We start from the raw sequence: 457414 nt of genomic DNA, 5'->3' as shown, positions 1-457414 counted from the left end.
GGGTTTCACGGACTGGGCGGGGCCACGTCCGGCCCCTTTCTGTTCGACGCCGGGCCCCGGAGCACGTACACTCACCTGTCGTTGGCCCACAGCAGCCCGTTCCACCGAGCGCACTCCGTGCACTCAGTCGGATGCGGTAGGTTGGGGGAACCACAAAGGGTCGTAGCTCAATTGGTAGAGCACTGGTCTCCAAAACCAGCGGTTGGGGGTTCAAGTCCCTCCGGCCCTGCTACACACTCCTTCGCCAGGATGTGTGCGCATGTACGTACTTCTCTGCATTTGTCGTGCGGCTCCACCGGGCGCGGCACGGCCACGACCCGGAATCAGGTGAGTAGCGTGACGGACGCCGTAGGCTCCATCGACATGCCTGATGCCCAGGACGAAGTGCCGAAGAAGGCGCGCAAGGGCGGCAAGCGGGGCAAGAAGGGCCCGCTCGGCCGCCTCGCGCAGTTCTACCGCCAGATCGTCGCGGAGCTGCGCAAGGTTGTATGGCCCACTCGTGGCCAGCTGACGACGTACACCACGGTCGTCATCGTCTTCGTCGTGATCATGATCGGCATCGTGACCGTGATCGACCAGGGCTTCGCCGCGGCCGTCAAGTACCTCTTCGGTTAAGCAGTACTCGCGTAGGGCGCCTACCTCGGGCGCCCCTTTCGCGCGTTCCACCCATTTTTTGTATCCAGGAAGAAGCAGCCACCGTGTCTGACCCGAACCTGAACGACGCCGGCGAGCCGACGGTGGGCGTCGAGTCCGTCGAGGACGAGACCGCCATCGTTGAGGCGGCGGACGCTGTGGAGCCCGACGAGGCCGAAGCCGCGGACATCGCCGCCGGTGAGCCCGCCGAGGAAGCCGCACTGCACATCGAGTCCGACGAGGATGTCGAAGCCGTCGCGGTCGCCGAGACGGACGAGGACGCCGCTGCCGCCGAGGCCGTCGCGGAGGCCGACGGGGTCGACGCCGAGGCCGAGGAGATCGCCGAGGCCGAAGAGGCCGAGGAGCCCTCCGAGTCCGAGCCGGTGGACCCGATCGCCGCCCTGCGCGAGGAACTGCGCCTCCTGCCCGGCGAGTGGTACGTCATCCACACGTACGCCGGGTACGAGAAGCGCGTGAAGGCCAACCTGGAGCAGCGCGCCGTCTCCCTGAACGTCGAAGAGTTCATCTATCAGGCCGAGGTGCCTGAAGAGGAAATCGTTCAGATCAAGAACGGCGAGCGCAAGAACGTCCGTCAGAACAAGCTCCCGGGCTACGTGCTCGTGCGCATGGACCTGACGAACGAGTCCTGGGGCGTCGTCCGCAACACCCCCGGCGTCACCGGCTTCGTGGGCAACGCCTACGACCCGTACCCGCTGACCCTGGACGAGATCGTCAAGATGCTCGCCCCGGAGGCCGAGGAGAAGGCCGCCCGCGAGGCAGCCGAGGCCGAGGGCAAGCCCGCGCCGGCCCGCAAGCTCACCGTCGAGGTCCTGGACTTCGAGGTCGGCGACGCGGTCACCGTCACCGACGGCCCGTTCGCCACGCTCCAGGCCACGATCAACGAGATCAACGCCGACTCGAAGAAGGTCAAGGGCCTCGTCGAGATCTTCGGCCGCGAGACTCCGGTCGAGCTCAGCTTCGACCAGATCCAGAAGAACTGACACTTCTCAGGTCACTTCTGACAAGAGCTTCCGAACAGGTCAGATCGGGCTTCCAAAGCCGGTCTGACCTGCTCGGTTTTTAGCCGCACGTCTATACCCGTTATCGTTGTGCGGTATGCCTCCATCCGGATGATCGGATGGATGGCCGAAACTCTCACTAGGACCCGGAGAGAGCAATGCCTCCCAAGAAGAAGAAGGTCACGGGGCTTATCAAGCTCCAGATCAACGCGGGCGCCGCCAACCCGGCCCCGCCGGTCGGCCCGGCGCTCGGTCAGCACGGCGTCAACATCATGGAGTTCTGCAAGGCCTACAACGCCGCGACCGAGTCGCAGCGTGGCATGGTCGTGCCGGTGGAGATCACGGTCTACGAAGACCGCTCCTTCACCTTCGTGACGAAGACCCCGCCGGCCGCCAAGCTGATCCTCAAGGCCGCAGGTGTGGACAAGGGATCGGGCGAGCCCCACAAGACCAAGGTCGCGAAGCTCACGGCCGCTCAGGTCCGCGAGATCGCCACGGTCAAGCTCCCCGACCTGAACGCCAACGACCTGGACGCCGCCGACAAGATCATCGCCGGCACCGCCCGTTCCATGGGCATCACGGTCGAGGGCTGATCAGCCCCTTCTAGTACGAAAGCCCCTTTTCGTACGACAGTGGTAGGGCCACGCGCCGGCCCGCACCACGACTCCACACCTGCCACGCGGCGGTAGCCGCGTGGTGAATACCTGACACAGGAGCAGCAGTGAAGCGCAGCAAGTCTCTCCGCGCTGCGGACGCCAAGATCGACCGGGAGCGTCTGTACGCCCCGCTTGAGGCCGTCCGTATCGCCAAGGACACCAGCTCGGTCAAGTTCGACGGCACCGTCGAGGTCGCCATGCGTCTGGGTGTCGACCCGCGCAAGGCCGACCAGATGGTCCGTGGCACCGTGAACCTCCCGCACGGCACCGGCAAGACCGCCCGGGTCCTGGTCTTCGCGACCGGTGACCGTGCTGCGGCCGCGGAAGCCGCCGGCGCCGACATCGTCGGCTCCGACGAACTGATCGACGAGGTGGCCAAGGGCCGCCTGGACTTCGACGCCGTCGTCGCCACCCCGGACCTCATGGGCAAGGTCGGCCGCCTCGGCCGCGTGCTCGGTCCGCGTGGTCTGATGCCGAACCCGAAGACCGGAACGGTCACCCCGGACGTGGCGAAGGCTGTCACGGACATCAAGGGCGGCAAGATCGAGTTCCGCGTCGACAAGCACTCGAACCTGCACTTCATCATCGGCAAGGTCTCCTTCGACGAGACCAAGCTGGTGGAGAACTACGCAGCGGCGCTGGAGGAGATCCTCCGTCTGAAGCCGTCCGCCGCCAAGGGCCGCTACATCAAGAAGGCCACGCTGGCCACCACGATGGGCCCCGGCATCCCGCTGGACCAGAACCGCACCCGCAACCTCCTCGTCGAGGAGAACCCGGCCGACGTCTGAGTCTCCTGACTCGGCGCCAGCCGCGGGTTGTCGCGTACGGAAAGCCGCCCCCCACACCTCCTTCGCGAGGTGCGGGGGGCGGCTTCGTCGTACCCGGCGACGTGCTCCCGGTCGTCCTCCTGACCGTGTGCCGGCCGTGCTCCTTGCCGGGGTTCGGCAGCGAATCCGGGCCTGTTTGGGGCCGGATATGTGATCGACCGTTGTCAGTGGGGTGCGTTACGGTCACGAGATTCACAGAGGACGCACAAGGGGTGGGACGCATGAGCACAGTGGGTTGGAAGCGGGCAGGCATATCGGCGGTCGCGCTGGCGGCGGTGGTGGGCCTCGCGGGCTGTCAGGACGACGGCGGCAAGGACGGGCAGACCGGCAAGAAGGCCGCAGGTGACGCGGCGCCCAAGACGCAGGACCGCGCCGGCGCTGCCCGGATGCTCAAGGCGACGTACCGGAAGACCGTCGAGGCCAAGTCGGCCAAGGTGAAGATGACGATGAGCATGCCCGGCGCGATGCAGGGCGGCGAGATCGAGATGTCCGGCGTCCTCGGCTGGGAGCCCACGGTCCTGGACATGACGATGAAGCCCACCGGCGCCCTCAAGTCCAAGGGCGGGGACAAGGGGCCCAGCGAGATCCGCATGATCATGCGCGACAACGTCATGTACATGGATCTCGGACCCAAGATGGCCGCCGAGATGGACGGCAAGCGCTGGATGAAGCTCGACCTCAAGGAGGCGGCGAAGTCCGGTGGCGAGGACGTGGCCAAGCAGCTGACCGGCGGCATGGACAACGCCAACCAGGACCCCTCGCGGCAGATCGGCATGCTCCTGGAGTCGCCGAACCTCAAGCACGTCGGCCCGGAGGACGTCGGGGGCGTCGCGACGCAGCACTACAAGGGCACCCTGTCGGTCGCGGAGATGCTCAAGACCAACAAGGACGCCGACCGGCAGCTCACCGGCAAGGAGCGCGACGAGCTGCTCGCCAACATGAACAAGGCGGGCATCAAGGGATACGACACCGACGTCTGGGTCGACGACAAGGGGTACCCCGCCAAGATGGTCGTCGGGATGGACTCGGCCAAGGGCAAGGTGAACATCGCCATGACGTACTCGGACTACGGCACCAAGGCCACCGTCGAGGTGCCTCCGGCCAAGGACACGCTCGACTTCATGAAGAAGCTGAAGGACGAGATGGGCAAGGGTGCGAAGGGCGGCACCGAGGGCCTCTGACCCTCCTCTTTCCCGTCCGGCACCCCCCTTCCACGGGGGAAGCCGCAGGCGAAGGGCCGTCCGGGACAGCGTCCGGACGGCCCGATTTGCCTGACGCTCGTCCCCTCGCGTACTCTTCCGATGAAGCCAAAGACCGCTGGTCGTTGCCGCGTGCTCGTAAGAGGGCGTGGTGGCCGAAGGATCCGCTAGAGATACGCGGACGACCTGCGCAGGTGTTCGTGGAAAGTTCCCGGTTCATTCTGGTTGAGCTCAGCCCCGTGCGCTTGCGCCGGGGCGTTTTCGTTTTTACAGCCCCTTCTGAGCGGTCCTCATCACCCGGAAGGAGGCCGACGCTCTATGGCAAGGCCCGACAAGGCTGCCGCGGTAGCCGAGCTCGCGGACCAGTTCCGCAGCTCGAACGCCGCCGTGCTGACCGAGTACCGGGGTCTCACCGTCGCGCAGCTCAAGACGCTGCGTCGTTCGCTCGGTGAGAACGCCCAGTACGCCGTGGTGAAGAACACGCTGACCAAGATCGCGGCCAACGAGGCCGGGATCACTTCGCTGGACGACCAGTTCACTGGTCCGACGGCGGTTGCCTTCATCACCGGTGACCCGGTGGAGTCGGCGAAGGGTCTTCGTGACTTCGCCAAGGAGAACCCGAACCTCATCATCAAGGGCGGTGTCCTTGACGGTAAGGCGCTGTCCGCCGATGAGATCAAGAAGCTCGCGGACCTCGAGTCCCGCGAGGTTCTGCTCAGCAAGCTGGCCGGTGCCTTCAAGGGCAAGCAGTCTCAGGCTGCTCAGCTCTTCCAGGCGCTGCCGTCGAAGTTCGTCCGCACTGCGGAGGCTCTTCGCGTCAAGCGTGATGAGCAGGGCGGTGCCGAGTAACTCGGCTCGCGCAATGGTTGTAGCCCACTAGGGAGACGGCCGCAGCGGGCCGATCGTACGCCCGCCGACATTTACATCCGGCACCTGCCGAATTAGTGGAAGGACGCCATCATGGCGAAGCTGTCCCAGGACGACCTGCTCGCGCAGTTCGAAGAGATGACCCTCATCGAGCTCTCCGAGTTCGTGAAGGCATTCGAGGAGAAGTTCGACGTCACCGCCGCCGCGGCCGTCGCCGTTGCCGGCCCCGCCGCCGGTGGCGCTGCCCCCGAGGCCGCCGAGGAGCAGGACGAGTTCGACGTCATCCTCACGGGTGCGGGCGACAAGAAGATCCAGGTCATCAAGGTCGTGCGTGAGCTCACCTCGCTGGGTCTGAAGGAGGCCAAGGACCTCGTCGACGGCGCTCCGAAGCCGGTCCTCGAGAAGGTCACCAAGGAGGCCGCTGAGAAGGCCGCCGAGTCCCTCAAGGGCGCCGGTGCGGCCGTTGAGGTCAAGTGACCTCCTGAGTCTCTGACTCTTTTGGCCGGAACGCGCCGCAAGGTGTAACGCCGGCACAGCCAAGGGCGATCATCCAATTGGGTGGTCGCCCTTCGGCGTTCCTCCGGCGGCTGCGCGGAGTGCTCCGCGACGAGTATGGTGATCTTCGTTGTGCGCCCCGCAGACGCGCTGTGCGCCCGTTGTACGCCCTCGGGGCGGTCCGGGCAGGTGACCGAGCCCCCGAGGGGGCGGGGGGCCTTGACGAACGGCACTCGGCGCGCAATTCTCAGGACGCGTCGTCACAACGATCCGACTCCGAGGCATGGATCGGCGGCGAAGAGGGCAGTATCGAGGTGCGTTCGCAGGGCGCGAGGGCTCGCCCGAGGCGTAGGACGACAGCAGGACGCAAGGCACGACACGGCAGGCGCAACGGTATTCGTGGCAGTGGCGTTGAGAAGAACAAAGAGGCCGATGAGGGTCCCCAAAAACCCGCTCTGGACATCAGTGAGCCAAGTGGCTACACTGACCCTTTGCGCTGCCTGTTAGCTGCCTCCTGCCCGTCACCAGGGGCATGCCCACTGTCTGGCCACCGAGGAATGATCTGCCCTGATCTGGGCTTTTCTGTCTCTGTGTCCATGTGGGACCGGTACGCGCGTAGTGAGTCCGAGCCCTCGGAAGGACCCCCTCTTGGCCGCCTCGCGCAACGCCTCGACCTCCAATACGAACAACGGCGCAAGCACCGCCCCGCTGCGCATCTCCTTTGCAAAGATCAAGGAGCCCCTCGAGGTTCCGAACCTCCTCGCGCTGCAGACCGAGAGCTTTGACTGGCTGCTCGGCAACGCCGCTTGGAAGGGTCGCGTCGAGGCCGCTCTCGAGAGTGGACAGGACGTCCCCACGAAGTCCGGTCTGGAGGAGATCTTCGAAGAGATCTCGCCGATCGAGGACTTCTCCGGGTCGATGTCGCTGACGTTCCGCGACCACCGTTTCGAGCCGCCGAAGAACTCCATCGACGAGTGCAAGGAGCGCGACTTCACGTTCGCCGCCCCGCTCTTCGTCACCGCTGAGTTCACCAACAACGAGACCGGCGAGATCAAGTCCCAGACGGTCTTCATGGGCGATTTCCCGCTCATGACGAACAAGGGCACCTTCGTCATCAACGGCACCGAGCGTGTCGTGGTGTCGCAGCTGGTCCGCTCGCCGGGTGTCTACTTCGACTCCTCCATCGACAAGACGTCCGACAAGGACATCTTCTCCGCCAAGATCATCCCGTCCCGGGGTGCCTGGCTGGAGATGGAGATCGACAAGCGCGACATGGTCGGTGTCCGCATCGACCGCAAGCGCAAGCAGTCCGTCACCGTTCTCCTGAAGGCTCTCGGTTGGACGACCGAGCAGATCCTGGAGGAGTTCGGCGAGTACGAGTCCATGCGCGCCACCCTGGAGAAGGACCACACCCAGGGCCAGGACGACGCGCTGCTCGACATCTACCGCAAGCTGCGTCCGGGCGAACCGCCGACCCGTGAGGCCGCTCAGACGCTGCTGGAGAACCTCTACTTCAACCCGAAGCGCTACGACCTCGCGAAGGTCGGCCGCTACAAGGTGAACAAGAAGCTCGGCGCGGACGAGCCGCTGAACGCGGGTGTCCTCACCAGCAAGGACATCATCGCCACCATCAAGTACCTGGTCCGGCTGCACGCCGGCGAGGTCGAGACGGTCGGCGAGTCGGGCCGGAACATCGTCGTCGAGACCGACGACATCGACCACTTCGGCAACCGTCGTCTGCGCAACGTCGGCGAGCTCATCCAGAACCAGGTCCGTACGGGTCTGGCTCGTATGGAGCGCGTCGTGCGCGAGCGGATGACGACCCAGGACGTCGAGGCGATCACGCCGCAGACCCTGATCAACATCCGCCCGGTCGTGGCGTCGATCAAGGAATTCTTCGGCACCTCGCAGCTGTCGCAGTTCATGGACCAGAACAACCCGCTGTCGGGTCTGACGCACAAGCGTCGTCTCTCGGCACTGGGTCCCGGTGGTCTGTCCCGTGAGCGGGCAGGCTTCGAGGTCCGTGACGTGCACCCGTCCCACTACGGCCGTATGTGCCCGATTGAGACGCCTGAAGGCCCCAACATCGGTCTGATCGGTTCGCTGGCCTCGTACGGCCGCGTCAACGCCTTCGGCTTTGTCGAGACCCCGTACCGCCGCGTCACCGAGGGTGTCGTCACCGACGAGGTCGACTACCTGACGGCCGACGAGGAAGACCGCTTCGTGATCGCCCAGGCGAACGCGATCCTCGGTGAGGACATGCGCTTCACCGAGTCGCGCGTCCTGGTCCGCCGTCGTGGCGGAGAGATCGACTACATCCCGGGCGACGACGTCGACTACATGGACGTCTCGCCGCGCCAGATGGTGTCGGTCGCGACCGCGATGATCCCCTTCCTGGAGCACGACGACGCCAACCGCGCGCTCATGGGCGCGAACATGATGCGTCAGGCCGTGCCCCTGATCACGTCCGAGGCTCCGCTCGTCGGCACCGGCATGGAGTACCGCTGTGCGGTCGACGCCGGTGACGTCATCAAGGCGGAGAAGGCGGGTGTGGTCCAGGAGGTCTCCGCGGACTACGTCACCGTCGCCAACGACGACGGCACGTACACCACGTACCGGATCGCCAAGTTCTCCCGCTCGAACCAGGGCACCTCGGTCAACCAGAAGGTTGTCGTCAACGAGGGTTCCCGGGTCATCGAGGGCCAGGTCCTCGCCGACGGTCCCGCCACCCAGCAGGGTGAGATGGCGCTCGGCAAGAACCTCCTCGTGGCGTTCATGCCGTGGGAGGGCCACAACTACGAAGACGCGATCATCCTCAGCCAGCGGCTGGTGCAGGACGACGTCCTCTCCTCGATCCACATCGAGGAGCACGAGGTCGACGCCCGTGACACCAAGCTCGGCCCGGAGGAGATCACCCGGGACATCCCGAACGTCTCCGAAGAGGTCCTCGCCGACCTCGACGAGCGCGGCATCATCCGTATCGGTGCCGAGGTCGTCGCCGGCGACATCCTCGTCGGCAAGGTCACGCCCAAGGGTGAGACCGAGCTGACGCCGGAGGAGCGCCTGCTCCGCGCGATCTTCGGTGAGAAGGCGCGCGAAGTGCGCGACACCTCGCTGAAGGTGCCGCACGGTGAGATCGGCAAGGTCATCGGCGTCCGCGTCTTCGACCGCGAAGAGGGCGACGAGCTTCCGCCGGGCGTGAACCAGCTGGTCCGCGTCTACGTGGCCCAGAAGCGCAAGATCACCGACGGTGACAAGCTCGCCGGCCGTCACGGCAACAAGGGTGTCATCTCCAAGATCCTGCCGATCGAGGACATGCCGTTCCTGGAGGACGGCACCCCGGTCGACATCATCCTGAACCCCCTGGGTGTGCCGTCCCGAATGAACCCGGGACAGGTCCTGGAGATCCACCTCGGCTGGCTCGCCAGCCGCGGCTGGGACGTCTCCGGTCTGGGTGACGAGTGGGCGCAGCGCCTGCAGGTCATCGGCGCCGACCGCGTCGAGCCCGGCACCAACGTCGCCACCCCGGTGTTCGACGGTGCCCGCGAGGACGAGATCACCGGTCTCTTCGAGGCCACGATCCCCAACCGCGACGGCGACCGGCTGGTCCTGCCCTCCGGCAAGGCCCACCTGTACGACGGCCGCTCCGGCGAGCCGTTCCCGGACCCGATTTCGATCGGGTACATGTACATCCTCAAGCTGCACCACCTGGTCGACGACAAGCTCCACGCCCGTTCGACCGGCCCGTACTCGATGATCACGCAGCAGCCGCTGGGTGGTAAGGCGCAGTTCGGTGGTCAGCGCTTCGGTGAGATGGAGGTGTGGGCGCTTGAGGCTTATGGCGCCGCGTACGCCCTCCAGGAGCTCCTGACGATCAAGTCCGACGACGTGACCGGCCGCGTGAAGGTCTACGAGGCCATCGTCAAGGGCGAGAACATCCCGGAGCCCGGCATTCCCGAGTCCTTCAAGGTGCTCATCAAGGAAATGCAGTCGCTCTGCCTCAACGTGGAGGTGCTGTCCTCGGACGGCATGTCCATCGAGATGCGTGACACGGACGAGGACGTCTTCCGCGCAGCGGAGGAACTCGGTATCGACCTGTCCCGGCGCGAGCCGAGCAGCGTCGAAGAGGTCTGACGGGCCGGTCGGGGGTCTTCCGTAAGACGAAGACCCCCGGCCCTCCCCGGACCCGTTCAGACCATTTGAAGTGCCCATTTATCTCGCGCAACGCGCGAGGGGCTCGAACCCCCGAAAGAGGGATTGACGACAAGTGCTCGACGTCAACTTCTTCGACGAGCTGCGGATTGGCCTCGCCACCGCGGACGACATCCGGACCTGGTCCCACGGCGAAGTGAAGAAGCCGGAGACCATCAACTACCGCACGCTCAAGCCCGAGAAGGACGGACTCTTCTGCGAGAAGATCTTCGGTCCGACCCGGGACTGGGAGTGCTACTGCGGCAAGTACAAGCGTGTCCGCTTCAAGGGCATCATCTGTGAGCGCTGCGGCGTCGAGGTCACTCGCGCCAAGGTGCGTCGTGAGCGGATGGGCCACATTGAGCTGGCCGCGCCCGTCACGCACATCTGGTACTTCAAGGGCGTTCCCTCGCGCCTTGGCTACCTGCTCGACCTCGCGCCGAAGGACCTCGAAAAGGTCATCTACTTCGCCGCGTACATGATCACCTTCGTGGACGAGGAGCGCCGGACGCGCGACCTGCCCTCGCTGGAGGCGCACGTCTCCGTCGAGCGTCAGCAGGTCGAGAACCGTCGCGACTCCGACCTGGAGGCCCGCGCCAAGAAGCTTGAGACCGACCTGGCCGAGCTTGAGGCCGAGGGTGCGAAGGCCGACGTGCGCCGCAAGGTGCGCGAAGGTGCCGAGCGCGAGATGAAGCAGCTCCGTGACCGCGCCCAGCGCGAGATCGACCGCCTCGACGAGGTGTGGAACCGCTTCAAGAACCTCAAGGTCCAGGACCTGGAGGGCGACGAGCTCCTCTACCGCGAGCTGCGTGACCGCTTCGGCACGTACTTCGACGGTTCGATGGGTGCGGCTGCTCTGCAGAAGCGTCTGGAGTCCTTCGACCTGGAGGAGGAGGCCGAGCGCCTCCGCGAGATCATCCGCACCGGCAAGGGCCAGAAGAAGACCCGTGCGCTCAAGCGCCTCAAGGTCGTCTCCGCGTTCCTGTCGACGAGCAACAGCCCCAAGGGCATGGTGCTCGACTGCGTGCCGGTCATCCCGCCGGACCTGCGTCCGATGGTGCAGCTGGACGGTGGCCGCTTCGCGACCTCCGACCTGAACGACCTGTACCGCCGCGTGATCAACCGCAACAACCGCCTGAAGCGACTCCTCGACCTCGGCGCCCCCGAGATCATCGTGAACAACGAGAAGCGCATGCTTCAGGAGGCCGTCGACGCGCTCTTCGACAACGGCCGTCGTGGTCGCCCGGTCACGGGCCCCGGCAACCGTCCGCTGAAGTCGCTGTCCGACATGCTCAAGGGCAAGCAGGGTCGATTCCGTCAGAACCTTCTCGGCAAGCGTGTGGACTACTCCGCGCGTTCCGTGATCGTCGTCGGCCCGCAGCTCAAGCTGCACCAGTGCGGTCTGCCGAAGGCCATGGCGCTGGAGCTCTTCAAGCCGTTCGTGATGAAGCGCCTGGTGGACCTCAACCACGCGCAGAACATCAAGTCGGCGAAGCGCATGGTCGAGCGCGGCCGCACGGTCGTGTACGACGTGCTCGAAGAGGTCATCGCCGAGCACCCGGTTCTCCTGAACCGTGCGCCGACGCTGCACCGCCTCGGCATCCAGGCGTTCGAGCCCCAGCTGGTCGAGGGCAAGGCCATCCAGATCCACCCGCTCGTCTGCACCGCGTTCAACGCGGACTTCGACGGTGACCAGATGGCCGTGCACCTGCCGCTTTCGGCAGAGGCGCAGGCCGAGGCCCGCATCCTGATGCTGTCCTCGAACAACATCCTGAAGCCGGCCGACGGTCGTCCCGTCACCATGCCGACCCAGGACATGGTGCTGGGCCTGTTCTTCCTCACCACGGACGAGGAAGAGCGCAAGGTCATCGGCGAGGGCCGGTCCTTCGGCTCCACCGCCGAGGCGATCATGGCGTTCGACGCCCGCGAGCTGTCGCTCCAGGCGAAGGTCGACATCCGCTTCCCGATCGGCACCGTCCCGCCGCGTGGCTGGACTCCGCCGGTGGCGGAGGAGGGCGCGTCCGACGGCTTCGGCACGGGCGAGTGGCAGACCGGTGACTCCTTCCGTCTCCGTACGACGCTGGGCCGTGCGCTCTTCAACGAGCTGCTGCCCGAGGACTACCCGTTCGTCGACTACTCGGTGGGCAAGAAGCAGCTCTCCGAGATCGTCAACGACCTGGCGGAGCGCTACCCCAAGGTCATCGTGGCGGCGACGCTCGACAACCTGAAGGCGGCCGGCTTCCACTGGGCGACCCGTTCGGGCGTCACCGTGGCCATCTCCGACGTCGTCGTCCCCGAGGCCAAGAAGGCCATCGTCCGGGGTTACGAGGAGCTGGACGAGAAGGTCCAGAAGCAGTACGAGCGCGGTCTGATCACCAAGGAAGAGCGCACTCAGGAGCTCATCGCGATCTGGACCAAGGCGACCAACGAGGTTGCCGAGGCGATGAACGCGAACTTCCCCAAGACGAACCCCATCTTCATGATGGTTGACTCGGGTGCCCGAGGAAACATGATGCAGATGCGTCAGATCGCCGGTATGCGTGGTCTGGTGTCGAACGCCAAGAACGAGACCATCCCGCGGCCGATTAAGGCATCGTTCCGCGAGGGCCTCTCCGTCCTTGAGTACTTCATCTCCACCCACGGTGCCCGTAAGGGTCTCGCGGACACCGCCCTGCGTACCGCCGACTCGGGTTACCTGACCCGTCGTCTGGTGGACGTCTCGCAGGACGTGATCATCCGCGAGGAGGACTGCGGCACCGACCGCGGCCTCAAGCTGAAGATCGCGGAGAAGGGCGCCGACGGCATCCTCCGCAAGACGGACGACGTCGAGACCAGCGTCTACGCCCGCATGCTGGCGGAAGACGTGGTCATCGAAGGCAAGGTCATCGCGCCTGCCAACGTCGACCTCGGCGACGTGCTCATCGACCAGCTGGTCATGCACGGCGTGGAGGAGGTCAAGACCCGCTCGGTCCTGACCTGCGAGTCCGCGGTCGGCACCTGTGCCTTCTGCTACGGCCGCTCGCTGGCCACGGGCAAGCTCGTCGACATCGGTGAGGCGGTCGGCATCATCGCCGCCCAGTCCATCGGTGAGCCGGGTACGCAGCTCACCATGCGTACCTTCCACACCGGTGGTGTGGCCGGTGACGACATCACCCAGGGTCTGCCCCGTGTCGTCGAGCTCTTCGAGGCTCGTACGCCGAAGGGTGTCGCCCCGATCTCCGAGGCCAAGGGCCGCGTGCGGATCGAGGAGACCGAGAAGACCAAGAAGATCGTCATCACGCCGGACGACGGAAGCGAGGAGACTCCCTTCCCGATCTCCAAGCGTGCCCGTCTGCTGGTCGGCGAGGGCGACCCGGTCGAGGTGGGCCAGAAGCTCACCGTCGGTGCGACCAACCCGCACGACGTCCTGCGCATCCTCGGTCAGCGTGCGGTCCAGGTCCACCTGGTCGGCGAAGTCCAGAAGGTCTACAACAGCCAGGGCGTGTCGATCCACGACAAGCACATCGAGATCATCATCCGGCAGATGCTCCGCCGCGTGACGATCATCGAGTCCGGCGACGCGGAACTGCTGCCGGGCGAGCTCGTCGAGCGCTCGAAGTTCGAGACCGAGAACCGTCGTGTGGTCACGGAAGGCGGCCACCCGGCCTCCGGCCGTCCGCAGCTGATGGGTATCACCAAGGCGTCGCTGGCGACGGAGTCGTGGCTGTCCGCGGCTTCCTTCCAGGAGACGACCAGGGTCCTGACGGACGCGGCGATCAACGCCAAGTCCGACTCCCTGATCGGCCTCAAGGAGAACGTCATCATCGGTAAGCTCATCCCGGCCGGTACGGGTCTGTCCCGCTACCGCAACATCCGGGTCGAGCCGACCGAAGAGGCCAAGGCCGCGATGTACTCGGCCGTCGGCTACGACGACATCGACTACTCGCCGTTCGGCACGGGCTCCGGCCAGGCCGTTCCGCTGGAGGACTACGACTACGGTCCGTACAACCAGTAAGAGCGGGTAGCTGTACGTACGAAGGGCGCCTGCCCCGCTTCCGAGCGGGGTGGGCGCCCTTCGGCGTGTGCGGGGGTGGTCTCAGCGCTGACCCTGGAGGTGGGGCTGGAGGCGGTACAGCCGGGTGTGGAAGTCGGGGTGGGTGGTGAGCAGCCGGGCCAGCACGCCCGGCTCGGCCGGCTTCGCGCCCCGGGCCGCTGCCAGCTGGTAGCGGGCCTGTACCTCGGACTGCTCCATGGCATACAGCACCTCCGCGAGCATCGGCGCGAAGCCGAGCGCGGCGGCGTGCTGGTCGGCGCGGAGCTCTGCGCGGCGTCCGACGGCGGCCATCAAGTAGGGGATTGCGAGCAGGATCAGCGGCAGCCCGTACAGGACGGTGACCGTGGCGAGGGTCAGGAAGCCGAAGAACAGCACCAGACCTGCCGTGACCAGCCAGGAGAAGTAGCTGGTGAACGTCACGGTGAAGACCATGACGGCACGGATGACCCGCCAGGCGACCCGACCCGGCAGCGAGTACCAGTAGTCGAGCAGTGAGGACCAGGCGTGGCCGCCGGTGTGGTGGCCCAGCTCGTGCGCGAGTACGGCGGCCAGATGGGCGCTGGTCAGGTTGGTCAGGGCGAACCTGGTGACACCCACGATGTGGCCGGCGGCCGCGTAGGCGTTGAGTTCCTTGCTCTCCTCGATCCACAGCTCGTACTGGCTGCCGTCCACTCCGGCCCGTGCGGTGACCTCGCGCCAGACCGGGGCGAGCCGGCTCATGTCCTGAGGGCTGGGCCGGTGCAGTTTGAGCAGGCGGCGGGCGAAGAGGTCCTCACTGGGGCGGTGAAAGACGAGAGCGCCTGAGGCGACCCAGAGGAGGGTGGGAATCCAGTACGGAAGGCCGGTCACTGCGGTCAGAATGCTCGCCGCGAGGACGACCACCAGCAGGCTCATCAGGAAGCCGGGGAGCAGCAGGGCGAGCCGGCCGAGGGCGGTGGCGTCCGCGCCGCGCTGGTGGGCAAGGTAGTGGACGCGGCTGCCCAGGGCGTTCTGGTAGTCCAGGGTGTCGGGCGCGAGGGGCTGCGGGGCCGGTGCCCCGGGGTGGGCCGAGGCGGGAGTCCCGGGGGGTGCGGCCGGGGGAGTGGGGACGTGGGCGGGCCCGGGAAGGGCATGGTGCGCGGGCGACTGCGGAGCACCGGGGTACTGCGGGGGCGGAGTGTGCGGGCCCGGGGAGGACGGGGGCGGGGCGCCCGGGTGGGTGTGGGGTGTGGCGGAACCGGGGTACGGGGGTGGGGTTTGGGTGTGCGGGTGGATGGGCGGTGTGCCGGAGCCCGGATGGGGCCGGGTCTGGGCGCCGGGGTAGGCAGGTGGTGTCCCGGAGCCCGGGTACGCGGGCGGTGTCTCCGAGCCGGGGTAGGCGGGGGGAGGCTGGGCGCCGGGGTACGCGGGCGGTGTTTCCGAGCTGGGGTAGGCGGGGGGAGGCTGGGCACTGGGGTGGGTGTGCGGTGTTTCGGCGCCGGGGTATGCGGGCGGTGTCTCCGAGCCGGGGTAGGCGGGTGCGGCTGCCGGGTCGGGGCGGGTGGGCGGAGCTTCTCCGGTGGGGTGGGCCGACGGGGTGTGCGGGGCGGGGTCCGGGTGGGAGGGCTGGGGGCCCCCGGGGTACGGGGGTTCCTGAGGCTGGGACATGGGGCATCCTTCGTGCGGTGTCGGGGCGTCAGCCGATGAACAACGAAGTGGGAAGCAGGGCCGCACCGGCACAGAAGGCGATCAGCCCGGCCCGTATCCACTGGTGCTTGCGAGCCGCGATCCGGCTGTTCTCCGCGAGTGACGCACGGAGCGCGGCTGCCGGAGCGCGTGCGGTGTCCGTGAGGGCCTGCTCCAACTGGCCCTGCGAGTAGGCCCGTTGAATGTCGCCGAAATAGGAAAGAGGCGTGCCGGGTGCCCAGGAACCGAGGCGGTAGCGCGGCAACACCGTCATCAGCAGCGCCAGCAGCGCCAGGCCGAACGAGGCAGCGCCGGTCAACCAGAGGACGGTTCCGGCGGTGGAGAGGGAGCTCGGACTCCAGTCGCGTCCGGCCAACAGCCCAGAGGCCACACCGGCGGTGGTGCCGAGAGCGGCCACCAGGACGGACGCCTTGCTGTCGGCGCGGGCGATCTCGGTGCGCAGTTCGGCCAGCAACCGGGTCGCGAGTTCGGCGGCGGGGGCGTCGGCGGACCCGACGGGTGTGACGGGTGTGACGGGTGGGGGCGGTCCGGTCGGTCCCGTGGAGGCCGGGGCGGGGGCGGTCATGACGTACCCGTCCCGCGTGCGCCCGCCGCGCCGGACGCGGTGTCCTCCCCGGACGCCTCGGGCCCCCCGGAGCCCTCGTCCGGCGCGGCCTGGGAAGGAGTCGGGGGCGTGCCGGGCCGGGGCATCACCGGGGCACTGCCGTAACCGGGTGGCGGCTGCCATGCGGGGGAGGCGCTGGCCGGGGCGGCGGGCTGTGCGCCGGGCTGTGCGCCGGGCTGTGCGGGAGAGTGGGCGGTGGGGGCGGCGGGCTGCGGCGGCAGCGGGCCGGAGGCGAAGGCGGGGGCTCCGGTCGGCCCGGCGGGGGGAGCGGAGGCCGGGGCCGGGGAGCCGTAGGGGAGGTTCGGGATGATCGGTGCATGCTGACCCGGCTGCGCGCCCGGGTGGGGACCCGCATAGGGGTTTGGGTACGGGCCGGGCTGGTACGGGCCCGGGGGCGGGCCGGGCTGCTGACCCTGGTGAGGGTACGGGTGTCCGCCCGGCTGACCCGGCTGCCGGTCCGGGGCCGCGCCCGGCTGCGCACCTGGATGCTGTCCCGGAAGATGCTGTCCGGGGTGCACACCCAGCTGCCCCGGCCGTGCGTCCTCCTGTGGTCCCCCCTGGCCGGCCCCGTACGGAGTCCCCGTCCAGTCGGCCCCCGCGGTCGCCGGGTTCTCCGTTCCCGCCGTCCCCGGCGCATACGGCTGCTGCCACGGAGCTCCCGGCCCTGCCCCCGGAGCACCTGCCCCCGGAGGGTCCGCCGGAGCCTGCGGGAACGCCGCCCCCGGCATCGTGACCTGCGGCCCCGTCCCCGCCGCACCGGCCTGCGGGGCGGTCCAGCCACCCGTCCCGGCGCCCGGCGAGAGCGCCGGGCTGCCCGGCACGGGCCCGCCGGGGTGGCCCGGTGGCGCGGGCGGCTGCGGGCCGGGCTGCTGGGTCACTCCCGGCAGCCGTTGGTTGAGCACGTCGCTCATGGTGCGCAGCGCAAGCTGCTTGGGGCCGTCCAGCTCGTAGTCCTGGGTGACGTCCCCGGCCAGCAACTGGCCCACCAGGTCCATCTGGGCCTGGATCATGCGGAGTTGGTCCTCACGCATGCTGTTCATGACGAGCGCGGAGTCCTCCGGGTGCTGCGCCAGGTGCAGAGCCCAGGCGTGCACCCCGCCCTGCGCCAGGTGGTACTGGTAGAAGTCGATCTTCGCTGCCTCGATGCGCTGGAGGTCCAGGGCGTGCTGCCCCGCGAGCAGCGCCTGCTGGTGCTCCCACTCCTGCTGCCGCATCGTCAGCGCGTGGTTCTGCTGCCCGTACGCCGCCGCCCGATCCAGAGCGAGCGCGTCCTGCTGCATGGTGCGACGGGCCACCTCGATGTCGACGTTCGCACCGAGCTGCGCACCGAGCACCTGCTCGGCGGCGTCGTGCTGGATGCCCTGGAGGCGCTTCTGGTGATCGATGTTCTCCTGGTCCCGGCGCAGCCGCACGGTCCAGGAGACCTTCAGCCCGACCCCGCCGCCCAGCGCCCCGAGGGCGGACACGGCGCTCAACAGCTCCCGCTCGGCGGCGGCGCTCTCGGAGATGGGGTGTCGGCGGGCCACCGGCCGCGCCGCCTGCTCCAGCTCGCCGAGCAGCAGCGTCGGTACGTCCCGGTATCCCGAGGCCACGAACCGCGCGGGGTCCACGACCTGCCAGGACAGCTCGACGACGCAGCCGAACTCGAAGGCGTCGTTGTCGCTGGGCAGCGCCAGTTCCGCCTGCACCGGGTGTACGCCCATGTCGACCTCGTACACCGAGGAGTACCGCTTGGTCGCGGCCTCGGCGCGGGTGGGACGCACCGGCGGCAGATAGGTGTCGTACGCGCCCCTCGGGGTCGAGAAGACCAGGGCGTGGTCGATCCGGGTCGGCGGCTTGCGGAAGTCGAACCGTGCCAGCTGCCGCACGGTGATGACCGGGTCGATCAGGTGGGTGTGCCGGTCGGCGTGCTGGTCCCACTCGGGCTGTCGGCGGTAGTCGGCCATGTTGCGGGTCTCCTTGGCGGGTGGGGCTGATCAGGTGCTCGCTTGCGGGAGTACGGTGCGCAGCCGCGCCGCGACGGCCGGCGGCGGTCCGGCGTCCTCGCCGGACATGGTGCGCAGCAGGTGGTCGAGCCGGAGGATGTCCTCCGCCGTGACGGCGAGGGCGGGCAGCAGCGCGGCGAGCGCCCACTCGACGGCCGGTTCGCGGTCGGCGACGAGCACCCATGCGCGCAGGATCTCCAAGGCGGTCCTGGAGTGGTTGGGCGTGGCCAGCGAGGTCCGCCACAGGGTGACGATGTGCCGGGCCGTCTCGCTGCGGACCGTCGCGGTCTCGGTGAACCGGACGAGGACCAGGGGCCGTCCGTACGGTTCGTCGTCCTCGGTCCGCCAGCAGGCGCTGAGGAACCCGGCGACGGCCAGGTCGATCACCGACTGTTCCTTGCGCGCGTGCACGAGGCTGCGGAGGAGTTCCGCGAGGACCAGGTCGGCGGCGGGCGAGAGCACGAGCAGCTCCACCGACGAGGCGAGCTCGGCCAGCAGCTTCGTGTCCCGGTCCTCCTCCTCGTACTCGCGGCGGGCGGCTTTGCGCAGTGCGGCGAGCGCCTCCACCGGGCGCTCGTCCCCGATCAGGCCGTGGGCGCGGATCGCCACCCAGCGGCGGCCCGGGTCGTCGCCCTCGCACCAGGAGTCGATGATGCGCGGGATGTTCGGGGCGTCGATGCGGTGGGCGAGGGCGAGGGCGTTGACGGCGACGATCCGGTACACGTAGTCCGTCGAGACGGCCCACGGTTCGATGATCAGGGCCATGGTCGACGGCAGGTCCGTCACCGCGAGCACGGCGACCGTGGAGGCCGCCCGGGTGCGTACCAACGGCCGCCCGTCGCCCGCCAGCCGGTGCAGCCACTGGATCAGCGCGGGCCGGGACGAGGGGTGCCCGGTCCACAGCTCGCGCAGCAGCACCAGGGGCGCGCGGTCGTCGCGGAAGGCGGACTTGGACTGGAGGACCGGGCCCCATTCGGTGTGCTCCTCCTCCTCGTACCGCGTCGCGCGGGCCAGCTGGAGGCGCTTGCCCACGTGCGTGCCGAAGACGGGCACGGTGGGCGGCACGGAAGGGTTCTCGGTCTTCTGCAGGAAGGCGTAGAGCAGATCGCTCAGTTCGGCGGTCAGGGCGTACGGTCCGCCGTCGAAGGCGGCCAGCGCCACCAGGAATGCCTTGTCGCGCAGGTGCAGGGCCGCCTCGTCCTCCTCGAACCACTCCTGGACCTGCGACTCCAGGGCATCCAGCGAGAACCGCTCGATCCGGTGTACGGCGCTCTGGCCTGCGGCGTGGTCGGCGAGGACCATGGCGTACTCCGCGGCCTCGCGCGGCTGGGGCGCGCGGTCCAGGAACTCCTTGACCGCGGGCAGGGACATGAGCCCGGGCACCGCCTCGAACCCGGCCCGTAACCGCAGGTGCGCCTCCAGCACGGCGCCCGGGGCGGGCGCCCGCCACTCGGCGACGGGAATGTCCTCCAGCGACGCCCGGGGCCCCACCGTGATCACCAGGTACGCCTTCTTCTGCGCCAGCGTCTCCCGCAGGGCCAGCAGATCCGCCTCGCGCAGCGGCCTGCCGCGGTCGGCGATCGGGTCGCAGAGCACGTGCCCGCCCTCCTGCAACTGCTCGGCCAGGGCACCCGGTCTGCTCTCCCGGTCGAGCGCGCGTACGGGGAATGCCTCCAGCCGGTGCAGCAGCATCAGCGCGGCGGTTCCGCGGCCCGAGAAGTGCGGGCCGGCGAGCACCAGGACGCGCTCGGTCCGCAACCGCTCCACGAGGGCGTCGAAGACCTGCTGACAGGCCGCCGGATCGCCGTCGGGGCCGCTGCCGGGGGTGGTGCCCACCGTCACGAAACGCAGCGCGAGTTCCTCGACCCAGGCGCGGGAGACCTCGCCCGAGGAGTGCGCGGCCCTGCCGTGGAACCCGGCGGACTGGTGGTAATGGATCTCCGTCTTGCTGCCCTTGATGACATCGCCCGCCACCCGGCCCGCGCTGACCCCGAGGTTGTCGCCGCCGATCAGGCCGCCGCCGATCCGGGTGCCCGACTCGAAACGCATGTTCCGCGGAGTGTGGTTCATCAGGTCGCGGCGGGCCGTCCAGGCCGCCTGCGGCTGTTCGGACTCCCCGGCCGCGCCCTCCTGTTCGGGGGCGGCCGCGGGGTCGGGCACCGCGTTGTCCGCCGGGTCCGCGGCCTTCGGCGCGGCGGCCTTGGGGGCCCCGCCCTTCTGCGGCTTGTCGGCGCCCGGCGCGCCCGGCGCCCCCGGGGAGGCCGGAGCCCCGCCGGGCCCGTCCGCGCTCATGCGGGCTCACCCGGGGCGCTCCCGGTCCCGTTCCCGCCGAATCGGATGTCCCCGCCGACCTGTCCCGCGGACACGCCGTGGTTGTCGCCGCCCACGAAGCCGCCCGCGAAGTGCATGACGGAGCCTGGGACGGCCGTACCCCCGTGCCGGCCGTCCCCGCCCTCCGTCCTCCCGGTCCCGGAACCCCCCTCACGCCCCGGAACCGGAAGGGCCCCCGTGCCACTGTGGTTCTGGTCGCCCCCGTCGGCCCCTTCCGGGGGGAGCGGGCCGAACAGCCATGCCCGCAACGGTCCGTTCTTGCTGTCGACCGTGACGGCGTGGAAGTCCTCGGCCGGGATCCCCTGGTGGCCGTGGCGCACGATCCCCGCGTGCACGGACTCCGAGACGCACAGCGCGACGTCGTCGTGGCGCTGAGCGAGCGCGGAGCGCAGCAGTCCGGCGTCGAGCAGTCGGCAGGCGTGATTGAGGTCGGCGCCCACCCACCCCTCGTGCTCGTCGACCCAGACGTATCCGGTCGCCAGTACCACCCGCAGCCTCATCTGTGCGGACCGCGACGCCATCCGGTTCATGAACCGCAGCTGGGCGGGGGCCTCGTGGATCAGCGCCCGCAGCAGAGCGGTCAACGGGGCGTTGGCGTCGATGAGTTCCATCACGGAGTCGCCCCGGTCGGCGCGCCGCCGCAGCGTCTCGTCGATGCCGGCGTGCTCCAGGACACGGTCCGTGAGGCCGTACAGCATCCTGCGCAGGTACGCCTGCTCGACGTCGTCGCGGTCACTGAACTTCTCGATGTCGAGCAGCAGGAAGGTGCGGCTCACGGGGTCGGTCATGCTGGCGCCTCTCACTGGTCTGACGGGGCCCCGGACGGGCGGCCCGCCTCTCGACGGGCCCGGACCGAAGGGCTGGGACGAGCTTGGCGGCGCGGGGCCGCCCCTGGTGAGGTCGGATGACGCAGTGGAACTGTGACCGTGTGCACAGAGCCACCCACGGCTCCCGCGCGGTCACCCGGTGTCACGGTGGTGCGGTGTCGGTGGCCGTCGGCCGGTCGCGGGCGATCCGGCGCAGGACGTCGGGCCGTACGATCACCAGCGCCCGCCGTCCGGTGAGCACCACCTCCCGCTCCCGCAGCTCCTTGAGCAGTCGCTGGACCATTTCCCGGGAGGCCCCGACGGCCCCCGCCAGCTCCTGCTTGGTGAGCGGTACGGCGACCTCGATGCCTTCGTCCGTACGGCGGCCGTGGGTGCGGGCGAGGTCGAGGAGCAGCACCGCGAAACGCTCCCGCACGCTCAACGAGGCGAACTCCAGCCGTCGTTGGTCGGTGGCGCGCATCCGGTCGGCGGTGAGCCCGAGCAGTTTGAACGAGGCGTCGGGGGAGCGGGCGAGGAAGCCCCGGAACTTCTCGTACTCCACGGCTTTGGCCTTCAGCGGCGCCAGCGCGGTCACGGTCGCCGAGCGGGCCCGCCCGGTCAGCACGGCGGACTCGCCGATGATGTCGCCGGGGCCGCGCAGGGCGAGGAGCGCCTGGTAGCCGTTGGCCGCGGACGCGGTGACCTTCGTCCAACCGTGCAGGATCAGCAGGATGTGGGCCGAGGGTTCGTTCTGGTGCATCAGCGTCGCCCGGGGGCCGAATTCGAGGTCGTTGCCGAGGGCCAGGAGGGCCGCGCGGTCGTCGCTCTCCAGCCGGGCCAGGAAGGGTACCCGGTCGTCGAGACCCCCGTCGCCTGGCAGATACGCAGCACTCATGCCGCCCCCCGATCCTCAAAGCGGGCATCAATGTACGGCGAAGCGGGATCGCGTACCTTCGGAACGGCGGTATTGACAACGCGGGCGAAGCCTCTCGCCCCGTCGCCCCCGGGGTGGACAGCATTTGTTTTGACCCAGGTCGATGAGGTAGGTACGCTCAGACCTTGTGCCTGGGGTGTGCCTGGGCTCGTGGGCGTGTTTACAGCCGCAGCGCGAGTCCGTCTTTATGTGGGCCTCCGCGATCCGCGTCATCCTTCCGTTCCGCGGGAGTCTGCCGGGTCCGACACACCCGACCGCGTGGGTCGGGGACTGTTCCAGGTTAGTTTCACAGTGATCGGCACACAGAAACCGGAGAAGTAGTGCCTACGATCCAGCAGCTGGTCCGGAAGGGCCGGCAGGACAAGGTCGAGAAGAACAAGACGCCCGCGCTTGAGGGTTCGCCCCAGCGCCGCGGCGTCTGCACGCGTGTGTTCACGACCACCCCGAAGAAGCCGAACTCGGCGCTCCGTAAGGTCGCGCGTGTGCGTCTGACCTCGGGCATCGAGGTCACGGCCTACATCCCGGGTGAGGGCCACAACCTGCAGGAGCACTCGATCGTGCTCGTGCGTGGCGGTCGTGTGAAGGACCTTCCGGGTGTTCGTTACAAGATCATCCGCGGTTCCCTCGACACGCAGGGCGTCAAGAACCGTAAGCAGGCTCGCAGCCGCTACGGCGCCAAGAAGGAGAAGTAAGAATGCCTCGTAAGGGCCCCGCCCCGAAGCGCCCGGTCATCATTGACCCGGTTTACCAGTCTCCTCTTGTGACGTCGCTGATCAACAAGATCCTGCTCGACGGCAAGCGTTCCACCGCCGAGCGGATCGTGTACGGCGCGATGGAGGGCCTCCGCGAGAAGACCAACGCGGACCCGGTCATCACGCTGAAGCGCGCTCTTGAGAACGTCAAGCCCTCGCTTGAGGTCAAGTCCCGCCGTGTCGGTGGCGCCACCTACCAGGTGCCGATCGAGGTCAAGCCCGGTCGTGCCGCCACCCTCTCGCTCCGCTGGATCGTGGGTTACTCCCGCGCCCGCCGCGAGAAGACGATGACCGAGCGCCTCATGAACGAGCTGCTCGACGCCTCGAACGGTCTTGGCGCTGCCGTCAAGAAGCGTGAGGACACCCACAAGATGGCCGAGTCCAACAAGGCCTTCGCGCACTACCGCTGGTAGTCGTTACCCACATCGAGACCGAGAGAAGACTGAGCCATATGGCCACCACTTCGCTTGACCTGGCCAAGGTCCGCAACATCGGGATCATGGCCCACATCGACGCGGGCAAGACGACCACCACCGAGCGGATCCTCTTCTACACCGGTGTGTCTTACAAGATCGGTGAAGTCCACGACGGCGCTGCCACGATGGACTGGATGGAGCAGGAGCAGGAGCGCGGCATCACGATCACGTCTGCCGCGACGACCTGCCACTGGCCGCTCAACGATGTCGATCACACGATCAACATCATTGACACCCCGGGTCACGTCGACTTCACCGTCGAGGTGGAGCGTTCGCTCCGCGTCCTCGACGGCGCTGTCACCGTGTTCGACGGTGTCGCCGGTGTCGAGCCCCAGTCCGAGACTGTCTGGCGTCAGGCGGACCGCTACGGCGTGCCGCGCATCTGCTTCGTCAACAAGCTCGACCGTACGGGTGCCGAGTTCCACCGCTGCGTCGACATGATCGTCGACCGCCTCGGTGCGGTCCCGCTCGTCATGCAGCTCCCGATCGGCGCCGAGGCCGACTTCAAGGGCGTCGTCGACCTCGTGTCGATGAAGGCGCTCGTGTGGTCCGCCGAGGCCGCCAAGGGCGAGATGTACGACACCGTCGACATCCCGGACACCCACACCGAGGCTGCCGACGAGTGGCGCGGGAAGCTCCTTGAGACGGTCGCCGAGCACGACGACCAGATGATGGAGCTGTACCTGGAGGGCCAGGAGCCCACCGAGGAGCAGCTGATGGCGGCCATTCGCCGCATCACGCTCGCCTCCAAGGGCGGCGCCGGTTCCGTCACCGTCAGCCCCGTTTTCTGCGGTACGGCGTTCAAGAACAAGGGCGTCCAGCCCCTGCTCGACGCCGTCGTGCGCTACCTCCCCTCCCCCCTGGACGTCGAGGCCATCGAAGGCCACGACGTGAAGGACCCGGAGAAGGTCGTTTCGCGCAAGCCGTCGGACGAGGAGCCCTTCTCGGGCCTCGCCTTCAAGATCATGAGCGACCCGCACCTGGGCAAGCTCACCTTCGTCCGGGTTTACTCGGGCCGCCTTGAGGCCGGTAGTTCTGTACTGAACTCGGTCAAGGGCAAGAAGGAGCGCATCGGCAAGATCTACCGCATGCACGCGAACAAGCGTGAAGAGATCGCATCGGTGGGCGCCGGCGACATCATCGCCGTCATGGGTCTCAAGCAGACCACCACCGGTGAGACGCTGTGCGACGAGAAGAACCCGGTCATCCTGGAGTCCATGGACTTCCCGGCCCCGGTCATTCAGGTCGCCATCGAGCCGAAGTCCAAGGGTGACCAGGAGAAGCTGGGTGTAGCCATCCAGCGTCTCTCGGAGGAGGACCCGTCCTTCCAGGTCCACTCGGACGAGGAGACCGGCCAGACCATCATCGGTGGTATGGGCGAGCTTCACCTCGAGGTGCTCGTCGACCGCATGAAGCGCGAATTCCGCGTCGAGGCGAACGTCGGCAAGCCCCAGGTCGCGTACCGCGAGACGATCCGCAAGACCGTCGAGCGCATCGACTACACGCACAAGAAGCAGACTGGTGGTACCGGCCAGTTCGCGAAGGTGCAGATCGCCCTTGAGCCCATCGAGGGTGGCGACGCGTCGTACGAGTTCGTCAACAAGGTCACCGGTGGCCGCATCCCCCGGGAGTACATCCCGTCGGTGGACGCGGGCGCCCAGGAAGCCATGCAGTTCGGCATCCTGGCCGGTTACGAGATGGTCGGCGTCCGCGTCACCCTTCTCGACGGTGGTTACCACGAGGTCGACTCCTCGGAGCTCGCCTTCAAGATCGCCGGTTCGCAGGCGTTCAAGGAAGGTGCCCGCAAGGCGTCTCCCGTGCTCCTTGAGCCGATGATGGCCGTCGAGGTCACCACGCCCGAGGACTACATGGGCGATGTGATCGGCGACCTGAACTCCCGCCGTGGCCAGATCCAGGCCATGGAGGAGCGCAGCGGCGCTCGCGTCGTGAAGGGCCTCGTGCCCCTCTCGGAGATGTTCGGCTACGTCGGAGACCTCCGCAGCAAGACCTCGGGTCGCGCAAGCTACTCGATGCAGTTCGACTCCTACGCCGAGGTTCCGCGGAACGTCGCCGAGGAGATCATCGCGAAGGCCAAGGGCGAGTAACTCCCGAGTCACTCACCGAGCGACTTCCGAGTCCCTCACCGAGCGGCTTTCGAGTCACTCACCGGGCGGCCTTCCGCAAGGCGGGCCGCCCACCGCGAGGACGGGTTCTCACCCGTACGAGCACACGCTTTAGGCTTATCACCGGAGCCACTGGGGCATACGACGCAATCCGCGTCGAATGCCCCGGGCGCCGGCATCCCAGCAAAGATCACCTGGCGCCGATGAAGCAAGGCGTACAGAACCACTCCGCAGGAGGACCCAGTGGCGAAGGCAAAGTTCGAGCGGACTAAGCCGCACGTCAACATCGGCACCATCGGTCACATTGACCACGGTAAGACGACCCTCACGGCCGCCATTACCAAGGTGCTGCACGACGCGTACCCGGACCTGAACGAGGCTTCGGCCTTCGACCAGATCGACAAGGCGCCGGAAGAGCGTCAGCGTGGTATCACGATCTCCATCGCGCACGTCGAGTACCAGACCGAGTCGCGTCACTACGCCCACGTTGACTGCCCCGGTCACGCGGACTACATCAAGAACATGATCACGGGTGCGGCGCAGATGGACGGCGCCATCCTCGTGGTCGCGGCCACCGACGGCCCGATGCCGCAGACGAAGGAGCACGTCCTCCTGGCCCGCCAGGTAGGCGTCCCCTACATCGTCGTCGCGCTGAACAAGGCCGACATGGTGGACGACGAGGAGATCCTGGAGCTCGTCGAGCTCGAGGTTCGTGAGCTCCTCTCCGAGTACGAGTTCCCGGGCGACGACCTGCCGGTCGTCAAGGTCTCGGCGCTCAAGGCGCTCGAGGGCGACAAGGAGTGGGGCCAGTCGGTCCTGAACCTGATGGCCGCCGTCGACGAGTCGATCCCGCAGCCCGAGCGCGACGTCGACAAGCCGTTCCTGATGCCGATCGAGGACGTCTTCACGATCACCGGTCGTGGCACCGTCGTCACCGGCCGTATCGAGCGTGGTGTCCTCAAGGTCAACGAGACCGTCGACATCGTCGGTATCAAGGAAGAGAAGACCACCACCACGGTCACCGGCATCGAGATGTTCCGCAAGCTGCTCGACGAGGGCCAGGCTGGCGAGAACGTCGGCCTGCTCCTCCGTGGCATCAAGCGCGAGGACGTCGAGCGCGGCCAGGTCATCATCAAGCCGGGTTCGGTCACCCCGCACACGGAGTTCGAGGCGCAGGCGTACATCCTGTCGAAGGACGAGGGTGGCCGTCACACCCCGTTCTTCAACAACTACCGCCCGCAGTTCTACTTCCGTACCACGGACGTGACCGGCGTCGTGACCCTCCCCGAGGGCACCGAGATGGTCATGCCGGGCGACAACACCGTCATGTCGGTCTCGCTGATTCAGCCGGTCGCCATGGAGGAGGGCCTCAAGTTCGCCATCCGTGAGGGTGGCCGGACCGTCGGCGCCGGCCAGGTCGTCAAGATCACCAAGTAATTTCCTGGTGGTTTGACCTGGTAGCTCGGTAGCGACAGCTCCCAGCTCCACAGTTCCAAGGGAAGGGCCCCGGCCCCGCCGCGAAAGCGGTGGGTGCCGGGGCCCTTCTCGTTGTTCCCGCCGTACGGGGTCCAGGGGTTCCTGCCGTACGGGATCTACGCCCGCCAGAGCCACGGCGTGGCGTCCGCACCCAGCCCCGCCACCGCCGTGCCCTTCCCGCCCGCGCGCACCAGCACCGGCGTCCCCACGCACGCCTCCGGGGGCTTCGTGAACCGTCCCGCGCCGTCCCGGAGCCGGACCTCCCCCCGCTCGTCCCGGCCCAGCAGCACCCCGCCCGCTCCGGCCGCCACGGGACCGTACCCCTCGAAGGCGAGCCCGGTCAGCGGCGTGCCGTCCGGGCGGACCGCGACGAGGGCGGGGGAGTGCGGGGCCCGGTAGACCACGCCGAGCGAGCCGTCCGCGGACGGGAAGGCGCGCGGGACGTCGCCGGGCGCGGGCATCGCCGTGGGCGGACGCAGCGCGACCCGAGCCCCCGGAGAGGGCTGGGCCCAGTGCCGTACGGACTTCCGGGCGGCCGCGAAGAGATGCACCAGTCCTTGCCCGTCCACGACCGCCGACAGCCCGTCCTGCACGCCGTCCCCGTCACCCATGCCGTCGCCGTCGGGCCCCTCCAGGACGCGCCAGGCGTCCCACCAGCCGTCGGTGCCCCGCACCCGGGTGCTGACGCTCTTCGCCGCGTTCCGCACGAAGAGGTGGACGCGGCCGTCGCCCGCGGTGACCGCGACCGGGACGCCGATCCTGCGGCTGCGGTCCGGCTGGCGTTCGGGGCTGCCGAGCGAGCTCCAGAGGAGGCCGTCGTACTGGACGATCTCGCGGAGGTTGGGGCCGCCGTGCCCTTCGAGCGCCGCGAACCGCAGGCCGAAAAGCAGCTGCTTGCCGTCCTTCGTCATGGCCTGCCCGAGCACGGGGGCGAGCGGGCCGCCGCCCAGGTCCTTGGGCTGGCCCCAGCCCCTCCCGGCCGCCTGCCAGCGCACCAGCCGCAGCCCCAGCACGCCGTACGCGACGAGCGTCCCGCGCTCTTCGTGCGCCACCAACTGAGGCCCTGGATAACGGTAGTTGGTCGACCTGACCCAGCCCTTCCAGTTCTTCAGCGGGAGCCCCTTGCCGACGCTGTAGTCGCCGCAGCCCGCCGGGTTCCCGCACTCCCAGTCCGGGTCCCCGCCGTACACGACGAGCGGCTCGGCCTTCTTCCGGAGGACGCTCTGGGGGAGGTTCTTGGGCCAGTGCCGGTTGTAGTAGCCGCGGAAGGCGGTGGTGGTGAAACGGGGGAGTCCCTCGCCGCGTCCGGCCTTCTCGGCGACCCAGCGGTTCAGCGCCGCCCAGCTGAAGCAGGCGACGGCGGTGTGGTCGGGATGGTCGGAGTACCCGGCCTGCTCACTGTCCTTGCGGCGCACCCTCTCCGGGCTGTGCTGGATGTCGGGGTCCGGGTCGAGGGTCTGTACGACGGTCGGCCGGTAGAGGTCGAGGAGCCCGGCCAGGGCGTCGACCAGCTCCTCGTAGTCATACGAACTCGCCTTCCGTACAGGGGAGTTGTCGGCCACCAGGGTGTGCTGCCGCATTCCCCGGTCCGACCAGAGCGCGGTCAGGGCGGCCCGCGCCCGCGAGGAGTTCACCGACACGTTGAGGAAGACGAGCTCGGCCCGCAGGTCCCCGTTGACGAGGGTGTTCAGCTCGGCCCGCTTGCCGCCGCGCAGCTCCAGCACGGTCCGCTGCCACGGTGCGAACTTCTCCAGCCCGAGCAGCGTCGCGTACGCCTGCCGCAGCCCCTGCTGGCGCGCCGAGACGTACGCGCTCTTGTCCGGGGCTGGGCGGGGATGGCCGGGCGCGTGGTTGATCCCGTTGGCCTCGCCCGCCGTGACGTACACGGAGACGACGGGAGTCCCGGCCTCCAGGAGCCGCCGGGAGTCCGGGTTCATGAAGTACAGGTCGTCGTCCGGGTGCGCGAGGAACTGGAGCAGCAGCGAGCGTCCGGCGTGCGCGATGGGCTGCCCGGGGGCCGGATCGGCGACGGGGGCACGCCGCCGGGGCGACTGCGGGACCGTACAGGCCGCCGCCGCGATCCCGAGGGCGGCCGTTCCCGCTGACGCGGCGGCCAGCAGGGTCCGTCTGGGCAGGGTGGGTCCAGTACCGCTGTGCATGGGTGGGTCTCTCCGTCCGCTTCCCCGCAGCGGACGGTCGTGCGCTGCGTACAGGCTCCTGGCCGAGAATGGCGGAGCGGAACCGCAGGGAGAGCGGGGGCGCGCCGCGCTCAGCTAGACGGAGTCGGCGCGGGAGAGGTTGCCTTCGCCGGACACGTACCTGGCAGGTTCCTGGCGCGTGCCTCGATCGGCGCAGGGTGCGCACGTTCCGTCCGCCGGTACGGGCCCGGGAGGGGCAGCTTGCCGTCCGGGGCCTGGGGCGGCCACGTCATCCACGGCACCTGCTCACCTGCTCGGGGCGGGGGACTTCGCTGCCCTCCTGCGGACCGTTCCTGCCGGAAGCAGACAGGCGGACGGGCCGCTTCCGGAGCGGAACGGCGATCGTTCACTCGTACGGGTGCGGCACCCCGGTTTGACGTCCGTCACGCTCCGGGTAATCTCTTGCGCCCGATTGGCGCGCCCCGTGCCCCGTATGGCAGACTGTCATGGTTGCTCGGTTGAGTATCGATGCTGCACGCCTCCCGCCGGGAGGACCGGAAGCGAGTCCCACAGTACTCGTCGCCTTTATCTGCCCCCCGGGGCAGCAATGGGGCGGACGTACGGGAATCTTTCGGGAAGTGTTAGCGCGCTGCTGACCAGGCACCCGGTGGGTGTTCTTCCCCCGGCTTGCGGTCGCGGACCGTATCCCTTAGAGCAGGGAAATTCCTTGGGATTTCTGGCTGGCGAGGATGCGACACGCCCGACCGCGTGGGTCGGAGAAGGACGGTGCTGAGCGTTGAGAGCGCAGCCGCCCGGGTTCCAGAGCGTTAAGAGACAAAGGACTACTAGTAGCCATGGCGGGACAGAAGATCCGCATCCGGCTCAAGGCCTACGACCACGAGGTCATCGACTCCTCGGCGAAGAAGATCGTCGAGACGGTGACCCGCACTGGTGCGTCGGTCGCAGGCCCGGTGCCGCTGCCCACTGAGAAGAACGTGTACTGCGTCATCAAGTCGCCGCACAAGTACAAGGACTCTCGCGAGCACTTCGAGATGCGCACGCACAAGCGCCTCATCGACATCCTCGACCCCACGCCGAAGACGGTTGACTCGCTGATGCGTCTCGACCTGCCGGCGGGCGTCGACATCGAGATCAAGCTCTGAAGGGACGGGCCGAGATGAGCAAGAACATCAAGGGCGTCCTGGGCGAGAAGCTCGGCATGACTCAGGTTTGGGACGAGAACAACCGGGTTGTCCCGGTGACCGTCGTCAAGGCCGGGCCGTGCGTCGTGACGCAGGTACGTACGAACGACAACGACGGCTACGAGTCGGTCCAGATCGCCTTCGGCGAGATTGACCCGCGCAAGGTGAACAAGCCCCTCAAGGGTCACTTCGCCAAGGCCGACGTGACCCCGCGCCGCCACCTCGTGGAGCTGCGCACCCCGGACGCCAGCGAGTACACGCTGGGCCAGGAGATCACTGCCGAGGTGTTCGAGTCCGGCGTCAAGGTTGACGTCACGGGCAAGAGCAAGGGCAAGGGCTTCGCCGGTGTGATGAAGCGTCACAACTTCCACGGTGGCAAGGCTTCCCACGGTGCCCACCGCGTGCACCGTAAGCCTGGTTCCATCGGTGGCTGTGCCACCCCCGGCCGTGTCTTCAAGGGCATGCGCATGGCGGGTCGCATGGGTAACGAGCGGGTCACCACCCAGAACCTGACCGTCCACGCCGTTGACGCCGAGAAGGGTCTGCTGCTCATCAAGGGCGCCGTCCCCGGCCCCAACGGTGGCCTCGTCCTGGTCCGCACTGCGGCCAAGGGGGTTTGAGGAACCGATGAGCACCATTGACATCCTTTCGCCGGCAGGTGACAAGGCCGGGACCGTCGAACTCCCCGCGGAGATCTTCGACGCCAAGGTCAGCATCCCGCTGATCCACCAGGTCGTTGTCGCTCAGCTGGCCGCTGCCCGCCAGGGCACGCACAAGACCAAGCGTCGCGGCGAGGTCCGTGGTGGCGGTAAGAAGCCTTACCGCCAGAAGGGCACCGGCCGCGCCCGTCAGGGCTCGACCCGCGCCCCGCAGTTCGCAGGCGGTGGCGTCGTCCACGGCCCGCAGCCGCGTGACTACTCGCAGCGCACCCCGAAGAAGATGAAGGCCGCCGCTCTGCGTGGCGCCCTCACCGACCGGGCCCGCAACGCACGCATCCACGTCGTCACCGGCGTGGTCGACGGTGCGGTTTCCACGAAGGCCGCCAAGTCCCTGCTGGGCAAGGTCAGCGAGCGCAAGCACGTGCTCCTGGTCGCCGAGCGTTCGGACGAGGCCGCGTGGCTCTCCGCCCGCAACCTGCCCCAGGTGCACATCCTGGAGCCGGGCCAGCTGAACACGTACGACGTGCTCGTCTCGGACGACCTGGTCTTCACCAAGGCCGCCTTCGAGTCCTTCGTGTCTGGCCCCAAGGCCGATGAGACCGAAGGGAGCGACGCCTGATGACCGCGATCGTTACCAGCAAGACCTTCACGGACCACCGCGACATTCTTGTCAAGCCGGTTGTCTCCGAGAAGAGCTACGCGCTGCTCGACGAGAACAAGTACACGTTCATCGTCGCGCCCGGCTCCAACAAGACCCAGATCAAGCAGGCCGTGGAAGCGGTCTTCTCGGTCAAGGTCACGGGGGTCAACACGATCAACCGGCAGGGTAAGCGCAAGCGCACCAAGACCGGTTTCGGCAAGCGCGCTGACACCAAGCGCGCCATCGTGACCCTCGCCGAGGGCGACCGTATCGACATCTTCGGCGGTCCGACCGCCTGACGGCGGTCTGGATCGTCCGAAATCGGACGAGGACTGAGAAATGGGAATCCGCAAGTACAAGCCGACTACGCCGGGCCGCCGTGGCTCCTCCGTAGCCGACTTTGTCGAGATCACGCGGTCCACGCCGGAGAAGTCGCTGGTTCGCCCTCTGCACAGCAAGGGCGGCCGTAACAACGCCGGTCGGATCACTGTTCGTCACCAGGGTGGCGGCCACAAGCGCGCCTACCGTGTGATCGACTTCCGTCGTCACGACAAGGACGGCGTGCCGGCCAAGGTCGCGCACATCGAGTACGACCCCAACCGCACCGCGCGCATCGCGCTGCTGCACTACGCGGACGGCGAGAAGCGTTACATCCTCGCCCCGCGTGGCCTGTCGCAGGGTGACCGGATTGAGAACGGCCCCGGGGCCGACATCAAGCCGGGCAACAACCTCGCGCTGCGCAACATCCCGGTTGGTACGACCATCCACAACATCGAGCTGCGTCCCGGTGGCGGTGCGAAGTTCGCACGCTCCGCCGGTACCTCCGTGCAGCTGCTGGCGAAGGAGGGCACCATGGCCCACCTTCGTATGCCCTCCGGCGAGATTCGCCTGGTCGACGCCCGCTGCCGCGCCACGATTGGCGAGGTCGGCAACGCCGAGCAGTCGAACATCAACTGGGGCAAGGCCGGCCGCATGCGCTGGAAGGGCGTTCGCCCGACCGTTCGCGGTGTTGCGATGAACCCGGTCGACCACCCGCACGGTGGTGGTGAGGGTAAGACCTCCGGTGGTCGTCACCCGGTCTCCCCGTGGGGTCAGAAGGAGGGTCGTACTCGCTCGCCGAAGAAGGCTTCGAGCAAGTACATCGTCCGCCGCCGCAAGTCGAACAAGAAGCGCTAGGAGCGGGTTTAGATGCCGCGCAGTCTCAAGAAGGGGCCCTTCGTCGACGGACACCTCGTAAAGAAGGTGGACGTCCAGAACGAAGCTGGCACCAAGAACGTCATCAAGACCTGGTCCCGGCGCTCGATGATCATCCCCAGCATGCTGGGTCACACCATCGCGGTGCACAACGGCAAGATCCACGTCCCGGTGTTCGTCACCGAGTCGATGGTCGGCCACAAGCTCGGCGAGTTTGCGCCGACCCGCACCTTCCGCGGCCACGTCAAGGACGACCGCAAGTCGAAGCGCCGCTAAGGCGGGGTGCGAAGACTATGAACGACACCGAAGGGACAACCATGGAAGCCAGGGCCCAGGCGCGGTACATCCGCGTCACGCCCATGAAGGCCCGCCGAGTGGTGGACCTTATCCGTGGCATGGATGCCACGGAGGCTCAGGCGGTCCTGCGTTTCGCCCCGCAGGCCGCGAGCGTGCCGGTTGGCAAGGTGCTTGACAGCGCCATCGCCAACGCAGCACACAACTACGACCACTCGGACGCTTCTTCGCTGGTCATCAGCGAAGCGTACGTGGACGAGGGCCCGACCCTGAAGCGGTTCCGTCCGCGTGCTCAGGGCCGTGCCTACCGGATCCGTAAGCGGACCAGCCACATCACCGTGGTCGTCAGCAGCAAGGAAGGAACCCGGTAATGGGCCAGAAGGTAAACCCGCACGGGTTCCGGCTCGGCATTACCACGGACTTCAAGTCCCGTTGGTACGCCGACAAGCTGTACAAGGACTACGTCAAGGAAGACGTCGCCATCCGCAGGATGATGACGTCCGGCATGGAGCGCGCCGGCATCTCGAAGGTGGAGATCGAGCGCACCCGTGACCGCGTGCGTGTGGACATCCACACCGCTCGTCCGGGCATCGTCATCGGCCGCCGTGGCGCCGAGGCCGACCGCATTCGCGGTGACCTCGAGAAGCTCACGGGCAAGCAGGTCCAGCTGAACATCCTCGAGGTCAAGAACCCCGAGATGGACGCTCAGCTGGTTGCTCAGGCCGTTGCCGAGCAGCTCTCCTCCCGCGTCTCCTTCCGTCGCGCCATGCGTAAGAGCATGCAGGGCACGATGAAGGCCGGCGCCAAGGGCATCAAGATCCAGTGCGGCGGTCGCCTCGGCGGCGCCGAGATGTCCCGCTCCGAGTTCTACCGCGAGGGTCGTGTGCCGCTGCACACGCTCCGCGCGAACGTGGACTACGGCTTCTTCGAGGCCAAGACGACCTTCGGTCGCATTGGCGTCAAGGTCTGGATCTACAAGGGCGACGTCAAGAACATCGCCGAGGTTCGCGCCGAGAACGCTGCGGCCCGTGCGGGTAACCGCCCGGCCCGTGGCGCCGGTGGCGCAGCCGACCGCCCGGCCCGTGGTGGCCGTGGTGGCGAGCGTGGCGGCCGCGGCCGCAAGCCGCAGCAGTCCGCGCCGGCAGCCGAGGCCCCCAAGGCCGACGCTCCCGTCGCCGCTGCTCCGGCTGAGAGCACCGGAACGGAGGCCTGACCGACATGCTGATCCCTCGTAGGGTCAAGCACCGCAAGCAGCACCACCCCAAGCGCAGTGGTATGGCCAAGGGTGGTACTGAGGTCGCATTCGGCGAGTACGGCATCCAGGCGCTGACCCCGGCCTACGTGACGAACCGCCAGATCGAAGCGGCTCGTATCGCGATGACCCGCCACATCAAGCGTGGCGGCAAGGTCTGGATCAACATCTACCCGGACCGTCCGCTCACCAAGAAGCCTGCCGAGACCCGCATGGGTTCCGGTAAGGGTTCCCCCGAGTGGTGGATCGCGAATGTCAAGCCCGGTCGGGTGATGTTCGAGCTGTCCTACCCGAACGAGAAGATTGCTCGTGAGGCGCTTACCCGCGCTGCTCACAAGCTTCCGATGAAGTGCCGGATTGTTCGGCGCGAGGCAGGTGAGTCGTGATGGTGGCCGGTACGAAGGCGACTGAGCTGCGCGAGCTGAACGACGAGGACCTCGTCGCGAAGCTCCGTGAGGCCAAGGAAGAACTGTTCAACCTCCGCTTCCAGGCGGCGACCGGGCAGCTCGAAAACCACGGCCGGCTCAAGTCCGTCCGTAAGGACATCGCCCGGATCTACACCCTGATGCGCGAGCGCGAGCTGGGCATCGAGACGGTGGAGAGTGCCTGATGAGCGAGAAGAATGTGACTGAGACGACTGAGCAGCGCGGTTTCCGCAAGACCCGTGAGGGTCTCGTCGTCAGCGACAAGATGGACAAGACCGTCGTCGTCGCTGTCGAGGACCGCGTCAAGCACGCGCTGTACGGCAAGGTCATCCGCCGTACGAACAAGCTCAAGGCTCACGACGAGTCCAACGCTGCCGGTGTCGGCGACCGCGTCATCATCATGGAGACGCGTCCGCTGTCGGCCTCGAAGCGCTGGCGCATCGTCGAGATCCTCGAGAAGGCCAAGTAGTAATTCCTAGAGGGGGTTTCCCCACTAGGCAGTTCCGCCAGGCTCGGTGGGGGACGTAGCGATACGTCCCCCACCGGGAACCGGCAGACGATTCAGGAGATAGACGTGATCCAGCAGGAGTCGCGACTTCGGGTCGCCGACAACACGGGTGCGAAGGAAATTCTCACCATCCGTGTTCTCGGTGGCTCGGGTCGCCGCTACGCGGGCATCGGTGACGTCATCGTCGCCACCGTCAAGGACGCAATCCCCGGTGGCAACGTGAAGAAGGGTGACGTCGTCAAGGCCGTCATCGTTCGCACCGTCAAGGAGCGTCGTCGCCAGGATGGCTCGTACATCCGCTTCGACGAGAACGCCGCTGTCATTCTCAAGAACGACGGCGACCCCCGCGGCACCCGTATCTTCGGCCCGGTGGGCCGTGAGCTGCGCGAGAAGAAGTTCATGAAGATCATCTCGCTCGCGCCGGAGGTGCTGTAAGCATGAAGATCAAGAAGGGCGACCTGGTTCAGGTCATCACCGGTAAGGACAAGGGCAAGCAGGGCAAGGTCGTTCAGGCCTTCCCCCGCGAGGACCGCGTCCTGGTCGAGGGTGTCAACCGGGTCAAGAAGCACACGAAGGCCGGCCAGAACCAGGCCGGCGGCATCGTGACGACCGAGGCTCCGGTCCACGTCAGCAACGTTCAGCTGGTTGTGGAGAAGGACGGCAACAAGGTCGTTACCCGCGTCGGCTACCGCTTTGACGACGAGGGCAACAAGATCCGCGTTGCCAAGCGGACTGGTGAGGACATCTGATGACTGCCACCACCGCACCGCGCCTCAAGCTGCGCTACCGCGAGGAGATCACGGGCAAGCTGCGTGAGGAGTTCTCCTACGAGAACGTCATGCAGATCCCCGGTCTGGTCAAGATCGTGGTCAACATGGGTGTCGGCGACGCCGCCCGTGACTCGAAGCTGATCGACGGGGCCATCAAGGACCTGACGACCATCACGGGTCAGAAGCCGGCCGTCACGAAGGCCCGCAAGTCCATCGCGCAGTTCAAGCTGCGCGAGGGTCAGCCGATCGGCTGCCACGTCACCCTCCGCGGTGACCGCATGTGGGAGTTCCTGGACCGTACGCTGTCGCTCGCGCTGCCGCGTATCCGCGACTTCCGTGGTCTGTCGCCGAAGCAGTTCGACGGCCGTGGCAACTACACCTTCGGTCTCACCGAGCAGGTCATGTTCCACGAGATCGACCAGGACAAGATCGACCGTACCCGGGGTATGGACATCACCGTGGTCACCACGGCGACCAACGACGACGAGGGCCGCGCCCTCCTTCGTCACCTCGGCTTCCCCTTCAAGGAGGCGTAAGCGAGATGGCGAAGAAGGCTCTTATCGCGAAGGCTGCCCGCAAGCCCAAGTTCGGTGTGCGCGCTTACACGCGCTGCCAGCGCTGCGGTCGTCCCCACTCCGTGTACCGCAAGTTCGGCCTCTGCCGTGTGTGCCTTCGTGAGATGGCTCACCGCGGCGAGCTCCCGGGCGTGACCAAGAGCTCCTGGTAGTCAGTACTGCCCTTTGGGCGTACGGATTTTCCAGGGCTCTCGGTAAGTATCTGGTCGGCAGGAGCCCCACCCCGAATGCCGTAGGCTAGAAGGGTTGGGCGCCTGCCGCCCATAACGACTTACTACGCCGTAGGTCCCCGCACCGCACCCGTCCCGCCTCTGAGTGGGGAGAGGGATGGCGCATACAGGAAACCCCGGCGAGAGAGGCCGAAGGCCAACTCATGACCATGACTGATCCCATCGCAGACATGCTCACGCGTCTGCGTAACGCAAACTCGGCGTACCACGACACCGTCGTGATGCCGCACAGCAAGATCAAGTCGCACATCGCGGAGATCCTCCAGCAGGAGGGCTTCATCACCGGCTGGAAGGTCGAGGACGCCGAGGTCGGCAAGAACCTCGTTCTCGACCTGAAGTTCGGTCCGAACCGCGAGCGTTCGATCGCCGGCATCAAGCGTATTTCGAAGCCGGGTCTGCGCGTGTACGCGAAGTCCACCAACCTGCCCAAGGTCCTCGGCGGCCTCGGCGTGGCGATCATCTCCACGTCGCACGGTCTTCTGACCGGCCAGCAGGCAGGCAAGAAGGGCGTAGGTGGGGAAGTCCTCGCCTACGTCTGGTAGTCGGGAAAGGAAGGAAAGCTCATGTCGCGAATCGGCAAGCTCCCCATCCAGGTTCCCGCTGGTGTGGACGTCACCATCGACGGCCGCACGGTTTCGGTGAAGGGTCCCAAGGGCTCCCTCTCCCACACCGTCGCTGCGCCGATCGAGATTGTTAAGGGCGAGGACGGCGTGCTCAACGTCAACCGCCCCAATGACGAGCGTCAGAACAAGGCCCTGCACGGCCTGTCCCGCACGCTGGTGGCGAACATGATCACCGGTGTGACCCAGGGATACAGCAAGGCGCTCGAAATCAGCGGTGTCGGTTACCGCGTCCAGGCGAAGGGCTCCAACCTGGAGTTCGCCCTGGGCTACAGCCACCCCATCGTGATCGAGGCGCCGGAAGGCATCTCCTTCAAGGTCGAGTCGCCCACGAAGCTCAGCGTCGAGGGCATCGACAAGCAGAAGGTCGGCGAGGTCGCCGCTAACATCCGCAAGCTGCGGAAGCCCGACCCGTACAAGGCCAAGGGCGTCAAGTACGCCGGCGAGGTCATCCGCCGCAAGGTCGGAAAGGCGGGTAAGTAAGCCATGGCATACGGTGTAAAGATCGCCAAGGGTGACGCGTACAAGCGCGCTGCCATCAAGCGTCGCCACATCCGCATCCGCAAGCACGTCTCCGGCACGCCGGAGCGTCCTCGCCTGGTCGTGACGCGGTCCAACCGCAACGTGACCGCTCAGGTCATCGACGACATCGCGGGCCACACGCTCGCGTCGGCGTCGACCCTGGACGTTTCGATCCGCGGCGGCGAGGGCGACAAGAGCGCCCAGGCCCAGCAGGTCGGCGCACTTGTCGCCGAGCGTGCGAAGGCTGCCGGCGTTGAGACCGTCGTGTTCGACCGTGGTGGCAACAGGTACGCCGGGCGCATTGCCGCTCTGGCTGACGCCGCCCGCGAAGCCGGGCTGAAGTTCTAAGCCCCGGTTCCGGGACTAACGGACGTAACAGAGAGAGGTAAATCCAATGGCTGGACCCCAGCGCCGCGGAAGCGGTGCCGGTGGCGGCGAGCGGCGGGACCGGAAGGGTCGCGACGGTGGCGCTGCCGCCGAGAAGACCGCTTACGTTGAGCGCGTTGTCGCGATCAACCGCGTTGCCAAGGTTGTCAAGGGTGGTCGTCGCTTCAGCTTCACCGCGCTCGTCGTGGTCGGAGACGGTGACGGCACCGTAGGTGTCGGTTACGGCAAGGCCAAGGAAGTTCCCGCGGCCATCGCCAAGGGCGTTGAAGAGGCCAAGAAGAGCTTCTTCAAGGTTCCCCGCATTCAGGGCACCATCCCGCACCCGATCACGGGCGAGAAGGCCGCGGGCGTCGTCCTGCTCAAGCCTGCTTCCCCCGGTACCGGCGTTATCGCCGGTGGCCCGGTGCGTGCCGTACTCGAGTGCGCCGGCGTTCACGACATTCTGTCGAAGTCGCTCGGTTCCTCGAACGCGATCAACATCGTGCACGCGACCGTCGCGGCCCTCCAGGGTCTGCAGCGTCCCGAGGAGATCGCGGCTCGCCGTGGTCTGCCCCTCGAGGACGTCGCTCCGGCGGCTCTGCTCCGTGCGCGTGCGGGAGCGGGTGCGTAATGGCCCGTCTCGAGATCACGCAGACGAAGTCGTACATCGGCAGCAAGCAGAACCACCGCGACACCCTGCGTTCGCTCGGCCTGAAGCGGCTGAACGACACGGTTGTCAAGGAGGACCGCCCCGAGTTCCGCGGAATGGTGCACACCGTCCGTCACCTCGTGTCGGTCAAGGAGGTCGACTGACATGGCGGAGAACAACCCGCTGAAGGTCCACAACCTCCGTCCGGCCCCGGGCGCCAAGACCGCCAAGACCCGTGTGGGTCGTGGTGAGGCGTCGAAGGGTAAGACGGCAGGCCGTGGTACCAAGGGCACGAAGGCCCGTTACCAGGTTCCGCAGCGCTTCGAGGGTGGCCAGATGCCCCTCCACATGCGCCTGCCGAAGCTGAAGGGCTTCAAGAACCCGTTCCGCACGGAGTTCCAGGTCGTGAACCTGGACAAGCTGGCCGAGCTCTACCCGCAGGGTGGAGAGGTCACGGTGGCCGACCTGGTCGCCAAGGGCGCCGTGCGCAACAACCACCTCGTCAAGGTCCTGGGCCAGGGCGAGATCTCCGTGGCACTGACGGTTTCGGTTGACGCCGCTTCCGCCTCCGCCAAGGAGAAGATCGCTGCCGCTGGCGGCAGCGTCACCGAGCTCGTCTGAGACAGCTCGATGGCTTGAACATCCGACCGGGGATGCCTCTCATTTGGGGCATCCCCGGTTGGTCGTTCCTAGGGGGCGGGGTCCGCCGGTATGGTGGCGTGCACTGTTAACTTTCGCGCGGTGTGCCCACAACGCTGTCCGCTCGTTCTTTGACTGATACGTATTCGTCGATCCTCAATACCGTCACCCTTCGACGCAGTAGCGCGGGGGTCGCAGGAGGCACCGTGCTCACCGCGTTCGCCCGGGCGTTCAAGACGCCCGACCTGCGCAAGAAGCTGCTCTTCACACTCGGCATCATTGTGCTGTTCAGGCTCGGCGCGCACATTCCTGTCCCGGGCGTCAACTACCAGAACGTCCAGATCTGCGTCGACTCCGCGAAGGAAAGCGGGGGCGGGCTCTTCAGCCTGGTCAACATGTTCAGTGGTGGCGCGCTGTTGCAGATCACCATCTTCGCGCTCGGCATCATGCCGTACATCACGGCGAGCATCATCCTTCAGCTGCTGACCGTGGTCATCCCACGGCTGGAGGCCCTGAAGAAGGAGGGGCAGTCCGGCACGGCGAAGATCACGCAGTACACGCGTTATCTGACCGTGGCGCTCGCCATCCTCCAGGGCACCGGTCTCGTGGCCACCGCCAACTCCGGCGCCCTGTTCCAGGGCTGCGCCGAGGCGGTCCGCTCGCAGATCGTGCCGGACAAGTCGATCTTCACCACCGCGGTCATGGTCATCACGATGACCGCAGGCACCGCGATGGTCATGTGGCTCGGTGAGCTCATCACCGACCGCGGCATCGGCAACGGCATGTCCATCCTGATGTTCATCTCGATCGCCGCGGGCTTCCCGGCGTCGCTGTGGGCCATCAAGGACGGCGGCAAGATGGCCGACGGCTGGATCGAGTTCGGCATCGTCATCCTCGTCGGATTCGCGATGGTCGCGCTCGTGGTGTTCGTGGAACAGGCCCAGCGCCGCATCCCCGTGCAGTACGCGAAGCGGATGATCGGCCGGAAGTCCTACGGCGGTACGTCCACTTACATCCCGCTGAAGGTGAACCAGGCGGGTGTGATTCCCGTCATCTTCGCTTCTTCGCTGCTCTACATTCCTGCTTTGATCGTCCAGTTCTCCGGTTCCACCGCGTCCTGGGCGCAGTGGATCCAGACCAACCTGACCAAGGGCGATCACCCGTACTACATCGTCACGTACTTCCTCCTGATCGTGTTCTTCGCCTTCTTCTACGTGGCGATCTCGTTCAACCCCGAGGAAGTTGCCGACAACATGAAGAAGTATGGTGGCTTCATCCCGGGCATCCGGGCAGGTCGACCTACTGCTGAGTACCTGAGTTACGTGCTGAACCGCATCACGTGGCCGGGATCGCTGTACCTGGGTCTGATCGCTCTCGTGCCGACGATGGCGTTGGCCGGCTTCGGTGCCAGCCAGGACTTCCCGTTCGGCGGCACAAGCATCCTCATCATCGTGGGTGTGGGTCTGGAGACCGTGAAGCAGATCGAGAGCCAGCTCCAGCAGCGCAATTACGAAGGGTTCCTCCGCTGATGCGTATCGTCCTCGTCGGGCCGCCGGGCGCGGGCAAGGGAACGCAGGCTGCGTTCCTCGCCGCGAACCTGTCGATCCCGCACATTTCGACGGGTGACCTCTTCCGGGCCAACATCAGCCAGGGCACGCCCCTCGGCCTGGAGGCCAAGGCGATCATGGACGCCGGAAATCTGGTCCCCGACGAGGTCACGATCGGCATGGCGCTGGACCGCATGGCCCAGCCGGACGCCGAGAACGGCTTCCTGCTCGACGGCTTCCCGCGCAACGTCTTCCAGGCCGAGGCCCTGGACGCCGCGCTGAAGGAGCAGGGGCAGAAGCTGGACGCCGTCCTGGACCTCGAGGTCCCGGAGGAAGAGGTCGTCAAGCGGATCGCCGGACGCCGGATCTGCCGCAACGATTCCGCTCACGTCTTCCACGCGACGTACAGCCCGCCGAAGACCGAGGGCGTCTGTGACGTCTGCGGCGGCGAGCTGTTCCAGCGCTCGGACGACACCGAGGAGACCGTGCGCAAGCGGCTCGACGTCTACCACACGCAGACCGAGCCGATCATCGACCACTACAAGGCGCAGGGCCTGGTGGTCACCCTCTCCGCGGAAGGCAAGGTCGCCGAGGTGACCGCGCGCGCGATGGACGCCCTGAAGCGCGATGTGCAACCGGCAGAAGGCCAGGGCGCTTAATCGCCGCCCGGCTCCCATACGTACGACGGTGAAGGCCGCGGTGTCCTCAGGGCGCCGCGGCCTCGCTGTTGGGGCCGTAGTGTTGAAACCGAAGTCATACGAGCGTGGAAGGCACACCCATGGTGGAGATCAAGACTCCCGAGCAGATCGCGAAGATGCGTGAGGCGGGGCTGGTCGTCGCCGCCATTCACGCGGCGACCCGTGAGGCGGCCGTTCCCGGCGCCAGCACCAAGGACCTGGACGAGGTCGCGCGCAAGGTGCTCGCGGAGCACGGCGCGAAGTCCAACTTCCTGGGGTACGGCGGCTTCCCCGCCACCATCTGCACCTCGGTGAACGAGGTCGTCGTGCACGGCATCCCGGACGAGAAGACCGTTCTGAAGGACGGCGACATCATCTCCGTGGACTGCGGCGCCATCATCGACGGCTGGCACGGCGACGCGGCGTACACCGCCTTCGTCGGCGGCGGGCACGCGCCGGAGCTCCTGGAGCTGTCCCGGGTGACCGAGGAGTCGATGTGGGCGGGCATCGCCGCCATGAAGCTGGGCAACCGGCTCGTCGACATCTCCAAGTCCATCGAGGGCTACATCCGCCGCCAGCCCCGCCCGGCCACCGGCAAGTACGGGATCATCGAGGACTTCGGCGGGCACGGCATCGGGTCCGAGATGCACATGGACCCGCACCTGCTGAACTACGTCACGCGCAAGCGGGGCAAGGGCATCAAGCTGGTCCCTGGCGTCTGCCTGGCCATCGAGCCGATGGTCTCGCTGGGCACGGCGCAGACCGAGACCCTCGCGGACGACTGGACGGTCATCACGACGGACGGCACCTGGTCCTCGCACTGGGAGCACTCCATCGCGCTGACCGAGAACGGCCCGCTGGTCCTGACCGCCGTCGACGGCGGCAAGGCCAAGCTGGCGGAGTACGGGATCACGGCGGCGCCGGATCCCCTTGCGTGAAGGGTTCGCCCCGGTGGGGTGAATGCCGCATAACGATCATCAGTGTTGGGCAAACTTGACGGATTCGTCTTTTCGGGTGGCCTGACGTAGACTGACTCGTCGGCTCGCGTGCATCCGTATGCCTGCATACACAGTGCGAGAGCCGATCAAGGTAGCCGATTCGAAGGGCGAAGCGTGGCCAAGAAGCAAGGTGCCATCGAAATCGAGGGCACCGTGATCGAGTCCCTCCCGAACGCAATGTTCAAGGTGGAACTGCAGAACGGTCACAAAGTCCTCGCGCACATCAGCGGCAAGATGCGGATGCACTACATCCGCATCCTCCCGGATGACCGGGTCGTCGTGGAGCTCTCTCCGTACGACCTGACGCGCGGCCGGATCGTCTACCGGTACAAGTAGATCTTGCCGAGCCCCTTCCGGGGGGTATGCGGCACTGACCCGGAGAACCTGACATCCCATGAAGGTCAAGCCGAGCGTCAAGAAGATCTGCGACAAGTGCAAGGTGATCCGCCGTCACGGTCGGGTCATGGTCATCTGCGAAAACCTGCGCCACAAGCAGCGCCAGGGCTGACGCACGACCTTTCCTGCATCTCGCAGTTCTTCGCGCGACGCAAGCAATTCGTACATACGCAGGGCACGTCCAGTCCTTGAGGCTGGCGGCACCTCCGGCGGGGGCCGGGGACCCGGACGTACCACTTCATCCAGCGTGGTGAGGTCGGCGGTCGGGAGCAGCGCTGTGGAAGACCCCCGAGATAACAACTGGAGCCATTGAATGGCACGCGTTTCAGGTGTTGACATCCCGCGCGAAAAGCGTGTGGAGATCGCACTCACCTACGTCTTCGGTATCGGGCGCACCCGGTCCAAGGAGATTCTCGCCTCGACCGGCGTGAACCCGAACACCCGCGTTCGTGACCTGGCCGAAGAGGACCTCGTCAAGATCCGCGAGTACGTTGACGCCAACCTGCGCACCGAGGGTGACCTCCGTCGCGAGGTGCAGGCCGACATCCGCCGCAAGGTCGAGATCGGCTGCTACCAGGGTCTGCGTCACCGTCGCGGTCTCCCGGTCCACGGTCAGCGCACCAGCACCAACGCGCGTACCCGCAAGGGCCCGCGTCGCGCGATCGCCGGCAAGAAGAAGCCGGGCAAGAAGTAGTCCTTAGCGGACACGCTTTCCAAGCGGTCTTCGCTGTAGGACCGACCACCTCCCTCTCCATCTGGAGTTAAGACATGCCCCCCAAGGGACGTCAGGGCGCCGCCAAGAAGGTGCGCCGCAAGGAAAAGAAGAACGTCGCTCACGGCCACGCTCACATCAAGAGCACGTTCAACAACACGATCGTGTCCATCACGGACCCGACCGGCAACGTGATCTCGTGGGCCTCCGCCGGCCACGTGGGCTTCAAGGGCTCGCGCAAGTCCACCCCCTTCGCCGCGCAGATGGCCGCCGAGTCGGCTGCCCGTCGCGCGCAGGAGCACGGCATGCGCAAGGTCGACGTCTTCGTCAAGGGTCCCGGCTCCGGCCGTGAGACCGCGATCCGCTCCCTCCAGGCCACGGGCCTCGAGGTCGGTTCGATCCAGGACGTCACCCCGACGCCGCACAACGGCTGCCGTCCGCCGAAGCGTCGTCGCGTCTGATTCGTCGCCCGTTCTTCGGGCGTCGCGTCTGCAATACCTCGTGTCGTGAGTGGCCGTACGGAGACCGACCTCCGTACGGCGCTCGCTTCGCGTTTCGGGCGGTACAGCTCTTCGGGGCCGTATCGCCCGTACCCTTGTGGTAGTTGGCGTCAAATAGTGGGCGCCAAGAACAAGAAGGAACCCCATGCTTATTGCTCAGCGCCCGTCGCTGACCGAAGAGGTCGTCGACGAGTACCGCTCCCGGTTCGTGATCGAGCCGCTGGAGCCGGGCTTCGGTTACACGCTCGGTAACTCCCTGCGTCGTACCCTCCTGTCGTCCATCCCGGGTGCCGCTGTCACCAGCATCCGGATCGACGGTGTCCTGCACGAGTTCACCACCGTGCCGGGCGTCAAGGAGGACGTCACCGACCTCATCCTCAACATCAAGCAGCTGGTCGTCTCCTCGGAGCACGACGAGCCGGTCGTGATGTACCTGCGCAAGCAGGGTCCCGGCCTGGTCACCGCTGCCGACATCGCGCCCCCGGCCGGTGTCGAGGTGCACAACCCGGACCTGGTCCTCGCCACGCTCAACGGCAAGGGCAAGCTGGAGATGGAGCTGACCGTCGAGCGCGGTCGCGGCTACGTCTCCGCCGTCCAGAACAAGCAGGTGGGCCAGGAGATCGGTCGTATTCCGGTCGACTCCATCTACTCCCCGGTGCTCAAGGTCACGTACAAGGTCGAGGCGACCCGTGTCGAGCAGCGCACCGACTTCGACAAGCTGATCGTCGACGTCGAGACCAAGCAGGCCATGCGTCCCCGTGACGCCATGGCGTCTGCCGGTAAGACCCTGGTCGAGCTGTTCGGTCTGGCGCGTGAGCTCAACATCGACGCCGAGGGCATCGACATGGGCCCGTCGCCGACGGACGCGGCCCTGGCCGCCGATCTCGCCCTGCCGATCGAGGAGCTTGAGCTCACCGTCCGGTCGTACAACTGCCTCAAGCGCGAGGGCATCCACTCGGTGGGCGAGCTCGTCGCCCGCTCCGAGGCGGACCTGCTCGACATTCGTAACTTCGGTGCGAAGTCGATCGACGAGGTCAAGATGAAGCTCAACGGCATGGGCCTGGCCCTCAAGGACAGCCCCCCCGGGTTCGACCCGACCGCCGCCGCCGACGCCTTCGGCGCCGACGACGACGCGGATGCCGGTTTCGTGGAGACCGAGCAGTACTAAGCACCACCCCCGGGTGCGCTCCCCTTTCGTGTGGAGCGCACCCGGCACAGACTGCCCGTGAGCGTCCGCTCGTGGGGTCCTGACACCGGTACCTGATACGGCCGGTGCAGATTCAAGGAGAAACACCATGCCGCGTCCCGCAAAGGGTGCCCGTCTGGGCGGCAGCGCCGCGCACGAGAAGCTGCTCCTCGCGAACCTCGCGAAGTCGCTGTTCGAGCACGGCCGCATCACGACGACCGAGGCCAAGGCCCGTCGTCTGCGCCCCGTCGCCGAGCGTCTCGTCACCAAGGCGAAGAAGGGCGACATCCACAACCGTCGCCTGGTGCTCCAGACGATCACGGACAAGAGCATCGTCCACACGCTCTTCACCGAGATCGCCCCGCGCTACGAGAACCGCCCCGGTGGTTACACGCGCATCACCAAGATCGGCAACCGTCGTGGCGACAACGCCCCGATGGCCGTCATCGAGCTGGTCGAGGCCCTGACCGTGCAGCAGAACGCTGTCGGCGAGGCCGAGGCCGCCACGAAGCGCGCCGTGAAGGAAGACGACGCCAAGGCCGAGCAGGCTGAGGTCGTCGAGGACGCGAAGCCCGAGGGCGACGAGTCCAAGTAGTACCGAGTACTGCTGAGTAGTGCTGGACGGGCCCGTTCCCAGTTTTCTGGGGGCGGGCCCGTTCTGCTGTGCGGGCCCGTTGTGCTGGGTGGGCCTGTTCTGCTGGGTGGGGTCGTCGGGTTTTCGGTTGTCGGGTTTCGGTTGTCGGGTCGAGCGTGGAGGCTGGTTGTGGCTGAAGAGGTGGCGGACGGGTTCGTACGGGTGAGGCTGGACCTCTCGTACGACGGCAGGGACTTCTCCGGGTGGGCGAAGCAGCCCAGCGGGCGGCGGACCGTGCAGGGGGAGATCGAGGCGGCGCTGCGGACGGTCACCCGGTCGGAGACGAACTTCGACCTGACGGTGGCCGGGCGGACCGACGCCGGGGTGCACGCGCGCGGGCAGGTCGCGCACGTGGACCTACCGGAGGAGGTGTGGGCGGAGCACGAGGAGAAGCTGCTGCGGCGGCTCGCGGGGCGGCTCGCGCACGATGTACGGGTGTGGAGCGTGGCGCGGGCGCCGGAGGGGTTCAACGCGCGGTTCTCGGCGATCTGGCGCCGGTACCAGTACCGGGTGACGGATCACCCGGGCGGTGTCGATCCGCTGATCCGCAGTCATGTGCTGTGGCACGACTGGGAGTTGGACGTCGAGAAGATGAACGCGGCGGCGGCGCTGCTGGTCGGGGAGCACGACTTCGCTGCGTACTGCAAGAAGCGGGAGGGGGCGACGACGATCCGTACGCTCCAGGAGCTGTGGTGGGAACGGGGGGCGGACGGGGTCGTCACGGGGACCGTGCGGGCCGACGCGTTCTGCCACAACATGGTGCGGTCGTTGGTGGGGGCGCTGCTGCACGTGGGGGACGGGCACCGGGACGTGGAGTGGCCCGCGAAGGTGCTGGCGGCGCGGGTGCGGGACTCGTCGGTGCACGTGGTGAAGGCGCACGGGCTGACGCTGGAGGAAGTGGCGTATCCGGCGGACGAGCTGCTCGCGGCGCGGGCGGTCGAGGCGCGGAACGTGCGGACGCTGCCGGGAAGTCCGCCGGGGGGCCTGCCGGGGGGCCTGCCGGGAAGTGGGGAGAGCGGGGGCGGTTGTTGCTGATGTTGGTGAGGGTGCGTGAGGGGGGCGGGTGTTGAGGGAGCTTGTGGGGACTTGTCCAGGCGCATTGTCAGTGGGCTGTGGGAAGGTGCTTTCAGACATCGATTCGGGTGGCGTACGGGGGCTGTGATGACGGGAGCGGGAAAACGCGGGGTGTGGGTGCTGCTGGTGGCAGTGGCGCTGTTCGCGGTGGTGGTGCTGCCGCAGATCCTGTCGAAGGACGACGACGACCGGCCGTCTCGGGCGGCCGGGGTGTCGTTGGGCGTGCCGAAGAAGTCGGACGTCGAGAAGGGGGCGACGGGTGCGTCCGGCGGAGGTGGCGGCGGTCCGGTTCCGGGGAGCTCCGGTTCCGGGAAGGGCGCCGGTGAAGCGTCGGAGGACGGGGAGGAGCCGGACGAAGGGGTGGACCGGGCGGCGATCGGGGCGGCCTTCGCGGCGGCCCGTGCCGGGGACTGCCTCGCGCTCTTCGACACCGGCGACGGGTGGAACACCCGGATACCCCAGAAGGTCGGCTGCGCGGGGGACGCGGGGCTGACGCGGGTCAGTGCGGTGCGGACCGGCTGGAGCGCGTGCCCGACGGGGGACGGACAGTCGTACGTGGTGCACAGGACGGACCAGGGCAAGAAGGTGCTGTGCCTGACCCGGCAGTACAAGGCCGGGTACTGCGTGCTGGCGGAGAAGGGCGCCGGGGCGGACGGCGGGACGATGCGGCTCGGGTCGATGACGGCGGTCGAATGCAAGGCGAAGAAGCTCGCGAAGCCGTACGACACGGTCCTGCACATCACCGGGGTGTACGGGCCCGGGTCCGGGCGGACGGGGTGCAGCCGGGCCGTGGACGACAGGACCCTCTACTGGTTCTGGAAGGTGAACGGGGGCGGCACGCTGCTCTGCACGATGGTCTACCGGGGCTAGCTGCCTACGGCCCCCGGCCTGCCCTTCTCGGGGCTGCCGGGGGTGGACGGTCAGCGGCGGGTGGCTGCCCAGAGGAGGACGCCGGTCGCGGCCAGGGCGACGACGGTGGCGCTGCCGAGCGTGTAGAGGAACGGGAACCAGAGCAGGGCGAGCAGGGCGCAGTATCCGCAGGCCAGTACGGAGAGGCCGAGCTGGATGCGTGGGGGGCCGCTGCCGTTCAGGCGTACCAGGACGGCGATGAAGACCGCGGTCCACAGGGCGGCGCGGGGCTGGTCGAAGGTGACCGTGCGGGCGACGTCGCTGACGATGCCGTACCAGCTCTCCCGTACCAAGTCGGCCTGCATGGAGGCGATTTCGCGCAGTTCGTCGGAGCCGCCCGCGGCGCGTTGCAGGTCGTTGAGGTTGTTCACCGTCGTCCGGTAGTACTCGTAGACGGCGAGCAGGGTGAAGCCGAGAGCATGCAGGACGCCGGTGGTGAATCCGGTGGCGCGGCTGCGGTGGAGGGCGCGGCGGTCGTCCGGGGTCAGGGGCTTGGGGGCGGCCGGTTCGGGGACGAGGGCGTCGTCGGGCTGCTGGCGGTGCTGGCTGTGGTGCGGGGGTGTGGGGGTGCCGGGGTAGGGGGTGTGGGCCCGGGCCCGTGGGGGAGCGGGGGCGGGGGACGCGGCGGGTGCGGGGGTGGGCCGGGACGCCGTCGCCGGGCGGGGTGTGGGGCGGGCTGCCGGACGGGGTGTGGGGCGGGCGGTCTGGGCGGGGCGGGCGGCGGGTACCGGGCGGACGGGAGGTGTGGGGGGCTGGGGGATGGCGGGGGACTGCTGGTGGGGGACGGCTTGGGGCCAGCTGAGGTGGGGCTTGGCGGTGCTGAGCTGGGTGGTGTGGGAGGGGGCGGGCTTGGGCTTGGGGGTGGGGCCGGAATCGCGCTCAGGGGTGGAGGTGAGGTCGGGGGGCGTGCTGGCCTTCGCTTTGTCCTGGGGGGCGTCGGCGTCGGGGGTCGGCTCGGTGTCCGGGGTGGGGGTTCCGGGCGTGGGGGGATTGGGGTCGGGCTGGGGGGTCGGCGTGGGCGTGGAGGGGCTGGTGGGCTGGGGGTCCGGTGCGGTACGGGAGGGGCCGGTGGGCTCGGGGGTGGTGGCGGCCCGGGGCTCGGAGGGTTTGGGCTTCACGGGGCGTGAAGGGAGCGGGGGGCGGGTGGGGGCGGTGCCGGAGGCCCCTCGGGTGGGGCTTTTGGGCGGGGGAGGGGTGTCCGGCGTGCGCTGTTCTTCGTTCCTGCCCGTGTTCATGTGCTCCAGCTCCCCGATGGTGGCGGGCCCGTGTGCGGCCCGGCGTCAGGGTAGTCAGGGGGAGAGTGGGTCGCCAGGGGCGGGCCCGGGCCTGTACGGCATCAGCACAGACAGGGCCCGGGGCTGTGGGGGTTCTGTCAGCTGTTGGCGGTCGTGTCGGCGGTGGCGGCGGCGGATGCCTGGGTGCGGCCGCGTTCGACGATGCGGAGGAAGGTGTACTTCGCGGTGTCGTCGCCGAGGGCGTAGATGTTCTTGTCCTCGGTGGTGACGTCGCGCTTGTTGTCGGTGAAGCCGCTGACGGTGAAGTAGGCGTAGCGGCCGTAGGAGTTGGCGGTCTTGCGGCAGATCGTGCCGTTGCGGCAGAAGGTGGGGACGCCGGAGCCGGGGAGGGAGGCGACGCCGTCCTTCACCTGATTCTTCGCCGTGAGGGCTTGGGCTTCGGTGGGGAAGACCGCCACGCCGACGGTGACGGCCGTGCCGCCCTTGGTGAAGGTCGCGCGGATGAGCTGGGTGCAGCCGTTGGTGTTGAGGATGCCGCCCAGGCGGCCCTGGGTGCCCGACGCGCAGTTGGTGACGCGGTTCGTGGCGCCCTTGGCGTAGGTGCGGTTCTCCAGGGTGAGGGACGTGCCGGGGAAGAGGGTGTCCGCGCTGAGCGGGGCCTTGTCCTTCTCGGCGCTGGAGATGAAGTCCTTCGGGTCGGGCGGGGGCGGGGGTGCGACGGGGGAGAAGGAGGGGGTGGGGGCTCCTCCCGACTCCGTGGGGAGGGTTTCGGGGGAGGGGAGGGTGTTGTTCTTGCCGTCGGAGGGGGAGCCGTCGCCGGAGGAGACGATCGCGGTGGTGACGAGGGCGGCTACGGCGAGGGTGGCGAGGGTGCCGCCGGCGAGGTAGAGGAGGCGGTTGCGGCGGGTGCGGGTGGCGGCGGCGTCGGCGAGGGCGGACCAGTCGGGGGTGGGGTTTCCGGGGGTGACCTGCGCGGTCGGGCCGGGGTGGGCGGTGTAGGGGTGGGGCGGGGCGGTGCCGTACGGGGCGGGGCCGTTGGGGGTGGGTGGGGCGGTGCCGTATGGGGTGGGGGCCTCGGGGGTGGGGCGGGGGGAACCGTAGGGTGCGGCTCCGCCGGGGGCCGCCCCTTGCCCACCCGTTCCGCCCTCTGGGCGGCCCAGCTGCCCAAGGGGCTGGGGATCGGGGCGGCCCAGCTGCCCAAGGGGCTGGGGATTGGGGCGGCCCTGCTGGTCAAGGGGGTGGGGGAGGGGTGGGCCGAAGTGGCCTTGGGGGGTGGGGGGTTGGGGGGTGCCGTGTGGGGGGTTTGCCCCGGGGGCGTCCGAGGGTCCCCCATGCCCGATGCTCATGGCGCGCATCCTAACGACCCGTGCCGGAGCGCCGTAGGCACGTAATGCGGTTGGGGTGGGGAGGGGCGGGCGGCGAGAATGCCGGTATGGGACATCTTGAGGTCGGACATGTCGAGTACTACTTGCCGGACGGGCGGGTGCTGCTCGGCGACGTTTCGTTCCGGGTGGGGGAAGGTGCTGTCGTCGCGCTCGTCGGACCCAACGGGGCGGGGAAGACGACGCTGCTGAAGATCATCGCCGGGGAGTTGCAGGCCCATGGGGGGTCGGTGACCGTGAGCGGTGGGCTCGGGGTGATGGGGCAGTTCGTGGGGTCCGTGCGGGACGGGCGGACCGTGCGGGATCTGTTGGTGTCGGTGGCGCAGCCGCGGATCCGGGAGGCGGCTGCCGCCGTCGACAAGGCCGAGAGCGCGATTCTGGAGCGCGACGACGAGGCCGCGCAGATGGAGTACGCGCAGGCGCTGAGCGACTGGGCGGAGGTCCAGGGGTACGAGGCCGAGACCGTCTGGGACATGTGCACCATGGCCGCGCTCGGCGTTCCGTACGAGAAGGCGCAGTGGCGCGAGGTGCGCACGCTCAGTGGGGGTGAGCAGAAGCGGCTGGTGCTGGAGGCGCTGCTGCGGGGGCCGGACGAGGTGCTGCTGCTCGATGAGCCGGACAACTATCTGGACGTGCCCGGCAAGCGGTGGCTTGAGGGGAAGCTCAAGGAGACGCGGAAGACGGTTCTCTTCGTCAGCCACGACAGGGAGCTCCTGTCGCGGGCGGCGGAGAAGATCGCGAGCGTGGAGCCGGGGCCCACGGGGTCGGAGGTCTGGATTCACGGCGGTGGATTCGACACGTACCACGAGGCGCGCAAGGAGCGGTTCGCGCGCTTCGAGGAGCTGCGGCGACGGTGGGACGAGAAGCACGCGCAGCTGAAGAAGCTCGTGCTGAACCTGCGGCAGGCCGCCTCCATCAGCCATGAGCTGGCGTCCCGGTACGCGGCCGCCCAGACGAGGCTGCGGAAGTTCGAGGAGGTCGGGCCGCCGCCGGAGCCGCCGCGTGAGCAGGACATCACGATGCGGCTGAGGGGCGGGCGCACCGGGGTGCGGGCCGTCACCTGCGAGGGGCTTGAGCTGACCGGGCTGATGAAGCCCTTCGACCTGGAGGTCTTCTACGGCGAGCGGGTCGCCGTACTCGGGTCGAACGGGTCCGGGAAGTCGCACTTCCTGCGCCTGCTGGCCGGTGACGACGTCAAGCACACCGGGATGTGGAAGCTCGGGGCGCGGGTCGTGGCCGGGCACTTCGCGCAGACGCACGCGCATCCGGAGCTGATGGGGCGCACCCTGGTCGACATTCTGTGGTCCGAGCACTCCAAGGACCGGGGCGGCGCGATGTCGGTGCTGCGGCGGTACGAGCTGGAGGGGCAGGGGGACCAGGGCTTCGACCGGCTGTCGGGCGGGCAGCAGGCCCGTTTCCAGATCCTGCTGCTGGAGCTGGCGGGGACCACGGCTCTGCTGCTCGACGAGCCGACGGACAACCTGGACCTGGAGTCGGCGGAGGCGTTGCAGGAGGGGCTGGAGGCGTACGAGGGGACGGTGCTGGCGGTCACGCACGACCGGTGGTTCGCGAAGTCCTTCGACCGGTATCTGGTGTTCGGGGCGGACGGGGTCGTACGGGAGACGCCGGAGCCGGTGTGGGACGAGCGGAGGGTGGAGCGGGCTCGCTGACGCTCGGGGCGGGGGGTGTGGGAGCGGGGTGTTTTGACCCGTCCGGGGTGGGGCGGGTAGTCTCGGGTGTTGTTATACGTATGGGCAGAGGCGTACTCACGCGAGAGTCCTTACGTAGGTTCCCTGGAGCAGTTACCAGTGGCTCGCATACGGGCGGTGTTCCCGGCATTGCGGGCCCCAGCTGCATGATCGCTTCAGGTGTGTCTGGATCCCATCCACTGAAGAAGCGAAGGCTACGAAGTGCGTACGTACAGCCCCAAGCCCGGCGATGTCACTCGCCAGTGGCACATCATCGACGCGCAGGACATCGTCCTGGGCCGTCTGGCGACCACGGCAGCGAACCTCCTCCGGGGCAAGCACAAGCCGACCTATGCCCCGCACATGGACATGGGTGACTTCGTCATCATCATCAACGCCGAGAAGATCCACCTCTCCGGCAACAAGAAGACCCAGAAGATGGCGTACCGCCACTCGGGCTTCCCGGGCGGTCTGCGCTCGATGCGCTACGACGAGCTCATGGAGAAGAGCCCGGAGAAGGCCGTCGAGAAGGCCATCAAGGGCATGATCCCCAAGAACACCCTGGGCCGTCAGATGCTCTCGAAGCTCAAGGTCTACGCGGGCCCCGAGCACCCGCACGCTGCTCAGCAGCCGGTCCCGTTCGAGATCACCCAGGTCGCGCAGTAGTTCCGGCCACCCCCCTAAGACGTACAGAAAGATCTGAGGAGAATCGTGGCCGAGACCACTGTTGAGAACCCCGTCGAGGGCACCGAGGAGGAGACCTTCGCGGAGGTCACCACCTTCGAGTCGGAGGTTCCCGTCGAGGGCGAGTACACCAGCGAGTCGCTGGCGTCCCGCTTCGGCGACCCCCAGCCGGCGGCCGGCCTTGGCCGTCGCAAGAACGCCATCGCCCGCGTCCGGATCGTTCCGGGCACCGGCAAGTGGAAGATCAACGGGCGTACGCTCGAGGACTACTTCCCGAACAAGGTCCACCAGCAGGAAGTCAACGAGCCCTTCAAGGTGCTTGAGCTTGACGACCGCTACGACGTCATCGCCCGCATCTCGGGTGGCGGCGTGTCCGGCCAGGCCGGTGCGCTCCGTCTGGGTGTCGCCCGTGCGCTGAACGAGGCCGACGTCGACAACAACCGCGCCACGCTGAAGAAGGCCGGCTTCCTCTCCCGCGACGACCGTGCGGTCGAGCGCAAGAAGGCCGGTCTCAAGAAGGCCCGCAAGGCGCCGCAGTACAGCAAGCGCTAATCACGCGCCTGCTCGATCCGCCTGTGCGGTTCGACTGCGTCACAGCATCACCGTTCGCCCCGGTGGCACTCTCGTGCCACCGGGGCGTTCGTTTAGTTCGGTTGAGAACCCTTTTCTGAACGTTTATTGGACTCCCTCGGGCGTATAACGGGCACGAAGCGCTCAGAGCTCGTTGAGGGTCGCGTTTTCGAAGCACGACGGCATTTCGGAGGACAGCTGTGGGACGACTCTTCGGCACGGACGGTGTGCGCGGCGAGGCCAATGCGGATCTGACGGCGGAGCTCGCGCTCGGTCTGTCGGTCGCGGCCGCGCACGTACTCGCCGAGGCGGGCACTTTTGCGGGCCATCGGCCGACGGCAGTGGTCGGGCGCGACCCGCGTGCGTCGGGAGAGTTTCTGGAGGCCGCCGTCGTGGCGGGCCTGGCGAGCGCGGGCGTGGACGTCCTGCGCGTCGGTGTGCTGCCCACCCCCGCGGTGGCGTATCTCACCGGTGCGCTGGGCGCCGACCTCGGCGTGATGCTCTCCGCGAGCCACAACGCGATGCCCGACAACGGCATCAAGTTCTTCGCGCGCGGCGGCCACAAGCTCGCGGACGAGCTGGAGGTGCGCATCGAGAACCTCTACGAGCAGCACCGCAGCGGCGAGGCGTGGGACCGTCCGACCGGTGCGGGCGTCGGCCGCGTCACCGACTACGACGAGGGCTTCGACAAGTACATCGCCCACCTGATGGGCGTGCTGCCGAACCGTCTCGACGGCCTGAAGGTCGTCCTCGACGAGGCGCACGGCGCGGCGTCGCGCGTGTCCCCGGAGGCGTTCGCGCGCGCCGGGGCCGAGATCGTCACCATCGGCGCTGAGCCGGACGGCCTCAACATCAACGACGGCTACGGCTCCACGCACATGGAGCGCCTGCAGGCCGCGGTCGTCGAGCACGGCGCCGACCTCGGTGTCGCGCACGACGGCGACGCCGACCGCTGCCTGGCCGTGGACGGCAAGGGCAACGAGGTCGACGGGGACCAGATCCTCGCCGTGCTCGCGCTCGCCATGCGCGAGGCCGGGCAGCTGCGCAAGAACACCGTCGTCGGCACGGTCATGTCCAACCTGGGCTTCAAGCTGGCCATGGAGGGCGAGGGCATCGAGGTCGTGCAGACCGGTGTCGGCGACCGCTACGTGCTGGAGTCGATGAAGGAGCACGGTTACGCGCTCGGCGGCGAGCAGTCCGGGCACGTCATCGTCCTGGACCACGCGACGACCGGCGACGGCACGCTGACCGGCCTGATGCTGGCCGCGCGCGTCGCCGCCACCGGCCGCAGCCTCGCGGACCTCGCGGGCGTCATGAACCGGCTGCCGCAGATCCTCATCAACGTGCCGGACGTCGACAAGTCCCGCGTCGCCACCTCGCCGGAACTGTCGGCCGCCGTGGCCGCCGCCGAGAGCGAGCTGGGCTCCACCGGCCGGGTGCTGCTGCGCCCGTCGGGCACCGAGCCGCTGGTGCGCGTGATGGTCGAGGCCGCCGACATCGACCAGGCCAAGGCCGTCGCGGGCCGCCTGGCGGATGTGGTCAAGTCCGCGCTGGGCTAAGGCTTCAGGGCCGTACGACGAAGGGGCCCGGCCGGAGTGGATCCGGTCGGGCCCCTTCGTCGTACGCGCGTACCTAGAGCTTGCGCAGGGAGAGGCGCTGGACCTTGTGGTCGGGGCCCTTGCGGACGACCAGGGTGGCGCGGCCGCGAGTGGGGGCGACGTTCTCCAGGAGGTTGGGGCGGTTGATGGTGCGCCAGGTGTTGCGGGCGTAGTCGAGGGCTTCTTCCTCGGAGACCTGGGTGTACTTGCGGAAGTACGAGAAGGGGTTCTGGAAGGCGGTGGCGCGGAGCTTGCGGAACCGGTTGAGGTACCAGCCCTCGATGTCCTCCTCGCGCGCGTCGACGTACACCGAGAAGTCGAAGTAGTCGGCGAGGGCCACACGGGTCTTGCCGTCGCTGCCCGGGAGGGCGGGCTGCAGGACGTTCAGGCCCTCGACGATGAGGATGTCCGGGCGGTGCACGGTGAGGCGCTCGCCGGGGACGATGTCGTAGATCAGGTGGGAGTAGACGGGGGCGGTGACCTCGTCCTTCCCTGCTTTCACGTCGGCCACGAAGCGGGTCAGGGCCCGGCGGTCGTACGACTCGGGGAAGCCCTTCCTGGCGGTCAGGCCGCGCTTCTCCAGCTCCCGCATGGGGTACAGGAAGCCGTCCGTGGTGACCAGCTCGACGCGGGGGTGCTCCGGCCAGCGGGCCAGGAGGGCCGCCAGGAGCCGGGCGACCGTCGACTTGCCGACGGCGACGCTGCCCGCGACCCCTATGACGAACGGGGTGCCGCGCTGGGTGCCGTTCTCCCCGAGGAAGGTGTTGAGGGCGCCGCGCAGGTTGCCGGTGGCTCCGACGTACAGGTTCAGCAGGCGGGAGAGCGGGAGGTAGATGTCGCGGACCTCGTCGAGGTCGATGACGTCGCCCAGACCGCGCAGCCGCTCGACCTCCTCTGCGGTGAGGGGCAGCGGCGTCTTCTCGCGCAGGGCGCTCCACTCGGCGCGGGTGAGGTCCAGGTACGGGGAGGACTCGGCCCGGCGGTGGGAGCTTCGTGGCGGCGAAGTGATCACACCCTCCATTGTCAGGGGTGGGGCGGGCTTGTCGCCGGTCGAGAGGGGTGGGCTGGGTCACGTGGGGGGTGGGTTGTACGGGGGCGCGTCTCGATTGGGGGGAGGTGGGGTCGCGTGACGGTCACGATCTTGGAGGGGGGCCGGGAAGGGGCGAAATTCGGTGTTCCGGGGGGCGTGCGGGACCTACATTCCAGAGCGTCACGCCGAGCTGGCGTCACTCTGAGCTAAGGAAGAACATTCATGCGCCGTGCCCTGTTCCGTCGTACCGCCGTAGCCGTTGCCTCGGTGGCGTCGCTGACCCTGCTGGTCGGGGCCTGTGGGGCGGACAAGCCCGCTGACACTCCGGCCAAGGGGGGCGGCAAGGCGGCCTCGGACGCGCCCGCGAAGGGCGGGGACCCGGCGGGCTCGGCGGGCTCGTCGGCGAAGGCGCTGACGGCGGCCGAGCTGGAGAAGGTGGCGCTGGCGGAGGGCGACGTGACCACCCACATGATCGCCCCGGGCAAGAAGGCCGACGAGGTCCCGGCCGGTTCCATCAAGGTCGACAAGCCGGAGTGCACGCCGCTGGCCGACGCCATGGTGGGGGTCGCGGTCGGGAAGCCGGGGGCCTCGGTGCTGCGCAAGGCCATCGAGAAGCCCGCGAAGATGAAGGTCGACCCGAAGGCGTCCGACGAGGAGAAGTTCAAGGCGGGCATGGGTGCGCTGACGCAGCCGGTCACCGTCGAGCGGCTGGCGTCGTACGACGGTACGGGCGCACAGGAGGCGTTCGCGGCCCTCGACAAGGCGGGCAAGGCGTGCGCGGGCGGCTTCGGCGGCCAGCAGGGCGGCGACAAGGTGAACATCGCGAAGGTGACCCCGGACGCGGTGACCGGCGGCGACGAGGCGGCGGGCTGGACGTTCGACATGAAGGGCCAGGGCCCGGACGAGATGGACGTCGTCATGAAGCTGGCGGCGGTGCGCAAGGGCGGGACGGTCGCCACCTTCTACACGTTCAGCCTGGGCGGGACCGTGAAGGCGCAGCCGGTGCCGGTGATCGGGGCGCAGCTGAAGAAGCTGGGCTGAGGGTTCCCGGGGTTTGGGGGCAGCGCGACTTACGCTGCCCCCTATGTGCGGAATCGTGGGATATGTCGGTGGTCAGTCGGCGCTGGACGTCGTACTCGCGGGGCTGAAGAGGCTGGAGTACCGGGGGTACGACTCGGCGGGCGTCGCGGTGCTCGCGGACGGCGCGCTGGTGGCGTCCAAGAAGGCCGGGAAGCTGATCAACCTGGAGAAGGAGCTGGTCGAGCGCCCGTTGCCCGCAGGGGGGACGGGGCTCGGGCACACCCGGTGGGCCACGCACGGCGGGCCCACCGACGCGAACGCGCACCCGCATCTGGACGGTGCGGGGCGCGTGGCGGTCGTACACAACGGGATCATCGAGAACTTCGCGGCGCTGCGTGCCGAACTGGTCGCGCGGGGGCGGACGTTCGCGTCGGAGACCGACTCGGAGGTCGTGGCGCACCTGCTGGCCGAGAGCTTCGCGGGGTGCGGGGACCTGGCGGAGGCCATGCGGCGGGTGTGCCGACGGCTGGAGGGGGCGTTCACCCTGGTGGCCGTGCACGCGGACGTGCCGGACGTGGTGGTGGGGGCGCGGCGGAACTCTCCGTTGGTGGTGGGCGTTGGAGAGGGTGAGTTCTTCCTCGCCTCGGACGTCTCCGCGTTCATCGCCCACACGCGGTCGGCGATCGAGCTGGGGCAGGACCAGGTGGTGGAGCTCCGACGGGACGGGGTCACCGTCACCGACTTCGGGGGCGCGCCCGCGGACGTACGGGCGTACCACGTGGACTGGGACGCCTCGGCGGCCGAGAAGGGGGGCTACGACCACTTCATGCTCAAGGAGATCGCCGAGCAGCCGAAGGCGATCGCGGACACGCTGCGGGGACGGATCGGCGCCGGCGGGGTGCTGACGCTGGACGAGGTGCGGATTCCCCCGGACGTGCTGCGGGAGATCGACAAGGTCGTCGTGGTGGCGTGCGGGACGGCCTTTCACGCCGGGATGATCGCCAAGTACGCCTTCGAGCAGTGGACGCGGCTGCCCTGTGAGACGGAGCTGGCGAGCGAGTTCCGGTACCGGAACCCGATCGTCGACGCGCGGACGCTGGTGATCGCGATCTCGCAGTCCGGGGAGACCATGGACACCCTCATGGCGCTGCGGCACGCGCGGGAGCGGGGGGCGAAGGTCCTCGCCGTCTGCAACACGAACGGGTCGACGATTCCTCGGGAGTCGGATGCGGTGCTGTACACGCATGCCGGTCCTGAGGTGGCCGTCGCGTCGACGAAGGCGTTTCTGACGCAGGTCGTGGCGTGCTGTCTGGTGGCGTTGTACGTGGGTCAGGTGCGCGGGGTCGCCGCCGGGCGGGGTGCGGAAGTCCGGGAGGCGGTGCGGGAGTTGGCGGGGATGCCGGGGGCGGTGGAGGACGTGCTGCGGACGATGGAGCCGGTGCGGGAGCTGGCGCGGTCGCTGGCGAGGAAGGACACCGTGCTCTTCCTCGGGCGGCACGTCGGGTATCCGGTGGCGCTGGAGGGTGCGCTGAAGCTGAAGGAACTGGCGTACATGCACGCGGAGGGGTTCGCGGCGGGCGAGCTCAAGCACGGGCCGATCGCGCTGGTGGAGGAGGGGACGCCGGTCGTCGTGGTCGTGCCGTCGGGGGGCGGGCAATCCGTGGTGCACGACAAGGTGGTGTCGAACATCCAGGAGGTCCGGGCGCGGGGGGCGTGGACGGTCGTGATCGCGGAGGAGGGCGATGAGGTGGTGGTGCCGTACGCGGATCATCTGATTCGGGTGCCTCGGACGTCTACGCTGCTTCAGCCGTTGGTCGCGACCGTGCCGTTGCAGGTCTTCGCGTGCGAGTTGGCCACGGCGCGGGGCAACGAGGTGGATCAGCCGAGGAATCTGGCGAAGTCCGTGACCGTGGAATGAGCCGATTCGGCTGGAGCGAGTGGGAGTGCGGCTGTGATTGTCGGGGTCGGGATTGACGTGGCCGAGATCGAGCGGTTCGGGGCGGCGTTGGAGCGGACGCCGCAGCTGGCGGAACGGCTGTTCGTGGAGAGTGAGCTGACGCTGCCGAGCGGGGAGCGGCGGGGGGTGGCTTCGCTGGCGGCGAGGTTCGCGGCGAAGGAGGCGCTGGCGAAGGCGCTGGGGGCGCCGGGGGGGTTGTTGTGGACGGATGCGGAGGTGTACGTGGAGGAGAGCGGGCGGCCGAGGCTGCGGGTGAAGGGGTCGGTGGCGGCGCGGGCGGAGGTGTTGGGGGTGCGGGGGTGGCATGTGTCGCTCAGCCATGATGCGGGGGTGGCTTCGGCGGTGGTGATCGCGGAGGGGTAGGGGGCTTTTGCCCCTCGCCCCTGGGGGCGGGGCTTCCTCGGAAGGGCTGGCGGCGCGGAGGGTGGGGGCGCGGGCGGTGTCTCTGCGGCAGACTCGAAGGCATGCGTACTGCACACCGTGTCGAGACCGTGAGGGCCGCCGAGCGGGAGGCCATGGCCAGGCTCCCGGAGGGCGCGCTGATGCAGCGTGCCGCCGCCGGACTGGCCGCCGCCTGCGCCGATGTGCTGGAGAGGCGGGTGTACGGGGCGAGGGTCGTGCTCCTCGTCGGCAGCGGCGACAACGGCGGCGACACGCTGTACGCGGGGGCCAGGCTCGCACGGCGCGGGGCGGGGGTGACGGCGGTGCTGCTCGCGCCCGAGCGCGTGCACGGGGGCGGACTGGCGGCGCTGCGGGCTGCGGGCGGGCGGGTGCTGACGGGGCCCCACGACGGGGCACAAGGGGCCGTTGAGGGGGATGTGGTCGGGCGGCACGGGGCCCACGAGGTGCTGGCCCGCGCTGATCTCGTACTGGACGGGATCGTGGGCATCGGAGGGCGCGGCGGGCTGCGCGAGGAGGCGGTGCCGTTGGTGCGTGCGGCGCGGGATTCGGGGGCGGTGGTGGTCGCCGTCGACCTGCCGAGCGGGGTCGACGCGGACACGGGGGAAGTGGCGGGGGAGTGCGTGCGGGCGGACGTGACGGTGACGTTCGGGACGTACAAGCCGGGGCTGCTGGTCGATCCGGCGCGCTCCCGCGCGGGGGTGGTGCGGCTGGTCGACATCGGGCTCGACCTGGCGGGTGTTCCCGCAGACGTGGAGGCGCTCCAACACGCCGACGTGGCGGCGCTGTTGCCGGTGCCGGACGCGGAGAGCGACAAGTACCGGCGGGGCGTGGTCGGGGTCGTCGCCGGGTCGGCGAAGTACCCGGGGGCGGCGGTGCTGTGCGTCGGCGGGGCGCTGCGGGGCGGGGCGGGCGCGGTCCGTTACGTGGGGCGGGGCGGGGACGCGGTGCTCGCGCGCCACCCCGAGGTGCTGGTGCACGACCGGTCGCCCGGCGGGGCGGGGCGCGTGCAGTCCTGGGTGATCGGGCCCGGGCTCGACGACGGGGTGACGGGCGCGCTCGACGAGGTGCTGGCGTCGGACGTACCGGTGCTGGTGGACGCCGACGCGCTGGGGGCGCTGGACCCGGACGCCGTGCGGGGGCGGGGCGCGCCGACGCTGCTGACGCCGCACGCGGGGGAGGCGGCGCGGCTGCTGGGGGTCGCGCGGGAGGAGGTCGAGGCGGGGCGGCTGGACGCGGCCCGGCGGCTGGCGGCGCTGTACGGGGCGACGGTGCTGCTGAAGGGGTCGACGACGGTGGTGGCGGGGCCGCCGGGCGGGGACCACCGCCCGGTGCGCGTCAACCCGACGGGGACGCCGTGGCTGGCGACGGCCGGGAGCGGGGACGTGCTGGCGGGGTTGGTGGGGTCCCTGTTGGCGGCGGGGTTGGGGGTGGTGGACGCGGCGTCGGCCGGGGCGTACCTGCATGGGCTGGGGGCGAGGCTGGTGGCGCGGGGGGTGCCGGTGGCGGCGGGGGATGTGGTGGAGGGGGTGGAACTGGCCTGGCGGGGGATTACCGGCCCGTCCGGCGTTTGAGGACGCGCGGACGAAGCCTGTGCAGGGGGCGAGGGGCGTGCAGGGGGTGAAGCCCGTGTTGGGGGGCGAAGCCCGTATAGGGGGCGAGGGGCGTAGCCCCATGAGTGAGACCAGCCCCTCCCGGTCCCGGACGGGAGCCCCGTCGGCCCCGCACCCCGCAGGGGAGCCCTCTCTCAGCCCGCCGTCGGCGTGATCGGGGTGTTCAGGTTCCAGGTGATCGGGATGTTCTCGCCGCCGAAGGTCCTCACGATCAGTTCGTCGTCCGTGAGGTGATGGTTGTCCTGGATGCCCCGGCGCACGTTCGTGCCGGGCTTGGCGCCCCACACGTAGAGGTTGCTGCCGACACCCAGCTGCTTCCAGAGCCGTTCCGCGTCCTCGACGTACAGGTTGACGCAGCCACCGGAGCCCGCCTCGAAGAGGTCGCCGTAGGTGCCGTGCAGCGCCTGCCCACCGCTGAAGAACTGGCTGTACGGCATGGGGGCGTTGTTGTAGATGGTGGAGAAGTGGTTCTTGTGCCTCCAGTAGACCTTGTGCCAGCCGACCCGGGTCTCCAGACCCCGGATGCCGCTGCGGATCGGCACCGGCGCGAAGGTCACCTTCCGGCCGACCTGCACCCACAGGAGCTGACGGCGGAGGTCCACGCAGGTCACCGAGTAGCGGCGGACCGGGCACTGGCCCGCCGCGTTCGGGTTCTTGCGGGCCTCGCGGACCAGCAGGAGGCCGTGGGTCATGGCGGTGGCCCGGCCGTCCGCCGGGTCGATGTTCAGCTGCTGCTGGAGCTTGCGGATCGCGACGCAGTCCGCGGCCGACTGCTTGCCGTCGACCTTGAGCTTCAGCTTGCGCTCCAGCTCCTTCTGGTACGGGCCGGTGGGCGCGGTGCACGGCTCCTCCGCCGCACTGGACGCGACCGGGACGGCACCCGGTGCGGCGGCGGCGAAAGCGGTCGTCGGTGCGACGGTGATCGCGACGGCGGCGATACCGGCCGCAGCAGTTATACGGGCGAGGGGGGCGCGCTTCATGGTTCCTCAGCTCCTCCAGTGCGCGGATCCCGCATGCGGTGGACTGCATGCGGCGGGCCGGTGGGAACGGGCCCGTTCACGTCCATCGGGCGGCCGCTGCGCCCCGCCCGCCACGCACGGCCTGCCGACCGGGTGAAGCTGCGGGCCAAATGTGTGACGTTCCGTGAGATGCCGTGTGCGTGGCGGTACGTGGCGTCGGTCACCCGGAGGGGCCGCCCGGGTCGTCTGACCGGCCGTGTCGTAGCCCTCTGCGAGACTGGGTCCCGATGACCGTGAAGACCGAGAGCCAGGCGATGACCCAGTCGGTGACCCAGTCGGCGACGCAGGCCCCCCCGATGCGGGCCCGCGCCGAGATCGACCTCGCCGCCCTGCGCGCCAACGTCGGTACGATCCGTGCCCGCGCCCCGCACGCCGCGCTGATGGCCGTCGTGAAGTCCGACGCGTACGGGCACGGGGCGCTGCCGTGCGCCCGCGCCGCTCTCCAGGCCGGTGCGACCTGGCTCGGCACGGCGACCCCGCAGGAGGCGCTCGCCCTGCGCGCCGGGGGGATCACCGAGGCGGACGCCCGCGTCATGTGCTGGCTGTGGACCCCGGGCGACCCGTGGGGCGAGGGCATCGAAGCCGGTCTCGACCTGGGGATCAGCGGGCTCTGGGCGCTCCGCGAGGTCACCGACGCCGCCCGCGCTCTCGGCCGTACGGCGAGGATCCAGCTCAAGGCCGACACCGGTCTCGGCCGCAACGGCTGCCAGCCGGGCGACTGGCCCGAACTGGTCGCCGCCGCCCGCGCCGCCGAGGAGGCGGGCCACGTCAAGGTCACCGGGCTGTGGTCGCACTTCGCGTGCGCGGACGAGCCGGGGCATCCGTCGATCGACCTCCAGCTCACGGCGTTCCGCGAGATGGTCGCGTACGCCCAGGGGCAGGGACTCGACCCCGAGGTGCGCCACCTCGCCAACTCCCCGGCCACGCTGACCCTCCCGCACGCCCACTTCGACCTGGTGCGCACCGGCATCGCGATGTACGGGGTGTCCCCGAGCCCCGAACTGGGCACGTCAGCCGACCTCGGGCTGCGCCCGGTGATGACGCTGGCCGCGTCCGTCGCCCTGGTCAAGGAGGTCCCCGCAGGGCACGGCGTCAGCTACGGCCACCACTACGTCACCGAGCGGGACACCACCCTCGGCCTGATCCCCGTCGGGTACGCGGACGGGATCCCGCGCAACGCGTCGGGGCGCGGCCCCGTGCTGGTCGGCGACCGGTGGCGGCGGGCCAGGGGCCGGATCGCCATGGACCAGTTCGTGGTGGACCTCGGCGGGGAGACGGTCGAGGCGGGGGCGGAGGCGATCCTGTTCGGCCCCGGCGACCGGGGCGAGCCGACCGCGGAGGACTGGGCGCGGGCCGCCGACACCATCGCGTACGAAATCGTCACGCGCATCGGCAAGCGCATTCCCCGCGTCCATGTGAATGAGGACCCGTCGCACGACCGGTAGGCACCAGCGAGGAGCGGCACGTGAGCAGGAGCAGCGCGGAGGGCGTCGCCGCCGTGGCGCGTACGGCGACTCGTACGGCGGCCGAGGCGGCCGAAGCGGGTGCCCCCGGCACCTGGCGCCGGGCGGGACTCGCCGGGGCCGCGATAGGCGTGATCGCCGCGGGAGCGGCGGCCGGGGTGGCCGTCGAGCGGCTGACGGTCGGCCGGGGCCTCCGCAAGAAGGCCCGCCTCGCCCTCGACGCGGCGGGCCCGTACGGCGCGCTGCGCGGCACTCCGGGCACGGCACGCGCCGACGACGGCACGGAACTGTACTTCGAGGTGGACGACCCGCAGGGCGAAGGACCCGGGGCGTCCGGAGCCTCCAGCGGCTCGGCCGCGCCCGGCACCCCCACGATCGGCAGCCAGCAGACGGGCGAGGGGCGCGCCGGTCCTCCCCGTACGGCCGACGGCGGCACGGCGGCCGACGAGGGACGCGGCGGTCCTTCCCGCACGGCCGACGGCGGCACGGCGGCCGCCGCCGCGCCGCGCCGCAAGCTCTTCGGGCGGCGCGCCGCCGTGGCCCCCGTCACCGTCGTCTTCAGCCACGGGTACTGCCTCAACCAGGACTCCTGGCACTTCCAGCGCGCCGCTCTGCGCGGCGTCGTGCGCACCGTGCACTGGGACCAGCGCAGCCACGGCCGTTCCGCGCGCGGCTCGGCGCAGGCCGACGGGGAGCAGGTCACCATCGACCAGCTCGGCCGGGACCTGAAGGCCGTCATCGACGCGGCGGCACCCGAGGGGCCGTTGGTGCTGGTGGGGCACTCGATGGGCGGGATGACGGTGATGGCGCTCGCCGACCAGTTCCCGGAGCTGATCCGCGAGCGGGTGGTCGGCGTGGCCCTCGTCGGTACGTCGTCGGGGCGGATGGGCGAGGTCAACTTCGGACTGCCGGTCGCCGGGATGAACGCGGTGCGCCGCGTCCTGCCGCGCGTGCTGCGCACCCTGGGCTCGCAGGCGGAGCTGGTGGAGCGGGGGCGGCGGGCCACGGCCGACCTGTTCGCGGGGGTCGTCAAGCGGTACTCGTTCGGGTCCAGGGACGTCGACCCGGCGGTGGCCCGGTTCGCGGAACGGCTGATCGAGGGCACGCCCATCGACGTGGTCGCCGAGTTCTACCCGGCCTTCCAGGACCACGACAAGACGGCCGCGCTCCGGCACTTCGCGGACCTGCCGGTGCTGGTGCTGGCGGGCGTGAAGGACCTGGTCACGCCCAGTTCGCACAGCGAGGCCATCGCCGCCCTGCTGCCGGACGCCGCGCTGGAGATCGTCCCCGACGCGGGCCACCTGGTGATGCTGGAGCACCCGGAACTGGTGACGAAGCGGCTGGAGGAGCTGCTGGGTCGGGCGGGGACGGTGCCGCCGACTAACGTGGGCTCCCATGGACGTACCGCACAGCAGCGGGGCCGCTGAGAACGGCCCGGTCATCACCTCTCACTCCCTCACCGTCACCTCCCCCGCCGCCATGGGGGAGCTGGGGCGCGCGCTCGCGAAGCTGCTGCGGCCCGGCGACCTCGTGATGCTCACCGGCGAACTCGGCGCGGGCAAGACCACCCTGACCCGCGGCCTCGGCGAGGGCCTCGGCGTGCGCGGGGCTGTCACCTCGCCGACCTTCGTCATCGCCCGGGTGCACCCGCCGCTGGGCGACGGGCCCGCGCTGGTGCACGTCGACGCGTACCGCCTCGGCGGTGGCCTGGACGAGATGGAGGACCTCGACCTGGACGTGTCGCTGCCCGAGTCGGTGATCGTCGTGGAGTGGGGCGACGGCAAGGTCGAGGAGCTCTCCGACGACCGGCTGCACGTGGTGATCGACCGCGCGACGGGCGACACCGACGACGACGTACGGAAGGTACGGCTGGACGGCATCGGCGGGCGCTGGGCGGACGCGGGCCTGGCGGATCTGGCGGACCTGTCGGCACCGGGAGCCTGACCGGCGGGACGCGTGCTCGGGGCGGAAGCACGGCGTCCGGGCGGGCCGTGCCGCTGCTGCTAACGTCACGACAAAGTCGTGCAGATGTCGACCGAAGCGTTCCCAAGCGTTCCGAAGCGTTGATCGAAAGCGTTGATCGAAAGGTGCAGCAAGGTGGCTAGCAGCAGCTCGGGAATCGTGGCCGGGCTCACCGCGGGGGCACTCGCCGTCGTCGGCTTCCTCGCCTACCAGGCGTCGGCGAACGCGCCCGACTCGGTGGCCGCCCCCAGCTCGTCCACCTCGCCCGCCCAGCCCGGTGCCAAGGAGAAGGCCCCCCAGCGGTCGCCGCTGGAGCTGCCCGCCGAATCCGGCAAGGGCAGCCGGGTGGTGTACTCGCTGTCCGGCAAGCGGATCTGGCTGGTGGACACCGAGGCGAAGGCGGGCACCAAGCCGCCGACCTTCGTGGTCGCGCCGAGCGCGGTCAGCCCGACGCCGGACACCTATCTGGTGATGTCCCGCTCGATCCGGATCACCGGGTCGGACGGCAAGCCGGTGGAGCACGTCGTGAGGTTCGCCAACGTCGACGGGGTGACGATCGGCTTCAGCGCGGCCGTCGACGGCACGATGCCGACACCGGGCACGAAGCCGCAGGAGGGCACGGGCGCGGTACGGCTGAGCCGCGAGGACGGCGCCAAGGTCTGGGAGTTCGCGACGCGGGGCGTCAAGGTGGTCGTCGTCCCGTAACCCGGCGTCCCGTAACCCGGCGTCCCGCAACCCGGCGTTCCGTAACCCGGCGTCCCGTAACCCGGCGTCCCGTAACCCCCGTACCCGATCGAGGGGATCGTCTAGGCGGCTTCGCGCTGCCCGGCGGTCCCCTCGTCGCTGTCCCGGGCCCTGGCCTGCCGGGGCGGGGTGGAGACCGCCGTGGCCGCGGCGCAGGACGCGAGCAGGGCGCTCATGGAGACGGGTGCCGATGCCTTTGCCGGGGCGGGTGCCGAAGCGGGCGCGGCAGGCGTCATGGGCTTCTCGACTTCTCGTTCCGGTGCCGACATGGACGCCTCCTGGGGCGACGGGAGCAGGCGCAGCGGGATGGTTAGGTAGACCTAACCTATGTCTCAGGACCCATGTGACCATGCCGCGCACCCCCGATGCAACATCTTCCCGACACGTTGTCGGAATGTACGGAGAGAACGCACGGCGGGACGGCGGAGTTCCCGGTCCGCACGGCCGGACGCCGTGTCCGTGCCGCACGGGCCGTAGGCTGTTCGTGTGCTCCTGCTCGCCGTTGATACCGCCACCCCCGCCGTCACCGTCGCCCTCCACGACGGCGACTCCGTCGTCGCCGAGACCACCCGGGTCGACGCCCGAAGGCACGGGGAACTGCTGCTGCCCCTGATCGACGAGACCCTCCGCGAGGCCGGGCTCAAGCTGGACGCCGTGACCGGACTGGTCGTGGGCGTCGGCCCGGGTCCGTACACCGGGCTGAGGGTCGGCCTCGCGACCGCCGAGACCTTCGCCTTCGCACTCGACGTACCGGTGCACGGCCTGTGCACGCTGGACGCGCTCGCGTACAGGGCGGGCACGGAAGGCGGCCTGGAAGGGCCCTTCGCGGTGGCGACGGACGCCCGCCGCAAGGAGGTCTACTGGGCCCGGTACGACGACGCGCGCACCCGCACCACCGAGCCCGCCGTGGACCGCCCCGCCGAGATCGCCGAGTCCCTCGCGGGCCTGCCGGTGGTCGGCGCGGGCGCGCTGCTCTACCCCGAGGCGTTCCCCGACGCCCACGGCCCCGAGCACGTGTCGGCCGCCGCGCTCGCCTCGCTGGCCGCCGAGAAGCTGGCTGCCGGGGGCGAGGGCTTCCTGCCGCCGCTTCCCCTCTACCTGCGCCGCCCCGACGCGCAGGTGCCGAAGAACTACAAGGTGGTCACCCCCAAGTGACCACCCCCGCCGCCGAGAGGGCCGGGGTCGCCGTCCTGCGCGAGATGCGCTGGTGGGACATCGATCCCGTACTGGAACTCGAACACGAGCTGTTCCCCGAGGATGCCTGGTCGCCGGGGATGTTCTGGTCCGAGCTGGCGTCCGCGCGCGGCCCCCGCGCCACCCGCCGGTACGTCGTCGCCGAGGACCCGGCCACCGGCCGCCTCGTCGGGTACGCGGGACTGGCCGCCGCCGGTGACCTCGGCGACGTACAGACCATCGCGGTCGCCCGCGACCAGTGGGGCACCGGCCTCGGCGCCCGCCTCCTCGCCGACCTCCTCAAGCACGCGACCGCCTTCGAGTGCGCCGAGGTGCTGCTCGAAGTACGGGTCGACAACACCCGCGCGCAGAAGCTGTACGAACGCTTCGGCTTCGAGCCGATCGGCTTCCGCCGCGGCTACTACCAGCCGGGCAACGTCGACGCCCTCGTGATGCGCCGTACGACGACCGAAGAGACAGAAGAGATCCAGCCATGAACCTTGTCAGCGGTATCGACGAGCCTTTGGTCCTCGGCATCGAGACCTCCTGCGACGAGACGGGCGTCGGCATCGTGCGCGGCACGACGCTGCTCGCCGACGCGGTCGCCTCCAGCGTGGACACGCACGCCAGGTTCGGCGGAGTCGTCCCCGAGATCGCCTCCCGCGCCCACCTCGAAGCGATGGTCCCCACCATCCAGCGGGCCCTGAAGGACGCCGGAATCGCCGCCTCCGACCTGGACGGCATCGCCGTCACCGCAGGTCCGGGCCTCGCGGGCGCGCTGCTGGTGGGCACGACCGCCGCCAAGGCGTACGCGTACGCCCTGGGGAAGCCCCTGTACGGCGTCAACCACCTGGCCTCGCACATCTGCGTCGACCAGCTGGAGCACGGCAAGCTGCCCGAGCCGACCATGGCGCTGCTGGTCAGTGGCGGTCACTCGTCGCTGCTGCTCGCCCCGGACATCACCTCCGACGTACGTCCGCTCGGCGCGACGATCGACGACGCGGCGGGCGAGGCGTTCGACAAGATCGCCCGCGTGCTGCACCTCGGCTTCCCCGGCGGTCCGGTCATCGACCGGCTCGCGCGCGAGGGCGACCCGAAGGCGATCCACTTCCCGCGCGGCCTGACGGGTTCGCGCGACCCGGCGTACGACTTCTCCTTCTCCGGCCTGAAGACCTCCGTGGCCCGCTGGATCGAGGCCAAGCGGAACGCGGGCGAGGAGGTTCCGGTGCGGGACGTCGCCGCGTCCTTCCAGGAGGCGGTCGTCGACGTGCTGACCAGGAAGGCCGTACGCGCCTGCAAGGACGAGGGCGTCGATCATCTGATGATCGGCGGCGGTGTGGCCGCGAACTCCCGGCTGCGGGCGCTCGCGCAGGAGCGCTGTGACAAGGCGGGCATCACGCTGCGCGTTCCTCGGCCCGGACTGTGCACGGACAACGGGGCGATGGTCGCGGCGCTCGGTGCGGAGATGGTGGCCAGGAACCGGCCCGCCTCCGACTGGGACCTGTCGGCGGACTCCTCGCTTCCGGTGACGGAGCCGCACGTGCCGGGGCACGGCCACGATGAGGGCCACGGCCACGGCCACGGCCACGGTCATGGTCATGGTCACGCGCACGACCACGATCACGTCCACGAGATCAGCAAGGACAACCTCTACTCATGACCGTCGCGCTGATGTGGGAGGCCCGCGCCGTCGACGGCAAGGGCCCCGAACTCCTGGAGTGGGCCTACGCGCAGGCGGAGGTCCTCGCCACCGCACCGCTGCGCCGCGAGATCCTCCGGGCGCCGCAGGACCGGGTCCTCGTCATCACCTGGTGGGACGCTCCGTACGAGGCGGAGCTGCCCGAACTCCCGGAGCCCGACGGCGAGTTGATCACGCGTGCGGTGCACCGGTGGCGGTTCGAATCGGTGGAGCGGGGCTGAGCGCATCGGGTTGCGCCGTTCGGCTGACTAGCGAGTGGCGTTAACTGCTTTTCGGACAATTCGACTTGAGACTCGGCGGGGTCGGGGGACACCCCCGTCCGTCGAGAAAGTGAGTCGTTGAATGTCCGTATCTCAGCTGAAAGTGACCCGTGCGGGTCTGGGCGCGGTGTCGTTGGGGATCGCGCTCGCGGTCTGCGCGCCGACCGCTTCCGCTTCCGTTTCCTCCTCCTCGTCCCCTGCCTCTGTTCGCGCTTCCGCCCCCACCGCGTTCGTCGCCGCCCACGGAGTCGGCGGGAAGGTGACCGCGCGGCACGGGCAGTTCGTTCGCGAGCACGCCACGTCGTCGTCGCGGAAACTCGGCTCCTACCGGGACGGCGCGATTGTCCGCCTCGCCTGCAAGGTGCGCGGCCAGAACATCCACGGCAACGACATCTGGTTCAAGCTGTGGGACCGCTCGGGCTGGCTGAGCGCCAAGTACGTGCAGAACTTCGGGCACGTCAACTGGTGCGGCCACGGCCACCGCGCGCTGGTGGGCGACTAGGGATCCGGCAAGGCCGGGCGGCCCCCGCGCAAGCCTCCGCCGCGCGCCCCGCCCCCACCCGTGGCAGCCTCGTACGAGTAGCGACGAAGGAGGCGGCACGGCCATGACCAGGGTCGACGTACACGCGCACTACTTTCCCGAGCTCTACCTCGACATGCTGGACGAGTTCCGAGGCTCGCCCGACGGGACCGCCGGGACGCGCGGCGGCGGAGGCGGCAGCACGCCGGAGGAGATCGAGGGGCGGCTCGCCTCGATGGACGCCGCCGGGATCGACGTACAACTGCTGTCGTCACCCCCGCAGGTGCCGTACTTCGACGACGCGAGCCAGGCGCTCGGTGCGTCGCGGGTCGCCAACGCCGCGTACAGCGACCTGATCCGCGCCCACCCCACCCGCTTCCGGGCGCTCGCCTCGCTGCCGCTGCCCAACGTCCTCGCGGCGGTCGACGAACTCGGCCGCAGCATGGACGAGTTGGGGTTCCTGGGAGCCTCCGTGACCACGACGGTCCTCGGTCGGCCGCTCACCGACCCGGAGTTCGTGCCGCTCTTCGACGCACTCGACCGGCGCGGTGCCGTACTGCTCGTCCACCCGGCGGGCGAGTCCGGCGGTTCGCCGCTGCTGCACGGCGCGGGCCTGGACTGGATCGTCGGGCACGCCGTCGAGGAGTCGGCCGCGCTGCTCCAGCTCTTCCAGGCCGGGATCACCGTCCGGTACCCCCGTATCAAGATCATTACGGTGCACATGTGCGGCGTGCTGCCCTTCCTCGCGCAGCGGCTGGACGCGAAGGCGGGCTGGTACCTGCCGGAGGGCACTCCTCCGGTCTCGGAGCTGCTGCGCACGGTGTGGCACGACACCGCCAACCCGAGCGCGGGCGCGCTGCGGCTCGCCCAGGAGGTGTACGGGACGGACCGGCTCGTGCTCGGCACGGACTTCCCGTTCGAGACCGGCGACGGCTTCCAGCGGCACGTCACGTACCTAACCGAATCCGGACTTCCGGAGGACGACATCCGCGCCATCCGGGACGAGAACGCGGCGAAGCTTCTCGGGCTCTGAGATCCGGCCTCCGGGGTCCGGCCTCCGGGTCCTGCTGTCCGGGGTCCGGCCTCCGGGATCCTGCCTCCGGCCTCTGAGGCTCCCTTTACCGAAGAGACGTACGCTGGTCGTACTCGCGGCACTGGGGAGAGGGGCGTGCGATGGCCTGGTACTGGTGGATATTCATCTTCTTCATGATGGGCGGATTCGGCGGCCTCGCGAACATGGGCCGCCAGGCCCTCGCCACCCGCCACGAGCGCCAGCTGGAGCGCATCGAGGTGCAGCGCAAGGAGCGCCAGGCCCTTGAGGCCGCGAGCAAACCGCCGGAGCCGATCTGCGGCTGCACCCACCACCTCGCCAAGCACGACAAGGCCGGGAAGTGCCACGAGTCGGTCGAGAAGCCGACCGCCTGGGACGAGGACAAGAAGCCGATCCGCTTCGAGGCGGGCACCTGCAACTGCCAGCAGTACGTGGGTCCGCAGCCGCTCTCGCAGGTGTACGCGGACGAGCTGACCGACCTCGCATAGCGTTCGTCGCACCGGGTAGCGTTTGACGCCGATCGTGTCCGCCTGCCCGCAGTCGTACGAAGGAATCCGCACCCGCATGCCCCGCCAGCCCCTGCCGCCGCCCCCGCCTCCCCCGCAGTACCGCACCTGGCCGCACCCGGAGGCGATGCTGGCGGACCGGGCGCGCGCGATGCGGGAGTTGGGCCGCAGGGCGCTCGGGGTACCGGCGGCCGTGGGGTTCTGGCTGTACGCGCTGCTGCTCGCGGTGGGGTGGGGCTGCGTGGGGGTCGCGCTCCAGACCTTCGAGCAGGGCATGTTCCCCGACGTGCTGATCGGCGGGATCTTCCTCGTCCTGGGAATCGGCGGCATCGTGCCCGCCGTCGTCCTGCTCGCCCTCGGGGTGAAGCGGGACCGGACGATACGTCAGCGCCTGCGCGAGTGGGGCGAGTTGGGGTCCGATCAGGCATGTGGCGTGCCCTGCTCGAACGACGTTGAGAGCTCGGGGAAGGACAGCGGACTCCGCGCGCCCGGCCGGAGCCTCGCCTGGATGCTGCCCTCCTTCGTGCTCGCGGCGTTCGGGCTGTGGACCTCGCTGGCCTGGGCGGCGTCGGCGAGCCCCGGATCGGACACGTACGCCGATGCCGCGTACTTCATCGGGATGGGGTGCGTGATGTGGGTGGTGGGGCTGCTGGGGATGGTGAAGGCGGTGGGGCACTACAGATGGGCGGTGCGGGTGGTGGCGTGAGGGTTGTGCGTTCGTACGGGGTGCTTCGGGGCTGACGCTTCGTACGGGAGGCTCCGTGTCAGCCCTCCCGTACCGCTTGCCACACCCATGCCGTGACCCGCTTGTGCCCCGGCAGTTCCCCGCGTCCCGTGCACCACAGCAGCACCTCGGCCGGGTCGCCCGCCGGAGCGTCCGGGAAGAGCCGCTCGATCACGTACGTCGCCGAACGGGCGGGAGGAGTCCACGGCACGCCGAGCCCCTGCGTGATGTCGTACGTGTGGAGCATCGCCTCCGCGACCCCCATCGCCTCGAACCCCGTGGGATCGCACGGACCCCAGTGGTAGGCCCGTACCTCGGGGCCCGCGGTGGCGAGGGTGCTCGTGAGCATGCCGCCTGACGCCCGGATCACCCGGAGCACTTCGCGGGGCGGGGTTCCGGGCCGGACCACCAGGTCGAACGGCAGGTAGCAGTCCTCCGGACGAGCCGCCAACTGGCCTGCGTAGGCGGCGAGATCGTGCGCGATGTGGGCGGCGGTCTCCCAGCAGGTCCACTCCATGCGCTGCTCCGGCGGACCGGCCGGGGCGGTCCAGGCGCGCGCGTCACCGGCCGTCGGTTCCAGGACGCGCTGCAACTCGTCGAGAGCTTCCTCGATGTGTGTCATGGGGGCCTGCCTACCCGTGGGCGCGGGTCTCACCCCCGGGCGGGGTGGCCGATCAGCATGGTCGGAGCGCCGGCGACGCGGGTGAGGAAGACGGTCGCGGAGTTCTTGCCGGAGAGCTTCATCTTCTTGCGGAGCTCTTCGGGCTCGACGGCGGAGCCGCGCTTCTTGACGGTGAGGACGCCGACCTCGCGCTCCCGGAGGACCGCTTTCAACTTCTTGACGCTGAAGGGCAGTTGGTCGGTGATTTCGTACGGGGTCGCGTAGGGGGTGGGGCGCAGTTCGTCGGCCGTGATGTAGGCGATCGTCTCGTCGATCAGGCCGCCGTCGAGGTCCTCGGCGACCTCGGCGACGAGGTGGGCGCGGATCACGGCGCCGTCGGGCTCGTAGAGGTAGCGGCCGACCGGGCGGACGTCGGGGTCGGGCAGGCCGCGGCCGAGGAGGCTGGCGCCGGAGGGCAGGAGGGTGGCGCGGCGGCCGCCCCGGGTGAGGTGCGGGCTGCCGGGCGGGGCGTGCCAGAGGACGGCTTCCTTGACGTCGCCGCCGTCGGAGATCCACTCGGCCTCGAAGTCGTCCGGGACGAGCTCGTGGGGGATGCCGGGGGCGATCTTGACGGCCCCCGCGCCGACCTTCCGTACGGCTGCGACGGAGAAGGAGAGGGGCGGGGAGTACGCCTCGGGGTCGAAGATCCGGCCGCGTGCTCCAGACCGCCGTGCCGGGTCGAGGAACAGGGCGTCCGCGCCGGTCAGGTCGTACGTCAGGACGTCCGCCTGTACGACGTCGAGCACGGCGGGATCGGGGAGGAGGGCCTGGGCGTTGGTGTGGGCGGCCAGGCAGGCGGCGGGGTCGAGGTCGACGGCGGTGACGTGCAGGCCCGCGCGGGCCATGGCGAGGGCGTCGCCGCCGATGCCGCCGCAGAGGTCGATGACGTGGGGGGCCTTGCGGGCGGTGGTGGTGTCGGGGGTGGTGGCGGGGGTGGGGGCCGTGGCGGGGGAGGCCGGGTGCTGTTCGGCCGCGTGCTGTTCGTTGACGATCGGGCGGAAGCGGGCCGCCCGGTAGTCGGCGACGGACTTGCGGGTCGACTGCTCGACGCCGTTGGGCGTGAAGTACATCCGCTGTGCGTCCTCGGTGCCGAACTTCGCCGCCGCCCGCTGCCGCAGCCGGGCCTGGGCGAGGGCCGCCGACACCAGCTCGGGGGAGTGATCGCGGCGCAGCCGGGTCGCGAGTGCCAGGGCCTGGGCGGGGTCGTAGTCGCGCAGCTCGGCGAGGAGGGCCTGGCCCTCGGGGGCGAGGAGGGCGCGGAAGGCGTCGAGGGCTGCGGCGGTGGTGGCGGCTGCGGCTGCGGCGGTGGCGTCGGCGGAGGGGTTCTTCACCCGGTCCATTGTGGGTCAGCCTGGGGTGGGCGGCTGGCTGGGGGCGGAGCCGGTCGGCGGCGGGGCTGAGCAGGGCTGGGTGGGGGACGGCCGTGGGCCGGGTGCGGTGTGGGTCGGGTCCGGTGTGGGTCGGGTCCGGTGTGGGCCGGGTCCCGTGTGGGCCGAGTGGGCGACGGTGCGTGCCCCCTCGCGGTGTCGTCCGGTTCGTGGAGGGGTGCGCTGACAGGATGCGGCGCCATGCGACTTGTACGACAAAAAGAAGAAAGAGGTCCCTCTGTGGATATCTCCGGAGGTGCAGGACGAAGAAGGGGCAGCATTGCGGTAGCGGTTCTGGTCGTGGCCGCGATCGCCTCGGGGTGCGCCACCCCGGAAGAGGAGACGGGCGGGCAGGGCGGGTCCGCCGTCGGCAAGGAGGGGAACGAGGGACAGGGGAGGAAGGTCGACGGCGCGGCCGGTGCGCTGCTCTCACCCGCGGAGAAGCTGCGGCGCGAGCAGGCCGAGGCGAAAGCGGCGCAGGCGGCCCGGGTGGCGGCCGCCAGGCGCTGGGGGCTGGTGCAGGTACCGCTGGCCGCGCCCGCACCGCCCCAGGTCAGACCGACGATCACGGCCCGCAGGGGCTTCGAGGTGGAGGGGCAGGTGTCGGAGGGCCTGCCGCCGGTGTTCACGACGGTGCCGGTCAAGGACAGGGTCGTGTTCCTGACCATCGACGACGGGGCGGAGAAGGACCCCGAACTGATCCGGATGATGGACGAGCTGAAGATCCCGTACAGCTCCTTCCTCTCCGACTACCTGGTGAAGGAGGACTACGGCTACTTCAAGAAGATGCAGGACAAGGGCGTCGCCCTGCACAACCACACCCTCAACCACCGGTACCTGCCCGGCCTTTCGTACAAGCAGCAGAAGCGCGAGATCTGCGGCCAGCAGTCCAACATCGAGAAGCGCTACGGCAAGCGGCCCCCGCTCTTCCGCCCGCCGTACGGCAACTACAACAAGGACACCCTCGTCGCCGCGAAGTCGTGCGGAGTGAAGGCGATCCCGCTGTGGGCGGCGGAGGCGTTCCCCGACCGGATGGAGTGGCGGGAGTGGGACAAGGACCTGCACCCGGGTGACATCGTCCTCACGCACTTCCGGGGGCCGGACGACTGGAAGGGCTCCATGCCCGACATGATTCGCCGGGTCATGAAGACCATCACCGCGAAGGGCTACGCGGTGGCCAAGCTGGAGGACTACGTCTGACCGCTCTGTTCCTCGGTAGGAGTGGCGGCGCGGGAACGAGCGGGGCCGACTTCCCGTCTGCTAGCGCGGGAGCGGGAATCGCACACCCTCCGGCGGAGTGCGCCGGAACGGGCACGAAGGTCGAAGGTCGAAGGAATCCAGTGGGTGGAGTACGAGTGCGCCGGTCGGGGCTGTGGGTTGCGGGAGCGGTGGCGGCCGCTGTGCTCGCCGTGGGGGTGAGCGGCTGTTCCGGAGGGAACTCCGGGGAGGGGGTGGGGGGAGGGCCCTCGACAGCGCCGGACCGGTCGGCGTCCCACCCCACCGCCCCCGGCAACCCCGCCCCCGCCGCCCCCCTGACCGACACCAGGGGCGTACCGGCCAAGGCGTACACCCGCTGGGGCCTGCCGAAGCCCCTCGCGCCGGTGCCCGAGCGCCCGGACCGCACCCCCGTGCTCAAGCCCTCCGGACCGCCCGTCGTGCTCGACCGGGTGAAGACGAACGACAAGGTCGTCTTCCTCACCTACGACGACGGGGCCGAGAAGGACCCGCAGTTCGTGAAGATGGTCGCGGAGCTGAAGCTGCCGGTCAGCATGTTCCTCACGGACAGCGTCGCCGGGAGCGACTACGACCACTTCAAGAAGCTCCGCGACGCGGGCGGCGGCACGATCCAGAACCACACCACGGGCCACGCCAACCTCCGCACCCTCTCCTACGAGGGCCAGCGCCGGCAGATCTGCGGCCAGCAGGACCGCCTGGAAGCCCACTTCGGCACCCGCCCCACCCTCTTCCGCCCGCCGTACGGCAACTACAACAGCGACACCGTGCGCGCGGCGGGCAGCTGCGGGGTGAAGGCCCTCGTCCTGTGGCGGGAGTCCATGCAGATCCACAACATGCGGTACGCGGAGGGCGACCGCCTCAAGCCCGGCGACATCGTCCTCGCCCACTTCCGAGGACCGGACGAGCTCAAGGGTTCGACGATCACCGAAATGACGACCCGCATGCTGCGCCGCATACAGGACCAGGGCTTCACGGTGGCCCGCCTGGAGGACTACCTCTAGAAGAGCCACTCCCGCTCGGGTGCGGCGAGCCGCCGGTCCTGGCCCCGGCCGAGGCGGGGGGCGCCGTACCGGATCGGAGGTCACGGCTCGCACTGTCGTACGGAACCCAAGAGGCCCGCCGTACGTTTCTCCGTACGGAGACCGCTCAGAACCCGTACGAAGGCCCCCAGAGCCCGTACCGAGACCGCCCGGAGCCCGTACCGAGACCCCCTCCGGAACCCGTGACGGGACCCGCCCCCGTCACCCCCGGCGGTCCTGAATTGGCACTCCGCTTGACCGAGTGCTAACCGCGTCATAGTCTCGGCTCTGGCACTCACCACTGGAGAGTGCCAACACAGCGACGGGCAGGTCCGGCACCCGCGACGACGGATCCACCTGGTCGCCACCCCAGACTGTTAACCCCGTGAGATCTCCGAAGGGGGAGACCGGATCGTGACGACCGCAAGCTCCAAGGTTGCCATCAAGCCGCTTGAGGACCGCATCGTGGTCCAGCCGCTCGACGCCGAGCAGACCACCGCCTCTGGCCTGGTCATCCCGGACACCGCGAAGGAGAAGCCCCAGGAGGGCGTCGTCCTCGCCGTGGGCCCGGGCCGCTTCGAGAACGGCGAGCGCCTCCCGCTCGACGTCTCCGTCGGCGACGTAGTGCTGTACAGCAAGTACGGCGGCACCGAGGTGAAGTACAGCGGCGAGGAGTACCTCGTCCTCTCGGCTCGCGACGTTCTCGCGATCATCGAGAAGTAATTCACTTCTGCATTTCATGAACCGCGCCCCTGGCCCCCGCTCACACGCCGGGTGGACAGGGGCGCGGCTCGTTTTGCGCAGTTCGTAATTCCGAGAGGACTTGAAAAGCTCCATGGCGAAGATCCTGAAGTTCGACGAGGACGCCCGTCGCGCCCTTGAGCGCGGCGTCAACAAGCTTGCCGACACCGTGAAGGTGACGATCGGCCCCCGCGGCCGCAACGTCGTCATCGACAAGAAGTTCGGCGCCCCGACCATCACCAACGACGGTGTCACCATCGCGCGTGAGGTCGAGCTCGACGACCCGTACGAGAACCTCGGCGCCCAGCTGGTGAAGGAGGTGGCGACCAAGACCAACGACATCGCGGGTGACGGTACGACCACCGCCACCGTGCTGGCCCAGGCGCTCGTCCGCGAGGGTCTGCGCAACGTCGCCGCGGGTGCTTCCCCGGCCGCCCTGAAGAAGGGCATCGACGCCGCGGTCAAGGCCGTGTCCGAGGAGCTCCTCGCGACCGCCCGCCCGATCGAGGACAAGTCCGACATCGCCGCCGTGGCCGCGCTCTCCGCGCAGGACCAGCAGGTCGGCGAGCTCATCGCCGAGGCGATGGACAAGGTCGGCAAGGACGGCGTCATCACCGTCGAGGAGTCCAACACCTTCGGCCTGGAGCTCGACTTCACCGAGGGCATGGCCTTCGACAAGGGCTACCTGTCGCCGTACATGGTGACCGACCAGGAGCGTATGGAGGCCGTCCTCGACGACCCGTACATCCTGATCCACCAGGGCAAGATCGGTTCGATCCAGGACCTGCTGCCCCTCCTGGAGAAGGTCATCCAGGCCGGTGGCTCCAAGCCGCTGCTGATCATCGCCGAGGACGTCGAGGGCGAGGCGCTCTCCACCCTCGTCGTCAACAAGATCCGCGGCACGTTCAACGCCGTGGCCGTCAAGGCCCCGGGCTTCGGCGACCGCCGCAAGGCGATGCTCGGCGACATGGCCACCCTCACCGGTGCCACCGTCATCGCCGAAGAGGTCGGCCTCAAGCTCGACCAGGCCGGTCTGGACGTACTGGGCACCGCCCGCCGCGTCACGATCTCCAAGGACGACACGGTCATCGTCGACGGCGGTGGCGAGTCCGCCGACGTGCAGGGCCGCGTCAACCAGATCAAGGCCGAGATCGAGTCCACGGACTCCGACTGGGACCGCGAGAAGCTCCAGGAGCGCCTGGCGAAGCTCGCCGGTGGCGTCTGCGTCATCAAGGTCGGTGCCGCGACCGAGGTCGAGCTCAAGGAGAAGAAGCACCGTCTGGAGGACGCCATCTCCGCGACCCGCGCCGCGGTCGAGGAGGGCATCGTCTCCGGTGGTGGCTCCGCGCTCGTCCACGCCGTGAAGGTCCTCGAGGGCAACCTCGGCAAGACCGGCGACGAGGCCACGGGTGTCGCGGTCGTCCGCCGCGCCGCCGTCGAGCCGCTGCGCTGGATCGCCGAGAACGCCGGTCTCGAGGGTTACGTCATCACCTCGAAGGTCGCCGACCTCGACAAGGGTCAGGGCTTCAACGCCGCGACCGGCGAGTACGGCGACCTGGTCAAGGCCGGCGTCATCGACCCGGTCAAGGTCACGCGCTCCGCCCTGGAGAACGCCGCTTCCATCGCCTCGCTGCTGCTCACGACCGAGACCCTGGTCGTCGAGAAGCCGGCCGAGGACGAGGGCGACGCCGGTCACGGCGGCCACGGCCACTCCCACTGAGCCTGAGGCTCAGCAGGTAGCTGTACGTTCCTGAAGCCCGGCCCCGTCGCGATGACGGGGCCGGGCTTCGGCGCTTTCCGGGGCGGGCCCTCGGGGTGGGGCTGAGGCGTTCAGGGGGCGCGGGGAACTGCGCGAACAGCCACGACGCACCCGCCCGTACGGACCCCCACGGCCCTGCGGCCCCACGCCCCTGCGACCCCACGCCCCTACGCTGAGCGCCCCAACGCCTCCGCGCGGACCGGCTCCAGGAAAGCCAGCCCCGCCCCGTACCGCCCCACCTCGTCGATCGCGTGCGCCGCCATCCGGTGCAGCTCGTTGCCGAACGACCCCGCCAGGTGGGGGGTGAGCAGCACGTTCGGCAGGGTGTACAACGGCGACCCGGGCGGCGGCAGTTCGGGCTCGGTCACGTCGAGTACGGCGTCCAGTCGCCCCGCCCGCGCATGCCCGACGAGCGCCGCCTCGTCGACCAGCGACCCCCGCGACGTGTTGATCAGCGTCGCCCCGTCCGGCATCGCCGCCAGCTCGGGCGCACCGATCATGTGCCGCGTCTCCGGGAGCTGCGGCGCGTGCACGGACACGACCGAGCTCCGCGCGCACAGCTCCAGCAGCTCCACGGGTTCGACCCCGAGCCGCGCCGCCTCGGCGCCGCTCACGTACGGGTCGTACAGCAGTACCCGCAGGTCGAAGGGGTGCAACAGCTCGATGACCCGACGCCCGATCCGGGACGCCCCGACGATCCCGACCGTCCGGCGGTAGTTGCCGGACGAGCCCAGCTCGGTGCGCCAGTCGTGGGAGGCCCCGCCCAGCTCCCGGTACTTGCGCGCCGCCCGCCCCACCTGCTTCCCCGCGAGGAGGATCGCGGCGAGGGTGTACTCGGCGACCGGCAGCGCATTGGCTCCGGCGGCCGCGCTGACGACCAGCCCCCGCTCCCAGCAGGCGTGCGTGACATGGTGCTTGACCGATCCCGCCGCGTGTACGACCGCCCGCAGCCGGGGCGCCCTCTCCAGCACGTCCGAGGTGAGCGGCGTCGCCCCCCAGCAGGTCAGCAGCACCTCCGCCGCCGCGAGGGCGTCCTCGTACGCGGGGGAGTGCAGGTCGTCGGCGACCAGATACGGATCGGTGCGGGCGATGCGCGCCAGCCGGGCGCGCTGCTCCTGCGTGAAGAGCCGGTCGGCGAGCCCGGGGGCCATGGCGAGCAGGGTCCTCGGCCGGTGGACGGCCGGGGACGCCGCTCCGCCGGGGACGACGGGCCGATTGTCAGTGGCGTGGTGCATGGTGGAACTCGGGCTCCTCATCAGGTCGTTCGGCGCTAAGGAATGGCTCGTCACTTGACGCTGCCGGCCGTGAGCCCGGCCTTCCAGTGCCGCTGGAGGGAGACGAAGGCGACGATCAGGGGGACGACGGCGAGGAGGGAGCCGGTGACGACCATCGGGAGGTACGTCGGCTCGGCGTGGGCGTTGGAGTTCCACGCGTAGAGACCGAGGCTCAGCGGGAAGAGCTTCTGGTCCGACAGCATCACCAGGGGGAGGAAGAAGTTGTTCCAGATCGCGGTGAACTGGAAGAGGAAGACGGTCACGAACCCCGGCATCACCATGGGCAGACCGATCGAGACGAAGATCCGCAGCTCGCCCGCCCCGTCGATACGGGCCGCCTCCAGGGCCTCGTTCGGGATGTAGCCCGCGCTGAAGACCCGCGAGAGGTAGACGCCGAAGGGGTGGACCAGGACCGGCAGCAGGACCGCCCAGTAGGTGTTGACCAGCCCGATCTTGCTGGCCAGGAGGTACAGGGGCAGGGCGAGCGCGGTCGTCGGGACCAGCACCCCGAGCAGCACCGTGGAGAACAGCTTCTCCTTGCCCCGGAAGGCGTACTTGTCGAAGGCGTAGCCCGCCGCGACGCTCACCAGCGAGCTGAGCACGGCCCCCACACCCGCGTACAGAAGGGAGTTGGCGTACCAGCGGACGTAGATGCCGTCACCGTGGGAGGCGAGCGCGGAGAGGTTCTGCCCGAGGTCGAAGCCCTCGAAGGAGAACGCGTTGCCCGCGAGGAGGCCGCCCGCGTCCTTGGTGGCGGCGGTGAGCAGCCAGACGAGGGGGAAGAGCATGTAGAGCGTGGCGAGGACGAGCGCGCCGTTGACGGCGGTACGGGACAGCCAGCGGTTCGGCGGTGCGGTGGGCGACACGGCGGTGCTCATGCGGACGCCACCTCCTCCATTCCGGCCTTCTTCGGCACGGCCCTCTTCGTTCCGCCCTTCTTCTGCTTGCGTCCGCCCGACAGCTTCGTCACCACGAACGACAGCAGTGCCGCCGTCAGGGCCAGGAGTACGGAGGCCGCCGCGGCGAGCCCGTAGTCGTTGCGGTCGAAGGCCGCGGTGTAGGCGTACATGTTCGGCGTCCAGGTGGAGGTGACGGCGGAACCGGTGCCCTTGTTGAGGATGAGAGGTTCGGTGAAGAGCTGGAGCGAGCCGATGACCGTGAACAGCGCGACCATCACCACCGACGCCCTGATCAGCGGCACCTTGATGCTGAACGCGGTGCGCCAGGCCCCCGCCCCGTCGACGGTGGCCGCCTCCAGGACGGCCCGGTCGACGGCCTGGAGGGCGGCGTAGAAGATCACCATGTTGTAGCCGAGCCACTCCCACAGGGCGATGTTGACCACCGAGGGCAGCGCGCCCGACGGCGAGAAGAAGTCGAAGCCGATCCCGCCCGCCTCCATCGCGTCGACCACCGGGCTGAGCTGCGGCGTGTACAGGTACACCCAGATCAGCGCGGCGATGATGCCGGGCACGGCGTGCGGCAGGAACAGGGCGAGCTGGAAGAAGCGGCGCGCGCGGGCGAGCGCCGAGTCGAGGAGCAGGGCCAGCGCGAGGGCCCCGCCGATCATCAGCGGGATGTAGAGCGCGCAGTACCCGAGAAGGACCAGGAAGCCCTCCCGGAAGGCCGGATCGCCCAGCGCCGCCGTGTAGTTGTCGAGGCCGCTGAACACGGTCTCGACCCCGCCGAAGCCCAGTCCCGACTGCTTCTCGCTGAAGAGGCTGAGCCACACCGCGTATCCGATCGGCACGACCATCACCAGGACGAACAGCACGAAGAAGGGGGCGAGGAGGAGGGCGGCGGCACGCCCGGTGCGGGAGCGGGGCCGCCCGCGTACGGGCGGGGGCGCGGGGGCCGCGCGGCCGACCGGCCCGGCGGCACGGGCGGCCCCGCTCGCGCACCGGGCCCCCGTGCCGGATTCGGCCTTCGTGGTGGTCATGGTGGGGCTCAGCCCTCGACCTTCAGGCCGCGCTTCTTCAGCTCGGCGACCGTCGCGTCATGACCGGCCTTCACCGCATCGGCGATCGTCGTGCCGCCGCCTGTGACCCTGCCGAACTGGTCCTTGATGACGCTGTTGGTGGTGCCGGTGCTCGGGCCCCACGCCCAGTTCGGGGTGATCGACGTACCGGCTTCCTCGAAGACCTGGTAGATGTCCTGGCCGCCGTAGTACGTCGCGTCGAACGCCTTCTTCGCCGCCGGACGCAGCTCGGTCGCCGCCGGGAAGGCGCTCGAAGTGCCGGACGCGATACGGGCCTTGATGCCCGCCTCCGTCGTCGTCATCCACTTCGCGAACTCGACCGAGGCGGACGCCTTCTTGCTGCCCTTGGTCACCGCGAACGTCGACCCGCCGAGCATCCCGCTGGCCGCCCTGCCGTCCCAGGTCGGCATCGGGGCGACCGCCCACTTGCCCTCCTGCTCCGGCAGCGTGCCCTTCAGGACACCCGCGCCCCAGGCCGCGCCGAGGTAGCCGACGGTGCCGCCGCTCTTGAGGGAGTTGGTCCACTCCGGGCTGAAGGAGGCGTTGTTGCGGACCAGGTCGTCGTCGAGGAGCTGCTGCCAGTACGCGGAGACCTTGGTGGTCGCGGCGTCGGTGGTGTTCACCTTCCAGGTGTCGCCCTCGGCCTTGAACCACTGGGCTCCCGCCTGCCAGGCCATCGCCTGGAACGTCGTCGGGTCGTCCGGGAAGAAGGTGCCGATCCGCGCCTTCGCGTCGGCCTTCTTCACCTTCTCGGCCGCCGCCCTGAACTCGTCCCAGGTCTTCGGCACGTCGACGCCGTACTTCGTGAAGAGGTCCTTGCGGTAGTAGAACGCCTGCGGTGCTGCGTCGAAGGGGACCGCCCAGTTCTTGCCGCCGAGCGTCGTCAGCTCCACCGCCTGCGGCAGGAACTTCTTCTTCACGTCGTCGCCGAGCAGCGCGCCGATGTCCTGCACCGAGCCCTGGCTGACGAACTCCGGCAGCATGGGGTACTCGATGGACACCAGGTCGGGGGCGTTGCCCGCCTTCACCGCGTTGGAGATCTTCGCGTACCCGCCCGCGTTGCCGGACGGTATCTCCTCGAACTTCACCCTGATGTTCGTGTGCGAGGCGTTGAAGGCGTCGACGACCTCCTTGGTTCCCTTGGCCCAGCCCCAGAAGGTCAGGTCCACGGGCTTGCCGTCGGCCCCGGGCGCGGCGGCGGTGCCGTCACCGCCGCCGCAGGCCGTGAGGACGGCGAGAGCGGTGACGGCACCGAGGGCGACGAGGGGGGTTCGCTTCCGGAGGGGGATTCGCTTCCAACTGCGGCTCACGGCAAGGCTCCTGTAAGGAAGGCGGCGAGATGGGCGTTGGCCGCGATCCTTGAACCAGCCCTGAACGAAGTCAAGAGCGATTGATCGAATGATCGAAACTAGCTCACGCGGACACGGTCCCAGTCGCCGCCGTGGCCGCCGTGGCCGCCTCCGTGGCCGCTTCCGCGCCCGCCCCGCACGACGCCCGCACCCGCAGCCCCGGCAGCAGCGACAGATGTCGCCGCGGCGACTCTCCGCAGGCGTCTCCCCGCAGCCGCTCCACCAGCAACTCCGCCGCGTGCCGACCCACTTCGCGCTTCGGCGGAGCCACCGCCGTCAGCGGGGTGTCCGCGAGCGCCGCCACCTCGTCGTCGTACGCCACCACCGCCAGGTCCCCGGGCACCCGCACCCCCAGCTCGGCGAGCCGCTGCACGATCTGGATCGCGTCCACGTCGTTGTGCACCAGCGCCGCCCGAGCCCCCTCCGACACCGCCGCGCACAGGTCCCGTACCGCCGACTCGAACCCCTCCGGGTCCAGTTCGGCCGGTACGGAGTCGATGGCGGCCCGGGGCGCCGTCAGCCCCAGCGAGCCCAGCGCCGCCGCGTATCCGGCCCGTACCGACAGGGCCGTCGGGCTGTCCGCCCGCGCCACCAGCACCGGCGCCCCGTGCCCGAGCCCCACCAGGTGACGCACCGCGAGCAGCGCACCGTACGCGTGGTCCGAGCAGACCCGGTCGAGACCGTCCAGCGGCGATCCCGGCGCGGGCTGCCGCTCCAGGAGCACGGCCGGAACGGGCAGCCGCGCCAGCCACTCCCCGTACCGGGCCGGGTCCTGCGGCCGCCGCCACCCGGGCGCCACCAGCAGCCCCCGCGCCCCGGCCGCGAGCAGCCCCTCCACCCGGGCCCGGTCCTCCTCGGGCCGGTAGTCGGAGATCCGCAGGATCAGCCGGGCCCCGGCCTTCGCCGCCGCCTCGTGCGCACCCCGGATCACCTCGGCGAAGTAGTACGTCGCCGAGGGCGCGAGCAGCCCCAGCACCAAGTCGTCGGAGCGCTGACCGGGAACCGTCGCGGGCCAGGACACCGACCCGTGCACCCGCTCCAGCAGCCCCTTCGCCGCCAGCGCCTCGGCGTCCCGGCGGGCGGTGACGGGGGAGACCCCCAGCAGCCCCGCCAGGTCCGAGACCCGCGCGGTGCCGTGCCGGCGGACCAGCTCCAGCATGCGGTCATGACGTTCTGCGGCACTTTCGCGCACGGTCGCATCCCCCTCGACGGTGTGGTGATCCGGTCCGACCCTAGACCAGTCCGGGTGATCGAACGACGGAAGTTTCGATCATTCGACCGACATCCATTGACCTTCGATCAAGGGGAGTTGATGATTCCCGGCGACGCCGTCGTAGCCGTACCGCCGCAGTCGCGCCGCGACAACGCCGCCGCATCCGCCTCCAGGGGAGCATCATGCCCATGCCGCCCGAGAACCGTGAGCTCAGTCCGTACACCGGCTGGACCCGCGCCCACTGGGAGCACGCGGCCGACGAACTCCTCCTCGCCGTACGCCCGTACAGCACCCCACGCCACGGCCTGATCCACCTCCCTGGCCCCCGCCCGAGCGTCTCGGGCCCCCGCTCCGACGGCCTCGAAGGCTACGCCCGTACGTTCCTCCTCGCGGCCCTGCGCGTCGCGGGCGCGCACGGCGACGACCCGCACGGCCACCTCGCCCGGTACGCCGAAGGGCTCGCCGCCGGAACCCAACACCCCACCTCAAGCCCGGACATGAGCCCCGCCGACCCCGAGTCCTGGCCCCGCCCCGCCGACATCCGTCAGGCCGTCGTCGAGTCCGCCTCGGTCGCGCTCTCGCTGCGCCTGACCCGCCCCTGGCTCTGGGACACCCTCGACGACGCCACCCGGCAGCGCGCCGTCGACTGGCTGCTGCCCGCCCTCGGCCCGTCCCCCGTCGACAACAACTGGTGGCTCTTCGGCCTCACCGTCGCCGGATTCCTCCAAGACGTCGGCATCGAGACCGACCGGGCACGCGCCACCATCGACACCGCCCTCGCCCGCATCGAGGACTGGCACCTCGGCGAAGGCTGGTACAGCGACGGCCCGAACCGCGCCTTCGACCACTACAACGCCTGGGCCCTGCACTTCTATCCCGTCCTGCACGCCCACCTGTCCGGCGACAAGGCCCTCCTCGACCGCTACGGCCCGCGCCTGCACGCCCAACTCGACACGTACACGGCTATGTTCGACGCGACCGGCGCACCCATGCCCTTCGGCCGCTCCCTCACCTACCGCTTCGCGGCAGCCGCCGCCCCCTGGCTCGGCGCCCTCACCGGCCACACCCCGCTCACCCCCGGAGCCACCCGCCGCCTCGCCTCCGGCACTCTGCGCCACTTCCTCGACCGGGGGGCCACGGCCCCGGACGGCCTGCTCACCCTCGGCTGGTACGGCCCGTACCCGCCCCTGATCCAGAGCTACTCCGGCCCCGGCTCCCCCTACTGGGCCTCCAAGGGCTTCCTCGGCCTGCTCCTGCCCGCCGACCACCCCGCCTGGACGGCCCCCGAGGAGCCCCTCCCCGCCGAGACCGCCGACAGTGTCGTCCTCGCCGCCCCGCCCCACCTCCTCATCCACTCCACCGCCGCCGACGGACTCGTCCGCCTGCACAACCACGGCAGCAACCACGTGGGCCCCGAGGACGACCCCGGTTACGCCCGCTTCGCCTACTCCACCCGCACGGGCCCCGCCCACGAGACCCCCGACAACCACTTCTCCCTGCTCATCGACGGTGCACACACCACACGCGGCCCCGCCACACCGGTGGCCCGGGGCCAGGACTGGGCCTCCTCCGCCCACACCCCCGCCCCCGGCATCCGGGTCGTCTCCGCCACCGCCGTCCACGGCCGCGCCGAAGTCCGCGCCCACCTCGTCCTGGGCGCCCCGCCCGGCACCCCGGTACGCCAGACCGGCTGGGCCGTCACCCCGGACGGAGCGGCCACCGCCCAGCTCCACCCCGTCCACGGCTACGACCCGCAGCCCGCGAACCAACTCCCCGTCGGCCCGACCCCGTTCGGCCCGTCCGCCCACGCCGCCGTACTCCAAGGACGAACGGGCGACACCGGAAGTTCCCTCTTCGTCGCCCTCGCCTCCCTCACCGCGGAACCCGCCCCCGCCCCTGCCGCCACCCTCGCCCGCGTCGGCCTCCCCCGTACGACACGTACGACAACTGCGACACGTATGACAACTGCGACACGTACGACGAATGCCGCCATCCTCCACATCACCTGGGAGGACGACGGCACCGTCACCACACTCGAACTGCCCTACTGAGGACCGTACTTCCGGCCCGTCCGGGAGGTGATCCCCCCGAGCAGCCCGCGCGGCGCCACCTTCACCACGCCCATCAGCGCCTTGTACCGAGGGTCCGGAATCGACAGCGACTTCCCGCGCCCCATGTCCTTCAGCGCCTCCGCCACCAGCTTGTCCGCGTCCAGCCACATCCAGGAGGGGATGTTGTCCGTCCCCATCCCGGCCCGCTCGTGGAACTCCGTCCGCACGAAGCCGGGGCACAGCGCCATCAGCCGCACCCCGCTCCCCGCCAGGTCCTTCGCCGCGCCCTGCGTGAACTGCACGACCCACGCCTTGCTCGCCCCGTACGTCCCGCGCGGCACGAAGGCGGCCACCGAAGCGACGTTGACGACCCCGCCCCTGCGCCGCTCCTTCATGCCCCTGACCGCCGCCGACGTCAGCCGCAGCACCGCCTCGCAGTGCACCTTCAGCATGGTCAGCTCGTCCTCCATCGGCACTTCGAGGAACTCGCCCTTGTTGCCGAAACCGGCGTTGTTGACCAGCAGGTCCACCGGGTGCGTACGGTCCGCGAGCCGTGCCTCGACGGCCGCGATCCCCGCCTCCGTGGACAGGTCGGCGGTCAGCACCTCCGCCTCCACGCCGTGCTTGTCGTGCAGCTCCGTCGCCTGCTTCTGGAGACGCTCGGTGTTGCGTGCCACCAACACCAGGTTGTGTCCGTCGGAGGCCAGTCGCCGCGCGAAGGCGGAGCCGATGCCTGCGGTCGCGCCCGTGATCAGTGCAGTCGTCATGCGCCCCACGTTAGTGCCCGCCGTGACCGCCGGAAGCCGGGGTTCCCTCCTTCTGCCCCTTCTCCACGACCACGAACTGGCCCATCATTCCCTGGTCCTCGTGATACAGCAGATGACAGTGGTACATGTACGGCGTGTCCGGATCGGCCGGTCCTTCGAAGCGCATCGCCAGCTTCACCGTGGACCCACCCGGCACGTACACGGTGTCCTTCGCCCCGCGCAGCATCCCCGTCGGCGGCTTCCCGTCCACCAACACCACCCTGAACCGCACGTCGTGCACGTGGAAGTTGTGCGGCGCCCCGTCCTCGTTCCGTACGGTCCACACCTCGGCCGTGCCCCGGACGACCGTCTCGTCGACGTGCCCCCTGTCCATCTTCCGCCCGTTGATCCCCGACATCCGCAGCCCGAAGAACCGCCCCCGCGCCGCGTCCTTCTCCTGCGGCACTTCCAAGGCGCCCATGACGGACGGCAGTTTCGGCGACTTCCGCAGCGCGGCCGCCGCCCTCAGCTCCAGTACGTCGAAAGAGTCGTCGCCGCCGGCGAACCGCTGCTCGAACCCGCCCCCGTAATTGCCCTGCGGAAAGCTGCGCAGCACCGCCTTCTCCCCGGCCCGCATCCGCACCACGACCTCCGCCCGTTCCCCCGGCGACAGCTGCACCCGCTTCAGCGTCTGAGGCCGCTCCAGCAGCCCGCCGTCCGTCCCGACCAGCGTGAAGTCCCGGTCGTCACCGAACCCGAAGTCGTAGATCCGCGCCGTCGAGGCGTTCAGCAGCCGCAGCCGTACGAGCTCGTCACCGACCACCTGGTACGGGTCGAGCGTGCCGTTGACCATCGTCCGCGTGCCCAGGAAACCGGTGTTCTGCAGGAAGCTCCGCCGCCCGTGGTCGAAGTCCGCCCCGTCGAACGCGACGTCCTGGACCGCCACCGGCAGATCGTCCACCCCGTACCGCTTCGGCAGCTTCAGCGACGCGGTCCTGGCGTCGTCGATCAGGAACATCCCCGCGAGCCCCCGCTGCACGTGCTTCTCGGTCTTGCCGTGCGGGTGCGGGTGGTACCAGAGCGTCGCGGCGGGCTGGTCGACCTTCCACTGCGGCGTCCAGGTCTTGCCAGGGGCGACCTCCTGGTGCGGGCCGCCGTCCATCTTCGCGGGGACGTGCATGCCGTGCCAGTGCACGCCGGACGCCTCGTCGAGCGTGTTCTCGACCAACACCTTGACCTTCTCGCCGCGCTTCGCCCGCAGCGTCGGCCCCAGGTGCGAGCCGTTGAAGCCCCAGGTCGGCGTCTTCAGGCCCTGCTGGAACTCCGTGGTTCCCGCCTGCATCCGCAGCGAGAACACCCGGGTGCCGTCCTTCTCGACCGTCGACTCCGCGAGCGGCGGCACCCTCAGCTCGTTGTCGAACCGCACCTGGCCGACCGTGCTCACCCCGGCCCCGTTCCACTGCCAGGCGAACAGGCCGCCGACAGCGGCGAGGAACACGGCCGCGACCGAGCCGAGAACGATGAGGACGCGCTTCCACCGGGACATGCCCCGACCCTCGCGCCCACCCCGTACCCGCACATCGGGGGCGGGCCCGCACCGCCCCCGGACCCGCCCCCGGCCCCCTCTCGGGGACTTCACCCACCACCTACGCGGGCGTGCCCCGCTTCTCCACGTACGTCAGCGCCTTGCGCCGGGCCTCCGGGTGCAGCGCGTCCCCGGCCGCCAGCAGCCCGGGCAGCAGCTCCCGCTCCAGCGTGACGGCCCGGAACTGCATGCTCACCGTCACGTCGTGCGCGGGACTGTGCACGACCTCGATCAGGTCCCCGGCCCGTACGGTCCCGGGCTCCACCACCCTGAGGTACGCGCCCGGGACCGCCGCCGCCGTGAACCGCTTCACCCAGCCCTTCTCGTCCAGCGCGCCCGCGAACGTACGGCACGGGATGCGCGAGGAGGTCACTTCGAGGACGAGGGAGTCGCCGACCTTCCACCGCTCGCCGATCCGCGCACCGTTCACGTCGAGCCCCTCGGTGGTGAAGTTCTCGCCGAACTCCCCGTTGCGCAGCGGCCGTCCGAGCTCCGCCTCCCACCGGTCCAGGTCCTCGCGGGCGTAGGCGTAGACCGCCTGGTGGGTGCCGCCGTGGTGGCGCAGTTCGCAGATCTCGTCCCCGGCCACCCCGCTGCCGCCGGTGCCCTTCGGGCCAGGGTCGCCGACCTCCACGGGCCCCTCCGTCGGACGCTTGCCGATGCCCGTCAGACCTTCCGCCTGATCGGTGTGCTCACTGGCGGTCGCCCGCCCCACATTCACGCTCAGTAGCTCCATGCCGATCACGCTAGCCGAGCCCATCTCAAAGACGCATTCGATAATTCGCTTCTGCATCCAAGCGAGACTTATGATCGACGCATGATTGAAGCCCGCCACCTCCGCGTCCTGCGCGCAGTCGCCTCCACCGGGTCCTTCTCCGCCGCCGCCCGCGAACTCGGCTGCACCCAGCCCGCCGTCAGCCAGCAGATGAAGGCCCTGGAGCAGTCGGCGGGCACCCCGCTCCTGATCCGCGCCGCCCGCGAGATGCGCCTGACCCAGGCCGGCGAGGTCCTGGTGCGGCACGCCGCGGGCATCCTCGCCGGGCTCACCGCCGCAGAGGAGGAGGTCGCCGCCATCGCGGGGCTGCGCGCCGGCCGGGTACGCCTGGTCTCCTTCCCCTCCGGCAGCTCCACCCTGGTCCCCACCGCGCTCGCCGCCCTGCGCGCCGCCCACCCCGGCACCCGCGTCTCGCTGGTCGACGCGGAACCCCCGCGTTCGGTGGAGATGCTCCGCGAGGGCGACTGCGACGTCGCCCTCGCCTTCCGCTACGGGCCGGGCGGTGCGACCGAGGACTGGACCGACCTAGTCGTCCGCCCCCTGCTCACCGACCGCCTCGTCGGCCTGGTCCCCGACGGGCACCGGCTCGCCGAGGCCGGGACCGTGGGCATCGCCGAACTCGCCGACGAGCCCTGGATCGCGGGCTGCCCGCGCTGCCGCCGCCAGCTCGTGGAGGTCTGCGAGAGCGCCGGATTCGCGCCCCGCATCGACTTCGCCACCGACGACTACCCGGCCGTGATCGGCCTGGTCGGCGCGGGCCTCGGCGTCGCCGTACTGCCGGAGCTGGCCATGGAGACCGTACGTCCGACGGGGGTGCGCACCGTGGCGGTGGAGCCCGCCGTGCAGCGCGAGATCGTCGCGCTCACGCTGCCCGACCTGGCGCAGGTCCCTGCGGTCGCGGCCACCCTCGACCAGCTCGCGCTGGCCGCCGCCCGCTGATCGGCCCCGTACGGGAAGACCGCACCGCCGAACGACCCAGGGGCCGCACCCGAAGGTGCGGCCCCTGCCCGGGCGTCCGACCGGCCGCCCGCCGCATGGACGGGCCCAAGCGGGTGGACAGCGCGAAGAAACGTTTCTGCTCGGATTGGACGACCGATTACTTCACCAGGGTGACCCGGCGCGCGTGCTCCACTCCGCCGCCCTTCGCCGGAGTCCTGGCCGCAGTCCGCGCCGGAGCCCCCGCCGGGGCCGCCTTCTTCGCGGCCGCCGTGGCGCCCGCGGGCACCAGGCGGTGCCGCGCGCGGCCCATCAGCTCCTCGCGCTCGTCCTCGGTGAGGCCGCCCCACACCCCGTAGGGCTCGCGGACCTGGAGCGCGTGCGCCGCGCACTGGGCGCGCACCGGGCACCTCATGCAGACCTCCTTCGCCGAGTTCTCACGTGCGCTTCGCGCGGCCCCGCGCTCGCCCTCCGGGTGGAAGAAGAGCGAACTGTCGACGCCGCGGCAGGCGGCGAGGAGCTGCCAGTCCCACAGGTCGGCGTTGGGTCCGGGAAGGCGGGAGAAATCTGCCATGGGTTGTCCCCTTGCGTCTGTGCTGAGGCGGAACGATGACCGAGATCATCACATCTACTGACATCTACGGTGTGAGTAGATGTAAATATGATTCATTCCGAATCTAGCCACAGACACCAGCAAAAGGGAAGAAAACCGACTAAATGGGGCACTGGGCCTTCGAGGGCCCGATTCTCAGGCCGTAACTCTTTCGAGTGACCGTCGTTGATTGGGCTGAGGCGGTTGAAGGAAAGGGCGATCGGGCAGGTGTCCGAGAGCGTCAACCGCACAGGTGACGACTTGTATTCAGCCTGGAGGCCCAAGGTGACGCGCATCAGCTGCCGGAGCGGCAGGAGCGGAGGACGTCTGTCATGACATCCGTCCTCGTCTGCGACGACTCCCCGCTTGCCCGAGAGGCGCTCCGCCGCGCGGTCGCGACCGTGCCCGGCGTCGAGCGCGTGACGACGGCGGCCAACGGCGAGGAAGTCCTCCGCCGCTGGGGCGCCGACCGTTCGGACCTGATTCTGATGGACGTACGCATGCCCGGTCTGGGTGGCGTCGAGACCGTCCGTCGACTCCTGTCCGCAGACCCCGGCGCCCGGATCATCATGCTGACGGTCGCGGAGGACCTCGACGGGGTCGCCCTCGCCGTCGCCGCGGGTGCCCGCGGGTACCTGCACAAGGACGCGTCCCGCGCCGAGCTGCGCGCGACCGTCACCCAGGCCCTGGCCGACCCGACCTGGCGGCTCGCCCCGCGCAGGCTGCGGTCCGCCGAGATGGGCGCCGCCCCGACGCTCACCGCCCGCGAGATCCAGGTTCTGGAGGGGATGAGCCACGGCCGGTCGAACGCCGAGATCGGCCGCGAGCTCTTCCTCTCCGAGGACACGGTCAAGACGCACGCCCGCAGGCTCTTCAAGAAGCTCGGCGCCTCGGACCGCGCGCACGCGGTGGCGCTCGGCTTCCGATGGGGTCTGGTCCGCTAGGGCCTGTCCGGCGGATCAGGCCCTGGTCCGCCAGAATGGGGTCCGGTCCGCCAGGCCCCGCCCCGACCTGGCCTTCCTGGCCCGGTCGTACGCGTGAGATGGTCCCCCGCCCGCCTTGTGCGGGCGGGGCGCAGGACGCCCGATCCCGGTTCGGCGGCCGATGCCGCATCCTTGAGGGATGGGGTTCCTCGGGAACGGGTCGGTCGAGCGGAAGGAGAGGGCGCGGGAGATGAGTCCTGGCGTACCTGCTCATAACGCTTCAGTGCACAACTACGGGCGCGGCGGCGCGGATGCCGCAACGCCAAGGCACCATGGTCCGATGCGTGACGACGAGGCGGTGGCGGCCCAGGGTGCCATCGGTGCGCTCGTGCACCGCGCCGTCGAGGGCGACGAGCAGGCCACGCACGACCTCCTCGCGCACGTTCACCCCCTCGCCCTGCGGTATTGCAGGTCCCGGCTGTCCCGGCTGCCCGGTGACGCCCGTCACTTCGTGGAGGACCTGGCGCAGGAGGTCTGCGTCGCCGTGCTGATGGCGCTGCCGCGCTACCGCGACACGGGTAGGCCCTTCGAGGCATTCGTCTTCGCCATCGCCGCGCACAAGGTCGCCGACCTCCAGCGGGCGGCAATGCGCCATCCCGGGTCGACCGCCGTGCCCTCCGACGAGATGCCGGAGCGCCCCGACGACTCGCTGGGCCCGGAGGAGCGGGCGCTGCTCAGCAGCGACGCCGCCTGGGCCAAGAAGCTCCTCGCCAACCTTCCCGAGCACCAGCGCGAGCTGCTGGTGCTGCGGGTCGCGGTCGGTCTGACCGCGGAGGAAACGGGACAGAAGCTCGGAATGTCCCCGGGTGCCGTGCGCGTTGCACAGCACAGGGCACTGAGCAGACTCCGTGCCCTCGCCGAGCAGTAGGCCCCGCGCCACAGGCCCGGCCCGCCCTGCCGCGTACCGCATCGGCGTACCCGCGCGCAGGAGAAACGTACAAACTTGGCCGCTTGTCATGATCGTGGAATCCGACACGTCAGGTTCCCGTTAGCATGGACATCCGCGCCGGGCAAGACCATTTGGGAAGGTGTCATGACTGCGAACGTCGATGGAGTGCCGGAGAAATTCGCGACGCTCGGGCTGACCTACGACGATGTGCTGCTGCTGCCGGGCGCCTCCGACATGGCTCCCGACCAGATCGACACCTCCTCGCTGATCTCGCGGAACGTACGGGTGAACATCCCCCTGCTGTCCGCCGCGATGGACAAGGTCACCGAGTCCCGGATGGCCATCGCCATGGCCCGCCAGGGCGGTGTCGGCGTCCTGCACCGCAACCTCTCCATCGCCGACCAGGCCAACCAGGTCGACCTGGTGAAGCGTTCCGAGTCCGGCATGGTCACCGACCCGATCACCGTGCACCCGGACGCCACGCTGGCCGAGGCCAACCAGCTGTGCGCGAAGTTCCGCATCAGCGGCGTGCCGGTCACCGACCCGGCGGGCAAGCTGCTCGGCATCGTCACCAACCGCGACATGGCCTTCGAGACCGACCGCAGCCGTCAGGTGCGCGAGGTCATGACGCCGATGCCGCTGGTCACCGGCAAGGTCGGCATCTCCAGCGTCGACGCGGTGGAGCTGCTGCGCCGTCACAAGATCGAGAAGCTGCCGCTGGTCGACGACGCGGGCATCCTCAAGGGCCTCATCACGGTCAAGGACTTCGTCAAGGCCGAGAAGTACCCGAACGCCGCCAAGGACGCCGAGGGCCGTCTCCTCGTCGGTGCGGCCGTCGGTGTGGCCGGTGACGCCTTCGAGCGCGCCCAGGCGCTGGCCGAGGCGGGTGTCGACTTCATCGTCGTGGACACCGCGCACGGCCACTCCCGCCTGGTCGGCGACATGGTCGCCAAGATCAAGTCGAACACCTCGGGCATCGACGTCATCGGCGGCAACATCGCCACCCGGGACGGCGCGCAGGCCCTCATCGACGCCGGTGTCGACGGCATCAAGGTGGGCGTGGGCCCCGGCTCCATCTGTACGACCCGCGTCGTCGCCGGTATCGGCGTCCCGCAGGTCACCGCGATCTACGAGGCGTCCCTCGCCGCGAAGGCGGCCGGGGTTCCGGTCATCGGCGACGGCGGCCTCCAGTACTCCGGCGACATCGCCAAGGCGCTCGTCGCCGGTGCGGACACCGTGATGCTGGGCTCGCTGCTCGCGGGCTGCGAGGAGTCCCCGGGCGAGCTGCTCTTCATCAACGGCAAGCAGTTCAAGTCGTACCGTGGCATGGGCTCGCTGGGTGCCATGCAGACGCGCGGCGACAACAAGTCGTACTCCAAGGACCGGTACTTCCAGGAGGGCGTGCGCACCGACGACAAGCTCGTGCCCGAGGGCATCGAGGGCCAGGTGCCCTACCGGGGCCCGGTCTCGGCGGTCGTGCACCAGCTCGTCGGGGGCCTGCGCCAGTCGATGTTCTACGTCGGCGGACGCACCGTTCCGGAGCTTCAGGACAACGGTCGCTTCGTCCGGATCACGTCGGCGGGTCTCAAGGAGAGCCACCCGCACGACATCCAGATGACGGTCGAGGCACCGAACTACAGCCGTAAGTAGGCACGACGCGCGCTTGGGGCGGTCCCGGAATCACCGGGACCGCCCCTTCGCTGCGTGTCGGGGATACTGGAACGGCAGACCAAGAGGGAAAGGCCACACAACGTGACTGAGATCGAGATCGGGCGCGGCAAGCGCGGCCGCAGGGCGTACGCGTTCGACGACATCGCCATCGTGCCGAGCCGGCGTACGCGGGACCCGAAGGAGGTCTCGATCGCCTGGCAGATCGACGCCTACCGCTTCGAGCTGCCGTTCTTGGCCGCTCCGATGGACTCGGTCGTCTCCCCGCAGACCGCCATCCGCATCGGCGAGATGGGCGGCCTCGGCGTCCTGAACCTCGAAGGGCTGTGGACGCGGTACGAGGACCCGGAGCCGCTGCTGGCGGAGATCCGCGAGCTGAACGACGAGACGGCCGCCACCCGCCGCCTCCAGGAGATCTACGCCGAGCCCATCAAGGCGGAGCTGATCGGCAAGCGCATCAAGGAGGTGCGCGACGCGGGTGTGGTCACCGCCGCCGCGCTGTCTCCGCAGCGTACGGCCGAGTTCTCCAAGGCCGTCGTGGACGCCGGTGTCGACATCTTCGTCATCCGCGGGACGACCGTCTCGGCCGAGCACGTCTCCGGTGCCGCCGAGCCGCTCAACCTGAAGCAGTTCATCTACGAGCTGGACGTCCCGGTCATCGTCGGCGGCTGCGCCACGTACACCGCCGCGCTGCACCTGATGCGTACCGGCGCGGCCGGTGTCCTCGTCGGCTTCGGCGGCGGGGCCGCGCACACCACGCGCAACGTGCTGGGCATCCAGGTCCCGATGGCGACCGCCGTGGCGGACGTCGCCGCCGCGCGCCGTGACTACATGGACGAGTCCGGCGGCCGGTACGTGCACGTCATCGCCGACGGCGGTGTCGGCTGGTCCGGCGACATCCCCAAGGCCGTCGCCTGCGGCGCGGACGCCGTGATGATGGGCTCCCCGCTGGCCCGCGCCACGGACGCGCCCGGCCAGGGCCACCACTGGGGCATGGAGGCCGTCCACGAGGACGTGCCGCGCGGCAAGCGCATGAACCTGGGCGTGGTCGGGACGACCGAGGAGATCCTGACCGGTCCCTCGCGCGTGCCGGACGGCTCGATGAACATGTTCGGCGCGCTGCGCCGCTCGATGGCCACCACGGGCTACAGCGAGCTCAAGGAGTTCCAGCGCGTCGAGGTCACGGTCGCGGACTCGCAGCACCGCCGCTGAGGTTCTTCGCTCGTACGTACGCAAGTGGCCCGGCGCCCCCTGGTGGGGGTGCCGGGCCACTGGTGCGTGTCGGGTCAGAGCAGGCTGATGAGGGCGCGCCGGATTCCGCAGGCGAGGGCGGTTGGGCCCAGGATCAGGACGGAGAGGCGGCTGGCGGTCACGAAGCCTTCTTGACGCCCGCGAACGCGCCGACGCCGCCGAGCGCGAAGAAGAGGAACTGGATCGGCTCCAGGTCCAGGAGCTGCCTGAACGCGTCGTTGAGCTGGACGAAGTTCTGCGTCAGGAAGCTCATCAGATCCGCGCCCTGGCCGTCGGAATAGGCGATGGCGATGCCCAGGATGTCCCCGACGTACACCGCGAGCAGCGAGAAGACCACGCTCGTCACGACGACCACCGGGTTGCGCCCGCCGAGCTTGGCCGCGACCAGGCCGGTCAGGAAGCCGATGCCGAAGGTGAGCCAGCCGATCTGGAAGTCCGCCTTGCCTATGATCACGCCGTAGACGACGCCTCCCACCAGCGCCACCGCGAGCCCGGCGAGCAGGCCCAGGCCCACATTGCCCCGGCGGGCGGCGGGCGCGGGCTGCGGGTAGCCGCCGAACTGGCCCCCCTGGGGCTGGCCGGGGAACTGGCCCTGGGGGAACTGGTTCGGCTGCTGCGGCTGGCCGTACGGGTTGGGATCCTGGCCGTACGGGTTGCCGCCGGGCTGCTGGGGCGGCTGAGCGGGATAGGACATGGGCGGTTTCCCCCTGGGAAGTGCATGCGCGTAAAGCGTGCATAAGTTCGGTTGTGCGGGCTGACCGTAGCAGTAGCCCCCGACAACCCGTGTGCGGATTACGGGACCATTCCGGGCGGAGCTCGGGCCGGCACCAGAACAGCGGGCGTCCGCCGTGCGGCGGATCGCCTGGCGGGTGTCATCGCGGGCGCGTACCGCGTCGTTGCACACCGCCCGGGCGCACCTGAACGCCCGCGTCGGCAGCTTGCGTTGACGCCGCTGCCCCGTGCGGATGCGCCGGCGGATCCTGATCATGGCGCGCCCAGGGGGGGGGGAGGCGCCATGGGTGCGTGGCTTCCGTCGGGGCCTCAGAGCCGGTGGGCCGCTCCCGCCGGGCTCGCGCCCCGGGTGTCCAGGAGGAGTTGGGCCTTGACCGCCAGACCCTGGAGGTCGTAGGTGCGGTGGTGCTGGAGCAGGATCGTCAGGTCGGCCGCGGCTGCCGCCTCGTAGAGGGAGTCGGCGCGGGGGACCGGGACGTCGCGCACCCGCCAGTGCGGGACGTGCGGGTCGTGGTAGGTGAGGTGGGCGCCCATGTCGCGCAGCCGGGAGGCGATTTCGGGGGCGGGGGAGTTCTCCTGGTCGGCGAGGTCGGGCTTGTAGGAGACGCCGAGAAGCAGGACGCGGGCGCCGCGCGCGGACTTGCCGTGCTCGTTGAGGAGGGTGGCGCAGCGCTGGATGACGTACGCGGGCATCCGGCCGTTGATCTCCTGGGCGAGGCCGACCATGCGCAGGGGGTGGCCGGGGGTCCGGCTGTTGTACGAGAGGTAGTTGGGGTCGAGGGGGAGGCTGTGGCCGCCGACGCCGGGGCCAGGGCGGAACGCCTGGAAGCCGTAGGGCTTGGTCTCGGCGCAGCGGATGACGTCCCAGAGGTCGACGCCGAGGTCGTGGCAGAGGACGGCCATCTCGTTGGCGAAGGCGATGTTGACGTGGCGGTAGTTGGTTTCGAGGACCGCGACCGTCTCGGCCTCGCGGGGGCCTCTGGCGCGGACGACCTTGTCGGTGAGGCGGCCGTAGAAGGCGGCGGCGGACTCGGTGCAGGCGGGGGTGAGGCCGCCGATCACCTTGGGGGTGTGGGCGTAGTCGTGGGTGCGGTTGCCGGGGTCCAGGCGGCTGGGGGAGTGGGCGAGGTGGAAGTCGCGGCCCGCCCGCAGGCCGGAGCCCTGCTCCAGGAGGGGGCGCAGGAATTCTTCGGTGGCGCCGGGGTAGGCGGCCGATTCCAGCAGCACGGTGGTGTGCGGGCGCAGGCGCGCGGCCAGCGTGCGGGCGGCGGCCTCGACGGCGGACAGGTCGAGGGTGCGGTCCGGGCCGATCCGGGTGGGGGCACAGATCACGGCGGTACGGACCCGGCCCAGCTCGGCGGGGTCGGTGGTGGGGCGGAAGCCCCGGGCGAGCATCCGGCGGATCTCGGCGGCGGAGAGCGAGCCCTCGACCGGCGGACGGCCCGCCGCCAGCTCGGCGACGGCGCGGGGGTCGGGGTCGTAACCGATGGTGGCGATGCCGGCGGCGACGGCGGCCTGGGCGAGGGGGAGGCCGAGGTGACCGAGTCCGATGACGGCGAGATCTGCGGGCATGGCGTGAGCCGTCCTTCCCTTGAGTCCGCAGGGGCCGACTGCCTCGCCTTTAACCGGAGGCGGGTCGGTGCGCAAGCCCTGTGGACAGTTCGAGCCGAGGAAATGTCAGACTAGGCGTAAATATGACCGTGATGGGGGATTTGCGAGTCGGGCCCGTCCCCGGTTGTCCACAGGCAGTGGCTGAAGGAGCGCCCTGCGGCGAGAATCGGTGGAGTGGTCCGGGGCACACCCGTCCAGGAGCGCCGCACCAGCCGCACCAACCGCACCAACCGGGAGGCAGCAGTGAGGACAGCGACACTGGGACCGGCCGAGCGCGCCGAGGCGCTGGCCGCGATGGCCGAACGGGAACTGGACGTGCTGGTGGTGGGCGCGGGCGTGGTCGGTGCGGGCACGGCGCTGGACGCCGTGACCCGGGGCCTGGCCACCGGCCTGGTCGAGGCCCGCGACTGGGCGTCCGGCACCTCCAGTCGCTCCAGCAAGCTGATCCACGGCGGCCTGCGCTATCTGGAGATGCTCGACTTCGCTCTCGTACGGGAAGCGCTGAAGGAGCGCGGGCTGCTCCTTGAGCGGCTCGCCCCGCACCTGGTGAAGCCGGTGCCGTTCCTGTACCCGCTCCAGCACAAGGGGTGGGAGCGCTGGTACGCGGGCTCGGGCGTGGCGCTGTACGACGCGATGTCGGTGTCGTCGGGGCACGGGCGGGGTCTGCCGATGCACCGTCATCTGACGCGGCGGCACGCGCTGAGGGTGGCACCGGCGTTGAAGAAGGACGCGCTGACCGGGGCGCTCCAGTACTACGACGCGCAGATGGACGACGCCCGTTACGTGGCGACCCTGGTGCGCACGGCCGCCGCGTACGGTGCGCACGTCGCCAACCGGGCCCGGGTCGTCGGGTTCCTGCGCGAGGGCGAGCGGGTCGTCGGGGTGCGGGTGCAGGACGTCGAGGCGCAGGGCGAGTACGAGATCCGGGCGAAGCAGGTGGTGAACGCGACCGGGGTGTGGACCGACGACACCCAGGCGCTCATCGGGGAGCGCGGGCAATTCCATGTGCGGGCGTCCAAGGGAATTCACCTGGTCGTTCCGAAGGATCGAATTCATTCGTCCACGGGATTGATTTTGCGTACCGAGAAATCGGTCCTTTTCGTCATTCCGTGGGGAAGGCACTGGATTGTCGGAACGACGGACACCGATTGGGATCTGGACAAAGCGCACCCGGCGGCTTCCAGCGCGGATATCGACTACCTGCTGGAGCACGTGAATTCAGTGCTGGCGGTGCCGCTGACCCGGGACGACGTGCAGGGCGTGTACGCGGGCCTGCGGCCGCTGCTGGCCGGGGAGTCGGACGCCACCAGCAAGCTGTCGCGGGAGCACACGGTGGCGCATCCGGTGCCGGGGCTCGTGGTGGTCGCGGGCGGCAAGTACACGACGTACCGGGTGATGGCGAAGGACGCGGTCGACGAGGCGGTGCACGCGCTGGACGTGCGGGTCGCGGAGTGCGTCACGGAGGACGTGCCGCTGGCCGGGGCGGAGGGCTACAAGGCGATGTGGAACGCGCGGGCGAGGATCGCCGCCCGGACGGGTCTGCATGTGGTGCGGGTGGAGCACCTGTTGAACCGGTACGGATCGCTGGCGGAGGAGGTCCTGGAGCTGATCGCCAAGGACCCGGGTCTGGGCGAGCCGCTGACCGGGGCGGACGACTACCTGCGCGCGGAGGTCGTCTACGCGGCCTCGCACGAGGGGGCGCGGCACCTCGACGACGTGCTGACGCGGCGCACCCGGATCTCCATCGAGACCTTCGACCGGGGCACGCTCAGCGCGCTGGAGTGTGCGGAGTTGATGGCCCCGGTGCTGGGCTGGGACAAGGGGCAGGTGGAGCGGGAGGTGGAGCACTACGAGAAGCGGGTGGAGGCCGAGCGGGAGTCGCAGCGTCAGCCCGACGACCTGACGGCGGACGCGGCGCGGCTGGGGGCGCCGGACATCGTGCCGCTGTAGGGGTCGCGGGGGCTCGGGTGCGGGGCGCGGCGGTTGTCCGTCGCGCCCCGGGGGTGTTGGCGGTCCGTGCGTGGGGGACAATGGGGGCTCTGCCAGGGCGGGTTGCCGCATCGCCGGGGAAGCCGCCGAGAAGGTCCTACGACATGTTCGTACATGTAGGTACGGCCGGGGCACGGGGCGAAGATCAGGGATCGCAGAGGGGACGCATGTCGGACGAGCCGGAGCAGTCGCGGAAGAGCACGCAGGATGCCGTGTCCGACGAGAAGCGGGATGCGGTGTCCGGCGGGCGGAAGGACAGCGCGCCGGAGGACGGCAAACCCAAGGGCGACGCGGCGCGGGACGCCGAGTCCGGCACGCCGGGAGACGGCGAGAAGGCGCAGGGCGCCGAGAAGGCTCGGGTCGGCGAGAAGGCGCGGGGTGCTGAGAAAGCGCTGGACGGCGAGAAGGCGCGGGGCGCCGAGAAAGCGCCGGTCGGCGGGGCGTCGGATCGTGGCGGACGTTGTGAGGTCTCCGACGAGACGGCCGCCGAAGCCGCCAAGGACGCCGCGTCGGACACCTCCCAGGAGGTCGAGGGCCGACTGCTGGCCGGGCGCTACCGGCTCGGTGACGTGCTCGGCCGGGGTGGCATGGGCACCGTCTGGCGGGCCGTCGACGAGACGCTCGGCCGGACCGTCGCCGTCAAGGAGCTGCGCTTCCCCACCGCCATCGACGAGGACGAGAAGCGCCGCCTGATCACGCGGACCCTGCGCGAGGCCAAGGCCATCGCCCGGATCCGCAACCACAACGCGGTCACCGTCTTCGACGTCGTCGACGAGGACGACCGGCCGTGGATCGTGATGGAGCTGGTCGAGGGCAAGTCCCTCGCCGAAGCCATCCGCGAGGACGGCCTGCTGACGCCGCGTCGGGCCGCCGAGGTCGGGCTCGCGATCCTCGACGTGCTGCGCGCCGCGCACCGCCAGGGCATCCTGCACCGCGACGTCAAGCCGTCCAACGTACTGATCGCCGAGGACGGCCGGGTCGTCCTGACCGACTTCGGCATCGCCCAGGTCGAGGGCGACCCCTCGATCACCTCGACCGGCATGCTCGTCGGCGCCCCCTCGTACATCTCGCCGGAGCGGGCGCGCGGCCACAAGCCGGGGCCCGCCGCCGACCTGTGGTCGCTGGGCGGGCTCATCTACGCCTCGGTGGAAGGTGTTCCGCCGTACGACAAGGGCTCCGCCATCGCCACGCTGACGGCCGTGATGACCGAGCCGGTCGACCCGCCGAAGCACGCGGGTCCGCTGGAGGACGTCATCTACGGCCTGCTCGCCAAGGACCCGGCGCAGCGCCTCGACGACGCGGGCGCGCGCGCCCTCCTCACCGACGTGCTCTTCCAGCTGGACAAGGCGGACGCGGCCGGGGACGAACTGGCCCGGTCGGACGCCACGAAGATGGTTCCGCTGCCGCCCCTGCCCGAGGAGAAGGCCGCCCCCCGCGCCCCCAAGGGCAAGAAGCAGGCCGCCACGCCGAAGGCCACCGCCACTCCGCCCGCGGCGGCACCGGTGACTCCCGCTGTGGCGGGGCCCGCCGCGGCCGGAGCGGCCACGGCCGCGATGCGGTCCAGCGGCTCCGGTTCCGGCGCGGGTTCCGGATCCGGCGGTACGTCGCCGGGGACGGTCGGCGGGATGTCGCCCGCCACGCGCAAGCGGGCCCTCCTCGTGGTCGCGCTGGTCGCGGCCCTCGCCGTACTCGGCACGGTGCTCGCCATCGTGTTCAACAAGGACGACGACAAGAGCCCCACCGGCAAGGGCGGCCAGAACTCCTCCAGCGGCGCGACCGCGGGCGGCGACGCCAAGAACCCGGACAAGGACCCCGCGAAGGACAAGGGCACCGAGCCGGAGAAGGGCAGCACCGGCGGGGGCGGCACCCCCGGAACGAAGCCCACCACCACCCCCGGCACCGGCAACCCCGCCGACGGAGCGGTCCCGGCCGGTTTCACGACCGTCACCGACGACCGGTTCCACTTCACGATGGCGATGCCCGAGGGCTTCCGGCGGAACGACATAGCGGGCAAGAACTCGGGCGGCATATACAACAAGGACGGCGGATTCCCCCGCGTCCAGGTCGACTTCACCAGTTCGCCGGGGCCCAACGCCGCCACCGCCTGGCTCGCAGCCGTCGCCTCCGTAGGCGCCAAGAGCAAGGACTTCCAGCAGATCGACATCAAACCGGTCAACTACAACGGCTACCCCACCACCGCCGACTGGCACTTCGAGCGCACCGAGCAGGGCCAGCGCACGCACGTCCTGAACCGTGGTTTCAAGGTCGACGACAAGCGCGGCTACGCGATCATGGTGAGCTGCCGGGCGGACGAATGGGACGGCGCGGAGTGCAAGCAGCTGCGGGAGACCGCCTTCGCGACGTTCAAGCCGACCGCCTGAGGTTCCCGGGGTGGGCCGCGTCCCGGCCGCGTCCCGCCCGCGTCCCGGCCGCGTCCCGCCCGCGTCCCGCCCGCGTCCCGCCCGCGTCCCGGCCGCGTCCCGCCCGCGTCCCGCCCGCGTCCCGCCCGCGCCTCGGGATTCAGCGGATTCGCCGGGATGAGGTGACACCGCCTCGTAACGGGGTATTGCCACGTATCGTGAGACCCCGTGGACCGTACGCAGCCGCAATTGGCCGGTAAACGACCGGAATTGACGGTTTCGGGGGGTCCGCGCAGTCTTGGTGGACAGCTCCGTCGACCGGGAGCAGCGGGGAAGCGCGCACACGGGGGAGGCGTTGTGGACGAGTACGCGGGACGGGTGCTTGCCGATCGCTACCGCCTGCCGTTGCCGCCCTCCGACGAGTACGACCTGGTGGAGACCCGCGCCTTCGACACGTACAGCGCGCAGGAGGTCCTCGTACGGCAGGTGCCGCTGCCGGAGGTGGTGGAGGCCGAGCTCCTCGACGCCGACGGGGGGACCGCCCACCGGCGTGGCCTTCCCGGGCGCGGGACGCCGCCGCGCTCCACCGACCCCTCCGTACTGCGCGCCGTCGAGGCCGTGCAGGCCGTCGCCCAGATCCCCGACCACCCCCGGATCGACCAGGTCTACGACGTCTTCCAGGAAGACGGCTCGCTGTGGATAGTGAGCGAACTGGTCTCCGCGCGCCCGCTCGCCGCGCTCCTCGCCGAGGCTCCGCTCAGCCCGTACCGCGCCGCCGAGGTCGCCTCCGACGTGCTCACCGCGCTGCGCGTGCTGCACGCCCACGGCTGGACCCACCGGAACATCACCGTCCGCACCGTGCTGGTCTGCGACGACGGCCGCATCGTGCTCACCGGCCTCGCGGCGGGCGCCGCCGAGGAGGCGCTGTGCGGGTACGCGCCCGTCCCCGGCCGGATCCCCGCGAACACCGGCGAGCGGGACGGCGGTTGGTCGGACGGCGCGATTCCGGTGCCGCGCGGCCATGTCGCCCCGGGCGAGGAGCCGTCGGCCCCGGGCGAGGAGGCCGCGTCCGGCAGGCCCGCGCTCCCGGCGCTGCCCAGCACCTTCTCCGCCGGGCAGGCGGGGCCGCCGGGCGGGGCCCCGCTCCCGCCCGCCCCCTTCGGCCCTCCCGGTTCGGATCCGAGGGCCGCCAGAGCCGGTGCCATAGCCGCCTACCGGGCGGGAGCGCGCGCGGCGGTCCAGGCCACCGAGGAGCAGCGCCGCCAGGCCGACCCGGCCCGCGGCCCGTACCTCCAGGACCAGGGCCGGGCCCCGGGCACCCAGCAGGGCGGCGCGCCCGACCCCGCGTCCTCGTACGGCGCGGGCACCGGCCCGATCTCCCCGTACGGCGACCCGCCCGACCGGCCCCGCACGACGGCGGTGTCCCCGCTGGGGCAGCGCCCGGGGGCGGTCTCCCCGTACGGCGACACCGGCGGACGCCAGGGTTCCGCCTACGACGCTCCTTCCCGTACGCCATCGGATTCCCGTACGCCATCGGATTCCCGTACGGCATCGGCTTCGGGCACCGCAGCGGCTTCGGGTGCCGCATCAGCCGCGCGCGTGCCGACGGGCGGCACGGGTGCCGCCCCCGGCGAGGCCACCGGCGTCGAGCGCGCCGGTGAACCCGCGCCGGGCGCGGGCTGGCACGGCGCGGTGCCCCGGGGCGGAGCGGGCGGGGCGGGCGGCGAAGCGCTGCGTGCCGACGACATGCGGCACGGCCGACCCGTACCGGGCCAGACCCCGCACCACCCGGCCCGTACGCAGCTCCCGGCCCCGGGGCACAAGCCCGGCCGCGACCCGGAGGCGGCGCCCAAGCCGTCCGGTGGCGGCAGCCGCTGGGACGACGTCATCGCCGGGCTGCCCTACCGGGGACCCAGTACGCCGCTGGCCGCCGAGCGCGCCCGGCAGACTCGGATCAACGTGGTCGGCGCGGTCACCGAGCGGTGGGCGCCCGAGCAGGCGGGTCCCGTCCACGTCAACTGGCAGTTGGCCCCGCCGATCGGGCCCGCCACCGACCTGTGGGCGCTGGGTGCGCTGCTGTTCCGCATCGTGCAGGGCCATGCGCCGTATCCGGAGGACAGTGCGGCCGAGCTGGTGCAGATGGTCTGCGCCGAGCCGCCCGCCTTCGCGGAGGACTGCGGTCCGCTGCGGCCTGTCGTGGAGTCGCTGCTGCGCCAGGACCCCACCGAGCGGCCCGACTTCGAGGAGCTGCGGGGCTGGCTGCGGTCCCTGGTGCGCTCCGCGCCCGAGCCGGAGGCGGGCACCAAGGTCGTTCCGGTGCCTTCGCCGCCCGACGCCGCGCGGCTGCCGATCGTACGGCGCAGGGGCGAACTCGTACGGAAGCGGAAGGGCAGGAGCAAGGGCAAGAGCGCCGCGAACCAGGGGCGGCACCGGCACAAGCAGCCCAAGGGGCGGGCCCCGGAAGCCAAACCGGTCAAGCCGCAGCGCGGTCCTCGGGAGCCGAGGATCGGGGCCCGGCAGCCCCGGTCGATGGGGCGGTGGCTGCTCGTCCTGGTGCTGGCGCTGCTCGCGGCCGCCGTCGTGTACGCGGTGAAGTTCATGCCGAAGGACGAGGGTCCGTCGAACGGGCAGAACACGGGAAGCGGTCAGCCCGCGCGGTCCCAGGAGCCGCAGCAGCCCCAACAGCCCGCGCCGCAGCCGACGTCGGCCGACGACCCGCAGAAGGGCAAGGACCCCGGCAAGGAACCGGACAAGGGCAGGCCGACGGGGCCCGCGCAGCCGCCGCCCGAGCAGACGGCGGACTCCGGGGTGCCCGACGGGTTCAAGGTCGTCAAGGACGCGAAGGGCTTCCAGATCGCCGTGGGCACCGACTACCGGCGGGAACTGGGCCGCGACAGCCAGGTCCGCTACTACGGGGGCGACATCGAGCTCATCGTGGTCCCCGGCCGGGACACGGTCAAGGAGATGGGCGCCGACCCCATGCAGTACCAGCTCAAGTCCGAGCCGGAGATGCAGGCCATGCGCGACTCCACCTGGGTCTCCCAGAGGGGCGTGCGGAGCATCGGCGTCGGTCAACAGGCCGGTGCGGAGGGGCAGTTCTACTGGCGTGACCGCAGCGGCCGGGACATCATGGTGCGCAACAAGGTGATGATCGTCGACGAGAAGTACCACATCATTCAGGTCATCGGGCCCGAGCGGCAGCTCGACGAGATCGACCGGGTCTACGAGGCGGCGACGGCGCAGTACCGTCCGCATTCCTAGGGATTCCCAGGGCCTGTCCGGCCCAGGGCCTGTCCGGCCCAGGGCCTGTCCGGCCCAGGGCCTGTCCGGCCGACAGGCCCTGGCCACCGCACCGGCGCGCCGCGCGGGCACGGTGTCGGCACGTCGTCCGCACGCCGTGGGCACACCATCACCGGCCCGGCATTACGGTGCGGTCTCGTGATCGGCCCTGTGTTCCACCTCCGCACCCGCGATCCGTAACCTGGGTCGTCAGAGACACGGGGCGGTGGGCTGGATCGTGGAGAACGCAGGCGGCGGCAGGCACGCGACGGACGGCGCGGGCGGCAGCGGGACACAGACGGGCGAACTGCTCGCCGGGCGCTACCGGCTGGGCGACGTCCTCGGCAGCGGTGGCATGGGCCGCGTCTGGCGGGCCAGGGACGAAGTGCTGCACCGCACCGTCGCCATCAAGGAGTTGCGGGCCGGTCTGTACGCGGCCGAGGCCGACCGGGCGGTCCTGCACGCCCGTACGCAGAAGGAGGCGCGGGCCGCCGCCCGGATCAACCACCCGGGCGTCGTCACCGTGCACGACGTGCTGGACCACGACGACCGCCCGTGGATCGTCATGGAGTACGTCGACGGGCCCTCCCTCGCGGACGCGCTCAAGGAGACCGGCAGCGTCTCCCCGGAGGAGGGGGCCCGCATCGGGCTCCAGGTCCTCGGCGCGCTGCGGGCCGCGCACCAGGTCGGCGTGCTGCACCGGGACGTCAAGCCGGGCAACGTGATGCTGGCCAAGGACGGCCGGGTGCTGCTGACCGACTTCGGGATCGCCGCCATCGAGGGCGACTCGACGATCACCAGGACCGGCGAACTGGTCGGCTCCCTGGACTACTTGGCCCCCGAGCGCATCCGGGGCGAGGAACCGGGGCCCGCCTCCGACCTGTGGGCGCTGGGCGCGACGCTGTACACGGCGGTCGAGGAGCGCTCGCCGTTCCGCCGGACGTCGCCGATCAGCACGATGCAGGCGGTGGTCGCCGAGGAGCCGTCGCCGTCGTACAACGCGGGGGCCCTCGCGCCCGTGATCAGCGCACTGTTGCGCAAGGAGCCCGACGAGCGTCCGACGGCCGCCGAGACGGAGCGGATGCTGCGGGAGGCGCGGGCGGGACGCAGCTCGCGCGAGGCGCAGGCGTACGTGTCGACGCGGCACGTCCCGGAGGACGAACTCCGTTCCGCCGTACCGGTCCCGCCGACCACCGCGCTGCCGGGCCCCCCGCCGGGGCCGGGCCCCGGGACGGGGAACGCATCGGCCTTCGGGCAGCAGTCGGGGCAGACGTACGGCGGCCAGCAGTCGGGGCAGTCCTACGGCGGCCGGCAGACAGGACAGTCGTACGGCGGTCAGCAGCACGGGCAGCCGCACGCCGGTCAGCAGCACGGGCAGCCGCATGCGGCGCAGCAGTACCCGCAGGCGTACCAGCACCCCTCGACCGGGCACACGCCGTTCCCGCCGCACACGACGCCGCAGTCGCAGGTCCAGGTGCCGCAGCAACAGGACAAGCGCCGAGGCAAGGCGCTGCTCGTGGTGCTGGCGGCGGCGCTCATCAGCGGTGGAGCCGTTTTCGGCGTGCTCCAGTGGCAGGAACGGAACTTCACCGGCTCAGGCGGCGGGACCACTGCCTCGGGCCAGCAGGGCGGCGGCGATCCCGCCAAGGACAAGGGCGGGGACAAGGGCGAAGATCCGGCCGACGGCAAGGACAAGCCCAAGAAGGGTGCGCTTCCCGCCGGTTGGGAGGAGGTGGACGAGAAGGGGTTCAGTCTGCCCGTGCCCAAGGGCTGGAAGCGCGTGGGGTCCACCCCCAACGCATTCGACTACACGCCGGACGGCGGGATCCACCTCATCAGGATCAACGTGGACCGCACGCCCGACTACCGCGACCCCAACGACCATCTGGCGCAGATCGAGAAGACCCTCAGGAAGACCCTGCCCGCATACCAGCGGGAGCGGATGGGGCCGGACAACTACCGCGACCGCCCCAGTGGCGTACTGGAGTTCACCTTCCGGGAGAAGGGCCTCGCCGCAGGCCCCCGGTACGCGAAGGACATGCTCTACATCGACGATTCCGGTCCCGAGTACGCGATCTACGTGATCGGTCCCGAGTCGGAGCGGGAGAAGACGAAGAAGCGCTTCGACACCGTGAAGGCGGGCTGGAAAGTCAAGCAGTGAGGCACGTGGTGCTGGAGTGTTGACACGGTCACGGCTCTGCATCGCTCAACCACCCCGGTGGCACCGCGCGCAAGGCACCCGTCAGGATGGTGGGCATGACGAACGACGGGGGACAGGCGTACGAGCCCACCAGCTACGAGCTCCGACCGCCGAACGCACCACAGCCGCCGCCGCAGCAGGGCGTGACGAACCATCAGGGCGCCCCGTACCCGGGCGGAACCCCGTACCGGCCCGGCTCTCCCTACCAGGAAAACCCGTCCCAGCAGTACGCCCAGGCCCAGGGACCCCACCCGTCGCCCACGCCCCGGCAGCCCCCGGCGCACACCCCGCCCCAGGTACCCGTCCAGGGCACCCGGGCGACCGGGTTGACCGACCCGGAGGCGGGCCGCACCATCGGCGGCCGCTACCGCCTGGTCTCCCGGCTCGGGCACGGCGGCATGGGCACGGTCTGGCGGGCCCACGACGAGGTCGTGGACCGCGACGTCGCGGTGAAGGAACCCCGCGTGCCGGACCACCTCCCCGAGCGCCAGCGGCACAACGTCTACCTGCGCATGCAGCGCGAGGCGCGGGCCGCCGCCCGGATCGAGCACCCGTCCGTGGTGACCATGCACGACGTGGTCGTCGAGGACGGCAAGCCGTGGATCGTGATGGAGCTGATCCAGGGGCACTCGCTGGGCGACCGGCTCCAGGAGGGCACTCTCGACGTGCGGGAGGCGGCCCGCATCGGGCTCGCCGTCCTCGGCGCGCTGACCGCCGCCCACCAGGCGGGCGTGCTGCACCGCGACGTCAAACCCGACAACGTGATGCTCGGGCAGGGCGACCGGGTGGTCCTCAGCGACTTCGGGATCGCGCAGATAGAGGGCGAGCAGGGGCTCACCGACACCGGCGGGTTCGTCGGCTCGCCCGAATTCATCGCGCCCGAGCGGGTGCTGGGCCAGCGTCCTGGCCCCGCCTCCGACCTGTGGTCGCTGGGCGTGGTGCTCTACGCGGCGGTCGAGGGAATGTCGCCGTACCGCCGCTCCAACACTCCCGCCACCCTCCAGGCCGTGCTGTCCGCCGATCCGCAGACGCCCGCCCGGGGCTCCGGGGCCTTCGGCGCGCTGGTGATGCGGCTGCTGCACAAGGACCCGGCGGCCCGCCCGCACCCCGACGAGGTGCGCCAGGCGCTGGAGAAGGCGACGGGCCAGGCCCCGCCGCCCCCGTCGGCGCCGACCCGGGTGATGCGGCCGGGTAGCGCGTCGGACTGGGTTCCGCCGGTGCTCCAGCGCAGCAAGAAGGCGCGGTTCGGGCTGCTCGGCGGAGTCCTCGTCCTCGCCCTCGCGCTCGTCGTGGTCCTGGTGAACCCCTTCGCGGGCGACGGGCCGCCGGAAGGCTGGAAGCTGCACCGTGAACTCCAGAGCGTCACTGCGGAGGTGTACCTCCCGGGCGACTACAAGAAGGCCGAGGACAACGACGCCGGGATCGAGAACTACTACGAGCCGGGCAACGTGTTCCAGGTGAAGTTCGAGCGGGTCGCCCTCGAAGACATCGACGACGACGATGTGAAGCCGACCAAGTCCGGCTGGTCGCAGTACTACCGCAAGGGCGGCAAGAGCGGACTGGACGTGAAGAAGGCCGAGGTCAAGACCACGGACACGACCTGGCAGGGCAAGAAGTCCTTCGACACGGTCGTCGACTTCACGCCGTACAGCACCAGCGACACCGAGAAGGACCCGATCCGCTACCGGTACCACGAGCGGCTGCTGCTCAGCGAGGAGAAGAAGGCGTACTGGCGGCTGCACGTGGCCATGCCGTCGGAGGGCAGGTTCGCGGCCGAGGGAGAGCAGCTGTTCAACGACATCACCACGTACCTCAAGATCCTGGATCTCTAGTCGCAGCCGCTTCTGATCAGTGGAAGCGCCCCTGATCAGGGCCTATGTGCCAGCGGCTGCTGGCATGGTCGTGAGAGGCCGGTGAAAAGCCGTTACCGACGGGTACCAAAAGTGCCCGACGGGCAATACGCTCGCACGCATGACGGACTCGCAGGCCCTCACGGCACCCCTCGGCACCAACCCCTTGGCCTCCGCGCCGGCCGGCGCGCGCACCGCGGCCGACGTGGTCACTCCCGAAGTGGTCGCCCAGCTGACCCGGGGCGTGGTCGGCTCGGGACGGACCGCGAGCCACGCGCCGTTCACCGGCGAGAAGCTGGCCGACCTCCCCGAGTCCACCCCCGAGGACGTCGCCCTGGCCTTCGAGCGGGCCCGCACCGCCCAGCCCGCCTGGGGCGGCCTGCCCGTCAAGCAGCGCGCCGCCGTGCTGCTGCGCTTCCACGACCTCGTCCTCCAGCGCCAGGCCGAGATCCTCGACCTGATCCAGCTGGAGACCGGCAAGGCCCGGCTGCACGCCCACGAGGAGATCCAGGCCGTCGCGATGGCCGCCCGGCACTACGGCCGCCAGGCCCCCTCGTACCTGAAGCCCAAGCGGCACACGGGCGCCGTCCCCGTGCTCACCAAGGTCACCGAGCAGCGCCAGCCGCGCGGCGTCGTCGGCCAGATCTCGCCGTGGAACTACCCCTTCGAACTGTCCGTCGGCGACTGCCTGCCCGCCCTGGTCGCGGGCAACGCCCTGGTGATGAAGCCCGACACCGAGACCGCGCTGTCCGCCCTGTGGGGCCGGGACCTGCTGGTCGAGGCGGGCCTGCCGCCGGAGGTCTTCCAGGTCGTCCTCGGCGAGGGCCCCGTCGTCGGCCCCGCCGTCGTCCAGCACGCCGACTACGTCTCCTTCACCGGCTCCACCCGCACCGGCCGCGAGATCGCCCGGAGCGCGGGCGCGCGTCTGGTCGGCGTCTCCCTCGAACTCGGCGGCAAGAACGCCATGCTGGTCCTTGAGGACGCCGACGTCGAGAAGGCCGCCGCCGGAGCCGTCCGCGCCTGCTTCGCCTCCGCCGGACAGCTCTGCATCTCCATCGAGCGGCTGTACGTCCACGAGTCGATAGCCGACGACTTCGTGCAGCGCTTCGTCGCCCGGACGAAGGCCATGCGCCTGGGCAACTCCCTGGCGTACGGCGCGGACCTGGGCTCCCTGGTCGGCCCCCGCCAGCTGGAGACCGTCACCCGGCACGTCGACGAGGCCGTCAACAAGGGCGCGACCGTCCTCGCCGGGGGCACCGCCCGCCCCGACGTCGGCCCGTACTTCTACGAGCCGACCATCCTGGAGGGCGTCGAGACCCCGATGGCGGTCTGCGGCGAGGAGACCTTCGGCCCGGTCGTCTCGATCTACCGGTTCCGCGACGAGGACGAGGCCGTGGCGGAGGCCAACGGGACGTCGTACGGCCTGAATTCGAGCGTCTGGACCAAGAACGCCAAGCGCGGCCACGCCGTCGCCTCCCGTCTGCGCACCGGCACCGTCAACATCAACGAGGGCTACGGTCCCGCGTACGCCAGCGTCCGCGCCCCCATGGGCGGCATGAAGGAGTCCGGGCTGAGCCGACGGCACGGCTCCGAGGGCATCCTGAAGTACACCGAGGCGCAGACCGTCGCCCACCAGCGGCTGATCCCGCTCGCGCCGTCCTTCGGGATGGACGACGAGAAGTACGCGGCGTTCATGACCACCAGCCTCAAGGCGATGAAGGCACTGCGCCTGCGCTGACGCCTCGGGCGGGTCGGGCAGGTCAGGCGCGTCGGGCGGGTCGGGCCACGCCCCGGCCCGCCCCGATCTGCCTCTCTCTATTCACTTTTCAAGGAACGAAAAGAACGAGGTGTGCACGTGTCCGAGGAGAGCTCTGCCCACAACCAGGATGCGGACGGGGAGTTCGACTACGACGTGATCGTCGTCGGCTCCGGCTTCGGCGGGGCCGTCTCCGCGCTCCGGCTCACGGAGAAGGGGTACCGCGTCGGCGTCCTGGAGGCCGGGCGCCGCTTCACCCGCGGTACCCTGCCCAGGAACTCCTGGGACCTGAAGAACTACCTGTGGGCTCCCGCGCTGGGCCTCTTCGGCATCCAGCGGGTGCACCTGTTGGGAAACGTCATGGTCCTGGCAGGTGCGGGCGTCGGCGGCGGTTCGCTGAACTACGCCAACACCCTCTACGTACCTCCCGCTCCCTTCTTCGAGGACCAGCAGTGGGCGGGCATCACCGACTGGCAGGACGAACTCGCTCCGTACTACGACCAGGCCAAGCGGATGCTGGGCGTGCGCATCAACCCGACCATGACCCCGTCCGACGTCCACCTGAAAGCGACCGCCGAGGCGATGGGTGTGGGCGACACCTTCCATCTGGCCCCGGTGGGCGTCTTCTACGGCGACGGGCGGGACGCCGATGCCACCTCAACGTCCAAGCCGGGCGCGGAAGTTCCCGACCCCTACTTCGGAGGCAAAGGCCCAGCTCGCAAGGGGTGCACCGAGTGCGGCGAGTGCATGACCGGCTGCCGCCACGGCGCCAAGAACACCCTCAACGAGAACTACCTCCACCTCGCCGAACAGGCCGGGGCCGTCATCCACCCCATGACCTCCGTCCTCGGCCTCGCCGACCACCCCGACGGCGGCTACCGCGTCGCCACCGCCCCCACCGACGCCCGCCGCAAGGGCACCCGGAAGATCTTCCGGGCCCGCCGCGTCGTCGTCGCCGCCGGGACGTACGGCACCCAGACCCTCCTGCACACGATGAAGGACGGCGGCCACCTGCCCCGCCTCTCCGCGAAGCTCGGCGAGCTGACCCGCACCAACTCCGAGGCCCTGGTGGGCTCCCAGACCACCGACCGCCGCTACCGCAAGGCGCACGGCGCGCAGCTCGCCACCTCCGCCGGTTCGAAGAAGGTCGACTTCACGCGCGGCGTCGCCATCACGTCCTCGATCCACCCGGACGCCGACACCCACATCGAGCCGGTCCGCTACGGCAGGGGCTCCAACGCCATGGGCGCGATGTCGATCCTCCAGGTGCCGTACGCGGAGAAGTTCCCGCGCGCGCTGGGCTGGGCCGTCAACGTCCTGCGGCACCCGACCCTCGCGGCCCGCTCCCTCTCCAACCACCGCTGGTCGGAGAAGACCATCATCGGCCTCGTCATGCAGTCCCTCGACAACTCCCTGACGACGTACCGCAAACCGGGCGGCATCGGAAAGGGCCTCCTCACCGCCCGACAGGGCCACGGCGCGCCCAACCCCAAGCAGATCCCCGAGGCGACCCGCGCCGCCACCCTCCTCGCCCGGGAGATCAACGGCTTCGCCGGAAGCAACATCGGCGAGCTCATGGGCACCCCGCTCACCGCGCACTTCCTGGGCGGCTGCCCGATCGGCGCGAGCGCGGACGAGGGCGTCATCGACCCGTACCACCGCCTCTACGGCCACCCCGGCATCTCGGTCGTCGACGGTTCCGCGGTCTCCGCCAACCTCGGTGTGAACCCCTCCCTCACCATCACCGCACAAGCGGAACGCGCCATGTCGCTGTGGCCCAACAAGGGCGAGGCGGACCCGCGTCCGGCCCAGGGTGAGGCGTACGTACGTCTCCCGGCGGTCGAGCCGAAGCACCCCGCCGTGCCCGAGAAGGCGTTCGGCGCGCTCCGGCTGCCGTTCCTGGAGGTTCCCGCGGTGCCGCCGAAGCGGCAGTAGCGGTCCCGGGCACGCGAAAGGGGGGCTGCATCCCCCTCCGAATGCAGCCCCCCTTCCCAGCGTTGTTACGCCTGCGCCTTCTTACGGCGTACGACGAACATCGCGCCCGCACCCAGCGCCACGGCCGCGCCGCCCGCCAGGGCGAACATCGGCAGCTGCGACGAGGAGCCGGTCTCGGCGAGGTTGCCGGTGAGCTGCGGCAGCGCCGTGGTCGGCTTGGACGGCTTCTTCGAGGGCAGCGGGGTCTTGCCGCCCTCCTGGGGCTTGGTGCCGCCGGTGTCCGTACCGGGCTTCACGATCTGGAAGCGGTACGAGTTGTCGGCGAGGCCGAGGCACTCTTCGGCCTCGTTGAAGTACATGCTGCCGCCGAAGGTGAAGCCGGAGCCCGCCGGAGCGCCCTGCTTGACGCTGAGACGCAGCTTGACCTTGACCTCGGCGCCGTCCTCGAAGACGTCCGTCTCGCCGACGTAACCGGCGCTCAGGTCCTCGATGGTGACGGCCTCCCAGCTCTTGGCGTCCTCGTTGTACGCCTGGAGCTGGATCTGCTTGTTGGTGAAGGGCTCCTCGGCCGTCGCGTCCTTGGCGACAGCGGCGAGGAACGCGACGTTCGTGAGGTCGCGGCCCGACGTGTTGACGAAGCTCAGGTCGAAGGTGTGCCAGCCGCTGCCCGCGACGATCTTGCCGGGTACGCCGCTCAGCCGGATGTCGACCTTGACGTCCTTGCAGAGGATGTCCTCGTCGAAGTCCTCGTCGATCTCCTCCTCGCCCTTGGCGGGGACCGAGGGGGAGGGCGTGACGGTGGCGCCGGGCTTGCCGGGCTTCCCGTCCTTGTCGCCGTCCTTCTGGTTGTCGGGCTTGGTCTCGTCCTTCTTGTCCGGGACCTTGCCGTCCGGCTTCTCGCCCGGCTTGGTCTCGTCCTTCTTGTCGGCGACCGCGTCGCCCGGCTTCTCGTCCTTCTTCTCGCCGGACGGGGCGGTGTCGTCCGCCTTCGTGCCGTCCTTGGACGGGTCGGGGGAGGCCGTGGCGGCGGGGGTGGAGCCCGGGGCCGGGGTGTCCGCGAAGGCGGCAGTCGCCGACAGCAGCGAAACGGGGGCTATGACGGCCGTGGCGGCCGCGAGGGCCAGGGAACGGCGCAGTTTCATGGGACCTCAGAAAGTCTGGCGTGCCCACTGGGGGACGTGGCACGAGATGTGAGGGGCCAACGGTGCTGGAGATGCACCAATGTCCACCGATACGCAAGGGAGACCCATGATCGACAGGAAGGGTTGTACGCGTACACGCAAAACTCTCACGTGATCTGCGCCACTGCGTGCCGCTGTATGCCGCTGGTGAACGTCACTGGATGCCGCCGGGCGGGACGCGGAAGGAGCAAACCCTGCCGACCGGCTCCGGGCGTCCCCGGAGCCGACCGCCTGGGGCGACCTTGTGGCTGTCCCCTGCCGTCCGGTCGCACACGCTGGGGCGAGGTCCCACGACGTACCGCCGAAGCCCGTACGTCACACGCCCCAACCGGGGCCACGCGTGGCACCGGGACCAACGAAGCCGCCGTCGCCCCGGTCACGCGCCGTACGAGTGACCGCAGGAACGCACGCGCCCCCCTGCGCGCCCGCAACCGTGCGCCCGGAACCTCAGACGCGGCCCCGGCACAGTTCGAGCAGCGTCATGGCGAGCGTCGTGCCGGGCTTGCCGAGGGCGTCCCTGTAGTGGCCCAGGACCTCCATCTCGCGCGACAGGTTCACCCGGCGCCCGCCCGACGTCATACGCGCCTCCTGGATGACGGCGGAAACGGCCATCCGCTCCTGGACGAGCCCGATGATCCGGTCGTCCAGGGCGTCGATGCGCTCGCGCGCACCCGTGATGAGGGCGGCCGCGTCCTCGGTGCGGGCCCCGGTGATCTCGGTCGTGGTGAGGGCGTTGCTCATGTCCGTACTCCTGGGGTGAAGGAGGCACCCGCCACGGCCACCAGGTCCGGAAACGACAGAGCGCTCCGAGCCTGTCGGCCCGGGGCGCCTGGGAAGTCGCTTGTCAGTTGCTACAAGCAGCACGACCGTGGCAACCGGACGGGCCGGGTGCCATAGGTAAAGACGGAGGTCGTGTACGAGCGCATGGGGAGCATTATGGACCCGTCCGCGCACCCCGGCCAACGCGGGCCCGGATGATGAGACGTCCGTCCCAGGGCCCGGCGGCTGTACGGCCGTCCAACAGGGGCCCTCGTCCCGCCCCGGTAGAATCGACACTCCCGACCCCCCTTCACCGCCGGAAGGCCGCCCGTGCCCGCAGCGCCCCCCGCCGCCCCCGACGTCGTACTCGTCGTCGACTTCGGCGCGCAGTACGCCCAGCTCATCGCCCGCCGTGTCCGCGAGGCCCGGATCTACAGCGAGATCGTCCCGAGCACCATGCCGGTGTCGGAGATGCTCGCGAAGAACCCGAAGGCGATCATCCTCTCCGGCGGTCCGTCCTCGGTGTACGCCGAGGGCGCCCCGTCCATCGACCGTGCGCTCTTCGAGGCGGGCGTGCCCGTCTTCGGCATGTGCTACGGCTTCCAGATCATGGCCACCACGCTCGGCGGCACCGTCGACGACAACGGCGCCCGTGAGTACGGCCGTACGCCGCTGAAGGTCACCCGGTCCGGCTCCACGCTCTTCGAGGGCACCCCGGACGAGCAGTCGGTGTGGATGTCGCACGGCGACGCCTGCTCCGCCGCCCCCGAGGGCTTCACGGTCACCGCGTCCACGGACGTCGTGCCGGTCGCCGCCTTCGAGAACGACGAGAAGAAGCTCTACGGCGTCCAGTACCACCCCGAGGTGCTGCACTCCACGCACGGCCAGCAGGTCCTGGAGCACTTCCTGTACCGGGGCGCGGGCATCGAGCCCACCTGGACGACCGGCAACGTCATCGAGGAGCAGGTCGCCCTCATCCGCGAGCAGGTCGGCGACAAGCGCGCCATCTGCGGCCTGTCCGGCGGCGTGGACTCCGCCGTCGCCGCCGCCCTCGTGCAGAAGGCCATCGGCGACCAGCTGACCTGCGTGTACGTCGACCACGGTCTGATGCGCAAGGGCGAGACCGAGCAGGTCGAGAAGGACTTCGTCGCCGCGACGGGCGCGCGTCTGGTCGTCGTCGACGCCGAGAAGCGCTTCCTGGACGCGCTGGCGGGCGTCTCCGACCCGGAGACCAAGCGGAAGATCATCGGCCGCGAGTTCATCCGCGTCTTCGAGCAGGCCCAGCTGGAGATCCTCCAGGAGGAGGGTCCCGCGGTCGCTTTCCTGGTCCAGGGCACCCTGTACCCGGACGTCGTCGAGTCCGGCGGCGGCACCGGCACCGCGAACATCAAGTCGCACCACAACGTGGGCGGTCTCCCCGACGACATCGAGTTCGAGCTCGTCGAGCCGCTGCGCCAGCTGTTCAAGGACGAGGTCCGGATGGTCGGCCAGGAGCTGGGTCTCCCGGAGGAGATCGTCCAGCGCCAGCCGTTCCCCGGCCCCGGCCTCGGCATCCGCATCGTCGGTGACGTGACCAAGGAGCGCCTGGACCTGCTGCGCGAGGCCGACGCCATCGCCCGCGAGGAGCTCTCGGCGGCCGGTCTCGACCGCGAGATCTGGCAGTGCCCGGTCGTGCTGCTCGCCGACGTGCGCTCGGTGGGCGTGCAGGGCGACGGCCGCACCTACGGCCACCCGATCGTGCTGCGCCCCGTGTCCTCCGAGGACGCCATGACGGCGGACTGGACGCGCATGCCGTACGACGTGCTCGCCAAGATCTCGACGCGGATCACCAACGAGGTGGCGGACGTCAACCGGGTCGTGCTCGACGTCACGAGCAAGCCGCCGGGCACCATCGAGTGGGAGTAGATCCCACCCGGTAGTCGCACCGGTAGTCGTACCCGTAGTCGCACCGATGCCGCTGTCACCTTCTTCGAGGTGACAGCGGCATCGCTGTGTCCGCACCCCTGGTCTCCGCCCGTACCACGCGGTAGCTTCCGCCCCATGACCGCCGAGATACCCGCGCCCCCGCCCGTCCCCCTCGACCAGCTCGACTTCTCGATGCCGCCCGTGCACAACGACCCGGCGGACGAACGGCGCTACCGCAAGGAGCGGCTGGCGGGCGCGCTGCGGATCTTCGCTGCGTACGGGTACGAGGAGGGCGTGTCCGGGCACATCACCGCCCGGGACCCCGAGTACGCCGACTGCTACTGGGTGAACCCCTTCGGGCTCGCCTTCGCCGACGTCACGGTCAGCGACCTGCTGCTGGTCAACGGGGAAGGCCAGGTCGTCCAGGGGCGACGGCACGTCAACCAGGCCGCCTTCACGGTGCACGCGCAGGTGCACAAGGCGCGCCCCGACGTGGTCGCCGTCGCGCACACCCACTCGGTGCACGGGCGCGCCTTCTCCGCGCTCGGTGAGCTGCTCGATCCCATCACCCAGGAGTCCTGCGCCTTCTACGAGTCGCACGCCCTGTACGACGCGTACACGGGTGTCGCGGTGGACCCCACGGAAGGGCGCTGGATCGCCGGTGCGCTCGGCAGCCACAAGGCGGTGATCCTGCGCAACCACGGGCTGCTGACGGTCGGCGACTCGGTGGACGCGGCGGCCTGGTGGTTCCACACGCTGGAACGCTCCTGCCAGGTGCAGCTGGCCGCGAAGGCGGCCGGGAAGCCGGTGCTGATCGGCCACCAGGAGGCCGTCGAGACCCGCGACCAGATCGGCGGGGACCTCGTCGGGTGGATCAACCACCAGTCGATGTGGCGGCGGATCAGCAGGGCGGAGCCGGAGCTGCTGACCTGACGGGCCAGGGCCCGGGGCCAGGGGCCAGGGGCTCGGGTACGTTCATCCGATGATCGGGACGAAGGCGGCGCTCCGGGTGGCCGTCGCGACGGTGGCGTGCGGCGCGGTGACGGTGCTCGTCGGCCTCGGCGCGCTCCTGCACTGGTGGGGCGACCCGGGCTTCGTGCGCGCGGCCAACCGTGCGCCCGTCTGCGGTCCCGACACGGGCTCCCTGCACATGAACGGCGCCTGCCTGACCACCGATCCGTACCGGGTCGTCGGCGTGGAGCGGGGCGGTGGGCCCGGTGGCTCCGGCACATGGCTCCACCTGAAGCCGGTCAGTGACTTCCACGACTCCTGCGCGGACTGCGACAACACCACGCGGGGCCGCTTCGCGGGGAGCGGCCCGGTCACCGCGAAGGTGCGCGAAGGCGACACCGTGAACGCCACCAGCCTGGGCTTCGTCGGCATCCTGGAGATCGAGCGCGACGGCGTCACGCAGAAGTCCCTGGACAACCCCCTGGGCGCCGCCGACGTCCTCCTCGCCCGCGCGCTGATGGTCCTCACCGCCGGTGGCGTCCTGCTGGCCTCCGGCGGCCGGGCCCTGCGCTCCGCAGGCCCCCTCCGCGTCAACCCCCTGCCGGGGCCGTCACCCCGCCCGACCTGAACCACTGGGCGCCCCGGCCCCTCCGTACGGCACAATTCCCTTTCAACACATGCACGTTCACATGTTGATAGTGAGTTGTACGGGGAAAGGGCGGCGTCTGTCGTGGCGGTGCAAGAGGCGAGGCAGAGCACGCACGGCGGGGGTTGTGTCTGCGGGGGCTGCCCGAGCGGCGCCCGGGAGGGCCACCGGCGGGCCGTGGCCGCCTTCCTGGCGAAGCGCGACGGGCTGGCGGCGGGGGAGGGCCTCCCGTCCGCCGTGGCGCACTCCACGGGCGCGTCCCGGCAGTGGGTGTCCGACGAGCTGACCCAGTCCGCCCGCGAGGTCGCCGACCGCTCCCGGGAGGCCGGAGAGGTGTGGCTGCGGCACCTGTGGCGCGCAACGCTGCTCGTGCTGTGGGGCGGCGTAGTGGTCCTCGCCCTGGTGCAGGCGTTCACCGCGATCGGTGCGGGCTGGACCGTCGCCCGTACGGCAGGACTGGTCGCGGCGCTCGTCACCGCCGCACTGCTGACGGCCTCGGCCCGGGTGCACCGCTCGCGCGGCGGGCTGCTCGCCCCGCTGATCGGCGAGGACAACCGGCTCTCCACCTCGCGCACCGTCGCCGCCTGCTGGGTGCTGCTGACCGTCTTCGCGGTGCTCGTGCTGGCGGTCGAGCTGGCCGGGGCCTCGAACCCCGCCGACCGGGACGCGCTCATCGGCGGGCTCGAACTCGCGCGCGGCGCGGGGGCGCTGACCGTCCTCGCACTGACCTGCGCCGTCGCCGTGGTCCTGCGGAAGGTGGTGGGCGCCCGGGTGCTGAAGCAGACCCTTCAGAAGGTGCGGGCCGACCGACCGCGCGCCGCCGACCTGCTCACCGACGACTCGGGGCGGGGGAACTTCGGCGACATCCAGTTCGTTCTCGTGTCGAGTGTGGCTGTCGTCTTCGCCGCCGTACGCCTCGCCAGGCGGCCGGAGCAGCTGCCGGACCTGCCGTGGGGGCTCGCCCTCCTCGTGGTGGTGTCCGCGGCCACGTACGTCGCCGGGAAGTTCGCCGAGGGCGGGCGTCCGGTGGTGCTGTCCGTCGTCCGCGCCCGGGAGGCGGGAGACCTCGACGGTCCGATCCGCACCGGGGACGACATCGAGATCCGGGGCGCGGGCTTCGTGCCGCCCGGGGCGCACACCCCCGACCGGCTGGCCCGCATGGTGGTGCGCATCGGCACCGTGCACGTGCACGTCCCCCTGGTGCCCGTGCCCGGCGGCTTCGCCAACCCCACCGACAGCGTGCTGACCGTCCCGGTGCCCGTCGAGGTGGAGCCCGGCGAGGTCGACGTCCAGGTGGTCACGGCGGCGGGCGTGGAGACCAACAGCTGCCGCATCGACGTCACCGACTGACCCCGGCCCCTCCCCGGCCCACCCGCTGAGCCCCCGCCGCCCGTCGAACGTAGGGTCAGGAGACGGACGGTGGGGCGCGAGGAAGGCAGGACCAGGGTCATGGCATACGGGTACGGGACGAACGGCACGCGAGCGTACGGAACGAACGAACCACGGGGCTGGAAGCACACCGCGAGCCGCTACGCGCTGCTCCCGCTGCGCCTCTTCCTCGGCGTCACCTTCGTCTACGCCGGGCTCGACAAGCTCACCGACAGCGCCTTTCTGACCTCGGGCGAAGGCCCCGGCACTATCGGCTCCCTGATGAACCAGTGGCGCGACACCGCCGCGCTGCCCTGGCTCGTCGACCTGGGACTGAACGCCCCCGTCGGCTTCGGCTACGCCATCGCGATCGGGGAACTCCTCGTCGGCATCGGCACCCTGCTCGGTCTGTTCACCCGGGTCGCCGCCGTCGGCGGGGCACTGCTCTCGCTCACGCTGTGGCTCACCGTCAGCTGGTCGGTCACCCCGTACTACTACGGCAACGACCTGCCCTACCTGATGGCGTGGCTGCCGCTGGTGCTCGCCGGAGCGTCTCCTTCTGTGAACGGAGGGGCCTCCGTGGACGCGATGCGCGCCCTGCGGCGGCGGCGCATGCTGTAGCTCACCGCACCGGTGACCGCCGCCACGAAGAGACCGCCGAGGACCAGCGGGACCAGTGCCCACCAGGGGGTGTCCCAGTCGCCGTTCGCGTCGGCCGCGAACACCGCCACGGCACCCAGGAACGTGAGGCCCAGGACGGCCCGTCCGGGCTGGAAGTCATGACGCAGCACGTTCCACCGCCACCTGTCCGAGGCCGACTTCGAGCCGCAGGTCGATCGTGCCCGCGGGTTTCGTACCGGGCGGCGGGGCCAGGGTGTGGACCTGCCGCTGATCGGTACGGACGGAGTGCTCGTCCGGGTTGTCGCCGGGCAGATCGATGGTGCCCAGCCCCACTTCCATGTCGACCCGCACCGTCGCGTCCTTCGGTACGACGACGCGCAGCGCGCCCGCCCCGACCTCGACCCTGGTGGACACCGTGGTGCCCTGCGCCACCGCCACCTCGCTGAGGTCCAGTCGGCCCTGGCCGGCGCCGAGCTCGTAGAACGGCTGCACCTGCCGGGACGTCAGCGGACGCCAGTCGGTGGTGGCCCATTCGGTGGGGATGTTCTTGGGGATCGTCGCGGCGACGGTCAGCAGCCCGGCCGTGACCAGCCCCAGGAAGATCGTTCCGGCGCCGACCCGGCCGAGGAACGACGCCAGCACCAGACCGACGCCGAACACCGCCAGCGCACACGCCAGACCGACCGCCAGGCTGGTGCCCAGCGGGCTGCCCTGCCAGGTCGCCGAGGTACCCGCCGCACCGGCCAGCATCGCCGCCACGAAGGTCAGCCCGCCGAAGGACCGGGGCCGCGTGTCGACGGGCCGCAGGCCGCGCCGCGCCGGGGAGCCGTCCACGGGCTCGTCGGCGGGACCCCACAGATACCCGTGCGGTACGGGCCCCGTCGTGCCGTCCTTGACGATCGGATCGCGCCACCAGGACGGCGCACCGGGGATCGGCGGCGCCTTCGTCTCCGGGGGCGCCGTCACGTCCTGGACCTGGGTCGCCCCCGGCTCCTCCAGGGCGGAGGCCCTGCGCTGCCGGGACCACACCACGCTCGCCCCGACGACCAGGAGCAGCATCACGGAGAAGCCGAAGACGCCGCCGTTGTGCCGCAGCGCCAGGAACATCCCGCAGCCCACCAGGGCCAGCAGCACCGCGATCAGCGCCGGACCGTCGACCCGTCCGGTCAGCAGCCGCTTCCCCTCGTTCTCGTCGTCGCCCTCCAGCGGAACCAGGAGCCAGGCGAAGCCGTACGCGATGAGCCCGATGCCCCCGGTCACGGAGGTCACCGCGAGCACCACCCGGAAGATCACCGGGTCGACGTCGAAGTACTCGCCGAGCCCGCCGCAGACGCCGCCGACCGTGCGGTGGCGGCGACTGCGGTGCAGCGACCGGTGGGGCGTGCTCTCCCCGGCCGGGGGAGCGGCGGCCGATGGCGCCCCGCTCCCGGCGGCAGGCGCCGCGTCGTGGACTTCTGTCATACGACCCATGGTGACGGCCGCCCACGGCGCACGGCACCTGGGGCGACCCTGGCTGATCCCTGATTTCCACACACCCACGGCCTCCGGGAACCGGGGGTTTTCCCCCATGTGCCCGGCCCCGCACGCGTGTGACCATCGAGGCATGTCGTCCACCGCCCCGAGCCGCCGAGCGGCCCGCACCCCCGCCACCGAGCAGGACCCGGCGGGATCGCCGCCGCGCAAGCTCTACCGCAGCGCGGACGGCCGGATGCTCGGCGGTGTGGCCCGGGGGCTCGCGGGCCACCTGGGGCTGCCCGTCGTCTGGGTGCGGATCGCGTTCTTCGCGCTGTTCCTGATGCAGGGACTCGGCGCGCTCCTCTACGCGGTGTTCTGGTTCTTCGTGCCGCTGGGCTTCGGCGGGGTGGGCGCGGAGCCGCGCGGCGTCTTCGAGACGCTCCCCGACGGGCGGCGCAGGCTGCGGATGCCCGACAAGGGGCAGATCGTCGCGCTGATCGCCCTGTGCGTCGGCGCGGCCATCTTCATCGGCAACGTCGACACGGCGGGCAACGAGCGCTACGTGTGGCCGCTCCTGCTCACCGGCGCGGGTGTCGTCCTGGTCTGGCGGCAGGCCGACAACGCCCGCCGCGCCCACTGGACCGAGGGCGGCAGCCGCCGCCGCACCCTCCAGGTGCTGCGCGGCATCGCGGGCGTCGCCCTGGTCGCCGTCGGCCTCACCGTCTTCATCGTCGTACGGGGCTCGGCCGCGCAGCTCGGCAACGTACTGACGGCGGCCCTCGCCGTGATCGCCGGGATCGGGCTGCTGGCAGGGCCGTATCTCGTCCGCATGACGCAGGACCTCTCCGAGGAGCGGCTGATGCGCATCCGGGCGCAGGAGCGTGCCGAGGTCGCCGCCCACGTCCACGACTCCGTACTGCACACCCTCACCCTGATCCAGCGCAACGCCGACGACGGCTCCGAGGTGCGCCGCCTGGCCCGGGCGCAGGAGCGCGAGCTGCGCAACTGGCTGTACAAGCCGGAGGGCACCGGCAAGGACGAGGGCGAGGAGCCGAGCACCCTCGCGGAGGCCGTGAAGCGCTCCGCCGCCGAGGTCGAGGACAAGCACGGGGTGCCTCTTGAGGTGGTCGTCGTCGGCGACTGCCCCCTGGACGACAAGCTGACCGCACAGATGCAGGCCGCGCGCGAGGCAATGGTGAACGCCGCCAAGTACGGTGGCGAGGGCGGGGCGGTGCAGGTCTTCGCGGAGGTCGAGGGCCGCACGGTCTTCGTCTCCGTGCGGGACCGGGGGCCGGGATTCGACCTCGACGCCATTCCGGACGACCGGATGGGCGTACGAGAATCGATCATCGGCCGGATGGAACGCCACGGCGGAACGGCGGTCCTGCGTTCCGCGCCCGACGGGGGCACGGCGGTGGAGCTTGAGATGGAGAGGGCGGCGGACGCATGACCGAGCAGCAGAACACCACGGAGAACGCGCCGGAACGGTACGTCAGGGTGGTCCTGGTGGACGACCACCGGATGTTCAGGACCGGCGTGCAGGCCGAGATCGGGCAGACCGCGACGACGGGCGTGGAGGTCGTCGGTGAGGCCGCCGACGTCGACCAGGCGGTCACCGTCATCACCGCCACCCGCCCCGAGGTGGTCCTCCTGGACGTGCACCTGCCGGGCGGCGGCGGGGTCGAGGTGCTGCGCCGCTGCGCGCCTCTGATGGGGGACGCGGAGCGGCCGGTACGGTTCCTGGCGCTGTCGGTGTCCGATGCCGCCGAGGACGTCATCGGGGTCATCCGGGGCGGTGCGCGCGGGTACGTCACCAAGACGATCACCGGCGCGGACCTGATCAACTCGGTGTTCCGGGTGCAGGACGGCGACGCGGTGTTCTCGCCGCGGCTGGCCGGGTTCGTGCTCGACGCGTTCGCGTCGACGGACGCGCCGCCGGTCGACGAGGACATGGACCGGCTCACCCAGCGCGAGCGCGAGGTGCTGCGGCTGATCGCGCGCGGCTACGCGTACAAGGAGATCGCCAAGCAGCTGTTCATCTCCGTCAAGACGGTCGAGTCGCACGTCTCGGCGGTGCTGCGCAAGCTCCAGCTGTCCAACCGGCACGAGCTGACGCGGTGGGCGACGGCGCGGCGGCTCGTCTGACGTCGGAGACTCGTCCGGCGTCGGGGGTTCGTCCGGCGTCGGCGGCTCGTCCGGCGTCGGAGGCCGACGGCGTCGGGGGTGCGGATGTGAGTCGTACGACAAGGGAGTGAAGCCGGGCAACCTCCGCCCGGAAAGTCCCCTCTACTCCCCACGTGATGAGTCTGACCGGGACCCCCTTCTTCGCGACCGCGATATGCCTCCTCGTGGTCGCCTTCGTCCTGCCGCTGGCGCTGTGGAGCCGGGTGCGGGGGCCGGCCGCCGTGCGGGGCTTCGTACGGCTGCTGATGCTGGTGTTCGCCCAGGTCACCGCCATCACCGTGGTCTTCGTGGCGGTCAACAACGCCAACGGCCTGTACGACACCTGGGAGGACCTCCTCGGCACGTCCGACCACGCGGGGACGGCCGCCGACCTGGGCCCCGACGGCACCGGCGGCCGGAAGCTCTCCGAACAGCCCAGGCAGGTCGCGGCCTTCCGGCCGGTGGACGACGCCAGGATGGGCGAGGGCGTCAAGGTCACCGACCTCAAGGGGCGCATCTCGGGCGTCGAGGGCGAGGTGTACGTGTGGCTGCCGCCGCAGTACGACGACCCGGCGTACAAGGGCAAGAAGTTCCCCGTGGTGCAGCTGCTGCCGGGCTACCCGGGCTCGGCGAAGGCGTGGTTCGGCGCTCTTCAGGTGAACAAGCAGCTGAAGCCGCTGATGCTCCAGGGCAAGGTGAAGCCGTTCATCCTGGTGTCGCCGCGTACCACTCTGCTGGGCGACCAGACGGACACCGGCTGCGCGAACACCCCCGGCAAGGTCAACGCGGACACCTGGCTGAGCGTCGACGTCCGCACGATGGTCACCGACACCTTCCGCGCCTCGCCGAAGGCAGCGGACTGGGCGGTCGGCGGGTACTCGGCGGGCGCGCACTGCGCGGCCAAGCTCGCGATCGCCCACCCCGACCGCTACCGCGCGGGCGTCAGCCTCTCCGGCTTCAACGACCCGAACGGCGAACCTGCCGCCCTCACCGCCCGCACCCCCGAACTGCGGCGTGCCAACAACCCGTACTTCATGCTCAAGGAGGCCAACCAGGCCGGGAAGCCGCCGCGCACCGCGCTCTTCGTGTCGGGTGCGGCGGGCGACGGCTACGAGGCGGCGAGCGCCCTGAAGGGCGAGGCGAAGGCGCCGACGACCGTACGGACGGTGAAGACGGCCGGACCGCACGGCACCAGCGTGTGGAAGCAGCAGGTGCCGGAGGTCTTCCGGTGGCTGTCGGAGCAGGTCGGGAAGGAGGCCGTCCGTCAGTAGCCGCGCGTACGGCCTTGGCCCAGGCCGTGGCCTCGGCCCCGGCCGCCGCGCAGGCGGCCGAACAGCGACCTGGCCTGCGCGCGCCTGCGCGGGTTCGCGGCCTCGCGGCGGCCACGGGCGATGGTGCGGCGGCCCTGCGGGCTGCGGGCGTAACTCTTGAGCTTGTTGATGATGCCGGGCATGGGGTTCCTCCGGTCGTCCACTGTGCCGTGGAGGTCACGGCCCTGCACGGCGTGTACCCCTGCCCGGTCCGCTGATGCGGCGGCTCACGCCGGACGGGTCGCCCCCGTCAGCGGCATCTGGTCGATCGGCGCGATCCGCACCGGAGCGCCGGGGCGCGGGGCGTGGATCATCCTGCCGTCGCCGATGTACAGGCCGACGTGCGTGATCCCGGAGTAGAAGAACAACAGATCTCCCGGCGCGAGCTGGGAACGCGAGATGCGCTCTCCCGCGTTGATCTGGGTGTACGTGGTGCGCGGCAGCGACACCCCGGCGGACCGCCAGGCGGCCTGGGTCAGGCCCGAGCAGTCGAAGGAGGAGGGGCCCGTGGCACCCCAGACATAGGGCTTTCCGAGCGCGGAGTAGGCGAAGGAGACGGCCTGCGCGGCGCGGGCGTTGGGCGCGCGGACACCGCCGCGCGGCAGGTCCCTGGCTCCGGCCGAGGCCCGGTCGGCGCGCTCCCCGTCGCTCCCGTGCCCGTCCTGGGCGGCGTAGCGTGCCCGGTCGTCCCCGGTGAGGCGGGCGAGCAGCTCCTCGGCCTCGGAGATGTTCCGCTGGATCTTCTCCTTCTGCTTCTTCAGCTCCTCCCGGTCCTGGGCGAGCTGGGTGAAGCGGTGGTCGGCGGCGCCGCGCAGTCGGGCGATCCGGGCGAGCTGCCGCTGTGCGCCCTGCACCTTGACGGCCTGCCGTTCCCCGGCCCGCCCCGCGACGGCGGCCCGCTCCAGGTACTGGTCGGGGTTCGAGGTGAGCGCGACCTGGAGCGCCGGTTCGAGGCCGCCGGTGCGGTACTGCGCGGCGGCCATCGAGCCGAGCGACTTGCGCTCGGCGTTCAGCTGCTCGGTCCGGCGGGCCGCCTCGTCGCGGAGCTGCTCCAGCGACTTCTTGGTCCGTGCGGACTTCTCCCGCACGCCGTTGTAGGTCTCGGTGGCGACCTCGGCGTCGTGGTAGAGCTTGTCGACCTTCGACTTGATCTGGGCCGGGGTGAGCGTCGGCTCCGCCTGCGCGGTGCCCTCCAGTGCGGTGGTGCCTGCCGCTCCCGCGAGGGCGAGGGTGACGGCGGTGGTGCGGGCGGTACTGCCGCTGAGTGAGCGCTGCTTGGGCTTCCGGTGCGCTGCCACGAGGGCGTTCACGTCCTTCCACGGGTACGGCCGGTGGGATGGGGAGTCGGCCGTCTGAGGAGGGACGCTAAACCTGGCCGTCACGGGTCAGCCTTCGAACGACCGCTAATGCCCGGAAGTGCTCATGGATTGGTCGATGGTGATCACGACACCTCAGGCGGAATCACTGCTTCCGTTCCCCCTGTGACCGATGGGACGGAATGGCCCGCCCTGCCGCCTGACGCGTGCTAACGCATGGCTAGGCTCCGCCCCATGGACGTACTCCTCAATGTCTTCGTCGGTCTGCACATCATCGGCATCGCCTCCCTCCTCGGCGGCTTCCTCACCCAGATGAAGGCGATGAGCGCGGGCACCGCCCGCTTCGTTCCCGCGATGCTGCACGGCGCGCTGACCATGCTGATCACCGGTGTCGCCCTGGTCGGCATCCACCAGGCCCAGGACCACGGCGTCAACAACCTCAAGATCGGCATCAAGCTGGCGATCCTCGTGGTGATCCTGGGCCTCGTCTACGTCAAGCGCGACGACGAGAAGGTGGAGAAGGCGCTGTTCGGCGCGGTCGGCGGACTGACGGTCGTCAACATCTTCATCGCCGTCCTGTGGACATGAGCCCCTCCGCGGCGAGGGGCCGGATCGACGTGCGGGCTCAGACCGGTCGCACGCTGCCGTAGATCGGCATGTAGTAGATCGACTCCTCGCGCACCTTCGCGTTCGGCTTCGGCGCGTGGATCATCATCCCGTCGCCCCGGTAGATGCCGACGTGGCTGATGTCGTCGTAGAAAAACACCAGGTCACCGGGTTTGAGGTCCTTCGTCGCGACCCGGGTGCCGATCTTGACCTGGTCCCAGGTGGTGCGCGGCAGGTCCACCCCGGCGGCCTTCCAGGCGGCCTGGGTGAGACCGGAGCAGTCGTACGAGGACGGGCCGGTCGCTCCCCAGACGTACGGCTTGCCGATCTGCGCACGGGCGAAGGCGAGCACCTTCGCGGCTTTGGTGGAGTACGAGCTTCCGGAGCCCGTTCCCGAGCCGCTTCCGGAGCCGGAGCCGCTTCCGGAGCCGGAGCCGCTTCCGGAGCCGGAGTCGGAGCCTGATCCAGAGCCCTCTCCGGGCTTCTCCTTCTCCCGCTCCTTCTCCTTGGCGGCCTCCCGCGCCTGCTCCCGGGCCAGCTCGTCCGCCTTGCGCTTGGCCTCCGCCTCCCGCTCGCGCTCCAGCTCCGCCAGCCGCGCCTTCTCCTGCTCGGTCAGCCGCGACAGCAGCCCGCGCGCCTGCCCCAGCTTGTCCTGCACGTTCTGTTTGGACGTCCGGAGCGTGGCTTGCGCCGTGGTCAGCCGCTCCAGGCTGCGCGTCGCCTCACCCCGCTTCTTGGCGGCGGCCTCCTGCTGGGTGCTGTAGTCGCCGATGAGCTTCTGCTGCCGTTCGGTGGCCCGTGCCATCAGCCGCCGCGACTCGAAGTACGACTGCGGGTCGTCCGCGAGGAGCAGTGCGGCGGTGGACCCCACCGATCCGCTGCGGTACTGCGAGGCGGCGAGGGAGCCGAGCGTGCGCCGGGCCTGGTTGAGCTTGTCGGTGCGCTTGGCGACGTCGTCGAGGAGCGCGTCGACCCTGCCCTTCTGCTTGCGGGTGGCTTCCTTGGCCGCGTTGTACTCCTGGGTCGCCGCCCCGGCCTGCCGGTACAGCGCGTCCACCTTCTGCTGCACCTCCTCGACGGAGGGCTTCGGCGCGGCGGGGGCCGCCTGCGCGGACTGGGTGACGATGCCGACGGTCATCAGAGCGGCGGTCGTGACGCCGACGCCGGGTGTGGAGGTGCGTATCAACGACGTGGTGCGGGTGCGTGGCTTGCGATGCGATGCCAAAGCAGGCATTCCTTCCGTGGGCCGCCTACCGGGTTAGCTGTCGGGTTCGGGCAGGAGACAAGGAAGGCGCGCCCTACGGCCCGCGTGCGTGGGGGGTACGGGCCGATTCACCCCGGTGGTACGAGTGGGTCCCCGGTTCCGAACCGCCTTGCGGGCGGCGCGGATTCGGCGTGCGGCGACCGTTCCGGCGCGGTTCGCCGAGGGGGGTACGGGCCGCTCGCGCAGCACCGTAACGAATGGCTGTGACGGGTGGGAAGCCTGATGTTCGATATGCCCGATACGTTTTCGTGACCTTCGCGGGGGTGTGAGGAAGTCGTCACAGACGGTGGCGTCCGGCCCGCCCCGGCCCCGTACCACCGGCCCGCCGCGACCCCGTGCGACCGCCGTTGTGGCGGAATCCGGGCCGGGCTGTCAGTGGGGCCGCCTAGACTCGGTAGGCGATGAGCAGCCTCTTTGACGACAGCTTCCTGGCCGACCTCCAGAACAAGGACGAATCGGCCCCGCCGCCCCCGGAGGACACCGAAGAAGGTGCCCCTCCGGAGGAGGTTCCGCACGACCTCTTCGCGGGCGCCTTCGACGGTCCGCCGCCGCCCCGGGACGCGTACTACCGGGACGGCGCCCCCCGCCCGGTCACCGACCCGGCGGCGCTCCTCGACGGGCTGAACGAGAACCAGCGCGCCGCCGTCGTGCACGCCGGTTCGCCGCTGCTCATCGTGGCCGGAGCCGGTTCGGGCAAGACCCGCGTGCTCACCCACCGCATCGCGCACCTGCTCTCCGCGCGCGGTGTGCACCCCGGTCAGATCCTCGCGATCACCTTCACCAACAAGGCCGCGGCCGAGATGAAGGAGCGCGTCGAGGCGCTGGTCGGTCCGCGCGCCAACATGATGTGGGTGTCGACCTTCCACAGCGCGTGCGTGCGCATCCTGCGCCGCGAGTCCAAGAAGCTCGGCTTCACGTCGTCGTTCTCGATCTACGACGCCGCCGACTCCAAGCGCCTGATGGCCCTGGTCTGCCGCGACCTGGACCTCGACCCCAAGCGTTTCCCGCCGAAGTCCTTCAGCGCCAAGGTCTCCAACCTCAAGAACGAGCTGATAGACGAGGAGACCTTCGCCGGGCAGGCCGCCGACGGCTTCGAGAAGACCCTCGCCCAGGCGTACGCGATGTACCAGTCCCGCCTCCGCGAGGCGAACGCGCTGGACTTCGACGACATCATCATGACCACGGTGCACCTGCTCCAGGCGTTCCCGGACGTCGCCGAGCACTACCGGATGCGCTTCCGGCACGTCATGGTCGACGAGTACCAGGACACCAACCACGCCCAGTACACGCTGGTCCGCGAGCTGGTCGGCCCGTCCGGTCCGGCCGCCGCCCCCGGTGAGCTGTGCGTGGTCGGTGACGCCGACCAGTCGATCTACGCCTTCCGCGGCGCGACGATCCGCAACATCCTCCAGTTCGAGGAGGACTACCCGGACGCGGTCACGATTCTCCTGGAGCAGAACTACCGCTCCACCCAGACGATCCTCACCGCCGCCAACGCCGTCATCGAGCGCAACGAGAACCGCCGCGCGAAGAACCTCTGGACCGACGCGGGCGCGGGCTCACTGATCACCGGGTACGTCGCGGACACCGAGCACGACGAGGCCCAGTTCATCGCCGAGGAGATCGACCGCCTCACCGACGCGGGCGACGCCAAGGCCGGAGACGTCGCCGTCTTCTACCGTACGAACGCCCAGTCCCGCGTCTTCGAAGAGATCTTCATCCGGGTCGGCCTGCCCTACAAGGTCGTCGGCGGCGTCCGCTTCTACGAGCGCAAGGAGGTCCGGGACATCCTGGCCTACCTGCGCGTCCTCTCCAACCCCGAGGACACCGTCCCGCTGCGCCGCATCCTCAACGTGCCCAAGCGGGGCATCGGCGACCGCGCCGAAGCCATGATCGACGCGCTGTCGCTGCGCGAGCGGATCAGCTTCCCGCAGGCCCTGCGCCGCGTCGACGAGGCGTACGGCATGGCCGCCCGGTCCTCCAACGCCGTCAAGCGGTTCAACACGCTGATGGAGGAGCTCCGTACGATCGTCGAGTCCGGAGCGGGACCGGCCACCGTCCTCGAAGCGGTGATGGAGCGGACGGGATACCTCGCCGAGCTCCAGGCGTCCACCGACCCGCAGGACGAGACCCGCATCGAGAACCTCCAGGAACTCGCCGCCGTCGCCCTGGAGTTCGAGCAGGAGCGGGGCGACGAGGACACCCCCGGCACCCTGTCGGACTTCCTGGAGAAGGTCGCGCTGGTCGCCGACTCCGACCAGATCCCCGACGAGGACGAGGACGGCTCGGGCGTCATCACGCTGATGACCCTGCACACGGCCAAGGGCCTTGAATTCCCGGTCGTCTTCCTGACCGGCATGGAGGACGGCGTCTTCCCGCACATGCGTTCGCTGGGCAACACCAAGGAGCTGGAGGAGGAGCGCCGCCTCGCGTACGTCGGCATCACCCGCGCCCGCGAACGCCTCTACCTCACCCGCTCCACCCTGCGCAGCGCCTGGGGTCAGCCCTCGTACAACCCGGCCTCCCGCTTCCTGGAGGAGATTCCGGACACCCACCTGGAGTGGAAGCGCACCGGCGCGCAGATCCCGGCGGGTCCGGTCTCCGGGTCGAAGGCGGGAGGGGTGGCCGCCTCGCTGTCCTCCTCCCTCTCCAACTCCCGCTCCCGCAAGGGCCCTTCGGGCTTCGCCACGGGCCGGGCGACGGACAAGCCGGTGATCAACCTCGCCGTCGGCGACCGGGTCACGCACGACCAGTTCGGCCTGGGCACGGTGATGACGGTGACCGGAGCCGGTGCGGACGCGCAGGCCACCATCGACTTCGGCGACGAGCGCCCGAAGAAGCTGCTGCTGCGGTACGCGCCGGTCGAGAAGCTGTAGTTCGTCGTACGGGTGAGGGGCCGCACCGGGTCTTCCGGTGCGGCCCCTCACCCGTACAGCGGGAATCCTTTTACGGCTTACGGCTTACGGCTCACGTCGGGTCGAGGTCGTGGCTGCGGAGCCAGGCCAGCGGGTCGATGGCGGAGCCGCCGCTCGGGCGGACCTCGAAGTGCAGGTGCGCGCCCGTGGAGTTGCCGGAGGTGCCCGCGTAACCGATGACGTCGCCCGCCTTCACCGAGCCGGAGCGCATCTTGGTGCGGGAGAGGTGGCAGTACCAGGTCTCGACGCCGTTCGGCGAGACGACCTTCATCATGTTTCCGTACGCCGAGTTGAACTGGTAGCTGACCGTGCCGTCGGTCGCCGCCATCACCGGCGTGCCCATGTCGACGGGGAAGTCGATGCCGGTGTGCACGGCCGCCCAGTTGACGCCTGCCTGGCCGTAGTACGCGCTGAGTCCGTGCTGGCTGACGGGCAGGGCGTACTTGGGGCGGGCCGCCTCCTTGCGCGCGGCCTCCTCGGCCTTGCGCTTCTTCTCGGCGTCCTGGCGTTCCTTGAGGTCGATGCGCTCCTGCGTACGACTGGCGCGGTCGCCGAAGTCGCGGGCGTCGGTGCTCAGGGCGGCGAGCTGGGTGTCGAGCTTGTTGTTCACGGCGACGGGCTTCACGGTCGCCGGGTCGGCGGCGGCCATGGTCGTCGGCTTCTTCGTCTCGTCGGCACCGGCGACGCCGCTGACGGAGGCGGCGGCGATTCCTGCGACGCCCATGACACAGGCGGAGGGGACGGCGATGGTGAAGAGGGCGGAGCGCTTGGCGGGGGTGCGGCGGCGGCCGCGGTTCGCGGGGACCCGGCGGGCGGCGCGGGGGCCGACCGCCGCGGGTTCCGGCTCCGGGCCGGGGCCCGAGGAACCGGCCGGGTCGGACGCGTCGGACGCGTCGTGGGGGTCGTGCGCGGTGTGCGCGTCGTGCGCGTTCCGGGCACTTGGGGTGACGATCGGGAACTCCGTGGTGTGGACGTCCGTTGCACCGGTGAGGGCTTCGGGGGTGTCCGGTACGCCGTCCCCGGGCTGGTCGGCGCCGGTGTTCCAGGCGGTGGCGTCGAACGCGCCGGTCTCCAGGCTGGGATCGTACGGCTGCCACTGGTGGCCGGACGAGGAGTCGGCCCCGTACGCGTACTGCGTGGCGTCGAACTGGCCCGTCTCGAACTGGCCCGTCTCGAACTGCCCTGTCTCGAAAGAGGACTGAGGCGCGGAGTGGACCTGGTTCGCCTCGTTCCACGCGGTGGCGTCCCACTGGCCGGTGGCCATGGCGTCGGCCTGGTAACTCTGCGTGTCGTACGGAGCCGGTCCGCCCTGCGCGGGAATGTCCGCGAGGTGGGTCCAGGTGCCGGTGGTGCCGTAGTCCTGTTGCGGGGCGTGTGCGCCGTACGCGTCGTACCCGGCGGTGAGGTTCTGGTGCGAGCCGGTGTCCCACTGGGTGGTGTCGTACTGGCCACTGTGGTCGCCGGTGCCGGGCAGTCCGCCGAAGAGCGGGTCGGTACTGAAACTGCCGGTGGGGTACGTGTCGTACCCGGCGTGGGGTTGCTGGTCGTTCACCAACGTCTCTCTCGCCTCGGCAGCAGGACCTGTTTCCCGGGGGCCCGTGAGCACCCAGAGTGAAAGCAGTGGCGCGACTGTACCCGGCGGTATGCGGCGGCGACAATCTCCGGCAGGTTTTGAGCAATCAGGAAACGGGCATTCGGCCGCCTTTTGGTGGACGGCGGGCAGGGGTTTGGCGCTGCGTTCGGCGATTGTTCGAGGAATGCAAGGCCCTGATCACGGCACATTCACCGAGCGAACACAGCCTCTGCCGTTGACGTGACGGAGTTACGCCACGGAGACTCCGGTGGCGGCCGTGTCGGCGTCTTCCGGTGCCTGGAGGACTTGCCGGATTTCGGCGGCGACGGCAGGGTGCACGGGCAGGGCGAGATGGCCGATGCCGCTGACCTGCACGTTCTGGGCGAAGAGATCGGGATGGCGGAGGCGGGCCGTTTCCGCCGGAACCATTATCTGATCAAGGTCGCTCCAGAAACTCACGAATCGAGTGGCGCATCCCGGGGCGGGCAGGGCGAGTTCCTTGATCACGGCAGAACCCGGTCGCATCTGTCGTACGAGTGGGTGGGCGCTCATCGGCGGGGCGACGCGGGTGCCTTCGTGCGGAGTTCCGAGAGTGACGAGCGTCCGTATCCGCGTGTCGCCGCCGAGTCGCTGCGCGTAATAGCGCGCGATCAGACCGCCCAGGCTGTGTCCAACGACGTCGACCCGGGAGTGCCCCGTGCGTGCGCAGATGTCCTCGATGTGCCGGCCGAGGAGTTCGGCGGCGGTGCGCAGATCGCAGGTGAGGGGGGAGTAGTTGAGCGATGTCAGGTGCCGCCAGCCGTGCCGGGCGAGGGAGCGGCGGAGCAGGACGAACACCGAGCGGTTGTCGACGAAGCCGTGCAGGAGGACGACGGGCGGGCGGTCCGGGGTGGTCGTGGGGAGCGCGCATCCGAGGTCGGGCTCCGTCGGCGACTCGGCTGGGGAAGGGGGCTCCGGTCGCATTCCGGAGGGATAGAGGATCACATGCCCGAAAAGCACGGCGAGTTCGAGGACGGTGGCGCGGAGCAGGGGGAGGAGAGGGGCGAGGGGCAGGGGCGGGAATCTCATGGCGGCCGACCTCCCGAACGGCACGCGGGGGGACGGCCCTGTCCCCCGTGTGCCCTCATGGGGTGCCGTGACGGAGGCCAGGTGGTGCGGGCGTCTCCTCGGAAGGGAGCGGCCGCACCACCGTGCCGTGCGGCTGACGGCGCGGTGGTACGGCGACCTCGTTGCGGCTCCCCGTGCGACGGTCCCGTCGTGGCTGCGGCTCCCGGGTGCCTGACCTCCCGTGGGACCGCGGTGCCGACTGATGCGGGTGCGACGCACAGCGAACGTTTTCCCAACGTGTGATTTCCCCCTCTGTCTCCACCGCGAAACGGCGGCGTGCGGGATGCTGTGGATAACGTTCGTTCACTTCCCTGCCCCTCCTGGGGCGGGGGACGTTGCGCCAACGGCGGCGCGGTGCGTACTGGGAGGCAGCAGCGATGGGTGTTACGGGTCCGATCCGTGTGGTGGTGGCGAAGCCGGGGCTCGACGGCCACGATCGCGGGGCCAAGGTCATCGCGCGGGCGCTGCGCGACGCGGGCATGGAGGTCATCTACACGGGTCTGCACCAGACGCCGGAGCAGATCGTGGACACCGCGATCCAGGAGGACGCGGACGCGATCGGCATGTCGATCCTGTCGGGCGCGCACAACACGCTCTTCGTGAAGGTCATCGACCTGTTGAAGGAGCGGGACGCGGCGGACATCAAGGTGTTCGGCGGCGGGATCATTCCGGAGGAGGACATCGCCCCGCTCAAGGAGAAGGGTGTGGCGGAGATCTTCACGCCGGGGGCGACGACGACGGCGATCGTGGACTGGGTGCGGGCGAATGTGCGGCAGCCGACGGTGGCTTAGGGCTGGGGCTTTGGTGCTGGTGGGTGGGGGTGCTGTTCCTGCCGGGGGCTCCGCCCCCGGGGAGCAAGGGGGCGGTCCCTCTCGCTGCGGGCCCGCCCCGGAGCGCCGCCGCGCGGCCCCGGTGCCGGGCGGGCCCTCGCTGGGGGCTGGGGTCAGCCCCGTACGGCGTCCGCCCCCGAGAGCTCGTGGAGCATCGATGCGCGCAGGCGCAGGGTTCCGACCAGGCGTTGGAAGGCTTCTGACCAGTAGCCGCCCGCGCCGGGGGCGGCGCCCTCCGATTCGGCCGGGGTCGTCGTCAGGATCTCCAGCCGGTCCGCCTCGCCCGGGTCGAGGCACCTTTCCGCCAGCCCCATCACCCCGCTGAAGCTCCACGGATAGCTCCCCGCGTCCCGCGCGATGTCGAGGGCGTCCACCACCGCCCGGCCCAGCGCCTGCGACCACGGCACCACGCACACGCCCAGCAGTTGGAAGGCTTCCGACAGTCCGTGCGCGGAGACGAACTCCGCCACCCAGTCCGCCCGTTCCTCGTCGGGGAGGGTCTCCAGGAGCTTCGCCCGTTCCGCGAGCGAGGCAGTGCCCGTGCCGGACTCGGGCGGCACCGAGGGCGCTCCGAGCAGGGCGCGGGCCCACTCGGCGTCGCCCTGCCGGATCGCCGCCCTGCACCAGGCCGCGTGCAGTTCCTCGCCCCAGCCGTCCGCCACCGGCAGTGCGGCGATCTCCTGCGCGGAGCGCCCGCCCAAGCGCGGTGACCAGGCGGAGAGCGGAGCGGACTCCACCAACTGGCCCAGCCACCAAGACCGTTCGCCCCGGCCCGCCGGTGGTTTGGCGACCACGCCGTCCCGCTGCATCGCCGCGTCGCACTCGTGCGGGGCCTCCACCACGATGCCGCCGGCGGTGCCCGAACGGTCCGGGCTGACGCAGGACGTGGCCCGTGCCGCCATCCGCGCGGCGAACGCGGAGGCGGGGAGCGCGGAGAGCAGTTCCGCCGCCACCGCGCGGACGTTGCGGCTGCGGTCGGCGAGCGCCTGCTCCAGGAACTCCTCGTCGGCCGCGCCCAGCCCGGTCCGCAGCGAGTCCAGGAACATCAGCCGGTCCTCGGCCCGCTCCGTGGCCCAGGTGGTGGTGAGCAGGGCGAGTGCGGCGGCGGGGTCGGCGGCCCGCACCGCCCCGAGCAGCCCGACCCGTTCGGCGAACAGCCCCTCTTCCCACAGGGCCCGCACCGCCTGCGCGTTTCGTACGTCGGGGAGTGCCGCCCCGCTCGACGAACCGCGCAGCGCGTACTTCCACTCCGCGTTCAACCGGGCCAGCCAGAGGCCGCGCGACCCGGCGAACTCCAGGGCCTGGGGGCGCAGGTCGGTCCGTGCCCGAGCCGCGTCCAGCAGTGCGGGCAGCAGGTCCGCGGGTGCCCGGTACCTGTGCCCGTTCGCAGCGGCCAGCCACTGCGGGAGCAACTCCGTCAGGTCGGGGGCGATGCCTCGACGGCCGCCGGACTGGGCGGGGGCCGCACGGTCGGCCAGCAGCATCGCCAGCCTGCGGCGGGCGGGCGCGGGGAGCGCGGGCCGGTCGTCCTCGGGTGCGGGGGGAGGCGGTTCGGCGGCGACGGCGGGGGTCAGTCCGGCGCGGCGGCGGAGGGTGTGGACGGCGGCGGCGTCGAGGAGGGCGAGGGGCGGCTCCCTGTCGGGGGCCAGGGGGACCTGCTGCCCCGCCTGCCCGGGCAGAACGGCCGGGGCGGGCCGCCGGTCGGTGCCCAGAAGGGCGGTGGTGACGAGGTCCTCCCAGGTGGGCGGGGGAGTAGCGGTGGCGGTCATCGATATCCCTTCGGGGTGGGGTGGGGAACGGTCAAGGGGCGTGGGGAGCAGTTGGGGACGCGGGGAGCAGTTAAGGGGCGCGGGGAGTAGTTAGGGACGCGGGAAGTAGTTAAGGGGCGCGGGGAGTAGTTAAGGGGCGCGGGGAACTGCGCGACCAGCCACGACGCACCCGCACGTACCAACCCACCCCCCCAGCCGCGCGGCGAGCGCTTTAGGTGAAGGGGCGGGGAGGGGCAGCCCGCCGCAGGCGCACCCGGGTGCGGCGCACCCATGGGCGGAGGTGACGGCGGGCGGCTCCGGGGTGGGCCCGGAGCGAGGGGGGCCGCCCCCTTGCCCGCCCGTTCCGCCCCCGGGGGGCGGCCCCGCCGCCCAAGGGGGCTAGGCGGAAGCGGAAGGGGTAGACCCCGCCCAAGGGAGGCGAGGTAGAGGCCCCGCCCCCCAAGGGGCGAGGTGAGGGACCCGCCGCCCAGGGAGGCGAGATGAGGGCCCCGCTGCTCAAGGGGGCGAGGGGGAGGCGGAGTCCCTTCGTTCACAGGAGAGGTATGGGCTCGCCCGAATCGGGAGCCCACGCGGCCAACGGGCGGAACCCCTCGTACCCGCATTCGCCGAAGACCACGAGCGGCGCTCCCCCCGAAAGCCCCGCCAGTTTCCAGAGGCCGGGCCCGCCCAGGGCCGACCGGCTGACGGGAAGGGCCAACCCCCCTTCGGCGTCGGCCAGTTGCCATCCGCCGTCGGACGGCCCCGGCCCCGGTACCACCGCCCCCAGTGTCACCGGCCACGACTCCAGCCAGGGATCCTCCCGCAGCGCCCGGGAGTACGCCTCCACCGCCTCCGTCACGCTCCCGCCCGGCGGCGGCGCGCTCGCCTGATGCGGCGTACCGAACCGGTCGCCCAGCGTGGCCCGCAGCTGCCCCGCCCCGCCGTGCGGCAGCAGTTCCGCCTCGACGGCGAGCCCGACGGGCAGCGAGATCTCGGGAGCCCGCCCCGCCGCGCCGAAGGACAGCACGAGCGCCGTGCGCCCCGAGTCCTGCCCGTACAGCCAGATGCGGCGGGTGGTGACCTTGCCGTCGGACTGGTCGTACTGGGCCAGCACCAGCCACCGGTCGCGGACCACGGACCCGTCCGGCGAGGACGGCAGCCCGACCCTCGTCCGTACCGTCGTCGCCAGTTCCTCGGGCAGCCGGTCGCGGCCCAGCCACGCACCGTCGAGCAGGTGCAGCAGTGCGCACTCCTCCAGCAGACGCACCGGCCAGCCCGGCCCGGAGGACGGTATCGACCCCAACTCCCGCACCCGTGCTGCCAGTCCCGGAGCCTGCGCGTCGACCATGCGGGCGGCGGTCTCCTCCCACAGCCCGTGCCCCTCGCGCTCCGCTGCCGCGAGGCCGCCGCGCAGCAGGTCCGCGAGCCGCTGCTCCAGCTCCGACGCGCCCGCGCCGATCCGCGCGGCCCGGCGCTCCGCCCGCCGCCGGGCCGCCTCGGGGTCGGCGGTCTTCTCCGCCGGAGCCCCTCCCGGCTCCGGAGCCGTTCCCTCCGTCTGTGCGGCGGTCCGCTCCCGGCGATCCCGGAGCCACTCCTCCGCCCACGCGGCGGGCTCCGCGCCCGCCGTCACGGCCGGGTCCTCGGCCGCCCAGAGCAGCAGCAGCCCCAGCGCATGCTTGCAGGGGAATTTCCGGCTCGGACAACTGCACTTCGAGGCTGCGCCCGCACCCGCCAGATCCACGACGGTCTGGTACGGCCTGCTGCCGCTGCCCTTGCACAGCCCCCACAGCGCACCCGCGCCGTCGCACCCGGCTTCCGACCACGGCCCGGCCGCACCGAGCCTGCTTCCCGCTTTGCGTGAGGCGGCGTCAGGAGCCAGTGCCAGCACCTGATCCGCCGTCCAGCGCACCCCCAGCTGATTCATGTCTTCGACGGTAGAGGCCACCACTGACAATCGCCCTGACCAGCGAATCCGCCCCTTGATCCACTTGACTTTGCCTTCTCTTTGCGATTCTGTGCGCTCCTCAACACTTCTGATCCCGGGGGATCCTCCGCATGAACCGCACCATCCGCACCGCCGTGTGCGCAGCCGCCGTCACGGGCCTCGTCTTTGGCCTCAGCGCCTGCGAAGAGGTGGAGAAGGCCGTCAAGGCGGGCGCCTCCGAAGGGGCCGAGAGGGCCGCCAAGGAAGCGGACAAGGCCGTCGGCGACATGCTCGACAAGCCCTACGAGGTGACGTACGAGGTCTCGGGCAAGGACGTCGACACCATCGAGTTCACCGAGGGCGGGGACGCCGCCACGGCCCCGGTGACGAAGGAGGACAAGAAGCCCGTCCTGCCGTGGAAGAAGACGGTCAAGCTCAACGGCATCATGCCGCCCTCGGTCATGCCGAACGTCAAGGACGCCCTCAAGGCCGACCCGGACGTCACCTGCAAGGTCACGTTCCAGGGCAAGGTGCTCAAGGAGGCCACCGGCATGAAGGCGTCGGCGGGTGGCTGCATCGCCGCCGCACCGATGGAGCGATAGCCGGGCCGAAGTGCCCGCGCAGGGCCGCACATTGGGACCTGACCTGCGCAGACGCTTGATTGTCAGTGGCATGGTGCACGGTGGAGACCACATCCGGGAAATCTGGAGGGGGATTCCATGACCACGCCTGCCACCGACACGAATTCCGGCCCGATCGGCGAGACGGGTGAGACGCGTCCGGACGCGGCCGAGGCCCTGCGCCCGCACGCCGAGGACGCGTTCGCAGGGGAGCTGAAGGCGCTGGCCTCGGCCGACGACCGGCCGAGGCCCGCCCGGTGGCGGCTCTCGCCGTGGGCCGTGGCCACCTATCTGCTCGGCGGCACCCTGCCCGACGGCACGGTGATCACACCGAAGTACGTGGGCCCGCGCCGCATCGTCGAGGTCGCCGTCACCACGCTCGCCACGGACCGCGCCCTGCTCCTCCTCGGCGTCCCCGGCACCGCCAAGACCTGGGTCTCCGAGCACCTGGCCGCCGCCGTCAGCGGAGACTCCACGCTGCTCGTGCAGGGCACCGCGGGCACGCCCGAGGAGGCCATCCGGTACGGGTGGAACTACGCGCAGCTCCTCGCGCACGGCCCCAGCCGCGACGCACTCGTGCCCAGCCCCGTCATGCGGGCCATGTCCGAGGGCATGACCGCCCGCGTCGAGGAACTGACCCGCATCCCGGCGGACGTCCAGGACACCCTGATCACGATCCTGTCCGAGAAGACCCTGCCGATACCGGAGCTGGGCCAGGAGTGCCAGGCCGTCTCCGGCTTCAACCTCATCGCCACCGCCAACGACCGCGACCGGGGCGTCAACGACCTCTCCAGCGCGCTGCGCCGCCGGTTCAACACGGTCGTGCTGCCGCTGCCCGCCACTCCCGAGGACGAGGTCGACATCGTGTCCCGGCGCGTCGACCAGATGGGCCGCTCCCTCGACCTGCCCGGCGGCGCGGACGCCATCGACGAGATCCGCCGCGTCGTCACCGTCTTCCGCGAGCTGCGCTCCGGCGTCACCGCCGACGGGCGCACCAAGCTCAAGTCCCCGTCCGGGACGCTCTCCACGGCCGAGGCGATCTCCGTCGTCACCAACGGTCTGGCCCTCGCCGCCCACTTCGGGGACGGCGTGCTGCGCTCCGGTGACATCGCCGCCGGAATTCTCGGCGCGGTCGTCCGCGACCCGGCGGCCGACCGGGTCATCTGGCAGGAGTACCTGGAGACGGTCGTCCGCGAGCGCGACGGCTGGAAGGACTTCTACCGCGCCTGCCGCGAGGTGAGCGCATGACGACCGCGATCGTCGCTGCCGCTCCGGGCCCCGGCGGCCCGACCGCTCAGGGCCCGTCGGCCGACGGCCCCCTCCCGCAGGGTCCCTGGCTGCTCGGGGTGCGGCACCACGGGCCCGGTTCGGCCCGCGCCGTGCGGGACGCGCTCGACGCCGCGCGACCCCGCGCCGTACTGATCGAGGGGCCGCCGGAGGCCGACGCGCTGCTGCCGCTGGCCGCCGACCCGCAGATGCGGCCGCCCGTGGCGCTGCTCGCCCACGTCACGGACGACCCCGGCCGGGCGTCGTTCTGGCCGTTCGCCGAGTTCTCCCCGGAGTGGGTCGCCGTCCGGTGGGCCCTGGCCAACGGAGCACAGGTCCGCTTCATCGACCTCCCCGCCGCGCATTCGCTGGCCGTACGCGAGGAGAGCACCGCGCTGAGCGAGGGGGAGGGCGGGGGCGAGGGGAAGGGCGATGAGGACCTCGGTCTCGTTCCCGACGGCGAGGCCGACGACCCCGACCTCGACGCGCCAGCCGTCGATCCGCCAGCCGTCGATCCACTAGCTGTCGATCCACTAGCCGTCGATCCGCTCGCCGTCGATCCGCTCGCCGTCCTCGCCGAGGCCGCCGGGTACGACGACCCCGAGCGCTGGTGGGAGGACGTCGTCGAGCACCGGAGCGCCCGGGGTGCCGACCCGTTCGCCCCGTTCGAGGCGCTCGCCGACGCGATGGGGGCGCTGCGCGAGGAGTACGGGCACGGAGGGCACGCCCGCGACCTGGTGCGCGAGGCGTACATGCGCATCCAACTCCGCGCGGCGAAGAAGGAGTTCGGGGACGAGATCGCCGTGGTCTGCGGCGCCTGGCACGTGCCCGCGCTCGCCGGGAGGCCGCCGACGCTCACCGCCGACCGCGCCCTCCTCAAGGGGCTGCCCAAGGTCAAGGCCGAGCTGACCTGGGTGCCCTGGACGCACCGGAGGCTGGCCCGGCACAGCGGTTACGGGGCGGGCATCGACTCCCCGGGCTGGTACGGGCACCTGTTCGGCGCGGCGGACCGGCCCGTCGCGCGCTGGATGACCAAGGTCGCGGGGCTCCTCAGGGACGAGGACCGCCTCGTCTCCTCCGCGCACGTCATCGAGGCCGTCCGGCTCGCCGAGACCCTCGCCGTGATGCGTGGCCGACCGCTCGCCGGGCTCACCGAGACGACCGACGCGATCAGGGCCGTGATGTGCGACGGCTCCGACGTGCCGCTCTCGCTGGTGCACGACCGGCTGATCGTCGGCGACGTACTCGGCGAGGTCCCCGACAGCGCTCCCGTCGTTCCGCTGCAACGCGACCTCACCCGGCAGCAGCGCACCCTGCGGATGAAACCGGAGGCGGCGGAGCGCGAGCTGGAGCTCGACCTCCGCAAGGACAACGACGCCGCCCGCAGCCGTCTGCTGCACCGGCTGCGCCTGCTCGGCATCGGCTGGGGCGAACCGGCCGCGTTCCGGGGCAGCACCGGCACCTTCCGCGAGGGCTGGCGGCTGCGCTGGGAACCCGAACTGTCGGTCCGGGTCGCCGAGGCCGGTATCTGGGGCACCACCGTCCTGGCCGCCGCCACCGCGAAAGCGCAGTCCCAGGCCGTCGACGCCACCGCGCTCTCCGCCATCACGGCCCTCGCCGAACAGTGCCTGCTGGCCGAACTGCCCGACGCCCTCCCGGTGGTGATGCGGGCACTGGCCGACCGCGCCGCCCTGGACAGCGACGTCGGACACCTCGCCCAGGCCCTGCCCGCCCTCGCCCGCACCCTGCGCTACGGCGACGTGCGCGGCACCGACACCGCCGCCCTCGCCGAGGTCGCGGCCGGGCTCTCGATGCGTATCTGCGTCGGACTGCCACCGGCCTGTACGGGCCTGGACGACGACGGCGCCGCCGAGATGCGCCGCCACCTGGACGCCGTGCACACCGCGATCGGTCTGCTGACCAGGCCGTCCGACGGTGCGCACCCGGGCGGCTCCGGCGACCTCCCCGGCCGCTGGTCCAGGGTGTTGCGCACCCTCGCCGACCGGGACACCGTCGCGGGCGTCATCCGGGGCCGTGCCGTACGGCTCCTCCTGGACGACGGGCGCCTCGACGAGGACGACGCGGCCCGCCTGATGGGCCTCGCCCTCTCGCCTGGCACCCCGCCAGGCGAGGCGGCGGCCTGGATCGAGGGCTTCGTCGGCGGAGCGTCCGGCTCGGGCATGCTCCTGGTCCACGACGAACGGCTCCTCGCCCTGGTCGACGCCTGGCTCACCGGGGTGCCGCCGGACGCCTTCACCGACGTACTGCCGCTGCTGCGGCGGACGTTCTCGGCGTACGAACCAGGGGTGCGCCGCACCCTCGGCGAACTGGTCCGACGCGGCCCGGTCCGGTCGGGCGGCACCCCCTTGACGAGCGGCGGCCCCGCCGCCGAAGCCGGAGCCCCCGGCTTCGGCCCCACCCTCGACCCGGCCCGCGCCGACGCCGTACTGCCGCTGCTGCACCTGCTCCTCGGCACAGGCACAGGCACGGACACCGGAGCGGACGCCGGAGGCAGCGCCCCGCCGGACCGCCACGACTCCACGGAGGTGACCTCCCGATGACCGCGACGACAGACGCGTCCCGCACGGCGGCCGACGAGCGGCTCCGGCGTTGGCGGATGGTCCTCGGTGGGGAGTCCGCCGACGGCACCGGACACCCGCTCTCCGGGCAGGACGCCGCGATGGACGGCGCCCTCACCGCGCTCTACGGCGGCGCGGAGTCCGGTCCGAAGCAGAACGGCCGAGGCGGGCGGAACACCGACCGGTCCGCGGGGCTCGGGGCGTCCGCGCCCTCCGTCGCCCGCTGGCTCGGCGACATCCGGACGTACTTCCCCAGCTCCGTCGTCCAGGTCATGCAGCGCGACGCCATCGAGCGGCTCGGTCTGGCCGCGCTGCTCCTGGAGCCGGAGATGCTCGACGCCGTCGAGGCCGACGTCCACCTCGTCGGCACCCTCCTCTCCCTCAACAAGGCGATGCCCGAGACGACCAAGGAGACCGCCCGCGCCGTCGTCCGCAAGGTCGTCGAGGACCTGGAGAAGCGCCTCGCCACCCGCACCCGCGCCACCCTCACCGGCGCGCTCGACCGCAGCGCCCGCGTCAACCGGCCCCGGCACCACGACATCGACTGGGACCGCACCATTCGGGCCAACCTGAAGAACTACCTTCCCGAGCAGGGGACGATCGTGCCGGAACGGCTGATCGGGTACGGGCGGGCGTCCCGGTCCGTCAAGAAGGAGGTCGTCCTCTGCATCGACCAGTCCGGTTCGATGGCGGCGTCCGTGGTCTACGCGTCCGTGTTCGGGGCGGTGCTCGCCTCGATGCGGTCGATCCAGACCCGGCTCGTCGTGTTCGACACGGCGGTCGTGGACCTCACCGACCAGTTGGACGACCCGGTGGACGTGCTGTTCGGCACCCAGCTCGGCGGCGGCACCGACATCAACCGGGCGCTCGCCTACTGCCAGTCGCAGATCACCCGACCGGCCGACACCGTGGTCGTACTGATCAGCGACCTGTACGAGGGAGGCATCCGCGACGAGATGCTCAAGCGGGTCGCGGCGATGAAGGCGTCCGGCGTGCAGTTCGTCACCCTGCTCGCACTCTCCGACGAGGGAGCCCCGGCCTACGACCGCGAGCACGCGGCGGCTCTGGCCGCCCTCGGCGCCCCCGCCTTCGCCTGCACCCCGGACCTGTTCCCCGAGGTGATGGCGGCGGCGATCGAGAAGCGGCCGCTGCCGATACCGGACGCGGGCTGACCTGGACCGGCGTGGGACCGGCCGGGGGTTCGGGGGGTGCCCCCGGGGTGATGCAGCCCGAGGTCATGGCGGCGGCGATCGAGAAGCGACCCATACCGGTACCGGAGACCGCATGATCGGACACTGAGTGACACCGATCGGGGTTCTGGGCGGCACTCTGTGACAGGTATCACCGTTCAGGTGTGACCTGCGATTTAGGGACCAACGTCCCTCGGGGATAACCTGCGAGACGGACATGCCGCGTACCGGACATCGTGTACGCCTCCCTTGTGACAGCGCCGTCACGTTGCCTTCGCGGCACGCCCATCGCATTGAACGCAACGCGATCACCAGAACCCGCGATCTTCAGAAAAGGGACGGACGCGCGTGGACCTGTTCGAGTACCAGGCGAGGGACCTCTTCGCCAAGCACGGTGTACCGGTGCTGGCCGGCGAAGTCATTGAAACGCCTGAGGCGGCGCGCGAGGCCACTGAGCGTCTGGGCGGCAAGTCGGTCGTCAAGGCGCAGGTGAAGGTCGGCGGCCGAGGCAAGGCCGGTGGCGTGAAGCTCGCCGCCAACGCCGACGAGGCGGTGGCCCGCGCCACCGACATCCTCGGCATGGACATCAAGGGCCACACGGTCCACAAGGTGATGATCGCCGAGCTGTCCCCGGAGATCGAGGCGGAGTACTACGTCTCGTACCTCCTCGACCGCACCAACCGCACCTTCCTGGCCATGGCCTCGGTGCAGGGCGGCATGGACATCGAGGAGGTCGCGGAGAAGACCCCCGAGGCCCTCGCGAAGGTCCCGGTCAACGCCGTGGACGGCGTCGACATCGTCAAGGCCCGCGAGATCGTGGCCCTGGCGAAGTTCCCGGCCGACGTGGCCGAGGGCGTCGCCGAGGCCATGGTGACCCTGTGGGACACCTTCGTCGCCGAGGACGCGCTCCTCGTCGAGGTGAACCCGCTGGTCAAGACCAAGGACGGCCGCATCCTGGCGCTGGACGGCAAGGTGTCTCTCGACGAGAACGCCGACTTCCGTCAGCCCGACCACGAGGCGCTTGAGGACAAGGCCGCGGCCAACCCCCTCGAAGCCGCCGCCAAGGCCAAGAACCTCAACTACGTCAAGCTCGACGGTGAGGTCGGCATCATCGGCAACGGCGCGGGTCTCGTGATGAGCACCCTCGACGTCGTCGCGTACGCCGGTGAGAACCACGGCAACGTGAAGCCCGCCAACTTCCTCGACATCGGTGGCGGCGCCTCCGCCGAGGTCATGGCGAACGGCCTGGAGATCATCCTCGGCGACCCGGACGTCAAGTCCGTGTTCGTCAACGTCTTCGGTGGCATCACCGCCTGTGACGAGGTCGCCAACGGCATCGTCCAGGCTCTTGAGCTGCTGAAGTCGAAGGGCGAGGAAGTCACCAAGCCCCTCGTTGTCCGTCTCGACGGCAACAACGCCGAGCTGGGTCGCAAGATCCTCTCGGACGCCAACCACCCGCTCGTGCAGCGCGTGGACACCATGGACGGCGCGGCCGACAAGGCCGCCGAGCTCGCCGCAGCTGCGAAGTAAGGAAGAGGGACTCCAAACACCATGGCTATCTTCCTCACCAAGGACAGCAAGGTCATCGTCCAGGGCATGACCGGTGCCACGGGCATGAAGCACACCAAGCTCATGCTGGCCGACGGCACCAACATCGTCGGTGGCGTCAACCCGCGCAAGGCCGGTACGTCCGTCGACTTCGACGGCACCGAGGTTCCGGTCTTCGGCTCCGTCGCCGAGGCGATGGAGAAGACGGGCGCCGACGTGTCCGTCCTCTTCGTGCCGCCGGCGTTCGCCAAGGCCGCCGTCGTCGAGGCGATCGACGCGGAGATCCCCCTTGCCGTCGTCATCACCGAGGGCATCGCGGTCCACGACTCGGCCGCCTTCTGGGCGTACGCGTCGGCCAAGGGCAACAAGACCCGCATCATCGGCCCGAACTGCCCCGGTCTCATCACCCCGGGTCAGTCCAACGCCGGCATCATCCCGGGCGACATCACCAAGCCCGGCAAGATCGGCCTGGTCTCGAAGTCCGGCACGCTGACGTACCAGATGATGTACGAGCTCCGTGACATCGGCTTCACCTCCGCCGTCGGCATCGGTGGCGACCCGGTCATCGGCACCACGCACATCGACGCCCTCGCGGCGTTCGAGGCGGACCCGGAGACCGAGCTCATCGTCATGATCGGCGAGATCGGCGGCGACGCCGAGGAGCGTGCGGCCGACTACATCGCGAAGAACGTGACCAAGCCGGTCGTCGGCTACGTCGCGGGCTTCACCGCCCCCGAGGGCAAGACGATGGGTCACGCGGGCGCGATCGTGTCGGGTTCGTCGGGCACCGCCCAGGCGAAGAAGGAGGCCCTTGAGGCCGCCGGCGTCAAGGTCGGCAAGACGCCGACCGAGACGGCGAAGCTGGCGCGCGCGATCCTCGCTGGCTGAGCATCGCGCTGGGCGCCCAGGCGCTTGTAGTGCTGTTTGTCGTACGCGGAAGGCCCGCACCCCGAATCCGGGGTGCGGGCCTTCCGCGTTGTCCGGGGCGGTCGCGCCGGGGGCTCAGCGGGTCTGGGGGACCAGGCGTTCCGGGCCGTTCGTGGGTTCGGCGCGGAGTTTGGCGCGGAGCTTTTGGTCCTGGACGGTGAGGCGCTGGGGGCCGCTGTGCGCCGGGACACCGCCGACGGGCTCGCCGGGGGGCCGGGGGGCCTCGTACTGGGTCGGGGCCGTGGCCAGCGTGAAGGCCGTCGCGCCGACGATGAGCGTGGTGAAGGCGATGGCCGCGCGGGTCCAGAAGCGGGTCTTGCGTTCGCTGCGGGTACGGACCGCGTCGCCCGTCGGCAGGGCGTCGACCGGCTGGGCGGCGGCCAGGGTGCTGAGACGTTCCTGCAAGAGGGCGGACTGCTCGGCGGGGGTGTGGGCCTCGGCCAGTTCCGGGAGCTTCTGGGCGACGACCGTACGGGCGTGTTCCAGGCGGTGGGCGGTGGCGGGGGTGGTGGCTTCGGTCTCGGCGGCGGTCTCGGGGAGGTCGAGGCCGAGGCCGTCGTAGAGGACGAGGGTGCGGCGGTAGGGGGGTGGGAGCTGGAGGAGGGCTTCGAGGAGGGCGCGGGGGGGTGGGGTGGGGGTGGGGGTCGCGTTCGCGTTCGCCTTGGCGTTTGGCTTCGTCTTTGCCCTTGCCCTTGCCCTTGCCCTTGCGTTCGGCTTCGGGGTTGCTGACGCGTCCGTGTCCGTGGGGGGGAGGTTGGTGTGTTTGTGGCTCGGGCGGAGGCGGTGCCAGGGGGACATCGCGTACTCGTACGCCGCCGCGCGGACCCAGCCGGTGGGGTCGCGGTCCGTCGCGACCTCGGGCCAGCGTTGCCAGGCGAGGTGGAAGGCGCGTTCGACGGACTCGTGGGAGAGGCGGTGGCGGCCGGTGAGGAGGTAGGTCTGGCGGAGGAGGGAGGGGGCGGTGTGGGTGTAGAGGTCGTCGAAGGCTTCGGAGGGGGTGGGGGTGGGGGGCTCGACCTCGTCGGTGGGTGTGACCGTGGCGGGGCGGGTGGGGGTGAGGGGTTCGACCTCGTCGGGGGTGGGGTGGGAGGTGGTGGGGTGCGGGGTGTCGGAGGGTGGGCCGGTGGTGGGGTGCGGGGTGTCGGTGGGTGGGGCGGTGGTGGCGTGGGCGGGGGCGAGGGGTTCGGCTCCGCCGGGGGCCGCCCCCTTGCCCGCCCTTCCCCAAGCTCTCAACTCCGTTCGAGCAGGGGATGCCCCACTCGCCCCCGGGGGGCGGCCCCGCCGCCCAAGGGGGCTAGGCGAGGGGGTTGGCCGCGCCGGGGGGCTCGGCGAGGGGGTTGGCCGCGCCGAGGGGCTCGGTGAGGGGGTCGGTTGGGTGAGGGGGCTTGGTGAGGGGGGTGGGGTGCGGACAGGGGTTGCTTGGCCGTGGGTGGTGAGTTCGGTGGTGATGGTGGCGAGGAGGCGGGCGTAGAGCTCGCGTTTGCGGCCTCGGGGGGTGGTGCGGCCGAGTTCCCAGGAGCGGACCGTTTCGCGGGTGACGCCCACGATCTCCGCCACCTGCGCCTGGGACAGCGCCTTCGCCTCGCGCAGTCTGCGGCGTTCCTTCGGGGCGGGCAGGTCGACTGCGGGGGGTGCGGGGGTGGAACGAGTGGTCCGGGTCATCGGACGGTCACCCCCGTGGCGCGCGACGCAGTGGATGTGTTCCCCGAAGTTCCCGTAGCGGTACGGCGGACGAAAAAGTACATAAACGTATATTGGGCGACACGTCGGCCATCCACCCGTTACGTGAAGATGGCGCGTGTCGTGGGCAGCATGGCCGCGTGAACCCGAATCCAGTGACCGAGCAGCAGCCGTTGCCGCAGGGCCCGCAGCAGGAGCCGTATCCCGGGCCGCGCGAGCCGGAGGAGCAGCGGGCGACGGCGGGCGGGCGCGGTACCGCGTGGGTCGTGTGTCTGGTGCGCGGTGGGCTGGCCGCCGGGCTGGGGCTCGGGGCGTTCGCGGTGCTGGTGATGGTGCTGTGGATCAGTTCGCCGTATCCGGACGCGGGGGCGGGTGCGGCGCTGCGCGTCGCGGCCGGGGTGTGGCTGCTCGCGCACGGTGCGGATCTGGTGCGTACGGACACCCTCGGCGGCGTCGCCGCGCCGGTGGGACTGACCCCGCTGCTGTGCTCCGTACTGCCGTTGTGGCTGGCCCATCGGGCGGCGCGGGACGCGTGCGAGGAGGGGGAGGACGGGGAGGAGGTGGCTCCCCGGGCCTCTGGCTGGGAGGCATTCGGCGGAGTGACGGTCGGGTACCTGCTGGTAGGGGCACTGGCCGCGGTGTACGCGGCCGGGGGGCCGCTGCCTGCGACGGTGGGGAGTGTGGTGCTGCACGTGCCCCTGGTGGTGGGTGGCGCTGCGGCTGTGGGGGTGTGGACCGCGTACGGAAGGCCGCACGGGCCGTTGCCCCGGTGGGTTCCGGCAGGCGTACGGGCGGCCTTCGCGCGCCCCCTGCTCGCGACGGCGGCGCGGGCGGCGGCCGCCGGGACGGCGGTGCTCGTGGGCGGCGGGGCGCTGGTCGTCGGGGTGTCGCTGGGGTGGCACGCGGACCTGGCGCAGGAGTCGTTCGTACGGCTCGCGGGGGAGTGGTCGGGGCGGTTCGGGGTGCTGGCGCTGGCACTGGCGTTGGTGCCGAACGCGGCTGTGTGGGGGGCTTGTTACGGAGTGGGAGTGGGGTTCGAGGTGGGAGTCGGGGCGACGGTCGGCCCGTTGGGTGCGGTGGGTGCGGCGGGGGCGGTTCCGCACTTCCCGTTGCTGGCGGCGCTGCCGGGGGAGGGGCGGGGGACTGCCGTCAACTGGGCCGCTTCGGGGGTGCCGTTGGTGGCCGCCGTGGTCGTGGCGTGGTTGACGGTGAGGGTGGCCGCGCCGGTCTATTCCGTACGGGAAGAGGCGTGGGGGCGGCGGCAGACGGCCGGGGCGGTGATCCTCGCGGGGGTGGGGTGCGGGGCGATGACGGCGGTGCTCGCGGCGGCGTCGGGCGGGCCGCTCGGCGTGGAACGGCTGGCGGCGTTCGGGCCGGTGGGGTGGGCGGCGGGGTTGGGCGTGGTGGGGTGGGTGGTGGGAGTGGGGGTGCCGGTGGCTCTGGGGGTGCGGGGGTGGAGGGTGCGGGAGCGGAGAGTTTGGCGGGTGGTGGCTTCGGATCCGGTTCCGGGGCCCGTCGCGGCTGCGGCTTCGGCTTCGGCTTTTCCGGGGTTCGCTCCGGTTGCTTCGGCTTCGGCCTCGGCATCTCCGGCATTCGCTCCGGATGCTTCGGCCTCGGTCTCGGCTTCTCCCGGATTCGCTCCGGACACTGGGGAGCAGGCAACTCCGTTGCAGGTGGAGCTTGTTCCGGTTCCGCCGGTTCCGCTTGTGCCGCCCGCTCCTCCCGGGCAGGGGATGCCTGGGGAGGGTGGGGCGTGGCACGACAGTGGGGCGCGGGAGGTGCGGTGGGCGGCTTTGCGGGAGGCGTCCGGGGGATTGATGGCGGAGGTGCGGGAGGAGGGGGAGGGAGTTCCGCCTTCGGCGGGGGATCACCCCTCCCCGCCCCTTCCCTGAACCCTGCGGGGCCCGGAGAATCCTGTGGGGCCCGGAGCCCTATTCCTTCACGCCGAACACCGGCACCAGTGACTTCGGCAGTTCCTCGTTGCACGAGACCTGGGCCGACTTCGTCAGGGAGTCCGCCACGCACGTGTAGTAGTCCCGGTACACCATCTGCACCGTGAACGTCGCCGCCACGATCGCCAGCGCCAGCCCCGCCGTCACCAGTCCGCTCACGGCCGCCGTCGTCTGCGGGCGGGTGCTCATCGGGGGAGTGGCCGGGGGAGTGGCCGAAGGCTCCGGCTTCTTGCGGTCGCGCAGGGAGCTGATGCCCCAGTACAGCGCCAGCGCGCCCAGCAGCAGCGCGATCTCGCGCTGCGTGAACACCGCGAAGAAGAACGCCCACATACCGGCGAGGAGCGCGTACCGGGCACGCCTCTGCACCGGGTCCGTCGGGTCCCAGCGCAGGCCCGTGCCCGGTCCGCCCTCCTGGTTCTCGGGACCGTTCTGGCCCCGGCCCGAAGGCTGCTGCGGGCCGCCGAAGCCGCCGTTGCCCCGGCCCGGCTGACGGTTGCTCCACCGGTTGCCCCAGCCGCCCGATGAGGAGTCGGAGGAAGAGGAGGAGTCGGAGGAGGAGCCGGAGGGCTTGCGGGGTTGCCACGGCTGGTCCGGAGTGCCCTCCGGCGGCGGTGCGAACGGGTTGTCCTCCGGGGAGTTCCGGGCGGAGCCCTGGGAGTCCTGGGAGTCCTGCGAGGGGCGGGCCCCCGAAGCCTCCGTTTCCCCGCCGCCCTTGCGTTCCCGCAGCAGAAGCCCCCCACCGGCCGAGGGCTGCGGCAGCGGGAACGGGTGGCGGCTCGGGGCCGCGTGGCGGCGTCGGTCCGTCATCTGGTGAACGTCTTCCCCTCGGACCTTCCGACGGGGCCCGGAGCGTTGTGCTCCGCGGTGCGGAAGGTCATGTGTCGTGTGGTGCTCCGCCCGTCGCCGGTCCGGTCTGACGCCGGGGCCTGCGACGGGACGCGAGTCCTGCCCTGACGCTACCTGGCGCCCGTGCACCCGTCCCGTGGGGGCGGGCCGGTGTGCCGGTATCGTTGCTGACGTTCGGCGCCTTCGTAGGGTTCCCCGTATGTCGGCGTGCGATTCATTCGTACGACCCCACAAAGCCCCGTTCGAGCACGCAGAGCACGCAGACCGTTCGAGCACCGCACGAGCCGCGAGAAAGAGACCCGCCGTGGCCTCCCCGCCCCCCTCCGCCCCTCCCCTCCCCCCTGCCTCAGGACGCTCCGCCCGTCTGGTGGTCCTGGTCTCCGGTTCCGGTACGAACCTCCAAGCGCTGCTCGACGTGATCGACGCGGTCCCGAACTACGGCGCGGAGATCGTCGCGGTCGGCGCCGACCGCGACGGCATCGTCGGCCTGGAGCGGGCGGAAGGCGCCGGAATCCCCACCTTCGTGTGCCGGGTGAAGGACCACGGGACGCGGGACGAGTGGGATGCCGCGCTGACCGCCGCTACCGCCGCGTACGAGCCCGATCTCGTCGTCTCCGCGGGGTTCATGAAGATCGTGGGGAAGCAGTTCCTCGCCCGGTTCGGCGGGCGGGTGGTCAACACGCACCCCGCCCTGCTGCCCAGTTTTCCCGGTGCGCACGGCGTCCGTGACGCTCTCGCGTACGGCGCGAAGGTCACCGGGTGCACCGTCCACTTCGTCGACGACGGCGTCGACACCGGTCCGATCATCGCCCAGGGCGTGGTCGAGATCCGGCACGAAGACGACGAAGCCGCTCTGCACGAGCGGATCAAGGAAGTCGAGCGTCTGCTGCTCGTCGAGGTCGTGGGGCGTCTCGCCCGCAACGGCTACCGCATAGAGGGACGAAAGGTTCATGTCGGTGAACTCCGCTAACCCGGCCAACTCCATCGCCAATTCCATCAAGAAGCGGCCCATCCAGCGGGCGCTGGTCAGCGTCTACGACAAGACCGGTCTGGAGGAGCTGGCCCAGGGCCTGCACGAGGCCGGCGTCGAGCTGGTGTCGACCGGCTCCACCGCCGCGAAGATCGCCGCCGCCGGTGTCCCCGTCACCCGGGTCGAGGAGCTGACAGGGTTCCCCGAGTGCCTGGACGGCCGGGTCAAGACCCTGCACCCGCGCGTGCACGCCGGGATCCTCGCCGACCTGCGCCTGGAGGACCACCGCAACCAGCTCGCCGAGCTGGGCGTCGAGCCCTTCGACCTCGTCGTCGTCAACCTCTACCCGTTCACGCAGACCGTCGCGTCCGGCGCGAGCCCCGACGAGTGCGTCGAGCAGATCGACATCGGCGGCCCGTCGATGGTCCGCGCCGCCGCCAAGAACCACCCGTCGGTTGCCGTCGTCACCAGCCCGGTCCGGTACGCGGACGTCCTCGCGGCGGCCAAGGACGGCGGCTTCGACCTGACCGCCCGCAAGCGCCTCGCGGCCGAGGCGTTCCAGCACACGGCCGCGTACGACGTCGCCGTCGCGGCCTGGTTCGCCGACGACTACGCGGCGGCCGACGACAGCGGCTTCCCGGACTTCATCGGGCAGACGTACGCCCGCAAGAACGTCCTGCGGTACGGCGAGAACCCGCACCAGGGCGCCGCCCGCTACGTCGACGGTACCGGCGGCCTCGCCGAGGCGGAGCAGCTGCACGGCAAGGAGATGTCGTACAACAACTTCACCGACACGGACGCCGCCCGCCGTGCCGCGTACGACCACGCCGAGCCCTGTGTCGCGATCATCAAGCACGCCAACCCGTGCGGCATCGCCATCGGTGACGACGTCGCCGAGGCCCACCGCAAGGCCCACGCCTGCGACCCGCTCTCCGCGTTCGGCGGCGTGATCGCCGTCAACCGCCCGGTCTCCGTCGCCATGGCGAAGCAGGTCGCGGAGATCTTCACCGAGGTCATCGTCGCCCCGGCGTACGAGGACGGGGCCGTCGAGGTCCTCGCCCGCAAGAAGAACATCCGCGTCCTGCGCTGCGAGGGCGAGCCCTCCGCGAAGGTCGAGGTCAAGCCGATCGACGGCGGTGCCCTCCTCCAGGTCACCGACCGCCTCCAGGCCGAGGGCGACGACCCGAAGAACTGGACCCTGGCCACCGGCGAGGCCCTCTCCGGCGAGGAGCTCGCCGAGCTGTCCTTCGCCTGGAAGGCGTCGCGCGCGGTCAAGTCCAACGCCATCCTGCTCGCCAAGGGCGGCGCGTCCGTCGGCGTCGGCATGGGCCAGGTCAACCGCGTCGACTCCGCGAAGCTCGCCGTCGAGCGTGCGGGCGAGGAGCGGGCGAAGGGCTCGTACGCCGCGTCGGACGCCTTCTTCCCGTTCCCGGACGGCCTGGAGATCCTGCTGAACGCGGGCGTCAAGGCCGTGGTCCAGCCGGGCGGTTCGGTACGCGACGAGCTGGTCGTCGAGGCCGCGAAGAAGGCGGGCGTGACCATGTACTTCACGGGCACGCGCCACTTCTTCCACTGACACGGCCGGTAATACGTACGTGAAGGAGGCCGCGCCCTCCCCCGAAATCGGGGCGCGGCCTCCTTCACGCGCTCGTACGGTCAGACGCTCATACGGCGATCAGCACTTCGGCAGACCCGGGATCGGCTCGTAGTTGCCGCCCACGCTGAACGCGGTGGCGCTCACCCAGACGTTCCTGTTGCCGTTGTCGTCGTCGGTCTTGGCCCACCAGGTGTTCTTGTTGCCCGCGTCGTCGTGGTGGTCCTGGCCCTGCGCCTGGCAGTAGAAGTAGTTCCGCCCGGCCCAGAGGATGCCCTTCTTCGGGGTGTTCACGTTCCGGCCCTCGTAGCTGTACGCGTTCCGCCAGGTGTTGAAGTAGTACTTCCCCTGGATCTTGACCTGGGAGGCGGCCGGGACGGCGGAGCTGTCGGCCTGGGCGATCCCGGGTGCCACCAGCACCGCGGCCCCCGCGACCGTGGCACCGACAGCGGCGATCATCCTTCGGGTCCTGCGCATCATGTCCCCCTGTGAGGTGATGAGTTGCGTGGTCCGTGCCGCCTCTCCGGCGGCACACCACAACCGTCCCCCGACGCGCCCCACCGAGGTACCTCAGATGTCTCAGGGTGCCCCGGCGCCCTGGGCTGCGTACTCCTTGAGGTAGTGCGCGACCTTGTCCGCATGGGGGCGGAGCTTCGCCGGCGCTCCGCCCCACTCGTTGACCCGGGAGGCGGAGGAGCGATGCGCGACCGCCCCCGCTACCGACGTGGAGACGTTGAGGTTCGGCCACAGCGCCGGGGTGATCGCGCACAGGTACCTGCCCAGCGCCGGAATCGACTGCTCCGGCGGGAACGGCGGCTTCGGGTTCCCGGTCTTCGGCCGTTCGTCGCTGCGCAGCCAGTAGCGCACCACCCGGGGGCTCCACCGGGCGATCCCGTACTCGTCGTTGGCCGGGTCCCACAGGTCCGCGTCGAAGTCGCTCTCCACCTTCAGGATCGCCGCGATCTGCGCGGGCGTGACGTCCCGTTCGCCGCACTGGTGCGCCGCGTCGACGATCAGCTTCCGGTACGCCACCGGGACGCCCTTGTCCGTGCGCAGCTCGGCCGCCCCGTACTCGGCGTCCGGGACGGGCTGCTCCCGCAGCGCCAGGAACCCCAGCGAAGCCCCGAGGACCGCGACGGCCGCTCCCGCCGCCCACAGCGCCCGCACCGTCCGCCGCGAACGGGGCCGCAGCCGGGGCAGCCGGGGCGCGGGCGCGGAGCCGGTCACCGCCTCGATACGGCGCAGCAGCCCGGCGGCGTCGAACGCGGACCGCTCCTCGTGCGTGCGGGCCAGGCAGTCGGTGACGATGTCCCGCCACCCCTCGGGGAGTTCCGGATCGAGGTGCAGGTCCGCCTCCCCGCGCGCGTAGCCGAGCAGCGCCTCCGAGCGGGCGGCGGGCCCGCCCCCGCTGCCTCCGCCGCCGGGCAGCGGCGGCTTCCCCGTCAGCACCAGGTGCGCCAGCACCCCGAACGCCCACACGTCCGTGCTCGGTCTGACCTGCCGCCCGTTGTCGCTGATCTCCGACCAGAGCAGTTCCGGCGGTGTGTAGTCGGGCGTCGCGAACGCGGGCGCGTACGCGTGGGTGCCGTCCATCTCGGCGGCCAGGTTGAAGTCCCCGAGCCGCACCGTGCCGTCCGCCATCAGCAGTACGTTGCCGGGCTTGAGGTCGCCGTGCACCCAGCCCGCGTGGTGCAGCTGGTGTATGCCCTCGCAGACCTGGGCGAGCAGCGCGGGCCCGGCGGCGGGCACGGGCTCCCGGGCGAGCAGGGCGTCGAGGGAGCCCTCGGCCCGCTCCAGTACGAGAACGGTCGCGCCGTCCAGCTCCGGGAGGTCCGGGTCGTCGACGGTCAGCGCCTCGTACATCCGGATCAGCCGGGGGCGGGACAGCTTGCGGTGCATCGTCAGCTCGCGCTGGGCGAGTTCGCGCAGGTGGTTCAGCTGGCGCGGGGTGCGGGTGCCGGTGGGCAGGAACTTCAGGGCTGCTTCCGGGGGCAGGCCGCCGGGCGCCCCGGACACCTTCACGGCCGCGTACACGCTCCCGAAGGCCCCGGCCGCGAGCGGCTCGCGCACCTGCCAGGAGCCGATCCGGTAGCCGGGCGGGACGGGGACGGCGAAGGTCATCTCTTGGTCAACTCGCCTTCGAGCAGCGACAGTTCGGTCTCCCGTACGAGATCGAAGCGCAGCGCGAGCGAGACCAGGGACTCCTTCTTGCCGTTGAGCCGGGGGCCGCAGTCCGCCGCTTCCGGGGGCTGCTTGAGGCGGAGTTTCACGGCCAGGTAGTCGATGTTCCACTGCACGGAAGTGCGGGACGCGCCGGGCCAGTGCGGACGCAGCCGTTCCACCACCTGGTCGACGGTCGGCAGCGGGGCGTGCGGTTCGCCGCGCAGCCGGGGCTCGCACAGCGCGGCGAGCACCGCGAAGTACCGCTTCGTACGGTCGAGGGCGAAGGCGGGCGCGGTGAGGGCTCCGGGCAGGGACGGGTCCGCCGTCACGTAGTCGTGGCGCGGCGCCCACACCTCGAAGGCCAGCAGCTCCCCGGCGGCGGGCAGCACCACCCTGGAGAACTCGAAGGGCACGGGCGCGTCGAGGCGTCCCGGCGCGATCTTGATGTGCTCGCCCGCCCCTTCCGGGTTCTCGACGACGTACGTCTGCCGGGAGCCGAGGTTGCTCAGCGTCCAGAACGCGCCGCTGGCCCGGATCTCCCCGGCGGACCGGGACACCCCGTCGTGGGCGAGCGTGAGGTGGGGTACGGAGCTGCCGTCCGGCGGCGTACGGCCGAAACGCAGGGTTTCCCCCGGAGCCAGCCGGAATTGTTCCCCGGGACCCGCACAGTGCGCGGGAACCACGATGATGCTGTACATGCTCTGCATCCCTCCCTGGCAAATCCCCGCCAGGGTAGGGAGCGAAATGCCTCCGGGTAAGGCGGAAGGCCGCCAATTCCCCGGAACGAGTGGGGTATTGACGGCCTTCGCGAGGAGGTGAAGGTGGCCGCACCTTCACCTTGCCTACTTCTTGATGACGATCGTGCCACCGGCACGGTCGTGCCAGCCCTGGAGCTTGCCCGAGTTGTCGAAGAAGGGCGAGAGGTAGACCAGGAGCGTGCCGAGGCCGCAGAACAGCGAGCCGACCATCGGGATGATGTAGCGGATGAAGCCCGCACCCAGGCCGGGGGCCTGACCGGTGGACTCCTTGATGACCTTGACGCCGAGCACCATCTTGCCGAGCGTGGCGCCGAAGATGGAGACCATCAGCCATTCGTAGAGCAGGGCGATGAGGGCGAAGAGGGCGAGGGCGCCGAAGAACGCGGCGACGATGCCGACGCCGGCGTTGGTGGCGTCGGTGATGCACTGCTGGTACCCGGGGTCCGTGTACTGGATGTTGGTGCAGTCCTTGAGGGACTCCGACGCACCGACGAGACCCGCGAGACCGATCGCCGAGAAGATCGCGTACAGGATGCCGTACGCCACGCCGTCCAGCAGACGCGCGCCCAGACGGCGTCCCATCGTGGCGAGTTCGACGGTGCCCAGGCCCGCGACGTTGATGTAGCCGTTGTTGGCCTGAAGGGTGCCGCCCGGCTGCTGGGGCGGGTAGCCGTAGCCCTGCTGCGGGGGAACGCCCTGCGGGGCCTGCTGCGGGTAGCCGTACGCGGGCTGGCCCGCCGGGGGCTGCTGCGGGTAGCCGTAGCCGGGCTGGCCCTGCGGCGGCTGCTGCGGCTGGCCCTGGGGCTGGCCGTACGGGTTGTTGGGGTCGCCGAAGCTCACGTGCGATTCCTCCGTTGTCGAGCTGGGGACGGTGCGGTCCGAGCGGAGGAACGTGTCTGGAACGAGCGGTTTGCCCCCCTGCGCTACCGCGAACTGCGCGCCACATCGTCGTATTACCGACTTGTTTTTGTCCAGCCGGAAGAGCTAGGTGTTGTGCAAGTGCAACGTTTGGTTCCAGCCGGTGACAATGCGTCGTCCCAACGCCGCGACCCCCGCTCGCGCCCGAGCGGCCCCTAATTGGAACCACACCCCCTGTATCCGCGAGGATGGGCACATGACCGCCCAGATTCTCGACGGCAAGGCCACCGCAGCCGCGATCAAGTCCGAACTCACCGGCCGCGTCGCGGCCCTGATCAGCCGAGGAGTCGTTCCCGGGCTCGGCACCCTCCTGGTCGGCGACGACCCCGGCTCGAAGTGGTACGTCGCGGGCAAGCACCGCGACTGCGCCCAGGTCGGCATCGCCTCCATCCAGCGCGAACTGCCCGCGACCGCCACCCAGGAGGAGATCGAGGCAGTCGTACGGGAACTCAACGAGGACCCCGCCTGCACCGGCTACATCGTCCAGCTCCCGCTCCCCAAGGGCATCGACACCAACCGCGTCCTGGAGCTGATGGACCCGGCCAAGGACGCCGACGGCCTGCACCCGATGAGCCTGGGACGGCTCGTCATCGGCGAGACGGGCCCGCTGCCCTGCACGCCGTACGGCATCGTCCAGCTGCTGCGCCACCACGACGTCGAGATCAAGGGCGCCCACGTCGTGGTCGTCGGCCGGGGCATCACCATCGGCCGCCCGATGCCGCTGGTCCTCACCCGCAAGTCCGAGAACGCCACCGTCACCCAGTGCCACACCGGCACCCGTGACCTCTCCCACCACCTGCGTCAGGCCGACATCATCGTCGCCGCCGCCGGTGTGCCGCACCTGATCAAGCCCGAGGACGTCAAGCCGGGCGCGGCCGTCCTGGACGTCGGCGTCAGCCGCGACGAGAACGGCAAGATCGTCGGCGACGTGCACCCCGGCGTCGCCGAGGTCGCGGGCTGGGTCGCCCCCAACCCGGGTGGCGTGGGCCCGATGACCCGTGCCCAGCTGCTGGTCAACGTCGTTGAGGCGGCCGAGCGCGCAGCCGGTATCGACGCGGGCTGACGGGCCGACCGGGAAGCGTACGGGACGATTTCGGGACGAAGAGGGAGCAGCGAGGCCATGGGCGACAAGGCGGACGACCGCAGCGAGCCGACCGGCGGCGGGGCCACCGAGGACACGAAGTCCCCGGCGGGCGTGAAGTCCCCGGCGGAGCCCGGCGACCCCGTGACTCCCACGACCGAGGCTCCCGAGCCCGAGGCCAAGGGCGTCGTCAGTGCCCCCGGCCCCGACGGGCCGGTGCGCACCACGCGGCGCTTCCCCGCCCTCACCCGGGACACCGCCCGCCCCGAGGGCGGCGGCCGGGCCGCCGACGGGGACGCTCCGGCGCCCGTCCGGCAGTGGCCGCTGCTCACGGTGCTCGGGATGACGGGGCTCGGGCTGCTGCTGGTCGCCGTCGACGCGTTCGGCATGGGGTTCCGGCTGGGCACGGTCCTGATCGGGGCCGCCCTGATCACCGGGGCGGTGTTCCGCTGGGTGCTGCCGGGCGTGGGCATGCTCGCGGTCCGCTCCCGCTTCACGGACATCGTGACGTACGGGACGCTGGGCCTGCTCATCGTGATGCTGGCGATGATGACGCAGCCCAAGCCGTGGCTGAAGATCCCGATCGTGGAGCAGGTGGTGCGCTTCACCGTGCGCTGATCCGGCGCGGGCACGTCGGAGACGCGCCGAAGACACGGCACGGCAGGACGGTGGCCCGTTCCCTCCCCCCGTGGGAAGAACGGGCCACCGTCGTGTTCGTGGCAATCGGTGATCAGCGACAGCTCGGGCTGTTGCGGATGTTGATCGCGTACGGCTTCCAGCCCGGCCGGACGCTGTAGACCCGGCGCGGCTTCGCGCACTCCCAGTGGCGGCCGGTGCCGTTGTGGCGCATCAGGTAGATGCGGGCGCCGTCGTCGTAGCGGGAGTTGACGATGACGTTCGACGACCGGCCGCGCGGGCCGAGCAGCTGGTAGCCCCAGTCCTTGTACGCGGCCTTGTAGGTGTTGCCCCGGTAGAAGCAGACGCGCGGCCAGTCGCAGCGCCTGGCCTGGGCGCTGAGGTCGGCGGCACCGACGGTGTTGACGGCCGAGGTCGCGGCGGCGGGCTTGCTGACGGACGCCTTCGCCGGGGCCGCCGCAGCGGGCCCCGCCCCGGCGGCGAAGAGCCCGCCGAGGGTCAGGGCGGCGGTGGCGAGTGCGACGGTGCGCTTGGGAGCGTGCATGTGGTGTTCCTCCCCGTTGTCGTACGGCCCGCTCCGGTTCGAGCGGGGGTACGGGAACGACTGTGCGCAGCTGTTTCCGGTCGCCGCCACAGCGATCCACCCGTACGGGACAGCAGGGGACGTCCCACGCCCCCACCTGCGGGGACGCCCCGTCCCAGGAGGCTTCGCTGGGACGTCCGGGACGCGCAGGGGCAGGCGGGAATCGGCCGGAAGCCACCTCGCGCCCGCCGCCAGGGAACCCGCGCGGCGGCCCTTCGCATCATCAGTGGGGAGTGCCGGGGGCCACGGCCGACCCGGCTCGGGGGTCCGGGGCTCGGCCCAAAGGACGCAGACACGCGTACGGGGTGAAGCATGGCGCGGTGGAAGACGCTGCCGCCCCAGCTGGGCGAGCGCGACCGTCAACTGGTCGCCCAGCTGCGGAGGCTGAAGGACCACAGCGGCCTCAGTCTGGCCGCACTGGAGACGAGGACAAGCAGCAGCCGCTCTTCCTGGGAGCGCTATCTCAACGGCCGCACTCCGCCGTCGAGAGAGGCCGTCGGGGAACTGGCCCGGGTCTGCGGAAGCGACCCCACCCGCCTCCTCGTCCTGTACGACGTCGCCGCGCGCGACCGCGGGGCCCGCGCGGAGGAGAACGGCCAGGACCGGGCACGGCAGCACCCGGACGAGGAACCGGAGCCCGCGCGGACGTCACACGGCCGCACCCCGCGCCCCGCCGTCCTCGCCTCCGCCGGATGCGCGCTCCTGGTGGCCTTCGCCGCCGGGTACGCCGTCGCCTCGGCGACCGGGGCCGGGACGACGCCGCAGGACCCGGCCGCGTACGCGTACCAGGAGGACAGGACGTACTCCTGCGGCACCGGACGCAAGGACGGCGGGCGGTACGCGGGGCACGGCGTCACCCGGGAGACCCTGCTGACGCCGGACGCGAGCGGCCGGGACGTCGTCGAGGCGCAGTGCCTGCTGCGCGCGCACGGCGTGGACCCGGGGGTCGTCGACGGACTGTACGGCCCGGCCGTGACGGACGCCGTCCGCGCCTTCCAGAAGCGGCGCGGGCTGGTGCCCGACGGTCTGGTCGGCGAGAACACCTGGCGGGAGCTGCGCCGATGAGGAGTGAAGGGCAGGAGCCGGTTCCGGGTGGGGATCGTGCCCATCTGGCGGCGGAACTGCGGGAGTTGCGGATCGGTACGGGGCTGAGCCTGGCCGCGCTGGCGGACCGTACTCCGTACAGCAAGTCCTCCTGGGAGCGCTATCTCAACGGAAAGAAGCCGGTCCCGAGGCAGGCGGTGGAGGCCCTGTGCACGGTCGCGGGAGTACCGCCCGCGCGGCTGCTGGCCCTGTGGGAGCTGGCGGACGCGTGCTGGAGCGGCCGCTCGGAGCACGCGTCGGGGACCGTTCCCGTACGGGAGCCCGTGGTCGAACTCGCCCGGGAACCCGGCCCCGTGCGCAGGGGATGGCAGCCGTACGCGCTGATGGTGGGCGGTGCCCTGGTCGGGGCGGCGGCCGTGGCCCTCGGTGTCGGCCTCGCGGCGCTCGGGGCGGGCGGCCCGCCGGACGTCGGCTCCTCGCCGCAGCCCACCCGTGGGGTCGCCGTGGCCGCCGGGTGCCTGGGCGCGCAGTGCGTGGGGCGCATGCCCCGGGGGATGGGGTGCGGGCAGTCGGGGGCGGCGACCTCGCTGGTGGACCGGACCGCGCGGGGCGGGCAGCGGGTGGAGATCCGGTACAGCAGCGTGTGCAGGGCGGTGTGGGTGCGGGCGTCGTTCCTGAAGGCGGGGGACAAGGTGGCGCTCTATCCCGCGCTGGAGGACGAGACCGACGGGCGGGGCGAGACGCAGGGAGCCGAGAACGAGGGGGGTGAAACGTCGCAGACCGGCCCAAAAGTCATGCGGGCGGAGGCCGTCGATGTGGGGGATGCCACAGATTGGGTCGTCACCCCCATGCTCGCGCCGCGCGATCCGGCCGGAGTGCGGGCCTGTCTGGAGCCTGCGGCGGGAGGCGCGCCGGAGTGTTTCGCGGGGTGACTCGCAAAAGATCGACATACACAACTGGAGGGAACCATTCCACTGTTGGGTGTCGTCTTGAGATCCGGTGTCCCGGACTGGATCACCTCAAAGATCTTGTTTCGGAGGAAGCTGTCGCAAGGCAGTTGAATAGCGGACTTGTCTGGACATTGTGGACCGCCGTGAGGGAAGGTCAGGGCTCGGGCAATCCGCACACAGCATCGATGGGACACTGGTACGGGCGATCGGAACGGGAGCGCGCAATGAGGTGCGTCCGGGTTCCGATTTGCTCCCGTGCGCTCCCGCCCCAGGAACTGACATCCTGGCTCAGCGCATCCCTCTGGGTACGCCGCCTTCACCAGGGCAGGGGCCTAAGGGGCAGGAGCAGAGGGCAGAACAGAGCGCGGGGCACATCAGGAACGTACGGGGGGACAAGGGGGAAGCTATGCCTCGTTGGAAAGCGCTGCCGGAAGGACTCGACCCGCAGGTCAGGGAGTTCGCCAACCAGCTGCGTCGACTCGTCGACCGCAGCGGTCTGAGCGTTGCCGCGGTCGCGGACCGCACCGGGTACAGCAAGACGTCCTGGGAGCGCTATCTCAATGGACGGCTGCTCGCACCCAAGGGCGCGGTCGTCGCGCTCTCCGACGTGACCGGGACCAATCCCGTTCACCTCACCACCATGTGGGAGCTCGCGGAGCGCGCCTGGAGCCGTTCCGAGATGCGCCACGACATGACGATGGAAGCCATCCGGATCTCCCAGGCGCGCGCGGCGCTGGGCGAGTTCGGTGCGCCCGCGTCCCAGAACGCCAAGTCGCGCAAGGCGGGCACCACCTCGACCCCGCCGACGCGTCCGGGTTCCGCTGCGCGTCCGGGCTCCTCGGGGCCGGGTTCCGCTTCGGTGCCGGGCCAGTCCCGCGCGTCGGAGTCGGCGCTGACCGACACCGGCCAGCAGCGGCGTGCCGCCCGGCCGAACACCGACGCGTTCGACATGACGACGAACCTGAAGATCCCCAGCGAGCTCAAGGCGCGTACCGGGCAGGTCCCGTCGGCGCGTTCCGGGCAGGGATCCGCGTCCGCCGCGCGCACCGCGCCGAGCCGTCCCGCCCCGGGCCGCCCGGAGCACGAGCGCGACTACGCGAACGACTTCGAGCGCGGCTTCAACCAGGGCCAGAGCTACAACAGCCCGTCGGCCTCCTCCGCTTCCTCGTCCTCCGCGCGTTCCGGTTCCGGCGGTGCGGGCGGTTACGACCGTCCCGCGGGCCCCGGCCCCGGCGGCGCGCGTCCGGGCCCGCCGCCGCCGAACTCGGCACCGGACCGCCAGCGCCAGCGGCGCAAGCTGACGATGTTCCTGGCGGGCGTCGTCGGCGCACTGCTGGTGATCGTGGCCGCAGTGCTGCTGACCAGCGGCGACGACAAGGACAAGGAGCCGAACGCGGGCAAGACCCCGGCGGCTTCGCAGGACAGGACGACGACGCCCAAGCTGCCCGCCGGTGTGAAGTGCAACGGCAAGGCGTGCGAGGGCAAGGACCCCGAGGCGATGGGCTGCGGCGGCGAGTACGCCATCACGTCCGCGCGCGGCACGGTCGGCACCGCCAAGATCGAGGTCCGCTACAGCAAGACGTGCGGCGCGGCCTGGGCCCGTATCACCGGTGCCGCGGGCGGCGACAAGGTGACGGTCTCCTCCGACACCTCGGCTGCCGGGCGCAACGGCGTGGTCGGCGCGGCGTCCACCGACGCGTACACGTCGATGGTCGAGTCGGCCACGGCGGACGAGGCGCGGGCGTGCGCGACGCTGAAGAGCGGCAAGAAGAGCTGCACGACGGCCGAGTAGCCGACGAGAAGAAAACTGACATCGGGGCGCATGCCCTCCCCTCTTCGGGGAAGGTGCATGTCACCCCCCACGGGTGACGCCACCCGAGACGGCCGTTCGCGCTCCCCCCCTCTGCGCGGACGGCCGTCGGCGTTCCCGAGGGCGTACGGCGGTGGGGTGTGGGCAGTGGGGCGTACGGCGATGGGGTGTGCGTAGTGGGGTGTGCGCCGTGGGGTGTGCGCCGTCCCACACGGACCCGGGAGTCCGCCCCGCCCGAGGCGCGATAGCCTGGCGGGCGGACATCTCTCCACATCGAGATATCCCGCACAAGGGGCAGGGACCCCCGCCACTTCGCTTGTCTTACGGAGATCGCCATGACCCGCACTCCCGTGAATGTCACCGTCACCGGCGCGGCCGGACAGATCGGCTACGCGCTGCTCTTCCGCATCGCCTCCGGTCACCTGCTCGGCCAGGACGTGCCGGTCAAGCTGCGTCTCCTGGAGATTCCGCAGGGCCTGAAGGCCGCTGAGGGCACCGCCATGGAGCTCGACGACTGCGCCTTCCCGCTGCTCCAGGGCATCGAGATCACGGACGACCCGAACGTCGGCTTCGACGGCGCGAACGTCGCCCTCCTCGTCGGCGCCCGCCCCCGTACGAAGGGCATGGAGCGCGGCGACCTGCTCTCGGCCAACGGCGGCATCTTCAAGCCCCAGGGCAAGGCCATCAACGACAACGCCGCGGACGACATCCGCGTCCTCGTTGTCGGCAACCCGGCCAACACCAACGCGCTCATCGCGCAGGCCGCCGCCCCGGACGTCCCGGCGGAGCGCTTCACCGCGATGACCCGTCTGGACCACAACCGCGCGCTCTCGCAGCTCTCGAAGAAGACCGGCACCCCGGTCTCCGAGCTGAAGAAGCTCACGATCTGGGGCAACCACTCCGCCACCCAGTACCCGGACATCTTCCACGCCGAGGTGGCGGGCAAGAACGCCGCCGAGGTCGTCAACGACGAGCAGTGGCTGGCCGACACCTTCATCCCGACCGTCGCCAAGCGCGGCGCGGCGATCATCGAGGCCCGTGGCGCGTCCTCGGCCGCCTCGGCCGCCAACGCCGCCATCGACCACGTGCACACGTGGGTCAACGGCACGGCCGCGGGCGACTGGACCTCGATGGGCATCCCGTCGGACGGCTCCTACGGCGTCCCGGAGGGCCTGATCTCCTCCTTCCCCGTCACCTGCAAGGACGGCAAGTACGAGATCGTCCAGGGCCTGGAGATCAACGACTTCTCCCGCGCCCGCATCGACGCCTCGGTACAGGAGCTCAAGGAAGAGCGCGACGCGGTGCGCGAGCTCGGCCTGATCTGAGGTCCCGACGGTCCTGAGGTCCCGCCCGACCTGAGGTCCCGCCTGATCCGACCCCTTATGGTCTGATTCGCTTCACACAAAGCCCCCGGCAGTTCAACTGCCGGGGGTTTTGTGCGTGTTGAGCCGCCCCGAAGCCCTCAGAACTGTTGTGCACCTACCCCCGAATGTAGTACTTCTTGTACATGAGCGAGCAGGTGCACAACAGAATGGCCGTGGTGAGAGCCGAGCGGAAAGTCTCCCGCCAGGCCCTCGCCGAAGCGGTCGGCGTCCACTACCAGACCATCGGCTACATCGAGCGCGGGCAGTACAACCCCAGCCTGGACCTGGCCCTGAAGGTCGCCGCGTTCTTCGAACTGCCGGTCGAGGCGCTGTTCTCACTGGAGCCGTTCGGCTCGCTCACGCAAGAGGTCTACGGGAGGAAGTCACAGTCATGAACGCGTCCGCCAGCAACAAGATGACGGGGTACGACCGGCGCATGCAGGCCCTGATGAACGACCCCAGGGGGCGCGTGTTCAGCGCCACGAAGGGCCGCCGCCGGGCCGCCGTCGCCGCGAGCGTGGCCCTGACCCTCGGTGACGCCGCCCTCCTCGTGCAGATATTCGCGTACGACCAGCGGTGGGCCCTCTTCGCTCTGATCCCCGTCACGCTCCTCTGGTGCCTGGCCACCGGCATCCTCAACGGCGCCACCTGCGGCCTCTTCGAGCTCCGAGCCCGCGCCCTGGACGAGCGCCAGCTCATGGAGCGCGAGCGGGCCCGCGCCACGGCGCACAAGATGACGGGTGCGCTGATCATCGGTGCCGCCGCCGGACTCTGGCTGGCAGCCCACGCCACCGACGGCCAACTGACCAGGGCGTACGTCGCCCCGCTGCTCGTCGGCGTGTTCGTCCTGCTCTGGATGATGCCGCTGTGGGTCGCGGCCCTCCAGGTCCAGGACGCCCCCGAGCCGGCCGACGACTTCGAGGGCGACTTCGGCGGCGTTTTCGAGAAGGCGGTCGTCTCGCACAACTGACCACGAGGGCACCTATCCGGGGCGTTCCCCCGTGAACGGGACGAAGAGGGGCCGTGCCGGGCCTAGTCTGACGCACCCCATCGGACCGCCCGGGGCGCGAAGCAGCCAGCCGCGCGCGGGAGTTGACGTCAGTCGAGGACCGCCCCGTGACCCACCCCGTACCCGTCGTCCCGCCGCAGTCCCCGCCGCAGTCCCCACCCCCGGACCCCTCCGCCGCACGGCACCCGGTGCCCCCCGCCCTCAGCGAGGCCAGCCGCCTGCTCTGCGCCGGGGTCTACCTCGACGGTGCGTACCGCGACGCGGTGATCGAGGAGCTGTACGTCCACGAGGAGCGGGTCACGGCCCCCTCGTACGGCTTCGACGCGGCCCGCGTCCTCGCGCACGCCCTGCGTGCACGCCGTATCGAACTGGTCTGGGCGGCCGGGACCGTACTCCTCTGGACGCTCGCCACGGTCCTCACCGGCGGCCTCTTCCTGCTCCTCCTCTTCCCCTGCGTCGTCCTCGCCCTGGCCACGCTGGTCCGGGGCTCCGCCCGCCGCCCCGAACCGGCCCGCCAGATCCCGGCGCTGCTGCTGCGCTGGTACGGCCGGGCCGTGTTCGCCTGGGCCCTGCTCTGGCTGGGGGCCCGTGCCTTCGACGACCCGGAGACGTGGGATCCGACCTGGCTGGACGAGGTGCTGACGAACCTCCAGGGCGTCTTCGGCGGCCCGTTCGCCCCCCTCGACACGTCGGGCCTCTTCGGCTTCGGGCGTGACTCCCAGCCCGTCTGGGTGACGCTGTTCTTCCTGGCCGTACTCGTCGTGACGGCGGGCGCCCAGCGCCTCCAGTTCGCCCGCATCCTTGCCCAGGAGCTGGAGCGGACCGCCTTCGCCGCCCGCCACCAGGACCGCGCCGAGATCGAGTCCGGGCCCGTCGGCCCCCGCTCGCGGCGGCTGCGCGCACTGGTCGACGCCGAGCAGTCCTCGCCGCTCATCATGTACGGCGCCGAGGACCCGTTCCTGGGCGCGGGTGCACCGGTCGACACCTGGGAACTCGCCGTCGAGCTCAAGCCCCGCGAGGGCGTCACCCCGTACCCCCTGGACAACCGGACGATCCTCGACCGGGTCCGGCCCCTCGTCGAAGCCCTCCAGCGCCCCTCCGCGCACGGCGACAAGGTCATCGACCGGCTGCGCGAACTCGTCGTCGACGAGTGCGTGTTCATGCCCACGCTGGACGTGCCGTCCTTCGCGTCGACGCAGGGCAGTCCCGCATTCGTACGGGACTACCTGGCGGCGGCCGTCGAGGAGGGCGGCGAGACCCGACGGCACTTCCTGCGCATCCGGGTCGGCGGCTGGGGCGAGGAGGTCGTCGTCACCGTCTTCGTACGGGTGCACACGCAGGGCGGGATGCTGATGCTGGAGATCGCCCCGCACGTACTGCCGCCGGTGCGCCCGCAGTTCCTGGCCGGAACGCTGGCGGCCCGCCGCTACCTGACGGGCAACGCACTCGTCCGGATCGCGGGCGGTCTCGCGGACACCCCGGCCGCGCCGGTGCGGGCGCTGATCACGCTCGTACGGGGAGTGGGCAGCGGCTTCCAGCTCCTCACCGGCGGACTGGGCGGCGAGCCGCGCACCGGCCCCGACTTCTCCGTACGGGAAAGGGTGGCGACCGGCCGCCTCTCCCTCTTCCAGGACATGGACGTCAGCCGCTACCTGAAGAGCGTGCAGGACCGGGTCGCGGGCGGGGTCAAGGACGCGCTGTACGCGGCGGGCTGGCAGACCGGCGAGTTCGAGCAGAAGGTCATCAACGTCTCCGACGGCGGGGTCGTCATCGACTCCGTGCACCACAGCGCCCTGGGCTTCGGGCCGGGCTCCCGCGCGAACACCACCAACAACTCCCGCACCACCAACCCAGGCCCCCAGGGCCCCGTACGCGGAGGCAACGGCAATGGCGCACGCTAACGAGACCCCCACCCCCGGGCCGCACATCGGCTCAGTCAGCAACAGCTCCCTGACCTTCGGCGCGAACAGCACGGCCACCACCACGAACAACACCGTGGCCGCACAGCCGGATCTTCTCTCCGAGGTGCGGGCCCTGCGCGAGGACCTGGCGCGGCTTGCGGCCACCGAGCCGATCGAGGTACTCGACGCCGAACTCGTCGAGGCAGAAGCCGAACTCACCAGGACGGGCCGGGCTCCGAGCCCCCTCCTCGGCCGCATCGGCCGAGCCCTGGAAGCCTCAGGCCCTGCCGCCACGGGCTTCGCCTCGGCGATCGCGCTGGCCCAGTCCATCGGCACCCTCCTCTCGGGAGCCTGACCGGTGCCCAAACCCCGCGACACCCCCGACCGCATCTGGAACCCCACCACCCAAAGCTGGCAACCGGCCGAGTCCTCCGGGGCGGCGGGGCTCCCCGGGGCAGCCGAACGGCCGGGGGCAGCCGGACCCCCCGGGGCAGCCGGATCCCCCGGCGTGGCGGGACCTCCCGGCGTGGCGGGGCCCTCCGGTGTGGCGGGACCCCCCGGTGTGGCCGGATCCTCCGGGGCGGCCGGATCCTCCGGTGTGGCCAGGCCCCCGGGGCAGCCGAACCCGCCCGGGGCGGCCTGGCCCTCTGGGGCGGCGGTGCCTCCCCACCCCGGTGCTGCCCCGCTCCACCCCGAGGGCCCAGCCCTCTCCGGGCATCCCCCGCCCCACCCCGGGAGCCTCGCCCGTCCGGAGTGCCTCGCGCCCTACCCCGGGAGCCTCGCCCCTCCGGAGCACCCCCCGCCCACGCCCACCACAGCCCCACCCCGCCCCACCCCGAGGCTGATCGCCACCACCCTCCTCCTCGCCCTCACCCTCGGCGCCGGAGGCACCTGGCTCGCCCTCCACCTCACCGACGACACCACAACCACCACCTCCAGCAACAAGGCCGCTGCCCCCACACCCCCCGGCATCCCCGGCCCCGCCCCCCTCCCTCCGGGCATGGCCACCACCCCCGACCCCACCCCAGCCCTCCCCCCGGACTACACCCTCATCACCGACCCCATCGGCCCCACCCTCGCCGTCCCCTCCACCTGGATCCAGGACTCCGCCCGGTCCGGTACCACCTTCTACCGAGGCCCGACCAAGGCCCACTTCCTCCAGCTCTGGAGGATCTCCGAACCCGACTTCTCCTCCACGGACGCCCTGGAGGAGACCGCCAAGAACGAGTCGAACAACAAGATCGGCTACGAACGCATCTCCCTCACCACCGTCCCCACCTCCCCCCACCCCGAGACCGAAGAGCTCGTCTACGCCTTCGACAGCTCGGAAACCTCCGAACGCGTCCGCCACCTCGAACGCGTCTTCCGCGCCACGGACGGCTCCCTCTACGCCGTCATGGTTTCCGGGCCCGACACCGCCTGGCCGCACCAGCGCACCACCGTCGAAACGGCCCTCGCCCACTTCACCTCGTGAACACGACCTGTTCCGATCCCGCTCACCGGATCTACCATGTGCCTTCGCGCGGACGGGAGTTCAGGCGGTCGGAACGGTGCTGGAGGGGGAGCGGGCCATGGCGCACGCCGACGATTTCGCGCGCCCGGGCTCAGGGGGCCGGAGCGGCGGCACCAGCGGCACCGGCAACGAGGGTGCTCAACTCCCCAACCCCCGCTCACCGTTCAGCACGGCCAAGCCCCGAAGCCGCTTCCACTTCCGTTTCACCCCCGTCAACGTCCTGCTCGTGACCCTCGGCCTCCTGATCGGCATCGGCACGGCCTGGTTCGTCCAGGATCCGGCGACCGCCCCGGCCCCCCTCCCAGCCCCCACCCAGAACTCCACACCACGCGCCACCCCCGCACCCCCCAAGCCCACTCCACCCCCCTCTCCCACTCTCCCCGCCGACTTCGCCGTCATACGGGACCCCTCCGACGTCACCCTCGCCGTCCCGTCCGGCTGGCGGCGCGACGTGGCCGCGTCCGTCTACTACCGCTCGCCCACGTCCCCGTACAGCCGCTTCCTCCAGTTCTGGCCCCTCGCCGAGTCCCGGATGAGCGCGACCCGGGCGCTGCGCGTCACGGTCGCCACCCACCGGCACTACCCGGGCTTCGAGCTCCAGGCCCTGCACCCCACCACCAAGGGCGCGGCCGAACTCGTCTACTCGTACGACAGCACGCGTACGGGGAGACGGCTCACGCTCATCCAGCGGGTGTTCCCGGCGCCGGACGGGAAGCGGTACGCGTTCGCCGTCGTCGGCCCCGCCGAGGAGTGGCCCCGCCAACGGACCACCCTGGAAACGGCCTTGCGGCACTTCGAGCCCGTGGGCGAGTGAGGCAGACCACGCCCCGCCTCCGCCCCCGCTGACCAGGGTGACGCGCGACACCACACGGGGCACGGGGGCGGAGCGAGCGGCCTACGAGACCGGGCCACTACGAGGTCGAGGAACTGCTGGGCGCGGGAGGCATGGGCGAGGTGTACCTCGCCCCCTCGACGTCCGGGCGGGCCGTCGCGGACAAGGGTGATCAGGCCCGACCTGGCGACGACGCCCGGCTCCGCGAGCGATTCGCGCGCGAGGTGCACGCGGCGCGGCAGGCCAGCGGGGCGTTCACCGCGCCGCTCCTGGACACGGACGCGGACGCGGACGCGGACGCGGACACGGAGGCGGAGACGCCGTGGATGGCGACTCAGTACGTCGAGGGCCCCACGCTGTCGGCTGCGGTGTCGGGCGGCGGCCCGATGCCCGCCGACTACGAGGCCGCCGCAGTGCCGGCGGGGTGTGCTCAGCTGAAGAAGTCGATGATGCGGGTGAGCGTGTTGTGGTCGATCTTGCTGAGGATCCAGCGGACCGGGTTCCACGAGCTGAGCTGCAGGATCTTCGTGCGCAGGATCTTCGCGGCCTTGCTGAGGTTGCCCTTGGCCGCCTTGTAGGAGGACTTGGCGGCGCTGCTGAGCCACTTGAAGGCGCCCGGAACCTTCTTGATGACCGCCAGGATGGCGCTGAGCTTGCCACCCCTGAGACCGGCCTGCTTGAGGGCGGCCACGTCGGCAGCAGTGACCTGGCCGGTGGTCTGGGCCTGCGTGGACAGGCCGGCCAGTGTGGTGAGCTGGTGGGCAGTCAGGCTCTGACTGCCCACCTGGACTGTCTGGACCGCGGCGGCACGGGCTGGAGCCTGGGTGCTCCTGGCCTGTGCCGCTGGAGCGGCCACGCCGAGTGCGACGGCTGTGGCTATTCCCGCTGCGGTCATACGGAGTTTGTTGTTCATTGCCATTCCTGCCCCTCGCTGATGCGATCTCGCAGGGTCGGCGATCGGTATGCCCTCTCAACCGACCCTGTGGCGCCGGGTGTTCCGGCTCCGCAATCCTGGCAAGGGTGTCGACGTGCTGCTATTGCTTCTTTGGGCGTGGCACGACGGGGCATTGTCCGTTCGTGCAACGTCCATTGGGTCACTGGCCATTCAGGCATCGCCTACTCGGGCATCGCCATTTCGGGCAGGAATCCCTCGGCCGGTGTTCTCGCGGCCTAGGCGGTGAAGAGCAACCAGGCCACTACCGGCAGGAGTACGTGGAAGACCACGATCCCCACCCTGGCGATCCACCCGTCCAACCCGTTCCTGGACGTCAGGGACCACTGCGCCGCCCCGAGGACCAGGGCGATCCCCCAGAGGGCCCATGAGGCAACGAGCCAGCCCGTCCCGAGGTCGGTGAAAATCATGATGGGGACGACCGGAAGGAGCAGCAGTGCGGGCATTTCCCATGAAGCTTTACGGCTTTCTACGTCCATTGACTGGCCCATGGCGTTCCGTACTCCTTGCTTGTCGCGAATGGATGGGGAAAATCCCCTCAGAACGGGAATCTCCCTGGAATCGCCAGGGCGAGCGCGATTCCTGTGGTGGCGAGAAGGGCGAGTACCCAGACGGTGAACCGCCCCGGCTTCCATTTCATGAAGAGGGACGCGGTGAGGAGGATGCCGGCACCCGCGCAGGCGGCGAGGTAGATGAGCCATGCCTTCTCCGGATCGCTGCGAACGAAGAGCTGGTACGGAACGACAGCCAGGACGAGGAGGACCAGCCCCCACTCCTCGCCGCCGAGTACCCGCGGGTGGACGGACACGTCCGGCTCCGCGCTCTCCGCGCCATCGGCGCTGCCGGTGGTGCACGGGTCGCCTGTGGTGGTCATCTTCACTTTCCGTTGGCTTGGTTGTGGTGAACGGTGAACGGCGATCAGAGGGGAGGGACGACGTCGGTGTGTGCAGGGTTGCTCCGCCGGGTCCGTGGGGCTGAAGGCTTGTCATCGCCGTGCGTTGCCCTCTCGGTGAGGGCGCCGTAATGTGCGTATGCGAATATCGCCGCTTCGATGCGAGTGGTGACAGCGATCTTGCTCATGAGGTTGCCAAGATGTGCTTTGACCGTTCGTTCCGCGATGCCCAGGCGTTTGCCGATCTCGCGGTTCTGAACGGCCGCTCCCAGGAGACGGAGGACTTCGCCTTCCCGTGGGGTCAATCGGGGGATGCCGGCGGGGTCCCCCGGTGTGTGTGGTGCTTCCCTGGAGTGCACGGCTGTTCTGGGGGTGCCTGATTCTTCCCCGGTGCTGACTAACACAGCGGCTCTTCCTTTCCCGTGTGGTTCCTGGCGTGCGCCGTTCGGCCCCTTGCCACCCTTCTCTCGTGTGCGGGGCGATCGCGTGGGAGGGCGGCCGGCCCGGGGCGACGTTGATGGCGTCCAGGCGGTCCGGCACGAAGAAAGAGCGTTGCACCGCGTCAGCGGTGTCGCTCTTCTTTGCTACCGTACACGCGAGTGATGCAACTGTTGGCCTCAACTGCCGTTCTTTGTAGGCGAGTTGCAGGAGTGCTTCAGCTGCCGAGCCCCTGCGGGGAGGCGCGAGTGCAAAGCGGTTGCATCTCGGAAGTTGATCAGGTGGGGCTTGCTGGGGTTCACTGCGGCGCTAGCCGCGCATTGACCGCTTCTCGTACGACCCCGGGGATCTTCCATGGCCGACGCTCTCACCCGCCACTTCTCCAAGCGTGACCTCCACGTCATCGCCCTCAGCGATCGCGACGCCCTGCTCGGGCTGCTGCGCGATGCCCTCGATGCCACCGGGGCCGGTGACGCCGAGCGGCCGGGGCTGGAGCGGGCCGTGGCGATTCTGGTCGACGCGCCCCAGGCCCCGCAGGCCGAGATCCGGGGGCGGTGGGCCCGGGAACGTATCGAAGCGGCCGGCGTCGCGGTCGAGGCCGACTCCGTGCGGGCGATCAAGGCGCTGCGGAAGGCCGAGCCGGGGCTCGGGCTGTACGAGGCCGTCGTCCTGACCAAGGAGGCGGCGGCCGTCCAGGGGCGGTGAGGGGCGTTTTCGGCCCCGGGGGGTTGGTTGCCTCCGGGGTCACATCCGCCCTGATCAGGTCTTTTGTCCCCACGGAAAGTGACTCATGGCACTTTCGGCCACGTAAACGGCATGCTTTCGCCCGCCCGGGGGAGGGGTTCCGCCGCCAGTTCTCCTGGCGGGGGCCAGCACCTCTGGTCCTCTCGGTAACGGAAGGCGAAAGCGTCGTGTCGGCAGAAAAGACCATCCATGTGGGCGGGGAGTGGCGGGCAGCCCTCTCCGGTTCCACGCGCGAGATCCTCGACCCCGCGGACGCGAAGCCGTTCGCCGTGGTCGCCGAGGGCGGCGCGGACGACGTCGACGCCGCTGTTGCCGCCGCGAGCAGGGCGTTCGCGGGCGGGCAGGGCGTGTGGCCGCAGACGCCGACCGCCGAGCGGGCCGCGCTGCTGCGCCGGGTCGCGGACCTGCTCCAGCGGGACCGCGAGGAACTGGGACGGCTGGAGGCGCAGGACGCCGGGAAGACCGTGGAGGAGGGGCGCGTCGACATCGACTGCGTCACCGATGCCTTCCGGTACTTCGCCGATCTGGTGATCGGGGAGGGCGCGGGACGTGTTGTGGATGCGGGGTCGGCCAGCGTTCACAGCGTCGTGGTGCACGAGCCGGTGGGTGTCTGTGCGCTGATCACGCCCTGGAACTACCCGCTGCTTCAGGCGAGTTGGAAGATCGCTCCGGCGTTGGCGGCGGGCAACACTTTCGTGGTCAAGCCGAGCGAGATCACGCCCATGACGACGGTCGCGCTCGTGGCGCTGCTCGTCGAGGCGGGGTTGCCCGAGGGCGTGGCGAACGTTGTCACCGGGCCCGGGGCTTCGGTGGGTGCGCGGATGGCTGAGCACCCGGAGGTCGACCTGGTGTCGTTCACGGGTGGGCTTCTCAGCGGTACGAAGGTCATGCAGGCCGCCGCGGAGACGGTGAAGAAGGTCGCCCTGGAGCTGGGCGGGAAGAACCCCAACGTCGTCTTCGCGGATGCGTGTGAGACGGAGGAGGGGTTTGACACCGCCGTCGATCAGGCGCTGAACGCCGCCTTCATCCACAGCGGTCAGGTGTGTTCGGCCGGGTCGCGGCTCATCGTCGAGGAGTCGGTCCGGGAGCGGTTCGTCGCCGAGCTGGCGCGGCGGGCCGAGAAGATCCGGATCGGGCGGGGGACCGAGAAGGGCGTCGAGTGCGGGCCGCTCGTCTCCGCCTCGCAGTTGGAGAAGACGGAGTACTACGTCGCCGCCGCGCTGGAGGAAGGCGCCGTGCTGCGGGCGGGGGGCTCGCGTCCCGAAGGGGCCGGGTACGAGGGGTACTTCTACCGGCCGACCGTGCTCGACGGGTGCCACCGGGACATGCGGGTCGTGCGGGAGGAGACCTTCGGGCCGATCCTGACGGTCGAGACCTTCGTCACCGAGGCGGAGGCGATCGCCCTCGCCAATGACACCGAGTACGGGCTCGCGGGCGGGGTCTGGTCGGCGGATGCCGCGCGGGCGCGGCGGGTCGCCGCGAAGCTGCGGCACGGGACGGTGTGGATCAACGACTTCCACCCCTACTTGCCGCAGGCGGAGTGGGGCGGGTTCGGGAAGTCCGGCGTGGGGCGGGAGCTGGGCCCGGCGGGGCTGGCCGAGTACCGGGAGTCGAAGCACATTTACCAGAACCTGGATCCGAAGCCGGTGCGGTGGTTCGGCGGCTGATCCCGCCCTTCCCGGGGGGTGCGGGTGAGTGGGTGGTTGCGGTTCGTTCCGGGGGCTCCGCCCCCGAACCCCCGCCCGCCTTCGGCGGGTTGATGCCCCTGACCCGCCCCTTCACCTAGAGCGCTTGCCGCGCGGCTGTCCCGGACACGTGCGGGTGGTGTTGTGGCTGGTCGCGCAGTTCCCCGCGCCCCTGGAGGGCTGCTTCGCAGCCCCCGCCCAACCCCCGTCCCCCCCAACCCATTACGCGTCAGAACCTTCGCCAGAAGAGGAGCAGCACCATATGCCCGAGTCACTTCACGAGTACGACTACGTCGTCGTCGGCGGCGGCACCGCCGGATCCGTGATCGCGTCCCGCCTCACCGAGGACCCCGACATCCGCGTCGCCGTCATCGAAGGCGGACCCTCCGACGTCGACCGCCCCGAAGTCCTCACCCTGCGCCGCTGGATGGGCCTCCTCGGCGGTGAGCTGGACTACGACTACCCGACGACGGAGCAGCCGCGCGGCAACTCCCACATCCGGCACAGCCGCGCCCGCGTCCTCGGCGGCTGCTCCTCGCACAACACCCTCATCGCCTTCAAGCCGCTGCCGAGTGACTGGGACGAGTGGGAGGCCAACGGCGCCGAGGGGTGGGGGGCCGCCGCCATGGACCCGTACTTCTCCAAGCTGCGCAACAACATCGTCCCCGTCGACGAGGCCGACCGGAACGCCATCGCCCGCGACTTCGTCGACGCCGCACAGAGCGCCCTCGGCGTCCCCCGCGTCGAGAGCTTCAACCAGAAGCCCTTCGAGGACGGCGTCGGCTTCTTCGACCTCGCCTACCACCCCGAGAGCAACAAGCGCTCGTCCGCGTCCGTGGCGTACCTCCACCCGTTCCTGGACCGCCCGAACCTCCACATCCTGCTGGAGACCTGGGCGTACGAGCTGGAGCTCGACGGCACCCGGGCGCGCGGCGTCCGCGTCCGCACCAAGGAGGGCGAGGAGGTCCTCGTCCGGGCCACCCGCGAAGTCCTCGTCTGCGCCGGTGCGGTGGACACCCCCCGGCTGCTCCTGCACTCCGGCATAGGCCCGGCCCGCGACCTCGAAGCGCTCGGCATACCCGTCGCCGTCGACCTTCCCGGCGTGGGCGAGAACCTCCTCGACCACCCCGAGTCCGTCATCGTCTGGGAGACGAACGGGCCGATCCCCGAGAACTCGGCGATGGATTCGGACGCGGGGCTGTTCGTGAAGCGCGACCCGGAGCACGCGGGCCCCGACCTGATGTTCCACTTCTACCAAATCCCCTTCACCGACAACCCCGAGCGCCTCGGCTACGAACGCCCCGCGCACGGCGTGTCGATGACCCCCAACATCCCCAAGCCGCGCAGCCGCGGCCGCCTCTACCTCACCAGCGCCGACCCGGCCGTCAAGCCCGCCCTCGACTTCCGGTACTTCACCGACGAGGACGACCACGACGGACGCACCCTCGTCGACGGCATCAGGATCGCCCGCGAGATCGCGGCGGCGGCCCCGCTCTCCGGCTGGCTCAAGCGCGAGGTCTGCCCCGGCCCCGACGTCACCTCCGACGAAGAGCTGAGCGAGTACGCGCGCAAGGTCGCGCACACCGTCTACCACCCGGCGGGCACCTGCAAGATGGGCGCCGCGAGCGACGAACTCGCCGTCGTCACACCCGACTTGAAGATCAAGGGACTCGACGGCATCCGCATCGCCGACGCTTCCGTCTTCCCCACCATGACCGCCGTCAACCCGATGATCGGGGTCCTGATGGTCGGCGAGAAGTGCGCAGAGCTGCTGGTACACGCCCAGCAGCAACCGACCATCTCCGGAGGTGCCGCGTAATGAGTACGACGACCACTGCACAGAGCCAGGCCGAGCCGCCCGCCGACTCCGCCTCCGCCGAGCCCGTCTTCTCCGTACGGAACCTCTGGAAGGTCTTCGGCCCCAAGGCCGACAAGGTCCCCGGCGACAAGGCCCTCACCGGCCTCTCCGTGCCCGAACTCCGCGAGCGCACCGGCTGCACGGCCGCCGTCCGCGACGTCTCCTTCGACGTGAAGAAGGGCGAGGTCTTCGTCGTCATGGGGCTGTCCGGCTCCGGAAAGTCGACCCTGGTCCGCTGTCTGACCCGGCTCATCGAGCCGACCTCGGGCGCGCTCGCCATCGACGGCGAGGACGTCCTCTCCATGGACAAGTCCCGCCTGCGCGAACTCCGCCGCCACCGCGCCGCCATGGTCTTCCAGCACTTCGGCCTGCTCCCGCACCGTACGGTCCTCGACAACGTCGCGTACGGGCTCGAAGTGCAGGGCATGGGCAAGGCCGAGCGGCGCGCGAAGGCCGCCGAGGTCGTGTCCAAGGTCGGCCTCGACGGGCTGGAGAACCGCCGCCCCGGTCAGCTCTCCGGCGGCCAGCAACAGCGCGTGGGCCTGGCCCGCGCCCTCGCGGTCGACCCCGAAGTCCTGCTCTTCGACGAGCCGTTCAGCGCCCTGGACCCCCTCATCCGACGCGACATGCAGGAAGAGGTCATCCGCCTCCACCAGGAGGAGGGGCGCACGATGGTGTTCATCACCCACGACCTCAACGAGGCACTGCGCCTGGGCGACCGCATCGCCCTGATGCGCGACGGCGAGATCGTGCAGCTCGGCACCCCGGAGGAGATCGTCGGCTCCCCGGCCGACGACTACGTGCGCGACTTCGTCCGCGACGTCCCCCGCGAGCAGGTCCTCACCGTCGCCTCCGCGATGCGCACCCCGGAACCGGGCGACGCGGAATCCGGCCCCGCGGTCCCCCCGGAAGCCCCCGTCTCCGAGGCCATCGAAGCCCTGGTCCGCACCGGCGAGCCCACGGCCCGCGTGATGTCCGACGGCCGCCTCCTGGGCATCGTCGACCGCGCCTGCCTCCTCTCCGTAGTAGCCGGAACCCTGGCGGTGACCGCCTGATGCCCCACGCCAGTACGCCCCCGACCCCCTTGACCAGCTGCGCGGCCCACCACCCGACCCCCTCGGCCAGCCGCGCCGCCCACCGCCCGAGCCCCTTGGGCAGCTGGGCCGCCCACCGCCCGAGCCCCTTGGGCAGCTGGGCCGCCCACCGCCCGAGCCCCTTGGGCAGCTGGGCCGCCCACCGCCCGAGCCCCTTGGGCAGCTGGGCCGCCCACCGCCCGAGCCCCTTGGGCAGCTGGGCCGCCCACCGTCCGAGCCCCTTGGGCAGCTGGGCCGCCCACCGTCCGAGCCCCTTGGGCAGCTGGGCCGCCCAGAGGGCGGAACGGGTGGGCAAGGGGCGGCCCCCGGCGGAGCCGCACCTCTCCGCTTCCCCCCGCCCCACTCCGGTACGGCCGCACCTCTCCGCTTCCCCCCGCCCCACCCCGGTACGGCCGCACGCCTCCGCTACCCCCCGCCCGGCCCCCGCGCACCCGCACACCCCCACCCCCCACCCCACCCGTACCGGCGAGGTGACCGCATGAGTGCCGTGACCACCACCTCCGCCCCGCCGAAGCCCCGCGAGGCACAAGCCAGTTGGCGGGAGAGGGGGACCCGTCGCCCCACCCTCCTCAAGCTCGCCGCGCTCGCCCTGGTGGCGGCCGTCGCCATCCCCGTCCTCCACACCCGCTGGGCCTCCGGCACCTGGCCCACCCCCCTCACCGTCGACCTCACCGAACCCCTCGGCAAGGTCAGCGACTGGATCATCGACAACCGCGACGGCCACCCCCTCTTCCTCTACTTCTTCGGCCACATCTCCAACGCGGTCGTCCTCTCCGTCCGAGCCGTCTACCTCGTCCTCCTCGCCCTCGGCTGGGCCGGGACGACGGCCCTCGCCACCCTGATCGCCTGGCGCACCGCCGGACCGAAGCTCGCCGCCGGCACCCTCGCGTCCCTCGCCACCTGCGGCCTCCTCGGCATGTGGGTGCCGACCATGCAGACCCTCGCCCTGATGGCGGTGGCGGTGGCCGCATCCGTGGCCCTCGGCGCGTTCCTCGGCCTCGCCGCAGGGCTCTCCGACCGCACCTTCCGCATCCTGCGCCCCGTCCTGGACACCATGCAGGTGCTCCCGGCCTTCGCGTACCTGCTGCCCGTCGTACTGATCTTCGGCATCGGCGTCCCGGCGGCGGTCCTGGCGACCGTCGTGTACGCCGCCCCGCCCATGGCCCGCCTCACGGCGCTCGGCCTGCGCGGCGCGGACAAGGGCGTGCTCGAAGCGGTCGAGTCGCTCGGCGCGACGGCGACCCAGCGCCTGCTGACCGCCCGGCTGCCCCTCGCCCGCAAGCAGCTCCTCCTCGGCCTCAACCAGACGATCATGATGGCCCTCTCGATGGCCGTCATCGCGTCCGTCATCGGCGCCGCCGGTCTCGGCGACCGCGTCTACCAGGCGCTGGCCTCCGTCGACGTCGGCCAGGCACTGGCCGCAGGGCTCCCCATCGTACTGATGGCGATCGTCCTCGACCGGGTGACGGCAGCCGCAGGTTCCGGCGACCGCGAACAGGGCCGCTCCTGGCTCCCCGCCGCCATCGGCCTCGCAGCCGTAGCGGCGGTGGCCGTCGCCGCCCGCCTCGCCGACTCCCTCCTGTGGCCCGCCTCCTGGTCGATCGAGATCGCCCCGACCGTCAACAAGGCCGTCGGCTGGATGACCGACCACCTCTACTCCGGGGTGCCCGTCATCGGCGGCACCGCCGACTGGGCCGGTCACTTCACCTCGTACGTCCTGGATCCGGTCCGCTCGGGCCTGACCGCCCTGCCCTGGTACGCGGTCCTGCTCCTGGTCGCCGCCCTCGCCTGGCTGATCGGCACCTGGAAGTCGGCGCTGACCGCCACCCTCGCCATGGCCGCCATCGGCGTGCTCGGCGTGTGGAAGCCGTCCATGGACACGCTCTCCCAAGTCCTCGCCGCCGTCGCGGTGACCCTCCTCATCGGCTTCGCGATCGGCATCGCCGCCTCCCGCAACAGCCGCCTGGAGCGCGTCCTGCGCCCCGTCCTCGACGTGATGCAGACGATGCCGCAGTTCGTCTACCTCATCCCCGTCGTCGCCCTCTTCGGCGTGGGCCGCGCCCCGGCAGCGGCAGCCGCCGTCGTCTACGCGCTCCCGGCCGTCGTCCGCATCACCACCCAGGGCCTCCAGCAGGTCAGCCCCGCCGCCATGGAGTCGGCCCGCTCGCTCGGCGCGACCCGGGGCCAGCAGCTCCGGCAGGTCCAACTCCCGCTCGCCCGCCCGTCCTTGCTCCTCGCCGTGAACCAGGGCGTCGTCCTGGTCCTCGCCGTCGTCATCATCGGCGGCCTGGTCGGCGGAGGCGCGCTGGGTTACGACGTCGTGTTCGGCCTCGCCCAGGGCGACCTGGCCACCGGCCTCAAGGCGGGCGCCGCGATCGTCTGCCTCGGCCTGATGCTCGACCGGGTCACGCAGCCTTCGCGCGCGGCCCGCAAGGAGGACGCGTGAACATCTCTCGCCGTACGGCACTCAAGTCCACCGCACTGGGCCTCGGCGCACTGCTCCTCACGGGGTGCGGGGCGGCCGACATGACCCAGCAGGCGTCCCCGTACGCGAACGCTGCCGGTGCGAAGACCGTCACCCTCTCCGTCCAGTCCTGGGTCGGCGCGCAGGCGGACGTCGCCGTCGCCAAGCTCATCCTGGAACGCGAACTCGGCTACCGCGTCGACACCGTCCAGGTCGACGAGGTCCCCGCCTGGGACGCCCTCAGCCAGGGCCGGGTCGACATGATCATGGAGGACTGGGGGCACCCCGAGCAGGAGGCCCGCTACGTCAAGGACAAGAAGACGATCGTCCCGGCGGGCGAGGTCGGCGTCATCGGCCACATCGGCTGGTTCGTCCCCAAGTACTTCGCGGACAAGCACCCGGACGTCACGGACTGGCGCAACCTCAACAAGTACGCCGACCAGTTCAAGACCCCGGAGAGCGGCGGCAAGGGCCAGCTCCTGGACGGCTCCCCGTCCTACGTCACCAACGACAAGGCCCTCGTCGACAACCTCAAGCTCAACTACCAGGTCGTCTTCTCCGGCTCCGAAGCCGCCCAGATCACCCAGATCCAGCGCTTCGCCAAGGAGAAGAAGCCCTTCCTCACCTACTGGTACCAGCCCCAGTGGCTGTTCGAGCAGGTCCCCATGGTCGAGGTCAAACTCCCCGCCTACTCCGAGAAGTGCGCGGCGAAGGCCCCCGAGGACATCGACTGCGCCTACCCGACCACGCCCCTCGCGAAGTACATGAACGCGAACTTCGCGAAGAAGGGCGGCAAGGCGGCCCAGTTCCTCAAGAACTTCCACTGGAACGCGGAGCAGCAGAACGCGGTGTCCCTGATGATCGCCGACCAGAAGCTCTCCCCGGAGGCCGCCGCGGAGAAGTGGGTCGCGGACAACGAGCCCGTCTGGCGCGCGTGGCTCCCCAAGGGCTGATTCCCCCAGGGATCCCTCCAGGGCTGATTCCCCAGGGCTGAGCAGCCCCCGGCAGCCGCACTGAGCACGCCCCCTTCACCAAGAGCCCGCCCCGGAAACCTCCGGAGCGGGCTCTTGGCGCAACCCGCCCAAGTCGTACGACAGTTGGTCCCCGAAAGGGGTTTCAGGGGGTCCGGACGTCGGTACACCAGGTTCACGAGGGGTGGGAGCGAGGCATGCGCGTACGGGGCGGGGCGGGCAAGGTGCGGCGGGCGAGTCCCGGTGCGGGTGGTGGTGCGGGTGGTGGCCGGGCCCCCGGAGAGCCGGGCGTCGGCGCGATCGTCGTGTTCGTCCTGCTGATCCTCCTCTTCGCCTGCGAGGTCTTCCTCGGCGGGCCGTGGCTGACCGAGGTGTCCGTCACCGTGCTGAGCGGCATCTTCGTGGTGGTCGCGGGAGCGTTGCTGGCCCCGGCCTTCGTCTCGGGCGGGCCGTCCCTGCGCACCCTGACCGTGGCCACGCTGGTGCTGGTGGTCGTCGTCGCGGTCGCGCTCGTGTCCGTCGGGACGTACGTGAACTCCAAGGACGAGGACGTCACCGAGGGCGTGAAGGTCGCGGGGAAGCCCGGCGAGATGATCAACACCGACGGGCTCACCCTCACCGTGCCGATCACCCGGGAGCGGGACCGCCTCCGGCTGAGGGTGGCCGGACGGGACCTCCCCAACGGCGGTTCCCCGTGCCTGCCCGAGGCGAGGCTGACGGTCTCCGGAGCCCAGTCGGGCGACCGGCAGGTCAGGTTCGCCCGGGGAGTCGCCGCATTCGATCTCCCCCTGCGCAAGGGCAAGAAGGAGGTCTCCGTGCAGATCCGGCTCACCACCGAGGAGTCCTGCCGGATCAGCCTGGAGATCGAGGACGCCGTACTGACGAACGACACGCTCCCGGAAGAGGCCGCATGAAGCCCTCGTACACGCACACAGGCGTACGTCCGCGCCACCGCGCCCGCACCCTTGCCGGGGTCGTGACCGCCGTCCTCCTGGCCTCCGCCTGCACGGCGAACGGCGGGGGCGGCACCGCAGGCGACAAGGGCAGCGCCTCCTCTTCCTCCAACGGTTCTTCCGGCCCACCGGCGAAGAGCAGCGGCAGCCCCGACAGGACCACCTTCCCCAAGGGCATCTTCTACGGTGCCAAGTTCGAGCAGCCGGGCCTGAACGAGTACTCCGCCACCGGCCACCAGGCCCAGGGCTTCGAGAACGACCTCGCCCAGTTCGTCGCGGCGAAGCTCGGCTCCTCCCTCACCGCCGTCGACACCACGTCGAAGGAGCGGGAGACCTTCCTGGCCGACCACGCGGACGGCCTCGTCATCGCGACGTACTCGATCACCGACAAGCGCAAGAAGCTGGTCGCCTTCGCGGGCCCGTACCTCAACACCCGTCAGGGCGTGCTGATCCGGGCCTCCGACAAGAAGAAGATCCGCAAGCGTGAAGACCTCACCGGCAAGGCCGTGTGCACCGCCGAGGGTTCCACCTCCGACGCCGACGACCAGCGGACCCTGCTCAACGGCAAGGCCGAGTACGTGCCCCGGGACGACTACAAGCGCTGCGTCGACGACCTGCTCAACGGCAACGTCGACGCGGTGTGGACCGACAAGGTCATCCTGTACGGATTCGTGGAACGCCACGGTGTGAAGCTCATGGTCCCCGAGGCGATTGAGGTGGGCGCGCCGCAGAAGTACGGAATAGGGCTGCCCCTCGCCCAACCGGAACGCTGCCGCCAACTCGTCACGGTCCTGAAGGACTTCCTCGCCGACAAATGGCGGGTCTCCTTCCAGAGCCACTTCCCCCACCTGGTCAAACGGGTCCCGGACTTCGAAGCCCGCTTCAAACCCAAACCCGAAACCCTCGCCCTCAACTCCTGCGACAGCCCCTAACAGCCCGTCGAGGGGGCACCCCCTGGTCGAGCGAAGCCGAGAGCTTGGGGGAGCTTGAGGACGCGCGGCCGAAGGCCGTGCACCGGGCGCAGCCCGGAACGCCCGCCCCCACCGGGGGACCTACAAACGGGATCCGGGCGCGGCCCGGGGAGCGATGCCCCCCCCGAGCGGCCCGCGCGGCCCGAGCGATCAGTGCTTGACGGACCCCGCCACATAGTGCCCCGGCACCATCCGCGTCGATACCGCGAACCGGTTCCACACATTGATCGTGTTGATCGCCGCGATCAGATGCGCCAGCTCCACCTCGTCGAACTCCTTCGCCGCCTTCTCGTAGACCTCGTCCGGCACGAACCCGTCCGTCAGCACGGTGATCGCCTCCGTCAGCTCGATCGCCGCGATCTCCTTCGCCGTGTAGAAGTGCTGCGACTCCTCCCACGCCGACAGCTGCACGATCCGCTCCACCCGCTCACCGGCGGCCAGCGCGTCCTTCGTGTGCATGTCCAGGCAGAACGCGCAGTGGTTGATCTGCGAGGCGCGGATCTTCACGAGCTCGGCGACCACCGGGTCGAGGTGCTTGCGGGTGGCCTTCTCCAGCTGGAGCATCGCCTTGAAGACCTCGGGGGCGTGCTCGGACCAGTTCATACGGGGCGTGTGCTCGGGGACGTTCCCGTTCGTGGTGTTCCCGTTCGCGGTGTTCTCGTTCGTCGTCATACCGGCAACGCTACCCACACACCGGCCCACCGCTATGGTCCATTCCCATGACGGATTCCTGGGCCACTTACCAAGCCGAACTCGGCAGGGACCTCCACCTCGACCTGACCGGCCCAGGTTCCGGTTCCGGTCTGCGCACGAGCCTGCGCGACGCCCTCCGGGAGGCCGCCCGCACCGGCCGCCTCGCCCCCGGCACCCGCCTCCCCTCCTCCCGCAGTCTCGCCGCCGACCTCGGCATAGCCCGCAACACCGTCGCCGACGCCTACGCCGAACTGGTCGCCGAGGGCTGGCTCACCGCCCGCCAGGGCTCCGGCACCCGGATCGCCGCCCGCGCCCACCTCACCCCCCGCAAACAGCCCCCACCTGCACCGCAACCCCTTGCCCGCACCGCCCCCGCCCACAACCTGATGCCCGGCACCCCCGACCTGTCCACCTTCCCCCGCGCCGACTGGCTGAAGGCGTCCCGCAAGGCGCTGACCACCGCCCCGAACGAAGCCTTCGGCTACGGAGACCCACGCGGGCGCATCGAACTCCGTACCGTCCTCGCCGCCTATCTGGCCAGGACCCGGGGCGTGCACGCCGACCCCGAACGCCTCGTGATCCGTTCCGGTTACGTCAACGCGCTGACCTTCCTGGCCGACGCGCTGCGCCGCCGCTCCCCCTCGACGAAGGCGGTCGCGACGGAGTCGTACGGCCTGGCCTTCCACCGCGCCTGCTTCACGGCGGCGGGCCTGCGGACCCCCGCCCTGGGCCTCGACGAACGCGGTTCGAAGACCGAGGAACTGTCCGGACTCCCGGGCGTCGGAGCAGCCCTCCTCACGGCCGCGCACCAGTTCCCGACCGGAGTCGCCCTGCACCCCGACCGGCGGGCCGCAGCCGTCGACTGGGCGCGCCGCACCGGAGGGCTGATCCTGGAGGACGACTACGACGGCGAATTCCGCTACGACCGCCAGCCTGTCGGCGCCCTCCAGGGCCTCGACCCGGACCGCGTCGTCTACCTCGGCACCACCAGCAAAGCCCTGGCCCCGGGCCTGCGCCTCTCCTGGGCGGTCCTGCCGCCCGACCTCCTCCCGCTCCTCTCCCCGTACGACAACACCTCCAGCGCGCTGGAACAGCTCACGCTCGCCGAGTTCATGGCCTCGGGCGCGTACGACCGCCACGTCCGGGCCAAGCGCCTCAGCTACCGCCGCCGCCGTGACGACCTGGTGGCGGCTCTGGCCGCCCACGCCCCGCACGTGCGTACCACCGGAATCGCTGCGGGCCTGCACGCCATCCTGGAACTCCCGCCGGGCACGGAACGGGAGGTGGTGCGCGCGGCGCACTGGCAGGGCCTGGCGGTGGAGGGCCTCGCCACGCACCGGCATCCGGAGGCACCCGGAGCCGGGCGGGACGGCTTGATGGTGGGCTACGCGACCCCGTCGGACAGGGGGTGGCCGGGTGCGCTCGGGGCCCTGATCCGGGCCCTGGGCGCACTCGCGTAGTTGCCGGAGCGTCCCCTTACGCGGCAGCCGCCAGCTCGCACCACACGTATTTGCCGCCGTCCCCGGTGCTGGTCAGCGGGTACCAGCCCCACCCGTCGGCACACGTCCGTACGAGCGCCAGCCCACGCCCCGCCTCGGCGTCCTCGTCGGCGCTGCGGAGCGGCGGGGCGGGCGGTGTGGGATCCGCGTCCCAGGCTCCGATGCGCAGGGTGCGGCCGCTGCGGCGGACACGGAGGGCGGCCGGGCCCTTGGTGTGCCGTACGGCGTTGCTGATCAGTTCGGTGGCGAGGAGTTCGGCCAGGTCGGCGAGGTACGCCAGACCGTGCATGCCGAGGATCAGCCGGAGGGTGTGACGACTGACGGTGACGGCTCGGGGGTCGTGCGGGATGTAGAGGGAGTACTCCCAGTTCTCGATGGGGTACGGGTCCACGTCGGATCGCGGCATGAACAACTCCGTTCAAGGTGAAGCGAGTTGGTGGCGCGGCGGGCCGCTGGGCGGTGGCATTGACGCGGCCGTCATGGCGTGACGGGGCGGTGCGCTTCCGGGGTCCCGGGTTCGCTGCGTGTGCGACGCGTCACCGACGGTAGGGTATTAATTTATTCCGCCGCAACCGGTTGCCGTAATCTGGCACTCGATCGGGTGGCCCAACGGGCCGCGAGGACAGAGCCGTTGGGGTTCGGGGAGTCGTATGCCGCCAAGGAGTCAGCCGACCGCTCGTCAGGTACGCCTGGGCGTTGAGCTGCGCAGACTGCGCGAGGCGGCCGGGATGACGGCCCGCGAGGTGGCTGTGGCGCTGGGGTCGAGTTCGGTCCACATGAGCCAGACGGAGGCGGGGATCGCCGGAGTCAGTGAGGCGCGCGTGCGGCGGCTGGCAGCTCACTATGCCTGCGTGGACGCGGAGTTGATCGATGCACTCGTGGCCATGGCTACGGAACGTACGCGCGGCTGGTGGGAGGAATATCGGGACGTGTTGCCCGTGGCGTTCCTGGACCTGTCGGAGTTGGAGCACCACGCCTGCTCCATCCGTGAGGTCGGCACGGACCACGTGCCGGGGCTCCTTCAGACGGAGGAGTATGCCCGGGCCGTCTTCAAGTACTGGCGTCCCGGGCTTCCGAGCAGTGAACTGGAACCGAGGGTGGCGCACCGGAAGCGCCGAGGAGCGATCCTCGATCGCGCGGACGCCACGCCGTACGAGGCGGTGCTGCACGAGTCGGTGCTCCGTACGCGTGTCGCGGACCGGAAGGTGGCCCGTGCTCAACTCGAACGCATCCTGGACCACTCGACGAAGCCCAACGTGACCGTCTGCGTGATCCCCTTCGACGTGGACAACTTCGCCGGTGCGGGCACCACGATGATGTACGCGAGTGGTCCCGTACCCGCGCTGGACACGGTGCACATGGACACCGTGAGCGGCGGGGTCTACGTGGACGCTGTTGCGCAACTTCATGCGCTGCGGTCGATCTTCGAGACGGTGACGTCGGCCGCGCTTGAGCCCAGCCGGTCGAGGGACTACATCCATCGTCTGGCGAAGGAGATCTGAAAAATGACCCAGTGGCAGAAGTCCTCGTACTCCAACGGCTCGGACGGGGGCTCGTGTGTGGAGATAGCCCACGGGGGACGTGCCTGCCTCGTCCGGGAGAGCGACGCCCCCCGGCGGGTCCTCGCCGCCGCCCCCGCCGCGCTCGCCGCCCTCCTGCGCCACCTCCGCGAGGGTGCGGCCCGCGCCACGCGTTGACCCGTCGGGGCATGCGTCGGCCCCCGGTCTCCGCGCGAGCGTGCGCGTGGTGGCCGGGGGCCGAAGTCCGGGGGGCCGGAGGTCCGGAGGTGTCGCCAGTGGCGCCGAGGGTCTACCCCAACGCCTCCTCCATCAGGAGCTTCCCGCTCCGGCTGGCCCGCAGCAGCCGTTCCACGGCGGCGGACGCGGCGGCCAGGATCAGTCTCCGGCCACCCCGCCGCCAGGCGAGCAGCGCGTTCAGGAAGCCGGAGTCGCAGAACGTCACCCGTGAGGCGTCGACCACCAGCCGGGTGTGTCCGAACGCCGCCGCCGACGTGAGCAGCGCACTCAGCGGGGCGGCGGTGAAGTGGTCGATCTCGCCCTGTACGGCGACATTCAGTGTGGTGCCCTCGGTACGACAGGCGGCGACGACGCCGGGCAGCGGGCGCCGCGTGACGCCACGGCCGGTACGGACGGGGGTGGGGATCGGCAGTATGTGAGAGGGGCTTGCAGTGGTGTTCACGCGGTCTGCAACGAGGTCCGGCCCCTCGGGGGCACCGCCGGGGCCCGAGGATCACCCGGCCGCGCGAAAAGAGGCGGCAGGGGAGAAGAAACAGAAGCCCCGGCCGGACGGGGGAGACCGGCCGGGGCGGTATGGGGAGGCGGGGTGAAGATCCCGCGCATAGATGAAGGGTAAACCATCCCGGACTTTTCTCACCAATCCCCGCCCCGCCCGTGAACCCCCCTCCCCATCCACCGGGGCAAATCCCCCCGGTCCGGGTTCTGGCGTTCCTCAGGGCCCGGCGGCCCTCTAGTCTGTCGACGGTCCAGAGACAGACAGTGTGGCGAGTGAACGACGCGGGGGAGTGGGCCGGGCATGGCAGCGGCAGGGCGACGGCGACGACTGAGGTCCAGCACGGTGGTGCTCGGCGGCATGGGAGTGCTCGCCCTCACCCTCACCTCCTGCGGGGACGAACCGGACCGGCGCTGCGTCGACCCGGTCACCCAGGAAGAGCTGCCCAGCTACGAGTGCGACGACGATGACGACGGCGGGGGCAGCAGCGGAAGCTCCGCGACGCACCACGGTGCGTACTACTACGGCGGATCCGTCAGCAACAGGCGGGTGTCGGGCGGCAGCTTCGACAAGCAGGCGGTCGACCGGGGCGGCTTCGGCTGCTCCGGTTCCGGCGGCGGCTGACGGTTTCCTCCCGCGTGCTGCTGGGGGCCGCCCTTACTGCCGGGGCTCCGCCCCGGACCCCCGTCGCGTGCGGGTGCGTCGTGGCTGGTCGCGCAGTTCCCCGCGCCCCTGGGGGCATGCTTCGCAGCCCCCGCCCCGCCCGACCTCGCTCACCCTCCAAGAGGCCACCGCATGAAGCGACACACCGCCACCCCCCGCCCCGACTGGCAGCGCATCGTCGAGGAGCAGGGGGTCATCTACCCCCTGACCCGCTACCCCGACGACTCCCTGCGGCCCTACTGGGACGAGAGCGCCTACTACTCCTTCACGCTCCCCGAGGTCGAAGCCCTCGAAGAGGTCGTCGAGGAGCTGCACGCCATGTGCCTCGCCGCCGCCGCCCACATCGTCGAGAGCGACCGCTTCGCGGACCTCGGCATCACCGACCCCAAACTCGCCGGGCTCATCGCCGAGTCCTGGCGCCGCCGCGGCGAACTCCCCTCCCTCTACGGCAGGTTCGACCTCCGCTACGACGGCACGGGACCGGCGAAGATGCTGGAGTACAACGCCGACACCCCCACCTCCCTCGTCGAGGCCGCCAGCCCGCAGTGGTTCTGGATGGAGGAGCTGTTCCCCGGCGCCGACCAGTGGAACTCCCTCCACGAACGCCTCGTCGACGCCTGGAAGAGGCAGGCCCGCCTCCTCGCCCCCGGCCCCCTGTACTTCGCGCACTCCGACGGCGACGAGCTCGGCGAGGACCTGATGACGGTCGCGTATCTGCGCGAGACCGCCGAACAGGCCGGTATCCGCACCGAGGCGATCTCCGTCGAGCAGATCGGCTGGGACCGCCTCTCCCGCCGCTTCGTCGACGAGAAGCTCCGCTTCATCCGCAGCTGCTTCAAGCTCTACCCGTGGGAGTGGCTGGCCACCGACCGCTTCGGCCCCCACGTGCTGTCCACCCTCGACAACGGCGGCGGCACCGGCACCACCTGCTGGATCGAACCCGCCTGGAAGATGCTCCTCTCCAACAAGGCCCTCCTCGCCATCCTCTGGGAGCTCTACCCCGGCCACCCCAACCTCCTCGCCGCCTACCTCGACGGCCCCCGCGAACTCGCCGACGAGAAGGGGTACGTGGCCAAGCCGCTGCTGGGCAGGGAGGGCGCCGGAGTCACCCTCCACGAACCCGGCTCCCCGCCGCCCGCGCCCACCCACGACAAGCTCTGCTACCAGGAGCTGGCCCCGCTGCCCGACTTCGACGGCAACCGCACCGTGCTCGGCGCCTGGGTGATCGAGGACGAGGCGGCCGGGCTCGGGATCCGGGAGTCCGCAGGGCCGGTCACGGACGAGTACGCCCGCTTCCTGCCCCACGTCATCCTCTGACCGGGCCGACCGGGCCGACCGGGCCGACGTGGCCGGCCCGGCTGACCGGGCCGACCCGGCCGGTCCCTACGCCTCCAGTACGGCGCGGAGCTGGTCCAGCCCCCAGTCCAGGTCCTCCTTGCTGATCACCAACGGCGGGGCGATCCGGATGGTCGACCCGTGCGTGTCCTTCACCAGCACCCCCCTCTCCATCAGCTGCTCCGAGATCTCCCGGCCCGTGCCGCGCGCCGGGTCGATGTCGACCCCGGCCCACAGCCCGCGCCCCCGCACCGCCCGTACCGCACCCCCGCCGACCAGCAGGTTCAGCTCGTTGTGCAGGTGGTCGCCCAGCTCGGCGGCCCGCTGCTGGTACTCGCCGCCGCGCAGCATCGCGATGACCTCAAGCGCCACCGCGCAGGCCAGGGGGTTCCCGCCGAACGTCGAGCCGTGCTCGCCCGCCTTGAACACCCCCAGCACCTCCGCCGACGAGACCACCGCCGACACCGGCACCACCCCGCCGCCGAGCGCCTTGCCCAGGACGTACATGTCGGGCACCACGCCCTCGTGCTCACAGGCGAAGGTCTTCCCGGTCCTGCCCAGACCCGACTGGATCTCGTCCGCGACGAAAAGCACGTTGCGGGAGGCGGTCAGCTCCCGGACCCCGGCCAGGTAGCCGGGCGGCGGGACCAGCACCCCCGCCTCGCCCTGGATCGGTTCGAGGAGCACGGCCACCGTGTCGTCCGTGACCGCCGCCTCCAGCGCCGCCAGATCGCCGTACGGAACGATGTCGAAGCCCGGCGTGTAGGGGCCGTAGTCCGCGCGTGCCTCCGGGTCCGTCGAGAAGCTGACGATCGTCGTCGTACGGCCGTGGAAGTTGTCCGAGGCGACGATGATCCTGGCCCGGCCGTCCGGCACGCCCTTGACGCGGTAGCCCCACTTGCGGGCGGTCTTCACGGCCGTCTCGACGGCCTCCGCCCCGGTGTTCATCGGCAGCACCATCTCCATGCCGCACAGGGCCGCCAGCTCGTCGCAGAACGCGGCGAACCGGTCGTGGTGGAAGGCCCGCGACGTCAGGGTCACTCTCTCCAGCTGCGCCTTCGCCGCGTCGAGCAGCCGGCGGTTGCCGTGCCCGAAGTTGAGCGCCGAGTACCCGGCGAGCATGTCGAGGAAGCGGCGCCCCTCGACATCGGTCATCCAGGCCCCCTCCGCCGAGGCGACGACGACGGGCAGCGGGTGGTAGTTGTGCGCACTGTGCGCCTCCGCGGAGGCGATGGCCCGCGCGGTGCTCGTGCTGTTCGTGGTGGCATCCGTTGTCGACACGGGAACTCCGATCGTCAGATACGGGATACGGCCGTCCTGCGAAAGGTGCGGACGGCGCCCCTTTCTATCGTCGGTCACGGCGGAGGCGCGGAAACCTTGCCGCCCCTCTCAGGGTTCGCTCCGGCGTTCTGCCGCACGTGACGCACCGGAGGCGGCGCATCGGTCGCCCACCCGACGGGGTCGGGTTCGCCACCTGAGAGAATGATGAACATGGCCTCTCGACCCCGTGTGCTCTCCGGCATCCAGCCCACCGCAGGCTCGTTCCACCTCGGCAACTACCTCGGCGCCGTGCGCCAGTGGGTGGCTCTGCAAGACACGCACGACGCCTTCTACATGGTCGTGGACCTGCACGCCATCACCATCCCGCAGGACCCCGCCGAGCTGCGTGCGAACACCCGCCTCGCCGCCGCCCAGCTGCTGGCCGCCGGGCTCGACCCGGACCGCTGCACCCTCTTCGTGCAGAGCCACGTGCCCGAGCACGCCCAGCTCGGCTGGGTGATGAACTGCCTCACCGGCTTCGGCGAGGCGTCCCGGATGACCCAGTTCAAGGACAAGTCCGCCAAGCAGGGCTCCGACCGCACCACCGTCGGCCTGTTCACGTACCCGGTCCTCCAGGTCGCCGACATCCTGCTCTACCAGGCCAACCAGGTCCCCGTCGGCGAGGACCAGCGCCAGCACATCGAGCTGACCCGCGACCTCGCCGAGCGCTTCAACGCGCGCCTCGGCGAGACCTTCACCGTCCCCGAGGCGTACATCCTCAAGGAGACCGCGAAGATCTACGACCTCCAGGACCCCAGCATCAAGATGAGCAAGTCGGCGTCCACGCCGAAGGGCCTCATCAACCTCCTGGACGAGCCGAAGGTCACCGCGAAGAAGGTCAAGAGCGCGGTCACCGACACCGACACGGTCATCCGCTTCGACCCCGTCGAGAAGCCCGGCGTCTCCAACCTCCTCACCATCTCCTCCACCCTCACCGGCAAGACGGTCGCCGAGCTGGAGAAGGAGTACGAGGGCAAGATGTACGGCGCCCTCAAGACGGACCTGGCCGAGCAGATGGTGGAGTTCGTCACGCCGTTCAAGGAGCGCACCCAGGCGTACCTGGACGACCCGGAGACCCTGGACGCGGTCCTCGCCAAGGGCGCCGAGAAGGCCCGCGCGGTCGCCGCCGAGACCCTCGCCCAGGCGTACGACCGGATCGGTTTCCTGCCCGCCAAGCACTGAGGTCCGCCCGTACGCAGCGGTGGTGGGCGCCTGTCCCGCAGGCCCCGGACCTTGGACTCTGGCCCTGAGGCCCCTGCGCCCGCCACACTGCACTGCGAAGCTTCATCCACCCACCCGGCAGTGACGACGAGGAGAACGACGTGGGGACCGTAACGCTCGGCGTTTCGATCGCGGTCCCGGAGCCGTACGGCAGCCTGCTCCAGGAGCGGCGCGCGGCCTTCGGGGACCCTGCCGCTCATGGCATCCCTACCCACGTCACGCTGCTGCCGCCGACCGAGATCGACGCGGACGCCCTGCCGGCGGTGGAGGCGCACCTGGCGGCGCTCGCCGACTCCGTGCGGCCCTTCCCGATGCGGCTGTCCGGGACGGGGACGTTCCGGCCGCTGTCGCCGGTGGTCTTCGTGAAGGTGGTGGAGGGCGCGTCCGCGTGCGCGTGGTTGCAGAAGCGGGTGCGGGACGCGTCGGGGCCGCTGGTGCGGGAGCTCCAGTTCCCGTACCACCCGCACGTGACCGTCGCCCACGGGATCGCCGAGGAGGGCATGGACCGGGCGTACGAGGAGCTTTCCTCGTACGCCGCCGAGTGGTCCTGCGAGTCCTTCGCGCTGTACGAGCAGGGGGCCGACGGGGTGTGGCGGAAGCTGTGCGACTACGCCTTCGGCGGGTGTGCGGAGGGGGATCTGCCTCCACAGGGGCTGCCGTACGACGCTCCGGCGCTGCACTGAGGTCGCGCGCCCCTGGGCGTTACACCGGAAGCTGCCTGAAGAGGGGGCGCGGGACGTGGCGCAGGGCCGACATGACGGCCCTGAGCGCGCCCGGGACCCACACCACCTCCGCGCGCCTGCGCAGGCCCGCCTCGATGGCCTCCGCGACGGCCTCCGGGGTCGTGGCGAGCGGGGCCTCCTCCATCCCCTCCGTCATCTTCGTCCGTACGAAGCCGGGCCTGACCACCATCACGTGCACGCCCGTCCCGTGCAGCGCGTCCCCCAGGCCCTGGGTGAACGCGTCGAGGCCCGCCTTGCTGGAGCCGTAGATGAAGTTCGCCCGCCGTGCCCTCTCGCCCGCGACCGAGGACAGGACGACCAGCGAGCCGTGGCCCTGGCCCTGGAGGGCGTTCGCGCAGACCAGGCCCGCCGAGACGGCCCCCGTGTAGTTGGTCTGGGCGACCCGGACGGCCGCCATCGGTTCGGCCTCGTCGCGGGCCTGGTCGCCGAGCAGCCCGAAGGCGATCAGCACCATGTCGATGTCGCCCTCCGCGAAGACCTTGCCCAGCACCTCCTCGTGCGCGGCGCTGTCCAGTGCGTCGAAGGGGACCGTACGGACCTCCGCGCCCAGCTCGCGGAGCTGGGTCGCCGCAGCTTCCAGGGCGGGGGACGGGCGGCCCGCCAGCCACACCGTACGGGTGCGGCGCGCGACCAGGCGGCGGGCGGTGGCGAGCCCGATCTCGGACGTGCCGCCGAGGACGAGCAGGGACTGCGGGGCGCCGAAGGCGTCCTTCATGGGGAGCTCCTTGAAGAGGATCAGAGGGCGAGGCGGCGGGAGAGGTCCGAGGTGAAGACCCCGTGCGGGTCCAGCTCGGCGCGCAGGGCGCGGAAGTCGGCCAGCTTCGGGTACATCGCGGCGAGCGTCTCGGGGCGTACCCGCGAGTCCTTCGCCAGGTAGAGGCGTCCGTCGGCGGCGGCGACCTCCTCGTCGAGCTCGTCGAGGAAGGCACCGAGGCGGGGCATGTTCGCCGGGATGTCCAGGGCGAGCGTCCAGCCGGGGACCGGGAAGGACAGCCAGCCGGGGTCGCCGTCGCCGAACCGCTTCAGTACGGCGAGGAAGGAGGGGCAGCCGTGCCGGGAGATCCGGCCGACGATCCGGCGCAGCGCCTCCTCCTGCCCGTAGGGGACGACGAACTGGTACTGGACGAAGCCGCTGCGCCCGTAGATCCGGTTCCAGTGCGGGACGCCGTCCAGGGGGTGGAAGAAGGTCGAGATCTTCTGGAGCTCGCCGACCCGGGCGCGCGGGGCCCGCCGGTACCAGAGCTCGTTGAAGAGGCCGACGGACGTGCGGCCCAGCAGCCCCTCGGGGATGAAGGAGGGCGCGCCGGGGAACTGGCCGGGCCGGAACGTCAGCGGGTGGCGACGGGCGCGGGCGGGCAGCTCGTCGAGCGGTGCGTGGTCGCCCCGGGTGAGGACGGAGCGGCCCATCGAAGCACCGCGGGCGAGCAGGTCGATCCAGGCGACGGAGTACCGGTAGAGGTGGTCGGTCTCGGTGAGGCGGGTCATCAGGTCGTCGAGGTCCGTGGCCCGCTCGGTGTCGACGGACATCAGCGAGGTCTCGACGCGCAGGAGCTGGACGGTCGCGGAGAGGATGACGCCGGTCAGGCCCATGCCGCCGGCCGTGGCGTCGAACAGGTCCGTGCCGGGGACGACGTCACGCACCTCGCCGTCCGCGAGCAGGAGCCGGAGCGAGCGGACGTGCCGGGAGAAGCCGCCACAGACGTGGTGGTTCTTGCCGTGGATGTCCGCGCCGATCGCCCCGCCGACCGTGACGTAGCGGGTGCCGGGCGTCACGGGCACGAACCAGCCGAGCGGAAGCAGTACTTCCATCAGCCGGTGCAGGCTCACCCCGGCGTCGCACACCACGATCCCGGTGTCCGCGTCGACGGTGCGGATGCGGTCCAGGCCCGTCATGTCGAGGACCGAGCCGCCCGCGTTCTGCGCGGCGTCGCCGTACGCCCGGCCGAGACCCCGGGCGATCGAGCCGCGCGCCCCGCAGCCCCGTACCGCCGCCGCTGCCTCCTCGTACGTGCGCGGACGCACCACCAGGGCGGTCGTGGGGGCGGTGCGGCCCCAGCCGGTCACGGAGGCGAAGGAGTCGGCGTCGGGGGAGAGCGTGGTGTTGTCAGCCATGGGCGTGACCGTATCGCCCGGAAAGCACCTCTTAGGTCACCTATCGCACGTTTCGTAAGCGGAACGGGTGGTTGACAGAGTGTCATCACGAAATGTCATGAATATTTGCATTTTCCCGACAAGAGTCACCCCTGATGTGCGCCCCTCCGGGCCACGCACACCGATATCCAAGGGATGACAGATGCGAGAAGTGGACCACCGTCTGCTGTCCGCGATGCGCGACTGCGGAACGGACCCCCGGGTGGCCGCCACCGCCCGAGCCCTCTCCTTCAGCGGCGAGCACGGCGCGCTGTGGCTGGCCGCCGGACTCGTCGGCGCGGCCGTCGACCGCGACCGGCGCGGCGCGTGGCTGCGCGGTACGGCACTGATCGGCGCGGCCCACCTGGCGAGCATGGGCGTCAAGCGCGTCGTACGCCGTCCCCGCCCCCAACTCCCCGACCGCCAGCCCCTGGTGAAGACCCGGGGCCGGCACTCCTTCCCCAGCTCGCACGCCACCTCGGCCGCCGCGGCGGCCGTCGCCCTCGGTGCGCTCGGCCCCTTCGGCAAGCAGGTCGTCCCGCCGCTGGCCGCCGCGATGTGCGTGTCCCGCCTGGTCGTCGGCGTGCACTACCCGAGCGACGTGGCGGCCGGTGCGGCCCTCGGCGGGATCACCGCGGGGATCGGCGCGAAATGGCTGAAGACCAGGGAGGCTTCCCGTGTCTGACCGCACCGTCATCCCCCTCCTGGAAAAGCAGCAGGACCGCCGCGCCTCCACCGGCGGCCCCGCCCTCCCCCCGCAGCGCCGCGCGCTGCGCCCCCTCGGCCTGCCGCTGGGCCTGCTGCGCACCGCACGCCCCCGCCAGTGGATCAAGAACAGCCTCGTGGTGGCCGCCCCCGCCGCCGCAGGACAGCTCTTCACCACCCGCTCGGCACTCCAACTCGCCGTCGTCTTCGTGCTGTTCACGGCCGCCGCGTCCGCCGTCTACCTGATCAACGACGCCCTCGACGCCGAGGCCGACCGCGCCCACCCCACCAAGTGCCGCCGCCCCGTCGCCGCAGGACAGGTCCCCGTCCCCGTCGCGCACGCCACCGGCGCGCTCCTCGCCGTCCTCGCGCCGACCGCAGCGGCCTTCCTCTGCAACCCGCTCACCGCCGCCCTCCTCACCGGGTACGTCGTGATGCAGATGGCGTACTGCCTGCGCCTCAAGCACGTACTCGTACTCGACCTGGTCGTCGTCACCACCGGATTCCTGATGCGCGCCATGATCGGCGGCATCGCGCTGGGCATCCCGCTCTCCCGCTGGTTCCTCATCACCACCGGCTTCGGCGCGCTGTTCATGGTCGCCGCCAAGCGGTACTCCGAAGCCGTGCAGATGGCCGACAGCCCGCTGCGCGGCAAGACCCGCGCCCTGCTCAGCGAGTACACCACCGGCTACCTCCGCTTCGTCTGGCAGCTCGCCGCCGGGGTCTCCCTGCTCGGCTACTGCCTGTGGGCGATGGAGCGCGGCGGCGCCACCGACGGCGGCGTCCTCCCCTGGCGCGAACTGTCCATGGTCGCCTACATCGTGGGCATCCTCCGCTACGCCGTCTTCGCCGACCGGGGCACCGCGGGAGCCCCCGAGGACGTCGTCCTGCGCGACCGGGGACTGCTGCTGATCGGCCTGGTCTGGATGGCGATGTACGCACTGGCGGTCACCGACCTGTGAGCGCGCCCCGGGTCAACTGGTCCGAACTCGGCTCCTTCGCCGCCGTCGGCGTCTGCGCCTACCTCGCCGACCTCGCCCTCTTCGTCTGGCTGCGGGGCCCCCTCGACTGGGACCCCCTCTCCGCGAAGGCGGTCGCGTTCCTCGCCGGGTGCACGGTCGCGTACGCGGGCAACGCTCTGGGGACGTACAAGAACCACGAGGCGCAGGTCTCGCGCCTGCGCCAGTACGGGGTCTTCTTCGCCGTCAACGTGGCGGGCGCGCTCGTCCAGTTGCTCTGCCTGGCCGTCTCCCACTACGGGCTCGGCCTCACCTCGCCGCGCGCCGACACCGTCTCCGGTTCACTCGTCGGGATGGCTCTGGCGACCTGCCTGCGCTTCTGGGGTACACGCACTCTGGTTTTCCGTAACTGAGAGCAGGCGGGTACACAAGGATCATGGACTGGCTGAAGAACCTCCCGGTGATCGGGCCGCTGGTGACGCGCCTGATGGGCACGCACGCCTGGCGCACGTACGAGACGCTCGACCGGGCGAAGTGGAGCAGGCTCGCCGCGGCGATCACCTTCATCAGCTTCCTCGCCCTCTTCCCGCTGATCACCGTCGGCGCGGCGATCAGCGCGGCGGTGCTCAGCAAGGAGCAGATCGCCGAGATCAAGAGCAGCATCGCCGAGCAGGTCCCCGGCATCTCCGACCAGCTCGACATCGACGCCCTGATCAACAACGCGGGCACGGTCGGCATCGTCGCGGGCGCCCTGCTCCTCTTCACCGGCATCGGCTGGGTCGGCTCCATGCGCGAATGCCTGCGCACCGTCTGGCAGCTGGACGACGCCGACGAGGGCAACCCGATCCTGCGCAAACTCAAGGACGGCCTGGTCCTGGCCGGTCTCGGCGGCGCGGGCCTCGGCTCGCTCGTCGCCTCCGCCGTCGGCTCCACGGCGGTCGGCTGGACCGCCCGCACCCTGGACGTCTCCGAGTCCGGCGCGGGCGGCATCCTGCTGCGGATCGCCGCCCTGGCGGTCGCCGTCGGCGCGGACTTCCTGGTCCTGCTGTACGTACTGACGCTGCTGCCGGGCGTCCAGCCGGAGCGCCGCCGCCTGCTGGTGGCGGCACTGATCGGCGCGGTCGGCTTCGAGCTGCTGAAGATGCTGCTGGGCGGCTACATGAGCGGCGTCGCCTCGAAGAGCATGTACGGGGCCTTCGGCGTGCCCGTGGCCCTGCTCCTGTGGATCAACTTCACGGCGAAGCTGATGCTGGTCTGCGCCGCGTGGACGGCCGCCCCGCACGCGGACGGGCCCGCCCAGAGCGGCGTCAGCGGTGTCGGCCCTGACGACGGCCCTACGGCTGACGGCGACGGGAAAGAGCGGGCACCGGCCACTTCCGGTTGACCAGGAACACCGCACCGGCCAGCGCCACCAGCGCCCCGCCCGCGACGGCGAGCGCGATGCCGGCCCCGCTGGAGCCGTCCTCGACGGCGGCCAGCCGGGTCGGCGGCTGCGTCGCCCTGGCCTTCGGCGCCGGGGGAGCGGGCTTCGCCGCCCCGAGGTCCACGTTCTTCGGCGCGACCAGCTCACCCACCGGCTTCACCTTCCCGGCCGCCTGGAAACCCCAGTCGAACAGCCGGGCCGTCTCCTGGTAGACCGCCTGGCTCTCGTCGGACTGCGGATTCATCACGGTCACCAGGAGCACCTTCTCGCCCCGCTGGGCGACGCCGGTGAAGGTGGCCCCGGCGTGCGTCGTATTGCCGTTCTTGACGCCCGCGATGCCCCGGTACGGGGTGACTCCCTCGCCCGTCATCAGCCGGTTGGTGTTCTGGATCTCGAAGGAGCCCCGCTTGCCGCCCTCGCCCTGCTCGCCGGGGAACTTGGCGCGCACCGTCGACGCGTACTCCCGGAAGTCCGCCTTCTGCATGCCGGAGCGTGCGATGAGGGTCAGGTCGTACGCACTGGAGACCTGGCGGGGGGCGTCGTACCCGTCGGGCGAGACGACGTTCGTGTCGACGGCCTGGAGCTCGCGGGCGTGCGCGTTCATGTCGGCGACGGTCTTGGGCACGCCGCCGTTCATCGCGGACAGCACGTGCACGGCGTCATTGCCGGAGTTGAGGAACACCCCCAGCCACAGGTCGCGGACCGAGTACGGCAGGTTCTCCTTGACGCCGACCGTGCTGCTGCCGGAGCCCACTCCCGCCAGGTCCGCGGGCTTCACCGTGTAGACCTGCTCCTTGGGCAGCCGGGGCAGCACCGTGTCCGCGAACAGCATCTTCAGGGTCGACGCGGGGGCGAGCCGCCAGTGCGCGTTGTGCGAGGCGAGGACCTCGCCGCTCTCCGCGTCCGCGACGATCCAGGACCGTGCCGACAGCTCCTTCGGCAGTACGGGAACGCCCGCCGCCGGGTTCATCTGCGTACCCGCCTTGGCGAGCCGCTCGCCGCCCACGGAGGACATCCGGGCCGGAGGCTTCGGCTCGTCGTCGCTCTTCAGGCTCCGGTCGGCGGCATGGGCTGCCGGTGCGACGAGGAGCGAGGGCATCAGCAGGGCGGCGGAGGCGACCGCGACGGCGGTCCTTTTCACGGCAGGCACGGACGTGAACGTACAGGGCCTCGCTATGGATACGGCCACCGCGTCGCTGACCCGCCGCAACAGCCGCCGGGACAGCCCAGCAGGGGCAGCCCCGCCTGCCCCGCCCGCGCCTCCGGCTCCGGCCGGAGGCGATACTGGACCCATGAAGCTCAACCGCACCCTCTCCTGGTTCCTGCTCGCCTTCGGAGTGTGGAGCTGGTTCATCTGGATCACTTTCGTCAAGAATCTCGTGAAGGACGGGAGCGGTCTCGCCTTCGACGACGCGGGCGACCCGACGGGATACTTCTGGGTGCACCTGCTGCTCGCCGTGACGTCTTTCCTTCTGGGGACGGGCATCGGCCTGATCGGGTTCCGTTCGGTGCGCACGCTGCGGCGGGAGAAGGCGCGCGGTATCTGAGGGCCTCCGGGGCTCAGCGGTGTCCAGGGCCCCGCGAGGCTCAGCCGAACACCCGCACGTCAGAGTTGTCGTACTCCGGCAGGTCGCCGCGCCCCTGCTCGACGCTGCCGGAGACGACCGTGCCGGGGGAGGGGCGGCGCAGCAGGACGATGCCCTCGGCCGCGTACTCGGTGACGTACCCCGCATTGCGGAGCAGTCGCAGCCGGTCCTTCTGCGCCTGTACGGCAGGAAAGGGGAATGCCTTCTTCTCCGTGTCCAGGACCACCCATTCCGCGCGCACGCTGCGGCGGGAGAAGGCGCGCGGTATCTGAGGGCCTCCGGGGCTCAGCGGTGTCCAGGGCCCCGCGAGGCTCAGCCGAACACCCGCACGTCAGAGTTGTCGTACTCCGGCAGGTCGCCGCGCCCCTGCTCGACGCTGCCGGAGACGACCGTGCCGGGGGAGGGGCGGCGCAGCAGGACGATGCCCTCGGCCGCGTACTCGGTGACGTACCCCGCATTGCGGAGCAGTCGCAGCCGGTCCTTCTGCGCCTGTACGGCAGGAAAGGGGAATGCCTTCTTCTCCGTGTCCAGGACCACCCATTCCGCATTCCTGGGCAGGTTGTCGAGGATCATCACGCGGGTGCGGGCGGTGAGCCGGGGCGCGAGGTTGTTGTCGGCCTCCACGGTGACCCCGTCCGGTATTTTCCGTACGGCGGTGAGTGCGGCCTCCTGGCGGGCGTCGCGTATCCATGTGCCGGGCAGCAGCACGTGCCAGGCGCCGGATATCAGCACCCCGAAGAGGGTGATGCCCGCAGCGAGCACGGCGGCCCCTTTCGCCAGCGATTCGAGACCTTCCCGCTCCCTTTTACGGGCGATTCTCGCGGCCGTCTCGATCGACGCGGCGATCAGGACGGGCCAGATGAACGCGCCGTAGTGGTGCAGTGCCGTCCAGTGGAGCCCGTTGTCGGAGAAGAGCCGCTCGGCGAGGAGCGGTACGGCGCACAGGGTGAGCGTGGAGCGGAGCGGCAGGAAGAGCAGCGAGCCGAAGGTCCACAGCAGCAGCGTCACCTTCGGTGCGGGGGTGAGTGCGGCGCGCAGCGTGTCGAGCGGATGCAGTACGACGTGGACGAGCGCGTCGCTCGCACTCGTGCCGAGGCTGCTGTACTGCCAGTAGAACTGCGGCTCCCCGCCCATCAGCGGGATGACCAGCACGATCGCGGCCAGCGAAGCGACCGGCCCGAGCACGGCCAGCGCGCCGCCGACGCACGCCCCGCGCCCGTCCCCGGCCCGCCGTGCCCGCACCGCGAGGATCACGCCGAAGACCCCCACGGACAGCCCCAGATCCTCCTTCGTCAGGCACAGCAGCGCCGCGACGATCAGGACGTGTCCGTACGCCTTCGCCCGCGCCCGCTCGAAGAGCAGCAGGAACAGCGGTACGGCGAAGGCCACTTCGTGGAATCCGGCGCGGCTCGCGTAGAGGAGCGGGGCGCCGAGTGCGTACACCAGACAGAAACCGAGGGTGAGGCGGCGCAGCACGAGGGGGTCGAGCGCCTTGCCCCCGAGCGCACTGCCTCCGAGCGCACTGCCCCCGACAGCATTGCCGCATTCGATCCGGACCAGCCTCGCCACCAACGGGACTCCCGCCCCGAACAGCAGGGCCTGGACGAGGAACAGCATGCGCGGATCGTCCCAGACCCAGTAGAAAGGGGCCGCGAGGGCGATGATCGGTGAGAAGTGGTCGCCCAGCAAGGAGAATTCGCCCGGAAATCCGTGATGGACGCTTTTGATCATCGAGCGGGGCAGTTCGAAGCGCGCGTAAGCCCTTATCCCCTGATCGAACAACCCGACATCGAATCCACCGAGTTGGAGCCGCCGGAATTGCTGAAGGGATATCAGGAAGCAGAGCGCGGAGCAGGCGGCGGCAACGGCCCCGATGCGTATTCGCTCCCGTTTCCGCCCGGTGGCCGCCGCTTCGGCGGCGCGGCTCGGGGGGTGGAATGTGAACGTGGTCAAAGTTCCCAAACTCCCGCAAGTCAGATTCGGCGGGGTGTCGCGGGCGGGGGTGCCGCCCGGTCGAACCCATGATCGTGCTCACAGGTATTTTGAGGGCCCGTCGGGCGGAATCCGGCACAAGTGGTGAGGATCATCGTGGTCGTCGTGGTCGTTCTGTGCCTGTTCGCCCTGCTGGGAGGGGTGCACTGGTACGTGTGGAAGCGCCTCGTCCGTGACGCGGCCCCGCCCGGCGCACGGGGGCGGCGGGTGCGCCGCGCCGGGGCGACGGCCCTCACCGTCCTCCCGCTCCTCTCCGTCTCCGCGTTCCTCTCCAGCCGTGTGGGCTTCCCCTTCTGGCTCCAACAGGCCCTGGCCTGGCCGGGCTACCTCTGGCTGGCCCTCCTCCTCTACCTCACCCTCGCTCTCCTGGCGGCGGAACTCCTGCGGCCCCTGCTCGTCCGTTGGCCCCGGCGCCGCCGCGCAGACCGCCCGGCGGACCGCCCGGCGGACCGCCCGGCAGGCCGCCCCGCAGGCCGCCGCGCAGACCGCCCCGCAGGGGCAGCCCCCACCCCGGTGGCCCCCGAAGCGACCCCCACCCCCTCCCGCCGTCTCTTCGTGAGCCGCACCCTCGCCGCCACCGCCGCCCTCACCAGCGTCACCACCGTCGCCCTCGGCACCCGTTCGGTCCTCCAAGGCCCCAAGATCACCCGCGTCACCGTTCCCCTGGCCCAACTGCCCCGCACCGCCCACGGCTTCCGCATCGCCGTCGTCAGCGACATCCACCTCGGCCCGATCCTCGGCCGCGCCCACACCCAACGCATCGTCGACGCCGTCAACTCCGCCCAGCCCGACCTGATCGCCATCGTCGGCGACATGGTCGACGGCACCGTCGAAGACCTCGGCCCGGCCGCCGAGCCCTTGCGTCAACTGCGCGCCAAGCACGGCCAGTTCTTCGTCACCGGCAACCACGAGTACTACGCGGGCGCCGCTCCCTGGCTCACCCGCGTACGCGAACTCGGCTTGCACCCCCTCGAAAACGCCCGGGTCGAGGTCGCCGGTTTCGACCTCGCCGGGGTCAACGACGTGGGCGGCGAGGCATTCGGCCAGGGCCCGGACTTCGCGAAGGCCCTCGGCGACCGCGACCGCTCCCGCGCCAGCGTCCTCCTCGCCCACCAGCCCGTACAGATCCACGAAGCGGTACGCCACGCGGTCGGCCTCCAGCTCTCCGGCCACACGCACGGCGGCCAGCTCTGGCCGGGCAACCTCGTCGCGGGCCTCGCCAACCCCACGGTGGCGGGTCTGGAGAAGTACGGCGACACCCAGCTCTACGTGTCACGCGGCGCGGGTGCCTGGGGACCCCCGGTCCGCGTCGGAGCCCAGTCCGACATCACCGTCGTGCAACTGGCGTCCCTCCGGGCCTGACCGCCCGCCGCGAAGCACCGACGACCTCCGGCGGGGACGCGGTCGCCGTCGCGGTCGCAGCCGCAGCCGCAGCCGGAAAAAACGTGACGCATCGTCGAAGGCCGATTTCTGTCCGTATTCCGAGACGACGAAGCATGATGATTCGCCCATGCACGCCCATGCGCGGAGAGACCAGCTCAAGTGCGGCGCAGATGCAACGAGTTGTCTTGGATTTGTGACCGCTTGCGAAAGAATTGCCCCTTCCGTCGCTCTAATTCGTGTGATTAGGTGAATGAATCGTGGGGTAAGGCTTGTGGGGTTTTCCGCCTGCCCCTGGGTGGGGTAGTGCGAGGAGAGCAAGTCAATGCGGTTGATGGGTTCCGTGCGCCTGCGGGTCGGGGCGACGGTCGTGGTAGTGGCAGCCGCAGCGGTAGGGGGGTGGATGCTCCTCCCCTCGGACGACGACCTGGGCGCCGCGATCAAGGTCGGCACGACGGACAAGTCGACGTCGCTGGACCCGGCCTACGCGTACGACGCCGGTTCGTGGGCGCTGTACAGCAACGTCTTCCAGTCGCTGATGACGCTGAAGACGGGTTCGGTCACCCCGACGCCCGACGCGGCCAAGCAGTGCGGTTTCGTCGGCCAGAAGCTGACGACGTACCAGTGTGAACTGAGGACCGACCTCGTCTTCTCCAACGGGCGCAAGGTCACCCCCGAGGACGTGAAGTTCAGCTTCGACCGCATCCTGCGCAACGGCAACGACGTCGGTCCGCGCTCGCTGCTCGGCACGCTGAAGTCGGTGACCGTCAGCGGGCAGAAGATCACCTTCAACCTGACGTCCGGGGACTCGACCTTCCCGTTCAAGGTGGCCTCCGGCGCCGGGTCGATCGTCGACAGCACCAAGTACTCCGCGACGGCCGCGCGCAAGGACGCCGCCGTCGACGGATCCGGGCCGTACACCATGTCCTCGTACGTCAACGGGAAGCTCGCGCAGCTCGTCCCGAACGCCACGTACAAGGGCGCCGTGACGAAGGCCGGCCGCCCCGTCGAGGTGAAGTACTACAAGGAGGCCGAAGACCTCCAGGCGGCGTGGGAGGCCAAGGAGATCGACCTCACGCACCGCCAGCTCCCGCCGGAGATGCTCTCCAAGCTCAAGCCGGGCGCCGAGAACGTGCGCATCAGCGAGGTCGACGCCACCGAGACCCGCAACATGGTCTTCAACGTGCGCGACAAGTCGAAGTTCAAGAACGCGGACGTACGCCGTGCCGTGTCGTACCTGATCGACCGCCCGAAGCTGGCGCAGGACGTCTACTTCAACACGGTCGAGCCGCTGTACGACACCATCCCCAAGGGGATCATCGGGCACAGCACCCCCTTCTTCGACCTCGTGTCCAAGCCGGAGGCGGGGCTGGCGAAGGCCAAGGAGGTGCTGGACTCGGCGGGAGTCAGGACGCCGGTGAACTTCACCCTCGGATACGCGCTCGGCGGTGCCACCCGGCCGGAGGCCCAGCTGCTGAAGAAGCAGCTGGAGTCCTCGAAGCTCTTCACGGTGAAGCTGGTCGAGGAGGAGGACTGGGAGGTCTTCCAGAAGGGCTACAAGTCCGGCAAGTACGACGCGTACAACGTCGGCTGGGTCGCCGACTTCCCGGACCCGGACAACTACAGCCAGCCCCTCGTCGGCAAGAACAACTCCAACGCGAGTGAGTACTCCAACCCGAAGATCGAGGCGCTGATCTCGCGCACCCAGGCATCCTCCGACCGGGGGTCCACGGTCGACGACTTCAAGAAGATGCAGAAGATCGTCGCCGACGACGTCCCGCTGATCCCGCTGTGGCAGACGAAGGACTACGTCCTCAGCAACGGCAAGGTCGGCGGCTCCGAGTACCTGTCCGACGGCACGGGCATCTGGCGCCTGTGGGAGCTGAACTGGCTCTAGGCGCGAGCGAGTTACCAGAAAGGGCCCCGCCCCCGGTGAAGCACCGGGGGCGGGGCCCTTCTTCGTACTGCTCAAGCTGCGTACTGCTCAAGCTGCGTACTGCTCAAGCTGCGTACCGCTCAAGCTTCGTACCGCTCAAGAAGTGACTAGTAGTGACTAGTAGCGACGCGTGATCAGCGCGCGCTTCACTTCCTGGATGGCCTTCGTGACCTCGATGCCGCGCGGGCACGCGTCCGTGCAGTTGAACGTCGTGCGGCAGCGCCACACGCCGTCCTTGTCGTTGAGGATTTCGAGGCGCTGCTCGCCACCCTCGTCACGGCTGTCGAAGATGAAGCGGTGCGCGTTGACGATCGCCGCCGGGCCGAAGTACTGGCCGTCGTTCCAGAACACCGGGCACGAGGACGTGCACGCGGCGCACAGGATGCACTTGGTGGTGTCGTCGAAGCGCTCGCGGTCCTCGGCGGACTGCAGACGCTCGCGCGTCGGCTCGTTGCCCTTGGTGATGAGGAAGGGCATCACGTCGCGGTACGCCTGGAAGAACGGGTCCATGTCCACGACCAGGTCCTTGAGGACCGTCAGGCCCTTGATGGCCTCGACCGTGATCGGCTTGTGCGGGTTGATGTCCTTGATCAGCGTCTTGCAGGCGAGCCTGTTCTTGCCGTTGATCCGCATCGCGTCGGAGCCGCAGATGCCGTGGGCGCAGGAACGGCGGAAGGTGAGCGTGCCGTCCTGGTCCCACTTGATCTTGTGCAGAGCGTCGAGCACGCGCTCCTTCGGGTCCATGTCGACCTCGAAGTCCTGCCACTCGGCGTCCTCGGAGACCTCCGGGTTGAACCGGCGGATCCGGAAGGTGACCTTGATGTACGGAGAGTCGGCGAAGCCGGGCTCGGGCGCGCCCTTGCCGTCCTTCTCCACCTTGTCCATCGTCGGGGTAGCCATCAGTACTTACGCTCCATCGGCTGGTAGCGGGTCTGGACGACCGGCTTGTAGTCGAGCCGGATCGACTCGGTGCCGTCGGCCGCGACCTCGCGGTACGCCATGGTGTGGCGCATGAAGTTGACGTCGTCGCGGGTGGGGAAGTCCTCGCGGTAGTGACCGCCGCGGGACTCCTTGCGCGCCAGCGCGGACACGGCCATGACCTCGGCCAGGTCGAGCAGGTTGCCCAGCTCGACGGCCTCCAGCAGGTCCGTGTTGAAGCGCTTGCCCTTGTCCTGGATGGACACGTTCAGGTAGCGCTCGCGCAGCTCGGCGATCTTCTCGACGGCCGTCTTGATCGTCTGCTCGGTGCGGAACACCATCACGTTGGCGTCCATCGTCTCCTGGAGCTCCAGGCGGAGCGCGGCCACGCGCTCGGTGCCGGTGGAGTTGCGCAGCCGCTCGACCTGGTCGACGACGAGCTGGGCCGGGTTCTCCGGCAGCTCGACGAACTCGTTGGAGTGGCTGTACTCGGCGGCGGCGATACCGGCCCGCTTGCCGAAGACGTTGATGTCCAGCAGCGAGTTGGTGCCGAGGCGGTTGGCGCCGTGCACCGAGACGCAGGCGACCTCACCGGCGGCGTACAGGCCCGGGACGACGGTGGTGTTGTCCCGCAGGACCTCACCCTCGACGTTCGTCGGGATGCCGCCCATGGCGTAGTGCGCGGTCGGCTGGATCGGGATCGGGTCCGTGTACGGCTCGATGCCCAGGTACGTACGCGCGAACTCCGTGATGTCCGGGAGCTTGGCGTCGAGCTGCTCCGGCGGGAGGTGCGTGAGGTCGAGGTAGACGTGGTCGCCCTCGGGACCGCAGCCTCGGCCCTCACGGATCTCGGTGTAGATGGAGCGGGACACGACGTCACGGGACGCGAGGTCCTTCATGACCGGCGCGTACTTCTCCATGAAGCGCTCGCCGTCCTTGTTGCGGAGGATGCCGCCCTCACCGCGGGCGCCCTCCGTCAGCAGGATGCCCATGCGCCAGATGCCCGTCGGGTGGAACTGGAAGAACTCCATGTCCTCCAGCGGCAGACCGCGGCGGTAGCACGCGGCCTGGCCGTCACCGGTCAGGGTGTGCGCGTTGGAGGTCACCTTGAAGAACTTGCCGGTGCCGCCCGAGGCGTAGATGACCGACTTGGACTGGAAGACGTGGATCTCACCGGTGGCCAGCTCGTACGCGACGACGCCCGCGGACTTCTTGACGCCGTCCTCCTCCACGATGAGCTGATCGAGGACGTAGAACTCGTTGAAGAACTCCACACCCTCCTTGATGCAGTTCTGGTAGAGGGTCTGGAGGATCATGTGGCCGGTGCGGTCGCCCGAGTAGCAGGACCGCCGGACGGGGGCCTCGCCGTGGTTGCGGGAGTGACCGCCGAAACGGCGCTGGTCGATGGTGCCTTCCGGCGTACGGCCGAACGGCAGGCCCATCTTCTCCAGGTCGAGGACCGCGTCGATGGCCTCCTTCGCCAGGATCTCGGCGGCGTCCTGGTCGACCAGGTAGTCGCCGCCCTTGATCGTGTCGAAGGTGTGCCACTCCCAGTTGTCCTCCTCCACGTTCGCCAGCGCGGCGGCCATGCCGCCCTGCGCGGCGCCCGTGTGGGAACGCGTCGGGTAGAGCTTCGTCAGCACGGCGGTGCGGCTGCGCTTGGTCGACTCGATGGCCGCGCGCATGCCCGCGCCACCGGCGCCGACGATGACGGTGTCGTACTTGTGAATCTTCATCTTGATTGCCTCAGCCCCGGGCCTAGCGGATGTTCGGGTCGAAGGTGAAGATCACCAGCGTGCCCAGAAGGACGGTGAACACCGTGGCGGTGTACAGCAGGTTCTTCAGCCAGAAGCGCGTGTTCGGCTTCTCCGCGTAGTCGTTGATGACGGTACGCAGGCCGTTGGCGCCGTGCAGCATGGCCAGCCACAGCATGACGAGGTCCCATGCCTGCCAGAACGGCGAGGCCCAGCGGCCGGCCACGAAGGCGAAGCCGATCTTGCTGACGCCGCCGTCGAGCACCAGCTGGATCAGCAGGTGGCCGAGGACCAGGACGACGAGCACGATGCCGGACAGGCGCATGAACAGCCAGCCGTACAGCTCGAAGTTGGTACGGGTGGTGCGAGGGGTCTTCGAGGTGCGCTTGCGCGGCGGCTCGATGACGGGCGCCGGGTTGTCGACGTCGTACAGGCTCACGCCCTCGACGGGGCCGACGCCTGCGGAAGAGGTCTCAGCGGACATGTTCTGACTCAGCTCCCGAAGACTTCGCGTACGGCGTGACCGAGGACGGGCGCAAGCGCGAAGACCATCAGCACGATCCAGACGCCCAGCACGGTCCAGAGCATCTGCTTCTGGTAGCGGGGGCCCTTGGACCAGAAGTCCACGGCGATGACCCGAAGGCCGTTCAGCGCGTGGAACAGGATGGCGGCGACAAGGCCGTACTCAAGGCAAGCCACGAGCGGGGTCTTGTAGGTTGCCACGACATCGTCGTACGCCTCGGGAGAGACGCGGACGAGAGCGGTGTCGAGGACGTGTACGAACAGGAAGAAGAAGATGAGGACGCCGGTGACTCGATGAGCCACCCATGACCACATGCCTTCCCGGCCGCGATACAGCGTTCCAGCCGGCACGGAAATACCCTCCGGGAGCGGGGATTGGGGTCGGCCGGCTTGGTTTGTCGGTCAGACCCGGCCGGGTACGGTCCACCGGCCCCGGTCATCGTAGCGACGAGTTGTCGGTTCCCTCGCGCGGGGGCCTCCGGTGTGATCAAACAGGCAGTCAAACGGCCACGGACGGGCTATCGGGGCCCGTCGAGAGCCCGGCTCGGTCGTTTTCGGCGTCCGGCACGGTCCGGGCGAGCCGCCCCCGGGCCAGCCGGCGCAGCTCGTCGGCGGCCACGGCCCGCTCCTCGTCCGGCTCGTTGCCCAGCCGGAAGCGGATTCCGGCGAGGACCTGGTCGAGCTGCTCGCCCGGCGCGAAGCCGTCCAGGCAGATCACGAAGGCGTGCCCGAACCGGCTCTCGTACGCCGCGTGCGCGGCCCGTAGCGCGGTGTGCGCGGCGGACGGCGTGTCGGCGGCGGGGCGGGGCGGAATCTCGCAGGCCAGCGCGTCGGCGATCTCCGCGACGGACAGGTCGTACGACGCCTCGTCGGCGGCGGCGAGCAGTGCGCCCAGATCGGGGTAGGGGCGGTGTGCGGCCAGGCGCTCGGCCCATCTGCGGCTGCGGCAGCAGGTGAGCAGGGCGGCCTCGGCGTCCCGCACGGGGGCCTCGTTGAACCGGTCCAGGGGGGACGGGTGTGCCGGGCCGCCACGGCCGCTCGTTGTAAGGAAGACGGAGGGGTGCAGCGTGACTCCTTGGGCGGGCGGTGGCCGAAGAAGGTCGGCCGGATCGGTCCTGTGGCGGGGGGCGGTAAAGGCTAGCGAGGACAGTGATGAAGCGACCGACGAATGCACGAATTTCATCCGAACGGGAGGGTTTATGTGCGCGCGGTAGACGGTTCGGACCCCGGTAGCTCGTACTTTTGAGTGGGCTGGGTGCGGTTTGTGACACAAGCGAAAGTTGGGCACGGATGAGCAATTTCCGAGGGCCGCAGGACTCGCGGGACCCGCAGGAACCGCAGGAACCGCAGGAACCGCAGGAACCGCAGAATCCGGCGGCGCACACGCACCGGGCGGGCGCGCGCGGTGCGGGCGCGCGCCGGGCGGGTTCGGGCCGGGCGGGAGCGCGCCGGGTGGGTTCGGGTGCGCACCGCGCCGCCGTCCGCCGTGCGCCGCGCGGGGTGCTGGTGGCCGGGGCGGTCGTGGTGCTCGCCACCGCGACGACGGTCACGGTGGCCGCCTGGCCGAGCGGACCGCAGCAGCCGCAGACGGGGACCGGACGGACCTCGGCCGCCACCCCCTCCGGTACGTCCGCCCCGAAGGCGACCGGCGACGACGCGAAGCCGCCCGCCCCGCCGACCCCGGCCGCCGCCCCGACCCGCCCGGTGGACGGACCGCCGCGCACCATCCCCTTCGTACGGGACGTGAAGGAGGCCAGGGGCACCGGCTGGCGGCCCTCCGCCGCCACCCGGGTCGTCGTCGCGGCGGGCAGCGAGAAGGCCCTCGCGGACGAGGGCAGGCTGCTCGCGGGAGAGCTGAAGAAGGGGTACGCGCAGGGAGTGGCGGCCCGCCCGGGGGACGTGGAGCTCGCGATGGGTGTGCCCGGTGCGCCCGAGTCGTACACCGTGACCACCTCCGGCGGGAAGGTCCGGATCACCGGCGGCGACGAGGCGGGCGTCTTCTACGGCACCCGCACCCTCAAGCAGGCCGTCCGCTCCGGCGGCGGGCTCGCGGAGGGCGTGCTCAAGGACGCCCCGGCCAAGCCCCACCGCGGATTCGCGCTCGACACGGCCCGCAAGCACTTCGACGCGGCGTGGATCGAGGACCGCATCCGCGAGATGGGCGACCTCAAGCTGAACGAGTTCGGCCTGCACTTCTCCGACGACCAGGGCTTCCGGATCGCCTCCGACACGCACCCCGAGATCGTCTCCAAGGACCACCTGAGCAAGGCCGAGATCCGCCGCATCGTCGCCCTCGCCGCGTCCCGGCACATCCGCGTGGTTCCCGAGATCGACTCGCCGGGACATCTGGGCGCGGTCATCGCGGCACACCCCGGACTCCAGCTCCGCAGCGTCTCGGGGAAGGCGTCGCGGGGTGCGGTCGACATCGCGCAGCCCAAGGCGGCCAAGATCGTCGACGAGCTGCTCGCCGAGTACGCGGACCTCTTCCCGGGGTCGTACTGGCACCTGGGCGGCGACGAGTACCGCGCGCTGACGGTGTCCGACCCGGAGGCGACGTATCCGCAGCTCACCCGGGCCGCACGCGCCAAGCACGGCTCCCGGGCCCGGGTCCAGGACCTCGCGACGAGCTGGCTGAACGACCGGGCGGCGGTGGTCCGGAAGAAGGGCAAGTCGAACATCCGGGCCTGGAACGACGGCTACTTCGCGGGCGGCGTCGTGGACGCGCCGAAGTCCCGCGAGGTCGCGTACTGGACGGGCAAGGAGATCGGCGCGCGCAAGCCGACGGAGTACTTGCGCGAGGGCCGCAAGGTCCTGAACGTCAACGACGAGTACCTCTACTACGTGCTCGGCGAGCCCAACACCTTCACCTACCCGACCGGCCGCCGCATCTACGACGAGTGGACCCCGCGCGTCCTGCGGCACAGTGACGCCGTTCCGGCGCGTTACGACGCGCAGATCACGGGAGGGCAGCTCGCGGTCTGGTGCGACTACCACAACGCGCAGACGCAGGCCCAGGTGGCGAAGGGCGTGCGGCTGCCGTTGCGCGCGGTCGCGCAGAAGCTGTGGGACCCGAGGAAGCCGGGGCTCGACTGGGAGGGGTTCAAGGGGCTGGCGGGGAAGGTGGGGTAGCCGGGCCGGGCTCCTCGCCCGCTTTCGTCCGCTATCGGAATGATGTGGACATGCGGTGAAGGGCCGTGTAGGTTCCGCGTACGGCCGCCTTCCCGGCGGCCGTACGTGCGTCCGCGACGCACCGATTCGCGCCGCGCCCGTGGGGGGCCTCCATGACCGACACCTCGTATCCCGGCCCCGGAGGGTCGCAGCAGCAGGGCCCGTACGGCTCGTACGGGCAGCAGGCCCCGTACGGGCAGCCCGGCGGCTCGTACGGGCAGCCGAGCCCCTACGGTCAGCCCGGCCCCTACGGTCAGCCCGGTCCGTACGGACAGCAGCCGCCCGCCTATGTCGTGCCTCCCGCCCCGCCCCTCCTGTACAGGCTCCGCGGGCTCGCCGTCGCGGTGGCGGTGCTGCTCGGCGTGACGGCCCTGGTGGACCTCGGCTCGCTCGCGACGAGCGTCCGGCTCCTCGGCATGGTCGGCTCCCTGGACGCGGACCCCGGCCGCTACTCGGAGCGGGAGTGGGACGTCGCCGACGCGCTGTACCGGGCCTCGGGGGTGGCCCAGTTCGCCCTGTACGTCGCTGTCGGCGTCTGCTTCCTCGTGTGGTTCCACCGGGCCCGCCGCAACGCCGACGTCTTCGACCCGAACGGCCACGGGTTGGCGCCGGGCTGGGCGATCGGGGCCTGGTTCGTCCCCTTCGCGAACCTGTGGCTGCCGTGCCGGGTGGCCCTCGACACCTGGCGGTCGAGCGCGCCCGCCGACCCGGTGGGCCTGCGGCCCGTGCGGATCTCGGCCGCGGCCGTGTACGCCTGGTGGTGGGTGTGGACCGGCGGCGCGCTGGTGGGCCGGGTGGCCGGCGCCCTGGACAGGGGGGCCGAGACGCCGGAGGAGGTCCGCGTCGCGCTCGTTCTGATGCTGGTCTCCGACGCCGTGGACATCGTCGCCGCCGTCCTCGCGATCCTCTTCGTGCGGAAGCTGACCCGCATGCAGGACGCCAAGGCCGGAAGGACATTTCCGGTCGGATCACCGGTGTGATTCTGGCCGCAGTCCTGCTTCGATGGTCATGACCCCCCGTCATGTGGGCACAATGTGCCAGGACTGTGGTGGATACGTGCGCAACTGGCTGTTCCGGCAAAGTCCGGGTGAGGCTTGAGCCTCTTGAGGTCAACGCGTGGGGGGAGTGGGAAACATGGGTTTCTGGGGTTACTTCGTCGTAGGGAAGAACACCGGGCCGCTCTCGGAGCTGGAAGCATTGGCCGAGGTCAGACAGGATCTGGCGCTCTATGACGAGCGCGTGGGCGGCTGGCAGGTCTGGGAGCGTCCGAGCGAGCCCGAGGTCGGCGACATGGGTGCGCTGGCGCGCGGCGTGTGCCGGGACACCGGGGCGCCGGCGCTGTTCGCGTTCGTCATGGGCAGCGACTGCGTGGTCATCGAGGCCGCGTCGCCGGAAGGTGGTTCGTGGTTCGCGTGTCTGGGCCGCGAGGCGATGGCCGAGTACCTGAAGGCGGACGGGCTGCTCCTGGAGGACCTGTTCCTGTCGGCCGAGGACGCGGCGGAGAAGGCCGTGTCCTGGGCGGCGGAGGCGGGCAAGACCGTCGATCTGGAGCCGTTGACGACGGTGCTGAAGGCGGAGGCGGACCCGCTGGCCGAGGAACTGTTCGGGTACTTCCTGGACGTACTGGGCCTGGAGCGTCGGCAGTGACGTTCCGGCAGTACCGGCACTGATGTTCCGGCGCTGATGTTCCGGCAGTGATGTTTCGGCGGTGACGTTCCGGCAGGGGCGGGGCGGGGCGGGTGCGGTGACGTGACGTTGCGTCACCGGGTTCGGCCCCGCCGCCCTGCGTGCCGTCGTGCTGCCGTCGCGGATGTACCGAAGGCGCCGGTGTGACGCAATGCGCCTCCGGTACGCAGACGGAAGCAGAGAGTCCGCACCCGGCGGACCGAACTGCCGCCGCGCCGGGGCGGACCAAGCCCCCGAGGGGGCCGGGGAAGTGCCCGCCCGTACCCGGGGCCGAGGAGGACGCGTGAGCCTGCCGACGGTCGACCTGACCGACCGGATCTCCCGTGCCGACGAGCGCGCGCTCGCTGTGAGCGCGCTCGCCTGCCTGGACCGCTGCCTGCCGATGCTGGAATACGTGAACTATGCGGAATACGTGAACTATGCGGAATACGCGGAATCCGCCGAGTACACAGCCGGGGTCACCGTCGACACGGATGCCGCGCTGCGTCCGCTCTGGGAGGCGGCCGAGGGCGGCGAGGAGTGGCTCGGCAGGCTCCGGTCGGCCGCCGCCGTTCTCGTACGGGCGGTCGCCCGCGCCGACTCGGGACCGGTGGCGGTACTGCGCCGCGCCGCGGCGGTGCCGCGTGTCTACGCGGCGGACGAACTGCGCGTCTGGGCCGGGGAGTGCTCGGCCGCGGCCCTCTCCGTACACCGGTACCTGGACGGCGACCGGGACGGCGGGCCGCTGGCCACCGGCGAACTGCGCCGCCAGGAGCGGCTGCTCGACCTGCTGGCCGGGGACGGCGACGGGCTGCGGGCGGCGTTCGTACAGTCGACGGAGGGCAAGCGCGTGCTGCGGGCCGCGGCGGCGCGCAGGGCGCGGCGCGCCTGAGCCGTGGGGGCGGGGTGCCCGGAGGCGGAACACCTGAGCGCGGAGGCTTCGGAGCCGGAAGGGCAGCCGGGGCCGCCACCCCCCACAGGAGTGACCCCGGCCGCCAATCCGTACGGGCTGTGCGACGAGCCCGTACCCCCTACTGCGCCGCGAGTGCGTTTTCTGTCACACCTCGGTGAGTCAGCAGGTCGTTGCAGGTTGTACAAGCCATGGACTAATCGCCCGTCGGCGTCGTAGCGTGCACATTCGCGCTGGGGCGGGTGCAAGTGGTGCACGTGGTGCACTCGGGGGGACCGGCAACGAGGACCAGCATCGACTGGGGAGCGCCAGCATCGGCTGGGGACAGGTTGAGAAGAGTGCTGGGGGACGACGCGGAGCTGACCGCCGCGGTGCTCGCGGCACAGGACGGGAACGAACAGGCGTTCCGGACTGTGTACCGCGCCGTGCATCCACGGCTTTTGGGCTACATACGCACACTGGTCGGCGAACCGGACGCGGAGGACGTCGCGTCCGAGGCATGGCTCCAGATAGCCCGTGACCTGGACCGCTTCCACGGCGACGCGGACCGGTTCCGGGGCTGGGCGGCCCGGATCGGCCGCAATCGGGCGCTCGACCACATCCGGATGCGGGGCCGCCGTCCCGCCGTGGGCGGCGACGACACCGAACTCGCCGACGAACCGGCCGCCTCCGACACGGCTGGCGAGGCGCTGGAGTCCCTCGCCACCGGCCGGACCATGGCGCTCATCGCGCAGCTGCCGCAGGACCAGGCAGAGGCCGTGGTGCTGCGTGTCGTCGTCGGGCTCGACGCGAAGAGCGCCGCGAAGACGCTCGGGAAGCGGCCGGGAGCCGTTCGTACGGCGGCCCACCGGGGGCTGAAGAGGCTGGCGGAGCTGTTGGGCGGGGCGGGGGGCGACGGTCCGGGCGAGGGGGCAGGGGAGGAGCCGGTGGACGGTCTTGACGGGCTGCTGGACGTCGTACCGCCGCAGCGGGTCAGACGGTGTGCGGGGGCGGGAGCCGGGACGATGACGCAGGGCCCGGGTGTGACGCAATCACGCGCGCGGACGCAGAGGGAAACGTGATGGCCGACGAGCGCTACGAGTGGCTTGACGAGGCGACGGCGGAACGGCTGCTGCGCGGCGAGGCTGACGAGGGCGTGCCGGGCGGGGGTCGGGGCGGGGCCGGGGCCGGGAGGCCGGGAGCCGCTGAACTCGCCGCTGCGCTGGAGGAGCTGCGTTCCGGGGCTGCGGCTTCCGGGGCTGCGGCTTCCGGCTCCGGCTCGGCTTCCCGCTCGGCTTCCGGCTCGGCTTCCGGCTCGGCTGCTGCTTCCGCGTACGGGGCCGAGTCTTCGGGTGAGGCGGACGCGCTGGCCGCGTTCCGGGAGTCCCGCTGTGTCGCGTCCGCCCGCCGTCGCTCCCGGTGGGGGCGTCCGCTGCGGCTGGGCCTGGTCACCGTCCTCGCGGCCGGTGCGCTGGGCGGCGTCGCCGTGGCCGCCGGTACGGGAGTGCTGCACGGCCACTTCCCGTTCGGCCCCGCCGAACCCGAGCCCGCCTCGTCCGTGTCGGTGGCGGGCCCTGAGGTCGAGGAGCCCCAGGGCGCCGATCCGGAATCCCGCAAGAGCCCCGATCCGGAACGTACGGGAACGCCTGAGGAACCGACGGACGGCGGCACGCCGGAACCCGGTGACGGCGACTCCTCCGACGGCAGGCGTACGAGTGCGGGCGGCACCGGAGCGAGCCCCGACGGTTCGGAACCCCCCGGTGGCGGCTCGAAGGGCACCGGAACCCACCCGGGAGCCGATTCCGGAACCTCGTCCACCGACCCCTCGGGCGGCAAGGACCCCGACACCTCCCAGGGCTCCGGCGGCAAGGACGCTCCCCCCAAGAACTGGCAGCAGCGCACGCTCAAGGCGTGCCGCGACTACCGGGCCAACCGTCTCCCTGACCATGTGAAGCAGTACCTGGAGACCCAGGCGAAGGGCTCCGACGGCATCAGCCGCTTCTGCGACCACCTCCTCGACGGGGGCGGGAAGGGGGACGGGAACGGCGCCTCGCCCCCGCGCCCTGGAGGCGGCGGCAATCACGGCCCCGGCAGCGGAAACGGAACGGGCCCCGGCGGCGGAAACGGAAGCGAAAGCGGTGGCGGTGGCAAGGACGAGAACGACGGATCGGGCGACGACGGCAAGGACAGCGGCGACAGGGCTTCCGGTGGCCGGGGCAAGGGCCACCGAGGCCCGAACGGCACGTACCGGAACGCCGCCAGCAGCTCCCTGAGCAGCACCTTTGAGGGGCTCGCCCCGGCCTTCGCATCCGTTGTCGTCCCCGCCCACCGCAGCGCGGTGACACCTCTCGTGGAACGGGTTCCGGCTCAGGTGTGACGTTTTCCGGGCCGGTGACGCTGTAGTGAATGTGCCGACTGGTCATCGGCCGCGCATGAGCCGGGGTTCCCCCCGTACCTACGGCTCTGCGCACCTGGCGCGGGCGGGATTCGTTCCCCCGGTCCCGTCCGCGCCTCTTTCTCCCTCACCCCGTGTGTTGACACATCCGAGCCCCGCGGCTTGTAATGAGCGCCGTGCAGCGCGGTCCCGGCCACAGAGCAGTGGGCAGGCCGGAGACCGAGCCAGCACCTTCTCCGTAAAGGGCGAACGCGATGAGTCCCGACTCCGACGCACCTTTCAGCACCTGACGCCGTCCTTCCGCGTCCCCCGCTCCCCCTCTTCCTCTTCCTCTTCTTCCTTCTTCACTCCTCCGCGCCGCACGAGCGCACCCGTTCAGGAGATGTCGATACCACATGTCGTCCGCAGTCACGCCGTCCGCAGCAGAGCCCTTCAACTTCAACCAATGGGTCATCGACGAGTTCCGCGCCCACGAGGGACAGGTGGGTGGCCCCTTCGAGGGCGGTGACCTGCTCCTCCTCACCACCGTCGGTGCGAAGTCCGGCAAACGGCACACCGTCCCGCTCGGCTACGCCCGTACCGAGGACGGCCGACTCCTCGTCACCGGATCGAACATGGGTGCCCCCGAGCACCCCGCCTGGTACCACAACGTGCTCGCCCACCCCTCCGTACAGGTGGAGGTCGGCACGACGTCCTTCGGCGCGGTCGCCGTCCCGGCCGAGGGCGAGCGCCGCGACCGGCTCTTCGAGAGGATCGTGTGTTCGGCCCCCGGTTACGCCGACTACCAGGCGCAGACCACCCGCACCCTCCCGGTGGTCGTCCTGGAGCGGGCCGATGCCGATCCCGTCGGTCCCACCCCCGGCTAGCGCGCGGCGGCGGCACTTCGGGCGCTGAACAGGCCCAGGGACCTGTCCAGGTCACCGGCTTCATCGCCTTCACCGCTTTCACCGCCTTCATCGCACGAAGTGCCGCCCCCGGCCCACCCCAGATACTCGTCCGGCCGTACGAGGAAGAGCCCGTCACCGTACGCGGGCACGGTCGGAACCCGCAGGGTCCTGAGCCATTCCCCCTCCCGCGCATCCAGGTCCCACCCCGGCGCCGCCCTCCCCACGGCCAGCAGTGTGAAGTGCGGTCCCCGGAACGCGTCGAACAGCCGCCCGCCCCCGGCGATCCGCGCGTCCGGCGCACGGTCGCCCGCCTCCAGCGCCCCGGCCGCCCCCGACGACAGCGGACCGCCCCGGTACCCGAGTCCCAACTGCTGTGTGGTCGCGCCGCGTTGCTGCTGGCCCCGGTGTACCTGCGTGCTCAGCCCGAGCATCTGCGCCGCGATGGGCCGCCGCTCCTGCTCGTACGTGTCGAGGAGTGCGGGATCGGCTCCGTACCGCAGCACCTGGCCGCGCTTCCAGCCCAGGTTGTACGCGTCCTGCACCGAGGTGTTGAGGCCCTGGCCGCCCGCCGGGGAGTGGACGTGTGCGGCGTCCCCGGCGAGGAAGACGCGGCCTTCGCGGAACCGGTCGGACGATCGGCCACGTCATCGAGGAGCAGTCGATGGGCCCGGCCCCGGGAGCGGCTCCAGAGGAGGGCTACGACCTCACCGCCCGCGCGGAACGGCTCGCCGCGTACCCGCTGGCGGCTCAGTCGGGCCCGGTCATCTTCGCGGGCGCGGACGAGGGCTTCGAGCTGGGGCTGCGGGCGGTGGTGGTGGGGGTCGGAGGGGTTCTGCGCGGCGGCGCGGGCCACCAGGACGAGTGATCGCGAGCGGCGGGCATCGGCAGGGAGCTGTCCGGGGACCAGTTCCTCGATGGCGATCCCGAGGGCTGAAGCCGCTTCACCGTTTGACCCGCCCCCGCACCCGCACCGCGAGCACCGCGTAGCCCACCAGGACGGGTTCGGGTCGGGGCCATGCCGGGGGGCAAGTCGGTCGCGGCGTAGGGCAGTTACGGCTGAGGCTTCCCCCCTCGTGCGCGAACTCAGCAGCGAATTCCGCGTCGAACGAGTCCACTTGGGTAACGAGCCCACAGGAAAGCGTGTGTGGTTCGTGCTCAGGGAACGCGTGCTCAAGGAACAGGCCCGTACGGCGGGGCGACCCCTGCCGACACGGGCACCGTGCGCGGGAGGGGTGGCCGACAGTGGTGGTGCGCAAGAGAACCCGAGCCGCAGCCGCAGCGTGCGCGGCCCTGGCCCTCACCGGCCTCCTGCTGCACACCGGGCACTGGTTCGTCGTGGCCTGCATGGGAGTGCTCGTCTTCATGGGTGCGGCCCTGGCCCTCCTCCCGTCCAGGCACCTGCTCACCACCAAGGAACTCCAGACCCTCAGCCCCACCACGGAACGGGTGTTCCTCGGCCTGCGTCTCCTCGCCATGGCCCTCCTCGCGGTCGGAGCGGTCTTCAGCGCCGTCGACGGGGACTTCGCCCAGGCCGCCAACTCCGCCGCCCTCGCCTTCTTCACCCTCGCGGCGGGGCTGCATTCCACGGACCTCAGGGGCGGGTCCCCGGAGTCGGCGAAGCGGGGCGAGGGGGAGGAGGGCCCCGGATGAGCCTGCTGCGACGCGTCTACGGCACGGCCCTTCCCCTTCTGCCCGTCCTCGGCATGGCCGTTCTGATCCAGACGGCCTGGCAGCTCGGGCCCGACGCCCTCTGGGGCAAAGTCCTCGTCTCCCTGGGGCTGTTCGGTGCGGCCTGGCTCTTCGTGTGGCTGCGCTGGGGCGGTCCTGGCCCGCCGATGGACCTGGAAGAGGTCACGCTGCGCTTCCGGCGCGAGAACTCGGCCACCGGCGAATGGGTGCGGCTGGTGATCCCCGTGAGGACCAGAGGTCTCCCGGGCGGCATTCACTACCTCGGCTTCACCGACCGTACGGTCACCGCCTTCACGTACGACGCCACGACCGACACCGTCACCCGGCTCTGGCGTGCCGAGCGGAAGACCGTCGCCCTGCGCGGCAGGCGCGTCGTTGTCGCGGAGGGCGAGCCGTCCGAGCGGCGCGTGCTCATCCCGCTCGGGCTGCGCGGAGACGTCGAGTACTGGGACCACACCTCCCGGTGCCGTCGGCGAACCTAGCCACGGAGGGTGAACGCGGGGAGGGTCGAGCAGGCGCGCACGGGAGCTGAGTTGCCGCAGGTGAGGGGCGGACGGTTGAGCTCGCAGCGGTTCTACGGAGCGTCACGGAAAGTGATTGCGCTGCCGCCGCGGGGGTACGTCACAAGCAGACGTGGTGGGGCGGCTTGGGACCTTGGCAGCTCCTGACGGAGCGCGCGCCGAAGAGTGCAGACGTGTCCGTCTCCCGGTGGAAGCGATCAGTGCATACCTGTGGTGCGCTCCCCGGGTGGCGCGGCACGATGGGGCACAGCGGCAGGCGCCTTGGGACAACGAGGTACGGATCATGTTCGAAGATTCCGGGGTCTTCTGTGAGATCGAGGTTCGCAGGAGTGGGGCCATGACGGTGGCCGTGCTCCGGGGGGAGCTGGACTTGTCGGCCGCCCATCAGGTCGGTCCCGTCCTCGTCCGTCTCGTCGACGGGCCGGGCACGGACCTGGTGCTCGACCTGCGGCAGGTGAGCTTCCTCGACTGCGGGGGCATCGGCATGCTGTGCCGGGTCCGGAACCAGGCCCTGGCGCGGCAGGGACGGCTGCGGCTCGTCGTCGACAGCCCCTTCCTCCTGCGCACCCTGCGCGTTCTGGGGCTCGAAGGGCCTCTCGGGGTGATGCCCGGCCTCGACCGGGATCCGGCGCGGGCTTCGGCGGAGGCATCCGGCTGATCCCTTCCGGGCGACTCCCGCCCGGCGGCCCGCTCCGGGCGGGTAGGCCCGGGGCGGACACTCGGCCCTGCGTGGCGCGGCCTCAGCCCCCCGTCGTGCGGAACCTCCGCTGCACCCGTCGGGCCCGCCGCGCCATCCTCCGCACCGCCTCGTTGCGCGGCAGGAACGCCAGCTGCTGCGGCACCGCCCCCGGCAGCGCCAGGGCCGTCAGGCGACGGCGCTTGAAGTAGCGGCGGGTGTGTGCGGAGAGGTGGGAGAGCAAGTAGCCCTCGGCGCGCGTGCGTTGGGCGCTCAGCACCTGCGGCTGCATCGCGAAGCCGACGGCCGCCAGCAGTGCGCTCAGCTCGCCGAGGGGCGGCGGGGTGCGCGCGGTCGTCGCCTCCAGGTCCGGGAGGAGTGCGTCGGCGAGGGTCACCGGGATGCGGTTGCTGTTCTCGTACGGGGTGAGGCGTTCGAGGAGCGTGTCCGTGCCGACGCGCGCCACCGGGATGCCGTAGAAGGTGTGCGCGGTGAGCAGCGCCGTCGAGAAGCAGCCGACGACCAGGGCGGGGCGCAGTCGGCGGAAGAGGACCTCGGCGAGGAGGGGGGAGTCGAAGACCGTGAGGTGTGCCCCGAGGGTCTCCGCCTCCGACTCCAGCCGCCGGGACCAGCGGGCCGGTGCGGACGGGTGCGGCTTGAAGACGACACGGCGGTGTCCGCGTGCCACCGCGCCCCTCAACATCCGCACGTGCAGCGCCTCTTCCTCGTCGGGGGTCAGGATGTCGAGTGCGGAGAGGTACTGGCCGAGGAGCAGGGCGGGTGGCTCCTGTTCCGACAAGTCAGCTTCTTCGTAAGGGAGTTCGGTGAGCACCTTCAGGAAGGCGTCCGTCGGGACGACCTCGCCCGGCACGCCGAACTCGCCCAGGAGGAGGGGGCGCAGGCCGGGGACCAGGTCCAGGTGGAGGAGCCTGCGCACCCGGCCGCCCACCAGCGGGTCCAGCTTGTTGCGGGTCGGGCCGTAGCTCATCAGCCCGTCCGCGTACACCTCGATCGGCGCGTCAGGGAAGAGCTGCGCCACGGCCTGCGCGGGGGCCACCTGGATGGATTCCAGTACGAGGGACACGTCGCATCCCTCCAGGCCCCATTCCGCCCTCAACTGCCTTTCCCACAGCGGGACATCGTCCGGGCGAGGGGTCCAGCCGGACGGGTGCAGCGGTGCGATCGCCTCGTTCCAGTCGAGTACGTCGTCGAAGCGCGTGCGCAGCGCGGCGAACCCGGGGGCGTCCGTGAGGGGCGGGGTGGTCTCGGGCGTCGCCGCGTTGTTGCTGGTGAGGAGGATGCGGCGGTCGGCGGGCGGGAACGCGCCGCTGTCGAGGGCGGCGGCGAGGGTGGCCGTGCCGTACAGGGTCGAGGCCAGGAAGAGCTGGACGGTCCTCATGCCGCCACCCCCGCGCCCGTGCCCGGCAGTCCGCGCTTCAGCCGGCGCAGCCGGGTCGCCCGGTCCGTGTCCATCGCGTTCAGGGCGTCCGTCAGAATGCCCTGCGGCATTCTCCGCAGGGCCGCCGCGCTCATCGCCCGCAATTTCCTCGCCACCGCCGGTTCGAACCTGTTCGAGTCGTCCGCACTTCCCAGGTGGTGGGAAATGATCGCGCAATATGTCCGTACTGCTTTCGGGAGAAGGGAACGCGCGTCCGCGTCGCGTGCCGTTTCCGCCAGGACCTGGTCGAATGCCCGGATGAAATCGAGTTGCCTGACGTCGCCGATCTGGGTGAGCGACGAGGCGATTCCGCGCCGGTAGAAGACTCCGAGCAGTCCCACCACCCCGAAGGATTCCGCCTCCCGGTGCAGCCGCCAGATCCACGGCCGGTCCTCCGCCGTCCGCAGTCCGTCCGTGAAGTGCAGGAGACCCCGGTCCAGGAGGCGCCGGTGGTAGATCCCGGCCCAGGCGTACGCGTAGTCCACCGAGGTCGACCGGTCGGCGGGCAGGATCGCGGCGCGCGGCGACAGGGACTCGCCGCGCCGTCCGTGCGGAACGCGCTGCACCGTGCGGGTGCGGCCCGTGCACTGGACGTGGTCCGTGCGGACGAAGTCGCATCCCAAGTCCTCGATGGAGGTGAGGAGTTGGGAGAGGTAGCCGGGGGCGTACCAGTCGTCGCCGTCCAGGAAGGTCAGGTACTCGCCGCGTGCCGCGTCCAGGCCGGTGTTGCGGGCCGTCGCCAGACCGCCGTTGCGTTCGTGTCTGAGGAGGACCGCACCCGGTAGATCACGCTCCGCCCGGGCGAGCAGCTCCGGGGTCTCGTCCGTCGAACAGTCGTCGACGAGAAGGAATTCGAAGTCCTCGCGCGTGTTCGCACGCAGACTTCTCAGGGCATCTGGGGCGTATGTCTGCACGTTGTAGAACGGCACGACGACGGAGAGCTTGACCACACCCGGGACATTAGGGCGCGGGGACGGATGGTGGATGAACTGGCCGTGTCCGGGCGGTGAATCGCTCCGGTATTCGTCATCGAATGGTGTGCGCGGCACGCCTTGTCGGCTCCTGTTAACCCTTTGTTGCCGTCCAGTTGGGCCGACCAGTGGAACCGAACCCTAACTTGTCCGTCGTGCCCACAGTCACGAGTGCAGAAGTTACGAGTGCAGCAGTTACGAGTACAGCATTGAATGGCACGACAAGTGCGCAGAATTCCCTGCGAGTTGCCGTCATCGCGGATTCGGACACCCGCTGGAAATGGGGTGCGCTGACCGCGCGCCGCATTGCCGAGGGGCATGCGGACGCGAAGCTGAGCGGTTTCCTGCTGCGCGGCCGGGCGACTCCGACGCCCCGTCAGTTGTCCGAAGTGGGCGCGGAGTTGAGTGCGCCGCGCGAGGTCACCGGGGCGGAATTCCTGGGGATCGCGGGACGGGAGCCGTACGACGTCATCGTCCTCGCCCTCGTCGGCGGGTCCGTACAGGCCCTGCTGCACGGGCTGGCCGGGCTCTGGCCCCGCCCCGAGCGGCGGCCCGTGCTCGTCACCGGCTATGTGGGCGTCGTCTACGAGAAGCTGGCGGACGGGCTGCTGCTGCGGCACGGCGCGGACGTCGTCCTCGCCAACTCCCCGTACGACGCGCGCCGGTTCAGGGACGTGTACGAGGGCGTGGGTGCGGACGCCTCCGCCGTGACGCTCGCCGCGCTCCCCTTCCTCGGCGGTGAGCCCTACGCGGGCGTCGCCGACGCGGTGGTGTTCGCCGCGCAGCCCTCCGTACCGGAGCGGCGGGCGGACCGGGCCTACCTCCTGCGGCGGCTGGTGCAGCACGCACGGCTGCACCCGGGGCGCGAGGTCGTCCTGAAACTGCGCAGCAAGCCGGGCGAGCACACCACGCACGTGGAAGAACTGCCGTACCAACGCCTGGTCCGCGATCTCGATGCGCCCCCCAACCTCCGCCTCGCGTACGGGCACATGGGCGAGGTCCTCGACCGGACCGGGCTCCTGGTCACCGTCAGCTCCACGGCCGCCCTGGAGTCCCTGCACCGGGGCATCCCGACCGCGATCCTCACCGACCTCGGTGTCCGCGAGCCGCTCGGCAACCACCACTTCCTGGGGTCGGGCTGCCTGACCTCGTGGGACCGGCTCGACGAGGGGCACCGGCCACAGGCGTCGGAGGAGTGGCTGCGGGAGCACGGGGTGGTGTTCGGCCCGGACCCGTACGAGGAGGTCAGGTCGCGCATCGCCGCCCTCCTCTCCGGGCCCCGGCTCCCGCCCGTACAGCCGTACTACACCTCCGCCACCGCCACCGGCTACCTCCCGGGCATCCTCGCCCGCCACCGTCTCGACGAGAGCCCGCCCGCAGAGGTGAGCGGCCTGCGCCGGGTGGTCAGGGACGCGGTCCGGGACGCGGCGCGGGGGGCGTACCGGCACGGGGTGCAGAGGGTCGCACCGGTCATCCGACGTATGGGAGAGCTGTGATGGAGCGCGAGCGCAGGGTCCTGGCGGTCGTCCCGGCCCGGGGCGGCTCCAAGGGAGTGCCCGGGAAGAACCTCGCCGAGGTGGGCGGCGTGCCGCTGGTCGTACGGGCCGTACGGGCCTGCCTGGCCGCACGGCAGGTGACCGAGGTCGTGGTCTCCACGGACGACGAGGCCATCGCGGGCGTGGCCCTGGCCGCCGGGGCGGAGGTGGTGGTGCGGCCGGGCTCCCTGTCCGGCGACACGGCCTCCAGCGAGGCGGCGGTGCTCCATGCGCTGGACGCGGTGGGGGAGGGGGCGGACGTGGTGCTCCTCGTGCAGTGCACGAGCCCCTTCGTCACGGAACAGGACGTGGACGGGGTCGCCTCGGCGGTCCTCGCGGGGGCGGACAGCGCGGTGACGGTCTCCCCCTTCCACGGCTTCGTGTGGCGGGACGCCGGGGTCGGCGTCAACCACGACAAGGCGACCCGGCCCCGTCGGCAGGACAGGCCGCAGGACTTCCTGGAGACCGGGGCCGCGTACGCCATGGACGTCGCCGGGTTCCGCGAGCACCGCCACCGCTTCTTCGGCCGCACCGAACTGGTGCCCACCGACCCCGCCCGCGTCCTCGAAATCGACGACCCGCACGACCTGGCCAGGGCCCGCGCCCTCGCCCCCCTCCTCGACCCGCCCCGGCTCCCGACCCGCCACGACGTCGACGCCCTCGTCATGGACTTCGACGGCACCCAGACCGACGACCGGGTCTGGATCGACGCGGAAGGCCACGAAACCGTCTCCGTGCACAGGGGCGACGGTCTCGGCATCGCCGCCCTGCGCCGCGCCGGGCTCCCGCTCCTCACCCTCTCCACCGAGGTGAACCCCGTCGTCGCCGCCCGCGCCCGCAAGCTCCGCATCCCCGTCCTCCACGGCATCGACCGCAAGGACGCGGCGCTCAAGGAGTGGTGTGCCGAGCAGGCCGTCGACCCCTCCCGGGTCCTCTACGTCGGCAACGACGTCAACGACCTCCCCTGCTTCTCCCTCGTCGGCTGGCCCGTCGCCGTGGCCGACGCCCACGACCACGTGCGGGCCGCCGCCCGCGCCGTGACCTCCACACCCGGCGGGCGCGGAGCGATCCGCGAGATCGCCGCCTGGCTCCTCGGCCCGAGCCTCAACACCCCGCAGAACACCCCTCGCACGACCGACACCCCCAACACCCCGTAAGGACCCCGCACATGAGCAACACCACCCGCCAGCGCACCCTCGGCTCCAAGACCGCGGGCCCCGGCCACCCCGTCTACATCACCGGCGAGATCGGCATCAACCACAACGGCGACCTCGACAAGGCCATCGCCCTCATCGACGCCGCAGCCGAGGCGGGCTGCGACGCCGTGAAGTTCCAGAAGCGCACCCCCGAGATCTGCACCCCGCGCGACCAGTGGGACATCGAGCGCGACACCCCCTGGGGCCGCATGACGTACATCGACTACCGCCACCGCGTCGAGTTCGGCGAGGACGAGTACCGCGCCATCGACGCCCACTGCAAGAAGCGCGGCATCGACTGGTTCGCCTCCCCGTGGGACACCGAGGCCGTCGCCTTCCTGGAGAAGTTCGACGTCCCGGCCCACAAGGTGGCCTCCGCGTCGCTCACCGACGACGAGCTGCTGCGCGAGCTGCGCGCCACCGGCCGCACCGTCATCCTCTCCACGGGCATGTCCACCCCGGCCCAGATCCGGCACGCCGTCGAGGTCCTCGGCAGCGCCAACATCCTCCTCTGCCACGCCACTTCGACCTACCCGGCCGTCGCCGACGAGCTGAACCTCCGGGTCATCCACACCCTCCAGGCCGAGTACCCCAACGTCCCCATCGGCTACAGCGGCCACGAGACGGGCCTCCAGACCACCCTCGCCGCCGTCGCCCTCGGCGCCGCCTTCGTCGAGCGGCACATCACCCTCGACCGCGCCATGTGGGGCTCCGACCAGGCCGCCTCCGTCGAGCCCGGCGGCCTCACCCGCCTCGTCCGCGACATCCGCACCATCGAGGCGTCCCTCGGCGACGGGATCAAGAAGGTGTACGAGTCCGAGCTCGCCCCGATGCGCAAGCTCCGCCGCGTCCCCGGAGTCGTGGCCCAGACCGAAGCCGAAGCCGACCACCCCCAGCCCGCAGGAGTCTGACGGCCATGAATCCGAGCAGCGCCGCTCCGAGCACCCTCGCCTTCGTCGAGAGCCCCGTCCAGCTCCTCAACGTCCTGGAATGGGTCCACGCGCGGGCGACCACCCCGCCGCACGACGTGACGATCGTCGTGCTCTCCCCCCGCGACCCCATGTCCCGGGGCCAGCTCCGCCGCATGGCCGAACTCGCCCGGGGCGAGGGCTGCGCGGTGCGCTGGGAGGACGCCCGCGAGGGGGCCGGGGCGCCGCTGCGCACCGTCGGAGGGCTCGCCCCCGCCCTCCGACGGGCGGACACCGTCGTCATCGGCGACCCCTTCTCCCGTTACGTACAGCTGCTCCTGACCCTCGTCAAAGCCCCCAACCTGGTGGTCGTCGACGACGGCACGGCCACCATGGAGTTCGCGGGGCAGCTCGCCCGGGGCGAGCGTCTCGTGCGCTGGCACCGGCGCGGCAACGGCATGGGGGCGCGCGAACTGCTCCTGGCCCCCGTCACCACCTCCGCGCGCCGCCGTCTCGCCCCCGGCCCCCGGCGCGCGGTGGAACTCTTCACCGCCATGCCCGTCACGGAGGCCCTCCCCGGCATCACCGTCACCCCCAACGACTTCGCCTGGACCCGCGCCCGCTTCGGCCCGCCCCGCATCACCCGCTCCGCCGACCTGGTCGGTACGTCCCTGGTGGAGACCGGCGTCGTCGACCCGGAGCACTACATCGGCGCGGTCCGCTCGCTGACCCTGAGCCACGGGGCCACCCGGTACTTCGCGCACCGGCGCGAGAACACAGACAAGCTGCACCGCCTCGCCCTGGAGACCGGGCTCGAAATCGTCCGCCCCGATCTGCCCCTCGAACTCATCGCCCGGCGCGGCCCGATCGGGCGTACCATTCTGAGCTTCCCCTCCACAGTCGTACACACGCTCCCCAGGGCACTCGTGGGGACGGACGTGAAGGTCGCGGTCTGTGACGTCGACCCGGGGTGGCTGACGGCGGACGCGTCGCCGAGGGCCCGAGGATTCCTCGCCGGAGTCACCGGAACCGCCCGTGACGTGCGGAAACTCCGGGTACTGCCCGCGACGTAACCTCGCTTGATACCCGTCTTACATCCTGGACACACCTCCGTCATCTATTTTTCTTACGCCTATCGGGCTGAACTTTTGTTGATGGGTAGGCAGTTGGGGGTCAAGAGCGCCTACCGTTGACGGGGTGAACCAGTTGATCTCCCTCGTGTCCGAAGCCGGTCCCGACGCCGGAGACGATCTTCCCGGCACGCTGCCCGACGCGCTGCGTGCCGAACTGATCGCCTTCCGCCGGGACTTGCACATGCACCCCGAGCTCGGCAACCAGGAGTTCCGCACCACCGCCGCCATCAAGGCGCGCCTGGAGGAGGCGGGCCTGAAGCCGCGCGTGCTCCCCGGCGGGACCGGGCTCATCTGCGACATCGGCGAGTGGGACGGCGTGACGCCGATGCTCGCCATGCGGGCGGACATCGACGCGCTGCCCATTCCGGACGCCAAGGTGGGCGTGGCCTACCGCTCCACCGTCCCGGACCGGGCGCACGCCTGCGGGCACGACGTGCACACCGCCGTCGTCCTCGGCGCGGGCCTCGTCCTCGCCGAACTGGACCGGAAGGGTCAACTGCCGCGCGCGGTAAGGCTGCTGTTCCAGCCCGCCGAGGAGGTGCTGCCGGGCGGGGCGGCGGACGCCATCAAGGCGGGCGTGCTCAACGGTGTGGGCCGCATGATCGCCGTGCACTGCGACCCCAAGGTCGACGCGGGGCGTATCGGCCTCCGGGTGGGCCCCATCACGTCGGCCTGCGACCGGCTGGAAATCGCTCTTGACGGACCCGGCGGACACACCGCCCGCCCGCACCTCACCACCGACCTCGTGACGGCGGTGGCGAAGGTGGCCACCGAGGTCCCCGCCGTCATCTCCCGCCGCGTCGACGCCCGCTCGGGGCTCTCCGTCACCTGGGGCCGCATCGAGTCCGGCCACGCCTGCAACGTCATCCCGATGCACGCCGAACTCGGCGGCACGGTCCGCTGCCTGGACCTCGACACCTGGCGCGAGGCCCCCGACCTCATCCACGCGGCCGTCGCCGACATCGCCGACCTGCACGGGGCGAAGTGCCAGATCAACTACATCCGGGGCGTGCCGCCCGTGGTCAACGACGGCGGGGTCGTCGAACTGCTCGTCAACGCCATGGCCGCGCGGCTGGGCCCGTACTCCGTCGAGGACACCGAGCAGAGCCTCGGCGGCGAGGACTTCTCCTGGTACCTCGAACACGTCCCCGGCGCGATGGCCCGCCTCGGCGTCCGCACCCCCGGCGACACGGTCAAGCGCGACCTGCACCGGGGCGACTTCGACGTGGACGAAAGCGCGATCACGGTCGGGGTCGAACTCTTCACGGCTGCCGCACTGGTGGACGCGAAGGGGTAGCGCACACGGCGATCCGGGCTTAGCTTCGTAGCCAAGCGGGGGGCGTCCGCGGTGACCGAAAGGTGCCGCTGGCGCCCTCAGTGCTTGGTTTTGTAGGTTCCTACAGCACCGTTCGCTATGTCCGTTGTGAGTATGTACATTGCTTATGTACGACACACCCTGGTGAATCGAACGCGCGACGATCCGGTAACGACTCATGAACGGGTCTTTAACCGGCATCTACGCGCGTTACGATCGCCGCGAAACCAGCGCCGGACAGAGGCGCTTCGGTCAGGTTGAAGGAGCGTCCCGTGCGCCGGGTATCCAAGATCGCTGCTGCGAGCATCGCCACTGCGGCCCTCGCTTTCACCGCCACCGCGTGTGGCGAGTCGTCCACCGGAAGCTCTTCGAGCTCCGAGAGCGGCGGCAAGCTCAAGATAGGCATGGCCTACGACGTCGGCGGCCGTGGCGACAACTCGTTCAACGACTCCGCCGCGCGCGGCCTGGACAAGGCCAAGAAGGACCTCGGCGCGGAGACCAAGGAGCTCACCGCCAAGACCGGTGAGACCCCGGCCGACCGCGAGCAGCGCCTGGCGTCCCTCGCCGAGGGCGGCTTCAACCCCGTCATCGCCGTGGGCTTCGCGTACAAGGACGCCCTGGACAAGGTCGCCAAGAAGCACCCGAAGGTGAACTTCGGCCTCGTCGACTCGGTCGCCGACGCGAAGAACATCAACAACATCGTCTTCACCGAGGAGCAGGGCTCCTACCTGGCGGGCGTCGCTGCGGCGAACAAGTCCAAGGACGGCAAGATCGGCTTCATCGGCGGCGTCGACATCCCGCTGATCAAGAAGTTCGCCGCGGGCTTCCAGCAGGGCGTCAAGGAGACCAAGCCCACCGCGACGGTACAGATCCAGTACCTGTCCTCCGGCTCGGACCTCTCCGGCTTCGGCAGCCCCGACAAGGGCAAGGAAGCCGCCAAGGGCATGCTCGACAAGGGCGTCGACGTGGTCTTCGCCGCCGCGGGCGGCTCCGGCGCCGGCGCGATCGAGGCCGTCGCGGGCAAGAAGGGCTCCTGGGCCATCGGCGTCGACTCCGACCAGGCGCTGGACCCGTCGCTGTCGAAGTACAAGGACTCGATCCTCACCTCCGTCGTCAAGAACGTCGACGCCGGTGTCTTCGAGCTCGCCAAGTCCGTCAAGGACGGCAAGCCGAAGACGGGCACCTCGACCTACTCCCTCGCGGAGAACGGCGTCACCCTCACCACCACGGGCGACCACCTGAAGGACATCCAGGCCAAGCTGGACGAGGCGAAGAAGAAGATCGTCGACAAGACCATCACGGTCAAGTCCACCCTCTGAGCCACCGCTTGAGGACGGGGCCCGACGAGTCGCTGCACGCGGCTCCTCGGGCCCCGATTCCTGTGTCCGTACGGCGGTGACTGCCGCATCCGCCCGGCCGTGAGCACCCCGGTCGTACGGGACACGCCCCGCCGGACAAACGGAACCGGCCCTGCCCCGCTTCACTTTTGGGCATGGCTGCTCCACAATTTGGCGGAGCTACGCGCGTAGCTAGCGCCGTGCGCGGTAACTTTCCCGCCACACCCTCCATGCCGTACGGACCAGCCTTCAGCCGCACCAGCCGTACCCGAAGTCCGCCGTACCCCCGTACCCCTCGCCTCAGCTTCTTCGCCTCCTGCCTAGGAGAGTGCGCCATCAAAGCGTCCAGCAGTCCCCACGCCGCATCCCGAGCCGCCGACAGCAGCCCCGCTGTGGAGCTGCACGGCATCACCAAGCGGTTCCCCGGTGTCGTGGCCAACCACGACATCGCCATCACCGTGCGCCGCGGCACCGTCCACGCCCTCGTCGGCGAGAACGGTGCGGGCAAGTCCACCCTGATGAAGATCCTCTACGGGATGCAGAAGCCGGACGAGGGCACCATCGCCATCGACGGCGAGCAGGTGTCCTTCAACAGCCCCGGCGACGCCATCGCCCGTGGCATCGGCATGGTGCACCAGCACTTCATGCTCGCGGACTACCTCACGGTCCTCGAAAACGTCGTGCTCGGCTCGGAGAAGCTGTACGGCATCGGCGACAGGGCCCGCGCCAAGATCCAGGAGATCTCCGACGCGTACGGGCTGAACGTCCGCCCCGACGCCGTCGTCGAGGACCTCGGTGTCGCCGACCGTCAGCGCATCGAGATCCTCAAGGTCCTCTACCGGGGCGCCCGCACCCTGATCCTCGACGAGCCCACGGCCGTCCTGGTGCCCCAGGAGGTGGACGCGCTCTTCGCGAACCTGCGCGAGCTGAAGGCCGAGGGCCTGACCGTCATCTTCATCTCGCACAAGCTGGGCGAGGTGCTCTCGGTCGCCGACGACATCACCGTCATCCGGCGCGGCACCACGGTCGGCACCGCCGACCCGGCGAACACCACGCCCAAGCAGCTCGCCGAGCTGATGGTCGGCAGCGAGCTGCCCTCCCCGGAGACCCGCGAGTCGACCGTCACCACGACGCCGATGCTGACCGTCTCCGACCTGAAGCTGAGCGCCACCGACCCGGACGGCGTCGTGCGTTCGGTACTGGACGACATCGCCTTCACCATCCACAAGGGCGAGGTCCTCGGTATCGCGGGCGTCGAGGGCAACGGCCAGGCCGAACTCGTCGAAGCCATCATGGGCATGCGCACCCCGGACGCGGGCGCGATCACCCTGGACGGCGCGGACATCTCCACGACCCCCACCCGCAAGCGGCGCGAGGACGGCATCGGGTACATCCCCGAGGACCGCCACAAGCACGGCCTCCTCCTGGAGTCCCCGCTGTGGGAGAACCGCATCCTCGGCCACGTCACCGAGAAGCCCAACAGCAACAAGGGCCTCCTCGACCTCAAGGCCGCCCGCGCCGACACCCAGCGGATCGTGCGTGAGTACGACGTCCGCACCCCGGGCATCGACGTCACCGCGGCCTCCCTCTCCGGCGGCAACCAGCAGAAGCTGATCGTCGGCCGCGAGATGAGCCACGCGCCCAAGCTGCTCATCGCCGCCCACCCCACCCGTGGTGTGGACGTCGGCGCGCAGGCGCAGATCTGGGACCAGATCCGCGAGGCCCGCCGCGAAGGACTGGCCGTCCTCCTCATCTCGGCCGACCTGGACGAGCTGATCGGCCTCTCCGACACCCTGCGCGTCATGTACCGAGGCCGTCTGGTCGCCGACGCCGACCCCGCCTCCGTCACCCCCGAGGAGCTCGGCTCGGCCATGACCGGCGCCGCCACCGGGCACCTGGAGGCCAGCGCCGACGACCTGGCGCAGGCCCAGGCCGAGGCCGCCGCCGGGCGTGCTCAGGACGCCCCCGACACCCACCCCCTGACTGGGGGAGAGGACCGATGAAGAAGTTCGACAAGGAGCGCCTGCTCCTGGGACTCGCGGCCCCGCTGCTCGCGATCGTGGCCGCGTTCCTGGTCACCGCCGTGGTGCTGGTCGCCACCGGCAAGGAGCCGTTCAGCGCCTTCGGGATCATGTTCGACTACGGCGTCAAGTCCGACAGCCAGGTCTACATCCTGAACAAGGCCACCACGTACTACCTGGCAGGTCTCGCGGTCGCCGTCGGCTTCCGCATGAACCTCTTCAACATCGGCGTCGACGGCCAGTACCGTCTCGCGGCCTTCTTCGCCGCCGCCGTCGGCGGCGCGCTGACGCTGCCCGGCTTCCTCCAGATCCCGCTGATCATCCTCACCGCGATGATCGTCGGCGCGATGTGGGCGGGCATCGCCGGTGTCCTGAAGGTCACCCGGGGCGTCTCCGAGGTCGTCTCGACGATCATGCTGAACATGATCGCCACCGCGATCATCGGCTACCTCCTCCAGCAGGGCCGCCTCGGCCACCTGGACAGCGCGGGCACGAAGGTCGCCACCAAGCCGCTGCCGGAGTCCTCGCACTTCTTCTCGTTCGCCACCCAGCCCGACGCCGACCCCATCTGGGGCTTCATCGTCATCGCCGCCGTCGCGGGCGTCGCGTACTGGTTCATCCTGTCGCGCACCCGCTTCGGCTTCGACCTGCGCACGGTCGGCGCCTCGGAGTCCGCGGCGGAGGCGAGCGGCGTCAACGTCAAGAAGATGGTCGTCACCTCGATGCTCATCTCCGGCCTCGTCGCCGGTCTGGTCGGCATGCCGACCCTGCTCAACGACTCCTACGAGTACGGCGGCGACTTCCCCACCGGCATCGGCTTCACCGGCATCGCCATCGCCCTCCTCGGCCGCAACCACCCGGTCGGCATCGCGCTCGGCGCCCTCCTCTGGGGCTTCCTGGAGCGCGGCACCGGCAAGCTCGAATTCGAGGGCTACGACAAGGAGATCGTCGGCGTCATCCAGGGCGTCATCGTCCTGTGCGTCGTCATCGCGTACGAAGTCGTCCGCCGCTACGGCCTCAAGCGCCAGCAGCGCCAGGTGGGCGCGAAGCTCGCCGCCCAGGCGGCCAACAACTCCGAGAAGCAGGAGGTGTCGGCGTGAGTACGGCGACTTCCACCCCGGCACCCAAGAAGCAGGGCCCGGTGAAGGCGATCAAGGCCCGCCTCTCCTTCCCGATGGTCCTCCTGATCATCGCGGGCGGGCTCGTCGCCCTGTCCGCCGTCCGCGCCATCACCGGCGCACAGGACATCACCGCCGCTGGCCAGATCGGCGCGGCCCTCTCGATGGCCGTACCGATCGGCCTCGCCGGTCTCGGCGGCCTGTGGGCCGAGCGCGCGGGCGTCGTCAACATCGGCCTCGAAGGCATGATGATCCTCGGCACCTTCTTCGGTGCCTGGGCGGGCTGGCAGACCAACCCCTGGATCGGTGTGCTCGCCGGTGTCGTCGGCGGCATGCTCGGCGGTCTGCTGCACGCCGTCGCCACCGTCACCTTCGGTGTCGACCACATCATCTCCGGCATCGCGATCAACATTCTGGCGCTCGGCTTCACGACGTACTTCGCCAAGCTGTGGTTCAACTCCGGCGAGGCCCAGGCGAAGGGCGGCAGCCCCAAGCAGTCCCCGCCCGCCGAGAGCATCGACACGGTGACCGTCCCGGGGCTCTCCGACTGGCTGTCCTCGATCGAGAAGCACCACTGGTTCTTCGTCTCGGACCTCGCGGGCGTCCTCGGCGGCCTCGTCACCAAGGTGTCGCTCCTGACGATCGTCGCGGTCCTCCTCTTCGCCCTGACCTTCTGGGTGCTGTGGAAGACCTCGTTCGGCCTGCGCCTGCGCTCCTGCGGCGAGAACCCGATCGCGGCGGAGTCCCTCGGCGTCAACGTCTACAAGTACAAGTACATCGCCGTCATCGTCTCGGGCGGCATGGCGGGCCTCGGTGGCGCCTTCCTCTCGCTGGTCACCTCGCACATCTACAACGAGGGCCAGACGGGCGGACGCGGCTACATCGGTCTCGCCGCGATGATCTTCGGCAACTGGCGTCCCGGCGGCCTCGCCATGGGCGCGGGCCTCTTCGGCTTCGCCGACGCGCTCCAGCTCCGCAACGGCGGCTCGTCCGTCCACGCGCTGCTGCTGCTCCTGGTCGTCCTCCTGGTGGGCCTGGCCCTGTGGAAGGCGTACAAGAAGGCGTACATCGCGGCCGCCATCTCCGCCGTGATCGCGGCGGGCATGCTGGTCTGGTACCTCGGTACGGACACGGTCCCGACCGAGTTCGTGAGCGCCACGCCGTACGTGGTGACGCTCCTGGTGCTCTCCCTGTCGGCGCAGCGGCTGCGGATGCCGAAGGCCGACGGCATGCGCTACCGCAAGGGGCAGGGCAAGTGACGGCCGCCTCCGCAGGACCTGTCGACTGGGAGCTGCTGCGGGAGGCGGCCCGGGACGCGATGTCCCGTGCGTACGTCCCGTACTCGAAGTTCCCGGTCGGCGCGGCGGCACTCGTCGACGACGGCGCGGGCACGGTCCGTACCGTCTCCGGCTGCAACGTCGAGAACGCCTCGTACGGTCTGTCGCTGTGCGCCGAGTGCGGGCTCGTGTCCGCGCTGACCGCCTCAGGCGGCGGCCGGCTGACGCACTTCACGTGCGTCGACGGCCGGGGCGAGAACCTGATGCCGTGCGGCCGCTGCCGTCAGCTGCTGTACGAATTCGGCGGCCCGGAGCTGTTGTTGGAAACCTCGACGGGGGTCCGCACCCTCGGCGAGATGCTGCCGGACGCCTTTGGTCCGCAGCATTTGAAGTAGTACGTTCGCGGCCCCGCCACCCCTGTCCGGGGGCGGGGCCGCAGCCCGTTTCCCGCGCAACGCGCGTAGATGCAAGCGCAGTGGCCGCGTACGACGACGTACGCGGCCGTACGACCGGAAGGAAACCCCATGGACGTCATCTCCGTCATCCGCACCAAGCGTGACCGAGGCGAGCTGAGCCCCGAGCAGATCGACTGGGTCATCGACGCGTACACGCGCGGTGCGGTCGCCGACGAGCAGATGTCCGCGCTGGCCATGGCGATCCTGCTGAACGGCATGAACCGCACGGAGATCGCGCGCTGGACCGCCGCCATGATCGCCTCCGGCGAGCGCATGAACTTCGACCAGCTCTCCCGCCCGACCGCCGACAAGCACTCCACCGGCGGCGTCGGCGACAAGATCACCCTGCCGCTGGCCCCGCTGGTGGCGGCGTGCGGCGCGGCCGTGCCGCAGCTCTCCGGCCGGGGCCTCGGCCACACCGGCGGCACGCTCGACAAGCTGGAGTCGATCCCCGGCTGGCGCGCGCTGCTCTCCAACACCGAGATGCTGGACGTACTGGAGTCGACCGGCGCGGTCATCTGCGCGGCCGGTGACGGGCTCGCCCCCGCCGACAAGAAGCTGTACGCCCTGCGCGACGTGACGGGGACGGTCGAGGCGATTCCGCTGATCGCGTCGTCGATCATGTCGAAGAAGATCGCGGAGGGGACGGGCTCGCTCGTGCTCGACGTGAAGGTCGGCTCGGGTGCCTTCATGAAGAACATCGAGGACGCGAGGGAACTGGCCGCCACGATGGTCGGCCTGGGTACGGACCACGGCGTCAAGACGGTCGCGCTGCTGACCGACATGGCGACGCCGCTGGGACTGACGGCCGGTAACGCCCTGGAAGTACGGGAGTCGGTCGAGGTCCTCGCGGGCGGCGGTCCCTCGGACGTCGTCGAGCTGACGATCGCGCTGGCGCGGGAGATGCTGACGGCGGCCGGACTGCCGGACGCCGACCCGGAGAAGGCGCTGCGCGACGGTTCCGCGATGGACGTGTGGCGGCGCATGATCCAGGCGCAGGGCGGCGACCCGGACGCGACGCTTCCGGTGGCCCGCGAGCAGCACGTCATCAACGCGTCCTCCTCGGGCGTGCTGACGCAGCTGGACGCGTACGCGGTGGGTGTGGCGGCATGGCGCCTCGGTGCGGGCCGGGCCCGCAAGGAGGACCAGGTGCAGGCGGGCGCGGGCGTCGAGCTGCACGCCAAGCCGGGCGACAAGGTCGTCGCGGGCCAGCCGCTGATGACGCTGCACACGGACACGCCGGAGAAGTTCGCGTACGCGATCGAGGCGCTGGAAGGCGGCGTGCTGACCGCGCCGGAGGGCACGGACTTCGTGCCGTCGCCGATCGTGCTGGACCGCATCGCCTGATCGTTCGCGCGGGTGCTCGCGTGGGTGTTCGCCCGGGTGTGAGACGGGCGACACCGTGAGGTGCGGGCGGGGCCGGTGTGCGGGACGCACCGGCCCCGTCGGCGTTTTCGGGTGCTGTTCGGCGGGGCTCGGCGTTTCGCGGGGCGGGGGCTGGAACGCATACTCCCACGTATGCGTGTTCCTCTACGGGACACCCGATCGAACCGTCCGCAACCGTATGCCGTCGTATGCCGCGCCGTTCGCCACGCCGTATGCCGCAGTCCAGGAGTCCGCTCATGACCGTCGCGCCACCGCCCCGGCGGACCGCGCAACAGCCCTCCGGGCAGGCCGCGCGGGCCGGGCACGCCGCGCAGGCCCCGTCGGCCGCGCCGAAGCCGGACGCCGGAGCCGGACGGCGGCCGGGCCCGCTGCGTCCGCCGAGTCCGCTGCGCCTGCTGTCCCGCATCGGCGGGGCGGACCGTGACGTCCTGTGGCTGTACCTGCTGACGCGGGTCGGGCTGTGGATCACCTCGTACGCCGTGGCCTGGGTCTTCCCGCCCGACGGCGAGGCGAAGGACGCGCCGTCGGCGCTGTCGCGGTGGGCCCAGTGGGACTGGACGCACTTCCTGCACATAGCGCAGTCCGGGTACTTCCCGGAGGGGGCGGGCCTGGGGACAGGTCCTGGCTCCGAGGGCTGGGACAACCGGGAGGCGTTCTTCCCCGGCTTCCCGCTGATCCTGCGCGCGGTGCATGTCGTCGTGCCGAACTGGACGCTGGCCGGGCTGCTGATCTCGTTCGTCGCGGGGGCGGTGGCGGTGCTGGCGCTGGCGCGGATCGCGCGGCTGGGGCTGGCGGGGGAGAGCACTGCTCCGAAGAGTGAGCGGGGCTCTGGCTCTGCTGCCCGTACCGGCGAGAGCAGTGCTTCCGGTGTGGAGCAGCGCTCCGTCCTGTTCCTGCTGCTCTCTCCCTGCGCGGTCTTCCTCGCCGCCGGATACACCGAGGCCCTCTTCCTGGCCTTCGCACTGCCCGCCTGGCTCGCCGCGCGGAAGCACCAGTGGATGCTGGCCGGAATCCTGACCGCCCTCGCCACCACCGTGCGCATATCGGGTCTCTTCGTGGCCGCCGCGATCGGCGTGCACTTCCTGATCACCGCCTGGCAGGCCCGCTCCGCGAGTGCCTGGCGCCCCCTCCCGTGGACCCTCCTCCCCGCCGTCCCCGCGCTCCTCTACAGCGGCTTCCTCTACGTGCAGACCGGCGACTGGATGGCGTGGAAGCACGCGCAGGAGCGCGGCTGGTACCGGGAGTTCCACGCCCCGTGGGAGTCGTGGAGCACGACGTGGCACGCGGCCTTCGACTCCACCTTCAGTACGGGCTACGCCTTCATGTGGCAGGCGGAGCTGGCCGCGATGGTGGTCGGCCTGGTGCTCCTCGGCGTCCTGGTGAAGCTGCGGCGCTGGCCCGAGGCGATCTACATCGGGCTGAGCCTGTGGGCGCTCGGCACGTCGTACTGGCTGACGTCCGTGCCGAGGGCCACCCTGCTGTGGTGGCCGCTCTGGACGCTCCTCGCCGCGTGGAGCGTACGCAGGCCACGGGTGAAGGTGGCGTACGTGGTGGTGGTCGCGCCGCTCATGGTGGTGTTCGCGGTGTCGTACCTGTCGGGACGCTGGACGGGCTGACCCCCGTTCCGCACGGCCGGGCCGCCCGAGTGTGCCCTCCTACTCGGGCGGCCCGACCGGTGAGGCAGCCCGACGGTCCGGCAGGCCACGTACACGGAGCTGACGCGGTTGTCGTGAGCAGGGGCGAGGTTGCCCTGCCACCAAGGCGGGACGGTGCCCACGTAACCGGTGACGTCGCCGTTGTGCATCAGACACGGACACCGGCGGGACCGTGTCGTTGGCGCGCGGCGCTCTGCTCCTTGCCGTCCCGCGCAGGGCGGCACGCGTCAGGACGACAGCAGAGGAAGGTGTTCGAACGCCGGGCCCCGGTCCCGGGCGTTCAGCGCGAGGCCGAGCCGTACGCCCGCTCCGGGGCCCAGCACCGCCGCCTCCTCCGTCACGCACTCCAGGTAGCGCGCCAGGACCCGGCCCGTACCGGAGCAGGCCGGAAGCCTGCGGGCGAGGAGCAGGTCGAGCCGGTCCTTCGGCAGCGGAACCAGTGCCTGGGGCAGATGCAGGACCATCGCGCGCGCGTCCCCGATGTCCGGGCCGCTGAGCGCCACACCGGTGTAGGGCCGGGTCGAGATCCACAGCGCGAAGTCCCCCCGGGTGAGCTGGGCGGTCCGCCCGTCCTGGGTCACCGCCATGGCTCCGCCGAGCAGCGGGGCCAGCGAGAAGGCGGGCGGTCCGGCGCTGCGTACGACCGTGCTGGGAGGCTCCGACAGCAGCGCGGAGAAGGTGACGGTGTTCAAGTGCACCGGCCCCAGGGCCAGGATGCCCGCCCGCCCGGCGAAGTCGGCCGCCAGGTCGCCGCTGACGGGGGCGGGCCGGACCCCCGGCGGGACCACCCTGCACCACCACTCGAACCGGTGCTTCAGCGGCATGACGGAGGTACCGAATTCCCTGTAGCCCATGATCTCCCCCTGTGGTCAGTCGGTGATCAAGAGTGCGGCACGGGATCTTCAAGGCCCTTGGGAGTTCAACGAGTTGGCCGAAATGCGGCTCTCCCGGGGCGGCTCCCGGGCGGTCCCGGAGTGGCCCGGGGCGGCCTTTGGGCACCCGGAAGCCCCGCTGTCGATGAGTTTCGGCCGCCCGCCCGGTCTACCCCTCCGTGGAAGACTCGACGTACGACCCCATGACGATCGTCGGCCCCGTCACCAAGGCCGACGTGTCGCCCCTCTGTGAGCGCCTGCACGCCCGCATCCTCCGCACGGGCGAGACCGAAGTGGCCTGTGACGTGTCCGCCCTCACCGACCCCGGGCTCGCCGCTGTGGAGACGCTCGCCCGGATGCGGGTCGCCGCCCGCAGGCTGGGGTGCCGCCTGATCCTGTGGCACCCCGCCCCCGAACTGCTGGGCCTACTCGACCTTGTCGGCCTCACTTTCGAAACCGGGAGCCCCGGCACCGGCTCCGGCACCAGCCCCGGCCCCGGCGGCAGCCGCAGCAGCGGCCGCAGCGGCTTCGAATCCGGAGATCCCCCCGGGAACGGCGAGCGGCCCGGGAGTCCCGTCCGCCTCGATCCGCTCCGGGAGGTCGAAGAGCGGGAACCACCGCTTGGTGTCGAGGAACGTGTTGATGTGGGCGATCCGACCGTCTGAGATCTCCAGCACCTGGAGCGCCCACGGCGAGAAGTGCCCCTCGGGCGTCGGGTGGTACTGCGCGAAGGCGGGCGACCCGTTGGCCACGGTCGCCAGCATCCGCGACCCGTTGCACGCGGCGCCGTGCGTGAGCATGAAGCCGGTGATGTCCTGGGCCCCGACCAGCCACAGGTCGAACGGGGGCATGGAGAGCACGGCGTCCTCGTGCAACAACGCCGTCAACGCCTTCATGTCATAGCCCTCGAAGGCGGCGACATACCGCTCCAGCAGCTTCTGCTGCTCCTCGTCCATCGGCTTCACGGTGTCCGAGGCCCCGGCCGCCTTCGACTCAGCGAGCGTCGCCCGCGCCCGCTGGAGCGCCGAGTTCACCGACGCGACACTCGTCTCCAACAGCTCCGCGACCTCGCTCGCCTTCCAGGCCAGTACCTCCCGCAGAATCAGCACCGCCCGCTGCTTCGGCGGCAGATGCTGCAACGCCGCCACGAAGGCGAGCCGTACGGACTCCCGCGCGACGGCCGTCTCCGCCGGGTCCGCGACCGGGCTCAGTACCCGCCCGTCCGGCACCGGCTCCAGCCAGGTCGCCTCCGGATGCGGGTTCAACTGCGCCTGCGCCAGCGGCTTCGGATCGGTGAAGTCCATCGGCCTGGCCCGCTTCTTGCTGCTGCCCAGCATGTCCAGACACACGTTGGTGGCGATCCGGTACAGCCAGGACCGCAACGAGGAACGCCCCTCGAACCGGTCCTGGCTGCGCCACGCCCGCACCATCGTGTCCTGGACGGCATCCTCCGCCTCGAAGGCGGAGCCGAGCATCCGGTAGCAGAACCCGGTCAACTCGGTCCGGTAGTCCTCCAGTTGTGCGTCCACACCTGGCGTCGCGACATCACTCACAGGGTCCACCCCACCCGCTCTTCCACCCACGTTCCGACCGTGCTGTGGACTTTACGGGAGGGCTCTGACATCGCGAGGCCCAAAGCCGTGAACTGCCCTGTCCCGCCCAACGGTTGCGACGGGGCTCAGGCCACCCTGGCCGCTCAGGTGCCTGGCTTGCGGCCGTACACGAAGACGTTGCTGCCCTTCTTCAGCAGCCCCCAGTAGCTCTTCGCGTCACCCGTGCGCATGTTCACGCAGCCGTGCGAGCCGGGCGGGGCCGACATCGCGATGCCCACCGAGTGGAAGGCGATGCCGCCGTCGAAGAACTGCGAGTACGGCATCCGCACGTGGTAGAGCGTCGAGTAGTGGTTGATGCTGCGCAGGTAGACCTTCTTCAGGCCGGTGCGCGTCTCGAAGCCGTTACGGCCCGAACGGATCGGTACGGGGCCGTACTTGACCGTCTTGCCGTCCTGGATCCAGCTCAGCTGGCGGCTCAGGTCGACGCAGGCGATGCGGCCCTTGTTGGTGGGGCACTTGCCCGCCGCGTTCGGGTTCCTGTTGGCCTTCTGCTTGTTGATCGCGTCCATCGCGGCCCAGGTCACGGGCCCCGCGTAACCGATGTTCGGGCTGATGCCGTTCTTCGTCTGGAAGGCGCGTATCGCCTTGCAGTCGGCCGAGGACTGCCTGCCGTCGACCTTCAGCTTCAGGAACTTCTCGACCTGCTTCTGGTTCGGCCCGGTCTTCGTCGTGCACGAGGCCGCCTGGGCGGGGGCCGCGGCCCCCACCGTCAGTACCGCCGGAATCACCAGTGCGGTGATGCCGACGGCTATGCACGTACGGGCGCGGAGCGCGGCCCGCACTCTCTTCGTGTCCCCCATGGACGTGTCCCTTTCCCCTGCCGTGCAGCACACGCGTGCGTGCCGTACTGCACGTTTGCCGTGCTGCACGTTTCTTGCCCGGTAGACGACAGGGGAAGCGAATCCGTTGTACGGACAGGGCGGTTGAAGTGTCACGACTTAGTGACAGCGGCCCGTCCTGCTCCGGCGACGACGAACGAACGCCGCTCGACCCGCGCGCAGCGCGTCCCGTACAGCGTGATCGCGGCGACGCCGACGACCGCCAGCAGGCCCAGCGCGACGGTGGCCTCCCAGCCGCCCGCGTGGAACGCCATGGCGCCGAGCGTGCCGCCGACGCTGGAGCCCAGGTAGTACGCCGACTGGTAGAGCGCGGACGCCTGCGCGCGCCCGGTCTTCGCGGTGTGGCTGACCGAGGAGGAGGCGACGGCGTGGCCCGCGAAGAAGCCCGCGGTGATGAGGACCAGGCCGGACAGCACCCCCGTCAGCGAGTCCGACAGGGACAGGAGCAGGCCGAGGGTGGTGGTCGATACCGCCAGGTAGAGGGCTCCGCGCCGGCCTGTGCGGGCCACCAGCTTGCCCGCCGCGGCGGAGGAGGCCGTACCCACCAGGTAGACGAGGAAGATCGAACCGACCACGCCCTGGGGGAGGCTGAAGGGTGCCTCGACGAGGCGGTAGCCGATCACCGTGTACACCGCGCCGAAGACCGTCATGAAGAGCGCGCCGATCGCGTACAGCCTGCGCAGCAGCGGATCGGACAGATGCGTTCCCACCGTCTTCGCGAGCGCCTTCGGATGCAGCGTCCCCGGGCGGAAGTTGCGCGCCTTCGGCAGCAGCAGCCGGAAGACCACCGCGCACACCAGCGCCATCAGCGCGACGGCCGCGAGCGCCGCCCGCCACCCCCACAGCTGTGCGACCCAGCCGGTCACGATGCGTCCGCTCATCCCGCCGATGGAGTTGCCCGCCACGAACAGCCCGATCGCCGCCACCAGTGCCTTCGGCCGCACCTCCTCCGCGAGGTACGCCATCGCGGAGGCGGGCAGCCCTGCCAGCGCGGCGCCCTGCACGGCACGCAGCGCGATCAGCCATCCCACGTTCGGAGCGAGCGGCACGAGCATCGCCACGGCGACCGCCACCACCAGGGAGTACGTCATGACCGTGCGCCGCCCGAAGCGCTCCGAGAGCGCGCTCAGCGGGAGCACGAACAGGGCCAGCGCCCCGGTGGCCGCGGACACCGTCCAACTCGCCTGCGAGGCGGTGACGTCGAGTCCGGCGGAGATCGCGGGCAGCAGCGCCTGCGTGGAGTAGAGGAGGGCGAACGCCGCCATCCCGGCCGCGAAGAGCGCGAAGCTCATCCGGCGGAAGCCGGGGGAGGTGGGCGCGAGCCGCGTGTCGACGGGCTCGGCCGAGGCGGCCCGGCCGACGGGCTCGGCCGGGTACGTAACGTTGGAATCAGAGGCAACAGGAGAATCGGCGCCCACAACTACAGGTATGGACGCCGTGGTACTGGCGGAAGGCATGCCTGAAACCTAGACCTGGCCTTCTCATGCGTCCAATGCACAGAACGGCGATAATCCATCCCATGGCGCATAAGCAGAGCTCACAGGGTCGGCTGTCACCGAGTAGTTACGAAGAAGACATTCAGCAGGTGCTCGCGCCGCGCCTCGCCCAGTTCGCGGCGGTCGCCCGCCACGAGCACGTCACCCGCGCCGCCCACGAACTCGGCGTCCCCCAGTCGACCCTCTCCCGAGCGATGGTCCGCCTCGAAGAGGACCTGAACGTCGCCCTCTTCGCCCGCAAGGGCCGCACCGTCTCCCTGACCCCCGCCGGGCGCACCTTCCTGACCGCCGTCGAGCGGGCCCTCGCCGAGGTGGAGAAGGCGGCGGACGCGGTACGGGCCGACGCCGACGCGACCACGGGCAAGGTCGCCTTCGGCTTCCTGCACACCATGGGCTCCGAAACCGTTCCCGCCCTGATCCGCGCCTTCCGGGCCGACCACCCCCACATCCGCTTCCAGCTCGTCCAGAACTACGGCGAAGCGATGCTGGAGCGCCTGCGCGCGGGCGACCTCGACCTCTGCCTGACCTCGCCCGTCCCGGAGGCCCCCGACCTGGTCGCCCGCCGCCTCGACGAACAGCGCCTGCGCCTGGTCGTCCCCGACGACCACCGCCTCGCCACCCGCAAACGCGTCCGCCTCGCCGAGGCCGCCGACGAAACCTTCGTCACCCTCGAACCCGGCTACGGTCTGCGCCGCATCACCGACGACCTGTGCGCGCAGGCGGGCTTCCGCCCGAAGGTCGCCTTCGAGGGCGAGGAGGCCGAGACCCTGCGCGGTCTGGTCGCGGCGGGCCTGGGCGTGGCTCTGCTCCCGCCCCCTGCGGTGGCCCGCCCGGGAGTGGTGGAGCTGACGGTCACCGCGCCCCGGGCGGCCCGCGAGATCGGCGTCGCCTGGCTGGACGGCCACCCGGACACGCCCCCGGTGGCCGCCTTCAAACGCTTCCTGCTCTCCCGCAGGGGCCACATCCTCCCGCAGACGGCGCTGGTGGAGGTGACCGGCGACCCTACGGACTGACCGCGAGGACGAGGTACGCGGCGAACAGCGACAGGTGCACCCCGCCCTGCAAGGGCGTCGCCCGCCCGGGTACGAAGGTCAGGGTCCCCACCGCCACGGTCAGCGCCAGCAGCACCATGTGCGTGGCCCCGAGCCCGAGCAGCAGCGGCCCGTCCATCCAGATCGACGCCAGCGCGACCGCCGGGATGGTGAGCCCGATGCTGGCCATCGCCGACCCGAGCCCGAGATTCAGACTCGTCTGTACGCGGTCCCGCTTGGCGGCGCGCACGGCCGCGATGCTCTCGGGCAGCAGCACCAGCAGCGCGATCACCACACCCACCACGGAGGCGGGCAGCCCGGCCGCCTCGACCCCCTTCTCGATGGTCGGCGAGACGCCCTTCGCGAGCCCGACCACGGCCACCAGCGACACGGCCAGCAGCCCGAGGCTGATCAGCGCGACCTTCGCCGGGGGCGGGTCGGCGTGCTCGTCCTCGTCGATGACCTTCCCCTGCTGCGTCACCGGCAGAAAGTAGTCCCGGTGCCGCACGGTCTGCGTCACGACGAACAGTCCGTAGATGAAGACGGCCGCGACGGCCGCGAAGATGAGCTGGGTCGGGGAGAACTCGGGCCCCGGCGCGCTCGTCGTGAACGTCGGCAGCGCGAGGCTGAGCCCGGCGAGGGTGGCCACGGCTCCGAAGGCGGCGACGGACCCCTCGGGGTTGAAGACGGCGACGCGCCGCTTCAGCGCCCCCACGAGCAGCGAGATCCCGACGATGCCGTTCAACGTGATCATGACGGCGGCGAAGACGGTGTCCCGCGCCAGCGAGGCGCTCTTCTCGCCCCCGTCGGCCATGAGGGTGACGATGAGGGCGACCTCGATGATCGTCACGGCCACGGCCAGCACGAGCGACCCGAAGGGCTCACCCACTCTGTGCGCGACCACCTCCGCGTGATGTACGGCCGCCAGCACGCCCCCGCCGAGGAAGACCGCCAGCAGCGCGACGACGGCTCCGGGCATGCCTTCCCGGCCCCAGGAGAAGGCGAGGAGGACGAGGGCGAGGACGGGCACGAAGGAGGCCCAGTGGGTCGGTTTGACGCGGTCGACGCTGGTGCTCATGGTGTCGAGGGTGTCAGAGGGACCAAAGTCCCGCCCGCGCTGCCCCCTGGCGGTCGGCCTGCGGGGGCGCGGGTCCGCATCCCTGTGCGGCTCCGCCGCGCGCACGCTCCCGGCTCCGCCGGGGCTGTTAGGGGCGCGGGGAACTGCGCGATCAGCCACGACGCGCCCGCACGTCCGACCCCCAAGCCTTGCGAGTTTAGGTGAAGGGGTGGGGCTGGGGCGGCCCGCCGCAGGCGCACCGGGGTGCGGCGCGCCTGTGAGGCGAGGTAAGGGCGGGCGGCACCGGGGTGGGCCCGGAGCGAGGGGGGCCGCCCCCTTGCCCGCCCGTTCCGCCCCCGGGGGGCGGCCCCGCCGCCCAAGGGGGCGAGGGAAGCGGAGGGCGGAGCCCAAGGAGGCGAGGCGGAACCGGAGCCCAAGGGGGGGCAGAGGCGGGGGGTGACCCCGCCGCCCGAGAGGGCTGGGCGAAGGCACGCCGCCCGAGAGGGCTGGGCGAAGGCACGCCGCGCGAGAGGGCTGGGCGAAGGCACGCCGCGCGAGGGGGCTGGGGGCGATTAGCCCCGAGGAGTGCCGAAGCCGGAGGCCAAGGGCATGCGGAGGCCCAGCGGCGGCGGAGCCGCCAGCGCGTCCGCGACGGCACGGGCGTACGGCCGCCCGAAGAGGGAGCCGAGGACGAAGTCCACGGTCAGGGCCCGCACCTCCGCCCGGTGCTGCCGCAGCCCGTGCCCGTCCGAGTGCACCTCGAACCGGCACGTGTCCCGGTTCGCCTTCTTCACCCGCTCCGCCAGCCGGAACGACAGATCGGGCGCCGCCCACCCGTCCTCCGTACCGTGCGCGATCAGCACCCGCCGCCCCACCAGCTGCCGCACCGGCTCCTCGTCGACCGACCCCCCGGGCAGCCAGGGGGCCCACGCCACCACCGAGTTCACCGCCGGATGCCCCGCCGCCCGGAGCGCCGCCCGGCCCCCCATCCCGACCCCCACCAGACCCACCGGCACATCCCCGTACCGCCGTACGACTTCCTCGACCGCCCACTGGGCGTCCGCCGCGAGCCGGGCGTCCGCCCCGTTCCAGCCGCGCCCCCGGTACCGGACGACATGGGCCCGCAGTCCCTCCGACACGCCCGCCCCGGCCAGTTCGCGCGCGAGGCCGCGCCCGGCCGCGTACGCCACCGCCGAAGGACCCCGCGCCGAATCGACCTGCCCTGCGGGCAGCACCAGTGCGACGCCCGCCACCCCGGCGTCCGCCCCGACGGCCCGCCCCAGCCGGGCGTGCGGACCCGGCTCGACTTGCTGTGTCATGACAGAACAGTCTCAGAACCCGAGATGGACTCCACCCGTCCGCACGGTCACTGTTACGTATCGAGTTGTCCTTCGACCTGGCGTGATCTACGCGCGTAGGGGCTAGAGTGCCCAGATGACGAGCCAGACCCCCACCCAGGGACCCAACACGCCCTCCGCAGAACAGATTCGCCGCGCACCGAAGGTGCTGCTGCACGACCACCTCGACGGCGGCCTGCGCCCCGCCACGATCGTCGAGCTCGCCCGCGAGGCCGGCTACGACAACCTCCCCGAGACCGACGCCGACAAGCTCGGCATCTGGTTCCGCGAGGCCGCCGACTCCGGCTCGCTGGAGCGCTACCTGGAGACCTTCGCCCACACCTGCGCCGTCATGCAGACCCGCGAAGCCCTCTTCCGGGTCGCCGCCGAGTGCGCCGAGGACCTCGCCGAGGACGGCGTCGTGTACGCGGAGATCCGGTACGCCCCCGAGCAGCACCTCGAAAGCGGCCTCACCCTCGAAGAGGTCGTCGAAGCGGTCAACGACGGCTTCCGCGAGGGCGAGAGGCGGGCGAAGGAGAACGGCCACCGCATCCGCGTCGGCGCCCTCCTCACCGCGATGCGGCACGCCGCCCGCGCCCTGGAGATCGCCGAGCTCGCCAACCGCTACCGCGACCTGGGCGTCGTCGGCTTCGACATCGCGGGCGCGGAGGCGGGCTTCCCTCCCACCCGCCACCTCGACGCCTTCGAGTACCTCAAGCGCGAGAACAACCACTTCACCATCCACGCCGGTGAAGCCTTCGGCCTGCCCTCCATCTGGCAGGCCATCCAGTGGTGCGGCGCCGACCGTCTGGGCCACGGCGTGCGCATCATCGACGACATCGAGGTCGACGAGGCCACCGGCGCGGTGAAGCTCGGCCGCCTGGCGGCGTACGTACGGGACATGCGCATCCCCCTGGAGATGTGTCCCACCTCCAACCTCCAGACCGGCGCGGCCACCTCGTACGCCGAGCACCCCTTCGGCCTGCTGCGCAAGCTCCAGTTCCGGGTGACGGTGAACACCGACAACCGTCTGATGTCCGGCACCAGCATGACCCGCGAGTTCGAGCACCTGATCGGTGCTTTCGGCTACACGCTCGACGACATGCAGTGGACGACGGTCAATGCGATGAAGAGCGCCTTCATTCCTTTCGATGAACGTCTCGCGATGATCAACGAGGTCATCAAGCCCGGTTACGCCGAGCTGAAGTCGGAGTGGCTCTTCCAGTAAGCCCCTCTGACCAGCGGTTTCACTCCGGAAATCAACTGATCTCACATCTCACACACAGTCGGCCGGGAATATCAACTCCCGGCCGATCGGCTGTGTTTGCGGGGTGCGGAGAGCTCTGACTAGCTTGCAGAGCCGCTCACTTCCCCCCTTTCTGAGGACGTTGTTTCCATGAAGCAGTCTGCTGCCAAGACCCTCGGTGCCGCCGCTCTCGGTGCCGCCTTCGTCGCCGCCGCCGCAGGTTCCGCCAGCGCCGCAGCCGCTCCCGCCGCCCCCGACGCGGCCGCCACGCTGGGCGCCGTCACCCAGGCCCTCCCGGTGGACCAGGTCGCGAGCAAGCTCCCGGCCGGTGGCCACGAGGCGCTGATGGCGGGCCAGGACGCGCTCGGCAAGGGCGCCATGGCCGCCGTTCCCAACGGTGAGGGCAAGGACCCGGTCAGCGGCCTCCTGGGCGGCCTGCCGACGAAGGGCCTGCCCACCGGCGGCCTGCCCGGCGGCCTGCCTGCCGTCCCGGGCGTCGGCGCCTGATCCGTCGCACCCGGGCACACGAGAAGGGGCGTACCTCCCACGCGGGAGGTACGCCCCTTCTTCGTGCCTACGGTCACAAGGATCTTCGTACGTACGGTCACGAGGACGGGCGACTACCAGGCCGTCTTGGACGTCCGCTCGCCCGGCAGGAAGACCCACAGGCCGAGGTAGATCAGGAACTGCGGCCCCGGCAGCAGGCACGAGGCCAGGAAGATCACGCGCATCGTGGTCGCGGAGGTGCCGAAGCGCCGTGCCAGCGCTGCGCACACTCCGCCGATCACACGGCCGTCGCGGGGGCGGACAAGTGCGGTCATGGCGGGCTCCTTCACGAGCTTCGACGGGGGAGCCTCATGCGAGCTCCCGATGCACTCAATACTCCCGCCACCGCCCGAACCGGGCATCGCCCTACGGTGCCACCCCGACCCTGGAAATCCTCGGGGTCGGCCCGGACACCGTCTCCTCCTCGCTCGGGGTCGCGCCCCCTACCCGGGTACGAGCCAGCTCCCACCTGCGACGGAGCCGGGCCCGCGTCAGCGGTACGACGAGGAGGTGGGCCAGCGCCACCCCCACCGTGTTCAGCAGTACGGCGTCCACGTCCACGACCTGACCCGGCACCCCGGTCTGCCACAGCTCGATGCCCAGCGAGAGCAGTGCTCCGGCGGCCACGGTCCGCAGGAGCGAGACGAAGGGGGACACCCGAAGCCGCCCGCCCGCCATGGGCAGCAGCACGCCCAGCGGCGCGAGCAGTAAGAGCCCGGAGCCGATCCGGTGGGCCGCCTCGACGGGGCCCAGCGCGAGGGCGGCGCGCAGTCCTGCCAGTGGGTGGAGGTTGGGGGCGGTCACCCACTGCACGTCGTCGAGCGGTCGCAGGGAAACCCATGCGACGAGCAGCAGATGCGCGAGGAGGAGAAGACTCCCCGTCACGCGGAAGCGGATGACGGCACTGCCGCTCGGACCTGGACGCACGCCCCCCAAGACGCGCCCCCTGCGGGGATCGGTTCCGAGGTACGGGCAAGACTCCCCGGAAGACGTCGCTCCACCCGGCCCACGCGCCTGCGCCACTGCGCGGCTCCGCCGCCCGTGCGCTCCCGGCTCCGCTGGGGGTGCGCCCCTTGAGGGGCGCGGGGAACTGCGCGCCCAGCCCCAACGCTCCTGCACGTCCGACCCCCAAGCCTCGCGAGTTTAGGTGAAGGGTGGGGTCTCCCCTGCTCGAACGAAGTTGAGAGCTTGGGGAAGGGTCTGGGGCGGCCCGCCGCAGGCGCACCGGGGTGCGGCGCACCTGATGGCGGAGGTAAGGGCGGGCGGCTCCGGGGTGGGCCCGGAGCGAGAGGGGCCGCCCCCTTGCCCGCCCGTTCCGCCCCCGGGGGGGGGGGGCGGCCCCGCCGCCCAAGGGGGCTAGGCGGAAGCGGAGGGGCGGGGCCCAGGGAGGGGACCGGAGGGATGGGGGTCAGGGGGTTGGGGAGCGGAGGTCGCGGAGGGTGGGGACGGTTTCGGGGCGGGCCTTCAGAGCAGCGGTGCACTGGTACTTGCGAGGCGGATCCTCGGAGGGCCCGCCCAGCTCCACCGCCCCGCCCCCGTCATCGGCCGCACTCCCGGAGTACGTGCACACGATCTGCGCGAGCGCGTGCGTGGGCAGGTCGTCGGGCTGCCGGTTGAGCCGCAGCGCCTGCTGCGGGTCGCCCGCCCTGGGCCCGGACACCGTCAGCGAGCCCCGCACGTCCGTGGTGAAGCCCGCCGCCTCCTCCGGCGGCGTCGGCTCCTTCTGCAACTCGTCCAGCAGCGTCTGCGCCGCCCGCATCCGGTCCGCGGCGAGCACCTCCTCCTTCACCGCCACCACCCGCTGCACCGACACCAGCCCCGCCCCGCACACCAGGAACACCCGCACCGTGGAACCCGCCTGGGACTGCTCCCCGGGGTTCTTCGCGGGCACGTCGCAGGACACCCGGGACGGCGCGGCCCCGGCGTCCACCGGCACCTGCGTGGTGCGGATGCCGCAGCCGGTCCCACCCACCAGGATGCCGAGCACGGCACCCGCGAGCGCGACTCGACGACGTACCGACGTCCTGTCCATCGTCGTGTCCATCAGCTCTGCCCCCGCACCTGCGCGTCGTCGGACTGGCCCTCGGGCTCCAGGTCCCGGGGCAGCCTCAGCGTGAAGACCGCGCCGCCGTCGGGAGAGTTCGCGGCGGTGATGTCGCCGCCGTGGATGTGCGCGTTCTCCATGGCGATGGAGAGGCCGAGCCCGCTGCCCTCGGAGCGGGGGCGCGACGCGCTCGCCTTGTAGAAGCGGTCGAAGACGTGCGGCAGGACGTCCGCCGGGATGCCGGGCCCGTTGTCCCGCACCTCGATCACCAGCTCGCCGTCGAGCGCCCGTACGGAGACGTGGACGGGCGAACCGCCGTGCTTCAGGGCGTTCCCGACCAGATTCGCCAGGATCACGTCAAGCCGTCTCGGGTCGAGCCGCACCATCATCTCGCGCTCGCCGTCCAGCTCCACCGCGTCCAGCCACGCCCGCGCGTCCAGACAGGCCGTCACCTGGTCGACGACATCCACGTCGTCCAGCACCAGCCGGGCCGTCCCCGCGTCGAAGCGGGTGACCTCCATCAGGTTCTCGACCAGGTCGTTCAGCCGCCGCGTCTCGCTCACCACCAGGTGGACTGCGGGCGCGATCATCGGATCGAGGCTGTCCGCCTCGTCCTCCAGCACCTCCGCGACCGCCGTGATCGCGGTGAGCGGCGTCCGCAGCTCGTGGGACATGTCGGCGACGAACCTCCGGCTCGCCTCCTCCCGCGCACTCATGTCCGCGACCTTCTTCTCCAGTTGGGCCGCCGTCCGGTTGAACGTCCGTGAAAGATCCGCCAGTTCGTCCGTCCCCGACACCCGCAGCCGCGTGTCCAGCTTCCCTTCGCCGAGGCGCCTGGCCGCATCTCCCAGCCGCTGCACGGGTTTCAGTACGGTCGTGGCCGCCGCCTGCGCCAGCAGCGCCGACCCGAGCAGCGCCAGCCCGGTCGCGATCCCCAGCGACCACGCGAGCGAATTCAGGTCGTCCCGCTCCTGCTTGAGCGAGGTCAGCATGTAACCGGTCGGCCCGCCGCCGATGATCTTCGCGCCGCCCACCAGATACGGCTGGTTGTTCAGATTCGTACGCACCCAGAACAGGTGGTACGGATACGCGTTGCCCGCCGTGATCGGCTGCGCCCGGTTGACCTGCTCCCGAAGCTTCGGCGGCACGTCGTCGAGCGTGAACTCGTCCAGGTCCGAGTACGCCACGACCGGCTTGCCGCCCTCCCGGGTGTCCACGAGCAGCACGCTGAAACCGGGCTTGGCGCTCTCCTCCGCCATCTTCTCGGCGGCTTCCTGGAGTTCGGTCGGCGTGGGCTGCAACGGCAGCTTGGCCACCCGGTCCTGCATGGACTGCCGGAAGTCGTTGAGGGCGCCGTCCTGGGTGCGGGTCAGCACGGCTTCCCGGTTCAGCCAGTACGCGATCCCCGCCACGGACACCGCCGCCGTCAGGGCGACCAGCGCGAACACCACCACCAGCCGCAGGCGCAGGCTGGTCCAGCGCAGCCCGGCGATCAGGGCCCGCTTCGCGACCGTACTCACGAAGGCGTGTCCAGCCGGTAGCCCACACCGCGGACCGTACGGATGAGCGTCGGCGAGGACGGCACGTCCTCGACCTTCGCCCGCAGCCGCTGCACGCACGCGTCGACGAGGCGCGAGTCACCGAGGTAGTCGTGCTCCCACACCAGGCGCAGCAACTGCTGCCGGGACAGGGCCTGTCCGGGGCGGCGGCTCAGTTCCAGGAGGAGGCGCAGCTCAGTCGGGGTGAGTTGCAGATCCTCGCCGTTCTTCGTCACGGTCATCGCGGACCGGTCGATGACGAGCGAGCCGAACGACGCGGCGTCGTTGGCCTCGCGCTCGCCGCGCCGCAGCACGGCCCGGATGCGGGCGTCGAGCACCCGCCCCTGCACGGGTTTCACCACGTAGTCGTCCGCGCCGGACTCCAGACCGACCACGACGTCGATGTCGTCGCTGCGGGCGGTGAGCAGGATGATCGGCAGTTGGTCGGTGCGTCTGATCCGACGGCACACCTCGAAACCGTCGATGCCGGGCAGCATCACATCCAGAACGATGAGGTCAGGCCGCTGCTCACGCAGCAGTTTCAGACCGTCCTCGCCCGTGGCCGCCGTGGCAACACGGTGCCCTTGGCGCGTGAGCGACAGCTCAAGCGCCGTTCGGATGGCGTCGTCGTCCTCGATCAGCAACAGGAAAGGCACTCGGCCATTCTGGCCCATGGGGGCGTACGAGTTCGACAGTTGGAGCGCTCCCATTGCCGGGGCCCGGTCAGAGCCCGGTGCTGGCACAGGTGTGCGACGTGGCCTGTGACGCGCCTGTGACAGTCGCCGGACCTCGTCATGCTGTGTCTGCCCGGGGGCGACCCCCGGACCCCCGGCCGGGTGCGCGGTGTGCCCTGTGACGCGCCTGTGACAGTCGCCGGACCTCGTCATGCTGTGTCTGCCCGGGGGCGACCCCCGGACCCCCGGCCGGGTGCGCGGTGTGCCCTGTGACGCGCCTGTGACAGTCGCCGGACCTCGTCATGAAACTGCGGAGGCAAGCTCTTCATCACACGAACTGCTACGGACTCCACCGACGGGGGGCGCGAGATGAACGCACTGCACAGCACCAACTCAAGCGCAGTTGTCACGCGTCTCCACGACGTCGTACGGAGCGAGCTCGTCCGTAGCGGTGAGAAGTCCGGTGCTGTGACCGGGCGGGGGTGCGGTCGCGGCATCGGACGTCAGCGAACGTCTTCGTACAGCCAGTACATGACGGTCGTCGACGCCCTGGGGGGCAACGGGGGGAACGGGTCCGGGGGGACCGACGGGGGGAACGGGGCAGTTGCCGGGGGGACGTTCGGGGGAGCGTCGGCAGCGCCCGTCACACCGGAGACGTACGGGGAGGGCTCGGGGGAGCGGGCGCACGCGACTGCGGCGGAGGCGGAGTTCACCGCCTACGTCCAGGAGCGCCGCGCCTCTCTGTACGCGACCGCCTACCACCTGACCGGCGACCGCTTCGAGGCCGAGGACCTGCTGCAGAGCGCCCTCTTCTCGACGTACCGCGCCTGGGACAGGATCAGCGACAAGGCCGCGGTGGGGGGCTACCTCCGCCGCACCATGACCAACCTGCACATCAGCCAGTGGCGCCGCCGCAAGCTGAACGAGTACCCGACGGAGGAGCTGCCGGAGACGGTCGGCGACACGGACGCCATGCGCGGCACGGAACTGCGCGCGGTCCTGTGGCAGGCCCTGGCCAGGCTCCCCGAACTCCAGCGCACGATGCTCGTCCTGCGCTACTACGAGGGCCGCACCGATCCGGAGATCGCGGACATCCTCGACATCAGTGTCGGCACGGTGAAGTCGAGCATCTGGCGGTCGCTCCGCCGGCTGCGCGAGGACGATGTCCTCAGCTTCGGCCGTGACGAGGAGGAATCCTTCGGCGAGCTGGTCGCCTGAAGGATGTGAGATGTCCGGTGGCGAGAGCTGCTCGCCGTCGGGCAACGGGGGGACACGGGGGAGCAGGGCCGTCGCTTCGGGGGAGGCGGCGGAAGTGGGGGGAACACGGGGGGAACGGGGGGGGGAACGGGGGGAAGCGGAGCGGGACCGCGTCGGCCGGGGGGTCTGACGGGGTCCCGTTTTCGTGTGCTGCCCCGCTTCGGCATCCGCTTCTGAGCCCGCCGCCTCAGCCTCCGTCGGCCGGTTCAAGCTGCTTCTGCCTCCGTCGGCCGGTTCAGGCTGCTTCTGCCGCCGCTGGCCGGTTCAGGCTGCTTCTGCCTCCGCCGGGCTCCGTACGGGCTCGTTCGCACCCGGACACCGCCCCGCGGCCGCAGCGGCGAGGCGGCCCAGCGCCTCGTGCTTGCCGCACGGGTGCGCGCCCAGCTCCGTGTGCCGGGCCACGATGCCGCGCTCGGCCCGCATCAGCCGCAGCCCGCGCCGCACCAGGAACGGCATCGACTTCCGGCCCTCGCGCAGATCCCGCAGCAGGCGGCGGCGGAACGTCGTGAAGGGCCGACCGCGCAGACACAGCGCGTCGGCGAGCACGCCGAGTTCGCGGCAGCGGGCCACGATGTCCGCCGCGAAGATGCCCTCCGCGATGAACAGGGGCGTGCGGTCGATGTCGAGCGCCTCTTCGCCCACCCGTGCGCTGGTGGCGATGTCGTACACCGGGACGGTCGTCCGGCCGGTCCGGCACAGCTTCTCGATGGCGGCCACCGCGACGTCCGCGTCCCACGAACCGGGTGAGTCCCAGTCGATGTCCGTACTGCCCGTGACCAGCGGCAACGTGGGATCGGTGCACTCCTTGTAGAAGTCGTCGAGACGCAGCACGGGCAGTTGGGCGCGTGCGGCGAGGGACGACTTTCCGGAGCCGGAGGGACCTGCGAGGAGGACGACGCGGGCGGAGAGGGGAGGAGAGCTCACGGGAGACAAGTGTGCGGCATGGTCCCCCTCCGGGTCTCCTCGGGCGGCGGCGTTGGGTGTGGGTGGGGGCGTTCGACTACGCTGCGTGTGCATGTGATCACGCATGTGGGAATGTGCGTGCGGGTGATCCGCCTCGCCCTCCCTCGTTGCTTTCCTCCTCTGTAGACGGGTATTCCATGGCACGCCACGCAGCTTCCAAGCCCCCGCGCCGCAGCCTCCTCCGGGCCGGGCTGACCGTGACCGCGGTGGGTGCCGCGCTGACGGCGGGGGCGGGTGCGGCGCAGGCCGCTCCCTCGGCTCCCTCGGCGGGGGTCGGTCAGGAGTTCGGTGAATTCGGTACGAGTCCGGGGGAGGCGCTCACGGGTGCGCTCACGCACTCGGCGGCGGGAGGGCTCGGTCCGGCCAAGAACATCCGGCTCGACCCGCTGGCCGGGACGGACGTCGATCCGTTGAACAACACGGTGGGGACGCAGGTGGCGGACTTCAAGCCGGTGACCACGGGGGCGGCGACGGGGGCTCTGGCCAAGGGGGGCGGGCTGAAGGACCTGCCGGTGGTGGGGGCGGTGGCCTCCGTGCTCCCTGGGTAGGCGGGGGGTCCGCGCGGGCGGGTGGGGGCTGGGGTTACTGCCGGGGGCTCCGCCCCCGGGCCCCCGGCCCGCCTTCGGCGGGATGAGGCCCCTGCCCGCCCCTTCGCCTAAAGCGCTCGCCGCGCGGCTGTCCCGGATGCGTGCGGGTGTGTTGTGGCTGGGCGCGCAGTTCCCCGCGCCCCTGGAGGACTGCTTCGCAGCCTCCCCCCCCCAGCCGTCGGCACGGCCCGTCCCTCCGAGGGAACCTCGCCTCCCATGACGATCACCGCTCCCGCCCCGCCACGAAGCCCTCTCCGTCACGCCGCCCCCGCCCTCCTCTCCCACCTCGCCGTCCACCTCCTCGGCCTCGCCGTCCTCACCCCCTGGGCGCACCTCCGCGGACGCGGCGTGCGGACGTTGCTCGCCGCCTCCTGGGACTCCATCTGGTACGCCCGCGTCGTCGAGCGCGGCTACGACGTCCTCAACGGGTACGCCTTCTTCCCGCTCCATCCCCTCCTCGTGAGAGGTGCCGGACGCGTCCTTCCCGGCACCACCGAGACCACCGGACTCCTCCTCGCCGTCACGGCCTCCTTCGCCGCCGCCTGGGGCGTCTTCGCTGTCGGCGACCACCTCCACGGCCGCCGCGTCGGCACCCTCCTCGCCGCCCTCTGGAGCGCGTACCCCGTCGGGCTCGTGCAGTGGATGGGGTACACGGAGTCGCTGTTCACGGCACTCGCCGCGTGGTGTCTGTACGCGGTGCTGACCGGGCGCTGGATCGCAGCGGCGAGCCTCGCCTGCCTCGCCGGTCTCACCCGGCCCACCGGCATCGCCGTCGCCGCCGCCGTCGTGGTCGCGGCCGTGTGCAGCGGGAGGCGGCGGGCGTTCGTGGCGGGGCTGCTCGCCCCGATGGGGTGGGTGGGTTACGTCGGCTGGGTGGGGGTGCGTACGGGCCGCTGGGACGGCTACTTCGCCGTACAGCGGCGCTGGAACAACACCTGGGACGGCGGGGCGCAGACCCTCCGCGCCATGCGCGGGCTCCTCGCCCACGAGGTCAGGCCGCCGCTCTTCCTGGTCGTCGTCACCGGGGTGATGCTCGCGGCGGTCGTGCTGTTCGTGTGGTGCGCCGCCGTCGAGCGGCTGCCGCTGCCGTTGCTCGTGTACAGCGGGGTGCTGGTGCTGATCGTCCTGGGGACGGACGGCGTGTACTTCCCGCGCGCCCGCTTCCTGCTCCCGGCCTTCCCGCTGCTGCTGCCAATCGCCCTGGCGCTCAGCAGGGCACGGGCGCGGATACCTGCGACGGTGCTGGTGGTGGGCGGCGCGGCGCTCTTCTCGGCGTACTTCGGCGCGTACATGGCGCTGGTGTGGACGAGTGCCCCATAAGGGCGAACGCCCCGTAAGCGGACGGGGTGGGGCGGGGCGTTTCCTTGGCCGCGCCCCGCGTCCGTAACCGCTGTGGCGTCGACGGCTACGACGTCGTGAGCAGTACCACCAACGCCACGAGGCCCACCAGGCACGGCGCGATGATCTCCAGTGCCCACCGCACCGACGGCTTCCCCTGCGCCGAGGGACGGGACGCCTGGCCCTCCGCGAGGCTCTGGAGGTCGCGGACGATCTGGTCGCTCGCCGCGACCGTCGGACGCTCCGCGCCCGAGGTCCGGCCGAACGGGGTGCGGCTGCCCGCGGGGTCGTCGTGGGCAGCGGCCCGCGACTGGTTGCGGACGGCCTTCTTGCGCTGGCGGAGCGACACCGGAACGGCCCACATCTGGTACTTCGCCCCGTCGGCCAGCACCTCGCTGGAGTAACCGGTGCGGACCGCGTCGACCGACGCCCACGGCAGCGAGATCGTACGGAACGGGTTGCGGATGCGGAGCCGGTCGGCACCCGCGTACACGGCGGGCCTGATGGTGAAGGCGACCACCAGCGGCACGGCGAAGAGCAGACCGGCCACCACCTTCCACGCCGTGAGGGCGGGGCTCCGGACGATCGCGTCGATGCAGAGCCAGGCGGCGACGGCGAGCATGGCGCAGCCCCAGAAGACGGCTGCGCCGGAGCGGAAGACGCGGTCGGCGTACGCCGGCTCGTCGGGACCGCCGGAGCCGCCGGTACCGCCGGACGAGGAAGAGGGGCCGGTGCTTGTCATGCGCCCGATTCTGCCTGACAGGGGCTGTGGAGCCGAAGCCCCTGTCCCGGGTGTGTGACGCGGCTCCCTTCTGCCCCGTTTTCCGCACGGGGTGCCTCCCGTTTCCCCACGGGGTTGCCCCTCTTCTCCCTACGCGGTGCCTCCCTTTTCCCCACGGGGTGGCCCCCTTTTCCCTACGGGGTGGCCCCCTTTTCCCTACGGGGTGGCCCCCTTTTCCCTACGGGGTGTACAGGCCGCTACGCGCGTAGATATGCTCCAGTGGTGACCATGCCCACCTCTGCATCCGCTCCCGCATCCGCATTTGTCGACGCGACCGCGTCCGACAGCGCACTGCGCCGCTTCCTGCACGGGCTGCCCGGCGTCGACGCCGTCGGCCTGGAGGCCCGCGCCGCCGCGCTCGGCACGCGCTCGATCAAGACCACGGCCAAGGCGTACGCCATCGACCTGGCCATCTCGATGATCGACCTGACCACGCTCGAAGGCGCGGACACCCCGGGCAAGGTCCGGGCGCTGTGCGCCAAGGGCGCCCACCCGGACCCGACGGACCGGACGACCCCGAGGGTCGCCGCGATCTGCGTGTATCCCGACATGGCGGCCACCGCCAAGGAGGCCCTCGCCGGGACGGGGATCAAGGTGGCTTCCGTGGCCACCGCGTTCCCGGCCGGACGCGCCGCCCTGCCCATCAAGCTCGCGGACGTGCGCGACGCCGTCGAGGCGGGCGCGGACGAGATCGACATGGTGATCGACCGGGGAGCCTTCCTCGCCGGGCACTACCTCAAGGTCTACGAGGAGATCGTCGCCGTGAAGGCGGAGTGCGGGGACAAGGCCCGCCTCAAGGTCATCTTCGAGACCGGCGAGCTGTCGACGTACGACAACATCCGGCGTGCCTCCTGGCTCGGGATGCTGGCCGGTGCCGACTTCATCAAGACCTCGACGGGCAAGGTGGCCGTCAACGCCACGCCCCCCAACACCCTCCTCATGCTGGAAGCCGTACGGGACTACCGCGCGCAGACCGGCATCCAGATCGGCGTGAAGCCGGCCGGCGGCATCCGCTCCACCAAGGACGCGATCAAGTTCCTGGTGCTGGTCAACGAGACCGTGGGCGCGGACTGGCTGGACAACCACTGGTTCCGCTTCGGCGCATCCAGCCTGCTCAACGACCTGCTGATGCAGCGTCAGAAGCTCAGCACGGGCCGCTACTCCGGCCCCGACTACGTGACGGTGGACTGATCCGCATGACTTTTGAGTACGCACCCGCGCCGGAGTCGCGCGCAGTCGTCGACATCGCGCCGAGCTACGGCCTGTTCATCGACGGCGAGTTCACCGAGGCGTCCGACGGCAAGGTCTTCAAGACCGTCAGCCCCTCCACCGAAGAGGTCCTGTCCGAGGTGGCCCTCGCGGGCCATGACGACGTGGACCGCGCCGTGAAGGCCGCCCGCAGGGCGTTCGAGAAGTGGTCCGCGCTGCCGGGCTCCGAGCGCGCCAAGTACCTCTTCCGCATCGCCCGCATCATCCAGGAGCGCTCGCGCGAGCTGGCCGTCCTGGAGACGCTGGACAACGGCAAGCCGATCAAGGAGACGAGGGACGCCGACCTGCCCCTGGTCGCCGCGCACTTCTTCTACTACGCGGGCTGGGCCGACAAGCTCGACCACGCGGGCTACGGCGCCAACCCCCGCCCGCTGGGCGTCGCGGGCCAGGTCATCCCCTGGAACTTCCCGCTCCTGATGCTGGCCTGGAAGATCGCCCCGGCGCTCGCCACCGGCAACACGGTCGTCCTGAAGCCCGCCGAGACCACGCCGCTCTCGGCGCTGTTCTTCGCGGACATCTGCCGCCAGGCGGGCCTGCCGCGCGGCGTCGTCAACATCCTTCCGGGTTACGGCGACACGGGCGCGGCCCTGGTCAACCACCCGGACGTCAACAAGGTCGCCTTCACCGGCTCGACCGGCGTCGGCAAGGCCATCGCCCGCTCGGTCGCGGGCACGAACAAGAAGGTCACCCTCGAACTGGGCGGCAAGGGCGCGAACATCGTCTTCGACGACGCGCCCATCGACCAGGCCGTCGAGGGCATCGTCACCGGCATCTTCTTCAACCAGGGCCAGGTCTGCTGCGCGGGCTCGCGCCTGCTGGTCCAGGAGTCGATCCAGGACGAGCTGCTGGACGCGCTGAAGCGCCGCCTGTCGACGCTGCGCCTCGGTGACCCGCTGGACAAGAACACCGACATCGGCGCGATCAACTCCGCCGAGCAGCTCGCCCGCATCAAGGCCGTGGCCGACACGGGCGAGGCGGAGGGCGCGGAGCGCTGGTCCGCCCCGTGCGAACTCCCGTCCTCCGGCTACTGGTTCGCCCCGACGCTCTTCACGAACGTCACCCAGGCGCACACGGTGGCGCGGGACGAGATCTTCGGCCCGGTGCTGTCGGTCCTCTCCTTCCGTACGCCCGACGAGGCCGTCGCCAAGGCCAACAACACGCAGTACGGCCTCTCCGCCGGCATCTGGACGGAGAAGGGCTCGCGCATCCTCGCGGTCGCGAACAAGCTCCGGGCGGGCGTCGTCTGGGCCAACACATTCAACAAGTTCGACCCCACCTCGCCGTTCGGCGGTTACAAGGAGTCGGGTTACGGCCGCGAGGGCGGTCGCCACGGCCTGGAGGCGTACCTCGATGTCTGAGACGACTGACGTGAAGCAGTCCGACGCGAAGCGGCTGAGCGTCTTCAAGACCTACAAGCTGTACGTGGGCGGGAAGTTCCCGCGTTCCGAGAGCGGCCGGGTGTACGAAGTGCAGGACAGTAAGGGCAACTGGCTCGCCAACGCGCCCCTCGCCTCCCGCAAGGACGCCCGGGACGCCGTGGTCGCGGCCCGCAAGGCGTTCGGCGGCTGGTCCGGCGCGACGGCGTACAACCGGGGCCAGATCCTCTACCGCGTCGCGGAGATGCTCGAAGGCCGCCGCGAGCAGTTCGTGCGCGAGGTCGGCGAGGCCGAGGGCCTGTCCAAGTCCAAGGCGGGCGCGGTCGTCGACGCGGCGATCGACCGCTGGGTCTGGTACGCGGGCTGGACCGACAAGATCGCCCAGATCGCGGGCGGCGGGAACCCGGTCGCGGGCCCCTTCTTCAACCTCTCCACCCCGGAGCCGACCGGCGTCGTCGCCGTCGTCGCCCCCCAGGACTCCTCCTTCCTGGGCCTGGTCTCGACGATCGCCCCGGTCATCGCGGCGGGCAACACGCTCGTCGTGATCGCCTCGGAGTCCGCCCCGCTCCCCGCCCTCTCCCTGGGCGAGGTCCTGGCGACCTCCGACCTTCCGGGCGGCGTCATCAACATCCTGACCGGCAGGGCATCGGAGATCGCCCCCTCCCTCGCCGCCCACCAGGACGTCAACGCGATCGACCTCACGGGAGCGGGCGCGGGCACCGACCTGGCCCGTGACCTGGAGATCGCGGCGGCGGACAACCTCAAGCGCGTGCTGCGCCCCGCCGCCTCCCAGGACTGGACGGCACCGCAGGGCACGGAGCGGCTGACCGCCTTCCTGGAGACCAAGACGGTCTGGCACCCGACGGGCTCGCTGGGCGCGTCGGGCTCGGCGTACTGAGGCCGTACCGAGGCGGTTTGAGCTGAGCGGACCAGAGCCCCTGTCCTCCCCCGTCCGGGGAGGGCGGGGGCTCTTCCGTCCCGGGCCGTCCCGGGCCGTCCCGGGCCGTCCCGCGCCCGGCTCAGGGCGCCTGGGCGTTTCCCGAGGCGACGAAGGAGATGCTCACCAGGATCACGCCGACGGCCACCAGGGCCGCGACGCCCAGCAGGGAGAGCAGCACCACGCGCAGGGCCAGCGCGGACCGGCTCCGCGTCGCCCGCACCTCGGCGGTGCTCCCGTCCCTGCCCGTGCCCGCGCTGTCCCCGTACCACTCGTCCTGCTTCACAAAGCCCCCTGCTCGTGCTGATCGAGTGATCATTGTGCGTACGGGGCCGACGACTTGCCGCAGCGGGTGGGGTTCCGTTGAGGTCGCGGTGGTGCAGAGCGGCGTCTACCGTGTTCGCGAGGGGTGGGTCTCCTACGCGAAAGGGGCGGGTCTCCATGGCCGCCAAGCCCACTGTTGTCCTGGTGCACGGCTTCTGGGGCGGGGCCGCCCACTGGTCGAAGGTCATCGTCGAACTGAACCGGCGGGGCTTCACCGACCTCCACGCCGTCGAGAACCCGCTGACCTCGCTCGCGGACGACGCGGCGCGCACCCAGCAGATGGTGAAGCAGGTCGAAGGCCCCGTGCTGCTGGTCGGCCACTCCTACGGGGGTGCGGTGATCACCGAGGCCGGGGACCTGCCGAACGTCGCGGGTCTCGTCTACGTCGCGGCCTTCGCCCCGGACGCGGGCGAGAGCCCCGGGCAGATCAGCCAGGAGAATCCGCCCGCCGCGTTCGAGAACATCGCGCCGGACTCCGACGGCTACCTCTGGGTCAGGCAGGAGAAGTTCCACGAGAGCTTCTGCCAGGACCTGACGCCGGAGGAGGGGCTGGTCATGGGCGTGACCCAGAAGGCGCCCCTGGGCTCCACCTTCGGCGACAACGTGACGTCCCCGGCCTGGCGGAAGAAGCCGACCTGGTACCAGGTGTCCGCCCAGGACCGCATGATCCACCCGGACAACGAGCGCCGCATGGCGCAGCGGATGGAGCCCCGCAAGACCGTCGAACTCGACGCGAGCCACGCCTCGTTGGCCTCGCAGCCGGGTCCGGTCACCGACCTCATCGAGGCGGCGGCGAACGAACTCGGTTGAGTCGGCGGCCCGTTGGCGCTGTTGCCCGTACGACGAGAAGTCCCGCCCCCGGTCAGGGCCGGGGGCGGGACTTCTGTGGGACGGTGTGACGGTGCGTCAGATACCCGCCGCCGAAGACAGGTCGCGCTTGATGGCGGCCAAGGTCTCGGCCGCCCGGGCGCGGGCCGCCGGGAGGGCGGAGACGTCCGCGACCGGGACCACGACCTCCAGGTAGCACTTGAGCTTCGGCTCGGTGCCGGACGGGCGGACGATCACCCGGGCGCCGGTGAGGCGGTAGCGCAGCCCGTCCGTCGGGGGAAGGGTGGCCGTGCCCTGCGTCAGGTCCTCGGCGGAGGTCACGGGCAGGCCCGCGAGCTGGGTCGGAGGAGTGGCTCGCAGCCGGGCCATCGCGTTGGCGATGATGCTCAAGTCCTCCACGCGGACCGAGAGTTGGTCGGTGGCGTGCAGGCCGTGGGTGACGGCCAGCTCGTCGAGGAGGTCGAGGAGGGTGCGGCCCTCTTCCTTCAGCTCGGAGGCGAGTTCCGTGATGGCGAGGGCGGCGGTGATGCCGTCCTTGTCGCGGACTCCGGCCGGGTCGACGCAGTAGCCGAGCGCTTCCTCGTACCCGTAACGGATGTTCTCGACGCGGGCGATCCACTTGAAGCCGGTCAGGGTCTCCTCGTACCCGATGCCCGCCTTCTCGGCGATCCGTCCGAGCAGCGAGGACGAGACGATCGACTCGGCGAAGACGGCGTCAGGCCCCGCTGTGCCCTTGCGGACGATGTGCGCGGCGAGCAGCGCGCCGACCTCGTCGCCGCGCAGCATGCGCCAGTCGCCCTCGTACGGGACCGCCACCGCGCAGCGGTCGGCGTCCGGGTCGTTGGCGATGACGAGATCGGGGTTCGTACGGCGGGCCATCGCGAAGGACAGGTCCATCGCGCCGGGCTCTTCGGGGTTCGGGAAGGCGACGGTCGGGAAGTCGGGGTCGGGCTCGGCCTGCTCCGCGACGAGGACGGGCTCCGGGAAGCCCGCGCGGGCGAAGGCGGCGAGGAGGACGTCCTTGCCGACGCCGTGCATGGCCGTGTAGACGGTGCGGGCGGTGCGGGGGGAGCCGGGCGTCAGGACCGCGTCCGTGCGCGCCAGGTACGCCTCCAGCACCTCCTCGTCCAGGACCAGCCAGCCGTCGTCGGGGCGCGGCACGTCGTTCAGGGACTCGACCGCGTCGATCTCGGCGGCGATGTCGATGTCCGCCGGGGGAACGATCTGGGACCCGTCCCCGAGATACACCTTGTACCCGTTGTCACGCGGCGGATTGTGACTCGCCGTCACTTCCACTCCCGCCACCGCGCCCAAGTGCCTTATGGCGAAGGCCAGTACGGGGGTGGGAAGGGGCCGGGGCAGCAGTACGGCACGCAGACCGGCCCCCGTCATCACGGCCGCCGTGTCACGCGCGAAGTCGGCGGACTTGTACCGGGCGTCGTAGCCGATGACGACGAGGTCGTCGGTGGAGCGGGGGTGCGCGGGCTGCTTCTTCAGGTACGAGGCGAGACCGGCGGCGGCGCGGATGACGACGGAGCGGTTCATGCGCATGGGACCCGCGCCCAGCTCGCCCCTCAGCCCGGCGGTGCCGAACTGGAGGGTTCCGGAGAAGCGGTCCGCGAGCTCTTCCGTGGCCCGGGTGTCGATGAGCTTGGCGAGCTCGTCGCGGGTCTCGGGGTCGGGGTCCTCGGCGAGCCAGGCGCTGGCACGGGCGAGGAGGTCCTGGGTGGTGTCCTGGGGCACTGGTTCGCCTTTCGGGGGATACGAGGTTGGGGCGGGGCCTCGGTGCGGTGTGAGGCCGGTACCCGGGCTGGCCGGGACGGAACCGGGGCGGGGCGGGAGCGAGGGGGCCGCCCCCTTGCCCACCCGTCCCGCCCCCGGGGGGCGGCCCCGCTGCCCAAGGGGGCTAGGCGGAGGCACCCAGGGGCGCGGGGAACTGCGCGGCCAGCCACGACGGGCCCGCACGTGCGAACCCACCCACACCGCCCCGCCCCCGCGAGATCCGCTAGATCCGCTCCAGCACCCGCGCCAGCAGGCTCCCCATCCGAGCCGCCGAGTCACGACCGGCCTGGAGCACCTCCTCGTGGTTCAGCGGCTCACCGGACAGACCGGCGGCGAGGTTGGTGACCAGCGAGATGCCGAGCACCTCCGCCCCCGCCTCGCGCGCCGCGATGGCCTCCAGCACCGTGGACATGCCGACCAGGTCACCGCCCATGACCCGGACCATGTTGATCTCGGCCGGAGTCTCGTAGTGCGGGCCGGGGAACTGGACGTAGACACCCTCCTCCAGCGTCTCGTCCACCTCCTTGCACAGCGCACGCAGTCGCGGCGAGTACAGGTCCGTCAGGTCCACGAAGTTCGCACCGATGATCGGCGAGGTGGCCGTGAGGTTCAGGTGGTCGCTGATCAGGACGGGCTGCCCGGGGCGCATGCCCTCGCGCAGACCGCCGCAGCCGTTGGTCAGGATGATCGTCTTGCAGCCCGCGGCGACGGCGGTGCGGACGCCGTGCGCGACCGCGGCCACGCCCCGGCCCTCGTAGAAGTGGGTCCGGCCGAGGAAGACCAGTACCCGCTTCTCGCCGATCTTGTACGAGCGGATCTTGCCGCCGTGGCCGACGACGGCGGCCGGCGGGAAGCCGGGCAGCTCGGTCACGAGGAATTCGTTCTCGGGCTCACCGAGGGCGTCGACCGCGGGGGCCCAGCCGGAGCCCATCACGAGGGCGACGTCATGGGAGTCGGCGCCGGTGAGCTCGCGCAGGCGCGCGGCCGCGGCGTCGGCGGCGGCGTGGGGGTCCGAAATAACAGATGCGTTCACGCGGAAGAGGGTAGCCGCTCCAGCCCTACGCGCGTAGATGTCGCGGCGGACGGCAACCCGATTGTTGCGTTGGACTTTCTTACGAAAGCCCCGCCCGAGCAGCCCGCGCCCCTAACAGGGACGCTTCCGCAGCTCCATCACGTAGTCGTGCGGCGCCCCCGCCGACTCGGCCGCGTCCGCGATCTCACCCAGGTACCGGGCGGACGGCAGCCCGCCCTCGTACCCGTTCAGCACGTACATCCAGGTGGCTTCCTCGCCGTCCAGGGTGTGCACGCGGACCCGCATCCGGCGGTAGATGTCCAGGCCGACGCCCTCCCACCGGTCCATGGAGTCCTCGTCCATCGGTGCGATGTCGTACAGGGCGACGAAGACCTGCGAGCGCGGGGCCTCGACCACCGTGGCGAGCGAGCCCTCCCAGCCCATCTGCTCACCGCCGAAGGTCAGTCTCCAGTCGTTGAGCCAGCCCGTGCCGCGCAGCGGCGAGTGCGGGGCGCGGCGGGACATCAGCCGCGCGTCGAGGTTGCCGGCGTACGCGGCGTAGAGCGACATGGCTCCGAGGGTACGGGAGGGCCGCCGATCCCGTACGGACAGAAGCGATCTCGTACCGGAAGAGGTGAGGGCGCCCGGGAGAAGGCGTTACAACGCCCGGCCGGCCCCCCGAGTTCCCGTATGGAGGGCCCCGGGGCGAAGCCCCCGCCCGGGTGCGGGACAATGAAGTACGTACTGCACTCCTCCGGGGCGATCCCCCGGGACCCCGGCCGGGGCAGGCAGGACGGGCCGGGCGGAGTCGCGGCGCACTCACGTGACACCAAGTGACACCCAGTGACACCCAGACTCAAGCTCAAGCGAACGCGAGGCGGACTTTTCGTGACCCGGATCGTGATCATCGGCGGCGGACCCGGCGGGTACGAGGCGGCCCTGGTGGGCACCCAGCTCGGCGCAGAGGTGACCGTCGTCGACTGCGACGGACTCGGCGGGGCGTCGGTGCTGACCGACTGCGTGCCTTCCAAGACCCTGATCGCCACGGCCGAGGTGATGACGACCTTCGACTCCTCGTACGAGGAGCTGGGCATCCTCGTGGCCGACGACACCCCGCCGGAGGAACAGGCCGCGCGGGTGGTCGGAGTGGACCTCGGCAAGGTCAACCGCCGGGTGAAGCGGCTCGCGCTCGCGCAGTCGCACGACATCGCCGCCTCCGTGACCCGTGCGGGCGCGCGGGTCATGCGGGGGCGCGGCCGGCTGGAGGGCCAGCAGGCCATGGACGGCTCGCGGACCGTCGTCGTCACCTCGGCGGACGGTACGGAGCAGCGGCTGACGGCCGACGCCGTACTGATCGCGACCGGTGGGCACCCCCGCGAGATCCCGGACGCGCTGCCCGACGGCGAGCGCATCCTCAACTGGACGCAGGTGTACGACCTCGACGAGCTCCCGGAGGAGCTGATCGTGGTCGGCTCCGGTGTGACCGGTGCCGAGTTCGCCGGTGCGTACCAGGCGCTCGGCTCCCGCGTCACCCTCGTCTCCTCGCGCGACCGCGTGCTGCCGGGCGAGGACCCGGACGCGGCGGCCGTACTGGAGGACGTCTTCCGCCGGCGCGGCATGAACGTCATGGCCCGCTCCCGCGCCGCCTCCGCCAAGCGCGTCGGCGACCGTGTGGAGGTCACCCTGGCCGACGGCCGCGTCATCTCCGGCTCGCACTGTCTGATGGCCGTCGGCGCCATCCCCAACTCCGCGGGCATGGGCCTGGAGGAGGCCGGGGTCAAGGTCAAGGACAGCGGTCACATCTGGACCGACCGGGTCTCGCGAACCTCCGCCCCCGGCGTGTACGCGGCCGGAGACGTCACCGGCGTCTTCGCCCTCGCCTCGGTCGCGGCGATGCAGGGACGTATCGCCATGTACCACTTCCTCGGTGACGCGGTCGCTCCGCTGGACCTCAAGACGGTCTCCTCGAACGTCTTCACCGACCCCGAGATCGCCACCGTCGGCTACACGCAGGCGGACGTGGACGCGGGCCGCATCGACGCGCGCGGCGTCAAGCTGCCGCTGCTGCGCAACCCGCGCGCCAAGATGCAGGGCATCCGGGACGGCTTCGTGAAGCTGTTCTGCCGCCCGGGTACGGGGATCGTGGTGGGCGGCGTCGTCGTCGCCCCCCGTGCGAGCGAACTCATCCACCCGATCTCGATCGCCGTCGACAACAGTCTGACGGTCGAACAGATCGCAAAGGCGTTCACCGTCTACCCGTCCCTCTCCGGCTCCCTCGCGGAGGTCGCGCGTCAGCTGCACACGCGCAAGACGGGCGACAACTGACCGTTTCGTACGGGGAGTTACGCGGAGTTCCGCGAAGTGGGGTGCGGCCGGAGCCTGTTCCGGACGCACCCCACAGTCGTGCCGAAACCCCTATACCACCTTCGGTCACCGTTTGCGACCAACTTCTGTTATTCGGCGCAAACTGCTGAAAACTATCGGCCGGTCAGGTTACTGTCAGTTTCGTGTTCGCTGCAGAACGTCGTCAATTGATCCTCGAAATGGTGCGGGCCAACGGGGCGGTTTCGCTCCGTGAGCTCGCCCGCGTCGTCCAGACCTCCGAAGTGACCGTACGGCGGGACGTGCGGGCGCTGGAGGCAGAAGGACTCCTCGACCGCCGGCACGGCGGTGCGGTACTGCCGGGCGGGTTCACCCGCGAGTCCGGCTTTCCGCAGAAATCCCACCTCGCGACCGCGGAGAAGACGGCCATCGCCGACCTCGCCGCGGGACTCGTGGAGGAGGGGGAGGCCATCGTCGTCGGCGCCGGTACGACCACGCAGGAGCTGGCGAGACGCCTGGCCCGGGTTCCCGGGCTGACCGTCGTCACCAACTCCCTGCTGGTCGCCCAGGCGTTGGCGCACGCCAACCGTGTCGAAGTCGTCATGACCGGTGGGACCTTGCGGGGTTCCAACTACGCGCTGGTCGGGAGCGGTGCCGAGCAGTCCCTCCAGGGGCTGCGGGTGTCCCGTGCCTTCCTGTCCGGCAGTGGCCTGACCGCCGAACGCGGCCTGTCCACCTCCAACATGCTCTCGGCGAGCGTCGACCGGGCCCTGGTGCAGGCGGCGGCGGAGGTGGTGGTCCTCGCCGACCACACCAAGCTCGGTACCGACACCATGTTCCAGACGGTGCCGACCGACGTGATCACGCGGCTGGTGACCGACGAGCCGCCGCCCCACGACGATCGCGCGGGTACGGAGTTGCAGGCGCTCGCCGACCAGGGCGTACAGATCGCCGTCGCGGGCACGGGCGGTGCGGGGGCGTCCGGACCGGGGGGTGATGGCGTCCCGACGGGCCGTCAGCAGCCTCGTCGGGACATGCCGTTGCCCGGTCAGCGCAGGTCGCACCCGGGTGCGCCCGGTTCGCCGTTGCGCAGTGCGGGAGCGCTCGCGGAGCAGCAGGCGCAGGCGGCGGGGGAGCGGGCGCGGGTGGCCGATATGCGTCGGCGTTAGCTTTCTGGGGTTCCTTCGGTGCGGGGTCGCAGGCCCCGTACCGCCAGGGACAGGAGCCGGTCGGCCAACTCCGGGTCACCCGGAGACTGTTCGGCGGCGAGCGCGATCGCGTTCGTCAGCTGCATCAGGTCCCGGATGGGCACGTCCGGGCGTACGGCTCCGGACTGCTGGGCCCGTACGAGGAGGGTCGTGCCTGCTTCCCGCATGGGGTTGGAGCAGGACGTGAGGGCCGATGCCGGGCCGCCCGTGTCGCCGTCCGTTCCGGAGGCGGACATGAGGGCTCGGGCCAGGCCCCGGTACTCACCCGCATGAGTGATGATGGCGCGCAGCCAGCTGACGAGGGCCTCGCAGGGGGCTTCCGCGTCCGCCAACTCGTGCGCGCGGGCGAGGAGTTCATCCACGGCTCCCTGGAAGACCGCGCTCATCAGGGCGTGCCGGGTGGGGAAGTGGCGGTACAGCGTGCCGATGCCGACTCCGGCCTGCCGGGCGACCTCTTCGAGTGACGCGTCCGTGCCGTGCTCGGCGAATGCGGTGCGGGCTTCGGAGAGGAGCTTCTCGTAGTTCCGGCGGGCGTCGGCGCGCATGGGGCGGGATCTTTGGTGGGGGGTGGTGGGGGGACTGGTCGCCATGGCGTCCAGCATGCCATTGAGGGGTGGCGGGTGGGTGGTTGGTGTCACTGCCCGGGGGCTCCGCCCTGGACCCCCGCCCGCCTCCGGCGCGTTGAGTCCTCCCCGCCCCTTCACCTCAAGCGATCGCCGCGCGGCTGGTCTCGGGTCTGCGCGGGTCTCGTCGTGGCTGGGCGCGCCCACGTTGCGGAGCCGCACATCGATACAGCCCCGCGCCCCTGGAGGGAGGGCTGCTCCGCAGCCTCTCCCTCCTCTCGCTTCGGGGGTCAGTCCTTGATTTCGCAGATCTGGGCGCCGGAGGTGACCGAGGCGCCGACTTCGGCGGCCAGGCCCTTGACGGTGCCCGCCCGGTGGGCGTTGAGGGGCTGTTCCATCTTCATGGCCTCCAGGACCACGATCAGGTCGCCCTCGTTGACCTGCTGGCCCTCCTCGACCGCGACCTTCACGATGGTGCCCTGCATCGGCGAGGCGAGGGTGTCGCCGGACGCGGCGGAGCCCGCCTTCTTCGCGGCCCGCCGCTTCGGCTTGGCACCGGCGGCCAGCCCGGTACGGGCCAGCGTCATGCCCAGCGACGACGGCAGGGAGACCTCCAGACGCTTGCCGCCGACCTCCACGACGATCGTCTCGCGGCCCGACTCGTCCTCGTCACCCTCACCACCGGGCACGGTGAACGCGGGGATGGTGTTGGCGAACTCCGTCTCGATCCACCGGGTGTGCACGGTGAACGGGTCAGCGGTGAACGCCGGGTCCACCACCACCGCACGGTGGAAGGGAATCGCGGTGGCCATGCCCTCCACCTGGAACTCCTCCAGCGCCCGCGCCGCCCGCTGCAGGGCCTGCTCACGGGTCGCCCCCGTCACGATCAGCTTCGCCAGCAGGGAGTCCCAGGCGGGGCCGATGACCGAGCCCGACTCCACCCCCGCGTCCAGCCGCACCCCGGGACCCGACGGCGGAGCGAAACGGGTGACCGTACCCGGAGCGGGCAGGAAACCCCGGCCCGGGTCCTCACCGTTGATACGGAACTCGAAGGAGTGCCCGCGCACCGGCGGATCCGTGTAGCCCAGAGCCTCACCGTCAGCGATCCGGAACATCTCCCGCACCAGATCGATCCCGGACACCTCCTCGGTCACCGGGTGCTCCACCTGGAGGCGGGTGTTGACCTCCAGGAAGGAGATCGTGCCGTCCGCCCCGACCAGGAACTCCACCGTGCCCGCGCCGACATAACCCGCCTCGCGCAGGATCGCCTTGGACGACGCGTACAGCTCCGCGTTCTGTTCCTCGGTCAAAAACGGAGCCGGGGCCTCCTCCACCAGCTTCTGATGGCGGCGCTGGAGCGAGCAGTCACGGGTCGAGACCACCACCACATTGCCGTGCGTATCGGCCAGGCACTGGGTCTCCACATGCCGCGGCTTGTCCAGGTAACGCTCCACGAAGCACTCCCCGCGCCCGAACGCCGCAACCGCCTCCCGCACGGCCGAGTCATACAGCTCGGGGACCTCTTCCAGGGTGCGGGCGACCTTCAGCCCCCGCCCGCCACCACCGAACGCCGCCTTGATCGCGATCGGCAGCCCGTGCTCCTCCGCGAACGCCACCACCTCGTCCGAACCGGAGACCGGATCGGGGGTGCCCGCCACCAGCGGGGCCCCCGCACGCTGCGCGATATGCCGGGCGGCCACCTTGTCACCCAGATCACGGATGGCCTGCGGCGGCGGACCGATCCACGTCAGCCCCGCGTCCAGAACCGCCTGGGCGAACTCCGCGTTCTCCGACAGGAACCCGTACCCCGGATGCACCGCATCCGCACCCGAGTCCTTCGCGGCCTGCAGCACCTTCGCCATGTCCAGATACGACGCGGCCGGAGTGTCACCGCCCAGAGCGAACGCCTCGTCAGCCGCCCGCACATGCAGAGCATCCCGGTCCGGATCGGCGTAAACAGCCACGCTCCCGATCCCGGCATCCCGACAGGCCCGGGCAACACGGACAGCGATCTCGCCTCGGTTGGCGATGAGCACCTTGCGCACGATGGCTCCCTCCTTGTGAAACAAGCTGAGTTTAGGGACTGCCTACACGGCCCTACGACCCGTCCCCAATGGTGAGCTTGCCCACACGGAGTGTTATTCGAGGCGCGCTGGAGTCGCGAAATCCCTTGTCGTACCACGGTACGACGGGTTACCTCATCGCACAGTAACTCTGTGATGTGGCCAAGGTCTCTGTCCGGGTGGCCAGTGCGGCGAGGGGATTCTTTGTGGGGTCCCTACGAAGGTGCGGGGTGTTCTTTGCTCTACGGGGGGAGTGGCGGGCCGTCCGCCGGGGCGGGGGTGCGCTCCACCTCTTGTCGTGGGCATTACCGGTTAGTAGCCTGCGCGGCAGTCCTCGTACCGGAGTCAGTACGGCAGTTCTGTACGGAAGTGGGTGGGCGCCGTGGCGCGCAGGCCGATAGCCGCCGTGACGGCGCTCGTGCTGTTCCTGGAGGCGGTCGGCATCGTCTTCGTCAACTACGTGCTGGGGCGGGTCGTCGAGGGGCAGTCGATGTCGCTGGCGGGGCTCGACCCCGATGCCATGGCGGCGGGTGCGTGGGTGCTGGGTGGGGTGGCCGGGTTGTTCCTGGCCGTATGCGGGGTGTTCCTGCTGGTCACGGCGGTTCAGGACCGGGTGCTCGCGAGGCCCGTGCGGATTCTGTTGATCGTGTGTGCCGTGGTGCACGGGGTGCTGGGGGCGGCGTCGGTCGGGCTCGTGAGCTGGTGGGCGTTCGTCTGGATGATGGTCGTGGTGGGGCTGATCGTGCTGAGTCTGTTGATGTACGGGAAGCGGGCGGCGGGGGCGGGAGCGGGGGAGCCCGAGGGGCCCGTGGGGCCGACTCCCGCTCCCGGACTCAGGCCCACAAGTCCGTGATGGACACGTCCAGTTCGGCGAGCAGGGTGCGCAGGAGCGGGAGGGACAGGCCGATGACGTTGCCCGGGTCGCCCTCGATGCCCCGGACGAAGGGCGCGGAGCGGCCGTCCAGGGTGAACGCGCCCGCCACGTGGAGGGGTTCGCCGGTCGCGACGTAGGCGGCGATCTCCTCGTCGGAGGGGTCGGCGAAGTGGACCGTGGTGGAGGCGGTCGCCGAGGCGCGGCGGCCCGTGGCCGTGTCGATGACACAGTGACCGGTCTGGAGGACGCCGGAACGGCCCCGCATGGCCTTCCATCGGGCGGTGGCGTCCTCGGCGTCGTCCGGCTTGCCGAGGGCCTGGCCGTCGAGCTCCAGGACGGAGTCGCAGCCGATCACGAGGGCGTCCGAGGCTTCGGGGAGCGCGGCGACCGTGTCCGCCTTCGCCGTCGCCAGTACGAGGGCGAGCTCGGCCGGGGTCGGGGCGGTGAGGGCGTCCTCGTCGACGCCGCTGACGATGACCTCGGGGGCGAGGCCGGCCTGCTGGAGGAGGCCGAGGCGGGCGGGGGAGGCGGAACCGAGGACGAGGCGTCGGCGGGTGGGGGCGCTCATGGGGCCAGGGTAGCCACCCGGGGTGCTGCGAGCGGCCGGGCGGTCGCTCGCTCCGGCCGCCCCCGTCCGTCAGGGGGTATCCGTACCGGCGGCAGTCCTCAGCGGATGCCTGCCACGAACATCGCCACCACCATCGCCAGGGCAAGCAGCACTCCCGCCCTGCGCAGCATCACCTGCATGTCGCGCAGTTCCTTGGGGGGCTCGTTCTTCGGGTCGGACCACAGCATGCAATCGATACTGCGGCCGGGACGGCCGTGGCGCCTGAGTACGTGTACTCAGGCGCCACGGTGCGGAATGACTAGTTCGGCCAGTACGTCCGGCCCCACGCCGTCGGCCCCGGTCGCGGCAGCCGGTGGGCCGCCACCCTCGCCGGGTCGGACCACGCGGGGCGGGGAGCGGAGGGGCCCGGTGCCGCGGTGCCCGCCGACGCGGCGCGGGCCTGGACCACCGCCAGTGCGGCGGCCAGCTCCTCCGGGGTCGGGTTGCCCCGTACGACCTTGATCATGTCGGTCATGAGGACGGACTCCCTTGCTGGCTAGAGGGGGATGTTGCCGTGCTTCTTCGGGGGGAGGGACTCCCGCTTCGTGCGGAGCTGGCGCAGGCCGCGGACGATGTGACGGCGGGTCTCCGAGGGCATGATCACGGCGTCGACGTAGCCGCGTTCGGCCGCCACGTAGGGGTTGAGGAGGGCGTCCTCGTACTCGGAGATGAGTTGGGCGCGGGTCGCTTCCTGGTCGTCGGCGGCGGCGATCGTGCGGCGGTGCAGGATGTTGACGGCTCCCTGCGCGCCCATGACCGCGATCTGGGCGGTCGGCCAGGCCAGGTTGAGGTCCGCGCCCAGGTGCTTGGAGCCCATGACGTCGTACGCGCCGCCGAACGCCTTGCGGGTGATGACCGTGATGAGGGGGACGGTGGCCTCGGCGTACGCGTAGATGAGCTTCGCGCCTCGGCGGATGATGCCGCCGTACTCCTGGTCGACGCCCGGGAGGAAGCCGGGGACGTCCACGAAGGTCAGGACGGGCACGTTGAAGGCGTCGCAGGTGCGGACGAAGCGCGCGGCCTTCTCGGAGGCGTCGATGTCGAGGCAACCGGCGAACTGCATCGGCTGGTTGGCGACGATGCCCACCGGGTGGCCCTCGACCCGGCCGAAGCCGGTGAGGATGTTCGGCGCGAAGAGGGACTGGGTTTCGAGGAACTCGCCCTCGTCCAGGACGTGCTCGATCGCCGTGTGCATGTCGTACGGCTGGTTCGCGCTGTCCGGGATGAGCGTGTCGAGCTCGCGGTCCTCGTCCGAGGTCTCCAGGTCGGCTTCCTCGGGGAAGGCGGGGGCCTCGGAGAGGTTGTTGGAGGGGAGGTAGGAGAGGAGGGACTTGACGTACTCGATCGCGTCCTTCTCGTCGCCCGCCAGGTGGTGCGCGACGCCCGAGGTGGTGTTGTGGGTGCGTGCGCCGCCCAGTTCCTCGAAGCCGACGTCCTCGCCGGTGACGGTCTTGATGACGTCGGGACCGGTGATGAACATGTGCGAGGTCTGGTCGACCATCACCGTGAAGTCCGTGATGGCCGGGGAGTAGACCGCCCCGCCGGCGCACGGGCCGACGATGAGGCTGATCTGCGGGACGACGCCCGAGGCGTGGACGTTGCGGCGGAAGATCTCGGCGAAGAGGCCGAGGGCCGCCACGCCTTCCTGGATGCGGGCGCCGCCGCCGTCGTTGATGCCGATGACCGGGCAACCGGTCTTCAGCGCGAAGTCCATGACCTTGACGATCTTCTCGCCGTACACCTCGCCGAGCGAGCCGCCGAAGATGGTGAAGTCCTGCGAGTAGACGCAGACCGGGCGGCCGTCGACCGTTCCGTAACCGGTGACCACTCCGTCTCCGTACGGGCGGTTCTTCTCGATGCCGAAGTTGGTCGAGCGGTGCCGGGCGAACTCGTCCAGCTCCACGAACGAGCCCTCGTCCATGAGGAGTTCGATCCGCTCGCGCGCCGTCAGCTTCCCCTTGGCGTGCTGCTTCTCGACCGCGCGCTCGGAACCCGCGTGGGTGGCCTCGTCGATGCGGCGGCCGAGGTCGGCGAGCTTCCCCGCGGTGGTGTGGATGTCGAGTTCCGCGTTCGCGGTGGGGTTCGCGGTGGGGTTCTCTGCGGAGACTGCGGAGTCTGCGGGTTCTGCGGGTGAGGACACGGGGCTGCGGCTCCCTGCTTCGACTGCGTCAACGGCACGCACGGTGTCAACGGCGACGGTACGGACGGCTACTGGTCCGTAGCGTAACGGCGGGACTGCCGCTCGGCAGTGCGTCGTTTGCCACACCTACGCTGGCTTGCATGACGCCTCCCGATGCTTCAGGCAGCACCCCCGACATCCCCGAAATCCCCGAGAACCGCTGGAACGACCTCGACCGGCCGCCCCTGAACGCGACCGCCCTGCGCAGGGCACTCGTGCGCGAGGGCGGGCTGTGGACCTCCCTCGACGTCGTCGCCACGACCGGTTCGACGAACAGCGACCTCACCGCCCGCGCGGGCTCCCTCCAGGAAGGCGTCGTCCTCGTCGCCGAGGAGCAGACGCAGGGGCGGGGGCGGCTCGACCGGCGGTGGTCGGCACCGGCCCGCTCGGGGCTGTTCTTCTCGGTGTACGTCGAACCAGGGGCCGAAGTCCCCGTCGAGCGGTGGGGATGGCTGCCCCTGCTGACCGGCGTCGCGGTCGCCAGCGGCCTCTCCCGGGCCGCCGGTGTGGACACGGCACTCAAGTGGCCCAACGACCTGCTGGTGACGGTCGGCGGGGAGGAGCGCAAGGCGGGCGGCATCCTCGCGGAGCGGGTGGGGGAGGGGGTCGTGATCGGCGTCGGGCTCAACGTCTCGCTGCGCGCCGACGAGCTTCCCGTACCGGTCGCGGGTTCGCTGGCGCTGGCGGGCGCGGTCTCGGTCGACCGGGACCCGCTGCTCAGGTCCGTCCTGCGGTCGTTCGAGCAGTGGTACGGGGACTGGCGCGACGCGGGCGGCGATCCGGGGACGAGCCGCCTCCAGGAGGCGTACGCGGCGGGCTGCTCGACCCTGGGCCGCACCGTACGGGCGGAACTGCCGGGCGGCCACGTACTGACGGGCGAGGCGGTGGCCGTGGACGGAGACGGCCGCCTGGTGCTGGCGACGGCGGAGGGGGTGCAGCGGCCGGTGGGCGCGGGCGACGTGGTCCACCTGAGGCCGCAGGCTTAGGAGCGCCCTTTTTTGGGGGGGGCGGGGGCTGTGTCTCTTTGCGGCTCCGCCGCGTGGACGCGCCCCATCAGGGGCGCGGGGCTGTGTCTGTTTGCGGCTCCGCCGCGCGGGCGCGACCAGCCACGACGCACCCGCACGTATGAACCCCAAGCCGCGCGGCGAGCGCTTTGGGTGAAGGGGCGGGACAGGGGACTCAACCCGCCGAAGGCGGGCCGGGGGCCCGGGGCGGAGCCCCCGGCAGCGACACCAGCCACCCCCGGCCCGCACAGCCCCCAAAAAGAACGAGTCCACTGTTCCGCCAGGGACAGGGAGTGAGCCAGCGCACATCTGCCGTATCGTTGACTCGACCCGCGACAGCCACAAAGTCGCGCGCAAGATCGACGAGGCGGCAGCAGAGCAGTGCGCAGGGAACGGGCAGGAGGCGGCAGGTGACCGTCGACGACACCACGTCCGACGGGGACACGGACCCCCACCCCTCTACTCCGGCGACTCCGGAGCCCCCCAAGCCTCCCCCCGCCTCACCGGTCTTCCACGAGGTCGACCACACGGCCGAACCCTCCGACGACCCCCTCGCCATCCGGCTGGAACAGCTGATCCTGGGGGCCGAGCGCCGCTACACCGCCTTCCAGGCGGCCCGTACGGCAGGCGTCTCCATGGACCTCGCCTCCCGCTTCTGGCGGGCCATGGGCTTCCCCGACATCGGGCAGGCCAAGGCCCTCACCGAGGCCGACGTCCTCGCCCTGCGGCGGCTCGCCGGTCTCGTCGAGGCGGGACTGCTCAGCGAGCCCATGGCGGTGCAGGTGGCGCGGTCCACCGGGCAGACCACCGCCCGGCTGGCCGAATGGCAGATCGACAGTTTCCTGGAGGGGCTGACCGAGCCGCCCGAGCCGGGGATGACGCGTACCGAGGTGACGTATCCGCTGGTGGAGCTGTTGCTCCCGGAGCTGGAGGAGTTCCTGGTGTACGTCTGGCGGCGGCAGCTCGCCGCGGCCACCGGGCGGGTCGTGCAGGCGGCGGACGACGACGAGATGGTCGACCGGCGGCTGGCCGTCGGCTTCGCGGACCTGGTCGGCTTCACCCGGCTCACGCGGCGGCTGGAGGAGGAGGAGCTCGGCGAGCTGGTCGAGGCATTCGAGACGACGTGTGCGGATCTGGTCGCGGCGCACGGGGGGCGGCTCATCAAGACGCTGGGCGACGAGGTTCTGTACTGCGCCGACGACGCGGGTACGGCGGCGGAGATCGCGCTGCGCCTGATCGAGACGCTCTCGCACGACCAGACGATGCCTGCCCTGCGGGTCGGGATCGCCTTCGGCACGGTCACGACGCGGATGGGCGATGTCTTCGGTACGACGGTGAATCTGGCGAGTCGGCTGACGTCGATAGCGCCGAAGGACACGGTCCTGGTCGACGGGGCACTCGCGGAGGAGCTGTCGCGGACGGGGGACGCTCCGGTTTCCGAGGCGGAGGCTGCGGCGGAGGCGGAGAAGGCGGCCAAGGAGGGGACGGAGTCGCCGACGTACCGGTTCGGGCTTCAGCCGATGTGGCAGAGGCCGGTGCGGGGGCTCGGGATAGTGGAGCCGTGGATGCTTGCGCGGCGGGCGAAGCCGGCTTCGGACTGACGGGAGGGGCCCCGCCCCTCCCCGCCCCTTCACCTCAAGCGCTCGCCGCGCGGCTGTCTCGGGTACGTGCGGGTGCGTGGGGGCTGGGCGCGCAGTTCCCCGCGCCCCTGAGGGCATGCTCCGCAGCCCCTGCGAGCCGGGCGGGGCACCCCTTCCTCCCTCGCGTCTCGCCCCCCTAAGATCCCTCCCGTAAACGAACGTTCACATCGGGAGGGCGGCCAGCATGGACGAGCAGCGATACGGGGAGTTCGTCGTGGTCCGGCGACACGGCGACGGCGGGTACGTCGCCGAGCTCGTCCTCGACCGGCCCAAGGCCATGAACGCCGTGTCCAGCGCGATGGCCGCGTCCATCGGCGAGGCGTGCGCCGCCCTCGCCGCCGACCCCGGCGTCCGTACGACCGTGGTCACCTCCTCGAACGACCGCGCCTTCTGCGTCGGCGCGGACCTCAAAGAGCGCAATTCGTTCAGTGACGCGGAGCTCGTCCGGCAGCGGCCCACCGCTCGTGCCGCGTACACCGGGGTGCTGGAACTGCCCATGCCGACGGTCGCGGCCGTTCACGGCTACGCGCTGGGCGGTGGGTACGAGCTGGCCCTCGCCTGTGACCTGATCGTCGCCGACGGGACCGCCGTCGTCGGCCTGCCGGAGGTCTCCGTCGGCGTCATTCCGGGCGGCGGCGGTACGCAGCTGCTGCCGCGCCGTGTCGGGGCCGCACGCGCGGCGGAGCTGGTGTTCACGGCGCGCCGGGTGGAGGCCGATGAGGCGAAGGAGCTGGGCCTCGTCGACGTACTGGCGGGAGAAGGAGATGCGAGGGGCGAGGCCCTCGCGCTGGCGGCTCGTATCGCCGCGAACTCGCCCGTCGGGCTGCGGGCCGCCAAGCGGGCGATGCGGCTCGGGCAGGGGCTCGACCTGCGGGCCGGGCTGGAGGTCGAGGACGCCGCCTGGCGGTCGGTGGCCTTCTCCGGGGACCGGGCGGAGGGCGTCGCCGCGTTCAACGAGAAGCGCAAGCCGGAGTGGCCGGGGGAGTAGCCCGCGGGCCTCCCCGGGAGAGGGAACGTACGAAACGGGCCTAATCTGTATGAATGGGTGAGGACGTTCGAGTGCGGGCCGTGGTCGCGCTGGCGCAGGCGATGGCGGCGGCACACACCCCGCGCGAGACGTGGCGGGCGGCGGCCCTGGGCGCGCGCGACGCGCTCGGCGGCAGCTTCGCCGCGCTGTCGGTGTGGGAGCGGGAGGCGGGGCGGCTCCGGGTCCTCGTCAACGAGGGGGACCGGGCCGAGGGGGAGGACGAGTTCCCGGCGGACGAGACGTATCCGGTGCATCAGTTCCCGGAGATCACGGAATTCCTGCACGAGCGGTGGGCGGGGGGCGGGGAGCCCGACGCCTGGGTCGAGACGGCGGACGACGGCGGTCCGGCGACGCCCCGTCCCGGCTACTGCCACCAGCGAGTGGCGGCCCTCCGTCGCAGAGGGCGCGGCTGCTGCGTCGTCGCCCCGATCGTGCTGCACGGGCGGGCATGGGGCGAGCTGTACGTGGCCCGGCCGCGCGGAACCCCCGTCTTCGACCGGGCGGACGCCGATTTCGCCACCGTCCTCGCCTCCGTCATCGCCGCCGGGATCGTCCAGACGGAGCGGCTGGAGGAGGTGCGGACGCTCGCCTTCACCGATCCGCTGACGGGGCTGGCGAATCGGCGGGCCGTCGACATACGGCTGGACGAGGCGCTGGAGGAGCACCGGGCGTCCGGGGCGCAGGCCGTGGTGAGTCTGGTCGTCTGCGACCTGAACGGGCTCAAGCAGGTCAATGACACGCACGGGCACGAGGTCGGCGACCGGCTGCTGGAACGTTTCGGGTGCGTGCTGTCGCGGTGCGGAGCGATGCTGCCGGGGGCGCTCGCCGCGCGGCTGGGCGGGGACGAGTTCTGTCTGTTGTCGGTGGGGCCGACGGCCGACGAGGTGGTGCGCGTGGCGGAGGAACTGTGCGTACGGGCAGCGGAGTTGGAGCACGGGGACGGCGTGGCCTGCGGGGTCGCCTCGACCGGTGATCCGATCGGGCCCGTCACCTCCGCCCGCCGCCTCTTCCGGCTGGCCGACGCGGCCCAGTACCGCGCGAAGGCGGCCCGCTCGCTGAAGCCGGTGGTGGCGGGGCGGGACGGAGAGGTGGTCGCGCTCGCGGAGTCGGAACGCGGGGAGCGGGAGGGGCGGGGGGAGCGGAGACGATTCCGGGGAGCGAGGGCGGAGCGGCCCCGGCCCGGGGAGTAGCCCGTTCTCCGGCCGGTCCGGCCGGTCCGGCCGTGGCCCGGTGGGCAGGCCGTGGCCGGTGGGCAGGCCGGTCCCGAAGCGGTGCGGAATCCGCGCCCCTCGACGGCCGTATGACGGACCTTTCCGCGTGCCATGACGAACCCGTGACGGCGGTCCCGCTCCCGGGACCGGCCCGGTTCCGTGGTGGTCATGGACGAGAACACGCACCACACGACCGGCCGCGCAGGCACCCGCACCAGCGGCGGGATCACGTACCTCGCCACCTACGCGGTGGCCGGTCTCGCCCTGGCCGGGCTCGCCGCCTGCGCGGTGGACACCGTCACGCACCACGGGCCCCCAACACAGGGCAAGAGCGCGGGAGCGAGCACCACGGCCGATCCGGCCCTGCCCGCCCCCACGGTGGACATGGCCATGGTCCGGGAGTCCGAAGACCCCGGGCGGACCGTGAACCTCACCCTGGACGACGGCCCGGACCCCCGCTGGACCCCGAAGGCACTGGAACTCCTGAAGCGGTACGGAGCCAAGGCCGTGTTCTGCATGACAGGGCCCAACGCCGCCGCCCACCCCGACCTGGTCAAGCAGGTCGTCGCCGCAGGACACCGCCTCTGCGACCACTCCGTGCACCACGACACCGCGATGGACAAGAAGCCCGTCGCGTACCAGGAGAAGGAGATACTCGACGCCAAACGCATGATCGACGAAGCTTCGGGCGGGGAGAAGATCTGGTTCTACCGTGCGCCGGGCGGTGCCTTCACCCCCCAGAGCCGGCAGATAGCGGCGGCCCACGGCATGCGCAGCCTCGGCTGGAACGTCGACCCCAACGACTTCGCGCGCCCCGGCACGGAGGCCATCGTGTCGGCGGTCAAGGCCCAGCTCTCCTCGGGCCCGACGGTCCTCCTGCACGACGGCGGCGGCAACCGGTCCCAGACGATGGACGCCCTGGAACGGCTGCTGCCCTGGTTCGAGGAGCAGGGGTACGCCTTCAGCTTCCCCAAAGGGTGAGACCTCGGTGCCCCGGTGCCGCCGCGTCCTGGTGCCTCGAAGCCGCCGCGCAAGGCTCACCCGGCACACCCCCGGTGATCGCACCGAACGCGCTCCGGAAACTTCCTCCGGCGGCCTCGCGGGAGCCCCCTTCCCGGCCGTCCTTCGTGGCGGGGAAGCCGTACGGGACCTCGGGCGGGGGCCCGGTCACCTCTGCCGCGCGCGGAGCCGCCAAGGGCTCACCCCCGGCTTCCTCCACCCTCCCCCCAGGCGCCTCCGACCTGGGCTTTCCCGGCCCTCACTCGTAAAATTGTCCCCACCGAACACCGCACCTGGGGGCCCGAGTTGGACCGTTCCATCCGTACCGTCGACGACGTCATGCACCTCCTCGACGGCCTCTTCGCGCCGGAGGCCGACCGCTGGACCGACACCGCGTCCGACTGGTGGGACGGCTTCTACGCGGACCGTGACAGGCCCGTTCCCTTCTTCGTCTCCAAGCCCGACGAGAACCTCGTCTCCTACCTGGAACGCGGAATGCTGCGACCCGATGGCCGCGCCCTCGACCTCGGGTGCGGGCCCGGACGCAACGCCCTCCATCTCGCCGCCGCCGGTTACGAGGTGGACGCCGTCGACCTCTCCCCGACGGCTGTCGCCTGGGCCGGGGAACGGGCCGCCGAGGCCGCCCCCGAGGTCCGGGGCCGTCTCCGGTTCCGGCAGGGTGACGTCTTCGCGCTCGCTGCGGACGCGTTGCCGGGACCGTACGACCTCATCCACGACTCCGGCTGCTTCCACCACCTCCCGCCGCACCGCCGCATCGGCTACCTCGCCCTGATCGGGCGGCTCCTCGCGCCCGGCGGGCACTTCTCGCTCGCCTGTTTCGCGGCGGGGGAGGACGGGATGGGGTGCGAGATCCCGGACGGGGAGCTGTACGGGGCTGCGGCCCCGCAGCTGCACGGGGGGCTCGCGTACACCTCGGAGTCCCTGCGCCGGATCTTCTCCTCCCTCGACGAGGTCGAACTCCGGCGCATGCGCGACGAGTCGGCCGCGTCCGACCGGTTCGGGGAGCCGTTCCTCTGGGCGGGACTGTTCCGTCGGCACCACTGCTGAGAGGAACGGGTGCCAGCCCCAGGCGTCCGAGCAGCTGCGTACGAGGGCGGGGCCCCGGCCGTCCTCCGCGTCCGGTGCGGCGCTTGTGCGCGTACGCAAGAAGGGTGGGGCTCGGTGATGCCCCACCTCCAGCCGTGCGGCGGGCTAGATTCGCCGCATGATCCCCGACCCGTCCGGCCTGCTGGACGCCGCCGAAGAAGTCCACTCCTTCGCGAGCTTCTTCGAGAAGAAGAACGCCCAGATACGCATGGACCGCATGGCCGTCGGCAAGCCCGTGCGGATCCCGGCCGGGTTCCGGGGGCGTACGGAAGTGCCCGCGAGGCTCGCGCCCGGCGCGCTCGTCCTCGCCCGTGGCGAGATCGTCTGGGAACCCCGGCGCGTGCGCGGCGAGCGGCACGTCTTCCGGTGGGGCGAGAACACCCTCTCCGGCGTGCACAACCTCTCCCGCCGCCGGGACCTCCGCACCTGGCGGCTCTTCCGCGTCCTCGAACTCACCACCCCCGAAGGCGACTTCGACCTCGCCCTCCACCCGGTCCTGGTCCGCCCCGTGCTGCGGAAACTGGGCCTTCGCCGGGTCTGAAGTCCGACTCGACGCCCCAGGGAGCAACGGCCTAGGGCAGCAGCGCGAATGGCCGCTTGGCTCGCACGACGGTGAAGTGGCGGCGATCCAACGTGGCGATGGCGTCAGCTCCGAGCCGTTCTGCGACGGCGAAGACCGAAGCATCAACCGCGCCGAGCGGGAAGTCGGCGTAGGTGTCGACCAGTTCGGCCATACGCTCAACGTCTTCCCTGGCCAGTGGGACCAAACTGAGCTGGCCCAGGCTGATCGAGCGCAGGAGAGCAGCTTCTGCGCGTGTCCCCTTCTCACGTTCCAACAGGTAGCAAACCTCGGTGAGTACGGGGTACGGCACGAGGAGCGGGCGCGGAGTGCGGCGCATGAGGTCGACGCAGCGCGCGTGGTCCTTGTCGTCGGCGTCAGCGGCGGCGACGAGCGGGCCGGTGTCCCAGATGATCACTCGGGCCGACGTCCCATCTCGGCGCGGAGGATTTCGCCGGACCGGGCGGCCAGGTCCCCCTTGCCGCTGGACAGCGCGCCCACGAAGTCGGGGAGGGGCCACTCGTCTCCGCCATCCTCGGCGGCGGTGCTCTCCCGCACGATGGCGAGTATCGGTGCCACTTGGGCTTCGGGCAGTCGGTCGATGAGTTCGTGCAGTTCTTCCCGCAAGGTGCTCATTTCTCCAGGGTAAGGGTCCCCAGGCAGCGGTGCCCTCGGTCGGCCGGACCGTTCCGGCAGGTCTGGACCCGTCCGAGGCTCGGTGCCTGCACCGTTCGACCGACGTGACGGTGTGTGCCCCATGCAGGCGGCGCAAAGGGGTGCGACGTCGACGGCCTCGCCGACCGCCGTACCGGCGGCGGCCGGTAAGGGGTCAACCCGCTCAGGACTAGTGACACGCGGGCATTCAAAACGTAGGCTCCTGAATATGGATATGCACACCGTCGCCCCTGCCGCTCCGGCTGCCGCCACCGTCCTCCTGAGCACCTCCGGCACCACCGTCGACGACGTCATCGCCGTCGCCCGTGGCAACGCCCGCATCGAGCTGACCGCCGAGGCCGTGACCGCGCTCGCCGCCTCGCGCGAGATCGTGGACGCGCTGGCCGCCAAGCCGGAGCCGGTGTACGGGGTGTCGACCGGGTTCGGCGCGCTCGCTTCCCGGCACATCAGCCACGAGCTGCGTGCGCAGCTCCAGCGCAACATCGTGCGCTCGCACGCGGCCGGGATGGGTCCGAGGGTCGAGCGGGAGGTCGTCCGCGCGCTGATGTTCCTGCGGCTGAAGACGGTCGCGTCGGGGCACACGGGCGTGCGCCCCTCGGTCGCGCAGACCATGGCCGACGTACTGAACGCCGGGATCACGCCCGTCGTCCACGAGTACGGCTCGCTGGGCTGCTCCGGCGACCTGGCCCCGCTCTCCCACTGCGCGCTGACGCTGATGGGCGAGGGGGAAGCGGAGGGCCCGGACGGGGTCGTGCGGCCTGCCGGTGAACTGCTGGCCGAGGCCGGGATCGTACCCGTGGAGCTGAAGGAGAAGGAGGGCCTGGCCCTCCTCAACGGCACCGACGGCATGCTCGGCATGCTGATCATGGCCATCGCCGACCTGAAGCGGCTGTACACGTCCGCCGACATCACGGCGGCGCTGAGCCTGGAGGCGCTGCTCGGCACGGAGAAGGTGCTCGCGCCCGAGCTGCACGTCATCCGTCCGCACCCGGGCCAGGGTGCGTCCGCCGACAACATGCTGCGCGTGCTGGAGGGTTCGGGGCTCACGGGCCACCACCAGGACGACGCGCCGCGCGTGCAGGACGCGTACTCGGTGCGGTGTGCGCCGCAGGTGGCGGGTGCGGGGCGCGACACGATCGCGTACGCGCAGACCGTGGCCGAGCGGGAGCTGGCGGCGTCCGTGGACAACCCGGTCGTCCTCCCGGACGGGCGCGTGGAGTCGAACGGCAACTTCCACGGCGCGCCCGTCGCGTACGTCCTGGACTTCCTGGCGATCGCCGCCGCCGACCTCGGGTCGATCGCCGAGCGGCGCACGGACCGCCTGCTCGACAAGAACCGCTCGCACGGGCTGCCCGCGTTCCTCGCGGACGACGCGGGCGTGGACTCGGGGCTGATGATCGCCCAGTACACGCAGGCGGCGCTGGTGAGCGAGATGAAGCGACTGGCGAACCCGGCGTCGGTCGACTCGATCCCGTCCTCCGCGATGCAGGAGGACCACGTGTCGATGGGGTGGTCGGCGGCGCGAAAGCTCCGTACGACCATCGACAACCTCGCGCGGATCGTGGCGGTGGAGATGTACGCGGCGACGCGGGCCATCGAGCTGCGGGAGGGGCTGGGCCTGACGGCAGCTCCGGCTTCGCTGGCGGCCATCAAGGCGGTACGGGCGGCGGGCGTGCAGGGCCCGGGTCCCGACCGCTTCCTCGCGCCGGACCTCGCCGCGGCGGACGCCTTCGTGCGGAGCGGGGGACTGGTGGCGGCGGTGGAGCCGGTGACGGGGGCGCTCGCCTAGGTCGCGGGGGTACGGGGTGAAGGGGCGTCCGGCGCGTTGCGCGGGGCGCCCCTTCGGCGTGGTCGGGGCGGGACCGGGGTGGGGCGGGGGTGCTCCGGGGTGGGCCCGGAGCGAGAGGGGCCGCCCCCTTGCCCGCCCGTTCCGCCCCCCGGGGGGCGGCCCCGCCGCCCAAGGGGGCGAGGCGGAGGCGGGGCGGGGGAGGAGGCTGCGAAGCAGTCCTCCAGGGGCGCGGGGAACTGCGCGACCAGCCGCGACGCACCCGCACGGAACGGGACCCCGCTCCCGCAGGGTCTAGGTGAAGGGGCGGGGAGGGGCAGCCCGCCGCAGGCGCGCCCGGGCGCGGGCCGGGCCGGTGGGTAGGTTGGGCGGCACAGACGTACGGCACTCACGTACAGCGCGGACGTACGGCACTCACGCACTGGCCCGGCAGAGAGAAGCGGACTGCTCGATGGACGCGACGGAATCGGCGCAAGAGGCGCAGGCGGCGACGGAACGCGACGGCGAAGAGGGGCAGAGCCTCGCCGCCCAGCGCGACCGCCTCACCGAGGGCCTCCGCGTCTACGGCGCGGACTACAACGAGTTCGGCCGCCGCTTCGCCACCACGCTCGACGTCCACGTCACCGACGCGGGCGCCCTCGTCCAGATCCTCTTCGCCGAGGAGCGCGGCGCGCCCCTCTCCCCGGCCCGCCTCAGCGAACGCATCACCCTCTCGTCCGGCGCGACGACGGCACTGCTCAACCGGCTGGAGAAGGCGGGCCACATCGTCCGTACCCGCGAACACCAGGACCGGCGCATCGTGACGCTGCGCGGCAGTCAGGACGTACACGAGAAGGCGGACGCGTTCTTCGGGCCGCTGGGGGAGCGGATCGACACGCTGATGGCGCGCTACCCGGCCGAACAGCTCCGCCGCTTCGAGGCGTTCCTGCACGACATGCACACGACGATGAACGGCTACCTGGCGGAGCTCGGAACGGAAGCGGGAACGGACTGACCCGCAGTACGGGCCCCGTACGAGCCCTGTACGGGCACTACGCGTGCGTGGCGCCCCGCCGTCGTGCCGAGTACGTCACGAAGCCCGCCCCGAGTCCCAGGAAGGCCGTGCCGCCGATGAGGTACGGGGTGGTGTCCACGCTGCCGGTGTCGGCGAGCGCGAGGCTCGTGTCGGCGGCGGATCCGGGCGACGACGTACCGGCGGCATTCTTCGAAGAGCTGGAGCTGGAGCCGGAGCCGGAGCCGGAAACGGAGCCGGAAACGGAGCCCGCCGCATCGGCATTCGGCCCGTGCGCCGCCTGTGGGGCCTGCTGATTCCGCTGAGCCTGCCGGGTCTGCTGCTTCGGCGGGTCCGCGGCTTCCACCGTAGCGTTCGCCGACGGTACGAACCACAGAGCGGCCAGCAGCCCACCTGCGGCGGTGGCGGTGAGCAGCGGTCGGAGTGCGGCCACGGTATCGATCCCCCTTGAGGCACCCGCGAATTGGTCGTGCGGGCCGATGCTAATGAAAACAGCGGGTCGGGGGAAAGGCATGAGGGTGCGGAATCCAAGATTCCATCCCCTTTTCCTCCGCGCTTTCCCCACCCAAACCCCTCGAAGCGGACTCCCTGTGACCCCGGAATCACTCGTTCCCGTGCATGACCCCGCCCGAGCGGGGGCAAAAGGGGCGGCGTAGCGTCGGAAAGGCGCGGGACCCGGTCGACGACCCCGGCGAGTGGCGTTGCCCACACTTTGCGAAAAAGTGGAACGGAGGCGTCGGATCGTGGGTTGTAACAGGATTGGCAGGGGAAGTGCTGCCCGGCGAGATCCGCGCGCAGGTCCGTGCGGGACCCCGGGTGACCGGCCGGGCAAACGGCCGGGCAAACGGCTGTGGGGAAATCGGCGACGATGGAGAAGCGTGTGATCACGAACAGCAAGCGGCGCAGGGGACTGGCGTACGCGTCCGCGCTGCTCGGCGGCGTTCTGGTGCTTTCGGGCTGTAGCGACGACGGCAAGGGCGACGGCGGCAAGAGCGACGCCGACAGCTCGAAGAAGTCGCAGGAGCAGTCCGACGCGGCAGCCGCGAAGGACACTTCCAAGGCCCGAATAGAAATCTCCCCCAAGTCGGGCGCCACCAACGTCGGCATCAACAACGACACCAAGGTCACCGTCGCCGACGGCAAGCTGACCGAGGTCAAGCTCACCGACGCGGCGGGCAAGCCGGTCAAGGGCACCATCGCCGCCGACGGCGCGAGCTGGAAGCCCGACACCCGCCTGGAGCGCGCCACGGTCTACAAGCTGAGCGTGACCGCCGTCGACGCCGACAACCGCAAGGCGCACGACAACCGCTCCTTCACCACGGTCTCCCCGAAGAACAGCTTCATCGGCAGCTTCACCCCCGAGGACGGCTCGAAGGTCGGCGTGGGCATGCCGGTCTCGATCCGCTTCGACAAGCCGATCACGAACAAGAAGGCCGTGCAGGCGGGCATCACCGTCTCCTCCAGCAGCGGCCAGGAGGTCGTCGGCCACTGGTTCGACTCCCAGCGCCTCGACTTCCGCCCCCAGGACTACTGGAAGGGCGGCTCCGAGGTCACCATGAAGCTCGCGCTGGACGGCGTCGAGGGCGCCAACGGCGTGACGGGCGTCCAGGACAAGACGGTGAAGTTCACCGTGGGCCGCAACCAGGTCTCCACGGTCGACGCCAAGACCAAGAAGATGACCGTCACGCAGGACGGCAAGGTCGTCCGGACCATCCCGATCTCCGCCGGTTCCCCGTCCAACCCCACGTACAACGGCAAGATGGTGATCTCCGAGAAGTTCAAGGAGACCCGTATGAACGGTGCGACGGTCGGCTTCACGGACGACGACGGCAAGGGCGAGTACGACATCAAGGACGTCCCGCACGCCATGCGCCTGTCGACCTCCGGCACCTTCATACACGGCAACTACTGGGGCGCGAAGTCCATCTTCGGCAGCGCCAACACCAGCCACGGCTGCGTCGGCCTGAGCGACACCCAGGGTGCCGACGACAAGGGCACGCCGGGCGCGTGGTTCTACGACAACTCGATGGTCGGCGACGTCGTCATCGTGAAGAACTCCCCGGACAAGACCATCAAGCCGGACAACGGCCTCAACGGCTGGAACCTGGACTGGGCGGCCTGGAAGGCGGGTTCGGAGGTCTGATCCCTCCGCGGCCTGATCCTGCTGCGGCCTGATCCTTTTCGAAGGCGTGAAAGGGCGGGTGCCACCTCTCCGGGAGATGGCACCCGCCCTTTCACGTGCGCGTGCTGCTTCAAGGCTTACGGCAGGCGGCTTACCGCCTACCGCCTACCGCTTACCGCTTACGGCTTCCAGACGAAGCGCACGTCCGGCTCCCGCTCCTCGTTGCGCGAGCCGTCCGTGCGCTCGGCCTCGGTGAAGCCGTGGCGTACGTAGAAGCGGTGGGCCGGGGTGTTGACCTGGAAGGTCCACAACTCCAGCCCGTCCGGGCGCAGTTCCTTCGCCCTGGCGACGAACAGGTCGCCCAGCCCCCGCCCGCGCTGCTCCGGCGCGAGGTACAGCTGGTCGATGCCCGCCTCGTCGAGCACGAGCACCCCGGCGAGCGCGCCGTCCGTGTCCTCGGCGACCCACGTCTGGCCGCCGGGCACCAGTACGTACCGGAACCAGCCCCGCACCTCGTCGTCCGTGTGCGCCCGCCGCACGCCGGGAAGCGCCGAGCCGTAGGAACGCAGCCACACGTCGGCGGCGGCCTCCGCGTCGCCCTCCACGGCCGGGCGGAGGGTGAAGGCGGCGGCCGGGGTGGTGGTCGGGGTGGCGGCAGAGGCGGTGGCCGGGGTGGTGGCCGGAACAGTCCGGTCGTCAAGATCCATCCGCGCAACCTACCTCCGAGGTAATCGACCGCGCACCGCCTTTTCGGCAGGATGCGAAGCACCGGAACGGCCCGCGGAAGCCGGGAAGTTCGCGCCCGACCAGGGAGACCGCCATGACCGCGTACGCCATCGCCCACATCGGCCCCGGCCCGATCAACGACGCCGTCCTCACCTACGTGGAACGGATACAGGGCACCCTGGACCCCTTCGGCGGCCGGTTCCTCGTGCACTTCAAGGAGCACGAGGTACTGGAGGGCGACTGGCACGGCGCGCCCGTCCTGGTCGCGTTCCCGGACCTGGAGTCGGCCCGAGACTGGTACGCCTCCGCCGCGTACCAGGAGATCATTCCGCTCCGTACCAAGCACCTGCCCGGAGACATCATCCTGGTCGAGGGCGTGCCCGAGGACTACGACCCCGCGGCGACGGCCGCCCGCATCCGCGAGAGCCAAGCCTGACGATGGGTCACATTCCGCTGGCCGCCCGGGACTTGCGGGCGATGAGGACCGCCACCCCGTCCAGGATCCGCTCCACCCCGAACGCGAACAGGCTGTCCAGGTCCAGCTCGAAGCCGTCCCGTTCGAAGTACGAGTCCAGGATCGGGTAGTCGCCCGACGCCTGCACCTCCTCCGCGCGCGGCTCCTGCGTTGCCATCCACTCCTCCGGGGTCATCCCGGTGTCCTGCCGGGCCCTGTTCTCCAGCTCCAGGGTCCCGGCCAGGCCCTGGACGTGCCCGAACAGGGTGAGGTGGACGTGCATCATCTCGCTGGGCGTGAGCCCCTGGCCGCTCAGCGCGTGCAGCCCCCACTCGGTGTACCGCATGGCGTGCGGGGCGGCGGTCGGCCGGGTGAGCGCGGCCATGGCCTGCGCCATCCAGGGGTGGCGGACGTACATCTGCCACAACCCCCTCACCGCGTGCGTGAGGCGGGGACGCCACCCGTTCAACCCGGCGGACCGCAGCGGGAGTTCCGCGAAAGCCGCCTCCGACATCAGATGGACCAGGTCCGCCTTGCCGGGGACGTGCCGGTACAGGGCCATCGTCGAGGTGCCGAGTTCGGTGGCGACCCGGCGCATGGTGAGCGTGGCGAGGCCGTCCGTGTCGGCGAGCGCGACGGCGGTACGGACGATGCGCTCGCGGGTGAGGGCCCCCGGGGCGTGGGCCTGGGCGGAGTTCCCCCGGGTGACGGGTGACGGTTCCGCTACGACCGTGCCGACCCCCGGCACCGCACGGACCAGCCCCTCCTGTGCGAGGGCGGCCAGCGCCCGGCTCGCGGTGGCCATGGCGACGCCCCACTCCCGGGTGATCTGCCGGGTGGAGGGCACGCGGTCGCCGGGGGCGAGTTCGCCGGAGGAGATCCGGCGGCGGATCGCGTCGGCGACGCGGGCGGACGGTGTCTCGCGGTCACGGGCCATGGCGGCAGTGTACTAGTGCACTGCCCTAGTGCGCCTGGCCGACAACTGCCCTGTTCCACCAGTGCACTAGCTCACCGATTGCCCATTCCCCGGGCAGAGTGTTTACGTCGTACGCAGCACACCGCGTACGACGTACAGACACCTTTCACACCCGCCCCAGGAGCCCCACCATGACCACCCCTGCCTCCCCGCCCGCCGCCCTCGCGGGCCGCCGCGAATGGACCGCCCTCGGCGTCCTGATGCTCCCGCTCCTCCTGGTCTCCATGGACGTCTCCGTCCTCTACTTCGCGATTCCCTTCATCGGCCGCGACCTCGCCCCCACCGCCACCGAACAGCTCTGGATCCTCGACGTGTACGGCTTCGTGCTCGCCGGGCTCCTCATCACGATGGGCGCACTCGGCGACCGCATCGGCCGCCGCAAGCTCCTCCTCATCGGCGCGGCGGCCTTCGGCGCGGCGTCAGTGGCAGCCGCGTACGCCAGCACCCCCGAAATGCTCATCGCCGTACGGGCGTTGCTCGGCATCGGCGGTGCGACCCTGATGCCCTCCACGCTCGCCCTCATCCGCAACCTCTTCCGCGACGAGGGTCAGCGCGCCAAGGCGATCACTCTCTGGACCGCCGTCATGACCGCCGGAATCTCCCTCGGTCCCGTCCTCAGCGGCCTGCTCCTCGAACACTTCTGGTGGGGCTCGGTCTTCCTCATCAACCTCCCCGCCATGCTGCTGCTGATCGCCCTCGCGCCCTTCCTCCTCCCGGAGTTCAGGTCCCCGTCGACGGGCCGCTTCGACCTCGCGAGCGCGGCGCTCTCCCTCGCCACCGTCCTCCCGGTCATCCACGGCATCAAGCAACTCGCCAAGCACGGGCCGGAGTTGGTTTCCTTCCTCACCATCGCCGCCGGACTCCTCATCGGCTGGCTCTTCCTCCGCCGCCAGCGCACCCTCGCCCACCCGATGATCGACCTCGTACTCCTCCGGCAGCGGATGTTCGGCGGGGCGATACTCGCGAACGTCATCGCGATGTTCGCCACGATCGGCTTCGCGGTCTTCTTCACCCAGTACCTCCAGTCCGTCCGAGGCATGAGCCCCCTCGAATCCGCCCTCTGGAGTCTGGTCCCGTCCGCCGCCGTCCTCGTCCTCGCCCCGCTCGGCGCGACGCTCGCCGCCCGAGTGGACCGCGCGTACGTCATGTCCGGCGGCTTCCTGCTCGCCTGCGGGGGCTTCCTGTGGCTGACCCAGGTCGCCGTGGACTCCGCCCTCTGGTTCGTCCTCACCGGCTGCGCCCTGTACGCCGGCGGAATCGTCGTCGCCATGACCCTCGCCAACGAGATGGCACTCGGCGCGGCCCCGCCGGAGCGGGCGGGCGCGGCGGCGGCGGTCGTCGAGTCCGGCACCGAGTTCGGCGGCGCGCTGGGCATGGCGATCCTGGGCAGCGTCGGCGCGGCGGTCTACACGCGCGGCATGGACGGCACCGCCGCCTCCGCGGCCGTACGCGAAACCCTGGGCGGCGCGCTCGCCGAGGCGGCCCGCCTCCCGCACGACCAGGCGGTACGCCTCCTGGCCGCGGCCCGCGAGGCGTTCACGGACGGCCTGGGCCTGGCGGCGTTCGGTGCGGCGGCGATGATGCTGGGCGCGGCGGTGTTCTCATACACGGTCCTGCGGAGGCGCAAGGGCTCGACCGGATCCGAGCTTGGTGCCGCGCTGGCGACCTCGGGCGCACCGACCCGGAGCACCGGCTGACGGGCACCGGAACCGGCACTCGCACCGGCACCGGCACCGGAACCGGCACTCGCACCGGAACTGGCACTCGCACCGGAACCGGCACTCGCACCCGACCCACCCGAATCCCCCGATCCCCACCTGGGCAGTGATCCCCTGCTACACCCGGCCCCACCCCACCCCACCCCACCCCACCCCACCCCACCCCAGGAGCGGACGATGCCCGCACACCCCGACCACCCCACACCCGCCGAACACCTCTCCATCGCCACGGCCACCGTCCAGGACCTGCACCTCACCCGCTCCTGGGCGGAGGCCGAAGGCTGGAACCCCGGCCTCGCCGACATCCAGCCCTTCTTCGCCACGGACCCGCACGGCTTCCTCATCGCCCGCCGCCCCGGCGACCCCACCCCGGTCTCCAGCATCTCCGTGGTCCGCCACGGCACCGGCCACGCCTTCCTCGGCCTCTACCTGACCCGCCCCGACGTACGCGGCCATGGCTACGGAATCCAGGTCTGGAACGCCGGAATGGCCCGCCTCGCCGACCGCAACGTCGGCCTGGACGGCGTCGTCGCCCAACAGTCCAACTACCGCAAATCGGGCTTCACTTCCGCCTGGACCAACACCCGCTACGAGGGCACCCCGTCCGGAGGCACCGCCCCCGTCCCATCCGGTATCACCCTCACCGACGCCACCACCCTCCCCTTCTCCCTCCTCACCGCCTACGACCGCCGCTTCTTCCCGGCCCCCCGCGACACCTTCCTCGCCTCCTGGCTCACCGCCCCGCACCGCACGTCACTCGCCGCCCTCCAGGACGGCCACCTGGTCGGCCTCGCCGTGAGCCGCGCCTGCACCACGGGCTCCCGCATCGGCCCCTTCTACGCCGACACCCCCGCCATCGCCGCCACCCTCCTCACGACCCTCGCCACCGCCACCGCCGCCCCCCTCTCCCTCGACATCCCCGACACCAACCCCGCCGCCCTCCACCTCGCCGAACAACTCGCCCTGACCCCCACCTTCGAAACCTCCCGCATGTACACCTCCACCCCTCCACCGCTCGACCACCCGTGCCTCTACGGAATCACCACCCTGGAACTGGGCTGACGGGCCCGCCCCTCTTCCGGCAGCAGCCGCAGGTGCTCCTTCCGGGCCACCTCGCGGAAGACCTTCCGCAACTCCTCCCGCCTGCTGCCGCGCGTCTTGACCGCGTGGCAGTTCGGGCAGAGCGCGATCATCTGGCTGGGGTGATCGCGTCCGCCCCCGGCGATCTCCTCGACGTGGTCGACTTCGAGGAGCGGCAGGCCCCGGTCCGTGACGTCGTCGGGCTGGCCGCCGCAGCCGGGGTTCTCGCACCGGCCGCCGCTGCGCCACAGGACGGCCCGGCGCGCTGCCGCGATGCGTATCGGGTCCCGGGAGGTCCCCTCCCGGCGCAGGCCGCGCACGGACTTCTCCCGGTGTTCGGCCAGGATGCACTGCCGCTCGTACTCGGCGGCGAGTGCGAGCGGGTCGACCGCGCGGGACGCCCTGGGCAGAGCGTCCGCCGGGGCGTCGGGGGCGTCGTCGGCGACCGTGTCGTCGTACAGCCCGACCTCCTTCAGGAGGGGGATCTCGTCGAGGCCGTCGAAGAACCGGCTGACCAGCGCGTCGACCACCAGGAGCCGTGCCCGCCCGTCCCGGCGCATCAGCTCGTACGCGGGCCCCGCGAGCCCGCTCACGGGCTGCTGTCGCGCACACCAGCGCCCCAGCTCCGAACCGCCGCTGGCGGCCGGTACGACACCGGTGTGACCTTCCAGGGTCCACAGACCCGAGTGGTACAGCGCCAGCACGGGGTAGTAGGGGCGGGGCCCCTCGCCGCGCAGCCCGTGCCGTGACAGCAGACCGCGCAGGGCGTCGTCCGTCTCGGCCCACGGCAGTGTGCGGCTCTCGCCGCGGAGGGCGCGTCCGACGGCCCACAGCAGGGTGATCGGCTGATAGAGCAGTGGCGCACCCTTCTGCCCCTGCGCATGAGCCACTCTGAGCTTCTCGACCCGCTGGACCAGCTCGTCCGCACCGATCGACCGCGACAGCTCCGACGTGTAGACGACCTGGAAGCCGAGGCCGCTCAGCAACTTCACCGCATGGCTCTGTCCGCCGGAGAACTCCGATGCGGCCAGTGCTTGTCGGCCCGGCAACAACCCGTGTGCCGCGCCGACGATCGCCTTCGAGTCGTAGTACCGCCCCTTCACGGCGAGCAGATACGTGCGGGCGGCCTGGAAGCCGTACCGCCGCAGAAACTCCTCCCGCCCGACCCGGTCGAACTCCGCGACCGCACCGAGGACCTGGGACCTGCCGATCTCATTGAGCGCCATGCCTCAAAGCTAGCTCCCACCACTGACAACTCCCTGCCCGGAGCACGGTCGGCGCTCGATCTCCAGCCCCGCCGGATCGGGCCACTCCGTGACCGGGTCCCCGGAAGCGGAGTAGATCTCCAGCCCGGACAGGTACCCCTCCGCCGTGAACAGCAGCACTCCCGCCCCGTACTCGTCGGCCGGGTATCCGGCCTCCACCGCCGGACGGTCGTGCCAGGGCGCCGCTGTCACGGCCTCCCGGTCCACCTCCAGGTCCACGGTCGCGCACCCGCATCCGCACCGCCCGGTCACCCGTGCGTGCGGAATCTGTGCGCGGAGCGCGGCGAGGACCGGTCCCGGACCGTCGAGCAGGGCGGCGAGGACGGCGCAGGCGTCGGGCGCCAGGGGTTCGTTCAGCACGCGCGGCGGTCTTCGGGGCTCACCGGTCGGTGGCCGGGGCGACTCCGATCGGGCAGGAGACGCCCGTGCCGCCGATTCCGCAGTAGCCGGCGGGGTTCTTGTCCAGGTACTGCTGGTGGTGCGGCTCGGCGGGCCAGAAGGGGTTGTCGGCGGCCGGGAGGATCTCGGTGGTGATCCGGCCGTAGCCGTTGCCCGTCAGGACCTGCTGGTAGGCGTCGCGGGAGGCTTCTGCCTCGCGCTGCTGCTCGGGGGAGTGGGGGTAGATCGCCGAGCGGTACTGGGTGCCCACGTCGTTGCCCTGGCGGAAGCCCTGGGTGGGGTTGTGGGACTCCCAGAAGAGCTTCAGGAGGGCGGCGTAGGAGACGACCGAAGGGTCGAAGACGACGCGGACGACCTCGGTGTGGCCGGTCAGGCCGGAGCACACCTCCTCGTACGCGGGGTTGGGGGTCGAGCCGCCCTGATAACCCGCGAGGGTCGTCCACACCCCCGGGGTCTGCCAGAACTTCCGCTCCGCGCCCCAGAAACAGCCGAGAGCGAAGTCGGCGGTCTCCAGGCCGTCCGGGTACGGGCCGAGGAGGGAATTGCCGAGCACCGTGTGGCGGGAAGGGACGTCGAACTCGGGGGTCGCACGGCCCTTCAGGGCCTGCTCGGGGGTCGGGAGCTGCGGCGTACGGCCGAAGAGCATGGTTCCTCCTGGGACACGGGTGAGTCGGTACGTAGAACACCGGAGGGGCGGCCGGGATTCCCGGCCCCCGGCCGCCCCTCGGCACATGCGGGCAAGGGCTACGGCCGCAGCGTCGCCGGGCTGCCGCCGTTCGATTCGTAGCCCGCCACCGCCAGGTTGCGGTGGAGCGTGTAGTCGGCGGCCGGGTCCGGGTTCTGGGTCCAGGGAAGGGCGCCCACGTAGCCGTCGACGGACGCGATCTGCCGGACGGCCTCCGCCCAGCGCTCGGAGCGGACCAGGAAGAGGATCAGGAGGTGGCGTACGTGCGCCAGCATCGGATCGTCCGGGCGGGCGGCGTGCACCGCGAACAGGGCGCCCTCCACGGCCCTGGTGACCACCGCGCTCTGGTAGAAGCTGTTGACCACGATCACCTCGGGGAGGTGGTCGTAGACCGAGAAGAGGGGGAGGGCCGCGAGCAGCGAGCCCTGCGGCGCGCGCGAGGCCGCCATGGTGGCGAAGGCGTCCGACTCGGCGCGCGAGCCGTGCCACTTCTCCGAGAGGTAGTGCAGGGCGACCAGATGCGCCCCCATGTGCGTCGGTGCGCGGTCGATCACTTTCGCCCAGAGACGGTCGAATTCCGGCCGGGGATAGGCGAGCCCGCGCGCGATGGAGAGTTCGACGATGTACGGGATCGGGTCGCCGGGGGAGAGGAGGGCGGCCGTCGCGCAGAGGTCGCGGGACTCCTCCAGGATGATGCGCCAGTCGTCCTTGTCGCTGGAGGACGAGCGCCACGCCTGCTGCACCAAGAATTCTGCGTGAACTTGTGCGCCGCCCGCGTCCTTCGGGGACTCCGAGCGCCAGTCCCGCAGCCAGCGGCCTCCCTCACCGGGGCGCTGGGCCAGTTCCAGCGACGCCGCGCCCGCGAACGCCTGCACGCGCTGCCAGCGGACCTCGCCCTCCTTGGGGGTCCCGGCCAGGAGCTGCTGCGCGGCCCGCCAGTCCTGGGTGCGCTGGACCACGTCCAGGACGTCCAGGAGGTCCTGGTCGGGGCCCGGCAGGCGTACGTCCAGGGCTTCCTGGCGGACGAAACCGTACGTCTCCGGATCGGCGGCGTCGGGAGAGCCGGGCCGGGCCAGCCGGATGCCGCCGCTCCTCCTGCGCAGCAGGAGAGGACCGAGGGCGGCGCCCAGGACGAGCACCGCGATCAGGAACCAGAGAATGTCCATACGGCCATTGTCCCGGACCCGGGGAGCTTGTTCCGGTCAACGGACGCCGGGCACCGGCGGGAGAACTACCCTCGGCCCCATGACTGATGAGCAGAGCCGCCCCGAGCGCGCCTTCGAGACCCTCGCCATCCACGCGGGCAACACCGCCGACCCCCTGACCGGTGCCGTCGTCCCGCCGATCTACCAGGTGTCGACGTACAAGCAGGACGGGGTGGGAGGACTGCGCGGCGGATACGAGTACAGCCGCAGCGCGAATCCCACCCGCACCGCCCTGGAGGAGAACCTCGCCGCACTGGAGGGCGGGCGGCGCGGGCTCGCCTTCGCCTCGGGCCTCGCGGCGGAGGACTGCCTGCTGCGGACGCTGCTGTCGCCCGGCGACCACGTGGTGATCCCGAACGACGCGTACGGCGGCACCTTCCGGCTGTTCGCGAAGGTCGTGTCGCGGTGGGGTGTGGAGTGGTCGGTCGCCGACACCTCCGACCCGGCGGCGGTACGGGCCGCGCTCACGCCCCGTACGAAGGTGGTGTGGGTCGAGACGCCCTCCAACCCGCTGCTGGGGATCACCGACATCGCCGCCGTCGCGGGGATCGCGCACGCGGCGGGGGCCAGGCTCGTCGTCGACAACACCTTCGCCAGCCCCTACCTCCAGCAGCCCATCGCGCTCGGCGCGGACGTCGTCGTGCACTCGACCACCAAGTACATGGGCGGGCACTCCGACGTGGTCGGAGGTGCGCTCGTCACCAACGACGCCGAGATCGCCGAGGAGCTGGTGTTCCACCAGAACGCGATGGGGGCAGTCGCCGGGCCCTTCGACGCGTGGCTCGTGCTGCGGGGGATCAAGACCCTCGCCGTCCGCATGGACCGGCACAGCGAGAACGCCACGCGCATCGCCGACATGCTGACCGCCCACCCGTCGGTCAGCCAGGTGCTCTACCCGGGGCTGCCCGAGCACGCCGGACACGAGATCGCCGCCAAGCAGATGAAGGCATTCGGCGGCATGGTGTCCTTCCGCGTCAAGGGGGGCGAGGAGGCCGCCGTCGAGGTCTGCAACCGGGCGCGGCTGTTCACCCTCGGCGAGTCCCTGGGCGGTGTCGAGTCGTTGATCGAACACCCGGGCCGCATGACGCACGCCTCGGCGGCCGGGTCCGCGCTGGAGGTGCCCGGAGATCTGGTGCGGCTCTCGGTCGGCATCGAGTCCGGTGACGACCTGCTCGCGGACCTCCAGCAGGCGCTCGGCAAGTAGGCACGAGGAAGCAAGCACGAGGAAGCACGTAGGCACGAGGAAGTACGCGCGGGAACGGTCAGAAACCCTCCACCGGCGGCGTCACGTCCGCCGGTGGGGCCTGCCACGGCTGCACGACCGACGCCCACACCAGGAACGCGATCACCGCCGCCACCGTCAGCACCCACAGGGCCCTGCGCAGCAGCCTGCGCCGCCGCAGGTCCCGGCCGCCGCGCTCGGTGGCCCGTCCGAGCAGGTCGGAAGGGACGACGGGGTGCTCGGCCTGTTCCAGGATGAGCCGGACCTCGTCCTCCTTCTGCTTGCGCAGGCTCATGGCGCGGCCACCGCCCTGCGCGGCGGAGCGGGTTGGTACCGCTCCTCGTACACCTGCGAGACGGCGCGCGCGCAGATCGCCCGGACCCGCTGCACCGGCAGTCCGAGCAGCGCCGCCGTCTGCTCCTCCGGCACCCCCTCGAACAGCCGCAGCACCAGGACGAGTCGTTCCTGCGGCGCCAGCGACTCCAGCAGGCCGCCGCGCTGGCGGCGATGGTGCCAGGAGGTGCGGGCGAACCGGGACGCCAGTTCCTGGCGGGTGCGGTCGTACGGGTCCTCGCCGCGCAGGAAACCCCAGCGGGCGTACGCGGTGGCCAGGGCGGCGGTGAGCAGCGCCCGGGCACGCGGGTTGGCGTCGGGGGGTTCGGCCGTGAGCAGGGTGGAGGCGTGCAGGAGACGGCCTGCGGCTCCTGCCACGAAGGCCGTGAACTCCCCTGCGCGGCGCCGCTGTTGGACCGCCTCGCGCTCTCGCACCGTGCCTCCCCGTCCGGGCTCCTGATGCTCATATGAGGTCAGGGGACGGGCCAGGTCAAGAGGTGGGAGCGGCGAGTGCGTGACGGTCCGTCAGGGGGGTGCGGCGGAGGCCCTCGGGAGGCGGCCCCGGTTGCCTCGGGACGCGGTCCCGGTAGTGGCCCCGGCGGCCTCAGGAGGCGGTCGGAGCCTCGCCCGCGCTCGCCGACTGACGGGCCGAGAGCGCCGAGTTGAAACGGGTGAGCAGCGTGGTGAACGCCTCCCGCTCGTCCTCGCTCCAGCCGTCGGTGACCTGCGCCATCAGCTCGCGCCGCGAGGAACGCACCTCGTCCAGGCGCGCCTGTCCGCGCGGCGACAGCTGGAGCACGACCGCACGGCCGTCCTCGGGGTGCGAGGTCCGCTTGACCAGGCCGGTGTCCACGAGCGGCGCGACCTGACGGGTCACCGTCGAGGAATCGATGCCCATGCCCGCCGCGAGCGCCTTGACGCCCATCGGGCCTTCCTGGTCGAGGCGGTTGAGCAGCAGGTAGGCCGCCCGGTCCATCGAGTTGCGGACCTGGCCGACGCCGCCGAGGCGGGTCTGTTCCGCTCGCCGGGCGAAAACGGCCACCTGGTGCTGAAGGGCATCGAGGAGACCGGCGGCGGGGTCGGTCGTCATGTCCTGGGTAGGGGGCATGGCTCGGGCTCTCTTCGTGCGGTGGTCGGGTTGGTGGGGCAAGGGTACGCGGGTGCGGGCACACACGTACCGGCGCTGCGCAAACCTGTGGACAACCGGCCCCGCACCCCGGTCCCGCCGCAGGTCACGGAGCAGGTCGGGGAGCCCGCGCGTGAGACGGGAATCCGCCCGTCCCGCCGGGCTGCCAGACTGGCCGCCATGAGCTTCCGCACGCCCGAACACGCCCGCAGCCTGATCCTCGACGACGTGCGCGGTGCGCAGAAGATGCTCTCCGGAGTGGCCCGCTGCACCCCTCTCGAAGGCAGCAGGCACCTCACCCGCCTCGTCGGTGCCCCCGTGCACCTCAAGTGCGAGAACCTCCAGCGCACCGGCTCCTTCAAGCTGCGCGGCGCGTACATCCGCATCGCGGGTCTGCGCCCCGAGGAGCGCGCCGCCGGAGTGGTGGCCGCCAGCGCGGGCAACCACGCGCAGGGCGTGGCGCTCGCCTCCTCGCTGCTGGGTGTGCGGTCCACGGTGTTCATGCCGGTCGGCGCACCGCTGCCGAAGGTGGCGGCCACCCGGGAGTACGGCGCGGAGGTGAGGCTGTCCGGACAGGTCGTGGACGAGACGCTCGCCGCCGCGCAGGAGTACGCCCGTGACACGGGCGCGGTGTTCATCCACCCCTTCGACCACCCGGACGTCATCGCGGGCCAGGGCACGGTCGGCCTGGAGATCCTGGAGCAGTGCCCCGAGGTCGCCACGATCGTGGTGGGCGTCGGCGGCGGCGGGCTCGCGGCGGGCATCGCGGTCGCGGTGAAGGCGGTGCGGCCCGACGTCAGGATCGTCGGCGTGCAGGCGGCGGGCGCGGCCTGCTACCCGCCGTCGCTGGCCGCCGGGCGCCCCACCTCGCTCGACTCGCTCCAGACGATGGCCGACGGGATCAAGGTCGGCCGCCCCGGTGACGTGCCCTTCGCGATCGTCAGCGAGCTGGTGGACGAGGTGCGGACGGTCTCCGAGGACGAGCTCTCCAGCGCGCTGCTGCTGTGTCTGGAGCGGGCCAAGCTGGTGGTGGAGCCCGCCGGGGCGAGCCCGGTGGCGGCCCTGCTCAGCCGTCCTGAGTCCTTCGAGGGCCCGGTGGTGGCGGTGTTGTCGGGCGGAAACGTCGACCCGTTGCTGATGCAGCGCACGCTGCGGCACGGAATGGCCGCAGCCGGTCGTTATCTGTCACTGAGGTTGCGGCTGACGGACCGTCCGGGGGCGCTTGCGGAGCTTCTCGGGGCGTTGTCAGTGCTCGACGCTAACGTCGTTGACGTGGGTCACACCCGGGCCGATCCGAAGCTCGGACTCACGGAGGTGGAGGTGGACTTGCAGCTGGAGACGAAGGGGCCGAAGCACTGCACGGAGGTGCGGGAGGCGCTCAGTGACGCGGGGTACCTGGTGGTGTCGTAGGGCCGGACGGCTTCCTGGCAACCCTTCTCCAGACGCGATGTATCGCGTTATGGTGTGTCTCGCGCTTCTGTCTCGCCGGGCGATACCGGCCCGGCAAACCTAAAATTTCGCGTAGGAACCACCCACACACATGGGGGACCCCTTATGCCAGGCGCCATCTATGCCGAAGGGCTGGTCAAGTCCTTCGGCGACGTGAAGGCTCTGGGAGGCGTCGATCTCGACGTCCCCGAGGGCACCGTCCTCGGCCTCCTCGGGCCGAACGGAGCCGGGAAGACCACGGCCGTCCGCGTCCTGACCACCCTGCTCCAGCCCGACAGCGGCAAGGCCGTCGTCGCCGGGATCGACGTACTGAAGCATCCCAACGAAGTGCGGCGCTCCATCGGCCTCTCCGGCCAGTTCGCCGCCGTCGACGAATACCTCACCGGCCGCGAGAACCTCCAGATGGTCGGCAGGCTCTACCAGATGCCGAAGAAGGCCGCCAAGGCCCGCGCGGACGAACTCCTGGAGCGCTTCAACCTGGCCGAGGCCGCCGACCGCACCGCCAAGACGTACTCCGGCGGCATGCGGCGGCGGCTCGACCTCGCGGCGGCCCTCGTCGTCTCGCCCCCCGTGATGTTCATGGACGAGCCCACCACCGGCCTCGACCCCCGCAACCGCCAGCAACTCTGGGAAGTCATCCAGGAGCTGGTCGCCGGCGGCACCACCCTCCTGCTCACCACCCAGTACCTGGAGGAGGCCGACCACCTCGCCCACGACATCTGCGTCATCGACCACGGCAAGGTCATCGAACGCGGTACGTCGGACCAGCTCAAGGCCCGTACGGGCGGCGAGCGCATCGAGGTCGTCGTCCACGAGCGCGACCAGATCACGGTCGCGGACGAGGTCCTGAGCGGCTTCGGCAAGGGCGGCGTCAAGGTGGAGCCCCACACCCGCAGGCTGACCGTCCCGGTCACCGGCGGCGCCAAGCTCCTCGCGGAGGTCATCCGCGAGCTCGACGCGCGGGGTGTGGAGATCGACGACATCGGCCTGCGCCGTCCGACCCTGGACGACGTGTTCATCTCCCTCACCGGTCACGCGGCCGAGGAGCCCGTCGAGGACGAGGAGGAGGTGGGGAAGAAGTGAGCACCGACTCCATGACGACGGTGAAGTCCCTCGCCCCCGTGGCCAGGGGCGGCCCCCTGCAGTCGATCACCGACTCGCTGACCATCGCCAAGCGCAACCTGATCCGCATGACCCGGATTCCCGAGATGATCCTCTTCGGGATCATCCAGCCGGTCATGTTCGTCATCCTGTTCACGTACGTGTTCGGCGGCTCCATCCAGGTCGGCGGCTCGACCTCGCCCCAGGCGTACAAAGAGTTCCTGATGGCGGGCATCTTCGCGCAGACCGTCACCTTCGCGACCGCCGGTGCGGGCGCGGGCATCGCCGACGACATGCACAAGGGCCTCATCGACCGCTTCCGGTCACTGCCCATGGCGCGCGGCGCGGTCCTCACCGGCCGTACCCTCGCCGACCTCGTGCAGACGGCACTGACCCTGGTCGTGCTCGCCGGGGTCGCCCTGCTGATCGGCTGGCGCACCCACGAGAACCTCCTGAAGGTGCTGGCGGGCTTCGCCCTGCTCCTGCTCCTCGGCTACGCGTTCTCCTGGATCGGCGCGCTGATCGGCCTCTCGGTCCGCACCCCGGAGGCGGCCACCTCGGGCGGCCTGATCTGGCTCTTCCCGCTGACCTTCATCTCCAACGCGTTCGTGCCGGTCACCGGGATGCCGACCTTCCTCCAGCACGTCGCCGAATGGAACCCGTTCAGCGCCACCGTGCAGGCGGCCAGGCAGCTCTTCGGCAACACCATGCCCGAGATGCCGACCTCGATCACCGGGGCCTGGCCCATGGAGCACCCGGTCTGGGCCTCGCTGATCTGGTCCGTCCTGATCATCGTGGTCTTCCGGACCCTCGCCGTCCGCAAGTACCGCTCGGCCACCGTCTGACCGTGACCGTACGGACCCGGCACACGGAAGGGCCCCCGGCGCGCAGTGGCTGCCGGGGGCCCTTCCGTAGGCGTAGGACGTACGCGAGCGACCAATCCTGGTAGGACGTACGCGAGCGACTAACCCTGGTAGGGCGTCGCCTCCAGAATCCGCACCATGGCCTTCTTGCCGTTCGGCAGCTCGTACTCGGCGTCCTCGCCGACCTTCTTGCCGATCACGCCCGCACCCAGCGGGGACTGCGGCGAGAACGTCTCGATCTCGGAGCTCGGGTACTCGCGGGAGGCGAGCAGGAACGTCATCGTGTCGCTCTCGTCGCCGTCGAAGGCGATCTTGACGACCATGCCGGGCCCGGCCTCACCGCTGGACGCGGTGGCCTCGCCGACCTGGGCGCGCTCCAGAAGCTGCTTCAGCTGGCGGATGCGGAGCTCCTGCTTGCCCTGCTCCTCCTTGGCCGCGTGGTATCCGCCGTTCTCCCGGAGGTCGCCCTCTTCGCGGGCAGCCGCGATCTTCTGGGTGATCTCGGCGCGCGCGGGACCCGACAGGTACTCCAGCTCTTCCACGAGCTTGTTGTACGACTCCTGGGTCAGCCAGGTGACTTCGTCGCTGGTCTGGGTCACAGGTGCTCCTCGAAGTTACGGATAACAAAGCATCGCCCTACCCAAGAAGGATGTGCCTCCACGGGCGGGCGAAACCACGAGCCTAACAATTCGATGCCCCCAGGGGGAGAACCAAAACCGTTACGACTGCATCAACGCAGGTCAGGGGTGCATGGTCACTGGTGAGCAGGCGGTCGCCTACCGGCTGTCGGCGGCGCAGCCCAGCAGTTCCGCGCTGGTGGCCTTCGCCGTCGTGCGGATCGGGTAGATCTCGTCGATCCGGGTCTGGCCCACCTGATCGATCCGCACGTCCTTGCGCCCGACCTCGGCCCCGCTCTCCGCGATGGCGCGCACCGTGCACGTACCGGTGGCGTCGGCGTCCTTGCGGATCTCCAGATGCACCGCGACCTCGGTCTGCGAGGAGTTCAGGTCGAACTTGATCAGCTCGGCACTGATCGTCTGCTTCGAGATGTACCCGTACCCGAGCCAGCCGACCAGCAGGAGCAGCAGCACCCCGAGGACGGACCCGATGATCTTCAGCTTGCGGTCCGCGCGCGCGTCGGCGGAGCGTCCGTAACGCCCGTCAGGGGCCCCGGCGGGTGCTCCGTCACGTACCGCGTTCATGCTGTGATCCTCCGGATGCGCAGGGGCCAGGAATATTTCCCGCCCCCGGTTCGGTCACTATAAGAGCCGCACGTCGCGCCGCAGACACCGAGGGCGCCCGGATCACCGAGGATCGAGATCTTGACTGAGCAGCTGCGCTTGATGGCCGTGCACGCCCACCCCGACGACGAGTCGAGCAAGGGTGCGGCCACCATGGCGAAGTACGTTTCCGAGGGGGTGGACGTCCACGTCGTGACCTGTACGGGCGGGGAGCGGGGCTCCATCCTCAATCCGAAGCTCCAGGGCGACACGTACATCGAGGAGCACATCCACGAGGTCCGCGCCCGCGAGATGGACGAGGCCCGCGAGATCCTCGGCGTCAAGCAGGAGTGGCTCGGCTTCGTCGACTCGGGCCTGCCCGAGGGCGACCCGCTGCCCCCGCTCCCCGAGGGCTGCTTCGCCCTGGAGGACGTGACGGAGGCCGCAGGGCGCCTGGTGAAGTCGATCCGCGCCTTCCGCCCCCAGGTCGTCACCACGTACGACGAGAACGGCGGCTACCCGCACCCCGACCACATCATGACCCACAAGATCACGATGGTGGCCTTCGACGGAGCGGCCGACGCGGCGGCCTTCCCCGAGGAAGAGTTCGGCCCGGTCTGGCAGCCCCTGAAGCTCTACTACAACCAGGGCTTCAACAAGCCGCGCACGGTCGCGCTGCACGAGGCGCTGATCTCCCGGGGCCTGGAGTCGCCGTACGGCGACTGGCTGAAGCGGTGGGAGGAGTTCGAGCGCGAGGAGCGCACGCTGACCACCTTCGTACCCGCATCGGAGTTCTTCGAGATCCGCGACAAGGCGCTGCTCGCGCACGCCACGCAGATCGACCCGGACGGCGGCTGGTTCCGCATTCCGATGGAGATCCAGAAGGAGGTCTGGCCGACCGAGGACTACGAACTCGCGAAGGCTCTGGTCCCCACCTCCCTCCCCGAGAGCGACCTCTTCGCGGGCATCCGCGACAATGCCTAGGTGAACGTTTCCCAGGCAATGATCCAGTTCGTGCCGCTCGCCGCGGGCGACACCTTCGACAAGAACAAGGTGACTCCGGGAATCCTCGGCTTCCTCGTGTTCGCGGCGCTGGCCGTCGGTGTGTGGCTGCTGATGAAGTCGATGAACCGGCACATGGGCAAGGTCTCCTTCGAGGAGGCACCGGACCCGGACGCCCCGGGCGAGGCGTCGGCGGCGGCTCCGGCCAAGGGCGAGAAGGCTTCGGCGGTGCCGTCCAAGGAGTCGGGTCAGCGGGAGTAGTCCGCCGGCGTCAGCAGCAGGTGCGCGGGCTCCGGCCGCAGATGGTCGGAGTGCGCGCCCGCGGGCCCGCGCCCCCGGGTGAACACCGCGCCCGCTTCCACGCTCACGAACCAGTGGTCGAGCACGTCCACGCCGTACGGTTCGGCGGGCCCGCGCATCCTGATCCCGGAGACCGGGCGGGGCGCGGTCCCGATGCCCTGGTTGCCGATGCCCGCCCGCTTCTCGGCGATGCGGTGCCACACATGCCCGTCGCCCAGTCCCGCTGCGCGTACGTGGCGACGAGGGGCCCGCGCACGGGGGCGTGCTCCAGGGCCGTGAAGGTCGTCTCGAAGGCGTCCCGGGGCGCGGCCATCTGGAAGAGCAGCATGCTGTCCACGGGGAAGGGGCGGTCCGCCCGCCGGGGGCGCGCCGACCAGCCCAGCGTTTCCGCGTCCGCCGCCCACTGCACGGCCTCGCACAGGAACCTGCACCCGAAGGAATGCCCCACCAGGTGCAGGAAGCGGCCGTCCCGGGTGCCCAGCACCGCCTTGCGGGGGTCGCCGCGCCCGGCGTCGAGGTAGCCGAGCAGCCGCCCGAGGATGCGGGGCGCGTCACCGTCGCTCATCCGGTGCGCCCGGTCCCGGATGCGCCGGTAGCCGCGCAGGCCGGGTGAACTGGCCGACGGCCACCGTACGGCGAGGACCCACGGCTCGAAGTCGTCGAGGTGTGAGTAGAGCGTTCGTTCCTTCTCGTAGCGCAGAACAGTGAGCGCGACTCCGAGGACGACAGTCGGGCGACGGCGGTCCGGTAGAGGTTGTCCCGGTCCGCCGCCCCGAAGGGCGAGAGTTCTTCCGACGAGGCCAGCCACAGGGAGGCGGGCAGCCCGCCTGCGGCGTCCGCCATCTCCTCGACCGTGTAGCGCCACGGGGAGATGCGCGGGGACCGTTCCATCGCCGCTGCCGCGACCTTGACGGCCGCCCCGCGCCGCAGCGGCCCCGCCTCATGCTCGCGCACCTCCGGCAGGCCCAGGCCCCGCGCGCTCAGACCCCGCGAGGTCAGCACCACCGCGCACCGCGTCTCCTCGAACGCACGCAGCAGATACGTACCCGTCCCCTCGTCCGGTACGTCGTCCGGGACGACCTCCGACGGGTAGGCGCACAGATACCGAGGGGCCAGCTCCACGGCGGTGTCCAGGGGGGGGCGTTCCGAAGCTCCTGCCGCAGCTCCAGGAGGTGCTGCCGGGGCGCCCCGAGCTGACCCAGCAGCCGCAACAGCACCACGTCGGGCCGCTCCCGCCACTCCTCGCCCACCCGCAGTGCGACCACGCGCGGTTCGCGGGCCGGGCGGCCCCGTCGGGCCCGGCCCGCTCTGCGGGCCAACTCCACCGCGAGCGTGCTCGTCCCGACGCCCGGCACCCCGGTCAGGGACAGAACGCGGAGTGCGTCCTCGGCCAACCACGGTGTCAGAGAACGGAGTTCGCGGCCCCGTCCCTCGAAGGGCCTGGGCTTCTCCGGCAACGGCATCGGACGGCGCAGCGATACGGTGACGACCACATGGGCCCCCCTTCCGGCCGGAGGCCCGGCGTGTCGGGTCCATCGGGGAGTAGAGCCCCGTCAGGGAGTGCTGCCCCCAGCCTCCCAGCCCCGCCCGCATCGCCACAAGCAATGGGCGAATCCGGCCGAAGCGGATCAACCGCGCACCCGCCAGAGCTACTTGCCCGCCCCCACCGGAACCCCCATCACCTCCCGCGAATGCCGGTTCGGCACCATTCCCAGCCGCCACGCCTGCCACCCCGCCGCCAGGTCCGCCCCGCGCCCCAGCACCACCCGGTACGCCTCCACGCAGTCCGCCAGGTGTTCGTCCCGCGTGGGGTGCGACTCCGACGCCAGCAGGGCGAGCTCCTCCTCCGCCAGCGAGGTGCCCACCTCAGGACCGCCCGGGTGTGCGAACGGCAGCAGGGTGCAGCGCAGGAAGCGGGCCCAGTCGCCGCCGCGCCTGTCCTCGTAGGAGGCGAACAGGGCGACGGCATCGTCGCAGAGCGAAAGGGCTTGCTCCGGGCGGGAGTTGCCCGCGTCGATCACCACCAGCTCCAGCGCCGTCCACGCCTCCCCGTGCGCGACCCCGATCCGCTGGAAGTCCTGCCGGGCGTCCGTCAGGAGCTGGCGCGCGAAGCCGGAGTTGCGGAGGTTGCCGGTCTGTACGGCGCGCTGGTCGCGGGTGACCCGCCCCGAGTGGTGCCGCGCGCAGGCCAGCCCGTACACGTCCCGCATGCGCGAGAACATCGTCCGGGCGCGCTCCAGTTCGCGGACCGCCTGGTCGTGGTCGCCCCGCTCCTCCAGGGACTGCCCGAGGTAGTACAGGGTCCACGCCTCGCCGCGCGCGTCCTCGTTGTCGCGGTGCCGGGAGAGGGCCTGGCGCAGGCCGTCCACCGCCGGGGCGGGGTCGCCGGCGACCAGGCGGGCGCGGGCGAGCTGGGTCATCGCCCACGCCTCGCCCCGGTCGTCGCGGGTACGCCCGTACAGGTCGAGCGCGGCCCCCAACTCGACCTCCGCACGCGCTACTTCGCCCATCCGCAGACACACCTGACCCGACTGGAAGTGCGCCCACGCCTGCCCGTGCAGCGACTCGCCCTCGCGGTGCAGGGCGAGGGCCGTGTCGAGGAGCTCGACCGCCTCCGCGAGGTTCGCGCGGTCACGTTCGACGGCGGCCAGCGCGTGCAGGTTCCAGGCGCGGTCGCCCGCGAGGGCGGGCGACGACTGGAGGTCGAGGGCCTCGCGGAGCTTGGCCGCGGCCTCCGTCAGATTGCCCTGGTGGTGCAGGGTGATGCCGAGCGAGCCCAGCGCGCGGGCCGCACCCGCCTCGTGCTGCGCCTCGAAGTACAGGTCGACGACCGAGGAAAGGGTCGTACGCGCCTTGTCGAGCTCGCCGAGCTGCCGCGCCGCGATGCCCGTACGCCACTGGACCGAGCGTACGAGAAGTCCCTGGTCGACGGCTTGCGTCAGCTCGCTGATCTCGCCGAGGCGGTAGAGGTCGCCGCGCAGCAGGCAGTAGTCGCACAGCGCGCCCAGCAGGTTCAGCACGAGCTGCTGGTCGACGCCCTCGGCGTGGCGCAGCGCCGCCGTGATGAACGACGACTCGTCGTCCAGCCAGCGCAGCGCCGCGTCGAGGGAGGTGAAGCCGTGCGGGCCGAAGCGGTCGGCGCGGGTGGAGTTCTTGCCGTCGACGAGACGGATGACGGAGTCGGCCAGCTCGCCGTAGTTCTGGATGAGACGTTCCTGCGCGGCCGTCCGCTCGGAGGGTTCCTCCTCGTCGACGAGGCGGGTGTACGCGAAGGAGCGGACGAGGTCGTGGAGGCGGTAGCGGCCGCTCCCGACGGGCTCGATCAGGCCGGAGTCCGCCAGCTCCGCCAGCCGCCGCCGCGCCTCCGCCTCGTCCGTGGCCAGGAGCGCCGCCGCGGCGGCTCCGCCCAGGCTCGCCCGGCCCGCGAGCGAGAGGCGGCGCAGCAGACGCCGGCCCTGCTCCGACTGGTCGGCGTAACGGAGGAAGAGGGCGCGCTCGACCGGGTCGAGGGGCCCGTACGCGGCCAGGTCGGCGGCCAGCGCGCGCGGGCTGCGGGGGCCCAGCGAGGAGGCCGCGACGCGCAGTGCGAGGGGCAGGCCCCGGCACAACTCCGTGATGCGGTCGGCCGATTCACCGTCGTACGGGGTGCTCTCCTCCTGCGCGATCGCCCGCATCAGCTCCTCCGCGCCCGCCCCGTCCAGCGGCTGCACCGGGAGCTGGTGCACCCAGGCCGGTATGTCGTCGGGGAGCGCGAGGGGCTCGCTCGCCGTGACCAGGACCAGGCTGTCCGAGCGCTCCGGGACGAGCGTGCGGACCTGGTCGGGGTCGGTGGCGTCCTCCAGGACGATCGTCACCGGAAGGCCGGTCAGGTGCTGGTGGTACAGCTCGGTCAGGCGCTTCAACTGCTGTTCCTGCGTGGTGCGTTCGTTGCGCTGCTCCCGGAAGAGGAGCTGGTCGCGGGGCGCGCCGAGGCGGTTGAGGAGCTGGAGGAGCGCGTCGCGGGTGGACGTCGGCGACTCGGCCGTGCCTGGCGCGCCGTTGCACAGTTCGACCAGGCACGCCCCCCGGAACTGGTCCTTGAGCCCGTGCGCCGCCCGCAGCGCCAGCGCGGAACGCCCCGAACCCGCCTCCCCGTACAGCACGACGACCGTCGGCCGGGTCTGGGTGCTCGCCCGCGCGGCGTGCACCCACTGCCCGATCTGCGCCATCTCCGCACGCCGACCGGCGAACGGCCCCTCCAGCTGCGGGAGATGGGCGAACGACTGCTCCAGTACGGTCCTGCGCCGCGCCGCCGCGCTCCGGTTGCCGCCGCGCAGCGGAACCGTCGTGCTGGCGGTCTTCTTCGCCGGGCTCGCCGCCCGGGTGCGGGTGGCGGCGCTGAGCATGCGCTGCCGGTCGAGGTAGGGGCGTACGCCTCGTACCTCCAGTGCCGTCAGCCACTGGAGCTTCAACTGCTCGGGTCCGCCCGGCTGTCCGAGCGCACCCGCCCTGCGGTGGGCGGCGGGCCAGTGGGAGGCGGTCACCTTGGCGACGGTCGCGGTCGCCCCGGCCGCCGCGACGACGGCCCCGGCCGCGAACGCGGTCGCCGCCGTGGTGCCGAGCGCGAGGTCGGTGGCGAAGGCGGCGACCGAGGCCACGCCCGTCACCAGGGCGGGGGTGCCGATGCTCGCCTTGCTGAATCGTTCCGACAGGGGCTGCTGCCCGGCGCCAGCCCGGTCGAGTGCGGTGACGTACGCGGCGTACTCCTCGGCGGCGGGGGCGGCCAGTTCGTCCAGCGCGGCCCGTGCGCGGGACAGCAGCGCCCGGCCGTCGGTCCGGCCGCCGGAGCGTCGTACTTCCTCCTCGACGGCCCGCACCAACACCCGCTCGGCTTCAGCCCGGTGGCTCTCCCGCATGTGCGTCCCCCTCAGCGTGCGATGTCCGGGCAGGGCCGTCCCGCCTGGGACCGCCCGGATGTGTCAAGTGTCCTGCTTGACGGGCGCGGACGCGAGGGAGTGGGCGCTGGGGAGTGCTGGGGCGGAACGCGGCGGAGGGGGTTCGGAAGTGCCGGAGGTGTCGGGAGAGGTTCCCCACTAGCCCTCCCGTAGATACCCTATGGGGGTATATAGTCGTGCTCCTCCCCGGAGAGGCGAGCCGACTGACCCTCACCGTCGGCCTGGACGGTGCTCCGGTCACCGACCTGGAGCCCTACCTCGCCGCGTACGGCCACCTCGTGGCGCTGCGGGTCGGGGGCCTCGGCTACCTCCACGTCCACCCGGAGGGCGAGCCCGGCGTCACCGCACCGGGACAGGAGATCGCGTTCATGGCCGTCGCGCCGACGGCGGGTACCTACCGCCTCTTCCTGGACTTCCAGCACGAAGGCGTCGTACGCACCGCCGAGTTCACGGTACGGACCTCGGAGGCGGCCCCGGAGCCTGCGCACGCCGACCACCACGCACACCACTGATGCCCGCAGCGGCACCCGCGCCCGCACCCGCATCCGTACGTGGAGACGAAGCCGGGGTCTGACGACACCTCCGCCTCTTCGGAGCCCAGGTCATCGCCCTGTTCGGCACCGGTCTGACCACGGTCGCCCTCGGCCTCCTCGCCCACGACCTGGCGGGCCCGAGCACCGGACTGGTCCTCGGCACGGCCCTCCACGTTTTCGAAGGCCGCGTGACCGTTCCACGGCGGGCGGGAGGTCCTGGGGCAGGATGGGGGAATGCCCACGAATCGCCTGGCCCAAGAGACCTCCCCCTACCTGCTCCAGCACGCCGACAACCCCGTCGACTGGTGGCCGTGGTCGCCCGAAGCCTTCGATGAGGCGCGGCGACGGGGGGTGCCGGTGCTGCTGAGCGTGGGGTATTCGTCCTGCCACTGGTGTCATGTCATGGCGCACGAGTCCTTCGAGGACGAAGGCACCGCCGCCGTCATGAACGAGCACTTCGTGAACGTGAAGGTGGACCGCGAGGAGCGCCCCGACGTCGACGCCGTCTACATGGAGGCGGTGCAGGCGGCGACCGGGCAGGGCGGGTGGCCGATGACCGTGTTCCTGACGCCCGACGCCGAACCCTTCTACTTCGGTACGTACTTCCCGCCCGAGCCCCGGCACGGCATGCCGTCCTTCCCCGAGGTGCTGGAGGGAGTGCGCGCCGCGTACGCGGACCGGCGGGGCGAGGTCGACGAGGTCGCCGGGAAGATCGTGAAGGACCTCGGGGAGCGTTCGCTGGCGTTCGCGTCGACGGGGCTGCCGGGGGAGGAGGACCTGGCGGGCGCACTGCTGGGGCTCACGCGCGAGTACGACGCGCGCAACGGCGGCTTCGGGGGCGCGCCCAAGTTCCCGCCGTCCATGGTGCTGGAGTTCCTGCTGCGGCACGCGGCGCGGACGGGGTCCGAGGGGGCCCTCCAGATGGCGACGGACTCCTGCGAGGCGATGGCGCGGGGCGGGATCTACGACCAGTTGGGGGGCGGGTTCGCCCGGTACGCGGTGGACGGGGGGTGGGTGGTCCCCCATTTCGAGAAGATGCTGTACGACAACGCGCTGCTGTGCCGCGTCTACGCCCATGTGTGGCGGGCCACCGGGTCCGATCTGGCGCGTCGGGTGGCGCTGGAGACGGCGGACTTCCTGGTGCGTGAACTGCGCACGGGCGAAGGCGGGTTCGCGTCGGCGCTGGATGCGGACAGTGAGGACGGACAGGGGCGCCATGTGGAGGGCGCGTACTACGTGTGGACGCCCGCCCAACTCCGCGAGGTGCTCGGGGAGTCGGACGCGGCGCTGGCGGCGGCGTACTTCGGGGTGACCGAGGAGGGGACCTTCGAGGAGGGCGCGTCCGTACTGCAACTGCCTGTGGATGCAGGGGAGTTGGTGGACGCGGCGCGGATCGCGGAGATCCGGGTGCGGCTGCTGGCGGCACGGGGCGAGCGGCCCGCCCCCGGGCGGGACGACAAGGTCGTCGCCGCGTGGAACGGGCTGGCGATCGCCGCGCTGGCGGAGGTCGGGGCGTACTTCGACCGGCCCGACCTCGTGGAGCGGGCGACGGAGGCCGCCGACCTTCTGGTGCGGGTCCACCTGGACGACGCGGCGCGGCTGGCCCGTACCTCGAAGGACGGTCGAGTCGGCCCGAACGCGGGGGTGTTGGAGGACTACGCGAACGTCGCGGAGGGCTTCCTCGCGCTGGCCTCGGTGACGGGGGAGGGGGCGTGGCTGGAGTTCGCCGGGTTCCTGCTCGACCACGTACTGATGCGGTTCGTGGGGGAGGGGGGCTCGCTGTACGACACGGCGGACGACGCGGAGAAGCTGATCCGCAGGCCGCAGGACCCGACGGACAACGCGACGCCGTCGGGGTGGACGGCGGCGGCGGGTGCGTTGCTGTCGTACGCGGCGCACACGGGCTCCTCGGCGCACAGGGAGGCGGCGGAGGGGGCGCTGGGTGTGGTGAAGGCGCTCGGCTCGCGGGCTCCGAGGTTCATCGGGTGGGGGCTGGCGGTGGCGGAGGCCGCGCTGGACGGGCCCAGGGAGGTGGCGGTGGTGGGCGCTCCCTCCGACCCTGCCGCGCGGGCCCTGCACCGGACGGCGCTGCTGGGGACGGCGCCCGGTCTGGTGGTGGCGTTCGGCGCGCCGGACAGTGAGGAGTTCCCGCTGCTGGCGGACCGGCCGGGGGCGGGGGCGTACGTCTGCCGCCGCTTCGTGTGTGCGGTGCCGACGGGGGACGCGGCGGTGCTCGGGGAGCAGGTCGGAGCCAGGTAGACCCCGGGTCCCGCCGGGCGGGGTCTTTTACTGCCGGGGGCTCCGCACCCGGGCCCCCGGCCCGCCTCGGCGGAGCCCCGCATCGACACGGCCCCGCGCCTCTGGGGGCGTGCCGAGATGGGCTCCGACGTGTGACGTCAGCTCCCAGTCCCTGCGCCCCGTGTACTCCCGCCACACCGCGCGCAGCGCCGCCGCCGCGAGCACCACCGCGTACAACGGCCCGCCGATCAGCAGCTTCACGTAACTCCAGAAGCCGATCCGGAACCCGTACTCCCGCCCGAAGTCGTGCAGGGCGACCGCCTCGAAGACCATCATCGCGGCCATCGGGACCATCGGCAGCCAGGCGACCAGAGCGACGGGGAGGGGGACGCCGCCCACCCACGCCAGCAGCAGACCGAGCGGGATCATGATGCCCGTGGCCGCCTGGAGGAAGGGGGTGGAGAGCGTGTAGCGGGCCAGGACGCGCTGCTTCCAGCCGGGCAGGCGGCGCCACTCGCCCTTGCGCAGGACCTGGAGGAAGCCCTGGTTCCAGCGGGTGCGCTGCTTGTACAGGGCGAAGAGGGAGTCCGGCGTCTCCTCCCGGGTGACCAGTGCCGCGTGGTACGCCACGACCACCTTCGCGCCCCTGCTGGACAGACGTACGCCCAGGTCGCAGTCCTCGGCGAGGCAGTCGCCGTCCCAGCCGCCCGTCTCGCGGAGCAGGGCGGCGCGCACGAAGACCGTGTTGCCGCCGAGCGGGATGAAGCCCTTGCGGGCGTGCAGGTGCAGACGGCTGCGGAACCAGAAGAAGTATTCGAGGCAGTTGCGCAGGCTGTACCAGCTGCTGTCGAAGTTGACGAGCTGTACGCCGCCCTGGACGACGTCCGCCTCGTCGCGGCGGAACGCGAAGTCGACGTGCGTCAGCAGCTCCGGGTGGACGATGTCCTCCGCGTCGAAGACCCCGATCACCTCGCCGCGTGCGTACGGGAGCGCGGTGTTGAGGGCGCGCGGCTTGTTCTTCACCGCGTGGGTGTCGACGATCGTCTGGATCATGTGCGGGTGTTCCGCGGCCAGTTCATGGGCGATGGCCGACGTGCCCGGGTCGTCGTGGCCGACGATCAGGACGATCTCGAAGCCCGGGTGGTCGATCTTCAGCAGTTGCTCGACGGTGTGCCGCAGCACGGCCTCCTCGTGCCGGGCGGGCACCAGGAGCGAGAACGTCACTCCGTGTTGTCCGTCCGGCTCCGCGAATGCCGTCGATTCGAGCGTTTCCGGTGTCCGCCAGGCATGCACCATCCACCAGAGCGTGACCGCCGCGGTCGCCATCAGAACGAGCGAATCCACTAAAAGGACAGCGGAAACCACGAATTTTCCCCCTCTTCCCCCCGTCGGACCGATCCCCTCGGTCCTTCCCCGTCGGGGAAAGTAGCAGGTCGCTTAATTCCTCGGCAATGACGGTGCAAAGCAGTGCAATGCCCGATAGGTCCGCCTCGGGTCTTCACCACTTGCGGAATGGATCGTTCTTCTTATGCGTGTGGGGTGCGTGTGGCATGCTGCTGCGGTATGTCCAGGCCGGGGGGTCGGTCCTGGGCGCCGAGGACCAGGGGGGTACTCGGGCGGGGGCGGGGGTTTCCTCATGAGTAATGCCGTGCTGCGCCCGGGTGCTCAACCGGAGCGGACGGGCGGGGGTGTGGCGGATTCACGAGTTGGTCACGTCGTGTCCACACCCGTGGTTCCAGGAATGGGGGCCGGTCCGCAACGTCCGGCTGGAAAGCGGAAAGGCGACCGCATTCGCCGCCTGTTTCAGCGTGATTTCCTCTGGGTGACGCCCTTATTGCTTCTCGTGGTCGCCGTCCGTGCCTGGAACATAGGGAATTACCCCTTCCCCAATGACGACGAGGGCACCTATCTCGCCCAGGCATGGGCCGTGCGGAACGGCGAACTCGCCCACTACACGTACTGGTACGACCACCCGCCCTTCGGCTGGATGCAGCTCGCCGGGCTCTCCTGGCTGCCCGGCTGGCTCCTGCCCGACCTGCCGACCTTCGTGCAGGGGCGGATCGCGATGCTGCCCGTGGTCGCCGCCGGGGCCGTCCTCGTCTTCGTCGTCGGCCGCCGCATCGGCCTGAACCGTCCGGCCGCCGCCGTCGCCCTCCTGCTGTACGGGCTCTCGCCGCTCGCGGTGACCCTGCACCGGCAGATCTACCTCGACAACTTCGCCGTGGTCTGGGCGCTCGCCGCCTTCGCCCTCGCGCTCTCGCCCCGCCGCCACCTCTGGCACCACGTCGCCTCGGGCAGCGCCTTCGCCCTCGCCGTGCTCTCCAAGGAGACCATCGCCGTGCTGCTGCCGGTGCTGCTGGTGGCCCTGTGGCAGGGCAGTCACCGGCGTACCCGCACCTTCTCCTTCGCGGGGTTCGGCTCGGGCCTCGTCCTCACCGGGCTCTTCTATCCGCTGTACGCCTTCCTCAAGGGCGAGCTGCTGCCCGGTGCGGGGCACGTGTCACTGCTCGGCACCCTGAAGTTCCAGCTGGGCGGGCGTGAGGGGAGCGGGTCGGTCTTCACGGACGGCACCGACGCCCATCGCCTCGTCCTCGACTGGTTCGCCCGGGATCCGTATCTGCTGGTGGGAGGGGGCGTGGCGGCCGTCCTCGCGCTCGCCGTGCGCAGACTGCGGCCGGTCGCCCTCGCCGTCGTCGTCCTGGTCGCGGTCGGCCTGCGGCCCGGCGGATATCTGCCGCAGATGTACGTCGCCCAGCTGCTGCCCTTCCTCGCGCTCGCCGCGACCGGGCTGGGGCACGCCCTGGTCACCCGGCTCCCGGCCCGCCACCGGAGCGCCGCGCGCCTGCGGCTCGTGCGACCCCTGGCGGGGGCCGCCCTGCTCGCGGCGGTCGCCGTCGCGATCGCCCCGCACTGGTACGCCAAGGACCGCGCCACCGTCCTCGGCGACGACAACGGCGTCTACTACGCGGCCTCCGACTGGCTGCGGAAGACCCCCGTCGGCGACCGCGCCCGCCTGCGCGTCGTCACCGACGGCGTGCTCTGGCTGGACGCCGTCGACGCCGGGTACCGGCCCGGCACCGGGGCCATCTGGCACTACAAGCTCGACCAGGACCCGGCCGTCACCGCCAGGATCCCGCGCGGATGGCGGGACATCGACTACGTCGTGTCCACACCCGCACTGCGCGGCGAACGGCAGAACCTGCCGACGCTGCGCGACCTCTTCGCGCACAGCGACCCGGTCGCCTCGTTCGGGGAGGGCGACGGCCGGATCGACGTACTGAAGGTCAGGAAGTAGTCAGAGGGGGAACGATGAGACGGAAGAGACCCACCGGAAGAACCACAAGAACCATAAGAGCCACAAGAGTCACTTACCCATCAACTCGTTTATTTTTCATGGTGCTTGCCCTGCTCGCCGCGGGCGTCGGACTGGCCCCGCTCTCCGCGACCCCGGCCAAGGCGGCGGCGAATCTGATCACCAATCCTGGTCTGGAAACGCTCGAAGCGGCCACACAGTTCCCGCAGTGCTTCGAGAAGTCCGGCTGGGGCGACAACGCCTTCACGTACGCCGTCACCGCCGACGCCCACAGCGGCAGCCGCGCCGTCCGCATCGACCTCGCCCGCCGCACCGACGGCGACCGCAAGACGATGATGCTGGAGAACGCCTGCGCGCCGGGGGTCGTCGAGGGCCACCAGTACGACCTGTCCCTCTGGTACAGGTCGACCTCGCCGGACGTCGCCCTCACCCTCTTCCGCCACGACAGGACCGCGGGCTGGGTGTTCTGGACCGACCTCAAGACGCTGCCGAAGGCCGCGACGTACACCCGTGAGGAAGTCCGTACGCCGCAGATCCCGCCGAACACCGACCAGATCACCTGGGGCGCGGCCCTCTACGGCGTCGGCTCGCTCACCACCGACGACTACGCGATGGCCGACGCCACCGTGCCGGAACCGCCGGACGACCCCTGCGAGGCGGGCGGCACGGGACCCGAGTGCACGGGCCAGTGGACCGTGCAGAGCGCGCCGTCCCCGGTGCGCGCCATCCACTCCGTGCTCCTGCACACCGGGAAGGTGCTGCTGATCGCCGGTTCCGGCAACGACCGGGACGCCTTCAGGGCGGGCACCTTCAAGACCTCCGTCTTCGACCCCGTCGCGGGCACCTACACCGACGTCCCGACCCCCGAGGACTTCTTCTGCGCGGGGCACGTCCAACTCCCGGACGGGCGCGTGCTGGTGGTCGGCGGCAACAAGGACTACGCGTCGGCCGATGGCACGGTGGGCTACAAGGGGCTGAAGACCAGTTACGTCTTCGACCCGGCCACGAACACGTACGTCAGGACCAACGACCTGCTGGCCGGGCACTGGTACCCGTCGGCCACCGCGCTGGGCAACGGCGACGTGCTCGCCCTCGGCGGACTCGGCGAGGACTCCTCCGGCACCGTCGTCAACGAGCACTTCTCCTTCGCCCAGAACAAGTGGCTGCCGATGGGCCAGGCCAAGCAGTCGTGGGCGTTCTGGGGCCTGTACCCGGCGATGATCCTGCTCCAGGACGGCCGCCTCTTCTACAGCGGCAGCCACACCTTCGGCCCCGGCCTGCCCGGCACCGGAGCGTCCCTCTACGACTACGACAAGAACACCGTCACCGACGTCCCCGGCCTGCGGAAGAAGGACGAACGCGACCAGTCCGCCTCCCTCCTGCTGCCGCCCGCCCAGGACCAGAAGGTGCTCACCGCGGGCGGCGGCAACCACACCGTGGCCCCCGACGCACACCGCCTCGTCGACCTCATCGACCTCAAGGCGGCCGCCCCCGCGTACCGGCCGGGGCCCGACCTCCCGCAGGGCTACTACAAGGACGGCAGCAAGCAGAAGGGCGAGGAGGGCAAGGTCTATTTGTCGACCGTGATCCTGCCCGACGGCAAGGTCCTGGAGACCGGCGGCGCCCTGCACACCTACCGCGAGGACCCCGTCTTCTCGGCCTCGATGTACGACCCGGCGACCAACACCTTCGGCCGACCACTGGCCGCCGACCCCGTCCCGCGCACCTACCACTCGTCGTCGACCCTGCTCCCCGACGGCCGGGTGCTGAGCATCGGCGACAACCCCGGAGACGGCTCCTTCGACCAGCGCGTGTCGATCTACAAGCCGCCGTACTTCTTCAGGGGCACGCGCCCGAGGATCACGTCGGTGGCCTCACCGTCCTGGTCGTACGGCTCCAGCCAGCGGATCACCGTCGACACCCCGGTGGTGAAGGCCAGTCTGATCCGCCCGGCCGCCGTCACCCACTCCTCCGACCCCAACCAGCGGTACGTCGACCTGCCGATGACCGTCGACGGCAACACCGTCGACCTCTCCCTCACCAGCAACCCCAACCTGGCGCCACCCGGCTGGTACATGCTGTCGGTGGTCGACGCGAAGGGCGTCCCATCCGTCTCGACGTGGGTGCGCATCGGCCCGCAGGGGCAGGTCGCGGCGGCCCGCGTGCAGAGTTACGCGGACGAGCTCAACGCCGCGCCGAAGCCTCCGCGGCAGGCGGCCCCCGGCGAGGACGGCCGCCCGAAGGCACCCCGGGGGGTCCTGCTCGCGGACGGTTACGACGGCTGCGACCACGCGTACGGCACCGTCAGCACGTGTGTCCCGTGGACCTTCCCCCAGCTTGAGCAGGGGAGACCCCACTCGAAGCTCGCGCCGCCGGTCGCCGACCGGTGCGAGTGGCTGAAGTCCAAGGGATACGGGCCGCTGGAAGCGCGGCGCGACCGGCACGGTCTGGACCGCGACGGCGACGGGGTCGCGTGCGGGAAGGGCGACTTCAGGGGGTGGGTGCCGGGGACGAAGCCGGTCCTGAGCAAGCCCCGGGCCGCGCAGCCGCCCGCCCGGAAACCGCACCACTAGCGGGTACGGGCGAGAGGGGTGCTCACGCGAGGGGGTCTCAGCCGTCGATGCGGGTGAGGCCCCCCTCGAACGTCCGCAGCATCCGGTCGATGAGGCCCACCAGGTCGTCCCGCTGCCCGCGTTCGGCCCAGTACAGCGTCGTCTCCAGTACGGCGGCCAGCAGGCCCGTCGCGAAGATCCGCACCTCCAGCTCGCCCGCGTCCCGGCCGGTCCGCTCGGCGATCACCCTGCACAGCATGCGGCTGGTGACGCTCACGCTCTCCACCATCCGGGCCCGTACGGCGGGAACCTCCAGCATCAGCCGGGTGCGCAGCAGCACCTCGTCGGGCTCCTCGTCCAGGGAGCGCCGCATCGCCTCGGTCACCACGGCCCGCACCGACTCCAGCAGCGGCTCGTCCCGGGGGCGGCGGCGCAGCGCGCCCTCCATCACCGGGTCGTACTCGTCGGTGAGGACGATGTCCTCCTTCACCGGGAAGTAGCGGATCACCGTACTCGGCGAGACCTCGGCCTCCTCGGCGATCTGCTCGATCGTCGTGGCGTCCCAGCCCTGGGCGGAGACGAGGCGGAAAGCGGCCCGGCGGATCTCCAGGCGCGTCTTGATCTTTTTACGTTCGCGCAGGCCGGGGCGGGTGTCCGGGGTGGCGGGTGGGGTGCGTGGGGCGGCCATGGCGTCATTGTCGGCCATCTTCCGCGGCTGGGCGGATCTTTGGCGGCCGGGGCCATTGTCAGTGCCGCATGTCACCGTGTGTTGTGGGTAGCCGAACTGTCCGTGAAACGGCGACAGATGTGCGGAGTGATAGAGGGAGGGGGAGGCATGAAGAGATTCATGAACGTGCTGACCGGTGTGGTGGCGGTGCTGTGCGTGCTGGGCTTTCTGGTCCTGGGCACGGCGGCGGTCGTCGCCGTGGTGCTGGCGGCCGTCGCGGTCCTGGCGTGGCGAGTGGCCGCGGCGTCGAGGCCGCGGCCACCGAGGGGGCGCGAAGAAGAGGCGGGGGCGACCCGGACCCCGGGACGCATAGGCCGTCGGCCGGGCCGGCCGTCGGGCCCCCGGTCGGGCGGTCGGCTAGGCCACCATCGCGATCGCGACGTAGTGCGCGGCGAAGGCGGCGAGGGTGAGGGAGTGGAAGACCTCGTGGAAGCCGAACCACGCCGGTGACGGGTTGGGGCGCTTGAGGCCGTAGATCACGCCGCCCGCGCTGTAGAGCAGCCCGCCGACGACCACCAGCACCAGCACCGCGACGCCGCCCGCCCGCATGAAGTCGGGCAGGAAGAAGACCGCGGCCCAGCCCATCGCGATGTAGCACGGGGTGTAGAGCCAGCGCGGCGCGCCGACCCAGAAGACCCGGAAGGCGATGCCCGCACCGGCCGCCGCCCAGATCGCCCAGAGCAGGGTGGTGCCGGTCGACGCGGGGAGCAGCAGGACGGTGAGGGGCGTGTAGGTGCCCGCGATGATCAGGAAGATGTTCGCGTGGTCCAGGCGGCGGAGGATGGCTTCGCCGCGTCGGCCCCAGGTGCCCCGGTGGTAGACGGCGCTCACGCCGAAGAGCATGCACGCGGTCAGTACGAAGACGGCGCAGGCGATGCGGGCCCGGCCGGAGTCGGCGAACAGGATCAGCGCGACGCCCGCGATCAGCACGGCGGGGAACATTCCGGCGTGCAGCCAGCCCCGCAGTCTGGGCTTGACCGGAGGCGGGTCGATCTCGGTGACCTGGGCGGGCACGGCATGCGACGTCATGCCCCGAATGCTACCTACGGTTCCGTAAGTTCTGGCTACGAGTGGCGATGCTCACTCATGGGGGACGGTGCGGGGGGATGGTGTGGAGTGGTGATGCTCACGTGGGCGGCCCCCTGGACAGATGGGCGGAACACCCGGATGATCAAATGAGTGCGGTCGGCACCGGATGAGCGCCAGAGGGACTATGCAGAGCTACATCGTGTGAAGCATCCGGGTCGCAGCCCCCACGGGGCAACAAACCACAGAACCCCTCAACAAGGAGCAATCGTGGCGCGCGACATCGCGGCTCCCACCACCGTCCCCACCAACCACCAGGAGCTCGTCTCCTGGGTAGACGAGATCGCAGCCCTCACCGAGCCCGACCGTGTCGTGTGGTGCGACGGGTCCGAGGCTGAGTACGAGCGGCTCTGCGAGGAGCTCGTCGCCAAGGGCACGTTCAAGAAGCTCGACGAGATCAAGCGCCCGAACTCCTACTACGCCGCCTCCGACCCGTCCGACGTCGCCCGCGTGGAGGACCGCACCTTCATCTGCTCCGAGAAGGAGGAGGACGCGGGTCCGACGAACCACTGGAAGGCCCCCGCCGAGATGCGGGAGCTGTTCCAGGGCAAGGACGGCCGGGAAGGCATCTTCCGCGGCTCGATGCGCGGCCGCACGATGTACGTCGTCCCGTTCTGCATGGGGCCGGTGGGCTCGCCGCTGTCCGCGATCGGCGTCGAGATCACCGACTCGGCGTACGTCGCCGTCTCGATGCGCACGATGACCCGCATGGGGCAGCACGTCCTGGACGAGCTGGGCACCGACGGCTTCTTCGTGAAGGCCGTGCACACGCTGGGTGCGCCGCTCCAGGAGGGCGAGGCCGACGTTCCGTGGCCCTGCAACTCCACCAAGTACATCTCGCACTTCCCCGAGGACCGCGAGATCTGGTCCTACGGCTCGGGCTACGGCGGCAACGCCCTGCTGGGCAAGAAGTGCTACGCGCTGCGCATCGCGTCCGTCATGGCGCGCGACGAGGGCTGGCTCGCCGAGCACATGCTCATCCTGAAGCTCACGCCGCCGCAGGGGGAGTCGAAGTACGTCGCGGCCGCCTTCCCGTCGGCCTGTGGCAAGACGAACCTCGCCATGCTGGAGCCCACGATCCCCGGCTGGACCGTCGAGACCATCGGCGACGACATCGCCTGGATGCGGTTCGGCGAGGACGGCCAGCTGTACGCGATCAACCCGGAGGCCGGGTTCTTCGGCGTCGCGCCGGGCACCGGTGAGCACACCAACGCCAACGCGATGAAGACCATGTGGGGGAACTCGGTCTTCACGAACGTCGCCCTGACGGACGACAACGACGTGTGGTGGGAGGGGATGACGGAGGAGGCTCCGGCTCACCTCACCGACTGGAAGGGCAACGACTGGACGCCCGAGTCGGGGACGCCCGCCGCGCACCCCAACGCCCGGTTCACCGTTCCGGCCGGTCAGTGCCCGATCATCGCGCCCGAGTGGGAGGACCCCAAGGGGGTGCCGATCTCGGCGATTCTGTTCGGTGGGCGCCGCGCCACGGCCGTTCCGCTGGTGACGGAGTCGTTCAACTGGCAGCACGGCGTGTTCCTGGGCGCGAACGTCGCTTCGGAGAAGACCGCCGCCGCCGAGGGCAAGGTCGGCGAGCTGCGCCGCGACCCGTTCGCCATGCTGCCGTTCTGCGGCTACAACATGGGCGACTACATGGGCCACTGGGTGAAGGTCGGCGCCGACAAGCCCGACCAGAGCAAGCTCCCGAAGATCTACTACGTGAACTGGTTCCGCAAGAACGACGCGGGCAAGTTCGTGTGGCCGGGCTTCGGTGAGAACAGCCGGGTGCTGAAGTGGATCGTCGAGCGGCTGGAGGGCAAGGCCGAGGGCGTCGAGACGCCGATCGGCATCCTGCCCGCGAAGGGTGCGCTGGACACGGACGGGCTTGACCTGTCCGAGGCGGACCTCGACTTCCTCCTCACGGTGGACAAGGAGGTGTGGAGGGAGGAGGCCGCGCTGGTCCCCGAGCACCTCAACACCTTTGGGGAGCACGCTCCCAAGGAACTGTGGGACGAGTACCGGGCGCTGGTGCAGCGCCTCGGCTAGTCCCCCCTGATACGTGTCGGAGCCGGCCTGTTCCCCGGCTCCGACCGCCTCGCTCAGCTCCCTCCGGGTGCACGAACACCCGGGGGGAGTGGAGTGAGAGCCGCACTCGGATCGTCACGACACCGCCCTGACCAGTGGGATCCACCGAACGAGACGCGGCACGGCCCCCGGTAGCCCCCTCAGGCTCCGGGGGTCTTCCCCTTTCCCCCTCCGGGGTGGGTGGACGGGCGGGCCGGGGTCACTGCCCGGGGACTACGCCCCCGGACCCCCGGACCCGCCTTCGGCGGGTTGCGCAGTTCCCCGCGCCCCTCAATGCCGCCGCCCCGCCCTCGCCGCCGCACGCCCCAGCCCGGTGCGGACTCACCCCTCCGACGGCCCCCGCCCCTCCAAGTACCGCGTCAGTGACTCCTGGCGTATTCCCTCCGCCTCCCGGAGGGCTGAGGCGAGGCCCCGCAAGTCCCGCAGGACCAGGGAGAGTTGGCGTACCACGTGTTGGTCCGGCTGCTCGCCGCCCGGGGTGAAGCGGGTCCACCAGCGGGCCCGCAGGTAGGTGTCCACCGCCTCCGGCACGTCGGAGCGCACCGCCCGTGACAGGGCGTGGAAGGATTCCGGGTCCTGGCCCCACTCCCCGTGGGAGAGCAGGGCCTCCAGGAGTTCCGTCAGTTCCGTGAGCTTCCGCCCGGCCACCGGCGGGAGGTCGGGCGCGACCGATGACGCGTACGTCCTGAGCTGGGAGAAGTCACCCCGCAGGGCCTCCAGTCGCTCCTCGGCGGAGGGGAAACGCGGTGCCGGAACCCGGTCCGGCGGAGCCAGCAGGGCCCCCGCGCCGTAGAGGCCGACCACCACCACCGGCCAGTACGCCCCCGCCACCCCCGTGAAGGTGAGCGCGAGGCCCGCCAGCCCGCCCCCGCAGCCCGCCAGGTTCTTCCGGGATTCGACGTAGCGGAGCAGAGGCTTACTGGTAGCCACGGATCTCCTCGAAGGCTCGGTCCAGCGAACCCTTCGTCGCGTCGAAGAGCTGCCCGCCCGTCAGCACCGCGATGTGGTCGAGCTCAGAACGGTCGGAGTCGCCGAAGAGGATCGGGAAGACGGGCGTGGCGCGCCGCTCCGGCGGCAGGGACGCGTGGAAGGAGTCGAAGTCCGACATCGAGTCGCCCACCGTGTTCTCGCCGTCCGTCATCAGGACGATGCTCGTGAAGGCGTCCCCCGGCGCTCCCAGCCGTTCGTACGCCTCACGCAGACTGCTGAAGATCGCCGTCGAGCCCTCCGCCGTCAGGGAGGAGGCGGAGGAGCGGAGCGCGTCCAGGGACGCCCCCGGGCGCGCCGGGTCGACCGTCTGCCGTACGACGTCCTTGACCCCCGACCCGAACGGCAGCAGCGTCACCTCCTCCCGGTCCCGGAACCGCCGCCCGAGCGCCGAGTCCGCCGTGCCCGTCAGGCGGGCGAGGGCCTCCTTCAGCCGAGTCAGGCGTTCGCCGCCCATCGAGGAGGAGGTGTCGAGCACGTACACCGTGCGCGAGCGGCGGCGCAGGACGTTCTCGTACGAGGCGAGGAGGCCGTCGGCGACCGTGCGCGAGCCCGGGAAGGGAAGCTCGCGGCGGGCCAGGGCGCTCGATGCGGGAACGCCGACCACCGGCTGGCGGAGGGTGGTCGCCGCCAGGGAACGCTGCACCGGGGCCGTGCGCAGGTGCGCGGTCAGCTTGCCCGCGTCCTCCTTGGCCCGTGCGGAGGCGGAAGTGAGGAGCGAGAAGGGGTAGTCGGCGGTGACGACCCCGTCGCGGGGGCGGATCACCGTCAGGCCCGCGTGGCTGTCGCGGTTCATGGACAGGAGGACGGACTCGTAGTTGATGAGCGCGTCGACCGTGCCGCGCCGGGTGTACGCCTCGGCCAGCCAGCCCGATGAGCCGGACGTCAGACGCTGGCCGCCGAAGAACTCCTTGAGGCGGGGCGTCGCCGAGGTGACGTCCGCGCCGGTCAGCGCGCCCTGTGCCCCGGAGAGGCCCGAGGCGACCGAGACCAGCGCCGCGAAGCCCGAGTTGGAGCGGACCGGGTCGGTCATGCCGTACGTCAGCCGGCCCGCCGCGACAGCCTTGTGCACGTCCGCCCAGGTGACCCGGTCCGCCGACCAGCCGAGCGTGCGTACGGTCGCCGTCTTCACCCCGATCGCCACCGGGGAGGTCATCAGCGGGGTCTCGGAGGTCAGCTTTCCGGCCGCCTCCGGACGCAGCCGCAGGTAGTCGTTGGAGGACAGCCATACGGCGTCGTACCGTTCGTCGGCCTTGCCGGAGGCGATCTGCTCGACGGCGTCGAGCGTGCCGGCCCAGGTGAAGCGGACCTCGACTCCGGTGGCCTGCGCCGCCTTCGCCAGGGTCTCGGTGACGTCGGTCAGTTCGCTCGACGCGAGCACTCGCAGCGTTCCGGCCCGGGGTTCGGTGTCCGAAGCGGGGGGCTCGGGAGACGGCGCGCAGCCTCCGGCCAGGAGTGCCGCGGCGAGCAGCGCGAGCGCCCTGCCGCGTATGCCGTGCCTGCCGTGCCTGCCGCGTGTTCCATGGGCTCTCATCGCGGTCCCCCGTCCGCCGCCGACCTGCTGCGCTCCACGTAGCTGTTCGCGGCGGCCAGTTCGGCGGTCAGGGACTCCACCGTCGTCGCCATCGCCTCCGTCGCCCGCGCCTTGTACGTGTCGATGGCGTCCAGCGTCGTGAAGATCTCCCGGAACGCCTGGCGCAGGGTCTCCGGGCTCACCGCCGACTCCGCGGCGATCTGCTGGATCTCGCCGGTCTGCGTGGCGAGCATCTGCGCGTTGCCCCGGATCAGCTCGTCCGTCGTGCCGCGCAGGGCGTTGACCTGCTCGACGACCCTCTTCTGGTTGTCGAGGGCGGAGGCGAGCATCACCGCGATGCGCAGGGCGGTGACGGTGGTCGTGGCGGCGCGTTCGACGCCCTTGATCAGCTCTTCGTTGTTGCGGCGGACCACGTCCATCGCCAGATAGCCCTGTGCGCAGACCGCGAGCTGGGTGAGGAGGTCCTGGTGCTTCTGCCGTACGGGGAAGAGCACGTCGGCGCGCAGGGCTTCCGCCTGGGCGGGGTCGGCGGACTGGGCCTCGGCGATGCGCTGCTCGACCGCCTGGTCCAGGGCGTCGGTCAGTACCGCGTACTCCTGGAGCTTGCCCATGGTGTCCCAGAGGCGGGTGCGCTCGGTGTGCAGAGCCGCGTTGTCGCGGCGCAGCTCGTCCTGGCCGCCGCGCAGCGTGCCCACGATCCGATTCAACGTGCCCTGTGCGGAGGCGTACTTGGCGAGGTGGTCGCGGAAGCGGTTGCCGCCGGGCAGCTTGGCGAGGAGGCGGCGGGCGCCGCGCGCCGGAGTGTCCTTGGGGTCCAAGTCCTCGACGGTGCGCCGCAGTTCCAGGAGCGAGCCGCCGACGCGGCCCTGCGCGTCCTCCTCGCCGGTGGACAGGGCCCGCACCGTACGGTCGAGCATCCGGTTGGACTGCTGGGCGGCGCCCCTGATCTCGGCTCCGCCCAGTGCGGTGATCTCCCCGATCCGGGTGGCGAACTCGGGGGAGCGGGCGTCGAGCCCGGCGAGCGAGGCGACGTAGTCGGCGGCGCGGCGGGCCATCTCCTGGCGCACCTCCGCGCCCACCGGTACGAGACCGGCCGCCTGCTCGGCCCGCACCGGGCCGGTGGCCTGCGGGGGCGTCAGTACCAGGGGCTGTGTCAGCGGTGATTCCTGCGGAACTGCGGACGTCATGACGATCCTCCCTGCGCGCGCTGCGCCAGCGCGTGCAGCACCGCGGAGGTGGGCACGGGCGCCTGGCGGACGCCGGTCAGCGACTGGTTGAGGTACGAGGAGTGCGGGGCGGCGGCCGAGGCGAACGCGGCGGGAGCGCCCTGCGGCCGGAAGCCGTGGCGTACGGCGAGCTTCTGGAGAGTGGGGTCGGTGGTCAGCAACTCGCCTATCGCACGCCCGAGTTGAGTGACCGGGACGACCGTGTGGTCGCTGCTCACCGTCGTGTCCGGGTAGAGGACGACGAGGTCCCCGGCGTCCTGTCCGCGCAGCAGGAGCGAGGCCACCTGGGACTCGTAGACCAGGACGAGGGGGTTGCCGACACCGCTGATGAAGTCGCGGAACGGGGCGTCGCTGCTCGTCTGCTGCGCTCCCTGTACGGAGATCAGCTTGCGCAGCAGCGGTGCGGTGCGCGCCACCGCTTCCTCGCCGTCGGCGACCCGGCCGCCGTCCGCGACGTACGAGGCGGCGGCGAGATAGAGGGCCCCCGAGCTGGACGCCCCGGGGTCGGTCGTCGAGACGAAGAGCGAGCCGGTCAACTCACCGTGCTTCTCGGCCCCCTTGAGCTGCTGCCAGGTGCGGTCCGCCTTCGCCGCGTCCATCAAGGGCTTCATGCGCAGCGTGCCCGAGTGCTTGCCGCGCAGTGTCACCAGACCGGCGTCGGCGAGCACCCGGGCCGCGTTGCTGTGCGCGACGACGACCAGCGGCGAGTAGAAGGGGCGCAGCGGGGTGCCCGTGCCGCCGGTCTTCCTGCGCAGTTCGTCGGCCGGTGCCTTGCTCGCGGGGAAGACGAAGTCGTAGCCCTTCAGGGGCAGTTGCTCCATCGCCCACGATCCGGACGTCTCCGTCCGCAGGGTGTAGCCCTTGGCAGCAAGGGCCTCCACCACCTTCGGGTCGGCGAAGAACTCCGCCTTCTCCGATCCGATCACTCCTCGCACGGTCTTCGTTGCCGTGCCCGGGTCTGTACCCGTGCCCCGTGGTTCGCGGCCCACTGCGACGGCAACTGCCACACCGCCGACCAGCAGCACCGCCAGGACGATTCCCAGGATGCGTCTCACAGGTGCAGAGTGCTCCCGGAAACCCACATTCCGGCCGGTGTCAGGTGAACGCGGAGTGTACGTCCGATCCCGGTACGCAACCGAAGCCGGTTCCTCCGTAAGGGAGTTGGTGGCACCCGGTCCGCGGCCTCCCCGGCCGCGGACCGGGGCCGATCAGAGGCTGACCGTGTCGTCAGCGGCTGCCGCCGTGTGCGCGTCCATGCGCTCGGCGGCGAGGATCGCGGCGGCGGTGTCCGCGCGCGACGCGGCCACCACCAGCGCGCGGCCCGCGAGGGCGTGCGCGCGGCGGTGCAGGGCGGCCGGGGCCTCCCGGCGGTGGCCCGCGTGCCGGGCGGGCGGGGCTCCGCGCAGCCGGGCGACCTGGACGGCGATCCGGTCGGCCGCGGCGTCGAGTCCGAGTTCGTCGGTCACGGCGAGGAGCGCGGAGAGGTGTCCGGCGAGCTGGATGTCCAGCTCCTCCTCGCGGGAGCGGTGCGGGAAGCGGGCGTCGGCGTCGGCCGTGGAGTGGACCGACTTGGTGCGGATCGGTTCGTACATGAGGGGATGGCCTCCTGCGGCGAGCGTCAGGAAGCCATCCTATCTTAGATTCGATCTAAAGTAGAGCGCGGTCCGGGTCCGGCCGCGGAGGCGGGTCAGGGCTGTCCGTACCCGTCCAGGAAGTTCCCGATCCGCGTCACCGCGTCCGCCAGGTCCTTGGAGTTCGGGAGCGTCACGATCCGGAAGTGGTCCGGCTCCGGCCAGTTGAACCCGGTCCCGTGCACCACCATGATCTTCTCGGCCCGCAGCAGGTCCAGGACCATCTGCCGGTCGTCCTTGACCTTGTAGACCTTCGGGTCGAGCCGGGGGAAGAGGTACAGCGCCCCCTTCGGCTTCACGCACGTCACGCCCGGGATCTGCGTCAGCAGCTCGTACGCCGTGTTCCGCTGCTCCAGGATCCGCCCGCCCGGCAGCACCAGGTCGTCGATCGACTGCCGCCCGCCGAGCGCGGTGGCCACCGCGTGCTGCGAGGGCATGTTCGCGCACAGCCGCATGTTGGCGAGGATCGTGAGTCCCTCGATGTACGACGAGGCGTGCGCCTTCGGGCCGCAGACCGCCATCCAGCCGCTCCGGTAGCCCGCCACCCGGTAGTTCTTGGAGAGCCCGTTGAAGGTGAGGACCATCAGGTCGGGGGCGAGCACGGCGGTCGGGGTGTGCGTCGCGCCGTCGTACAGGATGCGGTCGTAGATCTCGTCCGAGCACACGATGAGGTTGTGGCGGCGGGCGATCTCGGTCAGCCCCCGCAGCATCTCGTCGTCGTACACCGCACCCGTCGGGTTGTTCGGGTTGATGATCACCAGAGCCTTCGTCCGGTCGGTGATCTTCCGCTCGATGTCCGCGAGGTCGGGCATCCAGTCGGCCTGCTCGTCGCACCGGTAGTGCACGGCCGTGCCGCCCGCCAGCGAGACCGACGCGGTCCACAGCGGATAGTCCGGGGCCGGGACGAGTACTTCGTCGCCGTCGTCGAGCAGCGCCTGCATCGACATCTGGATCAGCTCGGAGACGCCGTTGCCAAGGTAAATGTCCTCGACGTCGAGGTCGATGCCCTTGGTCTGGTAGTGCTGCATCACCGCGCGCCGCGCGGACAGCAGGCCCTTCGCGTCGCCGTACCCGTGCGCGGTGCCGACGTTGCGGAGGATGTCCTCCAGGATCTCCGGCGGGCACTCGAACCCGAAGGCCGCCGGGTTGCCCGTGTTGAGCTTGAGAATGCGGTGTCCGGCTGCCTCCAGCCGCATCGCCTCCTCAAGGACCGGACCCCGGATCTCGTAACAGACATTGGCGAGCTTCGTTGACTGGATCACCTGCATGACGGCGAGCTTACGGGCGTGTGCGGCGTGACGTGCGTGAATACCGCCGCGATCCGTCCGCACGGGTCACCGGCGTACGGACATGGCCTTCGCCGCGTCTTCCATCGCAAAGCGGACCCCCGTGGCGGCCCGCCGAAACGCAAGTCCGGCCCGCCCGGCGGCTACGAATCCGCCCGCCGGGCCGCACCGGGGTGTCATGCGTCACGCCTGGCCGTCGCCTGTTCGCGCTGCCGTACACCGAGTGCCGTACACCGAGTGCCGAATGCCGTACGCCGACGGCTCACGGACTGCGCCGCACCGCCCGCCCCGCCAGCACCGACGTCCGCCGCCCGTCCTCGATCACGAACTTCCCGTCGATCAGTACGTGCGGAATGCCGACCGGCAGCGTGCGCGGAGCCTCGAAGGTCGACCCCGCCGCCACCGTCGCCGGGTCGAACAGCACCAGGTCCGCCCGGTACCCCTCCCGGACGAGCCCCCGGTCGGCCAGTCGCAGCCGGGCCGCGGGCCGCGAGGTGAGATGGGCGACCGTCTCCTCCAGGGAGAGGATCCCCAACTCCCTTGCGTAGCGCCCGAGATACTGAGGGAAGGTGCCGTACGCGCGCGGGTGCGGCTTGTACCCCTGGAGGATTCCGTCGCTGCCGCCCGTGTGCACGCGGTGCCGCATGATCTCCCGGACGTTCTCCTCGTGCCCCACGTGCTGGAGGATCGTCGACCCCAGCCGGTCGTTGATCAGGAGACGGCGGGCGGTCACCCACGGTGCCTCGCCGCGCTGGGCGGCCGAAGCGGCGATCGTCTTGCCGACGCAGCCCGCGAGCCCGGGGTCGGAGACGCCCGAGATCTCGATGGTGTCCCACTCGATCGGCACCCCGTGGCAGCCGTCCGCGCCGATCACCTCCATGTGGTGGCGGATCTTCTCGGCCGTCGAGTCGTCCCGCAGCCGGGCCATGATCGCGTCGGGGCCGCCCTCGCTCGCCCAGCTCGGCAGCATCGCGACGAGCGTGGTGCAGCCCGGAGTGTAGGGGTACGTGTCGAGGCTGATGTCCGCGCCGTCGGCGAGCGCCTCGTCCAGGAGGGCCAGCAGGTCAGGGGCTCTGCCCTTGTTCACGCCGAAGTTCATGGTGGCGTGCGCGAGGTGCAGCGCGCACCCTGCGTTGCGGGTGAGCTGGACCATCTCCTCGTACGCTTCGAGGGCTCCGGCCCCGTACGAGCGGTGGTGCGGGCAGTAGTAGCCGTCGTACGAGGCGACGACGCGGCACAGCTCGGTCAGCTCGGCGTCGTCGGCGTACATGCCGGGCGTGTACGTCAGCCCGGACGACATGCCGACCGCACCCTGCCGCATCCCCTCGGCGACCAACTGCCGCATCCGTTCCAGCTGTTGGGGTGTGGCCTGGCGGTCGTCCCATCCCACGGCGTACATCCGTACCGTGCCCTGGGGGATCAGGTACGCGGCGTTGACCGCGATGCCCTGGCCGCCGAAGTTGCGGTCCAGCCGGTCCAGGTACTCGCCGACCGTGCGCCAGTCGAAGTCGATGTCCGAACCGTCACCGTTCCACCCGGTGATCGCGGTGCGGACCGAGGCGAGGGTGCGGTCGTCGACGGGCGCGTACGAGAGACCGTCCTGCCCGAGCACCTCCAGCGTGACGCCCTGCGCGGCCTTCGCGCTGTGGTCGGGGTCGCGCAGGAGCGCCAGGTCGGAGTGGGCGTGCATGTCGATGAAGCCGGGGGCCAGGGCCAGCCCTTCGGCGTCCAGGACGCGGCTGCCGGTGAGACGTTCACCTCGTCCACCTCGGTCACCTGCGGAGATAATGCTGATACGGCCCTCGGTGATGCCGACGTCGGCGCGGTACGAGGCACCGCCCGAGCCGTCGATCACCTGTGCGCCGCGTATGACGAGATCCATGACGGCAGCCCTCTTTAGAAGAACGTACGGAGGAACTCGACGACGCGGCCCTCGGCGTCGACGACCGGGATGAGCTGCCACTTGTCGAAGATCGTGCACGGATGGGACAGGCCGAGTCCGACCCAGTCGCCGACCTCCAGATCGGCGGAGGCGTCGGTGCTCAGCCAGCCGTGCTGGTCGGACAGGCCGGTGACGGTGATGCCGGTCGCGGGGCGGACGACGCCGTCCCGTGCGGACCGCACGACCTGCGCCTCGGGGAGGTGGAGGTCGTACGCCGCGTCCCGCTTGCCCGCGTTGACGAACGCCTGCGCCGGGGTCGGCCGGGACACCACCTGCGACCACAGCCGGAACGCGGGCTGCAACTGCCCCTCCTCCGGAACGCGGTTGAAGGGGGTCAGCTCCTTGTAGTGGCCGTCGTCGTGCGAGACGTACGCACCCGAGCGCAGCAACTTCAGTACGGGGAGGGAGAGTTCGGGGATCTCCGCGAAGACGTCGGCGACGGCGTCGAACCAGGCGCTGCCGCCCGCGCTCACGACGATCTCTTCGAGGTCCGGGGAGAAGCGTCCCGCGCGGTCGAACTCCACCGCGAGCGTGACGAGTTCACGCAGCCAGGAGCGGACGCGGTCGCCGTCGGCCTTCGGCACCTCGCCCTCGTACCCGGCGACGCCCACCAGGCGCAGCGTGCTCGTCGCGGCCACCGCGTCGGCGACCCGCGCGCAGTCCGCCGGGGTGCGCGCTCCGGTACGGGCGCCCTCGCCCGCACCCAGCTCCACCACCACGTCCACCGGGCGGGAGCCCCCGGCCGCGCGCAGTGCCTCGTCCATCAGCTCGACGCCGCGCACGGAGTCCACGTAACAGACGAAGGCGAAGCCGGGATCGGCGTCCAGCTCGGCGGAGAGCCAGCGCAGGGCGGCGGCGTCGACGAGTTCGTTGGCGAGGAAGATGCGGGGGATGCCGTACGCGCGGTAGACGCGGGCCTGGTGGGGGACGGCGGCGGTGATCCCCCAGGCGCCGCGCTCCAGTTGGCGGGCGAAGAGCTGCGGGGACATGGAGGTCTTGCCGTGCGGGGCGAAGGAGAGCCGGTGGCGCTCGGCGTACGTCTCCAGCAGGTCGAGGTTGTGGGCCAGGGACTCGGCGGAGAGGGCGAGGAGAGGGGTGGTGAAGCCGCCGTCGAAGATGCTGCGGCGCTGGGCGGCCAGCTCGCCGACGGTCAGTCCGGCGGCCTCGGCGTCCGGGGGGAGGGCCTTGAAACGGTGGGTGACGGGCTCGTGTGCGAGGTCCTGCAGTCCGGGCTGCTCTTCCGGCGTCGCCGGTACGGCTGTCTGCTCGGCTCCCATGGGGCTCCTCCCTCCAGGTCGTTGCAGATATTGCAACGCCCATTGCGTATATCGCTCACCGATGTCTAACATCCGAGCCGTGTCCGCACAACAGTCAGGTTCAGGTACCAGGGTCGCCGTCGACGGCGACCGTGACGACGTCCGCCATGAGGTGTGCGACGTCGTCTGTCTCGGCGAGTCCATGGTGACCTTCCTGCCCTCCCGCCCCGGCCGCCTCGCCGACGTGCCGTCCTTCGGCCGCACCATCGGCGGCGCCGAGTCCAACGTGGCCTGCGCGCTCGCCCTGGCCGGGCACGCCGCGAAGTGGGTCAGCCGGGTCGGTGCGGACGGCTTCGGCACGCATCTGATCGAGGCGATCGGGGCGTACGGGGTGGACGTGTCGGACGTGGTGCGGGACTCGGAGCGCCGGACCGGGATCTACTTCCGTACGGCCGACGACCGCGACGACGCCACGCACGAGGTCGCGTACTACCGGGCGGGTTCCGCCGCATCGGCGATGTCCCCGGACACGGTGCCGAGGGAGGCGCTGTCCGGGGCGAGGGTGCTGCATCTGTCGGGGATCACGGCGGCGCTGTCGGCGGACTGTCTGGCACTGATGAGGGTGCTGTGTGCTGCGGGGCCCGGCCGTCCCGTGGTCTCTTTCGATGTGAACCACCGTCCCGGGCTGTGGAGTTCGGGTGAGGGCGGACCTGTGCTGCTGGAGCTGGCGCGGGGTGCGGACCTGGTGTTCGTGGGTGAGGACGAGGCGGCTGCCGCGTGGGGAGTGACGGGCGGGCCGGAAGCGGTGCGCGCGGCGCTGCCGGAACCGGCGGTGCTCGTGGTCAAGCAGGGTGCGGCCGGGGCGGCCGTCTTCGCCGACGGCGAGGTGCACCGGGTGCCCGCCCCGCGCGTGGACGTGGTCGCGCCCGTCGGGGCCGGGGACGCCTTCGCCGCCGGGTTCCTCTCCGCCACGCTGCGCGGACTCGACCTGCCGCTGAGGCTGCGGCACGGCCATCTGACGGCCGCCGCCGCGCTCACCGTGGCGGGGGACGTGGCCGAGGTGCCCTCCCGGGAGCTGGCCGACGAGTTGGCCGCACTGGACGAGGAGGGCTGGGGGAGACTTCGACTCGGCCCCGGATGGACCGGGGCGGGGCTGCATCCGCACCAGGAGGTACGTACAGCGTGAACGAGCGCAGCGAGCGAACAGTCAGCAGGTGCGTCCTGGACGAAGGCCGGGCCGAGCGCGGCGAGGTACGAGCATGAGCCAGACAGTCGACCGCGCGCTGAGCATTCTGCCGCTGCTCGCGCAGGGGCCCGCCGACCTCGGGCAGGTCGCCGACCGGCTCGGCGTGCACAAGTCGACGGCGCTGAGGCTGTTGCGCACGCTGCACGAGCACGGGTTGGTGCACCGGCAGCAGGACCAGCGCTACCGGCTCGGGGCGCGGCTGTTCGCGCTGGCGCAGGAGGCGGTCGAGAACCTGGACGTGCGCGACATCGCGCATCCGTATCTGAAGGAGCTCAACGCCGAGTGCGGGCACACCGTTCACCTCGCGGTGCGCGAGGAGGGGGAGGTGCTCTACATCGACAAGGTCGAGAGCCGGTATCCCGTACGGATGTACTCGCGGATCGGGAAGCCCGTGGCGATCACCGTCGCGGCGGTGGCGAAGCTGCTGCTGGCGGATCTGCCGGAGGGGGAGCGGCGGGAGATCGCCGAGAAGCTTGAGTATCCGCAGTACACGGCTCGGTCCACGCCCAACGCTGCCGCGTTCCTACGGGAGTTGGCGCTCGTGCGGGAGCAGGGGTGGGCGACCGACCTCGGCGGGCACGAGGAATCCATCAACTGCGTCGGCGCTCCGATCAGGGGGGCGGACGGCAGGGTCGTCGCGGCGATGTCGGTGTCCGCGCCGAACGTGGTCGTCACCCGGGAGGAACTATTGACGCTGCTCCCGCTGGTGCGGCGTACGGCGGAGGCGATCAGCCGTGAGTACTCCGGTACGGGCGGCACACCCAAGAACCCATAGGGCCGCAGGCCCTCTCCACTCAACCCACGCAACTCCCAGCAAGGAAGCAACATCATGGCTGACAAGCTCGAAAAGACCGCGATCACTCCGTCCACGCACACGGCTCCGCCCGCGAAGTTCTCGCACGGGGTGCGCAAGGGGAACCTGCTCCAGGTGGCGGGACAGGTCGGGTTCCTCCCGGCGGTCGAGGGGCAGAAGCCGACGCCCGCCGGGCCGACGCTGCGTGAGCAGACGCTCCAGACGTTCGCCAACGTCCAGGCGATCCTGGAGGAGGGCGGGGCTTCGTGGGAGGACGTGATGATGATGCGCGTCTACCTCACGGATGTGGATCACTTCGCGGAGATGAATGAGATCTACAACGAGTACTTCGCGGACCTGAAGGAGGCTCCTTCGGCGCGGACGACGGTGTACGTGGGGCTTCCGGCGGGGCTGCTCATCGAGATCGACGCGCTCGCCGTCCTCGGCTAGGTCTTCTTGCTCGATGAGGTCTTCTTGCTCGATGCGGGTCGGCGGGTGGCTGAGGTCACCGCCCGGGGGCTCCGCCCCCGAACCCCCGCCCGCCTTCGGCGGGTTGAGGCCCCTGCCCCACCCCTTCATCTGAAGCGCTCGCCGCGCGGCTGTCCCGGAAAGGTGCGGGAGCCTCGTGGCTGGTCGCGCCCACGCGGCGGAGCCGCCCCTCGCCCTCTTGGGCTGCGGGGCCGCCCCCCGGGGGCGGGACGGGTGGGCAAGGGGGCGGCCGCCCTCGCTCCCGCCCCACCCCGCCCCGCTCCTGGCCCCGCCCCACCCGGGTGCTGGCCCCGCCCCGCCCGAGGGCCCCGACACCCCCCCCACTGCAAGGCCCCGCTCTCTCCACCACCCATGGGGTGACAAGGACGTCCCCCGGACCGCCCGGAGTTGACCGCACATGCAGATCGCAGCAGTACCCAGCGCCATATCCACGGCCCTCGCCGCAGGCGACCCGCCCAAGACCCCGCACACCGGCGGCCTCCTGGCCGTCATCAGCGGCACCCCCGGCCTCCTCACCATCGCCGCCCTCGGCATCGCCCTGCTCCTCCTCCTGATCATCAAGATCAGACTCCAGCCCTTCGTCGCCCTCCTCGCCGTCTCCCTCGCCGTCGGTCTCGGCGCCGGGCTCTCCGTCACCGAACTCTTCGGCACGGTCCAGAAGTCCGCGCTCCCCTCCGTCATCGAATCCGGCATGGGCGGCATCCTCGGCCACGTCGCGATCATCATCGGCCTCGGCACCATGCTCGGCGCGATCCTCGAAGTCAGCGGCGGCGCCCAGGTGTTGGCCTCCCGGCTGCTCAACCTCTTCGGTGAGAAGCGGGCCCCGCTCGCGATGGGCGTGACGGGTCTGGTCTTCGGCATCCCGGTCTTCTTCGACGTCGGCATCTTCGTCCTCGCGCCGATCGTCTACGCCGCCGCCAAGCGCAGCGGGAAGTCGATCCTGCTCTACGCGATGCCGCTCCTGGCGGGTCTGTCCATGACCCACGCGTTCCTGCCCCCGCACCCCGGGCCGGTCGCCGCCGCCGGGCTCTTCAAGGTCTCCCTCGGCTGGGTGATCATGATGGGCATCGTCGTCGGCATCCCCGCCGTCCTCGCCGCCTGGGGCTACGCCGCCTGGATCGGCAAGCGCATCTTCGTCCCCGTGCCCGCCGACATGGTCGAAGCGGCCGAGGAGGCCAAGGCCGCCGTCGCCGCCGAGCAGCAGGCGAGCGGGGTCGAGCCCCGTGAGGACCCGGTCTCCCTCGCGACCGTACTCACGATCATCGGTACCCCCCTCGTCCTGATCCTCGGCGCGACCTTCTCCTCCATCGCCCTCGCGGAATCCACCCTCCGCTCGGTCATCGAGTTCTTCGGCAACCCCTTCGTCGCCCTCACCATCGCCCTGCTCCTCTCCTACTACCTCCTCGGCATCCGGCGCGGCTGGTCCCGCAAGTCCCTGGAGACGGTCTCGACCGCCTCCCTCAAGCCCGTCGGCAACATCCTTCTCGTCGTCGGCGCGGGCGGCATCTTCGGCGCCGTCCTCAAGGCCAGCGGCATCGCGGACGCGCTCGCCAAGACCTTCGACAACGTCGGCCTGCCGATCATCGTGCTCGCCTACCTGATCTCCGTCGTCCTGCGCGTCGCACAGGGCTCGGCGACGGTCGCCATCGTCACCACCGCCGGAATCGTGGTCCCGATGGTCGAGGGACAGGACCTCTCGCAGGCGCACCTCGCGCTCGTCATCATGGCGATCTCGGCGGGCTCGATCTTCGCCTCGCACGTCAACGACGGCGGCTTCTGGATGGTGGCCAAGTACTTCGGCATCTCGGAGCGCGACACCCTGAAGTCCTGGACGGTCCTGGAAACCGTCCTCTCCGTCGCGGGCTTCGCGGTGGCGGCACTCCTCAGCCTGGTCATCTAGGGCCTGACCGGCGGATCGTGTCGTCCTGCCGCGCTGTTGCCGCGTTCGTGGTCGGCATCAGGCACCCGCTGTCGGGTGCCGGACGTCACGCCGCCGGGGCGGGAACCGCCGGTGAGCCGGTCCCCGCCCCGGCGGCCGGGTGGGTTGTTCCGTACCTCTTCCTGCTACTTCTTCACGGGCTCTCCCCGCTCGTTCGTACGCGTGAGGACGATGTCCGACCCGGTGAGCCTGTGGGGTCCGCTGATGGGGCGGGCGGGCAGCCGGTAGCCCTCCGGGACGGCGGTTTCCCGCAGGTAGTAGTCGCCCTGGGGCAGACCGGTGAAGGCGCAGCGCCCCCGCTCGTCGGTCGCGCGGGCTGCTCCGGCCCTGGTGTCGCCCGGCATTTGCAGGCCGGGCTTTCCGTTGGTCTCACGCCACAGCTCGAAGACGGCGCCCAGCAGGGGGCGGCCCGTTTTCGCGTCCTTCTTGAGCACTCCGATCCCACCGGTCACCGGCGGGATCGGTTTGTTGGCCACCGTCACCGTCGCGCCCTTTCCGGTGCTGTGCCCGGTCACGACCAGCGGACCGAAGACGTTCGGGTCCGGCAGCTGGTAGCCGCGCGGCGCCCGGGTCTCCTGCCAGTAGTAGGTGCCCAGGTCCACCTCCGTCGTGCACGCGCCCGTGCCGTCGGTCGTGCACGGGGCGCCGACCTTGGTGTCGTCCGCCTCCTGGAGGCCGGGCTTGCCGTTGGTCTCCCGCCACAGCTGGAAGACCGCACCGGGCAGGACCTCGCCGGTCGTGGCGTTCTTCTTCAGCACCGTCACCTTGCCGCGCGGGAGGTGGTACCCGGCGTCGTGGGTGTGGTCGTTGTGGCCCGCCGCGCCGGTGGTGAGGGCTTCCGTCTGGGTGGCCGGGTCGGGGTTGGAGTCGACGGAGATGTTGTCGCCCCGCAGAGCCGCGCTGGGCAGCAGATCGGTGGGGGCGGGCTTCTCCGGGAGTCCGGAGGTGTCCGAGGTGCTGACGTCGAACGTGATGCGGTACTCGGTGCGCGGCTTGACCTGGAAGTAGTACTCACCGCGTGCGTTGGTCGTGGTGGTCTCCAGGACCGCGCCGTTCTTGTCCTTCAACGTGACGGTTGCACCGGGCAGGGGCTCCTCGGCGGCGCCCTGGATGCCGTCCCTGTCGCGGTCGAACCAGACCCGGTTACCGATCTGTACCGGCGCCTCGTCGCAGAGGAGTTCCAGGTCACCGAGGGTGTTGGCCTTGCCGAACGAGCCCTGGCCCTTGATCACTTCGTAGTTCTCGGAGCCCTCGCCGGTGGCGTTGTCGAACTTGCGAACCCCGCCGGTGAAGATCTCGTGCGGGTCGACGAAGGTGGCCACGGTGTGCCGGAAGCGGGGCGCGTGGGCCAGACCGCCCATCGCGGCCTCGCCGAGCTGGCCGAGGGTGGAGTCGCCGGGGTAGTACTCCGGGACGCCGTCCTGCTGCGGGGGCTGGGTGCCGTTGACGAAGTGGTTCGGGCAGGCGGCGGAATCGCTGTCCCACACCCACGCGCCCCCCACCCGGCAGACCCGGGTGATGTCGCCCATCGCGGAGAGCAGCGAGCGCTGGACGGTGTCGGTGCTCCCCTCCGGAGGAAGCGCCTCGTAACCGGCCTGGTCGCCGAGGCGGTCCCGGAAGCCCAGCACCATCGAGCCGTCCCGGTCGAAGACCAGGTCGGACAGGATCGGCCCGGGAAAGTTGGCCTGCTGGAACCACTTGTACGGGTCCCAGGTCTTCAGCCACGGCCGCCAGGCGGTGTCCCCCTTGATGGACTCGTAGCCCATGCCGCGCGGGTAGTCCAGGGCGTGCGAGACCTCGGTGGTGAAGGTGCTGCCGGTGAGCTTGAGGACGTACGCGCGCAGGTCGGCGTCCCGCTGGGTGGACTCGGCGGAACAGGTGCCGCCCACGTAGACGGCGCCGTCGTGCACCCCCAGACCGTACGGGCGCCAGTCGGCCGCACCGCTGGGGCAGCCCGGGTCGGGGATCGGCAGGGTCTGCTTCAGCGCGCCCGTCGAGGAGTCGTAGGCGTACAGGCTCCTGGCCTTGAGCCCGACGGCGTACAGGGTGCTCTGGTCCTCGGACAGGTCGAGGTCGCCCAGGCCCTCCTTGCCGACCGCGTCGTTGATCTCCATGGTGTCGCGGGTCAGGTCGGCGGAGTGCACGGCATCACCGGCGTCCGGCACCACCGCGAACGTGGTGACCTGCTTCGTCTTCCGGTCGACCTGGTAGATGCCGCCGGGGCCCGCAGGACCGTAGGGAGAGAGCCGCTTGGTCAGCGCGCCCACGAACAGCTCGTCGGTGTCCCGCTTGTGCGCCAGACCGTAGGTGGCGCCGATCCGGTCGAACGTCGCCTCCTCGTCGGGCGGTGTGCCCTGTCCCGTGCGGTCGTACGGCCAGGACACCAGGCCCTTCGTGTCCGTCACCCCGGCCCCGGACTGGCGCGAACACGCGGTGGCGAGATCGGGGTTGGCCTGGCAGTAGTCGGCCGGATTGTGCACGGCGGTGAGTACGCTCGCGTCCTTGCCGTCGGCCACGTCGACGAACTCCACCAGTGACGACAGCGCGGGAGCCGGGCCGCCCGCCTGCGCGGGCTTCAGATAGGACTTGTCGGGCGGGACGACCACCTCGACCCGGTAGCGGCCACCGGACAGCCCCAGGGCCGACGGAGAGAACGTGACCTTGCCGTCCGCGCCGGTCATCGCCGTGCCGGTGTTGCCGGCCGCATCGGTGACCGTCACGGGCAGCCCTGCCTCGCCCACTTCCAGCACGGGCGTCCACGTGCCGTCGGAATCCACGTCCCGCACCACGTTGACGGTGACCGTTCCTTCCGCCGCACGGGCCACCGCGCCCCGGGCGACCGCGACCGGCCCCACCAGGGACGCGGCCGTCAGCAGCACGGTGGCCGCTGCCACGGTGCTGCTGCGCAGCCGAGGAGACCGGGACCACATCGGAGGTGACACGGGCACACTCCCCTTTTCGTTCGGAAACCGAGAGCAGATCACCTCATTCATCACCCGCGAGAACACGCGATCTTCACCATCGATGTTCTTTCACTCCGTTGAGCATCAGCCCGGCAGCGGGAAGTCCTGGACACGCACCGTGCCGGGCAGTCCCTTGGCCGGCACGGGTGCGCTGTCCGCCGTGCCGGGCCGCTGGGGCTGAGCGGGGGGCGGGAGCACCCGCCGGAAGGAGACACCGGGCGGGGCGACCACCTCGGCCGCCCGCCCTCCGCCGGCGAGCGCGTACCCTCCGCTGCCGCACCGGGCTGTTCCGGCCGTACGGCCGGGGCTGACGGTACGTTCCGCGTTGCCCGCGAAGCAGTTCCCGCCCGCGCCCGCCGCACCGAGGACGAGGTCGACCCCGTTGCCGCGGACCCGGTTGCCGTGCACGGTGTTGTCGCGCACCGGGTAGCCCTGGACGTCCTGGAGCAGGAACCCGGCGGCCCGGTTCCCGGTCACCAGATTGCGCGCGAAGGTGTTGCGTGAGCCACCGCCCACGCCGATCCCGATGCCGTAGCCGCCCTCGGCCTGCTCCGGTCCGGCTCCGTCGTTGTTGTCGGTGACCCGGTTGCCCACGACGACCGCGGTGTGCTGGGGGCCCAGCGCTTCGAGGTCGTTGGAGTTGAGGGTCATTCCCACCCGGTTCCCGTGCACGGTGTTTCCGAGAAGGTGGAGACTTTCCGAAGCGTTGGTGACTTCCAGGCCCACGGCGTTGTGCTCGACGCTGTTGTGGCGTACGACGGTCGAGCAGGGACGGCACTGGCCGACGTAGATTCCGGAATCCGCGTGGCCCGACGCGTACGAGTGCTCGATGACGCCTTCTCGGGCGTCGAATGCGTAAATCCCGTACAACGCGTTGTTGTACGCGGTCACATAGGAGGCCCGGAACCCTTTCAGCGGCGGGAACTTGGCGGTGTCCAGCGGGTCGTACCCCGCCCCGCCCGCCCCGCGGGCCTGGAGCTGGGTATCGGTGACGCCGGTGAAGAGAACACCGTTGACCAAGTGGTTGCGGACCGTGAGGTTCTCCACGACGGACTGGGCGCCGGTGACCGTAATGCCGTTTCCTCGGCGGAACTCTCCGTCCACGACGACCTTGTTCCGGTCGGTGCCGCGCAGGACGACCTGGTCGGTCTTCACCACCACACTCTCGCGATATACACCCGAAGAGACCAGTACCAAGTCACCCGGACGAGCGGAATCGACCGCCTCCTGAATTGACGAAGCGTTCTGTGGAACGCGAATGACGGAATGCCCGTCAGCGCCCGGAGCGGGCCGCACCGAGGGTGTTTCCCCGCATGCCGTGACTCCTGCCAGCAGGGCGAGCATCACGGGAAGGAGACCGATGGCGGATCGAAATCGGCGGAGCCGAAGAGAAATTGCAGAGATGTGCATGAGGGCAGGTGTACCGTCCTTCGCGACTGCCTCTCTCCAGCCCTTCCTCCTCTCTTCCCCCTCCCTTTCTCCCGGAGCAGCGGAATTCAATGCCCTCGTTTTCGTCTGAACGCGGCCCGGCTCGGCGTGCCGTGCTGATGGGCACCGCGGCAGCCCTGACGACCGGATGCTCCGGTACGCAACCGGGCCCCCCGGCACGGGCCGGCGCGACACCGTCGGCCCAGGTGCGGAGCGAACTCCCCGCCCCCTCGTCCCCCACGCGGCGGCAACACGGAATCACCGGCGCACAGCCACCCCACGTCACGGTGCTGGGCTTCGACCTGGACCCCGGCCGACGGGGTCCGGCAGGCGCCCGCAGGCTGCGACGGGTGCTTGCCGCCTGGACCGCCCTGAGCCGTACGGCCGCATCTCCCGCCGATACGATCAGCCCCTCGGCGGGACAGCCGGGCGGGGTGACGGTGACGGTCGGGATCGGCCCCCGGACCCCCGGCCTTCTCGGACTGCGTCAGCCCGCCCTCCTCCGTGAACTCCCTTCCTTCCCCGGCGACCTGCTGCAACCGGAGCGAAGCGGTGGCGACCTCCTGGTGCAGATCTGCGGCGGTGGAGTCGCCGAAGTGGCCGCGACCGCGCGGTCGCTGACCGCCCTCGCCGACGGCACGTTGCGCGCGAGGTGGACGCAGAACGGTCACCTTCCGCCGCACGGAGCACGAGAGACGCCGCGCAACCTCTTCGGTTTCAAGGACGGCACGGTCAACCCCACGCCCGAGGAAGCCGAACGGTGGGTGTGGGTGGGCAGCGGGCCGGACAAGGACGGCACGTACCTCGTCATGCGCCGTATCCACATGGACACCACCACGTTCTCGGCACTGCCGACGCGCCGTCAGGAAGCCGTCGTCGGGCGCACGCTGGCCGAGGGCGCTCCCCTCGGCCACCGGGAGGAGCACCGCGAGGTCAACCTCTTCGAGAAGACTCCGGAAGGCCGCTACGTCCTGCCGATCGACGCCCATGTACGCCAGGCCCACTCGCGGCTCGACGGCGGGGCGCGGATGCTGCGCCGCGGCTACACCTACGACGACGGGCCACGGGACAGAGGCTTGCTCTTCCTCGCCTGCATGAACGATCCCCGCCTCTTCGTACGGGTGCAGGAGCGCCTCGCCGTGAAGGACGCGCTCTCGCGCTTCATCCAGCACCGGGCCTCCGCGCTGGTGTACGTGTTGCCCGGCCCCGAGCCGACGGGCTCACTCGGCGACAGCCTGTTCTAGGGTCTGCCCCGCCCGGTTGGCTCCACGGCGGGCTCAGCCCAGGGGGGTGTCGAGGCTCCAGGTGACGGGGATACCGGCGCCGCCGAACGCCTCGGCGATCAGACGGTCGTCGTCCGCCGTGAACCGGTCCTGCGCCGCGCGGGCGGGCTTGCGTCCGTAGATGTAGAGAGCGTCACCGATACGGAGCAGTTTGAACAACCGCTCGGCGTCCTTGACGTACATGTTCACGCAGCCGCCGGAGCCCGACTCGAACAGGTCCTTGTACGTGCCGTGCAGAGCCTGGCCGCCGTTGAAGAACTGGGAGTACGGCATCGGTGCGTTGTCGTAGATGGTGGAGAAGAAGGTCCGGTTCTTCTGGTAGATCCGCTGCCAGCCCGTACGGGTCTCCGTCCCCTTGCGGCCGGTGCGCACGGGCACGGGGCCGAAGACGACCTTCTTGCCCTGCTGGACCCACAGGATCTGCCGCGACAGATCGATGCAGGTGACGCGGGGCCGGTGTTCGGGGCACTTCTTCCGGGCGTTGGGGTTCTTCTTCACGTCGTCGACGAGCAGGAGGCGGTAGGTCTTGACGTCCGGATAGCCGTTGGCGGGTGTGATGCCCAGTCGCTTCTGCAGCGTGCGGAAGGCCCGGCAGTCCTCCTCGGACATCAGTCCGTCCTCCTTGAGCTTCAGCCGCTTCTCCAGCTGCCACTGGTACGGCCCCGTGTCCGCCGTGCAGGAGGGCCGGGGGCTGCCGTCGGAAACCGCCGCCGTGTCAGCCGCTGCCGCCGACACGCCGGGCAGGAGGGTCCCGAAGAACACGGCCAGGACCGGTACGACTGCGACCGCGCCGAGTCTGCTGATCCTGCGTGCTCGTGCCACATGAACTCCCGGTGCTTCTTCCTGATGCCGACCGTGGCGCGGACACGTCGCCACAGCTGACAGCTAGCCCTGCCGACGCCGGCGCCGCCACCAGGGTGGGCCGTTAGGGGAGCGCTCCCCACCGGTACGGAATCCGGCGCCGTGCCGCCCACCGATGACCCGGTGGGGCGAGACCCTCTTCCAGTCGTATGAAATGCCTACTCCGCTCCAGTGGTTTCGGGCATGTCGCGCTGGCGTCAAGGGACAGCGGGAACGGATGTTGCTTCCCGATCATGCCCGTCGGCTTGGTCGTTCTCTCTGGAAGTCAGGGAAGGAAGACGTTGAAGCAGCGCAGATGCCGCTCCGAGGAGCGGACTCGGGGGAGGGCCGAGAGGCACCTCTACCCTCCCAACAAGGTCATGGCCTGGGGAGTCTCGGCCGCCCTGGTGGCGGGAGCCGGACTCTCCGCGGGTGCACCGGCGCACGCCTCCACGGGCAACGCGGCCGAACCCGGTGACGGCAGCGTGAAGGTGCGCGTCATCCGGGACTACAACGCGGACGGCACCTGGAACCGGGTACTGGAACGCGGGATGCCGAAGGTCGAGGTCAAGCTCACGGACGCCGGTGGCCGTTCGATCACCGGCACCACGGGCGACGACGGCACCGTCACGCTCGACCCCGCGACCTCGCCGTTGACCGGCGGGAAGTACCGGGTGGAGGTCCTCAACCCCAACGCGAAGGTCTTCCATCCGGCCTTCGCCGCCAAGGAGGGCCTGACCGGCGCGCCGGACAAGCTCAGCAGCAACGAGGAGTTCGTCGACGTCTCCGGTGCCAAGAACGTCGAGTACACCACGGGCTTCTGGAACCCCGACGAGTACTGCCAGAAGAACGCCCCGCTGGTGACCGCCTGCGTCCGGAGCGACGTGGAGGGCGGCATCGACGCGGCCACGAAGAAGACGCTGGTCTCCTTCGCGTACAACACCCGAGGCAGCGACAAGAACGACCGCAACGCCGAAGTGGACAAGTGGACCACCAAGGCCGAGACCGGTGCGCTGTACGGCATCGGCTACAGCAAGTCCAAGAGGTGGGTGTTCTCCGGCGCGGTCGCGCAGCGGGGCGCCAACTACGGGCCCGGCGGACCCGGCGCGATCTACCTGTACGACCGGAACACGAACGCGCTCTCGCAGTTCACGACCGTCCCGAACGCGGGGACGACCGTGCACAAGCAGTCCATCGCGCAGAACCAGGACGCGGGCTTCATGCCGGCCGTCGCCAAGGAGTCGCTGGGCGACGTCGAGGTGAGCGAGGACGGCAAGGACCTCTGGGTCATCAACGCGAACGACAAGAAGCTCTACCGCTACGACGCCACGCAGAAGACCGCGAGCGCGCCCAAGGCGTCGTACGACATCCCCAACCCCAACTGCCCCTCCGCCGACGACTGGCGCCCGTTCGCCATCGGCATCCGGGACGGCAGGATGCTGATCGGCGGGGTGTGCTCCGGCCAGTCCACCGACAGCAAGGCGGACATGCGGGCCGTCATCCACGACTTCAACCCGGACAGCGGCACGTTCACCGGCATCGTGATGGACCAGAAGCTCGACTTCCCGCGCGGTACCGGCATGACCATCGCCGCCTGCAAGGGCAAGGGCTGGTTCCCCTGGGCCGACCGCTACCGCTTCAACCAGGAGGGCGCCACCTGCAACGGCGCCTGGGTCAGCTACCCGCAGCCGCTGCTCTCCGACATCCTCTTCGAGGACAACGGCGACCTGGTGCTGGGCTTCCGGGACCGCTTCGCCATGCAGGGCGGCATCAAGGTCGCCCAGGACGAGGGCGCGCCCAGGCTGATCACCACCGCCTCCGGCGGTGACATCAACCGGGCCTGCCCCGGCGCGGACGGCAAGTTCGTCATGGACGGCAACGGCGGCTGCACCAACAACGCCAGCGGGCGCGACAACGGTGGGGACACCAGCGTCAAGGAGTTCTACCCCGGTGACCAGCGGCTCGCCTACCACCAGGAGGCGTTCTACGGCGGGCTGGCCCTGTCGCGGGTCGAGGACACCATCGCCACCTCCGCGATCGACCCGACCGGTGACGACTACACCAACGGCACCGCCTGGGTGAACCGCACCACCGGTCAGAGCGACATGACCAGGGACGGCCTGCTCCTGCACGAATCCTTCGGCAAGGCCGCGGGCATGGCCGACATCGAGGTGATGTGCGACGAGGCACCGATCCAGATCGGCAACCGCGTCTGGGACGACACCAACAACAACGGCATCCAGGACCCCGACGAGGCTCCTGTCGCCGGGGTGACCGTCAACCTCTACAAGGAGGACGGCTCGCTCGCCGGGACCACCAAGACCAGCGCGCGCGGCGAGTACTACTTCGACGCCTCCAACGTCACCGGCGGCGTCAGCCACCGCAGCAAGTACACGATCAAGCTCGACAAGGCGGAGGACTACGCCGCGGGCGGTCCGCTGGAGGGCGCGAAGCCCACCCGCGCCGACGCGGGCACCAACGACCACATCGACAGCGACGGCAAGGTTGCTGCCGGCGGTACGTTCGCCGAGCACGCGATCACCACCGGCGACGGCGGGCACAACAACCACACCTACGACTTCGGCTTCACCAAGAAGACGCCCCTCATCATCAGGAAGAGCGTCGACAAGAAGGCCGCCGTCGACGGCATGGTGGTGACCTACACCGTCGTGGCCGAGAACCCCGGCACCGACCGCAACCCGGCCGTCATCACCGACGACCTGTCCAAGGTGCTCGACGCCAGCAGCTTCGTCACGGGCTCCCCGAAGGCCACCATCGACGGCCAGCCCGTCGCGGTCCCCGTCTTCGACGCCACGGCCCAGAAGCTCACCTGGACCGGGCCGCTGCTCCAGGGCAAGAAGGTGACCCTCACCTACCAGGTCCGGGCCCCCCGCAGGCCCGCCGGCGACATGATCCTGGACAACCGGATCCACCTGGCCGACTCCAACTGCGACACCGGCTCCACCGACCCGGTCTGCGCCACCCGCGTCCCGATCGCGTACTTCCAGCTGACCAAGATCGGCCGCCCCACCGGCCTGATCCGCCCGGGCCAGAAGTACCCGTACGAGATCATCATCACCAACGTCGGTGCGGTCGACCTCGTCGGCGCCTGGCCGGCCATCGTCTTCGACGACATGATCGACGTCTTCGACGACGCCGCCTACAACAACGACCACAAGATCACCCAGGGCACCGGCACGCTGGCCTTCGAGGCGGGCAAGGGCCTGCGCTGGACCGGCGACCTGAAGCAGGGTGAGACGGCGAAGTTCACCTACTCCATCACCGCCAACCGCCGCAACTTCGGCAACCAGCTCGTCAACAACAAGCTGGTGTCCGAGACCAAGGTCGACACGGAGAAGAAGCCGGAGGTGATCCGCGCCTACGACGACGAGGGCGGCACCATCGTTCCCCCCATCTGCGACCCGGAGGATGAGGACTGCGAGAACCGAGCCAGGGTGCCCTACGTCGACGCCTCGAAGTCGGTCGACAAGCCGCGGGTCAAGCCCGGCGAGAAGGTGACCTACACCTGGACGGTGCGCAACACCGGCACCGCGGACGTGCCCGGTGACCCGAACATGGACGCGGTCATCGACCCGATCCAGCACATCCTCAAGTACGCCGACTACAACAACGACATCAAGGTCGTCGAGGGCCCCGGCACCGTCTCCTACGAGAACGGCGTCCTCAAGTGGCTCGGCAAGCTGCCCGTGAAGCAGAAGGCCGTCATCCGCTTCTCCGTCACGGTGCGCAAGGACGCGCTGAAGGACCTCCCCAAGGGCGCCACCGCGGAGATGCCCAACACGCTGGAGCACCAGGAGAACCTGTACAACTGCCCCGCGAGCGATCCGACCTTCCCGCCCGAGGAGCAGTGCAAGGCCAAGGTCGTCATCGTCCCGCCGGACGAGGTGGAGCCTCCCGTGCCCACTCCCGTCGGGAAGATCACCGTCCTGAAGAAGGACGCGAAGAGCGGCCGGGTCCTGTCCGGCGCGGTCTTCCAGACCTGGCGCGAGACCAACGGCACCCCGGGCCTGCAGGTCACCGGGGCACGCCCCGACACCCGCGTCAACCCGGCCTGTGCCACCGACAGGCAGGGCGTCTGCACCTTCGGCAAGCTCCCGCTCGGCGCGTACTACCTGCGGGAGACCGCCGTGCCCGAGGGCTACCTGATGCCGACGAAGCCGGTGTCCGGCCCCTACACCCTGACCAAGAACAACGCCACCCAGGGCATCACGGTGACGTTGACCAACAAGCCCGGCGAGTCCGGCAAGAAGGGAAAGTGACCACACCCATAGTGGCCCTGTGACGGACACGGGAAACGGGCGGCGCCCTCCGGATCACCGGAGGGCGTCGCCCGTCGCCCTGTCCCGTGACGGACACGAAAGGCAGACCCCGATGCCCCGCACCCCCCGCACCCCGACCCGCCGTACGGCCGTGCTCGCCGCCGTCGCCGCCACCTCGCTGCTGGCCACCGGCGCGGTCCTCCTCGGCACGAACGCCGAAGACCCGGACGCCCCCCGGCCGGTGACGACCCAGGAGGCCGAGCGGCTCGCCGTGGCCCGCTTCCTCGCCTACGAGTCGAGCCCGGCCCGCATCACCGCGACCATCGACGACGGAGCCGACTCCGTGATCGTCAAGGGCGTGATCGACTACAGGACCCATCGCGCGGTCGGCACCTACACCGCGGGCCGCCCGGCGCAGCGCGGGCTGATCGCCTGGGACACCACCGGACTCTCGGTGTCCCTGCACAAGCCTCCCGCCGACGACACGGCCGCCCAGGTCACCCGGGTGGCCGCCCAGCTTCCCGCGCGTGCCTGGACACCCCGTGGCTACGCCCAGGACCCGCTGGACACCGCCCTGAAGGTCCTCATGGCCCTGGGTGTCAACCGGCCCGACAACCCCCAGCTCCTCGCCCAGTCCGGAACACGCCGACTGGGCGAACGGACCCTGGGCGGACGCTCGCACACTCTCTTCTCCGGCCCCCGCCCCCAGGGCCGGAAAGCTCCTCAGGCGGCCACCTCACCGGTGACGTACTGGGTCGACGCCAGCGGCAGACTCGGCCGCATGGAACTGCGCACCGGCGGTCTGCCCCGGCCCGTCCTCGTCGACTTTCTCGGCACCGAACCCCAGGTACGCATCCCCGACAAGCCCTGGCGCCGACGCTGACCCCAGCGACGCACGGTCGCGCCCCCGGCGACGCCGAGCAGGCCCGCCAGGGGCGTGCCGATGTGCTGGCCGAGTACCGGGGAGGAGCTGCGGCCACCGAGCCCGAGGTTTCGCCGTACGGCTGCGATCCGGAGACGATCCGCGCCCGCCCCTTGCGCCCGCCCGTCCCCTCCCTCCACGGTGATCCACATCACCGTGGGGGGACAACGGGAGGCAAGGGAAACACCATGTCAGACAGCACTTCAGGCGTTCCGGGGAATCCGGGGAAGAAGAGCGGCGGCGGAGTGACACCGGAACTCGCCGAGCCCGCCCTGCGCAAGGCGAGTTGGAAGTACATCGGCCCGGGCATCGTCGTGGCCGCGACCGGCGTCGGCGCGGGCGACCTCGTCGCGACGCTCATCGCGGGCAGCCAGTTCGGGTACACCCTGCTGTGGGCGGCGATCATCGGCTGCGTCGTCAAGATCTCGCTCGCCGAGGCGACCGGCCGCTGGCACCTCGCCACCGGCAAGACCCTCTTCGAGGGCTGGCGCAGCCTCGGCCAGTGGACCACCGTCTACTTCGGCGTCTACGTCGTCATCTGGGGCTTCGTCTACGGCGCGACCGCGATGTCGTCCTCCGCGCTGCCGCTCGCCGCGCTCATGCCGAACGGCCCGGACATGAAGTTCTGGGCGGTCCTGTGCGGACTCCTCGGGCTCGCCTTCGTGTGGTTCAACCGGTACCGGGTCTTCGAGAAGTTCATGACCGTCGTGATCGGCCTGAAGTTCCTGGTCGTCGTGTACGTGGCCATCCGCGTGGCCCCCGACCTCGGCAACGCGGTCAAGGGCCTGGTCCCCGCCCTCCCGGACGGCTCGCTCTTCTACACGCTCGGCCTGATCGGCGGCGTCGGCGGCACCATCACCATGGCCGCGTACGGGTACTGGGTGAACTCCAAGGGCTGGACCGACGCGAGCTGGATGAAGGTGATGCGGCTCGACAACCGCGTCGCGTACATCACGACCGGCATCTTCGTCGTCGCCATGCTGATCATCGGTGCGGAGCTGCTGCACTCGTCGGGCGTGGCGCTCGGCAAGGGCGACAAGGGTCTGGTCGACCTGGGCGGGGTGCTGGAGGCCAAGTTCGGGGCCGTCACCGCGAAGCTCTTCCTGATCGGCTTCTTCGCCACCTCCTTCGGCGCGCTGGTGGGCGTGTGGCACGGGGTGAGCCTGATGTTCGCGGACTTCGTGGAGCGGTTCCAGCGGGAGCGGAAGACCGGGCAGCCGGTGGTCGGGATGGTCGAGGAGGTCGCGGCGGGCAAGCGCGAGAAGTCCCTCCCCTTCCGGGCGTACCTGCTGTGGCTGACCTTCCCGCCGATCGGGCTGCTCTTCCTGGACCAGCCGTTCGGCCTGGTGGTGGTGTACGGGGTGCTCGGCGCGTTCTTCATGCCGTTCCTCGCGCTGACCCTGATCGCGCTCCTCAACTCCTCGCGCACACCCGCGACGTGGCGCAACGGCTGGCTGAGCAACGTCATGCTGGCGCTGGGCGGGCTGCTCTTCGTGGTCCTCTGCATCCGCCAGGTCGTCGACCTCTTCACGAAGTAGGTTCCGGGCTACGGGCAAGGGTCCGGACGGCGTCGAAACACGGCCCGGACCCTTGCTTGCCTGCCCCGCCTGCCCGCTCGCCCTGCCTGCCCCGCCTGCCCGCTCGCCCTGCCTGCCCCGCCGCCCTAGGGGGCGAGGGAAGCTGAGGCGGCACCCGTTCAACCCTGAGCGTCTACGGGAGCGCCCTCACCTTCGCCCCCACCGCCTTCGACCACGCATGCCCATCCGTCGCGTCCCAGTTCGTCGACCACACCATCGCCCCGCGCAGCCCCGGATACGTCTTCGCGGGCTTGAACTTCCCGCAGCTCGTGCCCTTGGTCAGGCAGTCCAGAGCCTGGTTCACGACCTCCGGCTCCACGTACCCCGCGTCCTTGTTCCGCTTGTTGGTGGGCAGCCCGAGCCCCACCTGTGACGGGTGCAGCCCGCTCTCCAGCTGGATGCACGCCTGCGCGGTGAGGAAGTCGACGGTCCCCTGCTGGTAGACCTTGCCGTCGCAGCCCTTCATCGACCCCGAGTTGTAGAACTGGGTGTTCACGACCGTCAGGAAGTCCTTGATGTTGAGCGCGGTCTTGAAGTAGTCACTGTCCACGGACTGCATGTCCTTGGTCTGCGGAGCCATGGACACGACCAGCTTCGGACCGACCTTCTCGCGCAGCGCCTTCAGGGACCGCGTCATGTACTCCGCGCTGACCCCGCCGTTCTCCAGATCGATGTCCACACCGTCGAAGCCGTACTCGGTCATCAGCTTGTGCACGGAGTCCGTGAACCGCTTCGCACTCGCGCCGTCGTCGACCTCGACCTTGCCGTGCTCGCCGCCGACCGAGATGATCACCGACTTGCCCGCCCGCTGCTTCGCCTTGATGTCGGCCTTGAACTGGGCGACCGAGTACCCCTTGATCGCGTCCATGTTCAGCTGGAAGCCGACCTCGCCCGGTTCGTCCGCCAGGTCGGCGAAGGAGACGGCGATGATGTCGTACGCGTCCGAGACGTCGCTCAGCTTCTCGATCGCCGCGCCGTTCTTGAAGTTCTGCCAGTACCCGGTGAGGGCGTGCTCGGGAACCTGCGGGGCACCGAGCGCGGTACGCGCGGGCGCCGGGACTGGCTTCTTCGCGGCGGCGGCCGGAGTTTCCTTCGCCGTCTCCCGGCCGTCCTCCGGCTCCCCTTCCGACGTGCAGGCTCCCAGCATCCCGGCGGCGAGTACGGCCGCGGCCGTGCCGAGGGTGAAGCGACGGGTGCGGGATGCGTTGCGCACGTACTGTCTCCAGTCGGAAGTAATCGTCGGAACCGGGGCAATCAAGGGAACCGGGGCAATTCAGGGAACCAGGGCAATCAAGCCAAGCTGACCAAATTGGTTCAGGCCATTTCGGATGTCAAGTGGATCTCTACGCCCATTGTGGGCGGCTTCCCGCCGTCGCGCCGAAGAATGGCCCGAAACCGTCTCCCGGGACCGTCAAGCGGAACGCATGATCACAAGCGGTAGTACTCCAGTGACATGGGGTCGCGTTCACTCGTTCGGAGGAAACGGAGCGCGAATTCCCCCCGAACAAGATCAACTCGTCCGTAAAAAGGGTGAGTTGAGAGGCATACGGGATCTCTGGAAGCTGTTCTCTGCCACGAATGACGTGGCTAAAGTGCAGGTGCACCACGTGTGGTGACGAGTGATCGCACCATGCGTGAGCAAGCGCGAAGCAGAACGTAAAACAGGAACGAGTACGAGCACGAGCGCGAGTACGGGTCCGGGCGGGCAACGGGGAGCGGGGACAGCAACGTGCCGACAGCGATAGCCGTGACCGGTGCAGACCTGGTGCTGCCGCCGACCGACCGGCAGACCCCCAGCGCCGCCGTCCTCCAGCCCCCCGGCAGCCAGTCCCTGGACGTGGCCCTCGCCGAGACGAACATCCTCCTGGAGCGGCACGGCCACCTCGTCGCCCTCTACCCCTCCTCCCTCCCTCCGGCCCACGAGCACCGCCTCCACGCGGTCCGCTCCGTCCTGGAGACCGACCGCATCGCGCTCCTCAAGCTGGACCTGCCGCCCCTCGGCATCGCGGTCCTCGCCCGCCAGCTCCGCCAGCTCTCGGTCTGCGACTTCAGCGCGGGCGTCGTCGCCTCGGCCGCCCGCCTGCTCTCGCACTACGTGTACGCGGGCGCGCTCCTGAACTCCGTGACCAAGCTCGACCGCATCCCGGTCAGCCTGAAGTCGCACGCGAAGTCGTGGATGCCGGGCACGCAGTTCGCCGTACTGGCCAATCCCGAGCCCCAGTTGATCAGAGTCGGCGGCGAGGAGAAGCTCGCAGGCCCGGAGTTCGGCACACAACTCGCGATCGCGGCAGGCCAGTTGTCGCCCTCCGCCGCCGCCTGGGTCACGGACACCCTGGCCCCCGCCTGGCAGGTCCAGGGCACCCAGGAGGTCGAACTCCCGTCCGCGTCACCCGGCTGGTGGGGCACGCCGAAGATGGTCGAGTTCGCCGCCTTCCTGCCGGACGTCTCCGTCCTCTACCAGCTCGTCTCCTCGGTGCGCATCGAGCAGTGCCACTGGTGCGGGGTCCAGCTGATAGGGGACCGCTGCGGCTTCTGTTCGGCACCGGTGGCTCCGGTGGAGGGGCATGCGGTGGCCGCGCTGAGCAGAGGCTCGACCTAGACCTCAACCGGGCCTGACCGGTGCCCGGCCCCAGGCCCCCTCAGCCTCACCGCTCGTCGTAAGTCGCACATCGCACGTTGCTCGCTCAGTTCCGGTTCCGACGTATCCGATCGATCGAGGTAGCTCGCGCCATGAACTCACGTCAGCGCCGCGGCATCATCCTGCTGCTCCTTTCCGTCCTGTGCGCCATCGGCGCGTTCGTCGGAGTGCTGTCGGTGATCCGCGACGTGAACTCCAAGGTCGGCCCGGAGGTCGCCGCTTACCGGCTGAAGGCGGACGTCGCGCCGTACAAGGCCCTGAACGCGGCGCAGTTCGAGCGCATCGCGATGCCCAAGCGCTGGCTCTCGGACAACGCGATCACCGACATCTCCGAGATCCGCGGCAAGATCGCCGTCACGCAGCTCAAGGAGGGCTCCCTGCTCCAGACGGACATGCTGGTGAAGAAGCCCGAACTCGCCGCCGGGGAGCAGGAGATCGCCATCATGATCGACGCGGCGACGGGCGTGGCAGGCAAGATCACACCGGGGTCGCGGGTGAACATCTACGCGACCTTCGCGGGCAAGGACAAGACGGAGGCCGACCAGTCACGTGTGATCGTGGCCGGTGCGCGTGTTCTGGACGTAGGCAAGATCACCGCCCTGGAACCCAACCGGGACGACCGCAGCCGGGGTGTCAAGGACGCGGTCCCGATCACCTTCGCGCTGAACACGCTCGATGCCCAGCGAGTGGCGTACGCGGAGTCCTTTGCGGAGCATGTGCGGCTTGCCCGCGTGGCGGACGGCAGTGACCCCAACATCACCCCGCGCGACCGCACTTACACCCTTCCCGGGGACAAGTAATGCCCGCCCGTCGAGCGCTACGGCTGAGGCGACGCGGAATCCCGCTGCCTCTGCCCGCTCTTCTGCGGCACAGGGGTTGTCCCTCGGGGGAGAGCTGGACGCCCCTTGTCCGAGAGGAGCCGAGAGCGGAGGGAAGGGTGGGCACGCAGGACGGTCTCCGTGACTCCGGCGCACCGCCGAAGCCGACCCCGCTCCGTCCGAGCCCTGTCCGTCCCGCGTCCGTGCGCCCGGCCGTGCTGGACCCTGCCCCTCCCGCGTCCGCGCCGGACCCCGCCCACCCTGTACACGTGAGGACACCCGCATGACAACGCGTATCCTCCCCGCCGTGGGCGACCCCGACGCCGCCCGCGCCGTCATCACGCTCCTCTCCCAGCTCCCCGACGCCGAGCCCGCCTCCCCGGCTCCCGACTCCACCTCGCTCCTCGACATCCTCGCCCGCCTCGCGGGCGAGTCCCTCGACGAGCTGCCGGAAGTCGTCCTGGTGCACGAGCGCATCGGTCCCGTCCCGGCCCTGGAACTGATCCGTGAGGTCGCCCTCCGGTTCCCGGCGGTCGGCGTCGTCCTGATCTCCGCCGACACCAGCCCCCAGCTCTTCACCGCCGCCATGGACTCGGGTGCCCGAGGCATGATCGGCCTGCCGCTCAGTTACGAGGAGATGGCTGGGCGCGTCCTCAGCGCCGCCGCATGGTCCACCGGCGTACGACGCCACCTCGGGGCCGGATCCGATGCCTTCTCCGGCCCTGGCGGCACCGTCGTCACCGTCGCCGGAGCCAAGGGCGGCATGGGTGCCACCCTCGTCGCCGTCCAACTCGCCCTCGCCTCCTGTGCCTCCGGCAAGTCCGTCGCCCTGGTCGACCTCGATCTCCAGTCCGGCGACGTCGCCTCCTACCTGGACGTCCAGTTCCGGCGCTCGATCGTCGACCTCGCCGGGATCTCCGACATCTCGCCCCGCGTCCTCCAGGACGCCGTCTACACCCACGCCACCGGCATCGGCCTCCTCCTCGCGCCCGCCGAGGGGGAGCGCGGCGAAGAGGTCACCGACCGGGTCGCACGCCAGGTCGTCAGCGCCCTCCGCCACCGCTACGAGGTCGTCGTCGTCGACTGCGGCACGCAGATGAACAGCGCCAACGCCGCCGCCGTCGAGATGGCCGACCAGGCCCTTCTGGTCGTCACCCCCGACGTCATCGCCGTACGCGCCGCCAAGCGCATGGTCCGCCTCTGGGACCGCCTACAGATCCGCAAGGCGGAGGAGACCACCACGGTCGTCAACCGACACAACCGCAGCTCCGAGATCCAGCCGCCCCTCGTCGAGAAGATCACCGGAACCAAGGTCGCCCGCAGCGCCGTTCCGTCGAACTACAAGGAACTCCAGTCCGCCGCCGACGCGGGCCGCCTCCAGGACCTCGACAGCCGCAGCACGGTCAAGCAGGCCCTGTGGGCGCTCGCCGGAGAACTGGGCATCGTGAAGACCCCGGAACCGGCCTCGGGCGGCCGGGGCGGCCGGATGAAGGGCGACCGAGGCTCCATCGGGCTCAAGAGCCGCAAGGCCAAGGGCGACAAAGGTGCGGTGAGCGTCGAACTCGCCGGAATGCTCCCGCTGATCCTCTTCGTCGTGGCACTGATGTGGCAGGGCGCGGTACTCGGCTACACGTACTCGATCGCGGGCAACGCCGCAGACGAGGGTGCCCGCGCGGGTACCGCCGCGTACGCGGAGGGCGGCGACGGCGTCGCCGCCTGCCAGGCCGCCGCACGCAAGAACGTCCCGGCCGCCTGGCAGGGCGGAATGGACCCGGGCTGCGTCGCGGAAGGCAGCGTCTACAAGGCCACCATCCGACTCGAAACCCCGATCCTCTTCCCCGGCGTGGGCAACATCGCCAATGTCGAAGGCGAAGCGGGCGCGGCCCTCGAAGGAGGCGAGTGACATGCCCGCCGGGAAACGCGTGGAGCCCAGGAAGCCCAGGACCTCCAGACAGCTCAGGAAGCATCAGCAGTACGTCCCCCTGTTACGGCAGCGCGTCACCGGCCCTGACCGCGACCAGGGCGTCACGGCCCTCGAATTCGCGGGCTTCCTCCCGATCCTGCTGGTCGTCGCCGTCGCCGTGATCCAGCTCGGGATCGTCGGTTACGCGGCCCAGCAGGCCAGCACGGCCGCCCGCGCGGCAGCCCGTACCGAGTCCCAGAAGGAGTTCCGGGGCCAGGGCGAGGCGGCGGGCCGGGCGGCGATCAGCGGCTGGCTGGCGGACGGCACCACCTTCGCCCAGCAGGGCGAGGACATCGTCACCGTCACCGCCACCGTCCAGATACCCGCACTCATCCCGATCTTCGACCTCGGCTCCGTCTCCCGCCCCGCCTCCATGCCCGCCGACAGCGACCGCTGACCACGATCCCGATGCCCGGCACCCCGCCGGTCCGCACCACAGCCCCACCCCACCAAGGAGCAGCCCCATGAGCCTGCGGCAACGCATCGCCGCCCCCGAGGACCACGGCGGGGGGCGGGAGGACGGCCACCTGGTCGCCACCTACCGGGCGAAACTGCTCGAAGAGATCGACCTCGCGGAGATGTCCTCGCTGGCGGCAGCCGAGCGACGGGCCCGCCTGGAGCGCGTGCTCGGCCACATCATCAGCCGCGAGGGCCCGGTCCTCTCCACTTCCGAGCGCTCCCAGCTCATCCGCCGCGTCGTCGACGAAGCCCTCGGTCTCGGCGTCCTCGAACCGCTCCTCGAAGACGCCTCCATCACCGAAATCATGGTCAACGGCCCCGACTCGATCTTCGTCGAGCGCGCCGGACGCGTCGAGCAGCTCCCCATGCGCTTCGCGTCGACCGAGCAGTTGATGCAGACCATCGAGCGCATCGTCTCCACGGTCAACCGCCGTGTCGACGAGTCCAATCCGATGGTCGACGCCCGCCTCCCCTCCGGCGAGCGCGTCAACGTGATCATCCCCCCGCTCTCCCTCACGGGCCCCACCCTCACCATCCGGCGCTTCCCGAAGTCGTACCGTCTCGACGAACTCATCGCCCTCGGCACGCTCGACCACCAGATGCTGATGCTGCTGTCAGCATTCGTCCGCGCCCGCTTCAACCTGATCGTCGCGGGGGGTACGGGTTCCGGGAAAACGACCCTCCTCAACGCGCTCTCCGGCCTCATCCCCGAGCACGAGCGCATCATCACCGTTGAGGACGCCGCCGAGCTCCAGCTCCAGCAGGCCCACGTCATCCGCCTCGAAACCCGCCCCCCGAACGTCGAGGGCAAGGGCCGCATCACCATCCGCGACCTCGTCCGCAACTCCCTGCGCATGCGCCCCGACCGCATCATCGTCGGTGAGGTCCGAGGCGGCGAGACCCTCGACATGCTCCAGGCCATGTCCACCGGCCACGACGGCTCCCTCGCCACTGTCCACTCCAACAGCGCCGAAGACGCCCTGATGCGGCTCCAGACCCTTGGCTCGATGTCCGAGGTGGAGATCCCCTACGAGGCCCTGAAGGACCAGATCAACTCCGCCGTCGACGTGATCGTCCAGCTCAGCCGCATGGCCGACGGCTCCCGCAAGATCACCGAGATCGTCATCCTCGTCTCGCACGGCCGCGAGGCGTTCCAGATCGCCACGGTCTCCCGGTTCCTCGCCCAGCCGATGAGCCCGGACCGCATGGTCCACGGCCAGTTCGAACACCTTCCGCTGCCCCGCCGGATAGCGGAACGCCTCTACCTCGCCAACGAGCCGATCCCGCCCGCCTTCGGCGTCATGAACGACCCGCTCCAGGATTCCCTCTACGTCCGAGAGGCCCGATAGGTACCGGCACCATGGATCTCGACCTGAACAACCCCGCCCTGCTGACGGTCGGCGCCACCCTGCTCACCTGCGTCCTCGCCATCGTCGGCCTGCACGTCTACTTCTCCGGCAAGGCCCAGCGCGCCGCTCTGGAGGACCGCCTCGCCCTGACCTCCGCGCAGTCCTCGGGGCGCCGCCGCAACTTCCAGGCCATCGACCGCCGCCTGCGCAGGACGGCCCTCGGTAAGAACCTCCAGGTGCGCATCGCCGCGACCGGGCTGGACGTCACCCCCGGTGAGTTCTTCGTGTACGTGCTCGGAGGAGTCGCGGGACTCTGGCTGATCGCCTCCTCCACCCTGGCTCCGTTCTTCGGTCCGATCGCGGGCCTGGTGGCGATCTGGGGAGCCCTCACCTTCCTCAACTGGCAACGCCAGAAGCGCATCGAGGCATTCATCAACCAGCTCCCCGACCTGTCCCGCATCCTGGCGAACGCGACGGCCGCTGGGCTGGCTCTCCGTACGGCACTGGGCATCGCCGCCGAGGAGCTGGAAGCCCCGGCGGGCGAAGAACTATCCGTTGTGGCAAGCCAGTTGGCGGTGGGTCGGTCCATCGACGAAACGCTGGGCGAGCTGGCAAAACGGCTGCCGTCCCGGGAACTGGTCGTCCTCGTGACGACCCTCGTCCTGTCCAACCGGGCCGGCGGTACAGTCGTCGGTTCCCTCCGCAACCTGACCCAGACCCTGGAGGAGCGCAAGGAGACCCGCCGCGAGGTCGGCACGATGCTCTCCGAGATTAACGCCACCGCGTACACGGTCCCGCTCCTGGGTCTCGGCGCGATGCTGATGCTCAACTCGATGACCCCCGGAACACTCGCCACCATGACGAGCAGCACGGTCGGCAAGATCGTCGTCGGCACGTCGATAGGTCTCTATGCGGTCGGCTTCATCGTGATGCGCCGCCTCAGCCGGATCGAAGTCTGAGAGGGATGGGCCCACGACCATGACCGGACTGACCGGACTGCTCCTCGCCCTGGCCTTCGGCCTGGCCGTTGCCGGAATCTTCGCCGGAATCCGCATGTACCGCGCGGAGGCCAAGGTTCCCGGCGACCTCGTCGCTCTGGAAGTCGGCGCTTCCCGTGTCTCCGCCACGGACTCGGCGGTGGACCGCCTCGGCATCCGTTTCGCCCCTGCCGTCCTGCGGCTGATGGGCCCGGAGACCGTCGCCAAGAAGCGCCGCAAGATCGACACGGCGGGCAATCCCAAGGGCCTCACCGTCGACCGTTACGCGGCCCGCCGCGCCGTCTACGGAACCCTCGGTGCGTTCGCGGGCCTGCTCTGCCTCCTCCAGGGCATGACGATCTTCGCCGCATTCTGCTTCGCGTACGGCTGGTTCGCCGCCGACGCCCTGATCTGGCAGGCCACCCGCGAACGCAAGGACGTCATCGAGCGCACCCTGCCGGACTTCCTCGACGTACTCGCCGTCGTCGTCAGCGCGGGCCTCGGCTTCCGCCAGGCCCTGGAGCGCGTCGCCGAACGCTACGAAGGCCCCTGGGCCGACGAACTCTCCATCACCCTCCGACAGATGGACATGGGCGTCAGCCGTCGCCAGGCATTCGACGAGCTGCGCCGCCGCAACGCATCGGAGCAGGTCTCGCAGTTCGTCACGGCACTCCAGCAGGGCGAGGACCTGGGTGCGCCCATCGCCGACACCCTGATCGAGATCGCCACCGACATGCGACGCACCGACGCCCAGAACTCCCGGCGGCGCGCGGCCAAGGCCATCCCCAAGGCGACGCTCGTCACTCTGGTCTTCATGGTCCCGGCGACCCTGATCCTGATTGTCGCGAACCTCTTCATGGGTTCCGCCGACGGCCTCGGCAACTTCCTGGGGAACTGAGGCCGCCCATGACGGTATTCAGTCCGTTCCGCCGGGCCGTCGGCCTCCAGGGAGGTGCCGCCGCACCGGAACTCGCGTCCGCGTCCGCCCTGCGGAAGGACGTCGAGGCCCCGAGCCTCCCCATCCAGATCAACGCGCTCCAGGCTCTGTGCCGTCAGGTCTTCGGCTTCCGTATCGCCATGATCGCGATCGGTACGCCCTTCGCCCTCAGCCGTGCCTCTGGCCCGTTCGGAAGCTGGCTGGTGGGCGGGGCCGTGGTGGTCACCTTCGTCGGCTCGTACGCGATGCTGCGTGACTGGGAGACCTTCGCCCCGCTCCTGATCAAGTACCGCTCCCTGATGGCGGCGGACCTGGCCTTCGGTTCCGTACTCCTGCTGGCGGCCTCCCCGGACTCCGCCCTCGGGTACGCGACGGTGTGCACACCCCTTCTCGCGGGGCTGCTGTACGGCTGGCGGGGGGCCGGGATATTCACGGCGATCCAGATGCTGCTGCTGGTCGCTGCGTACGCGGCCTGGCAGCACCGGATGGCGGGCCCGTCCAGCACGGTCCTGATCAGCGTGTTCTGCGTGGCTGCCGGAATCGTCGGGGTAACCCTGCGCAACCTCATGTTCCGCTTCGGTGCGGCGACGCAGGCTCTGTCGGAGGCCCATGCCCGGCTCGCCGTGACGGACGCGGTCGATGCCGAACGGGCCCGCATGGCAAGGGAAATGCACGATTCGGTCGCCAAGACGCTCCACGGCGTTGCCCTGGCCGCCGAAGGTCTGGCCCAGGGCGCGGACCGCATGGACCCGATGACGGTCAAGCACCAGGCGGGCATCGTGGCTCGCTCGGCCCGCCGGGCCGCCGCCGAGTCTCGCGAGATCCTCTCGGACTTGCGCAGGGAGGCCGACTACGAGGGCGGGGGAGTGGACCTGCGGAGTGAACTCTCCTCCCGTGTCGCCGATTTCTCCACACGTACGGGAGTGCACGCCGAGCTGCACCCGGTCGGCGATGCCCCGCCGCCCCCCGTCCCGCACGCGGTGGCCCGCCACCTCGTGACCATCGCCACCGAGGCCATGGAGAACAGCCACCGCCATGCTCAGGCAAGCTCGCTCACACTCGAACTCGGCGTCCACACAGGCATGGTGCGCATCAGCATCCTCGACGACGGGAAGGGCTTGCCGCCGGGCCTCTCCCTCGAAGACCTCCGCAAGGCCGGTCACTTCGGTCTGGTCGGAATGGTGGAGCGGGCCGCCGGTATCGGCGCCCGCATCCGGATCGGCCGTGGCCGCAGCGAAGGCGGCACGGAAGTACGGCTCGACCTGCCGGTGTCGGCCCTCGGGCCCGTCGCCGGGGCACCGCCCCCGTACCAACTGCCCTGACCCCTCCCTTCCCGACTCCCGAGAGGAGGCCGCACCATGCCGGACGCATCCCAGCACACCTCGTCGCACTCGGTCGTTCCACGCTCGGAACACACCCCGAACGGGACCCCCCTTCCCCCGCCGGCGGCGGCGTTCCCCACTCCCTACCCCTACCCGGACCACTCCCCGGACCCGTTCGGCCCACCGCCCGTGCTGCGCGTGGTGGTCGCGGACGACAATCCGGTCGTACGGGCCGGGCTGTCGGCACTGCTCGGCGCGCGTGAGGACATCGAGGTCGTCGCGGAGGCAGCGGACGGCCGCCAGGCACTGGCCGCTGCGGAACACTGTCAGCCGGACGTCGTCCTTCTCGACGTGCGGATGCCGGGCGTGGACGGCCTGTCGGCGCTGCCGCTGCTGGTGAAGGTCGCGCCGGTGATGATGCTGACGTACAGCAGCGAGAGCGAGATCGTGCAGGAGGCGTTGCGGCTGGGCGCGGGCGGATACGTCGTCCACGGCGAGTTCACGGCCGACCAACTCGCCAGCGCGGTGCGGGACATCAAGGAGGGCCGAGCCCACTTCACCGCTTCGGCGCAGAACGCCCTTCTGGCGCATGTACGGGGTGAGGCCCGAGCGGCCGAGCTGCCGGAAGGGCTGGGGAGCGCGTACGTGACGGGTGTCCCGTACAGGGGCCGCGGTGCGACTGCACAGCCTGTCACTGCCGCAAACTCAGAGCCACCTGTCTCAAGTTCCGAACAGTTGGGCGGAATTCCTTCGCAAGTGCAAGCACGGATGGCAAGGTACCCGGCAGAACTGCCTCCATCTCGTCATGCACAATCGGAACCGCAGGCTCACCCGGCACAGGGGGCACCCAACAGGCAGGAATTCGGACTGAGTTCGAGGGAGGTGGAGGTCATGGATCTCATTGCGGTCGGCATGAGTAACCAGCAGATCGCCGCCACCTGCTTCATCAGCGAGAAGACGGTCAAGAACCACATCAATCGGATCTTCGCAAAGCTGCACAGCGCGAGCCGGAGCGAGGCGATTGCACGGTGGATCGGTACGGCGGGCGGCGCGGGCCGACGCGGTGGGGGATGGGGGATCGGTCGTGGTTGAGGTCGACGTTCCGCCGCGACGGGTGGGGGCCCAGTTAGGGTTTTGGGCCCGGAGTTGGGCCCACGGGCCCTCTGGGGCGGGTGGGTGTCCGACGTACGTTTCCGGTGTTGCCAGCGGCAGGGGTCCTGCTTCAGGCCGGGAAACGTATCGAACCGGAGGGTCAGATCATGTTGAAGGCACTGGCGGCGCTAATGGTGTGGTCGAACACCGTTGCCAGCCGCATGAAGGAGCGCCGGGACGAGGGCGCGAGTCTCGTGGAGTACGCGGGTCTGGTGGCGATCATTGCGTTGATCGTGGCGGCGATTCGGCTGTTGAACCTGGACACGATGATTGCGACAGCATTGCAAACTGCTGTTCGGGCCGTCACCGGCGGCGGGGGTGGAGGGCCCGGCGGGCCCTGACAACTGACCGTTCGCAGCGTGACCGAGGGCAGGCGTTCCCCATCTACATCGGGATGGTGGGGCTCCTGCTCTTTGTCGCGTTCGCATTCTTCGCGTTCGCCCAGGCCGCCACTGCACGCAGTGGTGGCCAGTCTGCTGCCGACGCTGCGGCGCTCGCCGCCGCGCAGGAGGCTCGGGATGAACTGACCGAGGGCTTCTTCGACAACATTGCGGCTCCTGAGCTGTGGCTGCCCTGGCTCCTCGCCGAAAAGGCGACCGGCAACGGCGGTGGAGCCGCGGCGGCGCTTGCTGCTTCCAACGATTCGGCTCTCACCGCTGGTCCGGCCCTGGGGCAGGTCAACGGCAACCCTTCGTTCTCGGTGGAGATCCGTACGAACTACACCGCAGGGGACTCCGTGATCCCGGCTACGTCGACCAGCCACGCCGAAGCCAAGGCCACCGCCGTGGTGAAGCCGCTGTGTGTGGTCGTTCCTGGCGGTGACCCGGAGGTACTGGTGGTCATCGACTGCGAGGGCAGCGGCATCTGGACCATCGACCCGAAGAAGATTGCCGACATGCCCCTCGATCAGCTTCCCGAAGCGAAGGACCTGTTCTCGGTCCACCTGGTCAAGTGATGAGCGAACGACAAGAGAAGGCAGGTCTGTTGATGAGCGTGCGGCACACCATGAAGGCCCGAAGGGTATTGACCGCTGTGGCGATCACGGCTGGCTTGGCCCTCACGGTTGCCGGGTGCGGGGACGGGGGAGGGGGCGCTGGAGAAGCCCCGCCGTCGTCCGCCGCCACTGGCAATAAGCCAGACGAGAAGGCGGAGAAGCAGTCCCCTCAACAGCCTGCTGAGAAGCAAGTTTTGGCGGAGGCCAAAGGAGGGGACAACATCACGCTCGTGATCAACTCGGCCGTTCGCGACGCTGGTGGATTCGTGACGGTGAACGGGAAGGTCAAGAACGGCGGCGGGAACGTCTGGACGGCCCCAGGGTGGCAGGGTAAGGAGCAGGAGCTGGCGAGGAACTCGGCATCCATGGCCGGTGCTTCGTTGGTGGACCGCACCGGGAAGAAGAAGTACCTCGTTCTACGTGACACTGATGGGCGTTGCCTGTGCACCAACTTCGCAACCGGGTTCACCCCGGGAAGCGAGAGGGAGTTTTTTGCCCAGTTCCCCGCACCGCCTCCTTCTGCGTCCAAGGTGGACTTTCAGATCGCAGATATGCCCGCAATGACTATCGAGATCTCGGGGAGCGAGTGAGCCATGGCTAGTGTGCCCTCTCGAAGTCGGCCCGTGCGGCACGTATTTGTGATGATGTCGACGACCGTTGCGGTCGTCGGATTCGGCGTGACAAACGCACAGGCTGCCGACCCAACTCCTGGAGCAACCAAGCCGCCAGGAAGCACGACTCCTGTCGAAGCACCGCAAGTGGATGCCAACGCGCCTGGCCTCAAGATCGCGGCTGGAGGCACACTCGCCCCCGCCCGGGTCCTCGACATCAAGTCCGTAGTCGAAGACATGGGTGGCGAGGAACGTCGGTCCGACACCAACTCCGACGTCAGCTTCGCGCTCCAAGCCGAAGTTCTTTTCCCCAAGGACAGCCACAAGCTTCAGCCTGAAGCCGCCGCCCGCATCAAAGCTGTCGCTCAAGAGGCCCTGACCAACAAGGCCACCAAGATTCGCGTCTTCGGTTTTACCGACAACCTCGGTAGTTACGAGCACGGCCTCAAGCTCTCCAAGAACCGTGCCGACATGGTCCAGCGTGAGCTGGTCAAGAGCCTTGGTTCGGAGGTCACCTTCGAGGTGCGTGGTTACAGCGAGGACTATCCCATCGCCGACAACGCCTCCGAAGAGGGCCGCAAGAAGAATCGCCGTGTGGAGATCACGTTCCCGCGGGGCCAGGCCCCCAACCCGGGTGCAACACCCAGCACGTGACCGGATCTGATCGTTCGCCCGGGAGGTCGTAGGCCATGTCGCCGATGCCCTCCCGAGCGGACGGCTCATTGCCCGTCAGTGCACGCGTCGTACGGCGAATCCGGCGTGACTATCCCGAGCCCGGTTCCGCAGTCGAGGTCATTCGGTTGCTCGCCGAACTCCCGGACAGAGTTGCTCTCTACGGGCAGGGCCCACTCCCCGCCGAGCGTTTGCAAGCCGGAGCCGTGCTCGTTTCGCTGGGGAGCGTCATCCGACTCCAGGTCGCCATCGAGTTCGCCCGGGAGGACTGGCCCGAGCGTTTGCAGGCTGAGTTGGGTACGGAAGCGCCGTAGTTCGCGGAGGCGCGTTCCGGTGGGCTCGTCAGGATGGCCGATATGGCAGATATCGATACCGAGTGGCGACTCCTGCACGGTGGCGACCTCATTGGCACCATCACCGTGGACGACATCGACATGCCCTGGTACCGGGGACGCTTCCTCCCGGAGCGTGGCTTCGGGCAGTTCAAGCGCTGGTTCGATGAGGTCAACGTGCTTGTTGGAGATGCGGACTTCGGTGGTTTTGAGGCCGCCTATGACCGCATCGAGCACGCTCTCACCCTTCTCTCACCGCATGGCCCGGTCGCCGAATTTCTGCTCCACATCGACCAGGAGCGCGCCTGGTTCCGCTGGGACGGAGTGTCGGTGGTGGAGTAGATCCCGGCCCGTGCTCCGGTGGGGGAGGGGGGCGAGGTGGGGCCGAGTCGGATGGTTGGTAGGGCCGTCCTCCTTGTCCGACGGACGTAGGAGCGCCCTTTACAGGGCCCCCGGAAGCGCGACCATAGGAAGAGGGGCGGCCCATACCCGTGACTTCCCGGTACGGGCCAACCCCGGTTCCGGCCCTCCCTCAGCGCGGCAGAGTTACCCAGGACTTGATTCCCCGGTGCGGCGGCAGTGCCTCGTCCACGCCCCACTCCCCGCCCCAGTCCTCGACCGCCTCCGCGAGGAGCCACAGCGCGCGCCTGCGTCGTACGAAGCAGAGAGAGGTTGCGTCGGGGTCGGCGTGCGGCGGGTGCTGGTCCCAGACGATGAGGCGGAGGGTGTTGTGGTGGTGGCGCAGGGACACGTACAGGTCCGCGTCGGAGGTCAACTCTCCCGCTACCGCGATGAGTTCGGTGACGACTAGGGCCAGGACCGGCCCGTACCGGTCCAGGTGGTGCGCGTGCAGTGCGCCGGTCAGGGCGCGGCGGACGATGCCCGCGCTGCGGGGTTCGCCGGGGACGGTCAAGCTGACGGCGAGGTTGTCGGCTTCGTCGTAGGCGGTTCTGGTGGGGGAGGGGGCGTCGGGACGGTCGGCGACCGGGCAGAGCATGTGGGTGGGGGTAGCGGTCTGATGCATGGCTGAACTCCCTCGTTCAGTGCGGCTGTTGACCCCGTGCGCGCTCCGTTACGCGGGTGAGCTGTGGCCTGTCTCCCTGGCGCGAGCCCGCCCCTCCCAGGGATAGGAGGTTCCGGGCAGCCCCGCGCGATGCGCTTCAACTCACGTGTGTAAGCGGTGCGTTACCGACTGTAGAGCATCGCGGAGTACGTGTACTACTCTTCGGCTCATTCGCCACTCTGGCGGGTGGACCGCGTGCGCGCTGCCGGGGCAGACTGGGCCGCACTGATGGGCCTGTTAGGGGAGCGCATGCCGCCTAGAACCACACCTACTGAGCGTCAGCGGCGCGTCGGCGCAGAGCTGCGCAAGATGCGGATTGCAGCGGGGATGAGCACGGAGTTCGCCGCCGGGCTGCTCGGGGTCCCCCGTACCAATGTGCCCAACATGGAGTCCGGTCGGTCAGGCATCAGCGCCGCGCGTGTGCGCACGCTGGCCTGCAATTACGGATGCCCTGACCAGGACTTCGTGGACGCACTCGCCGAAATGGCGACCCGGAGAGGACGGGGGTGGTGGGAGCCCTACCGAGGGCAGCTGCCCGCAGCGATTCTCGACATTGACGAGATGGAGTGGCACGCCAAGCGCCTGCGCATCGCACTGTCAGTGCACATGCCCGGAATCCTGGACACCGAGGAACACGCACGCGCCGTTTTCGAGCAGGTCATCCCGCCGCTCCCGGGGCCGGACGTCGATCTTCGGGTGACCCACCGGATGGCGCGACAGGCAGTGTTGGTGAAGCCGGATCCACCCGTGATCGACCTGATCGTCCATGAAGCGGCCCTCCGGATGGAGTTCGGCGGGTCGAAAGTCGCCAAGCGGCAGCTTGAGCACGTACTGAACGAGTCGGAGCGGGACACGGTGACCGTCCGGGTGATCCCGTTCAAGGCGGGCGGCTTCCCGGGGGCCGGGCAGTCGGTCATCTACGCGGAGGCGGCGGTGCCGCAGCTCGACGTCGTGGAGCTGGACAGCACCCACGGGCCCGAGTTCCTCGACTCCGAGATGCAACTCCGCAAGTACCGGGCCCAGCTCGACCAGATGCAGGAAGTCGCCCTCGACCCCATCGAGTCGCGGGACTTCATCCGTACCATCGCCGACGACCTCTAGGAGAAGCCACCATGCCGACGATCCACTGGGACGAGCCCTTCTGCGGCGAAGGCGCGAACTGCTTCCGGCTCGGAACGGACGACACGGGCAACGCCTACATCGCCGTATCGGGCGCAGAGGACACCCCCCTCACCGACACCCGCGAAGCCCTCCGCAACCTCATCCTCGACATCAAGGCGGGCAAAGCGGACCACCTCCTCTGACCTGTGGCGTCCGCCGGGAAGCCGTAAGGACCGGCCCCGGCTCTCGCCACGGTTCAGCAGCGGCCTGAGAAGAGGTGAGTGCCGTCCGCGTCGGCACCGGGCACGGGCCAGCGACTAAGGGGCCGGGCGGGCCACGGCCACGCTGCCCCGTCCTGCCCGCAACTGCGTGAAGCCTGCGCGAAGAAGACGGTTGCCGCAGAGCAACGGGCCGTTCCCGGCTGCCCAAGAGCCGACGAGGCGGACCCACTTGCGGACGTTCATGGTGCGGTGGGGGGCCTGCGACCGGTTCAGCGGGAGGATCTCCCGGGTCGATGCCTCGGTAGCCGGGGCCGGGGCCGGGGCCGGGGCCGGGTCCGGGGCCAGGACTGCGCCGTTTCGGGCGTACCCGTGTCGGCCCCGAGGCTGCACAGGCAGCGACTGGGCCGGTCGCGACGGCCGTGACCAATAGGTCGCACAGCAACGGAGAGCCACAGTCGAAGGAACGACTGTGGCTCTCCGAATTCAGCTGAATGGTTCCTCAGCCGACACCCTTGGGTGTTTAGGCCGCGCCGATGGCCCGAGCAATGAAGATGACTATCTCGGCAGCGGTGTAGCCGGAGCTCGACCACTTCAGGATCTGGGACTTGTGGGCCCAGACCCACTTGGCGAACTTCGAGCCGTACTTGCTGCCGAGCTTAATGAGCTTCCATGCCAGCTTCAGCCAAGCCATTTTTCTGTCCTCCGTGATTGAGTGACGCTTCAACGCCGCCCGGAACGGGTGCGTTGCCGTTGGAAGCAGTCGTGAATGCTGATCCCCCCCGGCTGGAGGATTGCGAAGCTAGCAACGGAAAGCTCATTCGATCCATTGAGGACGAAATTGTCCTCCAGGCATTGCGATCATCCTGTAGGAGTGTTAGATGCGGTGGACATAATAGACAATTGAGGGGAGGGGGGCCGGAATATTGCCCTCCAGGTCTCTCAAAAGGAACCTGACCCTCCGGTATTGCAGAATCAATGGTGGAGTCAAGAAGGAGCAAAGGGGAGGCGCGGGGAACGGTTGGATCAGTGGGTGGCTCCTCTACTGAGACCCCTTCCCTGACAAGCCGGCCTTCGCGTACGCTCCTCAGGCGTACGACCCAAGTTCCACAGGAGGCCGGTGGCCTTCCGGGTCCACGACGGGGATGGAGTGGATCCAGTCAAGAGTTGTTGAGAGAGGATTCAGTCGACCATCGAGCATCTGCTCCTTTGGCTCCGAACGGCACAAGAAGCCGTTCCTTCGAGCTGGTGCGGACATGATGGCAAAACGGGGAAGTTCATATGAATACGGTTATGCTCCACACTTTTGTGACCGCTGCACTGACCGGCAGCGTCACGGAAGCCGCTAAGAAGCTCAGTTACGGAAAGTCCACCGTGCTGTACCACATTCGCGAGGTGGAAAAGGTCTGTGGCGTCGAGCTTTTCGAGCGAGAGGTTCGAGGGTTCAACCTCACCCGCCCAGGCCAGGCGGCGTATGAAATATCGGAAAAGGTTCTGCAGATAGCAGCCGAACTCAAGTCATTGCCGACGATGGACTCCCCGAAAGGGGCCATGGCGCGGCTGCGCGGTGCCCATACCGGACCGCTGAGAAGCGCTGGAAGCGCTGCTCGAAAGGTGAGGCCCGGACGCTAGGGGATCACATCGTCCATGCCGTCACAGGCGTACAGGCAGGTATTCCGGATTGCTGTCTGCATCCCTTCGTGTACCTGCTGAATATGCATATGCCGTCATCCAACCAAGCTCGAACGGAAACTTTGGTGTCTCAGAATCTCGTCCTTCTCTCGGTGGCCGTAGCGGTCCTGGCGGTGCTGGGCCTGCACCTGCTCATGGCGCGCAAAGGCCCGGCCTGGCTCGGTGCCGTGGTGCCGTGCCTGTGGAGCGTCGCTGTCGTGGTGATGGCCGTGCAGGGCCGACTCGATCTGCGGTCGTCCCTGGTGGCGGTGGCCGCCGTGGTGATGTTGCTCTGGATGTGGTCGAGCGGGCGGCAGGCCAGAAGGAAGGCCGAGGCAGGCGGGGAGCCGGTCTCGACCCGTCGGACGTCATGAGCGCTCGTACGCCGGTTGCGTCTGAGGAGGAAGGTCTGCCCGGTGGGGGACCGGATGCCGTCGTGCGGCAACTGGACAAGCGGGCTGTGCTCTTCTGGCAGGTAGAGAACGCGGTCGGCGCCGTCCTCGTGCTCGCCCTCGCGGCAGTCCTGTCGTACGTCTCATGGTTTCCCCCCGGGTGGCGCAGGTGGGTCTACATCCTGGCGGCGGCAGCTCTGGCGTTCGCGTTGTTCGACGCTCTCGTGCTGATTCCGCTGCGCTACCGGTACTCCCGGTACACGCTGACCACGGATTGCGTCATCGTCGAGCGGGGGCGTCTGTGGAGGCGACGCGAGGTGTATCCGTTGTCTCGGATCCTGTATTGCGAGACCCGTCAAGGGCCGATTCTGGGATGGTTCAACCTGTTCACCGTCAGGACGGCAACGATCGTCGAGTCACGGTCGATCGGGCCCCTGTCACAGGCCGAGGCCCATCGGTTCGAGCAGTTCGTCCGCGAGTACTCTCCATGACCCAGACACTTCCCCAACGCCGCAACAGTCCGGCCATGTTCGCGATGCGTACGGCCGAGCACGCGGCGACGATCGTTCCCGCCGTCATCGCGGGAGTGTCGGTCTCGGCCAGGTGGCCGGTCCTGTTCGGGATCCCGGTGGCCGCGGTCTTCGGGCTGCTGGGCGGCATCATCGTGCTCAGCCTGGTCGTGGACTGGCGGATGACGACGTTCGCCGTCGACAGCGACGGGATCCGCTACGACAGCGGCCTGGTGGTGCGACGTTCCACCTCGCTCAGCTGGGCGGAAGTGGTTTCCGTCCAGGTCTCCCGGTCAGCCGTGGCACGACTCCTGGGCTGTTCGCGCGTGCTGATCGGCATTGGCACGGAGTCGAAGGCCGCCTTGGTGATCGAGGCGGTCCCACAGGCCGTCGCTGCCGAGATGGAGGGCTACTTCGAAGCTGTCCCGGTTCGTCCGTCCCCGGGCACCCCGGTGCCCGGCACCGACAGCCGTGCGGTCCCCCCGGCCGCCGAGGGCCCCAGGGAATCCGCGGAGACCGGATGGGCATCAGGTTCGGCAGGTGAGACCGAGGACCACTCGGCGGGCCCGGGCGACCTGATCTACCGGATCCGCGTACGCGACTACCTCCTCATCTCGGTCACCTACGGGCAGTTCGCCCTGTTGTTGCCCTTCCTGATGGAGCTCTACGAGAACGCCGCCGCCTTTCTCCCGCTTCCCTCGGTCCTTCCGGAGATCTCCGACCTGCCCGGGCCCCTGTGGGCACAGGTGGTGATCGCTGTCGCCGTGCTCGGGGCGGTGGCGGCGGCATTCGGGATGCTCATCGCCTGGCTGCGGTACCGGCTGTTCGAAGTCCGGCTCAGAGCGGAGACGTTCACCATGTCCGGCGGCCTCGTCTCCGCGGAGTCACGGCGGATGCCCCGATCCCAGGTCGGCGGGGTCAGGATCCAGCGGAACCCTCTGATGCGCGTCACCGGGTACGCCCGACTGTCCTTCGCCTCCCGGCAGTCCGGCGAGAGGATCGGCGCGAACATCGTCTTCCCGGCAGCGCGCCTCGAACACATCCGGGACAGCGTCCGAAGCCACTTTCCGGCCTATGCCGCCGCCGTGTCCCGGGCCCCGGAACCGGGTCGGCCTCTGCGATGGGGCCTGGCCGGAGGGGCCGTGGCAACGCTCGCCCTGGCCGCATGGGCGGTGCATGCGATGTCCCTGATCACGGCGGTCATCCTGCTGGCCGCCGTGGCGATCGTCCTGCTGGCCGCGATCAACTACTGCTGGGCAGCAGCGGCGCTCGACCCGGAGAACGCCGTGCTCCACTTCCGCCGAGGATTCCTCTGGGCCACCCACTACGTCGTGCCGTGGGACTCGGTGTACTTCGCCCACTCCTACCGGATGTCCGGGGTCGGCCGACTGTCGGCCGGGGCGGTCTGCCTGGGGGTCTACGACTCACGAGCCGTCCGCTTGTGGGTGCCGACAAGCAGCCTTGCCCTGGTGGATCACTTCATCGAGGCGACGACGAGCGGACCAGCCACGCGCGGAGTCGAGGGAACGTCATGAGTCATCGCCGTTACGAAGAGGTACGGCGGGCAGCCGGTTCCAGCACTGGGACGAGCGTCAGGTTGTCGCCATGCTGGCCGGGCGAGGTCAGCCGGACCAGCGGGCGGGGCCGGTCGTCCGCCAGGATGTGGATCTTGGCGGTCAGCCCGCCACGCGAGCGTCCCAGTGCCTCCCGGCCATCGTCTCCTCACAGGTCCCGCCCCCCTTTGCGGGTGGTAGGCCGCAGGTTGGTGTGTGGCTCCTGCGGCGTGCTGATGTGCCTCGGATAGGGCCCCAGGCACGGCGGGCGGCCGGGCAAGGCCGAGCATGTCCGCGCGCCGGAGCGTGTCGTGATGGATAGCGTGTCGCGATGGATCTCGCAGCCCCTGCAACGGACCACACCCGCCCGCCTCGCCGTCGCGTCCTGGCCAGGGCCGTGGAAGGCGCTCTCCGGCTAGAGAGTCTTCAACTCGCCTGCGTCAGTTGGTGGTTGGATGGTCGTGACACCCCGCTCCTCGCCGATGGGGCATGCGCCGGGGGCCTGTGCTTCGTGTGGTGGCCTCGGCAGGGGCGGAGGCGGGGGACTGCGGACGGTTGACGACGAGGGGTGGCGTGTGAAGAGGCGGCGCAGCAGGGGGCGGGGGGTTCTGGGCATCGGGTTGACGGGCCGGATGCGGTCCTTTGTCGTGGTGGTGGCGGCATTGTGCGTGGTGGCTGCGTTGCCGGGCCAGACGCTGGCCGCCGGGCGGCCAGGGCCGTACGTCTTCGACGAGGGAGGCAAGACGGTCCGGGGCGCCGCGAGCACTGCCGATGCGCCGGTCCTGGTCACCGGAGGCGCCTACCGTGACCGCATCGCCCCGGAGGGCAAGCAGTACTACCGGGTGAACCTCGACGCGAAGACGAACGCCTACGTCTCCGCCGTCGCCGTGCCGACGACAGGCCCCAGGGTCGAATACGCCGACGGCCTCAAGGTGTCGGTGCTGGATCGCGACAGCAGATCCTGCGACGCGGGCGACAAAGTCATCTTCGGATCGGCCGACTACCCGCGCCCGCTCAGCACCTATGCGGCCCGGCTGATCGCACCGGGCTCCCGCAACTGCCAGACAGCGGGCGCCTACTACGTACTCGTCGAGCGTTCCACCAAGACGGTGTCCGCGTCGGAGGACTGGGAACTGGAGCTCTCCTTCCGGTCCGAGCCGGGCCTCGGAGCGGCCGGTCCCACCGCCGCACCGGAGAGCTGGCCCAGCGCCTTGCCCGCGCCGCCCGCCGGTGGCCCGCAGAAGCGGCACGGCGGCACCGGCTTCAACGATGCCGTCGGACTGGCCACCGGGGAGTGGCGCGATCAGATCAGACCCGGGGAGTCCCTCTTCTACCGGGTGCCGGTGGACTGGGGCCAGCAGGTGTTCTCCGACATCGACCTGCACAGCGCCACCGGCGCGAGGAAGGGGCTCGTCGCGGACGCGCTGTCGTTCTCCCTGTTCAATCCCGCTCGCGGATACGTACAGCAGACGTTCGGGTCGATGATGTACGACGGGCATCAGCGGACGGCATCCATGGACCCGTTGCCGCCCGTGGCGTACGAGAACCGGTTCAACTCCCGCAGAAACCAAGCCAACATGCAGCTGGCAGGCTGGTACTACCTGCGGGTCACGCTGAACCCCAAGGTCGGCAGGGTCTTCGGCGACAGGGCGTACGGGACGACGCTCCGGGTCACCGTGCAGGGCACGAAGAAGCCGGGGCCGGCCTACGCCGGAGCGTCCAGGGAGTTCGGCCTCGCGGAGGACCGGCCGAAGGCCGGGGCCAGCGGTGCGGGCAGCCCGCCGGTCAGCGGGAGCGGCACGATGAAGGCGGTCGCTGTGGGGGGTATCGGGGCGGGCACCGTGCTCGTTCTGGGGCTCGGGGCGTGGGCGCTGTTGGCCCGACGCCGGACTGCGTCAGCACCTTCAAAGGCACCTTCCTAGGCACCTTCCTAGGCACCTTCCTAGGCACCTTCAAAGGCGACCTCCTAGGCGCCATCGCGGTCAGGTCTGGGTCAGGGCCCAGAAGCCCACGGCGAAACAGATCAGCGCGAGCAGCAGTACGGGGGCCGTTATCTTCGCGGGCGGCCCCTGGGGTCTGCCCGCGTCCCGGGCGGCGCTCCTTTCGGCCGGTGTTCCCTGCCGTGCAGCTGCCTGGGACGCGGAGGCGTGCGTGGCAGAGGGCGGCGGGACAGGCGTCGGCTGAGGCCCCGAAGGGGTGGGCGGGTCAGGCGTCGGCTGAGGCCCGGAAGGGGCGGGCGGGTCAGGCGTCGGCTGAGGCCCGGAAGGGGCGGGCGGGTCAGGCGTCGGCTGAGGCCCGGAAGGGGCGGGCGGGGCAGGCGTCGGCTGAGGCCCGGAAGGGGTGCAGCCCCGGGGCAGCGCGCCCAGTTGGTCGAAGATCTCGACGGGGTCTTCGTCGGGATCGGCGCCCGGAAGCAGCTCTACGGCCGCGAGCAGCGCCTTGCGCGCACCCGTGGCCGTGCGGAACCGGGCCTGCGGGTCCGGCTGGATCAAACCCGCAACGACCTCCCACAAGGGGGCGGGCACTCCTGGTGGGGCGCCCGGAGTGCCGTGGGCGAACTCGGTGGTCAGGGCTTCGGCGTCCGGCTTCTCCCCCACGAGGAGGTAGAGGGCGACCAGGCCCACCCCGTACAGGTCGGCGGGGAAGTCGGGTTCGGCTCCCAGCCGTTGCTCGGGGGCGACGAAGCCGGGGGTGCCGAGGAAGTAGTCGGTCTCCGTCAGGCGCGGTTCGCCCTTGCGCAGCGCGAGGCCGAAGTCGGAGAGCCGCAGGTGCGGACGGCCGGTGCCGGTGGCTTGCAGCAGGATGTTCGCCGGTTTGATGTCCCGGTGCACGACTCCCTCCGCGTGGACGGCGGCGAGCCCGGCCAGGAGCTGGTCGAGGAGCGTACCGACGAAGTGGGAAGGGAGCGGGCCGTAGTCCCCGATGACGTGGGCCAGTGAACCGCCCCTCATGAGGTCCATCGTGAACAGCACTTTGTCGTCGTCCGCGGCCCAGCTCGCCGGAGCGAGGACATGCGGATGATCGATGCGCAGTGCCTGCTCGCGGACGAAGCGCAGCAGAGCGGTCGCGTCGGTCTGCCGCAACACCTTGGCCGCGATGTAGCGCTGCCGCCGGTGATCCCAGGCACGCCACACGGCCCCCGCCCCGCCGCGTGCTATCGGGTCGACCAGTTCGTACCGGCCCGCGAATCGCTCGCCCATTGCGCTGTGTCCACTCCCCGGTCCGCTCCGTGCCCCGCCGCGCCGACGGTGCGTCGGCTCGGATGTACCGCGCGGTGGACGCCCGCCACCACCGCGAGCCGGCGTCGAACACGCTGATGAATACTGCCAGTTCTGGGTGGTCGCGGTCAGCCCCCCGGGCCGCCCGCGTCGCGGACGAGGAGGGCGATCTGCACCCGGTTGGACAGGCCGAGTTTGGTGAGGGACCGGCTCACGTGGACTTTGACGGTGGTCTCCGCCATCCCCAGTTCACGGGCGACCTCCGCGTTGGCCAGCCCTCGGGCGACCGCGCCGACGACCCTTCTTTCGCGGTCGGTCAGGACCGACAGACGCTGTCTGGCCGCGACGAAGTCGGCGGAGCGCTGTCCTGCGTAGGCGTCGATCAGCCGCCTCGTGACCGTCGGCGCGAGCATCGCGCTGCCCTCGGCGACCGCACGGACGGCGGCGATGAGGTCGCGCGGCGCGGTGTCCTTCAGCAGGAACCCGGCGGCCCTGGCGCGGAGGGCGCCGTGGACGTACTCGTCGCGGTCGAAGGTCGTCAGCATGATCACGGCCGGCGGGTCGGGCAGCCGGTTGATCTCCGTCAGCGCGGCCACGCCGTCGAGGCCGGGCATGCGTACGTCCATCAGGACGACGCGCGGCCGGTGGCGTACGACCGCGTCGACGGCGGCGGTCGCGGAATCGGCCTCGGCGACCACCTCGATGTCCCCGGCGGCTTCGAGGATCATGCGCAGGCCGGTCCTGACGAGGGCCTCGTCGTCGACCACCAGGGTGCGGACGGGGCTGGGGTTTCCGGTCATGTCGGCAGTCTCGCAGTGACAGCGAACCCTCCGGAGGGTCCGGGACCGGCCGCGAACCGCCCGCCGAGGAGTTCGACGCGCTCCCGCAGACCGACGAGTCCCAGGCCGCTGCCGGGCAGCGGGGGAGCGGGGACGTGCGCTGCGGTATTCGTGACGGTGACCTCCAACGCCGAGGGCAGGTGCCGCACCGCCACCCGGACCGTGGGCCGGACGGCGTGCTTGTGGACGTTGGTGAGCGCTTCCTGAACGACCCGGTAGGCGGTGTGCTCGACCATCGCGGGGAGGTCGCGCGCGGTGCCCTCGTCCTGCCGCTCGACGGGGACGCCCGCCGACCTCGACTGCTCCAGGAGCCGTTCGAGGTCGGCGAGCGTCGGCTGCGGCAGGAAGGGCTCGGTCGTCCCGGCCTCCGTCAGAACGCCGAGTACGGAACGGAGTTGGGCGAGGGCCTCCTTTCCCGTGGTGCGGATGAGCTCCGCCTCCTGTGCGGTCCTCTCGTCGGCGGCGCTGATCTCCAGGGCTCCGGCGCGCAGCACCATCAGGGAGACGCGGTGGGCCACGACGTCGTGCATGTCGCGGGCGATGCGGGCACGTTCCTGCGCGCGGGCCTGCTCGGTCCGTACGGACTGCTCCCGCTCCAGCCGTTCGGCCCGCTCGCGCAGCCCGGCCACCACCTGCGCCCTGGCACCCCGCCACAGCCCGCCCACGACGGGCAGCCAGACGAACAGCGCCACACCGCCGAGCGCCGACACCGCCTCGACCCCCGGCCGGGGCACCGCGACCAGCAGGCTCGCGGCCGAGGTGAAGAGCACCAGATGGCGTGGTCGCCGGTAGGAGGTCGCCGCCACGTAGGAGGCCACCGACACCAGCAGCCCCGGCGACCGCACCACACAGTCGACGCCTGCGATCAGGAACAGCAGCCACGGCCGCTCCGGCCAGGTCCTGACCGCCACCGCCGCCAGCAGCCCCACCGCCGAGGCCGCGACCGGGCCGGGCACCGCGTCGAGCACCGGCCATGCGGGACCGTACGGGCCGGGCAGCGCGGCCGGAAAGAACGCGCCGCCGAACGCGACGAAGGGGAGCAGCAAGGTCCTCAGTCGGCGACGGGCCGGGCTGCTCGCCTTCGTCAACACCCGTGCCGCACATGATGGTTGTGTCACCAGCTCAGGATCCTCAGCGGCCCGCGTCCGGTCGCGGGCACCCCCTGACCGCGCAGTTCGGGCACGGTGCCCCGGAGCACGCGGATGCCGAGGGGGACGAACACCGCGCACAGGCCGACGGACAGGACGACGTCGAGGAGCCCGCTCTCCTTGAGCGCGCCGGTCCACAGCGATCCCGCGAGGAGGAACAGCACCAGCCGCCCCGTACCGAAGGTTCCCGACCGGAAGGCACCCACGGCGAGCACCGCCGTGCCCGCGTACAGGGCGAAGGCGGCCGTGATGGGCACCCGCAGGGGCCCGTAGGAGATGTCCGTGTAGTGGGCCATCACCAACTGGGTGGCCCGGTCGAGCCCCAGCGATTCGATCAGCTGGAAGGCGGTGTGGTCGACCCCGGCCCAGTACAGGCGGCAGAACAGGCCGATCACGACGAGCGTGCCGCCGATGCGGGCGAGTCTCGGGGCGCGTACGGCGACGATCCCGGCGAGGGCGACGAAGGCGACGCACAGCAGGACGGCACCCGCGGCGAAGCATCCGTAGCCCGCGGTGGCCAGGCCGGGACTGGCCTCGGAAACGGCGAGCTGGCCGTAGGCGGGGAACGGCCGACTGTCGAACCACGCCAGTCGCTCCGGGGTGAAACCCGCCGTGCGCAGGGCGAGGTAGCGCAGGAGAAGCCCGACGCACCAGGCGACGGGAGCGAGGGCGAGCGCCGCACCACCGATGAAACGCCCCGGGAACCAGGCGCCGAGGGCGAGCCGGACAGTTTCTTCTTGTTCTTCTTGCGCGCCGCGCTCGGGGGCGGGCGAGTGCTGAATTGACATGCCGGCAGCCTCGCCGCCCACCAACACCGTTACATCCGCCGATGGTTACGTCCCACCGTCTCTTTCGGACACCCCTCCGGGTGGAGCCGTCGCAGCGGACCCGGTCGCGGAGTGCGTGCCGCACAGCGACCGGGACCGTGCCTGGTTCCGCCGGTGGTGGGGGCAGGCCGGGACTCAAGCGGCCCGCCCCCGTGCTCGCTCACGGGGTCAGGAACCGCCACACGTCCCGGTCCGCCGTCCCGCTCCACACCGGGTCAGCGTGGCCGTAGCCGGGGACGACCCGGAAGGTGACGTGGGGGTTGCCCCCGGCCCGGATCAGGTCCGCGCCGTTCGGCTCGTCGCCACGGCCCAGTGCCGCGTTGACCCAGACGACCTCCGCACGGATGCCGGACCAGTCGAAGGGGTACGTCGCCGTGTCCCCGGCCCAGATCGCCGCCAGGTCCCGCAGCAGGGCGTTCGGGACGAGCCCGCTGCCGAGGGCCTGGGTGGCTTCGCCCCAGGTCGCGAGGGGCGTGTGGGTGAGGGAGAAGCGGTCGTCCAGCGGGGTCGCGCCGAAGGCGAACGTGCCCGCGCTGTAGCCCTGCCGGTAGATCCAGTTGGTGTGGCCGGGCAGCGAACTCGTCCGCGACAGCGCGAAGTGGGCGAGGCCCGCGTTCGTGAAGCGGGTGGCCGGGTCCACCGGGCGGGGCACCGGGGACGCGCCGTCCGGGTCGGTCAGCGCACGTGCGACCAGGCCCTTCAGGCCCGTGTCGCCGTACAGGACCCCCGCGTCCAACTGCCCCTGGATCGCGGCCTGCATCTGGGCGGCGCGTACCCGCTGCTCACCCGTGTACGGGCCCGTCGTGTCGATCGGGACCACCCGGTGCAGGCGGGGCGAGCGGTCCGTCGAGGCCAGGTCCAGCGCGAGAGCCGCACCCGCCGAGTGGCCGACGAGCTGGTACGGGAGGCCCAGGACGCGGTCCACGGCCGCGATCACCTTCGCCGCGTCGGCCTTGTGCGCGGCCTGGCCCCGGGCTGCGGTCAGGTCGGCGGGCTCCGCCAGGTCCTCGCGGGGGCTGATGCCGATCACCAACAGGCCCTGGGCGCGCAGGTGATGGGCGAGGTTGCGGGCGCGCGGCGTGAAGAAGTCCGCGGCGAAGTTGAGCCCGCCGCCGGGGAGGAGGTAGGCGATGCCGCGCGGCGGACGGAGGGTGTCCGCGACGACGTCGATGCCGAGGGGAACCGGGGCGTCGTGGAGGGTGAGGCGGGCATGGGCCCAGCCGTCGCCGTAGGACACCTGCGGCGGGTCGGAGTCCAGGGCGTGGGCGACGCGTCGTACGGGATCGTCGGCAGCGGTCGCGCGGGGAGCGGCGGGGGGTGCGGAACGGGGGGTGGCGTGGGCGGTGGTGGCGGTCGCGGCGGACAGCGCGCCCGCCAGTGCTCCGGCGGCGCCTGCCGTCAGTAAGGTCCGTCTGTCCATGGGTGGTTGACCTCCGGGAGTCCGCGCGGGCCGGTGCGGCGGCGCGCGATCGTCGTAGTTTCACGGAAGGGGCCCGGCCTTCCTAGAGGAAGGGTGGGCCCCGGTTGCCATGCCCTCAACAGCCGCTCCCGCCCATCCCTTCCCTGCGGGCGGCTTGCCGTGTAGTTCCTTACGTATGACCACAGCGACATCGCGCATCCTGGTGATCGGCGGCTACGGAGCCGTCGGTGCGACCGTGACGTCCACCCTCGGGCAGTGGTTCCCCGGCCGGGTGATCGCGGCGGGGCGCAGCGCCGCCCGGGTCCGCGAGGCGGGCGGGGTGCGTGTCGACGTCACCGAACCGGACGGGCTGCGGAAGGTCCTGGACGACCTCGGCGACGTGGCCGTGGTGGTGCTGTGCGTCGAGCCCCCGGACGGCGGGGCGGCCCGGATCTGCCTGGAACGCGGCATCCACCTGGTCGACATCGGCGCGACCCCGCGCCTCCTGGACGCCGTGTCCGGCCTGCACGACGTGGCGACGGACGCCGGAGCGACGGCGGTGCTCAGCGTCGGTGTCGCCCCCGGTCTGACGAACCTCCTCGCCCGCCGGGCGCACGAAGCCGTCGGCGGCGCGGACCGCATCGACATCACCGTCCTCCTCGGCAGCGGCGAGCGGCACGGCGACGACGCCCTCCGCTGGACCGTCGGGGGGCTCACCGCGACCCCGTCCGCCGCACCCGCCCGGACCGCCCTGCCCGGCTACGGATCCCGTACCGCGCACTGGTTCCCCTTCTCCGACCAGCGCACCCTGCCCCGCACCCTCGCCGGGGTCGACCGGGCCACCACCCGCCTGTGCCTGGACTCCCGGCTCCTGACCGCCGCGCTCTTCGCCCTGCGGCGTGTGGGCCTCCTGCGCGCGGCCCGGCACGAGCCGGTGTCGCGGGTGCTGGTGAGGGTGTTCGGCAAGCTGCACACGGGCGGGGACGGATTCGCCGTACGCGTCGACGCGTGGCGCGGCGGGGACCACGCGGCGTACGCGCTCGAAGGCCGACGGCAGAGCGTGGTCACCGGGCTGGTCGCCGCGCACGTGGCCAGGGAACTCCTGAGCAACACCCTCCCCACGGGCGTCCACCACATCGAGCAGCTCCCCGCGTTGCACGGCATCCCGGAGGCGCTGGCGCGACACGGCGTCCGGTGCACCCGCAGGAGCGCGCCGGATTCCGCACCGCCACGGTGACGTGCCCGCGCGCCCGCTGTGGCCAGGCGCGATGCCCCTCGCCCCGGACGATTCACCGCATCGACTCCCCAACCGAATTAACGGGTTGCCGCAGGTCAGCCGCTTCGGATAGGAAGCGTGCATGTTGAAAGGCAAGAAGGTCGCGCTGAGGGCCCGGTACGAAGAAGACATCCCGGTTCTGCGGAACGAGCTCTACACGGACGTGGTCGGCGGATCCCGGGCGGACGGCCGCCCGTGGCTGCCGATGCCGCCCGACGTGAAGGACCCCCGGCTGCACGTCGACAACAAGGACCCGCTGAACGTCCCGTTCTCCGTCGTGGACGTGGACAGCGGCGACCTCGTCGGCCTCGCGACCCTCTGGGGCATCGACACCCACCACCGCAACGGCCACGTCGGTCTCGGCCTCCTGCCGTCCGCCCGGGGCAAGGGGTACGGGACGGACACCGTCGCCGTGCTGTGCCACTACGGGTTCATCGTGCGCGGCCTGCGACGCCTCCAGATCGAGACGCTCGCGGACAACCACGCGATGCTCCGGTCCGCCGAGCGGAACGGCTTCGTACGGGAGGGCGTGCTGCGGTCCTCGGCGTGGGTGATGGGCGAGTTCCTGGACGACGTCATCCTCGGACTGCTCGCGGAGGAGTGGAAGTCGCTCTCCGGGCAAGGGAGTTGACCGCTTCGCGCTGACCACTGCCGGTGAGCGTGTCCCTCGTGGCACGGACCCCTGCCCCGCGCCCGAACCTCCGACATTCCGTACGTACCCCCGTCCTCGACGGCGGCCCCCGGCGGGGCCCGTACGGCTGGGCGGGTGAGCGCGGTGGTACGTCAGGGCCTCCCCTTGCGGAGGGCGCGGGCGGCGCGGGCGTTGTGTGCGGCGCGCTTCAGCATGCCGATGAGCAGGAGGGCGGCTGCCAGCGCTCCCAGGACGAGCAGGGGCGGCAGGCCGTCGTCCGGGAGCGACGCGCCTCGGACGCGGGCCACCGAGGGGTTGGCGGAGGCGACTTCCAGGGGGACCGGCACGCCGACCGCCGGGGAGGCTTCGAGGCGGTCGAGGCTGAGGGTGGTGGAGCGGTAGGTCAGGCCGCGCAGGCGGTAGGTGACCGTGTAGTCGGTGGTCTTGTCGCGGTGGGTGGTCGCGGAGGTGATGCGGCCCTCGACGCGGACGGGGGCTTCGTCGATCAGTTCGCCGTATGCCCACTGCTTGCCCGCCGCCGAGAGGCACCCGACCACGACGAGCAGTGCCACCACGGCTCCGACCAACGCCGGGCTGAGCTTACGGCGCCTGCGGCCGACCATGCTGGTGACGGTACTCGCCGGGGCGTGGGGCGGCTACTGGACGAGGGCGAACTCGGCGAGGGCTGCGGTGACTTGGCGGTGGGTCTGGGTGGCGACGCGGGGGTTCGTGGCGGCGTACGCCGTGTACGCGTTGAGGCCCGTCGCCATCGCCCAGCCCATGCCGCGCAGCCAGGTCGCGTCGTCGGGGGCGAGTGCGGTGCGGAACGCGGCGCGGCTCTCGGGCGTGAGGAGCGTGTACGCCACCATCATGTCGACGGCGGGGTCGCCCATGCCGAGGTTGCCGAAGTCGATGACGGCGGTGAGGCGGCCTCCGTCGTCGGTGAGGAGGTTGCCGGTGTGGAAGTCGCCGTGGAACCAGGTGGGGGCGGTGTCGGCTCGGGCCGGGGCTTCCAGGGCTGCTTCCCAGAGGGCGGTCATGGCTTTGCCGTCGAATACGTGTGCGGTGGCGGCGATGGCCGAGCGGGTGTCGGCGTCGCGGAGGTGGAGGGGGCTGTCGGCGAGGTCGGGGTGGGGGCCGGGGAGGTGGGACGCGGCGGGGGCCAGGTCGTGGAGGGCGAGGAGGAAGTCCGCCAACTGCTCGGGGGTTCCGGGGGATTGCTCGGCCGGGTCCGGGGAGGCGGTACGGCCTTCGAGCCAGCGGGCGACCGACCAGTGCCAGGGGTAGACGGCGGGGTCGGGTTCTCCCAGGGCCAGGGGGGTGGGGACGGCGAGGGGGAGGTGCGGAGCGAGGAGGGGGTGCCAGCGGTGCTCCTTGACGGCCTGACCGGCGGCCCAGTCGCCTCGGGGGAGGCGGACGGCCATGTCGCGGCCGAGGCGGAAGATGACGTGGTCGGAGCCGGAGGGAGGGAGGGGGGTGAGGGGGAGGTGGGACCAGTGGGGGAACTGTTGCTGGAGGAGGTGGGTGGCCAGTGCCGTGTTGATCACGTAGGGGCCCTTCCGGGAGGGGGAGGAGCTCATCCCAGCAGCGGAGCGGGGTCCTGTCGACCCGTTTCCGGGAGGGGCGGCCGGTGTGCAGGCCGCCCAGGCGGCGCAGCCGCCCCTCTCGCTCGGGCCCGCCCCGGAGCGCCCCCGCCCGGCCCCGCTTCCGCCGCACCCGGTACGAGGTCCCGCCGTCGGCCACCCCGGTGAAGAGGCCAGGCCCTCGCCGCTGGCCACCCCGGTGAAGAGGTCAGGTCCTACTCGCCCTTCAGGGCCTGCTCGATCCGTCCCGCCTGGTCCGCCGTGAACTTCGACAGCCCCGCCGTGTCCCCGCTGCGGTACTCCTGCGAGACCGCCACCACCACGGCCCCCACCCGGAAGTGGACCACCCGCAGAGCGCTCTCCGCGTCCTCGCCGGACTTCACGTACGCCGACGCGTTCCCGACCGCAGGGCCCTTCTCCGACGTCGCGTCGGAGGCGAGCTTGGACTCCTCCTTGAAGCCCGCCTCCGCCGCACTCTTGCTGCCGTACGCCTTGATGCTCGTGCCGACCAGGGCGCCCGTGCTGTCGGTGTAGTTGCCGACGCCCTCGAAGGCCAGCCCGTTGCACGGTCCTTCGCAGGACGCGGCCTGGGCCTTGATGCCTCCGTTGTCGCCCTGCGAGTCCTCCGTCCAGCCCTTCGGCAGGTCCTTGGCCCGCAGCAGGGCCGCGTCCAGGGCCTCGGCGTTCTTCAGGGGGTTCGCGGGGTCGCTCAGGCTCGCCCCGCCGCCACCGCCCTTGCCGTTCTCCGTGCCGCCGTCGGAGTCCCCGCCACCGCACGCCGACACCGTCAGCAGCAGAACGGCCGAAGCCGCCCCCACCCAGATTCTCCGGGAACCCATCACACGTACCTCTTCATCTCTTCACGTACTGCATTCAACCGGCAACCTACACAGCCGCGACGAGGCAGGGGCGACGAAGGGAGGCTTCGTATCATCGGCGCATGACCATAGATTCCGCCGCCTCAGGCCCGCCCCCCGAGCCGAAGGGGCGTCCCGAAGGGGTCGTCCGTCGTCCGCTGCGCGCTTCCGACGCCGATCGTGAGGCCGTCGTGGAGCAGTTGCGGGAGGCCGCAGCCGAGGGGCGGCTCGACATGGAGGAGCTGGACGAGCGGCTCGGACTGGCGCTGACCGCCAAGACCGTCGCCGAACTCGTCCCGCTCACCGACGACTTGGTGCCCGAGGAGTACGGGGAACGGGAGGCCGCCGACGCGGGAGAGCCGCTGGTGGTCAAGGGCGGCGTGCACGGGAGGTCCAAGGCCGGGGCCTGGCAGGTGCCCTCGCGCATCGTCGCCCACGGCGGCATGGGCGGCGTCACGCTCGACTTCACCCGGACCGTCGTACGGCACAAGGTGATCGAGGTGGAGGCGCACGGCGGAATGGCCTCCGTCGTCCTGATCGTGCCCGAGGGGTGGCAGGTCGACTCCGACGGCGTCGACCCCGGCATCGGCGGCCTCTGGGACAAGACCAAGGGCGAGCCGCAGCCCGGCACTCCACTCGTCCGTGTCAGCGGCAACGGCTCCATGGGCGGCATCTACGTCCGCAACCCCGGCCTGCTGGCCCGGCGCAAGCTCCGCCGGTCGAAGGAGGGGTGATTCCCGGGAGATCCCTCCTTCCCGCTCTTTCCGGACGCCCCTACTTCCCCTTGTCCTCGGCCAGCGTGTGGGCCACCAGCGCGTTCGCGTGGCCGTGGCCCATCCCGTGCTCCGACTTCAGCCAGTTGACCAGGTCCATGTGCTTGGTCAGGTCCGAGGCGCGGATCAGCTCCTTCCACTCCACGACCGGGCGGCCGTACTTCTGCTCGATGGACGGGAAATAGCTGGCGGGGCCCTTCACGGGCTGCTTCTCGGCGCTGTTGTCAGTCATGGTCAGAGTGTGGCACCTGCCACTGACAAGGGCCCGCACGCGCGCCAAGTCCGCGCAACCGCACGCCTGTCGGCGGCGTCCCGAAAGGTGTCCGGGCATTCTCAGGGGTTCCGGTTCCGGGTTACCTTCGCCTTGGAGGCCGCGGGTCGGCGCTGTCGCCGTACACGGGCACGTGTCGCCGCGCGACGTCACGCCGCACGGGTTCAGCTCCGCGCGAGCACCGCACGCGCGACCGACGCTCGGGGGGAGGTGACCGGCATTGGGTCCTCAGGCGCGGGGTCTTCAGGAACGTGGCCCCCAGGCGCGGGGTCCGCAGGCCGGTCAGGTGCGCCTGCTGTTTCCGGGCGGCGGCCCCGCGGGCGCCGGAGTCCTGGTGTCGCTGGGCGGCTCCCGGCCGCTGCACGTCATCACCTGTGCCCACGTCCTCACCGACATCACCGGGCGCAGGGAGTCGGACGACGACGGGACCGGCGCCAGGCCCGGTCCTGGCCCCCTCGAAGTGCTCGTCGACATTCCCGGGCGCGGCTGGGCCGCCAAGGCGAGCCTGGTGCAGGGGAGTTGGGTGCCCACGCCGCGTCTCGACGTCAGCGAGCCCGGCCACCTCAACGAGGACCGAGGCGACTTCGCCGCCCTCTCCCTGGCGGTCGACGCGCCTCCCCTGCCGCCCGGCTGCCTGCCCCTGCCGCTCGCGCCCTGCGGTGACCCCGCCGGACAGCCCGTACTCGTCCTCGGCTACCCGAACGGCCTCTCGGACGGCATCGTCACCGAGAGCAGGCTCGTCGGCACCGGCGGCGCCTGCCCCAGTTGGGTGCAGCTCGAAGGCAGGCAGGTCACAGGTGCCGCACTCGAAGGCGGCTTCAGCGGAGCCGCCGTCTGGGACCCGGCGAAGAGCCGCGTCGTGGGGCTGGTCACCGCCGCGCACACCCGCCCGGAGACCAAGGTCGCCTGGATGCTGCCGGTCGAGGCCGCGGTCGGCTTCTGGTCGCCGCTGGGCGGTGCCCTGCGGTCGCCGCCGGTGCGGGTCTGCCGTCCCCCCTCCGCGCAGGACCAGCGCGAACTGGCCGGGGCCCTGCTCGACATACCGCAGATCGACTACGACCTGGGGCTCGGACTGCGCATGTCCTTACCCAGGGCGGTGCGCCGCAGCGCGCGGGACCACCCCGTCCCCCTCCAGCGCGTACAAGCCCTGATAGAAGCCTGCCTGGAGCAGCGCGACGGCTGCCCCACCCTGCGCGAGGCGGTCGCGGGACTGGGCGGGGACACCGTCGCCACGCAGGAGGCGCTCGCCGTACTGGACCGGCTGTGCTGCGGAGCCGTCGTGGGTCGGGACGGCGCGGGGGAAGCCCCGAGCGCGGCGGAGGCCCCGGGCGGGGGGCGCGGCCGGTACGGGTCGAACGGCACGTTCGGCGGAGAGGCCAGGGTGACCGAGAAGACCCGGGTGCCCGAGGAGATCCGGGCGTCCGAGGAGACCCGGGTGACCGAGGAGTCCCGGGCGCCCGCTTCCGAGTGGCCCGCCCCGCAGGCGGGGCCCGCCCTGCCGAAGTACCTGGTCGACGCCGTCGCCGCGGTCGACTGCCTCCAGGACGACGCGACGCTGCGCGATCTCATGGTGCACTTCGGCGTCACCCTGCGCACCGCCGGGGACCGGCTGACCGGCAAGTCCCTCCGCCTGCTCGTCCTCCAGCTGATGACCGAACTGCGCCAACGCCCGGAGGGGCTGGCCCTGCTGGTCGAGTACCTGGAAGTTCTGGACGGCAGCACGAAAGCGATCAAGGACCTCAAGGTCTTCGTCGCCGCCCTGGAGGTCGAACTCTTCCTCGACGGACAGTGGAACGAACTCTTCTCCCTGCTGGAGTCCGTGAGGGTCCCGCACCTGTGGCGCAGGTACGCGCGGTTCCTGCGGGGCCTCGGGCACGTCGGGGCGCCCGCCCTCTGCACCGAACCCTGGGCGGTCTTCCTGCACGCCGCCTCCCTCAACTCCCGTCCGGGAGAGTCCCTCCCCTGCTTCCGGGTGCTGCGCGAACTGCTGGCTGCCGGTGCCGTCGGGGCCGAGGAGCGGAGCGCCATACTCGCCTGGGCGCTGGCCAACGACCCCTCCCCGGTGCCGGATCCCGCCCCGGCGGAGGCCGAGGGCCGGAACCAGTGCGCGGAAGAGAGGGAAGCGGAAGAGGAGGAAGCGGAAGAGGAGGAAGCAGAAGAGGAGAAGGCGGCGGAAGAGCCGGAAGGGGAAGCGGGGCCCCCGAGTGTCTGGCGGCCCGACGGCTACCTCATCGTCCGGCTGCAACCCCTGCTCGACGCGGCACCGGGCAGCGACGCCCTGCTGTCCCACTGGTGGCGGGTTCCGAACGGGGAGCAACTGCGCGGCCCGGACCGGAGGATCGACCTCCGGGACGCCGAATACGAGGTGCGCAGGCTCCTCCGGCACGTGGAAGGTGCCGAGGATTACCCCCAAAGTGCGGATCTGGCGGTCGAATTTGTGCTCCCGCGAGACTGGCTGGGCCTCGGCGTGGAACGCTGGCGCAAGGATGCCTCCCAAGGAGTGGAGGGTGTGCTGGGGGAGGAGCATCACGTCGTGTTGCGTAGCCTGGAGCGCCTCAATCGGCGCGACGTGCACGTCCGTTGGGCGCGCAGGTGGAGTGCCTTCGTCGACGGCCGGGCGGGCCGGGTGCACTGGTTCCCCGAGGACGGCCGCCAGCATCTGCTGTCCGACCCGCCGCCCGCCGTCGTCGTGCTGAGCGCACCGCCGGGAGGCGGTCGAAGCACGGAAGGAGAGCGCGGGGGGCTCGATGAGCTCTCGGAGGCGCTGAGGGCCGGGGTTCCGGTTGTTCTGTGGGACCGGAGGGGGGAGCGGGACCCCGCGTTCCGCAACGCTCTGAACCAGTTGCTGACCGAACATGACCCGCGCCAACTACCCGGTCTGGTCAGGGCATTGCGCACGTCGCCCGGTATGTCCGATGCTGAAGAGTATTTCTCTGTCGGCCGCCATGTCGCTTTGCTGTGGGACGATCCGGACCGGATGCCCGTCGCGCACACGGGCGCTGTCGCGGTCCCTCCCCCCACGACTGGAGAGGAGAGACTGTGACGTTCCCTGCCGACGCTGCGGCGTCCACCACTTCCGGCAACGGCCAGGGCGGAGGCGCCAGGCCCCGCTGGTGGATCTACCGGGGTACGGGCGAACCGCTGAAGGACATCACCCTCCGCAGCGTGCTCCCCGAGGCCCCGCCCTGGCGCACCTTCACCGGCGGGCCCACCCTCGGTCCGCCGCCTCCCGACGAGGAGGAGACCGTACGCAGGCTCGGCGGCAGCCCGCCCGTCCGCGCGCTCACCGGCTTCGCCCGCCGCGAGGCCGAAATGGTCAACGCGGCCCTGCTGCTGCGCAGGCCCCTGCTCGTGATCGGGCGGCCGGGCACCGGCAAGTCCAGCCTCGCCTACCGGGTGAGCCGCGAGTTGCGCCTGGGACGCGTGCTGCGCTGGCACATCAGCAGCCGTACGACCCTCCAGCGGGGTCTGTACGAGTACGACGCCATCGGCCGCGTCCAGGACAGCGCGACCCTGCGCGCGGTGGCCGCCGACCCCGGCGGCAAGGACGACGCCGCCCCGTCGCCCCCCGACGTCGGCGACTACATCCAGCTCGGCCCCCTCGGCACGGCGCTCCTGCCGTACGCGGAACCCCGCGTCCTGCTCGTCGACGAGCTCGACAAGAGCGACCTCGACCTCGCGAACGACCTGCTCAGCGTCTTCGAAGAAGGCTCCTACCCGATCCCGGAACTGCTGCGGGCGAGGCGCCGCCAGCCGTCCGTGACGGTGCTGACCGACGACCCCGAGGGCGAAGCCGTGATCACCGGCGGCCGGGTGGTCTGCCAGGCGTTCCCGTTCGTCGTGATGACCTCCAACAGCGAACGCGAGTTCCCACCCGCCTTCCTGCGCCGCTGTCTGGTCCTGCGCATGCCCGAACCCGAGGAGCAGGACCTCGCGCACATGCTCGCCGCGCACTTCGGCGAGGACACCGCCGAACGGCTCGGCGGCCCGCTCATCGCCCGCTTCCTCGAACGCAGCAGGGACTACGGCGGCCTCTCCATCGACCAACTCCTCAACTCCCTCTACATCGCCACCTCCTACGGCGCGGAGGAGCAGCCCGGAGACCTCCTCGCCCTCGCGGAGAGCGTCTGGCACCGGCTCGACGGCTCCGCCCCCACGTTCGGCAACCGCCCCGGACGGGGGGATTCCGGGTGACCGGCGGCGAGACCCCGCGATCCGGCCCCTCCTGGCCGGAACTTCTCGACGCCCTCTACCTCGCGGCCTGCCAGGACAACGCCGCGCCCTACCGCTGGCGCCCCGAACTGCCCGTACCCCCGACGCGGCCCCGCCCGACCGGTCCCGGACCGGCCACCGAGGAGGGGTGCCCACCGACGGACGAGCCCGCGCGCACACCCGGCGCGCACAAGGGGCGCAAGGGGCACAAGGGGAGCGAGCCCAAGGGCGAGCCGCAGAGCGAGAAGCGGAGCGAGCCGGTCACCGGGTCCGACCAGGAAGTCGGCGAGGAGACCGCCCGGGAGGAGCCCGATCTCCTGGAGGCCGCCACCACCTTTCCGTACGCACGGTACGCAGCCTCCCCGACGGGCCGGGCCGAGGGCGGCCCGGAGGATCCGGACCCCGCGGAAGGACCGTTACGGCAACTCCTGCCGGAACCCGGCGGCTGGAGCCCCCCGTGGAGCGTCCTGCGCCCCGACGGCACCGACCCGGCCCGTACGACGACGGTCGCCGCCCCGCTCCCCGAAGCCCTCGCGCTCGCCCGCGCCCTGCGCCCCCTGCGCCTGTACGCCGACGTCCCCGACGCCTGGGAACTCGACGAGGAGGCCACCGCCGAACGCGCCGCGCAGGAGGAACTCTGGGTCCCCGTCTGCCGCCCCGTGCGCGAGCGGCGGCTGCGGCTGCTGCTCCTGGTCGACGCCCACTTCTCCATGGCCCTGTGGCAGGACACCGTCCGCCGCCTGCGCACCCTCCTGGAGCAGACCGCCGCCTTCCGCTCCCTCACCGTCGCCCCCCTCGACCTCAGCGGCACCGGACCGCCCGCCCACGACGGAGCCGCCTCCCCGGGCCCCGACAGCCTGGTCCTCGTCCTCACCGACGGGGTCGGCGGAGCCTGGCGGGACGGCACCGCCGCCGCCTTCCTGTGCTCCGTCGGCCAGAGCTCCGCCACCGCCGTACTGAGCCTGATGCCCCAGGAGCTGTGGGAGTTCACCCTGCCCACGGCGGTACGCGCCCGGTTCGACGTCCCCGAACCCGCCGCCGCCAACCGCCGCCTGCGGCTGCGCGGCCCCGCCCTTCCGGCGCGCGAACTCGGCGACCCCGTGCGCGCGCGCCCGCACGGCCGCCCACCCGTTCCCGTACCGGTACTGGAGCTGACCCCGGGCTCCCTCGGCCGCTGGGCCCGCCTCATCGCCTCGCCGGGCGGACGCTACGACGCCGCGGTCCTGCTCACCGGCGCGCACGGCGACCTGGGCGCCCGCAGGCATCCCGAGCCCGAGCCGGACCCGCCTGCCGGGCGCACCCGCCAGGACCGTGCCCGCGAGGTCGTCCGTGCCTTCAAGGGCAAGGCGTCACCGCTGGCCTACGCGCTCGCCAAACGCCTGGCCGCGGCCCCGCTGAACCTCCCCGTCATGCGCCTCATCCAGCACTCGCTGCCCGGCGCCAGGGACTTCAACCTCGGCGAGATCATGCTCTTCGGACTGCTGCGCCGCACCGGCCACGACCACGACGCCGAGGACACGGAAAGAGTCTCCTTCGACTTCCCCGAGGGCGTCCGCGAGGAACTCCTCGGCCTCGGCACCCGCGCCGAGACCATGGTCGTGCTGCGGCAGGTCGCAGGGGCGCTCGGCGAGCGCCTCGGCCACGCCGTCGTCGGCGGCGAGGCCGCCGTCGCCTGGGAGCACGACGCCGCCGACCCGCCCGTCAACGACCGCACCCGCCCCTTCGTGCGCCCGCTGCACACGGCGCTGGCGGCGGTCTCCGGGCCCTATCTGGCGCGCGCCTCCCGGCTCGGCCAACTGCTGGCCGTCGGCGCGCGCGCGACTGCTCCGACCGCCGGGAATCACAGGGGCGCGCGCCCGCCGGATGTGACAGTCCGTGATCCTTCGACTACCTTCGGGCATCCATCACCCGTACCGATTCCGGTGCCCGGATCTCATGAAACGCCCCCGTATGGAGCCCCTGGAGGATCCGCCGTGTCCACCGCGTCGCAGACCAGCCCCGCCTACCCGCCCCCGTCGGCCGCGAGGCCGGCTCGGCTCTGGGGCAACGTGCCGCAGCGCAACCGGAACTTCACCGGGCGGGAGGACCTGCTGGCACGGCTCAGTGAGCGTCTGACCAGCAGCAGCCTCTCCGGCGGTACCGAAGTCACCGCAGTCCTCCCCGAGGCACTGCACGGCATGGGCGGTGTGGGCAAGTCCCAGATCGCCATCGAATACGTCTACCGGAACAGCAGGGACTACCAGCTCGTCTGGTGGGTTCCCTCCGAGCAGACGAGTCTCATCGTGCAGTCCCTGATCGAACTCGGGGAGCAGATGGGCCTGCGGGTGGGCGCCGACCGAAGCGCCGTACCGGCAGTGCTGGAGGCGTTGCGAGTCGGCACCCCGTACTCGAACTGGCTCTTGGTCTTCGACAATGCGGAGGACCCGTACGAAGTTCGGAAGTTCTTCCCGAACGACGGACCGGGACGGGTGATGGTCACGTCCCGAAACTCCCAGTGGTCCAGCCTAGCCAGTTCACTAGAGGTCGATGTGTTCGCACGCGAGGAGAGCGTTGCCTTGATCAGGCGGCGCAGTCAGCAGATTCCCGACGAAGCCGCCGACCGGCTGGCGGAATCGCTCGGGGACCTTCCCCTGGCCGTCGAGCAGGCCGCCGTATGGCTTGCCGAGACGGGGATGCCCGTCACCCAGTACCTGGATCTCTTCGAGACCAAGTACGCGGAGCTGCTCCAGACGGCCCCGCCGCCGGACTACCAGCTTCCCGTGGCCGCCGCCTGGAACGTCTCGCTGGACCGCCTCCGCGAGAGCCATCCGGCCGCCCTCCAGCTCCTCCAGGTCTGCGCCTTCTTCGCGCCCGAGCCCATCGACTGGGACCTGTTCTCGGCGGTACGGGGAGTCGCCGCGCCGACCGCGCTGCGGGACACCCTCGACGACCCCATCAAGCTGGGCCGCGCCGTGCGCGAGATCGGCCGTTACGCCCTGGCCCGCATCGACCACCGCAAGTCGACCATCCAGGTCCACCGGCTGGTGCAGCGCGTGCTCATCCAGCAGATGAACGAGCAGGAACGCGCGGAAATGCGCCACTGCGCGCACGAGATCCTCGCCCACGCGGACCCGCGCAATCCGCAGCGCCCGGCCGAGTGGCCCCTCTACTTCAGTCTGCTGCCGCACGTACGGGCGTCCGGGATGATCGACTGCGAGGACCCCTGGGTGCGCCAGCTGGTCCTCAACGAGACCCGCTTCCTGCTGGCCAGGAGTGACTACCAGGAAGCCCTGGAGGTCGGCGACCGGGCGTCCGCCGTGTGGCGCCGCACCCTGGGCGACGACCACGAGCACGTACTGGAGATCGACCAGGTCCGCGCCGAGGTGCTCCGCTGGCGCAACCGGTACGCGGAGGCGTTCGAACTCCAGGAGAAGACCGTGGAGCGGTGCCGGGGCGCGCTCGGCGAGCGGCACCCCGCCACCCAGCGGGCGGTCAGCTTCCTCGCCCTGCTGCACCGCGCGCGCGGCGACTTCTTCAGCGCCCGCGCACTGGACCAGCTGGCCTACGAGGCGCTGGCGCGCGAGTTCGGCCCCGACGATCCCGCGACCCTCCAGGCCGCCCACAACTACGCGGTCAGCCTGCGGCTCTCGTCCCGCGCCGAGGACCTGGAAGAGGCGTACCGGATCGACGAGGACACCTATCAGCGCCGGGTCGAGGTCCTCGGCGACGACCACATGCAGACCATGCTCAGCCTGCACTGCCTGTACATCGACGTGCAGGAGCTGGCCCGCTACCAGGAAGCCGCTGAGGGGCAGCAGCAACTGCGGGAGCGGGCACTGCTGATGCTCGGCGAGGACCACCCGATGGTCGCCTGGGCCTCCCGCGAACTGTCCGTGGCCCGCCGCAAGCTGGGCAGCCACCAGGACGCCTTCGTCCTCTCCAGGGAAGTCCTCGAATACCACCAGTCCCGGCCGGGCGAGGACCAGCACATGCGTGCCTGGGCGGCGCTCAACCACGCCACCGACCTGCGGCAGACCGGCGACCTCGACAACGCCGCCCGGCTCGGCCGCGAGGCGATGGAGATGTGCCGGGAGGTGCTGGGCTCCCACCACCCGCACACGTACGCGACCGCCACCAACCTCGCCGTCAGCCTGCGCCTGATCGGGCAGGTCGAGGAGGCCCGCAGCCTGAACCAGGCCGCGGTGGACGGGCTGAGTCAACTGCTCAGCCCGCAGCACGTGCGCACGCTGCTCGTGAAGTCCAACCTCGCCAGCGACCTCGCCCTGATGGGAGAGCTGGCACCGGCCCGCGCGCTGGGGGAGGAGATCACCGAGTCCAGCGCCCTCGTCAGCGGCGTGGAGCACCCGGACTACCTGGCCTTCCGGCTCAACCTCTCGTACGACCTCAAGGACCTCGGCGAGACCGAACGGGCCAAGGAGATCTACGAGCAGACCGTCGCCACCATGCGTACGGTGCTGGGGGCCGGGCACCCCGCCGTCATCGACGCGACGAGGTCGCAGCGGGCCAACTGCGACATCGACATGCTCAGCCTCTGACACCGCCGGCTCTGCCCGCCCGGCCGGTCGGCCGGTCGGCCGGGCGGGCGGGCGGTTCGATCCACCGGGCCAGTTCCAGCGGGCCCGGTGGATGCGTGCCGGCCCGCAGCAGTGCCGCGTAGAGGGCGATGACGAGTTCCGGGCGCTCCAGCAGGGGGCCGGGTTCGTCCTGGGCGAGCCCCAGCCCCACCCAGTCGCTGACGTTCACCGGCCGGCCCAGCGGATTTCCCGCCTTGAGGAACAGCGCCCGTGCCTGCGCCCGGTCACCGGCCACCAGGGCGGCGTCGGCGGGGGACAGTTCCTCCACACCGCCCCACGGGTCCCCGGCACCGGACTCCAGACCGGCGTGCAGCGCGTCGAAGGCGTTCGGGTCGGTGAGGCGCAGCCGGGCCAGCCAGAGCCGTGCGGCCAGCCGCGACTGCGGGTGGGCGGGGGACAGCAGGGCGGGCGGCAGGACGGCAGGGGGCGGTTCCCCGGCCAGCCAGCGCCGGGCCAGCGCGTCGCCGTCCGGGTCCGCGACAGCGAGATGGGTGGCCCGCCAGGTCGCGGTCACATCGGCACAGTGCCTCTCGGCGACGCGGGCGGGGCCAGGCGCGACCTGCTCGGGCCACCAGGCGGACGCCTGGCCGGTCAGCTCCGCCACGAGGTGCAGGCCCGTGGACGTGAGCCCCCGCGCGCTGTGCAGTGCCGCCAGGGCCACGCGCAACTGCCAGCGGTGAAAGGCGAACTCGAAGTCGGCGCGCTCGCCCCCTGCGGCCCTGTGCCGCCGCCAGAACGCGGTGAGCCCGGCGGTGGCGTGCGTTCCGTACAGCAGCCCTCTGAGCGGGCGGGGGTCCTCCCGCCAGGGTGCGAAGTGGAACGGCTCGGGTCCCGTCGGCCGAGGGGCCAGGAGCGGCGCCACGTCGTCCACCGCGGCCAGCAGTTGGTGGTACGACTCGTGGACCAGGGTCGCCGCCGTCACCGGGGCGTCCTCCGGGAGCGACAGGGTGATCGCCCCGTAGGCGTCCGGAGCGGTGGCACTGACCGGCCGGGCCGGGCTCGGCGGTGGGACCGGCACCAGCGAGCGGACCGCGCCGCACAGTAGCCGGTACGAGGGAGTGTGCTCCTCGCGGAGCAGCAGGGCGGCCTCAAGAACCAGTTGACGCCACCGGGAGGCCGTCTTCGCGGAGAGCGCGACCGGATCCCGCAGACCGCGGAAGTCCCGGTTCGGGGCCAGGTGATCCAGGGCCACCTTTCCGGCGCCGTCCGGGAGTTCGGCGTACGGCAGTGGCTCCCAGCCCTCGGAAGGCTCCGCAAGGTCGTCCGGCAGCCGCACCGAACCGCCGTCCCCGAAGACGACCGTCCCCTGGGCCGAGCACTCCACGCTCACGGTGGCCCAGGTGCCGCGTGCCACCCGTCCGGTCAGTCCGAGTGAGGGGAGCCAGAGTCTGCCTCGGTGCGCGGGGGCGCGCAGCGAGCACCGGGTGCGGGACAGGGCTGCCGCTGCGGCGGCGAGTGAGCCGATCAGTCCGGTGTCGGCCCACAGCGGTGTGTCCTGGCCCATCGCGCTGGCGCCGTGACTGACCCGGCGCAGCAGCTCCAGCGCCCAGGCGCTCACCATCGGATCGTTCAGTACGGTCTCCACCGCGGCGGGGTGCGTGCGCTGGATGCCGCAGAGCAGGCTCCAGGCGGCGCGGGGGAGGGGCGGCGGTGCCGCGGAGGGCGGCTGGCCGTCCGGCGGGTGGGGGGCGGGCGCGGGCTCCCCGTACAGTCCGGCGAGTGCCAGCAGGAGCCGACTGCGCCGGGTGGCCGTCAGCAGTTCCAGGTCGGCGGCCTCCACCTCGCCGGTGGCGACGGCGGTCAGGGTGCGCGGGGGCAGCCGGTGGTGCTCAGTGCCGTTCAACTCTCATGGCCGAAACCCGCCTGCTCGGCCAGAGCGCCCGCGCAGGGCATGGCCTTGGTGCCCGAACAGAACGGGGTCGCCGTGTGCGCCAGTTGACTGCGCAGGGAGTCGAGTGCGTACGAGAATCCGTCCACCTCGCCCAGCTTGCCGAGGGGGACCCCCGACAGGTCGAGCAGGTGGGGTCGCAGCATTGTGGTGGTGCCTGCCAAGTCCGCCATGCTCCCCATGGTGACGGACCGGGTCCCGGCAGGGAAGACCTCAACCGGCCGCCGTGCAGGGGAAGTTCAGGGCATCGGCAAGGTCGCTGCCGTCGTGTCCGCCCCGGGCGTCGTGATGCGTACGACCGCACCCGCCCGCACCCCCCACCGCGTCAGCGCGCCCGCCTCCGCCTCCAGCACGTGCCGCGCGCGCAGGCGAGGGAGGGGAAGCCGGTTCGGGGGCAGGGTCTGGACGGTGAGGACCCGCAATTCCCGGTCCAGGTAGGCCACTTCGAGAGGGAAGCGCATCCGGAAGGTGTGGATGCCCGATGCCGGGGTCAGCAGGATCGCCCCCGTGATCCCGGTGCGGCCGAGCAGGCCGCGTTCGCGGGCGCGGCGGGAGGCGGCGATCTCCAGCGGGACCGGGGCCGTGCCGCCCTCGACGTGGAGGGTGCCGTGCCCGTCCTCGTAACGTCGCCGTCGCTGTCGCTGTCGCCCCATGGCGGGGACCCTACGGGCCGGGGGCGGACCGTGTCAGTGGGTCCACGGGCCCATGACCGCGTGCCGGGCCCCGCCTAGGGTGGGCGGGTGTTCGCCACCGTGATCGTGTTCGCCGCCCTCTGGGGCGCCGCCGCGGGGATGCTCCTGCCGCGTGCCGCCCACCGGCTCTCCGTCGAGCCGGAGGAGGACTGGCGCGCCGCCTGCCCGGCCGGGCACCCCTTCACCGGCTTCGCGAAGGGGTGGGTCGGTACCGGGCGCTGCGCGCGGTGTGCGGCGGGGGACGGAGAGGGTGCCGCGAGCCCTCCGCTGCGTACCGTCGCGGGGGCGGCCACGTACGCGAAGACGCTGAGGTTCGCCGTCGTCGGTGGGGTCGCGTGCGCCGTGCTCGCCGCCGCCACCGGGGACAGGCCCGAGCTCGGGGCCTGGCTGCTGCTCGCGCCCTTCGCGCTGCTGCTCGCCGTCGTCGACCGGCGCGTGCACCGGCTGCCCGACGTACTGACGCTGCCGCTCGCGGGGGGCGCGGTGGCACTGCTGGGAGTGGCGGAGCTGCTGCCGGGGGACGGCGGGTCCTGGGCCGGGGCGCTGCTGGGCGGGGCCGGGCTCGGGGGCGCGTACTTCCTGCTCTTCCTGATCAATCCGAACGGGATGGGGTTCGGGGACGTGAAGCTGGCGCTGGCGCTGGGGGTGGTGCTCGGGTGGTACGGGTGGTCCGTGCTCTTCCTCGGGGCCTTCGCCGGGTTCCTGCTCGGGGCGCTGTACGGGCTCGGGCTGATGCTCGCGCGGCGCGGCGGGCGCAAGACGGCCATCCCGTTCGGGCCTTTCATGATCGCGGGGGCTTGGGCGGGGGTCGTGGTCGGGGCGCTGGGGGCGGGCTGAACCCGGCCGGGGGTGAGCTGGGCGGGCCGGGGGCGTGCTGGACCGGGCCGGGGCGGGCTCAACCCTGACGCTTCGCGCGGGGGCGGAACGGGACTATTCGTGAGAAATTGCGATGAGTAGTTGTGCCTGCGTGCCCCGCGCGCGCCGCCCGCCCGCTATCCCGAGTGGAGTTGCCCATGAGTGACGAGGACGCCTCCGACCTGCTCGCCGAACTGCGTCGGCCCCGGCCCTACCCGGCCGTCTCCCTCACGCTGCCCACCCACCGGCACCGGCCGGAGAACCAGCAGGACCACATCCGGCTGCGCAACCTCCTCTCCGAGGCCGAGAAGCGCCTCCTCGACGACCCGAAGCTGAGCCGCGACCAGGCCGCCGCCGTCGTACGCAACCTGAACGAGGCCGTCGACGAGCTCGACCCGGAACACTTCCTGGAGGGGCTCGTCCTGTACGCGTCGGCCGACGAGGCCCGTACGTACCTGGTCAGCGCCACGGTTCCGGAGCGGATCGTGATCGGGGACTCGTTCCTGACGCGCAATCTCGTGGCGGCTTCGGCCCGGCAGATCCCGTACTTCGCGCTGATCCTCAGCACCGGAGAGGTGCGCCTGTGGCACGGGGTCGGATACGAGCTGAACGAGGTCGACGACCAGGCCGACGAACTGGAGGGGAGCGGCTTCCCCGTCATCTCCTCCGGCGTGGACCGGGACGGGCCGCCCAACCGGACGGGCGACCACGGAGCCACCCAGGACTTCCGGAACATGCTCACCGAGGCGGACCGCAAGCTGACCCCGCTGCTCCAGGAGGCCGTTCTCCCGGTGGTCGTCGTCGGGCTGCGGCAGCACGTCGCCACCTTCCGCGAGCTGTCGCGGCACGGGGCCGTGCTGGCGGCGGACCTGGAGGTGGGCGGGCTGCTGCACACGACCGCGCCCGAGCTGGTCGAGCAGCTGGCCCCCGCGCGGGCGGCGCTGGCCGCGCTCGACGCGGAGGAGGCGATGAAGGCGCTCGACGCCGCGAGGAGCGGGAAGCGGTACGCGGCGGGGGCGCAGGACTGCTGGCAGTCGGCGCGGGAGGGGCGTGTGGGGCACCTGGTGGTGGAGGAGTCCGTACGGGTCTTCGCGCGGGTGGAGGAGGTCGAGGGGGCGCCCCGGGCCGCGCTCGTCTTCGCGGACGAGGGTGGCGAAGGGGTCGAGGACGACGTCGTCGACTCGCTCGTGGAGATGGTGCTGGACGCGGACGGGGACGTGACGTTCGTGCCGGACGGGGCGCTCGGTGAGGCCGGCGGGATGGCGGCGGCGCTCCGGTATTGAGGGTGGTGCGGGGTTATTGAGGGTGGCGCGGGGTGCCTCGCCCAGTCTCCCTGGCGGCGGGCCCCCGGGGCGGACTGGCTGGGGGCTGGGCGGCACCGGGGTGGGGCGGGAGCGCGGTGGGGCGGAGCCGGGGGGTGCGGCTCCGCCGGGGGCCGCCCCTTGCCCACCCGTTCCGCCCTCTGGGCGGCCCAGCTGCCCAAGGGGCGCGTGAGCCGCAAGGGGTGGTGGGGGAGCGGTTAGCGTGCCGATATGTGGACAGTTGCTGACAAAGGGTCGGTTCGGGTGGTGCCCGTGGTGCTGCGAAGGCAGGTGCGCGGGGGTGCCCCCTGGGCCTGGGGTGTGGCCCTCTTCCTGCTGTACGCCACGATCTCCGTGCAGCGGCACCATCTGCTGCGCACCACCGGCTACGACCTCGGGATCTTCGAGCAGGCCGTCCAGGCGTACTCCCGACTCCGCCTGCCGTACGTCCCGTTGAAGGGCGAGGGCGGGACGGTCAACCTGCTGGGGGACCACTTCCACCCGGTGCTGGTCGTGCTCGCGCCCCTCTACCGTCTCTTCCCCGCCGCCGAGACCCTCCTCCTCGCCCAGGCCGCGCTGCTCGCCCTCGCGGTCGTGCCGCTCGCGCGCTGGGCCGGGCGCGCGCTCGGGCGGCCCGCGCTGCACGTCGTCGCGCTCGGGTACGGGCTCAGCTGGGGGATCGCCTCCACCGTCGCCTTCGACTTCCACGAAGTCGCCTTCGCCGTACCGCTGTTGGGGTTCTCGCTCGAAGCGCTCGGCAAGGGGCGGTACGAACGCGCCGTCGCGTTCGCCGCGCCCCTGCTGCTCGTCAAGGAGGACCTCGGGCTGACGCTGGCCGCGCTCGGCGGGTACCTCGCCTGGAAGGGGCGGCGCGCGCTCGGGTTCGCCGTCCTGTCCGGCGGGGTCCTCGGCACGCTCCTCATCACCAGGGCCGTGCTCCCCGCCCTCAACTCCTCGGGCACGTACGCCTATGGGGAGTACGTGGCGGAGGGCGGCCGGGGCTCCCTCCTCATGACCCTGCTCGCCGCGCCGCTCGACGCGCTGCGGCCCGAGGTCAAGGCCGTCACCCTCGTGCTCGTCTTCGCGCCCACCGCCCTGCTCGCGCTCCGCTCCCCGATCGCGCTGCTCACGCTGCCCACCCTCGGGTGGCGGCTGCTGTCGCAGCACGAATACCACTGGGACACCGCGTTCCACTACAGCGCCGTCCTGATGCCGATCGTGTTCGCCGCCGCGATCGACGCGCTGACGCCGTACGGCCGGTACGGCCCGTACTCCCCGAGCGGGACGCGACAGGACAACCCCCTCGCCGCCCGCCACCTCCGCGCCTCGCTCGCCTCGATCGTCGCCGTCACCCTCGTCCTGCTGCCCTCCTTCCCCTTCGGCCTCGTCCTGCGCAAGGACACCTGGCGCACCCCCGGCCACGTCCGCGCCGCCCACGCACTCCTCGACCGGATTCCCGACGGAGCGACCGTCGCCGCCTCCAACCGCCTCGTCCCGCAGCTCGTCTCCCGCGCCACCGTCGTCCTCTTCCCCGGCTATCCGGTCCCCGGGCGGCTGTACGACACCGACGGCACGCCCCCGCCGCCCACGAGCGAGTGGATCGTCCACGACAGCCGCCCCCATCCGGCCTGGCCGCTCCCCGACGGGCACTGGCCGTACCCACCGGCCCGTCAGGCGCAGGAGCTGGCACGGGCGCAGAAGACGTACGGGTACCGGACCGTCGCGGAGGCCGACGGGATCACCCTTCTGCACCGCGAGGAGCCCGGCGCGGGGGACGGTAGGGGAGGCGGCGCGGGGGGCGGTGCAGAAACGTCAATCCGATGACGTGCACGACACCCCCGACCGGGGGAACTCGCGGAGCGCGTTCGCGGGCCCGAAAAGGGCCCCGATCCCAGACGCCGCAAGGGATTCAGCACCTTGCGCCGCGCACAGTGACGACTGCGGAGAGTAATTGATTCGCGTCCTGGTGCGCAGCATCACTTACGAAGGGTTATGGTGGAAACCCCCCCTCGGGCCGGTCCGTATCCCCCCCACGGACCGGCCCGTTTTTTGTTCTCAGCCGTTCACCGGCGTCACACGGGGGCGCGGCGGACCCGTCAGCCCCGTTCGGCCCAGATGTTCGTGCCGGGGGTGGAGACCGCGAAGGAGTCGATTTCCTTCAGCTCCGCCTCGGTCAGCGCGGGAGCCCCCAGCGCCGCCACGTTCTCCTCCAGCTGCTTCACGCTGGACGCCCCGATGAGCGCCGACGTCATCCGCTCGTCCCGCAGCACCCACGACAGCGCGAGCTGCGCGAGGGACTGGTCGCGTCGCGCGGCGATGTCGTTCAGCCCGTTCAGCCGGCGCACGACCTCGTCGCTCAGCAGATCGGGGTCGAGCGACTTGCCCTGGGTGGCCCGCGAGCCCTCCGGGATGCCCTTCAGGTACTTGTTCGTCAGCAGGCCCTGCGCCAGCGGCACGAAGGAGATGCAGCCCATGCCCGCCTCCTCCAGGGTGTCGAGCAGGCCGTCCTCCTCCGTCCAGCGGTTGATCATCGAGTACGACGGCTGGTGGATGAGCGGGCGCACGCCCATCTCCCGCAGCAGGCGCGCCGCTTCGGCGGTCTGCTCGCTGTTGTACGAGGAGACGCCCACGTACAGCGCCTTGCCCTGCTGCACGGCGGACGCCAGCGCGCCCATCGTCTCCTCCAGCGGGGTGTCCGGGTCGAAGCGGTGCGAGTAGAAGATGTCGACGTAGTCCACGCCCATCCGCTTCAGCGACGCGTCCAGCGACGACATCAGGTACTTGCGCGAGCCCCACTCGCCGTACGGGCCGGGGTGCATCCCGTAACCCGCCTTGGTGGAGAGGACCAGCTCGTCGCGGTACGGGGCGAAGTCCTGCGCGAAGAGCTTGCCGAAGTTCAGCTCGGCGGAGCCGGCCGGCGGACCGTAGTTGTTCGCCAGGTCGAAGTGGGTCACCCCGAGGTCGAAGGCGCGGCGCAGGATCGCGCGCTGCGAGTCGAGGGAGCGGTCGTCGCCGAAGTTGTGCCACAGCCCGAGGGAGACGGCCGGGAGCTTCAGGCCGCTGCGGCCCGAGCGCCGGTACTCCATCGTGTCGTAGCGGTCGTCGGACGCGCGGTGGTGCAGGGAATCATCAGTCACGTCCATCTCCCTATCACGGACCCCGTTGTGACAGACCGGGTTGGGCCGGTGTGCCCCGTGCGCAGTAATGTGACCCGCTCGGGGCCACGGCAGACCGCAGACCTCCGGGCCCCGGGGAACACGAGAGGGTGGAACCGCTGTGAACCTGCGCGACCTGGTGTATCGGCTCTACGCACGCCGGGTGGAAGGCCGCCTCGACCACGCCCAGGTGCCGAAGCACATCGGCGTCATCCTCGACGGCAACAGACGCTGGGCGAAGGCGGCGGGCGGTACCACCGAGCAGGGTCACAAGGCCGGTGCGACGAAGATCCAGGAACTCCTCGGCTGGTGCGCGGAGACCGACGTCGAGGTCGTGACGCTCTGGATGCTCTCCACCGAGAACCTGGACCGCGCCGAGGCCGAGCTGACCCCGCTGCTCTCCATCATCGAGGGCGCCGTGCGCGACCTCGCCGCCGACGGGCGCTGGCGCGTCCACCACGTCGGCACGATGGACATCCTCCCCGCCCGTACGCAGGGTGTACTGAAGGAGGCCGAGCAGTCGACGGCGGGCAACAAGGGAATACTGGTCAACGTCGCCGTCGGCTACGGCGGACGCCAGGAGATCGCCGACGCGGTCCGCTCGCTGCTCCTCGAACACGCCGAGAAGGGCACCTCCTTCGAGGAGCTCGCGGAGATCGTCGACGTCGAACACATCTCGGAACACCTGTACACGCGCGGCCAGCCCGACCCGGATCTCGTCATCCGCACCAGCGGTGAGCAGCGGTTGTCCGGATTCATGCTGTGGCAGAGCGCCCACTCGGAGTACTACTTCTGCGAAGTGTTCTGGCCCGCCTTCCGCAAGGTCGACTTCCTGCGCGCCCTGCGTGACTACGCGGCCAGGCACCGGCGTTACGGTTCCTGACCGCACCCCGTACCCCCCTGACGTACCGCATACGCGTCATCTGTCCTGGCCATGACCAGGTATGGCGGCGCGTGTTCGAGGGAATACCCCTTCCAGGTCGACGTCCGGTCCACGGACGCCGAATCTGAAGTGGGCGACTGGATGTCGCCCGCCCGGGAGGCCCTTTGCACCAGGACGCTCGCGCACCTCACAGCGCAGGCGACGTGGAGGGCCGGTTCTCGGCCCGCGCACTCGTCTCGTGCGTGCATCGGCCGAGTCCGGTCCCTCCGCCCGCGACGTCGTCGCACCCCAACCTCAGTACGAGGGGGTACGTCCTTCCGTGGTGAACAGCTCTAAGCGCCGCCTTCCCGACAGGCGCACCTACGTTCTCGACACCAGCGTCCTGCTGGCCGACCCCAGCTCGATGACCCGCTTCGAGGAGCACGAAGTCGTGCTGCCGATCGTGGTCATCACCGAACTGGAGGCCAAGCGGCACCATCCGGAACTCGGTTACTTCGCCCGGCAGGCCCTGCGCCTGCTGGACGACTACCGCATCCGGTACGGCCGCCTCGATGCCCCCATCCCGATCGGGGACCTCGGCGGGACGGTGCGCGTCGAACTCAACCATTCCGATCCCGGCGTCCTGCCCGCCGGTTACCGGTTGGGGGACAACGACTCACGGATTCTCGCCGTCGCACGCAATCTCCAGGCCGAGGGGTACGACGTCACGGTCGTCTCCAAGGACCTGCCGCTGCGCATCAAGGCGTCGTCGGTCGGCCTCCTCGCGGAGGAGTACCGCGCCGAACTCGCCATCACCGACTCCGGCTGGACCGGAATGTCCGAACTGACCCTGGAGGCCGATCAGGTCGACCTGCTCTTCAGCGAGGAGCGGGTGTACGTGCCCGAGGCCGCCGACCTCCCCGTGCACACCGGACTGGTCCTCCAGTCCGAGCGCGGCAAGGCGCTCGGCCGGGTCACCGCCGAAGGCAACGTCCGTCTCGTACGCGGCGACCGGGGCGCGTTCGGCATCCACGGCCGGAGCGCCGAGCAGCGGATCGCGCTCGATCTGCTCCTCGACCCCGAGGTCGGCATCGTCTCGCTCGGCGGCCGGGCGGGCACCGGCAAGTCCGCGCTGGCCCTCTGCGCGGGCCTGGAAGCCGTACTGGAGCGGCAGGAGCACAAGAAGGTGATGGTCTTCCGGCCGCTGTACGCGGTCGGCGGGCAGGAGCTGGGATACCTTCCCGGCTCCGAGTCCGAGAAGATGTCGCCCTGGGCGCAGGCCGTCTTCGACACCCTCTCCGCGGTCGCGGGCAAGGAGGTCATCGAGGAGGTGCTCGGGCGCGGGATGCTGGAGGTCCTGCCGCTCACGCACATCCGGGGGCGCTCGCTGCACGACGCGTTCGTGATCGTCGACGAGGCCCAGTCCCTGGAACGGAACGTCCTGCTGACGGTTCTGTCCCGGATCGGGGCGAATTCGCGCGTCGTCCTCACCCACGACGTCGCGCAGCGCGACAACCTCAGGGTCGGCCGGTACGACGGAGTCGTCGCCGTCGTCGAGAAGCTGAAGGGGCATCCGCTCTTCGCGCACGTCACGCTCACCCGCTCCGAGCGCTCGCAGATCGCCGCGCTGGTGACCGAAATGCTGGAGGACGGCCAGATCTGAACCGCTTGTCCCAAGTGCACGCATGAGCACGGCAGTTGGCGCCGTCCGGCCGGGTCCGCGAGAAGCGGGTGATCTTAGTCGGGCGGCGCTTCGTCGCGCCCGGGGTTCCACGAAACCGCTGCTCCGAAACCGGTGTGACCTTTCACACGTAAGTAAGAATTGATAAGCAGCCTGATCTTCCGGCAGAGTCTTGCTTCCGTCAGGCCCCGCATACGGCACAGCCGCACCTCCAGAGGTGCAACACCACACAAATCAACAGACTTCGCCGTATGCCGCCCGAGTAACACGGAGCACTCCCACGGGAGTTGCCCACCGGGTCCGAGCCTCCCGTGACACAGCACGCAGGGAGGCCAGCGCCAGGGGTGCGATTGCGTCCGCCAGGGTCACCGGTGCGGACGCTGCTGGAAGGAAACCGTGTGAGCCGGATTTCGGTTCGGGGATTCGCAGTGGCCTCCGCCACCGCGGTCACCACAGTCGGCGCCGTCGTGGGCGTCGCATCGGGCGACCCCGTGTCGTCGGGCGACAACAACTTCGAGGCCGCAGCCGCCGACACGACTCTCCTCGCGGACATCCCCGTCGGTCAGCAGGCGCAGGTGGCCTCCGCCGCCGTGACGCAGCAGGCCGACGTGCAGGCCGCGGCCGCCGACGAGGCCGCCAAGACGCAGGCAGAGCAGTCCGCCCGTCTCAAGGCCGCCTCTGACGCCAAGGCCAAGAAGGAAAAGGCCGACGAGGCGAAGGCAGCCAAGGAGAAGGCCGAGAAGGAGGCCAAGGAGCGCGAGCAGGTCGAGGAGATCGCGAGCCGGTCCTCCTCCCGCGACGCGGGCGAAGCCTCCTTCGAGCAGAAGTCCTCGTACTCGGTCTCCGACGTCAAGGCGATCGCCCGCCAGATCGTTCCGGCCGGCCAGTTCCAGTGCTTCAGCAACATCGTGAACCACGAGTCGACCTGGAACTACCAGGCGCAGAACCCGACCTCGGCCGCCTACGGCCTGGTCCAGTCGAACCCCGGCTCCAAGATGGCCTCGGTCGCCCCCGACTGGCGCACCAACCCCGCCACGCAGATCAAGTGGGGCCTGAACTACATGAACGTCCGCTACGGCAGCCCCTGCGAGGCGTGGGCGTTCTGGCAGAACAACAACTACTACTAAGAGCAGCCAACCCGGGTATTCGTCGCCGCGGGCACTGAACTTCGCAGAGCCCCCCACCGTCCTACGGTGGGGGGCTTCGCCCGTGTACGGTCGGGTCGTCCGTGCACTCCGGGGGGAGTCGTGGGGGGAAGAGGAAGCAACATGTCGAAGACTTCAGGATGGTTCAACGGGCTGGGAGCCCGGCTGACCCATGTGGGAGAGCGCCTGGAGGAGCGACGCGCCCAGGCGCAGGCCGATCCGGACGCCGTGGCCGTTCCGGAGACCGACGTGCCCGATCACGTTCCCCCGCCCCCGGACTACGCGCCCGCCGTGGCCGCCAAACCCGAACCCGCCGCCGCCGTGCCGTGGGGACTGCGGGTCGCCGCCGAAGCCTCCTGGCGGCTGCTCGTCCTGGCCGCCGTCATCTGGGTCCTCGGGCAGATCATCGTGCAGGTGCAGCTCGTCGCCTTCGCGTTCATGGGCTCGCTGCTGATCACCGCGCTCCTCCAGCCCACGGTCTCCCGGCTGCGCAAGATGGGCCTGCCGCGCGGCCTCGCGACCGCGTTCACCGCCGTCCTCGGCTTCGTGATCATGGGCCTGATCGGCTGGTTCGTGGTCTGGCAGATCATGGACAACGCCCAGGAACTCTCGGAGAAGGTCCAGCAGGGCATCCAGGACCTGCGCCACTGGCTGCTCAACAGCCCCTTCCACGTCACCGAGCAGCAGATCAACGACATCACGAAGAACCTCAGCGAGGCGATCGGCACCAACGTCCAGGAGATCACCTCCGCCGGGCTCCAGGGCGTCACGGTCATCGTCGAGATGCTGACCGGGATGCTGCTCGCGATGTTCTCCACCCTCTTCCTGCTGTACGACGGCAAGAAGGTCTGGGAGTGGACGCTCAAGCTCGTCCCCGCCTCGGCCCGCCCGGGCATGGCGGGCGCGGGCCCGCGCGCCTGGCGCACGCTGACCGCCTATGTGCGCGGCACGGTGATAGTGGCCATGATCGACGCCATCTTCATCGGGCTCGGCCTCTTCTTCCTCGACGTCCCGATGGCCGTGCCGCTCGCCGTCGTGATCTTCCTCTTCGCCTTCATCCCGCTGGTCGGCGCGGTCATCTCCGGCGCGCTGGCGGTCGTCGTCGCGCTCGTGGTCCAGGGCCCGTTCATCGCGCTGATGGTGCTGATCGTGGTCCTCGCCGTGCAGCAGATCGAGGGCCACGTCCTCCAGCCGTTCATCCTGGGCCGCGCGGTACGGGTGCACCCGCTCGCCGTGGTCCTCTCGGTCGCGGCCGGTGGCCTGATCGCGGGCATCGGCGGTGCGGTGGTGGCGGTGCCGCTGGTGGCCGTCCTCAACACGGCGGTGGGCTACCTGCGCGCGTACTCCCAGGAGAACGCCCTGAAGGCCGCCCCGAAGCCGCACGGGGCGACGGCGCACGAGGTGGCGCCGACTCCGGCACCGGGGGGCCCGGGGGCCACGGCTTCGGCCTCGGCCTCTTCCGGGTCTTCGGCCTCTTCCGGGTCCTCGGCTTCGGACCGTACTCCTGGCGACCGTACGAACGACAAGGGCACCTCTGCGTGATATCCGAACTGGAACTCGTCGGCGGACCGGACGGCGGCCCGCGCCCCGAACTCCTGGACGCGGGCGGCGGACCCGAACGCGAGGGGCCCTCGCCGGGCGACCGTGCGCGTGCGCTGGCGAAGCTGCCGTGGGTGTGGGCGCTGGGCGGGGCGGTCGTGGCGTCGGCGGTGTGGGCGGGCGGGCTGTACGCGTTCCGGGACCAGGGCCCGGACCAGCGCGGATACCGGATCACGGCGGAGGCGTGCGACAAGGTGCCGCTGAGCGCGATCAGCAGGAAGCTGGGGGAGAGGGACCGGCCCACGGACGCCTCCGACCGGTCCGACGACCCGGCCTTCCGCAGGACCGAGTGCCACATGGGCCTGAAGTCGACCGGGGCGCGCACGTCGGGCAGGGTGACGACGTACACGGCCGAGCTGCTGGTCGAGGAACACCTCAAGACCGATCCGGGACCTGAGCTGGGGGCCCGGCTCACCTCGGGCCGGTACGGCGCCGACGATCCCGTGGTGTCCCCGGTGGCCGGGCTGGGCGACCGGGCCTTCTTCGTGCGGGCCCCGGAGCACGGCTACCTGGAGGCGGACCTGCGCCTGGTGGTCCAGGACGGGGGCGTGGTCCTCACGCTGTCGGTCACCGGGAACGTCGACCTCAACGGCAACGTCACGGACCCGGTGGACCCGAAGGACCTCAAGCCGGACTACACGGGGGTGCCGAAGCTGATGGAGAGCGACATGCGGGAGCTGATGGCGGTGCTCAAGAAGTAGCCGGTACGCGCGAACCGCCACGCGTGAAGGGGCCCGTCGGCATCGCGTGCCGACGGGCCCCTTCACGTACGTACCGCTGCGACTACTCCGCGAGTACGGCCTCGGAGTCGAGGGTGACGCCGACCGCCTGGATGACCGCGGCGATCTTCACGGCCTCCTGGATCACCTCGCGGGAGACGTCCGCCTTGCGCAGGACCTGCTCGTGCGAGTCCAGGCACTGGCCGCAGCCGTTGATCGCGGAGACCGCGAGGGACCACAGCTCGAAGTCGACCTTCTCGACACCCGGGTTGCCGATGACGTTCATCCGCAGGCCCGCGCGCATCGTCCCGTATTCCGGGTCGGAGAGCAGGTGGCGCGTGCGGTAGAAGACGTTGTTCATCGCCATGATCGCGGCGGCGGACTTGGCCGCCGTGAACGCCTCGGCGGAGAGGTTCGCCTTCGCCTCGGGCTCCAGCTCGCGCAGCACCTTCGGCGAGCGCGAGGCGATCGCGCAGGCCAGCACGGTGCCCCACAGCTGCTGCTGCGGGAGGTCGCTGTTGCCGATGACCGAGCCCAGGTTCAGGCGCAGGTCCTTGGCGTAGTCCGGTATGGCGGACTTCAGTTCGTCGAGTGCCATGTCAGGTCGTTCCGTTCTGTGGTCCGTACGGTCGGGCTGGTGCTTCGGGGGTTCTTACTCGCCCGAGAGCAGCGCGACCGGGTCCAGGGTGTTCTCGCCCTTGGTCCAGTTGCACGGGCACAGCTCGTCCGTCTGGAGCGCGTCGAGGACCCGGAGGACCTCCTTCGGGTTACGGCCCACGGAACCGGCGGTCACCATCGTGAACTGGATCTCGTTGTTCGGGTCGACGATGAAGACGGCGCGCTGCGCGAAGCCGTCCTCGCCCTCGATGCCGAGGTCACGCATGAGCTCGTGCTTCGAGTCGGCCAGCATCGGGAAGGGCAGGTCGGTCAGGTCCGGGTGGTCCTTGCGCCAGGCGTGGTGCACGAACTCGGAGTCGCCGGAGAAGCCGAGGACCTGGGCGTCGCGGTCCGCGAACTCCTCGTTCAGCTTGCCGAACGCGGCGATCTCGGTCGGGCAGACGAAGGTGAAGTCCTTGGGCCACGCGAAGACGACGCGCCACTTGCCCTCGTAGGACTTGTGGTTGATCTGCTCGAACTCCTTGCCGGACTCCAGGGAGACACAGGCGGTGAGGTCGTACGTGGGGAACTGGTCACCAACAGTGAGCACGCGCGCTCCTTGCTACATCGGGAAAGTCCCTTTTCAGGGTTTTCCTGTGGGGGTGGACGGATCCCCACAGTGACACAAGAGGCATTGATAGCGGAAATAGCTAGACTTGCTCGTACCGATCGGAGGTGGCTATCAGTGGCCGTAGTAAATAGGGGCAAGCAGCCCTCTCTGGCCCAGCTGCGGGCCTTCGTGGCGGTGGCCGAGCACCTGCACTTCCGCGACGCGGCGGGCGCGCTCGGGATGAGCCAGCCCGCGCTGTCCGGGGCGGTCTCCGCGCTGGAGGAGGTCCTGGACGTCCAGCTCGTCGAGCGTACGACCCGCAAGGTGCTGCTCTCGGCGGCGGGGGAGCGGCTGGCGGTGCGGGCCCGGGTGGTGCTGGAGGCGGTCGGGGAGCTGATGGAGGAGGCGGAGGCGGTACGGGCGCCCTTCACCGGGGTGCTGCGGCTCGGGGTGATCCCGACGGTGGCGCCGTACCTGCTCCCCTCGGTCCTGCGTCTCGTCCACGACGCGTATCCCGCCCTGGACCTCCAGGTGCACGAGGAGCAGACGTCGTCGTTGGTGGAGGGGCTGGCGGCGGGGCGGCTGGACCTGCTCCTGCTGGCGGTGCCGCTCGGTGTGCCCGGGGTGGTCGAACTCCCGCTCTTCGACGAGGACTTCGTCCTGGTGATGCCGGATCAGCACTGGCTGGCGGGCCGGGACGACATCCCTCGCGAGGCCCTGCGCGAGCTCCATCTCCTCCTGCTCGACGAGGGGCACTGCCTGCGGGACCAGGCGCTGGACGTGTGCCGGGAGGCGGGGCGGGAGGACGGGGGGCCGGTGACGACGACGGCGGCCGGTCTCTCGACGCTGGTCCAGCTGGTGGCGGGCGGGCTGGGGGTGACGTTGTTGCCCCGGACGGCGGTCCAGGTGGAGACGGGCCGCAACCCGGCCCTCGTCACGGGCTACTTCGCGGACCCGGCGCCGTCGCGGCGGATCGCGCTGGTGATGAGGGCGGGGACGGCCCGCTCCGAGGAATTCGCCGAGTTCGCGGCCGCTTTGCGGGAGGCCCTGGAGGGCCTGCCCGTCCGGATGGCCTAGCCGCCCTCCCCCCTCAGGGGCGCGGGGAACTGCGCGCCCAGCCACGACGCACCCGCACGTGCGCGGGACAGCCGCGCGGCAAGCGCTTTAGGTGAAGGGGCGGGGCAGGGGACTCATCCCGCCGAAGGCGGGACGGGGTTCAGGGGCGGAGCCCCCGGCAGTAACCCCAGCCCCGCCCCACCCACCCCCCACCCCGGCGGAGCTACTCCGTGCGCAGGCCGTCCGGACGGACCAGCCGCCACAGCACCGGCATGCTCAACCCCGCCACCAGGAGCGCGACCCCCGCCCCCAGCCCCGACATCGCCGCCACCGACGCCCAGTTGAAGTTGATCGAGAAGCCCGTCATGCGCAGCAGCACCGCCCCCAGCCCGCTCCCGACGACGACCGCGAGCAGCAGGCCCAGGGCCACGGGCAGAGCCGACTGCCACAGCACCGACCACCCCAGCGTGGCGCGCGGCGTGCCGGACGCCACCAGGGCGGCGAGCAGCTTGCGGCGTTCGCGCAGCTGTTCCAGCTGGGAGACCAGCAGACTGGCCCCGATCAGCAGCAGTACGCACGTCGCGCCCGCGAGCACCGCCCGCTGGATCTGCTCGAACCGTACGTTGGTCTCCGTTTCGGTCATGCCCCAGACCTGGGTCAGCGGGTCGGCCCCCAACGCCACGTTGCGCACGTGCTCGGCCGCGTCCGGCGCCGACGGGTCGGTCTTCACGTACAGGCTGTGACTGAGGACGGGCTTGGCCGCCGCGGGCACCGCGCCGGGGGTGACGAGGACGGTGCTGCGCTGGTACCCCCGGGGGCCTCCCTTGGTCGGTACGGTCGTCGTGCTGGACGGCAGGGTCCACGGCACGCCCCGCCCCTCGGGGTCCACGCTCGCCGGGTCGAGGTAGTAGCGCTGTCCCGGCGTGAGGCGTTCGTCCGCGCCCTTGGCGAGGAAGGCGTCGCCGTCCCTGCAGGACGGCAGGACCGCGATCTGGCGGAGTGCGGCACAGTCGCCCACGGTCAGCGTGACTATTTTTTCGGGGGACTTGGCCTTGTCTCCGAGGTTGGCGTCGCCGATGTCGAGAGCGAGGTGCGCGCCGGGGATCTTGGCGATCTTCGCCTTCAGCGCGTCGATCTGCGGGGCGACGGGACTGTTCGCGCCGACGGTGACCGACATGCTGGTACGGGAGACGTCGACGCCGGTGTCCTCGGTGTACCGGCCGGAGGTCGCGCCGAGCATCATCTGGAGGGCGATGGCTCCGGCCACCGCCACGGCGATGCCGTTGACCGTACGGGCGGCGGTGCCGCTGTTCACCTGGAGCCTGCGCACGGCGAGCTGCCAGGCGACCGGCCCCTTGCCGAGGCGCTGGACGACCGCTTCGACCAGCCACGGCAGCAGGGCCGTGACGCCGATCAGCAGCAGGGAGACGCCTGCGGCGACCTGGGGCTGGCTGAGGTCGCCTCCCCTCGCACCCTCGCGCATCTGCGGCAGCAGCAGGCCGAGTCCGGCGACGGGCATCAGCAGCCGCCACCAGATCCTGCGGCGAACGGGTTTGGCCGTCCGCATCACGCCGAGCGGTTCGATGACCACGCCGCGCAGCGCGAGGAGCGTCACCAGGATGGCGGACGCGGGCACCGCGACGCAGATCAGGACGACCAGCCAGAGGGCCGGGGCGAGGTCGGAGGGGAAGACGCTGATCTTCTCCAGCGTGATGAGCCCCGCCATGGAGCGGATCAGGAAGAACAGCCCGCCGCCCACCACGAGCCCGGCGAGCGCGCCCGCGAGGGCTTCGCCCGCCGCGATCCGCCGGGTCATCGCCCCGTCCGAACCGACCAGCCGCAGTGCCGCGAGCCGCCGGTCGCGGCGGTCGCCGCCGAAGCGGACGGCCGCGGCGATGAGTACGGCGACCGGGATGAGCATGACGACGAAGGCGACCAGGATCAGGAGCAGCAGGGTCGAGTCCAGGCTCTCCATCATCGAGGAGCCGCGGAAGGCGTTGATCCGGAAGATGTCGCCCTTGGCCCCGGTGAGGCGATCGCTGCCCTGGTAGTAGGCGAGTTCGTTCGGGCCGACGAGACCTTCGTCGGCGATGACGGCCGTGACGGGACCGTTGAGGCGTTCCCGCAACAGCTCGCCGTCGTCGGAGTCCATGAGGTCTTGGAGCGCGGGGGACACGGCCAGCTCGCCGGGCTTCGGCAGGGCGGTCAGACCGGGCGGCACGGGGGCCTGCGGCCCTTCGGGCTGCACGAGCCGTCCTCGTACCGCCTTGTCGCGGTAGTCGGCCTGCACGGCGGCGATCAGGAGCGTGTCAGGGCCGGGCTTGTCGGTGGCGACGCGTCCGGCGAACTCGCCGCGTGCGAAGCCGCGTTCCTCCCGTGCGGCGAGCGCGTTGGGAATCGCGGAGGTGATCAGGAGCAGGGCCACGCCGAGCCCGACGCCGACGGCGGTCAGGATCGTACGGGTCCAGCCCTCGCGTCCGCCGCTGACGGCGAACTTGGCTCCCATGCGCAGATCGTCGAGAGCGCTCACTTGGCGAACTCCAGGGTCAGGTCACGGGCCTTGCCGTCGCGTACGACGACCTCGCGGTCGGAGTAGGCGGCGACCCGCGCCTCGTGGGTGACCAGGACGACGGCGGCGTTGGTGGAGCGAGCCGCTTCGGTGAGCAGCTCCATCACGCGCTCGCCGTTGAGGGAGTCCAGGGCGCCGGTCGGCTCGTCGGCGAACAGCACGCGGGGGCCGCTCGCCAGGGCGCGGGCGACCGCGACGCGCTGGCCCTGGCCGCCGGAGACCTCGCCGGGGCGCTTGGGGCCGAGGTCGGCGACCTCCAGGCGCTCCATCCAGGAGAGGGCGGTGCGTTCGGCGTCCTTGCGCTTGGCTCCGTTCAGGCGCAGCGGGAGCGCGACGTTCTCGACGCAGGTCAGCTCGGGGACGAGCTGGCCGAACTGGAAGACGAAGCCGAAGTCGGTACGGCGCAGCTTGCTGCGCTCGCGGTCCGACATGGCGGACAGATCCTGGCCGTCGTACGTCAAGGAGCCCGAGTCGGGGGTGAGGATTCCGGCGAGGCAGTGCAGGAGCGTCGACTTTCCGGAGCCCGAGGGGCCCATGACGGCGACGACCTCGCCGGGGTGGATGGAGAAGTCCGCGCCGTCCAGCGCGGGGGTGGGGCCGTACGCCTTGCGCAGGTCGACGGCGCTGAGTATCGACCCGGCGGGCGGGGCGGGGTGGGTCACGGTGGGGGTCATCGGCGTACCTCTGCTGCGAGACGGTCCAGGCGGGCGGTGGTCAGTTCCAGCCAGCGCAGATCGGCTTCGAGGTGGAACAGGGCGTGGTCGCAGATCAGCTGGTCGGCGAGGTCGCCGCCGCGCTTGCGTTCGGTGAGGGCGCGCATCAGCCGCAGGTGCTCGCTGCGCTGGGCGTCGAGCAGCTCGGCCGCGGAGCGGCCGGTCAGCAGGGCCAGGACGACCTTCGTGTACAGGGTCGACTGGAGGTAGGGCTCGGGCTTCTCGGGGCTGGCGAGCCACTGCTGGACGTCCGTGATCCCGGCGTCGGTGATGGCGTACGTCTTGCGGTCGGGGCCGTTGCCCGACTCGGTGCCGTCGACCTCGACGAGGCCGTTCTTCAGCAGGCGGGACATGGTCGCGTACACCTGTCCGTAGGCGAGCGGGCGGTCGTGTCCGAACTTCTCGTCGAAGGTGCGCTTCAGGTCGTAACCGTGGCGGGGACCGGCCTCCAGGAGGCCGAGCAACGTGTGGCTGATGGACATGCCGAGGACTATACACACCGCGTATACGCGGTGTGTATAGCTGGGGCAAAGGAAGGTGGGGAGCGGTCGGAACCGCTCCCCACCTGCTATTTCTCGTTCTCGTCCGGGTCTCCGGAGGATTCGTCCGCCGAATCCCCCGAAGCGGGCTCCGATGGCGGCTCCTGCTTCGGCGGGCGGCCCCTGCGCGGGATCGGACCCGCGTGTTTCGGCAGTCGGCCCGCTTCGTTGAGGGACTTGCGGAGCAGGAATTCGATCTGCGCGTTGGCGCTGCGCAGCTCGTCCGCGGCCCAGCGCCCCAGGGCGTCGTACACCTGGGGATCCAGCCGCAGCAGCACCTGCTTGCGCGCCCCGCGCCGGGGCCCGGAGGGTGCGGGCCCGTCCCCGGTGGCGTCCTCGCTCACTGGTAGAGCGAGCCCGTGTTGATGACCGGCTGGGTCGCCCGGTCGCCGCAGAGCACGACGAGCAGGTTGCTCACCATGGCCGCCTTGCGCTCCTCGTCCAGCTCCACGATGTCCTGCTCGGTGATCCGGGCGAGCGCCTGCTCCACCATGCCGACCGCGCCCTCGACGATCAGCTTGCGGGCGGCGACCACCGCTCCCGCCTGCTGCCGCTGGAGCATCGCGGAGGCGATCTCCGGGGCGTACGCGAGGTGGGTGAAGCGGGACTCGATGATGTGGACCCCGGCCGCCTCGACGCGGGCGTGCAGCTCGATCGCCAGCTTCTCGGTGATCTCGTCGGCGTTGCCGCGCAGCGACAGGCCCTCTTCGTCGTGGGAGTCGTACGGGTACTCGATGGCGATGTGCCGTACGGCCGCTTCGGTCTGGGTGGAGACGAACTCCAGGAAGTTGTCCACCTCGAAGGACGCCTGCGCGGTGTCCTCGACCTTCCACACCACGACGGCGGCCAGCTCGATCGGGTTGCCGTACGCGTCGTTGACCTTCAGGACCGCCGTCTCGTGGTTGCGGACGCGGGTGGAGATCTTGTGGCGCGTGGTCAGCGGGTTCACCCAGCGCAGGCCGTCGGTGCGGATGGTGCCCCGGTAGCGGCCGAAGAGCTGGACGACGCGGGCCTCGCCCGGCGCGACCATGTTCAGGCCGCTCATCGCGAGGACCGAGCCGAAGAAGAGCAGGACGCCGACGACGATCAGGGCGACCTTCGCGCCCACGGCGGCGACCATCGCGCCCAGCGCGATCAGTCCGGCGGCGGCGACGATGCCGACCAGGCCGAGCAGGAGCGCGAGGCCGCCCGCGATGCTGTGCGCCGCGAATTCGGTGACGCGGGGGGTCGGCATCTCCGGGAGGTCGCCGGGTGAGTTGTCGGAGGGAGTGCGGGCGGTGGTCGGCATGGTGGGTCCCCGTTTCTGTGCGTGGTGCGCGACGGGGCCGTGCCCGCTGCGCGACTGGCTCCGCTGCGTACGAGCAGGGCCTAGCAAAGTGATATCACTTTAGCGCGCCCGGGGTCTGTCGGAAAGTGTCAATTCGGATTCCCTTCCTCAACTTCTCTCCCAGCTGGCAACCTTTGGGCACGCTTGTTCGTCGGTTCCCTTGGGGGAGGTGCTGATTGTCACGTCACAGAATGATGCGATTGGCCCAAAATTGTCCTTTCTGACGGTGTTAGCTTTCTGAGCTGATCCGGAGAATGTCCGGTGAGTGTGGCGAGTGATGACTGAGATGCGGAGCGACTGACCCATGGGTCGAGCGGATGAGCGCAGAGCCCGGCAGACCGGCGGTTCCCGCCGGGCGCGGGCTCCCAGGAAGAGCGGCATACGACGCTTCTTCACCTGGAAGAAAGTGCTGGGCACGTTCCTCGGGCTCTGCCTGCTGGCCATGGGAGCCTTCGTCGCCCTGTACATGGCGATCGACATCCCCGAAGGCAACGCCGCGGCGAAGCGGCAGAGCAACGTCTTCAAGTACAGCGACGGCTCGATCCTCGCCCGCACCGGCAACAGCGGTGACTACGCCCGCGAGAACGTCTCCCTGGACCAGATCCCGAAGAAGGTCCAGAAGACCTTCGTCGCCGCCGAGAACATGTCGTTCTACGACGACAACGGCATCGACTTCAAGGGCACCGCACGCGGCCTGCTGAACACCCTCAGCGGCAAGGGCAAGCAGGGTGGCTCGACCATCACCCAGCAGTACGTCAAGAACTACTACCTCACGCCCGAGCAGACGGTCAGCCGCAAGCTCAAGGAACTCGTCGTCTCCCTGAAGGTGGACGAGAAGTACGACAAGGACTACATCCTCCTCGGGTACATCAACACCAGCTACTACGGGCGCGGCGCCGCCGGAATCCAGGCCGCCGCCCAGGCGTACTACCGCAAGGACGTCAGGGACCTGACCGTCGAGGAAGGCGCCTATCTGGCCGCCCTCCTCCAGGCGCCCAGCAGCTACGACGTCCTCAACGCGACCCCGACGAACAAGAAGCTCGTCATGGACCGCTGGAACTACGTCCTGGACAACATGGTCAAGATGGGCGAGCTCCAGCAGTCCGAGCGGGCCGGGATGAAGTTCCCGATGCCCAAGCCCATCCAGCCCAACCCCGGTATGAAGGGCCAGACCGGCTATCTCGTCGAGGCGGCCGAGCAGCAGCTCAAGGCGCGCTACCACGTCACCCCCGAGCAGCTCGCGGCCGGTGGCTGGACGATCACGCTCAACATCGACAAGAAGCGCCAGAAAGCCCTGGAGAAGGCGGTCGACCGCCAGCTGGAGTCCAAGCTCGACCGCAAGTCCAAGAAGAAGGTCGACCGCGACGTCCAGGCGGGCGCGACCTCCATCAACCCGAAGACGGGCGCGGTCGTCGCCCTCTACGGCGGCGCGGACTACCTCAAGCATCAGATCAGCAACGCCACCCGCGTCGACTACCAGCCCGCTTCCACGTTCAAGCCAGCCGTGTTCGCCGCAGCGCTGGAACTGGGGTCGCTGAACCAGGACGGTGAGAAGATCACCGCCAACACGATCTACAGCGGCAAGAGCAGGCGGCCCGTCGTCGGCAAGGGAGGCGGCGGCTACGCCCCGCAGAACGAGGACGACGAGTCGTACGGCGACATCGACGTTCAGGAAGCCACGGACAAGTCCGTCAACTCCGTCTTCGCGCAGATGATTGTGGACGTCGGTGCCGGGAACGTGAAGGAGACCGCGCTCCGGCTGGGCATGCAGGACCGAGGCGACTTCGGTGCCACCCCCTCCATGGCGCTGGGTTCCATGCGGGCCAACACCATGGACATGGCGTCGATGTACGCCTCCCTGGCCGCGCACGGCAAGAAGGTCACCGCGTCCATCGTCAAGGAGGCCGAGCACAAGGACCGCTCGACCATCAAGCCGGAGGGCTTCAAGGAGGGCGAAGGCATCAGCCGCGAGTCCGCCGACACGGTGACCTCCGTCCTGGAGCACGTCGTGCAGGAGGGCACCGGCCGCGCCGTCAGCAACGGCAAGTACCACGCGGCGGGCAAGACCGGCACCTCGGAGAACAACCGTTCCGCCTGGTTCGCGGGGTACACCCCGGAGCTGGCCACGGCGGTCGGCATCTTCGGTGAGGACGCCGACAAGGGCAAGCAGACCACCCTGACCGGTGCGGCGGGCGGCGGCCGGATGAACGGCTCCAGCTTCCCCGCCAGGATCTGGGCGGACTACACCACCGGCGCGCTGAACGGCGGCTCGGACACCAAGTTCGACCTCCAGATCAAGGACGGCGCCGGCTGGGAGCCGCCGCCCCCGCCGCCGCCCCCGGAGACCAAGCCGCCGAAGGAGACCAAGCCCCCGGAGGAGACCAAGCCGCCGGAGGAGACCAAGCCCCCCAAGGACCCGAAACCGGGCCAGAACCAGGGTCAGAACCAGGGCGGCGACAACCAGGGTCAGAACCAGGGCGGCGACAACCAGGGTCAGAACCAGGGCGGCGACAACCAGGGTCAGAACCAGGGCGGCGACAACCAGGGTCAGAACCAAGGTGGCGACAACCAGGGTCAGAACCAGGGCGGCGACAACCAGGGTCAGAACCAAGGTGGCGACAACCAAGGTCAGAACCAGGGTGGCGACAACCAGGGCCAAGACCCAGGTGGCGACGACGGCCAGTGGCGGCCGTAGCCCCGTAGACGGCCCCGTCGGCGCGCACGGGGGAAACGGCGGCGGCCCCCACCCTCTCCGCGAGGGTGGGGGCCGCCGCCGTACCGCCGTGCAACTCCCTTGTGCCTACGAGAAGTTCGCCGACACCCGGTCGCCCAGATCCTTGTCCACGTTCCGCCAGTACGCGAACGCCCGCTCAAGGACCGGCCTGCTCACCCCGTCCGACAGGTGCCCGGTGATGTTGGCGACCAGCCTGGCCCGCGCCGCGTCGTCCAGCACCTGGCGCACCAGCGTGCCCGCCTGGCCCCAGTCGTCGTCGTCCCGGCGCAGGGTGTACGCGTGGTGCACCATCTCGCCCGAGGCGTGCCAGCCCGCGGGCTCGCCGAAGCGCTGCGTGTCGGCCGCCGGACCGCCGTACGAGTTCGGCGCGTACACCGCGCCCGCCCGCGAAGGCTCGTACCGCATCGGTCCGTCCTTCGCGTACGAATTGACCGCGAACCGGGGCCGGTTCGGGGGCAGTTGCGCGTAGTTCGGGCCGATCCGGTACCGGTGGGCGTCCGGGTACGAGAAGAGCCGTCCGAGCAGCATCTTGTCCGGGGACGGGCCGATGCCCGGCACCAGGTTCGACGGCTCGAAGGACGCCTGCTCGATGTGGACGAAGTAGTCCTCGGGGTTCTCGTTCAGAGTCATCCGGCCGACCTCGATCTCGGGGTAGTCGCCGTGCGGCCACACCTTCGTCAGGTCGAACGGATTGAAGCGGTAGTCCGGCGCCCGGTCGAACGGCATCACCTGGACGTACAGCTTCCAGCTCGGGTGCTCGCCCCGCCCGATCGCGTCGAAGAGGTCCCTGCGGTGCACGTCACCGTCGGTCCCCGCCATCGCGTCGGCTTCGTCCTGCGTGAAGAAGTCGATGCCCTGCTCGGTCTTGAAGCGGTACTTCACCCAGAACCGCTCGCCGCCCGCGTTCACCCACAGATAGGTGTGCGAGCTGAAGCCGTCCATGTTCCGGTACGTCTTCGGAATGCCCCGGTCGCTCATCAGGATGGTCACCTGGTGCGCGGACTCCGGCGACAGCGTCCAGAAGTCCCACTGCATGTCGTGGTCGCGCACCCCGCTGTCCGGGCGGCGCTTCTGCGAGCGGATGAAGTCCTGGAACTTCATCGGGTCACGGACGAAGAAGACAGGGGTGTTGTTGCCCACCATGTCGTAATTGCCGTGCTCGGTATAGAACTTGAGCGCGAAGCCGCGCGGGTCCCGCCAGGTGTCCGGCGATCCCTGCTCACCGGCCACGGTCGAGAACCGGGCCAGCATGTCGGTCCGCTTCCCCGGCTGGAAGAGGTCGGCCTTCGTGTACTGGCTGACGTCGTTGGTCACTTCGAAGAAGCCGTACGCGCCCGATCCTTTCGCGTGCACCACCCGCTCCGGCACCCGTTCCCGGTTGAACTGGGCCATCTTCTCGATGAGGTAGTGGTCCTGGAGCAGGATGGGGCCGTCGGGCCCGACGGTGAGCGAATGCTCGTCGCTCTCCACCGGGATTCCGGCGTTGTCGGTGGTGTACGGGGCGGTCTGCGGCGTGTGCCGTGCGTGCTGCGGCGCCTTGCGGGTCTCCTCGGTCACGAGCGTCCTCCCGGAGAGGGGTGGGGGAATGGGTCGCTACGTCCGACTGACCCAGTCAACCCCTCCGGCATGACCTCGGCAACACTTGGACCGGATCCAGACTGAGACCCGCTCCCGGGGAGCCCCGGGACCTCAGGACTCCTTCGCGCCGCCCGGCAGCCCCAGCTCGAACCAGACCACCTTCCCGCTGCTCAGCCGGGTCGCCCCCCACTTCCGGGCCAGCCGGTTCACCAGGAACAGGCCGCGCCCGCCCTCGTCGGTGTCCCGCGCCCGGCGCTGCCTCGGCAGCTGCGGCGAGTCGTCGCCGACCTCGCACCGCAGGACGTCCGTACGCAACAGCCGCAGCGTCACCGGCCGCTCCGCGTACCGCACGGCGTTCGTCACGACCTCGCTGACCAGCAGCTCCACCGAATCCGACAGCTCCTCCAGGCCCCAGCGCTCCAGCGCCCGCCTGGCCAGCCTGCGGGCCCGGCCCGGGGCCTGCTCCTCCGGTTCGAGGAACCAGTACGCGACGTCGCTCGGCGCGATCCCGTCGAAGCGGGCCGCGAGCAGCGCGATGTCGTCGTCCCGGTCGCCGGGACCCAGCATGTCCAGGACGTCGTCGCAGAGCGCTTCGAGGGGCGGCGGATGGTCCGGGCCCGTCAGCTGGGCGGTGGCGGCGAGACGTTCCCTCAGCTGCTCGATTCCCGTCCACACGTCCCGCAGCCGGGACTCCACCAGGCCGTCCGTGTAGAGGAGCAGGGTGGCCCCGGCGGGGGCGTCCAGCTCGACCGCCTCGAAGTCGACGCCGCCGACCCCGATCGGCGCGCCCGGCGGCACGCGCAGCACCTCGGCGCGGCCGCCCAGGTGCAGCAGGATGGGCGGCGGGTGGCCCGCGTTGGCGATGGTGATGCGGTGGGACACCGGGTCGTACACCGCGTACAGACAGGTCGCCATGCGGTCCGTGCCGAGCCGCTGGGCCTGCTCGTCCAGGTGGTGCAGGACCTCCTGCGGCGGCAGGTCCAGGCCCGCGAGGGTCTGCGCGGTCGTCCGGAACTGGCCCATGATCGCGGCCGAGGTCATCGAGTGCCCCATGACGTCGCCGACGACGAGCGCGACCCGGCTGCCGGGCAGCGGGATCGCGTCGTACCAGTCGCCGCCGACCCGGGCCGTCTCGGCGGCGGGCAGATAGCGGGACGCCAGCTTCACCCCCGTCGGGCGGGGGAGCGAGTCGGGGAGCATGGTCCGCTGGAGCTCGTCGGCGATGTACGCCTCGCGCCCGTACAGCACGGCCTTGTCGATGCCGAGCGCGGTGTGCGTCGCCAACTGGGCGGCGACCAGAAGGTCGTTGGCCTCGAACGCACCGCGCTCGGGACCGCGCAGGAAGACGGCCGCACCGATCACCCGGCGGCGGCCCCGGAGCGGGGCGAGTATCGCCCGGCGTCCGTCGGGCAGCCCGCAGTCCTCGCCCAGGAGGTCCGGCAGAGCGACCCGCGCGGACGGCGCGTCGCCGAACACCGGCCGCACCCCGCGCAGCACCTCCGCCAGCGCGCCCCCGGACTCCACCTCGCACAGCTGCTTGGCGGGAGACCCGTCGCCGACGACCGCGTCCAGCTCGTCACCGGCCGGGCCCTCGGCACTCGTACGCAGCCGGTCGGTGCGCCGCAGCCGCAGGACGAACGGCACGGCGGGCCGCTCGTCGCCGACCGGGAGCGGATCGCGGAGATAGACCAGGATCGCGTCCGAGAAGGTCGGCACGGTCGCCCGGCACAGGCCGAGCACGATCTCGTCGAGGTCGATGCCTCGGGCGATCCGGCGGGTCGCCGCGCCGACGAAGCGCAGCCGGTCGCCCTCGGTACGGGCGGGCGGGACGCCCGGGACCGCAGCGGTCGGACCGTCCGGCGGAGGCGCACTCGGACCACCCGGCCCGGGCACGGTCGGCCCGCCGGGCGGGGGTGCGGCGAGGCTGCCGGACGAGGCCGCAGCGGCCTGCGGCGGCTGCTGGGCCCGCTCCGGCTGCGCCTGGCCCTGCACCGGCCCTTGACCCTTCTCCTGCACGTGCCCCCGCTCCTGCTCCTGCACCTGCTGCTGCGGTACGTGTTCCTCCGACTCCTGGCGCGGCCGGGCGCGTTCGTGCGGCCCGGCGACCAGGGGCTGCCGGCCTTCGTGCGAGGTGGACTGCTGCTCCGTCACGCGTGGGGTTCCGTCCGTCCGGGGAGCTTGTGCGATGCAATCGCTTGGTGCGATATACCCGCTCTGCGGGCGGCGTCGACAGAACGGTGGCCTGTGAACGTTACAGACTCGTCCGTACTCGCGTGCGTTTTCGGAGTCTTCCCCGAGGTCTTGGCCGACGTCGGGCCCGACGTCTTCGCGCGACCCTTCACAGATTCACCCCCCTGTAGTGACATACGGTCAGGTCCAGCTTCACGCCCGGCAGTTACCGTCTCTGCTCCGTCCTCGGCTCGGTGCGATCACGGGGTGCGCGGCCTTCCGGAGGACGATCCTACGTTTGGACCCAGGGGGCGCATCAAGAGTCTCACGTCGTCATGTGCGCCGGGGTGCGGTCCCAGTCATCCGGCAGCTCCGGCACGCCCCACCGGGGGTCGGGCCGCCAGTTCTCCCACCCGTCCGCGAACGGCGCGGCCCACGACTCCACGTCCCGTACGGCCGCGCGGCCCGCCGCCAGGACCCGCTCCGCCTGCTCCTCGTCGAGCAGGCCGACCCGCCGGGCCTCGGCGAACTCGTCCTCGTCCAGCCAGTGCCAGCGGCGGTCGGGGGCCACCGCGATGTCGAGGAAGTAGTCGCGGGAGTCCACGCCGCCCGCCCAACGGGCCCGGGGCTCCTCCAGATTGACGTACCAGTTCTTGAACCGCCAGCCGCGCTCCCAGAACAGCCACACCGACCAGGGGGCACCGGGCCGCGCCAGCTTCAGCACACCCGTCCCGAACCACCGCGAGGTGGTCGTCGTGCGGGGCTTCGTGTACCGCGTGGCCAGGGGCTCCTGGTGTACGGAAGTGCCGTCCACCAGGACCGGTTTGACGCAGCGGGTGCCGGGGGCCATCCACACGGCGAGCAGGTCCGCGGTGTCCTGGACGACGGTCACGGGGCGGCAGATGTGAATGTGCGGGGTCGCGTTGTCGCGGTAGCGCCAGAGGATGTGCTCCCCGGGCGCCCATCTGCCCCCACCGGACCCGGAAGCCTCATCGGCCGTCAGCTCTGTCATATCCAGATTTTAGGAGTACGGGCTCCGGGGCTCCGGGATTCCGCGGTTCCGGGAATCCCGGAGCCTCCGAGCCCCGGCCTCTACGGCATTCGGGTCACGTCCCGCGCCGCCTCACCACCCCACGCCCCCCGGTGTCCCACGCTGGGGCCATGACCCCCCGCACTCCCACCCCCCGCTGGGTGCGGACCGCGGCCCGTACGACCTACGTCCTGCTCGCCCTGTCCCTCCTCGCCGCGGGCCTCTTCGCGCACCTGTACTTCGGCCGTGACACCCCTCGCCCCGGCCACACCGAGAGAGGGGGCTGGGCCCCGCTCCTCCTCGCCTGCTGCGCCGTCGCGCTGTGCGCCGCCGCCGCACTGGTCAAGCCGTACCTGCTGACCGTCCACCGCTGTGCCCTCATGGCCACGGCCTCGACGCTGATCTTCCTCACCGGCATCGGCGTGACCTGGTACGTCGTGTCCCACGACGAGATCACGGACACCATCGTCGGCACCCCGCTCCTCACCCGGCGGGACGCGGACGACTTCCTTACCAGGACGCTCCCGGGCGTCCCGCTGCGGAAGATCCCGACCGGGGTCTTCGTCCAGAGCTCGAAGTTCACCTCGCCCGAAGAGGTCGAGGTCAGCGGCTACGTCTGGCAGCGGTACGGCAAGGACGTCCCGGAGTCGAGCATGGGCGTCGTCTTCCCCGAGGCCACCGACGGCTACGACGAGATCCAGGAGGCGTACGACACCAGGAGCACCGACGGCCGCCGCCTCAAGGGCTGGCACTTCAAGGTGACCCTGCGCCAGGACTTCAACTACAAGCACTACCCGCTCGACAAACAGAACGTCTGGCTCCGCATGTGGTCGAAGGCCACCTTCACCAACGACGTCCTCGTCCCCGACTTCGCCGCCTACCCGCCCTGGACGTACGGCCGGATCGGCCTCGACCAGGACGCCGTGACCACCGGCTGGAGCCCGTACTACACGGGCTGGAGCTTCGGGATGCACGAGTACACGATGACCCAGGGACTGACCGACTGGGACAAGCCCTTCAAGTCCGCGCCTGAGCTGTACTTCAACGTCGGGATGGAGCGGGAGTGGGCGGGGCCGATGATGGGGCGGCTGATCCAGTCGTTCTTCATCTCGGTGGTGATGTTCCTGGCGCTGTTCGTGTTCACGAAGGACGACGGGAAGAATCCCCGCTTCGGGTTCTCGGCGTGGACGGCGATCTCGTTCTCGGTGACGCTGCTGCTGGTGGTCGTCGTCGACCAGCAGGAGATCCGCGAAATCGCCGGTGACACCTCGCTGACGTACCTGGAGTACCTGGCCATCTCGCAGTACATCGTCATCACGGGCATCTTCGCGAACGCCATCCTGCTGGGCAAGGACACCAACCGCCGCTTCCTTGAGTGGCGGGACAACATGCTGGCGACGCTGCTGTACTGGCCGGTGCTGGTGGGGCTGTTCTTCGCCTTCACGCTGGCGGTGTTCGCCGCCTGACGACGGTTCTCGTGCTTGGTCCTCGCAACGTCCGGTGGGTACGCTGCCGGGCTGGGGCAGAAGCGAGGGGTGGGACGCGATGAAGAACGTGCCGTACCAGTGCGGGCTCGACGCGGCGGTCGACGTCATCGACGGCAAGTGGAAGGTGCTGATCCTGTGGGCGCTGCACGAGCGCCCGCGTCGCTTCGGGGCGACGAGGCGGGAGCTGCCCGGGATCAGCGAGAAGGTGCTCGCATCGCAACTGCGCGAGCTGGAGGCCGACTTGATCGTGCACCGCGAGGTGTACGAGGGCACGGCGGTGCCCCGGGTCGAGTACTCACTGACGGATCTCGGCCGCGAACTGCACGAGGCGCTCGCGCCGTTGGGCGCATGGGGCGACAAGCGGCTACGGATGCTCGCGGAGCTGGATGACGCGACCTCCTCGCTGGCCGGGTAGGGGATCGGGCAGGGTGCCTACTTCGGCGCAAGGGCTCCCTGGGTCGTGAAGAGGGCCTTGGCGGTCTTGTTGAACACCGCTCCCCAGACGACGTCCTGGAAGCCGTCGCCCCTGGGCCGGGAGCTGGTGACCGCGACCTGGACGTCCTCGCCGTCCGGCAGCGGGGCGTACCAGGGCCCGCCGCTCGCCCCGTTCGTCATGCGGCACGGCTTCAGCTGGGAGCCGCCGACGAGGCGGTCGTCCTTGACCGGGGTGGCGTTGCCCGCGCAGTACTGGAGCGCCTTGCCGTCGTACGGCGGCATGAACGGGTAGCCGAGCGCGGCGCGCGCACCGCCGGGCTTCGCGTCGAAGACGGCGCGGCTGGAACCGACCACGTCCTGCACGTGCCGTCCCCGGTCGTCCGTGCCGAGGGCGACGAAGGCGAAGTCGGCGGTGTGGTCCTCGTGCTCGGTCCAGGCGGGGGAGACACCGACGGAGCGGGCCGGGTAGCTTCCGTGCGGGGCGTTCCCGTCGTCGTACCCCGGGACGAAGAGCAGCGACTTCATCGCCCCGCCGACCGCTTCCAGATGCACGCAGTGCCCGGCAGTGGAGACGACGTCGCGGTTGGCGGCGGTGACGACGGCGGCCGTGCAGGTGGCCTTCTGCCCGCCGGGCAGCACCATGAAGAGCCGCCCGATGTGCGCGACGGCGTCGGGGTCGCCCGGCCAGGGGACTCCGGCGGGCGGCCCGTCACCGAGGGCCCGGCCGCCCGGGGCCCCGGCGTCCCGCGCCTCGGTGGCGGCTACCGCCTCCCGCATCCGGTCGGCGGTCCAGTAAGCACGTACGGAATCGGCGTCCTCCCCCATGGGGGCAGAGGAGGACGCCGACGCCAGGGTCGCGGCGAGTGCCGCCGCGACGGTCACGGAGAGTACGGAGATCATTCCCCGAACGTAAGGGCTACGCGAACTGCTGGCTCGCCGAACCGTCGCAGGCCCGCAGCTTCAGCGGGTCCTTGGCGGCCGACAGGGTGACGCACAGTCCGGTCGCGGCGGCCGGACGGAGCGTGCCCGCCTGCCGTACGAACTGCTGATTGGCGGCGCCCGAGCAGTTCCACAGCACGAGCCCGACCCCAGCCTCGTACTTCGCACCCGGAACGTCCAGACACCTGTCATGGCTCAGTTCGGTCCGTACGGACTTCTGGGTGGCGTCGTACCACCACCCCTGGTTGCGGCCCCCGTGACAGTCCCAGCCGCCCACGGCGGTCCCGTTGCGCGTCACCGATCCCGGAGCGTCGACGCACGTCCCCGTCGCACCGTTCTTGAGCGGCCTGAACTGGTCGTCCCAGGCGCCCGCCGTCAGGACGGGCTTGCCGGTCGACGCGGGATCTGCGCAACTGGCCTCACGCAGACCCGAGTCGTACACCTGGCTCAGACAGGAGGCGAACGCCTTGTGCCCCTGAACGTTCGGGTGGAAGGACTGCCGCACGGAGTTCTCGTCCGGCGGTCCCGGCTTGCTCAGGTCGATGTACAGCCCGCGCGCCCAGGTGTCCTCCGAGCAGACCTCGTGGCCGTGGAAGAGCCGCGAGTTGTCGAGGTAGGTGGCACCGGTGGTCGCCGCCGCCCTCCGCATCCCCCGCTCGAAGGCGGGCACGGCGACGTTGCGCCCCCACGCGGTGTCGGAGTCGTAGCCGAGGCCGCCGCAGGCCAGCTTGCCGGGGAAGTTCGGGTTGTCCTTGAAGTCGGGCCCGATCGGGCTCGGATACCCCATCACCACGAGCCTGTAGTCGGAGTCGGCGTATCCCGCCCCCGTCATCGTGGTCCGCAGGTCCCGGATCGTCTGCTCCACCTTGGGCACCAGACCGTCCACCCGGGCCTGCCACCCACCCGCGTACTTCGACTCGCACGGCCCTTGCAGCGTCAGGTACCGGGTGACGCAGTCCGTCATCACGGGACCGAACTGGAGATCGTCATTGGCCCCGGCGACGAGGACCACCATCTTGATCTTCGTGTTCCGTGCCTTGATCGCGAGGTTGTCGCTCTGCACCAGCTCGTCGGCGTACTGCTTGGTCCCGCCGATCTTGATGTTTCCGGTGTAGCCGCCCGAGCAGGAGACGTTGTACGTCACGTCGGCCGCGATCGAGGTCTTGTGGATCGCGGCGTCCGGCGACCGGTGGCACCAGTTCGTCGGCCCGTTGGTCGGGGCCTCGTACGTCCCCGTCCCCTCGCCGGAGATCTCACTGTCCCCGAGCGAGATGAGCCCGCTCTTGCGCTGTGCCATGGGCCGCTCTTCCGGCGACCCGTAGAGCTTGGTCGCCTCGGCCGCGCGGATGGCCTCCAGCTCGGGCGGCAGGGGTGCCGCCGCGACGCCCTGCCCCGCCCCGGTCCCGGCGGCACTCGCCGCCGTCGTGCCGGTCGCCGCGAGTCCGCCGACCGCTGCCGCCATCGCGGCGACGGCCGCGACGGAACAACGAACGCTTCTGTGCCGTGTGCGCGCCATTGCGCCTCCCCGGTTGGTTGTTACCCGAGGTATTTACTGGCCGGTAGTCGACTTGGGAATAGCCAGAACCAGACAACTGCTCAACTTTTACAGGAGGTGTCGTAACCCATGACGAACAACGACTCCCGGGACCACCGGATCGAACACGACTCGATGGGGGAGGTACGGGTCCCCGCCCACGCCAAGTGGCGCGCGCAGACCCAACGGGCCGTGGAGAACTTCCCGATCTCCGGCCAGCACCTGGAACGCGCGCACATCGAGGCCCTGGCCCGGATCAAGTCGGCCGCCGCGAAGGTCAACGCCGAACTGGGCGTTCTGGACAAGGACGTCGCGGGCGCGATCGCGAGCGCCGCCGACGAGGTGGCCGACGGAGACTGGGACGCCCACTTCCCGGTGGACGTCTTCCAGACCGGCTCCGGCACCTCCTCCAACATGAACATGAACGAGGTCGTCGCCACTCTCGCCTCGGAACGCCTCACGGCCTCGGGCGGCCCCTCCGTCCACCCCAACGACCACGTCAACGCGTCGCAGTCGTCCAACGACGTGTTCCCGTCCTCGATCCACATCGCGGCGACGGCGGCCGTCACCCACGACCTGATCCCGTCCCTCGACCACCTCGCGGCGGCCCTCGACCGCAAGTCCTCCGAGTTCTCCGACGTCGTGAAGTCCGGCCGCACCCACCTCATGGACGCGACCCCGGTCACCCTGGGCCAGGAGTTCGGCGGCTACGCGGCCCAGATCCGCTACGGCGTCGAACGCCTCCGCGCCTCGCTCCCGCGCCTCGCCGAACTCCCGCTGGGCGGCACGGCGGTGGGCACCGGAATCAACACCCCGCCCGGCTTCTCCGCCGCTGTCATCGCCGAGGTCGCCCGCGCCACGGGCCTGCCCCTCACGGAAGCCCGCGACCACTTCGAGGCCCAGGGCGCCAGGGACGGCCTGGTGGAGACCTCCGGCCAGCTCCGCACCATCGCCGTCTCCCTCACCAAGATCGCCAACGACCTCCGCTGGATGTCGAGCGGCCCCCGCACGGGCTTGGCCGAAATCAACCTCCCGGACCTCCAGCCGGGCTCCTCGATCATGCCGGGGAAGGTCAACCCGGTAGTCCCGGAAGCGGTGTTGATGGTCGCCGCCCAAGTCACGGGCAACGACACCACGGTCGCGGTGGCGGGCGCGGCGGGCAACTTCGAGCTGAACGTCATGCTCCCCGTCATCGCCAAGAACCTCCTCGAATCCATCCGCCTCCTCGCCAACTCCACCCGCCTCCTGGCTGACCGCACGGTCGACGGCATCACGGCCAACGTCGAACGCGCCCTGGAATACGCGGAGTCGTCCCCCTCCGTCGTCACCCCCCTCAACAAGTACATCGGCTACGAGGAGGCGGCGAAGGTCGCCAAGCGGGCGATCGCCGAACGCAAAACGATCCGCGAGGTCGTCCTGGAGAACGGCTACATCGCCCGAGGCGACCTCACGGAGTCCCAACTCGACGCCGCCCTCGACGTCCTGAGCATGACGAGGCCGTAGGACGGGGGGTGGGGCTGTATCACTGTGCGGCTCCGCCGCGCGGGCGCTCCGTGCCCCGTCAGGGGCGCGGGGAACTGCGCGCCCAGCCCCAACGCACCCGCACGCACAAACCCACCCACCCGCCGCGCGGCGAGCGCTTTAGGTGAAGGGGCGGGGCAGGGGCCTCAACCCGCCGAAGGCGGGCGGGGGTCCGGGGGCGGAGCCCCCGGCAGTAACCCCAGCCCCCCGCCAGCGCCTCCGGCGAGGCCCTACGCCATCCCCGGCCCCCGCACGGGAATGCTCGTCACCAACGGCGAAGCCGCCGGAGCCGTGAAGAAGTCATTGCCCTTGTCGTCCACGACCACAAAAGCGGGGAAGTCCTCGACCTCGATCCGCCACACCGCCTCCATCCCCAGCTCCTCGTACTCGACGACCTCGACCTTCTTGATGCAGTCCTGCGCCAGCCGCGCCGCAGGCCCACCGATCGACCCCAGGTAGAAGCCCCCGTGCGCGGCACACGCATCGGTCACCTGCTTCGACCGGTTCCCCTTCGCCAGCATCACCTTCGAGCCGCCCGCCGCCTGGAACTGCTCGACGTACGAGTCCATCCGCCCGGCCGTCGTCGGCCCGAACGACCCCGACGCGTACCCTTCGGGCGTCTTCGCGGGCCCGGCGTAGTACACCGGGTGGTCCTTCAGGTACTGCGGCATCTCCTCGCCCGCGTCCAGCCGCTCCTTGATCTTCGCGTGCGCGATGTCCCGCGCCACGACGAGCGGTCCGGTCAGAGAGAGCCGCGTCTTCACCGGGTACTTGGTCAGCTCGGCCAGCACGTCGTCCATCGGCCGATTCAGATCGATCCGTACGACGTCCTCGTCCGCGTCGGACGCGAGGTGCTCGTCCGTCGTGTCCGGCAGGAACCTCGCCGGATCCTTCTCCAGCTCCTCCAGGAAGACGCCCTCGGCCGTGATCTTCGCCGTCGCCTGCCGGTCCGCCGAGCACGACACCGCGATCGCCACCGGCAGCGAAGCCCCGTGCCTCGGCAGCCGCACCACCCGCACGTCGTGGCAGAAGTACTTGCCGCCGAACTGCGCCCCGATCCCGATCTTCTGCGTCAGCTCGAAGACCTTCTGCTCCAGCTCCTGGTCCCGGAACCCGTGCCCGGTCGCCGACCCCTCCGACGGCAGCTCGTCCAGGTAGTGCGCCGACGCGTACTTCGCGGTCTTCAGCGCGAACTCGGCCGACGTACCCCCGACCACGATCGCCAGGTGGTACGGCGGACAGGCCGCCGTCCCCAGCGACCGGATCTTCTCCTCCAGGAACTTCATCATCGAAGCCTCGTTCAGAACGGCCTTCGTCTCCTGGAACAGGAACGACTTGTTCGCCGACCCCCCGCCCTTCGCCATGAACAAGAACTTGTACGCGCCCCCGTCGGTCGCGTACAGCTCGATCTGCGCGGGCAGGTTCGACCCGGTGTTCTTCTCGTCCCACATGGTCAGCGGCGCCATCTGCGAGTACCGCAGATTCAGCTTCGTGTACGCGTCGAAGATCCCGTGCGACAGCGCCTCCTCGTCCCCACCCTCGGTGAGGACGTTCTGCCCGCGCTTGCCCATCACGATCGCCGTACCCGTGTCCTGGCACATCGGCAGTACGCCCGCCGCCGCGATGTTCGCGTTCTTCAGCAGGTCCAGCGCGACGAACTTGTCGTTGCCCGAAGCCTCCGGGTCGTCGATGATCCGCCGCAGCTGCGCCAGGTGCGCGGGCCGCAGGTAGTGCGAGATGTCGTGCATGGCCTCGGCGGCCAGCTTCCTCAGTGCCTCCGGCTCGACCTTGAGGAACGTACGACCGTCGGCCTCGAAGGTGGAGACACCCTCGGAGGTCACCAGCCGGTAGGGCGTGGCGTCCTCTCCCAGCGGCAGCAGATCGGAGTACGCAAACTCTGGCATTTCGGCCAATCCCTCACTAGGCAGGCAGACATCTACGCATGCCCCCATTGGCAGCGCACCTCTCAGCGTATGACGCGGTCGAACCGCCTCGCGGGTGAGGTCCGCCTCACCTGCCCGCCCCGGCCGTTCCCGTCCCGCCCCCTATCGCGATCTATCGCGTTTCGGTACGGTAGTGGGGTGGACCTCGAAAAGAAGCCCCAGCCGACCCTCCCGTACGCGGAGCCCCCCGCCGGACCTCCGGCCGCCTCCCTCCGCGCCTCCGACGCCGACCGCGACCGCGTCGCGGACATCCTGCGCGAGGCGATGGCCGAGGGACGGCTCGACGCCGAGGAGCACGGCGAGCGCATCGACGCGGTCTACCGCGCCAAGACGATGGCCGAACTGGAGCCGCTGGTAAGGGACTTGCCGGTACCGGGCGCGCCGCCCGCGCAGGCCGCCGCGCCCTCGTCCGGGTACGCCCCGTACGACGGCGGTCAGCCCTCCGAGCCCACCGAGAGCCTGGTGTCCGTCTTCAGCAGCACCACCCGCAAGGGCCGCTGGCGCATCGGCGCCCGTACGAACGCCTTCGCGCTCTTCGGGAACATCGAGATCGACCTGACCGAGGCCCTGTTCTCGCAGCGCCTCACCACCATCAACGCGACCTCGGTCTTCGGGAACGTCGAGATCACGGTCCCGGAGAACATCACCCTGCGCGGCAACGGCAACGGAATCCTCGGCAACTTCGAGATCCGCACCCTGGAGGCCGCCGATCCCGAGGCCCCCGTCGTGGTCGTCAACGGTCTCGCGGTCCTCGGCAACATCGAGGCGAAGCCCAAGCGCGGCAAGCTGATCGCCGACCTGCACGACCGCCTGCGCAAGCACCTCGGCCACTGACGGGCGGACGGCGCCCCCGGACTCCCTGAGGGGCGTCCTGGGGAGGCCCGACGGCCCCTTGGCGGACGCGCCGGGGGTGACGCGTACTGGACATGGTTCGAAACCCTGTGCATAGGCGTCGGCACAGCGGGTAGGGACTGCGCATCGTCGCTCGCTCGCGAAGCCGTCGTCAGGAGTAGACCGTGCTGCAACCGCCGCATCAGTCCTTGCAGGTCGCCGCCGTGCCCGCGCAACGCGTCCCGGCACCGGTCCGTGATCAGCGGGACCAGGCCGGCCCATGGCACACGGAGGCGGTGTGCCGCCGGGACGAAGCCGGGCTGTTCTTCGCCCCGTCGAAGGAGCCGACCGCTTCCCGGCTGGCCCGCGAGGAGGCCGCGAAGCGGGTCTGCGCCCGCTGTCCGGTGATGATCGCGTGCCGCGAGCACGCACTCCTCCAGCCCGAGCCGTACGGCGTCTGGGGCGGCCTCACCGCCGCCGAGCGCCGGGTGGTCCTGGCCAGGCGGCGCAGGCGCGAGATGGAACTCAAGGCCGCTCCGGGCGCGGGCGACCACCGCATCGCGGGCTGACCCGCTCACCTGTTGTACGCCGGAGGGGCGGCCACCTCGCTTCGGGTGGCCGCCCCTCCTCGCGGCGTTCGTACCGCTCGTACCGCCTGCTTCTCGTACCGCCTACTTCGCGCGGTCGAAGTCGATGGCGCTGTACGCACGCAGCTTGGACAGCCGGTGCACGGAGTCGATCTGGCGGATCGTCCCGGACTTCGAGCGCATCACGAGCGACTGCGTGGTCGCGGTCGCGGACCGGTAGCGCACGCCGCGCAGCAGCTCACCGTCGGTGATACCGGTGGCGACGAAGAACACGTTCTCCCCGCTGACCAGGTCGTTCGTGTGCAGGACGCGGTCCAGGTCGTGCCCCGCGTCGATGGCGCGCTGGCGCTCCGCTTCGTCCTTGGGCCACAGCTTGCCCTGGATGGTGCCGCCGAGGCACTTGATCGCGCAGGCGCTGATGATGCCTTCCGGCGTGCCGCCGACACCCATCAGCAGGTCGACGCCGGTCCCTTCCCGGACCGCCATGATCGAACCGGCGACGTCGCCGTCCGAGATGAACTTGATCCGCGCCCCGGTCTCCCGGATCTCCTTGACTATCCCCTCGTGGCGGGGACGGTCCAGGATCATGACCGTGACGTCCTCGGGCGTGGAGTTCTTGGCCTTGGCGACCCGGCGGATGTTGACCGCCACGGGGGCGTTGATGTCGACGAAGTCCGCCGCCTCGGGGCCCGTGACCAGTTTGTCCATGTAGAAGACCGCCGACGGGTCGAACATCGTCCCGCGATCGGCGGCCGCCAGTACGGCGATGGCGTTGGGCATGCCCTTGGCGTTGAGCGTCGTGCCGTCGATCGGGTCGACCGCGATGTCGACCTCGGCGCCGGTGCCGTCGCCGATGCGCTCCCCGTTGTAGAGCATGGGCGCTTCGTCCTTCTCGCCCTCGCCGATGACGACGACGCCGTTCATCGAGACGGTCGAGACGAGGGTGCGCATGGCGTTGACCGCCGCACCGTCCGCACCGTTCTTGTCGCCGCGGCCCACCCAGCGACCGGCGGCCATGGCGGCGGCCTCGGTGACGCGTACGAGCTCAAGGGCGAGGTTGCGGTCGGGAGCCTCGGCGGGTACTTCGAGCTGCGACGGGAGCTGGTGCTCGGTCATCGGTGAGCGACCCTTTCTGTTCTGCCTGTGTGGCTGCACGGGTGCGGCGGCGGTAGTGCGACTCTATCCGTACATCGACAAAATGAGCAGAGGGGGTGCACGTATGAGCGGCATATCGGTTACGTCCCGTGCACCCCGGGGCCGCGACGGAGCCGCCGGACCCCATGGGGGACCATGGATGTGTGGCAGCGAAGCGTGGCAATCAGAAGATCCGGGACATGGTGCTCTCGATGCTGGTCATCGGGGCCGTCGTCGCCGGCGTTTACACCGTCATCCCGCACAACGAGAACGCCGACCCCCTCAAGACGGTCGACTACCGGGTCGAGCTCAGCACCGCCCAGCGTTCCGCCCCCTACCCGGTGCTCGCCCCGCAGGGCCTGTCCAAGGAGTGGCGTGCGACCTCGGTGACGTACCGGGGCAACAAGGGCAAGGCGTGGCACCTGGGCTTCCTCGACCCGGAGAAGGAGTACGTCGCGGTCGAGCAGTCGACGAACGACCCGGCGAAGTACGTTCCCGAGGTCACGCTCAAGGCGACGAACACGGGGAAGACGCAGCAGGTCGGCGGCGCCCAGTGGCAGGTCTGGAAGGGCGAGAAGTACGACGCCCTGGTCCGCACCGACAAGGACGCGACGACGGTCGTCCTCGGTACGGCGAAGGACGCGCGCCTCGCGGAGATGGCCGCGGCCCTGAAGGCGAAGCCGACGGCGCCCACGCCCTCCCCGGCGAACCCGGAGTAGCGCGAAAGGGGCCGCCGCACCTTCCGGTGCGACGGCCCCTTCCTCGTGCGCGTACGCGGACTCAGACGGTCGTGATGACCTCGTCCAGCGCCAGACGCGGGGAGCGCGGGAACCAGGCGTCGTCGCCCGGCTTGCCGATGTTGATGACCATCAGCGGGGTGTGGTCGTCGTCCAGGAACTCCTTCTGGACGGCGGCGAAGTCGAAGCCCGTCATCGGACCGGCGGCCAGACCGGCGGCGCGCACGCCGACGATGAAGTAACCGGCCTGGAGGGTGGCGTTGATCAGCGCGGCCTGCTCGCGGACCGGACGCTCGGAGAAGAAGGCGTCCTTGGCCTGCGGGAAGTGCGGGAACAGTGCCGGGAGCTCCTCGTGGAACTCGTTGTCGGCGGACAGGATCGCGACCAGCGGAGCGGTGCGGGTCTTGGGCTGGTTGCCCTCGGCCATCAGCCCGACCAGACGCTCACGCGCCTCCTCGGAACGGACCAGCGTGATGCGCAGCGGCGACTGGTTGAACGCGGTCGGGCCGTACTTGACCAGGTCGTAGATCGCCTGGACCTGCTCCTCGGTCACCGGCTCGTCGGTGAACGTGTTGGCGGTGCGGGCCTCACGGAAGAGGAGGTCCTGGGCGGCGGGGTCAAGAACGAGGGACATGCGTCATGCCTTCCAAACGTGCGGAGGATCAAGCGATGACGCCACCGTAGACCAGCATTAGGTTAAGTTTCAACTAAACCGGGATGATCGTGGCAGGGCTCACACCCCGCCCCCGGGTCCACGGAGCCCGCACACACGTCGTCCCCCGCCTGGACCACCGGGCGGGGGACGACGTGTGTCACCGGTCCTGCCGGACGCCGGGACGGCGTACGGCAGGTTTCTGCTAGACGTTGAAGCGGAACTCCACCACGTCGCCGTCCTGCATGACGTACTCCTTGCCCTCCATGCGGGCCTTGCCCTTGGCGCGGGCCTCGGCGACGGAGCCGGTCTCGACCAGGTCGGCGAAGGAGATGATCTCGGCCTTGATGAAGCCCTTCTGGAAGTCGGTGTGGATGACACCGGCCGCCTCGGGGGCCGTGGCGCCCTTGGGGATCGTCCAGGCGCGGGTCTCCTTGGGGCCTGCCGTCAGGTAGGTCTGGAGGCCCAGGGTGTCGAAGCCGACGCGGCCGAGGGTGGCGAGGCCGGGCTCTTCCTGGCCCATGGACTGGAGGAGTTCGAGGGCCTCGTCGTCGTCGAGCTCGATGAGCTCGGACTCGATCTTGGCGTTGAGGAAGATCGCCTCGGCGGGGGCGACCAGGGCGCGCTGCTCGTTCTTGAAGTCCTCGTCGACCAGCTCGTCCTCGTCCACGTTGAAGACGTAGAGGAAGGGCTTGGTGGTGAGGAGGTGCAGCTCGTGGAGGAGGTCGCCCTGCTCCGTGCCCTTGGTGATGCCCGCGGAGAACAGGGTCTCGCCGGATTCGAGGATCTTCTGGGCCTTCTCGACGGCGGCGAGGACCAGGACCTTCTCCTTCTGGAGGCGGGACTCCTTGGTGAGGCGGGGCACCGCCTTCTCGACGGACTGGAGGTCGGCGAGGATCAGCTCGGTGTTGATCGTCTCGATGTCGTCCTTGGGGGACACCTTGCCGTCGACGTGGACGACGTTCTCGTCCTTGAAGGCGCGGATGACCTGGCAGATCGCGTCGGACTCGCGGATGTTCGCGAGGAACTTGTTGCCTAGGCCCTCGCCCTCGGAAGCGCCTCGGACGATGCCCGCGATGTCGACGAAGTCGACCGTCGCGGGGAGGATTTTCTGGGAGCCGAAGATGCCCGCGAGGACGGCGAGGCGGGGGTCCGGGACGCCCACGACGCCGACGTTCGGCTCGATGGTGGCGAACGGGTAGTTGGCCGCCAGCACGTCGTTCTTGGTCAGGGCGTTGAACAGGGTCGACTTGCCGACATTCGGCAGACCGACGATTCCGATCGTGAGCGACACGTTGGCGACTTCCCGTAGCGGAGAGAGAGGAGCTGGTGCTGGCCCGGGGGTGGGCCGACCGATCCCCCAGTTTACGGGCGGGCGGGTGGGGGTGTCGTACGGGGAGGAGGGGGCTGCCGGGGTCGGCGGGGGGCGCTGGCGGGCGGATGGCGTCGAACTCAGTGCCAAGGTCGGCCAAAGGGCGTGTCCAAGCCCGGAATCCGCCAGTCCGGCGACCTACGTTGGTCCGGTGGAGCAACCCAGGACCCGTCCCCGCCCCCCGCAGCGCAGGCCGCAGCACGTCGCCGCGCAGGGGGTCACCGCCGAGACCTCGGCCGTCTACCGGAGCTCCGGGGGCTCGGGGCGGCCCGCACGGCCCGTCGCGCCCGTGGTGCTCGCGCTGCGGCGGCTGCCCAATCCCCGGCTGACGGGGCTCGGCGGGGGGCTCTTCGCCGTGGTGGCCATGGTGGTGGTGGGGTGTCTGGTGCAGACGTTGTTCGATGGGGCACCGGTTGTGTATGGGGTGCTGTTCTTGCCGGTGAGTTTGTTGACCGCTGTGTGGGTGCGGCCCGCTGATCTGGTGACCGCGCCGATCAGCGTGCCGATCGCGTTCGCCTGTGGTCTGGTGCCCATCGCGGGCGGCTCGGACGGGTTCGGCAGCCGGCTGATGGCCGTGGTGACGGCGCTGGCCGTGCACGCGGGGTGGCTGTACGGCGGAACGCTGGTCGCGGGGCTGGTCGCCAGCGTGCGCAAGGTGCGGCAGATGGGGCGCAGGCAGGCGGAGCGGGCCGCGTCGGCAGCCGCCCGCGGTGCCGCCGCCCCCGCTGCCGTCGCCCCTGCCTCCGTACGACCGCAGTCGTCCGGCCGGGTGGGTGGCGTACGGCAGCAGCGGTCCCGGAGCGAGTAGTAGGGAGCAGTCCCACCCGGTGGGGCGCCGGGTTCAGCGTCTGGCGGCGGCCATGGCGGCTCCGACGATTCCCGCGTTGTTCTGGAGCTGGGCCGGGACGATCTCCGCGCGGATTCCCTCGATGAGGGGGAGGAACTTCTCGGCCTTGCGGCTGACGCCTCCGCCGATGATGAAGAGGGACGGGGAGAAGAGCATCTCCACGTGGGCGAGGTACTTCGAGACCCGCTTGGCCCAGTGGTCCCAGCTCAGGTCCTCGTCCTCCTTGGCCTTCGTGGAGGCGTGCTTCTCGGCGTCGTGGCCGTGCAGCTCCAGGTGGCCCAGCTCCGTGTTCGGGACGAGCCTGCCGTCGAGGAAGAGGGCGCTGCCGATGCCCGTACCGAAGGTGAGCAGGAGGACCGTGCCCTTGCGGCCGGCGCCCGCGCCGAAGGTCATCTCGGCGACGCCCGCCGCGTCCGCGTCGTTCAGCACCGTCACCGGCATGCCCAGGCGCTCGCGCAGGACGGACTGGGCGTCCAGGTCGACCCAGCCCTTGTCGACGTTGGCCGCCGTACGGGTGATGCCGTCCGTGACGACGCCGGGGAAGGTGATGCCGACCGGGCCCGACCAGCCGAAGTTGCCGACGACGTCCCTGACGCCTTCGATCACGCTGTCCGGCGTGGCCGGGTGCGGGGTCAGTACCTTGTGCCTCGGCTCGGCAAGGTCGCCCCGCTCCAGATCCACGGGAGCGCCCTTGATGCCCGAGCCGCCGATGTCCACTCCGAACACGTTCATGGACACCACCGTACGACGCACCACTGACAGCGGTGCGGGGACGGACTACTCGCTGCCGAGCGCAGCGGCCTCCGCGCGCAGGTCACGGCGCAGCTCCTTGGGGAGCGAGAAGGTGATCGACTCGTCGGCCGTCTTGACGGTCTCCACGTCCGCGTAGCCGCGCTCGGAGAGCCATTCCAGCACGCCGTCGACCAGGACGTCCGGGACGGAGGCGCCCGAGGTCAGGCCGACCGTGGTGACGCCCTCCAGCCAGGACTCGTCGATCTCCGAGGCGAAGTCGACCAGGTGCGCGGCGGGGGCGCCCGCGTCCAGGGCGACCTCGACCATCCGGATCGAGTTCGAAGAGTTCTTGGAGCCCACGACGATGACGAGCTCGGCGTCCTCGGCCAGCTTCTTCACCGCGATCTGGCGGTTCTGGGTGGCGTAGCAGATGTCGTCGCTGGGCGGCGAGAGCAGGTTCGGGAACTTGCTCTTCAGGGCGTCGACCGTCTCCATCGTCTCGTCGACGGAGAGCGTGGTCTGGGAGAGCCAGACGACCTTCGACTCGTCGCGCACGGTCACGTTCGCGACGTCCTCGGGGCCGTCGACCAGGGTGATGTGGTCCGGAGCCTCGCCGGAGGTGCCGATGACCTCCTCGTGGCCCTCGTGGCCGATCAGGAGGATGTCGTAGTCGTCCTTGGCGTACCGGACGGCCTCCTTGTGGACCTTGGTGACCAGCGGGCAGGTCGCGTCGATCGTCGCGAGGTTGCGGGACGCGGCCTCGGCGTGGACGGTCGGGGCGACGCCGTGCGCGGAGAACATCACGATGGAGCCCTCGGGGACCTCCGCCGTCTGCTCGACGAAGATCGCGCCCTTCTTCTCCAGGGTCTGCACGACGTACTTGTTGTGGACGATCTCGTGCCGGACGTAGATCGGCGCACCGTACTGCTCCAGGGCCTTCTCGACGGCGATGACGGCGCGGTCCACGCCCGCGCAGTAGCCACGGGGGGCGGCAAGCAGGACACGGCGGGCGGAGGTGGAAGTCATACGACCCATCGTAAGGCCGTGCCCGGGAGGCCAAAGATCGCCTGCGGGGGAACACTGGGAGAGATGATCGACAGGCGTACGGAGGAGCGATCGTGGGGAGTGCTGACGGGGCGACAGAGGCCACGGGTACGGCAGGGGCCGGTGCGGCCGGGCTGAAGCGGAGCCTCGGGTTTCGGGATCTGGTGGTGTACGGGCTGCTGTTCATCGCGCCCATGGCCCCGGTCGGCGTCTTCGGCACGCTGGACGCCAAGTCGCACGGCGCCGTCGCGCTCGTCTACCTCGTCGCGACGGTGGCCATGGGCTTCACCGCCTTCAGTTACGCGCAGATGGTGCGGGTCGTGCCGAAGGCCGGGTCGGTCTTCGCGTACGCGCGGGCGGCGCTGGGGGAGGGGCCCGGGTTCGTCGCCGGGTGGATGGCGATGCTGGACTACCTGCTGATTCCGGCGGTCGCCTATCTGTTCTCCGGGATCGCCCTGCACGCCCTGGTCCCGTCGGTGTCGCAGTGGGTGTGGACGGCGCTCGCGGTGGTGGTGACGACGGCCCTCAACATGTGGGGGGTGCGGGCCGCCGCCCGGGTGGGGTTCGCGGTGCTGGCGCTGGAGATCGCGGTGCTGGTGGTGTTCGTGGTGGCCGCGCTCGTCGTCCTCGTACGGGACGGGGCCCAGCGGGACTGGCTGTCGCCGCTCGCCGGGGACGGGTCGATGGGCGCGTTCTCGCTGGCGGCGGTGGTGGGGGCGGTGTCCGTGGCGGTGCTGTCGTACCTGGGGTTCGACGCGATCGCCTCGTTCGCCGAGGAGGTCACGGGGGGTTCCGCGAAGGTCGCCAGGGCGGTGCTGCTGTGTCTGGCACTGGTCGGCGTGCTCTTCGTCGTACAGACGTATCTGGTGGCGCTCCTGTCGCCGGTGACGGCGGCCGAACTGGCCGCCGATCCCTCGAAGCAGGGGACGGCCTTCTACGACGCGGTGGACGGGTCGGTCGGGGACTGGCTGCACGACCTGGTCGCGGTCAGCAAGGCGATCGGGGCGGCCTTCGCGGCCCTGGCCGGGCAGGCGGCGGCCGGGCGGCTGCTCTTCGCGATGGCGCGGGAGCGGCGGCTGCCGAAGGTGCTGGCCAGGGTGGACGCGAAGTCCGGGGTGCCGAGGGTGGCGCTGGGGCTCGCGGCCGTGGTGACGCTGGTGGCGGCCGTGTGGGCGGCGTCGCGGGGGGACGGGATGGATCACCTGGTTTCCGTGGTTGATATCGGGGCTTTGACCGCTTTCGTGCTGCTGCACGCATCGGTGGTGGGGTGGTTCGTCGTGCGGAGGATGGAGGGGCCGCCCGTGTGGTGGCGGCATGTGGTGGTGCCGGTGCTGGGGGCGGCGATCGCGGTGGCGGTCATCGTGGAGGCCAGCCGGACGGCGCAACTGGTGGGGGTCGGGTGGTTCCTGGTGGGGCTGGTGGTGCTCGTCGCGCAGCGGGGGCGACGGGCGGGGGGCGATGTCGGTCGGCCCGGATAGCTTTGGGTCATGGCACTCAATACGTCAGCGGACGCGCCTTTGCCGGTCGGGCAGGTCTCCCGGTTGATCGGGGGATGGATCGACCGGCTCGGCGCCGTGTGGGTCGAGGGACAGATCACGCAGTTGTCGCGGCGGCCGGGGGCGGGTGTCGTCTTTCTGACGCTGCGGGATCCGTCGAGCGATATCTCGGTGGCTGTGACCTGCTATCGGCAGGTTTTCGACGCGGTGGCGGACGTCGTCTCGGAGGGGGCGCGGGTCGTCGTTCACGCGAAGCCCGAGTGGTACGCGCCGAGGGGGCAGCTGTCCCTGCGGGCGAATGAGATCAAGCCGGTGGGGGTCGGCGAACTGCTCGTGCGGCTGGAGCAGTTGAAGAAGACGTTGGCGGCGGAGGGACTTTTCGCGCTGGACCGGAAGCGGAGTCTGCCTTTTCTGCCGCAGCTGATCGGGCTGGTGACGGGGCGCGCGAGTGCCGCCGAGCGGGATGTCCTGGAGAACGCGCGGCGGCGGTGGCCCGCGGTGCGCTTCGAAGTACGGAACGTCGCTGTGCAGGGGGTGCACGCGGTGCCGCAGGTGGTGCAGGCGGTGAAGGAGCTGGACGCGCTGCCGGAGGTGGACGTGATCATCGTGGCGCGGGGCGGGGGGAGCGTGGAGGATCTGCTGCCGTTCTCCGACGAGTCGCTGGTGAGGGCGGTGGGCGAGGCGCGGACGCCGGTTGTCTCCGCGATCGGGCACGAGCCGGATTCGCCGTTGCTGGACCTGGTGGCGGATGTGCGGGCGTCCACGCCGACGGATGCGGCGAAGAAGGTCGTGCCCGATGTGGGGGAGGAGCTCGACCGGGTGCGGGGTCTGCGGGACCGGGCGCTGCGGACCGTGCGGGGGGTGCTCGACCGGGAGGAGCGGGGGCTGGCGTACGCGCTGGCCAGGCCGGTGATGGAGCGGCCGCAGCGGATGGTGGAGGAGCGGGAGGGGGAGGTGGACGCGCTGGTGGCGAGGGGGCGGCGGACGCTGGGGCATCTGTTGGACCGGGCGGATTCCGAGCTGTCGCACACGCTGGCGCGGGTGGTGGCGTTGTCGCCCGCGGCGACGTTGGAGCGGGGGTACGCGGTGTTGCAGAGGGCGGACGGGGTGGTGGTGCGGTCGGTGGGCGATGTGGAGGCCGGGGACGTGCTGAGGGCGCGGGTCGCGGAGGGGGGCTTCGGGGTGCGGGTCGTCGAGGGGGAGTGAGGCGGGGCGGGGAGTGAGGCGGGGTGGGGCGGGTGGTGAGGTGAGTCGGTGTTGTCGGACCTCGTACATAGGGTGGAACGCATGGCCAAGACGGATGAAGCCGCAGCAGCATCGGGTGCCGAGGTCGGGTACGAGCAGGCGCGGGACGAGTTGATCGAAGTCGTACGGCGACTGGAGGCGGGCGGGACGTCGTTGGAGGAGTCCCTCGCGTTGTGGGAGCGGGGGGAGGCGTTGGCGAAGGTGTGCAGGGGGTGGCTGGAGGGGGCGCGGGCGCGGTTGAATGCGGCGCTGGAGGGGGAGGCGGCGGAGGGGGAGTAGGGGGTGACCTGGCGGTCGGCTGAGGAGCATGCCCTCCTGTCCCGGTGGCCGGTGGCCGGTGCTTTGGTGTGGGTGGGTGCTGTTCCTGCCGGGGGCTCCGCCCCCGGACCCCCGCCCGCCTTCGGCGGGTTGAGGCCCCTGCCCCGCCCCTTCACCTAAAGCGCTCGCCGCGCGGCGGGTGGGTGGGTTTGTGCGTGCGGGTGCGTTGGGGCTGGGCGCGCAGTTCCCCGCGCCCCTAATGGGGCGCCCCCCCCTCAGCCGGGAAAGTTGGGTGGGGGTTTTTGTTATGTGGGGGGTTGGGGGCGGTCTCCTAGGCGTGGAGCAAGATGCGTGTGCGTGGGGCGCGCTGATGTGCGTATGCGCGTATGGGGCATTCCGGCGGAGAAGGGGCGGGAAACCGTGAACAGGGAACACGGAGTCGCGAGAGTTCTTGCCGCGCAGAGTGGGGACCCGCAGGCGCAGGACGCGCTCGTCGCCGCGTATCTGCCCCTCGTCTACAACATCGTCGGGCGGGCGCTGCACGGGCATGCGGATGTCGATGACGTTGTGCAGGAGACCATGCTGCGGGCTCTGGACGGTCTCGGCACCCTGAGGATTCCCGAGAGCTTCCGGTCGTGGCTCGTCGCCATCGCCATGAACGAGGTGCGTCGCCACTGGGAGCGGGGGCAGGCCGCCGTCGGGTCCGTGGGGCCCGTTCACGAGGAGCGGGAGGTCGCCGATCCCGCAGCCGACTTCGTCGGGCTGACCCTCGTGCGGATGGGGCTGTCGGGGCAGCGGAAGGAGACCGTCGAAGCGACGCGGTGGCTCGACGGTGATGATCGCGCGCTGCTGTCGTTGTGGTGGCTGGAGGCGGCCGGTGAGCTGACCCGGGCCGAGGTCGCCACCGCCTTGGAGCTGCCGCCCGACCACACAGCCGTACGCGTGCAGCGGATGAAGTCGCAGCTTGAGGCGTCCCGGGTGGTCGTGCGGGCGCTGGCCGCCGTTCCGCTGTGCGGGCAGCTGCGGGACGTCATCGGTTCCTGGGACGGAGTGCCGTCGGCGCTCTGGCGGAAGCGGATATCGCGGCACGCGAAGGAGTGCGCGGCGTGTTCCGGACACCGCACCGGGCTCGTGCCCGCCGAGGGGCTGCTCGCCGGGTTCGGGCTCGTGCCCGTGGCGGGGGCCCTGGTGGCGGGCGTGAGCGCGGCCGTGCGGGGCGGGGGCGGCGGCGGGTTCGCCCCGGTGGGGCATGCGCAGGGTGTGCCGTACGCGACACAAGCGATACAAGCGACAGAAGTAACGCAGGCAACGCAAGCAGTGCAAGAAGCAGAAGCAGTACAGGTACACAGCGCCATGCGCGGAACACAGGAGCAGGACTTGTCGTACGACGCCGCACATCAACAGAGCGCCGGGGCCGGGGAAGGTGACGGCCGAGCGGCCGGGCCCTCGCGGTCGCAGCGGAGGCAGCAGCGGACGCGGCGGAAGCGTCACGTCATAGGGGCTGCGGCTCTGCTGGCCTTGATAGGTGGCGGGTTCGGAGTGTTCCGGATCTTCTCGGGAGGGGACGGCGGGACCAGTACGAGCGTCGCCGACGCGGCGCGGACCGGGGCGCCGGTCCTCCCGTCGAGTGCCGCGCCCAGCACGGGCGGCCCCACTCCCACCCGTACCGTGTCCGCCAGCGCCAGCGCCAGCGCCAGCGCCACACCCACCAAGCCCGCCGCGTCCAAGTCGCCGAAGCCGACGAAGACTTCGGCCAAGCCCAAGCCTCCGCCGAAGCCGCCCAAGACCACCAAGCCGGTCCCGCCCGCGCCGCCCGCGCCGCCCGCCGGTCCCGCCCAGGAAGTGGTGCGACTGCTCAACACCGAGCGGGCGAAGGCGGGTTGTTCGGCGTTGAGCAGCAACTCACTGCTCCGCACGGCCGCTCAGCGGCACTCCGAGGACATGGTCAGCCGAGGCTTCTTCGACCACACCAACCCCGATGGCGACGGACCCGGCGAGCGCGTCACCGCCGCCGGGTACAAGTGGATGACGTACGGGGAGAACATCGCGGCGGGGCAGGCCACCCCCGCCGCCGTCATGGAGGGCTGGATGAACAGCCCCGGACACCGGGCCAACATCCTCAACTGTGCTTTCAAGGAGGTCGGCATCGGCATCAAGGACGCCTCCGGCGGCATCCGCTGGACGCAGGTGTTCGGGGCGCGCTAGCGGGCTCAGCGCGGGAAGCTAGCGGGCTCAGCGCGGGAAGAGGGCGTTCAGCTCGCCGTACGGCACGGCGTCCGTCACCGCGTCGTACGTCCCCCGCTCCAGCAGCTCGCGGGTCGCCCGACGGGCCGCGCCGTACGCCGCGGAGGCCACGGACGAGCCCAGGCTGAGCCGTGCCACGCCCAGCTTCGCCAGCTCGGCGACGCTCGGGTCGCCCGGCCCCACCAGGAGGTTCAGCGGGACGTCGACGGCCGCGACCAGTGCGGCGACCGTCTCCGGGTCGGTGGTGCCGGGCACGAAGATGCCGGACGCGCCCGCCGCCACGTAGGAGCGCATGCGGCGGATCGTCTCGGCGAGGCGGTCGGACTCCTCGCCGAGTCCGAACAGGTACATGTCGATACGGGCGTTGAGGTAGAGCGGGATTCCGGCCTTGTCGGCGGCGGCTCGCGCGGCGGCGATCCGGTCCGCCTGAGCGGCCGGGTCGCGGGTGCCGTCCTCCAGGTTGACGCCCACCGCGCCCGCCTCGATCACCTTGGCGACGGTCTCGCCGACGCCCTCCGCGGTCTCGGCGAACCCGCCCTCGATGTCGGCCGTCACCGGCACCTTCACCGCGGCGGCGACCCGTGCGATCAGCCCCACCGCCCGGTCCCGGTCCAGCGCGTCGCCGTCCGGCGAACCCAGGCTCCACGCGACCCCGGCGCTGGTGGTCGCCACGGCGGTCGCGCCCGCCTCCTCGACCACCAGGGCGCTGGCGACGTCCCAGGCGTTGGCGAGCAGCAGCGGGGAGGCGGCGCCGTGGTGGAGGGAGTGGAAGAGGGTGGCCTTGTCGTGCTGACCCTGGTGCTGGCTGGTGTGCGAAGTCGTCGTCATGGGGACAGTCCATCAGGCCGGGGCGGCCGGGGCTGGCGAATTTCCGACATGGTCGTTCGCGGTTTCCCGACATGGTCGTGCAGGGTCAGCTGACGCCCGCCGACCTCCCCGTTGACCGGAATGTCCGTGGACTGCCCTGCTGGCCACGGGGGCACGTACCATGCGCCGGGCACCCCCAGCACCGCCGACGAGGAGCACCGTACCGATGGCGATACCCCCGCCGCCGCCCGAGCAGCCCTGGAACCCGCCCCAGGAGCCGAACCCGCAGGGCCCCCCGCCCCAGGCGTACGGGACGCCGTACGGCCAGACCCCCTACGACCAGACGCAGGGACCGTACGGCAGCCAGCAGCCGTACGACCAGGGGCAGGGTCCGTACGGCCAGTCCTCCTACGGGGCCCCGCCCTACGGCGGCGGTCCCTACGGCATGCCGCCCGCGCCGCCCGCCACCAACGGGCTCGCCATCGCCTCGCTGGTCACCGGCATCGTCTGCTGCGTGCCCCCGCTCGGCCTGATCCTCGGCCTCGTCGCGCTCTCGCAGATCAAGAAGCGCGGCGACACCGGCAAGGGCTTCGCGATCGCAGGCATCGTGCTGTCCTCGCTCAGCGTCGTCCTGGTGCTGGTGACGCTCTTCACCGGTGGGTTCCGCGCCTTCGTGGACGGCTGGGAGAGGGCCGGGAGCGGAACCAGCCGCTCCGTCACGGACCTGCGGGTGGGGCAGTGCTTCAACTCCGCCGACGGGTCGCTGGAAGGCACCACGTACGACGTGGACGTCGTGGGCTGCGAGGAGGCGCACGACGCCGAGGTGTTCGGCACCTTCGACCTGGCCGACTCGCGTACGTACCCCGGCGACGAGAAGATCAGCACCATCGCGGACAAGCGCTGTGCCACCGCTCAGGAGACCTACACCGGCGGCTCCGACGTCGAGTCGGACTTCTACTACCTGATGCCCGACCAGCGCGGCTGGCGGCTCGGCGACCGGGGCGTCACGTGCGTCTTCGGCAGCGAGTCGGGGGAGAAGCTCACCGGCTCGCTCCGCGGCAGCGGGACGGGTGAGTCGGGTGGGGCGAGCGGGTCCGGCGGGGCCGAAGGGGGCGTCGGTGGTTCCGGTGACCCGGATACCGACGGGGGCACCGGGGACGGCGGTGACACCGGAAGCGGTGGTAGTGGCGGTAGCGGCGGGAGTGGTGGGAGTGGTGGGAGCACCGGTGCCGGTGCGAAGGAAGAGGTGTAATTCCCCTCGCCCCTTACTCAAGGAAACATGCCTGGGTACAGCCGAATCATCACTTCGAGTGAAACCCTGGCCTTTGCTTGTGCTCAACAACCCACGGTTGCCAGGCTGTTGCTGTCTGTCAACCTGATGGGAGTGGCCAGTGACATTCGGTGAGCAGCCGGCTTATCTGCGCGTGGCGAGGGACCTGCGGCAGCAGATCGCCGACGGGAAGCTGCCGCCGCACACCCGGCTCCCTTCCCAGGCCCGCATCCGCGAGGTCTACGGCGTCTCGGACACCGTCGCCCTGGAGGCGCGCAAGGTGCTGATGGCGGAGGGCCTGGTCGAGGGCAGGTCCGGTTCGGGGACGTACGTCCGCGAGCGCCCGGTGCCGCGCAGCGTCTCCCGCTCCGCCTACCGGGGCTCGGGGTCGACCACGCCGTTCCGGCAGGAGCAGGCGGCCGACGGGGTGCGCGGCACCTGGGAGTCGCGCAGCGAGCAGGCCGAGGCGTCGGCGGAGGTGGCGGAGCGGCTCGGCATCGAGCCGGGCGAGCGGGTGATGCGCACGAAGTACGTCTACCGGGACGCGGGGGAGCCGATGATGCTCTCCACGTCCTACGAGCCCCTGGCCGTCACCGGGCGCACCCCGGTGATGCTGCCCGAGGAGGGGCCGCTCGGCGGCTGCGGGGTGGTCGAGCGGATGGCCGCCATCGACGTCGTCGTGGACAACGTGGCCGAGGAGGTGAGCGCCCGGCCCGGACTCGCCGAAGAACTGGCGGAGTTGGGCGGGGTGCCGGGGCATGTGGTGCTGGTCATCGAGCGGACGTACTACGCCTCGGGGCGGGCCGTGGAGACCGCCGACCTGGTGGTTCCGGCGGACCGCTACCGGGTCTCGTACCACCTGCCGGTGAGGTAGGCCGCCTTTCGGCGGGACGGTCACGTACGCGTCCGCCGATCGCCAACTCCCGCTCTGGCTGGGCGGGTTGATGTCCTCGCGGGGGCGCATCCTTTTGGGTGCGCCCCCGTTTCGGCGTCAACTCCCCAGTGTTTCTTGGCCAGATCGGTGTCTCTTTGTGAAAACTCATATCCGGTGCGTAAAGGTCAGGCGTAAGGTCGGGCATATGCGTACTGAGGTTTCCTGGGGACCCCTGACGGAGGCGCGCGATGAATGACGGCGGCGACCGGCTTGCGTGGTTGGTGGTGCGGCAGGACGACAACGGCAACCGCTATCGCGTGGGGGCGTACGCCACGCGCGCGGAGGCCGAGCGGAAGGCCGACCAGCTCGACGCCCACGGACACAAGCAGCTCTATCTGATCGAACAGGCTGCCGCGAAGCAGCAGTGAGGGGGATGGGCGGGAGAAGCGCGGATTCCTGCGCCGGTGAAACCGATCAGTTCCCCGGCACGTGAACGGCGTGATCCACACCGCGGACCGCGGTTCCGCGGCACGGGTGGCACACCCGTAGGCTCCGCACCATGACGGAGAGACTTGTCGTGGGCGGAGCCCTGTGCCGTGACGGACGACTGCTGGCCGCGCGCCGCAGCGCCCCGCCGGAGCTGGCGGGCCGCTGGGAGCTGCCCGGCGGGAAGCTGGAGCCCGGCGAGACTCCCGAGCAGGCACTGGTGCGCGAGCTGCGCGAGGAGCTGGGCGTGGAGACCGAGGCCGTCGCGCGCGTCCCCGGCGAGTGGCCGCTGAAGCCCGGGTACGTCTTCCAGGTGTGGACGGCCCGGCTGCTCTCGGGCGAACCCCGCCCGCTGGAGGACCACGACGAGCTGCGCTGGCTGGGGCCCGAGGAGAGCGACAGCGTGGACTGGCTCGACCAGGACCGCCCGGCGGTCGCGGAGGCGGTACGGATGCTGCGTGCGGCGGGCGCGGCAGGGTAGGCGGACGTACCAGGGCGGCCGGAAGCGTCCGGGCAGGCGGACGTACTCGGGCGGGCGGAAGCGTCCGGGTAGGCGGACGTACTCGGGCGGGCGGATGTGCCCGGTGATTCGTCACACCGCGCGACCGGCCGTTTCGTACGGGCTAACGCCGCCGGTCCGCAGGGGTCTGAACGGGGCAACGGGACCCAGCGCACGGGCGACCTCGTACGCCGTTCGTGCCACAGTGCGCCTATTCCCGGGATAGCTGGAGTCCGATATCGGGTATGTGCTGATTAACCCCCCGAAAAAGGACACTGCCTCTTTGGGGTCCGCTGCTGCTGTTCTGGGATGTGGTCGGCGTGCTGGACATTGAAGGCGCCTGCGCCGAGTGGACCTTCCCTGCCGAGCCCGACGCGGTCCGCACCGCGCGGCACGCGGTGCGCGACGCCCTGCGCGACTGGGGCCTCGGGGAACTCGTCGACGTCAGCGTCCTGCTGGTCAGCGAGCTGGTGACCAATTCCCTGCGGTACGCGTCCGGGCCGATCGGCGTTCGGTTGGTGAGGCTCGCCACCACCGGACCCCTCCCCGGAACCGCCGCGCCCGCCCCCGCCGTCCTGCGGGTGGAGGTCTCCGATCCGCTTCCGGATCCACCCCGGGAGCGGGCGGCCGGACCCGACGACGAGGGAGGGCGCGGAATTCAGCTGGTCGCCTGCTCCGCACAGCGCTGGGGGACCCGGCGCGGAAAGAGCGGCAAGACAGTGTGGTTCGAGCTGGCTCTGCCCGGTTAGAAGTGTGAAGGGACTTTCGATCACGACGTCATCCGGAATACCTCGGCCGACAGGTGCATTACGGCCGAAAAGGGCCGGGGGAAGCCCGGGAGGACGTCGCGATCGTGAACGCCGTGCCGACTGGGGCCGCAGTGCTGAATACTGCGGGCAAGGCCGGTTCCGGTGAGGTGAGCTGGAGGGGACGGGCGTGTGAACGAGATACCAGCGAAGGCGCCGACGCCCGGCGCGGCAGCGGGCGGTGCTCGCGGCGCTTGGGGCGCGGGCGGCGACGCTGCTGGAACGGCACGGGACGCTGTGGCGATCGGTGACGGCGGCGCTCTCGGAGGTGCGGGCGGCCTCCACGGAGGTGCTCGCGGCGCCCTCGGAAGTGCGGGTGCGGGCGGCACCGAAGGCGCAGGAGATCCCGGAGGTCCTGGCCGGACCCCGGGCGCACCGGGTTCCGCCGGAGAGGGCGGCGCCGAGACGCGTAGGGGCGGCGACGGCCTCGGCGCGGGACGGACCGGCGACGGGCCCGCACCGCGACCGGCCACCGCAGGTCCCGCCGCCGGGGAGGCCCGTACGGGAACAGGTTCCGCCGCAGGGGAGGCCCGTACCGGAACCGGCTCCGCTGCCGGGGAGGCCCGTACGGGAACAGGTTCCGCTGCCGGAGGCCCTCTGTGGCAGTCCAGCCCGCCCGGGTCGATCTACGACTACATCAAGGTGGCCTCCTTCTCGCTGGCCGCCGACGGCCGCGTCGAGCAGTGGAGCCGACGGGCCGAGGAGCTCTTCGGCGTCCTGGCGCACGAGGTCGTGGGCCGGGACCCGGTCGAGGTCTTCGTGCCCGAGGAGTACCGCACACGGGGGCACCGCGAGGTGGCCGAGATCCTCGACGGCAAGGAGTGGACGGGCCTCGTCCCGTTCCGGATGCCCGAGGCGGCGCTCGGTGCGGACGGTGGCGGCGGTGCCGAGGGGATCGCCGAGATCTATGTGATGCCCAGCGAGACGCAGACGGGCGAACGCGGTGCGCTCTGCCTCGTCGTCGACGTCAAAGCCCTGCGGCGGATCGAAACCGACCTCGCCGCATCACAGGCCATTTTCGGTCAATCTCCCTTCGGCTTCCTGCTGTTCGGCACCGACCTCGCGGTGCAGCGCACCAACCGGCGGTTCGCCGAGGTGTTCGGCGGCGACGCCGACGCGCACCGGGGCCGTACCGTGCACGACTACCTCGCCGCCCCCGAGGCCGAGCGGGTCACCGCCGCCCTGCGCCGGGTCCTGGACACCGGCGAGGCCATGACCGACATCCAGATCACCGGCACCGAACCCGGCAGCTCCGAGCGCCGCCACTGGTCCGTCAACCTCTACCGGGTGCACAGCGGTTCCGGCCGCCCGGTCGGGGTCGCGGGCCTGGCCACCGACGTCACCCGCCGCCACCGGGCCGCCCGCGAGGCCGCCGACGCCCGGCGCAACCTCGCCCTCCTCAACGAGGCGGGCTCCCGCATAGGCAACAGCCTTGACCTGGAGACCACGGCCCGCGAACTGCTCGGCGTCGCCGTCCCCGGCTTCTGCGACGTCGCCTCCGTCGACCTCTACCAGGGGCTGCTGACCGGCGACGAGGCCCCGCCGGGGGTCACCGACGGCAGCGCCGAACTGCGCCGCGTCGCCTTCGCGTCGGCCGTCTCGGACGCGCCGCTCGCCGCGCCCGGCTGCGTCGGCCCGGGGGAGGACCCGGCGGCGATCACCGTCGGAGCCGTCCACCGCTACCCCTTCGGCACGCCCTGCGCGAAGGCGCTGGGCAGCGCCCGCACCCGCGCCGTGCCCGGTGGGGAGGGCGACCTGGTGCACTCCACGCTCGCCGTGCCGATGGTCGCCCACGACACGGTGATCGGGCTCGTCCAGTTCTCCCGTACGAAGGGCAGCGAGCCCTTCGGGGAGCGTGACCGGGCACTGGCCGCCGAACTCGCCTCCCGGGCAGCCGTCTGCATGGACAACGCCCGGCTCTACCGCAGGGAGCACGAGCGCGCGCTGATCCTCCAGCGCAGTCTGCTCCCGCCGGGCGACCCCGAGGCCGCCGGGCTCGATATCGCCTGCCGCTATCTGCCGGGCAACACGGCCACCGAGGTCGGCGGCGACTGGTTCGACGTCATCGAACTCCCCGGTCACCGAACCGCGTTGGTCGTCGGCGACGTCATGGGCCGGGGCCTGCGCGCGGCCGTCGCCATGGGCGAACTCCGTACCGCCGTACGTACCTTGGCCCTACTGGATCTCGAACCGGCCGAAGTGCTCAGTGCGTTGGACGAGATCGCACGCGGACTCGGCACCCCCAGCGGCGCCCAGCAGGCGTCCAGGGCCGCCCACAAGTCCCGCGAGGCCGACCTCTCCGAGGTGTACCTCGCGACCTGCGTGTACGCGGTCTACGACCCGGTCACCCGCCGATGTACGTTCGCCAACGCGGGCCACCTGCCGCCCATGGTGGTCGAGCCGGGGGAGGAGCCGCTGCTCCTCGACGTACCGCCCGGCATGCCGCTCGGCGTCGGCGGCGAACCCTTCGAAGAGGTCGAGGTCGAACTCCCGGAGGGGTCCCTCCTCGCCCTCTACACCGACGGCCTGGTCGAGTCCCGCGACCACCCCCTGGAGGAGGGCCTGCGCGACTTCCGTACGGCGCTGAGCGGGCCCGCCCGCCCGTCGCCCGGCCATCACCCCGCGGCGTCGGCGCTGCGGGCAGGCCCCTTCCACTCCCTGGAAGACGTCTGCGACCACGTCCTGAGCACCCTGGACACCCGCCACGGCGAGGACGACATCGCCCTTCTGATGGCCCGCATCCAGGGCCTCCCCGCGGCCTCGGTCGGCGACTGGCGGCTGCCGCGCGAACCCCGCTCGGTGGGCCGGGCCCGCGAACTGGCCCGCGCCCAGCTGGTCTCCTGGGGCCTCGAAGACCTCGTGGACACCACGGAGCTGCTGGTCAGTGAGCTGGTCACCAACGCCCTGCGCTACGGAGAGGGCGAGGTCCGCCTCCGCCTCCTCCTCGACCGCACCCTCGTCTGCGAGGTGTGGGACGCGGGCCTCGTCCAGCCGAGGCGACGGCGGGCCCGCGACACCGACGAGGGTGGGCGCGGCCTCCAGCTGGTCGGACTGCTCAGCGCGGCGTGGGGGGCCAGGCGCACACCGCGCGGCAAGACGGTCTGGTTCGAACTGGCCCTGCCGGACGGCGAGTCGGCGGAACCCGCCGAACTGACCGTGGACCAGCTCCTGAGCATGTACTGACCGCTCGTCCCGTCCCTCGTCCTGTCTCTCGTCGCGCTGGTCACTTGTTCTTGAGGGCGGCCAGCCTGGCTTCGATCTCCGCGTCGTCGCCCAGGCTGTCCAACTGCTCGAACTGGGCGTCCAGCGAGGAGGCGGCCAGCTCCTGCTTGCCCATCGCCCGCGCCTCCTCGCGCCGCACCTTGTCCTCGAAGCGGCTCAGCTCGCTCGTCGGGTCGAGGACGTTGATGTTCCGAGCCGCGTCCATCATGGAGTTCTGGGCCTGCGCCGACTTCGCCCGCGCCACCAACTCGTCGCGCTTCGAGGTAAGTTCGGCCAACTTGCCCTTCATCTTCGTCAGCCCGTCCTTGAGTCCGTTCACCACCTCGGTCTGCGAGGCGATCGTCGGTTCGGCGGTCCTGGCCTCCTTCTCGGCCTGGAGCTGCCGCTGCAACGCCACCTTGGCCAGCCCGTCGAACGTGTCGGCCTCCGCGGCCGAACCGCCCGCCCGCAGCTCGTCGGCCTTGCGGCTGGCCGCCGAAGCCTTCCCGCCCCACTCGTGCGCGGCGTCGACGTCCTCGCGGTGGTCCTGCTCCAGGAGCCGCAGGTTGCCGATGGTGGAGGCGACCGCCTCCTCCGCCTCGGCGATGTTGGCCGTGTAGTCGCGGATGAGCTGGTCGAGCATCTTCTGCGGATCCTCGGCCTGGTCGAGCAGTGCGTTGATGTTCGCCTTGGCGAGCTGGGTGACCCGGCCGATGATGGACTGCTTGGACATGGCGTGCTCCCTGGATGGGGTGGGTGTCTGTGGACGTGTACGTCTCTGGGGCGCGGCCCTAGAACCGGCCGCCGCCGCCCCGGCGGCCCCGGGTGTCGCCGCCGCCGAAACTGCCGGGTCCCGCGCCCCCTCCGAATCCGCCGCCCCCGCCTCCTCCTCCGAACCCGCCCCCGTAACTTCCCCCGCCGCGCCCTCCGTTGAGGATCCCGCCGAGGATGATGCCGCCGAGCACGGCCCCGTTGAGGCCGCCGCCCTCCCCGCCGCTGATGCCGCCGCCCCCTCCTCCGTACGGTCCGCCGAAGCCGCGTACGTCCTGCTCGGCCAGGTTCTGCGCCTCGCGGGCGAGGGCGTCCGCGCGCTGGGCCTCGGCGAGGGCCGCCGGTGCGTCGCCCTCGGCCTGCGCCGCCGACTGCTCCAGGTGCCGCTGTGCCTCCGCGAGCCGGGTCCTGGCCCGGCTGCCGACCGCGCCGCGGTGGGTGGTGATGTAGTCGGCCGCCGCTCCGATGGCGGCGCGGGCGGTGAGCGTGGCCTGCCCCAGGAGGTCCCGGGCCCGCCGCCCGGCGCTCTCGCGCTCCCGCGCCCCGGCGAGGGCCTCGTCGAGCGCGGCATCGGCCTCCTCGATCCGCCGCAGGGCGTCGATCGGGTCGTACCTCCCGGCCCGGGTCTCCTCCCGTACGTCGCGTACGACGGCCTCGGCCCGCGCGATGCGCCCCCGCAGGTCGGCGGTGCTGGTGCCCGGCGTCGTACCGCCGAGGAGTCCGCGCGCGTCGGCGAGATCGGTGTCGGTCTCGGTCAGTGCCACCTCCAACTGCCCGTCCGCCTCCGCCAGTTCACGCTCCCGCCGCTCCACCGCGTCCACCAGTGTCCCCGCCTGGTCGACCGCGCCCTCGGCCGCCCGCAGGAACACGGCGGCCTGGCTGTTGTCGCCGGCGACGAGGAGCTGGCGGGCCTGGTTGAGGTTGCCGGTGGCGAAGACGAGCCGGTCCTTGGCCTGTTCGACGTGCCCGGCGACGGGGGCGGCGGCGGACTCCGCGTACCGGTCGTTCATCGCCCGCAGGGTGCTTTCGGCACTGCTCGTACGGCCGGTCAGGCTGCGGAAGGCGGCCTCGGCGGTGTCGAGGGCGGCCGGAGCGTTGCGCTCCAGCTCGCGCAGCTGGTCGAAGGAGTCGGACTCGGCGTCGAGGCGGCGATTGGCCTCGGCGCAGCGCGCGAGGATCTCGTCGAGCATCCTCCGCCTGGTCGGATCGTCCTCCGCGAACGCGTCGTCGAGCTGCTGCCGGATCTTGAACGCGGCCGTCAGCTCCCCCTTCGCGTACGCGAGCGCTTCCGCGAACGGCCGCGCCGCAGCCTCCCCGAACTGGGCGGTGGCGAAGCCGAGTTCCTCGTCACTGGTACGGATCGCGTCGTCGGTCTCGACGAGGGCCTTCTTGGCGCGGCCGTCGAGCTCGGGGAGGGGCGTGAGGGCGGGGGCTGCTTCCGGGGCGGCCCTTCCGGGGGTGCCCGCGCGATTCCGCTTCCGGCGGCTGTACGCGTACGCCGCGAGGGCTCCCGCACCGCCGACGGCGACGACGGGGAGCACCAGATCCCCGGCCGCGCCGTCCTCGGCACCGGGGTCGTGGACGCCGGGGGTGATGACCGGGGTGGGGACGGGGCTGCCGGAGAGGACGGCGGCGTACCCGTTCGCGGCGCCGACGGCGGCACCGGCCCAGTCGTTCTCGCGGAGGGCGGGCTTGACGGCGGTGGCGGAGACCTCGGCGAGCTGGGCGTCGCTGAGCCGGGAGTCCTGGTCCACGGAGTACGCGAACTGCCGGTCCTTCGTCGCGACGGCCAGTAGTACGTCGTCGCGGCCGAGGCCGTTGCGGGTGGCGGTGGTGTCGGCCCAGCTCTGGGCGGAGCGGCCGGAGAAGTCACGGACGTAGACGACGAAGAGCTGGAGGCGGTGGTCGGCGTAGAGCTTGTTGAGGGCCTGGGCGACGTCGCCGCGCCGGGAACCGAGGGCACCGGCCTTGTCGGTGATCTGACCGTCGGAGGAGAGGCGGACGGGATCGTCGGCGGGGACCGCTGCCGCTGCCCGTCCGGCCGGGGGTGTGATGTCCGGTGCTGCCGCGACGGACCATCCGCCGAGGCCGAGGAGGACGGCCAGCAGGGCGGTACGGGGTATCCGGGCGCGGCTCTCGGGAGGCGTCACATTTGGGAGGCTATGCCGGGGTCGTGCGCGGCGCGACCGCTGGGCGCGGGGCGCTGGGCGCGGGCGGTACGGGGGGTGGGGCTGGGCCCCGCACACAGTGGAGGCCCTCGGGGTGGGGCGGGGCCAGTAGCGGGGTGGGGCGGGAGCGAGGGGGCCGCCCCCTTGCCCGCCCGTCCCGCCCCCGGGGGGCGGCCCCGCTGCCCAAGGGGGCTGGGCGGAAGGGGGGCGGCCCTCTGCGAGAGGGGGCTGGGCGGAAGGGGGCGGCCTCCTGCGAGAGGGGGCTAGGCGCAGGGGGGCGGCCCCCCTTGCGAGAGGGGGCGAGGCGGAAGGAGGACGGCCCCCTGCGAGAGGGGCTGGCGGAGGTTCGGTCAGGGGCGCGGGGAACTGCGCGACCAGCCACCCACCCAGCCGCGCGGCCGAGCGCTTTAGGTGAAGGGGCGGGACCGGGGCAGCGCCGCAGGCAAACCGCCCCCCGGGCGCGGCCACCCCCGGCACGGAGCACACCCCGGGCGCCCCACCTCTGCCGGGTACGGAGACGGGGGCCGCACCCCAGGAGCCCCGCCTCTACCCGGCTCGGGACCCGGAGCCGGACCCGGACCCGGATCCTGACCCGGACCCCGAGCCGGACCGGGACCGGGACCGGGACCGGGACCCGGACCCGAACCCGCAGCCCCACCCCCGCTCAGCCCCCGGCAACGGAGCACCCACAGCTCCCCCTCCGCACCACACTCACCGGCAGCATCAGCGACGCCGGTTCCAGCGACCGATCCCCCAGCCGCCGCACCAGCAGCTCCACCGCCTCCTCCCCGAGCCTCCGCATCGGCTGCCGCACCGTCGTCAGCGAAGGCCGCACCACCCTCCCCAGCGGTATCCCGTCGAAGCCCGTCACCGCGATGTCCTCCGGCACCCGTACCCCTCGCCGCTCCAGCGCGTGCAGCGCCCCCACCGCCATCTGGTCATTGGCGAACAGCATCGCCTCCGGAGCGGCGGCCCCGCCGGCCTCCGCCCGGTCGAGCAGTGCCTCCGCCGCCCGCGACCCCTCGGCATAGGTCATCGACTCCGCCCGCAGAGCGGGCTCCGACGGCACCGGCAGCCCGGCCTCCCGGCACGCCTCCCGGAACCCCCGAAACCGCGCCTGGGCGTCCGGCGACGACGCCTCCCCACCCACGAAGGCCAGCCTCCGCAACCCGTGGTCGTCGACCAGATGACGGGTCAACTCCCTGACCCCGTCCGCGTTCGCGACCTCGATGTGATCCAGCTGGTCGATCTCCCGGGGCCCCGCCAGCATCACGATCGGCAGCCGCTGCGCGATGACTTCCAGGTCCGAGGTGGGCACCGTCTGCGACAGGACGGCGAACCCGTCCACCCGCCCCGCCACCTGCGCGACGAGGCTCTCGGGCCCGCCCTCCAGCGAGGCCGCGATCAGCAACGCGTACCCGTGCCGACGGGCGGCCCGCTCCATGCCCCGGATGATCTGGTCGGAGTACAGCATGACGACCGCCCCGTCGTCGTCGCCGTCCCCGTCCGCGAAGGGCCCCGAACCGCCCTCCCCGTCCACATCCGGATCCGCGTGGTCCGGGAAGCACAGTCCGAGCACTCCGGTCGTACGGCTGGCCAGGCCGCGCGCGCTGCCGCTCGGCACGTAGCCGAGGGTGCGCGCGGCCTCCAGCACGCGCTCGCGGGTGGCTTCCCGGACGGAGCCGGGGCTGCGGTAGACCCGCGAGACCGTTGCGATCGAGACGCCCGCCTTGTCCGCGACGTCGTACACCGTGGGAGCAGCACTCACCCGGAACCGTCCGTTCCATCAGGCCCGCGCCCACTCGTGTAAGCGCCTCCATGGCGCGGTCATGGTAACGCGCGCCACGGTCGCTCCTCAGGCGGCCGCGCGAGCCGCCTCCGCGTTGGCCGTCAGCCGCGCCACCAACAGCTCGACCTCCTCCTCACTCTGCTCGATGCCGAAGACCTCCGCCAGTACCTTCGGAACCTCGGCGGCCTCCAAGTCCCGCGTGACCGGCGGAAGTTCACCCCCGGTGTGCGTGGTCGTCCACTTCAGCTCGTCCAGGACGTGCAACGTGCCGGGCAGGACGCGCTGCACGTACAAGCGGTAGCTGAAGGGCGAGTGGGTACTCGTCGAGACGAAGTGGTTCGACATCCGGAAGTCCACCGGGTACTGCGGGGCGAGGGTGAAGTTGTGCCGCACCATCCACCCGTCGCCGTCCCGGTCGGTCTCCGGTCCGAAGGCGGGCTGCTGGAGCTCCCACCCGTGCGCCCCCGGGGTGATCTCGTCCCGCTCGCGCAGCCGGTACCGCCAGCCGTCCTGCTCGACCTCGACCCCCGCCTCCCCGGCGACCATCTCGACCGGCTCCAGCATGGACGCCCCGAAGCCGACGTCGCACAGCCACCGCCGCCCGTCCAGCTCCACGACCACCAGGGCGTGCGTCGTGGGCAGCATCTTCTCGCCGCCCATCACGACCCGCCCCTGCACCGCGAAGAACTCGAACCCGAGCGCCTCCAGCACGGCCGCGAACAACGAAACGTGCTCGAAGCAGTACCCCGCCCGCCCCCCGGCCACCAGCTTCGCCTGGAGGGACTCCAGGTCGAGCGGCACGTCGTGGTGGAGCATGGCGTCGATCGTGCTCCACCGCAGCCCGAGCACGTGCCCGCGATGCAGTGCGCGCAGTGCCTCCACCGAGGGGGCGCGCTCCCCCTCGTAACCGATCTTCTTCAGATACGCGTCCAGATCAAGCGACTCACTGTTCCACATGCCTGATCCAGCACGCCGGGGCCGGGACCTATTCCGGCCGCCGCCGGATCTTGCTCCCGAGCCACACCAGCGGATCGTACTTGCGGTCAACTGCCCTTTCCTTCAGGGGAATCAGCGCGTTGTCCGTGATCCTGATGTGTTC

At 70.7% G+C, this 457414-nt stretch carries 412 protein-coding genes, 1 tRNA gene, 5 pseudogenes and 1 riboswitch (1 of these 419 only partly in view); of the genes and pseudogenes, 260 read left to right on the top strand and 158 right to left on the bottom strand.

Features of this window, described 5'->3' with window-relative positions; translation table 11 throughout:
- Positions 1 to 156: 156 nt before the first annotated feature.
- The 10 genes from OG897_RS25790 (at position 157) to OG897_RS25745 (ending at position 13881) form a co-directional block, all read left to right on the top strand.
- Positions 157 to 229: transfer RNA gene (locus OG897_RS25790), tRNA-Trp, on the top strand.
- 107 nt (positions 230 to 336) lie between these two features.
- Positions 337 to 615, top strand: coding sequence for a preprotein translocase subunit SecE (gene secE / locus OG897_RS25785; RefSeq protein WP_266659786.1), 279 nt, complete (start codon positions 337 to 339; stop codon positions 613 to 615).
- An 83-nt stretch (positions 616 to 698) separates the two neighbouring features.
- Positions 699 to 1634, top strand: coding sequence for a transcription termination/antitermination protein NusG (gene nusG / locus OG897_RS25780; protein ID WP_266659784.1), 936 nt, complete (start codon positions 699 to 701; stop codon positions 1632 to 1634).
- 176 nt (positions 1635 to 1810) lie between these two features.
- Complete coding sequence (rplK, locus tag OG897_RS25775) at positions 1811 to 2245, top strand: 50S ribosomal protein L11 (protein WP_185027986.1); 435 nt, start codon at positions 1811 to 1813, stop codon at positions 2243 to 2245.
- A gap of 128 nt (positions 2246 to 2373) precedes the next feature.
- The gene (gene rplA / locus OG897_RS25770) at positions 2374 to 3096 is read left to right on the top strand and encodes a 50S ribosomal protein L1 (protein WP_266659781.1); all 723 of its coding nucleotides are present in this window, start codon (positions 2374 to 2376) and stop codon (positions 3094 to 3096) included.
- A 260-nt stretch (positions 3097 to 3356) separates the two neighbouring features.
- Complete coding sequence (locus OG897_RS25765; RefSeq protein ID WP_266659779.1) at positions 3357 to 4316, top strand: hypothetical protein; 960 nt, start codon at positions 3357 to 3359, stop codon at positions 4314 to 4316.
- Between the two features lie 336 nt (positions 4317 to 4652).
- Positions 4653 to 5183: a 50S ribosomal protein L10 gene (gene rplJ, locus OG897_RS25760; RefSeq protein WP_266659777.1), complete on the top strand. Its 531-nt coding sequence runs from the start codon at positions 4653 to 4655 to the stop codon at positions 5181 to 5183.
- A gap of 111 nt (positions 5184 to 5294) precedes the next feature.
- Positions 5295 to 5678 (top strand): 50S ribosomal protein L7/L12, encoded by a 384-nt coding sequence (gene rplL, locus OG897_RS25755; protein WP_266659775.1) that lies wholly within the window; start codon positions 5295 to 5297, stop codon positions 5676 to 5678.
- 666 nt (positions 5679 to 6344) lie between these two features.
- Positions 6345 to 9830 (top strand): DNA-directed RNA polymerase subunit beta, encoded by a 3486-nt coding sequence (gene rpoB / locus OG897_RS25750; protein WP_266659771.1) that lies wholly within the window; start codon positions 6345 to 6347, stop codon positions 9828 to 9830.
- A 133-nt stretch (positions 9831 to 9963) separates the two neighbouring features.
- Positions 9964 to 13881 (top strand): DNA-directed RNA polymerase subunit beta', encoded by a 3918-nt coding sequence (locus OG897_RS25745; RefSeq protein ID WP_266659767.1) that lies wholly within the window; start codon positions 9964 to 9966, stop codon positions 13879 to 13881.
- A gap of 81 nt (positions 13882 to 13962) precedes the next feature.
- Here OG897_RS25745 and OG897_RS25740 read toward each other — a convergent pair whose 3' ends face one another.
- The 6 genes from OG897_RS25740 to OG897_RS25715 all read right to left on the bottom strand — a co-directional run bounded on the left by OG897_RS25740 (position 13963) and on the right by OG897_RS25715 (position 22206).
- Positions 13963 to 15546: a M48 family metalloprotease gene (locus OG897_RS25740; RefSeq protein WP_266659765.1), complete on the bottom strand. Its 1584-nt coding sequence runs from the start codon at positions 15544 to 15546 to the stop codon at positions 13963 to 13965.
- 28 nt (positions 15547 to 15574) lie between these two features.
- Complete coding sequence (locus OG897_RS25735; RefSeq protein ID WP_266659763.1) at positions 15575 to 16150, bottom strand: Pycsar system effector family protein; 576 nt, start codon at positions 16148 to 16150, stop codon at positions 15575 to 15577.
- Entirely contained in the window at positions 16147 to 18135 is a 1989-nt protein-coding gene (locus OG897_RS25730) for a hypothetical protein (RefSeq protein WP_266659761.1), read from the bottom strand. Before OG897_RS25730 ends, OG897_RS25735 begins: the two co-directional genes overlap by 4 nt.
- A 30-nt stretch (positions 18136 to 18165) precedes the next feature.
- Positions 18166 to 20466 (bottom strand): hypothetical protein, encoded by a 2301-nt coding sequence (locus tag OG897_RS25725; RefSeq protein WP_266659759.1) that lies wholly within the window; start codon positions 20464 to 20466, stop codon positions 18166 to 18168.
- Positions 20463 to 21293, bottom strand: coding sequence for a hypothetical protein (locus tag OG897_RS25720; RefSeq protein ID WP_266659757.1), 831 nt, complete (start codon positions 21291 to 21293; stop codon positions 20463 to 20465). Before OG897_RS25720 ends, OG897_RS25725 begins: the two co-directional genes overlap by 4 nt.
- 181 nt (positions 21294 to 21474) lie before the next feature.
- Positions 21475 to 22206 carry a Crp/Fnr family transcriptional regulator gene (locus OG897_RS25715; RefSeq protein ID WP_266659754.1) on the bottom strand — a complete coding sequence of 244 codons (732 nt, stop codon included), beginning with the start codon at positions 22204 to 22206 and terminating at the stop codon, positions 21475 to 21477.
- A gap of 359 nt (positions 22207 to 22565) precedes the next feature.
- Between OG897_RS25715 and rpsL the strand changes: the two genes are divergently transcribed.
- The 4 genes from rpsL (at position 22566) to tuf (ending at position 27033) form a co-directional block, all read left to right on the top strand.
- A complete protein-coding gene (gene rpsL / locus OG897_RS25710) occupies positions 22566 to 22937 on the top strand; it encodes a 30S ribosomal protein S12 (RefSeq protein WP_003948652.1) in 372 nt (123 codons plus the stop codon).
- A 2-nt stretch (positions 22938 to 22939) separates the two neighbouring features.
- A complete protein-coding gene (gene rpsG / locus OG897_RS25705; protein WP_266659751.1) occupies positions 22940 to 23410 on the top strand; it encodes a 30S ribosomal protein S7 in 471 nt (156 codons plus the stop codon).
- 38 nt (positions 23411 to 23448) lie between these two features.
- Entirely contained in the window at positions 23449 to 25578 is a 2130-nt protein-coding gene (fusA, locus tag OG897_RS25700) for an elongation factor G (protein ID WP_266659748.1), read from the top strand.
- 261 nt (positions 25579 to 25839) lie between these two features.
- Positions 25840 to 27033, top strand: coding sequence for an elongation factor Tu (tuf, locus tag OG897_RS25695; RefSeq protein WP_266659746.1), 1194 nt, complete (start codon positions 25840 to 25842; stop codon positions 27031 to 27033).
- Between the two features lie 155 nt (positions 27034 to 27188).
- On the opposite strand, the gene OG897_RS25690 is transcribed toward tuf, so the two are convergent.
- Positions 27189 to 29231, bottom strand: a complete 2043-nt coding sequence (locus OG897_RS25690; RefSeq protein WP_266659744.1) for a PIG-L family deacetylase — start codon at positions 29229 to 29231, stop codon at positions 27189 to 27191.
- Between the two features lie 833 nt (positions 29232 to 30064).
- Between OG897_RS25690 and rpsJ the strand changes: the two genes are divergently transcribed.
- The 32 genes from rpsJ (at position 30065) to OG897_RS25530 (ending at position 48349) form a co-directional block, all read left to right on the top strand.
- The gene (gene rpsJ / locus OG897_RS25685) at positions 30065 to 30373 is read left to right on the top strand and encodes a 30S ribosomal protein S10 (RefSeq protein ID WP_003948644.1); all 309 of its coding nucleotides are present in this window, start codon (positions 30065 to 30067) and stop codon (positions 30371 to 30373) included.
- Positions 30374 to 30387: 14 nt separating this feature from the next.
- Positions 30388 to 31032, top strand: coding sequence for a 50S ribosomal protein L3 (rplC, locus tag OG897_RS25680; RefSeq protein WP_189821109.1), 645 nt, complete (start codon positions 30388 to 30390; stop codon positions 31030 to 31032).
- A 7-nt stretch (positions 31033 to 31039) separates the two neighbouring features.
- Complete coding sequence (rplD, locus tag OG897_RS25675; RefSeq protein WP_266659742.1) at positions 31040 to 31690, top strand: 50S ribosomal protein L4; 651 nt, start codon at positions 31040 to 31042, stop codon at positions 31688 to 31690.
- Complete coding sequence (gene rplW, locus OG897_RS25670; protein WP_266660492.1) at positions 31687 to 32010, top strand: 50S ribosomal protein L23; 324 nt, start codon at positions 31687 to 31689, stop codon at positions 32008 to 32010. Before rplD ends, rplW begins: the two co-directional genes overlap by 4 nt.
- 40 nt (positions 32011 to 32050) lie before the next feature.
- Positions 32051 to 32887: a 50S ribosomal protein L2 gene (gene rplB, locus OG897_RS25665; RefSeq protein WP_266659740.1), complete on the top strand. Its 837-nt coding sequence runs from the start codon at positions 32051 to 32053 to the stop codon at positions 32885 to 32887.
- A gap of 12 nt (positions 32888 to 32899) precedes the next feature.
- Positions 32900 to 33181, top strand: coding sequence for a 30S ribosomal protein S19 (rpsS, locus tag OG897_RS25660; RefSeq protein WP_138894198.1), 282 nt, complete (start codon positions 32900 to 32902; stop codon positions 33179 to 33181).
- A 41-nt stretch (positions 33182 to 33222) separates the two neighbouring features.
- A complete protein-coding gene (gene rplV / locus OG897_RS25655) occupies positions 33223 to 33570 on the top strand; it encodes a 50S ribosomal protein L22 (protein WP_016645177.1) in 348 nt (115 codons plus the stop codon).
- The gene (gene rpsC / locus OG897_RS25650; protein ID WP_266659737.1) at positions 33570 to 34412 is read left to right on the top strand and encodes a 30S ribosomal protein S3; all 843 of its coding nucleotides are present in this window, start codon (positions 33570 to 33572) and stop codon (positions 34410 to 34412) included. The genes rplV and rpsC overlap by 1 nt, the downstream gene beginning before the upstream one ends.
- A gap of 5 nt (positions 34413 to 34417) precedes the next feature.
- Positions 34418 to 34837, top strand: a complete 420-nt coding sequence (rplP, locus tag OG897_RS25645; RefSeq protein WP_119286204.1) for a 50S ribosomal protein L16 — start codon at positions 34418 to 34420, stop codon at positions 34835 to 34837.
- A complete protein-coding gene (rpmC, locus tag OG897_RS25640) occupies positions 34837 to 35061 on the top strand; it encodes a 50S ribosomal protein L29 (RefSeq protein WP_138894199.1) in 225 nt (74 codons plus the stop codon). The genes rplP and rpmC overlap by 1 nt, the downstream gene beginning before the upstream one ends.
- Entirely contained in the window at positions 35061 to 35345 is a 285-nt protein-coding gene (gene rpsQ / locus OG897_RS25635) for a 30S ribosomal protein S17 (protein ID WP_266659732.1), read from the top strand. Before rpmC ends, rpsQ begins: the two co-directional genes overlap by 1 nt.
- Before the next feature lie 105 nt (positions 35346 to 35450).
- The gene (rplN, locus tag OG897_RS25630; RefSeq protein ID WP_003966950.1) at positions 35451 to 35819 is read left to right on the top strand and encodes a 50S ribosomal protein L14; all 369 of its coding nucleotides are present in this window, start codon (positions 35451 to 35453) and stop codon (positions 35817 to 35819) included.
- 2 nt (positions 35820 to 35821) lie between these two features.
- Positions 35822 to 36133, top strand: a complete 312-nt coding sequence (gene rplX, locus OG897_RS25625) for a 50S ribosomal protein L24 (protein WP_189821105.1) — start codon at positions 35822 to 35824, stop codon at positions 36131 to 36133.
- Positions 36133 to 36690 (top strand): 50S ribosomal protein L5, encoded by a 558-nt coding sequence (gene rplE / locus OG897_RS25620; protein ID WP_266659728.1) that lies wholly within the window; start codon positions 36133 to 36135, stop codon positions 36688 to 36690. The genes rplX and rplE overlap by 1 nt, the downstream gene beginning before the upstream one ends.
- 5 nt (positions 36691 to 36695) lie before the next feature.
- Positions 36696 to 36881, top strand: coding sequence for a type Z 30S ribosomal protein S14 (locus tag OG897_RS25615; RefSeq protein WP_003956452.1), 186 nt, complete (start codon positions 36696 to 36698; stop codon positions 36879 to 36881).
- Positions 36882 to 37102: 221 nt separating this feature from the next.
- Positions 37103 to 37501: a 30S ribosomal protein S8 gene (gene rpsH / locus OG897_RS25610; RefSeq protein WP_266659726.1), complete on the top strand. Its 399-nt coding sequence runs from the start codon at positions 37103 to 37105 to the stop codon at positions 37499 to 37501.
- A 21-nt stretch (positions 37502 to 37522) separates the two neighbouring features.
- Positions 37523 to 38062, top strand: coding sequence for a 50S ribosomal protein L6 (gene rplF / locus OG897_RS25605; RefSeq protein ID WP_266659724.1), 540 nt, complete (start codon positions 37523 to 37525; stop codon positions 38060 to 38062).
- 3 nt (positions 38063 to 38065) lie between these two features.
- On the top strand, positions 38066 to 38449 hold the full coding sequence (rplR, locus tag OG897_RS25600; protein WP_266659722.1) for a 50S ribosomal protein L18: 384 nt from the start codon (positions 38066 to 38068) through the stop codon (positions 38447 to 38449).
- 46 nt (positions 38450 to 38495) lie between these two features.
- Positions 38496 to 39098, top strand: coding sequence for a 30S ribosomal protein S5 (gene rpsE / locus OG897_RS25595; RefSeq protein WP_097866720.1), 603 nt, complete (start codon positions 38496 to 38498; stop codon positions 39096 to 39098).
- Positions 39098 to 39280, top strand: a complete 183-nt coding sequence (gene rpmD / locus OG897_RS25590; protein WP_266659719.1) for a 50S ribosomal protein L30 — start codon at positions 39098 to 39100, stop codon at positions 39278 to 39280. The genes rpsE and rpmD overlap by 1 nt, the downstream gene beginning before the upstream one ends.
- Position 39281: 1 nt before the next feature.
- The gene (rplO, locus tag OG897_RS25585; protein WP_266659717.1) at positions 39282 to 39737 is read left to right on the top strand and encodes a 50S ribosomal protein L15; all 456 of its coding nucleotides are present in this window, start codon (positions 39282 to 39284) and stop codon (positions 39735 to 39737) included.
- Positions 39738 to 39961: 224 nt separating this feature from the next.
- The gene (secY, locus tag OG897_RS25580) at positions 39962 to 41284 is read left to right on the top strand and encodes a preprotein translocase subunit SecY (protein WP_266659715.1); all 1323 of its coding nucleotides are present in this window, start codon (positions 39962 to 39964) and stop codon (positions 41282 to 41284) included.
- Positions 41284 to 41961 carry an adenylate kinase gene (locus OG897_RS25575; protein WP_266659713.1) on the top strand — a complete coding sequence of 226 codons (678 nt, stop codon included), beginning with the start codon at positions 41284 to 41286 and terminating at the stop codon, positions 41959 to 41961. The genes secY and OG897_RS25575 overlap by 1 nt, the downstream gene beginning before the upstream one ends.
- A 119-nt stretch (positions 41962 to 42080) precedes the next feature.
- Entirely contained in the window at positions 42081 to 42917 is an 837-nt protein-coding gene (map, locus tag OG897_RS25570; RefSeq protein ID WP_266659711.1) for a type I methionyl aminopeptidase, read from the top strand.
- A gap of 174 nt (positions 42918 to 43091) precedes the next feature.
- Positions 43092 to 43313: a translation initiation factor IF-1 gene (gene infA, locus OG897_RS25565; RefSeq protein WP_003956442.1), complete on the top strand. Its 222-nt coding sequence runs from the start codon at positions 43092 to 43094 to the stop codon at positions 43311 to 43313.
- A 58-nt stretch (positions 43314 to 43371) separates the two neighbouring features.
- Positions 43372 to 43485 carry a 50S ribosomal protein L36 gene (gene rpmJ, locus OG897_RS25560; protein WP_009740505.1) on the top strand — a complete coding sequence of 38 codons (114 nt, stop codon included), beginning with the start codon at positions 43372 to 43374 and terminating at the stop codon, positions 43483 to 43485.
- Positions 43486 to 43686: 201 nt separating this feature from the next.
- On the top strand, positions 43687 to 44067 hold the full coding sequence (rpsM, locus tag OG897_RS25555; RefSeq protein ID WP_266659690.1) for a 30S ribosomal protein S13: 381 nt from the start codon (positions 43687 to 43689) through the stop codon (positions 44065 to 44067).
- A 74-nt stretch (positions 44068 to 44141) separates the two neighbouring features.
- The gene (gene rpsK / locus OG897_RS25550; RefSeq protein WP_003948617.1) at positions 44142 to 44546 is read left to right on the top strand and encodes a 30S ribosomal protein S11; all 405 of its coding nucleotides are present in this window, start codon (positions 44142 to 44144) and stop codon (positions 44544 to 44546) included.
- Positions 44547 to 44730: 184 nt separating this feature from the next.
- Positions 44731 to 45753, top strand: coding sequence for a DNA-directed RNA polymerase subunit alpha (locus OG897_RS25545; RefSeq protein ID WP_185028035.1), 1023 nt, complete (start codon positions 44731 to 44733; stop codon positions 45751 to 45753).
- A 127-nt stretch (positions 45754 to 45880) separates the two neighbouring features.
- A complete protein-coding gene (gene rplQ / locus OG897_RS25540) occupies positions 45881 to 46366 on the top strand; it encodes a 50S ribosomal protein L17 (protein WP_266659686.1) in 486 nt (161 codons plus the stop codon).
- A gap of 168 nt (positions 46367 to 46534) precedes the next feature.
- Complete coding sequence (gene truA, locus OG897_RS25535) at positions 46535 to 47440, top strand: tRNA pseudouridine(38-40) synthase TruA (protein WP_266659684.1); 906 nt, start codon at positions 46535 to 46537, stop codon at positions 47438 to 47440.
- A 126-nt stretch (positions 47441 to 47566) separates the two neighbouring features.
- Entirely contained in the window at positions 47567 to 48349 is a 783-nt protein-coding gene (locus tag OG897_RS25530; protein WP_266659682.1) for a hypothetical protein, read from the top strand.
- Between the two features lie 50 nt (positions 48350 to 48399).
- On the opposite strand, the gene OG897_RS25525 is transcribed toward OG897_RS25530, so the two are convergent.
- Together OG897_RS25525 and OG897_RS25520 are read right to left on the bottom strand one after the other, a co-directional pair.
- Positions 48400 to 49506, bottom strand: a complete 1107-nt coding sequence (locus OG897_RS25525) for a hypothetical protein (RefSeq protein WP_266659680.1) — start codon at positions 49504 to 49506, stop codon at positions 48400 to 48402.
- 254 nt (positions 49507 to 49760) lie between these two features.
- Positions 49761 to 50969, bottom strand: coding sequence for a hypothetical protein (locus OG897_RS25520; protein ID WP_323188100.1), 1209 nt, complete (start codon positions 50967 to 50969; stop codon positions 49761 to 49763).
- A gap of 86 nt (positions 50970 to 51055) precedes the next feature.
- Between OG897_RS25520 and OG897_RS25515 the strand changes: the two genes are divergently transcribed.
- The 4 genes from OG897_RS25515 to glmM all read left to right on the top strand — a co-directional run bounded on the left by OG897_RS25515 (position 51056) and on the right by glmM (position 55506).
- Complete coding sequence (locus OG897_RS25515) at positions 51056 to 52675, top strand: ABC-F family ATP-binding cassette domain-containing protein (protein ID WP_266659678.1); 1620 nt, start codon at positions 51056 to 51058, stop codon at positions 52673 to 52675.
- Positions 52676 to 52915: 240 nt separating this feature from the next.
- Positions 52916 to 53359 carry a 50S ribosomal protein L13 gene (gene rplM / locus OG897_RS25510; protein WP_266659676.1) on the top strand — a complete coding sequence of 148 codons (444 nt, stop codon included), beginning with the start codon at positions 52916 to 52918 and terminating at the stop codon, positions 53357 to 53359.
- 45 nt (positions 53360 to 53404) lie between these two features.
- A complete protein-coding gene (gene rpsI, locus OG897_RS25505) occupies positions 53405 to 53929 on the top strand; it encodes a 30S ribosomal protein S9 (protein ID WP_266659674.1) in 525 nt (174 codons plus the stop codon).
- Positions 53930 to 54147: 218 nt separating this feature from the next.
- Positions 54148 to 55506 carry a phosphoglucosamine mutase gene (gene glmM / locus OG897_RS25500; RefSeq protein WP_266659672.1) on the top strand — a complete coding sequence of 453 codons (1359 nt, stop codon included), beginning with the start codon at positions 54148 to 54150 and terminating at the stop codon, positions 55504 to 55506.
- A gap of 73 nt (positions 55507 to 55579) precedes the next feature.
- On the opposite strand, the gene coaA is transcribed toward glmM, so the two are convergent.
- Positions 55580 to 56566, bottom strand: a complete 987-nt coding sequence (coaA, locus tag OG897_RS25495) for a type I pantothenate kinase (RefSeq protein WP_266659670.1) — start codon at positions 56564 to 56566, stop codon at positions 55580 to 55582.
- Between the two features lie 231 nt (positions 56567 to 56797).
- On the opposite strand from coaA, the gene OG897_RS25490 reads away from it, so the two are divergent.
- From OG897_RS25490 to OG897_RS25475, 4 genes are all read left to right on the top strand, one after another.
- Entirely contained in the window at positions 56798 to 57616 is an 819-nt protein-coding gene (locus OG897_RS25490; RefSeq protein ID WP_266659668.1) for a hypothetical protein, read from the top strand.
- A 43-nt stretch (positions 57617 to 57659) separates the two neighbouring features.
- Positions 57660 to 59513 carry a glutamine--fructose-6-phosphate transaminase (isomerizing) gene (glmS, locus tag OG897_RS25485; RefSeq protein WP_266659666.1) on the top strand — a complete coding sequence of 618 codons (1854 nt, stop codon included), beginning with the start codon at positions 57660 to 57662 and terminating at the stop codon, positions 59511 to 59513.
- A 33-nt stretch (positions 59514 to 59546) separates the two neighbouring features.
- Positions 59547 to 59915, top strand: coding sequence for a holo-ACP synthase (locus OG897_RS25480; protein WP_266659664.1), 369 nt, complete (start codon positions 59547 to 59549; stop codon positions 59913 to 59915).
- A 101-nt stretch (positions 59916 to 60016) separates the two neighbouring features.
- The gene (locus OG897_RS25475) at positions 60017 to 61525 is read left to right on the top strand and encodes an NAD(P)H-hydrate dehydratase (protein WP_266659662.1); all 1509 of its coding nucleotides are present in this window, start codon (positions 60017 to 60019) and stop codon (positions 61523 to 61525) included.
- A gap of 173 nt (positions 61526 to 61698) precedes the next feature.
- Here the strand turns inward: OG897_RS25475 and OG897_RS25470 are convergent, their stop codons facing one another.
- Complete coding sequence (locus tag OG897_RS25470; protein WP_266659660.1) at positions 61699 to 62544, bottom strand: L,D-transpeptidase; 846 nt, start codon at positions 62542 to 62544, stop codon at positions 61699 to 61701.
- Positions 62545 to 62837: 293 nt separating this feature from the next.
- Here OG897_RS25470 and alr point away from each other — a divergent pair, with 293 nt between their 5' ends.
- The 4 genes from alr to OG897_RS25450 all read left to right on the top strand — a co-directional run bounded on the left by alr (position 62838) and on the right by OG897_RS25450 (position 66713).
- Positions 62838 to 64028, top strand: a complete 1191-nt coding sequence (gene alr / locus OG897_RS25465) for an alanine racemase (RefSeq protein ID WP_266660489.1) — start codon at positions 62838 to 62840, stop codon at positions 64026 to 64028.
- 53 nt (positions 64029 to 64081) lie between these two features.
- Positions 64082 to 65473, top strand: a complete 1392-nt coding sequence (locus OG897_RS25460; protein ID WP_266660487.1) for an alpha/beta fold hydrolase — start codon at positions 64082 to 64084, stop codon at positions 65471 to 65473.
- Positions 65442 to 65990: a tRNA (adenosine(37)-N6)-threonylcarbamoyltransferase complex ATPase subunit type 1 TsaE gene (tsaE, locus tag OG897_RS25455; RefSeq protein ID WP_266659658.1), complete on the top strand. Its 549-nt coding sequence runs from the start codon at positions 65442 to 65444 to the stop codon at positions 65988 to 65990. The genes OG897_RS25460 and tsaE overlap by 32 nt, the downstream gene beginning before the upstream one ends.
- 153 nt (positions 65991 to 66143) lie before the next feature.
- Positions 66144 to 66713, top strand: a complete 570-nt coding sequence (locus OG897_RS25450) for a hypothetical protein (protein WP_266659656.1) — start codon at positions 66144 to 66146, stop codon at positions 66711 to 66713.
- 101 nt (positions 66714 to 66814) lie between these two features.
- Here the strand turns inward: OG897_RS25450 and OG897_RS25445 are convergent, their stop codons facing one another.
- Positions 66815 to 67021: a hypothetical protein gene (locus tag OG897_RS25445; protein ID WP_266659654.1), complete on the bottom strand. Its 207-nt coding sequence runs from the start codon at positions 67019 to 67021 to the stop codon at positions 66815 to 66817.
- Between the two features lie 217 nt (positions 67022 to 67238).
- Here OG897_RS25445 and tsaB point away from each other — a divergent pair, with 217 nt between their 5' ends.
- The 8 genes from tsaB (at position 67239) to OG897_RS25405 (ending at position 72667) form a co-directional block, all read left to right on the top strand.
- Entirely contained in the window at positions 67239 to 67907 is a 669-nt protein-coding gene (gene tsaB / locus OG897_RS25440; RefSeq protein ID WP_266659652.1) for a tRNA (adenosine(37)-N6)-threonylcarbamoyltransferase complex dimerization subunit type 1 TsaB, read from the top strand.
- 44 nt (positions 67908 to 67951) lie between these two features.
- On the top strand, positions 67952 to 68422 hold the full coding sequence (rimI, locus tag OG897_RS25435) for a ribosomal protein S18-alanine N-acetyltransferase (RefSeq protein WP_266660485.1): 471 nt from the start codon (positions 67952 to 67954) through the stop codon (positions 68420 to 68422).
- A complete protein-coding gene (gene tsaD, locus OG897_RS25430; protein ID WP_266659650.1) occupies positions 68419 to 69585 on the top strand; it encodes a tRNA (adenosine(37)-N6)-threonylcarbamoyltransferase complex transferase subunit TsaD in 1167 nt (388 codons plus the stop codon). Before rimI ends, tsaD begins: the two co-directional genes overlap by 4 nt.
- A complete protein-coding gene (locus tag OG897_RS25425) occupies positions 69582 to 69845 on the top strand; it encodes a hypothetical protein (RefSeq protein WP_266659649.1) in 264 nt (87 codons plus the stop codon). The genes tsaD and OG897_RS25425 overlap by 4 nt, the downstream gene beginning before the upstream one ends.
- A 121-nt stretch (positions 69846 to 69966) precedes the next feature.
- Positions 69967 to 70386 (top strand): hypothetical protein, encoded by a 420-nt coding sequence (locus tag OG897_RS25420; protein WP_266659648.1) that lies wholly within the window; start codon positions 69967 to 69969, stop codon positions 70384 to 70386.
- Between the two features lie 103 nt (positions 70387 to 70489).
- The gene (locus OG897_RS25415) at positions 70490 to 71437 is read left to right on the top strand and encodes an amidohydrolase family protein (RefSeq protein ID WP_266659647.1); all 948 of its coding nucleotides are present in this window, start codon (positions 70490 to 70492) and stop codon (positions 71435 to 71437) included.
- Positions 71438 to 71577: 140 nt separating this feature from the next.
- Entirely contained in the window at positions 71578 to 71943 is a 366-nt protein-coding gene (locus OG897_RS25410) for a hypothetical protein (RefSeq protein WP_266659646.1), read from the top strand.
- Between the two features lie 76 nt (positions 71944 to 72019).
- Positions 72020 to 72667, top strand: a complete 648-nt coding sequence (locus tag OG897_RS25405; RefSeq protein ID WP_266659645.1) for a hypothetical protein — start codon at positions 72020 to 72022, stop codon at positions 72665 to 72667.
- A gap of 58 nt (positions 72668 to 72725) precedes the next feature.
- Here the strand turns inward: OG897_RS25405 and OG897_RS25400 are convergent, their stop codons facing one another.
- Positions 72726 to 73307 (bottom strand): hypothetical protein, encoded by a 582-nt coding sequence (locus tag OG897_RS25400; RefSeq protein ID WP_266659643.1) that lies wholly within the window; start codon positions 73305 to 73307, stop codon positions 72726 to 72728.
- 29 nt (positions 73308 to 73336) lie between these two features.
- Positions 73337 to 74686, bottom strand: a complete 1350-nt coding sequence (locus OG897_RS25395; protein WP_266659641.1) for an SAM-dependent methyltransferase — start codon at positions 74684 to 74686, stop codon at positions 73337 to 73339.
- Positions 74687 to 74914: 228 nt separating this feature from the next.
- On the opposite strand from OG897_RS25395, the gene OG897_RS25390 reads away from it, so the two are divergent.
- From OG897_RS25390 to groL, 4 genes are all read left to right on the top strand, one after another.
- Positions 74915 to 75913 carry a polysaccharide deacetylase family protein gene (locus OG897_RS25390; protein ID WP_266659639.1) on the top strand — a complete coding sequence of 333 codons (999 nt, stop codon included), beginning with the start codon at positions 74915 to 74917 and terminating at the stop codon, positions 75911 to 75913.
- 251 nt (positions 75914 to 76164) lie between these two features.
- Positions 76165 to 76950 (top strand): polysaccharide deacetylase family protein, encoded by a 786-nt coding sequence (locus OG897_RS25385; RefSeq protein WP_266659637.1) that lies wholly within the window; start codon positions 76165 to 76167, stop codon positions 76948 to 76950.
- Positions 76951 to 77382: 432 nt separating this feature from the next.
- Complete coding sequence (groES, locus tag OG897_RS25380) at positions 77383 to 77691, top strand: co-chaperone GroES (RefSeq protein ID WP_185028083.1); 309 nt, start codon at positions 77383 to 77385, stop codon at positions 77689 to 77691.
- A gap of 112 nt (positions 77692 to 77803) precedes the next feature.
- Positions 77804 to 79429, top strand: coding sequence for a chaperonin GroEL (gene groL / locus OG897_RS25375; protein ID WP_266659634.1), 1626 nt, complete (start codon positions 77804 to 77806; stop codon positions 79427 to 79429).
- A gap of 206 nt (positions 79430 to 79635) precedes the next feature.
- On the opposite strand, the gene OG897_RS25370 is transcribed toward groL, so the two are convergent.
- The 5 genes from OG897_RS25370 to OG897_RS25350 form a co-directional block, all read right to left on the bottom strand.
- Positions 79636 to 80703 carry a hydroxyacid dehydrogenase gene (locus OG897_RS25370; RefSeq protein WP_266659633.1) on the bottom strand — a complete coding sequence of 356 codons (1068 nt, stop codon included), beginning with the start codon at positions 80701 to 80703 and terminating at the stop codon, positions 79636 to 79638.
- A gap of 50 nt (positions 80704 to 80753) precedes the next feature.
- The gene (locus OG897_RS25365; RefSeq protein ID WP_266659632.1) at positions 80754 to 81620 is read right to left on the bottom strand and encodes a carbohydrate ABC transporter permease; all 867 of its coding nucleotides are present in this window, start codon (positions 81618 to 81620) and stop codon (positions 80754 to 80756) included.
- Positions 81617 to 82678, bottom strand: a complete 1062-nt coding sequence (locus tag OG897_RS25360; RefSeq protein ID WP_266659631.1) for a carbohydrate ABC transporter permease — start codon at positions 82676 to 82678, stop codon at positions 81617 to 81619. The genes OG897_RS25365 and OG897_RS25360 overlap by 4 nt, the downstream gene beginning before the upstream one ends.
- Before the next feature lie 8 nt (positions 82679 to 82686).
- On the bottom strand, positions 82687 to 84006 hold the full coding sequence (locus tag OG897_RS25355) for an ABC transporter substrate-binding protein (RefSeq protein ID WP_266660483.1): 1320 nt from the start codon (positions 84004 to 84006) through the stop codon (positions 82687 to 82689).
- 124 nt (positions 84007 to 84130) lie between these two features.
- Positions 84131 to 85258, bottom strand: a complete 1128-nt coding sequence (locus tag OG897_RS25350; protein ID WP_266659629.1) for a substrate-binding domain-containing protein — start codon at positions 85256 to 85258, stop codon at positions 84131 to 84133.
- A 203-nt stretch (positions 85259 to 85461) separates the two neighbouring features.
- Here OG897_RS25350 and OG897_RS25345 point away from each other — a divergent pair, with 203 nt between their 5' ends.
- Entirely contained in the window at positions 85462 to 87330 is a 1869-nt protein-coding gene (locus OG897_RS25345; RefSeq protein ID WP_266659627.1) for a DUF2264 domain-containing protein, read from the top strand.
- On the opposite strand, the gene OG897_RS25340 is transcribed toward OG897_RS25345, so the two are convergent.
- From OG897_RS25340 to OG897_RS25330, 3 genes are all read right to left on the bottom strand, one after another.
- Positions 87324 to 88097: an SDR family oxidoreductase gene (locus OG897_RS25340; RefSeq protein ID WP_266659625.1), complete on the bottom strand. Its 774-nt coding sequence runs from the start codon at positions 88095 to 88097 to the stop codon at positions 87324 to 87326. The genes OG897_RS25345 and OG897_RS25340 overlap by 7 nt on opposite strands.
- Before the next feature lie 10 nt (positions 88098 to 88107).
- Positions 88108 to 89622 (bottom strand): multicopper oxidase family protein, encoded by a 1515-nt coding sequence (locus OG897_RS25335; RefSeq protein ID WP_266659623.1) that lies wholly within the window; start codon positions 89620 to 89622, stop codon positions 88108 to 88110.
- A 100-nt stretch (positions 89623 to 89722) separates the two neighbouring features.
- Positions 89723 to 90397 carry an MOSC domain-containing protein gene (locus tag OG897_RS25330; protein ID WP_266659621.1) on the bottom strand — a complete coding sequence of 225 codons (675 nt, stop codon included), beginning with the start codon at positions 90395 to 90397 and terminating at the stop codon, positions 89723 to 89725.
- Positions 90398 to 90478: 81 nt separating this feature from the next.
- On the opposite strand from OG897_RS25330, the gene OG897_RS25325 reads away from it, so the two are divergent.
- Positions 90479 to 91375 (top strand): LysR family transcriptional regulator, encoded by an 897-nt coding sequence (locus OG897_RS25325; protein WP_266659619.1) that lies wholly within the window; start codon positions 90479 to 90481, stop codon positions 91373 to 91375.
- Between the two features lie 157 nt (positions 91376 to 91532).
- On the opposite strand, the gene OG897_RS40830 is transcribed toward OG897_RS25325, so the two are convergent.
- A complete protein-coding gene (locus OG897_RS40830) occupies positions 91533 to 91946 on the bottom strand; it encodes a WhiB family transcriptional regulator (protein ID WP_323188099.1) in 414 nt (137 codons plus the stop codon).
- 350 nt (positions 91947 to 92296) lie between these two features.
- Between OG897_RS40830 and OG897_RS25315 the strand changes: the two genes are divergently transcribed.
- The 4 genes from OG897_RS25315 (at position 92297) to OG897_RS25300 (ending at position 96716) form a co-directional block, all read left to right on the top strand.
- Positions 92297 to 92908 (top strand): response regulator transcription factor, encoded by a 612-nt coding sequence (locus OG897_RS25315; protein ID WP_003948568.1) that lies wholly within the window; start codon positions 92297 to 92299, stop codon positions 92906 to 92908.
- Positions 92909 to 93227: 319 nt separating this feature from the next.
- The gene (locus tag OG897_RS25310; protein WP_266659617.1) at positions 93228 to 93815 is read left to right on the top strand and encodes a sigma-70 family RNA polymerase sigma factor; all 588 of its coding nucleotides are present in this window, start codon (positions 93228 to 93230) and stop codon (positions 93813 to 93815) included.
- A 165-nt stretch (positions 93816 to 93980) separates the two neighbouring features.
- A complete protein-coding gene (guaB, locus tag OG897_RS25305; RefSeq protein WP_266659615.1) occupies positions 93981 to 95486 on the top strand; it encodes an IMP dehydrogenase in 1506 nt (501 codons plus the stop codon).
- 102 nt (positions 95487 to 95588) lie between these two features.
- The gene (locus OG897_RS25300; protein WP_266659613.1) at positions 95589 to 96716 is read left to right on the top strand and encodes a GuaB3 family IMP dehydrogenase-related protein; all 1128 of its coding nucleotides are present in this window, start codon (positions 95589 to 95591) and stop codon (positions 96714 to 96716) included.
- Between the two features lie 157 nt (positions 96717 to 96873).
- Here the strand turns inward: OG897_RS25300 and OG897_RS25295 are convergent, their stop codons facing one another.
- Positions 96874 to 97449 (bottom strand): hypothetical protein, encoded by a 576-nt coding sequence (locus OG897_RS25295; RefSeq protein WP_266659611.1) that lies wholly within the window; start codon positions 97447 to 97449, stop codon positions 96874 to 96876.
- A gap of 347 nt (positions 97450 to 97796) precedes the next feature.
- Entirely contained in the window at positions 97797 to 99059 is a 1263-nt protein-coding gene (locus OG897_RS25290; RefSeq protein WP_266659609.1) for a nucleotide sugar dehydrogenase, read from the bottom strand.
- Between the two features lie 282 nt (positions 99060 to 99341).
- Between OG897_RS25290 and OG897_RS25285 the strand changes: the two genes are divergently transcribed.
- The 7 genes from OG897_RS25285 (at position 99342) to OG897_RS25255 (ending at position 114467) form a co-directional block, all read left to right on the top strand.
- Positions 99342 to 101048 (top strand): glycerol-3-phosphate dehydrogenase/oxidase, encoded by a 1707-nt coding sequence (locus OG897_RS25285; protein WP_266660481.1) that lies wholly within the window; start codon positions 99342 to 99344, stop codon positions 101046 to 101048.
- A 206-nt stretch (positions 101049 to 101254) separates the two neighbouring features.
- On the top strand, positions 101255 to 103468 hold the full coding sequence (locus tag OG897_RS25280; protein WP_266659607.1) for a serine/threonine-protein kinase: 2214 nt from the start codon (positions 101255 to 101257) through the stop codon (positions 103466 to 103468).
- 336 nt (positions 103469 to 103804) lie between these two features.
- Positions 103805 to 106708, top strand: coding sequence for a protein kinase (locus tag OG897_RS25275; protein ID WP_266659605.1), 2904 nt, complete (start codon positions 103805 to 103807; stop codon positions 106706 to 106708).
- Between the two features lie 325 nt (positions 106709 to 107033).
- A complete protein-coding gene (locus OG897_RS25270; protein ID WP_266660479.1) occupies positions 107034 to 108887 on the top strand; it encodes a serine/threonine-protein kinase in 1854 nt (617 codons plus the stop codon).
- Between the two features lie 95 nt (positions 108888 to 108982).
- Complete coding sequence (locus tag OG897_RS25265) at positions 108983 to 110758, top strand: serine/threonine-protein kinase (protein ID WP_266659603.1); 1776 nt, start codon at positions 108983 to 108985, stop codon at positions 110756 to 110758.
- A gap of 139 nt (positions 110759 to 110897) precedes the next feature.
- Complete coding sequence (locus tag OG897_RS25260; RefSeq protein WP_266659601.1) at positions 110898 to 112514, top strand: succinic semialdehyde dehydrogenase; 1617 nt, start codon at positions 110898 to 110900, stop codon at positions 112512 to 112514.
- 117 nt (positions 112515 to 112631) lie between these two features.
- Positions 112632 to 114467: a GMC oxidoreductase gene (locus OG897_RS25255; RefSeq protein ID WP_266659599.1), complete on the top strand. Its 1836-nt coding sequence runs from the start codon at positions 112632 to 112634 to the stop codon at positions 114465 to 114467.
- A gap of 65 nt (positions 114468 to 114532) precedes the next feature.
- On the opposite strand, the gene OG897_RS25250 is transcribed toward OG897_RS25255, so the two are convergent.
- Together OG897_RS25250 and OG897_RS25245 are read right to left on the bottom strand one after the other, a co-directional pair.
- Complete coding sequence (locus OG897_RS25250) at positions 114533 to 115609, bottom strand: LAETG motif-containing sortase-dependent surface protein (protein ID WP_266659597.1); 1077 nt, start codon at positions 115607 to 115609, stop codon at positions 114533 to 114535.
- A 486-nt stretch (positions 115610 to 116095) separates the two neighbouring features.
- Positions 116096 to 116389, bottom strand: coding sequence for a chorismate mutase (locus OG897_RS25245; protein WP_266659595.1), 294 nt, complete (start codon positions 116387 to 116389; stop codon positions 116096 to 116098).
- 348 nt (positions 116390 to 116737) lie between these two features.
- Here OG897_RS25245 and guaA point away from each other — a divergent pair, with 348 nt between their 5' ends.
- The 5 genes from guaA (at position 116738) to OG897_RS25220 (ending at position 121898) form a co-directional block, all read left to right on the top strand.
- Entirely contained in the window at positions 116738 to 118312 is a 1575-nt protein-coding gene (guaA, locus tag OG897_RS25240; protein WP_266659593.1) for a glutamine-hydrolyzing GMP synthase, read from the top strand.
- A 135-nt stretch (positions 118313 to 118447) separates the two neighbouring features.
- Positions 118448 to 119245, top strand: coding sequence for a class II aldolase/adducin family protein (locus tag OG897_RS25235; protein WP_266659591.1), 798 nt, complete (start codon positions 118448 to 118450; stop codon positions 119243 to 119245).
- A gap of 49 nt (positions 119246 to 119294) precedes the next feature.
- Positions 119295 to 119891, top strand: a complete 597-nt coding sequence (locus OG897_RS25230; RefSeq protein ID WP_266659589.1) for a hypothetical protein — start codon at positions 119295 to 119297, stop codon at positions 119889 to 119891.
- 102 nt (positions 119892 to 119993) lie between these two features.
- The gene (locus OG897_RS25225) at positions 119994 to 121259 is read left to right on the top strand and encodes a hypothetical protein (protein ID WP_266659587.1); all 1266 of its coding nucleotides are present in this window, start codon (positions 119994 to 119996) and stop codon (positions 121257 to 121259) included.
- Between the two features lie 99 nt (positions 121260 to 121358).
- A complete protein-coding gene (locus OG897_RS25220; RefSeq protein WP_266659585.1) occupies positions 121359 to 121898 on the top strand; it encodes a DoxX family protein in 540 nt (179 codons plus the stop codon).
- Between the two features lie 156 nt (positions 121899 to 122054).
- Here OG897_RS25220 and OG897_RS25215 read toward each other — a convergent pair whose 3' ends face one another.
- On the bottom strand, positions 122055 to 123359 hold the full coding sequence (locus OG897_RS25215) for a PspC domain-containing protein (protein WP_266659583.1): 1305 nt from the start codon (positions 123357 to 123359) through the stop codon (positions 122055 to 122057).
- 142 nt (positions 123360 to 123501) lie between these two features.
- On the opposite strand from OG897_RS25215, the gene OG897_RS25210 reads away from it, so the two are divergent.
- The 3 genes from OG897_RS25210 (at position 123502) to OG897_RS25200 (ending at position 126787) form a co-directional block, all read left to right on the top strand.
- Positions 123502 to 124803, top strand: coding sequence for an ATP-binding protein (locus OG897_RS25210; protein ID WP_266659581.1), 1302 nt, complete (start codon positions 123502 to 123504; stop codon positions 124801 to 124803).
- Positions 124800 to 125498 carry a response regulator transcription factor gene (locus OG897_RS25205; RefSeq protein ID WP_266659579.1) on the top strand — a complete coding sequence of 233 codons (699 nt, stop codon included), beginning with the start codon at positions 124800 to 124802 and terminating at the stop codon, positions 125496 to 125498. The genes OG897_RS25210 and OG897_RS25205 overlap by 4 nt, the downstream gene beginning before the upstream one ends.
- Positions 125499 to 125653: 155 nt before the next feature.
- Positions 125654 to 126787 (top strand): esterase family protein, encoded by a 1134-nt coding sequence (locus OG897_RS25200; protein WP_266659577.1) that lies wholly within the window; start codon positions 125654 to 125656, stop codon positions 126785 to 126787.
- Here OG897_RS25200 and OG897_RS25195 read toward each other — a convergent pair.
- Positions 126781 to 126969 (bottom strand): hypothetical protein, encoded by a 189-nt coding sequence (locus OG897_RS25195; RefSeq protein WP_266659576.1) that lies wholly within the window; start codon positions 126967 to 126969, stop codon positions 126781 to 126783. The two genes, OG897_RS25200 and OG897_RS25195, sit on opposite strands and share 7 nt — an antisense overlap.
- 84 nt (positions 126970 to 127053) lie before the next feature.
- Positions 127054 to 128124, bottom strand: a complete 1071-nt coding sequence (locus tag OG897_RS25190; RefSeq protein ID WP_266659575.1) for a C40 family peptidase — start codon at positions 128122 to 128124, stop codon at positions 127054 to 127056.
- Between the two features lie 252 nt (positions 128125 to 128376).
- Between OG897_RS25190 and OG897_RS25185 the strand changes: the two genes are divergently transcribed.
- On the top strand, positions 128377 to 128730 hold the full coding sequence (locus OG897_RS25185; RefSeq protein ID WP_266659574.1) for a hypothetical protein: 354 nt from the start codon (positions 128377 to 128379) through the stop codon (positions 128728 to 128730).
- 37 nt (positions 128731 to 128767) lie between these two features.
- On the opposite strand, the gene OG897_RS25180 is transcribed toward OG897_RS25185, so the two are convergent.
- A complete protein-coding gene (locus tag OG897_RS25180) occupies positions 128768 to 129982 on the bottom strand; it encodes a C40 family peptidase (RefSeq protein ID WP_266659573.1) in 1215 nt (404 codons plus the stop codon).
- Positions 129980 to 130154, bottom strand: a riboswitch (cyclic di-AMP (ydaO/yuaA leader). It overlaps the preceding gene by 3 nt.
- A gap of 259 nt (positions 130155 to 130413) precedes the next feature.
- On the opposite strand from OG897_RS25180, the gene pcrA reads away from it, so the two are divergent.
- Positions 130414 to 132888: a DNA helicase PcrA gene (gene pcrA, locus OG897_RS25175; RefSeq protein ID WP_266659571.1), complete on the top strand. Its 2475-nt coding sequence runs from the start codon at positions 130414 to 130416 to the stop codon at positions 132886 to 132888.
- A gap of 91 nt (positions 132889 to 132979) precedes the next feature.
- Here pcrA and OG897_RS25170 read toward each other — a convergent pair whose 3' ends face one another.
- Together OG897_RS25170 and OG897_RS25165 are read right to left on the bottom strand one after the other, a co-directional pair.
- Positions 132980 to 134479 (bottom strand): M23 family metallopeptidase, encoded by a 1500-nt coding sequence (locus OG897_RS25170; protein ID WP_266659569.1) that lies wholly within the window; start codon positions 134477 to 134479, stop codon positions 132980 to 132982.
- Between the two features lie 270 nt (positions 134480 to 134749).
- The gene (locus OG897_RS25165; RefSeq protein ID WP_266659567.1) at positions 134750 to 135568 is read right to left on the bottom strand and encodes a triacylglycerol lipase; all 819 of its coding nucleotides are present in this window, start codon (positions 135566 to 135568) and stop codon (positions 134750 to 134752) included.
- A 416-nt stretch (positions 135569 to 135984) separates the two neighbouring features.
- On the opposite strand from OG897_RS25165, the gene OG897_RS25160 reads away from it, so the two are divergent.
- Complete coding sequence (locus tag OG897_RS25160; RefSeq protein ID WP_266659565.1) at positions 135985 to 136398, top strand: cobalamin B12-binding domain-containing protein; 414 nt, start codon at positions 135985 to 135987, stop codon at positions 136396 to 136398.
- A 152-nt stretch (positions 136399 to 136550) separates the two neighbouring features.
- On the opposite strand, the gene OG897_RS25155 is transcribed toward OG897_RS25160, so the two are convergent.
- The gene (locus OG897_RS25155) at positions 136551 to 138206 is read right to left on the bottom strand and encodes a DUF5691 domain-containing protein (protein WP_266659563.1); all 1656 of its coding nucleotides are present in this window, start codon (positions 138204 to 138206) and stop codon (positions 136551 to 136553) included.
- A gap of 529 nt (positions 138207 to 138735) precedes the next feature.
- A complete protein-coding gene (locus OG897_RS25150) occupies positions 138736 to 140109 on the bottom strand; it encodes an SWIM zinc finger family protein (protein WP_266659561.1) in 1374 nt (457 codons plus the stop codon).
- Positions 140110 to 140240: 131 nt separating this feature from the next.
- Between OG897_RS25150 and OG897_RS25145 the strand changes: the two genes are divergently transcribed.
- From OG897_RS25145 to sucD, 6 genes are all read left to right on the top strand, one after another.
- On the top strand, positions 140241 to 140711 hold the full coding sequence (locus OG897_RS25145; RefSeq protein ID WP_266659559.1) for a hypothetical protein: 471 nt from the start codon (positions 140241 to 140243) through the stop codon (positions 140709 to 140711).
- Between the two features lie 117 nt (positions 140712 to 140828).
- Positions 140829 to 141977 carry an AAA family ATPase gene (locus OG897_RS25140; RefSeq protein ID WP_266659557.1) on the top strand — a complete coding sequence of 383 codons (1149 nt, stop codon included), beginning with the start codon at positions 140829 to 140831 and terminating at the stop codon, positions 141975 to 141977.
- Entirely contained in the window at positions 141974 to 144556 is a 2583-nt protein-coding gene (locus tag OG897_RS25135; protein WP_266659555.1) for a DUF5682 family protein, read from the top strand. Before OG897_RS25140 ends, OG897_RS25135 begins: the two co-directional genes overlap by 4 nt.
- On the top strand, positions 144553 to 145746 hold the full coding sequence (locus OG897_RS25130; protein WP_266659553.1) for a VWA domain-containing protein: 1194 nt from the start codon (positions 144553 to 144555) through the stop codon (positions 145744 to 145746). The genes OG897_RS25135 and OG897_RS25130 overlap by 4 nt, the downstream gene beginning before the upstream one ends.
- A 366-nt stretch (positions 145747 to 146112) precedes the next feature.
- Positions 146113 to 147294 (top strand): ADP-forming succinate--CoA ligase subunit beta, encoded by a 1182-nt coding sequence (gene sucC, locus OG897_RS25125; RefSeq protein ID WP_266659551.1) that lies wholly within the window; start codon positions 146113 to 146115, stop codon positions 147292 to 147294.
- A gap of 21 nt (positions 147295 to 147315) precedes the next feature.
- Positions 147316 to 148200, top strand: coding sequence for a succinate--CoA ligase subunit alpha (gene sucD / locus OG897_RS25120; protein WP_266659549.1), 885 nt, complete (start codon positions 147316 to 147318; stop codon positions 148198 to 148200).
- A 114-nt stretch (positions 148201 to 148314) separates the two neighbouring features.
- Here sucD and OG897_RS25115 read toward each other — a convergent pair whose 3' ends face one another.
- Entirely contained in the window at positions 148315 to 149901 is a 1587-nt protein-coding gene (locus tag OG897_RS25115) for a helix-turn-helix domain-containing protein (RefSeq protein ID WP_266659547.1), read from the bottom strand.
- Between the two features lie 158 nt (positions 149902 to 150059).
- On the opposite strand from OG897_RS25115, the gene OG897_RS25110 reads away from it, so the two are divergent.
- Complete coding sequence (locus OG897_RS25110; RefSeq protein ID WP_266659545.1) at positions 150060 to 151811, top strand: DUF6350 family protein; 1752 nt, start codon at positions 150060 to 150062, stop codon at positions 151809 to 151811.
- Between the two features lie 39 nt (positions 151812 to 151850).
- Here OG897_RS25110 and OG897_RS25105 read toward each other — a convergent pair whose 3' ends face one another.
- Complete coding sequence (locus OG897_RS25105) at positions 151851 to 152678, bottom strand: hypothetical protein (protein WP_266659543.1); 828 nt, start codon at positions 152676 to 152678, stop codon at positions 151851 to 151853.
- Between the two features lie 343 nt (positions 152679 to 153021).
- On the opposite strand from OG897_RS25105, the gene purN reads away from it, so the two are divergent.
- A complete protein-coding gene (gene purN / locus OG897_RS25100) occupies positions 153022 to 153687 on the top strand; it encodes a phosphoribosylglycinamide formyltransferase (protein WP_266659541.1) in 666 nt (221 codons plus the stop codon).
- Entirely contained in the window at positions 153668 to 155263 is a 1596-nt protein-coding gene (gene purH, locus OG897_RS25095) for a bifunctional phosphoribosylaminoimidazolecarboxamide formyltransferase/IMP cyclohydrolase (RefSeq protein ID WP_323188098.1), read from the top strand. Before purN ends, purH begins: the two co-directional genes overlap by 20 nt.
- A gap of 99 nt (positions 155264 to 155362) precedes the next feature.
- Here the strand turns inward: purH and OG897_RS25090 are convergent, their stop codons facing one another.
- From OG897_RS25090 to OG897_RS25075, 4 genes are all read right to left on the bottom strand, one after another.
- Positions 155363 to 155740 (bottom strand): hypothetical protein, encoded by a 378-nt coding sequence (locus tag OG897_RS25090; protein WP_266659537.1) that lies wholly within the window; start codon positions 155738 to 155740, stop codon positions 155363 to 155365.
- A 120-nt stretch (positions 155741 to 155860) separates the two neighbouring features.
- On the bottom strand, positions 155861 to 157402 hold the full coding sequence (locus OG897_RS25085; protein WP_266659535.1) for a protein kinase: 1542 nt from the start codon (positions 157400 to 157402) through the stop codon (positions 155861 to 155863).
- Complete coding sequence (locus tag OG897_RS25080; RefSeq protein WP_266659533.1) at positions 157399 to 158142, bottom strand: FHA domain-containing protein; 744 nt, start codon at positions 158140 to 158142, stop codon at positions 157399 to 157401. Before OG897_RS25080 ends, OG897_RS25085 begins: the two co-directional genes overlap by 4 nt.
- 144 nt (positions 158143 to 158286) lie before the next feature.
- Positions 158287 to 159042, bottom strand: coding sequence for an RDD family protein (locus OG897_RS25075; protein WP_266659531.1), 756 nt, complete (start codon positions 159040 to 159042; stop codon positions 158287 to 158289).
- A 274-nt stretch (positions 159043 to 159316) separates the two neighbouring features.
- Between OG897_RS25075 and OG897_RS25070 the strand changes: the two genes are divergently transcribed.
- Complete coding sequence (locus OG897_RS25070; RefSeq protein ID WP_266659529.1) at positions 159317 to 160183, top strand: bifunctional methylenetetrahydrofolate dehydrogenase/methenyltetrahydrofolate cyclohydrolase; 867 nt, start codon at positions 159317 to 159319, stop codon at positions 160181 to 160183.
- Between the two features lie 57 nt (positions 160184 to 160240).
- A complete protein-coding gene (locus OG897_RS25065) occupies positions 160241 to 160819 on the top strand; it encodes a DUF3017 domain-containing protein (RefSeq protein WP_266659527.1) in 579 nt (192 codons plus the stop codon).
- Between the two features lie 112 nt (positions 160820 to 160931).
- On the opposite strand, the gene OG897_RS25060 is transcribed toward OG897_RS25065, so the two are convergent.
- On the bottom strand, positions 160932 to 161381 hold the full coding sequence (locus OG897_RS25060; RefSeq protein WP_266659525.1) for a hypothetical protein: 450 nt from the start codon (positions 161379 to 161381) through the stop codon (positions 160932 to 160934).
- Between the two features lie 351 nt (positions 161382 to 161732).
- On the opposite strand from OG897_RS25060, the gene OG897_RS25055 reads away from it, so the two are divergent.
- From OG897_RS25055 to OG897_RS25010, 10 genes are all read left to right on the top strand, one after another.
- Positions 161733 to 162485, top strand: coding sequence for a peptidoglycan-binding protein (locus OG897_RS25055; protein WP_266659523.1), 753 nt, complete (start codon positions 161733 to 161735; stop codon positions 162483 to 162485).
- The gene (locus tag OG897_RS25050; RefSeq protein WP_266659521.1) at positions 162482 to 163396 is read left to right on the top strand and encodes an XRE family transcriptional regulator; all 915 of its coding nucleotides are present in this window, start codon (positions 162482 to 162484) and stop codon (positions 163394 to 163396) included. Before OG897_RS25055 ends, OG897_RS25050 begins: the two co-directional genes overlap by 4 nt.
- A 424-nt stretch (positions 163397 to 163820) precedes the next feature.
- The gene (locus tag OG897_RS25045) at positions 163821 to 165206 is read left to right on the top strand and encodes an XRE family transcriptional regulator (RefSeq protein ID WP_266659519.1); all 1386 of its coding nucleotides are present in this window, start codon (positions 163821 to 163823) and stop codon (positions 165204 to 165206) included.
- A 353-nt stretch (positions 165207 to 165559) separates the two neighbouring features.
- Entirely contained in the window at positions 165560 to 166549 is a 990-nt protein-coding gene (locus tag OG897_RS25040) for a malate dehydrogenase (protein ID WP_185028179.1), read from the top strand.
- A 182-nt stretch (positions 166550 to 166731) separates the two neighbouring features.
- On the top strand, positions 166732 to 166983 hold the full coding sequence (locus OG897_RS25035; RefSeq protein ID WP_266659514.1) for a helix-turn-helix transcriptional regulator: 252 nt from the start codon (positions 166732 to 166734) through the stop codon (positions 166981 to 166983).
- Complete coding sequence (locus OG897_RS25030) at positions 166980 to 167558, top strand: hypothetical protein (protein ID WP_266659512.1); 579 nt, start codon at positions 166980 to 166982, stop codon at positions 167556 to 167558. Before OG897_RS25035 ends, OG897_RS25030 begins: the two co-directional genes overlap by 4 nt.
- Positions 167559 to 167704: 146 nt before the next feature.
- Positions 167705 to 169498: a hypothetical protein gene (locus tag OG897_RS25025; RefSeq protein WP_266659510.1), complete on the top strand. Its 1794-nt coding sequence runs from the start codon at positions 167705 to 167707 to the stop codon at positions 169496 to 169498.
- The gene (locus tag OG897_RS25020; protein WP_266659508.1) at positions 169485 to 169853 is read left to right on the top strand and encodes a hypothetical protein; all 369 of its coding nucleotides are present in this window, start codon (positions 169485 to 169487) and stop codon (positions 169851 to 169853) included. Before OG897_RS25025 ends, OG897_RS25020 begins: the two co-directional genes overlap by 14 nt.
- A 303-nt stretch (positions 169854 to 170156) precedes the next feature.
- Positions 170157 to 170972 (top strand): hypothetical protein, encoded by an 816-nt coding sequence (locus tag OG897_RS25015; protein WP_266659506.1) that lies wholly within the window; start codon positions 170157 to 170159, stop codon positions 170970 to 170972.
- Positions 170973 to 171069: 97 nt separating this feature from the next.
- Positions 171070 to 171825 (top strand): hypothetical protein, encoded by a 756-nt coding sequence (locus tag OG897_RS25010; RefSeq protein ID WP_266659504.1) that lies wholly within the window; start codon positions 171070 to 171072, stop codon positions 171823 to 171825.
- 448 nt (positions 171826 to 172273) lie between these two features.
- Here the strand turns inward: OG897_RS25010 and OG897_RS25005 are convergent, their stop codons facing one another.
- From OG897_RS25005 to OG897_RS24990, 4 genes are all read right to left on the bottom strand, one after another.
- Positions 172274 to 172756: a hypothetical protein gene (locus OG897_RS25005; protein WP_266659502.1), complete on the bottom strand. Its 483-nt coding sequence runs from the start codon at positions 172754 to 172756 to the stop codon at positions 172274 to 172276.
- A 257-nt stretch (positions 172757 to 173013) separates the two neighbouring features.
- Positions 173014 to 173241 carry a hypothetical protein gene (locus tag OG897_RS25000; RefSeq protein WP_266659500.1) on the bottom strand — a complete coding sequence of 76 codons (228 nt, stop codon included), beginning with the start codon at positions 173239 to 173241 and terminating at the stop codon, positions 173014 to 173016.
- A gap of 92 nt (positions 173242 to 173333) precedes the next feature.
- Positions 173334 to 173669 (bottom strand): hypothetical protein, encoded by a 336-nt coding sequence (locus tag OG897_RS24995; RefSeq protein ID WP_266659499.1) that lies wholly within the window; start codon positions 173667 to 173669, stop codon positions 173334 to 173336.
- Between the two features lie 44 nt (positions 173670 to 173713).
- Positions 173714 to 174046, bottom strand: coding sequence for a helix-turn-helix transcriptional regulator (locus OG897_RS24990; protein WP_266660477.1), 333 nt, complete (start codon positions 174044 to 174046; stop codon positions 173714 to 173716).
- A gap of 433 nt (positions 174047 to 174479) precedes the next feature.
- Between OG897_RS24990 and OG897_RS24985 the strand changes: the two genes are divergently transcribed.
- The 8 genes from OG897_RS24985 (at position 174480) to OG897_RS24950 (ending at position 184826) form a co-directional block, all read left to right on the top strand.
- Positions 174480 to 174830, top strand: coding sequence for a hypothetical protein (locus OG897_RS24985; RefSeq protein ID WP_266659498.1), 351 nt, complete (start codon positions 174480 to 174482; stop codon positions 174828 to 174830).
- 206 nt (positions 174831 to 175036) lie between these two features.
- Complete coding sequence (locus tag OG897_RS24980) at positions 175037 to 176536, top strand: aldehyde dehydrogenase family protein (RefSeq protein WP_266659497.1); 1500 nt, start codon at positions 175037 to 175039, stop codon at positions 176534 to 176536.
- A 280-nt stretch (positions 176537 to 176816) separates the two neighbouring features.
- Positions 176817 to 178373 (top strand): GMC family oxidoreductase, encoded by a 1557-nt coding sequence (locus OG897_RS24975; RefSeq protein WP_266659496.1) that lies wholly within the window; start codon positions 176817 to 176819, stop codon positions 178371 to 178373.
- Positions 178373 to 179467 (top strand): glycine betaine/L-proline ABC transporter ATP-binding protein, encoded by a 1095-nt coding sequence (locus OG897_RS24970; RefSeq protein ID WP_266659495.1) that lies wholly within the window; start codon positions 178373 to 178375, stop codon positions 179465 to 179467. The genes OG897_RS24975 and OG897_RS24970 overlap by 1 nt, the downstream gene beginning before the upstream one ends.
- Positions 179468 to 179984: 517 nt before the next feature.
- Entirely contained in the window at positions 179985 to 181952 is a 1968-nt protein-coding gene (locus tag OG897_RS24965) for a proline/glycine betaine ABC transporter permease (protein ID WP_266659493.1), read from the top strand.
- A gap of 80 nt (positions 181953 to 182032) precedes the next feature.
- Positions 182033 to 182923 carry an ABC transporter substrate-binding protein gene (locus OG897_RS24960; RefSeq protein ID WP_266660475.1) on the top strand — a complete coding sequence of 297 codons (891 nt, stop codon included), beginning with the start codon at positions 182033 to 182035 and terminating at the stop codon, positions 182921 to 182923.
- 215 nt (positions 182924 to 183138) lie between these two features.
- Entirely contained in the window at positions 183139 to 183855 is a 717-nt protein-coding gene (locus tag OG897_RS24955; protein ID WP_266659491.1) for a hypothetical protein, read from the top strand.
- On the top strand, positions 183852 to 184826 hold the full coding sequence (locus OG897_RS24950; protein WP_266659489.1) for a transporter substrate-binding domain-containing protein: 975 nt from the start codon (positions 183852 to 183854) through the stop codon (positions 184824 to 184826). Before OG897_RS24955 ends, OG897_RS24950 begins: the two co-directional genes overlap by 4 nt.
- A 189-nt stretch (positions 184827 to 185015) precedes the next feature.
- On the opposite strand, the gene OG897_RS24945 is transcribed toward OG897_RS24950, so the two are convergent.
- Entirely contained in the window at positions 185016 to 185537 is a 522-nt protein-coding gene (locus tag OG897_RS24945) for a carboxymuconolactone decarboxylase family protein (protein ID WP_266659487.1), read from the bottom strand.
- Positions 185538 to 185584: 47 nt separating this feature from the next.
- Here OG897_RS24945 and OG897_RS24940 point away from each other — a divergent pair, with 47 nt between their 5' ends.
- The gene (locus OG897_RS24940; RefSeq protein ID WP_266659485.1) at positions 185585 to 187018 is read left to right on the top strand and encodes a PLP-dependent aminotransferase family protein; all 1434 of its coding nucleotides are present in this window, start codon (positions 185585 to 185587) and stop codon (positions 187016 to 187018) included.
- A 16-nt stretch (positions 187019 to 187034) separates the two neighbouring features.
- On the opposite strand, the gene OG897_RS24935 is transcribed toward OG897_RS24940, so the two are convergent.
- Positions 187035 to 187463 carry an ATP-binding protein gene (locus OG897_RS24935; protein WP_266659483.1) on the bottom strand — a complete coding sequence of 143 codons (429 nt, stop codon included), beginning with the start codon at positions 187461 to 187463 and terminating at the stop codon, positions 187035 to 187037.
- A gap of 244 nt (positions 187464 to 187707) precedes the next feature.
- Here OG897_RS24935 and OG897_RS24930 point away from each other — a divergent pair, with 244 nt between their 5' ends.
- Both OG897_RS24930 and OG897_RS24925 read left to right on the top strand, forming a co-directional pair.
- Positions 187708 to 188559, top strand: coding sequence for a helix-turn-helix transcriptional regulator (locus OG897_RS24930; protein ID WP_266659481.1), 852 nt, complete (start codon positions 187708 to 187710; stop codon positions 188557 to 188559).
- A gap of 3 nt (positions 188560 to 188562) precedes the next feature.
- On the top strand, positions 188563 to 188754 hold the full coding sequence (locus OG897_RS24925) for a DUF397 domain-containing protein (RefSeq protein ID WP_266659479.1): 192 nt from the start codon (positions 188563 to 188565) through the stop codon (positions 188752 to 188754).
- Positions 188755 to 188866: 112 nt separating this feature from the next.
- Here the strand turns inward: OG897_RS24925 and OG897_RS24920 are convergent, their stop codons facing one another.
- A complete protein-coding gene (locus OG897_RS24920) occupies positions 188867 to 189256 on the bottom strand; it encodes an STAS domain-containing protein (protein ID WP_266659478.1) in 390 nt (129 codons plus the stop codon).
- Between the two features lie 354 nt (positions 189257 to 189610).
- On the opposite strand from OG897_RS24920, the gene OG897_RS24915 reads away from it, so the two are divergent.
- Both OG897_RS24915 and OG897_RS24910 read left to right on the top strand, forming a co-directional pair.
- Positions 189611 to 189931 carry a hypothetical protein gene (locus tag OG897_RS24915; protein WP_266659476.1) on the top strand — a complete coding sequence of 107 codons (321 nt, stop codon included), beginning with the start codon at positions 189611 to 189613 and terminating at the stop codon, positions 189929 to 189931.
- A gap of 171 nt (positions 189932 to 190102) precedes the next feature.
- On the top strand, positions 190103 to 191287 hold the full coding sequence (locus OG897_RS24910) for a glutathionylspermidine synthase family protein (protein WP_266659474.1): 1185 nt from the start codon (positions 190103 to 190105) through the stop codon (positions 191285 to 191287).
- A 66-nt stretch (positions 191288 to 191353) separates the two neighbouring features.
- On the opposite strand, the gene rocD is transcribed toward OG897_RS24910, so the two are convergent.
- Complete coding sequence (gene rocD, locus OG897_RS24905; protein ID WP_323188097.1) at positions 191354 to 192586, bottom strand: ornithine--oxo-acid transaminase; 1233 nt, start codon at positions 192584 to 192586, stop codon at positions 191354 to 191356.
- Positions 192587 to 192796: 210 nt separating this feature from the next.
- Between rocD and trpS the strand changes: the two genes are divergently transcribed.
- Together trpS and OG897_RS24895 are read left to right on the top strand one after the other, a co-directional pair.
- Complete coding sequence (trpS, locus tag OG897_RS24900; protein ID WP_266659472.1) at positions 192797 to 193807, top strand: tryptophan--tRNA ligase; 1011 nt, start codon at positions 192797 to 192799, stop codon at positions 193805 to 193807.
- Between the two features lie 140 nt (positions 193808 to 193947).
- The gene (locus tag OG897_RS24895) at positions 193948 to 194529 is read left to right on the top strand and encodes a 2'-5' RNA ligase family protein (RefSeq protein ID WP_266659470.1); all 582 of its coding nucleotides are present in this window, start codon (positions 193948 to 193950) and stop codon (positions 194527 to 194529) included.
- Between the two features lie 19 nt (positions 194530 to 194548).
- On the opposite strand, the gene OG897_RS24890 is transcribed toward OG897_RS24895, so the two are convergent.
- Both OG897_RS24890 and OG897_RS24885 read right to left on the bottom strand, forming a co-directional pair.
- Positions 194549 to 195304 (bottom strand): decaprenylphospho-beta-D-erythro-pentofuranosid-2-ulose 2-reductase, encoded by a 756-nt coding sequence (locus OG897_RS24890; protein WP_266659469.1) that lies wholly within the window; start codon positions 195302 to 195304, stop codon positions 194549 to 194551.
- Between the two features lie 20 nt (positions 195305 to 195324).
- Positions 195325 to 196701 (bottom strand): FAD-binding oxidoreductase, encoded by a 1377-nt coding sequence (locus OG897_RS24885; protein WP_266659468.1) that lies wholly within the window; start codon positions 196699 to 196701, stop codon positions 195325 to 195327.
- 181 nt (positions 196702 to 196882) lie between these two features.
- On the opposite strand from OG897_RS24885, the gene OG897_RS24880 reads away from it, so the two are divergent.
- From OG897_RS24880 to OG897_RS24865, 4 genes are all read left to right on the top strand, one after another.
- Complete coding sequence (locus OG897_RS24880; protein WP_266659467.1) at positions 196883 to 197404, top strand: phosphatase PAP2 family protein; 522 nt, start codon at positions 196883 to 196885, stop codon at positions 197402 to 197404.
- An 85-nt stretch (positions 197405 to 197489) separates the two neighbouring features.
- Positions 197490 to 198386, top strand: a complete 897-nt coding sequence (locus OG897_RS24875) for a decaprenyl-phosphate phosphoribosyltransferase (RefSeq protein ID WP_266660471.1) — start codon at positions 197490 to 197492, stop codon at positions 198384 to 198386.
- Positions 198383 to 198796 (top strand): GtrA family protein, encoded by a 414-nt coding sequence (locus OG897_RS24870; RefSeq protein ID WP_266659466.1) that lies wholly within the window; start codon positions 198383 to 198385, stop codon positions 198794 to 198796. Before OG897_RS24875 ends, OG897_RS24870 begins: the two co-directional genes overlap by 4 nt.
- Positions 198797 to 198819: 23 nt before the next feature.
- Positions 198820 to 199767 carry a YihY/virulence factor BrkB family protein gene (locus OG897_RS24865; RefSeq protein ID WP_266659465.1) on the top strand — a complete coding sequence of 316 codons (948 nt, stop codon included), beginning with the start codon at positions 198820 to 198822 and terminating at the stop codon, positions 199765 to 199767.
- Here the strand turns inward: OG897_RS24865 and OG897_RS24860 are convergent.
- Positions 199718 to 200956 carry a D-alanyl-D-alanine carboxypeptidase gene (locus OG897_RS24860; protein ID WP_323188096.1) on the bottom strand — a complete coding sequence of 413 codons (1239 nt, stop codon included), beginning with the start codon at positions 200954 to 200956 and terminating at the stop codon, positions 199718 to 199720. The two genes, OG897_RS24865 and OG897_RS24860, sit on opposite strands and share 50 nt — an antisense overlap.
- Before the next feature lie 142 nt (positions 200957 to 201098).
- Here OG897_RS24860 and OG897_RS24855 point away from each other — a divergent pair, with 142 nt between their 5' ends.
- Entirely contained in the window at positions 201099 to 201353 is a 255-nt protein-coding gene (locus OG897_RS24855; protein WP_266659461.1) for an SCO4848 family membrane protein, read from the top strand.
- Between the two features lie 40 nt (positions 201354 to 201393).
- Here OG897_RS24855 and OG897_RS24850 read toward each other — a convergent pair whose 3' ends face one another.
- On the bottom strand, positions 201394 to 201633 hold the full coding sequence (locus tag OG897_RS24850) for a hypothetical protein (protein WP_266659459.1): 240 nt from the start codon (positions 201631 to 201633) through the stop codon (positions 201394 to 201396).
- 71 nt (positions 201634 to 201704) lie between these two features.
- Entirely contained in the window at positions 201705 to 203345 is a 1641-nt protein-coding gene (locus OG897_RS24845) for a DUF2079 domain-containing protein (protein ID WP_266659457.1), read from the bottom strand.
- Between the two features lie 123 nt (positions 203346 to 203468).
- Between OG897_RS24845 and OG897_RS24840 the strand changes: the two genes are divergently transcribed.
- Positions 203469 to 204746, top strand: a complete 1278-nt coding sequence (locus OG897_RS24840) for a metallophosphoesterase (RefSeq protein WP_266660469.1) — start codon at positions 203469 to 203471, stop codon at positions 204744 to 204746.
- Between the two features lie 352 nt (positions 204747 to 205098).
- On the top strand, positions 205099 to 206661 hold the full coding sequence (locus OG897_RS24835; RefSeq protein ID WP_266659455.1) for an ABC transporter substrate-binding protein: 1563 nt from the start codon (positions 205099 to 205101) through the stop codon (positions 206659 to 206661).
- A 156-nt stretch (positions 206662 to 206817) separates the two neighbouring features.
- On the opposite strand, the gene OG897_RS24830 is transcribed toward OG897_RS24835, so the two are convergent.
- The 5 genes from OG897_RS24830 to OG897_RS24810 form a co-directional block, all read right to left on the bottom strand.
- Entirely contained in the window at positions 206818 to 207600 is a 783-nt protein-coding gene (locus tag OG897_RS24830; protein WP_266659453.1) for a succinate dehydrogenase iron-sulfur subunit, read from the bottom strand.
- Positions 207600 to 209354 (bottom strand): succinate dehydrogenase flavoprotein subunit, encoded by a 1755-nt coding sequence (gene sdhA / locus OG897_RS24825; protein ID WP_266659451.1) that lies wholly within the window; start codon positions 209352 to 209354, stop codon positions 207600 to 207602. Before sdhA ends, OG897_RS24830 begins: the two co-directional genes overlap by 1 nt.
- A gap of 22 nt (positions 209355 to 209376) precedes the next feature.
- A complete protein-coding gene (locus tag OG897_RS24820) occupies positions 209377 to 209856 on the bottom strand; it encodes a succinate dehydrogenase hydrophobic membrane anchor subunit (RefSeq protein ID WP_266659449.1) in 480 nt (159 codons plus the stop codon).
- Between the two features lie 8 nt (positions 209857 to 209864).
- Positions 209865 to 210245, bottom strand: coding sequence for a succinate dehydrogenase, cytochrome b556 subunit (sdhC, locus tag OG897_RS24815; protein ID WP_266659447.1), 381 nt, complete (start codon positions 210243 to 210245; stop codon positions 209865 to 209867).
- 148 nt (positions 210246 to 210393) lie between these two features.
- A complete protein-coding gene (locus OG897_RS24810) occupies positions 210394 to 210900 on the bottom strand; it encodes a 2-oxo-4-hydroxy-4-carboxy-5-ureidoimidazoline decarboxylase (protein WP_266660467.1) in 507 nt (168 codons plus the stop codon).
- A 284-nt stretch (positions 210901 to 211184) separates the two neighbouring features.
- Between OG897_RS24810 and OG897_RS24805 the strand changes: the two genes are divergently transcribed.
- The 7 genes and pseudogenes from OG897_RS24805 to OG897_RS24775 all read left to right on the top strand — a co-directional run.
- Positions 211185 to 213023 (top strand): glycoside hydrolase family 20 protein, encoded by a 1839-nt coding sequence (locus tag OG897_RS24805; RefSeq protein ID WP_266659446.1) that lies wholly within the window; start codon positions 211185 to 211187, stop codon positions 213021 to 213023.
- 152 nt (positions 213024 to 213175) lie between these two features.
- Positions 213176 to 214042, top strand: a complete 867-nt coding sequence (locus OG897_RS24800) for a DUF4328 domain-containing protein (protein ID WP_266659445.1) — start codon at positions 213176 to 213178, stop codon at positions 214040 to 214042.
- Between the two features lie 154 nt (positions 214043 to 214196).
- The gene (locus tag OG897_RS24795; protein WP_266659443.1) at positions 214197 to 214709 is read left to right on the top strand and encodes a hypothetical protein; all 513 of its coding nucleotides are present in this window, start codon (positions 214197 to 214199) and stop codon (positions 214707 to 214709) included.
- A 322-nt stretch (positions 214710 to 215031) separates the two neighbouring features.
- Positions 215032 to 215619 carry a hypothetical protein gene (locus tag OG897_RS24790; protein ID WP_323188095.1) on the top strand — a complete coding sequence of 196 codons (588 nt, stop codon included), beginning with the start codon at positions 215032 to 215034 and terminating at the stop codon, positions 215617 to 215619.
- A gap of 356 nt (positions 215620 to 215975) precedes the next feature.
- Positions 215976 to 216698, top strand: coding sequence for an RNA polymerase sigma factor (locus OG897_RS24785; protein WP_266659441.1), 723 nt, complete (start codon positions 215976 to 215978; stop codon positions 216696 to 216698).
- Positions 216698 to 217993: a hypothetical protein gene (locus OG897_RS24780; RefSeq protein WP_266659439.1), complete on the top strand. Its 1296-nt coding sequence runs from the start codon at positions 216698 to 216700 to the stop codon at positions 217991 to 217993. The genes OG897_RS24785 and OG897_RS24780 overlap by 1 nt, the downstream gene beginning before the upstream one ends.
- Positions 217994 to 218406: 413 nt before the next feature.
- Positions 218407 to 218853, top strand: a pseudogene (locus OG897_RS24775) (nitroreductase family deazaflavin-dependent oxidoreductase); the annotation flags it as partial.
- A 20-nt stretch (positions 218854 to 218873) separates the two neighbouring features.
- Here OG897_RS24775 and OG897_RS24770 read toward each other — a convergent pair.
- Positions 218874 to 219530: pseudogene (locus OG897_RS24770) on the bottom strand (FAD-dependent monooxygenase); the annotation flags it as partial.
- 29 nt (positions 219531 to 219559) lie between these two features.
- On the opposite strand from OG897_RS24770, the gene OG897_RS24765 reads away from it, so the two are divergent.
- From OG897_RS24765 to OG897_RS24750, 4 genes are all read left to right on the top strand, one after another.
- Positions 219560 to 219763, top strand: a complete 204-nt coding sequence (locus OG897_RS24765; RefSeq protein WP_266659437.1) for a hypothetical protein — start codon at positions 219560 to 219562, stop codon at positions 219761 to 219763.
- 380 nt (positions 219764 to 220143) lie between these two features.
- Positions 220144 to 220548 carry a hypothetical protein gene (locus OG897_RS24760; protein WP_266659435.1) on the top strand — a complete coding sequence of 135 codons (405 nt, stop codon included), beginning with the start codon at positions 220144 to 220146 and terminating at the stop codon, positions 220546 to 220548.
- Positions 220545 to 221069, top strand: coding sequence for a hypothetical protein (locus tag OG897_RS24755; protein WP_266659433.1), 525 nt, complete (start codon positions 220545 to 220547; stop codon positions 221067 to 221069). The genes OG897_RS24760 and OG897_RS24755 overlap by 4 nt, the downstream gene beginning before the upstream one ends.
- 322 nt (positions 221070 to 221391) lie before the next feature.
- Positions 221392 to 221766 carry an STAS domain-containing protein gene (locus OG897_RS24750; RefSeq protein ID WP_266659431.1) on the top strand — a complete coding sequence of 125 codons (375 nt, stop codon included), beginning with the start codon at positions 221392 to 221394 and terminating at the stop codon, positions 221764 to 221766.
- Positions 221767 to 221848: 82 nt separating this feature from the next.
- Here OG897_RS24750 and OG897_RS24745 read toward each other — a convergent pair whose 3' ends face one another.
- Entirely contained in the window at positions 221849 to 223183 is a 1335-nt protein-coding gene (locus OG897_RS24745; protein WP_266659429.1) for an alpha-2,8-polysialyltransferase family protein, read from the bottom strand.
- Entirely contained in the window at positions 223180 to 224172 is a 993-nt protein-coding gene (locus OG897_RS24740; protein WP_266659427.1) for a glycosyltransferase family 2 protein, read from the bottom strand. The genes OG897_RS24745 and OG897_RS24740 overlap by 4 nt, the downstream gene beginning before the upstream one ends.
- Positions 224173 to 224402: 230 nt before the next feature.
- On the opposite strand from OG897_RS24740, the gene OG897_RS24735 reads away from it, so the two are divergent.
- The 12 genes from OG897_RS24735 (at position 224403) to OG897_RS24680 (ending at position 239490) form a co-directional block, all read left to right on the top strand.
- Complete coding sequence (locus OG897_RS24735; RefSeq protein ID WP_266659425.1) at positions 224403 to 225689, top strand: DUF6716 putative glycosyltransferase; 1287 nt, start codon at positions 224403 to 224405, stop codon at positions 225687 to 225689.
- Positions 225689 to 226885: an acylneuraminate cytidylyltransferase gene (locus tag OG897_RS24730; protein ID WP_266659423.1), complete on the top strand. Its 1197-nt coding sequence runs from the start codon at positions 225689 to 225691 to the stop codon at positions 226883 to 226885. Before OG897_RS24735 ends, OG897_RS24730 begins: the two co-directional genes overlap by 1 nt.
- An 11-nt stretch (positions 226886 to 226896) precedes the next feature.
- Positions 226897 to 227835, top strand: coding sequence for an N-acetylneuraminate synthase family protein (locus tag OG897_RS24725; protein ID WP_266659421.1), 939 nt, complete (start codon positions 226897 to 226899; stop codon positions 227833 to 227835).
- Positions 227836 to 227840: 5 nt separating this feature from the next.
- On the top strand, positions 227841 to 228905 hold the full coding sequence (locus tag OG897_RS24720; RefSeq protein WP_266659419.1) for a hypothetical protein: 1065 nt from the start codon (positions 227841 to 227843) through the stop codon (positions 228903 to 228905).
- A 133-nt stretch (positions 228906 to 229038) separates the two neighbouring features.
- On the top strand, positions 229039 to 230262 hold the full coding sequence (locus tag OG897_RS24715; RefSeq protein ID WP_266660463.1) for a M20 family metallopeptidase: 1224 nt from the start codon (positions 229039 to 229041) through the stop codon (positions 230260 to 230262).
- Positions 230263 to 230552: 290 nt separating this feature from the next.
- Positions 230553 to 231599, top strand: coding sequence for a BMP family protein (locus OG897_RS24710; protein WP_266659417.1), 1047 nt, complete (start codon positions 230553 to 230555; stop codon positions 231597 to 231599).
- Between the two features lie 410 nt (positions 231600 to 232009).
- Complete coding sequence (locus OG897_RS24705; protein ID WP_266659415.1) at positions 232010 to 233620, top strand: ABC transporter ATP-binding protein; 1611 nt, start codon at positions 232010 to 232012, stop codon at positions 233618 to 233620.
- Positions 233617 to 234738 carry an ABC transporter permease gene (locus OG897_RS24700; RefSeq protein WP_266659413.1) on the top strand — a complete coding sequence of 374 codons (1122 nt, stop codon included), beginning with the start codon at positions 233617 to 233619 and terminating at the stop codon, positions 234736 to 234738. Before OG897_RS24705 ends, OG897_RS24700 begins: the two co-directional genes overlap by 4 nt.
- Before the next feature lie 41 nt (positions 234739 to 234779).
- A complete protein-coding gene (locus OG897_RS24695) occupies positions 234780 to 236015 on the top strand; it encodes an ABC transporter permease (protein WP_266660461.1) in 1236 nt (411 codons plus the stop codon).
- Entirely contained in the window at positions 236012 to 236428 is a 417-nt protein-coding gene (locus tag OG897_RS24690; RefSeq protein ID WP_266659411.1) for a cytidine deaminase, read from the top strand. Before OG897_RS24695 ends, OG897_RS24690 begins: the two co-directional genes overlap by 4 nt.
- A gap of 129 nt (positions 236429 to 236557) precedes the next feature.
- Positions 236558 to 237835 carry a thymidine phosphorylase gene (locus OG897_RS24685; RefSeq protein ID WP_266659409.1) on the top strand — a complete coding sequence of 426 codons (1278 nt, stop codon included), beginning with the start codon at positions 236558 to 236560 and terminating at the stop codon, positions 237833 to 237835.
- Between the two features lie 275 nt (positions 237836 to 238110).
- Positions 238111 to 239490, top strand: coding sequence for a hypothetical protein (locus OG897_RS24680; RefSeq protein WP_266659407.1), 1380 nt, complete (start codon positions 238111 to 238113; stop codon positions 239488 to 239490).
- Between the two features lie 266 nt (positions 239491 to 239756).
- Here OG897_RS24680 and OG897_RS24675 read toward each other — a convergent pair whose 3' ends face one another.
- Positions 239757 to 240383, bottom strand: a complete 627-nt coding sequence (locus tag OG897_RS24675) for a hypothetical protein (RefSeq protein WP_266659405.1) — start codon at positions 240381 to 240383, stop codon at positions 239757 to 239759.
- A 221-nt stretch (positions 240384 to 240604) separates the two neighbouring features.
- Here OG897_RS24675 and OG897_RS24670 point away from each other — a divergent pair.
- Positions 240605 to 240787: pseudogene (locus OG897_RS24670) on the top strand (hypothetical protein); the annotation flags it as partial.
- A 39-nt stretch (positions 240788 to 240826) separates the two neighbouring features.
- Here the strand turns inward: OG897_RS24670 and OG897_RS24665 are convergent.
- From OG897_RS24665 to OG897_RS24655, 3 genes are all read right to left on the bottom strand, one after another.
- Positions 240827 to 241954: a sigma-70 family RNA polymerase sigma factor gene (locus OG897_RS24665; protein ID WP_266659403.1), complete on the bottom strand. Its 1128-nt coding sequence runs from the start codon at positions 241952 to 241954 to the stop codon at positions 240827 to 240829.
- Between the two features lie 143 nt (positions 241955 to 242097).
- Positions 242098 to 242814, bottom strand: a complete 717-nt coding sequence (locus OG897_RS24660) for a L,D-transpeptidase family protein (RefSeq protein WP_266659401.1) — start codon at positions 242812 to 242814, stop codon at positions 242098 to 242100.
- 131 nt (positions 242815 to 242945) lie between these two features.
- Positions 242946 to 244310, bottom strand: a complete 1365-nt coding sequence (locus OG897_RS24655; RefSeq protein WP_266659399.1) for an MFS transporter — start codon at positions 244308 to 244310, stop codon at positions 242946 to 242948.
- A 62-nt stretch (positions 244311 to 244372) separates the two neighbouring features.
- On the opposite strand from OG897_RS24655, the gene OG897_RS24650 reads away from it, so the two are divergent.
- A complete protein-coding gene (locus OG897_RS24650; RefSeq protein ID WP_266659397.1) occupies positions 244373 to 245362 on the top strand; it encodes a LysR family transcriptional regulator in 990 nt (329 codons plus the stop codon).
- Here OG897_RS24650 and OG897_RS24645 read toward each other — a convergent pair.
- Together OG897_RS24645 and OG897_RS24640 are read right to left on the bottom strand one after the other, a co-directional pair.
- Positions 245352 to 246458, bottom strand: a complete 1107-nt coding sequence (locus tag OG897_RS24645) for a calcium:proton antiporter (RefSeq protein ID WP_266659395.1) — start codon at positions 246456 to 246458, stop codon at positions 245352 to 245354. The two genes, OG897_RS24650 and OG897_RS24645, sit on opposite strands and share 11 nt — an antisense overlap.
- A 551-nt stretch (positions 246459 to 247009) precedes the next feature.
- Positions 247010 to 247756: a dienelactone hydrolase family protein gene (locus OG897_RS24640; protein ID WP_266659393.1), complete on the bottom strand. Its 747-nt coding sequence runs from the start codon at positions 247754 to 247756 to the stop codon at positions 247010 to 247012.
- 115 nt (positions 247757 to 247871) lie between these two features.
- Between OG897_RS24640 and OG897_RS24635 the strand changes: the two genes are divergently transcribed.
- On the top strand, positions 247872 to 249002 hold the full coding sequence (locus tag OG897_RS24635) for an adenosine deaminase (RefSeq protein WP_266659391.1): 1131 nt from the start codon (positions 247872 to 247874) through the stop codon (positions 249000 to 249002).
- Positions 249003 to 249170: 168 nt separating this feature from the next.
- A complete protein-coding gene (locus OG897_RS24630) occupies positions 249171 to 249527 on the top strand; it encodes an ATP-binding protein (RefSeq protein WP_266659389.1) in 357 nt (118 codons plus the stop codon).
- Between the two features lie 113 nt (positions 249528 to 249640).
- Here OG897_RS24630 and OG897_RS24625 read toward each other — a convergent pair whose 3' ends face one another.
- The 5 genes from OG897_RS24625 to afsQ1 form a co-directional block, all read right to left on the bottom strand.
- On the bottom strand, positions 249641 to 249841 hold the full coding sequence (locus OG897_RS24625) for a PspC domain-containing protein (RefSeq protein WP_266659387.1): 201 nt from the start codon (positions 249839 to 249841) through the stop codon (positions 249641 to 249643).
- Between the two features lie 91 nt (positions 249842 to 249932).
- Positions 249933 to 250493, bottom strand: coding sequence for a VanZ family protein (locus tag OG897_RS24620; RefSeq protein ID WP_266659385.1), 561 nt, complete (start codon positions 250491 to 250493; stop codon positions 249933 to 249935).
- 481 nt (positions 250494 to 250974) lie between these two features.
- Positions 250975 to 251610 (bottom strand): hypothetical protein, encoded by a 636-nt coding sequence (locus OG897_RS24615; RefSeq protein ID WP_266659383.1) that lies wholly within the window; start codon positions 251608 to 251610, stop codon positions 250975 to 250977.
- Positions 251610 to 253130, bottom strand: a complete 1521-nt coding sequence (locus tag OG897_RS24610) for a cell wall metabolism sensor histidine kinase WalK (RefSeq protein ID WP_266659381.1) — start codon at positions 253128 to 253130, stop codon at positions 251610 to 251612. The genes OG897_RS24615 and OG897_RS24610 overlap by 1 nt, the downstream gene beginning before the upstream one ends.
- The gene (gene afsQ1, locus OG897_RS24605) at positions 253127 to 253804 is read right to left on the bottom strand and encodes a two-component system response regulator AfsQ1 (protein ID WP_189820919.1); all 678 of its coding nucleotides are present in this window, start codon (positions 253802 to 253804) and stop codon (positions 253127 to 253129) included. Before afsQ1 ends, OG897_RS24610 begins: the two co-directional genes overlap by 4 nt.
- 387 nt (positions 253805 to 254191) lie before the next feature.
- On the opposite strand from afsQ1, the gene OG897_RS24600 reads away from it, so the two are divergent.
- On the top strand, positions 254192 to 255040 hold the full coding sequence (locus OG897_RS24600) for a SigE family RNA polymerase sigma factor (RefSeq protein ID WP_266659378.1): 849 nt from the start codon (positions 254192 to 254194) through the stop codon (positions 255038 to 255040).
- Positions 255041 to 255343: 303 nt separating this feature from the next.
- On the opposite strand, the gene OG897_RS24595 is transcribed toward OG897_RS24600, so the two are convergent.
- A complete protein-coding gene (locus OG897_RS24595) occupies positions 255344 to 256003 on the bottom strand; it encodes a uridine kinase (protein WP_266659376.1) in 660 nt (219 codons plus the stop codon).
- A gap of 176 nt (positions 256004 to 256179) precedes the next feature.
- Between OG897_RS24595 and OG897_RS24590 the strand changes: the two genes are divergently transcribed.
- Positions 256180 to 256590, top strand: coding sequence for a hypothetical protein (locus OG897_RS24590; RefSeq protein WP_266659374.1), 411 nt, complete (start codon positions 256180 to 256182; stop codon positions 256588 to 256590).
- Positions 256591 to 256845: 255 nt separating this feature from the next.
- Positions 256846 to 257949: a hypothetical protein gene (locus OG897_RS24585; RefSeq protein WP_266659372.1), complete on the top strand. Its 1104-nt coding sequence runs from the start codon at positions 256846 to 256848 to the stop codon at positions 257947 to 257949.
- Positions 257950 to 258034: 85 nt separating this feature from the next.
- Here OG897_RS24585 and OG897_RS24580 read toward each other — a convergent pair whose 3' ends face one another.
- On the bottom strand, positions 258035 to 258709 hold the full coding sequence (locus OG897_RS24580; protein ID WP_266659370.1) for a PH domain-containing protein: 675 nt from the start codon (positions 258707 to 258709) through the stop codon (positions 258035 to 258037).
- A 267-nt stretch (positions 258710 to 258976) separates the two neighbouring features.
- Between OG897_RS24580 and deoC the strand changes: the two genes are divergently transcribed.
- From deoC to OG897_RS24565, 3 genes are read left to right on the top strand one after another with little or no spacing between them, the layout of a single operon-like run.
- Entirely contained in the window at positions 258977 to 259939 is a 963-nt protein-coding gene (gene deoC, locus OG897_RS24575) for a deoxyribose-phosphate aldolase (RefSeq protein WP_266659368.1), read from the top strand.
- Positions 259939 to 261375 (top strand): aldehyde dehydrogenase family protein, encoded by a 1437-nt coding sequence (locus OG897_RS24570; RefSeq protein ID WP_266660459.1) that lies wholly within the window; start codon positions 259939 to 259941, stop codon positions 261373 to 261375. The genes deoC and OG897_RS24570 overlap by 1 nt, the downstream gene beginning before the upstream one ends.
- Complete coding sequence (locus OG897_RS24565; protein WP_266659366.1) at positions 261368 to 262291, top strand: aldehyde dehydrogenase; 924 nt, start codon at positions 261368 to 261370, stop codon at positions 262289 to 262291. Before OG897_RS24570 ends, OG897_RS24565 begins: the two co-directional genes overlap by 8 nt.
- A 121-nt stretch (positions 262292 to 262412) precedes the next feature.
- Here the strand turns inward: OG897_RS24565 and OG897_RS24560 are convergent, their stop codons facing one another.
- A complete protein-coding gene (locus OG897_RS24560; RefSeq protein ID WP_266659364.1) occupies positions 262413 to 262616 on the bottom strand; it encodes a hypothetical protein in 204 nt (67 codons plus the stop codon).
- 155 nt (positions 262617 to 262771) lie between these two features.
- On the opposite strand from OG897_RS24560, the gene OG897_RS24555 reads away from it, so the two are divergent.
- The gene (locus tag OG897_RS24555; RefSeq protein ID WP_266659363.1) at positions 262772 to 263464 is read left to right on the top strand and encodes an alpha/beta hydrolase; all 693 of its coding nucleotides are present in this window, start codon (positions 262772 to 262774) and stop codon (positions 263462 to 263464) included.
- 96 nt (positions 263465 to 263560) lie between these two features.
- Here OG897_RS24555 and OG897_RS24550 read toward each other — a convergent pair whose 3' ends face one another.
- The 3 genes from OG897_RS24550 to OG897_RS24540 all read right to left on the bottom strand — a co-directional run bounded on the left by OG897_RS24550 (position 263561) and on the right by OG897_RS24540 (position 266846).
- Entirely contained in the window at positions 263561 to 265225 is a 1665-nt protein-coding gene (locus OG897_RS24550; RefSeq protein ID WP_266659362.1) for a phospho-sugar mutase, read from the bottom strand.
- A 262-nt stretch (positions 265226 to 265487) separates the two neighbouring features.
- Positions 265488 to 266297 carry a purine-nucleoside phosphorylase gene (locus OG897_RS24545; protein WP_266659361.1) on the bottom strand — a complete coding sequence of 270 codons (810 nt, stop codon included), beginning with the start codon at positions 266295 to 266297 and terminating at the stop codon, positions 265488 to 265490.
- Positions 266298 to 266408: 111 nt separating this feature from the next.
- On the bottom strand, positions 266409 to 266846 hold the full coding sequence (locus OG897_RS24540; protein ID WP_266659360.1) for a gamma-glutamylcyclotransferase: 438 nt from the start codon (positions 266844 to 266846) through the stop codon (positions 266409 to 266411).
- Positions 266847 to 267164: 318 nt separating this feature from the next.
- On the opposite strand from OG897_RS24540, the gene OG897_RS24535 reads away from it, so the two are divergent.
- Complete coding sequence (locus OG897_RS24535; RefSeq protein WP_266659359.1) at positions 267165 to 268601, top strand: NAD(P)H-quinone dehydrogenase; 1437 nt, start codon at positions 267165 to 267167, stop codon at positions 268599 to 268601.
- A gap of 182 nt (positions 268602 to 268783) precedes the next feature.
- Positions 268784 to 269767 carry a DeoR/GlpR family DNA-binding transcription regulator gene (locus OG897_RS24530; protein ID WP_266659358.1) on the top strand — a complete coding sequence of 328 codons (984 nt, stop codon included), beginning with the start codon at positions 268784 to 268786 and terminating at the stop codon, positions 269765 to 269767.
- On the opposite strand, the gene OG897_RS24525 is transcribed toward OG897_RS24530, so the two are convergent.
- A complete protein-coding gene (locus OG897_RS24525) occupies positions 269764 to 270396 on the bottom strand; it encodes a TetR/AcrR family transcriptional regulator (RefSeq protein WP_266659357.1) in 633 nt (210 codons plus the stop codon). The two genes, OG897_RS24530 and OG897_RS24525, sit on opposite strands and share 4 nt — an antisense overlap.
- Positions 270397 to 270659: 263 nt before the next feature.
- Positions 270660 to 272414 (bottom strand): biotin carboxylase N-terminal domain-containing protein, encoded by a 1755-nt coding sequence (locus OG897_RS24520; protein WP_266657889.1) that lies wholly within the window; start codon positions 272412 to 272414, stop codon positions 270660 to 270662.
- Between the two features lie 391 nt (positions 272415 to 272805).
- Between OG897_RS24520 and OG897_RS24515 the strand changes: the two genes are divergently transcribed.
- Entirely contained in the window at positions 272806 to 273285 is a 480-nt protein-coding gene (locus tag OG897_RS24515) for a hypothetical protein (protein ID WP_266659356.1), read from the top strand.
- On the opposite strand, the gene OG897_RS24510 is transcribed toward OG897_RS24515, so the two are convergent.
- The 4 genes from OG897_RS24510 to OG897_RS24495 all read right to left on the bottom strand — a co-directional run bounded on the left by OG897_RS24510 (position 273266) and on the right by OG897_RS24495 (position 275969).
- Positions 273266 to 273874: a nucleoside triphosphate pyrophosphatase gene (locus OG897_RS24510; protein ID WP_266659355.1), complete on the bottom strand. Its 609-nt coding sequence runs from the start codon at positions 273872 to 273874 to the stop codon at positions 273266 to 273268. The genes OG897_RS24515 and OG897_RS24510 overlap by 20 nt on opposite strands.
- Positions 273875 to 273972: 98 nt before the next feature.
- Positions 273973 to 274101 (bottom strand): morphogenic membrane protein MmpB, encoded by a 129-nt coding sequence (mmpB, locus tag OG897_RS24505; protein WP_266659354.1) that lies wholly within the window; start codon positions 274099 to 274101, stop codon positions 273973 to 273975.
- 71 nt (positions 274102 to 274172) lie between these two features.
- Complete coding sequence (locus tag OG897_RS24500) at positions 274173 to 274388, bottom strand: acyl-CoA carboxylase epsilon subunit (protein ID WP_266659353.1); 216 nt, start codon at positions 274386 to 274388, stop codon at positions 274173 to 274175.
- 21 nt (positions 274389 to 274409) lie between these two features.
- Entirely contained in the window at positions 274410 to 275969 is a 1560-nt protein-coding gene (locus OG897_RS24495) for an acyl-CoA carboxylase subunit beta (RefSeq protein WP_266660457.1), read from the bottom strand.
- A gap of 224 nt (positions 275970 to 276193) precedes the next feature.
- Between OG897_RS24495 and OG897_RS24490 the strand changes: the two genes are divergently transcribed.
- From OG897_RS24490 to OG897_RS24460, 7 genes are all read left to right on the top strand, one after another.
- Positions 276194 to 277078, top strand: coding sequence for a biotin--[acetyl-CoA-carboxylase] ligase (locus OG897_RS24490; protein ID WP_266659352.1), 885 nt, complete (start codon positions 276194 to 276196; stop codon positions 277076 to 277078).
- Between the two features lie 428 nt (positions 277079 to 277506).
- Entirely contained in the window at positions 277507 to 278697 is a 1191-nt protein-coding gene (locus OG897_RS24485; protein WP_266659351.1) for an adenylate/guanylate cyclase domain-containing protein, read from the top strand.
- Positions 278698 to 278920: 223 nt separating this feature from the next.
- Complete coding sequence (locus tag OG897_RS24480) at positions 278921 to 279724, top strand: enoyl-CoA hydratase/isomerase family protein (RefSeq protein WP_266659350.1); 804 nt, start codon at positions 278921 to 278923, stop codon at positions 279722 to 279724.
- A 53-nt stretch (positions 279725 to 279777) separates the two neighbouring features.
- A complete protein-coding gene (locus OG897_RS24475) occupies positions 279778 to 280953 on the top strand; it encodes a diguanylate cyclase (RefSeq protein WP_266659349.1) in 1176 nt (391 codons plus the stop codon).
- 189 nt (positions 280954 to 281142) lie between these two features.
- Positions 281143 to 281955, top strand: coding sequence for a polysaccharide deacetylase family protein (locus OG897_RS24470; RefSeq protein WP_266659348.1), 813 nt, complete (start codon positions 281143 to 281145; stop codon positions 281953 to 281955).
- Between the two features lie 324 nt (positions 281956 to 282279).
- Complete coding sequence (locus tag OG897_RS24465; RefSeq protein ID WP_266659347.1) at positions 282280 to 283041, top strand: class I SAM-dependent methyltransferase; 762 nt, start codon at positions 282280 to 282282, stop codon at positions 283039 to 283041.
- A gap of 157 nt (positions 283042 to 283198) precedes the next feature.
- Positions 283199 to 283621, top strand: a complete 423-nt coding sequence (locus tag OG897_RS24460; RefSeq protein ID WP_266659346.1) for a hypothetical protein — start codon at positions 283199 to 283201, stop codon at positions 283619 to 283621.
- Positions 283622 to 283652: 31 nt separating this feature from the next.
- Here the strand turns inward: OG897_RS24460 and OG897_RS24455 are convergent, their stop codons facing one another.
- Together OG897_RS24455 and OG897_RS24450 are read right to left on the bottom strand one after the other, a co-directional pair.
- Positions 283653 to 284057, bottom strand: coding sequence for a type II toxin-antitoxin system VapC family toxin (locus OG897_RS24455; RefSeq protein WP_266659345.1), 405 nt, complete (start codon positions 284055 to 284057; stop codon positions 283653 to 283655).
- Complete coding sequence (locus OG897_RS24450; protein WP_266659344.1) at positions 284054 to 284275, bottom strand: hypothetical protein; 222 nt, start codon at positions 284273 to 284275, stop codon at positions 284054 to 284056. Before OG897_RS24450 ends, OG897_RS24455 begins: the two co-directional genes overlap by 4 nt.
- A 253-nt stretch (positions 284276 to 284528) precedes the next feature.
- On the opposite strand from OG897_RS24450, the gene hutH reads away from it, so the two are divergent.
- Positions 284529 to 286103, top strand: a complete 1575-nt coding sequence (gene hutH, locus OG897_RS24445; protein WP_266660455.1) for a histidine ammonia-lyase — start codon at positions 284529 to 284531, stop codon at positions 286101 to 286103.
- Positions 286104 to 286551: 448 nt separating this feature from the next.
- Positions 286552 to 287094 (top strand): MarR family winged helix-turn-helix transcriptional regulator, encoded by a 543-nt coding sequence (locus OG897_RS24440; protein WP_266659343.1) that lies wholly within the window; start codon positions 286552 to 286554, stop codon positions 287092 to 287094.
- 37 nt (positions 287095 to 287131) lie between these two features.
- On the opposite strand, the gene OG897_RS24435 is transcribed toward OG897_RS24440, so the two are convergent.
- The gene (locus OG897_RS24435; protein WP_266659342.1) at positions 287132 to 287545 is read right to left on the bottom strand and encodes a hypothetical protein; all 414 of its coding nucleotides are present in this window, start codon (positions 287543 to 287545) and stop codon (positions 287132 to 287134) included.
- A gap of 435 nt (positions 287546 to 287980) precedes the next feature.
- Between OG897_RS24435 and OG897_RS24430 the strand changes: the two genes are divergently transcribed.
- Positions 287981 to 289255, top strand: a complete 1275-nt coding sequence (locus tag OG897_RS24430; protein ID WP_266659341.1) for an Ig-like domain-containing protein — start codon at positions 287981 to 287983, stop codon at positions 289253 to 289255.
- Positions 289256 to 289413: 158 nt separating this feature from the next.
- Here OG897_RS24430 and OG897_RS24425 read toward each other — a convergent pair whose 3' ends face one another.
- Positions 289414 to 289941 (bottom strand): GNAT family N-acetyltransferase, encoded by a 528-nt coding sequence (locus OG897_RS24425; RefSeq protein WP_266659340.1) that lies wholly within the window; start codon positions 289939 to 289941, stop codon positions 289414 to 289416.
- A gap of 113 nt (positions 289942 to 290054) precedes the next feature.
- On the opposite strand from OG897_RS24425, the gene OG897_RS24420 reads away from it, so the two are divergent.
- Positions 290055 to 290396: a DUF1330 domain-containing protein gene (locus tag OG897_RS24420; protein WP_266659339.1), complete on the top strand. Its 342-nt coding sequence runs from the start codon at positions 290055 to 290057 to the stop codon at positions 290394 to 290396.
- Positions 290397 to 290403: 7 nt separating this feature from the next.
- Here the strand turns inward: OG897_RS24420 and OG897_RS24415 are convergent, their stop codons facing one another.
- Entirely contained in the window at positions 290404 to 291351 is a 948-nt protein-coding gene (locus tag OG897_RS24415) for a TetR/AcrR family transcriptional regulator C-terminal domain-containing protein (RefSeq protein ID WP_266659338.1), read from the bottom strand.
- A gap of 170 nt (positions 291352 to 291521) precedes the next feature.
- Between OG897_RS24415 and OG897_RS24410 the strand changes: the two genes are divergently transcribed.
- Positions 291522 to 293087: an MFS transporter gene (locus OG897_RS24410; protein ID WP_266659337.1), complete on the top strand. Its 1566-nt coding sequence runs from the start codon at positions 291522 to 291524 to the stop codon at positions 293085 to 293087.
- 198 nt (positions 293088 to 293285) lie between these two features.
- A complete protein-coding gene (locus OG897_RS24405; RefSeq protein ID WP_266659336.1) occupies positions 293286 to 294170 on the top strand; it encodes a GNAT family N-acetyltransferase in 885 nt (294 codons plus the stop codon).
- Here OG897_RS24405 and OG897_RS24400 read toward each other — a convergent pair.
- The 4 genes from OG897_RS24400 to OG897_RS24385 form a co-directional block, all read right to left on the bottom strand.
- Positions 294140 to 295414: an HNH endonuclease signature motif containing protein gene (locus tag OG897_RS24400; RefSeq protein WP_266659335.1), complete on the bottom strand. Its 1275-nt coding sequence runs from the start codon at positions 295412 to 295414 to the stop codon at positions 294140 to 294142. The two genes, OG897_RS24405 and OG897_RS24400, sit on opposite strands and share 31 nt — an antisense overlap.
- 9 nt (positions 295415 to 295423) lie before the next feature.
- A complete protein-coding gene (locus OG897_RS24395; protein ID WP_266659334.1) occupies positions 295424 to 295813 on the bottom strand; it encodes a hypothetical protein in 390 nt (129 codons plus the stop codon).
- A gap of 19 nt (positions 295814 to 295832) precedes the next feature.
- Complete coding sequence (gene msrA / locus OG897_RS24390) at positions 295833 to 296498, bottom strand: peptide-methionine (S)-S-oxide reductase MsrA (RefSeq protein ID WP_266659333.1); 666 nt, start codon at positions 296496 to 296498, stop codon at positions 295833 to 295835.
- Positions 296499 to 296596: 98 nt separating this feature from the next.
- Positions 296597 to 297703: a hypothetical protein gene (locus tag OG897_RS24385; RefSeq protein ID WP_266659332.1), complete on the bottom strand. Its 1107-nt coding sequence runs from the start codon at positions 297701 to 297703 to the stop codon at positions 296597 to 296599.
- Between the two features lie 79 nt (positions 297704 to 297782).
- Here OG897_RS24385 and OG897_RS24380 point away from each other — a divergent pair, with 79 nt between their 5' ends.
- Positions 297783 to 298946, top strand: a complete 1164-nt coding sequence (locus tag OG897_RS24380) for a cystathionine gamma-synthase (RefSeq protein WP_266659331.1) — start codon at positions 297783 to 297785, stop codon at positions 298944 to 298946.
- Between the two features lie 58 nt (positions 298947 to 299004).
- On the opposite strand, the gene OG897_RS24375 is transcribed toward OG897_RS24380, so the two are convergent.
- The 3 genes from OG897_RS24375 to OG897_RS24365 form a co-directional block, all read right to left on the bottom strand.
- Complete coding sequence (locus tag OG897_RS24375; RefSeq protein ID WP_266659330.1) at positions 299005 to 299259, bottom strand: hypothetical protein; 255 nt, start codon at positions 299257 to 299259, stop codon at positions 299005 to 299007.
- Complete coding sequence (locus tag OG897_RS24370) at positions 299256 to 299732, bottom strand: sigma factor-like helix-turn-helix DNA-binding protein (protein ID WP_266659329.1); 477 nt, start codon at positions 299730 to 299732, stop codon at positions 299256 to 299258. Before OG897_RS24370 ends, OG897_RS24375 begins: the two co-directional genes overlap by 4 nt.
- A gap of 169 nt (positions 299733 to 299901) precedes the next feature.
- The gene (locus OG897_RS24365; RefSeq protein WP_266659328.1) at positions 299902 to 300405 is read right to left on the bottom strand and encodes a MarR family winged helix-turn-helix transcriptional regulator; all 504 of its coding nucleotides are present in this window, start codon (positions 300403 to 300405) and stop codon (positions 299902 to 299904) included.
- Positions 300406 to 300603: 198 nt separating this feature from the next.
- Here OG897_RS24365 and ilvA point away from each other — a divergent pair, with 198 nt between their 5' ends.
- From ilvA to OG897_RS24350, 3 genes are all read left to right on the top strand, one after another.
- On the top strand, positions 300604 to 301833 hold the full coding sequence (gene ilvA, locus OG897_RS24360; RefSeq protein ID WP_266659327.1) for a threonine ammonia-lyase: 1230 nt from the start codon (positions 300604 to 300606) through the stop codon (positions 301831 to 301833).
- A gap of 144 nt (positions 301834 to 301977) precedes the next feature.
- Positions 301978 to 302955: an ATP-binding cassette domain-containing protein gene (locus OG897_RS24355; RefSeq protein ID WP_266659326.1), complete on the top strand. Its 978-nt coding sequence runs from the start codon at positions 301978 to 301980 to the stop codon at positions 302953 to 302955.
- 11 nt (positions 302956 to 302966) lie between these two features.
- Entirely contained in the window at positions 302967 to 303818 is an 852-nt protein-coding gene (locus tag OG897_RS24350; protein ID WP_266660453.1) for an ABC transporter permease, read from the top strand.
- 119 nt (positions 303819 to 303937) lie between these two features.
- Here OG897_RS24350 and greA read toward each other — a convergent pair whose 3' ends face one another.
- Positions 303938 to 304435, bottom strand: a complete 498-nt coding sequence (gene greA, locus OG897_RS24345; protein WP_266659325.1) for a transcription elongation factor GreA — start codon at positions 304433 to 304435, stop codon at positions 303938 to 303940.
- 177 nt (positions 304436 to 304612) lie between these two features.
- A complete protein-coding gene (locus OG897_RS24340; protein ID WP_266659324.1) occupies positions 304613 to 305038 on the bottom strand; it encodes a DUF4307 domain-containing protein in 426 nt (141 codons plus the stop codon).
- Positions 305039 to 305158: 120 nt separating this feature from the next.
- Here OG897_RS24340 and mca point away from each other — a divergent pair, with 120 nt between their 5' ends.
- Positions 305159 to 306040 carry a mycothiol conjugate amidase Mca gene (gene mca / locus OG897_RS24335; protein ID WP_266659323.1) on the top strand — a complete coding sequence of 294 codons (882 nt, stop codon included), beginning with the start codon at positions 305159 to 305161 and terminating at the stop codon, positions 306038 to 306040.
- Positions 306041 to 306319, top strand: a complete 279-nt coding sequence (locus OG897_RS24330; RefSeq protein ID WP_266659322.1) for a hypothetical protein — start codon at positions 306041 to 306043, stop codon at positions 306317 to 306319. It begins immediately after the preceding gene.
- 103 nt (positions 306320 to 306422) lie between these two features.
- Here the strand turns inward: OG897_RS24330 and OG897_RS24325 are convergent, their stop codons facing one another.
- The 3 genes from OG897_RS24325 to OG897_RS24315 form a co-directional block, all read right to left on the bottom strand.
- A complete protein-coding gene (locus OG897_RS24325) occupies positions 306423 to 306923 on the bottom strand; it encodes a hypothetical protein (RefSeq protein WP_266659321.1) in 501 nt (166 codons plus the stop codon).
- Positions 306920 to 307480 (bottom strand): hypothetical protein, encoded by a 561-nt coding sequence (locus OG897_RS24320; protein ID WP_266659320.1) that lies wholly within the window; start codon positions 307478 to 307480, stop codon positions 306920 to 306922. The genes OG897_RS24325 and OG897_RS24320 overlap by 4 nt, the downstream gene beginning before the upstream one ends.
- Before the next feature lie 527 nt (positions 307481 to 308007).
- Complete coding sequence (locus OG897_RS24315) at positions 308008 to 311253, bottom strand: tetratricopeptide repeat protein (RefSeq protein WP_266659319.1); 3246 nt, start codon at positions 311251 to 311253, stop codon at positions 308008 to 308010.
- Between the two features lie 218 nt (positions 311254 to 311471).
- On the opposite strand from OG897_RS24315, the pseudogene OG897_RS24310 reads away from it, so the two are divergent.
- A pseudogene (locus OG897_RS24310) lies at positions 311472 to 311804 on the top strand (hypothetical protein); the annotation flags it as partial.
- 255 nt (positions 311805 to 312059) lie between these two features.
- Positions 312060 to 314084: a thioredoxin domain-containing protein gene (locus tag OG897_RS24305; RefSeq protein ID WP_266659318.1), complete on the top strand. Its 2025-nt coding sequence runs from the start codon at positions 312060 to 312062 to the stop codon at positions 314082 to 314084.
- Positions 314085 to 314111: 27 nt separating this feature from the next.
- On the opposite strand, the gene OG897_RS24300 is transcribed toward OG897_RS24305, so the two are convergent.
- The gene (locus OG897_RS24300) at positions 314112 to 315389 is read right to left on the bottom strand and encodes a glycosyltransferase (protein ID WP_266659317.1); all 1278 of its coding nucleotides are present in this window, start codon (positions 315387 to 315389) and stop codon (positions 314112 to 314114) included.
- A gap of 496 nt (positions 315390 to 315885) precedes the next feature.
- On the opposite strand from OG897_RS24300, the gene OG897_RS24295 reads away from it, so the two are divergent.
- Both OG897_RS24295 and OG897_RS24290 read left to right on the top strand, forming a co-directional pair.
- Complete coding sequence (locus OG897_RS24295; RefSeq protein ID WP_266659316.1) at positions 315886 to 317358, top strand: glycosyltransferase family 39 protein; 1473 nt, start codon at positions 315886 to 315888, stop codon at positions 317356 to 317358.
- A 98-nt stretch (positions 317359 to 317456) separates the two neighbouring features.
- Positions 317457 to 319949, top strand: a complete 2493-nt coding sequence (locus OG897_RS24290) for a galactose oxidase-like domain-containing protein (RefSeq protein WP_266659315.1) — start codon at positions 317457 to 317459, stop codon at positions 319947 to 319949.
- Between the two features lie 37 nt (positions 319950 to 319986).
- Here OG897_RS24290 and OG897_RS24285 read toward each other — a convergent pair whose 3' ends face one another.
- Both OG897_RS24285 and OG897_RS24280 read right to left on the bottom strand, forming a co-directional pair.
- Positions 319987 to 320616, bottom strand: coding sequence for a TetR/AcrR family transcriptional regulator (locus OG897_RS24285; RefSeq protein ID WP_266659314.1), 630 nt, complete (start codon positions 320614 to 320616; stop codon positions 319987 to 319989).
- A 396-nt stretch (positions 320617 to 321012) separates the two neighbouring features.
- Positions 321013 to 321684, bottom strand: coding sequence for a hemolysin III family protein (locus tag OG897_RS24280; protein WP_266659313.1), 672 nt, complete (start codon positions 321682 to 321684; stop codon positions 321013 to 321015).
- 267 nt (positions 321685 to 321951) lie between these two features.
- Here OG897_RS24280 and OG897_RS24275 point away from each other — a divergent pair, with 267 nt between their 5' ends.
- Positions 321952 to 323787, top strand: a complete 1836-nt coding sequence (locus OG897_RS24275; RefSeq protein ID WP_266659312.1) for a phosphoenolpyruvate carboxykinase (GTP) — start codon at positions 321952 to 321954, stop codon at positions 323785 to 323787.
- A 360-nt stretch (positions 323788 to 324147) separates the two neighbouring features.
- Here OG897_RS24275 and OG897_RS24270 read toward each other — a convergent pair whose 3' ends face one another.
- The 8 genes from OG897_RS24270 to OG897_RS24235 all read right to left on the bottom strand — a co-directional run bounded on the left by OG897_RS24270 (position 324148) and on the right by OG897_RS24235 (position 333709).
- Positions 324148 to 324756, bottom strand: coding sequence for a hypothetical protein (locus OG897_RS24270; RefSeq protein ID WP_266659311.1), 609 nt, complete (start codon positions 324754 to 324756; stop codon positions 324148 to 324150).
- Positions 324743 to 326347: a substrate-binding and VWA domain-containing protein gene (locus tag OG897_RS24265; RefSeq protein WP_266659310.1), complete on the bottom strand. Its 1605-nt coding sequence runs from the start codon at positions 326345 to 326347 to the stop codon at positions 324743 to 324745. Before OG897_RS24265 ends, OG897_RS24270 begins: the two co-directional genes overlap by 14 nt.
- Entirely contained in the window at positions 326344 to 327534 is a 1191-nt protein-coding gene (locus OG897_RS24260; RefSeq protein WP_266659309.1) for a toxic anion resistance protein, read from the bottom strand. The genes OG897_RS24265 and OG897_RS24260 overlap by 4 nt, the downstream gene beginning before the upstream one ends.
- Positions 327531 to 328655, bottom strand: a complete 1125-nt coding sequence (locus OG897_RS24255; RefSeq protein WP_266659308.1) for a hypothetical protein — start codon at positions 328653 to 328655, stop codon at positions 327531 to 327533. Before OG897_RS24255 ends, OG897_RS24260 begins: the two co-directional genes overlap by 4 nt.
- A gap of 126 nt (positions 328656 to 328781) precedes the next feature.
- Positions 328782 to 329165 (bottom strand): hypothetical protein, encoded by a 384-nt coding sequence (locus tag OG897_RS24250; protein WP_266659307.1) that lies wholly within the window; start codon positions 329163 to 329165, stop codon positions 328782 to 328784.
- A 95-nt stretch (positions 329166 to 329260) separates the two neighbouring features.
- Complete coding sequence (locus OG897_RS24245; protein ID WP_266659306.1) at positions 329261 to 330472, bottom strand: pyridoxal phosphate-dependent aminotransferase; 1212 nt, start codon at positions 330470 to 330472, stop codon at positions 329261 to 329263.
- 280 nt (positions 330473 to 330752) lie between these two features.
- Complete coding sequence (locus tag OG897_RS24240) at positions 330753 to 332372, bottom strand: amidohydrolase family protein (protein WP_266659305.1); 1620 nt, start codon at positions 332370 to 332372, stop codon at positions 330753 to 330755.
- Positions 332373 to 332386: 14 nt separating this feature from the next.
- On the bottom strand, positions 332387 to 333709 hold the full coding sequence (locus OG897_RS24235) for an amino acid deaminase (protein ID WP_266659304.1): 1323 nt from the start codon (positions 333707 to 333709) through the stop codon (positions 332387 to 332389).
- Between the two features lie 151 nt (positions 333710 to 333860).
- Here OG897_RS24235 and OG897_RS24230 point away from each other — a divergent pair, with 151 nt between their 5' ends.
- From OG897_RS24230 to OG897_RS24215, 4 genes are all read left to right on the top strand, one after another.
- Positions 333861 to 334874 carry a sugar kinase gene (locus tag OG897_RS24230; RefSeq protein ID WP_266660452.1) on the top strand — a complete coding sequence of 338 codons (1014 nt, stop codon included), beginning with the start codon at positions 333861 to 333863 and terminating at the stop codon, positions 334872 to 334874.
- Between the two features lie 73 nt (positions 334875 to 334947).
- On the top strand, positions 334948 to 335709 hold the full coding sequence (locus OG897_RS24225; RefSeq protein ID WP_266659303.1) for an IclR family transcriptional regulator: 762 nt from the start codon (positions 334948 to 334950) through the stop codon (positions 335707 to 335709).
- A gap of 54 nt (positions 335710 to 335763) precedes the next feature.
- Positions 335764 to 336177: a RidA family protein gene (locus OG897_RS24220; RefSeq protein ID WP_266659302.1), complete on the top strand. Its 414-nt coding sequence runs from the start codon at positions 335764 to 335766 to the stop codon at positions 336175 to 336177.
- A gap of 436 nt (positions 336178 to 336613) precedes the next feature.
- Positions 336614 to 338116 carry a GntP family permease gene (locus tag OG897_RS24215; RefSeq protein ID WP_266659301.1) on the top strand — a complete coding sequence of 501 codons (1503 nt, stop codon included), beginning with the start codon at positions 336614 to 336616 and terminating at the stop codon, positions 338114 to 338116.
- 164 nt (positions 338117 to 338280) lie between these two features.
- Here the strand turns inward: OG897_RS24215 and OG897_RS24210 are convergent, their stop codons facing one another.
- Positions 338281 to 341097 carry a SpaA isopeptide-forming pilin-related protein gene (locus OG897_RS24210; RefSeq protein WP_266659300.1) on the bottom strand — a complete coding sequence of 939 codons (2817 nt, stop codon included), beginning with the start codon at positions 341095 to 341097 and terminating at the stop codon, positions 338281 to 338283.
- Positions 341098 to 341202: 105 nt separating this feature from the next.
- Positions 341203 to 342273, bottom strand: a complete 1071-nt coding sequence (locus OG897_RS24205) for a right-handed parallel beta-helix repeat-containing protein (protein WP_266659299.1) — start codon at positions 342271 to 342273, stop codon at positions 341203 to 341205.
- A gap of 479 nt (positions 342274 to 342752) precedes the next feature.
- Between OG897_RS24205 and OG897_RS24200 the strand changes: the two genes are divergently transcribed.
- Positions 342753 to 343790: a Dyp-type peroxidase gene (locus OG897_RS24200; RefSeq protein ID WP_266659298.1), complete on the top strand. Its 1038-nt coding sequence runs from the start codon at positions 342753 to 342755 to the stop codon at positions 343788 to 343790.
- Between the two features lie 33 nt (positions 343791 to 343823).
- On the opposite strand, the gene OG897_RS24195 is transcribed toward OG897_RS24200, so the two are convergent.
- A complete protein-coding gene (locus OG897_RS24195) occupies positions 343824 to 344651 on the bottom strand; it encodes a L,D-transpeptidase (RefSeq protein ID WP_266659297.1) in 828 nt (275 codons plus the stop codon).
- Between the two features lie 398 nt (positions 344652 to 345049).
- On the opposite strand from OG897_RS24195, the gene OG897_RS24190 reads away from it, so the two are divergent.
- The 3 genes from OG897_RS24190 to OG897_RS24180 all read left to right on the top strand — a co-directional run bounded on the left by OG897_RS24190 (position 345050) and on the right by OG897_RS24180 (position 351409).
- Positions 345050 to 348949 (top strand): SdrD B-like domain-containing protein, encoded by a 3900-nt coding sequence (locus OG897_RS24190; RefSeq protein ID WP_266659296.1) that lies wholly within the window; start codon positions 345050 to 345052, stop codon positions 348947 to 348949.
- 112 nt (positions 348950 to 349061) lie between these two features.
- The gene (locus tag OG897_RS24185; RefSeq protein WP_266659295.1) at positions 349062 to 349832 is read left to right on the top strand and encodes a hypothetical protein; all 771 of its coding nucleotides are present in this window, start codon (positions 349062 to 349064) and stop codon (positions 349830 to 349832) included.
- A 227-nt stretch (positions 349833 to 350059) separates the two neighbouring features.
- Entirely contained in the window at positions 350060 to 351409 is a 1350-nt protein-coding gene (locus tag OG897_RS24180; RefSeq protein WP_266659294.1) for an Nramp family divalent metal transporter, read from the top strand.
- A gap of 172 nt (positions 351410 to 351581) precedes the next feature.
- Here OG897_RS24180 and OG897_RS24175 read toward each other — a convergent pair whose 3' ends face one another.
- Positions 351582 to 352661, bottom strand: coding sequence for a chitinase (locus OG897_RS24175; protein WP_323188094.1), 1080 nt, complete (start codon positions 352659 to 352661; stop codon positions 351582 to 351584).
- Between the two features lie 534 nt (positions 352662 to 353195).
- Between OG897_RS24175 and OG897_RS24170 the strand changes: the two genes are divergently transcribed.
- The 14 genes from OG897_RS24170 (at position 353196) to OG897_RS24105 (ending at position 366014) form a co-directional block, all read left to right on the top strand.
- Positions 353196 to 354047, top strand: coding sequence for a hypothetical protein (locus OG897_RS24170; RefSeq protein WP_266659293.1), 852 nt, complete (start codon positions 353196 to 353198; stop codon positions 354045 to 354047).
- 131 nt (positions 354048 to 354178) lie between these two features.
- On the top strand, positions 354179 to 354886 hold the full coding sequence (gene cpaB, locus OG897_RS24165) for a Flp pilus assembly protein CpaB (protein ID WP_266659292.1): 708 nt from the start codon (positions 354179 to 354181) through the stop codon (positions 354884 to 354886).
- 301 nt (positions 354887 to 355187) lie between these two features.
- On the top strand, positions 355188 to 356807 hold the full coding sequence (locus OG897_RS24160) for an AAA family ATPase (RefSeq protein WP_266659291.1): 1620 nt from the start codon (positions 355188 to 355190) through the stop codon (positions 356805 to 356807).
- 1 nt (position 356808) lies between these two features.
- The gene (locus tag OG897_RS24155; protein WP_266659290.1) at positions 356809 to 357264 is read left to right on the top strand and encodes a TadE/TadG family type IV pilus assembly protein; all 456 of its coding nucleotides are present in this window, start codon (positions 356809 to 356811) and stop codon (positions 357262 to 357264) included.
- A 67-nt stretch (positions 357265 to 357331) separates the two neighbouring features.
- Positions 357332 to 358675 (top strand): CpaF family protein, encoded by a 1344-nt coding sequence (locus tag OG897_RS24150; RefSeq protein ID WP_266659289.1) that lies wholly within the window; start codon positions 357332 to 357334, stop codon positions 358673 to 358675.
- An 11-nt stretch (positions 358676 to 358686) separates the two neighbouring features.
- The gene (locus OG897_RS24145; RefSeq protein ID WP_266659288.1) at positions 358687 to 359634 is read left to right on the top strand and encodes a type II secretion system F family protein; all 948 of its coding nucleotides are present in this window, start codon (positions 358687 to 358689) and stop codon (positions 359632 to 359634) included.
- A 19-nt stretch (positions 359635 to 359653) separates the two neighbouring features.
- Positions 359654 to 360550, top strand: a complete 897-nt coding sequence (locus OG897_RS24140) for a DUF5936 domain-containing protein (RefSeq protein WP_266659287.1) — start codon at positions 359654 to 359656, stop codon at positions 360548 to 360550.
- Positions 360551 to 360558: 8 nt separating this feature from the next.
- Complete coding sequence (locus OG897_RS24135; protein WP_266659286.1) at positions 360559 to 361911, top strand: sensor histidine kinase; 1353 nt, start codon at positions 360559 to 360561, stop codon at positions 361909 to 361911.
- Positions 361912 to 361947: 36 nt separating this feature from the next.
- Entirely contained in the window at positions 361948 to 363003 is a 1056-nt protein-coding gene (locus OG897_RS24130; RefSeq protein WP_266659285.1) for a response regulator transcription factor, read from the top strand.
- Between the two features lie 167 nt (positions 363004 to 363170).
- Positions 363171 to 363404, top strand: coding sequence for a hypothetical protein (locus OG897_RS24125; protein ID WP_266660450.1), 234 nt, complete (start codon positions 363171 to 363173; stop codon positions 363402 to 363404).
- Complete coding sequence (locus OG897_RS24120) at positions 363344 to 364018, top strand: pilus assembly protein TadG-related protein (protein ID WP_266660448.1); 675 nt, start codon at positions 363344 to 363346, stop codon at positions 364016 to 364018. Before OG897_RS24125 ends, OG897_RS24120 begins: the two co-directional genes overlap by 61 nt.
- On the top strand, positions 364018 to 364647 hold the full coding sequence (locus OG897_RS24115; protein ID WP_323188093.1) for a hypothetical protein: 630 nt from the start codon (positions 364018 to 364020) through the stop codon (positions 364645 to 364647). Before OG897_RS24120 ends, OG897_RS24115 begins: the two co-directional genes overlap by 1 nt.
- A gap of 51 nt (positions 364648 to 364698) precedes the next feature.
- Entirely contained in the window at positions 364699 to 365322 is a 624-nt protein-coding gene (locus OG897_RS24110; protein ID WP_266659284.1) for an OmpA family protein, read from the top strand.
- Positions 365323 to 365696: 374 nt separating this feature from the next.
- Entirely contained in the window at positions 365697 to 366014 is a 318-nt protein-coding gene (locus OG897_RS24105) for a hypothetical protein (protein WP_266659283.1), read from the top strand.
- A gap of 190 nt (positions 366015 to 366204) precedes the next feature.
- Here the strand turns inward: OG897_RS24105 and OG897_RS24100 are convergent, their stop codons facing one another.
- Positions 366205 to 366696: an ATP-binding protein gene (locus OG897_RS24100; protein WP_266659282.1), complete on the bottom strand. Its 492-nt coding sequence runs from the start codon at positions 366694 to 366696 to the stop codon at positions 366205 to 366207.
- Between the two features lie 267 nt (positions 366697 to 366963).
- Between OG897_RS24100 and OG897_RS24095 the strand changes: the two genes are divergently transcribed.
- Both OG897_RS24095 and OG897_RS24090 read left to right on the top strand, forming a co-directional pair.
- Positions 366964 to 367836, top strand: coding sequence for a helix-turn-helix transcriptional regulator (locus OG897_RS24095; protein WP_323188107.1), 873 nt, complete (start codon positions 366964 to 366966; stop codon positions 367834 to 367836).
- Positions 367837 to 367847: 11 nt separating this feature from the next.
- Positions 367848 to 368039 carry a hypothetical protein gene (locus OG897_RS24090; RefSeq protein WP_266659280.1) on the top strand — a complete coding sequence of 64 codons (192 nt, stop codon included), beginning with the start codon at positions 367848 to 367850 and terminating at the stop codon, positions 368037 to 368039.
- Between the two features lie 538 nt (positions 368040 to 368577).
- Here the strand turns inward: OG897_RS24090 and OG897_RS24085 are convergent.
- Positions 368578 to 368748 carry an aureocin A53 family class IId bacteriocin gene (locus tag OG897_RS24085; RefSeq protein WP_266659279.1) on the bottom strand — a complete coding sequence of 57 codons (171 nt, stop codon included), beginning with the start codon at positions 368746 to 368748 and terminating at the stop codon, positions 368578 to 368580.
- A 614-nt stretch (positions 368749 to 369362) separates the two neighbouring features.
- Here OG897_RS24085 and OG897_RS24080 point away from each other — a divergent pair.
- The 4 genes from OG897_RS24080 (at position 369363) to OG897_RS24065 (ending at position 372161) form a co-directional block, all read left to right on the top strand.
- Positions 369363 to 369686, top strand: a complete 324-nt coding sequence (locus OG897_RS24080) for a LysR family transcriptional regulator (RefSeq protein WP_266659278.1) — start codon at positions 369363 to 369365, stop codon at positions 369684 to 369686.
- A 125-nt stretch (positions 369687 to 369811) separates the two neighbouring features.
- Positions 369812 to 370099, top strand: coding sequence for a hypothetical protein (locus tag OG897_RS24075; RefSeq protein WP_266659277.1), 288 nt, complete (start codon positions 369812 to 369814; stop codon positions 370097 to 370099).
- A 62-nt stretch (positions 370100 to 370161) separates the two neighbouring features.
- Entirely contained in the window at positions 370162 to 370608 is a 447-nt protein-coding gene (locus OG897_RS24070) for a PH domain-containing protein (RefSeq protein ID WP_266659276.1), read from the top strand.
- On the top strand, positions 370605 to 372161 hold the full coding sequence (locus OG897_RS24065; protein ID WP_266659275.1) for a PH domain-containing protein: 1557 nt from the start codon (positions 370605 to 370607) through the stop codon (positions 372159 to 372161). The genes OG897_RS24070 and OG897_RS24065 overlap by 4 nt, the downstream gene beginning before the upstream one ends.
- A gap of 64 nt (positions 372162 to 372225) precedes the next feature.
- Here the strand turns inward: OG897_RS24065 and OG897_RS24060 are convergent.
- A pseudogene (locus tag OG897_RS24060) lies at positions 372226 to 372330 on the bottom strand (IS5/IS1182 family transposase); the annotation flags it as partial.
- A 481-nt stretch (positions 372331 to 372811) separates the two neighbouring features.
- Here OG897_RS24060 and OG897_RS24055 point away from each other — a divergent pair.
- A complete protein-coding gene (locus OG897_RS24055; RefSeq protein ID WP_266659274.1) occupies positions 372812 to 374101 on the top strand; it encodes a hypothetical protein in 1290 nt (429 codons plus the stop codon).
- A 60-nt stretch (positions 374102 to 374161) separates the two neighbouring features.
- On the opposite strand, the gene OG897_RS24050 is transcribed toward OG897_RS24055, so the two are convergent.
- The 5 genes from OG897_RS24050 to OG897_RS24030 form a co-directional block, all read right to left on the bottom strand.
- The gene (locus OG897_RS24050; protein WP_266659273.1) at positions 374162 to 375379 is read right to left on the bottom strand and encodes a serine/threonine-protein kinase; all 1218 of its coding nucleotides are present in this window, start codon (positions 375377 to 375379) and stop codon (positions 374162 to 374164) included.
- A 146-nt stretch (positions 375380 to 375525) separates the two neighbouring features.
- A complete protein-coding gene (locus tag OG897_RS24045) occupies positions 375526 to 376197 on the bottom strand; it encodes a response regulator transcription factor (protein WP_266659272.1) in 672 nt (223 codons plus the stop codon).
- Entirely contained in the window at positions 376194 to 377354 is a 1161-nt protein-coding gene (locus OG897_RS24040) for a sensor histidine kinase (protein ID WP_266659271.1), read from the bottom strand. Before OG897_RS24040 ends, OG897_RS24045 begins: the two co-directional genes overlap by 4 nt.
- Positions 377351 to 378172 (bottom strand): hypothetical protein, encoded by an 822-nt coding sequence (locus tag OG897_RS24035; RefSeq protein WP_266659270.1) that lies wholly within the window; start codon positions 378170 to 378172, stop codon positions 377351 to 377353. Before OG897_RS24035 ends, OG897_RS24040 begins: the two co-directional genes overlap by 4 nt.
- Positions 378173 to 378371: 199 nt before the next feature.
- On the bottom strand, positions 378372 to 379631 hold the full coding sequence (locus OG897_RS24030; RefSeq protein WP_266659269.1) for a hypothetical protein: 1260 nt from the start codon (positions 379629 to 379631) through the stop codon (positions 378372 to 378374).
- Positions 379632 to 379806: 175 nt separating this feature from the next.
- Here OG897_RS24030 and OG897_RS24025 point away from each other — a divergent pair, with 175 nt between their 5' ends.
- Both OG897_RS24025 and OG897_RS24020 read left to right on the top strand, forming a co-directional pair.
- A complete protein-coding gene (locus OG897_RS24025) occupies positions 379807 to 380847 on the top strand; it encodes a saccharopine dehydrogenase family protein (protein WP_266659268.1) in 1041 nt (346 codons plus the stop codon).
- Between the two features lie 121 nt (positions 380848 to 380968).
- Positions 380969 to 381517: a GNAT family N-acetyltransferase gene (locus OG897_RS24020; RefSeq protein ID WP_266659267.1), complete on the top strand. Its 549-nt coding sequence runs from the start codon at positions 380969 to 380971 to the stop codon at positions 381515 to 381517.
- 152 nt (positions 381518 to 381669) lie between these two features.
- On the opposite strand, the gene OG897_RS24015 is transcribed toward OG897_RS24020, so the two are convergent.
- The 3 genes from OG897_RS24015 to OG897_RS24005 form a co-directional block, all read right to left on the bottom strand.
- Complete coding sequence (locus OG897_RS24015; RefSeq protein ID WP_266659266.1) at positions 381670 to 382140, bottom strand: DUF3592 domain-containing protein; 471 nt, start codon at positions 382138 to 382140, stop codon at positions 381670 to 381672.
- Positions 382141 to 382173: 33 nt separating this feature from the next.
- The gene (locus OG897_RS24010; protein ID WP_266659265.1) at positions 382174 to 383097 is read right to left on the bottom strand and encodes an aminoglycoside phosphotransferase family protein; all 924 of its coding nucleotides are present in this window, start codon (positions 383095 to 383097) and stop codon (positions 382174 to 382176) included.
- Between the two features lie 218 nt (positions 383098 to 383315).
- A complete protein-coding gene (locus tag OG897_RS24005; RefSeq protein WP_266659264.1) occupies positions 383316 to 383939 on the bottom strand; it encodes a hypothetical protein in 624 nt (207 codons plus the stop codon).
- A 101-nt stretch (positions 383940 to 384040) separates the two neighbouring features.
- On the opposite strand from OG897_RS24005, the gene OG897_RS24000 reads away from it, so the two are divergent.
- Positions 384041 to 384691, top strand: coding sequence for a DUF1707 domain-containing protein (locus OG897_RS24000; protein WP_266659263.1), 651 nt, complete (start codon positions 384041 to 384043; stop codon positions 384689 to 384691).
- Between the two features lie 40 nt (positions 384692 to 384731).
- Here the strand turns inward: OG897_RS24000 and OG897_RS23995 are convergent, their stop codons facing one another.
- Positions 384732 to 384962: a DUF4287 domain-containing protein gene (locus OG897_RS23995; protein WP_266659262.1), complete on the bottom strand. Its 231-nt coding sequence runs from the start codon at positions 384960 to 384962 to the stop codon at positions 384732 to 384734.
- 325 nt (positions 384963 to 385287) lie between these two features.
- Between OG897_RS23995 and OG897_RS23990 the strand changes: the two genes are divergently transcribed.
- The 3 genes from OG897_RS23990 to fxsT are packed head-to-tail and all read left to right on the top strand — an operon-like array spanning position 385288 to position 393748.
- A complete protein-coding gene (locus OG897_RS23990; protein WP_266659261.1) occupies positions 385288 to 388044 on the top strand; it encodes a trypsin-like peptidase domain-containing protein in 2757 nt (918 codons plus the stop codon).
- Complete coding sequence (locus OG897_RS23985) at positions 388041 to 389195, top strand: AAA family ATPase (protein WP_266659260.1); 1155 nt, start codon at positions 388041 to 388043, stop codon at positions 389193 to 389195. Before OG897_RS23990 ends, OG897_RS23985 begins: the two co-directional genes overlap by 4 nt.
- The gene (gene fxsT, locus OG897_RS23980; protein ID WP_266659259.1) at positions 389192 to 393748 is read left to right on the top strand and encodes an FxSxx-COOH system tetratricopeptide repeat protein; all 4557 of its coding nucleotides are present in this window, start codon (positions 389192 to 389194) and stop codon (positions 393746 to 393748) included. The genes OG897_RS23985 and fxsT overlap by 4 nt, the downstream gene beginning before the upstream one ends.
- On the opposite strand, the gene OG897_RS23975 is transcribed toward fxsT, so the two are convergent.
- The 3 genes from OG897_RS23975 to OG897_RS23965 all read right to left on the bottom strand — a co-directional run bounded on the left by OG897_RS23975 (position 393738) and on the right by OG897_RS23965 (position 396328).
- The gene (locus OG897_RS23975; RefSeq protein ID WP_266659258.1) at positions 393738 to 395630 is read right to left on the bottom strand and encodes an HEXXH motif-containing putative peptide modification protein; all 1893 of its coding nucleotides are present in this window, start codon (positions 395628 to 395630) and stop codon (positions 393738 to 393740) included. The two genes, fxsT and OG897_RS23975, sit on opposite strands and share 11 nt — an antisense overlap.
- Positions 395627 to 395848, bottom strand: coding sequence for a hypothetical protein (locus OG897_RS23970; RefSeq protein WP_266659257.1), 222 nt, complete (start codon positions 395846 to 395848; stop codon positions 395627 to 395629). The genes OG897_RS23975 and OG897_RS23970 overlap by 4 nt, the downstream gene beginning before the upstream one ends.
- A 66-nt stretch (positions 395849 to 395914) precedes the next feature.
- Entirely contained in the window at positions 395915 to 396328 is a 414-nt protein-coding gene (locus tag OG897_RS23965; protein ID WP_266659256.1) for a DUF192 domain-containing protein, read from the bottom strand.
- Between the two features lie 87 nt (positions 396329 to 396415).
- Between OG897_RS23965 and OG897_RS23960 the strand changes: the two genes are divergently transcribed.
- The 3 genes from OG897_RS23960 (at position 396416) to OG897_RS23950 (ending at position 400347) form a co-directional block, all read left to right on the top strand.
- A complete protein-coding gene (locus OG897_RS23960) occupies positions 396416 to 397204 on the top strand; it encodes an A24 family peptidase (RefSeq protein ID WP_266659255.1) in 789 nt (262 codons plus the stop codon).
- 176 nt (positions 397205 to 397380) lie between these two features.
- Positions 397381 to 398505 carry a chemotaxis protein gene (locus OG897_RS23955; RefSeq protein ID WP_266659254.1) on the top strand — a complete coding sequence of 375 codons (1125 nt, stop codon included), beginning with the start codon at positions 397381 to 397383 and terminating at the stop codon, positions 398503 to 398505.
- A 291-nt stretch (positions 398506 to 398796) separates the two neighbouring features.
- A complete protein-coding gene (locus tag OG897_RS23950; protein ID WP_266659253.1) occupies positions 398797 to 400347 on the top strand; it encodes a DUF2079 domain-containing protein in 1551 nt (516 codons plus the stop codon).
- 272 nt (positions 400348 to 400619) lie between these two features.
- On the opposite strand, the gene mgrA is transcribed toward OG897_RS23950, so the two are convergent.
- A complete protein-coding gene (gene mgrA, locus OG897_RS23945; protein WP_266659252.1) occupies positions 400620 to 401666 on the bottom strand; it encodes an L-glyceraldehyde 3-phosphate reductase in 1047 nt (348 codons plus the stop codon).
- 133 nt (positions 401667 to 401799) lie between these two features.
- On the opposite strand from mgrA, the gene OG897_RS23940 reads away from it, so the two are divergent.
- The 5 genes from OG897_RS23940 to OG897_RS23920 all read left to right on the top strand — a co-directional run bounded on the left by OG897_RS23940 (position 401800) and on the right by OG897_RS23920 (position 407666).
- Complete coding sequence (locus OG897_RS23940; protein ID WP_266659251.1) at positions 401800 to 402561, top strand: isoprenyl transferase; 762 nt, start codon at positions 401800 to 401802, stop codon at positions 402559 to 402561.
- A 319-nt stretch (positions 402562 to 402880) separates the two neighbouring features.
- Positions 402881 to 404203, top strand: a complete 1323-nt coding sequence (locus OG897_RS23935; protein WP_266659250.1) for a PhoH family protein — start codon at positions 402881 to 402883, stop codon at positions 404201 to 404203.
- Positions 404204 to 404619: 416 nt separating this feature from the next.
- Positions 404620 to 405348: a transglycosylase SLT domain-containing protein gene (locus tag OG897_RS23930; RefSeq protein ID WP_266659249.1), complete on the top strand. Its 729-nt coding sequence runs from the start codon at positions 404620 to 404622 to the stop codon at positions 405346 to 405348.
- A 141-nt stretch (positions 405349 to 405489) separates the two neighbouring features.
- Positions 405490 to 406908, top strand: coding sequence for an AI-2E family transporter (locus tag OG897_RS23925; protein ID WP_266659248.1), 1419 nt, complete (start codon positions 405490 to 405492; stop codon positions 406906 to 406908).
- On the top strand, positions 406905 to 407666 hold the full coding sequence (locus OG897_RS23920) for a hypothetical protein (RefSeq protein ID WP_266659247.1): 762 nt from the start codon (positions 406905 to 406907) through the stop codon (positions 407664 to 407666). Before OG897_RS23925 ends, OG897_RS23920 begins: the two co-directional genes overlap by 4 nt.
- An 82-nt stretch (positions 407667 to 407748) precedes the next feature.
- Here the strand turns inward: OG897_RS23920 and OG897_RS23915 are convergent, their stop codons facing one another.
- Both OG897_RS23915 and OG897_RS23910 read right to left on the bottom strand, forming a co-directional pair.
- Positions 407749 to 408282, bottom strand: a complete 534-nt coding sequence (locus OG897_RS23915; protein WP_266659246.1) for an alkyl hydroperoxide reductase — start codon at positions 408280 to 408282, stop codon at positions 407749 to 407751.
- A gap of 54 nt (positions 408283 to 408336) precedes the next feature.
- On the bottom strand, positions 408337 to 408891 hold the full coding sequence (locus OG897_RS23910; protein ID WP_266659245.1) for a peroxiredoxin: 555 nt from the start codon (positions 408889 to 408891) through the stop codon (positions 408337 to 408339).
- 135 nt (positions 408892 to 409026) lie between these two features.
- Here OG897_RS23910 and OG897_RS23905 point away from each other — a divergent pair, with 135 nt between their 5' ends.
- A complete protein-coding gene (locus tag OG897_RS23905) occupies positions 409027 to 409968 on the top strand; it encodes a hydrogen peroxide-inducible genes activator (RefSeq protein WP_266659244.1) in 942 nt (313 codons plus the stop codon).
- Between the two features lie 202 nt (positions 409969 to 410170).
- Here OG897_RS23905 and OG897_RS23900 read toward each other — a convergent pair whose 3' ends face one another.
- From OG897_RS23900 to OG897_RS23880, 5 genes are all read right to left on the bottom strand, one after another.
- Entirely contained in the window at positions 410171 to 412477 is a 2307-nt protein-coding gene (locus tag OG897_RS23900; protein ID WP_323188092.1) for an FtsX-like permease family protein, read from the bottom strand.
- Positions 412474 to 413190: an ABC transporter ATP-binding protein gene (locus tag OG897_RS23895; RefSeq protein ID WP_266659243.1), complete on the bottom strand. Its 717-nt coding sequence runs from the start codon at positions 413188 to 413190 to the stop codon at positions 412474 to 412476. The genes OG897_RS23900 and OG897_RS23895 overlap by 4 nt, the downstream gene beginning before the upstream one ends.
- Positions 413187 to 413711, bottom strand: a complete 525-nt coding sequence (locus OG897_RS23890; RefSeq protein ID WP_266659242.1) for a PadR family transcriptional regulator — start codon at positions 413709 to 413711, stop codon at positions 413187 to 413189. Before OG897_RS23890 ends, OG897_RS23895 begins: the two co-directional genes overlap by 4 nt.
- Before the next feature lie 86 nt (positions 413712 to 413797).
- Positions 413798 to 414112 (bottom strand): hypothetical protein, encoded by a 315-nt coding sequence (locus tag OG897_RS23885; RefSeq protein WP_266659241.1) that lies wholly within the window; start codon positions 414110 to 414112, stop codon positions 413798 to 413800.
- Positions 414109 to 415056, bottom strand: coding sequence for an SPFH domain-containing protein (locus OG897_RS23880; protein ID WP_266659240.1), 948 nt, complete (start codon positions 415054 to 415056; stop codon positions 414109 to 414111). Before OG897_RS23880 ends, OG897_RS23885 begins: the two co-directional genes overlap by 4 nt.
- Positions 415057 to 415399: 343 nt before the next feature.
- Between OG897_RS23880 and OG897_RS23875 the strand changes: the two genes are divergently transcribed.
- Positions 415400 to 417790: a transglycosylase domain-containing protein gene (locus OG897_RS23875; protein ID WP_266659239.1), complete on the top strand. Its 2391-nt coding sequence runs from the start codon at positions 415400 to 415402 to the stop codon at positions 417788 to 417790.
- Between the two features lie 105 nt (positions 417791 to 417895).
- On the opposite strand, the gene OG897_RS23870 is transcribed toward OG897_RS23875, so the two are convergent.
- The 3 genes from OG897_RS23870 to OG897_RS23860 all read right to left on the bottom strand — a co-directional run bounded on the left by OG897_RS23870 (position 417896) and on the right by OG897_RS23860 (position 422588).
- Positions 417896 to 419386, bottom strand: coding sequence for a catalase (locus tag OG897_RS23870; protein WP_266659238.1), 1491 nt, complete (start codon positions 419384 to 419386; stop codon positions 417896 to 417898).
- A 132-nt stretch (positions 419387 to 419518) separates the two neighbouring features.
- Positions 419519 to 421423, bottom strand: a complete 1905-nt coding sequence (locus tag OG897_RS23865) for a SpoIIE family protein phosphatase (RefSeq protein WP_266660442.1) — start codon at positions 421421 to 421423, stop codon at positions 419519 to 419521.
- A gap of 478 nt (positions 421424 to 421901) precedes the next feature.
- Complete coding sequence (locus tag OG897_RS23860; protein WP_266659237.1) at positions 421902 to 422588, bottom strand: DUF402 domain-containing protein; 687 nt, start codon at positions 422586 to 422588, stop codon at positions 421902 to 421904.
- Positions 422589 to 422737: 149 nt separating this feature from the next.
- Here OG897_RS23860 and OG897_RS23855 point away from each other — a divergent pair, with 149 nt between their 5' ends.
- A complete protein-coding gene (locus OG897_RS23855) occupies positions 422738 to 424072 on the top strand; it encodes a hypothetical protein (RefSeq protein ID WP_266659236.1) in 1335 nt (444 codons plus the stop codon).
- Positions 424073 to 424151: 79 nt separating this feature from the next.
- Complete coding sequence (locus OG897_RS23850; protein WP_266659235.1) at positions 424152 to 424508, top strand: helix-turn-helix domain-containing protein; 357 nt, start codon at positions 424152 to 424154, stop codon at positions 424506 to 424508.
- A gap of 17 nt (positions 424509 to 424525) precedes the next feature.
- Here OG897_RS23850 and OG897_RS23845 read toward each other — a convergent pair whose 3' ends face one another.
- Positions 424526 to 425428, bottom strand: coding sequence for a serine protease (locus tag OG897_RS23845; protein ID WP_266659234.1), 903 nt, complete (start codon positions 425426 to 425428; stop codon positions 424526 to 424528).
- 16 nt (positions 425429 to 425444) lie between these two features.
- Positions 425445 to 426983 (bottom strand): ricin-type beta-trefoil lectin domain protein, encoded by a 1539-nt coding sequence (locus OG897_RS23840; protein ID WP_266659233.1) that lies wholly within the window; start codon positions 426981 to 426983, stop codon positions 425445 to 425447.
- 108 nt (positions 426984 to 427091) lie between these two features.
- Here OG897_RS23840 and OG897_RS23835 point away from each other — a divergent pair, with 108 nt between their 5' ends.
- On the top strand, positions 427092 to 428504 hold the full coding sequence (locus OG897_RS23835; RefSeq protein ID WP_266659232.1) for an aspartate ammonia-lyase: 1413 nt from the start codon (positions 427092 to 427094) through the stop codon (positions 428502 to 428504).
- 248 nt (positions 428505 to 428752) lie between these two features.
- On the opposite strand, the gene OG897_RS23830 is transcribed toward OG897_RS23835, so the two are convergent.
- Positions 428753 to 430426 (bottom strand): fumarate hydratase, encoded by a 1674-nt coding sequence (locus OG897_RS23830; RefSeq protein ID WP_266659231.1) that lies wholly within the window; start codon positions 430424 to 430426, stop codon positions 428753 to 428755.
- A 177-nt stretch (positions 430427 to 430603) separates the two neighbouring features.
- Between OG897_RS23830 and OG897_RS23825 the strand changes: the two genes are divergently transcribed.
- Together OG897_RS23825 and OG897_RS23820 are read left to right on the top strand one after the other, a co-directional pair.
- Positions 430604 to 431299, top strand: a complete 696-nt coding sequence (locus OG897_RS23825; RefSeq protein ID WP_266659230.1) for a DUF1707 domain-containing protein — start codon at positions 430604 to 430606, stop codon at positions 431297 to 431299.
- A 182-nt stretch (positions 431300 to 431481) separates the two neighbouring features.
- On the top strand, positions 431482 to 431865 hold the full coding sequence (locus OG897_RS23820) for a WhiB family transcriptional regulator (RefSeq protein ID WP_266659229.1): 384 nt from the start codon (positions 431482 to 431484) through the stop codon (positions 431863 to 431865).
- Positions 431866 to 431967: 102 nt separating this feature from the next.
- Here the strand turns inward: OG897_RS23820 and glpX are convergent, their stop codons facing one another.
- Positions 431968 to 432999, bottom strand: a complete 1032-nt coding sequence (gene glpX / locus OG897_RS23815) for a class II fructose-bisphosphatase (protein ID WP_266659228.1) — start codon at positions 432997 to 432999, stop codon at positions 431968 to 431970.
- A 182-nt stretch (positions 433000 to 433181) separates the two neighbouring features.
- On the opposite strand from glpX, the gene OG897_RS23810 reads away from it, so the two are divergent.
- Positions 433182 to 433736 (top strand): DUF4245 domain-containing protein, encoded by a 555-nt coding sequence (locus OG897_RS23810; protein WP_266659227.1) that lies wholly within the window; start codon positions 433182 to 433184, stop codon positions 433734 to 433736.
- Positions 433737 to 433797: 61 nt separating this feature from the next.
- Here OG897_RS23810 and OG897_RS23805 read toward each other — a convergent pair whose 3' ends face one another.
- On the bottom strand, positions 433798 to 434388 hold the full coding sequence (locus OG897_RS23805; RefSeq protein WP_266659226.1) for a malonic semialdehyde reductase: 591 nt from the start codon (positions 434386 to 434388) through the stop codon (positions 433798 to 433800).
- A 223-nt stretch (positions 434389 to 434611) separates the two neighbouring features.
- The gene (gene ychF / locus OG897_RS23800) at positions 434612 to 435700 is read right to left on the bottom strand and encodes a redox-regulated ATPase YchF (RefSeq protein WP_266659225.1); all 1089 of its coding nucleotides are present in this window, start codon (positions 435698 to 435700) and stop codon (positions 434612 to 434614) included.
- Positions 435701 to 435929: 229 nt separating this feature from the next.
- On the opposite strand from ychF, the gene OG897_RS23795 reads away from it, so the two are divergent.
- On the top strand, positions 435930 to 436586 hold the full coding sequence (locus OG897_RS23795) for a DUF6542 domain-containing protein (RefSeq protein WP_266659224.1): 657 nt from the start codon (positions 435930 to 435932) through the stop codon (positions 436584 to 436586).
- 33 nt (positions 436587 to 436619) lie between these two features.
- Here OG897_RS23795 and ppgK read toward each other — a convergent pair whose 3' ends face one another.
- Both ppgK and OG897_RS23785 read right to left on the bottom strand, forming a co-directional pair.
- Positions 436620 to 437357: a polyphosphate--glucose phosphotransferase gene (gene ppgK, locus OG897_RS23790; RefSeq protein ID WP_323188091.1), complete on the bottom strand. Its 738-nt coding sequence runs from the start codon at positions 437355 to 437357 to the stop codon at positions 436620 to 436622.
- A gap of 45 nt (positions 437358 to 437402) precedes the next feature.
- Positions 437403 to 438392 (bottom strand): 4-hydroxy-3-methylbut-2-enyl diphosphate reductase, encoded by a 990-nt coding sequence (locus OG897_RS23785; protein WP_266659222.1) that lies wholly within the window; start codon positions 438390 to 438392, stop codon positions 437403 to 437405.
- 83 nt (positions 438393 to 438475) lie between these two features.
- On the opposite strand from OG897_RS23785, the gene OG897_RS23780 reads away from it, so the two are divergent.
- The 4 genes from OG897_RS23780 (at position 438476) to OG897_RS23765 (ending at position 443605) form a co-directional block, all read left to right on the top strand.
- Positions 438476 to 439879 (top strand): APC family permease, encoded by a 1404-nt coding sequence (locus OG897_RS23780; protein WP_266659221.1) that lies wholly within the window; start codon positions 438476 to 438478, stop codon positions 439877 to 439879.
- A 9-nt stretch (positions 439880 to 439888) separates the two neighbouring features.
- Positions 439889 to 441103 (top strand): exodeoxyribonuclease VII large subunit, encoded by a 1215-nt coding sequence (xseA, locus tag OG897_RS23775; protein WP_266659220.1) that lies wholly within the window; start codon positions 439889 to 439891, stop codon positions 441101 to 441103.
- 81 nt (positions 441104 to 441184) lie between these two features.
- Positions 441185 to 441421: an exodeoxyribonuclease VII small subunit gene (locus OG897_RS23770; protein ID WP_266659219.1), complete on the top strand. Its 237-nt coding sequence runs from the start codon at positions 441185 to 441187 to the stop codon at positions 441419 to 441421.
- A gap of 399 nt (positions 441422 to 441820) precedes the next feature.
- Complete coding sequence (locus tag OG897_RS23765) at positions 441821 to 443605, top strand: sigma-70 family RNA polymerase sigma factor (RefSeq protein ID WP_266659218.1); 1785 nt, start codon at positions 441821 to 441823, stop codon at positions 443603 to 443605.
- Between the two features lie 27 nt (positions 443606 to 443632).
- Here OG897_RS23765 and OG897_RS23760 read toward each other — a convergent pair whose 3' ends face one another.
- Positions 443633 to 444472 carry an isocitrate lyase/phosphoenolpyruvate mutase family protein gene (locus OG897_RS23760; protein WP_266659217.1) on the bottom strand — a complete coding sequence of 280 codons (840 nt, stop codon included), beginning with the start codon at positions 444470 to 444472 and terminating at the stop codon, positions 443633 to 443635.
- Between the two features lie 205 nt (positions 444473 to 444677).
- Here OG897_RS23760 and OG897_RS23755 point away from each other — a divergent pair, with 205 nt between their 5' ends.
- The 6 genes from OG897_RS23755 to OG897_RS23730 all read left to right on the top strand — a co-directional run bounded on the left by OG897_RS23755 (position 444678) and on the right by OG897_RS23730 (position 451569).
- A complete protein-coding gene (locus OG897_RS23755) occupies positions 444678 to 445703 on the top strand; it encodes a DUF4190 domain-containing protein (protein ID WP_266659216.1) in 1026 nt (341 codons plus the stop codon).
- A gap of 139 nt (positions 445704 to 445842) precedes the next feature.
- A complete protein-coding gene (locus OG897_RS23750) occupies positions 445843 to 446595 on the top strand; it encodes a GntR family transcriptional regulator (RefSeq protein ID WP_266659215.1) in 753 nt (250 codons plus the stop codon).
- Positions 446596 to 446843: 248 nt separating this feature from the next.
- Positions 446844 to 447023 carry an SPOR domain-containing protein gene (locus OG897_RS23745; protein WP_266659214.1) on the top strand — a complete coding sequence of 60 codons (180 nt, stop codon included), beginning with the start codon at positions 446844 to 446846 and terminating at the stop codon, positions 447021 to 447023.
- Positions 447024 to 447154: 131 nt separating this feature from the next.
- Positions 447155 to 447562: a (deoxy)nucleoside triphosphate pyrophosphohydrolase gene (locus OG897_RS23740; protein WP_266659213.1), complete on the top strand. Its 408-nt coding sequence runs from the start codon at positions 447155 to 447157 to the stop codon at positions 447560 to 447562.
- A gap of 329 nt (positions 447563 to 447891) precedes the next feature.
- Positions 447892 to 448329: an ATP-binding protein gene (locus tag OG897_RS23735; RefSeq protein ID WP_266659212.1), complete on the top strand. Its 438-nt coding sequence runs from the start codon at positions 447892 to 447894 to the stop codon at positions 448327 to 448329.
- A gap of 654 nt (positions 448330 to 448983) precedes the next feature.
- Positions 448984 to 451569 carry a SpoIIE family protein phosphatase gene (locus OG897_RS23730; RefSeq protein ID WP_266660440.1) on the top strand — a complete coding sequence of 862 codons (2586 nt, stop codon included), beginning with the start codon at positions 448984 to 448986 and terminating at the stop codon, positions 451567 to 451569.
- A 40-nt stretch (positions 451570 to 451609) separates the two neighbouring features.
- Here OG897_RS23730 and OG897_RS23725 read toward each other — a convergent pair whose 3' ends face one another.
- The 5 genes from OG897_RS23725 to OG897_RS23705 all read right to left on the bottom strand — a co-directional run.
- Positions 451610 to 452320: a PspA/IM30 family protein gene (locus OG897_RS23725; RefSeq protein WP_266659211.1), complete on the bottom strand. Its 711-nt coding sequence runs from the start codon at positions 452318 to 452320 to the stop codon at positions 451610 to 451612.
- 58 nt (positions 452321 to 452378) lie between these two features.
- Positions 452379 to 454508, bottom strand: coding sequence for a TPM domain-containing protein (locus OG897_RS23720; RefSeq protein ID WP_266659210.1), 2130 nt, complete (start codon positions 454506 to 454508; stop codon positions 452379 to 452381).
- A 682-nt stretch (positions 454509 to 455190) separates the two neighbouring features.
- Complete coding sequence (locus OG897_RS23715; protein ID WP_266660438.1) at positions 455191 to 456276, bottom strand: LacI family DNA-binding transcriptional regulator; 1086 nt, start codon at positions 456274 to 456276, stop codon at positions 455191 to 455193.
- Between the two features lie 105 nt (positions 456277 to 456381).
- Entirely contained in the window at positions 456382 to 457272 is an 891-nt protein-coding gene (locus OG897_RS23710; protein ID WP_266659209.1) for an arylamine N-acetyltransferase, read from the bottom strand.
- A 28-nt stretch (positions 457273 to 457300) separates the two neighbouring features.
- Positions 457301 to 457414: the final stretch of a succinate dehydrogenase/fumarate reductase iron-sulfur subunit gene (locus OG897_RS23705; RefSeq protein WP_266659208.1), read on the bottom strand. The gene runs 672 nt beyond the window's last position; the window shows 114 of its 786 coding nt (coding positions 673–786); its start codon lies off the right edge, out of view — the gene reads right to left on this strand; it ends in the stop codon at positions 457301 to 457303.

This window comes from Streptomyces sp. NBC_00237 (assembly GCF_026342435.1).
Lineage (GTDB): Bacteria > Actinomycetota > Actinomycetes > Streptomycetales > Streptomycetaceae > Streptomyces.
Note: the sequence above shows the minus strand (reverse complement) of the source record. Positions and strands in the feature narration are given on the sequence as shown.

Excerpts from the sequence above, each read along its gene's own strand:
- OG897_RS23745 (WP_266659214.1), top strand. The coding sequence starts at position 446,844 with ATGAATGACGGCGGCGACCGGCTTGCGTGGTTGGTGGTGCGGCAGGAC.
- OG897_RS24675 (WP_266659405.1), bottom strand. The coding sequence starts at position 240,383 with ATGGGCTACAGGGAATTCGGTACCTCCGTCATGCCGCTGAAGCACCGG.
- OG897_RS25475 (WP_266659662.1), top strand. The coding sequence starts at position 60,017 with ATGCGTACTGCACACCGTGTCGAGACCGTGAGGGCCGCCGAGCGGGAG.
- OG897_RS25085 (WP_266659535.1), bottom strand. The coding sequence starts at position 157,402 with ATGACCTTCGCCGTCCCCGTCCCGCCCGGCTACCGGATCGGCTCCTGG.
- rplX (WP_189821105.1), top strand. The coding sequence starts at position 35,822 with ATGAAGATCAAGAAGGGCGACCTGGTTCAGGTCATCACCGGTAAGGAC.
- OG897_RS25055 (WP_266659523.1), top strand. The coding sequence starts at position 161,733 with ATGGCGCGGTGGAAGACGCTGCCGCCCCAGCTGGGCGAGCGCGACCGT.
- OG897_RS24835 (WP_266659455.1), top strand. The coding sequence starts at position 205,099 with ATGGGTTCCGTGCGCCTGCGGGTCGGGGCGACGGTCGTGGTAGTGGCA.
- pcrA (WP_266659571.1), top strand. The coding sequence starts at position 130,414 with ATGAGCAGCCTCTTTGACGACAGCTTCCTGGCCGACCTCCAGAACAAG.
- OG897_RS24425 (WP_266659340.1), bottom strand. The coding sequence starts at position 289,941 with ATGGATCTTGACGACCGGACTGTTCCGGCCACCACCCCGGCCACCGCC.
- OG897_RS23915 (WP_266659246.1), bottom strand. The coding sequence starts at position 408,282 with ATGGCACTCGACGAACTGAAGTCCGCCATACCGGACTACGCCAAGGAC.
- rpmD (WP_266659719.1), top strand. The coding sequence starts at position 39,098 with ATGGCCCGTCTCGAGATCACGCAGACGAAGTCGTACATCGGCAGCAAG.
- rpsJ (WP_003948644.1), top strand. The coding sequence starts at position 30,065 with ATGGCGGGACAGAAGATCCGCATCCGGCTCAAGGCCTACGACCACGAG.
- rpsK (WP_003948617.1), top strand. The coding sequence starts at position 44,142 with ATGCCCCCCAAGGGACGTCAGGGCGCCGCCAAGAAGGTGCGCCGCAAG.
- OG897_RS24565 (WP_266659366.1), top strand. The coding sequence starts at position 261,368 with ATGTCTGAGACGACTGACGTGAAGCAGTCCGACGCGAAGCGGCTGAGC.
- OG897_RS24525 (WP_266659357.1), bottom strand. The coding sequence starts at position 270,396 with ATGGCGACCAGTCCCCCCACCACCCCCCACCAAAGATCCCGCCCCATG.
- OG897_RS24955 (WP_266659491.1), top strand. The coding sequence starts at position 183,139 with ATGCGCGTACGGGGCGGGGCGGGCAAGGTGCGGCGGGCGAGTCCCGGT.
- rplC (WP_189821109.1), top strand. The coding sequence starts at position 30,388 with ATGAGCAAGAACATCAAGGGCGTCCTGGGCGAGAAGCTCGGCATGACT.
- OG897_RS24750 (WP_266659431.1), top strand. The coding sequence starts at position 221,392 with ATGTTCGAAGATTCCGGGGTCTTCTGTGAGATCGAGGTTCGCAGGAGT.
- OG897_RS24930 (WP_266659481.1), top strand. The coding sequence starts at position 187,708 with ATGCCGCCAAGGAGTCAGCCGACCGCTCGTCAGGTACGCCTGGGCGTT.
- OG897_RS25295 (WP_266659611.1), bottom strand. The coding sequence starts at position 97,449 with ATGTCCTATCCCGCTCAGCCGCCCCAGCAGCCCGGCGGCAACCCGTAC.
- OG897_RS25310 (WP_266659617.1), top strand. The coding sequence starts at position 93,228 with ATGCGTGACGACGAGGCGGTGGCGGCCCAGGGTGCCATCGGTGCGCTC.
- OG897_RS24215 (WP_266659301.1), top strand. The coding sequence starts at position 336,614 with ATGCAGATCGCAGCAGTACCCAGCGCCATATCCACGGCCCTCGCCGCA.
- OG897_RS25200 (WP_266659577.1), top strand. The coding sequence starts at position 125,654 with ATGAGTCTGACCGGGACCCCCTTCTTCGCGACCGCGATATGCCTCCTC.
- OG897_RS25250 (WP_266659597.1), bottom strand. The coding sequence starts at position 115,609 with ATGAAACTGCGCCGTTCCCTGGCCCTCGCGGCCGCCACGGCCGTCATA.
- OG897_RS24150 (WP_266659289.1), top strand. The coding sequence starts at position 357,332 with ATGAGCCTGCGGCAACGCATCGCCGCCCCCGAGGACCACGGCGGGGGG.
- OG897_RS24095 (WP_323188107.1), top strand. The coding sequence starts at position 366,964 with ATGGGCCTGTTAGGGGAGCGCATGCCGCCTAGAACCACACCTACTGAG.
- tsaD (WP_266659650.1), top strand. The coding sequence starts at position 68,419 with ATGAACCTTGTCAGCGGTATCGACGAGCCTTTGGTCCTCGGCATCGAG.
- OG897_RS24045 (WP_266659272.1), bottom strand. The coding sequence starts at position 376,197 with ATGACCGGAAACCCCAGCCCCGTCCGCACCCTGGTGGTCGACGACGAG.
- OG897_RS25155 (WP_266659563.1), bottom strand. The coding sequence starts at position 138,206 with ATGACCGCCACCGCTACTCCCCCGCCCACCTGGGAGGACCTCGTCACC.
- OG897_RS24180 (WP_266659294.1), top strand. The coding sequence starts at position 350,060 with ATGTCAGACAGCACTTCAGGCGTTCCGGGGAATCCGGGGAAGAAGAGC.
- OG897_RS25690 (WP_266659744.1), bottom strand. The coding sequence starts at position 29,231 with ATGCACAGCGGTACTGGACCCACCCTGCCCAGACGGACCCTGCTGGCC.
- OG897_RS24650 (WP_266659397.1), top strand. The coding sequence starts at position 244,373 with ATGGCGCATAAGCAGAGCTCACAGGGTCGGCTGTCACCGAGTAGTTAC.
- OG897_RS25030 (WP_266659512.1), top strand. The coding sequence starts at position 166,980 with ATGAACGCGTCCGCCAGCAACAAGATGACGGGGTACGACCGGCGCATG.
- rpsC (WP_266659737.1), top strand. The coding sequence starts at position 33,570 with ATGGGCCAGAAGGTAAACCCGCACGGGTTCCGGCTCGGCATTACCACG.
- OG897_RS23840 (WP_266659233.1), bottom strand. The coding sequence starts at position 426,983 with ATGGCGCGCACACGGCACAGAAGCGTTCGTTGTTCCGTCGCGGCCGTC.
- rplF (WP_266659724.1), top strand. The coding sequence starts at position 37,523 with ATGTCGCGAATCGGCAAGCTCCCCATCCAGGTTCCCGCTGGTGTGGAC.
- OG897_RS24160 (WP_266659291.1), top strand. The coding sequence starts at position 355,188 with ATGACAACGCGTATCCTCCCCGCCGTGGGCGACCCCGACGCCGCCCGC.
- OG897_RS25080 (WP_266659533.1), bottom strand. The coding sequence starts at position 158,142 with ATGTACAGCATCATCGTGGTTCCCGCGCACTGTGCGGGTCCCGGGGAA.
- alr (WP_266660489.1), top strand. The coding sequence starts at position 62,838 with ATGACCCAGTCGGTGACCCAGTCGGCGACGCAGGCCCCCCCGATGCGG.
- OG897_RS24350 (WP_266660453.1), top strand. The coding sequence starts at position 302,967 with ATGACGACGGTGAAGTCCCTCGCCCCCGTGGCCAGGGGCGGCCCCCTG.
- sdhA (WP_266659451.1), bottom strand. The coding sequence starts at position 209,354 with ATGAAGATTCACAAGTACGACACCGTCATCGTCGGCGCCGGTGGCGCG.
- hutH (WP_266660455.1), top strand. The coding sequence starts at position 284,529 with ATGCACACCGTCGCCCCTGCCGCTCCGGCTGCCGCCACCGTCCTCCTG.
- OG897_RS23970 (WP_266659257.1), bottom strand. The coding sequence starts at position 395,848 with ATGGCGGACTTGGCAGGCACCACCACAATGCTGCGACCCCACCTGCTC.
- OG897_RS25725 (WP_266659759.1), bottom strand. The coding sequence starts at position 20,466 with ATGAGCGCGGACGGGCCCGGCGGGGCTCCGGCCTCCCCGGGGGCGCCG.
- OG897_RS24555 (WP_266659363.1), top strand. The coding sequence starts at position 262,772 with ATGGCCGCCAAGCCCACTGTTGTCCTGGTGCACGGCTTCTGGGGCGGG.
- OG897_RS25230 (WP_266659589.1), top strand. The coding sequence starts at position 119,295 with ATGATCGGGACGAAGGCGGCGCTCCGGGTGGCCGTCGCGACGGTGGCG.
- OG897_RS40830 (WP_323188099.1), bottom strand. The coding sequence starts at position 91,946 with ATGGCAGATTTCTCCCGCCTTCCCGGACCCAACGCCGACCTGTGGGAC.
- OG897_RS25740 (WP_266659765.1), bottom strand. The coding sequence starts at position 15,546 with ATGTCCCAGCCTCAGGAACCCCCGTACCCCGGGGGCCCCCAGCCCTCC.
- OG897_RS25265 (WP_266659603.1), top strand. The coding sequence starts at position 108,983 with ATGACGAACGACGGGGGACAGGCGTACGAGCCCACCAGCTACGAGCTC.
- OG897_RS24260 (WP_266659309.1), bottom strand. The coding sequence starts at position 327,534 with ATGACGTCCGCAGTTCCGCAGGAATCACCGCTGACACAGCCCCTGGTA.
- OG897_RS25325 (WP_266659619.1), top strand. The coding sequence starts at position 90,479 with ATGATTGAAGCCCGCCACCTCCGCGTCCTGCGCGCAGTCGCCTCCACC.
- OG897_RS24500 (WP_266659353.1), bottom strand. The coding sequence starts at position 274,388 with ATGACCGACATGATCAAGGTCGTACGGGGCAACCCGACCCCGGAGGAG.
- OG897_RS24945 (WP_266659487.1), bottom strand. The coding sequence starts at position 185,537 with ATGACGACGAACGAGAACACCGCGAACGGGAACACCACGAACGGGAAC.
- OG897_RS23805 (WP_266659226.1), bottom strand. The coding sequence starts at position 434,388 with ATGTCCCTCGTTCTTGACCCCGCCGCCCAGGACCTCCTCTTCCGTGAG.
- fusA (WP_266659748.1), top strand. The coding sequence starts at position 23,449 with ATGGCCACCACTTCGCTTGACCTGGCCAAGGTCCGCAACATCGGGATC.
- OG897_RS25065 (WP_266659527.1), top strand. The coding sequence starts at position 160,241 with ATGGGCGACAAGGCGGACGACCGCAGCGAGCCGACCGGCGGCGGGGCC.
- OG897_RS24300 (WP_266659317.1), bottom strand. The coding sequence starts at position 315,389 with ATGGCGACCGCGGCGGTCACGCTCTGGTGGATGGTGCATGCCTGGCGG.
- OG897_RS24405 (WP_266659336.1), top strand. The coding sequence starts at position 293,286 with ATGCCCGCACACCCCGACCACCCCACACCCGCCGAACACCTCTCCATC.
- OG897_RS24470 (WP_266659348.1), top strand. The coding sequence starts at position 281,143 with ATGGACGAGAACACGCACCACACGACCGGCCGCGCAGGCACCCGCACC.
- OG897_RS24105 (WP_266659283.1), top strand. The coding sequence starts at position 365,697 with ATGGCAGATATCGATACCGAGTGGCGACTCCTGCACGGTGGCGACCTC.
- OG897_RS23755 (WP_266659216.1), top strand. The coding sequence starts at position 444,678 with ATGGCGATACCCCCGCCGCCGCCCGAGCAGCCCTGGAACCCGCCCCAG.
- OG897_RS24855 (WP_266659461.1), top strand. The coding sequence starts at position 201,099 with ATGAAGCTCAACCGCACCCTCTCCTGGTTCCTGCTCGCCTTCGGAGTG.
- OG897_RS24460 (WP_266659346.1), top strand. The coding sequence starts at position 283,199 with ATGATCCCCGACCCGTCCGGCCTGCTGGACGCCGCCGAAGAAGTCCAC.
- purH (WP_323188098.1), top strand. The coding sequence starts at position 153,668 with ATGTCGGTGAACTCCGCTAACCCGGCCAACTCCATCGCCAATTCCATC.
- map (WP_266659711.1), top strand. The coding sequence starts at position 42,081 with ATGGTGGAGATCAAGACTCCCGAGCAGATCGCGAAGATGCGTGAGGCG.
- OG897_RS24765 (WP_266659437.1), top strand. The coding sequence starts at position 219,560 with ATGGGCCCGGCCCCGGGAGCGGCTCCAGAGGAGGGCTACGACCTCACC.
- OG897_RS24995 (WP_266659499.1), bottom strand. The coding sequence starts at position 173,669 with ATGACCACCACAGGCGACCCGTGCACCACCGGCAGCGCCGATGGCGCG.
- OG897_RS24025 (WP_266659268.1), top strand. The coding sequence starts at position 379,807 with ATGACCACAGCGACATCGCGCATCCTGGTGATCGGCGGCTACGGAGCC.
- OG897_RS24960 (WP_266660475.1), top strand. The coding sequence starts at position 182,033 with ATGACCCAGCAGGCGTCCCCGTACGCGAACGCTGCCGGTGCGAAGACC.
- OG897_RS24985 (WP_266659498.1), top strand. The coding sequence starts at position 174,480 with ATGGCCGACGCTCTCACCCGCCACTTCTCCAAGCGTGACCTCCACGTC.
- OG897_RS24935 (WP_266659483.1), bottom strand. The coding sequence starts at position 187,463 with ATGCCGCGATCCGACGTGGACCCGTACCCCATCGAGAACTGGGAGTAC.
- OG897_RS24290 (WP_266659315.1), top strand. The coding sequence starts at position 317,457 with ATGGTGCTTGCCCTGCTCGCCGCGGGCGTCGGACTGGCCCCGCTCTCC.
- OG897_RS24700 (WP_266659413.1), top strand. The coding sequence starts at position 233,617 with ATGAAGAAGTTCGACAAGGAGCGCCTGCTCCTGGGACTCGCGGCCCCG.
- OG897_RS24805 (WP_266659446.1), top strand. The coding sequence starts at position 211,185 with ATGAGCAATTTCCGAGGGCCGCAGGACTCGCGGGACCCGCAGGAACCG.
- rplJ (WP_266659777.1), top strand. The coding sequence starts at position 4,653 with ATGGCAAGGCCCGACAAGGCTGCCGCGGTAGCCGAGCTCGCGGACCAG.
- OG897_RS24410 (WP_266659337.1), top strand. The coding sequence starts at position 291,522 with ATGACCACCCCTGCCTCCCCGCCCGCCGCCCTCGCGGGCCGCCGCGAA.
- OG897_RS24090 (WP_266659280.1), top strand. The coding sequence starts at position 367,848 with ATGCCGACGATCCACTGGGACGAGCCCTTCTGCGGCGAAGGCGCGAAC.
- msrA (WP_266659333.1), bottom strand. The coding sequence starts at position 296,498 with ATGCTCTTCGGCCGTACGCCGCAGCTCCCGACCCCCGAGCAGGCCCTG.
- OG897_RS24755 (WP_266659433.1), top strand. The coding sequence starts at position 220,545 with ATGAGCCTGCTGCGACGCGTCTACGGCACGGCCCTTCCCCTTCTGCCC.
- rpmJ (WP_009740505.1), top strand. The coding sequence starts at position 43,372 with ATGAAGGTCAAGCCGAGCGTCAAGAAGATCTGCGACAAGTGCAAGGTG.
- OG897_RS24490 (WP_266659352.1), top strand. The coding sequence starts at position 276,194 with ATGACGCCTCCCGATGCTTCAGGCAGCACCCCCGACATCCCCGAAATC.
- OG897_RS25735 (WP_266659763.1), bottom strand. The coding sequence starts at position 16,150 with ATGACCGCCCCCGCCCCGGCCTCCACGGGACCGACCGGACCGCCCCCA.
- OG897_RS25020 (WP_266659508.1), top strand. The coding sequence starts at position 169,485 with ATGGCGCACGCTAACGAGACCCCCACCCCCGGGCCGCACATCGGCTCA.
- OG897_RS24000 (WP_266659263.1), top strand. The coding sequence starts at position 384,041 with ATGACCATAGATTCCGCCGCCTCAGGCCCGCCCCCCGAGCCGAAGGGG.
- OG897_RS23875 (WP_266659239.1), top strand. The coding sequence starts at position 415,400 with ATGGGTCGAGCGGATGAGCGCAGAGCCCGGCAGACCGGCGGTTCCCGC.
- OG897_RS24375 (WP_266659330.1), bottom strand. The coding sequence starts at position 299,259 with ATGAGCCTGCGCAAGCAGAAGGAGGACGAGGTCCGGCTCATCCTGGAA.
- trpS (WP_266659472.1), top strand. The coding sequence starts at position 192,797 with ATGGCCTCTCGACCCCGTGTGCTCTCCGGCATCCAGCCCACCGCAGGC.
- OG897_RS25515 (WP_266659678.1), top strand. The coding sequence starts at position 51,056 with ATGGGACATCTTGAGGTCGGACATGTCGAGTACTACTTGCCGGACGGG.
- sucD (WP_266659549.1), top strand. The coding sequence starts at position 147,316 with ATGGCTATCTTCCTCACCAAGGACAGCAAGGTCATCGTCCAGGGCATG.
- OG897_RS24915 (WP_266659476.1), top strand. The coding sequence starts at position 189,611 with ATGGCAGCGGCAGGGCGACGGCGACGACTGAGGTCCAGCACGGTGGTG.
- OG897_RS23740 (WP_266659213.1), top strand. The coding sequence starts at position 447,155 with ATGACGGAGAGACTTGTCGTGGGCGGAGCCCTGTGCCGTGACGGACGA.
- OG897_RS25290 (WP_266659609.1), bottom strand. The coding sequence starts at position 99,059 with ATGCCCGCAGATCTCGCCGTCATCGGACTCGGTCACCTCGGCCTCCCC.
- OG897_RS25165 (WP_266659567.1), bottom strand. The coding sequence starts at position 135,568 with ATGAGATTCCCGCCCCTGCCCCTCGCCCCTCTCCTCCCCCTGCTCCGC.
- OG897_RS24880 (WP_266659467.1), top strand. The coding sequence starts at position 196,883 with ATGCGAGAAGTGGACCACCGTCTGCTGTCCGCGATGCGCGACTGCGGA.
- OG897_RS24660 (WP_266659401.1), bottom strand. The coding sequence starts at position 242,814 with ATGGGGGACACGAAGAGAGTGCGGGCCGCGCTCCGCGCCCGTACGTGC.
- rplE (WP_266659728.1), top strand. The coding sequence starts at position 36,133 with ATGACTGCCACCACCGCACCGCGCCTCAAGCTGCGCTACCGCGAGGAG.
- OG897_RS23760 (WP_266659217.1), bottom strand. The coding sequence starts at position 444,472 with ATGACGACGACTTCGCACACCAGCCAGCACCAGGGTCAGCACGACAAG.
- OG897_RS25410 (WP_266659646.1), top strand. The coding sequence starts at position 71,578 with ATGGCCTGGTACTGGTGGATATTCATCTTCTTCATGATGGGCGGATTC.
- OG897_RS24820 (WP_266659449.1), bottom strand. The coding sequence starts at position 209,856 with ATGTCCGCTGAGACCTCTTCCGCAGGCGTCGGCCCCGTCGAGGGCGTG.
- OG897_RS25520 (WP_323188100.1), bottom strand. The coding sequence starts at position 50,969 with ATGAGCATCGGGCATGGGGGACCCTCGGACGCCCCCGGGGCAAACCCC.
- OG897_RS23830 (WP_266659231.1), bottom strand. The coding sequence starts at position 430,426 with ATGCCAGAGTTTGCGTACTCCGATCTGCTGCCGCTGGGAGAGGACGCC.
- OG897_RS24135 (WP_266659286.1), top strand. The coding sequence starts at position 360,559 with ATGACGGTATTCAGTCCGTTCCGCCGGGCCGTCGGCCTCCAGGGAGGT.
- OG897_RS24925 (WP_266659479.1), top strand. The coding sequence starts at position 188,563 with ATGACCCAGTGGCAGAAGTCCTCGTACTCCAACGGCTCGGACGGGGGC.
- OG897_RS25000 (WP_266659500.1), bottom strand. The coding sequence starts at position 173,241 with ATGCCCGCACTGCTGCTCCTTCCGGTCGTCCCCATCATGATTTTCACC.
- OG897_RS24285 (WP_266659314.1), bottom strand. The coding sequence starts at position 320,616 with ATGGCCGCCCCACGCACCCCACCCGCCACCCCGGACACCCGCCCCGGC.
- coaA (WP_266659670.1), bottom strand. The coding sequence starts at position 56,566 with ATGGAGGGTGTGATCACTTCGCCGCCACGAAGCTCCCACCGCCGGGCC.
- OG897_RS24235 (WP_266659304.1), bottom strand. The coding sequence starts at position 333,709 with ATGGGAGCCGAGCAGACAGCCGTACCGGCGACGCCGGAAGAGCAGCCC.
- OG897_RS23890 (WP_266659242.1), bottom strand. The coding sequence starts at position 413,711 with ATGTCCATCAGCCACACGTTGCTCGGCCTCCTGGAGGCCGGTCCCCGC.
- OG897_RS24265 (WP_266659310.1), bottom strand. The coding sequence starts at position 326,347 with ATGAGAGCCCATGGAACACGCGGCAGGCACGGCAGGCACGGCATACGC.
- rpsS (WP_138894198.1), top strand. The coding sequence starts at position 32,900 with ATGCCGCGCAGTCTCAAGAAGGGGCCCTTCGTCGACGGACACCTCGTA.
- rplV (WP_016645177.1), top strand. The coding sequence starts at position 33,223 with ATGGAAGCCAGGGCCCAGGCGCGGTACATCCGCGTCACGCCCATGAAG.
- OG897_RS23925 (WP_266659248.1), top strand. The coding sequence starts at position 405,490 with ATGTCGAAGACTTCAGGATGGTTCAACGGGCTGGGAGCCCGGCTGACC.
- OG897_RS24625 (WP_266659387.1), bottom strand. The coding sequence starts at position 249,841 with ATGACCGCACTTGTCCGCCCCCGCGACGGCCGTGTGATCGGCGGAGTG.
- OG897_RS25315 (WP_003948568.1), top strand. The coding sequence starts at position 92,297 with ATGACATCCGTCCTCGTCTGCGACGACTCCCCGCTTGCCCGAGAGGCG.
- rimI (WP_266660485.1), top strand. The coding sequence starts at position 67,952 with ATGCGCTGGTGGGACATCGATCCCGTACTGGAACTCGAACACGAGCTG.
- OG897_RS24400 (WP_266659335.1), bottom strand. The coding sequence starts at position 295,414 with ATGGCGCTCAATGAGATCGGCAGGTCCCAGGTCCTCGGTGCGGTCGCG.
- OG897_RS24355 (WP_266659326.1), top strand. The coding sequence starts at position 301,978 with ATGCCAGGCGCCATCTATGCCGAAGGGCTGGTCAAGTCCTTCGGCGAC.
- OG897_RS24720 (WP_266659419.1), top strand. The coding sequence starts at position 227,841 with ATGAATCCGAGCAGCGCCGCTCCGAGCACCCTCGCCTTCGTCGAGAGC.
- OG897_RS24800 (WP_266659445.1), top strand. The coding sequence starts at position 213,176 with ATGACCGACACCTCGTATCCCGGCCCCGGAGGGTCGCAGCAGCAGGGC.
- OG897_RS23955 (WP_266659254.1), top strand. The coding sequence starts at position 397,381 with ATGAGTGACGAGGACGCCTCCGACCTGCTCGCCGAACTGCGTCGGCCC.
- OG897_RS24780 (WP_266659439.1), top strand. The coding sequence starts at position 216,698 with ATGGCCGACGAGCGCTACGAGTGGCTTGACGAGGCGACGGCGGAACGG.
- OG897_RS25140 (WP_266659557.1), top strand. The coding sequence starts at position 140,829 with ATGACCACGCCTGCCACCGACACGAATTCCGGCCCGATCGGCGAGACG.
- OG897_RS25045 (WP_266659519.1), top strand. The coding sequence starts at position 163,821 with ATGCCTCGTTGGAAAGCGCTGCCGGAAGGACTCGACCCGCAGGTCAGG.
- cpaB (WP_266659292.1), top strand. The coding sequence starts at position 354,179 with ATGAACTCACGTCAGCGCCGCGGCATCATCCTGCTGCTCCTTTCCGTC.
- OG897_RS25245 (WP_266659595.1), bottom strand. The coding sequence starts at position 116,389 with ATGAGCAACGCCCTCACCACGACCGAGATCACCGGGGCCCGCACCGAG.
- OG897_RS25360 (WP_266659631.1), bottom strand. The coding sequence starts at position 82,678 with ATGACCACCACGAAGGCCGAATCCGGCACGGGGGCCCGGTGCGCGAGC.
- OG897_RS25420 (WP_266659648.1), top strand. The coding sequence starts at position 69,967 with ATGTCCGTATCTCAGCTGAAAGTGACCCGTGCGGGTCTGGGCGCGGTG.
- OG897_RS24110 (WP_266659284.1), top strand. The coding sequence starts at position 364,699 with ATGATGTCGACGACCGTTGCGGTCGTCGGATTCGGCGTGACAAACGCA.
- OG897_RS23845 (WP_266659234.1), bottom strand. The coding sequence starts at position 425,428 with ATGATCTCCGTACTCTCCGTGACCGTCGCGGCGGCACTCGCCGCGACC.
- OG897_RS25335 (WP_266659623.1), bottom strand. The coding sequence starts at position 89,622 with ATGTCCCGGTGGAAGCGCGTCCTCATCGTTCTCGGCTCGGTCGCGGCC.
- OG897_RS23860 (WP_266659237.1), bottom strand. The coding sequence starts at position 422,588 with ATGACAGAGCTGACGGCCGATGAGGCTTCCGGGTCCGGTGGGGGCAGA.
- OG897_RS25185 (WP_266659574.1), top strand. The coding sequence starts at position 128,377 with ATGGACGTACTCCTCAATGTCTTCGTCGGTCTGCACATCATCGGCATC.
- OG897_RS24020 (WP_266659267.1), top strand. The coding sequence starts at position 380,969 with ATGTTGAAAGGCAAGAAGGTCGCGCTGAGGGCCCGGTACGAAGAAGAC.
- OG897_RS24130 (WP_266659285.1), top strand. The coding sequence starts at position 361,948 with ATGCCGGACGCATCCCAGCACACCTCGTCGCACTCGGTCGTTCCACGC.
- OG897_RS24050 (WP_266659273.1), bottom strand. The coding sequence starts at position 375,379 with ATGGGCGAGCGATTCGCGGGCCGGTACGAACTGGTCGACCCGATAGCA.
- OG897_RS24510 (WP_266659355.1), bottom strand. The coding sequence starts at position 273,874 with ATGAGCGCCCCCACCCGCCGACGCCTCGTCCTCGGTTCCGCCTCCCCC.
- OG897_RS24415 (WP_266659338.1), bottom strand. The coding sequence starts at position 291,351 with ATGGCCCGTGACCGCGAGACACCGTCCGCCCGCGTCGCCGACGCGATC.
- rplL (WP_266659775.1), top strand. The coding sequence starts at position 5,295 with ATGGCGAAGCTGTCCCAGGACGACCTGCTCGCGCAGTTCGAAGAGATG.
- OG897_RS24340 (WP_266659324.1), bottom strand. The coding sequence starts at position 305,038 with ATGAACGCGGTACGTGACGGAGCACCCGCCGGGGCCCCTGACGGGCGT.
- OG897_RS24125 (WP_266660450.1), top strand. The coding sequence starts at position 363,171 with ATGTTGAAGGCACTGGCGGCGCTAATGGTGTGGTCGAACACCGTTGCC.
- ppgK (WP_323188091.1), bottom strand. The coding sequence starts at position 437,357 with ATGAACGTGTTCGGAGTGGACATCGGCGGCTCGGGCATCAAGGGCGCT.
- OG897_RS25040 (WP_185028179.1), top strand. The coding sequence starts at position 165,560 with ATGACCCGCACTCCCGTGAATGTCACCGTCACCGGCGCGGCCGGACAG.
- rpsM (WP_266659690.1), top strand. The coding sequence starts at position 43,687 with ATGGCACGCGTTTCAGGTGTTGACATCCCGCGCGAAAAGCGTGTGGAG.
- OG897_RS25390 (WP_266659639.1), top strand. The coding sequence starts at position 74,915 with ATGCGACTTGTACGACAAAAAGAAGAAAGAGGTCCCTCTGTGGATATC.
- OG897_RS25370 (WP_266659633.1), bottom strand. The coding sequence starts at position 80,703 with ATGCACCACGCCACTGACAATCGGCCCGTCGTCCCCGGCGGAGCGGCG.
- OG897_RS23855 (WP_266659236.1), top strand. The coding sequence starts at position 422,738 with ATGACCCCCCGCACTCCCACCCCCCGCTGGGTGCGGACCGCGGCCCGT.
- OG897_RS24190 (WP_266659296.1), top strand. The coding sequence starts at position 345,050 with ATGGCCTGGGGAGTCTCGGCCGCCCTGGTGGCGGGAGCCGGACTCTCC.
- OG897_RS24795 (WP_266659443.1), top strand. The coding sequence starts at position 214,197 with ATGGGTTTCTGGGGTTACTTCGTCGTAGGGAAGAACACCGGGCCGCTC.
- groL (WP_266659634.1), top strand. The coding sequence starts at position 77,804 with ATGGCGAAGATCCTGAAGTTCGACGAGGACGCCCGTCGCGCCCTTGAG.
- OG897_RS25530 (WP_266659682.1), top strand. The coding sequence starts at position 47,567 with ATGACGGGAGCGGGAAAACGCGGGGTGTGGGTGCTGCTGGTGGCAGTG.
- OG897_RS24450 (WP_266659344.1), bottom strand. The coding sequence starts at position 284,275 with ATGAGCACCTTGCGGGAAGAACTGCACGAACTCATCGACCGACTGCCC.
- OG897_RS24035 (WP_266659270.1), bottom strand. The coding sequence starts at position 378,172 with ATGTCAATTCAGCACTCGCCCGCCCCCGAGCGCGGCGCGCAAGAAGAA.
- OG897_RS25400 (WP_266659643.1), bottom strand. The coding sequence starts at position 73,307 with ATGACACACATCGAGGAAGCTCTCGACGAGTTGCAGCGCGTCCTGGAA.
- OG897_RS23895 (WP_266659243.1), bottom strand. The coding sequence starts at position 413,190 with ATGACCCCCACCGTGACCCACCCCGCCCCGCCCGCCGGGTCGATACTC.
- OG897_RS25195 (WP_266659576.1), bottom strand. The coding sequence starts at position 126,969 with ATGCCCGGCATCATCAACAAGCTCAAGAGTTACGCCCGCAGCCCGCAG.
- OG897_RS25260 (WP_266659601.1), top strand. The coding sequence starts at position 110,898 with ATGACGGACTCGCAGGCCCTCACGGCACCCCTCGGCACCAACCCCTTG.
- OG897_RS24250 (WP_266659307.1), bottom strand. The coding sequence starts at position 329,165 with ATGTACGAACCGATCCGCACCAAGTCGGTCCACTCCACGGCCGACGCC.
- OG897_RS25060 (WP_266659525.1), bottom strand. The coding sequence starts at position 161,381 with ATGCACGCTCCCAAGCGCACCGTCGCACTCGCCACCGCCGCCCTGACC.
- rpsH (WP_266659726.1), top strand. The coding sequence starts at position 37,103 with ATGACCATGACTGATCCCATCGCAGACATGCTCACGCGTCTGCGTAAC.
- OG897_RS24065 (WP_266659275.1), top strand. The coding sequence starts at position 370,605 with ATGACCCAGACACTTCCCCAACGCCGCAACAGTCCGGCCATGTTCGCG.
- OG897_RS23725 (WP_266659211.1), bottom strand. The coding sequence starts at position 452,320 with ATGTCCAAGCAGTCCATCATCGGCCGGGTCACCCAGCTCGCCAAGGCG.
- OG897_RS24655 (WP_266659399.1), bottom strand. The coding sequence starts at position 244,310 with ATGCCTTCCGCCAGTACCACGGCGTCCATACCTGTAGTTGTGGGCGCC.
- OG897_RS24305 (WP_266659318.1), top strand. The coding sequence starts at position 312,060 with ATGCCCACGAATCGCCTGGCCCAAGAGACCTCCCCCTACCTGCTCCAG.
- OG897_RS24385 (WP_266659332.1), bottom strand. The coding sequence starts at position 297,703 with ATGGACATTCTCTGGTTCCTGATCGCGGTGCTCGTCCTGGGCGCCGCC.
- OG897_RS25415 (WP_266659647.1), top strand. The coding sequence starts at position 70,490 with ATGACCAGGGTCGACGTACACGCGCACTACTTTCCCGAGCTCTACCTC.
- OG897_RS25715 (WP_266659754.1), bottom strand. The coding sequence starts at position 22,206 with ATGAGTGCTGCGTATCTGCCAGGCGACGGGGGTCTCGACGACCGGGTA.
- OG897_RS25395 (WP_266659641.1), bottom strand. The coding sequence starts at position 74,686 with ATGGACCGGGTGAAGAACCCCTCCGCCGACGCCACCGCCGCAGCCGCA.
- OG897_RS25490 (WP_266659668.1), top strand. The coding sequence starts at position 56,798 with ATGCGCCGTGCCCTGTTCCGTCGTACCGCCGTAGCCGTTGCCTCGGTG.
- OG897_RS25280 (WP_266659607.1), top strand. The coding sequence starts at position 101,255 with ATGTCGGACGAGCCGGAGCAGTCGCGGAAGAGCACGCAGGATGCCGTG.
- OG897_RS24600 (WP_266659378.1), top strand. The coding sequence starts at position 254,192 with ATGAACGCACTGCACAGCACCAACTCAAGCGCAGTTGTCACGCGTCTC.
- OG897_RS24005 (WP_266659264.1), bottom strand. The coding sequence starts at position 383,939 with ATGGGTTCCCGGAGAATCTGGGTGGGGGCGGCTTCGGCCGTTCTGCTG.
- OG897_RS24100 (WP_266659282.1), bottom strand. The coding sequence starts at position 366,696 with ATGCATCAGACCGCTACCCCCACCCACATGCTCTGCCCGGTCGCCGAC.
- OG897_RS24315 (WP_266659319.1), bottom strand. The coding sequence starts at position 311,253 with ATGCGGGAGAGCCACCGGGCTGAAGCCGAGCGGGTGTTGGTGCGGGCC.
- xseA (WP_266659220.1), top strand. The coding sequence starts at position 439,889 with ATGGCACTCAATACGTCAGCGGACGCGCCTTTGCCGGTCGGGCAGGTC.
- OG897_RS24030 (WP_266659269.1), bottom strand. The coding sequence starts at position 379,631 with ATGGACAGACGGACCTTACTGACGGCAGGCGCCGCCGGAGCACTGGCG.
- OG897_RS24540 (WP_266659360.1), bottom strand. The coding sequence starts at position 266,846 with ATGTCGCTCTACGCCGCGTACGCCGGCAACCTCGACGCGCGGCTGATG.
- mgrA (WP_266659252.1), bottom strand. The coding sequence starts at position 401,666 with ATGGACGTGACTGATGATTCCCTGCACCACCGCGCGTCCGACGACCGC.
- OG897_RS24280 (WP_266659313.1), bottom strand. The coding sequence starts at position 321,684 with ATGACGTCGCATGCCGTGCCCGCCCAGGTCACCGAGATCGACCCGCCT.
- tsaE (WP_266659658.1), top strand. The coding sequence starts at position 65,442 with ATGGACGTACCGCACAGCAGCGGGGCCGCTGAGAACGGCCCGGTCATC.
- OG897_RS23835 (WP_266659232.1), top strand. The coding sequence starts at position 427,092 with ATGACGAACAACGACTCCCGGGACCACCGGATCGAACACGACTCGATG.
- OG897_RS24615 (WP_266659383.1), bottom strand. The coding sequence starts at position 251,610 with ATGGACACGACGATGGACAGGACGTCGGTACGTCGTCGAGTCGCGCTC.
- OG897_RS25205 (WP_266659579.1), top strand. The coding sequence starts at position 124,800 with ATGACCGAGCAGCAGAACACCACGGAGAACGCGCCGGAACGGTACGTC.
- OG897_RS24015 (WP_266659266.1), bottom strand. The coding sequence starts at position 382,140 with ATGGTCGGCCGCAGGCGCCGTAAGCTCAGCCCGGCGTTGGTCGGAGCC.
- OG897_RS25145 (WP_266659559.1), top strand. The coding sequence starts at position 140,241 with ATGAACCGCACCATCCGCACCGCCGTGTGCGCAGCCGCCGTCACGGGC.
- rpsG (WP_266659751.1), top strand. The coding sequence starts at position 22,940 with ATGCCTCGTAAGGGCCCCGCCCCGAAGCGCCCGGTCATCATTGACCCG.
- OG897_RS24830 (WP_266659453.1), bottom strand. The coding sequence starts at position 207,600 with ATGGCTACCCCGACGATGGACAAGGTGGAGAAGGACGGCAAGGGCGCG.
- OG897_RS24940 (WP_266659485.1), top strand. The coding sequence starts at position 185,585 with ATGACGGATTCCTGGGCCACTTACCAAGCCGAACTCGGCAGGGACCTC.
- OG897_RS24685 (WP_266659409.1), top strand. The coding sequence starts at position 236,558 with ATGGACGTCATCTCCGTCATCCGCACCAAGCGTGACCGAGGCGAGCTG.
- OG897_RS25035 (WP_266659514.1), top strand. The coding sequence starts at position 166,732 with ATGAGCGAGCAGGTGCACAACAGAATGGCCGTGGTGAGAGCCGAGCGG.
- rplP (WP_119286204.1), top strand. The coding sequence starts at position 34,418 with ATGCTGATCCCTCGTAGGGTCAAGCACCGCAAGCAGCACCACCCCAAG.
- OG897_RS25090 (WP_266659537.1), bottom strand. The coding sequence starts at position 155,740 with ATGATCGCCGCTGTCGGTGCCACGGTCGCGGGGGCCGCGGTGCTGGTG.
- glmS (WP_266659666.1), top strand. The coding sequence starts at position 57,660 with ATGTGCGGAATCGTGGGATATGTCGGTGGTCAGTCGGCGCTGGACGTC.
- OG897_RS25330 (WP_266659621.1), bottom strand. The coding sequence starts at position 90,397 with ATGGAGCTACTGAGCGTGAATGTGGGGCGGGCGACCGCCAGTGAGCAC.
- OG897_RS25010 (WP_266659504.1), top strand. The coding sequence starts at position 171,070 with ATGGCGCACGCCGACGATTTCGCGCGCCCGGGCTCAGGGGGCCGGAGC.
- OG897_RS23995 (WP_266659262.1), bottom strand. The coding sequence starts at position 384,962 with ATGACTGACAACAGCGCCGAGAAGCAGCCCGTGAAGGGCCCCGCCAGC.
- OG897_RS24680 (WP_266659407.1), top strand. The coding sequence starts at position 238,111 with ATGACCGTCGCGCCACCGCCCCGGCGGACCGCGCAACAGCCCTCCGGG.
- OG897_RS25180 (WP_266659573.1), bottom strand. The coding sequence starts at position 129,982 with ATGCCTGCTTTGGCATCGCATCGCAAGCCACGCACCCGCACCACGTCG.
- rplQ (WP_266659686.1), top strand. The coding sequence starts at position 45,881 with ATGCCGCGTCCCGCAAAGGGTGCCCGTCTGGGCGGCAGCGCCGCGCAC.
- mmpB (WP_266659354.1), bottom strand. The coding sequence starts at position 274,101 with ATGCTGTGGTCCGACCCGAAGAACGAGCCCCCCAAGGAACTGCGCGAC.
- OG897_RS25115 (WP_266659547.1), bottom strand. The coding sequence starts at position 149,901 with ATGACCCGGACCACTCGTTCCACCCCCGCACCCCCCGCAGTCGACCTG.
- OG897_RS24155 (WP_266659290.1), top strand. The coding sequence starts at position 356,809 with ATGCCCGCCGGGAAACGCGTGGAGCCCAGGAAGCCCAGGACCTCCAGA.
- OG897_RS24910 (WP_266659474.1), top strand. The coding sequence starts at position 190,103 with ATGAAGCGACACACCGCCACCCCCCGCCCCGACTGGCAGCGCATCGTC.
- OG897_RS24365 (WP_266659328.1), bottom strand. The coding sequence starts at position 300,405 with ATGCCCCCTACCCAGGACATGACGACCGACCCCGCCGCCGGTCTCCTC.
- deoC (WP_266659368.1), top strand. The coding sequence starts at position 258,977 with ATGCCCACCTCTGCATCCGCTCCCGCATCCGCATTTGTCGACGCGACC.
- OG897_RS25340 (WP_266659625.1), bottom strand. The coding sequence starts at position 88,097 with ATGACGACTGCACTGATCACGGGCGCGACCGCAGGCATCGGCTCCGCC.
- OG897_RS25070 (WP_266659529.1), top strand. The coding sequence starts at position 159,317 with ATGACCGCCCAGATTCTCGACGGCAAGGCCACCGCAGCCGCGATCAAG.
- OG897_RS24965 (WP_266659493.1), top strand. The coding sequence starts at position 179,985 with ATGAGTGCCGTGACCACCACCTCCGCCCCGCCGAAGCCCCGCGAGGCA.
- rplR (WP_266659722.1), top strand. The coding sequence starts at position 38,066 with ATGGCATACGGTGTAAAGATCGCCAAGGGTGACGCGTACAAGCGCGCT.
- OG897_RS24475 (WP_266659349.1), top strand. The coding sequence starts at position 279,778 with ATGGGTGAGGACGTTCGAGTGCGGGCCGTGGTCGCGCTGGCGCAGGCG.
- OG897_RS24115 (WP_323188093.1), top strand. The coding sequence starts at position 364,018 with ATGAGCGAACGACAAGAGAAGGCAGGTCTGTTGATGAGCGTGCGGCAC.
- OG897_RS24950 (WP_266659489.1), top strand. The coding sequence starts at position 183,852 with ATGAAGCCCTCGTACACGCACACAGGCGTACGTCCGCGCCACCGCGCC.
- OG897_RS24145 (WP_266659288.1), top strand. The coding sequence starts at position 358,687 with ATGGATCTCGACCTGAACAACCCCGCCCTGCTGACGGTCGGCGCCACC.
- OG897_RS25160 (WP_266659565.1), top strand. The coding sequence starts at position 135,985 with ATGGGTGTTACGGGTCCGATCCGTGTGGTGGTGGCGAAGCCGGGGCTC.
- OG897_RS24890 (WP_266659469.1), bottom strand. The coding sequence starts at position 195,304 with ATGAAGGACGCCTTCGGCGCCCCGCAGTCCCTGCTCGTCCTCGGCGGC.
- OG897_RS25445 (WP_266659654.1), bottom strand. The coding sequence starts at position 67,021 with ATGTCGGCACCGGAACGAGAAGTCGAGAAGCCCATGACGCCTGCCGCG.
- OG897_RS24480 (WP_266659350.1), top strand. The coding sequence starts at position 278,921 with ATGGACGAGCAGCGATACGGGGAGTTCGTCGTGGTCCGGCGACACGGC.
- OG897_RS24440 (WP_266659343.1), top strand. The coding sequence starts at position 286,552 with ATGGACGCGACGGAATCGGCGCAAGAGGCGCAGGCGGCGACGGAACGC.
- OG897_RS25575 (WP_266659713.1), top strand. The coding sequence starts at position 41,284 with ATGCGTATCGTCCTCGTCGGGCCGCCGGGCGCGGGCAAGGGAACGCAG.
- guaB (WP_266659615.1), top strand. The coding sequence starts at position 93,981 with ATGACTGCGAACGTCGATGGAGTGCCGGAGAAATTCGCGACGCTCGGG.
- OG897_RS24185 (WP_266659295.1), top strand. The coding sequence starts at position 349,062 with ATGCCCCGCACCCCCCGCACCCCGACCCGCCGTACGGCCGTGCTCGCC.
- OG897_RS24590 (WP_266659374.1), top strand. The coding sequence starts at position 256,180 with ATGGCACGCCACGCAGCTTCCAAGCCCCCGCGCCGCAGCCTCCTCCGG.
- ilvA (WP_266659327.1), top strand. The coding sequence starts at position 300,604 with ATGAGCTTCCGCACGCCCGAACACGCCCGCAGCCTGATCCTCGACGAC.
- rpsQ (WP_266659732.1), top strand. The coding sequence starts at position 35,061 with ATGAGCGAGAAGAATGTGACTGAGACGACTGAGCAGCGCGGTTTCCGC.
- OG897_RS25425 (WP_266659649.1), top strand. The coding sequence starts at position 69,582 with ATGACCGTCGCGCTGATGTGGGAGGCCCGCGCCGTCGACGGCAAGGGC.
- OG897_RS25470 (WP_266659660.1), bottom strand. The coding sequence starts at position 62,544 with ATGAAGCGCGCCCCCCTCGCCCGTATAACTGCTGCGGCCGGTATCGCC.
- OG897_RS25130 (WP_266659553.1), top strand. The coding sequence starts at position 144,553 with ATGACCGCGACGACAGACGCGTCCCGCACGGCGGCCGACGAGCGGCTC.
- OG897_RS24085 (WP_266659279.1), bottom strand. The coding sequence starts at position 368,748 with ATGGCTTGGCTGAAGCTGGCATGGAAGCTCATTAAGCTCGGCAGCAAG.
- glpX (WP_266659228.1), bottom strand. The coding sequence starts at position 432,999 with ATGACCGAGCACCAGCTCCCGTCGCAGCTCGAAGTACCCGCCGAGGCT.
- OG897_RS24380 (WP_266659331.1), top strand. The coding sequence starts at position 297,783 with ATGACTGATGAGCAGAGCCGCCCCGAGCGCGCCTTCGAGACCCTCGCC.
- OG897_RS25545 (WP_185028035.1), top strand. The coding sequence starts at position 44,731 with ATGCTTATTGCTCAGCGCCCGTCGCTGACCGAAGAGGTCGTCGACGAG.
- OG897_RS25150 (WP_266659561.1), bottom strand. The coding sequence starts at position 140,109 with ATGAATCAGCTGGGGGTGCGCTGGACGGCGGATCAGGTGCTGGCACTG.
- OG897_RS23850 (WP_266659235.1), top strand. The coding sequence starts at position 424,152 with ATGAAGAACGTGCCGTACCAGTGCGGGCTCGACGCGGCGGTCGACGTC.
- OG897_RS25235 (WP_266659591.1), top strand. The coding sequence starts at position 118,448 with ATGACCGCCGAGATACCCGCGCCCCCGCCCGTCCCCCTCGACCAGCTC.
- OG897_RS25345 (WP_266659627.1), top strand. The coding sequence starts at position 85,462 with ATGCCCATGCCGCCCGAGAACCGTGAGCTCAGTCCGTACACCGGCTGG.
- OG897_RS25730 (WP_266659761.1), bottom strand. The coding sequence starts at position 18,135 with ATGGCCGACTACCGCCGACAGCCCGAGTGGGACCAGCACGCCGACCGG.
- OG897_RS25765 (WP_266659779.1), top strand. The coding sequence starts at position 3,357 with ATGAGCACAGTGGGTTGGAAGCGGGCAGGCATATCGGCGGTCGCGCTG.
- OG897_RS24630 (WP_266659389.1), top strand. The coding sequence starts at position 249,171 with ATGAAGCAGTCTGCTGCCAAGACCCTCGGTGCCGCCGCTCTCGGTGCC.
- OG897_RS24645 (WP_266659395.1), bottom strand. The coding sequence starts at position 246,458 with ATGAGCACCAGCGTCGACCGCGTCAAACCGACCCACTGGGCCTCCTTC.
- OG897_RS24885 (WP_266659468.1), bottom strand. The coding sequence starts at position 196,701 with ATGGCTGACAACACCACGCTCTCCCCCGACGCCGACTCCTTCGCCTCC.
- OG897_RS24725 (WP_266659421.1), top strand. The coding sequence starts at position 226,897 with ATGAGCAACACCACCCGCCAGCGCACCCTCGGCTCCAAGACCGCGGGC.
- OG897_RS25405 (WP_266659645.1), top strand. The coding sequence starts at position 72,020 with ATGCCCCGCCAGCCCCTGCCGCCGCCCCCGCCTCCCCCGCAGTACCGC.
- OG897_RS25220 (WP_266659585.1), top strand. The coding sequence starts at position 121,359 with ATGGCATACGGGTACGGGACGAACGGCACGCGAGCGTACGGAACGAAC.
- rpmC (WP_138894199.1), top strand. The coding sequence starts at position 34,837 with ATGGTGGCCGGTACGAAGGCGACTGAGCTGCGCGAGCTGAACGACGAG.
- OG897_RS24730 (WP_266659423.1), top strand. The coding sequence starts at position 225,689 with ATGGAGCGCGAGCGCAGGGTCCTGGCGGTCGTCCCGGCCCGGGGCGGC.
- rplK (WP_185027986.1), top strand. The coding sequence starts at position 1,811 with ATGCCTCCCAAGAAGAAGAAGGTCACGGGGCTTATCAAGCTCCAGATC.
- OG897_RS24745 (WP_266659429.1), bottom strand. The coding sequence starts at position 223,183 with ATGAGGACCGTCCAGCTCTTCCTGGCCTCGACCCTGTACGGCACGGCC.
- OG897_RS25720 (WP_266659757.1), bottom strand. The coding sequence starts at position 21,293 with ATGACCGACCCCGTGAGCCGCACCTTCCTGCTGCTCGACATCGAGAAG.
- OG897_RS24420 (WP_266659339.1), top strand. The coding sequence starts at position 290,055 with ATGACCGCGTACGCCATCGCCCACATCGGCCCCGGCCCGATCAACGAC.
- rplB (WP_266659740.1), top strand. The coding sequence starts at position 32,051 with ATGGGAATCCGCAAGTACAAGCCGACTACGCCGGGCCGCCGTGGCTCC.
- rplO (WP_266659717.1), top strand. The coding sequence starts at position 39,282 with ATGGCGGAGAACAACCCGCTGAAGGTCCACAACCTCCGTCCGGCCCCG.
- rplD (WP_266659742.1), top strand. The coding sequence starts at position 31,040 with ATGAGCACCATTGACATCCTTTCGCCGGCAGGTGACAAGGCCGGGACC.
- OG897_RS25210 (WP_266659581.1), top strand. The coding sequence starts at position 123,502 with ATGTCGTCCACCGCCCCGAGCCGCCGAGCGGCCCGCACCCCCGCCACC.
- OG897_RS23710 (WP_266659209.1), bottom strand. The coding sequence starts at position 457,272 with ATGTGGAACAGTGAGTCGCTTGATCTGGACGCGTATCTGAAGAAGATC.
- OG897_RS23880 (WP_266659240.1), bottom strand. The coding sequence starts at position 415,056 with ATGCCGACCACCGCCCGCACTCCCTCCGACAACTCACCCGGCGACCTC.
- OG897_RS25050 (WP_266659521.1), top strand. The coding sequence starts at position 162,482 with ATGAGGAGTGAAGGGCAGGAGCCGGTTCCGGGTGGGGATCGTGCCCAT.
- OG897_RS24055 (WP_266659274.1), top strand. The coding sequence starts at position 372,812 with ATGCGGTCCTTTGTCGTGGTGGTGGCGGCATTGTGCGTGGTGGCTGCG.
- OG897_RS23965 (WP_266659256.1), bottom strand. The coding sequence starts at position 396,328 with ATGGGGCGACAGCGACAGCGACGGCGACGTTACGAGGACGGGCACGGC.
- OG897_RS25005 (WP_266659502.1), bottom strand. The coding sequence starts at position 172,756 with ATGAACAACAAACTCCGTATGACCGCAGCGGGAATAGCCACAGCCGTC.
- OG897_RS24865 (WP_266659465.1), top strand. The coding sequence starts at position 198,820 with ATGGACTGGCTGAAGAACCTCCCGGTGATCGGGCCGCTGGTGACGCGC.
- OG897_RS24430 (WP_266659341.1), top strand. The coding sequence starts at position 287,981 with ATGGAGAAGCGTGTGATCACGAACAGCAAGCGGCGCAGGGGACTGGCG.
- OG897_RS24245 (WP_266659306.1), bottom strand. The coding sequence starts at position 330,472 with ATGCAGGTGATCCAGTCAACGAAGCTCGCCAATGTCTGTTACGAGATC.
- OG897_RS23785 (WP_266659222.1), bottom strand. The coding sequence starts at position 438,392 with ATGGGTCGTATGACTTCCACCTCCGCCCGCCGTGTCCTGCTTGCCGCC.
- OG897_RS24580 (WP_266659370.1), bottom strand. The coding sequence starts at position 258,709 with ATGACAAGCACCGGCCCCTCTTCCTCGTCCGGCGGTACCGGCGGCTCC.
- OG897_RS25105 (WP_266659543.1), bottom strand. The coding sequence starts at position 152,678 with ATGACGGACCGACGCCGCCACGCGGCCCCGAGCCGCCACCCGTTCCCG.
- OG897_RS24640 (WP_266659393.1), bottom strand. The coding sequence starts at position 247,756 with ATGACACAGCAAGTCGAGCCGGGTCCGCACGCCCGGCTGGGGCGGGCC.
- OG897_RS24325 (WP_266659321.1), bottom strand. The coding sequence starts at position 306,923 with ATGAGCGACGGTGACGCGCCCCGCATCCTCGGGCGGCTGCTCGGCTAC.
- rpsE (WP_097866720.1), top strand. The coding sequence starts at position 38,496 with ATGGCTGGACCCCAGCGCCGCGGAAGCGGTGCCGGTGGCGGCGAGCGG.
- OG897_RS24010 (WP_266659265.1), bottom strand. The coding sequence starts at position 383,097 with ATGAGCTCCTCCCCCTCCCGGAAGGGCCCCTACGTGATCAACACGGCA.
- OG897_RS24240 (WP_266659305.1), bottom strand. The coding sequence starts at position 332,372 with ATGGATCTCGTCATACGCGGCGCACAGGTGATCGACGGCTCGGGCGGT.
- OG897_RS24225 (WP_266659303.1), top strand. The coding sequence starts at position 334,948 with ATGAGCCAGACAGTCGACCGCGCGCTGAGCATTCTGCCGCTGCTCGCG.
- OG897_RS24970 (WP_266659495.1), top strand. The coding sequence starts at position 178,373 with ATGAGTACGACGACCACTGCACAGAGCCAGGCCGAGCCGCCCGCCGAC.
- OG897_RS25365 (WP_266659632.1), bottom strand. The coding sequence starts at position 81,620 with ATGAGCACCGCCGTGTCGCCCACCGCACCGCCGAACCGCTGGCTGTCC.
- OG897_RS25135 (WP_266659555.1), top strand. The coding sequence starts at position 141,974 with ATGACGACCGCGATCGTCGCTGCCGCTCCGGGCCCCGGCGGCCCGACC.
- OG897_RS24140 (WP_266659287.1), top strand. The coding sequence starts at position 359,654 with ATGACCGGACTGACCGGACTGCTCCTCGCCCTGGCCTTCGGCCTGGCC.
- OG897_RS24635 (WP_266659391.1), top strand. The coding sequence starts at position 247,872 with ATGACGAGCCAGACCCCCACCCAGGGACCCAACACGCCCTCCGCAGAA.
- OG897_RS23770 (WP_266659219.1), top strand. The coding sequence starts at position 441,185 with ATGGCCAAGACGGATGAAGCCGCAGCAGCATCGGGTGCCGAGGTCGGG.
- OG897_RS25615 (WP_003956452.1), top strand. The coding sequence starts at position 36,696 with ATGGCGAAGAAGGCTCTTATCGCGAAGGCTGCCCGCAAGCCCAAGTTC.
- OG897_RS24975 (WP_266659496.1), top strand. The coding sequence starts at position 176,817 with ATGCCCGAGTCACTTCACGAGTACGACTACGTCGTCGTCGGCGGCGGC.
- OG897_RS25215 (WP_266659583.1), bottom strand. The coding sequence starts at position 123,359 with ATGACAGAAGTCCACGACGCGGCGCCTGCCGCCGGGAGCGGGGCGCCA.
- OG897_RS24585 (WP_266659372.1), top strand. The coding sequence starts at position 256,846 with ATGACGATCACCGCTCCCGCCCCGCCACGAAGCCCTCTCCGTCACGCC.
- OG897_RS24220 (WP_266659302.1), top strand. The coding sequence starts at position 335,764 with ATGGCTGACAAGCTCGAAAAGACCGCGATCACTCCGTCCACGCACACG.